Here is a 452,722-nt window from a genome sequence, read left to right as displayed (position 1 = left end):
CCACCATCATGTGGATCACCTTGCGCATGCGCAAGGTGACGGGCCCGGACACGGCGATCACGAAGCGGAGGAAGCTCATGCCGATGAGCCGCACGAGCATGGTGAACACCCGCATCATGACCATGCACATGACGTCAACCGGCACGACGACCAGATCCGCGCGTTCTGCTTCACGGTCGAGGAGCCCATTCCCGAGCAGGTACTGACCGACTGGCTCGACGTGCTGCTGTCGCTGATGGGGCCGTCGATGCTGCGGATCAAGGGCATTCTGAACGTCGAAGGCGAGGACAGGCCGATCGTCATCCATGGCGTACAGCACGTCTTTCACCCGCCGGTGCCGCTCGACGCCTGGCCGGGTGAGGACCGGCGTTCGCGGATCGTGTTCATTACCCGCGCGGTCGAACGTGAAACGGTCGAATCGACTTTCCGGCTGTTCAGCGAGGTGGGCGCCATCCGTGCGCAGGAGACGCATTCCGGATGACGAGGCTCCCCATTGCGCTCTACAACACGCTGACCCGCCGCAGGGAACCGCTGCAGACCGGCATGCCCGATGCGGTCACGTTGTACGTGTGCGGTCCCACCGTGTACAACTACGCGCACATCGGCAACGCACGGCCGGCAGTCGTGTTCGACGTGCTCGTGCGGCTGCTGCGCAGGCGCTACCGCTCCGTGCTCTATGCGCGCAACCTCACGGACGTCGATGACCGGATCAATGAGACGGCGCGCCGCGACGGCGTGCCGATCGGCAACATCACGTCGCGGTATATCGACGCGTACCACGAGGACATGCAGGCGCTCGGCGTCCTTCCACCGGATATCGAGCCGCGCGTGACAGAGCATATCCCCGACATCGTCGGGCTCATTGAAACCCTGATCGAACGGAAACACGCCTATGTGGCGGAAGGGCACGTACTGTTCCATGTCCCGTCCTTTACGGAGTACGGCCGGCTGTCGGGGCGCCGCACCCGGGACATGATTGCCGGGGCGCGGGTGGAAGTGGCGCCATACAAGCGCGATCCGCTCGACTTCGTGCTCTGGAAACCTTCGAGCGACGACATCTCGGGCTGGGACAGTCCATGGGGGCGCGGCCGCCCGGGATGGCACATCGAATGTTCAGCGATGATCGGGCGACATCTGGGACGTACCATCGACATCCACGGTGGCGGCCAGGACCTGATCTTTCCGCATCACGAGAACGAGATCGCGCAGGGCGTCTGCGCGCACGATGGTGAGCCGTACTGCCGGATGTGGGTACATAACAGCTTCGTCACCGTGGACGGCCAGAAGATGTCGAAGTCGCTCGGCAACGTGCTGCTGGTGCGCGATCTGCTCGCGCACGCGCCCGGCGAGGCGCTCAGGCTGGCGCTGCTTTCGACCCACTACCGTCATCCGCTCGACTGGAGCGTGCAGCGGCTACAGGCGGCATGCCGGACGCTGCAGCGGGCCTATATGGCGCTCGATGCCGTCTCGGGACTTCCGCATCTTGGGACCGGACCCGACAGCGAGGTGGAGGCGGCCCTCTCGAATGACCTGAATGTACCGCGCGCGCTCGCCCGTCTGTATCGGCTGCTGGAGGATCTTGAGCAGGCTTCCCAGGGATCGGCGCAGCAATGGGCGAAGGCGTGCCTGCTGGCGTCCGCACAACTGCTCGGCCTGTTGCAGCAGGAACCGGCTCAGGCACTGGTGGCACTGCGCGGCCGTATCGACGCGACATCCGTCACGGAAGACGCGTGGGTGGAATCAATCGTGGCCCGCCGCGCCGAGGCACGCCGGCAGTACGCGTTTGGGGAGGCCGATGCGCTGCGCGACGAGCTGCTGCGCGCCGGTATCCAGATCGAGGACACGCTGGAAGGGACAGTCTGGCACCGAAGTCACGGAGTCCTGGCATGATCCGCAAAAATCCACGTGGGGACCTGCCTGTGGTCCACGAAAGCGCGTTTGTTGATCCGACCGCCATCCTGTGCGGACGGGTCATCGTCGGCGCGAATGTATTCATCGGCCCGTACGCGGTGATCCGTGCCGACGAGACGGATGCGCAGGGCGGCATTGAACCGATCCATATCGGCGCGCACTCGAACATCCAGGATGGCGTTGTGATCCACTCGAAGTCGGGCGCTGCGGTAACGGTCGGCAGCCATACATCGATCGCTCACCGCGCGATTGTGCATGGTCCCTGCGAAGTCGGCGACCGTGTGTTTATCGGCTTTAACAGCGTGCTGTTCAACTGCACCGTCGGTGAAGGCTGTGTGGTCCGCCACAATGCCGTAGTTGACGGCTGCAACCTTCCCGCAGGCTTTTACGTGCCGTCGACCCAGCGCATCGGGCCGGGCACCGACCTGTCGACGATTCCGAAGGTGACTGCCAGTGCGTCGGAGTTCTCCGAGGACGTCGCGCAGACCAATGTGAGGCTCGTTCAGGGATACCGCCGCATCGCGAACGAATTGTGACCGTAGGGGATGACTGATGTTGATCCGCAAGCTGTTTTCGTTTGAAGGTGCGCATGTCGTGCGGCATGCGTCATCGCATCGTTGTGCATGGTCGATCCACGGCCATTCCTATCGCGTGGAGATCATTCTCGAGGCCGATGCGCTCGATCACGGCCAGATGGTCTATGACTTCGGCCTCCTCAAGGGGGAGGTCCGGGAGATCGTGGACGCGTTCGACCATACGCTCGTGTTCTGGAACTGCGACGACCCGGCGTACATGGAGATGTGCCGTAGCCATTCGCAGCGCTGGATTGCCCTGCCGGTGTCGCCCAGCGCGGAGCAGCTCTCGCGCGTGTTCTTCGTGCTGGTCGATGTGGTGATGCGTGCGATGCCGATGCGTAACGGCGAGGCGGATGTCAGGGTCCAGTCGGTGATCGTGCATGAGACGGCGACCGGCTACGCACAGTGCTTCCGGCGCGATGCCTACAATCCGCGCATGGGGCTGGTCAGTCCCGCCCTGATCGGATTCTCGGATGCCGTGCGCCGGGAGGCGACGACCGGTATCCTGGATGAACTGACCAGCGCTATTGCGTGCGCACCGGCATGCTGACGTCGATGGGCGCAGCGAGCCGTCATGCCGACCTGCTCGTGCGCGGCGGTACCGTGGTCAGATTGGAAGGAAGTGGGCAGGCGGACATTGCCTGCGTTGACGGCCGGATCGTTTCGATCGAGGCGCGCGGCTGGAGCGCTGACCAGGTCGTGGATGCACACGGCCTGCACGTGCTGCCTGGCGTGATCGACTCACAGGTCCATTTCCGCGAACCGGGCCTCGAGCACAAGGAGAATCTCGAAGCGGGCACGCGAGGCGCGGTGCTCGGTGGCGTGACGGCCGTTTTCGAAATGCCCAACACCAGTCCGTTGACGCTGCGCCGCGACGACCTCGAACGGAAGATCGCGGCAGCGTCAGGACGCGCGTGGTGTGATATCGCGTTCTACATCGGTGGCTCGTCCGTCAACGCTGGTGAGCTGGGCCACCTGGAAGCGTTGCCGGGCTGCGCCGGCATCAAGGTTTTTATGGGCAGCTCGTTCGGCGATCTGCTCGCGGATGACGACGTTGTACTACGGCGCATCCTCGAGCACGGCCGGCGGCGGGTGGCCGTGCATGCGGAGGACGAGGCGAGACTGCGCGAGCGCCGGTCAATCGCAGAAGCATCGGGCGACGTGCGCGACCATCCGCGCTGGCGTGACGTGGATAGCGCGCTCGATGCGACGCGCAGGATCGTCGGCATGGCGCGCGAAACAGGACGGCCGCTGCATATCCTGCACGTTTCGACGGCGGAAGAAATCGCGCTGCTGGCGTCGCACCGGAGCCGGGTGACAGTCGAGGTACTGCCGCACCACCTGACCCTGTGCGCGCCCGAATGTTATGAGCGGTTGGGCACGCTTGCGCAGATGAACCCGCCGGTCCGCGAGGCCCGGCACCGGGAGGCGCTATGGCGCGCGCTTCGGGAGGGACGAGTGGACACGCTGGGCAGTGATCACGCTCCGCATACGCTGGAAGAGAAGGGCCGCCCGTACCCGCAGTCACCCAGCGGCATGCCGGGCGTGCAGACGTTATTGCCGGTCATGCTCGATCACGTCAGCGAGGGACGGCTGTCGCTGCAGCGTCTGGTGGAACTGACGAGCGCGGGTCCGGCGCGGGTGTTCGGGATAGCGGAAAAGGGACGCATCAACGTGGGCTACGACGCCGACCTGACGCTCGTCGATCTCAAGGCAAAGCGCGAAATCACGAACCGCTGGATCGCAAGCGTCTGTGGCTGGACGCCCTACGATGGCATGCGGGTGACGGGGTGGCCGGTCGCCACCATCATTCGTGGCCGTGTGGTGATGCGCGATGACGCCGTGCAGGGATACCCAGTGGGACAGCCGGTCCGCTTCGACAGGGCGATGGCGATCACGCCGGCATGACGCCCGGAAGCTGTCAGAGCTGCGTGGGATTGGGCGCGTCGCCGTACACGGCGACGGGGTCAAACGTCTTCGCACCTTCCGTGAACCGCAAGGTTGCTTCGGGCAGGTCAACCGCGCGGTAAAAACAGCTGCGATAACCGACGTGGCAACTCGCGCCCCTGCCCGCCACCTCGACGCGAATCCACAGCGCGTCCTGGTCGTCGTCGATGCGCATCTCGACTACGCGCTGGGTCAGTCCGCTCGTCGCACCCTTGGACCAGAGCGTCTGGCGGCTGCGGCTCCAGTAGTGGGCGATACCGGTCTCGATCGTCCGCGCAAGGGCTTCCCGGTTCATATAGCCGACCATCAGGACGTCGTCCCGGCCCGCATCACTGACGACGCAGGGAATCAGTCCATCAGGGCCAAATCTGGGCGAGAGCGAGCGACCTTCCTCGACTTCGGTGACGGATGTTTATGTCACACCCGATGCATCATGCCCGAAGTGACGTGTTTTCCAGCGCGGCAGCAAACCAGCCCAGCACCCTTTGCAGGTGCACTTCGCCGTAGAGCCGCGCAAACCGCTGTGTCTCGGCATTGTCGGGGTCGCCGAGTACGGCCAGCCGTGCCTGGATGAACGCCGGCGTCAGCGTGATGCCGCACTCGTGCTCAATGCAGTGCTGCCAGTCATCGAAGCTCTGGGGAATCGGCGAGGTCATGGGTACGGCGGGCGCCAGCGGAAAATCCCATGGTAGCAGGGTTGGTTATTAATGCAACAAAGTGGCGTTAATAACCTGATTTCGGACCCGCCGAATCAGGTGCAACGATCCTGCGTGCTCACACGCCGTGGGTCGAGCAGTCGCGGCAGGTACCGTGAATCGTGACGGCAGAGTTCGTGCTATGAACGCCGCGGCGGCTAAGCTTGCGCTCTATCCGGGCGAGCACACCGGCCAGTTCCGGATCTTCCGGAAGCGCAGAAATGTTGTGGCAATGATCGCACTCGAAATAACCAGTGGAGGTCTCGTGCTCTGCGATTGCATGGCGCCAGGCCCGGTCAGATCCCTGGATTCGGGTGAGCAGGCCAACGGCAGTTAGCCGGTCGAGGATCCGGTAGAGGGTCACGCGATCCACTTTTCCCGCGCCTGTAGCGGCGCCCAGATCGCGGGCGAGTTCTTCGTGCGAACGGGGCTGTTCGGCGCCCTCCAGGCGTTCGAGCACGGCAACGGTAAGCGCGGTGGAGCGCAGCCCCGCCTCGCGCAGGCGCGATGGCCAGTCGGTAGGAGCGTGTGGTGGATGTTTGCGCGGAGAGTGGCGGGTAGGCATGGATGACCGTGGATGCAACTGTCCAATGATGGAATGATACATCGTTCCGCGCGGGCAAGGCCACGCGTGTCGTATGGTCGTCGTCATGGACCTGGCGGCATGCCCTGGTCGAACAGCGGTTGCAGGCCATCCTCCGCAGCGATGGCCATCGGACGCCCGACTGCCGTCTGCCGGCCGCCTGCCCAGCGCTCGAGCCGGTACAACGCGCCGAAGGCGAAGGACGGCGGTTGCATTCCGGCACCGAACACAGCCTCGCCACCGCGTCGCATGCTGTCCGCGAGCCATGACATCAGGCGCAGGTGATAGGGGTTGCGGGCAATTTCACCATGGTGACAGGTCAACGCCTCGATCATGGTCGCGACGCTTGAGCTGTCGAGTTCGACGAGGGTATTGGGCTGCTCCAGGGTGCCCCAGAATTCTGTCTGCGCAAGCCAGACGGCGTGTGCATGTTGCTGAAGGGCGTCATGCACGAGCCAGTGGACACCGATGTGCGTCGCAGAGCCATCACGCTCGTGCGGGCAGAAGACGATGCGCGGCCGATAGTCGTCGAACAGCGCGGCGAGGCGGTCGATGTCACGGGCCCAGCCTGCCGGGTCGGCGCGGCGACGCGCTGGCGTGACCGGCTGGCGACCGTCGAGGGCTGGATCGAGCAGCGCAAAATCAAGCCGGGTACAGGCATGGCACAGCTCGTTCCATCGTTCACTGCGGCGGCATGGAGGTACACGCGCAGGATCCCCTGGCGGTCGTAGTCTTCAACCGCCTCGCAGTTCGGTGCGCAACGATGATCGATCCAGCGGGCGGCGTTCCCGCCGGTGCCCGCATCAATGCAGTAGCGGCCGTCACCGTCACCCAGCGCAAACAGAAAGGTGTGGAACGGGTCTTCGGCGTTGACGGGATGCTGGCGTCGTGCTGCCGCGTGGGTAATGCGCGCCCCCCTGTATTCGATGATGCGCATGCCGCGCGGAATGTCGGCAACGGCAAAGACACCCTTGCCATGGATGGGACTGCGTCGGATCTGGATCAGGCGGGGCATGAATGCAGGAATGTATGCGGTGAAGCAGACTCAAGTATAGCGTTCCCTTTTCTAATTATCGCAACTGTGTTGCGTTTACGATGCGGGTTAGATATCGTTCTGCCGGAATCGCGGGCGATCCGACCGCTGGCGCGATGACCCGGACGTGAAGCGGGCAGCCTGCACGGGCAGGCATGCGCTAGCCAGGCCGGGGCGCGGGGGAATTGAGTGTGCGATCGATTAGAATTGCGCACGCAAAGCCCGGAAGCTGGTGCAAATCCAGCGCGGTCGCGCCACTGTGACCGGTTTCCTGAAACCGGGAGTCAGACCTGGGCCTTGTCTTCCTTCACCTGTCATGGGGCGCGAAACCCCAGGAGAACCGCCATGACCTGCATCGTCAGTGTCCACCGGGCATCGGCTGCCCGTTGCTTCCTCTTTTTCTCCCGTCGTCTGTGTTGACCCGGTAAGTTTCGCCGGTCAGTACGGCATGCCTGGTTCGTGTTTCCGGCAATCGTGCGGCGTTTCACTGCGTCGATGACATGGTGGATCGGCACGTGTGTCGAGCGCATAACAAACAGGCGCACCGCATACGGTAGCGCCAGAGAAAAAAGAAAAGAGAGCAGGACAATGAAGAAAATCTCGATCCTTTCGCCGTCGCGAACGCAGCGACGCCGCAGCCGTCAGCTCACAGCAGGGATGCTCGGCTGCGCGTGGCTGATCGGCTCGTCGTCCGCGTTTGCTGATGACGGCAGCGGCCCGGCGGCAGACAGCACGCAATCTGCGCAGGAGCCGGCACAGACGCTGCCGGCTGTTAAGGTCCAGGCATCGGGCCATACGGATACACCGGACCTGAGCACGCCGATCCGTACCGGCAGCCGGCTTGGACTGTCGAGCCTCGATACGCCGGCGAGCGTCGAGACGCTCACCGGTGAGCAGATTCAGGTGCGCGGCGACACCACGGTCAACGAGGCCATTACGCGTGCGGCCGGCTTTGCCACCGACGCGGCACCCGGCAATGGCGGCACGTCGGTCTCGGTGCGCGGCTTCAGCGGGCCAAAGTCGATCACGACGCTCTATGACGGCACGCGCATGTATCCTGGCGCAGGCACGGTGACCTTTCCGTTCGATACGTGGTCGGTCGACCGGATCGAGGTGCTGCGCGGTCCGGCGTCGGTGCTCTACGGTGAGGGTGGCATCGGCGGCGTGATCAACGTCGTGCCGAAGGCGCCGCAGCGCGACTACGCGACCACGGTCCAGCTCGGCGCGGGCGCCTATGGCGAGAAGCGCGTGGCGCTCGATACGACGGGCGCGCTCGGGCCCATGCTGTCATACCGCTTTTACGTGAGCGACGACCGCTCGAACGGCTGGGTACCGCGCGGCGATTCGCATACCACGGCGCTCGGCGGCGCATTGCGGCTCGACGTCGATCCGACCTTGTCATTCACACTCGACTACGACTACGGCCGCCAGAAGCCGGCGCGCTATTTCGGGATTCCGGTGCTCGACGGTGCGCTCAATCCGGCGTTCCGCTACCAGAACTACAACGTCGCCGATTCCGCGATCTCCTATTACGACCAGTGGACGCGGCTGAACGCGAAGTGGCACGCCATGCCTGGCATCACGGTGCGCAACCAGCTCTATTATTTGCTGACCAACCGCCACTGGCACGATAGCGAGAGCTACGCCCTGCAGCCGGATGGCGATGTGTTGCGCAGCGATTACATCGAGATCCTCCATCATCAGCGGCAGATCGGCGACCAGCTCGACACGACGATCGACGGGCGTGCATGGGGCCATCAGAACCGGCTGGTCGTCGGCGCGGACTTCAATGTGATCTCGTTTGTCGATACAAGCAATTCACCATACGGCGGCTCGTCGATCGTGCCGGCATTCGGTTTCGATCCGGGCGTGTTCGACAGTCCCGATTCGACCGTGCCCGCGTTTCGCACCGTCACGCATCAGGCGTCCCTTTTTGCAGAGGACCGGTTCGAGCTGACCGAGCGGCTCGCGTGGGTGAGTGGCCTGCGTTACGACCATATCGACTTGCATCGCGAGACGTTCGCGACTGCCACGACTGCGGCGGCGTCGTTCGACAGGACGTTCGCCCATACAGGATGGCGCACGGGCCTTGTGTTCTCGCTCACGCCGGCACTGTCCGTGTACGGTCAGTACACGACCGGCACCGACGGCGTCAGTTCGCTGATTACGCTGTCGCAATCGAACAGTCAGTTCACGCTGTCGACAGGTCAGCAGTGGGAGGCGGGTGTCAAGAAGGAAGTGCTCGGCGGCCGCGGATCGTGGACCTTCGCGGTGTACCAGATCGTGAAGCGTAACCTCGTGAGCACCGATCCGCTGAACCCGGACCTGAGCGAGCAGGTCGGCCGGCAGTCGTCGCGCGGCGTCGAATGGTCGGGCGCGCTGCGGCTGGGCGGCGGCTGGTCGGTCGAGGCGAACGCGGCGCTGCTGCGCGCGCGGTACGACGATTTCGACGAGGCGGTCGATGGTCAGAGCGTGTCGCGCGCGGGCAACGTGCCCTACAACATCCCCGAGCAGACCGCGAACGTGTGGCTCGACTGGGCGTTCGCGCCTGGCTGGCGCGCGGGAGCCGGGGTGCAGTATGTCGGACGGCGCTTCGGCGACAACGCGAACAGCGTGTCGATTCCGTCGTACACACTGGTCGATGCGTCCGCGTCGTGGCGCGCAACGCGCAACCTGACGCTCGCGCTCTATCTGCGCAACCTGACCAACCGGACCTATGCGGTCTCCACGCAGAACGACGGCACCGAATGGCTGCTCGGCGCGCCGCGCTCGGGGTGGGTCACCGCGACGATGACTTTCTAGCCTCATTGATCGGCAAAGCCATGACCTCACTGCATATCGAAGAGCTAGGCTGGTCGCCGCCGTCGCGGGACGCGAGACGCCCGGACGACGGCGAGAGCCTGTTGCGGCGGATCGTGCTCGAAGTGCAGCCGGGCGAATTCGTCGGCCTGATCGGACCCAACGGCAGCGGCAAGACGAGCCTGCTGCGGTGTGCGTTCCGGTACGCAAGGCCGCACAGCGGCGCCGTCAGGCTGGACGGCGACGACGTCTGGGTCAAGTCCGGGCGCTGGGCGGCGCAACGCATCGCGGTGGTACAGCAGGACCCGCCCGACGACTTCGGCCTGACGGTGGAAGAGGTCGTCGCGATGGGCCGTACGCCGCACAAGGGGCTGCTTGACGGCGACACCGCCGTGGACGCAGCGCTCGTCGACGCCGCGCTGCACGATGTCGAACTCGATGCGCACCGGCAGCGGCCGTTCGCTTCGCTGTCGGGCGGCGAACGGCAACGCGCGCTGCTGGCCCGTGCACTGGTGCAGCAGCCGCGTGTGCTGATGCTCGACGAGCCGACCAATCATCTCGATCCGCGGCATCAGATCGAACTGCTCGGCCTCGTGCGGCGGCAGCGGATCACCACGTTGGCCACGATTCATGACCTGAATCTCGCCGCTGCGTTCTGCGACCGGCTGTACGTGATTGCCTCGGGTGAGATCGTCGCGTGCGGCACGCCGCAGGCGGTACTAACCGAGCCCTTGCTGAAGACGGTGTATGGCGTCGATGCGCTCGTCGACCGGCACCCGGTGACGGGACGTCCGCGCATCACGCTGATTACAGGACCGGAGTCCGGGACATGACGAAAAGGAAGACTTCCCTCTGGCGCGCGACGGCGGCCACCATTTTTTTCGTAGCCGCATCGTACGCACAGGCTGACCGTTATCCGGTTACCGTGCGCAGCTGCAACCGGGATGTGACGTTCGCGCGTGCGCCGGCGAGGGCGGTCAGCAACGATTCGAACCTGACGGAGATGATGCTCGCGCTGGGGCTCAGGACACGGATGGCGGGGTTCACGGGAATCGGCGGCTGGAAGACGGACGATCCGTCTCTGCGCGTACGCCTTGCGGGGATCCCGGAACTGGCGCGCCGCTATCCGTCCATCGAGACGCTCGTCGGCGCCGGTGCGGATTTCTATCTGGCCGGCTGGAACTATGGCATGCGCGTCGGCGGTCCCGTCACGCCCGAGGCGCTTGCACGCTTCGGCATCGCGTCGTACGAGCTCACGGAGTCCTGCGCGCACGTGATGCCGATGCCGGCGGCGTCGCTCGACGACGTTTATCGCGACCTGCGCAACCTCGGCGCGATCTTCGATGTGGACGCGCGTGCGGCGAGCGTTGTCGCGTCGATGCAGGCGCGTATCGCGACGGTGTCGCGTGCCCTGGGACCGGACCCGGTGCGCCCGCGCGTGTTCGTCTACGACAGCGGCGAGGACAAGCCGTTTACGGCCGGGGCGCTGGCGATGCCGACCGCCCTGATCGACGCGGCAGGCGGTCGCAATGTGATGGACGACGTTCAGCAGAGCTGGACGCAGGTCAGCTGGGAGAGCGTCGTCGCACGCAATCCGCAGGCCATCGTCATCGTCGACTATGGCGCCGTGACCGCCGCACAGAAAATCCGCTTTCTCACCGGCAATCCGGTGCTCGCAAATGTCGACGCGGTGCGCTCACGCCGTTTCATCGTCGTGCCTTACGATGCCGCGACGCCGGGCGTGCGTAACGCCGGGGCCGTCGAGACCCTCGCGCGGGGGCTGCATCCGGAGGTGTTCGGCGCACTGGCCGGTGCCGTTACCGGGGAGGCGCGCTGAGCATGGATACGCTATCGGGCGGCCGGCCGGCGTCGCGAACACGTCGTGGCGCGCTCATTCCCTTCACCTTGCTGGGTCTGGTGCTCGCCGGGTCGATCATGGTCGCAACAGGGCTCGGACCGGTGCCGGTTTCGCCGGGCATGACCGTCCGCATTCTGCTCCATCATCTGTCGGGCGATCTAACTGGAGCCGTACCGGCTGATGCGCAGGATGCGATCGTCTGGATGATCCGACTGCCGCGCGTATTGCTCGGAGTGGTCGTCGGCGCGGCGCTTGCGGTGGTCGGCGTGGCGCTGCAGGCTGCCACGGCTAACCGGCTGGCCGATCCGCATCTGCTCGGCGTGAGTTCGGGCGCGACGCTCGGCGCGGTGACCGCAACGCTGTGGCTCGGCGCCGTGTTCGGCCCGCTGACGCTGCCAGCCACGGCGTTCGCCGGCGCGCTCGCGGCGATGTCGCTCGCCGTCGCGCTGGGTGCGCGCGCCGGCCGGCTCGATTCGCAACGCCTGCTGCTGTCGGGGGTATCGGTGTCGTTCGTGATGATGGCGCTGGCGAACCTGCTGCTCTATCTTGGGGACCAGCGCGCCGCGTCGTCGGTGCTGTTCTGGATGCTGGGTGGTCTTGGACTGGCGCGATGGGACCTGCTGGGCGCGCCAGCCGCGTTCGCCGTCGGCGGCATGGTGCTGCTGGCCGCACGCCGGCGTGAGCTCGACGCGCTGATGAGTGGCGATGTCGCCGCCGCAACGCTCGGCGTGGATGTCGCGCGGGTGCGTCGCGAAGTGTTCGTCGTGAGTTCGCTCGTCACGGCCGCGATGGTCGCGGTGAGCGGTGCAATTGGATTCGTCGGGCTGGTTGCGCCGCATGTGTGCCGACGGCTGGTCGGTGCCGGCCACGCTCGGCTGTTACCCGCGTCGGCGCTCTTTGGCGCCGTGCTGCTGCTCTGGTCGGACGTGGCCGCGCGCATGCTCGCCGCGCCCGACGATCTGCCCATCGGCGTCGTTACTTCGCTCTTTGGCGGCGCGTGCCTTGTGTGGCTGATACGGGGCGAACGGGCGTAGCTCCCGTTCGCCGATGTCGCCAGTGTGGAACCGCTGGTTGCGTCGCAGCCGGCCAGCCTAAGGCAACCGTCCAGCCCCGCTGTGAAGACGTCTGCGGGGAGCTGTTTGCCGATAAAGACGATCTTTGTTTCCCGCAACTCGTTCTCCCGCCACGGCGTGCCAAGGTCGGCGCCGAAGATCATGTGGACTCCCTGGAACACAAGGCGCCGCTCCAGTCCCGCCACGTTCAGCACACCCTTGTAGCGCAGCATCGACGTGCCGTAAATCGTGACAATGGTGCTGAAGAAGGCTTTGAGCTTCTGCTGGTCGAGCGGGCGCGCGCGGGTTCATCTGCCGCAGCCGCTGCATCAGTGCCTGCGTTTGCGCTTCGCCGGCGAGGTCTGCCTTTGATACGAGGATACGGTCGGCGAAACCAACCTGTTCCTGCGCTTCGTGATGTTCGTCGAGCTGTGCATTCCCATGCCTGGCATCGACGACTGTAACGATCGGGTCGAGCAGGTAGTTTTCCTGCACTGTCGTCGTCGACGAAGAATGTCTGGGCAACGGGAGCCGGGTCGGCGAGTCCGGTCATGATTGATTCCCTGTCAATTAAGGTTGCTCGGTCCTGCGGGTATAACGATCAGACCGCCTTCGCGCATCGTGACGCCCAGCGCGGAGAAGTGCGCGGCCCCGACTGCCGGACGGCAAACGTCATGAGCTTGCGCGTGCGTTAATGGCATCACCCGCACCGTCGTCAACGATGGGACAGGGAAAGAGGGCGTCCGGGCATCGGTTGGGCGGAGCTGTAGCCTTCAACAGGCTAGCGCTTCAGCGCGGCCGATAGTGCGTCGGGTTGCGAACCCATCCACTGCTGGAAATTCTTCCCAGCGGGTAAAGTCTCGGTCACGCTGATGGCTGGTACGTGCGAGTTGCTCGCGAGCTTCAGCATGTGCCGGGTCATTGCACTGCTCGCCTGGCTGTTGTGGGACGTGTACGCGGCGAGCGGTCAAATCCGTCTCAAATGACGCGACATCCGCCGCACTCGGCTCTGTGTCGTTCATCGTTGCAAGCTGGAAGCGCTCGTTGCGCCTGTCCAGACCGATTGCACTCGTCATGTAACCAAAAACCGGCTCCGTCGCTGTCAACGGCACGTGCTCGTAGTGCCCTTTCAGGGCAGCGACCTTGTCGTCGACGGGTTTGAGCGAGTTGAGAAAGCGGTCCAGGCGAGCATCGTAGTCACCTTTATGCGCCGGATCGGTGGTTACCAGAGACGTATTCACCGCCTTCGCGACGGCGGGCATCGTCTTCGGGTCGTACCAGAGATGCGGGTTATCGCCGGACTTTCGTCCCATGAGTTGTGCCGCGACAATTGTCGTGCGGTTCGACCTTTTCGAGGCCGCCAATAGCTTTTCCATCGACGGGTCGTAATCAGCGCCGTTGTACACAACGAGCGCCGCACCCTGCAGCGCCCGCGCCGTCTTCGGACTGGCTTCAAACAGGTGCGGATCCTGGTCGGGATTGCTCAGGATGCTTGTGACCTGCACGTGGTGGTCGCCGAGCTGCCTAACGACGTCACCGTAAAAATCACGGCCGGACGGGTACCGACGGTGCCGCCGCCACCGTTTGGCTGCAGACGCCAATCGCAAGCGCAAGCGCGACGGGGTACAGCACGTGAGCAAGCCTGTTCACGAATTTCCTTGCGAATAGATGTAATCGCAATCGCCACGATCGCGAGCACACTGAGCGGATAGATGACCCACCCGCCAAGCTGCACGGCGTCCACAAGATTCATCCAGTCTTTCAAATCAAGAACGGAGGGTTCCTGTTCGACAGCACCCGGCTCACTGAGACTCTGATGTGTGATCTGCTATCGGACCTGTGCGGCTGGGGACCGTTCACGAAACTGAACATAGAAAATCCAAACCACCCCGCTATTGATCGTTTGTCGCTCGACGGGAAGATAGGGGCGCAGGTTACGTCGACACGAAGCATCGAGAAGGTGAAGGACGCAATTGAGAAGTTCGTCGCTGGATCCGAAACCTGAAAAACTCTATATCTTGATGCTCCGCGGGCGGCAAAACAGTAACAGCAGCGCAAGCCGAGTCTTTCTCTATTCAAGGACGTTGAAGCGGAAAGCCGTCGGCGAAACCTTCTCTCATGTGCGTAACGGACGCCCAGGTCTCGCGCTGCTAAACAGGTGTGAGGCAGCCTGACGAAGTTCAGCGTTGAATGCGGGCGGTGTGGGTCGTGAGCGGCCCATTCGACCTCGCGATGCACGTCGTGCCCAAAGCCGGCGCGAGCCTCTAACAAGGCGTTTCTGTAGGCCAACGCACGCGCCTGGAACCGCGATCCATCTGAAGGCTGAGGGGCCGTCACTGTTGCGTTCCAGCAGGCCGATGCCGGCGCTGCCCGCCTCGCACAGATCGAGCGCCATGTCTGGAGAGCGTCTGCAGCATGGCGCCGTCCGAGGCGGGCAGCGCCCGTGCCAGACGACGCATCGATTTGTTTTCAGCGGCGAAATCGTGTGGTCGATGCGCTCGCGTGCCAAGGGCCGGTGTGACCAGGCTGCCCGCGGGCCGTGCGCGGTCCGCTGCGGATTCGAACATGGTCGGCCTGGTGTGCCTCGCAACCGAGAACCTGCCAGGCAGCCACAACCCTCAGGTTCCCTACGCTCGCTTGCTGCCAAAGGAGCCCTGTCGGTGAACGGGGGCGACCACGCAGAAGAATTTGTGCTGAACTCAAATTTACGATCGCGACGAGATTAAGGCGCATATTGTCGGGATCGCCAGGCCGGCGCAGTAACTCGTCAGCGATCTTTTGTGACGCACGGTGTGGGCCATGCGGCATAGAGCGGCAAAGTGGTGAAGGACAAACTTTGCCTCATGTGTGGTGCCCGGTTATCGGGGAGGGAAAGATGCCAGGCGTGCGGTGAGTACGTTTTCCGGAGCTCGAACTTTCGTGTACTCGAAAACGTACTCATTCGACATTGCCTTCTAGTGGAACGCATATACCTTCCAGGCGCTTTCAAAAACAAAAAGCCCGCAAAGCGGGCTTTTTCACAAACGTCATCAACTAATTGATCTGGATCTATTTTTATGGTGCCCAGGAGAGGACTCGAACCTCCACGGTGTTGCCACCGCTAGGACCTGAACCTAGTGCGTCTACCAATTCCGCCACCTGGGCACGTCTTCAAGCTAGACGGCTATTTTAGCAAGATGATTAAGTTTGTCAATTCCTGCTTCAAACAAACTTGCTTTTCTCATCCGCTCGGTTGAACGCGCAGCGAAGTAATGCAATCGCTACTGAACCACCGTCCTGCTGATCCGGCAATCGAAACACAAACAACGATTTCGACTACCAGGCCTTACAAAAAAAGAGAGCCGCCAAAAGGCGGCTCTACTTTTGAATCTGGTGCCCAAGAGAGGACTCGAACCTCCACAGTGTTGCCACCGCTAGGACCTGAACCTAGTGCGTCTACCAATTTCGCCACCTGGGCAGGTGATGAACAGCAAAGACCGCAATTATAGCGACAGATTCCGACCTGTCAAGCGATTTGCCGAACGCGATTCAACCTCGCGGCGAGCCCGGCGCACTATGCGTCCCAACCACCGCCGCAGGCCCGCGTGGCGCCCGACACGGGTGTTAGAATGCCTCGCAGTAGTTCGTTGGCACGATGCACATCCGGCGTCCCGACGCGAGTGTCACTTGCGATCAGGCAGACGCGCGTCGGCTGGCGTCGAACGAGCCGGACCCAGGCAGTTTCCGGTGCAAATCGCAGTGGAGCAGAAGAGCAGAAAGCAGCAGGTGCAATGACCGAGCGCAGCCGCCGTGCAGATGCAGCCGAGCGCGACTGCGCGCATTACGCAAACGCCTTGCAGGCCGGATCACATCGCCGACCGACGTCCATGCAACGAGAAAAAATCATCGACAAGCCCTTGAGCAAATTTCCGTATCCGATTCCAAGCCGCGAAGAAATCCTCGGCGTGCTGCGCACGAGCGAAATGCCGCTTGCCGCGAACGACATCGCCGAAGCCCTGTCGATCAAGCGCCAGGAGCGCGAAGGATTTTTCAAGCGTCTCGGCGCAATGGAGCGCGACGGCCAGATCCGGCTCGATCAGCGCAATCTCTATCAACTGACCCATCCGTCGAACTTCGTCGCGGGCCGCGTCCAGGGCCATCGCGACGGCTACGGTTTCCTGATTCGCGACGACGGCCAGGACGACCTGTTCCTGCCCAACGGCGAGATGCAGAAGGTCATGCACAACGACCGCGTGCTCGCGCGCATCGTCGGCTATGACCGGCGTGGGCGGCCCGAAGGGCACATCGTCGAAGTCACTGACCGCGCGAACAAGCGCGTGATCGGCCGTCTGCTCAACGAGAACGGCGCGCTGATCGTCGCGCCCGAAGACAAGCGCATCGGCCACGACATCCTGATCACGCAGAACACCCGCAAGGCGAAAGTTGGCCAGGTCGTGGTGGTCGAGCTGACCGATTTTCCGAGCCGTCATTCGCAGCCGCTCGGCCGCGTGGTCGAAGTGCTGGGCGATATCGACGATCCCGGCATGGAAATCGAAATCGCGGTACGCAAGTACGGCGTGCCGCACGAGTTCGGCGAGGCCGCGCTGGCCGAAGCGGCGAAGCTGCCCGACGAAGTGCGCCCGGCCGACATTCGCCATCGCGTCGACCTGCGCGACGTGCCGCTCGTCACGATCGACGGCGAGGACGCGCGCGACTTCGACGACGCCGTCTATTGCGAGCCGGTGCAGGTGGGCCGCGGCGATGGCTTCCGCCTGATCGTCGCGATCGCGGACGTGTCGCATTACGTGCTTGCGCAAAGCGGGCTCGATACCGACGCGATCGAGCGCAGCACGTCGGTGTATTTCCCGCGCCGCGTGATCCCGATGCTGCCGGAGAAGCTGTCGAACGGACTGTGCTCGCTGAATCCGCAAGTCGACCGCTGCGTGCTCGTGTGCGACATGATCGTCACCGCGCGTGGCGACGTGAAGGCGTATCAGTTCTATCCGGGCGTCATGCATTCGGCCGCGCGGCTCACCTACACCGAAGTCGCCGCGGTGCTGAAAAACACCAAAGGCCCGGAAGCGACCCGCCGCGCCGCGTTGCTGCCGCAACTGCAGAATCTGTATGGCGTCTACAAGGCGCTGTTCGCGGCGCGTCAGAAGCGCGGCGCGATCGACTTCGATACGACGGAGACGTACATCGTCTGCAACGCGCAGGGCAAGATCGAGCAGATCGTGCCGCGCACGCGCAACGATGCGCACAAGCTGATCGAGGAATGCATGCTGGCCGCGAACGTGTGCGCGGCGGACTTCCTCAAGCGCAACAAGCATCCGGGCCTGTTCCGCGTGCATGCGGGCCCGAGCGCGGAAAAGCTCGAGAACCTGCGTACCTTCCTGCGCGGCATGGGCCTGACGCTCGGCGGCGGCGACACGCCGCACGCGAGCGACTACGCCGCACTGATGGCGCAGATCCGCGACCGGCCCGATGCCTCGATGCTGCAGACGATGCTGCTGCGCTCGATGCAGCAGGCGGTCTACAGCCCCGACAACATCGGCCACTTTGGCCTCGCCTACGAGGCCTACGCGCACTTCACGAGCCCGATCCGCCGTTACCCCGACCTGCTCACGCATCGCGCGATCTACGCGATCCTGCAGGGCCGCAAGTATCAGCCGCAGCCGCCGCACGGCGTCGAGCTCAATACCGCACTGTCGCCGCGCGCCCGCGCGATGCAACAGGCCGACGAGGAAAAGCGGGGCGCCCGCGGGCGCGCGAACAACGTGGCGATCTGGGAAGAACTTGGGCTGCACTGCTCGGCGAACGAGCGCCGCGCGGACGAAGCATCGCGCGATGTCGAAGCGTGGCTCAAGTGCTATTTCATGCGCGACAAGCTCGGCGAAGAGTATGGCGGCATGGTCAACGGCGTCACGTCGTTTGGTATTTTCGTGCAGCTCGATTCGCTGTTCATCGAAGGCCTCGTGCATGTGACCGAACTCGGCTCCGACTACTTCCAGTACGACGAGATCAAGAACGAACTGCGCGGCGAGCGCACCGGCATTCGCTACCGGCTGTCGGATCGCGTGCGCGTGCAGGTGAGCCGCGTCGATCTCGACGCGCGCAAGATCGACTTCCGCCTTGTGCGCGATACGCCGATCAAGCCGCCTTTGGCACGCGGTATCGCGGCGGACAAGGGAGAAGGCGCTGGCCCGCGCGTGCGCGTGATGCCGCCGGTGGAAAGTGGCGCGTCGGTGCCGGGTCCGCGGCGCAAGAGGGCCGCGCCCGCGCAGAGCGCGGCGGTCAAGGAAGCGCGCGTGGCGAGGAAGCACGGTGTCGCGACCAAGGCGGCGTCGAAGCAGGCACGCAAGAAGCGCTGAGGCTTTCACAGCGCCAGGACCGCGCGCAGCGGGCACGTGAGTACGTGCCGGTTGCGCGCGGTCTGCCTTTTGGTTTCATATTTATCACAGTGGCGCGCGTTGAATGCGCGCCCCATCAAAGGTTGTTCAGTCATGACACGTCATAAGGTCTTATACGGTTTCCACGCAGTGACCGCGCGTATCCGGCACGATGCGTCGACGGTCGAGGATGTCTATTACGACGCGACGCGCAAGGACCGTCGTATGACCGAATTCCTGCAGGCCGCGAAGGACGCGGGCGTGCGTCTGATCGCCGCCGACGAAACGCGTCTGTGGGGCCTCGCGCGCACGGAACGTCATCAGGGCGTGGTCGCGCGCGCGGGCGATCTGCCGCTTGCGCAGAATCTCGCCGAACTGCTCGACGGCATCAGCGGCTCGCCGCTGATCCTCGTGCTCGACGGCGTGACCGATCCGCACAATCTCGGCGCCTGCCTGCGCGTCGCCGACGCGGCCGGCGCCCACGCGGTGATCGCGCCGCGCGATCGCGCGGTGGGACTGAACGCGACCGCCGCGAAAGTCGCGAGCGGCGCGGCCGACACGGTCCCGTACATCACGGTCACGAATCTGGCGCGCGCGCTGCGCGAACTGAAGGACGCGGGTGTCTGGGTGGTCGGCACGGCCGACGACGCGCAGAAGAGCGTTTACGAAACGGAACTCGACGGGCCGGTGGCGCTCGTGATGGGGGCCGAAGGCGAGGGCATGCGACGCCTGACGCGTGAAACCTGCGATGTCGTCATGAACATTCCGATGGCGGGGACGGTGGAGAGTTTGAATGTATCCGTGGCTAGCGGAGTGTGTCTGTTCGAGGCTGTGCGGCAGCGGGCGGTGAAGAAGTAGTTTTTCTGTCGTCGTTCTTGTTGTTGGCCGATTGTGGGCGCCCGGAACGCGGTGGTGGTTCCGGGCGTTTTGCTTTGAGTGCGGAAAATACAGCTATTTGCGCAGGAGGCGCTTTAGTGTAGCCCCACAATTTGGCGCAAAAGCCAGTGTCGTATTCCCTTTCGAAAGCGGGATCAAGGTCCATCGGGTGCGCATTCATGAATAGATCAATTTCGCCGATCAATTTGTGATGGCGATGGATGATTACTGTGTCTCAATGTGTCCAATCGTGTCCGGCAAACAAACGTGGTCCGCGGCACAAAGCCACCCAAACCCGGCCTTCTCCGCGCCACTCCGGTAAACTACGGGTTTTTCACGCTTTCCCCGCCTCTCCCATGACTCAAGACGAACTCAAGCAACTGGTCGGCCAGGCCGCCGCCGATTACGTGAATGCCAACGTGCCGCAAGGCTCGGTGATCGGCGTCGGCACGGGCTCCACCGCGAACTGCTTCATCGACGCGCTGGCCGCCACCAAATCCCGCTATCGCGGCGCGGTGTCGAGTTCGCTCGCCACCACCGCGCGTCTGCAATCGCACGGCTTCAAGGTGCTCGACCTGAATGAGATCGACTCGCTGCCGGTGTACGTCGACGGCGCCGACGAAATCGATCACAGCGGCGCGATGATCAAGGGCGGCGGCGGCGCGCTCACGCGCGAGAAGATCGTCGCGTCGGTGTCGGAAGTATTCGTCTGCATCGCGGATGCGAGCAAGATCGTCGAGACGCTGGGCCATTTCCCGCTGCCGATCGAAGTCGTGCCGATGGCGCGCACCGCGATCGGCCGGCGCGTGACGGCGCTCGGCGGCGTGCCCGTCGTGCGTGTGACGAAAGAGGGTGTGCCGTTCATCACCGACAACGGCAACGAGATCATCGACGTGAAGGGCTTGAGCATCAGCGACCCGCGCACGCTCGAGGCGCATATCAACGCATGGCCCGGCGTCGTCACGGTCGGCCTGTTCGCGGGCCGCGGCGCGAACCTGTGCCTGCTCGGCACGGACACCGGCGTGCAAACGATCACGTACGGCCAGAATTAAGCGAATTGCGTTTCTGTTCGCTCTGACGCGTGTGAGCCGCTCCAACGGTTCACACGCGTTTTTTGTTGCGGTCGTGCCGCACGATCCCGCTTATACCGCCCGCCGCGGCGGCAATCGCGCGCACCTGGCGGAAAATGCACGGCACCGTGCGCAGACAATTAGCCGCCGATGCCCGCCGCGCGATGCCCGACACGCGCGCGTCGCCGATCATCCGCGCGCCAGGCGCTTCGAAGCGCACGCGCAACGAACCGTCCGACAGCAGCACCACTGCGTCGCGCGCCGTGCAGCGCACGGCGAATTCCCCCAGGGCCGAACCCGGCCCTCCCAACTGACTGCTCCGATCGCCAAACGGCACGCGAGGCACTGCGGCCGTCGAGGTCGCTCGCCCGTCGCTCGCGCAGCGCTCCGATCGTAAAGGTGTGGGCTGGACTGGCGAGCAGGCGTGGGGCGATATGTCAGGCGTAGTGCACATACGAAAGCGCGGGAATGAAGCCGTGTTTTTGCAGACGCGAACGGACTCTCCGAATTACCCGCGTACTGTCGCATGTCGAATGTGGGCACGCGCACGCACAGTCAGGAACGTGGCACATACACTCTTCTCTGAGGCCAGGTGGCGATTCGTGACAGACAGGACGGAATATGAAAGTGGCGATCGTGCACGATTGGCTGGTCGCTCCCGGCGGCGCCGAGAAAGTGCTCGGGCAGATCATCGAGTGCTTTCCCGACGCCGACGTTTTCAGCGTCGTCGATTTTCTCGAGGATCGCACGCCGCTTGCCGGTAAGCCGGTCACCACGTCGTTCATTCAAGGCCTGCCGTTTGCGCGCAGCCGTTATCGCGCCTATTTGCCCTTGATGCCGCTCGCCGTCGAACGGTTCGATCTGTCGAGCTATGACCTGATCATCACCAGTTCTTGCGCAGTCGCGAAGGGGGTATTGGTCGGCCCTCATCAGACGCACATCAGTTACGTGCACTCGCTGATGCGATATGCGTGGGATCTGCAGTATCAGTATCTGCGCGAAGCGAATCTGTTGCGCGGGCCGAAGTCGTGGGCCGCGCGGGTGTTGCTGCATTATCTGCGCGGCTGGGACGCGCAGTCGACGAATGGTGTCGATCGTCTGATCGCGAATTCGCAATTGGTCGCGCGGCGCATGATGAAAACCTATCGGCGCGATGCCGCGGTGATTCCGCCGCCCGTCGACGTGAACGAATTCGAACTGCGCTCCGAAAAAGACGATTTCTATCTGACCGTGTCGCGGATGGTGCCGCACCAACGCATCGATCTGATCGTCGAGACGTTCAACGCCACGCCGCAGCGCAAGCTGATCGCGATCGGCGACGGGCCGCAGATGGCGTCGATCCGCGCGAAAGCAGGACCGAACGTGACGGTCCTCGGCTATCAGCCATTCGGCGTACTGAAGGAGTATCTGGCGCGTGCGCGAGCCTTCGTGTGCGCCGCCGAGGAAGATTTCGGCATCGTGCCGCTCGAAGCGCAGGCCTGCGGCACGCCGGTCATTGCGTTCGCCAGGGGCGGGGCGCTCGAAACGGTAGTGCCGGTCGGCGACCCGCACCCGACCGGCGTTTTCTTCGCGCGTCAGACGGCGGTGTCAATGCTCGACGCGATCGACCGCTTCGAGCGGCTGAGCGCGTACATCACGCCGGCGGCCTGTCGCGCGAATGCCGAGCGGTTTTCGGCTCAGGTGTTCCGGCGGGCGTTCATGGCCGAGGTCACGCGCACGATTGCGGCGGTCGCTCAGGGTCTGCCGGCGATGGAGCCGGGGGAGCAGGTGAGGTGGGCGCAGCCCGATCTCGCGACCCGGGAACTCGGCATCGCCAGAGACACGGCGCCGAAAAGCGGGTGGAGGCAATGAGGTGAGGGTCTTTCGCTGTTCTCGCCTCGTGGAGTTTTCGATAGGAGAGAAAGAGGTTTTCGTCGTCATGCAGTAATTTCGCAACGGGCAGTAACGAGCCGTTCTGACCAACGCGTCCGGGCGGCTCTTGGTGTGGGCGCGTCCGTTTCGCGCTTTGTGTCGGCAGCGCATATCGCGTATCGCGCGATACGCGCCGCGCGTGCAAGGCCAGCCGCGGCGGGTCATTGTCAAGCAAGCAGTATTGGACTTCAAAAAACGACATCGGGGTGCGCGCCACGCGCTATGGGCGAGATATTCGCTGGCGCGGCATGCCTCGCGTGGCCATAACGACCTGAAGCAGACGTTCGCTATCGTGATCGCTGAATTTCCTCACTGCGAAGTTCGCCGTGCCGGCAATTCGGCGTGTCACGGCGATTCACTACAACAGGCAGTCGTCATTCGCGCGTCACCGATTAACGCGCCGACGGCTTTTGGACGAGGACGAATTTAAACTCATGAATGCCGATCGCCTTCCGGGACCCTTTCCCGACATCTCCGCAACGTGGGCTGCGCTGAAGAGCCAGTTGCCGATCACGCCGATTCGCACCGAAGAGGATTATCACCAGATGGTGCGAGTCGCCAATTCGCTGTCCGATCATCTAAGCGGCAACGACAACGATCCGCTCGCCGATTTGCACGCGATCGTGACGGAACTGGTCGGTCATTGGCAAGCGCGCAACCTGACGATTCCAAAAGCGGAGCCGCGCGAGGTCCTGCGCCATCTGCTGATCACGCATGGTCTCAAGCAGAAGGATCTTGCCGGCATCGCGTCGCCGACCGTGGTCAGCGATATTCTCGCGGGACGCCGCGCGATCAGCAAGAAAGTCGCCAAGGCGCTCGCGGTACGGTTTCAGACCGATGTCAGTGCGTTCCTGTAGAGGCGGTGTCGCGCGGCGGACCCGTCCATGACGTGGTCCGTCGCGGCTGCTCATCTTGCGTCAACCACGGCGGCTGTCGATCGGGCCGCCGGCGTTGGCGCTTCTATTCGCAGCGGCGTGTACGCGTTGTTGCCCGGTTGGGTGTTTTTCTCGAATGGAACGCAGGCGCATTCCAGCGATCTTTCAGCGCACCGCCTTCAGTACCCGCACTTCGCATGCGCCGCAGTGCCGTCACGATGACCGACACTCCCGGATGCGATTCCCTCGATGGCATGGTCAGAACGCGTTGCGGCCAACAAAGCCCTTGAAAATCGTGATGAAGACGATCTTCATGTCGAACCAGAACGACCAGTTCTGGATATAGAAGAGATCGAACTTCACGCGCGCTTCCATCTTCTCGACCTTGGTGGTCGCGCCGCGATAGCCGTTGACCTGGGCCCAGCCGGTGATGCCGGGCTTGATGCGGTAACGGTGCATGTAGCCGTATACCTGGTCCTTGTACAGATCATCGTGTTCGACCGCATGCGGACGCGGACCCACCACCGACATCTGACCGAGCAGCACGTTCAGAAACTGCGGCAGCTCGTCGAGACTCGTGCGACGCATGAAGCTGCCGAGCTTCGTCACGCGCAAGTCGTTGCGGGTCGCCTGCGTGATCTGGCCGTGCTCTTCCTGGTGCACGGTCATCGAGCGGAACTTGTAGATGCCGAACGGCTGGCCGTCGACGCCCTTGCGAATCTGCCGGAAAAACACCGGTCCCGGCGACGTGAGCTTGATGCCGATCGCGAGCACGGCGAACACCGGCGCGAGCACGATGAGCGCGAGCACGGCGAACAGGCGGTCGAACATCAGCTTGGGCCACATCTGCGGCGACGAGAATGGCGTCGCGCTCAGATTCAGCGTCGGCAAACCGACGACATCGACGATCGCATGATTGAACAGCGACAGACTGCGCACGTCGGGAATGAAGCGCAGATTCACGAAGTCGTGTCTGAAGGTGCGTGTGAAGCGGTAGATCGTGTGTTCCTCGGAAAGCGGCAACGCGAGCCACACTTCGTTCACGCGGTCATTGCGTACCTTCGTCGCGAACGCTTCCAGATCCGTCAGCACGGGTAGGCGGGTCAGACGCGCGCCATACGCGTCGTGGCCTTGCACGCTGGTGTCGAACACGCACACCGGTTTGAAGCCCGCTTGCGGCGCATGCTCGAGATGCGCGAGCAGCGTGCGTGCAAACCCCGGTGCGCCGACGATCGCGACGGTGCGCGCGTTCATGCCGCGGCGACGTACGAAGCGCAGCACCATGTGCATGATGCAGCGTGTCGCGATGATCAACGCGCCGGAGATCAGCGTCGAGTAGCCGAGCCACAGGCGCGACACCGCATCCGTGCGATGCAGCGTGAACGCGAGCAGGAGCGCGGTCGCGACCACCGTGAGCCACGCGGCGGCGATTCGCGCGAGCACCGGCGCGAGCGCCTTGCCGCGCCACGTCTCATAGACCCCGAAGCCCGGAAACAGCAACAGAACCAGCACACACTTGAACGCGATCAGAAGACGCTCGGTATCGGCCAACGCGATCGGTGCGGAAAAGCGCATCCAGTGGGCGAGCAGACCGCCTGCAATCACGAACAGTGCGTCGAGACATCGAGCAGTAATCCTGAACATAGGCAAATCGACCCCGGTCATCGAGCCGCGTGCCGCTTATTCGACGGTCTCGGCCTGGCGCAGTCGCGGCAGCAGACGATCGAATTCGCGTTTCACGAGGCCGTAGCATTCGCACGCGCGGGCTTCGAGGCCCTTGCGGTCGAGCACCTTGATATGACCGCGGCTATGATGAATCAGGCCTTCGTCGTGCAGCTTGCCGGCCGCTTCGGTGATGCCTTCGCGGCGCACGCCGAGCATGTCGGCAATCAGCTGCTGGGTGACGGTCAGATCGTTCGACGCCACGCGGTCCACCTCGATCAGCAGCCAGCGGCACAGTTGCTTGTTGAGCGCGTGATGGCGATTGCACGCGGCGGTCTGCGCGACCTGGGTCAGAAGAGCGTGCATGTACAGCAGCATCAGGCGGCGCAGAAAGTCGGACCGCGCGAACTGCAGCTTGAGCGCCTGTGCGCTCATCCGGTAGGCGAAGCCCGCGCATTGCACCTGTACGCGGTTGGGCATGGTTTCGCCGCCCGTGAGGACCGGCACGCCGGTCATGCCTTCGCGGCCGACCGCGGCGATCTCGACGGAGCTGCCGTCTTCCATCGTCGAGAGCATCGAGATGATCGCGGTGGTGGGGAAGTACACATGATGGATCCGTTGACCCGAGTCGCATAGCAGTTGCTCGGTGCGCAGATGAACCAGTTCGAGGTGGGGAGCTAGTGCCTGCCATTCGTGCGACGGCATTGCGCCCAGCAGATGGTTACCGTGCAAATCGGATTGAAGTGTCAACATGATCGGTCCTCGCATGAAAGTCGCGCCTCGCGCGGCTCTCTCCGTTTATTTGATCCGATGCCCGCATCCTCGGCAGTGGGCTGCCCGGCGAGCAGCTTGGATGGCCAGCATCGGCCCCGTTTTAGGCCTGTCTGCCACCGCCTCTGTTGTTGCGCTCGTGTGCGGTGACACTCTGTTGCGTGGAGGTAGTAGCGAGGACCGTGCCAACGTTAGGGAAAACGCCTGCTGGTGCGGCGCAGCGAAGAAACCCGGAGCGCGTCGGGAGAGTAAAAGCGGCTTTTTGTTTCAGTTCTGTACACCCCCGCCGGATGGGGAATGCATCGTATGAAAGCTTTGGGTTTGGGCGAATCCCTTGATATCAAAGGCTTCACGGCCAAAAACTGGGTGCTGTCGAAGCTGTCTCAGATCTGAACCTGGCGCCGCATGCGCGTTTTGAAGCGCTCCTCGTGAAGTGCCGGAAATGATTCAGAAGTGGTAAATGGAGTGCGTGCGCTGTCGCACGTAAGGCCTTTCAGAACAGGCAACAGTCGCGTTCGAGCCAACAGTGAGCGAGCCGGGCAGACAGTTCGAGACCTGCGAAGCGAGCTTTGGGGCGCTTCGCGTACGTGCGACTAGTTCGGAATGACCACTAGCCGTAGAAGATGGCGGATAGCGCATTGATCGCGCGGACTTCCCCCTGGGGTGCCCCGCATGTTTCATCCACTTTAAAGGCCGCGTTTGATGCAGGTGCAACGAGTTCTTGCGGCGACGCCGCGAAGGTGGTCGGCAGCAGCGGTTCGAGCGCATGCAGCGGCACGATACAGCGCCGGTTCGGCGCGAGATGGAACCAGTCGCGCACCGCGCGATAACGAGGGTCAATGATATGAACGAAGCGCGCAAAGCGCTTAGTTTCGATCGCAAGCTGCCAGCCGCTGCCGTCGCCACGACGTTCGACCTCGACGGTCATACCGAGGTCATCACGCGCGTGCACGCTACGCTCGGGCAGATGAAACGCTTCGGACACGATCTCGCCACTCGCGGCATCGTAGAGCGTTGCAATCGTGACATCGTGCGCGCGTGGGCCGAAGCGGTACGCATGCGTGAAATCGAAGAACTGGCCCAGATGCGCGGCCGCACTGATGCGTTGCAGGCTGCGCGAGGCAAGCGTCAGCGCGCGTCGCGCGGACGTGACCTTCACGCTGCCGTCGCGCAGACAGACCAGTTCGAGTTCGCCGCAAAACGTTTGCGCGCGCTCGTTGATCAGATGAATATCGAGGCCGTTCAGGCCTTCGTCGGTGAGCGTGATCTGCAATGGCTGCAGTGTCTGCGCGAAGCCGTGCAGCGCGCTTTTCGGCCGTCCCGTGGCGTCGATCACGCCCCAGCCCGCGCCCGCGCGCAGATCCTGCAACTGCCACACGAGGCCGCCGCCGCACGACGAGCCCGCGCGCCGCCACTCGGCGAACACGTCGCCGATCAGCTCGGCAACCACCGCGCGCGACAGATCGAGATAACGCGCCGCATCTTCATAGCGCAAGCGCGCCGGCTCGACGCCGTAAAGCGCCTGCAAATAATGATCGCGCACGTCGTCGAAATCCCAGCCTGCGCCAGGATCGCGCGGCACGGCGGCTTTCCAGCGCGGATCGTGCGTGTGGATCGTGCCGAGCGCGTCGTGCAGCGTCGCCTCGTCGGGGACGTTGGCGAATGCCAGGCATTCGGCCGCGAAGCGCACCTGCGCGCGGCGCACGTCGGCGAGCGGGCGCTGATACGCGCCGACGCCGTAGTAGTGCGTGACGCCCTCGTTAGTCGAGAACGGCCACGCGCCGCCCGATGGCGAATTGCTGACATAGGGCACGTCCTCACGTTCGCGTGCGACGAGCGCGGGCAGCAGCTCGGTAAACAACGCTTGCGCGCGCTGCGCCGCGGGCAGTCCGAACATCGCCGCCTGCTGGTCGACCTCGCTGCCGCCGCACAGCACCGCGAGCGAGGCAAAGCGACGCGTGCGGCTCAGGAACTGGCTCGCTTCGCGCTCGATCAATGCGCTGAACGCGGCATCGTTCGGGTAGTCGAAATTCGCCAGCGCGAAGTCCTGCCAGATCAACAGGCCGTACTCGTCGGCGAGCGCATAAAACAGATCGGACTCATAGAGCATCGTGCCGCCGACGCGCAGCATGTTCATGCCAGCGGCGCGCGCGAGCTCGAACGTATGGCGCAATTGCGTTTCGGTGCCTGCTAGCGTGACGAGATCGGCGCTGGTCCAGCACGCGCCGCGACAGAATACGGGCACTTCATTCACGCGCAAGGCGAAACCCGCAGCATCGGCGCCGCGGTCCACTTCGATACGACGAAAGCCGATCGAGCCCAGAGACTGAGAGATCACGTTGCCGTCGACGAGCTGCAACGTCAGAGGATATAAAGTGGGCTCTCCATGCGTATGCGGCCACCAGCGTTTCGCGTGGGGCACGCGCACGTCGCCGGTGAGTGTATATGCATCGTGCCATTGCAAAGACGAAACATGGTCGCCGCAAGAAAGTGTCGCGCGGCAGGCCGCGATGTCGTGGGGGCGTACGAAACGTAAAGTCAACGAAACTACCCCATCCTCTTGCTCGAGCCGGCTGGTCAGATCAATCGTGTCGAATGCGTGCGGCGCGTCGCCGAGCATTTCGATCGGACGCCACGGGCCGACCGTCTGAATCGACGGACACCAGCCGGGCATATGGCCGAGCAGCGTGGTGCGCACGCTGCGAAGCGTCGGCGGCGACACGAGCCGCGGCCGCCAGCGCGCACGCGAGCGTTTGGCCGCCAACGCTGGCGTCAGTGAGCGAAAGCACAGCACGAGCGTCGCGCGGCCATCCAGTTCGATATCCAGATCATGGGCGATGAACATCGATGCGGAATCGAGCCGCTTCACATCGTCGAGCCACACTTGCGCGAGCGTCGCGAGTCCATGAAAACGCAAGCGGCGCCGCCCCGTACCGATCAGCGTGACGCGATACCAGTGATCGTCGAATGCGAGCGGCGGCGGGTGATCGACATCGAGCAGACCGGCGGCGAGCCGCGCGCTCGCGACGGTGCCGGGCACCTGCGCGGCGAGCCAGCCTTGCGCGGGCAGATCGGCCGGCGACGCATAGGCGTGCGGCGGGGTGCTCAGACAGGCCCAGCCGGTGTCGAGCCGTTGCGGCCATAGCGAGGGCGCGGCGCGGGCAGTGCCTGCATGATGCGCTTGCGCGATCGCGCCGGTCGCGCGCGCACGGCCAGCATCGCCCTCGTCAGCGGGCGGATCGAGTGTCGATACATCCACGGTCAATTCCCGGAAAAACCGCGCGGCACGAAGTGCGCGCAACCACGCATCACCGTATTAGCGCACCAGAGCGGCCAGCGGTGGCAGCGTTTTTTCATAAGCGCTTTCAAGCACGTCGAAGCAGTCTTCGCAGGTATCGCGACGGCCGCGCGCGATCGCGCGAATGAGCCGGAACTGCATCACCATCGACTCCGACGCGATGCGTTGCGCAGCGGCCGGTATCGTCGGCGGGATCTCGAAGCCTTGCGCGGACAGCCACTGCAGATACTTCGACAGGAACTCGAAGTTCGCGCCGAGCTGCCGCATCAGATTGAACGAGTACAGATGGAAATACGCCTCGTCGCGCTCGAACAGCGTATCGAGATGCGCGGGAAACGCGGCACGCCATTGCGAAATCGGATTGGTCAACGGACGCCGTTCCAGATGCGCGCACAGCAGTTCCGCCGACGCCTCCGCGAGCGCGGTGCCTTCGAGCGCGGGCCGCGCCTGCTTGGCGAACTCGACGTAGGGAAACAGCAGATCGGGCTGCGCGGCGAAATGCGGCAGCTTGCGAAAAACGCCGTCGTAGTCGTCGCCCTCGAGCCGGTGGTAGCCGGTGTTGTGGAAATAGCCGAGGCGGCGCGCGGCGGTGTCGACGAAGTCGATGCCGATCGTGGTCTTCGGATGCTCGCGGCGATACGAGGTCGCGCGCGTATCGGGGAGGTAGTAGCCGTCGACCTCGACGAGCACGGTGTGGCCGCGCAGCGTCTGCGCGAGCACGCGTTCTTCGAGCGAGTCGTAGATCGCGAGCTCCTGCACCTGGGTGCCATACAGACGTTCGAGATCATCGAGCGGAAACTTGAAGAACGTGAACTGATCGCCTTCGAAATCCTGCGTGACCGTGAACGCGAGCGCCGCGCGCGGATCGAGCCCGACGCCGTGCAGCAGCTCGATCCACAGATCGACATAGCAGTTGGTCTCCTGCCACACGCGTTCGCCCTGATGCAGCGCGTGCGCTACGTGCTCGCGCAACTGCGTGCCGGCACCGGGCAACGCGTGGGTCTGCTGATGCGTCGGCGGATCGCCTGCGCGTCGCGGCAGCGACGAGTTGGCGAGCGCGCCGGCAAGCGCCGAAGTCGGCGATGGATTCATGCGCGCTCCCCGGCGACGGTCGCGGTTTGCGTAGATTGCGCCGCCTGCAGCGCATCCGCGACGCGGGTCTCGGTATCGCCCCACAGCAGCGCGCGCACCTCGTCGGGCCACGCGTCGACGTCGAGCCCATGATGACGGAACAGCGCGAGCGTGATGCGTTCCATGCCGAAGCCGACACAGCCCGTATGCGCGGTCGCGCCGTCTTCGCAGGCGATCTTCCAGATCGCGCCGAAGTGGTCCATGTGATAGTTGAACGACAGGCAGGCCGTCTTGCCGCGCGGATCGGCGAGCGCGATCAGCAACTCGAACTTGAGCGCCTGCGCGCGCTGACTATCGGCGACGATCTTGCCGCCGCGGCCGAAGAACGGATCGTTCGCGAGATCGACTTCGACCGGCAAGCCTAGCAGCTTCACAAGCAGCGAGCCGCGCTCGATCCACATCTGCCGGAACGCCATCACCTGCTCGGGGCTGCCGAGACGCACGTATTCCCGTTGACGGAACATCTGCATGCGGCCCGGATCGAGCGACGGCTCATGACGGAAGCAGTACGACAGCACGTCGACGGTGCGGCCGCCGGCGGGCAGCGCGCCGCGCCGCGCCATCACCGGATAGATCGGATAGCAGGCGGCCGGCGTCAGCACGACGCGCGTCGGTTTCTGTTGCGCGAGCCACGCGTCGCCGCGGTCGTCGTCGCTGTCGGCCATCGCATCGTCGAGCGCGCGCAGCAGACGGTGGTGGCCCATGTCGTCGCCGCGAAACGAATGGATGGTGCCCGCGAGATTCGGAAAGCTCTTCAGGTATTCGCTATCCTCGAAGTCGGTGCGGCGCATCGCGGGCGGAAAACGCAATACTTCGGCTTGCTGATCTTTACCCAACTGTGTAATCGCGAGGTTCAGCCGGTCGATCACGTCCTCGAAAACCTGGCTGCGGCCATACAGTCCGTTTTCACCGGTATCGATCAGCAGGCCGGCGGCCAGCATCTCGTCGCGCAGCGTGAGCGAAGGCCCCACGTCCGCGGCGGCGGCGGCCGCGGCGATAGCGGCGGTATCGGTCATCAGCTTCATTCAGGGTCTCCCCGGCGCGGCAGGACGTTGCGCGAGCAGCAGACTCGCGGTGTTCTGCGCGATACGGTCGTTATTGATCATCAAGGGCGCCGAGTGCAGGTCGCGCAGATGGCGGCCGACGCTATAGGGCGTGCCGTTCTTGTAGCCCGCCATGCCGCAGATCATCAGCACTTCCTGTACGACCTGCAGCGCGGTGGTCGAAATGCTGGTCTTCAGCGTGTTCATGTCCGACGCGAAACCGAGCATCGCCGCGAGCGGGGCGTCCGCCCGGGTCGCGCCCTCGCGTGCCTGATGCGCGGCGCGCGCGGCCTCCAGCGCGACCGATAGACGCGCCTGCATCATCTGCAGCAGCCCGACCGCTGCGGCGAGCCGCAGGCCCGCCGGCGGCATCGTGCCGGGCTTCGCGCGCGCCTGCGCGCGGAAGAACGCTTTCGCGCGATTGACCGCGTCGACGGCGATGCCGGTCCATACCGACGCCCACAGCGTGTGCGACACGGGCAGCATGGTCTGATCGGCGATGTCGGCGAACGGCGTCGCGAGGATCTGTTCGGCCAGTCCCGTCGCGACGAGCCGGAAGCCCTCGCTGCAGGTGCCGCGCATGCCCATCGCGTCCCAGCCGCCGCGCCGCTCGAGCTGCGTATCGGCGCGCAGCGCGACGATCAGCACCTGGTCGGACGCGGCCGCGTCGGCGATGCGCCGCGCGGTCACGAGGATGCCGTCGGCGTGCGCGCCGTACGAGATCGTCGGGGCGAGCTTTTCGATCCGAAAACGCGCGCCATCGAGCTCCACCGAGCACGCGCTCGTGCGCATGTTGCCGCCGATCGTCTCTTCCGACGTCGCCGACGCGAGCAGCCATTGCTGCTCGGCCAGTTGTGCAAGCAGGCTCGCTTGCCAGGCGGAGGCGCCGCGATGAGAGTCGATGCACGCGACCTGGATCTGATGCATCGCATAGATCATGGCGGTCGATGCGCAGCCCTGCGCCAGCGTTTCGCAGATCGCACCGATATCGGCAAGCGACAGGCCCGCGCCGCCGAAAGTGGTCGGCACCATCGCCGACAGCAAACGCTCGGCCTTGAGCGCGTCGAACGCCTCGACCGGAAAGCGCGCCTCGCGGTCCACGGCGTCCGCGTACTGCGCGGCGATCGCCGCGCAACGATGCGCTGCAGCACGCCATTCGGGACCGGTATCGAGCGCGCTCAGCGTCCCGGTGGCAGCGCCCCGGCCGTCGCCGGTCCGGGCGTCGGTAGTCGAGTTCGAGGCCGCCCCGCAGGCCGCTGCGGCGGCCTGACCCAGCAGCGGCGCACTCATGCTGCCGCCTTGGCCTGCTGCAACTCCGTCATCGCGGCGGCCATCGAGTCGATGCTCGAGAACAGACGGCGCGTCAGCATACGGTCAGGAATTTCGACGTTGAATTCGTCTTCCATGGCAAGCATCAGATGCACGGTCGCGAGCGATGAGAGTCCGGCAGCATAGAGGTCGGCGTCGTCGGCGAGGCTTTCCAGCGGGACATCCAGGCGTGCGGATTCGGAAAGGATGCGTCTCAATGCAGTTTTCATGCAGTGCTCCCTTATGGTCAAAGGTCTGCCGATGGGTACCGAGGTCGAATGACGTCGGCACCTGATTTTCGTGTGTAGTTTCGTGCGGTGCGAAGACCGCGGCGTGCGTTCGCGGTGGTGCAGTGCAGTGTTGCAGGCGGGCCTGCGTGAAGCCATCTGCGCTACCGGGCGAACGTGGCAAGGCTGCGCTTCGTTGGCTCGTATTTAAGGATCGTCAACCCCGAGCGTCAGTGCGATGGCGCACGGAAGCACATCTTTAGCGCACGTTACCGTGTAGTCGATGATGAGGGACCGTCATGGATCGGCCTGCCGTCGCGCACGGCAGGCATCGCCGGACCCGCCGAAAATTTTGACAGCCGGGGGCGTGATGAACTGGAAAACGCTGGAGTTCGATCAGCTATCTGCACGTGAGTTGTATGTCGTGCTGCGTGCGCGCAGTGCGGTATTCGTCGTCGAGCAGTCGCATGTGTGCCTCGACGCGGACGGTCGCGACGAGCAGGCCTTGCATGTGTTCGCGGTCGAAGACATGGCGCGGCCGATGCCGGTGCTCGCCTATGCGCGGGTGCAGCCCGGCGACTCCGAAGATCCGGAAGTGACGATCGACAAGGTGCTGACGAGTCCGCTGCGGCGCGGCGACGGCACCGCCGAGATGCTGATCGAGCGTGTGCTCGAAGCGGTCGCCCAACGCTGGCCGGGCCGCGCCACGCGCGTGAGCGCACCGCTTGGCTTGCGCGGGTTCTACGAGCAGTTCGGCTTTCGCAAGACGGAGGGACCGTACCTCGAACACGGTATGCCGTTCATCGGTCTCACGCGTCAGGTGCGCGGCGCTCAGGCGCGCTTCGGTCCGAGGCGCCGCGAGCGCGACGGCGCATCGTTCGTCAATACGTTCGAACTGTTGTGATGCCGGGTCGGCTGGGTACGTGTTTTCAGCCTTGGCATTCAGGTCCACCGACCGTGAACGAGCGGTGGACCGGCGTCATTGATTGCGCGCGCCGGGACTCAGCCTCGTGCCCGTCCGGACGACGGCGCGCAACGCAGCCAGAGCCTGTACAGCGCGTCGCGCAACTCGCTCGACCCGCGCAGCGACATACCGAAGTTCGCCGCGCTCAACGCGAGCGCGACGACGATCGCCAACAGCAACGCGCTGATCGAATCCGCGAGCGCGAGCGCGACGAGCAGAAACGCGAGATGCGCGAGCATGTTGCGCACGATCGTCCATGCATGCAGCCGTGAGAACGCGAGCAACACCGAGTAATCGAGCAGCACCTTCAGCACGACGACGACCGCCGCGCCCATGATGCCGAACCAGTGGATGCCGCACCATAACGCGCCGGTAAAGAACGGCAACTGAAGCCAACTGACGCTCGCCACTGCCACGGGATGGGTCTGCGCCTGCAACAGGCTGCCGAGGATGCTCGACTGGCCGCTCAGCCACACGCCGAGGATCAGCACGCTCGCGACCGGCGCCGCGGCGGCGAGCTGCGGTCCGAGCCACAGCAGCAAAAACGGCTTCAGCGCGAACAGCGCGATGATCACGCATGGCGTAAATGCTCCATTGAGAAACGCGAGCGCGTTGTGCGCGAGCGCATCCGCATCCTCGCGCGACGCCGCCGACAGTCGCGGAAACAGGGTGCGCACCATCGCGAGCGGCAGCAGGTTCAATCGATTGATCAGGTTTTGCGGCGTCGCGTAGTAAGTGACGAAGCGCGCGCCGAGCAGTCCGCCGATGAACACGCGGTCGAGCGTCGACGCGATCATGTTGGCGCCGGAAAACATCAGCAGCCAGCGGCCGTTGCGGAACAGCCCGATCATCAAGCGCCATTGCGGCATCTGCATACGGCGAATGCCGAGCGCGCGAATGGCGGCCACGCCCAGCATCAGGCCGCCGACGAAACGCGCGATCACGGCGGCTGGAATCGCGATCGCCAGTGACGGCGAAAAGCAGAGGACCGCCGCGATCGGCAGCAACTGGAACAGCGCGGTGCCGAGCGTCTGGTTGATGTTGTAGCTCGTGAAGCACTCGACGCCGGTAATCGCGCCCGCGAACACCCAGGTCACGTTCGCGATCGGCACAGCGACCGCGATCCACGGCAGGCTCGCCATCACTTCATGCTGGAACGTCGGCTCGATTTTCACGCCGTAGGTGATGTAGACAATGGCTCCGGCATAAATCAGCGCGCCGCCGATGATGCCGGTACCGAGATTCATGAACCACGCACTCCAGAAGATCGGTTCGATCGAATCGTCGCTGGCCGCGCGAGCCTTGGCGATCTGGTTTTCGGTCGCCAGACTGGTGCCCAGATCGAGGACGCTGAAGTAGCCGATCAGCGCCCACACCAGATTGATCACCCCGTAACGCTCGGCGCCCAGCAGATGAATGTAGGTGGGCACGGTCACGAGGGAAACGAAGGTCGGCGCGACGGCGCCGGCAAGGTTGATGAAGATGTTCCTGACGATGCTTCGTTCCATGTTCCATTGCCGGGCCGGTGAGAAGGGCCGCGCGGACATACGCGGCGGCATCAACGCGTCGCAGGTCTTGCATCTTGCCCCCGGGCGCCGCGTGACTGTGTGGGTGGCCGTACAGATAGCCGCGATCGGCAGGGGGTTAAATGGCAAAGCTCATAGGGTAGCGCAGTGGTTGGCCACGAGCCGGCCGCGCGCACCGCATTGCGGAGCATTCCTAAGCGCGCCCGCGCCGTCTCCATCACGTAATGCTCGCGGCACGCTGCACGCAGCCGCCGGCATCGACCACAGCGCATGACCGACGCGATCCGCCGCGCGTCGGTCCACACGCGGGGCATGCTGCACTGCACTGCACAGCACGCTCATCGACACACGCCAGCGCAGCGCGATTCGGAACCCAAACTAATGTGGCGCGACGTACATATGCGCGAGAGCACCTTTGTTGTAATCATTTGAAAAGGAAGAGTAAGGAGCGGACCGTGAGACCCATCGTCTTCGACGGCAAATTCGGCTGGTTGCATCCAGCCAACGGCCCGGATGGCGTTGTGATGTGTTCCCCGTTTGGCTACGACACGCTGTGCACGTATCGCGGCATGCGCCGGCTCGCCGAGCGCCTCGCCGCGCGCGGCATGCCGGTGCTGCGCTTCGACTACCCGGCGACCGGCGATTCAGCCGGCGACCCGACCGACGCCGGCCTGTGGCGCGCATGGATCGACAGCGTGAAGCAGGCGGTCGCGCAACTGCGCGAGGCGACCGGCGTCGAGCGTGTCAGCGTGTGCGGTCTGCGTCTCGGCGGCATGCTGGCCGCGCTTGCCGCGCAGGAACTTGGGGATGTGCACGGTCTCGTGCTGATGTCGCCGGTGCTGTCGGGCAAGACTTACCAGCGCGAATTGCGCGCGCATTACCGGCAGTGGTTGAACGATCCGGCCGCGATGGATTGCGTGGTCGAGCCCGATACCGACGAGTTCGTCGAAGCGTATGGCTTTCGCATGTATCGCGACACGCTGCAAAGCCTGCACGCGGCGGATCTGTATCGCGCGACGAGCCGGCCGGCCGCGCGCGTGCTGCTGCTCGATTCACTGAACCCGGCGCGCGCCGGTGCGCTCGCCGCGCATTACAGCGAACATGGCGTCGAGCTCGAGCGTCACCCGTTCGACGAATACAGCCGCTTTATGATGGAACCGCTCGAAAGCGAAATACCGCACGCCGCGTTCGAGACCATCGAGAACTGGCTGCTGGCGGGGAACGCGCAAACGGCCCGAACGGTGGCGCGCGTGCCTGAGCGGGGCGAAGAGCCGGCGGGCGGCCACTATGTCGCGCCGAGGCTGCACGAGACGCCGGTGTGGCTGAACGAGGGCAAGGTGTTCGGCATCTACTGCCGGCCCGACGGCGCCGCGGCGGCGCGCGCCCCGGCGGTGCTGCTGCTCAATACCGGCGCGGTGTCGCGGATCGGCAACGGGCGTTTCGGCGTCCATTTCGCGCGGCGTCTCGCACGCCAGGGGATCGCGTCGCTGCGCATCGACGTCCGTGGTGTCGGCGACAGCATGCCGTCGTGCGACACGTTGAGCCTCGACGCGCTGTACTCTCAGTCGAGTGTCGGCGACGCCGCGTACGCGTCGCGCTGGCTTGCCGCGCGCGGTCATGCGGGCGCGCTGCTGCTCGGCATCTGCTCGGGAGCCTACGCCGGCCTGCATGCGGCGATGCGCGAAGCGGCGGTGGTGGGCGCGGTGATCGTCAACGTGCAGAAGTTCAGATGGCGTAACGTCTGCGACGAACACGGCAAGCCGATGATCCCGGTGTCCGCGTTCGGCTCGACGCGCAACTACCTGCGCTCGATGAAGCAGCCGGGCAAATGGCTGCGCGTGCTCAAGGGCGAGACGGGCGGCTGGGGCCTCGTGCGCGAGCTGGTGGTACGCCAGCTCGCGCGGACCGGCGAAACGCTGGCCGACCGGATCGAGCAACTGTGTGGCCTCGAATTCGGCGCGCGTGACGAGCGGCATCTGTTCGCGAACCTAGAGGCACGGGGCGTCGACACGCACCTGGTGTTCGGTGTGCTGGACGAAGGCGTCGAGGAGCTCGAGCGCTACTTCGGCGTGCGCGGCACGCGGCTCGCGCGCTTCACGCGCATTCACGTGGCCTTCTGCAAGCACACCGATCACGCGATCCTGTCGTCGGTGGCGCAGGAAAACATCATGTCGTACGTCGAGAACGTCTATCGCGGCGGCTTCACGAAGCTGCGTCAGCCCGACAGCGCGGCGCTCGACGGCGAGCTGCACAGGCAGCACCCGGAGCACGATGAACATCGCGCCGCGGGGGCGTTGCGTCCGTTCGGAGAAGCATAGGGAGCACGCGGACAGACAGGGGCGCCCAGGCCGCACTGTGTGTCGCGCGCATACGACTGAACGCGCGTGCGACCACGAGGCACTTGCTGGCGTCATGCCGGCCCGTGAACAGGATCTGGATTCGACAGGATCGCAAATGAATCGAATGGTAGAACCAGGTAATCCGCCCGCGCCGCAGGCTGGGACCGCCGCCGCGCTGCGCGAACTGACCGTGCAACCGGTGATTCTAGCGAGCGGCTCCGGTGCGAGGCTGTGGCCGCTGTCGCGCGAACCCAATCCGAAGCAGCGGATCGGGCTGATGGGCGACCAGTCGCTGCTCGAAGCGACGCTGCGCCGGCTCGACGATGCGTTCGACCCGGCCGCGCCCGACGCGGCCCGCACCACGCCGCCCGCCGCGCCGCTGGTGGTCTGTTGCGAGGAACTGCGGCTGCCGACGCTCGAGCGCGTCGAGCAGTACCGCAAGCCGGTGCGCATACTGCTCGAACCGATGGCGCGCAACACCGCGCCGGCGCTGACCGTCGCGGCGCACGCCGCGCGCGCGTCGGCCGCGGCCGGCGACGATCCGATGCTGGTCGCGCTGCCCGCCGATCATCCGATCGCCGATCAAGCGGCGTTCGGCGCGGCGCTCAAGGAAGCGCTCGCGCATGCTTGGCGGGGCGCGATCGTCACGCTCGGCGTGCCGCCGCAGCGCGCGGCGACCGGCTACAGCTATATCCGCACCGCCGCGGCCTTGGGAAACCGGGGCGCGCGGACGATCGAGCGCTTCGTCGAGAAGCCCGATGCCGAGCTGGCCGAGCGCTACTTCGCGTCGGGCGAGTACTGGTGGAACAGCGGCATGTTCGTGGTGCGCGCGTCGGTGTGGCTCGACGCGATCGGCCTGTGCCGTCCGCTGATCGCGGCGGCCTGCAAGGACGCATTCGCAGGCGCGAGCATCGACGAGGCCGGCGCGCTGCATCTCGCGCGCGACGCGTTCGCCGCGTGTCCGTCCGACTCAGTCGACTATGCGGTGATGGAGCGCATGGGCACCGACGCGAGTCTCGTCGGCGTGACGGTGCCGCTCGACGCGGGCTGGTCGGACACCGGCGCCTGGGACTCGGTGTGGGACGCGTCGAGCAAGGACGGCGACGAGCGCTTCCTGCTGTCGGAGAATCAGTCGACGTTGATTCCGCTGGGCGTCAGGCATCGGCTCGAAAATGCTGGCAAGACGCCGCTGGAAATCATCGAGGTGCAGTCGGGCGGCGCTCCCGGCGAAGACGACATCGTGCGCTTGCACGGCTGATGGACGCCGAGCTGTTCGGCGTCAGCGTGCTGTCGGAGGCGCAGGAGCCGATCTTTGTTCGCCGGAACACGCAGGCGTCCGACCACGTCCGTGCAAATCAGACAATTTCATCACGCCAACGTGCGAATGCGCACAATTCAAACCCCACAACGCAGGCACGCTTTGACGAGCGAGCTTTGTGCCTGGCGAAACAGATGGCGTTACACGAACGAAACAAATCTTCAGAGGGATAACCCTGTCAGGAAGTGTCCCACTGGCGCATCCGTTTCGAAGCTTGCAACGTATCGAAAAACGATTCTATTGGCATAACAGATACGTACGGGCCCTTCAATCAACAGGCCACGCGGGGTCAACACCGCTTCGGGGATATGTCATGGAACACGCAAACAAGGATCGCTCGTTGGTGAGCAAAGTCATGGACGGGCTCGTCAGCGGCATCGTCGAGGAAAAATACGGCGCGATTCTGCCGCCGCAGGATGTGCTGTCGAAGGAATTCGATGTGAGCCGCACCGTGATGCGCGAGGCGCTATCGATGCTGCTCGCGCGCGACATGCTCGACGTGCGGCCGAAGATCGGCACGCGCATCCGGCCGATGAGCGACTGGCGCATGATCGACGAGGACGTCGTCAATTGGCGTTTCCGTGCAAAGCCCGATCCGATGTTTCTGCGTGACGTGATCGAGTTTCGCATGCTGATCGAACCGCGCGCGTCGGCGCAGGCGGCCGCGCGCGGCAGTGCCGCGGAAGTCGCGGCGATTCGCGAGGCGTTCGAGGCGTTTCGCATGATCCGTCCGGGCGAGGCCGGCTATCAGGAAGCCGACGAGCTGTTCCATACGCGCATCGTGATCGCGAGCGGCAACCAGTTCTTTAAGCAGATGGCGGCGATCATTCGCGGCGCGCTGTCGACCCTCAATCCGGTCGTGCACGACCGGGAAGGGCTGTGGGAGAGTGCGATCGCATCGCATCAACGCGTCATCGAAGCGATCGAGCGGCGCGATCCGAAGGAGGCCGAGATCGCTGCGCTCGCGATGATCGATTACGCGGCCGAGGAGGTCGGCGGGCGGTTTTCCGCGGAGCCGCCGGCGCGGGTTTGAGCGTGATTGCGAGCGCGGGCTGAGCGTATCTGTCAATGTCCGGCGGGAGCGGCGGGGTGGGGTGTCGAAGGTCGGTGCGCGGCAGTGATGCCGGATGGTTCGATCGGCCGGGTTCGCCGCGTTCGCAAGCGGCATCGGTGACAATAGCGGCTGTTCCGAACCGCATGGACCTTTGCACACACGATGACAGATACGACAGCGGCACTGCACGCAGCCAGCACCCAACCGACCGATCGGGCAGCGCGGGACACCACTTCATCGCGCGAGATCCGCTGGGGGATCGTCGGCACCGGCCGGATTGCGCGCCGCTTCGCGCAAGGGCTCGCGTTCGTGCCGCGGACGCGGCTCGCGGCGCTGTGGTCGCGTCGCGTGGAACCGGCCCGGGCGTTCGCCGATGAATTCGGCGGCGCCGTCTGCGCCAGTTTCGACACTCTGCTCGCGAGCGGCATCGACGCGCTCTATATCGCGACGCTGCAGGACAGTCACGCCGACTATGCGATCGCCGCGTTGCAAGCGGGGCTGCACGTGCTGTGCGAGAAACCCGCGTGTATCAATCGTCCGCAGCTCGAGCGCGTGCTCGACTCCGCGCGCGCATCGCAACGGCTCTTCATGGAAGCGATGAAGCCGCCGTTCTATCCGCTCTACAGAAGGTTGCGCGAGCGCCTCGCGGCCGAGCCGATCGGCGAGGTCGGGCTCGTGCGCGCGGGCTGCTCGGTGCCGGGCGTGCCGGCCGATCATCCGTCGCTGTCGTTCGAGCACGCGGGCGGCGCGCTGCTCGATATCGGCATCTACGAGATGTTTCTCGCGGTCGACTGGCTCGGCGCGCCACGCGACGTGCAGAGCTTCGGCCGGCTTGGCGCGACCGGCGTCGATACGTTCGCGAGTCTGAACAGCCAGCACGAGCGCGGTGGTATCGCGCAGCTATTCTGCGGGCTCGATCTGCATGGCAAGGGCGATGCGCTGCTGATGGCCCAAGGCGGTCACGTGACGCTGCACGAGCCGTGGTGGAACCCGTCGCGCGCGACGATCCGTTATGCGGATGGCGGGGTCGTCGAACTCGACGAACCGTTCGAAGGCGGCGGCTTGAACTACGAGACCGCGCACTTTTGCGAGCTGATTCGCGCGGGTGTGCTGGAGAGTCCGCTGATGCCGCACGACACGTCGCGACAGATGATCGCGATGGCCGACGCGGCGCGCGCGGCGTTGGGGCTCAAGTTCGCTGGGGAATGAGCCGCTGGGGGCAACGAAAAGGAGTGGGCGGCGCTCAGTGCCGCGTCGGCAGCGACAGCCGCCGCTCGTACCAGCGCTGCGCCCACTCGAGCACCTGACACAGCACCCAGTACACGGCCGCGGCCGCAAGATAAAGCGGCAGCGGCTGGTAGGTCGACGCGATGATTTCCTGCGCGCTGCGCAGCAACTCGGTCACCGTGATGACGGACACGAGCGAGGTGTCCTTGATCAGGCTGATCAGGCTGTTCGACAGACTCGGCACCGCGATGCGCAGCGCCTGCGGCGCGATCACGTAGCGCAGCGTCTGACGCCGCGACAGCCCGAGGCTGTACGAGGCGAGCCACTGGCCCTGGTGGATGCCCAGAATCGCGCCGCGCATGCTCTCGGACAGATACGCGGCGACGTTCGCCGACAGCGCGATCACGCCGGCCGGCGTCGGATCGAGCGAAATGCCGAAGCTCGGCAGACCGTAGTAAATCACGAAGATCTGCACGAGCAGCGGCGTGCCGCGCATCACGCTCACATAGACGCGCGCGATCCAGTTCAGCGGACGGCTGTGGCTGATGCCCATCAGCGCGAGCATGGCGCCGCCGATCAGGCCGAAGATCATCGACAGGATCGCGAACTTGATCGTCAGCAGCGCGCCTTGTGCGAGCACCGGCACTGATTGGAGCAGCAGGGATGTGATGGACATGGGCAGTGTTCTTATTGACGCACAAAGCGCACATCATAAACTTTGGCGCGCGCTCAGGCGCGGGCCGCGCGATGCGGCTCGGGGTATACGCGGCGCGCGGTTTGGCTCCCGCGGCTCCCGCAGCTCGCGTGGGCCGCAAAAAGCGCGAAGGGCGGCATCGCCATCGATGCCGCCCTTCGTTCGACTCCACGCGTGTTACTTGATCGGCTTGCTGACGTCGATGCCGAACCACTTGTCCGAGATCTTCGTGAAGGTGCCGTCCGCTTCGAGCTGGGTCATTGCGTCGTCGATCGCCTGCGCGAACTTCGGGTTGCCCTTTCTGAACGGAATGCCCGACGGGTTGCCCGGGCCGACGTTCGCGCCGGTGCGCAGCGGCAGGTTCGAGTTCTTCAGCAGGTACGCGAGCATCAGACGGTCGTTCAACGCCGCGTCGAGCCGGCCGGCGGCCAGATCACGCAGGTATTCGGGTGCGCCCGGGTAGGTCTTCACGTCGATGCCCGGCACTGCCTTCGCCATGTCCATGTAGTTCGTGCCGAGACCGACGCCGAGCTTCTTGCCCTTCAGGTCTTCGAGCGAGGTGAACTGGCGCGTGTCGTTCTTGCGCTGGATCAGTTGCGCCGCCGAGTACGTGTACGCCGGGGAGAAGTCGAGCGTCTGCTTGCGCGCGTCGGTGATGCCGACCTGGTTGACGATCACATCGAACTTGCCCGCCTGCAGACCGGCGATGATGCCGCTCCACTCGGTCGTGACGAACTCGGGCTTCACGCCGAGCTTGGCCGCGACCGCCTTGGCGATGTCGACGTCATAGCCGACCAGTTCGCCCGACGGCGCTTTCGAGTTGAACGGCGGGAAGGTGCCTTCGAGACCGATGCGCAGCGTGCCGCGCTGCTTGACCTGGTCGAGCAGGTCTTCCGCGTGCGCGGTAACGGCGCTCAGCGACGCGCCGATCAGCGCGGTGGCGAGGAGCTTCTTCAACAGGCCGAATTTCATCATGTTCCTTTGTACGTCTGATGTTTTGACGGTCGAGAGCATAGCAAACGAGCCTATCGCAACCTAAATACCGTTTGTTTATGTCTATATGCAGCGGCGCGGATGCCTAGCGCAACGCCTGCGCGCATTCGGCGACGAGCGCCGGACCGCGGTAGATGAAACCAGTATAAAGCTGCACCAGCGACGCGCCGGCCGCGAGCTTCGCGCGCGCATCGTCGCCCGAGAAAATGCCGCCGACGCCGATGATCGGCACCGCCTCGCCGACTTCGGCGCGCAGCTTGCGGATCACCTCGTTCGACGCGTCGAACACCGGCTTGCCCGACAGGCCGCCGGCTTCGTCAGCATGCCGCATGCCGGCGACGGCGGTGCGCGACAGCGTAGTGTTGGTCGCGATGACGCCTTCGAATTTGTGGCGCAGCAAGGTGTCGGCGATCGACTTGACCTGCTCGTCGTCGAGGTCGGGCGCGATCTTCAGTGCGAGCGGCACGAGCTTGCCGTGCATGTCGGCGAGTCTTTGCTGCTTGTCCTTCAGCGCGGCGAGCAGCGCGTCGAGTTCGTCGGCGCCCTGCAGCTGGCGCAGGTTCTTCGTATTCGGCGACGAGATGTTGACCGTCACGTAGCTCGCGAACGGGTACACGCGCTCGAGGCAGTACAGATAGTCTTCAGCGGCGCGCTCGATCGGCGTGTCGGCGTTCTTGCCGATATTAAGACCGAGGATGCCGCGATAGCGCGCGGCCTGGACGTTCTTCACGAACTGGTCGACGCCGGCGTTGTTAAAGCCCATCCGGTTGATCACCGCGTTCGCCTGCGGCAGCCGGAACATGCGCGGACGCGGATTGCCCGGCTGCGCGCGCGGCGTCACGGTGCCCACTTCGATGAAGCCGAAGCCGAGCGCCGCCAGACCGTCGATACACGCGCCGTCTTTGTCGAGGCCCGCCGCGAGTCCGACCGGGTTTCGGAACGTCAGGCCCATCAGGGTGCGCGGCGAATCCGGCACGCGCGCCGCGAGCGCGCCAGCGAGGCCGGCGCGACCGGCGGCGCCGAGCATGCGCAAAGTCAGATGGTGAGCGTCTTCCGCGTCCATGCGAAAGAGTTGGGCGCGAACGAGCGGATAAAGGGAGCTGAGCACGGGATGAAGCCGGACGGCCGGAAAATGGGAACCCGCTATTTTACCGGCTTTGGGCTTGGATGAGACTGGTGGGGCCGTTGCCGGCGACGCAGGACCCGGCAACGACTCGACGGCCGGCGCCTCGACTACGGCCTGAGCGGCCCGCGTCGTCCATGCATCGCGAAATCGACCGGCGGCAGGTCGATGCTGGCCGGATCGAGCACGCGCCACGCGCCGTCGATCAAGCCTTCGAGCGGCCGGAAATTCGCCTTGTACGCCATTTTCGGGCTTTCGCGAATCCAGTAGCCGAGATACACGTAGGGCAGGTTCAGGCTGCGCGCCTGCTCGATCTGCCAGAAGATGTTGTAGGTGCCGAAGCTCGCGTGCGGCAGGCTCGGCTCGAAGAACGTGTACACCGACGACAACCCGTCGCCGAGGATATCGATCATGCTGATCATGCGCAGCGCGCCCCGCGCGTCAGGTCGCCCGTCAGGTCGCCCATCGGGCTGCAGCGGCGCTGGCTCACGAAACTCGACGAGCCGCGAGTTGATCCGGCTTTGCAGCAGGAACTGCTCGTACTGGTCGCGGCTGTCGCGATCCATGCCGCCGCCCGCGTGGCGCGCCGACTGGTAGCGCATATACAGCGCGTAATGCTCCTCGTCGTAGTGCAGCGGCGCGACGGTCGCAATCAGGTCGCCGTGCTTTCTCCATACACGCCGCTGCGTGCGGTTCGGCTGAAAACGCTCGACCGGCACGCGCACCGGCACGCACGCGCGGCAGCCGTCGCAATACGGGCGATACGTGAACACGCCCGAGCGCCGGAAGCCCGCCTTGACGAGGTCGGTATAGACGTCCGAATTGATCAGGTGACTGGGTGTGGCGACCTGCGAGCGCGCGATGCGGCCGTCCAGGTAACTGCAGGGATAGGGCGCCGTTGCATAAAATTGCAGCGCGGAAAGCGGAGAAAGAGGCAGCTCGTTGGGGTGAGTCACGTTGGCAGCTCTCGAAGCGTCTCTGGTAATGCAAACCCGGCACGCCCGGCGGTTGATGCCGCTATTCGATGGGCGGCGGACCGGATTCGGCCTGATTTTTCCTACGCCGCCCGCGCGAGGATGTCGAGCAGGGCGGTCTTGTCGAAGCGCCACGGGATGGCCGGCGCGCCGACAGACGCGCGAACATGCGCGACAAACGCCTTGCGCGCTATCTCGCGGCCGCCGAGCGACGCCAGATGCGACGTGTTCTGCTGGCAGTCTATCATTTCTATTTCGTGACGTCGCAAGTGGCCGACCAGCGCGGCCAGCGCCATTTTCGAGCCGTCGGTGACGTCGGTGTACATCGACTCGCCGAAGAACATCCGCCCGAGCGACACGCCATACAATCCCGCTACACGCTTGCCCTCGAGCCAGGTTTCGATGCTGTGCGCCTCGCCCAGGCGGTGCAGCGACGAATAGGCTTCGACGACGTCGGCGGTGATCCACGTGCCGCGCTGACCGTGGCGCGGCGCCTGCGCGCAGGCGCGCATCACGGCGGCGAAATCGTGATCGACGCGGATTTCCCACGCGTCGTCGCGCAACACGCGCTTGAGCGTCTTGCGCAGCGATGGCGACACCTTGAACTCGGCGGGGCGCAGGATCATGCGCGGATCGGGGCTCCACCACAACACCGGCTGGCCGTCCGAATACCACGGGAAGATGCCGCGCCGATACGCGTCGATGAGGCGCGACGGCAGCAGATCGCCGCTTGCCGCCAGCAGACCGGGCGCGCCGCTCGCGGCGCCGAGCGCGCGCTCGACGGGCGGAAACGGGTCGTCAGCTCCGAGCCAGGGAACCATGCGCGCCGCTCAGCCTTCGCGCAGGGAGCGGAAGATGTCGCCGGTATGCAGGCCGAAACTGCCGGCCGCGCGGTCGGCGAAAAAAAAGCGCAGCGTCTGGCCGACGGTCGGAAACGCGATCTCATCCCACGGAATCTCGTGCTCCTCGAACAGCTTCACTTCGAGGCTTTCCTCGCCGGCGACGACGTCGAGATCGAGCAGCCGCGCCATGTAGAACAGATGTACCTGATGCACGTGCGGCACATTCAGCAGCGAAAACAGGTTCTGCACCTCGACGCGGGCGCCGGCTTCCTCGAGCGTTTCGCGCGAGGCGGCTTCGGCCGTCGTTTCTCCCATTTCCATGAAGCCGGCGGGCAGTGTCCAGTAACCGTAGCGCGGCTCGATCGCGCGACGGCACAGCAGCACCTTGTCGTCCCACACGGGAACGGTGCCGACCACGTTACGCGGATTCTGATAATGCACGGTGCCGCAACTGCCGCATACGAAGCGCTCGCGATTGTCGCCCGGCGGAATGCTCAGACTGACGCCGTGGCCGCAGACAGAACAGAATTTCATTGGAAAGGGGACGAGAAAGGGTGATAGGAGTTTATCACCGGGGCGAGGGATTACTGAGGCGCCGACAGGGGCTGCGCGAGACGACGTCCAAGGCGGCGAGCGCCGTCGTGTCTGACATTGATTGACAGTCGATTTTTGGATGCGCTGATGGCATCGGTCCTGATGGTTGCGATGGAGGCCACCGCGTCCACCGCAGTCGTCTTTTCTCTCTTGGACATTGCCCCGTGGCTTGGCGCGTCATTCAGTTGACGCGCTTTTTTTCGCCTGAGGGTGGGGCGGTCAAGGGGATCGCCAGACCAAGGCCACAAAAACAAAAAAGGGTTACACGCCAATGCGTTGTAACCCTTCAATGATTTCGGTTGGTTGCGGGGGTAGGATTTGAACCTACGACCTTCGGGTTATGAGCCCGACGAGCTGCCAGACTGCTCCACCCCGCGTCCGTCGAAGAAAAGATTATAGACCAGCCATACGACCAGCGCAATAGCCATGTAAGAATTGGCTTCATTGCGCTTCGCTCTGCCCGCACGACGTCGCCTATCGGAAAGGCTCTGGAAAGCCGTGCGCGGACGCTGCGCTAGAATTCAGATTCTCCACGCGGCTCGCCGGATCTTCACGACGGCGGCCCCTTTGACTCTGATGCCCCGACCCGTTCTGAACCCCATGGATATCGCTCACGACCTGCAGGTCATCGCCATTCAGGAAAAGACCCTCGTGTTTCCCCGCTTCGATGCCGACCGCGCGTGGCAAGTCGGCGCGTATCTGCACGAAGTCGCGAAAGCGCGCGGCATTGCCGCTGCGATCGACGTGCGCACGTTCGGCCAGCCGCTGTTCTTCAGCCTGCTCGACGGCGCGACGCCCGACAACGTCGACTGGGCGCGCCGCAAGGGCAACACGGTCGCGCAATTTCGCCGTAGCTCGTACGCGATCGGTCTGAAAATGCAGTTCGCGGGCGCGACGCTCGCCGACAAGCACGGACTGCCGGCCACCGAGTACGCATCGCACGGCGGCGCGTTTCCGCTGGCGGTGGAAGGGGCGGGCGTGATCGGTTCGATCACGGTGTCCGGTCTGCCGCAGCGCGCCGATCATGAACTCGTGGTCGAAGCGCTGTGCGCGCATCTCGGTCACGACTACGGCAAGCTCGCGCTCGCGAAAAACTGACGCGATGCGCATACCCCCGTATGCGCTGCTCGCGATCGCGATCGTCGCCGAAGTGATTGCGACTTCCGCGATGCGGGCCTCGGACGGCTTTTCACGGCTGCTGCCGTCGATGGTCGTCGTGCTCGGCTACGGCATCGCGTTCTATTGCCTGTCGTTGACGCTCCGAAGCATTCCAGTCGGCATCGTCTACGCGATCTGGTCCGGCGCGGGCATCGTGCTGATCACGCTGGTCGCGCTAGTGCTGTACCGGCAGGTACCCGACGTGCCGGCGATCATCGGGCTGGGATTGATCGTCGCTGGCGTCGCGGTGTTGAATCTCTTTTCGAAGATGCAGGCGCATTGAGCGCCCGCGCCAGCCGCCGCGATTGCCGCCAGGCACGTAAATCGACTTACTTGCAGCGCACGATCATCGAGCGGCCCTTCACGTTCGCCGACGCCACGTTCGTGACGCTGCCGCCGGCGGTGCCGCCTTCGTCGTTGTCCTTCGACACGATGTCGTAGCCGGTCGCGCCGCAGGCCTTACCCGCTTGCACGTAGCACGAGGCCCAACTCGAGCCGGCGTCGGCGCCGCTGCAGTTGACCGCGAAGCCGGTCTGGCCGTTGGGCAGATTGATCAGCGTGGTCGTGTTCGACGACGCGCAGCCGCCCAGTCCCGCGGCGAGCAGCAGCGCGGCGGGCAAGGCGGCCGACAGCGACGCGCGACGCACGAGGGCAAGCGCGGCGCTGGATCGGAGGCGGTGGAATCGGCCGGCGCGTCGCGGTTGCGTCGTGAATTGCATCGTGTTGTGTCCTTTCATTCAGATAGAGGGGGCTGCCGGGTCGGGTCGGCCGCTGTGGACCGCGAGGGCGCGCGTCACGGCTCAGGTCATTTCGACCGTGATGCCCGCCGCGTTGAGGAGCCGCCGGGCTTCCGCGCCTTCTTCAGTGGCTGCGTCTTCCCAGATGCCGATCGCTTTCGGGATGTCGATGCCGTGACTTTCGGCGTACTCGAACCAGCGGTTCGCCGCATCCGGCTCGGGCAGTTCATGATCGTGCAGAAAATATTTTCCCATATTGCGCTCGCTGGCCTCGAAATGGCGTCGTAACAGGTACCGTGCGACAGCATGGAGCATGCCGGTATGGACCGTTCGACCAGCGCGCGCGGCTGAAGTGCGGCGCGGTTCTTTGGCGCGGCTCTTTTGGCGCGGCGCGGGGGGCGCGTCTCGCGAGCAGAACTTATCGCGCTGCAACGCGCCTTATCGTTATGGGACGGGCCGCCCGCACACACCCAGTGCAGCGGCGCGCCGCATGCTGAAGCATCAGGGCGGCGCCGTTGCGACTGGCGCCAGCTTTGCAACCGCAACAGGAGGACGAAGATGGCTGAACGGGTCAGTGGCCCTTATCGCGGCTATTACATCAGCGCCGCCGCGCGCCTCGTGCCAGCGGGCAGCACGTCGGGCCCGTCGGGCGACGCGCACACCAAAGCGGACGGTACTTACGTCGGCACGGTCAGCCTCGCTGAGCTCGGCCCGGACGATCCGCACCGGATGGAAACGCTGCTCGAGCTCGGCGACCGGCAACGCTTCGACAGTGAAGAAGAGGCGCTCGCGTTCGTCGAACGGGCGGCCCGCGAGTATGTCGACCGATTGCTGGATGGGCCGTGAGCGTGTCGGCGATTTCCGTGCAAAGAGCCCGCCGATGGGCTCGCCAAGGCAGCGCGCGATGCCCTGAATCAGGCCCCCGCGCGCGCTGGACCGTGATCCGGCGGCGCGAGTACCATAGCGGGACTTGCGAGGATCGGCGGCGCGCAGGGCCTTCTGCGCAAGCTGCGTTCCCGCCGCCAACTTCTGACGAGGCGACCATGAAAATCCGTTTTCCCGAAGACGCGCCTGCTTACCGCGACTCCAACCTGACCGTCGTGTTTTCCGCGCTGGTGGACGGTGAGCCGGTGCCGTGCGCGATCTCGGTGGAAGCGCTCGAGGATCATTTCGGCGCTTACAGCGAGGACCTCGACGGCTGGCTGCGCGCGTTCGATGCGGGCCGGCCGCGCATCGAGGCCGTTGCGCGTGAGCATCTGCAGATCAGTAACGGCACACCCGTGCTGCTCAAGAGTGGCCACTTTCCGCCGGGGCAGATGGCAGGCTAAGCGGACCTGCCTACGGACCGTCGGCGCCAGAGGCCGGGTGCAGGTCCATCTCTGCGGTTTTCACTTCACCTACGCATCGCCAACGCCTTGCCGCTAATTCATGTCGCGTGCCGGCACTACCTCGCGAGCCGCTTCGAAGCACCGCCTGATCCCTTCCTGATACGACGTCTTCCTGAGCGGCCCGATCAACGTCGCCAGCGCCGAATCATCGAGCACGACCGGCTCGGTCATCAGATAGTTCATCTCGACCAACTCGCGCATCAGCGGATTGAATAGCCCGAGCACGCGCAGCATGCCCTTGCCGGCCACCATCAGCTTCGGCCTGGAGCCCGCGAGCGCGTAGGCCTCGCGAGCCACCTCGCGCTGCGTGATCGTGCCGGCGCCCGCGAGATGCCACCAGCGGCCGTAGGCTTCGGGCGTGCGCGTGAGTCGTTCGACCACGGGACCGACATCCGGCAGGTAGATGAATTCGTGCGGTACGTCGACGGGACCGAGCACCTGCGCGCGCTTGCCGGTAGCGGCGCCAACGAAGACACCGTGCAACAGGCTGCGCTCGACCCACGGTCCGTAGAAATCGGGCAGTCGCAATACCAGCGTTTCGAGACCTTTCTGGCCATGCGCGGCCAGCACGAGCTTTTCCTGTTCAAGCCGCATGCGGCCCTTGAACGTGTGCGGCTCGCGCGGATGATCTTCGCGGACCGGGTTGCCGCGCGCGCGGCCATACGGATACACGGTGCCGATCAGAATGAAGCGCTCGACACCGGCGGCCGTCACGCCAGCCAGCGTTTTCTCCATCAACGGCGGGTGCTGCGCGAACTGGTCGTAGGGCACGCCGACGAGGTAGATCACGGTCTGCAGACCGGCGGCCGCGGCGCGGATCGAGGCGGGGTCGTCGGGGTTCCAGGTGACGATCTCCGCGTGCGGGTCGTCACCGAAAGTCCGTTGCAATACCTCGCGCGAGCGGCCGACCACCCGGTAATCGCGGCCCGCCGCGCCAAGCGCCGTCGCGATGCTTTGACCCGCAGCGCCCGCTGCACCGAATAAACCGACCTTTCCCGTGGCTTGCATGACGACTCCTCAGATGGCGGCGCGACATCGTCGCGCGCTCGTGGCTGCTCGATTTGACAGATGAAAATTTACTGAACATTGTTCAGTAAACGATGTTCAGTTTAAATTGACTTTTCAGTTTGTCAATCTGAAAATTGCGAGTCATGGGAATCGCCGAACGAAAAAACCGCCAGAAGCAGGCACTGCGCGAACGCATCCTCGATGCCGCGCGGCGCATCGTCGTGGGCGAGGGCTTTGCCGCGCTGTCGATGCGCAAGATCGCTGACGCGATCGAATATTCGCCCGCCACGTTGTATCTGCATTTCGCGAGTCGCGACGACATCGCGCGGGCCTTGTGCGCCGAAGGCTACGCGCAGTTGCTCGCGACCTTCGTGCCGCTCGTGCAGATCGCGGACCCCGCCGAACGGCTGAAGGCGCTCGGGCGCGCGTACGTCGCGTTTGGCGTCGAGCATCCTGAAACGTACCGGCTGATTTTCATGGAGGACCCGAGCTATACCGGCGCGGCGCTCAGGGGCGGGGTTGGCACTGGCAAACACGACGGCAACACGGGCGACACAAGCGCGAACGCCGGGACCGGTGGTTCGACCGCCTCCCTGGGCAACGCCGCCGGCGGCGTTGCCGACGACGATCCCGGCGACGCCGCGCTGCACATCATGATCGACGCGCTCGACGAATTGCGAGCAGCGGGGCGTCTGTCGGCGTCGGTCGCATCGATGGAGCCGGCCATCTGGGCCGAGGCGTTGTGGGCGAGTCTGCATGGCATCGTCGCGCTGAATCTCACGTGCCCGGTGTTTCCGAGCGCGCCGCTCGAGACGCTCGTCGGCGTGACGCTCGACGCATGGCTCGGTGTGCCGCAGGCCGTGGCGGCGGGCGCATCGAACAGTGCCGCAGTCCGCGGCAAAAAAACCGTCGCGCGGCGCCACGCCAAGTCGGCCGGCTCCACGGACCCGGCCCCCGAGCTCCCCACCAAACGCAAAGCGGCAGGCCCGTGATAACGTTCGGTTCCACCTCATGCCGCGCCGCCGCGCCCAGTTCTCCATGTCCACGTCCGCCTTGCCCGCCACTAGCGACGAAATCGCGACCCACGTAGCCAACCGCATCGGTCTCATCGAACTGGAGCGGCCGAAAGCGCTGAACGCGCTGTCGACCGGCATGATCCGCGCGATCCACGCGGCGCTCGACCAGTGGCGCGAGAACCCCGAGGTGCTGGCCGTCGTCGTGCGCAGCCGGCACGAGCGCGCGTTCTGCGCGGGCGGCGACATCCGCTTCATGTACGAAGCGGCGCAAACCGGCGACCAGGAGGCGCGCGATACGTTCTTCAGCGAGGAATACCGGCTCAATCACGCGATCTTCGTGTATCCGAAGCCGTATATCGCGTTGATGAACGGCATCGTGATGGGCGGCGGCGTGGGCATTTCGCAGGGCGCACATCGCACCGGCGGCCTGCGCGTCGTCACGCAATCGACGAAGATGGCGATGCCCGAAACCCGTATCGGCCTCTTTCCGGATGTCGGCGCGAGCTGGTATCTCGCGCGCACGCCCGGCGCGATCGGCCGCTATCTGGCGGTGACCGGCGAGACGATCGGCGCGGCCGACGCGCTGTACGCGGGCCTCGCCGATGCCTACATCGACGACGCGGCGTTGCCCGCGCTCGTCGATAGGTTGAGCCGCGAACCGTTCGAGCGCGGTGCTGATGTGGTTGCGTGCGTCGAGCGCGAGACGCTCGCGTATCAGGTCGCGCCGCGGCCCGAGGAGAGCGCGCTCGCGAAGGCGCGGACGTTGATCGACCGGCATTTCGCGCTGCCCGACGTCGCGCGGATACTCAAGTCGCTCGAACAGGAACGCGAGCGCGGTGGCGACGCGGCGGAGTGGGCCGAGCAGACGATTGCGGTGCTGCGCGAGCGCTCGCCGCTGTCGATGGCGGTCTCGCTCGAAGTGGTCACGCGCGCGGAAGGGTCGATGGCCGACGTGCTGCGCACTGATCTCGATCTGACGCGCTCGAGCTTTCTGCGCGGCGATACGGTGGAAGGCATTCGCGCACGCATCATCGATAAGGACAACGCGCCGCGCTGGCGTTTCGCGCGCATCGAGGACGTCAACCGGGCCGATGTGGAGCAGATGTTCGACAGCCCGTGGCCGGCGAACGAGCACCCGCTGGGCGCTCTGCGCGGCTGAACGCGCGGCCTCGCGAACCCGTCCGCGCGAATCTACGCGTTGCGCGAATTCATGTTCGCCGCGCTTATTCCTCTGCCTCGCTCGCCATGAACGCGCGCATGAACACGAGCGCACCCCAGCCCCACATCGCGTTCGCCGTGAAGCCCACCGCGAGGCGCGGCAGCATGTTGCCGCTCGGCCAGATGCCGCGCAGCGGATCGACGACGAACACGCTCGCCGCCGTCAGCACGATGCCGCCGAACACGAACGCGGGTACCCACGGCGCGCGCCGATGCGGCGCGACGCGCAGCAGCCAGGCCATCAGCACGGCCCAGCACGCGCTCCAGATTGCGTTCGCGATGAACTCAGGCAGGCCGAGCGGCAAAAACGGCGCGGTCGAAAAACCGCCGGGGTCGATCATGCCGGCAGCGTGCATCAGCGCCAGCGTCGATTCGCGAAAGAACAAAGAAGCCAGAAAACCGGCGACGAACGGCAGAATAATTTTTTGCATGCATTGCACCGGCAACGTACAGGCGACTCGCAAGACCTGTACCGGGTGATTGGAAACGAGCGCCATTATATCGACCGGGGTTGGGCGGCCGGGGCCGCGTGTATAAAGCGCAACAACCGTATGCGGTAGAACCGGGCTAATCACGAAAGCGGAAATCCTAAGCTCAATAAAATCGTTCAAAAGCCGCGGACCGCTCCATAGACTGTTTCCTCATGCAGACGGCTCGGGTGTCGCCGTCGTCCGATAAATCGAGCGCATCACGCGCACGTTGGTCGAGGAAAGCCGTCGCAATGTCGAGCCTCACACCGAATCTCCGTTGTCGCAGGGCTCACGCGCGGTCGTGTTCGCGGTGTCGTCCGCCCGGCGCATAGCCTTCATCGATTTGACGCAGTTGCCGATGGCCTGAGTCCATCGTCCGTTTCTCAATCCTTCAACGCGTCGCAGCGCTTTGCCGGTTGCCGGCTCGATGCGCGCGGCCGGCGCTCGCGCTCACCGTTTTCATTACGTCAGGAACAGGCAGGAGTAACAACATGAATGTGTTCTGGTTCATTCCGACTCACGGCGACAGCCGCTATCTCGGTACGTCCCAAGGTGCACGCGCAGCCGACTACGACTACTTCCGGCAGATCGCCGTCGCCGCCGACACGCTCGGCTACGAGGGCGTGCTGCTGCCGACCGGCCGTTCGTGCGAGGAAGCCTGGGTCGTCGCGTCGAGCCTGATTGCCGCGACGCAGCGGCTGAAGTTCCTCGTCGCGATTCGCCCGGGGCTGTCGTCGCCGGGACTCGCCGCGCGTATGGCGGCGACGTTCGACCGGCTGTCGAACGGGCGTCTGTTGATCAACGTGGTGACGGGCGGCGACGCGGCCGAACTGGCCGGCGACGGCGTGTTCGTCGATCACGACACGCGCTACGAAATCACCGACGAATTCCTGCATATCTGGCGCAAGCTGCTCGCCGCGTCGCACAGCAACGAAGCGATCGATTTCGACGGCAAGCATTTGCGGTCGAAGGGCGGCAAGGCGCTATATCCGCCGGTGCAAAACCCGCATCCGCCGCTGTGGTTCGGCGGCTCGTCGGCGGCCGCGCACGATATCGCGGCCGAGCACATCGACACCTATCTGACGTGGGGCGAGCCGCCCGAAGCGGTCGCGAAGAAGATCGCCGACATTCGCGCACGCGCCGCGGCGCGCGGCCGGCGAATCCGCTTCGGCATCCGTCTGCACGTGATCGTGCGCGAGACCGAGGAGGAAGCGTGGGCCGCGGCCGACAAGCTGATCAGCAAGCTCGACGACGACACGGTCGCGCGTGCGCAGGCGTCGTTCGCGAAGATGGATTCGGAAGGGCAGCGCCGTATGGCCGCGCTGCACGGCGGCAGGCGCGGCGGGCGCGAGCAGCTCGAGATCTATCCGAACCTGTGGGCGGGCGTGGGGCTCGTACGCGGCGGCGCGGGCACCGCGCTGGTCGGCAGTCCGGAGCAGGTGGCCGCGCGTATGAAGGAGTACGCGGCGCTCGGCATCGAGACGTTCATCCTGTCGGGCTATCCGCATCTCGAGGAATCCTACCGCTTCGCCGAACTCGTGTTTCCGCTGCTGCCGCAACGCTTCAGCAAGGTTGCGAACGGGCCGTTGTCGGGGCCGTTCGGCGAAATCGTCGGCACCAGCTATCTGCCGAAGGCGGCGAGCGCGAGTTGAGCGCGCGCATAGCATGGGTCGCCCGGCTTGCGCGACACGCGCACGACGATCGACAGGCAAGGAGAAAAGCCAACATGAGTGACACCACTTTGAGCGCGGGAACGGCGGTAACCCCGCAGCCCGCGTCCACGGCGCGCGCTGCCGCGCTGCGCCGTTTCGGCGCGCACCTGCTGCCGTGGCTCGCGCCGATCGCGATCCTGCTCGCGTGGGAAATCGCCGCGCGCAGCGGCGCGCTGTCGACGCGCGTGCTGCCCGAGCCGCTCGCGGTCGTGAAGGCCGCATGGTCGCTGATCCAGTCCGGCGAAATGTGGGCCGACGTGAAGGTCAGCACCTGGCGCGCGGTGTCGGGCTTCGCGATCGGCGGCGGCATCGGTTTCGTGCTCGGACTGGCGACGGGTCTCTTCAAACCCGCGGAAATCGTGCTCGATTCGACCGTACAGATGATCCGCAACATTCCCGCGCTCGCGATGATTCCGCTCGTGATCCTGTGGTTCGGCATCGAGGAACAAGCGAAGGTGTTCCTCGTCGCGCTCGGCGTGTTCTTCCCGGTCTATGTGAACACGTTTCACGGCATCCGTTCGGTCGACGCGAACCTGACCGAGATGGCGCGCAGCTATGGCGTCAAAGGTTTCGCGCTGTACCGCCACGTGATTCTGCCGGGTGCGCTGCCGTCGATCCTGGTCGGCGTGCGTTTCGCGTTCGGTCTGATGTGGGTCACGCTGATCGTCGCCGAGACCATTTCCGCGCAATCGGGCATCGGCTACATGACGATGAACGCGCGCGAATTCCTGCAAACCGATGTGGTGGTGGTCGGCATTCTGCTGTACGCGGCGCTCGGCAAACTCGTGGACATGCTCGCGAAGAGCCTCGAGCGCGTGTCGCTGCGATGGCATCCGGCCTATCAGCGAGGAGCAAAAGCATGAGCGCAACGACGCTATCGACGGCGTTCGGCGGTATCGCGGGCAGCGATCTCGAGACCGAACTCGCGCAGCCGCGGCTCGCGGATCACGACGCGAACGAGGCTGCGGAGGTCGAGCGGGACGGGGCGGCCGGGACTCATCACGGCTCGCAAGCCGGCTTGCAAGCCGCTCCCGCGATGGCCCGCAGCGACGCGCGCCCGGCGAGCGACTACGCGGTGCAATTGCGCGGCGTCGGCAAGCGCTATGGCGAGCGCGAGGTGCTGTCGGGCTTCGATCTGTCGATCGAGCGGGGCAGCTTCGTCGCGATCGTCGGCCGCAGCGGTTGCGGCAAGTCGACCTTGCTGCGGCTCGTCGCGGGTCTCGAGGAAGCCAGCTCGGGCGTGCTCGAAAAGCGCGCCGGGAACGGCGGTCCGCTCGACACCCGCATCATGTTTCAGGATGCGCGTCTGCTGCCGTGGAAAAGCGTGCTGCAAAACGTGATGCTCGGCCTCGGCCGCGGCGCGCGCGACGATGCGCGCGCGGTGCTCGCCGAAGTCGGCTTGCTCGAACGCGCGAACGACTGGCCCGCGCAACTATCGGGCGGTCAGCGGCAGCGCGTCGCGCTCGCGCGGGCGCTCGTGCATCGTCCGCAATTGCTGCTGCTCGACGAGCCGCTCGGCGCGCTCGATGCGTTGACGCGCATCGAAATGCACGCGCTGATCGAAAGGCTGTGGCGCGAGCATCGCTTCACCGCGCTGCTCGTCACGCATGACGTGCACGAAGCCGTCGCGCTCGGCGAGCGGATTCTGCTGATCGAGGAAGGCCGCATCGCGCTCGATCAGCCGGTCGCGCTCGCACGTCCGCGCGCGCGGGCGTCGGCGGGCTTCGCCGCACTCGAAGACCACGTGCTGCAACGCGTGCTGAACAACGCGCCGAACAACGACACGCTGGCGCATCGCGCGTATCAGCCCTATGACCCGTATGGCTTGCCCGAACCCTGCCGTCTCACGCGGCCGACCGAAGTGCGCTGGGCCGTCTGAGTTTTCCTGGCAAATCGATCCGATCTGTTACCAACTGCTTCTATGGAGTGATCTGAAATGAGCATTTCCGCCATCAACGTGCGCAATCAGTTCAAAGGCAAGGTCAAGGAAATCATCCGCGGCTCGGTGGTGTCCGAGGTTGACGTAGAGACGCCGTTCGGTATCGTCACGTCGGTGATCACGACGCGCTCGGTCGACGAACTCGAACTGAAAGTCGGCTCGGAGGTGGTCGCGCTCGTGAAGTCGACCGAGGTGTCGATCGCGCGGCTTTGATGACGCTCCGCCAATGCGAGCGGCGTGCGCAGCGGCTATTTCGCGTTTGCGCCGCTTGCGGGCGGCTCGTGCGACATGTGGTCGTTGGTTGGCTTCGCCGGCCGCTTGATCGGCATGTTGTCCGGGTTGCTCGAACTGCCGGCGCCCGAGGCGGCCTCGGGCGGTTTGGCCATCGGCGCATGGCTGTCCGGCGGCGCGCTGGGCGCCGTCTGCGCGACGGCGCTCGCGCCGCTCGCGAAGAGCGCCGCGAGCGCGGCGGCGGTGGCCGTCAACGTGGCCCAATTGCCTCGCTTCATGTCGTTCTCCTTCGATGTCGCGTGCCGTCTGCAGACACGCGGCTGTGTGCACGAGTAGCTAGTAGCAGACCGCGTTCCGGGGCCGCTGCTGGCGCGTTGAGGCGTGCTCCTAACGGTCACGCCGGTTTCAGACGCCAATTGCCAGGCTCGACGCTCCGGGGAGCGGCCTCGTCAGGCGCACACCTGCATCCGCCGATGAAACTTGCTACGATGAATTGAGCATTCCGACGGAGACGGCCATGTCGAAGTCCTTGAGTCCTGAAGCGGTCGAAGCGTTGCGGCGTCTGAACGACGTCGGCGTCGGACAGACGGCGCCCGAAGTCGCGCAGTCCGTTGCGGCGGAGTTGCTGGCATGCGACCTGGTTGCCGAAGCGGGCAGCGGTGGGGTCGAAATCAACTGCAACGGCCGGCAGTATCTTTCCGGCGATTGCAACTGATCCGCTGATCGGCGGCCGGCCGCACGGCCGGTGTGTAGAGCGAGGCGGCGCGTCGCGGGTGAGCCGCGAGCAGGTGATTGGCCAGCGCGACGCCAGCTGGACGCGCGTGTCCGGCTACCGGCGATCAGCGAAACCACGGAGACGAGCATGGAGCCGAAGGGCGTCGACATGGGCGACTATCAGGCGCGCTATGGCGACTACGACGTCGAGGTGGCGGTGGAACAGATACTGACCGGCGTCAAGGCGCATTTCCGGGTGCTGCGCGACGATTCGACGGTGGTCGACTGGCAGCTCGTGCATATCGATAGCTTGTGGTCCACCGAGCATGCGGCCGCCGAGGCGACTTTTCGCGCGTCGCGCGAATTGATCGATGCGGGGCTGGCGAGTTAGACGCGGATAGCCGCGTCGCGACGGAAGGGGACGTCGTGTTCGGATGAGGCAAGGAAGCGGCAGGCGCACGAGACAACGGTTGCAAACCGAACGCTACCCGGGCAACGTACCGGATACCACGGCTGCCATAAATGCAACTAGGCGCCGGCATCGATACTGCATGCGCGGCGCCCAGTTTGATCGCTGCCTTCAGAGGCAGCGGATCTGACGGTACTGCTGGCGGCTTAGTGGCCGAAGAACACCGATTGCGGACCCGACGTGGGTTCGCTGCGCGTGCCCGATTGCGTCGACACGCTATTCGCGCCGCCGTATGCATTCGATTGCGCGTTGGCGCGTTCAGCAGCGACGGTCTGCGCGTTCTGGCCTTGTTGCGAAGCCGGCGCGCCAACCGACGGACGGTAGTACGGTGCCGGACCATAGCCGCTGGCGAAAGCGGGAGCGGCGATAGAGGCAGAAGCGGCAACCAGCAGGGCGGCGATAAACTTGGTCTTCATGGTAGGACTCCGATAACGTTTCGTCTGCATTTCAGGAAGATGTTGCAGGAGCCAGTGAACCAGGTGTCTGCAACGTCGATGGAAGCCAGTGTATACCCCTACTATTGAAAATTTGTGCCGATAATCTGAAATTACTATTCCCGACGAAGAAACAATCGTTCAGACGTACGCGCCGCAAGGCGGACCGGTGAACCGGCCCTATTGGCCAAGCGGTTTTTGAGAGGCGGGAGAAGGCGGGAAGGGGTGATTGCAGTGCGGAAAACCGCACAGAAATCATGGAAAACGCAGAAGGCCGTCAGCAAAACAAAAACGGCGTTGTGATTGCTCACAACGCCGTTTGCTTGAATTCTGTGGGGTGGCTGATGGGACTCGAACCCACGACGACAGGAATCACAATCCAGCCGTCAAAATGCCTCGCAGCCGCGTCAGACAAGGATCTCACAAACTAAATTCGGAACAGACGCGCCCTTTTACGCACGGTGGCATGCGGGTTCGCGGTGAGTCGTTCCGAAAATTCGGACCGTGCATTGCGCTTCTGGGACTGTGTGTGCAGTGGTGTCGGTGGGTGGCCCGCTCGTTGTGAATTGCAACGACGTGCACAGGCTAAGATCGACCCTCAGCGGCCACATGGGGATAAAGTTAGCAAAGGACCGCTGTCGCGGGACAGCGGTCGCTTATGTCCCCGTTGCCACATTCGGTCATCTGACGGTCAGCATCGGGGATGCACTACCGCACTAGCGATGACAATCACGAACCGCCGTCCGATTGTTGCACGCGCTGTACGAGATAGCGGCCGACCACAAGGCTGCCATCCAGGTCTTCACCCGAGAAGCTACAACCTCTGATCGGGCCTCGGGTCTAGGGGCGACCAAGAGAATGCTATGCGATCGCGCACAGTCCGACGGCCCTCATTTCCCTCTAGGCGCTTGACGAGAGTCTGCAGCACAATCGCGCGATTGTTCCGTATTTCGGCCCGGGCGGCAGGCGTGAGCTCGCGGCCGAGTCCCAGCGCGGCGTTGTAGCCTTCAACTGCTTCGCTCAGCGCCTGAAGGCTATCGTCGCCACCCAAGCGGTCGCCCAAGCTTTTCAATGCCAGCGCGCGATTGTTCCGTATTTCGGCCCGGGCGGCAGGCGTGAGCTCGCGGCCGAGTCCCAGCGCGGCGTTGTAGCCTTCAACTGCTTCGCGCAGCGCCTGAAGGCTATCGTCGCCACCCAAGCGGTCGCCCAAGCTTTTCAATGCCAGCGCGCGATTGTTCTGTATTTCGGCCCAAGCGGCAGGCATGAGCTCGCGGCCGAGTCGCAGGGCGGCGTTGTAGACTTCGACTGCTTCGCGCAGCGCGTTCAAGTCTGTGTTCCGACCGGTGCGCTCAGCTACCGATGGCATAGCATTCGCCAGCTTGACCCGAATCGAAGCCCATTCGGAAGGCGTAGCCTCTCGCGTAAGGCTATGGAGGGCTGCCTCGTAGTCTGCGACCGCTCTGTGCAGCGCACGCAAGCCATTCCGGCCACCATCGCGTTCTTCGTCGCGGGCATCGGCCCGAAGCGCGGGATCGGCGAATGCACCAGCTTTGGCGCCGCTTCCATGACTCGGCGCAAGGTGTTCGTGGCGCGAGGGCGATTCTGCCAGCCGCTTCTTTCGTGACGCAATTGCCTCCGCTAGCTCATCTCGAAACACAATTGCACACCCGAGCGTAGCGATAACAGAGCAAACTGCAAGAAAGAGCACGAATGTTCCAGCGACGAAGAACATCGTTCATCCTCCGTAGATGAATATGTAGATGTTTAATGCTGTAAAAGCCATCGCTAGCACATATGCCAAAATAGAGAGTCCCAATTTTACCGCTCTTTGCCTCCAGTGCAGAGCGTCGGTGCGAACCTGCGGCTCAATGTAAATCGCTACCGCCAACCAGATCAGAATCGTGACAACCATGAGAATAATAAATAGATTGTCTGCTAATGTTCGGAAGGTTTGACTCGGGATGAGCTTCAAGAATTGATCAACTGTTAAGGCTGCACTTAAATCGAAGACCCATAGGACCAGCAACCAATCGGCTCCGCTTGTCCGGAACGCTTCCTTCCCGCGAAGCAGCAAGTTGGCCGCGAAACCGAATGCTGGTGGCGCCACGGCATCTGCGACCTCCTTTAAATGCCTCGCGTCCATCTTTCGGTCTCCGGTGAAGGGTCGACCTGCTAGGTTCGTATCAGAGATCAGGCGCTGGCAAGAGTGAACGCATCGGCGAGGTCGTGCCGTTAAGTCGTTTCCCGAAGGATACCCTTTGTTCTGCGGGCACATTCTGGAAGCATTCAATCGGGGTTACAACATTCCGCCATCGAAGATTCATCCCTTAGTTAAACGGCTTCTCTTGGAGAGTAGCCGACGCCCAAGTGTCCCGAGTGGAAGCGCAGCCGAACGACGCTTCTTGGCCGAACTGAGCCGTTTCCCATGCCGGAAGTCGCGAGGAGTATGCGACGCAAATCCGGCTAGTCCACGCGCGCTTGCTCGGATGCGTTAGATTTTCGTGACTTGACGCGGCCGACCGTTTGATCGCTGCTGTCGAAGATCGCGTAGGTCGCGGACACGGGTCGATGCAGCGGTTGATCGAGACGGGTTGCGGGGAAAAAAGTAGGCAGCCAGCTCCTCGCGATGTACTTACTCTGTGGCCTTTGCGACCTTGACGCGACGTCGGTCGTAGTGGCGGTGTGTCGTGCCTGGACTCGCGTGGGCGGCGAAGTCGTACGCATCCGCGTCGTGCTGCTCGAGCTTTGCGCTAATTGCAGTCGGTCGAACGTCCGAGAGTGCGAAGTACTCCGGATGCTTGGTGATCTGCAGCTCCATGACGCCGCCGCGGATGGAAGCATTGATTCGGCTCGCGATGCGCTGCGCAGCCTCATGCATGCGCTTCGCCTCGGCCTCAAGCGCGATGTTCTTGTCGAACGAGCCGATGTAGGCGTACATGGCATCCTGCCAGACAGCATTCCAACCGCTTTTCGAATATGGCTGGCCGCTCCGCGTCGGAAAGAGAAATAGGCTGTCGACCGCTCGATCGCGCTTCGCCCGCTCGGTGACGGCGCGCAGCCGCCACGACCACTGCCGCAGCTTGTGCACTTCGGCCTCGCCTTTCTTCCGCTTTGCACCCACGACGCGTACACCGTCATCGGTCAGGCCGGACATGTGAAACGGGCGGATCTCTGCCGCGCGAAAGCCGGTGAGGTAGCAGAACATGGCGGCGAGTCCCATCGTGCGGTACGACTGCTTCTGACGCAGCGCCCACACGTAGAATGAGAGCACCTGATGTCGCTCGATCGTGCGCACGTCCGGGTCGGCGGTGTTCAGCATCATCCCGACAAACGGGTTGTGCTTTATGACGCCCCAGCGCACGGCGTAGTTGCAGATCGTCTGCATCAGAGCCATGTCTTTATTGGCGCCGATCGGTGCGCCCGCGTTCGCTCGCGCGTCGAGAAACTGATAGCCGTGGAACGTTTCGAGAGCCATCGGCGCCATCCGGCCGAAGAACTTGATGAGGCGCTCGTATGCGCCGCGTCGGACGGCGAGACCATCTTTTGACTGATCGCGAAAGTGCGTCGGCGCAACCTCGTCACGAAACCGCTCGATCATGTGGGCAACGGAGCCGGCGACGATCTGGCCAGCTTGGACGTCGAGCGCCTTGCGCATCGCATTGCGCTCGGCGGTGGCGAGCGCGACCCGATTGCCACGCGGCGCAGTCGAGAACGTCTCGCTACGGCCGTCGGGATACTTGTACCAGAACGAGATTTTCCGGACGCCATTCCGCTTATAGAGCCGGTCGATGCCGGTCGATTCATTGGTGGTAACGTGCTTTTCACGCAAAGGCTTCGAGGTTCGGACCGGCATCGTATTTCTGTGACTTGGTTTCTGTAGTTAGACCCAGTTTGCGGTCGCGGTACTCGCGAGCGACCTTCGGCAGGCCGTTCTTGTCGACGACAAATCGCCAACGATTATCGGCGAGCCAGTGAGCCATCGCGGCGCGCTGGTTCGGCTTGCAGCCGACGAGGTCAGCCAGCTCGTGCGCCGAAAGATAGTCACTCATATCTCACCCCAATTGCGCGTGGTTTCAATCAGTCTCTCTGCTGCTACGTTGCTTTTCAGGCTCCCGTCGCGGCGCGTAGTAGGCGACATCGCCGGCGATCGCGACAAGCGGCGACTCACCAGTTGTGTGCCCCAGCAACTCGTCGACGGACGATGCAAATTTCGGATGGTCGCGGTTCAAACCGAGCCGAACGAACGCGCGCTCGACGATCTGTTCCGCTTGCTCGCGCGCCATGTCCACGAACACGCGTTGACCGTCGTGCGGCGTGTAGGTGGAGTGGGTCTGGTCATCGTGCCAGTCCACATGCGTCAGCGACGAGCTACCGCACGAAGGGCAGGGCACCACGTACGGTGTAGCACCGTCGCGGCTGTTCCACATGCGCTCGCGGTGGCCGCAATCACACGCGTACCACATAAGGGCATAGCCGTCGGCATGAAGCCGCGATACGGCTGCTGCTGCCTGTGCCTGGCTTTTACCGGCGCGCGCCAGCGCTTTCGCCTGTATGCGTTGTGCGGCGCGACGCTCGAGCCGATTGCGCGGTACGCGCAATTTTTTGTATGGATTCAATTTGGTAGTCCTCTGTATGCTGACGATCGCGACTTGTCTGAGCGTGCTGACTATTGCTTGCTCGATCGCGTTTTGCGCTTGGTAGCCCGTGGGGCGCTATGGGTTTCGGCGAGCTCGAACGGAACGGGTTTCGGAAACCACGTGGGCAACTGTTCGAAGGTGTCGCGTACCTTCATGATTCCGCCGAACACTTCGAGATCGCCCAGGCCGCCGACAACGAATACGAGAGCGCTGTCCTGATCCTTCGTGAAGAAGCGGATGCTGCCGAACTGCTGGCCGATCGCGAGGGCATCCTTCAGGTAAGCCGGATTGATAGCGCCCGAGATTCCTTCGACGTAGCCAATTGCCGACGCGACATTCTCGATGCGCGGGAACTCACCCTCGACAAGGGAATTTCCGGGCTGTAGAAACTGCGGCATGCCGTGTTCGTCGTTGATGCATGCAGCACCGTTCGACATCACGTCGAATGTACTTTTCGCGTTCGCCGACTTGAGGCCGTCCTTGCTCACAGAGACGATGATTTCCCGCTCGGCGTAGCCGTGTTGATCGTGGACGACGACGTAGCGGTGCCCGTCAGTTGCAACAATCATTGCCGTGTCGTCGTCGAGCGGCCGGATGTTTACGCCATTCAGGTAATAACGAATGTCCTGCCGGGCGATAAACGGAAACGCGATCTTTATCGCCATCGCATTCACCCTCGCGATCATGTGCGGTGGTTCTTTTGACTCAGGCTCGGCGGCCGCGGTACCTTCAAGCGATAGTTGTTCCGCTTCGGTCGTATGGTTCATCTGCTGGGTCCAAAAAGTCGGGCGCTGTGCAAGCCGCACGTAAATTCCGAGGGACGTGTGCCGGCTTTCGAGGCTTGAAAGTCTCTGCGGCATACCGGCGCGCCGCGGGGTTAGGCGAAATGCTTCGCGTGCAGCTCGTCGAGCCGTTCGACCTGCTTGTCGGTCAAGCTCGTGACACGGCCGGCGCTTCGGATCGCATCGAGCTGGCGCACGAATCCCTGTTCCCATTCGGTCAGGTCATTCGTGCCGAGCAGGCCGGACAGTCGCTGAATCATTTCGGTTGTAGAGACGTGGCGCATGTCAGGCTCCGAGCAAGATCTCGCGGCGGTCCTGATATGCCTGGTCGAGCTTGATGCGCTCCGTTTCCGGATAGGCGCGCGCTTCGTCGGCCAGGACGGCAAGCACTTCGACGTCGTTGCACTGCTGAATGCGAGACAGCATGGTTTCGTACGGAGCAAGCTGCGGCGCACCGATGTCCGTCTGCTGCGGCGGCTCCGCGCGCGCGGCTGTTCCTTGCTGCGAGCGCTCCTTTTCGGTACGGATCTTTTCCTGATACGCGGCCCGCACGCGCTCACGGTCGACGTCGCTCGCCAGTTCGTCGATTCGGGAGATCGCGACCTTCAACTCGTGCCCGGTGGTCGCGTTCTCGATTGCGCGGATCATGGCGTCGGCGTTCGGTATGTCGGCCGCAGTGGCGCCCGTGCGCTTGTTCGACATGCGCGAGCGCAGTGAATCGGTTTTGCTTGGTGTCTGCTCGTTGGTCTTGCGCACTTCGTCGGCGCGGCCCATGTCGATCGTCTCGGAGCGTTCGGCGCTCAGTTCGTCGGGGGTATAGACGCCAAGCAGGACGTCGGGCGTGAAGCGGCGCGCCCACTTCCGGATCGCGAGATAGCAGATTTGCTGCTGCGGATCGGTCGCCCATTGCGTAGAGAATCGCGGATAGGCTTGTGACATCATCACCGTCACTTCGCGCGGCTCGGACTCGCCGCGCAGCGTCGCGCGCACGATCACGCCGAGCCCTTCCTCGTCGGCCTTTGTGTACGTCGCGACGTAGTACTTGCCGCCCTTATCCGACTTGCGTTCCTCGACCTTCCCGAGAACCTTGTTCCAGTCGCCCAGGAACTCATAGTCGGGGCGCCCCGTGATGGGCGCAAGGTTGGAGACAACCGCATTCACGAGCTGCGCCTCGTAGCCGAGTTGGCCGCCCTGGCTGATATGCGTTTTCTGCGCGACCGCGAACGGATTCATTCGCCACTGAAACGCTTGCATCGCAACGGCGAAGCAGTCGGCTTTATTGCCGCGCAGGTGGACCGGGATCGCTACTTTGCCGCCGGCCATCGTCTCCGCGATCATGTTGATCGCCTGGATGGTGGCGACGTCGAGCACCATGTCGAGAGAGGTATTGCCGAGGTTGGGTGCGCCGGGCGCGGCCGTATCGGCGCCAAATTGCATCACGTTGCTGTTCATGCTGCTTCCTTGGTTTCGTCGGCATCCTTCGCGCCCTTGGGCTTCGTGTAACCGAGCCTGATGTAGGAGCTGGCCTCGACGGTGAATTCCTTTTTCTTGATGAGCTTGCGGGTGTACTTGCCGCCGTCTGGCAGGAGGCCGGCGGCGGCGTTGCCGAGCGCTTCGAGGATGTGGTTCTTCGCGGCGTCGCTGACGGCCTCGTATCGTTTGATGTGGTCGTCGGCGTCCAGCTTTACCGCGTGCCAGTCGGCGATTCTGGACGGCAGAGCGATCTCGTCGCCGTCGGTGCCCGCGTACATGCGTTTCAGCACGGCCTCGGTCGTGGCGTGGTCGTAGTCGAGCGATGGCGCCTCGTCGCGCTCCACGAACTGCCAGAACGCGTGCTCCTGCTCGATCAGCATTTCCTCGGTTTCGGCGTCGCGCTCGATGATGTAGGTGCGCAGGCTGTTGCCGCCGACGCATGCGGCAAGGTGCCACTCGGGATAGTCGAGCACGGTCATGTAGTGATGGCACTGCAGCAGATACTCGTCGGGCACCTGGTCGGTACCAGGTTCGCCCCACTCGCCAAAGCGGAACGCCATGCCGTCGACGTTCTTGCATTCGAGTCCGCGGCGCGCGCCGACGATTACTCGGTCGACGTTCGCACGCATGAATGGGTATTTCGGGTGGGTGATGATGGAATTCCGACGCTGGACTTTCACGTCGTTGCGGCGGGCGTATTCCCGCGCAATGATTTCCTCCATCAGGTTTCCGAACCGGATGCGCTCGAGGTCATCGAGCTTTTCCGGTTCGAGCCGGCCGGTCTTTTCGGCCCACAACTGGTAGGCGGTCTTGTAGCGGCTCAAGCCGAGAGCAGCGGCGGCGTCGCTGCCGCCGACGCCGGCTTTCCGGTCCTCGAGCCATTGTTCTCTAGCGTTCATGCGGTACCTTCAGAGTGACGAGTGGGGGATTCGGAGTCCTGAGCGCTGGCGTTGTGCGCGAGCCACGCGGCGGTGATGACGGCAGCCGTGAGCCAGACGAGCCAGGGGTGACGGTCGGCGAGCCGGCCGACATCGAGCCGCGATCGCGCACGCGCAAGTGGCGCGCGACGGTGGCGCCCGATCGCGCGGTGATGCCAGACGCAAAACGCGACGCCAAGCAGAAACCACGCGGCGAAAAAGAGGGCGAGTCTCATGCGCCACCACCGGCGCGCAGCGCGACGACGAGCCAGAGGAATGCGCCGGCGATGGCGCCATAGGCGAACATCGTGGCGACGGCCCGCACGCGGCGCCGCGCGTGCGGACAAGCGCCCAGCAGGGCGTTATCGCCGGGAGCGCGGCCGAGGAGGCGGGCGCTCATGCGGCACCTCGCGCAATCAGGGTGCTCGCGATTTCGCGAAGGAGGTGTTGGGTCAGCGCGCCGTGCGCGCCGCGCGGGCCGCTGTCCGACTTCGGCAGCGCGAGCAGTACAAGCAGGTCTTTGGCGAGCACAGACATTACTGCACCCCCGCGATAACGAAGGTGCGATGCGACTGCTTCAGATCCTCGTGCACGTCGTCGCGCTCGATCATCTGGACGGCCTTTTCGGCCTGCTCGAAACACTCGCGCGCCAGCAGCTCGAAGAAGCGGCCCGCGATGAGCGTGCGCAACGCGGAGCCACTTTCGAGGAAAGCGCCACACACAACCTCACCGTCGAGCATGTCGAACGATTGCATGGCCGCAATCACGTCGATCGGTTGCAGGTTCGCGATCTTCGCGTCGAACTTTTCCTGTGCGATCCGGTTCACGAGCTCGGCGCGCGCGAGCATGTCCTGTGTCTCGCGCGTCGAGTCTTCGAGTTCGACGTCGGTCAGGTAGTCACCGAGTCCGGTGACGCGCGCCAGCGGCGCAGGGGGTGGAAAGGGGAGCATCGTTTCCTCCATCGGTCGGGTGCGATGGAGGAATAATACGAACGCGTATTGATCGTGTCAATACGCGAATGAATTATTCGCGACGTAATCCCCCTTTGCGCAATTTCAATAGAAGCTGCAGCAGTACGTAGTCGAGGTCTGATTCGTCGGCATCCCACCGCCCGTTGAATTCGACCTCGCGATTGCCGAGACCATCGTCCCAAAGAAAGAAGCTGCCTGGGCATGGGCGGTCAGATTGAGACTGCTGCGGTTGGCTTGCGATAAAGGGCGGAACAGCGGACAAATCGGAGAGGGAATCAGGCTGCGAAGGCAACTGCTGAGTAACGCCGCCGCCGGACTGTCGACGTCGTTCCAGATACCGCGCGAACGAAATGACGTTCACAGCCGCGCACCCGCAACCGGGCCGAACGCTTCTTTCGTTGCGTCGAATAACGTCGGCTGTTTTCCGCTTTCTGCTCCAGTCGGCATGTCGGCAACCCGCAGCTTCGGCCTTAGCGCTTTGCGCTCAAGCTAAATTTCTCTTCAGATGAACTGCCAGCACGGTACCGGTTTCCGCGGTCGCACATAAGGCCAGGAAACCTGGACGCGTCCAGGTTTCCTGGCCATCCCGCAAAGCCAAGCTTGGCGGGCTTCTCCGGGTTTGCGTGTTGAAATCAGTTCACAAATTGACGATTCTTTTGTAACTAGGCATGAAAATTGGAGGGGGAAAATGTCCGGGCTAGCTATCGTTGACAAGCTGGGCAATGTGCGATTGCATCATCTGCGTGTACTTATCGCTGTCGCAGATGCCGGTAGCATTCGGGGCGGGGCTCACAGGCTTGATGTCTCCAAGTCGACGGTCGCCGCGAACCTTCATCAACTGGAGGCGTATCTTGATGCACATCTGGTACACGGGACGTCGAGCGGCATAGCGCTAAGTGACCGGGGCCGGACGTTGCTGCGGTATGCACGGCATATCGTTGCGGAGGCGTCCCGTGCGGAGCGGGCATTCAATGCGACGGAAGGCGAATCACGGAGAACGCTTTCGGTTGCCGTGGTGCCGTGGGTAACCGTGACCTTTCTTCCAGAGGTAGTGGGGCGCTTTCGGAAAACAATGCCAGACGTCCGGCTCGAGTTCTTCGAAGGGCTGCCGGCGATCATATATCCGGGATTGCGTGACGGCAGCATCGAACTGGCAATCGGCAGAGAGGTTCCCAGCGAAGAGAATATGGACCTCGACTTCAGGCCCCTTGTATCTTCGGGTTTGGCGATCGTGGTTAGGCGGGGGCATCCGCGCGCCGAGAGTCGTTCACTCGCGGAACTGCTTGATCTCGCCTGGCTTGTGGCATCGGATATGGAGTCTGAAGGCCTTGTACTCTTCAGGATGTTTGCTCGTAACAGTCTGCCCATGCCCTCCACGATCCATCTAGGACATTCGCTCACCTTTTCACTCGCACTGTTGTCCAAGACTGACATGGTTGGCGCTTTCCCTTGGCCACTGATAGAGGCCCCGCGCAGTTCGGGACGACCTTCGCGCGGTCCCGATACGCGAGGATCTAGATGACGTCATAACCGGCATCCTGTCGCGAACCGACGCTCCCATGAGTCCCGCGGCGAACTGCTTTATTGGAAGTCTGATCGACACGATTCGCGACAGCATGAGTTCGTCCGATCCCGATACAAAGCGGGTGATGCATACAGTCGAGTTGCTTATCTAGATAGGCGCGGTTGTAAACTTCCGTTACTGCCGCTATGCTGTTTAGGCCCGGCCCACGAGTGGGGCCGGGCTACTGCTAGCCGAAGAAGGGCAGGCGCAGGGTGAATGAGAACTTCACCACTGTGCCTTTCCGTTTCAGCTTTACCGTCAGCTTGAACATGGGATCTCCACGTTGTCGCTGGCAGTACGCGTACCGCCATCGGTGCATTGATGGGGCTCTTGTGGCAGTTACGCTCAAGGCAAGGAAATCGTCCGCGTTGCAGCGCCTTCGACTTCGGAGCAATGAGCTTGGCTGCCGCCCGCAGGGATGCGCAACCCTGCGGCGAAGTACCGGAGCCAGCCTGACGCTGCAACGTCAGGCTGGAATCCGTTTCCTTCGAATTCAATTGCCTTCAGTACCCGTATCGGCTGTACCCATTGCCGCGATATCCATAATCTTCGTCGCGCGGCTTGTGGCCTTCCTGTCCTGTGTACGGGTTGTAGTTTCCGCGCGTTGAGTAGTTGTCGTTGCGCGTGTAATTTGGCTCGGTACGGTTATATCCCTGCACGTATGTGCCGTCGCGGCGGGTGTAGCCGTTGACGTACGTGTCGGCGTGGGCGGCGCTGGTCGCAGCGATGGCGAGCAGAGTTGCGATGGTGAGTTTTTTCAAATCTATTGATCGCATTATTGAGATCTCCATTTTTGAGATGGCAAAAAAAAAGCGCCCAAATGGGCGCTTCGGTTGAAAATAGCGTGTCTATTCATGTGTTCCTGACTTTCGACGTGGTCGACGAGAGAACGAGGCCTCAGCAGCCGTTTCGTCATCGTTAAGCGAGATCTTGCGAGAATGGCGTGCCGGCTCGTCAGCCTTCGCTTCTTGTGCCGGCATCAGTATTTCGATCGCGCGCACGACCCGCGTTATTTCATCTTCTGTTCGACCCGCAAACAGTGACGTCAGGCGCCTGACATACTTGCCGACCATCGCGGCCTGTTCAGCTTCTGGGCTAACTCTGGCCACTGACGTCGATCCCGAAATGTCGCCGTCCATAAGCGAACGCACGTCAACGTCCAAGGCGTCAGCCAGTTTCTTGAGCGTTGAGAACTCCGGCACCGATACGTTTTTTAGCGTTCGATTGATGGTCGGCTGCGGCACGCCGGATAGACGCGACAATGCGCCTTGCGAGCGTATGCCTCGCCGTTTCATTGCCTGGTCGAGAAGATCACCTATGTTCATTTGAAAAATATACATCGGCGTATAGGTGGTCATCAAAGGTCGATACGCGAATGATTGACTGTCAATACAAGCGCGTATATATTTCGTGGCATGAATACAGCCACCGAACTCCTCTCGCAGATACGCGCGGCGACGAAGATGTCGCAGAAGGCGCTGGCAACGCGCCTGCGCGTCTCCCAGCCGACCGTCAATCGCATCCTCAAGGGGCAACCTGACTGTAAAGGGGCCACTCTGACTGCGATCGTGGCGTTGCACGCTGAGATCGCGACGCAGGGCAGGCCCGGCTCGCCGCCAGTCTCGACCGCCGCTTCGGAGGTCGCGTGATATGCCGAACGGCCAGACCTACCACATAGGCGACGAGGAACACGCCGACGACGCTGCGCTGTTCGCGCGCTCGGGCACGTCGCACCCGCTCGGCAAGCTGACCTTTCTCGCAAAAACCGTTATCCCCGAATCCGTCGGCGACGTGCTCGCTGAACGCGCACGCGCCGCGGGGATGGGTGTCACCGAGCTGCACCGCGAGATTCTGTGCCGGTGGGCATGCGGTGACGAGATCGACAGGTTAATCGAGCGCCGGCGCCGTGTCGCGTCGATGAATGGGTCCAATTCAGGACCTGAAAGGGCCGGGCAAACATGAGGCGCGACACCTTCACGATTGCGCTCGACCTCGGCGCCGAACTGATCGTCGACAACTTCGCCGGCGGCGGCGGCGCGAGCACCGGCATCGAGCGCGCGTTCGGCCGCCCGGTCGACATCGCGATCAACCACGACGGGGAAGCGCTCGCGATGCACGCGGCGAATCATCCGCAGACTGCGCACTACACCGAAGACGTGTTTGCCGTGCATCCCGGCTTCATCACGCGACAGCAGCCGATCGGGCTTGCGTGGTTCAGCCCCGACTGTAAGCACCACTCGAAAGCGAAGGGTGGCAAGCCGCGCGAGCAGAAGATTCGCGGCCTCGCATGGGTCACGCTGAAGTGGGCCGTGCTCCAGTCGCCGCGCTGCATCGGGCTCGAGAACGTCGAAGAATTTCAGGATTGGGGCCCACTGGACGACGAGGGGCGTCCGATCAAAGCGGAGAAGGGGCGCACATTCCGCGCATTCGTGTCCGCGCTCTCGACCGGCATCGCCGAAGGGCACCCCGACGAGCAGGAGATTTTTGAAACCCTCGGCGCGGACTTCCCGCTCGCCCGCCTGCGTGCCGGACTCGGCTATCGCGTCGAGTGGCGCGTGCTGCGCGCGTGCGACTTCGGCGCGCCGACGATCCGCAAGCGTTTGTATCTGTTTGCGCGTCGCGACGGTCTGCCGATCGTCTGGCCGACGGCGACGCATGGCGACCCGAAAAGCGACGCGGTACGCGCGGGCAAGCTGGCGCCGTGGCGCACGGCTGCTGAGTGCATCGACTGGAGCATTCCGTGTCCGTCGATCTTCGAACGCAAGCGGCCACTGAAAGACGCGACGCTACGGCGGATCGCGCGCGGCATCATGAAATTCGTCGTGAACAGCCCGGCGCCGTTCATTGTCTCGACCGCGCATAGCACGACGACGGGCAGAGGGCCGAACGTTTGGGGTATCGACGAGCCGTTGCGCACCGTTACCAGTTCGAACGACAAGTACGTCGTCGCGCCGACGCTCACGCACGTGACGCACCAAGGCGGCGATCGCGCGGCGCACGTCGACATGCCGCTCGCGACCGTGACCGGTGCGCACCGCGGCGAGCAGGCGCTCGTGGCGGCGACGCTGATCCAGATGGGCTATGGCGAACGTCCGCCGCGCTGGCGCTGCGATGACTGTGGGTACGTCCACGACGTTGAGCCTGTATGCGGCTGTACAGCGTGCGGTTCGGAGAATGACCTGGTCTGTATCGAAGGTCAGCAGCCACGCGTGCCGGGCCTCGACAAGCCGCTCGGCACGGTCGTCGCGGGCGGCGGCAAGCACGCGCTCGTCGCGGCGTTCCTCGCGAAGCATTTCACCGGCGTGACGGGCACGCGCATCGACGTTCCCGCCGGCACGGTGACGACGAGCGATCACCACTCGCTCGTGACTGCGCAGCTCGTCGGTTGCGGCGGCCGTGCAGGCCAGTCGCGCCCGCGTGACGTGAGCGAGCCTGCAGCGACCATCACCGCGAAAGCCGACACGACGCTCGCCGTATCGCACCTGGTGAAGCTGCGCAACAACCAGTTCGGTCAGGACGTACGGGAGCCCGCGCCGACCATTACCGCAGGCGGCGGCCACATCGGCGAAGTCCGCGCTTTCCTGATCGCGTATTACGGCAATGAGAAGGACGGCGTGGATCTGCGAGACCCGATGCGCACGGTGCCGACGCACGACCGCTTCGGGCTCGTGACGGTCAACGGCGAAGACTACGTGATCGCCGATATTGGCATGCGGATGTTGACACCGCGAGAGTTGGCACGGGCTCAGGGCTTTCCCGATTCGTACGTGCTCGATCCGGTGACGAACGGCAAACCACTATCGAAATCGGCACAGGTCCGCATGATCGGCAACAGCGTTTGTCCGGACGTCGCCGCAGCGCTGATCGAGGCGAACTTTGAGCACGAACGCGCATTGCAACAGGCTTCTGCATGACCGAGAGTCCACGCCCCACACCCTATCCACCCGACACCCGCGCGAAAGGCTGGCGATTTGAACTCGACTACGAGCGAATCCGTCAGTCCGACACTTGGGCGCTTGCCACGTCTGAGGTTCGACCGTGGCTGCTGATGCTATGGATGACCGCGTGGGAGCAAACCCCGTGCGGCAGCTTGCCGGCGGACGACGAGCTGATCGCAGCGCGTATCGGGATGCCACTAGATCAGTTCGAGTCGATCAAGAAGCGCCTGATGCGTGGATGGTGGCTCGCTGATGACGGCCGCCTTTATCACAGCACGCTAACGGAGCGCGTGCTCGAGATGATTGCCCATCGCGACGGCGAGCGGCTGCGCAAGGCTGCGCAACGTGCGGCGAAGGAAAGCGCACAGGAGGCGTCTGGCGAACCTGCTCGCGGCAAACGTACGCCCGCGAAGAAGTCCCCTGATAAGCCTCCGCCGTCTCATGGGAATGGCGATGGAGTCCCAAATGTGTCCCATGGGACAGACGCGGGACTCCATCGGGAATCCGACACCGGAACCGGAACCGGTAGTAAACCTAAGGGTACTTACGACGACGGTAGAGACTTGATACGTGGTGGGGCTGTGGATAACTCGAATGGCGTCGCACCTTCACCGCCGCATTCGTCGTCGTCGTTGAGCGCGAAAGAGATCGCCGAATTGCTGAAGCTGTGGGAGTGCGAGCGCGGCAAGAACCCGCGATTCGCCCCGGACGCACAGCAGATCGTCGTTTGGGCCATGCGCGGCATCACTGCCGAGCAGCTGCGCATCGCGTACGCAGCAGCCGTCGCGCAACGTGACCACGACCGCGACGTGACAGCGGTGAACGCTGGTTTCCTCGACCCGTTTGTCGCGAAAGCCCTCGCGCCCCCGAAGCCTCTCCCGCTGCGGACCATGACCGATGCGCAACTCTGCGACGAGGCGAAGCGGCTGACGATCAGCATTCACGGACTGGACCGCGCGGCGAGCATCGCGAAGCTCGAGCAGGTGCGTACACAGCAACGGGGAGGGCATGCGGCATGAAAACCCAAGGTGAGAAATTCTGGATCGTGTGGTGTCCGACTGGCGCGAAGCCACCGAGCTATCGGCACCCGTCGTTCGGCGCGGCCGCAATGGAAGCGGAACGTCTCGCGATGGCCAATCCGGGCCGCGAGTTTTTCGTGCTCGGCGCTGAAATGTCGTACAGCGCGATCGCGATGCAGCGCGTCGAGTACTTCGACGGGATTCCGTTCTGACCATGACGGCCGATCCGAAAGCATGGGCACGCAAGCTCGTCGACGAGTACGAGGCAGGGCGACCACTGAAGCCGACGAACGTCTACCGCGTCGCCTACGCCGCATTGGGACTGACGTTTCCCGAAGGTGCACACCCGACCCATGCGGCGAATGTTCAGAAATGTTCAGGTGCGTCGCAATCGGTGACGGTGGCGGCGCGTCCTGTGCCTGTGCCGAAGCGTGCGCCGGTCGAGGATCCGTGGTGGGACAACGAGCGGCCGCCGGCAGATAGCAATTGATAACGATTTTTAACGATTGGAGGTTTGACGGTGGGAACGAGCGATCAGAGGGATATCGAGGGGCAAAAAAAAGCCTCGCACTTGGCGAGGCTCAACTCCGCGGGGAAGCGGCGTACAACGGCGCCATCGTATGCAGCACGCACCGTGGCAGGTATCAGATGACTCCGAAAATGAAGTCACGAGTGGCTGAGGAAATCGCTAGTGCCTCGCGCACGCTGCACAAGCGCGGCCCTGCGCCGCTCGACGCGGCACTCTCGACGATAGTCGCCGGGCCGCGCGCGAGGGTACCGACGGCGCCGAGCGCGATCGAGGAAGAGTTCGCGCTGCACGTGCGCGCCGACAAGCTCCCGGCGCCGGCGCGCGAGTATCAGTTCGACCAGCAGCGCAAGTGGCGTTTCGACTTCTGCTGGCCTGAGCGCCGCGTCGCGATCGAAGTGGAGGGCGGGATTCATTCCGGCGGCCGACACACACGCGGCGCCGGGTTCGAGCAGGACGCGCGGAAGTATCTGGCCGCGACGCTCGCCGGCTGGTGCGTGGTGCGCGTGACGGGAAAGATGGTGCGGGACGGTTCGGCGATCGCCGCGGCGCGCGAGCTGCTGGCGCGGCAAGGGTGAGGATTTACGGGAGTGCTAAACATGGAACCAGTTTTTAAAAGCACAGAGGCGGCGTTGCGCTACGCCTACGCGTTCAGCACCGAGCAATACGGCCGGTCGGCGATGGCCGTAATGTACGCCCGGCCGGGCAACGGGTTAGGCCTTGGCGGGCTCGATGGCGCGGGGCAGGCCGGCATGGTGCGCGCGGAGATCGACAAGCTCACGCCCACGCAGCGCGCCGTGCTCGTCGTGCGCTATGCGCCGCGCGAACTCCCGTGCTCGTGCCGGCGGCCGTGTTGCAGCGGGCACTACCAGAATGGCGAGTGGAAAGCGGCAATCGAAGATCTGGTGCAGCACACGGCGCCACTGTTCGCGGGCCACGTGAGCAATGTGCGGCTACGCGCTGCGCTGATCCGCGCGGCCATTCTGCGAGAGCGGCCGAACCACACTGCACTCGGCAAGGAATTCGGGGTAGACCGGAATACGGTCGCCAAGCACGCAGGCATCATCGAACTCGCAGTAGTCGGCACGCGGCGCGAGATAGGCGAATTCGACCGCGCGTATGCGCGGATCGACGGGCTGCTCGATGAAGCCGGATTGGTCGGCGAAATGCACGCCGCTTGACTGTTCGGCATTTCGTGCTGAAAATAGGCGTTATTGCAGCGCCATAGCTGCGCCCGATGGCCGCTAAGTGCGGCCTTTTTACTTTCCGACGCCTCAATGCCATGACGCGAACCGCTCCTTGGTCGGACTTTTCCGGCCAGCCGATACACGAAGGCGATGAGATCCAGCATCCAAGCGGCGAACGTGGGCGAGTAGTGTTTCTGGACGCGGAGGCAGAGCCGCGCGACCAGTGGCGCGTCGACTACGGAGACGGTTTGCTGTCTCGGCTTGGTCTGCAAATTGGCGACAAGGGCCGCGCCGAAGTCGTGAAGTAAGCTCTACCCGTAAGCCCGCCAAGTGCGGGCTTTTTTGCGATATGTTTCTCGCTTAGACTGGCATTTCGATAACTGTCAGGGAGGCGAAGTGGATATCAAAACCCGCAACGAGTTACAGGGACTAGCTGCTGAAGCACTGTTCGTCTTTGATATCTTGGAGACGGAATTCAAAGCGAGACCGCGCCCGAGGCTCGACGAGAACTGCGAGCTGATCGCAGCAAAGTTGACCGCCGGCATCATGGCCGGTCGCGGCGCGGAAAAGTCGGGAGCGCGAGATGCAAATTGACGCGCTCCGCACTCAATTCGTCGGCAAGACAGTTTGGTTGAAGTCCGGCGGCACGCCGATGACAGTCGAACAGGTGATCGAGACTCCAGACGGTTTCAAGCTGGATTGCTGTTGGGTTGACCGGCCAGGCTCGAAGAAGATGGAACGCGCCCGGCTTAACCTCGAGTCGGTGGAACTAGCAAGCCGAGCGCCTATGCGCATTAAGTTCTTCTGACCTTCTGACCGCGTACGCGCGATCTACTCGACGCCCAGCCGGCTAACCCCGCTGGGCGTTTTCATTTCCCGTCCTTTGCCCGCGTCTGGCTTGCCAGCGCGGGCTTTTTCTTGGAGCAATCCGTGATCAAACCCACCGTTGGCCGCGTCGTCTGGTTCACCCCGTCGTCGATCACCGCTTCCGGCAACTTCGCGCCCGGCGCGCCGCTCGCCGCCATCGTGGCGCACGTGCACTCCGATCGTCTCGTCAATCTCGCAGTGTTCGACGCGAACGGCGTGACACATTCACGTACCAGCGTCCCGCTTCTACAGGACGATGAAGCGGTGCCGGTGAACGGCTACTACGCCGAGTGGATGCCGTTCCAGAAAGGGCAGGCGGCGAAGCAGGAATCGCAAGTACCCGCGCAATACACGTCCACCTTTCAAGGCGCGCTCGCCGCGCTGAAGGATGGCCGCCGAGTAGCGCGCGCTGGCTGGAATGGCAAAGGCATGTTCGCCTACATGGTGCCGGCAGCATCGTATCCCGTGCAGACCGGCGCGGCGAAAGCACACTTCGGCGAAGGCTCGCTCGTTCCATACAACGCCTATTTCGCGCTGAAGGGCGTCGACGAAACCGTCAGCACTTGGGTGCCGAGCGTGACCGATTGCCTCGCCGACGACTGGCAAATCGTCGACCTGCAAACGCTCTAGCTGCTGAGATCCGACGGCGGCAAATACTTCGATCGTATTGCGAACCCACGCAAAATCAGTTCTGCCTTGATGGCTTCCAATGTGTTGAAGCGTTTTCCATCGTACACAAAGGTCACAAAGCCTCGCATTCCGCAATCGAACTCTGCGGGTACAAGACGCATGTCCGCAAGCGGTGACCAGCCGTGAAGGTCGCACAACAATGAGAACTCTTCCTCATCTGGTAGTCGGCTCATCGCGGAGCGGGCAGCCTGCAATTCATCACCGTCTATCCATCCCTGTACCAACAGACGTTTCTCGAACAGTTCGAAGCGATCTTCGCGCTTGAGCAGTTCAACAAGTCTGGGGGATTCGGTTGTCATTTTCTGGCCCGTTGTGGTTCTGTCGGGCATTTTATACGGAGTCTGCGAATGGGCTGTCCATGCAAGAAGCGGCTTCCGCCGCCACCACCACCGCCGCCGCCGAGGCGTCAATGAAGATCAACCCCTGCGACCGCGACGATAGCCGCCTCGGGCGTGCGCTCGCGCTGCTCACCGAAGGCACAGACTGCCGTTGCTGCATCGGCGCGCGCATCGTCCTCGCGCTGCTGATTGGGCTCGCTGCCGGCGCAGTGCTCGCGCGCGTGCTGTAACGACATGGCAACAGCGAAGCAGCTCCGGTTCGTCGCCGAGTATCTGATCGACCGCAACGGCGGTGCCGCGTATCAGCGGGCCGGCTTCAAGGCGACTGGCAACGCGGCGGAATCGGCGGCGTGCCGCCTGCTGCGCGAGCCGGAGATCCAGAAGCTGATCGAGGACGGTGAGGGAAAGCTGCGCGAGCGCGTCGAGAGAGAGCAGGACGACGTCGCCAACATGCTGTGGACGATCGCGACGGCCGATGCGAACGAACTGATCCAGCACCGCCGGCTGTGCTGCCGGTATTGCTACGGCAAGGGCTTTCGATATCAGCGCACGGCCAACGAGCGTGAGCGTGACCACGCACAGTGGATCGTCGAGCACCAGGATGACGACGACGAGGCGCCGGCCGCCGTGTTCGACGAAATGGGCGGCGTGGGTTATCACAAGCTGAAGGAGCCGAACCGTGACTGTCCGGAATGCTTCGGCGAGGGCGTGCCAGACGTGTACGTACCGGACACGCGCCACCTATCGGACGCCGCGCGCACGCTATACGCGGGCGTCAAGGTGACGAAGGACGGCATCGAAGTGAAGATGCACGCGCGCGACGCGGCGCTCGTGAAGTTCGGCGAGCACCTGGGCATGTTCAGGCAGGTGCACGACCACAAGCACAGCGGCGCAGTCGGCGTCGCCGAGATCGGGGATTCGATCGCACCCGATCAAAAGGAGCGCGTTGCCAAGGAGATGCTGCGCGCCGCTGGGTATGTCATCGACGATTGAGCAGCCGGTCGACCAGACGGCCGCGATGGTCGCGAGCGGCCGCGATAGTCTGGTCGTCTACTCGCTGCTGGTCGATCCGCGGTACCGCGCGAATCGCTTTCACCGCTATCTGGCCCGCGAGCTCGAGAAAGCCGTCGCGGCCGGGCACTGTCGAATCATGATCTTTGCGCCGCCACAGCACGGCAAGAGCGAGATTGTCTCGCGCAAGCTGCCGGCGTGGATCATGGGTAAGCATCCGGACTGGCCGATCATCGGGGCGAGCTACGGCGATGATCTGGTCGAGTTGAACGGCGGCTCGGTGCGTGGCGCGGTGTCATCGCCGATGCACCGTGCGATCTTTCCGGGAAGCGTGCTTGACCCGAGCACGACGGCAAAGGCCAATTTCAGCACGACCGAGGGCGGGAAGTATCTCGGCGTGACGATCCGTGGCGGCGGTACCGGCTTCCCGGCGAAGGTGTTCATCATCGATGACCCCTTCAAGTCGCGCGCCGAGGCCGACTCGGACACGTTCCGCGAGCACGTAAAAAACTGGTACCGCTCTGTTGTGTACACGCGGCTCGCCGAGGACTCGATCCTGATCGTGATGCACACGCGCTGGCACGACGACGATCTCGCTGGCTGGCTGTTGCGCGAGCACCAGCACGAGGACTGGCACGTCATCAGTCTGCCGGCGATCGCCGAAGAGGACGACGAGCTAGGCCGAAAACCGGGTGAGGCGTTGGTACCCGAGCGGTTCTCTTCTGGTGCGCTCGACAAGAAGCGGCTCGCAGTCGGTTCGCGTGAGTGGTTGGCACTTTTTCAAGGGAAGCCACCGAAGAAGGGCGGCGGCACGTTCCTGAAGGACTGGCTGCGCTACTACAACGCCAAGGACGTGATGCAGGCGGCGTGGATGATGAACCGCTATCTGGTGATAGATCCAGCCCGCACTCAGAAGAAGAACAGCGACTACACGGCGATGCACATCATCGGCCTGCATATGGATTCGAACTATTACCTGCTCGACACCATATACGACAAGCTCACGCTGAAGCAGCGCGCCGAGGGCGTCATCGAACTCCATCGCAAATGGAAACCCGCCGAGACCGGCTACAAAAAGACCGGGCACGAGCAGGACATCGAATATCTGCTCGAGGCGCAGGGCCGCGAGAACTACCGGTTCAAGGTAATCGCGCTGTCGGAAGTCGGCGAAAAGAACCCGCGCATCGAGCGCCTGGCGCCGGACTTCGAAGCCGAGCGCTGGTGGTTTCCAGAAACCATGTGGAAAACGGGCTATGACGGCCATCCGCGCGACCTGATCGCGCAATTTGTGAACGACGAATATCTGCCGTTCCCCGCGGGGCGGCACGACGACTTTTTCGATGGTCTGTCCGGTATCAAGGACATGCCGACCAAATGGCCTAGCGTGGGACCGAACCGCACGCGGACGAAACAACAGGTGATGATCGTATGAGCGAATCGCTTATCGGGATGAAGGCGTCGCCCATCGAGCAGCCGCCGCCGGGCGCGCGCTTTCAGAAGGCGAAGGAGCAGCAAGCCGAAAGGCCAATCAGCGAACTCGCGGCGCACGTGCGCGAATGCTGGCGAACGAACCACGCGCATCGCGAGAGCAGCGGCATCGAGAGAACGATGTTGCGATGCACCCGGCAGCGCAACGGCGAGTATGACGCCGACGATCTTCCGAAGCTGGGCGGCATTGATGTGTTCATCAACATCACAGGCTTGAAGTGTCGCGCGGCCGAAGCGTGGATCAAGGACGTGCTAGTCAACGCAGCAGATATGCCGTGGACGATCGAGCCGACCCCGATCCCGGATCTGCCCGACTACATGCTCAATCAGGTTTCGGACCTCGTGATTCGCGAGGTCATTGCGCGTGGCTATCCGAACCCCGTGCTCGACGAAGCGCGGGCGAAGGAACTGAAAGCCACCGCGCTACGCGAGATGCAGCGCCTCGCCGCGGAAGCGTGTTCGCGCATGACGGACAAGATCAACGACCAGATGACCGAGGCTGGCTGGCGTGCCGTATTCGAGCAGTGGCAGTCGGACATCGTGACGTATCCGGGCGGCGTCCTGAAGGGGCCAGTGGTTCGGTATCGCCGCACATTGCAATGGAACGGCAACGCGCTGGTGACGAACAACGAGCCGATGCAGGTGCCAGAACGCGTGTCGCCGCTCGACCTGTATCCGTCGCCAGAAGCGACCAATCCGCAGGACGCAAACAATCTTATCGAGCGCATGCGGATGACGAAGGCCAAGCTATTCGAGTGCATCGGCCTGCCCAATTTCAACGAGGACGCGATACGCATGGTGATCGCGGAATATGAAACCGGCTTTCGGGACTGGCTGTCGAGTGACGGCGCGCGAGCGCACGACGAGAAGAAGCAGGGCACGCTCTGGCACACGAGCGAAACCATCGACGTGCTGGACTTCTGGGGACGCGTGCAAGGCAGCTTGTTGCAGGAATGGGGCATCAAGGTCGACGACCCGGAAGCGCAATACGAGTGCAACGTATGGCTGGTGGGCGACTACGCCATCCGCGCGCTGCTGAATCCCCATCCGCTCGGACGTCGACCGTACCACGTGACGAGCTTCAACAAGCTCCCTGGGCAATTCTGGGGCGAAGGCGTGCCGCAGTTCATCCGCGATATCCAGCGTTCGGCGAACTCCGCGGTGCGCGCATTGCTGAAGAATATGGGCCACGCTGCTGGGCCGATGGTCGAGATCGACATTGATCGGCTTGACGAGTCAGAGGACAAGCCCGAGGAAATCGGGCCGTGGAAGGTGTACTACACGAAGCCCGGCAATGCAGGGAGCGGCGCCGCGGTGCGCTACGTCATAGCACCGTCGATCGCTGCGGAGCTGATGAATATTTTCGATCGGTTCTCGAAGCTGGCCGACGACTTCAGCGGCATTCCCGCTTACACGTATGGCAACAGCCAGGTCGGCGGCGCCGGGCAGACGATGGGCGGTCTGTCGCTCCTGTATGGCGGTGCGCTGAAGGGTATCAAGAACGTCATCATGAACATGGACCGTGACGGCATCGAGCCGATCATCAGCCAGTACTGGACGTTCAACATGCTGTTCGATCCGGACCCGACGATCAAGGCCGATTCCAAGGTCGTCGCGAAGGGCGCCGAAGGCATCCTGCAGCGAGAGCAATCGCAGGCGCGCAGCATCGAAACCCTCCAGGCGGTCACGCCGTATGTCGAAGGTGGACTGGTGCCGAAGCAGGCCGCGCAGGACATGCTCAAGCAATGGCTCGGCGAGCAGGGTTACGACGTGACGCTGTGGTTCCCCGACAACCAGGTCGATCAGGAGATCGCGACTGCATTCGGCGGCGGTGGTGCACCCGGTGGATCCCAGCCGTCGATGCAACCCGGCACGCCACCGCCGGCACTCGATGGCCGGCAGGCCGCCGCCGCGCAGGCAATGCAAGGTGGTCAACTCCCGAGCCCGTGACAGGGCTCTTTTGTTATGAGGGCTTCATGAAACTCGACGGATACGACGTGGACCCGGGCGATCCGGTCTACGACCTCTTTTTCGGTGACGGCCGCGTGACCAGTATCACGGCCGACGGTCGCGCCGTCGTGGCGTTCGGGCCGCGCGTCTTTACCTACGACGAGCGCGGCGTCGGTCAGCACGGCCGCCGCTCGCTCTACTGGCACAACCCGATTTTGCTGGTGCCGATGAAAAGCGAGGACTCGTGGTCGTTGCAGCGGCGCCTGAACACGGCGATCGCTGGTGAGCTCCGGCCGGGACAGGTGATCTGACATGGCACTCCATACGAGGGTAGGACGCAGTCAGGCGCGAGCCGGCGGCGACGCCGACCGCGCGGGCCTGATCTTTGGCGCCGAGAGCTCGAGCAACCTGTCGCACGTCGTGCAGGTCGAGAACGATCCGATTGTGGTGCGAGCGTACAACCTCACCGACGGCGATGAGGTGCTGGTCGAGATGGTCGACGGCGATGGAGCCGGCCGTATGTTCGCGCCGTTCTGTCCGTTCGACGGGCAATCTGCGCTGACCGCGCGGCGCAACGTGCTGCCGATCGGGATTCCCGGCCGCTACCGGTTTGTGCTGCAGCGGACGGACGGCGATCCGCCGGCCCTCGGCCTGGTCGTCGTACGCGCGCATCCGGTCGCAATGTCGCATGAATGGCTGTCTGCCTACATGCAGTGCAGCAAGGGGTAAGCGATGGCGCTCAACTCTGGAGGTTCGACCCGTACACGCCGCACGGCGTTTCTGAGCGCGACGGTACTGTTCGGGCCGGACTCGCTCGATCCGGTCTCGGCAACTATTCAGGTGGACGACGAGCCGGTCATTGTTCGCGCGCATGCGCTCGGCCTTGGCGAAAGCGTTCGCGTCGAGCTGGTCGACGGACCGGGTGAAGGAAAGTATTTCACCCCGTACATGATGAGCGGCCGGCAGGTCGTCATGACCCGGAAGTGCAACCAGATTGCGATCGCGATCCCGGGCCGCTATCGCTTCATTCTTGACGGGGCACTCGGTGGCGCATACGTGAGCTACTTCGCCGCGTCGATGACCCACGAATTTTTACTTGGAGCAATGAACATGACTGGCTGCTGCGGAGAGAGCCCGGCTACGCTACCGCCGAGCGGGCCGGCCGGTGGAGACCTCGAAGGAGACTATCCGAACCCCAGGCTGAACGCTTTGGCCGCCATCGGCAGGATCATGAGCGACCCGATTGCCAAGGTTCTGCTCACACAACTGCTGGCCTCGATGATCCCGGATTCCCTTCCGCCATCGGGCGAGGCGGGCGGGGACCTGACCGGGAACTATCCGAACCCGCGGATCGATGTCTTGCGGGTCGCGTCCGCGATCGCCAACAACGAGCAGGCGCAGCAGATTCTCGCGAGCGCGCTTTGCTCGGCTCTTGCGTGCTGCATTCAGGCGGCGATCGAGGACATCGAGGTATCGCCCGACAAGATCGCGAGCGTGTTCCTACGCTGCGACGGGTCGCGCCATGTACCAGGCAATGCGATTCCGACGTGCGGGGAAATGGACGACCGCATCAACCAGGTCATCGGCAGCATTCCGATGGACAAGTTCCTGACGCTGGTCAATTTCAACCCCGACACGTTCGAGATGACTTTTGAAATCGAAGGCGGGGAGACGTTCGTCGTCAGTCTGGCCGAGCTGATCCCGATCAATGCGGGTCTGGCCTTCACCGGCGATGGCTCAGTCGCGGCTCCGCTGCAATTGCGGATTGATCCGAATGGTGGCGTCATCCTGACGGCCGAGGGCGTGGCGATCCATTCGCAAGCCGCCACCGGAAATCTGCTTACGGTGGACGCACAGGGTGCAAGGGTTGTCCTCGAATCTCTGTTTGGTGAAGACCCGAGCAAATCGACCGGTACGGAAATCCCCACCACTGCGTATGGAGGTCGCGACGCGTTCCTCGGTGAGCCGGCCGGTTGGGCCGATATCGGTGGCGGCAGAAAAGTCCCGTTCTACGCGTAACTGAACAGGAGAGGTATTCAATGGCAACGAAACCCCCTGTCGTCCATGACGGCGACTACCACAAGCCCCTCGCGGCAGGCGATACGCTGGCCTATGCTCCGCAACTCGATGCGTACACGGGGGACGTGAACATCATTCCGTATACGCAGGCTGACCTCGGCACGACCAGGGGCTTTCTTCTCGACATCCCCCGTGGACCAGCTGCTCACGCTCATATTTTTATCGGCCAGTTGCTTCTCGTCGCCAATGAAAAAGTTCCCGTCAACTGGAATCGGACGATCTATTTCACCGTAAGCGGGCGAATCGGCGTGCTTAACCCCTTCGGCATCGTCGGGATGCCGTTGACCCTGTCCGGCAGCAACGCAGAAGCGGTCGAGCCATTTACGCTGCCTGTCTATGCGAAGTTCGCCGCCGGCAACAGCGACGCCAGAGTATCGATCGGCTATGAGGTTCTCGGATACAACCAGGTCGCCGATGGAGCGTCGTTACGGTATCAGCTCCTTGGCAACCACATTTTCTAGCCGCGTACACCTTACGGAGTAGATCAGACATGGCAGACATCATTCCCGTCGGGCTTTACGAGGGCCGGCACGACGTCTATAAACCGGGGGACACAATACCCCCTTCCTACGCAGGGATTCCCGCGATTGCCACGCCGGGCAGCAGAATGGCGGACGTTCTCGCGGGCGGAAACCGCTCCGTTGGCATCGGCCACGCGGCTCACGCGGCTGGCGATTCGTCTGTCTCTGCCGGCGTGAATTCCGCCGCCGAGTCTGATGGCTCGGTCGCGATCGGTGACGGTGCGCAGGCCCCGGATGCACCTTGGGCCGGTGGTGTTGCGGTGGGCGCCAACGCGGTATCGGCCCTGGGGGGCGTCGCAATCGGTAATGGTTCTGTGGCGGGTCGCGGTGTTGCGATCATGGGCACGCACACCGACCATGCGACCAGCGGGCTCCTGTCCGTCGCGATGATGGGAACAACGACCGGAGCCTATGCTGTTGCGATAGGCGGAAATGCAGACGGCGCCGGAACTGCAATCGGAGGGGGCTCCAGCTCCGGGGCTATCGCGCTTGCTGTGGGAAGAAACGCGGTTGCTGCGAACTGGGCTGTAGCCGTTGGCCCGTATTGCAATAGCAGGGTGGCTCACTCCACGGCAATAGGTTTTAACTCGGTATGTGGTGCTGACGCCGAAGAAGCCGTCGCGATTGGAGCGTACTCGGCGGTTTCGCGCGCTGACACCATCTCGTTTGGACGCACGCAGGCGGATCATTCATTGCTCGGGGTAGCCGTCCTTCCCGTGGTGAAGAACCGACAGCTTGCCTGCGTCGCTGCGGGCGCGTATATGCACGACGCAATCAACGGCGAGCAGTTCAACCAGCTCGCCACAGCAATCAACCAGCTCGGTGCGGGTGTGAGCGGCTTTACTCCAATTCCGTTGCTGCCTTTCGAGCCGCTCGAGACTTAAACCATTTCTCTCCGGAAAACATCATGAAAGCTACCGCATCGGCGCCGACGCCGAAAGTCGTACAGAAGTCCGTCAAGAACACGATTCCGCGTGCGCCGGCGAAGCCCGTGCGAAGCGCGACCGATTCGAGCGGCGTACGCATGCCGACGAAGTCTTGTAACTGCGGTGGCTCGGGTTCTCGATGAGGGCGCCGAACGCCCAGCAGCTCAACGCAATCGAGCTGCTACAGAAGCGCGGCGAAGCCTGGGAAGTCTTTGTGGCCTGGCTTTCTGATAGTCAGTTGCGCGCGCAGGACCAATGCGTGCGCGCGGACGACGATGTGAGCGTTCGTCGATTGCAGGGCGAGGCCCGATGCCTCGGCGAACTGGTTTCCACGTTGAAACCGAAGCAGTAGCAGACGCGGATCGATTCCACACCAATGCACCGACCGGCAGCAATGCCCGTCGGTTTTTTTTCGCCCGCGATTTGGCTTGGCCCTCGCGGGTTTTTTGTTTGTGACTTCCGCCACATGGCGGCTCACGGAGATTGAACGATGGGACTCCCCCGACACCTGAAGGGCAAATTCAACGCAACCGACGGCGCACCGATCGCAGCGGACACCACGGCTGGCCAGGCGGCCACTTCCGGCACTCCGACGAATGATGCAGCTAACGCTGAAGCGTTGAATGGCAACGCCACGTCGACCGAGCAAACGGGCGATCCGTCTGTAATCGAGACGGGCACTGCGGTCGAGACAACGCACGCCACCTCGACGGACGACGGCGATGGTACTGCGACCGCGGCGACCACGACCACCGCCGAAGCCAATGCAGATGCCGGCGCCGATGCCAACTATCGACGCATGGAGGGCCGCTATAAGGCCGATATCCAGCGCCTGAAAGATCAGCTTGCCGAAGCCAAGGAAGCCGCACGCGGCACCGCACACCTCACCGATCTCCTGATGGAGACACGCCAGGAACTTGCGGAGCTGAAGCGGACAGGAGCGGCAGCCAGTAGCACGACGGCGAGCGACGCCGCGGCGAACGCTGCTGAGGCAGAGCCCGACCTTCCCGCGCTGAGTGACGACGAACAGGCCACGTATGGCGACTTTATGCCGGTCGCCGAAAAGCTGATCGCTCGCGCCACCGCGCCGCTTTTGAAGAAGATCGCGACGCTCGAGAGTCAGGCCGGCACCGTGACGGAACGCATCGGACAGACCGAGGAAGGGCAGTTCGTGCGAGACGTCAGCAGGCACGTCGGCGATATGGAGGCGATCACCACGGCGCCCGACTGGCAGGAGTTCCTGAAGAAGCCCATCCCACACACGCGAATGAACGTGGCCGAGGCGTTGAGAACGGCGCACAAGGCGCGCGACTTGGAGACGATCGTCGGCATTTTCGACGACTTCAAAAAGTCGGGCCCGGCGCCCGCTGCTGATGCGCAGGCGACACAGCAAGCCCCGCAGCAGACGGCGACGCCAGCAAGCGCGCAGGCGCAGGCCACGCAGCAGCCCACCGGCCTTGCTCAATTCGCGACACCAGACCGAACTGCAGCGAATCCGTCCGGCGTGAAAGCGCCAAAGTTTCGCGCATCCGACTACCGCGCAAAGGTCGATGCCATGCGCACCGGCCGGATCTCGAAAGAGGACTTCATGCAGTTCGAAACAGCGTTCAACGAGGCCCAGAGAGCGGGCCTTGTTTCACAGACATGAGGTAGGAAATGAAATCTTCGGCAGGTTACTCGCAGTACAGCGACGCGCTTATCACGCCGCACTTTGGCGATCGCCTGATCGCTCGCGGGTATTGCTCGTTTGTCGCCGGCGACATCACCGATACGGACTATGCCGGCGACCTGAACAAATCGGGCGACCAGATCACGTACTTTGTCGAGCCGGAAGTGGCGATCGAGGAGTACCAGAAGAACGGCACCCTCAACCCGCAGGAGCTCGAAAGCGAATCGATCACGATGGTGGTCGACCGGGCGAAGTACTACAACGTCAAGCTCGACCGGATCGACGAAAAGCAGATTGCTTTCATCGACAAGTGGGTCGAGTCGTTCCTGAAGCGCGCCGACTACAACATGAAGCGCCTGCTGGACCCGGAAGTCCTGATGCGCATGGCGTTCGAAACCGCGCCGACGAACAAGGGCATGAATGCCGGCAAGGAATCGCAGAGCCAGGACCTCGGCGAAATCGGCAATCCGATACCGATCACGGCGGCCAACATTATCGAGGTGCTGACGCGTCTCGACGTCGTGCTGCGCGAGGCCTGCCGCTGGGAGGACGGGCAGATGTTCGTCATCCTGCCCAACGTGGCGCGCAACGCGTTGATGTCCTCGGACCTGAAGGCCGCGTACCTGACCGGCATGGCGCAAAGCCCGATCCTGAACGGCAAATTTCCGCTGGTCATCATGGGCTTTAACGTCTACTTCACCGATCAGGTTCCCACGGTGCCCGACCTCGCTGTCGGCAAGACGGCGTACTGGATCGTCGCAGGCCACAAGAAGGCGACAGGTTTCGCGCAGCAGCTCGAAGACCACGAAATCATCACGATGGAAAAGTCGTTCGGGAAGTACTACCGCGGCCTGTGGGTCTACGGTCACAAACCGTTCCTGAAGGACGCGCTCGCCGCGCTGTACTGCACGTTCTCGTGATCGCCTCGCCGGCGGCGCGCCCGCGTGCGCCGGTCGACCCCGCATCTCTTTAGGAGCCAAATCCATGTATCACGCACTCCAACACGGCGGTGCCCCGAGCCGCAACCCCAACAACGAGATGTATCCGTCGGTGATGCTGCGCCCTGGCGATCATCTCTCGCAGGCCGCCCACCGCGCGCCGGCAATGTTCTCGAATACGCGACTGTTCGACTTCAGTCAGAAGGACACGCGGCGACAGGCAGGCCTGCAGCAGTACTTGCGTCGCCTCGCCGATGACGGCGTCACGCTTTCGCAGGGTGACATCATCGGCGCGTGCGCGATCGGTTCGGGTTCGCTGCTGGTCGGCTATGCCTGGGGCGTTGAGAACCCAGAGCAGGGTGTGACGTTCGCGATCAAGACGCACTTCGGTGGCCTCGCACTGGAAACGGTCAGTGCGGCAACCGCCGATTCGAATGCAGCGTTTCTGGATACGCCTGTCTGGGTCAAGGACGTCGAGCTGCTGGATATCGAACTGACCTCGTTTCCGGCGAGCCTGCCGACCGATCTGCGCTTTTGGGTATCGCCGATCGTCATCACGCCACAGATCGGCAACTGATCCGCACGTAATTGGGATCACAACCAGGGCCGCGCCGGGACACCGCCGCGGCCTTCTTCTTTTCAGGGCTCCCCATGAAACAGTTTGCATATCAGGACGCGCACGGCGTGGTGTATCCGGCGCATCCGGCGCTCGCCTTCCAGCCTGGTCTTATCCCCGGCCAGTACGACAGCGAGACGCGGACGTTCACGCCGCAAGGCAATCCCAAAGAACAGGTCGGCGTTATCGTGACTGACGCCGGCGCAGGCGGCCGCGACACGCTGCAGTCCGGTCTGCGCGACGACAGAGGCGCAGGCACGGCGCCTATAAAGTCCGGCGTATCGTTCACACTGCCGGCCGATCAGGAGCCCGACAACAGCGCGGAATATCAGGCGCGCATCGTTGAGCTGGAGCAGGAGCTATCCGACGAGCGCGAGCGCAGCGCGGCCCTCGAGGCACAGGTGCTCACGCTGCAATCGCATCTTGACGCGCTCACCAGTGCGGGTGGCGCGATGGACGGCGGCGCTTCGGGTGAGCAGGGCGAGGGCACCGCGGACGGCGAACCGGGCACGACTGACACACCAGACGCCGACGGTGCGACGCAGTCGAACGCGCCCGAGAGCGACCCGCCGCCGGCGCCGACCAAGCGCGCGCGTAAGGTCTCGTAATGTCCGGCACCGTTGGCGATCTGATCCTCGAGGTCGCGCAGCTCCTGAGCGACGCCGAGGCGGGGTTCAAGATGCAGCAGTGGACGAAGCCCGAACTGATCGAATACGCGAACGACGCGGCGCTCCAGTTCGTGATGCTGCGTCCCGATCTCGCCTCGACGTCGCGCAAAGTCAAACTCGGACCGGGCGCGCGCCAGCAACTGCCCGACGGCGCGACGCACTTCTATCGCGTCGACGGCACGCTCGACAGCTTCGGCCGCGTCATCGGTCAACCGACACAGACGGACGCCGCCGCCGCGCGTATTGCTGCCAACTGGTTCGCGCCGCTCGCGTGCGGCCCGCGCGCGGGCGCATATGTGGTGCGTTCGTTTTCGATCGACCCGGTCGAGCAGACAGCCTTCTACGTCGATCCGCCGGTGCCGGCCGGGGAGAACGTCGTGGTCATGGTGAATTTCACCGCCGTGCCCGCGCACGCCGGCGCGACGGATCCGCTTCCCATGCCTGAGCGTTTCCACAACGCCGCGATCGAGTGGATGCTCTACCGCGCCTATTCGAAAGAGCAGGACAGCCAGAGCAGCACCGCGAACGCGACAGCCCACCAGAACAGCTTCTACAGCCTCATCGGTCTGTCACAAAAGGTCGATGACAAGTACGACAAGGAAGTGAGGGCATCGAATGGATAACTTCATCGAGCGCACACCGCTGGATGCGTTCCTGCCTTTCGTGATGGCTGCCGCGCGAGGTCTGCCCGAGACGATGGCGATCGCGTACATCCGCCAGACGTGCATTGAATTCTGCCGACGCAGCAATGCGTTGCGCCGGCGGGTGACGCTAGACCAGCAGCGGCATGTCGTCGATTACCCGATCTGGCCCGACGACAGCGAGCAGATCGCGCGTGTAACGGAGGTGCGGGTCGGGACCAGCACGTACTGGGGAAAGCGCGACCACCTCGAATTCGCCCATTGGGGCGTCCGGTACACCATCCGCGATGGTCTGGTGCATCTGTCTGCATCGCCTCAGAAAGACGTGCCGGATGCGATCGATATCCGGTTTGTGGTCACGCCGACGCAATCGGCGTGTGAGGTCGATTCAGTCCTGTATGACGACTGGCAAAACGCGATCGAAGATGGCGCGCTCGCGCGCATCTACCAGTTGCCGGGCTACGAATTCACCGATCCCCGGCTCGCGACGTCGCGCGGTCTCAGCTTCGCCGAGCGCATTGCCCGTGCCCGTGTGCAGGCGCTCAAGAGCGATACGACGGCCACGACAGTAGCACTCGCCCCGCGCTTCGTCTGAGGTCCACATGCGACGTCCTTCAATCGTTCGACTCGATCGGACTGTGGCCAGAACTGCCTTCAGCTTTGCCGCGTCGAGCGCATGCGCAGCTGATCCCCAATGCGTGCGCCTCGAGTTGCACCGCATCGGCGCCGACGACGAACCGATCCGCTACGCGGCGGCCGAGCGCGACGACAGCGGTCGCATGGTTTTCGAGTGGGACCGGCGTCTGTTCTGCGCGGCTCCGGGCTTCTACAAGGCCCGCTTCTCTGTGTCCGGATCGACATGCGGCGAGCTCGTCGTCGAGCTGCGCGACGACTGCCATGTGACCGGCGCGGAAAACATCGAACGCGCCGCGGACTGCGACGTTTTCGACGGTTCGCCTGCCGGTTGCGGATTTCTCAACTGTGGTAATGGCGCGCGCGATTGCTCGCCCGTTATCGAAATTTACGTCCCACCCTACGACGTTCCCCGAGGCTGCTAAATGTTTCGACCAATGCTGGGCTTCTCGGCCACGCTGCGCGGCCGGCTGACTGCTGACGCACTCGTTCTGCCGCTCCATGACAACGATATCGCGCGCATCGCCGCGGCGCTGCCCGGCGCCAGCGATTACACGCGGCTGATTGTCGGTGGCGCGCACCGCTTCGAGATCGTCAAAGTGACCGGACTCATCGCCGGCGCCGTGACGATCGAACGCAATATCGAGGGCACGGAAGCGGCGAGCCATACGGCCGGCTCGTGCGTCTCGTTTGCCTGGACGCCGATGAATCTGGCTGACTTCATCACGCAGGGCTTCGGTGGGGTGCAACCGGCCGTCTGCGAAGTGCTGCCGGGCTCCGATCGTGTCGAGGTCACGCAGGCCGACTGCAGCGTCACTGTGGACGTGCCGGCTCACGCGGGGGCGGTATGGCGCGCTGGAAACGCCGAATACACGGCGGACTCGCGCGGTGAAATCACTGTGCGTCCCCTTACGACGCAGCTCGCCGACGGCGAATATGTCAATGCGACGGTGGCGATTCGTGACGGGTACGTGACGGCGATCGCATCGGGCACAAACATCGTGTTCACGGGCGGTGGTTGCTGCGACGGCGGCAGCGGCTCGGGCGGCACTGGCGTGCCCGGCCCGCAGGGTCCGCAAGGGCCGCAGGGGCAGCCGGGCGTGCAAGGGTCTGCCGGCCCGCAGGGCCCGCAAGGTCCGCGCGGCCCGCAAGGCATGGATGGACCGGCTGGGCCGATCGGTCCGGTTGGTCCAGGCGGGGCGTCTGTGCTGGGCGGCGCAGGTGCTCCGGCGGCGAACCTCGGCAACGTCGACGACTTCTACATCGACACGATTAGCTGGATCATCTACGGTCCAAAGACGGCAAGCGGTTGGGGCGCCGGTAGGTCGCTGATCGGGCCGCAGGGTGCGCAGGGTCCGCAGGGCTCGCCCGGTGCTGAAGGCGCGCAGGGGCCCGCCGGTGCGGATGCGACGCAGGCAAACTGGAGCCTCGAGCAGGATGGAACCCTGATCTATGTCGTGGGGCCGGTTGGTCAGCAGTTCACGGTGGAAAACGCCACAGGCATGCAGGTCGTCGGCCCGACGACTATCCCCGCGAACGGGCGCGCAACGCAGAGCTACCCGCCGGGAGCATCGCCGGTATCGACGTTGCTTTTCATCAAGCAAAACGGCCTTTTCCTCGGTGTCGGAACGGTGGTTATCTGATGCCGGCCGTCAAGATCAACCGTTTCGGCGGCGTGGTGCCGCGCTATGCGTCCGCGCTGCTACGCGAGAACATGGCGGCCGAAGCCGAGAACGTGAAGCTGTGGCACGGCCTGCTCGAGCCGTTTCGTCGGCCGGCGCCCGTCTACACGTCGGACGCCTCCTGTGTGCGCACCATGCACCGCTTCGGGTGTCGCTGGCTCACGTGGGCGGATCCCTGCGTCGAGGTGGCCGAGTGGCTGCCGACGTGCGAGCGCGTCTATGTGACCGGCGTTGAGTCGTATCCGGTCGTCGCAGAGATGCCCGACGGCGACGATCCGTTCGTGTGGCATCGCGTCGGTCTGCCGCTGCCCGATATCGCACCGGTCGCAACGCCGCTCGACGCCACGCTGCCCGACCGAATCACGAGTAGCCGGATCTACGTCTACATCTACGTGAACAGTTTCGGCGAGGAGGGCGCGCCATCGTTGCCGAGCAATGAACTGCTCGACATGCACGAAGGCGCCGCCGCCGCGGTGGACATTCCAGCACCGCCCGCTGGTTGGGACATCGCCGCCATCCGCCTGTATCGCGTCGCGTCGCAGTTCATCGACGGCACGCAGCCCGCCCAGCAGACCACGACGGTCTACCTGTTTGTCACAGACCTCGCGCCGGTGGCGCAGCAATACGTCGATGCGGCGAACACTGACGAGCTCGGCGAGCCGCTGGTGTCGGAGCAATACACGCCACCGCCTGACGGCCTCGAAAACATCACGCAGCTCGAGAACGGCGTGCTTGCCGGCTCAGTCGGCAATCAGGTCTGGTTCTGCGAGCCGTATCAGCCGCAGGCGTGGCCCGTCGACTATCTGCTCGTGCTCGACGATAACGTGCGCGCGATGAAATGGCAGAACGGGATTCTGTACGTGATGACCGACGGCCACCCGTACGCGATCACCGAAGAATGTCCGGACGGCCAGTGTTGCCGCAAGGTGTTCCGCTTTCCAAAGGCCGCGCCGATCGTCTCGCGCAAGAGCGCCGTGCAGGCGCCCGATGGTGCGATGTACGCGACGCTGGGCGGTCTCATGTATCTGTCGGGCCGGCGCATGAGCATGGTCACAGGCCCCTGGTATGCGTCGGACGACTGGCAGGCGCTGCTGCCTCATACGATGATCGCCGCGACTGTTGAAGGGCAGTACGCGGGCTTCACGAACTGCGCAGGGTTTCTGTTCGATATCCGCGATGGCATCGAGAACGACGGACTGCAAAACAACGATCTGATGCCGCTCACGCTGACGCCGAACGCCGCGCATACCGGGCGCGACGGAAAGCTGTATCTCGCGTTCGGAAACATCGTGCACGAGTGGGACGCGGGCGCCGAATTCATCCCTTACCGATGGCTCAGCAGGACCACGGCCACGCCCGGACAGATGAATTTTTCGGCTGCGCTGGTGACGCTCGACGCGTACGCGCGATCGAGGATCGCGCCGTTCGGCGTGCAGTTCAAGTTCATGGCCGACGAACGGCTCGCGCTCGATCGACCCGTCAGGCGCTCTCAACCCTTCAGGCTCCCGCCAAACCGGCGAAGCGTGGATTTTGCTGTCGAGGTTTCGGGCGTCGAGCGCGTCCGTGAAATCAAGTTTGCGAGCAGCGTGCGCGAACTGGCTGTCTGATATGTCGCTTCCAATTGCCCGCGCGTGCGGGCTTTCGCTTTTCTGGAGTCTGAATTGAACGCAAAGATTTTCGCGCAGCAGGACTGCAACTATCGGCATATCACCGACACGATCAACATGCTCGCCGCCGCGGTGCACGAGGTGAATCCGGATGCACAGCCCGATCCGGTCAAGGCGCTCCAAGCGATCACGTTGGCTGTTACGGGCGCGCGCAAGGATCTGTACTTTGCTGTCGCGGAGGTCAATGGAATCACTGCAGGCTTCATCGGCGGCGCCCTTTCAAATTTTGCGTTCGAGGATCGCACCTACGGGCAGGACATTCTGACGTATGTGCTTCCCGAGCACCGGGGCACGACCGCGGAACGAGATCTCTCTGAGCAATTCGTCGGCTGGTGCTTCGGAATGGGTGCGTCAGAGGTGCGGGGCTATCTGACGAATAGCGAGAACGCCGAGCGTTTCGCACGGGCAGCCACCCGCTATGGCTGGGAAACTCAGGGCACGATTATCGTGCGCAAGCGGGGTGAATGATGGGCGGGGGCGGCGACGCGGTGTCGATCACCAACTGGTCCCAGATGCAGGACCCGTTGGGGCAGGGAGTCCAGTACGGCGTCAATCAGGTCTGGATGAACCAACAGGCGAACGCGAACCAGTGGGCCGCGCAGGCGAAGGCCAACGATGACGAGTGGCGCAAGCAGCAGGCAGACAACGTCAAGAAGTGGACGGAGCAGCAGAATGAGTGGCGCATCGCGTGGATCGTCGCGCAAGCTGCCTACGCTGGGGCGCAAACCCTGCTCGCCAACAATGCGCTGGAAGCCGCGAAGGATGCTGCGGAAAAGCAATACGACATCGCGGATCGCCAGCAGACGATCGCCGAGCAGGAATATGCGCGCTACAGCACCCACTTCGCGCCGTGCGAGGACGCGACCATCGACGAGGAATGCGCGCGTCCGGAGTACGTCGAGCCGATCGAGGACGAAGCCAATCGCGCGATCGTCGATGTCCGTCGCCAGTTCGGTATCGCTCGCGCGCAGGCACAGCGGCGCCGGAACCGCTACTGCATCGGTTCTGTGATTGCCATCGATCGACAGCTATCCATCGACGAGGCGCGCGCCGGCGGCGAAGCGAAAGAGCGCGTGCGCCGCTTCCTCGAGGAGCGCCAAGAATCGCGTCGCGACAAGTTCTTCAATCGCAAGATCCAGCTCTTCAATATCGGGCGAAACATTCAGGCGTCGTCGGTCAACGAACTCAATGCGGCGGCGCAGGTTTTTCAGCGCGGTACCGACATCGAGCTCGCCGGTCGTAACCAGTTCTATGGCGCGATCCTGTCGAGCCTTGGTGGCCTGATGGGTGCCGGTCTGTCGATGGTCGGCGCGCCGACGGGGTTCGGCTCGGCACAGGGCGGCCGTACCAGTTCAAGCATCGGCGGCTCTAGTTCTTTCTCGTCGGCGGTCGGATTTGGCGGCGCCGGTCTCATGGGGCCCGGCGGGCTCGGCTATGGGTTCGGCGCGTCGAACGGCGGAACGCTGTGGGACGCTAATACCCTCGGTCCATCGTCGACTTTCGCTTGAGGTAAAACGCAATGGGTTACTACGGCATCGCTGGCTTTGCAGGCGATTTCAACAAGGTGCGCGACGATTCGCTGACGTCTGGTTTGAGCGCCGCAAACAAGATGCGCGACACGTACCTCGCCGACTATCAGATGCCCGAGAAGATGACGGCGTCCGACGCGAACGCGACGGCGAACTCGATCAGGTACGACACGCTGAACACCGGCTACAACGACATGGTTCAGCACGGCGTGAACAATGCGTCGTTCAATGCGCAGCAGTCGGGCGTCAACCTCGACAAGCTGGTCGCGGAGCAGTCAATCCAGAAGCTGCGCGCGCAAGCGGCGCAGCAGGGCATGACGAACCCGGCTGATATCGCCCGATATGTGTTCTCCAATTTGCCGCCTGAACAGGTCGCGGCGAATCCGTACCTAACGAATGCTGCGCTCGAACAGCAGCGCGCCGCGGGTCAGGTGCAGGCCAATCTGGGTGGAGCGCTTGGCGGCACGCTCGGCGCTGGAATGACGACCCAAGGACTGCAAGACCTCGGCTATGGGATCACGGCGAGCACCGACGCGAACGGAAACATCGTGTACACCGACGGCAATGGGAACCGCTCCACTCCGTTTTCGCGCAGTGGGCAGATCCCGGCGACCGTGGCCTTCAGCGGCAACGTCGACCCGATGGCCGCCTACTACGGCAACCTCGACAGCATGGCGGCGCAGGATCAATGGCGACGCGATCAGCTTGCGCAGCGCGATCGGTATGACGCGTTGCGATACGGGAATAGCGGCAGCAGCGGCGCGGGCAACGTCCGTGTCTTGCAGGCTCAACTGACATCGTTGCAGCGCCTCTACACATCGCAGAAGGGCAACCCTGTCGAACAGGCGAAGACCCTGCAGCGCATCAATCAGGTCTTGGGGCAGTTGCAGGGCCAGCCGGGCGGGGCGCCCGCTGGTACGGGTACGTCCGGCATGAATGCGATCACGGGCGGCGGCGGTGCTGGTGCTCCTGGCGCCGGCATGACGGGTAACGCTTCGAATCCGTTCGGCTATGCAGATGACACGCCTTCGGCCGTGCCATCGTCGCCGCCGGCCGCTTCTGTTCCTCCAGTCTCGCCTGTTGTACCGGCCGCAGCGGCCGCCGCGCCGACGGCCGCACCGCTGAGCCTGAGGCAGATGCAGGCGGCGGCCGAAGCTCCGCAGCCGGTCTATCTGAATGCGCTACGCCGCGCGGGGCAACTACCGGTTATGTTGGATGCTGCCCAACGCGTTCCAGCCGCACCGGGCGGCCTGAGCGCCAATGACCTCGCGCTGCTGAAACTGCTTCGCGGCAGTTGAGGAGAACGCAGCTATGGCCGACAACCAGCGCGCCCGATTCGTCCAGCAATACGGACCCGTCGCAGATCGGGTCGCAGCACAGACCGGCATATCTCGCGATGTTCTGCTCTCGCAATGGGGGCTTGAGACGGGATGGGGCAAATCCGTTATTCCGGGCACCAACAACCTCGGAAACATCAAAGACTTTTCGGGGCGTGGTGTGCGCGCTCGCGACAACATGACCGACAGCCGGGACGCGTATCGCGCTTATGCGACTCCGGAGGCATTCGGCGATGACTACGCATCCTTGCTCGCCCGCCGTTACCCCGGCGCGCTCGGCGCTGGCGACGACGTTATGCGCTTCTCGTCGGCCTTGAAGGCTGGCGGCTATGCGGAAGACCCCCGATACGTCGACAAGATGGCCAGCATCTATGGTGGCTTGACCGGTGCGCCGACGGCCGGACCCGGCGCCAATGCACCAACCGATTCTCCGATCGACGCGGATGCGCTCTATGGAATCGCGCCGGCGGCAGGTCCAGCGAGCGGGCCGAAGATCGCGAAGATCACCACTGCGCCCGGCGCGATTTCGAAAGGCATGGCGTCGCAACAGACGCAACGACAGGACGCAGCACCAACGCCTGCTGCGCAGACGCCGGACTATTCCGCTTGGATTGACAACTATATCCGCAGCATCGTGAACAATGCCTGATACCATTTTGAACCCGTACAACATTGCCGAAGAAGACACGGCAGGTCGATTGCGGGCGCTCGGCGTGCTGACGCCGTATCAGCCGCCGGCGCCGCCGCCGATCGCCGCGTACGGCCTCGATCCATCAGGCATGCAGTCGCCGCAAGGTCCGCAGCAAATGGGACCGGCCGCGCCAACGTGGGATGCCTACAAGGCCGCGAACAACTTCGACGCGACGGACTACGTCGCGAAGCAGCAAATCTGGAACAACTATCGCGACAAGGTAATCGGCGATATCGCGGTAGCTCACGACGAAGATGCCGGCACACTGCGCACGTTCTTCGACGAGCAATACGCACACGACAAGCCGAAGGCCCCGACGCGCTCAATGCTTCAGGCTGCGAACGATACGATGATCTCGACGGGCAACGCGATCTTCGGCGGCGTCAAGGCTGTGTCTGATCTCGTGAGCCCGACATCGGCCGTCTCAGACTGGCTGGGTCAGCGAATCAAGGAAGGGCACGAGGAGTACTCGCCGGTCATTCGGGACGAGGAGAAGCGACGCGATCGCGAGGTCGCGGAAGCGAAGGCGGTCGGCGACTCGGGTATCCCTCAAAGTCTCGCGTACTACGCGCGTAACCCGTTGCAGGCGGCCGCAGAGGTCGCGGGCATGATTGGACCGCTCGTCGCGACCGGTGGTGTTGCAGGGGCTGCAGGTTTGGGCGCGCGCGGCGCGCTGGCTGCGAATACCGTGCTTGGCGGCGCGATGGGCGCCGGGCAGGTGCGGGGAAACATCTGGGACCGCATCTCTGCGATTCCCGACGACCAGCTTCAGGCGCAAAGTCCCCAATACGCAGCGATGCGCCAGACGATGAGCGAGCAGGACGCCAAGGAGGCCGTCGGCACTGCATTCATCAAGAACCTTCCGGAGATCGCCGGCGCTGGCGCGCTGAATGCGGTGGGGGCGCGCTTTGGCCCCGTCGAGCGCGCGATAGCGGGCGCGCCGACGGCGCTCGGGCGCAGTGCGTCCGCAGCCGTTGAGGCTGCCTGGCAGGGCACGCAGGGCGCCGGCACGCAACTCGCGACGAATGCTGGTCTGCGCGGCGTGCTGCCGAGCCAGTCGCTAGGTGAGGACGTTGGGCAGGCCGCGGCGACCGGTGCGATATTCGGCGCCGCAACGGGGGCGGCATTCGGCGGCCATCAATCTCCCACTGAGACGCCTGACGCCGTGCCGCCGCAAGCCGCTGATCCACTCGCGCTGCCCGCGCCGATATATCGGCTTGGCGCACCTGACGCGCCGCAGGGTTTCACGATGGAGGGCTCGGCGTACAACGCGACGCCAGCCGACGTGCAGGCAATTCTCGACGGGCTACCGAAGATCGCAAATCGCGAGTACATCGGCAATCACCTGACATCCGACTTGCGCAACGGCACGCTCGAGCAAACTGCCCAACAGCAGAACTCGCTCGGACGGGCCGCGCAACGTCTGCTGGCGCGCCTGCAGGAACAGGCGCAGCCGCGCCAGCTCGAAGCGCCCGACGCGACGCCAGCGCTGCCGTCGCCAGATATGACCGATGCCGGCAGCGATCTCGTCGTCGACGCGGCTGGCAACGTTCAACCAGTGACCTACCAACAATCCGCTGATGCCCGAGCAGCACGACAAGCCGCGGTCGACACCGGCCTTACAGGCGATATCCGCAATGCACAGGAAGCTCGCGCGCGTGACGCCACGCAAACGACTGGTGAAGCCATCGAACCTGCGCCTGATGCGTCAGATCGTGGCGCACCAGAACAGGCGCCTGCAACTGACACAGCCGCTGTCCGAGAGGATGGCGCTGGCGATGCAGGTAGCGCGACAGATGCAGCAACTGGATCGGCCGATGCTTCACTGACCGGCAGGCCGGTCGTCCTGCAGAACCGCGATCGCTCGTCGGCCGCCGCGATAGCGCAAATGAACTCCATCGCCGGCGATCCGGATCCCGCTCGCCTGTCGTTCTCGCGCGACTTTGCCAACGGTGCGCCGGTCGTCGAAGCGAACCCGGGCGCGGACATTCCCGCCGACCAGCTCGGCCGCCAGGACTTTGCGGTAGCTGCCGACGGCCGGCGCATCCCCGTGCAGTACGCAGTGGTCGACGCGGGCTCGTTGCTGCCGTCGAACCGGGCCGACGGGTCGCCGGTCGCCGGGTATGCCGAAGGGACTGGCACGCAGTTGCGCGCGATTGCCGGCAACGGGCGCGCGGCTGCGCTTCAGGCCGCGTACGAGCGCGGTACCGCCGATACATACCGACAGGGCATTGCGCACGATGCCGAGCTGACAGGCGTCTCGCCGAAGGTGATCCGCGGTATGCGTCAACCGGTACTGGTCCGCATGATGCCGCGCGACCATGTAACCGCTGACATTGGCGATGTGTCCAACACTGCCGGCACCGCGGCACTTTCGCCCATAGAGCAGGCGCAGAACGACATGCACCGCGTCGATCTCAACGCGCTTGAATTTAGCGATGCCGGTGAACCCACGTCTGAATCGGTGCGGCAGTTCGTTCAATCCATGCCGACGTCGGAACAGGTCGGGCTGCTTAATCCGGATGGCACGCCAACCCGCCAGGCCGTCGATCGCCTTATGGCCGCCACGTTCCAGAAGGCATATGGCGACCCGGAGCTCGTGCGCTTGTACGCGCAGGCAACCGATCCGGAGGCGCGCACGGTGCTCGGGGGCATGGCCGACGCGGCGGGCTCAATGGCAAGGCTCGACGGCGCCGGGAATCTGGACGTTCGGTCGCTCGTGACTGAAGCAGCGCGCGCGGCCGTCAATGCTCGGCGTCAGGGTGTACGGCTGAACGAGTTCGCGCGACAGCAGGACCTTGCACTGAATCCGGAAGCGCGTGAGTTTGTGCAGCTTTTCGCAGACAATGTGCGCTCGGGTAAGCGGATCGGCGAGACGTTGAAGCGCGTCGCCGACTTCGCTTATAGTGAGTCGGTGAAGCCGACCGAAGACATGTTCGGTGCGGTCGAGCGCGCAACGCGCGAACAGGTATTGAATGAGGTCAACGATGACACCAGAAGGGCGCAAGATTTGGGGCTCGCCGCAGGGCGTGAGCCTGCTGCGACGAGTGATAGCCGGCAAGGCGCTGAGACCGCAGGACGTGCAAACCGTCGATCTGCTGAAGAAGTCGGGGCCGCCCGACGCGGCGAAGCTGCGCAGCAACCGGCCAGCGGCGAACGATCCGGCGAAGCGGTAACGCAGCGGCCGACTCCGAAACGCATTCAGGATCGTGTTGCCGAGCGGCGGCGCGCGCGCGAGGCGGCAGCAAAGGCGCCGCCCGCTGATGAACCGCTGCTGACCAACCCGACGCCCGAGACGTTGCGCCAGCGTGTCGAGCGCCGGCGCGCCGCGAAAGCAGAAGATGAACGGGCACAGCGCGCCGCGGACCAGCGGGCCGAGGCGGACGCGCAGCGCTCCGACTTCAGGCTGACTGGTAGCGATCGCGATGCTGATCGCGCCGCAGCCAACGGGCAGGATCCGCTGTTCTCAAGTGATCGACGACGATCCGACACAACCGCACCGAACCACGAAGCCCCTCCACGCGAGGGGCTTTCTGTTTCTGGACGCATGACGGGTGAGGCCGTGCGCCGCGCGATCGCTCGCGACACCTTCGGCCACGATGTTGATGTGTACGACACGCTGGCTGGCGCGCCGGAGTATGTACGCCGGCAGGCCGCTCAGGAAGGTGCGCACGACGTCGAGGGCTTTTTTGACCCACGCACGAACCGCGTCGCGCTGATCGCTGAGAATCTGGCCAGTGCGGCGCGGGCGCGCGAGGTCGCACGGCATGAGCTGGTCGGCCACTACGGCCTCGAAAACATGGTCGGCCGCGACACCATGCGCGAGCTGACCGGACGTGTGATCGCCGCCGAGAAGCTGGGCAACAAGGTTTTCCGGGAAGTCGGGGACGCGGTCGACCGCACGCAGCCGGGACTGTCTGCGCAGCGCCGCGCGAAGGAAATGATCGCGCTCATGGCCGAGCGCAACATGCAGAACAGCGTCGCGCGGCGGGTGATCGACGCGGTGCGCCAGTTCCTGAAGAGAGCCGGACTGCTGCGCGGCGATATGACAGACGCCGAGATCGCAGCGACGCTTCGCGACGCGCAGCGCTACCTGCGCGAGCGCGGACGCAGCGTCACAGGCGAGGAGCTGGCCACCGAGTTCTCGACGTCGGGCCGCACGCCCACGATACGCGATCTGAGTGTCAAAAACCGGCAGGTGTTCGAGAGAGCATATCGCGACGCCGCCGCGGCGAAGCCGGAATTCGACAAAGCGCTGCGCGGCATTGCGGAGGCTATGAACGGCCACGCGCTCACACCGGAACTGAAAGGACGCGAGCGCGCGATCGACAAAGTGGTGAGCGATTACGCGGGCGACGCGACGAAGATCAAGGACGTGCTACGCGGAACGATCGTCGCGCCGAATGCCGAAGCCGCGCGGGATATCGTGCGGCGCGTGAGCGAGCGATTCGAGACAGTTGGCGAGCCGCGCAACAATCTGAGCGTCGAGCAATTACCGGAGGATGGCTATCGGGATGCGAAGTTCAACGTGCGCGTCGGGAATGCGATCGCCGAGATTCAGGTGAACGTGCCAGAAATGATTGCTGCGAAGAAGCAGGCGCATCCGCTGTACGTCGAGCAGTCGCGCCTGGCGCGCGACATCAAGTCGAACGGAGAAACGCCGGAGAAAGTTGCGGGAGTCCTCGAGCTTATGCGCCAAATGCGTGAGATTTACGATGTTGCCTGGGAGCGCGCTTTGCGCAGCAGCGCAACGAATTCGTCCGGTGTGAGCCAGTTGCCGTTGCGGCGGGCAGAATCGAAATCGAATGAACGCGGCGGGTCGGTGTCCCAGGCTGCGCAATATTGGCCGGCGAGCGGTTCTCCGATCGAGACAGGGATGCCATCGCCTTCAAAGTCGAAGAACAGTGCCTTCGGCGAAAGGTCGGAAACCGACGGAAGTGCGGAACGTGCCATAGGTAATACCTCCAGTGACACAGGGAGTATAGCCGACGGCGAGCCGGCGGACTTCTCGCGCGCCGGGGCGCGCCAGTCGTCGGTGCCACAGGTTGAGCGCAAGCCGACATTCTGGGAGAACATGCGCGCCATGTCGCGCAATCCGACGGCGGCGAAGGACGCAGCGCGCACCTTCCTGTCTGAAGGTGGATCAGCACCGCAGGCGCCGTGGCTCGAATCGGTCACGACGTTGCTGTTCGACTCGCTCAACCCGGTCGAGCAGATCATCCGACGCACCGGCGACACGCCGGCGGGGCGAACCCTGCGCAACACCATGCGCCTATTTCAGGGCGCGACGGAAAAGACGCGGCAGGACTTCGTACGCCATAGCGTAGACCCGACCATGACGGCACTGAGCGACTCATACAAGCGCGACTTCGCCAAGCTGGATTGGTACGCATCGCGGCCGGGCGATCAGGGGTGGCAGCAGTTCTTGCTCGATATCGGCACCGTCGGCAACCTGATCAAGCACGGCCGCGAGCGTAACGCCGAGATCGCACGCAAAACGGACGGACGCGACCTTGCCGGTTCGGGCCGCACGAACGAAGAGATCGGCGCGTTCGAGCGTGACGTTCGCCGGGACGCGCCTGGCCTGATCGAGTTTTACGAGAAGTTCTATGGTGAGCACCTGAAGCCCATGCTCGACTATCGCGACCAGACGCTCCGCGACGCCGGTCTGCTGACGCCTGAGATGCAATCCGGCCGCCCGAAGTATCAGTGGTATGTGCCGCTCAAGGGGGACCCCAACGCTGCGGACAGTGAGACGTCAAGCTCGAGCGGTGGCGGTGGCCTGAAGTCGCCCAAGGAAAAGCAGGCGATGGGCCGCTCGGGCACGCTCGCCGACAACGTGCTGCAGAACGTGTTTGAAGCGGGCGACAGCGCGATCCGGCGCGCGGGCTGGCAACAGCTCAAGCGCGACATGGTGCAGTTCATCAAGGCGACGCCATCGGCAAAGGCGCTGCTGTCCGCGCGCATCAACGAAGCGCCCAATCATCACGAAATATTCGAGAAATACGTCGGGCAGGACGGCGTCGTGCACGAGCGCGTGAAGCCTAACGCGGCGATGTCTCCCGAGGCGCTTGTGCTACGGGACGGCAACCAGACGACGATCGTCCATATCGGCAACCGCAAGGTGCTCGACGCGCTGCAGGGCGCAAACCGCGCGCAGATCGACGGCGTGTTCTCATTGCCGCAACGGGCGACGCGTCTGCTATCCGCGATCTATACACGTTACAACCCGATGTTCCCGCCGATGAACAAGCTGCGGGACGTGCAATCCATGATGTCGCTGGTGATGGCGGATGCACCGACCGACGACAAGATCGGCGCCGTGCGCCGCGCACTCGCCAACAATGTTGGGTTCACCGCGGACTGGCGCATGAAACCCGGCGGCGAGTATCACAAGTGGGCGGAGCGCTACGAAAAGCTCGGTGGCTCGACGCTGTATCAGGATCTGTTCCGCGACGACACGATGAAGAACCTGGAGAACGAGTTCGGCAAGATGGTCGGCGCGACGACAAAGTTCAAGGCGAAGGCGGCCGCGGCGAAAGTCGGCGACTTCATCGACCGCGTGAACGAGCACATGGAAATTTCGTCGCGCGTGTCGTTGTTCAAGGCGCTTGTCGAGTCAGGTGTGCCCGAGAGAGATGCAGCGCTGTACGTGAAGGACACGATGAACTTCGAGACGAAAGGCAAGCTCGGCCAGCAGCTCGGCGCGATCTACACCTTCGCCGGCCCTGCGCTGTTCGACGCGCGTCGCATGGCGCAGGCGCTGCGCACGCCGCGCGGCGCGGCCGTGATGCTGGCGCACTACGCGCTGATGTACAGCCTCTACGGCGCACTCAAATCGATGGGCGGGCAGGACGACGACGGCGTCGACAAGCTCAATAAGGTGCCGCTGTCGCAGTCTGGCCGCTTCCTCACTATGATCGATCCGAGCGATCCTGACGGGCGTGGCTGGAAGCTGCCCGTCGGATTTGGCTTTGGACGTATTGCACTGACACTAGCGGCCGCTACGCATCGCTATGCCGATGGGATCGACGACGTTGGCACGTTCGCCGGCAACGTCGCGAAAGACGGGTTGCTGTCCAATTTCTCGCCAGTCGATCCGACAGACATCGATCCATCGAAGGACATGGCGGGTTGGGTAATGCAGCAGTTTATGCCGAGCATTGCGAAGCCGCTCCTGCAGCTCGCTTTGAACCAGACCGGGCAGGGCAGCCCCATCCACAAACCCGACGAGTGGACCGGCAACAAGCTGAAATTCGAGCAGGGGTGGCCGCAGACCTCGGCGCTTTTCCGCGGGCTTGCCAAAGACCTGTACGACAGCACTGGCGTCGACGTCTATCCGGAGACCATTTCGCATCTGTTGCGTAGCTACGGGGGCGGTGGTGCGCTTGATGCGATCAAGGCAATTCAGGCGCTGGGCGAAGACGCAGGGACGGACAAGAGCCTGACCGATATTCCGCTCGCCCGCTCGTTCGGCTCTGGACCGCTTCGGCAGGACATGGTGGAGTTCCGCGAGCGATCGACGGAAGCCGACAGGCTGACGAACGAACGTCAGTACGCAGAGCGGCAGGGAACGCTCGACGAGTTCGATGCGGAGCACCCGAACGTCGAGCAGATCGCCGCCCTGTACAAGACGGCGAACAAGGAAATCAAGGGGCTGTACAAAGAGCGCAACGACGCACTCGCCGACGAAGATCCGGCGCGCCGACAGGAACGCGCACAAGAGGTGAACCGGCGCATCCGCGCGATTCAAATGCAGGCGAACCGCGCCCACCGCGAACTTCAAGCGCAATAGGAACAATGTCGACTTTCAGTGACCGCCTTCGGGCGGTTTTTTCGTTTACGGCCGCGCGTGCGGCCGTTTCTATTGGGGTATCTGCATGACACGACTTACCGATCATTTCTCGCTGGCGGAACTGACGCAGAGCGAAACGGCCGCACGGCGCCGGATCGATAACACACCCTCGCCGGCGGTCGTCGAACACCTGACTCGCACCGCGCAAACGCTCGAGCAGGTCCGTACTCTGCTCGGCTCGCGCCCTGTGCTGGTGTCGTCAGGCTATCGCTCGCCCGCACTCAACGCCGCGGTCGGCGGCGCGGCCAACAGCGCGCACATGACGGGGCTGGCCGCCGACTTCATCTGCCCTGGCTTCGGCAGTCCGCTCGAAATCTGCCGCAAGATCGCAGCCTCGAGCATTGCGTTCGACCAACTCATTCAGGAGGGCACGTGGGCACACATCGGCCTGCCGCCGGCGGGCACGAAGGCGCGTCAGCAGATCCTGACCGCCAACTTTGGCCCGGGTGCCACAACCTACACCAACGGCCTTGCGTAATCAGGGGGAGCCATTGAACTCAATGGATCACTTCACAGGGCCGCTGTCCGTGCTGGCATCGGGTGCGGTGGGTGCGACGCTGCGCATGATCGTCATGCCGCCCGCGAGCCTGCGGCTGAAGGTTACACATATCGTGCTTGGCGGCCTGATGGCAGTATTCGTCGCGCCGGCCGTGGTCGAGCACTGGCTGACGGGCAGCAGCATCGACGTGCAGCGTGGCGTCGCTTTTTTGATCGGCATGCTCGGCCCGGTCGTGGCGGAAATTGCCATTCGTGCAATTGAGCGGCGTGGTGACGGGGTGGCGGATCGCCTCATCGATCGCGCTGCCGGAACTGAGGATAAGAAATCATGAACCCGATGGTCGTCATCTACCTGGTATTGCATCTGGTGCTTTTCGCAACAGTCGGCTGGCTGTTCACGCTGCCGCAGGCATTCGCGTGGCGCTGTGCGCTCGGCATCGTCTGGCTGGGAGCACTGTGGAACATGGCCGGTCTCATCTGGCTTGGCTATACGAGCGTATGGCCGGGGGAGCCGTTCATTACCGTCGGCTTCTGTTTAGCCTTTCTGGGGCTCGTGTTTTTCAAGCAGCCGCTTGTGACGAGGAGGCTGCCGGTTTAGACGGACTGGCGGATAGCAGCAGTCCACAAGGCGGTTCCTTGCGCATTTTTTGAGGGAGGTGGCCGACGCAAGGCATGAAGGGGCCGTCGTGTCACCACTTGTCCCACGTTCGGAGGTCTGCTTCTATGAGTCACCGGCCGCTCGCCACCAAAGCATACCTTCAAAATCGCTAATCGTGGCCATCCGAGACGACATGTAAAGCGCAGCGCGGCGAAGACGCAATCGAATGCAAGGCTATGCTTGCCTGGAAATTCCTGAATGACTGGCTTCGCCACTGAAGACGTCCTTGTTATGATATCCAATCAACTTCTTCTAAGGTGACACGGTGCCCACTCCTCTGAACGCTTCGGCTACTACTGCTGGTGCACTTATGTCTAGCTCCAGTTTCGAAATACCTCCCTATCAAAGAGAGTATTCTTGGTTGGACGACGAGGTATCAGAATTTTGGAGCGATCTGAAAAATGCGCTCGACGATGACTCGTACTTCTTGGGGTTGGTGATCCTTACTGAGGAAGGCGGCCGGAAACAGGTCGTGGATGGCCAGCAACGACTGTTGACCCTCACGCTGCTTGCGGCGGCGTTATACCATGAAGCTTATGCCCGCGGACGGAAAGCCCTCGCCGAGCGCATTCAAGCAGATTTTCTTCGATCAATTGATTACGACACGGACGAAACTAATCCGCGCGTTACACTTTCTGACCAAGCAGACGATGAAACGCTGCAAAAAATTCTTTCGTCGGGCAAGGTTGTTTCCGGTAGTGACCAGATCGGCGAAGAGTCACTTTCGGTCCGTATGCAAAAGGCTTTCGTGCATTTGCGGCAAAAGCTGCAAGAAGATCTCGCGGTCGATCCGTTTAAACGCCTTGGTACGTGGACCGATTTTATTACAAATCGACTCTATTTCGCTGTTTTCGTGCACCCTGATACCGCCTCAGCATATCGCGTATTTGAGGTAATCAACACTCGTGGCTTAGAGCTAACTACGGCCGACCTACTTAAGAACTATATTCTAAGCCAAACGCCAAATAAGAAGCGTGACGAGCGCTATCGCGAATGGCAATCCATGGCGCGGCAGTTCTCGCCTTCAGGTGCAAACTCATTTGTTCAATATATCCGGCATGCAGTGACGGTAGAAGCGGGGCATGTCTTGCCGAAGGACTTGTACGCGTTTTTGGCCCAGAGATCGATCCATGCGTCAAGGCGCGCGCCACTACCCGACGAGCTAGTAACTACTCTCCAGTCTTACTTGCCTCTTTACTTGCAGATGGTCGATCCTTCGCTTGCTGGGCCGGCCAGCCCGGAAATGCTGAAGATTTTCTCATCTTTGAACAGCTTGGGCGTGATATCCGTTAGGCCGATCCTGCTCGCGATCTGGGCAACGGATAATTCCATTGAGGGGATGGAGTTCATACTTCGCCTTGTGGTGAGGCGCATCGTTGTCGGTAACTTGGGTACGGGAAATGTGGAAAGAAAATTTGGCGAGGCGGCGCGGCAAATCTATGAGTCAAAGACGTGGGAATCAGCAAAAAGCGAGCTTTTAGATTTAAATCCGTTAGCAGACGATTTTCGAGATCAACTATATCGGCGCTCGTTTAACAAGGCTGTGTTGTCTTTTTTGCGCCACTCCATCATAGAGGAAGCGATCACACCCGACTCTCGAGGTACGTTACATTTCATTTTCCCGCGTCAAGCCACTGAATGGGATGGCTTCAGCGAGGAAGACGCGTCATTTTGGGGGAGCACAATCGGGAACACGTTCCTTTCCACGTTAGATAAACGCCCGGCTGCAGCAGACACTTGGGCGGGTTTCCAACAAAGCATGCTTACAAACCCACTTGATGGCGAATGGGTCGACGATCTGGAAAAATATGGCGTTTGGGATTCTGAGGCGGTTGAGCAAATGGGTCGTGCTCTTGCTGACGTCGCGCGTAACGTCTGGTACTGAAGCGATGCCTGATAATAACGAAGAAATATTGAAATCCCTCGAGGATGTGTTGGACAGGAGGGCGCCGATTGATGGGTTGGGCGCGCTCACCTCGGCCATCAGTCATAAAGCCAGTCTGGACAAGGCATTAAAGACCACTGCGATTGGCCTAGATGCGAACGTCTTTTTGAGACTGGCAAAGCATTCACGTATTGAAGATATCGTTGATTATCTTAATGCTACCCATGCAGCGCCGTTGATCATGCCTGGTCAGGCGATTCAAGAATTCTGGAACAATCAGTTATCGGCGGTCGACACGGTATCTGCGAGCCTAAAGAAGAAGTTTGAGGCGCTTAAGGCGGAGACTGCGAAAATTGATGAAAATTTTGTCGAATTTTCGGATCGATTTGAAGCGGTGCTTACGGACTTCAATAGTGAGTACGGGTATATTTATGACGAATCGACGGTACGTTTTACATTGAGTTTGTTGAACGTGTTAGAAAAAAGGGCGGAAGTCTGTTACGTTCCACGTTTGCGGTTCCAAGCCATTGCAGAAAATAGAAAGCTCACAAAAACTCCGCCGGGGTTCAAGGATGATGGACATGGAGATTTCTATATTTGGGCAGAATTTATTTTTGGTCTCCTCAGGGCCAAAAAGGACGGACGTACTTTCGACCATGCTGTTTTGGTTACAAACGATCAGAAAATAGACTGGAGTCGAGGGGGAGTAGCTCATCCAATTCTTACCGCTGAAGTAATGCGCGCTACAGGCGCGTCCTTCGAGGTTTGGTCTTTGGAGAGGCTTTGGAAAGCGATTAACGCTTAGTCGATGGCGTATGTCAGAGGTCGGCCACGAGGCGCCGCTTGTAGTGCGGGCCTCGAGGCCATAGGCGCATGCGGCGGGCCTATGCCAATGCTTTCAAGTCTTTATTGTCCGCGAAAGGCTCAAAGGTTTCTGGCCACGTTGCCTTCAACGAGCACAGCAAACGCATAGACAATGGTGCTCCAGCATTTACCTGCTTGACCGTGATTTTGAGATCGTTCGGTTGGTCGCGAAGCAACCTGCAAATATCCCTGGTGTAATACTTCGGCACGTAGCCGACGAGATACGACGGATCACCTGTACGTAAGCACAAGGCAAATTCATCATGCTCATTTTGCAAGTCGTGCATGACAAACAATTTGGTGCCAGGCATCAGCTCGTCAGCCGCACGTACGTTTGGGTCTGCGAAAAAACGCATACCGCGTGCGAAGAAGTCGATGTTGAGCTTCCCGTCCACTGATTTCGAAGGATACGGAAATAACTCGATCTGGTCTGTTCCGCGCAAGCCGCCTGTTACCGCCAAGATGTTCATCGGATCGTCGACCGCATGTTCTGGAAGACCGGTCCACTTAAGGTAACGAGAAAACTCCGGTCGCGACCGGGTCAAAACGCGATTTGCAAACAGCGGGAACAACTCGGCAGATCGGTAGGCCGTGTGAAGGTTGTCCATACGCCCGAACGGGCGGAAGCCTTCCACTCGCAGCGCGCCCTGCGTATACGCGAAGCGAAATCCTCCCTGTTCACGATCGAGTCGTGCTACGGGGATCCACTCCCTTGACGACGACTGTTGCAAAGCAACGAATAGGGTGTCCATTTTTTAACCAATTTCCAAAGACAATAGGCGCTGACGATTCAAAATCAAAAATTCAACCAGAAAACGTTTTCGAACCGGCGTAGCTATCTCGTCTGGAAACAATGCGACTGTGTCTGCGATGCGTTCAGGCGTGATCATCGCCAATCTGTTCAACCAAGCCAAACTTGCGTCCGGCCATAATTTTGCCATGTAAAAAAAGGCGTCAATCGTAAGCAAGGACTTTGAGCCGTCCGCCGCTCCATGCGGATATAAGCCTGACCGTGCACGCTGAACAAATGCGCTGATATGTCGCCGCTTGTCCCTTGTTTGTACCACGTCTTCACAGGCTGCGTCCGTGAGGTTTCGCGCAAAGCTCGATCCGTGATCGAAGCTCGGTGCTAGGAAGAGGTGCTTCCGGTCAGCGGGGTCGATCACTACGCCCCAATTTTGATCGTGCCGGTCCTGATTGCCAATCCACGCGTCCAGCATGAGATAGCCAACCACCACGTCGCCAGCTGTCGTCACTGATTCAAAGGCTGCGAAGTCCGTCGGCGGTAGCAGTAGTTTCCCGTCATCCGTATGCTTGAAAAAAGCGGCGAAGAGTCGGATGGTGTGAGCTCGCGACCGGTAGGGCTTGGCATCGGCGTATTCCACATACGGCTTTGTCTTGGCGAAAATTTCATTACCATGCACGAGCCGACCCTTGGATGGCACAAAACTAGGTGATACGACCCCTGCTTGATCCCCGCAACGTGCCAACTCATAGAACGCATGTGGCATGCCCAGTGCGTCGGCGAGTTCGCAAGCAAGTTTTTCTGCCCAATTCTCGCCGGTGTTCGGCCGCCCCTGCTTGAAAAGGGTGTGCCCAAATCGAACATCGGCGTACCAAAATTTTTCTTTAGTACCCAACTGCTCGAACAGTTCTGCCGCACCGAGCGGCACGTCAATGATGGGAAACATAAGTGCGCAAGAGCGAAAGAATAACTTGCTCGGAGCAAGCCGCGCCGGATGCGCTTCGTTCCGAAAACACAAAAGCCGTTCCGAATTTCACATTCTGGAACGGCTTCCTATGCCTAACTACTTGATATTGCTGAATTTTCTGGGGTGGCTGATGGGACTCGAACCCACGACGACAGGAATCACAATCCTGGACTCTACCAACTGAGCTACAGCCACCACTAACATCCGCTTGACTTGCTCTAAAAACCTGTCTCGCCGACGAAGAAACGAGATTATAGGGACTAGATGGTGGTTTGCCTAGTCCTTTATTCAAAAATTTCGATGGGCTCGCGCAGATGCTGTCTTGCTTCGTCGAAGATGGTCAGATCGCGGGCCGCAAGTCGCTTGCTGTCGGACAAAACTCGACGCCAACCACGCGCACCCGCTTCGCCGCGATACAGCCCAAGCGCATGGCGCATGATCGCGCCGAGATAGGTGCCGCGCGCCATTTCGGTCGCGCAATACTCGATCAGTTTCGCTTCGACCTGCTCGCGCGTCAGAGGCGCCTGCGCGGAGCCATAGAAGCGCGCGTCGACATCGGCGAGCAGGTAGGGGTTGTGATACGCCTCGCGCCCGAGCATCACGCCGTCGACGTGCTGAAGATGCGCGTCGACTTCGTCGAGCGTCTTGATACCGCCATTGATGATGATTTCCAGCTGCGGAAAATCGCGCTTCAACTGATACGCGTAGTCGTACTTGAGCGGCGGAATCTCGCGATTTTCCTTCGGGCTCAGGCCCTTCAGTATCGCGTTGCGCGCATGAACGATAAAGACCTCACAGCCGGCTTGCGCGATCGTGCCGACAAAATCGCGGACGAAGCCGTATTCCTCGACCGTATCGACGCCGATGCGGTGCTTGACCGTGACTGGCACCGATACGACGTCGCGCATCGCCTTCACGCAATCGGCGACGAGTTGCGGCTCGTTCATCAGGCATGCGCCGAACGCGCCGCGTTGCACGCGCTCGGATGGGCAGCCGCAATTCAAATTGATTTCGTCATAGCCCCATTGCTCGCCGAGCTTGGCCGAACGCGCGAGATCGTCGGGCTCGCTGCCGCCGAGTTGCAGCGCGACTGGCGCTTCGTCGGGCGTGAATGCGAGATGACGCGGCACGTCACCATGCAACAGCGCGCCGGTCGTCACCATCTCCGTGTAAAGCCAGGTATGGCGCGAAATCATTCGATGCAGCGAGCGGCAATGGCGATCCGTCCAATCCATCATCGGTGCAACGGACACGCGGCGGGGGCTGGGAGTGCGAGGTAAAGACATGGAGCGGCCAGGCGGCTTGAATCAAAACGATAATTTTACCGCAAGGCCAGAAACCGCCGGGCGCTGGAGCCATATCACTGTCGCGACAGAGGCGGGCACCGGTTCGTCAATGCGTCAATGCCTTAGTGTCCATGTCCCCCCATCCCGCCACCACTGCTCCACGAGCTGCCGCCGCCGTGCATGCCGCCGTATCCGCCACCGTGCCATCCGCCGTCCCCGCCATGCCATCCGCCGTGCCCGCCGTGCCCGCCACCGCCATGCCATCCGCCGCGCCCGTGCCAATACCCATGTCCGTAATAGCAGCACGACCCTCCGAAACCGCCATAGATACCAACCGAGCCGTACGCCGGTCCGTAGTAAGGCGGTCCATACGCGTAGGGATAGTAGGGTTGCGCATAGCCGTAGCCCGCTGGCGGCGCGACGACGCATCCAGTGATGCTCGCTGCCGCGGCCGCTAGCAGCGTCATCGATGCAATGAGCCTGGTCACGATTTTCTCCTTCACGTAAACCTCAGAAAAACCGCGCGCAACGGAGTTCAGCCGCGTTTGTGTCCGAGCGTTACCCGCGCCGGCGCGGCGGTGCGCGCTCGGGGCTTCGACCACGCGAGCCGTTGCCGCGACGCTCGACCGTTTCGCCAATCTTCTCGCGTATTACCGAGCGGCGTTGCGGTAACACTTCGTTAACGATCTGATACGTTACTGAAGGGCGTGGCTGCTAACTTCCATCGGACGATTCGTCGTTTAAGTCGGAAGCGATTCGCTTGCCCGCCCCGTTCGATCATCTGCTCGAAGGCGACGTGCTGTATCGCCAGGGCATGCGCGACAACGAGGCGGAATCGCTTGGCCCGCTCGCGCGCTTTGCCGACCAATACCCGTTCAACTTCATCAACGTCGGGCTCATTCATCTCGCGCTGCCGAACGCGCGCATCAATCATGGCCGCCGCTCGCCATTACATTCTGTCTATCGATTTTCTCGCGCATTTTTCACGACGTGTCGTTCGGCTGCCACCTCGGCGAGCTGGGCCGCTGTCAGCGCGCGTACGATGCGTTGATAACGCGCTGGCGGCGCGTTCTACCCGCGGGCGTGATGATCGAGATCGAGCACGAGGAGCTGGTCGACGCTTGCGAGGCGAACGGGCGTCGCATGCTCGCGCATTGCGGGCTCGAGTGAGACGAACGTTGCCTCGCATTTCGCGAGACGATGCGGAGTGTCAGTACCGCGAGTTCCGCACAGATGCGCCGACCGTTGTATCGAACGTCGATGCGGCGCTGGCAGCCGCGAGGCGAATTGCGTGAACCGCTATGGGAAGGTCTCGGTCCCGACCTGACGGCGGCCGACGCTCAACGCGCGATCACCGATACGTGATGCAGCCACGGGTACACGCCGGCAATGAACGCCGCGTAGATCGCGGCCATCGTCACGCCGGCGGCCGTGCCCCAAATGTCGCGCGAGGCGGCGCCCTGGCGAAAATGCACAGGCAGTCCGACCACGACGTAGCCGATCACGAAGAACAGGATGACCGCGCGCACCGGCGACAGATCGTGGCCGATGAATTCGAGCAACGCCGACAGGCTGAATTGCGACATGGACATGCAGGGAGTCACGAAGGCGGGGGGATCGCACGGCGCCGGAACACATCGAAATTGTTCAGCGAATGACGACTGATCCGCTTCACTCTCGACGTTTCACAGCGCGACGACCTATGCCGATTAAAGGCCACGCAAACGCGATCCGCAAGAAAAAACCTGTATGAATTTGTACTGTCCTACATTGCTTGCAGTTTGCCTGCGCCGCGACTTTCAGCCTGCCTGGCAACGCTTTCACGGCGACGCTCTCAACGCTCCAGGGGCTTCGGTTTGCGCAAGGGGTCGAGCAGCGGTTTCAAACCGTTGTGATCGATCTCGTGCATCAACGCGAGCAGACGGCCAATCTCGCCGGGCGGAAAGCCCTGGCTCGCGAACCAGTTCAGATAGTGGCCGGGCAGGTCGGCGATCACGCGGCCTTTATATTTCCCGTAGGGCATCACGCGCGTGACCAGCAATTCGAGGTGTTCGTGATTCATGGCAACGAGGTCATGATGAAACGCGCGTCGAGAGCGCAAAGCGCGCAACGCGCAAGCACCAGGCGGCGCGCTGCAACGCATGGCCCCGCATTCTAGCCTTGCTGCAGGTAATGCGCCGGCGTGATAACGTCTGCGCTTTCCGTTCACCTCTTCAACAGGACAAGTTAGATGGAATACCGCAGACTCGGCGACTCCGACGTGCAGGTTAGCCTGATTGGTCTCGGCACGATGACGTGGGGCGAGCAGAACACCGAGCAGGAAGCGCACGCGCAGATCGACTACGCGCTCGATCACGGCGTGAACCTGATCGACACCGCGGAAATGTATCCGGTGCCGCCGCGCGCCGAAACGCAAGGCTCGACGGAGCGCTACATCGGCACGTGGCTCGCGCAGCACAAGAGCGCGCGCGAGAAGATCGTGCTCGCCACCAAGATCGCGGGCCCCGCGCGTCAGCCGCACAATCCGCGTCATATTCGCGGCGAGGGCAACCAGTTCGATCGCAAGAACCTGACCGAGGCGCTCAACGGCAGCCTCGAACGTCTGCAAACGGACTACGTCGATCTGTATCAGCTGCACTGGCCCGATCGCAGCACGATGACGTTCGGCCGTCCGTCGTATCCGTGGGTCGACGACGCGTACACGGTGCCGATCGAGGAAACGCTGACGGTACTCGCCGAATTCGTGAAGGCTGGCAAGGTGCGCCATATCGGCGTGTCGAACGAAACGCCGTGGGGCGTCGCGCAGTTTCTGCGCGCGGCCGAAAGACTCGGCTTGCCGCGCATCGTCAGCATCCAGAATCCGTACAGCCTGTTGAACCGCACGTACGAAGTGGGTCTGTCCGAGTACGCGCATCGCGACAACATCGGTCTGCTCGCGTATTCACCGCTCGCGTTCGGCTGGCTGTCGGGCAAGTACGAAGGCGGCGCGCGTCCTGCCGGCGCGCGCATCACGCTGTTCGAGCGCTTCCAGCGCTATAGCAAGCCGCAAGCCGTGCAGGCGACCACGCGTTACGTCGAGCTCGCGAAGCACCACGGCATGACCCCCGCGCAATTCGCGCTCGCGTTCGTCAATAGCCGGCCATTCGTGACCAGCAATCTGATCGGCGCGACCTCGCTCGAACAATTGAAGGAAAACATCGCCAGCGCGGACGTGAAGCTGTCGCCGGAAGTGCTGGCGGAAATCGACAGGCTGCACGAGCTGCAGCCGAATCCGGCGCCTTGATGTCGAGGTAAGCGCGACGCGCTTGCCGCGGTGGCCCCGGTCGATTGCCGGGGCGGCCGCAAGGCGCAGCGAATCACTCGGCGTCGGCCGAACTCAACCCGCGGCCTTTGCCGTATCCACCGTCTCGCGCTTCGCCGCAAGCGGCGAGTTCTCGCCGAGATCCCAGAACAGTCCCGCCATCATCTGCAGGCCCTCGCGCACCACCGGAGCCAGAAGGTGCTCGTTCGGCGCATGCTGCGAGCAGGCCGGATAAGAATGCGGCACCCAGATCGTCGGCAGACCGAGCGTGTCGGCGAATACCTCGTTCGGCAGCGTGCCGCCGAGATTCGGCAGCAGCGCGGTCTTCTTGCCGGTGGTCGCTTCGAGCGACGCGATCGCCCACGTGACCCACGGATCGTCGGGATCCAGCCGCGTGGCTGGCGCGCCGCGTTCGACGTCGATTTCGACCAGCTGAAAACCGTGCGCATCGAGATGCGCGCGCAGATGCTCGCCGAGGTTTTCCCAATCGGTGCCGACCACGAAACGCAACTGGCAGACCGCGAACGCCGACGGCGGAATCGCGTTGACCGGGTTCTCCGGATTGCCCGCCTTGAAGGCCAGCACTTCGAAGCTGTTCCAGCCGAACACGCGCTCGGGCGCGGAAAGACCCGGCTCGCCCCAGTTGTCATCGACGGTGGGGTCGCCCGGACCGTTGCCCACCGTGATGTCGGCAAGTGCGCGGCGCACGGTCTCGGGGATCGGCGGCGGACGCAGGCCGTCGACTGCGATCACGCCGCGCGCATCGACGAGACTCGCGAGCGCGTTGGCGAGCACCGTCGCCGGATTGCGCAGCAAGCCGCCCCAGTTGCCCGAGTGATGCGCGCCGTCGCGCAGGTTCAGCGACAGCCTGAAATTGACCGCGCCGCGCGAGCCGAGAAACACGGTCGGACGACGCGCTGCGAGACGCGGACCGTCGGAGGCGATCAGCACGTCGGCGGCGAGTTCGTCGCGATGCGCACGGCAGATCGCGTCGAGCCCCGGCGAGCCGGTTTCCTCACCCATCTCGATCAACAGCTTCGTGTTGAAGCCGAGTTTGCCGTCGCGCGCGGCGAGCGTGCTCGCGAGCGCGGCGAGGTTGATCGAGTGCTGGCCTTTGTTGTCGGCGGTGCCGCGACCGAACCAGCGCTCGCCTTCCACGGTCACCGCCCACGGCGTCAGCGGCGCGCGCCACTGGCTGTCGTAGCCGCGCACGACGTCGCCGTGGCCGTAGATCAGCACGGTCGGCAGATGATCGCCTTCGTGACGGTTGGCGATCAGGAACGGACCGAAGCCATCGACCGGGTTATCGACGATGCGCGTGCTGAAGCCGAGGCGCTCCGCTTCGGGCTGGATTTCGTCGGTCAGATAGGACAGCAGCAGTGCGCCGCGATCGCTTTCCTGGCTTTCGGTGCGAAAACCGACGCGACGGTTCAGATCGGCGAGAAAAGCGCCGGATTCGAAGTGCCGGGTGGCAAGCTCGATGGCCTGGTTGCGGCTCATGTCGATGTCTCCGATGCGGGGGATGGGTGAAGGGGCGGAGGGCCGCGAGGCTCGATGGCTCGATGCTCGGCGCGGCGTTCAGGCGAATCGTCTGCAACGTGATTGCGACCGATTCTAGAAGCGCGCCATTTTTGTCACAATGATCGTGTTTCGAAGCTTGCCTTGCCGGAAAAGCAAAGCGTCGCGCGTCGGCTTGAACCGCGGCACCCGCCCACCCATGGCACCGTTGCAACTGATTCGATCGAGGCGTCCAGGATGGCACGTTCACTGCATGGCATCGCGTTGCGTTATTTCGTCGAAGTCGCGCGCGGCGGCTCGCTGAGCGACGCGTCCGAGCGGCTGCACGTCGCGGTATCGGCGATCAGCCGGCAAATCGTGCGGCTCGAAAGCGAGCTCGGCGTGACGCTGTTCGAGCGGCGTCCGCGCGGCATGACGCTGTCCGAGGCCGGTGAGCGGCTGCTTGCGTACGCGCAACGCAGCCTGCTCGAAGCCGAGCACGTGATGAAAGAGATTAGCGGCCTCGCGAGCTTGCACGGCAGCCGGATCAAGATCGCGACCGCCGAGGGTTTTGCGGTCGACTTCCTGCCCACCGCGATTGCGGATTTCCGCGCCGAGCGCCCCGGCATCGATTTCACGCTGACCGTGATGTCGCCGGCCGACGCCACTCGCCACGTGCGCGACGGTGACGTCGATATCGCGCTGTCGTTCAGCCTCGCGCCGGAGAAGGGCGTGAAGGTCGAGCACACCGAACGCGCGCCGGTGTTCGTGCTGCTGCGCGCCGATCATCCCCTTGCGGCGCGCGCGAAACTGTCGCTCGCCGAGGTGAGTCGCTATCCGCTCGTGTTGTCGGAGACGGGCACCACGATTCGCCAGTTGATCGACATCACGTGCGCGCTCGAAGGCATCCTCCTCGAGCCGGACCTGATCTGCAACAACAGCGGCGCGAGTTATCGCTACGCGCAGCGGTCCGGAGCGATCATGTTCACGGGGCTGCTGTCGGTGCGCGACCGCTATGCCGACGACGGCTTCGTCGTGATTCCGCTCACCGACCCGCAGATGCGCCAGCGCAGCATCCAGGTGCAGACGATGGCGGGGCGCGAGTTGCCCCCGTCGGTGCGCACGTTTCGCGACCATCTGATCGCGCGGATCGCGGATGCGAAGCCGGCTGGGGCGCAGGCGTCGAAGCTCGCCGGTGGACGCGGTAAACGTACGCCGCGGCGCCCGCGAGCCGATGCATGAAATGCGACACGTGCCGCGCACTAAGCGGCAAATGTTCTCCCGGAATCCGAATCACGACCTAAACTGTGGTGGACGGCAAGGACGGCCCTGAGAAAACGACCCTGATGGTGCGCGCCACGATCAGGGCAAACGCGGAACAATGACAGTCGAACCGCGGACCTGCCGCCCAGCCCGCGATGCTGCAATGCACACAAGCGGCAATAGATGGACCCAAATAGAAACGCGGCGCGTCGTCCCGATGGCGCGTTGCCCACGACAGAGCGATAGGACCAACACAGCCATGGCGCAACAGAAAACCAATCCAAAACTCGAGCAGGCTCTCACGCGCGGTGATCTCGCGATCCGTCAGGCGAACTCGGCGCGGGCGACCGCGTTGTTGCGTGCGCTCGCCAAGATGATCGTCGATGCGTCGGCGACCATCGGCGTGGAAGCCTTCACGCTGATTCACGACGGCGACAAGATCTACGATCCCGCCGATGGTCTATGGCCACAGGCGCTGCTGATTTCGCTCGACGGTCCGGTCGAGGACGCCGATCCCGACGAATTGCGCACGGTGCGGCTGATCGCGGATGATCCGGTCACCGTGTTCCGGGTGGAATGGCAGCGCGCCGATGGCAAGATCGGGCGTCACGAGGGCGGCCCGTTCGCGACGGTCGCGTTCATCTCCGACGTCGACATTCCGTGGACCGATGACGAGGACTGAGCGCGCACAACGATAGCAAACACGCCGTGCGACGACCGACGCGGCGTCGTCTTGCGCGGGTGCAGGCGCAACGCGCCGCCCGCGCGTTCGGCTTACTTCATCATGCGACGCCGAAGCAGGATCGCCGACACGATGAAGCCGCCGATCGCATAAGCGGCCAGCACGCTCACATGGAGCGCCGCGTGCTCCATCGGCCGACCGAGCATCGCCGGGCGCATCAGGTCGACCGCATTGGCGAGCGGCAGTGCGGCAGTCACCGCTTGCGCGGCGCCGGGCAGTTGCGAGATCGGAAAGAACACGCCGGAGAGCAGCAGCATCGGCGTGAGCACGAGCGTCTGATAGAACATGAAAAAGTCGTATGACGGCGCGAGCGCCGTCACGATCATCGCGAGGCTCGCGAACGCGAGACCGGCCAGCACGATGACCGGCAGCGCGAGCAGCATCGACGGAAAACTCGCATAGCCGAGCGCGCCCGCCACCAGCATGATCGCCACACCCGACAACACCGATTTGCTGGCGGCCCACACCACCTCGCCGAGCACGATATCGCCGAGCGTGAGCGGCGTATGCATGATCGCTTCCCACGTGCGCTGCACGTGCATGCGCGAAAAGCCCGAATACATCGACTCGAAGCTCGCCGACATCATCACGCTCGACGGCACCGTGCCCGCCGCGAGGAACGAGATATACGACACGCCGTCGACGTGCCCGACCATCAGCCCGAGCCCGAGGCCGAGACCGAACAGATAGATCATCGGATCGGCGAAGTTGCCGAACATCGACGCGATCGCGAGCTTTTTCCACACCAGGTAATTGCGGCGCCACACCGCGATCCAGTTCGTGGCATTGGCGGGGAAGGCACCGAACGGTTCTTGCGCCGATGGCGTGCCGTCGTGGGTTTCGTAAGTACGTGCGTCCATCAAGTGTCTCGCTATGGATTCAGTCCTGCATTTCGCGACCGGTGAGCCGCAGAAACACATCCTCGAGATTCGCCGGCCGATGCAGATAGCGCAAATCGGCGCGCTGCTTGAGGCGCATATGCACGGGCTGCGCGTCGTTCACGTAACAGAACAGCGTCTCGCCGCTGATCTCGGTGCGCTCGGCGAGCGGCGCGAGTTCGTCGCGCAACGCAAACGGATCGGGGCCGTAGATCTCGATCACGTCGCAGCCGATTTCGGACTCGATCAACTCGCGCGGCGCGCCTTCGGCGATCTTGCGGCCTTCCTCGATCACGCACAGTCGATGACAGAGCCGTTCGGCTTCTTCCATGAAGTGCGTGGTCAGCAGAATGGTCTTGCCGCGCGCGAGCAGCGAGCGCAGCCGCTCCCAGATCAGATGGCGCGCTTGCGGATCGAGACCGGTGGTCGGCTCGTCCATGATCAGCACGTCGGGATCGTTGATCAGCGCGCGCGCGAGCGTGAGGCGCCGCTTCATGCCGCCCGACAGTTCGCTCACGCGCGCGTCCGCCTTGTTCTCGAGGCGAGCGAATTCGAGCAGACCCGGCACCGCCGCGCGACACTGCGCGGCGCTCAGACCGAAGTAGCGACCGAATACGAGCAGATTTTCGCGCACCGTGAAATCGGGATCGAGGTTGTCGAACTGCGGCACCACGCCGACGCGCGAGCGCGCGAGGCGCGCGCGGCCCGGGATCGGCTCGTCGCACAGCCGGATCGCGCCGGCGTCGGGCGCCGCAATGCCGAGCAGCATGCGCAATGTCGTGGTCTTACCGGCGCCGTTGGGGCCGAGCAGCCCGAAGCATTCGCCGGTGTTCACATGAAACGACAATCCGTCGACGACCGTTTTTTCGCCGTAGCTTTTCCTGACCTGATGGAATTCGATGGGGGCGGTGGGCATGGCTCGAGCAAGGCTCCGGAAAAAGACACAACGTACGCGCAAGACACAACATACCTGCGATGCACGCATTGCGCACGCGAAGCCGCTTACTCCAGGTATCGGATCGCTGATGCGAGCGGGTGTCCGGGAACGCGTCATGCGTGGTGTGCGATGCGCTCGTCGGTGTCGATTGGCGCCGCTGATTGGCGGTGGCACGACTGGCACGTCAACCGGCCCGCAGTGTGTCGACGCAGCGTTCGCAAACGAAGTTTTGCATTGCGGCATACGCGTGCAAACGCTGCGTCGGGTCGCCCAACGCTTGTGCAGACTGGATCGGCATGCACCGAGTATGCACTTAGCGTTTTCCATCCCTTGCAAGCCGAATTGCGGCGCACCATGATTGATTCAGACCGCGCTTTCCGCGCGAATGGAGAAAACAGATGGCGAGCTACCAGAAAATCCTGTTGTGCTACGACGGCTCGCGCGAAGGCCGGAAAGCCCTGCGTTGCGGTGCCGATCTGGCGTTGGAACTGAAGGCAGAAACGCATCTGCTGTCGGTCGTCGACATGCGTTCGAGCATCGCGCAGAGCGCGGGCCTGTTGACGGACGTCGCGTGCAGCAGCTTCGAAAAAACGGCCCGCGAGATTCTGCAGGAGGGCGTGAACTGGCTGACCGAGCGAGGCGTGAGCGCGCAAGGGCATTTCGCATTCGGTCATCCGATCGACGAGATCGCCAATCTTGCCAACGAGTTGCAGGTCGACCTCGTGGTGGTGGGTCATCGCTGCCGGACTGGTTTGTCACGGTGGTGGATGGGGGCGGGCAACACGCCGCTGCTCGACCGCGTGTCGTGCAGCATTCTGGTGGCGTGCTCGTCCGCGCAGGAGCAGCAGCAGGCGGCTGCGGCGTAATGGGCTAGTGAGGGACGCGAAGCCGCGCGCCCCGTCATCGAGCCCAGATTTGAATAGACCCTGTCGCGTGGCCGGCCCCGATGGCCAGCCACGCATCCCATCCGGCCAGGCTTCGATCTCACTCGTTCAGATTGATCGCCGCGAGCTTCCACGTGACCAGACCTTCGCGACGAAAGATTGCCGAATAGTTCGCGTTACCTTCGCCACGCCGGTACGTGACGACAAACTCGTTGAGACTGCGATAGCCGGCCGTGCTTTGACGCCCGGGCGGCGGTGCGCTGGCCTGCGTGGTGGTGTCGCCCGCGGCTGGTGCGGCCGGCGCTTCGCCGCCCGCGGCTGGCGGCGCGGACGGTTGCTCGCCCGGCGTGCCACGCGGCGGCATGCCGTTCAGCAGCGCCGCGACGCCGTCGGGTGTCGCATAGGCATCGACGAGCGGGCCGATCAGCGTCACGCCGATCACCGCGCCGATCGTGGCCATCTTGTTGCCGGCATCCGCCTCGAGCCGGCGTGTCAGCATGGCGCCCACCTGTTGCTTCAGGCTATCGCGTAGCGCGGGAAAGTCCACGTACTGATTGACGGTTTGCACGTCACGCGCATCGGCGGCGCGTTTGAGATTGTTCACCGCGAGATACGGTGACGCATAAATAAAGCCCAGCGCGGCAATCACGATCACCACGATCAGCGTGATCAGCAGCGGCCGGGTGGCGCTGCCCTGTATGCGTTTCCGAATTGTCATCGAATGGGACTCCACGTCAGTGATGATCTAACGTCGAGCACGGCGAGGTCGGAACGATCCCATCCCACACGAATCTCTGAACATCCGAAGTGCTTGTTGCATGCGTACTCAGGATTCGCTCAGGCTTCGAACACCGCGCCGTGCACGTTGGCTTCGTCGGCTATGCAGCGATCGATCATACGGCATACGGCGTCGACCGTGCCGACCATGATCAGTCGCGACGGTCCATGATAGACCCGCACCGGCGCGCGACGCGCGGGCTCAACGATGTTCAGCGCCGAATTCAGCGACACGCGCGCGAACGCCGGCAACGACGACGGCAGACCGGAAGCTTCGGCAACCGCGTCGAACAGCGACGGCGTGCGCGCAGCGGGCGCCTCGATTAGCGCGCAGGGCGTGAGCTTGCGCAGATGGCGCAGACGGCCGAACTGGCGAAAGGGCAACAGGCGGGCAAGGCGTTCCATGAGTCTCTCCAGGCGATTCGGCGTAGATGCGGGCATAGATGCAGGCGTAAATGCGGCTTGGGTCGGACAAACCGGCGCAAGCGTTCTGGCGACAGCGACAGATCAGAACTCGCTGGGGCGGATCAGCCCGACCGCGATCCCTTCGAGCGCGAAATCGGCGCTGCCGGTTTCCACGAAGATGTTGTCGTAATCGGGGTTTTCGGCGATCAGTTCGATGCCGTTCGGCCGGCGCTTCAGACGCTTGACCGTCACGTCGTCGCCAAGCCGCGCAATGATGATCTGGCCGTCCTTCGCTTCGGTGCGCTTTTGCACCGCGAGCAGGTCGCCGTCGAGAATGCCCGCGTCGCGCATCGACAGGCCGCGCACCTTCAGCAGGTAGTCGGGCTTGCTCGAGAACAGCGCCGGGTCACACGCGTAGTGCTGCGAGATATGTTCCTGCGCGAGGATCGGGCTACCCGCCGCGACCCGGCCGATCAGCGGCAACGACAACTGCATCAGGCCCGCATGCGGCAGGGTGAACTGATACGGCGCGTCCTCCTGCCCGGACAGCAGGCGGATGCCGCGCGACGCGCCGGCCGCGAGTTCGATCACGCCCTTGCGCGCCAGCGCGCGCAGATGCTCTTCCGCGGAATTGGCCGAGCTGAACCCGAGTTCGGCGGCAATTTCCGCGCGAGTGGGCGGAAAGCCGGTGCGTTCGATCGCGCGGCGGATCAGATCGAAAACCTGCTGCTGTCGTGCGGTGAGTTTTGTCATGGCCACTGTATGTATGAACAGGTGACTGTATTTTTATACAGTATTCGGCGCATTTCAAGCTTTACTTTAAGTTCGTCCCAAGGGTCGCGCTGGGGCGTCGTTTATCGGCGACATGACGGCGTTGTCGGCGTCCCAGCAGCCGGCGCATCTGTCGTTACCACTTTTGAGTATTAAAAAATGAAGAAACATTATTTTTAATAATGAAAGCGCTTCGATAGACTGGCCTCCGGTTGGCGCTCATGTGCACGTGGCCGCGACGCAGAACAACACCAGACGCTCATCAGCGGACCATCACGCGGAGAAAAATTGAAATGAACCATCGGCATATGGGGCTTGCGGCTCGAACCGGAAAACTGATCGCGGCGCTCGCCGTCGGCGCCGCGGGTGCGTTCGGCATGTTGGGCGCGAGCGGCGTCGCGCACGCCGACACCACGCTGTTAAACGTGTCCTACGATCCGACGCGCGAGCTGTATCAGGACATCAATCAGGCATTCGGCAAGGAATGGAAGGCCAGGACCGGCGAAGCCGTCACCTTCAAGCAGTCGCACGGCGGCTCGGGCGCGCAGGCTCGCTCGGTGCTCGACGGACTGCAGGCCGACGTCGTGACGCTTGCGCTCGCCTATGACATCGACGCGCTCGCGAACAAGGGGCTCGTCGACAGGAACTGGCAAAAGCGTCTGCCGGACAACGCATCGCCGTACACGTCGACGATCGTGTTTCTGGTGCGCAAGGGCAACCCGAAGCACATCAAGGATTGGGACGATCTGGTGAAGCCGGGCGTGTCAATCGTGACGCCGAATCCGAAGACCTCGGGCGGCGCGCGCTGGAACTACCTGGCCGCGTGGGCGTACGCCGAGCATCAACCGGGCGGCAACGACCAGAAGGCCAGGGAGTTCGTCGGCAAGCTGTACAGGAACGCCGGCGTGCTCGATTCGGGCGCGCGCGGCGCGACCACGAGCTTCGTGCAGCGCGGTATCGGCGACGTGCTGATCGCGTGGGAAAACGAGGCGTTCCTGGCGCTGAAGGAGTTTGGTCCGGACAAGTTCGAGATCGTGGTGCCGTCGGTGAGCATTCTGGCCGAGCCGCCGGTCGCGGTGGTCGACAAGGTCGTCGACAAACACGGCACGCGCAAGCTGGCCGAGGCGTATCTGAACTTCCTGTATAGCGAGCAAGGTCAGGAGATCGCCGCGCGCAATTTCTATCGTCCGCGTTCCAGCAAGGTGCCCGCCGATCTGACCGCGAAGTTTCCGAAGCTGAAGCTGTACACGATCGACGATTCGTTCGGCGGTTGGACCAACGCGCAGAAGACCCATTTCGCGGACGGCGGCGTGTTCGATTCGATTTATCAGCCGCAGTAAGAACCACCGCCTGAATCACAGCCAGGGGAAAAAGGCGCGCCCAATGGGCGCGCTCGGCTAACCGGGGTCCGGTGGCCAGCAGTGCGGCGGTACCGCAGTACGGCAGCACGGCAAAACGAACAACCGCGCGAGCATCAACCACGAACGAGTATCCAGCATGACCACGTTGACCTTCCGCAAGCCGAGCGCATTGCCCGGTTTTGGCCTGACACTCGGCATCACGGTGGCTTATCTGAGCCTCGTGGTGCTGATTCCATTGGCGGCGACCTTTCTGAAAACCGCGACGCTCGACTGGGATCAGTTCGTGCGCGCGGTCACGTCGCCGCGTGTGCTCGCGTCGTATCGGCTGACGTTTTTCTCGGCGCTAGGCGGCGCGCTGATCAACGCGGTGTTCGGCTTTCTCGTCGCGTGGGTGCTGGTGCGCTACACGTTTCCGTTCAAGCGTATCGTCGATGCCGTCGTCGATCTGCCGTTCGCGTTGCCCACCTCGGTGGCGGGCATTTCGCTCGCGGCCGTGTATGCGGGCAACGGCTGGATCGGCCAGTTCCTCGCGCCGCTCGGCATCAAGATCGCGTTCACGCCGGCGGGCGTGCTGGTCGCGCTGACGTTCATCGGCCTGCCGTTCGTCGTGCGCACCGTGCAACCGGTGCTCGAGGAGTTCGAGCGCGAGCAGGAGGAGGCGGCCGCGTGTCTCGGCGCGTCGCGCTGGCTCACGTTTCGTCGCGTCGTGCTGCCGGCCGTGTTGCCGGCGCTGCTGACCGGCTTCGCACTCGCGTTTGCGCGCGCGCTCGGCGAATACGGCTCGGTCATCTTCATCGCCGGCAATGTGCCGATGAAGTCGGAGATCACGTCGCTCCTGATCATCACGAAGCTCGAGCAATACGACTATGCGGGCGCGACGGCGCTCGCGGTCGTGATGCTGGTCGTGTCGTTCCTGATGCTGCTGTCGATCAACACGCTGCAGTGGTATCTGCAGCGGCGCACGAGCCGCGGCAAGACGGGATCAACGCCAGTGGCCACGAGCGTCGCCGCTATTGGTGGAGGTGTGCAATGAGCCGCGTTCCGACCCACCCCGCGAGCGTGGCGCGTCGCCCCGATCCGGTCAGCGAGCCGGCGCTCGTGCGCTGGCTGCTGATCGGCCTCGCACTGCTGTTTCTCGCGCTGTTTCTGGCCGTGCCGCTCGCCGCGGTGTTCTACCAGGCGCTGAACAAGGGGCTGCGTTTTTACTTCGAAGCGCTCGCCGATCCGGATGCGCTGTCGGCGATCAAACTGACGCTGCTCACCGCGGCGATCGCAGTGCCGCTGAACCTCGTGTTCGGCCTTGCGGCGTCGTGGTGTATCGCGAAGTTCGAATTCCGCGGCAAGGCGCTGCTGACCACGTTGATCGATCTGCCGTTTTCGGTGTCGCCGGTGATCTCCGGTCTGATCTACGTGCTGATGTTCGGCGCGCAGGGCTGGTTCGGCCCGTGGCTCGAAGATCACAACGTGCAGATCATCTTCGCGGTGCCGGGCATCGTGCTCGCGACGATCTTCGTCACGTTCCCGTTCGTCGCGCGCGAGCTGATTCCGCTGATGCAGGCGCAGGGCAACGACGAGGAAGAAGCCGCGCACGTGCTCGGCGCATCGGGCTGGCAGACGTTCCGTCGCGTCACGCTGCCGAACGTCAAGTGGGGTCTGCTGTACGGCGTGATTCTGTGCAATGCGCGCGCAATGGGCGAGTTCGGCGCGGTGTCGGTCGTGTCGGGCCATATTCGCGGGCAGACCGACACGATGCCGCTGCACGTCGAAATCCTCTACAACGAGTACAACTTCTCGGCCGCGTTCGCCGTGGCCTCGCTGCTCGCGCTGCTGGCGCTGGTCACGCTGGGGCTCAAGCTGCTGGCCGAGCGTCATATGTCGGCGGAACTGGCGGCGGCGCGCGAAGTGCCTGCGTATGCGGGGCCCGTGTCGCCGTCCGGCGCTTCGCAGGCCAATAGCGCGCAGTCCGCTTCTCATTCGGTTTTCGTCAACGCCACGCCTGCGTCGCAGCGACATCCGCTCAAGCAAGGAGAGCTGTAAATGGGTATCACCGTTCGTAACCTGCAAAAGCGCTTCGGCGATTTCGTCGCGCTCGACAACGTGTCGCTCGACTTTCCGCCGGGCGAACTCGTCGCGCTGCTCGGGCCGTCGGGTTGCGGCAAGACGACGTTGCTGCGTGTGATCGCCGGCCTCGAATACGCGGACGGCGGCCGGGTCGAGCTGCAAGGCCAGGATGTCGCGGCGCTCGGCGCGCGTGAGCGCGAGGTGGGTTTCGTGTTCCAGCACTACGCGCTGTTCCGGCATATGACGGTGTTCGAAAACGTCGCGTTCGGGCTGCGCGTGAAGCCGCGCAAGGAGCGTCCGTCGGAGAAGGTGATTCGTGAGAAGGTGCATGAGTTGCTGAAGCTCGTGCAGCTCGACTGGCTCGCGCAGCGCTATCCGTCGGAGCTGTCCGGCGGCCAGCGCCAGCGCATCGCGCTCGCACGTGCGTTGGCCGTGGAGCCGAAGGTGCTGTTGCTCGACGAGCCGTTCGGCGCGCTCGACGCGAAGGTGCGCAAGGAACTGCGCAGCTGGTTGCGTCGCCTGCACGACGATCTGCATATTTCGACGATCTTCGTCACGCACGATCAGGAAGAAGCGCTCGAAGTGGCGGACCGCATCGTCGTGCTCAATCGCGGGCATGTCGAGCAGGTCGGCAGCCCACAGGAGGTGTACGACCATCCGCAGACGCCGTTCGTCTACGAGTTTCTCGGCGCGGCGAACCGTCTGCACGGCAGCGTCGATGCGCAAGGCTTCGTCGTCGATGGCGCGGCGCTGCCGGTCGCGATCGCGGCGGGTTTTAGGGGCCCGGCGTTCGCCTATGTGCGGCCGCACGATCTGCAGTTGTATCCGCAGGCGGCGGGGCATCGCGAGGGCATTGTCGTCGACGTGCGGCGCGTGGTGACGCTCGGCGGTTCGGTGCGCGTCGAGCTCGCCGGTCGCGAGGGCAATCTGCTCGAAGCCGAACTCGATCGCGAAACGTGGCGTGATCTGCAACTCGCGGTCGGCGACGGCGTGACCGCGGTGCCGCGCGCGCTGCGGGTGTTTCCTGCGCAGTGAGACGGCGCCGCCGCTGTGCGGCGCTGTGGACAGGAGAGAACGTATCAGCCGTATCGCGTGGATCGCCTGGCATGTGCGGCTCCAATAACTCAACTCTGGCAGAACCGGAGACACAACGATGAATTTCCAGCAATTGCGCTTCGTGCGCGAAGCCGTGCGGCAGAACATGAACCTGACCGAAGTGGCGAACGTGCTCTACACGTCGCAGTCGGGCGTATCGAAGCAGATCAAGGATCTCGAGGACGAACTCGGGGTCGACATCTTCATCCGCCGCGGCAAGCGTCTGACCGGGCTCACCGAACCGGGCAAGGCCGTGCATCAGTTGATCGAGCGGATGCTGCTCGATGCGGAGAATCTGCGCCGCGTCGCGCGTCAGTACGCGGATCAGGACAGCGGCCACCTCGTCGTCGCGACCACCCACACGCAGGCACGCTACGCATTGCCGAAGGTGATTCGGCAGTTCACGTCGGTGTTCCCGAAAGTGCATCTGGCGCTGCGCCAGGGCAGCCCGCAGCAGATCGCGCAGATGATCATCAACGGCGAGGCGGATATCGGCATCTCGACCGAGGCGCTCGACCGTTTTCCCGACATCGTCACGTTCCCGTGCTATTCGTGGCATCACGTCGTGGTGGTGCCGAAGGATCATCCGCTCGTCGGCCGAGCGAATCTGACGCTCGACGAGATCGCCGAATTCCCGATCGTCACCTACGACCAGGACTTCACCGGCCGCTCGCATATCGATCAGGCGTTCGCGAAAGCGGGTGCGTTGCCCGACGTCGTGCTGACCGCGATCGACGCCGACGTGATCAAGACCTACGTCGAACTCGGCATGGGCATCGGCGTGGTCGCGGCAATGGCCTACGACCCGAAGCGCGACAGCGAACTCGTCGCGCTCGACACGCAGCATCTGTTCGAGGCGAGCACGACGCGTGTCGGCTTGCGCAAGGGCGCGTTCCTGCGCGCGTACGCCTATCGGTTGATCGAGATGTTCGCGCCGCAGTTGAGCGAGGCGGACATCGCGGCGCAGTTGCGCGAGGCGGCTTAGGGCTGCGAGCAGCTTAGGGTGGGACTTGCACCCGTCGTCAATACGTGTGGTGATGAGTGCAATTGGGCACCGCATGAGATTTAAGCCCGCTCGCGCGTTGCGCACGCTCGCGCAAGCCGAACCGGCGTCCGGTCTTCCACGCATGGCGACGCGAAGCGCATCGCTTACAATCGCCGCCATGAATACCTCGACTTCTCCCTCTCTCCCGATTTCCCCCGGCCATAGCACCGCGCCGACGCTGCCGCGCATCGCGGTGCTCGCGACCGGCGGCACGATCGCCGGCGCGGCCCCGGATGCGGCCAATACGTCGGGCTATCAGGCGGGCGTCGTCGGCGTCGATCAACTGCTCGCGGCGGTGCCGGCGTTGTCTACGGTCGCGCGAATCGCGCCCGAGCAGATCGCCAGCGTCGACAGCAAGGACATGTCGCTGCCGCTGTGGACCACACTCGCACAACGCATCAACACGCTGCTCGCGACGGACGACGTAGACGGCGTGGTGGTCACGCACGGCACCGATACACTCGAGGAAACCGCCTACCTGCTGCATCTGACCGTCAAGTCGGACAAGCCGGTCGTGCTGACTGCGGCGATGCGCCCAGCGTCGGCGCTCTCCGCCGACGGTCCGCTGAACCTGCTAAATGCGGTGACGGTCGCCGCGCACGCGGCGGCACGCGGGCAGGGCGTGCTGGTTGCGTTCAACAACCGGATTCACAGCGCGCGCGACGTCGTGAAAACGAGCACCTATGCGGTCGATGCGTTCCAGTCGCCCGAAATCGGCGCGCTCGGCTGGGTGCAGGATGGCCGCGTCGAGTTCCAGCGCGGCGTGGTGCGCGCGCATACGGTCGCGAGCGAATTCGCAATCGATGCGGCGTGGCCGCAGGTGGAGATCGTCACGAGCTATGCGGGCGTGTCGCGGATCGCCATCGATGCGCTGGTGGCCGCGGATGTGCGCGGCATCGTCGTGGCGGGAACGGGCAATGGCTCGATCCACCAGTCGTTGCAACAGGCACTGGCGGATGCCGCGTTGCGCGGCGTGGCGGTGGTGCGCTCGTCGCGCGTGGGTTCGGGGCATGTGATGCGCAACGGCGCGGCGGCCGACGATGCGCTCGGTTTCGTCAGCGCGGGTTCGCTGAATCCGTACAAGGCGAGGGTGCTGCTGATGCTGGCGCTGGCCGCGGGCCACACTGCGCCGGCGGCGTTGCAGAAGGTGTTCGATACGTATTGATTGGCGAATCCGACAGCCGGACACCCGACGACGACGTCTGACCGACCAAGGCTTCCCCGTCACCGACGGGTGCCGCTGCGGACCCCACTTGCCGCTCTCAGCCCAGAGCGGCGCGATTTGCCCGTTGCGCCGCGCCGGCAACCCAAGCTGCCGTGCAACGAACGGGCGCCCCACCTGTGTTCACCGTGAGCTCGCCGATGCCGAAGCGGCAACCGGCGGAATCAACGGCGAGCTGAACTGAAGAGGAAGCACGAAGACTTCAAGCCGCCTTCGCTTCTTCACTGTCCGGCGCCTGCGCGACCTCATGATTCGCCATGATTTCGAGCGCGCGCACCATCGCCGAGTGATCCCACGCCTTGCCGCCGTTCGCGGCGCAGACGCTGAACAGTTGCTGCGCGCTCGCGGTATGCGGCAGCGCGATGCCGAGCTTACGCGCGCCATCGAGCGCGAGATTCAAGTCCTTCTGATGCAACTCGATCCGGAAACCCGGATTGAACCTGCGCTTCGTCATGCGCTCGCCATGCACTTCGAGAATCCGCGACGACGCGAAGCCGCCCATCAGCGCGCGCCGCACCCGCTCTGGGTCGGCGCCCGAGCGCGACGCGAACAGCAGCGCTTCCGCGACCGCTTCGATGTTCAGCGCGACGATGATCTGGTTCGCGACCTTGCAGGTCTGACCCGCGCCGTTGTCGCCGATCAGCGAGATGTTCTTGCCCATCAGCTCGAACAACGGCTTGGCCAGCGCAAAGGCTTTCTCGGGACCGCCGACCATGATCGTCAGCGACGCATCCCGCGCGCCGATTTCGCCGCCCGACACCGGCGCATCGAGATAGTCGACGCCGAGCGCGTTGATCTTCTTCGCGAACGCCTGGGTGTCGAGCGGCGAGATCGAGCTCATGTCGATGACGAGCTTGCCTTTGGTGAGGCCAGCGGCGACGCCGTCGTCGGCGAACAGCACGTTGGCGACGTCCGGCGTGTCCGGCACCATGATGATGACGATCTCGGCGGCCTGCGCGACCGCGGTCGAACTGGCGACCACGCTGGTGCTCTTCGCGATGTCGTCCGGTACCGGATACGCGCCGTTCACGAACAGCGAGTGACCGCCCTTGATGAGGTTGCGCGCCATGTGCGCGCCCATGATGCCGAGTCCGATGAAGCCGATCTTTGCCATGTGTGTGAATCTCCAGGTTGATAGGGGGCGTGCGTTGAGGCTGCAGGGTTCCATCAGGAACCCCAAGGCGCCTCAAGCCGCCGCATGCGCCGCGCCGCGCGCCTGACCTGCCACGCTTTGCACCCAGCCGAGGCCGGCATCGGTCGTCGTGCGCGGCTTGTATTCGCAACCGACGTAGCCGTCGTAGCCGAGCGAGTCGAGCAGCGCGAACAGATACGGATAGTTGATCTCGCCGGTGCCCGGTTCGTGCCGCCCGGGGTTGTCCGCGAGCTGGATATGCGCGATCTGCGCGAGGTTCTTTTCGATCGTCGCCGCGAGTTCGCCTTCCATCCGCTGCATGTGATAGATGTCGTATTGCAGGAACAGATTGTCCGAGCCGACCTCGCGAATCACGTCGAGTCCATCGCGCGAACGGTTCAGCGCGAAGCCCGGAATGTCGTACGAGTTGCATGGCTCGACGAGCAGCCGGATGCCGGCCTTCTTGAGTTCGCGCGCGGCAAAGCGCAGGTTGTCGACGATCGTTGCGCGGGCGGTGTCGGCGTCGACGTTCGCGCCCGGAATGCCGACGAGGCAGTTCAGTTGCGGCACCTTCAGCGCGCTTGCGTATTCGATCGCGCGGCCCACGCCTTCCTGAAACTCGGCGACCCGATCGGGCAGGCACGCGATGCCGCGTTCGCCGGCTTCCCAGTTGCCGGCCGGCAGGTTGTGCAGCACCAGCTTGAGGCGGTTCTGTTGCAGACGTGCGCTCAATTCGGCGATCGAATACGGATAGGGAAACAGGAATTCGACGGCATGAAAGCCGGCGTTGGCCGCTGCCGCGAAACGGTCGAGGAACGGCACTTCGTTGAACAGCATCGTCAGGTTCGCTGCGAATTTAGGCATGGTGCTTTTGTCTCTCAGGTCGGTCAGGGAGTGGCGCGCCGGTCGTGATGAGGCGAGGGCGCGGAGCATGGGCTCCGCCCTCGCGCATCGAGCGCGCTGAATGCTGCGAATACCGCGAATACCGCGAAGACGCAACGCTCAATCGAGCAGGCTGATCGCCGTCGGCGCGTCCTCGCGCTTTTCCGCGAGTTCCTCGAACTCGTTGATCGCGTCGATCTCGGTGCCCATCGAGATGTTGGTCACGCGTTCGAGAATCACTTCGACGATCACCGGCACGTTGAACTCGGCGAGCATCGACTGCGCTTTTTGCAGCGCCGGCTTCAGCTCTTCCGGCTTGAACACGCGAATCGCCTTGCAGCCGAGACCTTCGGCGACGGCGACGTGATCGACGCCATAGCCGTTCATCTCCGGCGAGTTGATGTTCTCGAAGCCGAGCTGCACGCAGTAGTCCATTTCGAACGCGCGCTGCGCCTGGCGAATCAGTCCGAGGTACGAGTTGTTCACGACGACATGCACGTACGGCAGCTTGAATTGCGCGCCGGCCGCAAGCTCCTCGATCATGAACTGGAAGTCGTAGTCGCCGGACAGCGCGACGATCGGCCGTTGCGGGTCGGCCGCGCGCACGCCGAGCGCCGCCGGAATCGTCCAGCCGAGCGGGCCGGCCTGGCCGCAGTTGATCCAGTTGCGCGCCTTGTAGACGTGCAGGAATTGCGCGGCGGCGATCTGCGATAAACCGATCGTGCTTACGTAGCAGGTATCGCGGCCGAACACCTGGTTCATCTCTTCGTAGACGCGCTGCGGCTTCATCGGCACGTTGTCGAAGTGCGTCTTGCGCAGCATCGTGCGCTTGCGTTGCTGGCAATCGGCAACCCACGCGGCGCGATCCTTCAGCTTGCCCGCGGCCTTCCATTCGCTGGCCACTTCGACGAACAGTTCGAGCGCGGCCTTCGCGTCCGACACGATGCCGAGATCCGGGCCGAACACGCGGCCGATCTGCGTCGGTTCGATATCGACGTGCACGAACTTGCGCCCCTTCGTATAGACATCGACGCTGCCGGTGTGACGGTTGGCCCAGCGGTTGCCGATGCCGAGCACGAAGTCGGACGCGAGCATCGTCGCGTTGCCATAGCGATGCGAGGTCTGCAGACCGACCATGCCGGCCATCAGCGGATGGTCGTCGGGAATCGCGCCCCACGACATCAGCGTTGGGATCACCGGCACGCCGAGCGTTTCGGCGAACTTCACGAGCAGGTCTTCGGCCACGGCGTTCAGTACGCCGCCGCCCGACACGATCAACGGCTTGTCGGCATCGTTGAGCAGCGTGAGCGCGGCTTCGATCTGCTTGCGGGTCGCCTTCGGCTTGTAGACCGGCAGCGGTTCGTAAGTGTCGATGTCGAATTCGATTTCGGCGAGCTGCACGTCGATCGGCAGATCGACCAGCACCGGGCCCGGGCGGCCCGAGCGCATCAGATGGAACGCCTGCTGAAACACACGCGGCACCAGCGCCGGCTCGCGCACGGTCACGGCCCACTTGGTGACGGGCTTGGCGATCGATTCGATATCGACGGCCTGGAAGTCTTCCTTGTACAGACGCGCGCGCGGCGCCTGGCCTGTGATAGCCAGAATAGGAATCGAGTCGGCCTGCGCGGAGTACAAACCGGTGATCATGTCGGTGCCGGCGGGGCCCGAGGTGCCGATGCACACGCCGATGTTGCCCGGCTGCGCGCGGGTGTAGCCCTCGGCCATGTGCGATGCGCCCTCCACATGGCGCGCGAGCACGTGGCTGATGCCGCCGGCTTTGCGCATCGCCGAGTAGAACGGGTTGATCGCGGCGCCCGGCACGCCGAACGCGGTATCGATGCCTTCTTTTTCGAGCACCAGAACGGCGGCGTCGACGGCTCTCATTTTGGCCATGAATGTCTCCTCAAGGTCGGGGAATTACGTCGGTTGAGGGACACTGTAGGCCTGCGCCAAAGGTTTGATAAGATCAGTCCGGGTCGCTTATTCCGAAACAAAAAGTATGGAATGACGTGAAGCCCGGCGCACGGCCGGCATCAGCCCGGCAAGAGAGAGGTGGGAGACGAACATGGACCGCTTCAAACAGATCGAAACCTTCGTGCGGGTCGCCGATGCGGGCAGTCTCGCGGCGGCGGCGCTGGAGGAAGGGGTGTCGCCGGTGATTCTCGGGCGGCGCATCGATGCGCTCGAGAAGCGCCTCGGCGTGAAGCTGATGTATCGCACGACACGGCGGCTCGTCGTCAGCGAGGACGGCGCCGCGTTTCTCGAACGCTGCCGCGGGGCTTCTCAGCGAATGGGATCAGGCGGAAAACGAACTGAGCGCGGGGCGCCGCGCGGTGAACGGCCATCTGATCGTGTCGGCGCCCGCCGCGTTCGGGCGTAAGCACGTCGCGCCGCTCGCGCCTGCATTTCTGCGCGACAAACCCGAGTTGCAGATGTCGTTCAATCTGACCGACCGGGTCGTCGATCTGGTGCGCGAGGGCTACGATCTGTCGATCCGCATCGGCGGCGCCGTCGATCCGAACTTCGTCGCGGTGAAGCTCGCGTCGAACCGGCGCGTGGTGTGCGGTACGCCCGACTATTTTCGCCGTCACGGTAAGCCGAAGACGCTCGAGGATCTGCCGGCCCACAACTGTCTCGCGTTCAATCTGCAAGGCGGGCAGAACCGCGGCTGGTATTTCCGCCGCAACGGCAAGCTCGCGACGGTGCGGGTGGGCGGCTCGCTCGACTGCAACGATGGCGAACTGCTGCATCGCTGGGTTTCGGAGGGGCTCGGACTCGGCTGGCGTTCGACGTGGGAAATCCAGCGGCAGCTCGCGCGCGGCGAGCTCGAAACCGTGCTCGACGAATATGCGCTGCCCGATTACGACATTCTTGCGGTCTATCCGCAGCAGCGCTTCGTGCCGGCGCGCGTGCGCTATTTCATCGACTATCTGAAAGACGTGTACGCGAGCGACGACTACTGGAACCGGCCATCGTACTAGCTGGCGAGCGGGGCGCGCAGGCGATCGCGGTCTTTCTTGCGAATGCTCGCCTGAGTCGGGAATAAACTCGGTCGATGGCCAGTTCTGCTGTGAAAGACACGTCAGGAACGACACTACGCGGGACGCGCAACAGCGACCCGCACGACGCAGCCGCCATGCCCTTGGAGGGGCCCACGTGGTCCAGACCGATTCAGACGCCGATGCCGATGCAGCGAAAAGCCGCCGCTTCCAGCAACTGGCGTTGCCGCATCTCGACGCCGCGTACAACCTCGCGCGCTGGCTGTGCGGCAATCCGAACGATGCCGAGGACGTCGTGCAGGAAGCATTCATGCGCGCGTTCCGCTTCTTCGATACGTTTCGCGGCGACTCTGCGCGGCCGTGGCTGCTCGCGATCGTGCGCCGCACCTGGTACACGGAATGGCGCCGTCGCGCGCCGTCGCACGACAGGCTCGAATTCGACGAAACGATGGACGACGCGACCCTCGACGGCTGGAGCGCGGGCGGCGACGATCCCCAGACGCTGCTGATCCGCGACGAGGATGCACGCCAGGTACACGACGCGTTGGCGCGTTTGCCGGTCGAGTATCGCGAGGTGCTGATCTTGCGCGAGCTCGAGGACATGGGATATCGGGACATCGCGGTGGTGGCCGATGTGCCGATCGGTACGGTGATGTCGCGGCTCGCGCGTGGGCGGCGCAAGCTGGCGGAGGTATTGATGGCGCAGCAGCGAGGCGGGGGGAGGTCGGTTGGCGGGGGGCGCAAAGGCGGGCAGGGTGACCGGCGCGGGTCGACGCAAGCGCCGCTGGAGCAGGGGGCGCAGTCCGGGCGAGTCGTGCAGTCGGCGGCAGTCGCGCCCTCGGGGTCGTCCACGCCCTGCGCGGCGTCCGACCGGCCACCGCGAAGTTCCGGCGACGGCCGCGCGGCATCATCGGCGGTCGTGCCCGCCACCGCAACAGTGACGCAACTCCGGGCGTTTGCCGACGGCCGGCCCCTCAACATTCCCGGCGCTGCCGCCGACCCCGCTCAGGAGACGCCGGATGGACTGTAACGAAGCTCGGCCGCTCCTCGAGGCGAATGCCGATCACGAACTGCCGGCACCCGATGCGCGCCGGGTCCAGCAGCATATCGAGAGCTGCGACGACTGCCGGCGCGCGAGCGACAACCTGCGCGCGCTGAGCGGCGCGCTGCGCGCGGGGCCGTATCATCGGGCGCCGCAGTCGTTGCGGGCGCGGATCGTGGCGGGCTTGCCCGGCGCGGTCGAGGGAGGAACTGCGGGGTTGGCCACGACGGCGGCGCCTGAAGATGCGGAGGAGGAGTCTACCGGCAGCGCTAGCGCCGGAATGACCGACATGGCGACGTACGAACCTCAGCGTCAGCGTCGTTGGGCGCGGCGGCCCGCGTGGCTCGACCGGTGGCTCAGTGGCTTCAGCGGTCCGGGTCGCTCGGGCGATTCACGCGGCCGGCTAATCGGCGTCAACGGACCGCATGCCGCCGGCGGCGCCAACCGCGTGGTCGCGCGCGGCGGTCTCGCGGTGCTCGTGATCGCGCTGTGTGTGGCCACCGCTGTCCTGACGCTGACGCTGACGCTGCGCCGTCCCGCCGAATTCACGCCATTCACCGACGAACTCATCGAAAGCCATGTGCGCGCGCAGGTTTCCGGCCGCGACATCGACGTAATTTCGACCGACCGTCACACGGTCAAGCCATGGTTCAACGGTCGGCTCGACTATTCGCCGCCGGTCGAGGACCTCGCGGCGGCCGGCTTCGCGCTGGAGGGGGGCCGGCTCGACTACCTCGCGCACCAGCGGGTCGCGGTGCTCGTGTACCGCTACGGCAAGCACGTGATCGACGTGTATGTGTTTCCGCAGTCCACGACGCATGGCATTGACGGCGCGGCGCCGGCATCGCTCGCCCACGACGGCTATTCGATCGCGCACTGGGACGCGGCGGGCATGACCTGGTGGGCGATCTCGGACGCCGCACCCGATGCGCTCAAGGGACTCGAAGCGGCGCTCAGAGCGCGTTTGCAGAGCGGCAGCCAGCGCACGGAAGCGGGTTGAGGGGCAAGGACGGCCCGACTTCCGCGACCCCCACCCTAAGGTCTTGAAAACACATCCGATTCCGCCGCCGAATCGGCGGAATTCCTTGCAACCCGTCCCCATTCGGGTTAGACTCTTGGGCTTCTCACTTGCCGCACCGGTTCCGACGCCCGGGCGGCTTCTATCCAAAAGTCAGCACAAGGAGTGTGTAATGCGTCATTACGAAATCGTCTTTATCGTGCATCCCGATCAAAGCGAGCAGGTGCCCGCCATGATCGAGCGTTACAAGGGCACGATCACGTCGCACGGTGGTCAGATCCACCGCGTCGAAGACTGGGGCCGTCGCCAACTGGCCTACATGATCGAGAAACTCGCGAAGGCTCACTACGTCTGCATGAACATCGAGTGCGACCAGACCACGCTCGACGAGCTGGAACACGCATTCAAGTTCAACGACGCCGTTCTGCGTCACCTCATCGTCAAGATGAAGAAGGCCGAAACCGGCCCGTCGCCGATGATGAAGGAAGTGCAGCGCGAAGAAGCCAAGAAGTCGGCAGCAGCTCAGCCGACCGAAGCGCAGGCTTAAGACTCATTATTTAAGCTGCCAGACACGCAGCGTCGCTCCGCTCACGTACACGAAGACATAAACAGGTACATGAACCGGCTGCAACTTACGGCGAGCGTCGTCGAACGCGAACCGGTGCGGTACACCCCCGCCGGCGTTCCGATTGCCAGCTGCACGTTGTACCACCGCACGGAAGTCGTCGAGGCGGGCATTGCCCGTCAGGTCGAACTGACCATGCAGGCGGTCGCCGCGGGCGAAGCGAGCGGTAAGCTCGAAAACTGTCAGATGGGCGTCGAAACGCTCTTCACAGGTTTTCTGGCTAAAAAGCACCGTAACGCGCGAACTCTGGTATTTCACATCACAGCATTGCAGGACATTGGAAAGGACTAATCATGCCCCGCCCGACTGGTAAGAAATTCGACAAGCGTCGTCAGCAACAGAACCCGCTCTTCAAGCGCAAGAAGTTCTGCCGTTTCACGGCTGCTGGCGTCGAGTACATCGACTACAAAGACATCGAAACGCTGAAGGACTTCATCGGCGAGAACGGCAAGATCACGCCGGCACGTCTCACGGGTACCAAGGCGCATTATCAACGCCAGCTGGACACGGCTATCAAGCGCGCACGTTTCCTCGCGCTGGTGCCGTACACCGACCAGCACAAGGCCTAACCCGACGACGCGATAAGGAGCATCCGAATGCAAATCATTCTTCTGGAAAAAGTCGTCAATCTGGGTAACCTCGGCGACATCGTGAAGGTCAAGGACGGTTACGCACGTAACTTCCTGATCCCGAACAAGAAAGCTCGCCGTGCAACGAAGGAAGCCCTCGCTGAATTCGAAGTGCGCCGCGCAGAACTCGAAAAGCACGCCGCTGAAAAGCTGGCAGCCGCTCAGGCTCAAGGCGAAAAGCTGGCAGGCCAGACCGTTCAGATCAAACAGAAGGCTGGCGTCGACGGCCGTCTGTTCGGCTCGGTGACGAACGCTGACATCGCCGAAGCGCTCGGCAAGCAAGGCTTCGCAGTGGAAAAGGCGCAAGTGCGTCTGCCGGAAGGCCCGCTGAAGATGGTTGGCGAGCACCCGGTTCAGGTTTCGCTGCACACCGACGTTCTCGTCGATGTGACGGTGGCCGTGATCGGCGAGCACGTCTAAGCCGACCGCATCTAAGCATCAGGCAGGATCAGCCAGCGTATTGCTGGTGAAGAGCAGGGGCCGGGAAACCGGCCCCTGCTTTTTTTGTGCCCGACTATCTCTCGGATATCCCCGTATTTGCGTTTTTTCCGCTCGCAGCCGTCGCCGGATTGCCCGATAATTCCTCCCCATGAACGCACCGTCCAAAGATCCCCAACTCGAGTCGCTGAAAGTCCCGCCGCATTCGATCGAAGCCGAGCAATCGGTGCTGGGCGGCCTGCTGCTCGATAACGCGGCCTGGGACCGCATCGCCGACTTCCTCGCGCAAAGCGACTTCTACCGCTACGACCACCGCATCATCTTCGAGCACATCGGCAAGCTGATTGCGGCCACGCGGCCGGCCGACGTGGTCACCGTCTACGAAGCGCTCGGCACCTCGGGCAAGGCGGAAGAGGTCGGCGGCCTCGCTTACCTGAACGCGCTCGCGCAGAACACGCCGAGCGCGGCCAACATCCGCCGCTATGCGGAAATCGTGCGCGACCGCGCGGTGCTGCGCCGGCTCGTGTCCGTCGCCGATGAAATCTCCGCCGACGCGTTCAACCCGCAAGGCAAGGAAGTCCGGCAATTGCTGGACGAAGCGGAATCGAAGGTGTTCTCGATCGCCGAAGACGGCGCGCGCGGCACCCAGGGCTTTCTCGAGATCGGGCCGCTGCTGACCCAGGTGGTCGAGCGGATCGACACGCTCTATCACACCGCCAATCCGAGCGACGTGACCGGCACGCCGACCGGCTTCGTCGATCTGGATCGTATGACCTCGGGCATGCACGGCGGCGAGCTGATCATCGTCGCGGGCCGTCCGTCGATGGGTAAGACGGCGTTTTCGATGAACGTCGGCGAATACGTCGCGGTCGAGTACGGACTACCCGTCGCGGTGTTCTCGATGGAAATGCCGGGCACGCAGCTCACGATGCGTATGCTGGGCTCGGTCGGCCGGCTCGATCAGCATCGCATGCGAACCGGGCGTCTGACCGACGAGGATTGGCCGAAGCTCACGCATGCGGTGCAGAAAATGAGCGAGGCACAGATCTTCATCGACGAAACCGGCGGTCTGAACCCGATGGAACTGCGCTCGCGCGCGCGCCGGCTATCGCGCCAGTGCGGCAAGCTCGGACTGATCATCATCGACTATCTGCAGCTGATGAGCGGCTCGTCGTCGGGCGAAAACCGCGCGACCGAAATCTCGGAAATCTCGCGTTCGTTGAAGAGCCTCGCGAAGGAGCTCGACGTGCCGGTGATCGCGTTGTCGCAGCTGAACCGCGGTCTCGAGCAGCGGCCCAACAAGCGGCCAATCATGTCGGACCTGCGCGAATCGGGCGCTATCGAACAGGACGCCGACGTGATCCTGTTCATCTACCGCGACGAAGTGTACAACCCGGACAGCCCCGACAAGGGCACTGCGGAGATCATCATCGGCAAGCAGCGGAACGGTCCGATCGGTCCCGTTCGGCTCACGTTCCACGGCCAATACACGAAGTTCGACAATTTTGCGGGCGCGCAGAACTTCTACGGCGGCGAGTGACGCAAAGCGCCGGGGGCTGTTGTAACGGCGCTGTCGCGAGTGCGGCAACGATGGCGGAACGGTACAATATGGCGCTTTTATGTCAGCCATGACGTGACCCATTTCCAGGATCCCAATGTTCGGTCGATTCATGCCCACCGAGGGCAAGTTCTTTGAAATCTTCAATTCGCACGCAACGTGCATCATCTCGGCAAGCCGCGAACTCGAACTCCTGATCGACAATCTGCAGGACGCCGAAACCCACAAGCAGAACGTACAAAAGGCCGAGAAAGCGGCCGACAAGCTCACGCACGAAGCCATCGACCTGCTGCACAAGACCTTCATCACGCCGCTCGACCGCGACGAGATCCACAAGCTGATCACGACGATGGACGACATCCTCGACCTGATGGAGGACGTCGCCACCGCGATCTCGCTGTACGACGTGCAAGCGGTCACGTCGGAGGCGAGCCAGCTCGCGCATATCTGCACGGCAACCTGCGAGCGCGTGCAGTTCGCGGTCAGCCTGCTGTCGGACATGAAGCAGGCGAGCCAGATCCTGAAGGCCTGCGAGGACATCGACCGGCTCGAATCGGAAGCCGACAGCGTGCTGCGCGCGGCGATGTCGAAGCTGTTCCGCGAGGAAGACGACGTCAAGGTCCTGATCAAGCTCAAGGCGATCTACGAGCTGCTCGAAACGATCACGGACAAGTGTGAGGATGTGGCCAACATCATCGAAGGCATCGTGCTGGAAAACGCATAATGCAATCGATACAACTCGCTATCTGGGTCGTCACCGGCCTGGTTGCCATTGCTTTGGTGTTCGACTTCATGAACGGTTTTCACGACGCGGCGAATTCGATCGCCACGGTCGTGTCGACCGGCGTGCTGAAGCCACAGCAGGCGGTGGCGTTCGCGGCGGCGTTCAACGTCATCGCGTATTTCGTGTTTCACCTGAAGGTGGCCACGACCGTCGGCAAGGGCACGATCGACCCGGACATCGTCGACCACTACGTGATCTTCGGCGCGTTGGTCGGCGCGATCGCGTGGAACGTGATCACCTGGGTGTACGGCATTCCGTCCAGCTCGTCGCACGCGCTGATCGGCGGCCTCGTGGGTGCGGCGCTCGCGAAGTCGGGCTGGGGATCGCTGAACTGGGATGGCCTGATGAAGACCGTCGCGTTCATCTTCATTTCACCGCTGCTCGGCTTCGTGCTCGGCTCGTTTTTCATGCTGCTGGTGTCGTGGCTGTACTTCCGCACGCCGCCTAGCAAGGTCGACCGGCGCTTCAGGCGTCTGCAATTGTTCTCCGCTGGCCTGTACAGCCTGGGTCACGGTGGCAACGACGCGCAGAAAACCATCGGCATCATCTGGATGCTACTGATCGCGACCGGCTTCGCGTCGATGAAGGCGGACGCGCCGCCGCTGTGGGTGATCGGCGGCTGCTATCTGTCGATGGGTCTCGGTACGCTGTTCGGTGGCTGGCGCATCGTGCGCACGATGGGCCAGAAAATCACGAAATTGAAGCCGGTCGGCGGCTTCTGCGCGGAGGCGGGTGGAGCGATCACGCTTTTTACCGCCTCGGCGCTCGGCATTCCCGTCTCTACCACGCATACGATCACCGGCGCGATCGTCGGAGTCGGCGCGACGCAGAAGCTGAGCGCGGTGCGCTGGGGTGTCGCCGGCAACATCGTCTGGGCCTGGATTCTGACGATCCCGGCTTCCGCGGTGCTGTCCGGCGGGGCCTGGTGGCTGGGCCACCACTTCCTGTAATCACCATGCGATGCAGACCTGCGCTGCCGGGTTCGGCTGAGTTTGGCTGAACAGCACGCGCGGGCTTCGGCGACATGCCGCCCATGGCATCGCACCGGTGTCCCTACGCAGTTCGACTAAAAAGCGCGTTGCACGACGCGTTCAGATCAGCGGCGCATTCGCACCATCCATCGGAATGATCGCGCCCGTCACATAGCTCGCGCGGCGGCTCGCGAGGAACAGCGCCACGTCGGCGATTTCCTCCGGCTTTGCATAGCGCCCGAGCGGCATCCGGGCCTGGCCGCGGGCCAGCGCTTCGTCGTTGCCAATGCCTTGCTGCGCCGCTTCCAGCCGGACCGCTTCCTCGACGCGCTCGGTCAGCGTCGAGCCCGGATTGATCGCGTTGATGCGGATGCCATAGCGCGCGTAGTAGTGCGCGAGGCCGACGGTCGCGAGCATCAGCGCCGCGTTGGCCGCGCCGCCTGCGATATGGATGTCGCTCGCGACCTTGCCGCCCATGCCGATGATATTGACGATCGTGCCCGGCTCGGCACCGCCGTTGGCTTTCGCGCGCTCGGCCATACGGCGCAGCACTTCCTGCTGCGGATAGATATACGGGAAATACTTCGCTTCCATCGTCGCGCGGAATGCGTCGGCATCGAGCGTCTCGGGGTCGTACCGGCGCGCGGCGCCGGCACTGTTGATCAGTACGTCGATCGGGCCCACGGCGGTGCTGACTTCCTCGACGATATCGGCGGCGCTGTGCGCTTCGTGCAGGTCGGCGCGCGTGCGGTGCACGTGGAATCCTTCCTGTTTCAGCTGTTCGTAGGCGCGCGCAAGGTTGGCGGGGTCGCGCGACACGATCGCGACCTTCGCGCCTTCCTGTGCGAAGGCGCGCGCGCAGGCGAAACCGATGCCTTTGCTGCCGCCGGTGATGAGCACCACCTTATTTCTGAGCCCGAGTTCCATGGTCGTTACCCGCCGTCGAAAGAATATCGATGACGATAGCAGATCACGGCGTCAGAAGTTGCCGTTCGCGAAACGGGCGATCGGGTCGTCGCTGCTTTGCGTGGGTGCGGGCACGCCGTGGGAAGCCGTCGACGCACGCATGAGCTGCACGGATCCAGTGCCTTCGGTCTGCTGCATCTGCCGCGCCTGGCGTTCCGCGATGGAGGCGGGTGGCGGCGGTTCGAATGCATCGGCGGCGGCGTCGATCGGGTCGGGTGAAGGTTGGGCAACGGTGCGGGCGGTCGTCGCGGACTGCATCGGTTGAGCGGGCGAACGAGCGCCGCTTTCATACGTGCTCGCCTGAGCCGCGGGGACCATCGTCGCTGCCACGGCGCCCGCTGAGCGTGCCTGCAGTTGCGCGGCGCCGAGGCCCGACGGTGGCGGCTCGAATTGATCGGCTTGCACGACGGGCGTGCCGCCGCCTGCACGGGTCGCCGGCGTCGCGCTCGCGACCGGCCGGGCCGTTGCCATCGACGCCGGGCCGGACAGCGCCGTCGGGCCCGCGTAGGTCGACGCTGCCGGAACTGCCACGGTTGTTGCCGTGCCCGTCGCCGCGGCCGCAGCACCTCGCTCGGTTTGCGGCGCCGCAGCCTGATAGCTCGGCGTATTGAACGGCGCCGGCGTTGCCGCCGGTCCCGCCATCCGGCGGATGCCGTCGAAGCGCTTCGCCCAGTAGGGATTGGTCAGATAGTCGAGCCGCACGGTGCCGCCCGTCGACGGCGCGTTGACGAAGCGCAGCTTGCCCACGTAGATGCCGACGTGCGAATGCGCGCGCCCCGTCGTGTTGAAAAAGATCAGATCGCCTGGCGCGATTTCGTCCGGTTCGATCGACTCGCCGCGCCCGCTCATCTCGGCCGTCGTGCGCGGCAGGTTCACCGACGCCGCGCGCAGCACGACGTACCGCACGAGCCCGCTGCAATCGAAGCCGCTGTCGGGCGTATTGCCGCCCCACCGGTAGGGCACGCCGACGAGACTCATCGCCTGAATGGAGATTTCCTCGCGGCCGATGCTGTGATCGACGAAGTGGGGAAAGCCGGGCGGCGGCGCGCGATAGGCGCCGTTCGCGACGACGCTGCCGCCTGACCCGCGCGACGTCTTCTGCGGCGCGCCGGCACAGGCGGCGAGCAGCAGGACGGGCAGCAGCGATAAGGCGAGTCGGCGCATGAAGACGGCACGGGCGGTAAGCGCCCATTTACTCACTGAGGATGTCGGGATGGTAGCCGCCCAACAAGGCTGCGGCAAGAATTGTTGATAAATTACTTGAAGTTTGTGCGCTAAGTGTTGCCTGCGTGGAACGCCGCGCAATAAAAAGGCCGCGTCCGGAACGAACCGGACGCGGCCTGCGATCAAAAGCCGGAAAAAAAACCGGCGAACCTCTAGAGAATCTCCGACGCGTAGTCAGCGAGGCGCGAGCGCTCGCCGCGCGCCAGCGTCACGTGTCCGCTGTGCGCCCAGCCCTTGAAGCGATCGACCACATAGGTCAGGCCCGAACTGCCCTCGGTCAGGTAAGGCGTATCGATCTGCGCGATGTTGCCAAGGCAGATGATCTTCGTGCCCGGACCCGCGCGCGTGACGAGCGTCTTCATCTGCTTCGGCGTCAGGTTCTGCGCCTCGTCGATGATCAGATACTTGTCGACGAACGTGCGGCCGCGCATGAAGTTCATGCTCTTGATCTTCAGGCGCGAGCGGATCAGCTCCTGGGTCGCGGCGCGGCCCCATTCGCCGGCGGCGTCGTCGGTTTTCTGCAGCACTTCGAGGTTGTCGTCGAACGCACCCATCCACGGCTGCATCTTTTCCTCTTCGGTGCCCGGCAGAAAGCCGATGTCTTCGCCGACCGGCACCGTCGCGCGCGTCACGATGATCTCGTTGTAGCGCTTGTCGTCGAGCACCTGCGCGAGACCCGCCGCGAGTGCGACCAGCGTCTTGCCGGTGCCGGCCTGGCCGAGCAGCGTGACGAAGTCGATGTCCGGATTCATCAGCAGGTTCAGCGCGAAGTTCTGCTCGCGATTGCGCGCCGTGATGCCCCACACGTTGTTCTTGTGGTGGCCATAGTCACGCAGCGTTTGCAGCAGCGCGGTCTTGCCGTTCAGTTCGCGCACCAGCGCATGAAACGCAGGCTCGCCGTTCTGCGGCTCCAGATAAACGAACTCGTTGACCAGCATCGACGCGCACAGCGGACCCGTCACGCGGTAGTACGTGGTGCCGGTTTTCGTGTCCTGCCAGCTTTCCATGCCCTTCGCGTGCCTGGTCCAGAAGTCTTGCGGCAGGGCGCGGATGCCCGTGTACAGCAGGTCGCTGTCCTCGAGCACCTGGTCGTTGAAGTAGTCTTCGGCGGGCAGACCGAGCGCATGCGCCTTGATGCGCATGTTGATGTCTTTCGACACCAGCACGACCTGGCGATCAGCGCGATCGCGCTGCAGCGCGCGCACGACGCCGAGGATCTGGTTGTCGGCCTTGCCTTCGGGCAGACCTTCGACCGGCTCGATCGCGGTCAGCCGGGTCTGGAAGTACAGCCGCCCGGAGGCCTCGCGGCTGCCTAGACGCGCGAGCGAAATGCCGTCGGCCATGTCGCCCGCGTTCGCGACGAGCGCGTCGAGCGTGCGGCTCACCTGACGCGCGTTACGCGCGACTTCCGACATTCCCTTCTTGTGGTTGTCGAGCTCTTCCAACGTCATCATCGGCAGATAGACGTCGTGCTCCTCGAAGCGGAACAGGCAGCTCGGATCGTGCATCAGCACGTTGGTGTCGAGCACGAAAAGCTTCTGCACCTCGGCTGGCGTGGCGCCCGCGCCACGTTTCTTGCGCGTGGCGGCAGGGCTCGCTGCGGCGGGCGCGGCGGCTGTTTCGTCCGTCCGCTGCTTCGCGGCAGGCGCGCGTGCGACGATCGGCTGCGCTTCTGTCGCGTCGGCTTCGAACTGCGGGCGTGCGGACGGAACCGGCTGCAACAGCGCGGCGGTCTGCCTCGCCTTGCGGCCGCGCGCGGGCGCGGGTTGCGCGGCGGGCGGCGACTCGACGGCGGGCACGGGCCACAACGTGGTGGCGGCGTTGGCAGCGTGCGCCATCGGTGTGGCGACATTGACGCGGCCGTAATCGGCCGACTCTGCGGATTCCCCTTCACGCGCCTGTTTTTTCGCGGCGGAGCGCGCGGGCGTGACGGCTTTGGCCTTGTATTCGTCAGGCGACAAAAGATTGCCGAGCTTGTTGGGGGGAGTAGGCAAAGGCATGGTTTCCCTCGAAATGATCGGGTCACATATCGTGCGCCGCCCGTCGCATTCTGACGATGCCCTCACGGGACATCGAGTCTGCGCGAGGAGGCGCGCATTCGGTCTAGAGATGCCGGTTCGCCTGGTTTTCGATAGGCTCCTTGACGGAAGCGCGTGAACCAATGAACGAACGGTCGCGCGCAATTAAAAAAGCCGCCGCCCCGGCATTCGGGGCAAGCGGCTCGACGATGATGCTCACGTTGCGCCTCACGCTCCGAACGGCACCGGTGGATCCGGTCAGGCGGCCGTCAGGGCTGGCGCAGCGGAGAACAATGTGGGGTGGACAGGCACTCATTGCGGGCCAATATAACGCGCATCAAAGCGCTTGTACAGCCTCCAGAATGTCGTCGACGTGGCCCGGCACTTTAACGCCGCGCCACTCGTGGCGCAGCACGCCATCGGCGTCGACGAGGAACGTGGAGCGCTCGATTCCCCGCACCTCTTTGCCATACATTTTCTTCATTTTAATGACGGCGAAGAGGGCGCACAGCGTTTCTTCCGGGTCGGAAATCAGCGGGAAGGGTAGTTCGAGCTTAGCCTTGAAGTTGTCATGCGAACGCAGGCTGTCGCGCGACACGCCGATCACTTCCGCGCCGGCTTTCTTGAACTTCGGATACAGATCGCGGAACTGCAACCCTTCGGTCGTGCAGCCCGGCGTGTTGTCCTTCGGATAGAAATACAGCACCACCTTCTTGCCCCGCAGCTTTGACAGCGTGATTTCGCCGCCCGTCGCGGCGGCGGTGAAGTCGGGGATGGGTTGGTCGACTGCGATGGACACGAGGTTCTCCGGTTGTTGGGGCTGGCGTCGCTAGGTGCCGCGGCGTCGGCCGGTCTGTCGTCGAGGTTGTTGTTGTTCGGGAATACGGTCGGCGCGCGGTTGTCCGATCGTCAGACCCGGCAAGGAAGCGGGTGACAGGCGGGCAACAGGCCGGCAACGGGCGGGCGACAAGCGGCGCGCCTTCTAACGGCTCCCGCGTCGCGGGCCTTCAGGGCTGGACGATCAGTTCGCCGGAGCGTCCCGGAATCTCGCCCCACGCGACAGGGTACGATGGCAGCGTGTCGCGGTCTAGCGTGGCGTAGTAATCGCCCATCGTCGCGAACGTGTGGCCCTGGGCGCGCCAGCCTTCGAGCAACTGTTCGAAAACCGGCGCGAGTTTCTGTCCTTCGAGTTCCGCGTGCAGCGTGAACACCTGGTCGTGCGGATTTTTTTCAGTTCGTTTCAGCATCCACGCGGCGACGTTGTGCGTATCGACACCATCGACACCGAGCACTTCGTCGAGCGTCGGGAGCGTGGTCGGCATCTGCACGTGCTTCAGCGTCCTGCCGTCGACCACCGGCAGATATGGCGAGTGGCCGCGGCCGTCGGAAGCGTAGCGCATGCCCCACGCGTCGATCTGCTCGAACGCGTGGCCGTTCATCTGCCAGCCCGCGGCGCCGTGCGTGACGGGCGGCGCGCCGAATATCTCGATGAACCGCGCGTGGCTCCGCTGCATCTGCGCGACGGTCCACGCGCGATCTTTGGCGCGCACGTTGTCCTGCCAGTACACGTGATCCCACGTATGGATGCCGCACTCGAAGCCGGCTTCGTGGATCGCGCGCATCTCGGCCGCGGCCTTCGCGCCGATGTCCGGACCGGGCAGCAGCACGCCGTACATCAACTGCCTGAGGCCGTAATGCTCGACCACCGACGTGCGCGACACCTTCTTCAGAAAGCCCGGCCGCAGCACGCGGCGCATCGCCCAACCGGTGTGGTCGGGCCCGAGGCTGAACAGGAAGGTGGCGCGCGCCTTGAAGCGGTCGAAGATGCGCGCGAGATTCGGCACGCCTTCGCGGGTGCCGCGCAGCGTGTCGACGTCGATCTTCAGGACGATGCGAGCCAAGGACGCGCCCTTATTGCTGTTCGACGAGTGCGCGGGCTTCCGCGACGTGGCCGCGATACGCTTCGAAAATCTTGCGCAGCGCTTCGTCGAAAGTCGACGTGGGTGCCCAGCTGAGTTCCTGCTTCGTGTTGTCGATCTTCGGCACGCGGTTCTGCACGTCCTGATAGCCGTTGCCGTAGTACGCGCCCGACGACGTTTCGACCAGTTGCACTTTCCTGGCCAAGTCCGCGTATTCGGGGAATTCGGCCGCCAGTGCCAGCATCTTGTGCGCGAGCTCACGCACCGAGAAGTTGTTGATCGGGTTGCCGATGTTGTAGATCTTGCCGGTGGCGACGCCGTTCTTGTTCTCGATGATCTTCATCAGCGCGCTGATGCCGTCGTCGATGTCCGTGAACGCGCGCTTCTGCGCGCCGCCATCGACGAGGCTGATGTTCTCGCCGCGCACGATGTGGCCGAGGAACTGCGTGACCACGCGCGAGCTACCTTCCTTCGGCGTGTAGATCGAGTCGAGGCCCGGGCCGATCCAGTTGAACGGACGAAACAGCGTGAAGTTCAGGCCTTCCATGCCGTAGCCCCAGATCACGCGGTCCATCAGCTGCTTCGAGCACGCGTAGATCCAGCGCGGCTTGTTGATCGGGCCGTACGACAGCTGCGATTCTTCCGGATCGAACTGCTCGTCCGTGCACATGCCATAGACCTCGGAGGTCGACGGAAACACCAGATGCTTGCCGTACTTGACGGCTGAACGCACGATCGGCAGGTTCGCCTCGAAGTCGAGTTCGAACACGCGCAGCGGCTGCTTCACATACGTTGCGGGCGTGGCGATCGCGACGAGCGGCAGAATCACATCGCACTTCTTGACGTGATATTCGACCCATTCCTTGTTGATCGTGATGTCGCCTTCGAAGAAGTGCATCCGCTCATGATTGACGAGGTCGCCGAGACGTTCGGTCTGCATGTCCATCCCGAACACTTCCCAGTCGGTGGTTTCGAGAATGCGTTTGGACAGGTGATGGCCGATGAAGCCATTCACACCCAGAATCAGGACTTTTTTCATGAATGAGATTGGATGAGCTGGGCGAATTCCGCCGGACTGACGGCAGACTCGCCGCCGTCGTGCTGATGCCGCAATTCGTGGATGTTGATCGCGCGGCCGTCGCCGCAGATCGCGAAAACGGCATTATCGCTTACGTGCAGGCCCAGGGGCAAATCCGAGCGGAGCGCGCCGGGCGCGGCCAGACGCGCGCGCGCGACGATGAAACGGCGTCCGTTCAGCTCGGTGAAAGCGCCCGGATACGGCGGCGCGACCGCGCGGATCAGGTTGTAGACCTGTTGCGCGGACTGATTCCAGTCGATGCGGCCGTCTTCCGGTTTGCGCCCGCCGTAGTAGCTGCCATGCGCGAGATCGTTCGGCAGATGCGGCGCCTCGCCCGCGAGCAGCGCCGGCAGCACGCGCCACAGCGTTTGCTCGGCGGCGACCGTGACCTTGTCGAAGACCTGCGCGGCGGTGTCGTCGGGCAGGATCGGCACCGGTGTTTGCGCAATGATCGCGCCGGCGTCGGGCTTCGCGGCCATTTCGTGCAGCGTTGCGCCGGTTTCGTTTTCGCCGTTGAGCACCGCCCAGTTGGTCGGCACGCGGCCGCGATACTTCGGCAACAGCGAGCCGTGCATGTTGTAAGCGCCCCGTGCGGCGATCGCGAGCAGGTCGAGCGGCAACATGTGGCGGTAGTAGAACGAGAAGATGAAGTCCGGCCGCGCGGCGCTCACCGCGGCGCGCAGTTCGGGGCTCTTCGGATCGGCCGGCGTGACGACGGCAATGCCGTGCCCGGCTGCCACCGATGCGACGCTGCCGAACCAGATGTTCTCGCTCGGGCTGTCTTCGTGGGTCACGACGAGCGCGACCTCGACGCCGCGCGCGAGCAGCACCTGCAGGCAGCGCACGCCGACGTTGTGATACGCGAATACGACGGCGCGCGGCTTCATGGATGGTGTCCCTGGTCGGCGACCGGCACCGGCTGCACGCCTTGCACGACGGTCTGACGCGGCGCTTCGGCGACGGCCCCGCCGTCGCGTTGCTCGAGAATGGTCTGCACCAGATAACGCGGCCGCGCACGCACCTGCTGATAGATCCGGCCGATGTATTCACCGAGCAGGCCGAGCGCGAAGATGATCACGCCGAGCAGGAAGAACGTGATGGCGAACAGCGTGAACACACCTTGCACTTCCGCGCCGATGACGAAACGGCGAATCAGCAGCAGGACGAACAGCGCCGCGGACCCTAGCGACAGGATCACGCCGATGAACGACAGCCATTGCAGCGGCACCACCGAGAAGCCGGTGACGAGGTCGAAATTCAGACGGATCAGCGAGTACAGCGAGTACTTCGACTCACCGGCGAAGCGTTCCTCGTGCGCGACCTCGATTTCCACCGGATTCTGCGCGAACGTGTACGCGAGCGCCGGGATGAACGTGTTGATTTCGCCGCAGCGGTTGATCGTATCGACGATATGGCGGCTGTAGGCGCGCAGCATGCAGCCCTGGTCGGTCATCTTGATGCGCGTGATGCGCTCGCGCAGATGATTCATCGCGCGCGACGCCTTGCGGCGCCACAGGCTGTCCTGGCGCTGCCGACGGATCGTGCCGACGTAGTCGAAACCTTCGCGCATCTTCGCGACGAGCTTGCCGATTTCCTCGGGCGGATTCTGCAGGTCGGCGTCGAGCGTGATCACGATGTCGCCGCGCGACTGCTCGAAGCCCGCGAGAATCGCCATGTGCTGGCCGTAGTTGCCGTTCAGCAGGATCACGCGCGTGGTGTCGGGGCGCGCGCGGAACTGCCCGGCGAGCAGCGCCGCGGATTTGTCGCGGCTGCCGTCGTTGATGAAGATCACTTCATAACCGGTGCCGAGCGCGTCGAGCGCCGGATAGAGGCGCGCGAACAGCGCGCCCAGTCCGGCTTCCTCGTTGTACACCGGAATGATGATCGACACTTCCGGTGCGACGGCGCGATGTTCCGAATAAGTCATGTCCGCTTATTTTCCGTAGTGTTCGCAAATTTCGTTGACCGCGCGGCACACGCGCTCGACGTCGCCTTCGTTCATCAGCGTGAAGAGTGGCAGCGTGACGGTGGTGGCGCCGAAGCGCTCCGCGTGCGGGAACATGCCTTCCTTGAAGCCGCGCGCGCGGTACAGGGAAAACAGGTGCAGCGCCGGGTAGTGCACGCCCGAGCCGATGCCGCGCTCCTTCAGCTCGCCCATGAAGCCGGCGCGGTCGATCGACAGTTTTTCGAGCGGCAGCGTGATCTGGAACATGTGCCAGTTGCTGTTTTCGAAGTCCGCGGGCGGCAGGCCGACGCCGAGCTGAACGGCCGCGCCGCCTTCGAGTTGCGCGAAGTACGCGCGCGCGAGCTTCTTGCGCTGCGCGATGAAGCGCTCGAGATGCGGCAGCTGGCCGAGGCCGACACGCGCGGCGACGTCGGTCAGGTTGTACTTGCCGCCGAGCACGTCGCAGTCCATGCCGTCGAAGCCGGTGCGCGTGATGCCCTGCAGCCGGTACTTCTGCGCGAGCACCGCTTCTTCCTCGTTGTTCAGCACCAGCGCGCCGCCTTCGACCGAGGTCAGGTTCTTGTTCGCGTGGAAGCTGAACGACACGATGTCGCCGAGCTTGCCGATGCGCTCGCCGTTCCAGGTGGAGCCGAATGCCTGCGCGGCGTCTTCGATCACGCGCAGCTCGTGCGCGCGGGCGATCCCGTACAGACGGTCCATGTCGACCGGCAGGCCCGACAGGAACACCGGCAGCAACGCCTTGGTGCGCGGCGTGATCGCTTTTTCGAGCAGGTCGAGATCGATGTTGCGCGTGATCGGGTCGATGTCGGCGAACACTGGCGTCGCGCCGGTTTCGAGGATCACGTTGCAGGTCGACACCCAGGTGGCCGGCGTTGTGATCACTTCGTCGCCGGGACCGACGCCGGCGATGCGCAGGCCGATTTCGAGCGTCGCGGTACCGGAATTGAAGGTGCGCACCGGGCGGCCGCCGCAGAACTCGGACAGCGCGGCCTCGAACTTCTGGTTCTGCGGGCCGGTGGTGATCCAGCCGGAACGCAGCACGTCGGCGACGCCCTGGATCGTTTCCTCGTCGATCTCGGGTTTGACAAACGGCAAAAACGGGACTTGTGACTGGCTCATGAATGCATCGCTCGATTGAAAGGGGCGCGGCCCGACGGGCGCGAAGTAAACCACAAACTACCCGCAAACCCAAGGCCGCGGCTTAAAAAACGCAACCGCTCAGCTTACCGCGGCCTACCTTACGTCACGCTTAGGCGGCGCGTGTGCCGCGCCGGTTCCTACGCGGGGCGCCGCGCCTAGCTGCGCGCGAGCACGACCACGCCGACGAGAATGATGCCGATGCCGACCAGCTTCTGCACCGACATCACTTCGCCGAACAGGTACCACGCGGCGATCGCGTTGACGACGTAGCCCAGTGACAGCATCGGATAGGCGATCGACACGTCCACGCGCGAGAGCCCGATGATCCACACCGCCACGCTGATCACGTAGCAGGCGAGTCCGCCGATGATCGGCGGCTGGGTTGCCAGCTTGAAGCCGATGGGCAGGATGTTCGCACGGGTGAATTCGAAGTGTCCAACGGCATTCGTGCCGGCCTTGAGCAGCAGCTGCGCGCCGGCATTCAGCGTGACGCCGGCCAGGATGCAGAACAGGGAAATCGGGTTCATCGAACGGTCTGGTTCTCGAAAGGGTTAGGGCTTTGCCGCGGGCGTGGAGACGGGGGCCGGCGTGGCCGATGCCGCGGGCCTCACTTCCACGACTGCCGAGGCGGCGTTAGCGGGGGTAGCGGGGGTAGCGGGTGCTGCCGCCGCCGCTGCGGCCGGGGCGGCGGCAGCCGCGTCGGCGAGCGGCTTCATCACCACCACGCGGCGCGGATCGCGCGCGATCACCTGCATCGGCACGCCTTGCTTGACGAGGCGGTCGTAGGTCGGCGGCGGGATCAGCGCGAGCGCGTAGCGATCGGCCTTCCAGCGCTCGATCCACGCGTCGACCGTCGGCACCCATTTTTGCGGCTCGACGGACACGCCGAATGCGAGCTCGTCCGGGTGCGCGACCATGATCATCGTGTGGCCGACGTAGAACGGCAGCGTGTGATCGAGCACGCCGACCGAGTAGAACGGCGTGTCGGGCGGCAGCTTCGCGAGTTCGGCCTTGATCGCGGGCGCGAGCGGCGCGCCGGAACTCAGGCGCCCGAACACGTCGTGGCCGGTGCCCGCGATGGTGCCGAGCAGCAGCCAGCCCGCGCCGAACGCGGCGAGGCTGCCGAGACCGACTCGCGCGTTGGCGCCCACGCCGCCCTGGCCGCGGCGGTTCAGCCACAGCGCGAACAGCGTGAGCACGAACGCGACGGCTAGCGCGGCGAGCACCCACACGCGGTATTCGGCATACAGCTCGGCCGGATTGCGCGCAGTGCCGAAGCGCGGCAGGAACAGCGCCGCGAACGCGGCGACCACGAAAAACAGCGCGTAGCCCGCCAGATGCCGGCGCAGCTGCTCGCGCGTGACGAGCGGCAGATACATGCCGATCAGCATCGCGATCGGCGGCGCGATCGGCAGCGTGTAGGACAGCAGCTTCGAGTGCGACGCGCTGAAGAACAGGAAAATGAAGACGATCCACGTGAGCATCAGCGTGACCGGCGCGAAGCCGTTCGGCTGACGCGGCTGGCGCCACGCGTGGCGCACGCTTTGCACGGTTACCGACAGCCACGGCAGGAAGCCCACCAGCAGTACTGGCACGAAGTAGTAGAACGCGCCGGGGCGATTCTGCTCGGGCGTCAGATAGCGCTTGAACTGCTGAACGACGAAGAAGAAGTTCAGGAATTCCGGATTGCGCTGCTGCACGAGGACGAACCACGGCGTCACGATCGCGAGAAAAACGATCAGCCCGCTCACCAGATGCAGACGCTTCCACAGCGCCCAGTCGCGCGCGATCAGCGTGTAGAGCACCAGCACCGCGCCCGGCAGGATCAGCCCAACCAGGCCCTTCGAGAGCACCGCCAGCGCCATCGACGCCCAGCACACCCACATCCAGCCGCGCACGCATGGGGGCCGCAGGTTCGGGCGCTGGGCGAGCAGCAGCGCGCACAGCGTGAGCGCCATCCAGAGCGACAGGCCCATGTCGAGCGTATTGAAGTGGCCCATCAGGTTCCAGTACGGCGAACAGGCGAGCACGAGTGCCGCGAACACGCCGGTCGCCGCGTTGAACACGCGGGCGCCGGTAAAGCCGATCAGCAGCACGCCGGCGAAGCCCGTCAGCGCGGTGTAGAGACGCGCCTGCCATTCGCCGATGCCGAACCACGCGAACGTCAGCGCGTTCGCCCAGGTTTGCAGCGGCGGCTTCTCGAAGTACTTGTAGCCGTTGTAGCGCGGCGTGATCCAGTCGCCGGTCAGGAACATTTCGCGCGCCATTTCGGCGTAGCGGCCTTCGTCGCTCGGCAGCAGATGGCGCCAGCCGAGCGGCACGAACCAGATCACGGCGAGAACCAGCACCAGCAACAGGATCGCGGTGCGATTGAGCGGTAGCCTCGACGGCGTATCGTTCATGAAATATCAACCCTTCTTGTTATCGACGGCGCGCGCACGGGCGCGACGCGGGGGGCCAGAACCGGGCCGGCCGGGCGCGCCGGCGCCAGGCACGCTCAGGCCTCGATCAGCAACGCGGCCGCGACCTTGCGGCCCTCGGCCATCAGAATGTTGTAGGTGCGGCAGGCGGCCTTGAAGTCCATCGTTTCTACGCCGATGCGTTTCGCGGTCAGCGCGGCGGTCAGGCGCGGGTGCGGAAAGCGCAGCCGCTCGCCGCTGCCGAACACGACCACTTCGGGCGCGGCGTCGACCAGCATCGCGAAATGCTCGGCGCTCAACTGCTCGAACGACGAGACGGGCCAGGGAATGACCGGCGCGTCCGGCAGCACGAGAATACTGCCCGCGTGACGCACCAGATTGATTTCGACGTAGTCGGCGCCGTAGCCGGTAACGGTATTGAGCGCGCCGCTGGAATCCTGATGTAATTTCAAATTGGTTTTCCGAAGTCGTCGTGAGACGTCATGCGTGTTGCCGGCCTGGCTGCACGTCGCACAGGCCGCGCGGTTCGACGCGTGTCACACACGAGAAGGCCGAAAAGGCTTGCCGATGCGGTGGTGCATTGCGGAAGTCGGCCAAAATCCGCTAAATTATAACTTTTTAGCCGCCTTGCGGCGCCCCTCGCTCAAGTGCCGCCACAAGCCGCGCTGGGCACATCGGCGTGGCCCACCGGCCACCTGGGTTGGCATCGCCCGCTTTCGCTGCGTTTTTTTCCACGCCGGAACCCGGAAAGCCGCGGCCGCTCGACAGTTCGACCCATTTCGCGGCTGGCCGCCGTCGCCGCCGCGTCCGAATTCCCCGTAGCGGTGAATCAGAGCGGCCCGGCGTCGTCAGCCAGGCCCCGTTTGCCCCAAGGTTTGCCCCAGCCATCAACCAGGATCAAGTGCCCGCCGTGAAACCGATTCTCAAATCCAACAAGTTGTTGAATGTCTGCTACGACATTCGCGGGCCCGTCCTCGAACATGCGAAGCGGCTCGAAGAAGAGGGTCACCGCATCATCAAGCTGAACATCGGCAATCTGGCACCGTTCGGCTTCGAGGCGCCGGACGAGATCATTCAGGACATGATCCTGAACCTGCCCAGCTCGTCGGGCTACTCCGACTCGAAGGGCGTGTTCGCCGCGCGCAAGGCGATCATGCACTACACGCAGAAAAAGGGCGTGCACGGCGTCGAACTGGACGACGTCTACCTCGGCAACGGCGCGTCCGAGCTGATCGTGATGGCGCTCCAGGGCCTCGTCAACGACGGCGACGAAGTGCTGCTGCCCGCGCCCGATTACCCGCTGTGGACCGCCGGCGTGAGCCTCGCGGGCGGCACGCCGGTGCACTACATCTGCGACGAGTCGAATAGCTGGATGCCCGACCTCGATGACATCCGCGCGAAAATCACGCCGAACACGCGCGCGCTGGTCGTGATCAACCCGAACAACCCGACCGGCGCGCTGTACTCGGACGAACTGCTGCTCGGCCTGATCGAGATCGCGCGCCAGCACGGCCTCGTGATCTTCGCCGACGAGGTGTACGACAAGATCGTCTACGACGGCAAGACGCACACGTCGCTGGCGTCGCTGTCCGAAGACGTGCTGACCGTCACGTTCAACAGCCTGTCGAAGAGCTACCGCTCGTGCGGCTATCGCGCCGGCTGGATGGCCATTTCGGGCCTGACCGGCGAGAACCGCCGGCTCGCGAAAGACTATCTGGAAGGGCTCGGCATCCTCGCGTCGATGCGGCTGTGCCCGAACGTGCCCGGCCAGTACGCGATCCAGACCGCGCTCGGCGGCTATCAGAGCATCAACGACCTGATCGTGCCGGGCGGGCGCCTGTACAAGCAGCGCGAGCTCGCCTACGACATGCTGACGGCGATCCCCGGCGTGAGCTGCGTGAAGCCCGAGGCGGCGCTGTACATGTTCCCGCGCCTCGACCCGAAGGTGTATCCGATCCAGAACGACCAGCAGTTCATCCTCGACCTGCTGCTCGAAGAGCGCGTGCTGCTCGTGCAGGGCACTGGCTTCAACTGGAAGACGCCGGATCACTTCCGTGTCGTGTTCCTGCCGAACGTCGACGACCTCGCGGATTCGATCAACCGGATCGCGCGCTTCCTCGACGGCTACCGCAAACGTCACACAGCCTGAGCCGGGGTCGCGTACGATGTGGCGCCTGATGTGTCAAATGAGGCGCGCCGCTCGTGCCACCCCCGACACCCTTTTCAAACCTCTACTAGAAACACACGCTGCATGGAACCGATCAAAGTTGGACTGCTGGGCTTCGGCACGGTAGGCAGCGGGACCTTCACGGTACTGCGCCGCAATCAGGAAGAAATCAAACGTCGCGCGGGTCGCGGCATCGAGATTGCGCGCATTGCCGTGCGCAACCCGGCCAAGGCGACCGCGGCGCTCGGCGGCGAAGCCGGCAGCGTGGCGCTGACCGATGACTTCAACGCGGTCGTCGACGATCCTTCGATCGCGATCGTCGCGGAAATGATCGGCGGCACCGGCATCGCGCGCGACCTCGTGCTGCGCGCGATCAACAACGGCAAGCACGTGGTCACCGCCAACAAGGCGCTGCTCGCGGTGCATGGCACGGAGATTTTCGAGGCGGCGCGCGCGAACGGCGTGATGGTCGCGTTCGAGTCGGCGGTGGCGGGTGGCATTCCGATCATCAAGGCACTGCGCGAAGGGCTGACGGCGAACCGCATCCAGTACATCGCGGGCATCATCAACGGCACGACGAACTACATCCTGTCGGAGATGCGTGACCGTGGGCTCGATTTCGCGACCGCGCTGAAGGCCGCGCAGGAGCTCGGCTACGCGGAAGCCGACCCGACCTTCGACATCGAGGGCGTCGACGCGGCGCACAAAGCGACGATCATGAGCGCGATCGCGTTCGGCGTGCCGGTGCAGTTCGACCGCGCGTACGTCGAAGGCATCAGCAAGCTCGCCGCGATCGACATCAAATACGCCGAGGAGCTCGGCTACCGCATCAAGCTGCTCGGCATCACGCGCCGCACCGACAAGGGCATCGAGCTGCGCGTGCACCCCACGTTGATTCCGGAAAAGCGCCTGCTTGCGAATGTGGAAGGCGCGATGAACGCGGTCGTCGTGCATGGCGACGCGGTCGGCACGACGCTGTACTACGGCAAGGGCGCGGGCGCCGAGCCGACGGCTTCCGCCGTGGTCGCCGATCTCGTCGACGTGACGCGTCTGCACACGGCCGACCCCGAGCACCGCGTGCCGCATCTGGCATTCCAGCCGGACAGCCTGTCGAACACCCCGATCCTGCCGATCGAAGAAGTCACGAGCGGCTACTACCTGCGCCTGCGCGTCGCCGACGTGACCGGCGTGCTCGCCGACATCACGCGCATTCTGGCGGACACCGGCATTTCGATCGATGCGCTGCTGCAAAAGGAATCGGAGCTCGTCGACGCGAACGGCAAGGGCGAAACCGACATTCTGCTGATCACGCACGAGACGGTCGAAAAGCAGGTCAATGCCGCGATCAGGTCGATCGAGGCGCTCGAGACCGTCGTCTCGCAAGTCACGAAGCTGCGCATGGAAGCGCTGAACTAGGCCGAACTATGAACTACCTCTCCACGCGCGGCGCCGGAGCCGGCGAGCGCCATACCTTCTCCGAGATCCTGCTCGGCGGTCTCGCGAAAGACGGCGGCCTGTATCTGCCGGCCGACTATCCGCGCGTCACCCCGGATGAACTCACGCGCTGGCGCACGCTGCCGTACGCGGATCTCGCCTTCGAGATCCTGTCGAAGTTCTGCGACGACATTCCCGCCGACGACCTGCGCGCACTGACGCGCAAGACCTATACGGCGGCGACCTACTGCAACGTGCGCGACGACGAAAGCGCCGCGCAGATCACGCCGCTGAAGACGCTCGGCGTCGAAGACGGCGCGCCGCTGTCGCTGCTCGAACTGTCGAACGGTCCGACGCTCGCGTTCAAGGACATGGCAATGCAACTGATCGGCAACCTGTTCGAGTACGCGCTCGCGAAGCATGGCGAAACGCTGAACATTCTCGGCGCGACGTCGGGCGACACCGGCAGCGCCGCTGAATACGCGATGCGCGGCAAGAAGGGCATCCGCGTGTTCATGCTGTCGCCGCACAACAAGATGAGCGCGTTCCAGACCGCGCAGATGTACAGCCTGCAAGACCCGAACATCTTCAACCTCGCGGTGCAAGGCGTGTTCGACGACGCGCAGGACATCGTGAAGGCGGTGTCGAACGATCACGCGTTCAAGGCGAAGTACAAGATCGGCACGGTCAACTCGATCAACTGGGCGCGGGTCGTCGCGCAGGTCGTCTATTACTTCAAGGGCTACTTTGCCGCGACGAAGTCGAACGCCGAGCGCGTGTCGTTCACGGTGCCGTCGGGCAACTTCGGCAACGTGTGCGCGGGTCATATCGCGCGCATGATGGGTCTGCCGATCGAGAAGCTCGTCGTCGCGACCAACGAGAACGACGTGCTCGACGAGTTCTTCCGCACTGGTATCTACCGCGTACGCAAGGCGGCCGAGACGTATCACACGAGCAGCCCGAGCATGGACATCTCGAAGGCATCGAACTTCGAACGCTTCGTGTACGACCTGCTCGGCCGCGATCCGGCGCGCGTGCTGCAATTGTTCCGCGACGTCGAGGAGAAGGGCGGTTTCGATCTCGCGGCAAGTGGCGACTTCGCGCGCGTAAGGGAGTTCGGTTTCGTGTCGGGCAGCAGCAGCCACGACACCCGCGTCGACACGATCCGCGACGTGTTCCAGCGTTACGACACGATGATCGACACGCACACGGCCGACGGCGTGAAGGTCGCGCGCGAGCATCTGCAGCCCGGCATTCCGATGATCGTGCTCGAGACCGCGCAGCCGATCAAGTTCGGCGAGACGATCCGCGAGGCGCTGCTGCGCGAGCCGGAGCGGCCGGCGGCGTTCTCGGGGCTCGAGTCGCTGCCGCAGCGCTTCGAGGTCGTGCCCGCGGATGCGCAGCGGGTGAAGGACTTCATCGTCGCGAATACCGGCGAATAAGGGCGAGCGGGCCGCGTGTCGCTTCACGTTGATTGACGCCAACGCCCGCACTACGAGAAAACGCTGGCCGCACCCTCCGCGGCCACGCATCGAAAAACACAAACAGCTCCCCATAACGCCCGGCCGCCCAGGCTAACGGCATCGGCCGCTACAATGTTCTTTTAACCTGCGGCTTGCACCCTCCAGATGTCCACACCCACGCCCCGCGCTCCGATGCTCGCCACTGCCGATGCGCTGGCGATCCTGCTCGACGCCGCGCGCGCGCTCGACGATATCGAAACGCTGCCGACGCTCGACGCGCTGAATCGCGTGCTCGCCACCGACGTCACGTCGCCGCTCGACGTGCCGCCGATGAACACGAGCGCGATGGACGGCTACGCGGTCCGCATCGCCGATCTCGTGCACGGCAGCCGCCTGCCGGTCTCGCAACGCATTCCGGCCGGCCATGCGCCGACGCCGCTCGCGCCCAACAGCGCGGCACGCATCTTCACCGGCGCGACGGTGCCCGCCGGCGCGGACGCGGTCGTGATGCAGGAGCAGACCGAGGCGGCTGGCGACGAGGTGACGATCGTGCATCGTCCGCAGGCGGGCGAGTGGATCACCGCACAGGGCGCCGATATTCGCGCGGGCTCGGTGATCCTGCCGGCCGGCACGCGGCTCACGCCGCAGGCGTTGGGGCTTGCCGCGTCGGTCGGATGCGCGCGGCTCGAGGTGCGCCGCCGCGTGAAAGTCGCCGTATTCTTCACCGGCGACGAACTGACGATGCCCGGCGAGCCGCTGAAGCCCGGCGCGATTTACAACTCGAATCGCTTCACGCTGCGCGGCCTGCTCGAGAAGCTCGGCTGCGAGGTGACCGACTATGGCATCGTCGCCGATCAACTCGACGCGACCCGCGCGACGCTGCGCGAAGCCGCCGAGGCGCACGATCTGATTCTCACCTGCGGCGGCGTGTCGGTCGGCGAGGAGGATCACGTGAAGCCGGCGGTGGAGGCCGAAGGGCGTCTGTCGATGTGGCAGATCGCCATGAAGCCGGGCAAGCCGCTCGCGTTCGGCGCGGTGCGGCGTGGTGCGGGTGGTGCGGGTGGTGCAAATGGGGGCGAGCCGGCCGAAACGTTTTTCATCGGCCTGCCCGGCAATCCGGTGTCGAGCTTCGTGACGTTCCTGCTGTTCGTGCGTCCGTTCGTACTGCGGCTGGCCGGCGTGCAGGCGGTCGCGCCGCGCGCGCTGTCGCTGCGCGCGGACTTCACGCAGGGCAAGGCCGATCGCCGCAACGAGTTCCTGCGCGCGCGCGTCAACGTGGCGGGAGGGCTCGATCTGTTTGCCAATCAGAGTTCGGCCGTGTTGACGTCGACCGTGTGGGGCGACGGTCTGGTCGACAATCCGCCGAACCACGCGATCAGCGCCGGCGAAACCGTGCGCTTCATTCCGTTTTCCGAACTGTTGAACTGAGGGCGGTCATCCGCGGCATGCGCGGCATAGACCGGCGGTATTCCGATGAAGATTGAACTCCGATATTTTGCGAGCGTGCGTGAAGCGCTCAATACGTCCGACGAAAGCGTCGAGGTGCCCGACGGCATCGCGACCGTCGGCGATGTGCGCGCGTGGCTGCGCGTGCGTGGCGGCATCTGGGCCGAGACGCTCGCCGAAGGCCGCGCGCTGCGCATGGCCTGCAACCACGTGATGACCGGCGCGAGCGCCCGCATCACCGAGGGCTGCGAGGTCGCGTTCTTTCCGCCCGTCACCGGCGGCTGAACCGCGCTCTCGCACATCACGTTCACGCCAGCGACAAAAGCCCTCAGGAGCTGTCCATGCCCGTTCGCGTCCAGACCGAAGACTTCGACCTCAGCGCCGAGGTGGCCGCGCTGCGCGCGCGCAATCCGAGGATCGGCGCGCTCGCGTGCTTCGTCGGCACCGTGCGCGATCTCAACGAGGGCAGCGCGGTCGAGACGATGGAGCTCGAGCATTATCCGGGCATGACGGAGAAGTCGCTCGAGGCGATCGTCGAGCGTGCGCGCGAACGCTGGCCGGGCATCGAGGTGCTGATCGTGCATCGCGTCGGCAAGCTGTATCCGCTCGATCAGATCGTGCTCGTTGCGACGACGGCCGCGCATCGCGGCGACGCGTTTGCGTCGTGTGAATTCGTGATGGACTATCTGAAGACCGAAGCGCCATTCTGGAAGAAGGAGAAAACCGACGCGGGCGAGCGCTGGGTCGACGCGCGCGTGACCGACGATGCCGCGCTCGCGCGCTGGGGAATCGATTCGGGAAATCGGACTCCGGAGTAAACGAGTCGCGGGCCGCGGAGTTGCGACGGCGCACGCGGCCTCCTTGTGTCAGGAGCGTCGGCGCCGGCCGACGTTCACTCGTCCCGCGAGCGTCCGGTGATCGGCACCGGAAACGGCTCCCCAGCCTGCCGCGACGGATGCTCGCCATCGTCGTCAACGTCGCCAACTCGCGGCCGACGCTTCGGCGCCACCCGCTCGAGCAGCGCCTGCTGCTCCGGCGGGATCTTGTAATCCCAGCCGAAACGGCTCAGTTGCAGACTCTGCGCGATCCGCAGCGCCGGTTCCATGAAACGGACCGCCGCGGCCGGCTGATAGCGCGATTCGACCGTATCGAGGAACAGATACAGCCAGCGGCTGAAATGCTGCGGCTCGATGCCTTCGAGCGGCTGATGCGCCTGCTGCACGTTGCCGCGATACTGCTTCGCGCCGAGCACGAGGCTGCTCCAGAATGTGCACATCTTCGGCAGATGGTCGTCCCAGCGGCCCGCGAGCTTCGCGTCGAAGACCGGACCGAGCAGCGGGTCGGCACGCACGCGATCGTAAAAGCCATAGACGAGGTCGCGGATATTGGCGTCGGTGGGTTCGGCCGCGCGTTCGACCGGCGGCGCGGCGGGGAAAGACGGATTCATGCGGATTCCAGAAAATTGCGGTTGCCGATGACGGCTGAACTGAACCTTGACCCCCCCGTTTTTCTAACAAACGGTTGATGCGGAAAAAGCTACTATTGCTATCCGAAACTGTATTGCAGCGCGATTCGGGGAACGACGCCCGCCGGCCACTCATGCCAGCCAGTCATGCCAGGGCGTAGCGCTCGTTCCCGGCAACCCTTGCCTCGACGCGGTTATCGGGACGTTCAAGGCGCTTGCTCGCAGCCTTTCAAGCTATACCGGGACCTATGAGACTTACCGACTATACGGATTACGCGCTGCGCGTGCTGCTGTACCTCGCGGTGCGGGGCGACGGATTATCGACGATTCAGGACATTTCGCAAGCCTACGGCATCTCGAAGAACCATCTGATGAAGGTCGTGCAGCAGCTGGGCGAGCTCGGCTGGGTCGAAACCGTGCGCGGCCGCAACGGCGGCTTGCGGCTCGGCGCGCAATCGCTGTCGCTGACCGTCGGCGACGTGGTGCGGGTCACGGAAAGCGACTTTGCGCTGGTCGGCTGTCTGCCGGACCGGCAGGGCCGACAGCGGCCTTGCGTCATCACGACGCAGTGCCGGCTGCGTGGCGCGTTGCAGGCGGCGAACCTCGCTTTTCTCGCCGAGCTCGATCGTTTTACGATCGGCGAAGTCGCGCAACCGAAAAGTCCGCTCGCGGCGTTGCTCGGGTTAGGCTCCACGATTCAGATGGTGCCGCTGCCGATTACGGTGGTATCGGATAGCACGCGCGGCGGCAGTCCGGCGACGCTGGGCCGCAAGAACTAGAACATCCGGCCGGCTCCCGGGTGCGCAAACCCGCCCGGCCGCACCACAGGGGAAGGATCGCGGCAGTTCTTGCGCTCAAATGTCAAATAGTTGCGGCCGAGGCCAAAAAAGCGCTTGAAACCCTAATAAAACGCCTCATTTTGGTGGTAATCGAAATTGGAGGTCTCTTGATGAGAATCGACAAACTCACCACTAAATTCCAGGAAGCGCTCGCGGACGCCCAGAGTCTGGCGGTTGGCCACGACAATCAGTACATCGAACCCGTCCACGTGCTCGCGGCACTCGTCGCGCAGCAGGACGGCTCCGCTCGCTCGCTGCTGTCGCGCGCCGGCGTGCATGTACAACCTCTACAAACCGCACTGAACGACGCGGTCACGCGGCTGCCCCAAGTGCAAGGCACCGATGGCAACGTGCAGATCGGCCGCGAACTGACCGGTCTGTTGAACCAGGCCGATAAGGAAGCGCAGAAGCTCAATGACACGTTCGTCGCGAGCGAAATGTTCCTGCTCGCGGTCGCCGACGACAAAGGCGAGGCCGGCCGTCTCGCGCGCGAGCATGGGTTGTCGCGCAAGGCGCTCGAAACCGCGATCGCAGCGGTGCGCGGCGGCTCGCAGGTGCATAGCCAGGACGCCGAAAGCCAGCGCGAAGCGCTGAAGAAATACACGATCGACCTGACCGAGCGCGCCCGCGCAGGCAAGCTCGACCCCGTGATCGGCCGCGACGACGAAATCCGCCGTTCCATTCAGATCCTGCAGCGCCGCACCAAGAACAACCCGGTGCTGATCGGCGAGCCGGGCGTCGGCAAGACCGCGATCGTCGAGGGGCTCGCGCAGCGCATCGTCAACGGCGAAGTGCCGGAAACGCTGAAGAACAAGCGCGTGCTGTCGCTCGACATGGCCGCGCTGCTCGCGGGCGCCAAGTATCGCGGCGAGTTCGAGGAGCGCCTGAAGGCGGTGCTCAACGACATCGCGAAGGACGAAGGGCAAACCATCGTCTTCATCGACGAGATTCATACGATGGTCGGCGCCGGCAAGGCCGAAGGCGCGATGGACGCGGGCAACATGCTGAAGCCGGCGCTCTCGCGCGGCGAACTGCATTGCGTCGGCGCGACCACGCTCGACGAATACCGCAAGTACATCGAAAAGGATGCCGCGCTCGAGCGCCGTTTCCAGAAGGTGCTGGTGGACGAGCCGTCGGTCGAGGCGACCATCGCGATCCTGCGCGGTCTGCAGGAGCGCTATGAGCTGCACCACGGCGTCGACATCACCGACCCGGCGATCGTCGCGGCCGCCGAGCTGTCGCATCGCTACATCACGGACCGCTTCCTGCCCGACAAGGCGATCGATCTGATCGACGAAGCCGCGTCGAAGATCAAGATGGAAATCGACTCGAAGCCGGAGGAGATGGATCGGCTCGACCGTCGTCTGATCCAGCTGAAGATCGAACGCGAAGCGGTGAAGAAGGAGAAGGACGAAGCGTCGCAGAAGCGTCTGCAGCTGATCGAAGAGGAAATCGAGCGGCTCAACCGCGAATATTCGGACCTCGATGAAATCTGGACCGCGGAAAAAGCGGCGGTGCAGGGTAGCGCGCAACTGAAGGAAGAGATCGAGAAGACGCGTGCGGAAATCGTGCGTCTGCAGCGTGAGGGCAAGCTCGAGAAGGTGGCCGAGTTGCAGTACGGCAAGCTGCCGGGTCTCGAGGCGCAGCTGAAGGAAGTCACGCGCGCCGAGGCCGAGGAGCAGAACAGTCCGAAGCGTCCGCGTCTGTTGCGCACGCAGGTCGGCGCGGAAGAAATCGCCGAGGTCGTGTCGCGGGCCACCGGCATTCCGGTGTCGCGCATGATGCAGGGCGAGCGCGAAAAGCTGCTGCAGATCGAGTCGAAGCTGCATGAGCGCGTGGTCGGCCAGGACGAGGCGATCAGCGCGGTCGCCGATGCGATTCGCCGCTCGCGCGCGGGTCTGTCGGACCCGAACCGTCCGTATGGCTCGTTCCTGTTCCTCGGGCCGACCGGCGTCGGCAAGACCGAGCTGTGCAAGGCGTTGGCGTCGTTCCTGTTCGATTCGGAAGAGCATCTCATCCGTATCGACATGAGCGAGTTCATGGAGAAGCACAGCGTCGCGCGTCTGATCGGCGCGCCGCCGGGTTACGTCGGCTACGAGGAGGGCGGTTATCTGACCGAGGCCGTGCGCCGCAAGCCGTATAGCGTGATCCTGCTCGACGAAATCGAGAAGGCGCATCCGGACGTGTTCAACGTGCTGCTGCAGGTGCTCGACGACGGCCGCATGACCGATGGCCAGGGCCGCACCGTCGACTTCAAGAACACGGTGATCGTGATGACCTCGAACCTCGGTTCGCAGGTGATCCAGGCGATGGTCGGCGAGCCGCAGGAAGCCGTGAAGGACGCCGTGTGGGAAGAGGTGAAGCTGCACTTCCGGCCCGAGTTCCTGAACCGGATCGACGACGTCGTCGTGTTCCATGCGCTCGATCGCTCGAACATCCAGTCGATCGCGCGGATCCAGCTGCAGCGTCTGCACGAGCGGCTCGCGAAGCTCGACATGCAGCTGGTGGTGTCGGACGCGGCGCTCGAGCACATCGGCAAGGTCGGCTACGACCCGCTGTTCGGTGCGCGGCCGCTGAAGCGCGCGATCCAGCAGGAGATCGAGAACCCGATCGCGAAGCTGATTCTGGCCGGCAAGTTCGGTCCGAAGGATGTGATTCCGGTCGAAGTGGACGACGGCAAGCTGCTGTTCGAGCGCGTCGTGCACTGAAGGCGATGGGCTTGATGATGCGAAGGGACGACGGCAGGCGAGTCGTTCCCGCCAACGTTAAGAAACCGGCAACGAAGGTGACTTCGTTGCCGGTTTTCTTTTGGCCGCCGATTTCAAACCGGTGGCATCACCGTGGAGCGAAGGTCTCTGCAAGCCGCCAGCGCATGGCGCACAGCGTGCTCAAGCGTTGCCCTTGTTGCCGAGCAGCGCCGACAGGCCGCCGAGCGCGCCGAGCACCGTGGTCGCGTTCAGCTTGCCATCGGCCGGCACTTCGCCTTCCGGCGTGGCCGCGTTGACGACGTGCGGCAGGATCTGCGACAGCAGACCCGTCACCTGATCCGGCTGGACGCCGGCCTTGGCGGCGAGACCGGTCACGGCTTCCGAGCCCAGCACGTTATGCAGCGCGTCGGGTGCGATCGGCTGGTTTTCGCCATTGCCGACCCACGACGACACGACGTCGCCGAGGCCCTTTTCCTGGAAGCGCTGGATCAGGCCGTTCAGGCCACCAGGCTGGTTGTTGACGAATTCGAGCGCGGCGGCGATCAGCGCTTGCTGGCCGCCGCCTTCTGGCGATTTGCCAAGCAGGGAACCGATGGTGTCGAGTAGGCTCATGACGGTCTCTCTTCAATGCCGGCGCGTATGACGGCCGGGCGGGTGACGTCGACGCGCGGTTGCGCGTCGCGGTGAAACGCAAGGGCGGCAGCCCCGCCGGGCTCAAGCGCCGGACGCAGCCGCGGCGGATGCCGCCTTGCTCTTCTTCGCTTTCTTCTTCGAAGCCTTGGTGCCGGACGCGTCGGCCGGTGCGCTAGCCGCGACGGCCGGAGCCGAAGCGGCTGCCGCTTCGGATGCTGCGGCCTTGTCCTTCTTCTTCGACTTCGACGGCTTCGCGGCCGAGGCGGGGGCAGCCGCGGCCGGCGCTGCCGTCGTGGCAGCGGGCGCGGCGGCGGTGGTTGCCGCGGGAGCCGCCGGTGTGGTCTTCGTGGCCGGCTTGGTGGACGTCTTCGCGCCGGTCGGCGGTGCCGACGAGCCGTTGATCGTCAGTCCGGCCGCTTCGAGGTTCTCGACCGATTTCTGGCCGATGCCCTTCACACGCGCGGCGAGATCGTCGGCGTTCTTGAACGGGCCGTTTTTGGCGCGTTCGTCGAGAATCGCTTTCGCATGCACGGGGCCGATGCCCTTGACCGATTCGAGCGTGGCCTGATCGGCGGTATTCACTTCCACGGCCGCGGCAAATCCGGCCGACAGCGACAAAGCCACAGCGACGCAAAGCATGAAAAGCTTCTTCAGCATGGCAAGCACTCCATTGAGGGCAAAAAGTTAGCCGGGAACGGACGACCTATCCTGTCAGCGGGCGCTGCGTTTAAGCATAGGACAAATCGCAGGCCCGATTTGAGATAGCGGACGATTTATACCGATCGATTGATGACAAGTAAATCCACCACACAATATTTAAAGCTTTTGGCGGCATGCAGTGCCGGTGAATTTATCGGTCGATATCGATCGCGATAACTCGTCTGCGATAAAGAATGAGCAACGCAAAGGAATGACAGCGTCCGACGCTTGACTTAGAGTGCACTCGAAGTCCTAACCTGAGTCCGTCATGTCGAAACACTCAACCGCGCTCACCATCGGTCAGGTCGCCGAAACGATCGGCGTGTCCACGCACACGCTGCGCTATTACGAACAGGCCGGCCTGATCCGGCCGGTCGGACGCACGCAGACGGGGCACCGGCTGTACTCGCCGGCCGATCTCGACTGGTTGCGCTTCGTGATGCGTCTGAAGGCAACGGGCATGTCGATCTCCGGCATGCAGCAGATCGCCGCGCTGCGCGCGCAAGGCCATCCGACGATGCGCGCACGCCGCGACCTGCTGGTTGCGCATCGCACCGCGCTGCTCGCGCGGATCGCCGATCTGCAGAGCAACCTCGGCGCGATCGACGACAAGATCGCGTACTACGAGGCGGCCACGAGCGGCGCGCTTGAGCCTGACCCGGCACGACAGGATGACGAAGCCTCGTCGCCCTCACACCCCGATAAGGACTCGCAATGGACTACGCACACAACGACCGCTACGCGCGGGGCTGGGACAAGCTCAGGGAAATCGACGGTTCGGCGGGCGAGCAGGTAATCGCCGCGCTCGCGCCCGTCGCGCCGGAATTCGGACGCCTGTTGATTGAATTCGGCTTCGGCGATATCTACAGCCGGCCGCAGCTCGATCTGCGCACGCGTGAGATTGCGACGATCGCGTCGCTCGCGACCCTCGGCTGCGCGCAGCCGCAACTGAAGGTACATATCGAGGCGGCGCTGAACGTCGGCTGCACGCGCGAGCAGATCGTCGAGGTGTTCATGCAGATGGCGCTTTATGCGGGCTTTCCGGCCGCGCTCAATGCGCTGTTCGCGGCGCGGGAAATTTTCGAGGCCAAGGATCGGGAGGGGCAGGCCGCATACGCGGCGTGAGCGGGCTGAGCTGCGTGGGGAAGGAAAGGCGGATGCAGAACAGGTCGACTCTCACCCCGGCTTGGGCGCAACTGACGGTCCGGTCGGTGCTATTCGTGGCCTTCGCAACCCTCCATCCCCTCAAACAGCCGAATCAACCAGCACCGCCGCAGCCTCGCGCAAATAGCGCTGGCTCACGAATCGCCAGTACACGAGCAAGCCGAGCCCGGCAATCGCGAGACTTGCGGTATTGGCGACCCAGAAGCCGCGCGCGCCGGTCAGCCAGGGCGGCGTGAGGCCGGTCGTATCGAAGCCGAGCGCATAGCCGCCGCCGAGCCCGACTCCCCACAGCGCCACCGCATAGATGATGGTCGGCACGACCGCGACCTTGTAGGCGCGCAGCACGAACGCGGTCGAGATCTGCAACGCGTCGAACAGGTGGTAGCAGGCGACGATCAGCACCAGCGGCAACGCCTTCGCCACCACCTGCGCGTTCGTCGTATAGCCGTCGACGATATACGGCCGCAGCACGAGCACGAGCGCGCCATAGCAGCACGCGATCGCAACCGCCATCGCGATGCCGTGACGCGACAGCGTGCGCGCCGCCTGCGGCCGATGCGCGCCGAGCGCCTGCGCGACCAGCGTCGACGACGCGATGCCGATCGACAGCGGCGTCATATAGAGCACCGCGCCGACGTTGCCGGCGATCTGGTGCCCGGCGAGCGTCGTCGTGCCGAAACGCGCGATGAAAAGCGCCATGAAGGTGTACGACGTGACCTCGATCAGATACGACAGCCCCATTGGAATACCGAGCCGCAGTTGCGCGGCCTGGCGCTTCCAGACCGGCCAGCAGAAGTGCGTGAAGATGCCGAGTGCCTTGAAATCGTCGACGCGCGCGAGCAGCAGCATGCCGAGCGCCGCGAGTGCCCAGTTGAGCAGCGTGCTCGCGAGCGCGCAGCCCGGACCGCCCAGCGCGGGCACGCCGAGGCCGCCGAAAATGAACCAGGTATTGAGCGGAATTTTCAGCAGCAGCGCGGCGATCTGCAGGAACATCACGAGCCGCGGTTTGGCGAGCGCATTGGCAACGGAGCCGTAGACCCGGAAGGCGAGGCCGGCGGGCAGCCCGAACGCGAGAATCCGCAGGTACGCGAGCGTGCGCTCGTGCAGCGCGTCGGGCACCCGCGACAACGCCAGCAGCGGTCCGGGGAAGAACAGGATCAGAAAGCCGATCACGGTCAGCGCGGCGGCAAGCCACCATGACTGGCGGACCTCTTCGCCGATCTCGCCGTAGCGACGCGCGCCGTACAGCTGCGCGGTGATCGGCTGCAGCGCGGTCAGGATGCCGGTCAGGCCGATATAGACCGAGACGTAGATCGACGAGCCGAGGCCGAGCGCGGCCAGATCGACGGCCGAGTAGCGCCCGACCATCGCCGTGTCGATCACGCCGAACGCGATGATGGCCAACTGGCCGATCAATACGGGCCACGCGAGCGCGGCGATCTTCCGTACGTCGGCGAACATGGTCAGTCGCGCTTCTTGTGCCAGTTGCGGCGCTTGGCGGGCGGCGGCTTGGGACGGTCGATGCGCACGTACAGGCGGAAGCGCTCGTCGCGGTCAGCGGCGCGGCGGCCTTCCCACACGAGCTTCCAGACGTAGTCGGGCATCGCGCTCGGGTTGCCGTAGTCCTGCGAGTCCTGACGCAGGATTACGTCGCAGTCCTGGTCGAACGAGAAATGCATGTCGCCGAAATACGCGAATGTCGCGATCTGCGCATTGCCTAGGCGCACCGGCGCGATGCACGTGTAGTCATCGGGCAAATGGGCGGCGATCTGCTGCGCGACGTCGCGATAGGTCCGGCTGTAGTTGACGACCGGCAGCCACAGCGTCATCAGCAACACCCACATCAGCGTGGTGCCGGCGCTCGACAGCACGACGCTGCGCCACAGCACCTTCGGATGACGCGCGAGGCGCCAGCGCACCAGCAGGAACCAGCACACGGTCACCGCGACCGCGCACACGAACGACAGAATCTTGAACTGCGGCACGAAGCCGGGCGCGAGTCGCGCGAGATTGCGCGCGAGCGGATGCGGGAAGCCCGTCAGGCCTGCCACATACACGAGCCATACGAAGCTGCCGAGGATCGTGAAGCTCAGCAGCGCGAACCAGTCGATCGCGTTGATCGCGCCGCGCTTGAGCGTCGGCAGCGCGAAAGTGGCGAGTACCGCGAGCGGCGGGAGGAGCAGCATGTAGAGTCGGTTCGACTGATGGCTTTGCAGCACGACGAGCACGAACAGCGGCCCGATCACCGACAGCGGAATCGCCACGTGCGGCGCGCGCCGCAGTCCCTGCCAGCTGAACCACGACCACAGCGCGAGTGGCCAGGCGGGCCACGTGAAGAGCGGCAGGTTTTTCAGCGCATACGCGGCGACCGAGCCGGGCGGGCCCGCGAACGAACTCAGGCTCACGTGCAGCCACTGGTTCAGATACCAGGCAGCGTCGTCCGGGAACGCGGAGAGCGCGATGATCGGCCACGACACCGCGAGCACGAGCGCCACGGGCAGACCCGCAAGCAGCAGCCAGCGCAATCGCGTTTCGCGTACGATCAGCGTCATCGCGAGCGTGCCGAGCAGCAGCGCGCCGACCAGCACCGGGCTGCTCGCGAGTGTGACGAGGCCAATCGCGAGACCCCAGATCAGCGCGCCCTGAATCGGCTTGTCGATCATGCGCACGAGGCCGTACACGAGCATCGCGATGCAGACGAACTGCGCGAGCTGCGGCGTGGTCTCGTGACCGCGCTCGGCGAGGCCGAAGCACGCGAGCAGGATCAGCAGTGCGCCATCGGCGAGCGTGCGGCCATAGTCGCGCGGTTCCGGCTCGCCGCCGAACGCATATTTGAATGGCTGCACTTCGGGACGCCGGCCGAGCAGATACGCCGCGTACCAGACGAACGCACAGCCCGCGCAGAACAGCAGGCCCGTGAACACGCGCGACGCGTTGCTCGCGTCGACCCACGGTGCGAGGACGCGGATCGCGCTCGCGCCGAGCCAGTAGCCGAGCGGGCCGTCCTCGGTCAGATATTTGCCGACCAGATTCGGCAGCAGCCAATCGTGCGCTCCGCCGTTCGCCATCGTCCACATCACACCAAAGCCGGCTGCGTCCTCGTTCTTCCACGGATCGCGGCCGAACAGGCCGAACGAGGCGTAGACGATACAGATGGCCAGCAGCAGCCAGCGCGGCAACGCACTGGTCGCAGAGGCGGTGAGGCGAACGACAGGTCTCATGCGGTGTGTGGAGTCTGGATAAACGATGCAGCCGGAGCGGCCCGGCAGGTCAGGGCGCGAGGGCCCGTTTCGAGCATCCGGCATTGTAGTCGTGCCGTGCGATGCACGTCACGGCCGGTAACGCCCGGCAACGTCAATGCACAAGCTGTAACACAGTGTCGCGAAAGCGCGGCGTGCTCCTTCCGGCTGAAGGCTTCGCGCGGCGTGCGAACCAGCGGGCGCACAAGCGCAGGCGACAAAAAAGGGCAGCTCGCGCTGCCCTTTCTGTTTGCTCCGTTGCCGGCCGGAAGCCGGTACCGTTGCGGTATTACTTTACTGCCTTGCCCGAAGCACGTGCGCCGAACTTCTTGTTGAACTTCTCGACGCGGCCGGCCGTGTCCATGATCTTTTGCTGGCCGGTGTAGAACGGATGCGATTCCGACGACACTTCGATCTTCGCGAGCGGGTAGGTCTTGCCGTTGAATTCCGCGGTTTCGCGCGTCTGGATGGTCGAGCGCGTCACGAACCTGAAGTCGTTCGACATGTCGACGAACAGGACTTCGCGGTAATTCGGGTGAATGCCTTCTTTCATGGTCTTTCCTTTAATCTGGCGGTAGCCAACCCGCGTGCAGCCTCGAATGGGACTGCCTTCAGGCGCGAGCCACTTGCCTACGGTCGAAAAACCGCGATTATGGCAGAAAATCAGTCGCTTGGCGATTTTTCTGCCAGCGGATTCTCTTGCGGCGCAAGCGGCGCCCACATTCGCGGCGTCTCAAATGGGCGTGAACGTCAAACCGACGCGCGCTGGATCTTGCCGGTAGTAGCGCGCGAGCAGTCGGTACAGTTCCGGATACTCCGCCTCGAACGCTTGGGGCCGCACGAACAGCGCCTCGCTGCATACGGCAAAAAATTCCGACGGATGGTCCGCCGCATACGGATCGATCAGCGACTCGCGTTCGAAACGCGCCCAGCGTCGCTCGGGCACCGCGTCGACTTTCGCACAGAAGTGATCGTATGCATGGTCGAACACATCGGCCCATGCCTGCGCATCGAGCGGCGCGTGCCAGCGGCGCATCAGCGGCGGGTGGCCATCCGCTTCGCCGTTGAACATGTCGATTTTGTGCGCGAACTCGTGGATCACGACGTTGTATGCGTCGCTGCCATCGGTCATCTGCGCGTCTTCCCACGACAGCACCACCGGGCCGCCTTCCCACGCCTCGCCGCTGGCGTCGTGTTCGATTTCGTGCACGACGCCATCTTCGTCCTCAACGGTCTTGCGGATCACGAACTCGCCCGGATAGACGATCACGCCGACCCAGCCGCGATACAGATCGAGGCTCAGGTTCAGCACCGGCAGGCACGCCTGCGCGGCGATGCCGACCGTCATCGCATCGGTCAGCTCGAGCTCGTGCGCGGTCGAGAACTCCTTCTGCGCGAGGAAGAGAGTCGTCATCTCGCGCAGCCGCGCGAGATCGGGCGCTTCCAGATGCGTGAGAAAGGGTAGGCCGGCGAGTGTCGCCTGCCACAAGGAATCGTCGATCGCGTAGTCTCGCAGCGCGCGCTCGCGACGCCGTGCGCCCAGCCAGTTCGTGAGTTTCGACAGCATGCTTGGAGCCCACCTTCAGTCGATCTGTTTTTGCTACGCGGCGAACGGGCCGCCGCATATCGCGACGCCGATCAGAAAATAGAAACCGTCGAGCGACGCGAGCAAACTGGCCTGCTGCGCAATCGACCGGCTGATCGACGCGATCGCGAGCGTGTTCTGGTAGACCGGATTGTACGGATTCATGGACTCCGCGAGGCGACTTTGATGCAGCGCGAGCCGGTGCCGCTCGACGATGATCACCGAGGCGGTCGCGAAGGAGAGGGTCAACTGCCGGACGATGTTTTTCAGCCGGTAGCCGTGCGTGAACTCCTCCTCGATCAAGAAGATGCGGCACGTCAGATTCGCGACCGGCGGCACGATGAACAGCAACAGCAGGCCGCGCAGCAGCAGCGGCAGGGCGAGCGCCGCCTCGCCGACGTCCGGCGACATGCGTGTCGTCCACCCGGCGGCGAACGCGGCCGCCCCGAAGCCCGGCACGATGATCCACTTCTTGCGCGGCAGCAGCTTCGCAAAACGCGGCGCATTGTCTCTGCGGACGATGGACGAAAAAAAACCGCTCGCAGTTTGCGAGCGGTTTTTCATGCGTTGCAGTTGCCGACTAATACGGCCGGCACGAACGTCGCGCGTTAGCTGCCGCCGCCACGACGCATCATGTCGAAGAACTCGGAATTGCTCTTCGTCTGGCGGATCTTGTCGAGCAGGAATTCCATCGACTCGACTTCGTCCATGTCGTGAATGAACTTGCGCAGTACCCAGATCTTCTGCAGCGCTTCGGGCTTGATCAGCAGCTCTTCGCGGCGCGTGCCCGACTTGTTCAGGTTGATTGACGGGTAGACGCGCTTCTCGGCGAGACGGCGCTCGAGGTGCACTTCCATGTTGCCGGTGCCCTTGAACTCTTCGTAGATCACATCGTCCATGCGGCTGCCGGTTTCGATCAGCGCCGTGCCGATGATGGTCAGCGATCCGCCTTCCTCGATGTTGCGCGCCGCGCCGAAGAACCGCTTCGGGCGCTGCAGCGCGTTCGCGTCGACACCGCCCGTCAGCACCTTGCCCGAGGCCGGGACCACCGTGTTGTAAGCGCGCGCGAGACGCGTGATCGAGTCGAGCAGAATCACGACGTCGTTCTTCATTTCGACGAGGCGCTTGGCCTTCTCGATCACCATTTCGGCGACCTGCACGTGACGCGCGGCGGGTTCGTCGAACGTCGAGGCGATCACTTCGCCGGCCACCGAACGCTGCATTTCCGTCACTTCCTCCGGACGCTCGTCGATCAGCAGCACGAACAGCACGACGTCGGGATGGTTCTGCTTGATCGCGTGCGCGATGTGCTGAAGCATCACGGTCTTGCCCGACTTCGGCGACGCGACGAGCAGGCCGCGCTGGCCCTTGCCGATCGGCGCGATCATGTCGATGATGCGGCCGGTCACATTCTCTTCGCCACGCATTTCACGTTCGAGCAGCAGCACCTTGTTCGGGTGCAGCGGCGTCAGGTTTTCGAACATGATCTTGTGCTTCGAGGCCTCCGGCGGCTGGCCGTTGACCTTGTCCACCTTCACCAGCGCGAAATAGCGCTCGCCGTCTTTCGGCGTGCGCACTTCGCCTTCGATCGTGTCGCCCGTATGCAGATTGAAGCGGCGGATTTGCGACGGGCTGATGTAGATGTCATCCGTGCTGGCGAGGTAGGAGGTTTCCGGCGAACGCAGGAAGCCGAAACCGTCCGGCAGCACTTCGAGGGTGCCGTCGCCGAAGATCGTGTCGCCCGCTTTGGCTCGTTTTTTTAGAATGGCGAACATCAATTCCTGCTTGCGCAGGCGGTTCGCGCTTTCGATCTCGAGGCCATTGGCCATCTCGATCAATTGGGAGACGTGCTGAGTCTTAAGCTCGGATAAATGCATACGGAGAACCCGCAGGAGAAGGTGCGACGAAATGAAATCTGGGAGGAGGGTGAGCGGAACCGCTCAAAGACTTACACGTCTTTTCGACGTTTTGTGGATTCTAGCATAGCACACGCCAATTTAAGCCAGTGCGGCAGCGTGGCATCTTTGTTGCAAAGCGTGTTGCCGACTGACAACACGCTTGACCGGCGGGGGCGGCGGTTTGCTCACCCGACGCGCCCGATTCTCCAACTGCCTGCGGCGCGCGATGGACCCGCGAGCGCCGCGGCGTACTGCTTGCTTTACAGGTTGCCGTCGAGGAACGCGGTGAGTTGCGACTTCGACAGAGCTCCGACCTTCTGAGCGGCAACGGCGCCGTTCTTGAACAGGATCAATGTGGGGATGCCGCGCACGCCAAACTTGACCGGCGTGGACTGATGCTCGTCGACATTGATCTTCGCGACTTGCAGGCGATCGGCGTAGTCCTTCGCGACCTCGTCGAGGATCGGCGCGATCATCTTGCACGGACCGCACCATTCGGCCCAGAAATCGAGCAGCACGGGTTTATCGGATTTCACGACGTCCTGTTCGAACGATGCGTCGCTAATATGCTTGATTTGTTCGCTCATTTATGAATACCTCTCTCGGTTCGAGGCCCGCCTGAATTGCTCGCCACGATACGTCAAAACTGGGAAAACTTCCGTTCGCTTTGCCGCATCCGGAGCCTCGCCGCGCATGCCTGTGAAAGTCAGAAAAACCGTCTGAAAAAACGCCGGATTTTCACGCAATGCGCGGAAAGAGTCGCGTATGCGGGTCTTTCAACTGGCAGTGTAGCTTAATTCGCTATGCGTTGCCGATGGCGATAGTACTCATCAAAGCAGTGGGGCTAATAGGCCGCCGCCGCAGCGTCGGCCGGTTTCTGCGGCTCACGGCGACCGCGTTGCAATCTAAATGGAGTCGCGCGCGGCGAACTCAAGTGCCGCGCGTGGCGGGCGTCGCCGCGGTGGCCGGGAGGGCGTCTGGCGGCGTGCAGAAAGCGGCCGCAAACCGCGCGAAGCCGTTCGAAGCGGAGCGTCGTTCGCGTTTTGCTCATGTCAACAGTCGCATAATGCGCGCGGCAATGATAGAATCCTTCGTGACGGGCCTCCTCGCATGGAGGGATGGTCAACCTGGTCAGGTCGGGAACGAAGCAGCCACAGCCGTTTTCCACCAGTGCCGAGGGTCGGGCTCGTCACCTTTCCTTGCTTTTTTCTCCGCGACCGTTCTCACGGCTTCTGCGCAGTTTCTCCCCAGTCATTCCCAGCTTTTGTATTGATCGTTCGCCGTCTTCGGATGGAGCGTCGTCGTGGCCGTTTCGCGCATTTCACGCGTCTTCCCGAATCGGTTTTGCGCGCCATTGTTACTGATACAATTTCCGGATGACCTATCAAGTTCTCGCACGCAAATGGCGGCCGAAGGATTTCGCTTCGCTCGTCGGACAGGAGCACGTGGTGCGCGCGCTCACCCATGCGCTCGACGGCGGCCGTCTGCACCATGCCTATTTGTTTACAGGTACGCGCGGCGTCGGCAAGACCACGCTGTCGCGCATCTTCGCGAAGGCGCTCAATTGCGAGACCGGCGTGACGTCGACGCCGTGCGGCGTATGCCGTGCGTGTCGCGAGATCGACGAAGGGCGCTTTGTCGATTACGTCGAAATGGACGCGGCGAGTAATCGTGGCGTCGATGAAATGGCCGCGCTGCTCGAGCGCGCGGTGTACGCGCCCGTCGATGCGCGCTTCAAGGTCTACATGATCGACGAAGTGCACATGCTGACGAACCACGCGTTCAACGCGATGCTGAAGACGCTCGAAGAGCCGCCGCCGCACGTCAAGTTCATCCTCGCGACCACCGACCCGCAGAAGATTCCGGTCACCGTGCTGTCGCGCTGTCTGCAGTTCAATCTGAAGCAGATGCCGGCCGGCCATATCGTGTCGCATCTCGAACGCATTCTCGGCGAAGAGAGCGTGCCTCACGAGGCGCAGGCGTTGCGCCTGCTCGCGCGCGCGGCCGACGGTTCGATGCGCGACGCACTATCGCTGACCGATCAGGCGATCGCCTATTCGGCGAACCAGGTCAGTGAAGACGCGGTGCGCGGCATGCTCGGCGCGCTCGACCAAAGCTATCTGATCCGCCTGCTCGAGGCGCTCGCGCAGGGCGACGGCGCGGCGGTGCTGGCGGTCGCCGACGAGATGGCCTTGCGCAGCCTGTCGTTCTCGACGGCGCTGCAAGACCTGGCGAGCCTGCTGCATCGGATCGCGTGGGCGCAGTTCGCGCCTTCGTCGGTGCTCGACGAATGGCCGGAGGCGGCCGACTTGCGCCGTTTCGCCGACGCGTTGAGCGCCGAGCAGGTGCAACTGTTCTATCAGATCGCGACGATCGGCCGAAGCGAACTGGGCCTCGCGCCCGACGAATACGCGGGCTTCACGATGACGCTGCTGCGCATGCTCGCGTTCGAGCCGGCGCCGACAGGCGGCGGTGGCGGAGCGGCGGGAGCCGCTGGCACGCAGAGCGGTGCGGGCGGCGCCGGCGCCGGTGCGCAGCGCTCGGGTGCACCGACGGTTGCCGCGCTGCGCGCGCTGTCACCGTCGTCCGCGACGGCCATGGCAGCTGCTGCGCCCGTTCGCGGACCTCAGGTAGGCGTTGCCGGCGAGGAGCAGGGCGACGCGATGAAATCGACCGCGCCGACTGCAAAGCCGATCGCGAAGCCCGCAGCCGACTCCGCGCAATCTGAAGAAGCACCGCAATCGCCCAACGCCGAAGTCGCCCGCGTGACAGACGCGCCTGCCAATGCGGCAGCCCCGCTGGCGCCGTGGGAAGACGCGCCCGCGAATGCCGTCGCCACGATCGCCAGCTCGAGCGCGCCGGTCTCGAACGAAGTTTCCGACATCGCACCTTCGTCCGCACCGAGCGCGCTTGCAACTGCCGCGCCTGGTCGCGCGGAAGAGGCCACGTCACCGGAACCGGAAGCGCGGGCGGAATTGGCGGCGCCCGCAGCCGACTCCGTGCCGCGCCGCGCGGGCGGCGCCAGCGCCGCGCTCGACGTGTTGCGCAACGCCGGCATGAAAGTATCGTCCGACCGTGGCCGTGCTAACACGGAAGTGTCCGCGAAGCCGGCCGCACCCGCCGCACCGAAGCCGGCCGCACCGAAACCCGCCGCGCAGGCTGCACCCGCTCGCGACGCAAACAGCGGCGCGAGCAGCAATGCGCAGCAGAACAGCCCGTCGATCCCACCATGGGACGACATGCCGCCCGACGACTACCTGCCGTTGTCGGCCGCGGACGACGCGTACTTCATTCCGCCAGACGACGACTTCGTGCCGGTATTCGACCGCGGCCCCGACGACGTCCGCATGGACGGCGCGGCCGCGCCGTCCGCCGCGCCGGCGCCGCTCGCCGATACGCGCCCGCTGCCGCCTGCCGTGCCGCTCGATCCGCTAGGTTTCACCGGCGACTGGCCGGCGCTCGCCGTCGATCTGCCGCTGAAGGGCATCTCGTATCAGCTTGCGTTCAACAGCGAACTGATGGCGCTCGACGGCAGCACGCTGAAGCTCAACGTGCCGGTGCCGCAATACGCAGAAGCCTCACAGGTCGCTAAACTGAAGGCAGCGCTCGTCGAGCGGCTCGGCCAGAACGTCGACGTGCAGGTCGAAGTCGGCCCGGCGCGCCGTACCGCCGCCGCGCACGACGCGAAGCTGCGCGCGCAGCGCCAGCAGGAAGCCGAGCGCGAGATCAGCGCCGATCCGTTTGTGCAGTCGCTGATTCGCGAGTTCGGCGCGAGCATCGTGCCGGGCTCGATCCGCCCGATTACCCCGGACGCCGCCCCGAACGGCGCGTCGCCGGCCCACTGATCCATCGTTCGCGGCGTCGTCGCGACGCGGCGCCGGAATGCCAGATTCCACGCTATCTAGAAGGAGCACGTCCATGATGAAAGGCCAACTCGCCGGGCTGATGAAGCAAGCCCAGCAGATGCAGGAAAACATGAAGAAGATGCAGGAGCAACTCGCGCAGATCGAAGTCGAGGGGCAGTCGGGTGCCGGTCTCGTCAAGGTGACGATGACCTGCAAGAACGACGTGCGCCGCGTGTCGATCGACCCGAGCCTGCTCGCCGACGACAAGGACATGCTGGAAGATCTCGTCGCCGCCGCGTTCAACGACGCCGTGCGCAAGGCCGAGGCGACCGCGCAGGAAAAGATGGGCGGCATGACCGCCGGCCTGCCGCTGCCGCCGGGTTTCAAGCTGCCGTTCTGAACCTGTTCTGATTGAGAACGGGCTGAAGCGGGTGAGCGCCGCGGCGGTTGATTGCCGCGGTGCGAACGCAGACGCTCGCCGCCGCGCGCCGCGTGCAGGCTGGAAACATCGAACCTGCAGCCGCGCGTGAAAGCGTCGTCACGGCGTGAAAACGCGGCCCGGTTCGAGCAACACCCCCGCATCCCGATTCGCCCACGCGAGCACCACCCACGTCGACGCCGATCCGCATGAAACAACCTTCCGCCCTGTCGGCGCTCGTCGAAGCGCTACGCGCGCTGCCCGGTGTCGGGCCGAAGTCCGCGCAGCGCATGGCGTATCACCTGATGCAGCACGATCGGGAAGGCGCCGAAAAGCTCGGGCGCTCGCTGTTGTTCGCGACCGAGCATCTGCGTCACTGCGAAAAGTGCAACACATTTACCGAAGCGCAGATCTGCGAGGTCTGCCTCGATGAGGAGCGCGATCCGTCGCTGCTGTGCGTCGTCGAAACGCCGGCCGACCAGATCATGCTCGAACAGACGATGACCTATCGCGGCCTCTATTTCGTGCTGATGGGGCGGTTGAGTCCGCTCGACGGCATCGGCCCGAAGGAAATCCATTTCGACCGGCTCGTGAAGCGCGCGTCGGATGGCGTCGTCAAGGAAGTCGTGCTGGCCACCAATTTCACCAACGAGGGTGAGGCCACCGCGCATTACCTCGGACAGACGCTGAAGGCGCGCGGCCTTGCCGTGACGCGTCTCGCGCGCGGCGTGCCGGTGGGCGGCGAGCTCGAGTATGTCGACGCGGGCACGATCGCGCGCGCGATGCTCGACCGTCGTTCGATGTAGCCACGCGGCTTTCGTTGGCCGCCGCCATATCCGTCCAGGCACGCATCGTCGCAAGTCGTTGCAAACCAGACAGACCGGGTACACAACGATGCAGAACCAAGGAGACTCATGAGCGCCACCCCCGAATCAGGCGCGAGCGCCGCACCGCATGACGCGTGCGGTCCGCTCGCCGGCGTCAAGGTGCTGGAACTCGGCACGCTGATTGCCGGGCCGTTCGCCGCGCGTTTTCTCGGCGAGTTCGGCGCCGACGTCGTCAAGATCGAAGACCCCAAAGGCGGCGACCCGCTGCGCAAATGGCGCAAGCTGTACCCGGAAGTCGGCGGTACGTCGCTGTGGTGGGCCGTGCAGGCGCGCAACAAGAAGTCCGTCACGATCAACCTGAAAGCCGAAGAGGGCAAGGAGATCGTGCGGCGCCTCGCGAAAGAGGCCGATATCGTCGTCGAGAATTTCCGGCCCGGTCTGCTCGAAAAGCTCGGGCTCGGCTACGACGTGCTGTCCGCCGAGAACCCCGGCCTCGTGATGGTGCGTCTGTCGGGCTACGGCCAGACGGGCCCGTATCGCGACCGGCCCGGCTTCGGCGCGATCGCCGAGTCGATGGGCGGTCTGCGCCATATCACCGGCTATCCGGATCTGCCGCCGCCGCGCATCGGCATTTCGATCGGCGATTCGATCGCCGCGCTGCACGGTGTGATCGGCGCGCTGATGGCGCTGCATCACAAGCAGGTGAACGGCGGCAAGGGGCAGGTGGTCGACGTCGCGCTGTACGAGGCCGTCTTCAACATGATGGAAAGCGTGGTGCCCGAATACGGCGTCTACGGCATGGTGCGCGAGCGTACCGGCGCGTCTCTGCCGGGCATCGTGCCGTCGAATACGTATCCGTGCCGCGACGGCAGCATCGTGATCGGCGGCAATAGCGATCCGATCTTCAGGCGCCTGATGATCGCGATCGAACGCGACGATCTCGCCAACGATCCGGCGCTCGCGCATAACGATGGCCGCGTGCTGCGCACGCAGGAAATCGACGCCGCGATCGGCGCGTGGCTGTCCACGCGCACGATCGACGAAGCGCTCGCGGTGCTGAATGCGGCCGACGTGCCGGTGGGCCGCATCTACAGCGTCGCCGATATGTTCACCGATCCGCAGTTCATCGCGCGGCAGATGATCCAGCGGTTCAAATGGCAGGACGGCAAGGAAATCACGCTGCCCGCGGTTACGCCGAAGCTGTCGGCGACGCCCGGTGAGACGCGCTGGCTGGGGCCAGAACTGGGTGAACATACCGATGAAGTCCTGCAATCGCTAGGTTATGATGCTGACGGCATCGCGCGGTTGCGGGCGCAACAGATCGTCTGATGCGCACAGCGCAACGCATAGAGAAAGGCGCGTAAAGCGCGGCGCTGACGCACGATTCGCGCCTTGCGACCGGCAGCCCCACACCGTGGCCAAGCGCTTGCGCCACGCGCGCACGGGCGGTCAAAAAGCCGGACTACAAAAAATCTGGAGACAACGGACCATGCAACGCAGAACCTTCCTCGCCGGCGGTGCGGCGCTCGCGGGCGCCTCGCTCGCGGCCACGCCGTTCGCTTTCGCGCAGGGCAAGCCCGAGACCACCAAGGTCGCCATCGCGGTCGGCGGCAAGAACCTGTTCTACTACCTGCCGCTGACGATCGCCGAGCGCCGCAACTACTTCAAGGACGAGGGGCTCGAAGTCGAGATTTCCGACTTCGCGGGCGGCTCGCAGGCGTTGAAGGCGGCAGTCGGCGGAAGCGCCGACGTGGTCTCCGGCGCGTTCGAACACACGCTGCTGTTGCAGGCGCAAAAGCAGATGTTCCGCGAATTCGTGCTGCAGGGCCGCGCGCCGCAGATCGTGCTCGCGGTGTCGAAGAAGACGATGCCGAACTATAAGTCGATCGCCGATCTGAAGGGCAAGAAGATCGGCGTGACCGCGCCGGGTTCGTCGACGTCGATCATGGCGAGCTTCGTCCTCGCGAAAGCGGGGCTCAGTCCGAAGGACGTCGCGTTCATCGGCGTGGGCGCCGGTGCCGGCGCGATCGCCGCGCTGCAGTCCGGGCAGATCGACGCGATCGCCAATCTCGATCCGGTCGTCACGCGCCTCGAGCGCGCCGGCGACGTGCGCGTCGTGTCGGATACCCGCACGCTCACCGATACGCACATCGTGTTCGGCGGCGACATGCCGGCGGGCTGCCTGTACGCATCGCAGTCGTTCATCACGAAGAACCCGAACACCACGCAGGCGCTGACCAATGCGATGGTGCGCGCGCTCAAGTGGCTGCAGAACGCGAGCGGCAGCGAACTGATCAACACGGTGCCGGAGAGCTATCTGCTCGGCGACCGCGCGCTCTATCTCGACGCGTGGCAGCACGTGCGCGAAGCGATGTCGCCCGACGGCCTGATGCCCGCCGACGGTCCCGCGACGTCGCTGAAGACGCTGAAAGCGTTCGATCCGGTGATCCAGAACGCGCAGATCGATCTGTCGAAGACGTGGACCAACGACTTCGTGAAGAAGGCGCTCGCGACCGTCAAGGCATAAACGACGCGGCGCGCGCACAGGCGCATCGAATGGGACGTGGACAGGGCGATTCGCCGCGTCCACAGCCGTCGCCCCAGCGTCGCCGCGACAACTCCCCGCTAACCCGATTCCCGAAGCGAGCCGTACGATGACCGTTGCTGCCCTGGCGCTCGAAAACATCACCTGCACGTTCGCCGCGCGTGACAACCGCGCACAGCGCTACACGGCAGTTAAGGACACGACGCTGCGCATCGAGCCCGGCGAATTCGTGTCGGTCGTCGGGCCGACTGGCTGCGGCAAGTCCACGCTGCTGAACATCGGCGCGGGGCTGCTCCAGCCGTCGGCGGGCGGCGTCAGCGTGTTCGGCGAACAGCTCAGTGGCCTGAATCGCCGTGCGGGCTATATGTTCCAGGCAGATGCGCTGATGCCGTGGCGCTCGGCGCTCGACAACGTGATGGCCGGCCTGTCGTTTCACCGCGTGCCGGCCTCGGAAGCGCGCGCGAAGGCCGAAGAGTGGTTGAAGCGTGTCGGTCTCGGCGGCTTCGGCGACCGCTATCCGCATCAGCTGTCGGGCGGCATGCGCAAGCGCGTCGCGATGGCGCAGACGCTGATCCTCGACCCCGACATCATCCTCATGGACGAGCCGTTTTCCGCGCTGGATATTCAAACGCGGCAGTTGATGGAAAACGAGCTGCTCGATCTCTGGGCCGCGAAGCGCAAGGCCGTGCTGTTCATTACGCACGATCTCGACGAAGCGATCGCGATGTCGGACCGCGTGGTGGTACTGTCGGCCGGGCCTGCGACGCATCCGATCGGCGAGTTCCGGATCGATCTGCCGCGGCCGCGCGATGTCGCCGAAATCCGTTCGCATCCGCGCTTCGTCGAGTTGCATGCGCAGCTCTGGGGAGTGCTGCGCGACGAGGTGCTCAAGGGTTATCAGCAGCAACTGACCGCTGTTTAAATGTGCCGCGCATGCCCGCCTGCGCATCGAAAAGAAGACGTGTTCAATAATCGTCCAAGGCAAACCAACTTATGTGGAAGACGTTGCGCCCGAGCCGGGCGAATCTGGTGATCTGGCAGTGGCTGCTGCTCGTGCTGTGCTTCGTGCTGTGGTACGTGCTGACGAGCCCGACGCTGATACCGCCGTTCTATTTCGACGATCCGAACAAGGCGGCGTTTTTCTTTGGCGAGCCGCAGAAAGTACTGCAGCGGATCTGGGAATGGTTCACGGGCGGCGAGATCTATCTGCATCTGTGGATCACGCTCGTCGAGACCGTGCTCGCGTTCGTCTTTGGCACCATGATCGGGCTCGGCGTCGGCCTGTGGCTCGCGCTCGCGCCGACCGCGAGCGCGCTGTTCGATCCGTACGTGAAGGCCGCGAACTCGATGCCGCGCGTGATTCTCGCGCCGATCTTCGGCGTATGGTTCGGCCTCGGCATCTGGTCGAAGGTCGCGCTCGGCGTCACGCTGGTGTTCTTCATCGTGTTCTTCAACGTCTACCAGGGCGTGAAGGAAGTGAGCCCGGTCGTGCTCGCGAACGCGCGCATGCTCGGCGCGAACCGCAAACAGCTGCTGCGTTTTGTCTATCTGCCGAGCGCGATGAGCTGGGTGTTTTCGAGCCTGCATACGTCGGTGGGGCTTGCGTTCGTCGGCTCGGTGGTGGGCGAGTATCTGGGCTCGGCGCGCGGCGTCGGCTATCTGATCCTGCAGGCCGAGGGCACCTTCGATATCAACACGGTGTTCGCGGGGATTCTGGTGTTGACCGCGTTCGCGCTGATTCTCGATGCGATCGTCGGGACCGCGGAGCGGCGTTTGATGAAGTGGCAGCCGCGCACCGGGGATACAGAGAAGTTGTGAACCTGGATCGCAAGCGGCGCGGCGGCCGAAATCGCAGTCGGCCGCCGCGCCGTTTTTGATGCTGCTTTATGGGTTGTGCTACGGCGTGATGACCACCTTGCCGATCACGCGGCGCTCGGCCATGTCGCGCAACGCGCGGCCGGTGTCGTCGAGCGAGTAGCGGGCCGACACGTAGGGCTTGAGCTTGCCTTCACGAATCCAGCCGGTCATCTGCTCGAATGCCGCGCGATTGCGCTGCGGCTCACGCTTTGCGAAGTCGCCCCAGAACACGCCGACCACGCTTGCGCCCTTGAGCAACATCAGGTTCAGCGGCAGCCTTGGAATCTCGCCATTCGCAAAGCCGACCACCAGATAACGCCCCCTCCAGCCGATGCTGCGAAACGCCGGCTCCGCATACACGCCGCCGACCGGGTCGTAGATCACGTCCGGACCTTTGCCGTCGGTGAGCGCCTTGATGCGCTCGCGCAGATCCTCGGTGTTGTAGTTGATCGTCGCGTCCGCGCCGTGCTTCACGCAGGTCGCGAGCTTTTCGTCGCTCGATGCCGCCGCGATCACGCGCGCGCCGAGCGCCTTGCCGATTTCGACCGCCGCCAGCCCGACTCCGCCGGCCGCGCCGAGCACGAGCATCGTCTCGCCCGGCTGCAGCGCGCCGCGATCGACCACCGCGTGATGCGAGGTGCCATACGCGAGCGTGAACGCGGCCGCGAGTTCGAACGACACGTCATCGTCGAGCGGCACGCAGGCCGCGGCGGGCGCAAGCGCCTGCTCGGCAAAACCGCCGGAGCCGGTGAACGCGGCCACGCGCGAACCAGGCTTGAACTGCGTGACGCCTTCGCCCACCGCGCGCACGATGCCCGCGGCTTCCGAACCGGGCGTGAACGGCAGCGGCGGCTTGAACTGGTATTTGTTCTCGATGATCAGCACGTCGGGAAAATTGACGGCCGCGGCCTTCACGTCGATCACGACGTGGCCAGGCGGCGCTTCGAGATCCGCCAGGTTGTCGACGACCAGGCTCTCGGGCGGCCCGTACTGCTTGCAGCGAATCGCGCGCATCGTGTCTCCGTATCGTTCAGGGTTGGCACTGTTTTCGAGTGTAAAACAAAGCGCACGACCGTGCGATTTATTGCGCTGCGGGTTACGACGTGCAGCGCGCTTTCGATGCGTCGCGCGCGCTTCTCGCGCAAGCCGTATTGCATTGCACAGCGCGAAGTACGCACAGGATGCCGATTCATCGACGGGCGCGCACGGCCGCGCGTTCAGTGCGAAGCAGCATCTTTGCGTTCGATACGAGCATCCGCGCAACTGGAAAACACTGGCTCGCACGACGCTTGTGCACGCCACGCAGACACGCCGTCCATGTCGTTCGCGTGCCATCTTTCCTCGGTTACAATCGGCGCATGCGAATCCTACTCAGCAACGACGACGGTTATCTGGCGCCGGGCCTCGCCGCGCTTTACGAAGCGCTGAAGCCGATCGCCAACGTCACCGTGATGGCTCCCGAACAGAACTGCAGCGCCGCGTCGAATTCCCTGACGCTGTGGCGGCCGCTGTCGGTCCTGCGTTCGGCGAACGGTTTCTACTACGTGAACGGCACGCCGACCGACTCGGTGCACATCGCACTGACCGGCATGCTCGACCATACACCGGACCTGGTCGTGTCGGGTATCAACAACGGCCAGAACATGGGCGACGACACGCTGTATTCCGGCACCGTCGCAGCCGCCACCGAAGGCATCATGTTCGGGGTGCCGGCCATCGCGTTCTCGCTCGTCGACAAGGACTGGGCGCATCTCGAAGACGCGGCCCGCGTTGCCGCCGAAATCGTCGCGCATTATCTCGCGCGGCCGTTGCCGGGACATCCGCTGCTGAACGTCAATATCCCTAACCTGCCGTATGACGAACTGCGCGGCTGGCAGATCACGCGACTCGGCAAACGTCATCCGTCGCAGCCGGTGATCCGCCAGACCAATCCGCGCGGCGAACCGATCTATTGGATCGGCGCCTCGGGCCAGGCGCGCGACGCGAGCGAAGGCACGGACTTCCATGCGGTGGCCAACGGCGCCGTGTCGATCACGCCGCTGCAGCTCGATCTGACCTACACGCAAATGCTGCCTGCGGCGCGCGACTGGCTACGCGCCGGGAGCGGCAGTTCATGACCGGCGAGCGCGCGAAGCGCTTTCCGTTAGGTCTCGAGGACCTGGTGCGCGAACCGCGCCGGCCCGAGGGACGTCCGGGTGAGATGCGCGCGGCGGCGCTCGCGGCGAGCGCGGCGTTGAACGCACGGCAGCAGTCGGCGAAACCGACGCAGGGCGGCGCGGCCGCACGGGCGCAAGCGAGGAACTCAGTTGCTGCGCAATCTACGCCGGCGACGCGACCCCAGGTGATTCCCCAGGCGAAGACGCAAAGCGCTTCGTTCGGTACGTCAACGGCGGCGACCGGTGCAATGCCGCCAAAGCCGCAGGCCGCGCCAGTCGCAAAGACAACGGCGAGCTCGTTGGCTGGTGCATTGGCGGGGCAGCCTGTCAAGCAAGCACCAAAGTCGTCGGTCAAGCCAGGCAAAAACTCGACGCATGCGTCTGGCCACAGCGCACGCGCGACGCCATCGCCACTCCAGTCGCAACTGCAGCAAAGCGCGAAACCCGCGCCGAACGCCGCGTTGGCCGGTGCAATGAGCGGCGCATTCGGCGGCGCGACCAGCGGCGCGATGAACAACGCCTTGGCGCTGACCTCGGAACGGGTTCGCGAACGCATGGTCGAACGCGTGCGAGCCAATGGCGTCAGCGATCAGCGTGTGCTGAACGCGATGGCGGCGGTGCCGCGCCACATGTTCGTCGATCCGGGTCTTGCGGCCCAGGCGTACGAAGATGCCGCGCTGCCGATCGGTCATCACCAGACTATCTCGAAGCCGTCGGTGGTTGCGCGAATGATCGAACTCGCCGCGGCCGGGCGCGCGCTGAACACGGTGCTCGAAATCGGCACCGGTTGCGGCTATCAGGCGGCGGTGCTGAGCCAGGTCGCACGCGAGGTTTATTCGATCGAACGCATCAAGCCGCTGTCCGAGCGCGCGAAGACGAATCTGCGTCCGCTGCGCATTCCGAATATCCGGCTGCATTACGGCGACGGGCGGCTCGGTTTGCCGTCGGCGGCCCCGTTCGACGCGATCGTGATCGCGGCGGCCGGGCTCGACGTGCCACAGGCGTTGCTCGAGCAGCTTGCGATCGGCGGACGTCTGGTTGCGCCGGTCGGCTCGCAGGAAGGACAGAGCCAGGTGCTGACGCTGATCGAGCGCCTCGGCCCCGCGCAATGGCGCGAGTCGCGGCTTGATCGCGTTTTCTTTGTACCCTTAAAATCCGGAGTGATTTGACACCGATGAGTATGTTGCGCGCGATGCAGAGAACCACCCCGAATACCCCCCTGACCGTAACCCAGCGCAGCGTGTGCGTGCTCGCCTTGTCCCTGTTGATGACGGCCTGTGCATCCCGGCTCGACCAGGCGCCCGTCGTCGACCGCTCCGGCGGCGGCACGCTCGCCACCGCGCAGGGCGCGGCGCAACCGGCGGTGCCGCTCGGCCCGCCGCCGCCCGGCTACTATCGCGTGAAGCCGGGCGATACGCTGTACCGCATTGCGCTCGAAAACGGCCAGAATTACCGCGACATCTCGACGTGGAACAACCTGACCAACCCGAATCAGATCGAAGTCGACCAGCTGCTGCGCGTCGTGCCGCCGGGCGCGAATACCGCGGCCATGACGCCGGGCGTGTCGACCGCGCCGATCGGCAGCACGGGCGCGGTGCAAAGCGCACCGCTGAACAACAACGCGCCGGCCGTGGTCGGCGCCGCGATGCCGCCGCTCTACGGCGGCGCGACGAACGGTACGCCCGTGAATGGTGCGGTAGCTGCGCCTCCGGCCAATCCCTCTGCGGCGAGCGCCGACGTCGGCAGCGCCGCGGCAGGCAACGTAGCATTTGCATGGCCGGTGCGCGGTCCGCTGCTCAACACGTTCAACGACTCGACCAACAAGGGCGTCAATATCGGCGGCTCGGCGGGCGAGCCGGTTAAAGCGTCAGCCGATGGTCGCGTCGTCTATGCCGGAAATGGGCTGCGTGGTTACGGCAATCTCATTATCATCAAGCATGATGCAACTTATCTCACCGCGTATGCACACAACCGCGCTTTGATGGTAAAAGAGGGGGACGCGGTTACGAAGGGGCAGAAGATCGCAGAGATGGGCAATAGCGATTCCGACCGTGTGATGTTGCATTTCGAAGTTCGCCGACAGGGTAAACCAGTCGACCCACTGAAGTATTTGCCGCCGCAATAAGCGATACGACCATGCCGAAATCGAAGCGCCGCCCGCCGCAAGCCGAGTCTGAGACGATCAGCGAAGTCACGTCTGCCGCAGTGGACGAAAGCGGCGCTTCGGAAGTGGAAGAAGAGGTCGCGGAGGAGCGCGATCCCGACGAACGCCAGAGCGGCCTCGACGAAAGCGAGAGCGCTGACGCGCGCGAAACCACCGGCGAGGCGCCGCCCGACGCCGACGATTTCCGCGCACTGCTGCAGGCCGAACTCACGGCCGACACGATCCAGCATTATCTGAATCGCATCAGCGTGAAGCCGTTGCTCACCGTCGAGGAAGAGCAGAAATATTCGCGCCTTGCCAAGGCCGGCGAGTTCGAAGCGCGGCAGGTGATGATCGAGCGCAATCTGCGGCTGGTCGTCAGCATTGCCAAGGGTTATCTGAATCGCGGCGTGCCGCTGCTCGATCTGATCGAGGAGGGCAACCTCGGCCTCATGCACGCAATCGAAAAATTCGATCCGACGCGCGGCTTCCGTTTCTCGACCTACGCGACGTGGTGGATCCGTCAGAGCATCGAGCGCGCGATCATGAACCAGGCGCGTACGGTGCGATTGCCCGTGCATGTGATTCGTGAGCTCAACCAGGTGTTGCGCGCGAAGCGCCATCTGGAAAAGAACTCGATGAATTCGGGGGAGGCGGCCGAGCGCCGCGACGCGAGCATCGACGACATCGCTTATCTGACCGGCAAGACCACCGACGAAGTCACCGACATCCTCGCGCTGAACGAGCACACCGCCTCGCTCGATGCGCCGCTCGATCTCGATCCGGCGAGCAGCCTGCTCGATCTGCTGTCGGACGACCAGAGCCAGTCGCCAGACGCCGAAGTGCAGCATCGCGAGCTCGAAACACTGACACGCGCATGGCTCGCGCGTTTGTCGGACAAGCACCGCCATGTGATCGAGCGGCGCTTCGGTCTGAATCACATCGAGCCCGCCACGCTCGAGGAGCTGGCCGACGAAATGGGCCTCACGCGCGAGCGTGTGCGCCAGATCCAACAGGAAGCGTTGGTGCGACTGAAGCGCTTCTTTGCCTCAAACGGTGTCCGCAAAGACGCCGTTCTCTGACCTGATGACACCGATTCTTGTTTTCGACATCGAGACGATTCCCGATGTCGCCGGCATCCGCCGGCTTGAAGATTTGCCCGCGTCGATGAGCGACGCCGACGTCGCCGAGCACGCGTTCGCCGCACGCCGCGAAAAAACTGGCAGCGATTTTCTGCCGCATCACCTCCAGCGGGTCGCGGCGATTTCCTGCGTGTTCCGCGACAACAACGGTTTTCGCGTGCGCTCGCTCGGTACGCCCGAGGACGGCGAGGCGACGCTCGTGCAGTCGTTCTATCGCGTGATCGAAAAGTACACGCCGCAACTCGTGTCGTGGAACGGCGGCGGTTTCGATCTGCCGGTGCTCAACTACCGCGCGCTCGTCAACGGCATCCCCGCCTACCGGTTCTGGGATCTCGGCGAGGACGACCGCGACTTCAAGTGGAACAACTACATCAGCCGCTACCACGCGCGACACACCGATCTGATGGACGTGCTCGCGATGTACCAGGCGCGCGCGAACGCGCCGCTCGACGCGCTCGCGAAGATGTGCGGCTTTCCGGGCAAGATGGGCATGGACGGCAGTCAGGTGTGGCAGGCGTTCCAGCAAGGGCGTATCGAGGAAATCCGCAATTACTGCGAGACCGACGTCGTCAATACGTACCTGCTGTATTGCCGCTTCCAACTGATGCGCGGTGGCTTTTCGCCGTCGGAGTATGCTGACGAGATCAACCTCGTGAAGAACGCGCTCGCGCTGGAAGGCGCGCCGCAGTGGGCCGAGTATCTGGCGGCGTTCGAGCAGTAAGCGCGCGCGAGCAGAGCCTGCGCCGGGGAGTCGCAATCCGGGCCGCGATCCGCACTCGCTCCGCGTGTGGTCCGCACCGCATCGCAGGCAAGCCCGGCGCTTCGTCTACAATCTCGCCTTTCCCCCATAGTTTGTCAGGAAGTCCGCAGGTGTCCCGAACTGCCCCCCAACGTCGCTCGCCGCGGCGCTCATCGAAGCATGCCAGGGCGCACGCCCCGGCGCCGGCGCCCGTCATTACCGGCAACGAACCGCTGATCGAAATCGTTTCGCTCGATATGGAAGCGCGCGGCGTGGGCCGCACCACGAGCGAAGACGGCACGCCGGGCAAGGTCGTGTTCGTCGAAGGCGCGCTGCCGGGTGAACTCGTCAGTTATTCGACGCATCGCAGCAAGCCGAAATTCGAGCAGGCCGAAGTCGTCCAGGTGTTCCGCGAAAGCGTGATCCGCACGACGCCGAAATGCACGTACTTCAACATCTGCGGCGGCTGCTCGATGCAGCATCTCGACATGCGCGCGCAGGTGGCGGTCAAGCAGCGCGTGCTCGAGGACAGCCTGCAGCATCTGGCGAAGCTGCGCCCCGAAACGGTGTTCCGGCCGATTCACGGGCCGTCCTGGGGTTATCGCTATCGCGCGCGGCTCGCGGTGCGCTACCTGCCGGAGCGCGGCGGCATGCGCATCGGCTTTCACGAGAAGAAGAGCAGCTATATCGCCGACATGAAGACCTGCGAGGTGCTGCCGCCGCATGTGTCGGCGATGCTGATGCCGCTGCGTTTCATGGTCCGCAAGCTGTCTATCTACGACCGCATGCCGCAGCTCGAGCTCGCGGTCGGCTCGTCGGTCACGGCGCTCGTCGTGCGCAACCTCGAACCGCTGACGGCCGGGGACGAGCAGGTGCTGCGCGAGTTCGCGGACGAGCACAAGGTGCAGTTCTGGATCCAGCCGGGCGGTCCCGACACGGTCACGCCGCTTTATCCTCTCGACGTGCAGCTCGACTACACGCTGCCCGAATACGGCATCCGTATGCCGTTCAAGCCAACTGATTTCACCCAGGTCAATCACGCGATCAACCGCGTGCTGGTGAGCCGCGCGCTGCGCCTGCTGGCGCCGGCACGCACCGACCGCGTGCTCGACCTGTTCTGCGGGATCGGCAACTTCACGCTGCCGCTCGCGCGAATCTCGCGGGAAGTGGTCGGCATCGAGGGTAGCGAAGTGCTGACCCAGCGCGCGCTCGCGAATGCGGAGCTGAATGGCGTCGCCGGGCATACGTCGTTCGCGTGCCGCAACCTGTTCGAAGTCACCGCCGACGACTTGCGCGCGCTCGGCCAGTTCGACAAGTTCCTCGTCGATCCGCCGCGCGAAGGCGCACTCGCGATCGCGAAGGCGCTCGCGGAGATCGCGCAGAGCGGCAACGGGCCGCTGCCGACGCGCATCGTCTATGTGTCGTGCGCGCCGGCCACGCTCGCGCGCGATGCCGGGCTGCTCGTGCATGAGGCCGGCTATCGGCTGGTGGGCGCGGGCGTCGTCAATATGTTCCCGCATACGTCGCACGTGGAATCGATTGCGCTGTTCGAGCGCGATTGAGTCTCGCGGCGCGCATAAACGAAAACGCCACGACCGAGGTCGTGGCGTTTTCGTTTTCAGACGAAGGTCAGTGTGCCGTCGGCGCGTGAGGGCTCAGAACTGCCACCACGACTTCGCCGTGCCGGGCCGTGCGTGGCCGGTCACGTACGGGCTGTCGGGGAAGGTGCCGGCCAGCACGCGACGAGTGTCGTCGGCGAGTTGCTGGTTGTTCAGCTTCTCGTACGACAGGATCATGATGTGCAGCGCGTCTTCGATGGCCGGCGCGTTCTTGTACTCGCGCAATGCGAGCTGCGCACGGTTGATGGCGGCGACATAGGCGCCGCGGCGATAGTAGTAGTCCGCGGCGTGGACTTCGTGCGATGCGAGCGCATTCACGATGTAGCGCATGCGCTGCGCGGCGTCCGCCGCGTACTTGCTGTTCGGGAAACGGTCCACCACGACCTTGAACGCGTCATACGACTCGCGCAGCGACTTCGGATCGCGCTCGCTCATATCCTGGCCCGAGAAGCGGCCGAACAGACCGAGGTCGTCGTTGAAGTGGATCATGCCCTTCAGGTAATACGCGTAGGCGATGTCCGGATGATCCGGGTGCAGCTGGATGAAGCGGTCGATGGCCTGGTCGGCGGCGGCGTTTTCGTTGTCTTTCCAGTTGCAGTACGCGACGTTGATCTGCGCCTGCTGGGCGAAGTGGCCGAACGGGTCGCGGCCCTCGAGCAGCTCGAAATACTTCGCGCACTTGCCCCAGTCACCACCGGTCAGGGCGTCGTTCGCCTCCGTATATAATTTGTTGTTGTTCCACGCTGCCGTTTCGTCGGTCTTCTCCGGCAGGCCGTGGCAAGCCGCAACAGCGACGACGGCCGCGGCGCACGCAATGTATCCGGCCACTTTCCGGGCCGCCTTCTTGATGGCCGCCAAATTGATCGCCGCTTCAGTGATGGTGTTCAAGGCTCGCATTTTCCAGTCTAGCTTTACGTCCAGGTGACCCAGATTCAATGACCCGCTCAAATACTCCAGGCGCCGCAGGCGCCGCAGGCGCCGGGAATAGCAACAAAGATTATAGCGTAAGCGCCGACCCGGCCGACGCGTTGGGCGTCGATTCCCTCGACGACGATTTGTCCGGCGACGCGCTCGCCGCAAGCAGCCCGCAAGGCTCTGCGGCCGCGGCGGCACCCGTGCCCGTGCGCGCGGCCGACGAAGCGCCGCGCAGCGTCGTGGTACCCGACGAACTGGCCGGCGAGCGCCTCGACAAGGTGCTCGCCAAAGTATTCCCGGAGTTCTCGCGCAGCCGTCTGCAAAGCTGGATCGAGGCGCAGCGGGTGCGCGTCGACGGCAAGGCGGCGAAGATCCGCCAGCCGGTGCCGCTTGGCGCGACGATCGAGCTCGTGCCCGATCTGCTGCCCGAGCAGCTCGCCTTCACGCCCGAGCCGGTGCCGCTCGACATCGTCTACGAGGACGACACGCTCGTCGTCATCAACAAGCCGGCCGGCATGGTCGTGCATCCGGCGGCTGGCAACTGGAGCGGCACCGTGCTGAACGGGCTGCTCTACCGCTATGGCGAGTCCGCGGCGGGTCTGCCGCGCGCGGGCATCGTGCATCGGCTCGACAAGGAGACCTCGGGGCTGATGGTGGTCGCGCGCACGCTCGAGGCGCAGACCGACCTCGTGCGCCAGTTGCAGGCGCGCACGGTCAAGCGCCGCTACCTCGCGCTCGTGTGGGGCAACCTGCCCGACAAAGGCACGATCGACGCGCCGATCGGCCGCGATCCGCGCGAGCGCACGCGCATGGCCGTGGTGACGGGCGCGGCCGGCAAGCCGGCGCGCACGCATTTCCGGCGCGTGGCCTCGGCGATCTGGCAGCGTCAGCCGGTCACGGCGATTCACTGCGATCTGGAGACGGGGCGCACGCATCAGATTCGCGTGCATTGCGCGCACATCGGTCATCCGTTGCTCGGCGATCCCGTGTACGGACGCGCGCGCGGCAAGCGCTCGGTCACGCCGCTGCCAGACGGCTTCGCGCGCCAGGCGCTGCACGCGTGGCGGCTCGGCCTGATTCATCCGAAGACCGGCCGCTCGATGCAATGGCGCGCCGAGGTGCCGGCCGACATCGAGGCGTTGTCGGCCGCGCTCGGTCTGGGTCGCGACGACGCGGGCGAGTTCGACGATGCGTATGGCGAGGATGAGGACTACGATGCATCGGTCGACGACGGCGCGTACGATGAAGACAGCGACCACGACGAGGACGATCACGCATGAGCACCAATCTCCCGGAGCTGGGTTTTGCCGATGTCGTGCAACCCGCATGGAACGTGTCGCCGCGCGTGCGCGCGCTCGTGACCACCCGCGACGGCGGCGTCAGCAACGCGCCGTTCGGCCGCTGGCGCGACGGCGCCGACCAGCCCGGCGGGCTGAATCTGGGCATGAAGACCGGCGACGATCCCGCCGCGGTCGCGAGCAATCGCGCACGGCTCGTCGCGCTTGCCGGTGTTCGCGAGGCCGCGTGGCTCGAACAGATCCATGGCGCCGGCATCGTCCGCGCCGAGGATGCGATCGCGCACGCGCGCGAGCATGGTGCGCCGGCGCGCGCCGACGCGAGCGTCACCGATGGCGCGGGCATCGCGTGCGTCGTCATGGTCGCCGATTGCATGCCGGTGCTGTTGTGCGACGAAGCGGGGCGCGCGGTCGGCGCCGCGCATGCCGGGTGGCGCGGACTCGCGGCGGGCATCGTCGAGCAGACCGCCGCGCGGGTCGCGGCGCTGGCGGGTGTGCGGGCGAACGCGCTGCATGCGTACCTCGGGCCGTCGATCGGGCCCACCGCATTCGAAGTCGGCGCAGACGTGCGTGACGCCTTCATGACCGGTGCCGACGATGCACAACGCGACGCGACCGCGCAGGCGTTCGTCGCGCATCCCGCGAATGCCGGCAAATATCTCGCCGATCTGCCGGCGCTGGCGCGCCTGCGCCTGCAGCGGCTCGGCCTTACGCGCATCAGCGGCGGCGATCTGTGCACGGTCACGTTGCGCGAGCGTTTTTATTCGTATCGCCGTGATCGCGAGACCGGTCGCATGGCCGCGTTGATCTGGATCGACGAACAGGCGCAATCAATTGCCGATTAATTCGGGATGGCGCGCGGGCGCATCTTGTCATACTTTTAAAATCGAGCCGTGGTTTTATTTCGCGTGAATGCGCACCGGGTCGTTATTCGCGAATGCCACTGCCGACCCGTCGCTGACGGCCCGTTCCCCGGCCTTCACACGCATTTTTTGTTGCGCTGCCGGAAGGCCCGCCGATAGCGCGAATCGCCCGCCGGCTGTGTGGGCGACCGAACGAATAAATATGCTTAAGTGCCATGCGCCCTTGGAGTTTTTCGGATTTACCCGCGGCAGGGTCATTTGACTCGTTAAAGCGCGATTTGCCATACAGGGAAAACGATAATTAAAAAACTATCGCACTGCGGCAAAATCGGGAGCAAGCATTGACATGCCTTGTGATGGGGAGCAAGAATGTTCCTTCTAAGCTCCTCCTCGTTCATGGGACAGGGCGTGACGAAGTCGCGAGCAATCGCCACATGCGCACGGACCTGCCTCTCAACCCGTCCGCAAGGACTTACCGGTCAAAAGCAGGTATGGCAGCATCTCATTCCTCAGCTTCCCCCAGCACCGACTCCTCGAAGGAGCAGACGCAGCAGGCCGGTACGAGCGGTGCATCGTCAGCCGCAGGCATGCAGCAATTTCTCGACGCCTGGATGAACGCCTGGCGTTCGTTCGGCGCGCAGCCCAATGGCTCGGCATTTCAGATGCCCTCAATGCCGCAGATGCCGGACCTTGCACAGATAACGGCGGGCTTCCCGCAAATACCGGCGTTTCCCGGCATGCCCGACTTCAGCAAGCTGGCCGCCGGTGCGTTGCCGTCGTTGCCGGGGCTGAGCATTCCCACCGCCGCGATTCCGCCCGAGCGTTTGCAGAAGCTGCAGACCGACTATTCGCGCGAGGCGATGGAGCTGATCCAGCAGGCCACCACGTCGGCGATCAAGGCGCCCGAGCTCAAGGACCGGCGCTTTAGCGCGGACGCCTGGAGCGCGGCGCCCGCCTACGCGTTCACCGCCGCGTGGTATCTGCTGAACGCGCGCTATCTGCAGCAGATGGTCGATGCGCTCGATACCCAGCCGAAAACCCGCGAGCGCATTCGCTTCGCGGTCCAGCAGTGGACCGCGGCGGCCTCGCCGAGCAATTTCTTCGCGCTGAATCCCGAAGCGCAGAAAACGCTGCTCGACAGTAAAGGCGAGAGCTTGCGCCAGGGCGTGATGAACCTTCTCACCGATATGCAGCGCGGCAAGATTTCCCAAACCGACGAATCGCGTTTCGCGGTCGGCGAGAACCTCGCGAACACCGAAGGCTCGGTCGTGTTCGAGAACGATCTGCTGCAACTGATCCAGTACAAGCCGCGCACGGCGACCGTGCGCGAGCGGCCGCTCCTGATCGTGCCGCCGTGCATCAACAAGTACTACATTCTCGACCTGCAACCCGAAAACTCGCTCGTCGCGCACGGGCTCGATTCGGGCCATCAGGTGTTCCTGATTTCGTGGCGCAACGCGGATCAGTCCATCGCGCACAAGACGTGGGACGACTACATCGGCGAGGGTGTGCTCACCTCGATCGACACCGTGCGCAAGATCAGCGGCCGCGAGCAGATCAATACGCTCGGCTTTTGCGTCGGCGGCACGATGCTCGCCACCGCGCTCGCGGTGGCTGCGGCGCGCGGCGAACATCCGGCCGCGTCGATGACGCTGCTCACCGCGATGCTCGACTTCTCCGACACGGGCGTGCTCGACGTGTTCGTCGACGAGGCGCACGTGCAGATGCGCGAGCAGAGCATCGGCGGCAAGAACGGCGCGCCGCCGGGACTGATGCGCGGCGTCGAGTTCGCGAACACGTTCTCGTTCCTGCGCCCGAACGACCTCGTGTGGAACTACGTCGTCGACAGTTACCTGAAGGGCCGCACGCCGGTACCGTTCGACCTGCTGTACTGGAACAGCGACTCGACCAGTCTGCCTGGGCCGATGTACGTCTGGTATCTGCGCAACACGTATCTCGAGAACAAGCTGCGCGAGCCCGGGGCGCTGACCACCTGCGGCGAGCCGATCGATCTGTCGAAGATCGACGTGCCGACCTTCATCTACGGTTCGCGCGAAGACCATATCGTGCCGTGGCAAACCGCGTATGCGTCGGCGCCGCTGCTGACCGGGCCGCTAAAGTTCGTGCTCGGCGCATCGGGCCATATCGCCGGCGTGATCAATCCGCCCGCGAAGAAGAAGCGCAGCTTCTGGAAGCTCGATACCGACGCGAACACGCTGCCCGAAAGCGCGGACGAATGGTTCGACGCGGCGACCGAAGTGCCCGGCAGCTGGTGGCCGGAATGGACCGACTGGCTCGATCAGTACGGCGGCAAGAAAGTGAAGCCGCGCGCCAATTTGGGCTCCGACGAATTCCCGGTCATCGAGCCGGCGCCGGGCCGCTACGTGCGGCAACGGGAGTAGGTTCACGCACGGGTTCGACGCGCGCGTACGACATTGCTGTCGACGTCGGCATAGTGCGCAGTCGGCCGGTGCATAGGTGTTTGGCAGGTGAATGAGCGTCTGGTTGATGAAGGCGTGAGAGCAACGCAAGTTGCAACGCAATTTTTAACGTAACGGGCTGTGGCGCAGTTGGCCGGGATGCCCGGAGGATATGGAAATGACTGATGTTGTGATCGTATCGGCCGCTCGTACTGCAGTGGGCAAGTTTGGTGGGTCGCTGGCGAAGATTGCCGCACCTGAACTCGGCGCGCTCGCGGTGCGCGCCGTGCTCGAACGGGCAGGCGTGAAGCCGGAACAGGTGAGCGAAGTTATTCTGGGCCAGGTGCTGACGGCGGGCTCCGGTCAGAACCCCGCGCGTCAGGCGCTGATCAAGGCGGGTTTGCCGTCGGCCGTGCCGGGCATGACGATCAACAAGGTCTGCGGCTCAGGTCTGAAGGCCGTGATGCTCGCGGCCAACGCGATCATCGCCGGTGACGCGGACATCGTCGTGGCAGGCGGCCAGGAAAACATGAGCGCCGCGCCGCACGTGCTGCCGGGTTCGCGCGACGGTTTCCGCATGGGCGACGCGAAGCTGATCGACTCGATGATCGTCGACGGCCTGTGGGACGTCTACAACCAGTACCACATGGGCGTGACGGCCGAGAACGTCGCGAAGGAGCACGGCATCACGCGCGGACAGCAGGACGCGTTCGCGGCGCTGTCGCAGAACAAGGCGGAAGCCGCGCAGAAGGCGGGGCGCTTCAACGACGAAATCGTGCCGGTCGAGATTCCGCAACGCAAGGGCGAGCCGCTGCGCTTCACCACCGACGAATTCGTGCGTCATGGCGTGACGGCCGAATCACTCGCGAGCCTGAAGCCGGCGTTCTCGAAGGAAGGCACGGTCACGGCGGCCAACGCATCGGGTCTGAACGACGGCGCAGCCGCGGTGCTCGTGATGTCGCTGAAAAAAGCGGAAGCGCTCGGCCTCACGCCGCTCGCGCGCATCAAGGCATACGCGAACGCGGGTGTCGATCCGAAGGTGATGGGTATGGGCCCGGTACCGGCTTCGCGCCGTTGCCTCGAGCGCGCGGGCTGGACGCCGGCCGATCTCGACCTGATGGAAATCAACGAAGCGTTTGCCGCGCAGGCGCTCGCCGTGCACAAGCAGATGGGCTGGGACACGTCGAAGATCAACGTGAACGGCGGCGCGATCGCGATCGGCCACCCGATCGGCGCGTCCGGTTGCCGGATTCTCGTCACGCTGCTGCACGAAATGCAGAAGCGCGATGCGAAGAAGGGTCTGGCGTCGCTGTGTATCGGCGGCGGCATGGGTGTCGCGCTCGCGGTCGAGCGCGTTTAAAGTACGCTGGGTACGCCGCGCGCATTCGCGACCGGTCGCGCGCGGTCTTCGCCGGCACAGGCATCTGGCCGCGCGGCACGCCAACTGGCGGCGCGGCGCGTTGCAACAGGTGACTCGTGTCGGCAGTGCGCGTTGCCAGACGGTCGCCCGGCGGCAACGCGAACCAGCATCAGGCGAGGCACGAGGCCGCCGGCAGGCGCCTCGACAACGATAACGGAGTGTGGTTTATGACACAGCGAATTGCGTACGTAACGGGCGGCATGGGCGGCATCGGCACCAGCATCTGCCAGCGTCTGCACAAGGAAGGCTTCAGGGTGATCGCCGGCTGCGGCCCGAATTCGCCGCGCCGTGCGAAGTGGCTCGACGAGCAGAAGGTACTCGGCTACGACTTCGTCGCCTCCGAGGGTAACGTCGGTGACTGGCAATCGACCAAGGATGCATTCGACAAGGTCAAGGCCGAAGTCGGCGAGATCGACGTGCTGGTCAACAATGCCGGCATCACGCGCGACGTCGTGTTCCGCAAGATGACGCACGAAGACTGGACGGCGGTGATCGACACCAATCTGACCAGCCTGTTCAACGTCACCAAGCAGGTGATCGACGGCATGGTCGAGCGTGGCTTTGGCCGGGTGATCAACATTTCGTCGGTGAACGGCCAGAAGGGCCAGTTCGGCCAGACCAATTATTCGACCGCGAAGGCCGGCATTCACGGCTTTACGATGTCGCTCGCGCAGGAAGTGGCGACCAAGGGCGTGACGGTCAACACCGTGTCGCCGGGCTACATCGGCACCGACATGGTCAAGGCGATCCGCCCGGACGTGCTGGAAAAAATCGTCGCGACGATTCCGGTGCGCCGCCTCGGTCAGCCGGACGAAATCGGCTCGATCGTCGCGTGGCTTGCGTCGGAAGAATCGGGCTTCGCCACGGGTGCCGATTTTTCGCTGAACGGCGGCTTGCATATGGGCTGAGCCATCGGCGCGCCGGACCGGAAGGCGGCGCGCTTCGGCTCAGATGGTTTCGCCGGCGTCCCGGCTGCGCAATGGATCCCGTTGCACAGCCCGGACGCCGTTTCCGCGTTTGCTTAACTCGAGCTTAAAGGCGTTACATGACTACTACTACAAAGAAAACGGCCGAACGACTGATCAAGAAATATCCGAATCGTCGGCTCTACGACACCGAGACGAGTACCTACATCACGCTGACTGATGTGAAGCAACTCGTGCTCGATCAGGAAGATTTCAAGGTGATCGATGCCAAAAGCAACGAGGACCTGACGCGCTCGATCCTGCTGCAGATCATTCTCGAAGAAGAGAGCGGCGGCCTGCCGATGTTCTCGTCGTCGATGCTGTCGCAGATCATCCGGTTCTACGGTCATGCGATGCAAGGCATGATGGGCACGTATCTGGAAAAGAACATCCAGGCCTTCATCGACATTCAGGCGAAGCTTGCCGACCAGTCGAAGAATCTCTATGAAGGCAAGGCGATGAACCCCGAAGTCTGGTCGCAGTTCATGAACATGCAGGCGCCGATGATGCAGGGCATGATGACCAGCTACATCGAGCAATCGAAGAACATGTTCGTGCAGATGCAGGAGCAGATGCAGAATCAGGCGAAGACCATGTTCGCCACGTTCCCGTTTACGCCGGGCGGCGCGGTCAATGCGAGCAATGCGAGCAATGCGAGCAATGCGAGCAATGCGCCGGCCACGCCGCAGGCCAATCCGGAGACGGAGAAGAAGTGAAGGAGTGAATGGCGGCGAGCTCGCGGGAGTGCAGCCGCCGACGCGCTACAATGGCGGCCCGCGCGGGGGGACGCTTTTCCGTCGGAACCGGATTCCGGCCGCGGCTCGATATCCGTTGCGTCCACTGCCGGCACACCGCTGCTTGCGCCGTTACCGTTTCTTCCGCTGGACCCGTCCTATGTTTCAGACCGTCTCCCTGATCGCGTCAGCGTCTTCCGTTGCGAAGGCCGCGCGGATCATTCTGCTCTGACCCGCCGTTCACCCACACCGCTCATGAGCCGGCTGTTTCTCGCCCCGATGGAAGGGCTCGCTGACTATGTGCTGCGCGACGTGCTGACGAGCGCGGGCGCTTTCGACGGCTGCGTGTCCGAGTTCATCCGCATCACAGGCTCGCTGCTGCCAACCCGCGTCTACGAGCGCGAGGCGCCCGAAATCCTGCACGCGAGCGTGACCGCCAGCGGCACGCCGATGGTGATCCAGCTGCTCGGCAGCGATCCCGAGTGGATGGCACGCAATGCCGCGTACGCGGCCATGCTGTCGCCCTACGGTATCGACCTGAACTTCGGCTGTCCCGCCAAAGTCGTCAATCAGCACGGCGGCGGCGCGATGCTGCTCGCGAACCCGAAGTTGCTGAACCAGATCGTCTCGGCCGTGCGCGCCGCGGTGCCTGCCGATATCGCGGTGACGGCAAAAATGCGCCTCGGCGTGTCCGACACGTCGCAGGCGATCGAATGCGCGCAGGCGCTCGCGGACGGCGGCGCGGCCTCGCTCGTCGTGCATGCGCGCACGCGCGACGACCGCTATCGGCCGCCTGCGCACTGGGAGTGGATCGCGCGCATCGACGACGCCGTCGACGTGCCCGTCATCGCGAACGGCGAAGTCTGGACGGTGGCGGACTGGCAGCGTTGCCGCTCGGTCAGCGGCTGCGCGGACGTGATGATCGGGCGCGGCGCCGTGTCGGATCCGTTCCTCGCGCAGCGAATCCGCGGGCTCGTCGACCCGTGTCCATCTGCCGACGAATGGCAGCAGGTGCTGGGTTCGATCGTCGGCTACATGAACAAGCTGCGGGCGCATGGCACGCTGACCCATGAGCACGGCCGCGTCAAGAAGTGGCTCAGCTACCTGCAGCGGACCTGGCCGCAAGCCGCCGAACTGCATGCGGCGATCCGGCGAGTGCAGGACTCTGACGAAATTCTTACGGTAATCGGCCAGGCGCTGGCGGCCGGAGACGCGTCGGCGCCCACGCGTCAGCACCTTTCCAGCGACGAAAATAGTGAGCTGAATCAACCCGGTCCTGCCGAACCCATCCCGGTTTGAAGACTAGAATTCAAAGACTTACGAGCGGTGGCGGTGGCGAACCGCTACAATTCAGGGTTTAACGTCTTCAAGCGGTTCCCCATGTCTTCCACCCCCTCGAACGCTCCGGCCGGGCCGGGCGCCACGCCGAAAGTCGGCTTCGTCTCTCTCGGCTGCCCCAAGGCCCTCGTCGATTCCGAGCAGATCATCACCCAGTTGCGCGCCGAAGGCTACGAAATCTCCGGCACCTATGACGGCGCGGACCTCGTGGTCGTCAACACCTGCGGCTTCATCGACGAAGCCGTGCAGGAAAGCCTCGACGCGATCGGCGAAGCGCTCAACGAAAACGGCAAGGTGATCGTCACCGGCTGCCTCGGCGCGAAGAAGAGCGCGAGCGGCTCGGGGCTGATCGAGGAAGTGCATCCGAAGGTACTCGCCGTAACCGGCCCACACGCGCTCGGCGAGGTGATGCAGGCGGTGCACAGCCATCTGCCGAAGCCGCACGATCCGTTCGTCGATCTGGTGCCCGCCGCGGGCGTCAAGCTCACGCCGCGCCACTACGCGTACCTGAAGATTTCCGAAGGCTGCAATCACCGCTGCACGTTCTGCATCATCCCGTCGATGCGCGGCGATCTGGTGTCGCGCCCGGTCGCGGAAGTGATGCTCGAAGCGGAGAACCTGTTCAAGTCCGGCGTGAAGGAACTGCTCGTGATCTCGCAGGACACGAGCGCATATGGCGTCGACGTCAAATACCGCACCGGTTTCTGGAACGGCAAGCCGATCAAGACGCGCATGACGGATCTGGTCGCCGCGCTCGGCGAACTCGCCGCGCAATATGGTGCGTGGGTGCGCCTGCATTACGTGTATCCGTATCCGAGCGTCGACGAAGTGATTCCGATGATGGCCGGGGGTCCGTACAAGGGCCACGTGCTGCCGTATCTCGACGTGCCGTTCCAGCACGCACATCCGGAAGTGCTGAAGCGCATGAAGCGCCCGGCCAACGCCGAGAAGGTGATGGAGCGCGTCAAGGCCTGGCGCGAGACCTGCCCCGATCTGACGATCCGCAGCACGTTCATCGCCGGCTTTCCGGGCGAGACCGAAGAGCAGTTCGAGACACTGCTCGATTTCATCCGCGAGGCGGAGCTCGATCGCGTCGGCTGTTTCGCGTATTCGCCGGTCGAAGGCGCGAGCGCGAATGAACTCGACGGCGCGCTGCCCGATGAAGTGCGTGAGGAACGTCGCGCGCGCTTCATGGAAGTGGCCGAGCAGGTGTCGGCCAAGCGCATCGCGAGGAAGGTCGGCAAGACACTGAAGGTGCTCGTCGACGAAATCAACGCGGACGGCGGCATCGGCCGCACCGCGGCGGATGCGCCGGAGATCGACGGCGTCGTCTATATCGCGCCGTCCGCCAAGGCGTCGAAGCGCTACAAGGTCGGCGATTTCGTATCGGTGAAGATCACCGGCGCGGACGGCCACGATTTGTGGGGCGAGGTCTAAGCGATGACGCACAGCGCGGCCGCACAGCCTGAAGCTCACACACCGGACATCCTCGCGCTCGGCGAGGCGATGATCGAATTCAACCAGTCGGCGAAGGATCAACCGAACTACTTGCAAGGCTTCGGCGGCGACACGTCGAACTTCTGCATTGCGGCCGCGCGCCAGGGTGCGAGGACCGGTTTCGTGTCGGCGGTCGGCGCCGATCATTTCGGACGCCTGCTGGTCGATCTGTGGGAGCGCGAGCAGGTCGACACGTCGTTCGTGCGCATCGATGCGCAAGCGTCGACCGGCGTCTATTTCGTGTCTCACGGCCCCAACGGCCACGCGTTCGACTATCTGCGCGCGGGCTCGGCGGCGAGCCGCTATGCACCCGCCGATCTGCCGCGCGACGCGCTCGCGGCGGCGAAGGTCGTCCATCTGTCCGGCATCAGTCTCGCGATCAGCGTCAGCGCCTGCGACGCCGCGCTCGAAGCGATCGCGCATGCGCGCGCGAATGGCGCGCGCGTGAGCTTCGACACCAATCTGCGTCTTAAGCTGTGGCCGCTGGCGCGGGCGCGCGCGGTGATGCTCGAGGCGATCCGCCAGACTGACATCTGCCTGCCGAGCTGGGACGATGTGACCGAACTGACGGGGCTGACCGGCCGTGACGAGATCGTCGATTTTCTGCTGTCGCATGGTCCGGGCGTGATCGCGCTGAAGCTCGGCAAGGACGGCTCGTATATCGCGACGCCGAACGAGCGGCGCGTCGTGCCGGGCCATGTCGTCGACGTGGTCGATGCGACCGGCGCCGGCGACTGCTTCGGCGGCGCCTTTATCGCGCGCATCGTCGCGGGCGACGATCCATTTGCCGCCGCGCGTTACGCGAACGTTGCCGCCGCGCTGTCCACGCAAGGTTATGGCGCGGTCGCGCCGATTCCGTCGCGCGAGACAGTCGAGCGGCGGCTGGCGAACTAGGTTTTACGTAAGCCGCGCGCGGCGCAGCATGGCCCGCGCTGGTGCAATCATTCAGGCAGACTGGAGAGACAACAGGAGGGACAAGCGATGCAACGGGACGTAGTGGTGGTAAGTGGTGTGCGCACGGCAATCGGCACGTTCGGCGGCAGCCTGAAGGATTTCGCGCCGACCGATCTCGGCGCGCGCGTGGTGCGCGAAGTGCTCGAGCGCGCGAGCGTGTCGGGCGACGAAGTCGAACACGTCGTGTTCGGCAACGTCGTGCACACCGAGCCGAAAGACATGTATCTCGCGCGCGTCGCGGCAATCAACGGCGGGGTCGCGCAGCATACGCCCGCGCTGACCGTGAACCGGCTGTGCGGCTCGGGCTTGCAGGCCATCGTGTCGGCCGCGCAAAGCGTGCTGCTCGGCGATGCCGATATCGCGATCGGCGGCGGCGCTGAAAACATGAGCCGCGCGCCTTACTCGATGCCGGCCGCGCGCTTCGGACAGCGCATGGGCGACGCGCGTCTCGTCGACATGATGGTCGGCGCGCTCAACGATCCTTTCCAGTCGATCCACATGGGCGTGACCGCCGAGAACGTCGCGCGCAAGTACGAGATCTCGCGCGACGCGCAGGACGCGCTCGCGCTCGAGTCGCATCGTCGCGCGGCCCACGCGATCACGAGCGGCTACTTCAAGGAACAGATTCTGCCGATCACGATTGCGTCGAAGAAGGGCGACGTCGTGTTCGACACCGACGAGCACGCGCGGCTGAACGCAACCGCGGAAGACTTCTCGAAGCTGAAGCCGGTGTTCGTGAAGGACAACGGCACGGTGACGGCGGGCAACGCGTCGGGCATCAACGACGCGGCCGCGGCCGTCGTGCTGATGGAGCGTAGCGTCGCCGAGCGGCGCGGCGTGAAGCCGTTGGCGCGACTCGTGTCGTACGCGCATGCGGGCGTCGATCCCGCGTACATGGGCATCGGCCCGGTGCCGGCGAGTCGCAAGGCGCTCGAGCGGGCGGGTCTCACGGTCGCCGATCTCGACGTGATCGAGGCCAACGAGGCCTTCGCCGCGCAGGCCTGCGCGGTCAGCAAGGAGCTCGGCTTCGATCCGGCCAAGGTCAATCCGAACGGATCGGGCATTTCGCTCGGCCATCCGATCGGCGCGACCGGCGCGCTGATCACCGTGAAGGCGCTGTACGAGCTGCAGCGCATCGGCGGGCGCTATGCACTCGTCACGATGTGCATCGGCGGCGGGCAGGGGATCGCGGCGGTTTTCGAGCGTCTGTGACCGCGCACGGCAGGCCGGCGCGATATAGGTGGCAAGCAGGAACCAGCAACAAGGATCGACGGGATGCAGGAAGCGAAAGTGACGAAGGGTTCGGCAACGCGCGCCTTGCGCCGGCGCGCCGGCGTGGTGGTGAGCGCCGCCGCGCTGTTGTGTACGGGCACGGTGCTGTGGATGCCGTCGCAGGCGTGGGCGGAAAGCGATGCGGTCAAGGCACTGGCCGCGCCGCCGCCGATCCAGTTGCCGCTGAAACCGAGCCTCGAGTTCGCGAAGTTTCCGCGCTACGTGGGCACGCTCGGCGCGCGGCCGATCGTGCTGCGGCTCGGGCCCAAGACCGACGATCCATCTGGCGTGCACGGCGAGTATCAGTACACCGATAGCGGCGAGGTGATTCTGATCGCCGGCGATCGCGACGGCGATACGCTCGAAGTCGAGGAATCGAACGACGGCACGCATATCACCGGCAACTGGGTCGGCAAGTTCGCGGCGGACGGCTCGCTCGAAGGCGACCGCATGAACGTCGACGATTCGAACCCTCAGGAATTCAACCTGAAGCCGCTGGCGGCAGGGCAGGCGGTGCCGTTGGCCGGTTCGGCCGGCGGTGCGGCGACGAGGCCTGCAGCCCCCTCACCGCAACCGGCCGGGGCCAACGGCGCGGCGGCTCCCGCGCCGGCACCCGCTGCCGGCGGGCACCCAGTGGGCGGCGTCAGCAACCTGCAAACGGGCTACTGATGCGCACGCGCGCCGGGCATCCGGAATCGCGCAGCGCGGCCGTTGCTTCAGGCTCGCTTGACTATGTTTTTCACCGAGCTTCACATGACTGAATCCACATTCAAACATGGCCTGCAGACCCGCATCGTGCGTGCCGAGGACCAGATCACGCCGGGCTTCGAATCGTTCTCGACGCCCGTCACGCGCGCGTCGACGGTGGTGTTTCCCGACCTCGCCGCGATGCGCGCGCTCGACTGGAAAAACGACGCGCAATGGCGCTACGGCCTGCATGCGACGCCGACGCAGATCGCGCTCGCTCAGCGCCTCGCCGCGATCGAGGGCGGCAATCATGCGCTGCTGCAGCCGTCGGGGCTGTCGTCGATCTCGAACGTCTACTTCGGCCTCGTGAAGGCCGGCGACGACGTGCTGATTCCCGATAACGTGTACTCGCCGAACCGCGACCACGGCGACTGGCTCGCGCGCGATTTCGGTATCACGGCGCGCTACTACGATCCGCTGATCGGCGCGGGCATCGCCAGTCTGATCCAGCCGAACACGCGCCTGATCTGGATCGAGGCGCCCGGCTCGGTGACGATGGAAGTGCCCGACGTACCGGCCATCACGGCGGCGGCGCGCGCGCGCAAGGTCGTCACCGCGATCGACAACACGTGGTCCGCGGGCCTCGCGTTCCGGCCGTTCGACCACGGCGTCGACATCTCGGTGCAGGCGCTGACCAAATACCAATCGGGCGGCGGCGACGTGCTGATGGGCGCGACGATCACGGTCGACCACGACGTGCATGTGAAGCTGAAGGCGGCGCGCATGCGCATGGGCATCGGCGTGTCCTCGGACGACTGCTCGCTGATCCTGCGCAGCCTGCCGAGTATGCAGTTGCGTTTCGCGCAGCACGATCGCGTGGCGCTGTCGCTCGCGACGTGGTTGAAGAGCCGGCCGGAAGTCGTCGCGGTGTTGCATCCGGCGCTCGGTGACTGTCCGGGGCACGAAGTGTACAAGCGCGATTTCAGCGGCGCGGGCGGACTGTTCTCGGTGGTGTTCGACGAACGGTACAGCGCGGCGCGGATCGACACGTTTTGCGAGTCGCTCGAACTGTTTTCGCTCGGCTGGAGCTGGGGCGGCGCGCATAGCCTCGCGATGCCGTACGACATCGCGTCGATGCGCACTGCGGCGCAGTGGCCGCGTCGCGGCACGCTGGTGCGCTTCTATATCGGTCTGGAAGACGAGGCGGACCTGCGTGCGGATATCGAGCAGAGCCTGGCCAAGCTGGCTTAACACGCGTTAGCCCTGTTCGACACGTTGTTCGAGAAGCCCGCCGGGATGTGTTCCCGGCGGGCTTTTTTGTTGCCCTGAGTATCAGGCAGACCCGACCGTTCGGCCGAATGTTCGATGCCGCGGCGCGACGCTACGATCGTGTGCTTGACGGAACGTTGCGGCGCTCGGGGGAGGGGCTTGGATGAATCTTTTCTTCTGGCTGTTGCTGAACCTTGCGGTGCCGATTGCCGGGCCGATCTTTACGCTCGCGCTCGTCGCGCCCGCGTATGGCTGGCGCGTTGCCAGGACGATGATTGCGGCGTCGGTCAAGGACGGGCAACTGTTCTGGTGTGCGATCGGACTTTGCGCCGCCGCGATTTATGAGGCGGTGATGGCCTTGGAGCAGGGCAGCGGGGAGACGTCGATGCTTGCGTTGGGGATCGTTGGGTTCTGCGGGTTGGCGTTCGCCTGTTCCATAGCCGTGATGGCGTGCTTACTCAAGGTGCGGCGGGACGGCTTCGCCATCGTTATCGATCACCGGCAGACCGAGTCCGTGGTTGGCGCGCTATCACGTGGGGCGATAGGCACGTCAATTTTCATGACCTGCCTGGCGGCGCTTCTATCCGCGGCCCTGCACATTTACCTCAATTAGTTTTATTGGATAGTGCAGCTCTTATACTTGTTCTGTCTTGTGGAGGAGCTTATGAAACAATTTATCCTGTCATTGGAAATAGGCAAAAATCACGATCGCATCATGAAGGGCGTATTGATCTTCAGCATCCTGATTTCCATCGGCATGTTCGCGCTGTTCTTGCCGGCCATTTTCAACAGATAACGCAACGGTTCGCGCGGCTCGCTAGCGCGTCGGTCGTTGTGCCGACGCGAGCGATAACGGATCCCTCGAGCGCCAGCCTCAAACCAACCGCAACAAACCGTCCAGTCCAACGAAATTGAACGACACGCTGGCTGCTTCCCGCACCACCGGCTTCGCCCGGAATGCAACGGAGAGTCCCGCTTCGGCCATCATTTTCAGGTCGTTCGAGCCGTCGCCCATCGCAATTGCGCGCGACGGTTCGATGCCGAGCGTCGCGCAGGTTTCGCGCAGCGTGCGCGCTTTCACCTCGGCATTGACGATTTCGCCCATCACATTGCCGGTCAGCTTGCCGTCGATGATTTCAAGCGTGTTCGCGCGCGTGAAATCGAGCCCAAGGCGCGTCTTCAGCTTCGCGGTGAAGAACGTGAAGCCGCCCGACACGAGCAGCGTTTTCAGGCCCGCCTGTTTCGCGCCGGCCAGCATGCGTTCGGCGCCCGGCGACAACCGCAGCCGCTCCTCGTACACGCGCTCGAGCGCGCTGGCGTCGAGCCCTTTCAGCAGCGCGACCCGACGAATCAGGCTCTCGTTGAAGTCCTTGATCTCACCGCGCATCGCAGCCTCGGTGATCGCCGCGACTTCGGCTTTGAGCCCGCAGAAATCGGCGATTTCGTCGATGCACTCGATCGTGATCAGCGTCGAATCCATGTCCATCGCGACGAGGCCGAAGTCGCTCAACTGGCGGCCGGTTTCGACAAACGCGTAGTCGAGTCGATGCGCATAGCAATACGCTTCGACGTCGGCGCGTTGCGCGCGGTTCGCGTCGGCGATGCGAATCGCGTGCTCGTCGATGACGGCGGCGTGCGAGCCGCGTGCGAGCGCGACGAGCGTTTTGTGGTGGTCGGCGCAAAGGGGGGCGACGCTTTGAATGACGAGGTTCATGGACGACCGGTGACGCGGGAAGAAAGAGGCGCGTGGCGCGCGGAAAATCCCGCTATTGTATCGGTTCTGTGCGTTGGCCCGTCGCCGGCGGCTGGTCGTCGCGTTGGCTGAACCCGGCGTCCGGCGCATCGCCGTAACGGAGCAGGCCGAACGAATACGCTCACACGAACCCACCACCCCACCCTGGCGCAACAAGACGCCCCACGGAGACAACGCATGACCCCGGCAACCGCCAGCGAGGCATCCTCCCTTGCCCGCGACTTCGATCTGCGTCATCTGAGCCCGGCGTTCTACGCCGATCCCTATCCGGTCTATCACGCACTGCGCAGCTATGAGCCAATCCGGCGCATGCCCGACGGCTCGCTGTTCCTGACGCGCTTTCGCGACGTGCAGGCGGTCTACCGCGACCCCAAGACCTTCAGCTCCGACAAGACCGTCGAGTTCCGCCCGAAATACGGCGACTCTCTGCTCTACGCGCATCACACCACGAGTCTCGTGTTCAACGATCCACCGCGCCATACGCGGGTGCGCAAGCTGATCGCCGGCGCGCTGACCGCGCGCGCGATCGCGGCGATGGAGCCCGCCCTGATCCGGCTCGTCGACGGCCTGCTCGATGCGGCCGCGCAGCGCGGGCGTATCGATCTGATCGGCGAATTCGCGGCGGCGATTCCGGTCGAGGTCATCGGCAATCTGCTCGAGGTGCCGCACGATGAACGCGCGCCGTTGCGCGACTGGTCGCTCGCGATACTGGGCGCGCTCGAGCCGTCGCTGACCGACGCGCAGTTCGAGCGTGGCAATCGCGCGGTCAGCGAATTCGTCGACTATCTGCGCGGCCTCGTCGCACGACGCCGCCGCGAGCCGGGCGATCCGCAGCACGACGTGCTGACGCGGCTGATCCAGGGGGAGGGGCCGCACGAGCAGCTATCTGAAGCCGAACTGCTGCAGAACTGCATTTTCATCCTGAACGCCGGGCATGAAACGACCACCAACCTGATCGGCAACGGACTCGTCACGCTGAGCGAGTGGTCTGACGAGCGTGCCGCGCTGCTGCGCGAGCCGGAGTTGATCGGCACCGCGGTCGAGGAGTGCCTGCGCTTCGAGAGTTCGAACCAACTCGGCAATCGCATGGCCACCGTCGATACCGAGATCGGCGGCGTCGCGCTCGCGCGCGGCACGCCGGTCACGCTGTGCATCGGCGCGGCCAATCGCGATCCCGAGCAGTTTGCCGAGCCGGACCGCTTCGATATCCGCCGCGACCCGAACCGGCATCTCGCGTTCGGGTTCGGGATTCATCAGTGCGCGGGTCTGTCGCTGGCGCGGCTGGAGGCGCGGATTGCGATCGGGCGCTTCGTGCAGCGCTTCCCGGCGTATCGCGTCGATGGTGAGCCGACGCGGGGCGCTCGCGTGCGGTTTCGCGGGTTTGCGTCGGTACCGGTCCTGCTCGAGCCTTGATGCGGGCGCCGCATAGACCGCGCGCACCAGGAAAACCGTAGGTTTTGCCGCCTCGTCGCAAGACTTACAACCCCATGACGGCACACCGCCGAGCCGACCCGCTCCTGCTTTACGCGTGGCGGCAGTGTCGAGCGCGCCGAAACGCGGGCACGCTTGCTGCTTCGCCTGAGATCTCAGGGCCATGGGACAGGGGAGCGCGCGATGGCACACATGATCTGGAAGGGCGCAATCAGTTTCGGGCTCGTCCACGTACCGGTGCAGCTTTATCCGGCGACGCAGTCGGAGAAGGTCGGCTTCAATCTGCTCGACAAGCGCACGATCGATCCGATCGGCTACAAGCAGTTCAACAAGCGGACCGGCAAGGACGTGACCCGCGACAACATCGTGCGCGGCTTCGAGTACGAGAAGGATCACTACGTCGTGCTGTCGGACGACGAAATCCGCTCGGCGAACCCCGAGTCGACGCAGACGGTCGACATCCTCGCGTTCGTCGACGCCCCCGACATCTCGTTTCTCTATCTCGATACGCCGTATTTCCTGACGCCCGACCGCAAGGGTGAAAAAGTCTATGCGCTATTGCGCGAGGCGATGACGGCGTCGGGCAAGATCGGCGTCGCCAGTGTCGTGCTGCACAACAAGCAGCATCTGGCGGCGCTGATTCCGCTCGGTCCGATGCTCGCGCTGAACACGCTGCGCTGGGCCGACGAGGTGCGCAATTTCGACGAATTCAACGTGCCGCCCGAAGGCATGAAGGCCGTCGGCGTGTCGGCGAAAGAACTCGACATGGCGAAAAAGCTGATCGACGACATGAGCGAGACGTGGGACCCGATGCAGTATCACGATACGTTTCGCGACGACATCATGGCGCTCGTCGAGCGCAAGATCCAGGCGGGCAAGACCGAGGAGGTCGTCGAGGTCGAAACGCCGCACGAGTCGCGCAAGTCCGCCGACATTCTCGACCTGTCCGATCTGCTGCGCCGCAGTCTTGGCCGCGGCAAGGGCAAGCAGGCCACCACGGGCCGCAAGCGCGCCGCCGACGAGGACGAGGATCAGAGCGATAGCGAGGCCGAGTCCGATGAAGAGGCGGCCGCGCCCGCGCGCAAAAAGCCGCGCGCGGCAAGCACGGCGCGCAGTCGCAGCGGTAGCGGCGGCAGCGGCGGGAGCGGCGGGAGCGGCGGGAGCGGGCGCGCGACGTCGAAAACCACCGCAACGTCCCGCAAACGGCGCGCGGCGGCCTGAGCGCGCGGCCGAGCCGTCTATGGCACCAAACGCACCGGAGTCATCGCCATGAACGACCGGCTCGAGCACTATCATCGCAAGCGCCGCTTCGAGGACACGCCGGAGCCGGCCGGCGCGACGACCCGCGAGCGCGCCGCGAGCAAGACCGGCAAGCGCGCGACGCGTGCCGCGCCCGATACGCTCTCCTACGTGATCCAGGAGCACGACGCGCGGCGTCTGCACTACGACTTCCGGCTCGAACTGAACGGCGCGCTGCTGTCGTGGGCGGTTCCGAAGGGGCCGAGCCTCGACCCGTCGGTCAAGCGGCTCGCGGTGCACGTCGAGGACCATCCGGTCGAATACGGTACCTTCGAGGGCGAGATTCCGCCCGGCAACTACGGCGCGGGTACCGTGATCGTGTGGGATCGCGGCACATGGGAGCCGGCGGGCGGCGCGGCCGAAGCCGCGCGGTCGTATGCGGCCGGCAAGCTCAAGTTTCATTTGCACGGCGAGAAGCTACATGGCGGCTGGACGCTCGTACGGAGCCACATGCGCGGCAGCGGCGACAAGGAGCAATGGCTGCTGATCAAGGAGCGCGACGAGGAAGCGCGCGACGAAAGCGACTACGACGTGCTGAAGAAGCTGCCGGGCAGCGTGCTGGCCGACGGGGCTTCGAAAGGCAGGAAAACGAAGCAATCGAAAGCGCAGACGAAAACCTCGCGCGACGGCAAGGCCACGAGCGCGGGCAAGCCGGCGAAATCCGCATCCTCGCGCCGCGCAGCCGATCCCAAACGCCCCGACCTCGTCGCGACGCGCAGCGCGCAGTCGCTACGCGAACTCGCCGCATCGCCATCGATCGAAGGCACGGTCGCAGCGGCCTTGCCCGCGAGCCTGAAGCCGGAGCTGGCGACGCTCGTCGACAGCGCGCCGCCAGGCGATGACTGGCTCTACGAAATCAAGTTCGACGGCTACCGCGTGCTCGCGCGCATCGACCACGCGTCGAAAGCGAAGGGCGGTGCCGTCAGCGTTTTCACGCGCAACGGCAACGATTGGACCGCAAAGTTCAGCAAGCAGATCGAGGCTTTCGCGGCACTCGATGTGCAAAGCGCGTGGCTCGACGGCGAAGCGGTCGTGCTCGATGAACGCGACGTGCCGAACTTCCAGTTGCTGCAAAACGCGTTCGATGCGCATCGCCCGCAGGACATCGTGATCTATCTGTTCGATCTGCCGTTTCTGAACGGCTACGACCTGCGCGACGTGCCGCTCGAACAGCGCCGCGCGATTTTGCGGGCGCTGCTCGAAGGCGTCGACGATCGCGTGCTGCGCTTTTCGAACGACTTCGCGTTCAGCGCCGACGAGCTGCTCAGGAGCGCGTGCGACATGGCGCTCGAAGGCATCATCGGCAAGCGGCGTGACAGCAGCTATGTGTCGGGCCGCTCGCCGTCGTGGATCAAGCTGAAGTGCCGGCGCCGCCAGGAGTTCGTGATCGGCGGCTATTCGGAGCCGGGCGGCAGCCGCTCGGCGTTCGGCGCGCTGCTGCTCGGCGTCTACGACGCCGATGGCCGGCTGCAGTACGCAGGCCGCGTCGGCACCGGCTTCGACGCCGCGCTGCTGCGCTCGGTCAAACAGGCGCTCGACGCGCACGCGAGCAAGCGCATGCCGTTCGCGAGCACACCGCGCGAGCGCAGCCGCACGCCCGTGCATTGGGTCGAGCCGGTGCTCGTTGCCGAATGCAACTTCGCCGAATGGACGGGCGACGGCATCGTGCGCCAGGCGTCGTTCGTCAGCCTGCGCGACGACAAGCCGGCCCGCCAGATCGTCAGGGAAACCGCCCGACAAGGAGTCGACGTGCAACAGCAAACCGAAACCGCCACCGCCGATACGCCGCAAACAGGCGCGCCGAAAAAACGCGCAACCAGCAAGACCGCCAGTGCCGCCAGACCCGCCGCCAAGGAAAGCGCACCCGCCCGAACCACGGCAACGCGCTCGCGTGCACAGAGCGAAATCGCCGGCGTGCGCATCTCGCATCCCGATCGCGTGATCGACAAAGAGAGCGGCGCAAGCAAACTCGAACTGGTGCGGTACTACGAATCAATCGCCGAATGGATGCTGCCGCATCTGCGCGAGCGGCCCGTCGCGCTGGTGCGCGCGCCCGAGGATATCGGCGGTGAGCTGTTCTTCCAGAAGCACAGCCAGAAGCTGTCGATTCCGCACGTCACGCAGCACGAGGGACTCGATCCGGGCCATCCTCCGCTGATCACGATCGACACGCTCGCCGCGCTGGTCGGCGCCGCGCAGATGGGCACCGTCGAGTTTCATACGTGGAATGCGGTTGCGTCGAATATCGAAAAGCCCGATCGCATGGTGTTCGATCTCGACCCGGACCCCTCGCTCGGCTGGGAACGCATGGTCGAGGCCGCGCAACTGACCCGCTCGCTGCTCGACGAACTGGGCCTGAAGTCGTTCTGCAAGACGAGCGGCGGCAAGGGCTTGCACGTGGTCGTGCCGCTCGCGAAGCAGGCCGGCTGGGACGAAGTGAAGGATTTCTCGCAGGCGGTCGCGCAGCACATGGCGACGACGCTGCCGCAGTACTTCAGCGCCAAGATGGGCGCGCAGAATCGCAAGAAAAAGATTTTCATCGACTATCTGCGCAACAACCGTGGCTCGAGCACGGTGGCCGCATTCTCGGCGCGCGCGCGGCCGGGGCTCGGGGTGTCGGTGCCGCTCGCGTGGGACGAACTGGAGAGCACGACGAGCGGCGATCAATGGGGCATCCGCAACGTCCACGAGCGCGTGGACGGCCTCGGAAACGACCCGTGGGCCGGCTACGCAAAGACGCGTCAGCGCATCACCGCGGCGATGAAAAAACGTCTGGGCGTCGCGTGATGAGCGCGCGTCCGGGTGGCTGAATCCAACCCGCGAGTGCGCCGTGCGTACTTGGCGCGCGAACGCGCCTCGCGAAGGAGCAATGCAATGAAGACCCTGCCGCAATCGACCGATGGCGACGCGCAAGCCGACCCGCACGCGAACAAGGATCCGAAGTCGTTGCAGGAAGCCGCGGCGCCGCTGCCGCATGAAGCCGACCAGCATCCCGAGTCGCAGCACGAGGACGAGCCGCGCCATGTCGGCAAGCAGGCGCATGACGACATCGAGCATGGGCAGCAGGATACCGACCGCCGCGGCGGCGGCGAGTATCAGCAACGCACGCAGAACGACGCGCATGCCGATGTGAACTCGGATCGCAAGCAGGGCGGCGCAAAGGTCGGCAAGCGCTGACGCGGCGTAGCGGGCATCGCGCCTACGCGCCCGCCAGGCCAACCGGCTCGCGATCCCAGTACGGCGGATCGCCGAAATGCGTGGCGACGAAGTCGATGAAGGCGAGCGTCTTCGGCGGCACGAACGCGCGGCTTGGATACACGGCCCAGATCGCGACGTCGTCCGCGAGAGGATAGCTGTCGAGCACGCTGACGAGTTTGCCGCTGCGCAGATAGGGCGCCACGTCCCATGTCGATTTCAGCGCGATGCCGAAGCCCGCGAGCAGCGCGTCGCGAATCACCTCGCCGTTATCGGTGACGAGGCGTCCGCTCACGCGCACGTCGAGCGGGCCGGCGGGCGTCACGAAGCGCCAGTCGCGCTGCGCCGACAGGATGATGCACTCGTGCCCCGCGAGATCCGACGGATGATGCGGCGTGCCGCGCGCGGCCAGATAGGCGGGGGCCGCGCACAGCACGCGGCGGTTGACCGCGAGCCGCCGCGCGACCAGCGACGAATCCTTCAGCACGCCGACGCGAAGCGCGACATCGATTCCCGCGTCGACCAGATCGACCACCTGATCGGTCAGGCGCAGATCGACGCTGACCCCCGGATAGCGGCGTAGAAACTCGCTGATCACCGGCGACACATGCTGACGCCCGAACGACGACGGCATCGACACGCGCAGCCGTCCCTGCGGTGCGGCCTGCGCGCGGCCGACCGATGCGCGCGCTGCGGCGGCCGCGTCGAGCAGCGCCTCGGCGCGCGTCATGAACACTTCACCGTCCTGGGTGAGGCTGATGCGGCGCGTGGTCCGATGCAACAAACGCGCGCCGAGGATCTTTTCGAGGTGTGCGATCCGCGCGCTCGCGACCGCCGCCGAGAAACCGAACTCGCGCCCGGCCGCCGACACGTTGGCGAGCAGCGCGGCACGCACGAACAACGCGACGTCGAGCAGATCGAGCCGTTCGCGTTCGCTGGGCACGGACCGGCCGGGCTTGAATCGTCCATTATTCTGAAAAACCAAAAAATGATTCAGTGATTATGGCTGTTTTATCAGAATAAGAACCATCCTACGATACGAGTCATGCGTCACATCAACCGAACCCACAAGGAGCACCCATGAAAGCCGTCGGACTCTACCGTTATCTGCCCATCGATCACGCCGAAGCGCTCGTCGACGTCGAGATCCCGAAACCCGAAGCGACCGGCCGCGATCTGCTGGTCAAGGTCGAAGCCATTTCCGTGAACCCGGTCGACACCAAGGTGCGCGCGCCGAAAGACACGCTCGAGAAGACGCCGCGCGTGCTCGGCTGGGATGCGGCCGGCATCGTCGTCGCGGCCGGGCCCGAGGTCACGCTGTTCAAGGTCGGCGATCCGGTGTTCTATGCGGGCAGCATTACGCGGCCGGGGGCCAACAGCGAGTTTCATCTGGTGGACGAACGGATCGTCGGACACAAGCCGGCGTCGCTCGATTTCACGCACGCGGCCGCATTGCCGCTGACCGCGATCACTGCGTGGGAAGCATTGTTCGATCGCCTCGGCGTATCGCCGCAGGGCGCCGACGCAGGCCGTACGGTGCTGATTTTCGGCGGGGCGGGCGGGGTCGGCTCGATCGGCATCCAGCTCGCGAAGCAGCTCGGCAAGCTGCAGGTGATCGCGACCGCGTCGCGGCCCGAATCGGCGAAATGGGCACGGGAGCTCGGCGCGGATCACATCGTCGATCACTTCGGCGATCTGCCCGCGCAGATGAAGGAGATCGGCATCGAGCAGGTCGACTACGTGCTGATCTTCAACGACACCGACCGTAATTTCCCGGCCGCCGCACAACTGATCAAGCCGCAAGGCGGCATCTGCACGATCGTCGAGAACAGCGCCGCCGTGCCCGTCGAATTGCTGAAGGCGAAGAGCGCCGCGTTTCACTGGGAGTTCATGTTCACCCGCTCGATGTTCGGCACGACCGACATGATCGAGCAGCACAAGCTGCTGACCGAGGTCGCGCGGCTCGTCGATGCGGGCACGTTGCGCACGACGCTCGGCCAGGACCTCGGCCGCATCAACGCGGAGAATCTGCGTCGCGCGCATGGGTTGCTCGAAGCAGGACGCGCGATCGGCAAGCTGGTGCTGACCGGCTTCTGAGATGAAATCGACGCGCAGAAAGCGCGTCGCCGCAAGCGGGTTAACACCCGGGCCGACACGACACGCGCGGCAGCGCGCTTGGCGTTAGACTGACGACGCAGCATGCCAAAACGGTTGCGTGTCTTGCGGCGAGGCCAGCCGGTATGAACCGGCCGGCCCTCGGCAGTGCGTGAACAGTGCACAGGCAGTCGCGTCGACGCGAGCGCGCAGCGGCACAACAACGAGGTGACAGTATGAGCTTCAGCTTCAAACTCTCCGCCGTTTCCGTTGTCGCTTCTCTCGCCTGCGCGCTCGTGCCGGCTGCTCGCGCAGCCACGCCGATCACGGTGACCAACAAGGCCCCGCTCGACGGTCCGATCCGCTACACCGTTCGCGTCACGTCGAAACAGTTCGGCAATTCCCAGGAGACCCGCACGATCCGCTCGGGCGAATCGGACGACTTCACGTGGAAGACCGTGCCGCCCGGCGGTCCGGTGGCCGCGACGGACGCATGCCCGGACTATGCGTCGCTGCCGGTCGACGAGAATGGCGCGATGATCCGCCAGACGCAGATCCGCTTCTCGCCGGTGGTGTCGAGCGACGGCACCGCGGCCGTCCAACTGAACTTCCAGGCGCAGACGCCGCATGGCGTGAAAACCGTGACGAGCGGCGGCAAGACGCTCAAGTGTCCGAACGATGTGAGCGTGAGTCAGATCGTGCGTTTCACGATGCCGGTCAACGGCACGACGAAAACGCTGACGCTGACCGACGGCACGGAGATCGCCGTCACCGCGAAGCGGTGAAGGTTCGAGCGTGCGGCGTGATGGCCGCGTGCGCGAGCGTAGCACGCGCTAGCGCGTCATCCTTGTGCGTCATTCTTTGCGTGCCTCACGCTCGACGAGCCGCGCCGGCAAGAACTGATGCTCGGCCGAAAAGAGCCGCCGGTACGTGAGCAGCACCGCGCCCACGGTCCCCAGCGCCGACGCCGCCGCGATCAGAAACATGATGACGATCTGATAGCGCACCGCCTGCAATGGCGACTGCCCGGCCAGCACCTGACCGGTCATCATGCCCGGCAAACTGACAACGCCGACCACCGCCATCTGGTTCAACGTCGGCATCATGCCCGCGCGCACCGCCTGGCGCGCCGGCGCCTGCGCGGCCTCCCAGCGTGTCGCGCCGAGCGCGAGCGCCATATCGACGCGGTCGCGCCGCGCGGTCAGCTCCTCGGTCATCCGCTCGATGCCGAGCGATACACCGGTCAGCGTGTTGCCGAGGATCATGCCGAGAATCGGAATCGCATATTGCGGCGCGTACCACGGATGGATGCGGATCACGACGAACAGTCCCACCGCGGCCACGAGCCACGAGCTGACCCAGATCGACAGCACGCTGTCGGCGCGTTGTCCGGCATAGGTGTGGCTGCCGCGCTGCGCGCCGGCGAAACCGGCGATCAGCGTCATCACGATCATCAGCGGCAGCACCACGTACCAGCGAGCGAAACTGAACACCCAGCCGAGCACATAGCCGATCGCGAGCAACTGGACCACGGTGCGCACCGCCGCCCATGCGAGCTTGCGCTCGAGATCGAGCTTCAGCGCGACCGACACCGCGCCATTCACGACGATCAGCAGCGTCGCGATCGCGACGTCCCACAAGCTCAGATTCTGCAGGCTCATTGGCGGGGCTCCCGACGCTGGTCGGCGGGAGCGCGTTGGTCCGCATCGCGCCGCACGCAAGTGTGTTCGGCCAGTACGCCGGCGCGCATCGTCAGATGCCGTTCGCTCATGCGTGCCGCCTGCTCGACATCGTGCGACACCCACATCGATGCGTGAGCGCCCGGCGCGGCATCGAACCACGCCTGCACGAGCGCTTCGATCGCGCGCGACGACGCCGGATCGAGCGAGGCGGTCGGCTCGTCGAGCAACAGCACTTCGGGCGCGAGTTGCAGCACGCGGATCAGCGCGGCGATCTGCGCTTCGCCACCCGATAATTCGCTTGCGCGCTTGCCGAGAAAGTCCTCGCCGCGGCCGGCCTGCATCGCGAGCCTGGCCGCGCACGCGCGATCGAAGCGCGCGTCGCGATATGCCCGCAGCTCAAACGGATAGCGCAGATTGTCTTCGACGCTGCCGTCGATCAGCGCGGGCCGCTGCCGGATATACGCGATTGCGCGCCGGTAGCGCGGAATCCGCGCACGCTCGAGCGGCGCGCCATGCCACAGGATGCGCCCCGCATCGACCGGATCGAGCAGCGCGAGCGCACGCAGAAACACGCTCTTGCCGGAGCCGGACGGTCCGGTAATCGCGACCCGCTCGCCGGCGCGCAGGGCGAAGGTGGTCGGCTGCAACAGCGTCTGGCCGCGCTGCGCATCGCGCCGTACGATGCCGTCGGCGAGGACGAAGGGAACATCGGTCATGGTTGGAACGCCGTGGGGAGGGTGTGCCGGTGGGGCTGTCGGTAAAGCGTGCGCCATGATAAAGCGACGAGGCGCAACAGCGCACGACCGACGCGGCGATTCATGCTCGCGCGCCAGGTACGATAACTGCTGAACGGTGCATAACGTGGAACAACACGCGGAGCTTTTCAATGGCAGGGTCGAGCGGCACCGGACGACGGGTCGGAAAAATCTTTGCATGGCTGCTGGCGGCGCTCGTGATTCTGATCGTCGCGCTCGTCATCTTCATCCTGAGCTTCGACTGGAACCGCGCGCGGCCTTACATCGACGACAAGGTCAGCCAGGCGATCGGCCGGCCGTTTGCGATCAACGGCGACCTGAAGGTGGGCTGGCGTCATGCGGTCGGCGAGACCGGCTGGCGCGGCTGGGTGCCTTGGCCGCGCTTTTCGGCGGCCAACATCGCGATCGGCAATCCCGACTGGACCAAACAGCCGCAGTTCGCGACGCTCGACGAAATCGACTTCGAGGTCGAGGTGCTGCCGCTGCTCGCGCACGACATCGAGATTCCGGCGATCAACCTCGTGAATCCGTCGGTCGATCTGGAACGTCTTGTCGACGGGCGCAATAACTGGACCTTCAAGCTGCCGTCGTCGAGCAGACCCACCGAGTGGAAGCTCGATCTGCACGATATCGCGTTCGCGAAGGGCAACATCGCGCTGTCGGATCAGCAGAAGAAGGTCGAGGTGCAGATGGTCGTCGATACGCTCGGGCAGCCGATCCCGATCGGCGACGCGCTGAAGCAGCAGGAAGCGGCCTCGCGCAGCGCGTCGGCTCAGGCCGTCGGCCGGGCGGGCGCGCGCCAACTCGCCGCGCAGGCCGAGGCAGAGGCGGCCTCGGAGGCGAAGGCGGCTTCCGCAGCGGCGGCTTATGAAGCGGCGGCGCAGGCGTCGGGCGCATCGGGCGCATCCGCAACGTCGGGCGTGGCCGCGAGTTCCGGCGCGCTCGCGACGAGCGGCGCCGCCGCACCGGCCGAAACCACCAGCGGGAGCGCCAGCCCGGCCGCGGCTGTCTCGGGGGCGAGCGGCACCGCACCTGGCGCCAGGCGCGCGACGCCGCTTTATGCGATCGGCTGGACCGTCAAGGGCACCTACAACCGCACGCCGGTGTCGGGCAGCGGCAAGCTCGGCGGCGTGCTCGCGCTGCAGGACGCGAACCGGCCGTTCCCGGTGCAGGCCGATGTCAAAGCCGGCGATCTGCATATCGCCTTCGTCGGCACGCTCACCGATCCGGCGCATCTCGGGGCGCTCGATCTGCGCCTCTGGCTGCAGGGCAACAGCATGGCGCGCCTGTATTCGCTGACCGGCGTGACCTTGCCCGAGACCCCGCCGTACGCGACCGAGGGTCGTCTGATCGGTCAGTTCAAATCGAGCGGCAACGTGTTCACGTATGAAAACTTTACAGGCCGGGTCGGCGGCAGCGATCTGAACGGTTCGTTGACCTATACCGGGCGCGAGCCACGTCCGCTGCTGCAGGGCGAACTCGAGTCGCATCTGTTGCAGTTCTCGGATCTCGCGCCGGTGATCGGCGCCGATTCGAACGCGAGCAAGGCGAGGCGCGGCGACGCGGCCGCGCAGCCGAGCAACCGCGTGCTGCCGGTCGAGGAGTTCCGCACCGACCGCTGGAAGGCGATCGACGCCGACGTCAAGTTCACCGGCCGGCGCATCATCAAAAACGCGAACCTGCCGATCACGGATCTGTACACACACGTCGTGATGACCGACGGCGTGCTGTCGCTCGTGCCGCTGAAGTTCGGCGTCGCGGGCGGCTCGCTCGCGTCGGATATTCATCTCGATGGCAGCGCGGCGCCGCTGAAGGGCCGCTTCGCGATGTCGGCGCGGCACGTCAAGCTGAAGCAATTGTTCCCGACCTTCAAGACGATGCAGAACGCGCTCGGCGAGATCAACGGCGATGCGTCGCTGTCCGCGACCGGTAATTCGCCGGCGGCGCTCGCGGCGACTTCGAACGGCGAGTTGAAGGCGCTCGTGACCGAAGGCACCGTGAGCCGTCTGCTGATGGAGGCGGCCGGGCTCAACGTCGCGAACGTCGTCTATGAAAAGCTGTTCGGCACTAGCAACGTGAAGATCAACTGCGCGGCCGCCGATTTCGTCGCGACCGACGGCGTGCTCGAAGCGCGCGTGTTCGCGCTCGACACCGGCGACGCGGTGATCAACATCGACGGTCAGGTGAATCTGCGCGACGAGACGATGGACCTGGGCGTGCATCCGCATACGAAGGGCTTCCGGGTCTTTTCGCTGCGCTCGCCGCTGTACGTGAAGGGCACCTTCAAGGATCCGCACGTCGGCGTCAATGCGGCCGCGCTCGCGTTGCGCGGCGGCGCGGCGGTCGGGCTCGGGCTGATCAATCCGTTCGCGGCGCTGATCCCGCTGCTCGCGCCGAGCAACAACAAGCCGCTGCCGTGCGCGCGATTGCTCGCGCAAGCGCGGCAGATGCCGAAGGCGCCGCCGCCGGGCGTCAAGCAACAGCCGAAGGCGCCGATATCGCTCGAGGGCGCGCCGGTCAACAAGTCTTCGGGCGGCGCGTCGTCGCCAGCCGCGGTGGATCGTAAGCCAGCGACGACGTCGCCGGCGAGCGCGGCCGAATACAAGGGCAACTGAGGCGCGGCGAGCGCGTCGATGATGCGATCGCCGAATCAACGGCATGATGCCGCGTGAGGAACTGCGCGCGGTTGCCGTCGAGCCAGGGTTTCGATGAAGCGAAGAGAACGACCTGTCAGCAGCCCTGAACTTCAGGGTGCCCGATTGGCTTATCTGAGCGAACGTGGGGTTGCATCGCCCGACGCATCCTGGCGACGCACGCCGCGCCGGGTACCGATTCGTGTCGCGCCGAACTCCGTCAGAATCTTGCCGCGCGCACGGCTCGCGAACACGAGGAAGCCGAAGCCGTCGGCCTCGTACCAGTAGCCGCCGTTCTCGAGACCATCGAGCGGCTGCTCCAGCGCGTTGGTAATGGATTCGAGGCAGCGCCGCCGCAATTCGGCTGGTGCGGGGTAGGGCGGCTGTGCGCCGCGCACACTGCATAGAAGCACGTCGAGTCCGGGCAGCACGTGTGCATAGAGCACCGGTTCGTCCTGCGCGCGAGCCCGCGCAATCTTGGTGTCGAGTTGACCGAACGGCTTGAAATGCCGCAGAACCGCGAGGAACGACTCGTCGCCGTCCACCTTCGCGCGCCTACGCTTTTTCGGGAAGGACATAAAAATTCGCCTGAAAAAGAATTGCAAGAATCGCTGCGTCTTCATGCGACCACTCCCGGCTTTCGCGCGCCGCACGTCGATGTTTTATAGCATACGACAAGGCCGGATTCACGATGATTCGACGCTACCGCATCGCCCCACCGCCTCCCGCACGAATCATGCCGAACCGCCTCGCCGCGCGCATTCGCATCCCAGCACACCTTGTCTCCATCATAGACGCAGGCGGCGCGGAAAAAACATCCCATCCCAATAAAAAAGTCATTTTTGTGTGGTCGAGCGCCTGCTGGCGCGTCGTTGAAATATCTCTGATTCACGTCGATAATGGCCCGTCCAGCCGCGCGGCGCCCGCCTTGCAGGGCGCGACGGGTGCGCGCGAGCCCCGCCGTTCGAGTGACAGCCTGAACCACAGCCTGAACGCCCTGACGGAACCATGAAACTATTCACCAAAGGTCTGCTGCTGATCGCGATACCGAGCGTGGTCGAACTCGCGCTGCTCGGGGTCGTCTTCGATACCCAGGAGCGGACCGCGCAGGCCGCGCGATGGGTCGACAACAGCAAGCAGATCCTCTACGAGTCGTCGGCCATCGTCGATCCGCTGCTGCGTCAGGCCGCCCGCGTGCGCACGGCGATGGTGACGGGCAGCGCCTCGCTGATCGACCGCCATGCGGTGTGGGTCGACCTGAATGACCGGCTCGCGAAGCTCGATGCGCTCGTCGCCGAAACGCCGGCCCAGGCCGAGCGCGTGCGCAGCATGCGGCACGCGATCGACGCGTATCGCGAACAGAGTGTCGCGATCTCGCAGGCGTTGCACGAGGGGCGCAGTCTACGCCCCTATATCGCGCTCGAAACCGGCGAGTTGCCGGAGCAGATCGCCGTGTTCCGCGACGAGTTGGCCCAGTTCGGCGCGGCGGCGTCGGAGCTCGACGTCGAGCGCTCGAGCGCGCTCGGCGAGCGACGCGAGCTTCAGCAGCGCGCGCTGATCGCCGCGGTGTTCGGCTCGATGCTGATCTGGGCGGTCACCGCCTTCGGGTTCGTGCGCGGCATCGGCCAACGCCTCGAAGTGCTGACCGATAACGCCGAGCGGCTCGGCAGCGGCCGGCCGCTCGCGGCGCCGTTGTCGGGCAGCGACGAAATCGCCGCGCTCGACACGGTGCTACATCAGACCGATGCGCGTCTGCGCGAGGCGGAAGCCGGGCAGGAGGCGCTGAAGACGGAGCTCGAAGCACGCGCGCGCGAACTGGCGGCCGTCAATGAGGAATTGCGCCAGGAAACGCAGGACAACGAGATGTTCATCTACAGCGTGTCGCACGATCTGCGCTCGCCGCTCGTCAATCTGCAGGGGTTTTCGAAAGAGCTGCACGTGTCGTGCGACGAACTCGACGTGCTCGTCGGACAGGCTCGTCTGCCGGAGAACGAAGCACGGCGCATGACGCAGATCCTCGATGGCGAGGTGCGCGAGTCGTTGCACTATTTGCGCACCGCGGTCGCGCGCGCGGCGGCGATCATCGACGCGCTGTTGCGCATCTCGCGCGCGGGACGGCTCGAATATCAGTGGCAGCGGGTCAGCGTCGAGCGCGCGGTGGCGCGAGTCGTCGATGGGCTGCAAGGCACGATCGACCACCGCGCCGCGAGCGTCACGGTGCGCGAGCTGCCGCCCGCATGGGGCGATCCGGCGGCGGTCGAGCAGATCTTCAGCAATCTGATCGGCAATGCGCTGACTTTCCTCGATCCGGCGCGCCGCGGGCGCATCGAGGTCGGCGCGCTCGCGCCCGAACCCGTCGACGAAAGCGAGCCGCGCGCGGTCCGTATGCGCATCTATTACGTCCGCGATAATGGGCTCGGCATTCCGGCCGTGTATCTGTCGAAGGTGTTTCGCGCGTTCCAGCGTCTGCACGGGGACGTCGCAAGCGGCGAGGGGATCGGCCTCGCGGTGGTGCGGCGCGCGGTCGAGCGGCACGGCGGGCGCGTCTGGGTCGAATCGGCCGAAGGCGCCGGATCGACCTTTTTCGTGGTGCTGCCCGAGCAGCCGGCGCGCCTCTGAGCGCGGCGCACGCCGGCGCGGGCACTGCCGCTGCCCTTCTCCCGGCGGCATGGATGACGAATCGTTGGCACGGAGAGCTTATGAATCACGCGCAAGCGGTCAGCATCGTTGTGATCGAAGACGACGACGGCCACGCGACGCTCTCGGCTTTTTCCTGCAAGTGGTCAAACTGCCGCCGGGGCAGCGGCTCGCGCCGCCCTGAAGCTGTCCGAAAGCCGTTCATGACAAGATGAGCACCGTACCGAGCCGGAGAGCACCTGCATGATCGAAGAAGTGTCCACGCCGCACGCCGCCTATGTGCTCGTCGTCGATGACGACGAGGGCATCTTGCGGCTCGCGCGCAAGTCGCTCGAACGCGCCGGCTGCCGGGTGACGATCTGCGCCGGCGTCGAGGCGGCCCGCGAGCGGCTCGCGAGCCGCGCCCCCGATCTGCTCGTGCTCGATTATCAGCTGAGCGGACCGGAGACCGGGCTCGATTTCTTCCGGCGTCTGCGCGCGGAGGGCGTGCGCATTCCGGCGATCCTCGTGACCGGCTTCACCGACGAGTCGCGCGTGATCGAAGCGCTGCGCGCGGGCGTGTCCGACGTGGTGCCGAAGTCCGGCGACTATCTCGACTATCTGCCAGAGGCCGTGGAGCGCGTGTTGTCGCAGGTGCGGCTGCAACGCGCGTCCGACGAAGCGCTGCTGCTGCGCGATCGCGAGCTGCATTACCGCACGCTGTCGGAGACGTTGCCGCATCTCGTGCTGACCTGCGACGCGGCCGGCGATTGCGACTTCCTGTCGAAGCAATGGTACGACTACACCGGCTTGCCCGAACATGGCTCGCATGGTCTCGCGTGGCTAGAGGCCGTGCATCGCGACGATTGCGAGCAGATCCGGCAAAGCTGGCTGAAGGCCGTCGCGAGCCGCAGCGGCGACTATCGGCACGAGATGCGGATTCGCCGCCACGACGGCGAGTACCGCTGGTTCGACGTGCGCGTGGTCGCGATGCGCGATGCCGATGGTAACGTCAGCAAATGGTTCGGTAGCTGCACCGACATCCACTCGCAGCGCGAGGCGATCGAGGAGCGCGAGCGACTGCTGGAGTCCGAGCAGGCCGCGCGCCAGGCCGCCGAAGAAGCGAATCGCGCGAAGGACCGTTTTCTCGCGATGCTGTCGCACGAATTGCGCACACCGCTCACGCCGGTGCTCGCGGGCGCGAGCGTACTCGAGATGATCCCGGAACTGCCGGAGCAGGCGCGTGCGAGCGTGCGCATGATCCGCCGCAACGTCGAACTGGAGGCGCGGCTGATCGACGATCTGCTCGATCTGACGCGCGTCGCGAACGGCAAGCTGCGGCTGTCGCTGGAGACCGTCGACGTACACGAGGTGATCGACAGCGTGCTCGAACTCTTTCGCAGCGAAATCCAGGTCAAGCAGCAGGACGTGCATGTCGAGAAGCACGCGACGCATCACTACGTGCTCGCCGATCGCGCGCGGCTGCAACAGATGCTGTGGAACCTGATTCGCAATGCCGCAAAGTTCACGCCGGACGGCGGCCATATCTATGTGCGCACACGCGACGAACGCATGCAGGTGCAGATCTCGGTCGAAGACACCGGCATCGGCATCGAGCCGGAGCAGATCGGCAAGCTGTTCAATGCGTTCGAGCAGGGCGACCAAAGCATGACGCGGCAGTTCGGCGGTCTGGGTCTCGGTCTCGCGATCACGAAGGCTTTGACGGACGTGCACGGCGGCACTGTGACCGCGCGGAGTCCCGGTCCGCATTGCGGCGCGACCTTCACGATCACGCTGCCGACCGCCGCCGCGCGGGCCACCGCGCCGCCGGTCATCGTGCCGAGCAACCTGCAGCCGGCGAGTTCGCTGTCCGTGCTGCTGATCGAGGACCATGCCGACACCGCCGACGTGATGGCCCAATTGATGCGCGGCTTGGGTCATCAGGTGACGGTGGTCGGGCGCGTCGACGATGCGCTTGCCGCGACGCAGTTGCACGGGTTCGATCTGGTTGTCAGCGATGTCGGATTGCCCGATGGCACCGGTCTTGATTTCGTCAAGGCGTTTCGCGAACATTCCGACGTGCCAGCCGTCGCGCTGACCGGCTTCGGCACCGACGAGGACGTGCGCCGCTGTTTGAGCGCGGGCTTTACATCGCATCTGACGAAGCCTGTCAATTTCGGCCAGCTCGAAGCGATGATCGAAAGCGCGGCGCAATTGAAGGCGCAAAAGGAAGGGTAAGGCTCGATAAAGCGCAGCGCGCTGAAGGCAGCGTGAAAACACAAAGGCCTGTCGCGACGCCGATCGCAACAGGCCTTTTGATTTCACTGGCTCAGGCCGTCCAACCCGAGCTTGATTCGACGATTAACGCTGCTGGTTGTTCAGCGAATCGCGGATCTCGCGCAGCAGCAGCACGTCTTCCGGCGGCGGCGGCGGCTCCGCCGGCGCGGCTTGCGGCTCCTTGCGCAGTTTGTTGATGAATTTGACCATCAGAAAGATGATGAACGCGAGAATGATGAAGTTGATCGTCGCGGTAATGAACGAACCGTAACCGAACACCGCCACGCCACCTGTCTGCAGGTCTTTATACGATTCGGGGTTGCCTTTGTAAGTGGCCGGAATATGGCCCAGGCGAACGAACAGATTGGAGAAATCGAGGCCGCCGGTAGCGACCCCGACAACCGGCATGATCAGGTCTTTAACCACGGAATTGACAATGGTGGAAAACGCGCCGCCGATAATCACACCGACCGCCAGATCCATCACGTTGCCTTTGAGGGCAAATTCTTTAAATTCCTGGATCATGCTCATGCCTACACCTCCCTGATGTGAATAGCCGAATCATACCAACCTGAAGCGGATAGGCTAGTGCTTTAGCCGCAAGGCAACAAGCGCATCTGCTGCGCGTCGCTAATGAGGAAACTGTGACTCGCTATGGCGCGCGCGCTCCAGATGCGCGGCAAAACTGACCGGGTCGATATTGGCACCGCACAGCAGCACGCCCACGCGTTTGCCCTGCAACTGTTCGCGCAGCGGTCCGAGCAATCCGGCCGTGGCGGCCGCGCAAGCCGGCTCGACCGCGAGCTTCAGCTGATTGAACAGGATCAGCATCGCCTCGCGCAACTGGTCGTCGGACACGGTGACGATCCGATCGACATGGCGGCGGCACAGCTCGTAGCTGTATTGCTCGGTATGCGGCGACATCAGCGAATCGGCGATGCTGTGCATGTGGCCCATTCTGACCGTATGGTTGGCGGCAAAACTCTTGCTCATCACGTCCGAGCCTTCGGGTTCGACGCCGTACACGTGCACGTTCGGATTCGCGAGCCGCAGCGCGGTGGAGACCCCGGCCGCGAGTCCGCCGCCGCCGATCGGCACGATCACCGCTTCGAGGTCGGGCGTTTGCGTGGCCCATTCGTAGCCGAGCGTCGCCGAGCCGAGCACCGTGCGATAGCCGTTGAACGGATGCACGAAATAGCGGCCTTCCTCGGCCTCGACGCGGCGCACCAGTTCGAACGCTTCGGCGAGATCTTCCGCATAGACGATGTCGGCGCCGTACTCGCGGCACAACGCGACGCGGGCCGGATTCGCCGCGCTGAACAGCACGACCTTGGCGCTGACGCCGAGCCGCATCGCCGCATAGGCGACCGCCACCGCGTGATTGCCGCCCGACACGCAGGTGACACCCGCGCTCTTCTGCGCGTCGTCGAGCGCGAGCAGGTTCGTGAAGGCGCCGCGTGCCTTGAAGCTGCCGCCCGCCTGCAGCAGCTCGAACTTGAAATTGACGACGGTGCCGCGCAGCGACGAGAAGTCGAGCCGGTCGAACACCGGCGTGCGCGCGACCCAGGGCGTCAACGCGAAGTGCTGCGCGGCGATGTCGTCGAGCGTGGGGATCGGCTCACCGTCGATCGTGTGATCCGTGTGCTGAGGCATGGCGCTGGACATGGCGGTCGCTCCGGAGTCGTCGATGTCGCTGAGGCCCGTGGCTCGGCGCGCAGGTTCACTGCGGCTGCGCGCCGCTGCAACGAAACGGGCTAAGCGGCCTCGACCGACATGCTGTGGATGAACTTGCGCAAGAAGCGCTCGCACGCGACGAGCTGCGCGAGCTCGACGAATTCGTTCGCCTTATGCGCCTGCTGGATGTCGCCGGGGCCGCAGACGATGCTCGGAATCCCCGCGTTCGAAAACAGGCCGGCCTCGGTGCCGTATGCGACCTTGCGCTTGTCCTGGTCGGCCGTCAGTGCGCGGACGAGCTGCGTGATCGCGGCCTGTTCAGACGAATCGAGTCCGGGCGCCGCGGCGATCTTCGTGATCTCGATCGCGGCCGACGGATGCTCGCGCAGCATTTTCGGCAGCAGCGTTTCGCGCGCGTAGCTGTCGATGCGCGCGAAGATTTGCTCGGGATCGAGCGTCGGCAGATTGCGGAACTCGAACTGGAACTGGCATTCGGCCGGCACCGTGTTGATTGCGTTGCCGCCCGTGATCGTGCTGGTCTGCGCGGTGCTGAACGGCACGTCGTACAGTTCGTCGAACGGGCCTTGCGCGCGGAACTGGTCGGCCATGTCGCGGATGTAGCAGATCAGGCGAGCCGCGTGCTCGATCGCGTTCAAGCCGTTCGGCGTCAGCGACGAATGCGCGGCCTGGCCGCGTACGCAGCACTGATAGGCGTTGATGCCCTTGTGCGCGATGATCGGGCGCATGCTGGTCGGCTCGCCGACGATGCAGCCGTCCGGCTTTACGCCGCGCTTCATCAGATCGGCGATCAGAAGCGGCGCGCCCACGCAGCCCACTTCCTCGTCGAACGACAGCGCGAGGTGGATCGGCTTCGCGAGCTTCGTGCGCAGCATGTCCGGCACGAGCGCGAGCGCCGCGCCGATGAAGCCCTTCATGTCGCAGGTGCCGCGGCCATAGAGCTTGCCACCGCGAATCTCCGGCTTGAACGGATCGCTGTCCCATTGCTGGCCGTCCACCGGCACGACGTCGGTGTGGCCCGACAGTACGACGCCGCCGTTCGTTTCGCCGTCGTGCGCGGGAATGGTCGCGAACAGGTTCGCCCATTTGCCGCCCTTGCCGTGCGTCAGCGTCGCGTCGATACCGACCGCGCGCAGCTCGTCGCGCACGGTTTCGATCAGGGCGAGGTTTGGATTGCGGCTCACCGTGTCCATCGACACGAGACGGGTGACCCAGGGCAGAGATATCGGAGAAGCGGGGGACGTGGAGGAGGCGGACGACTGCAACGATTGCGCTGTTTCAGCGACGTGAGACATGACATGACTCCAGCGTTTTGTGTCTATCGATCATATCCCAAATTGCATTTTCGTCAGGATGTCCAAAAAGCCGGGCTCGCGTTGGCGCAGCGCAGCATCGATGCAAAAAACGGGGGACGTCCCCCCGTTTTCTGCGGTTTTCACGAGCCTGTGCGCGCAGCGTGCCGCGCTCAGCGAGCCGGCGCCGCCGCCGTGCCGCGGCTCGGCGAACCGAGCGCGCGCAAGGTCTCCTTGACGGTCGCGACGCGCACCGCGAGATCCGGGCTGCGCGTTTCGATACGCAGCTTGTCCTGACCCGCGAGCTTGATGTGCTTGTGCTTCTGCACCATCTCGATGATCCGCATCGCGTCGACGGGCGGATTGGGGATGAACTGCAGGCCGATCACCGCTTCACCGGCATCGATCTTCGAAATGCCGAGCGGCTTCGCGGCGAGCCGCAGTCGATGCGTCTCCACCAGCGCATGCGCCTGCGGCGGCAGCTTGCCGAAGCGGTCGATCAGCTCTTCCTGGATGCCGTCGATCGAATCGTTGTGTTCGCAGTTCGCGAGGCGCTTGTACAGCGACAGCCGTTCCTGCACGTCGCCGCAATAGTCCGACGGCAGGATCGCCGGCGAATGCAGGTTGATCTCGGTGGTCGCGGCGAGCGGCGCGGTGAGGTCCGGCTCCTTGCCGTTCTTGAGCGCCCTCACTGCGTCGTTGAGCATGTCGGTATAAAGCTGGAAGCCGATCTCGTGAATCTCGCCCGACTGCTTGTCACCGAGCACCTCGCCGGTGCCGCGAATTTCGAGGTCGTGCATCGCGAGATAGAAGCCCGAGCCGAGTTCCTCCATCTGCTGGATCGCTTCGAGCCGCCGTTGCGCCTGCTTGGTGAGCCCCTGCGGATCGTGCACGAGCAGATACGAGTACGCCTGGTGATGCGAGCGGCCGACGCGGCCACGCAGCTGATGCAATTGCGCGAGGCCGAACTTGTCGGAGCGGTGGATCAGGATCGTGTTCGCGCTCGGCACGTCGATGCCGGTTTCGATGATCGTCGTGCACAGCAGCACGTTCGCGCGTTGCGCGACGAAGTCGCGCATCACCCGCTCCAGTTCCCGCTCGTGCATCTGTCCATGCGCGACCGCGATGCGCGCTTCGGGCACCAGCTCTTCGAGCATCTGCCGGCGATTCTGGATCGTCTCGACTTCGTTGTGCAGGAAGTAGACCTGGCCGCCGCGCTTCAACTCGCGCAGCATTGCTTCGCGAATCACGCTGTCTTCCTCGCGCCGCACGAAGGTCTTGATCGCGAGGCGCTTTTGCGGCGCCGTTGCGATCACCGAAAAATCGCGCAGGCCTTCGAGCGCCATGCCGAGCGTACGGGGAATCGGCGTCGCGGTCAGCGTCAGTACGTCGACTTCCGCGCGCAGCGCTTTCAGCGCCTCCTTCTGACGCACGCCGAAGCGATGCTCCTCGTCGATGATCACGAGTCCGAGCCGCTTGAACTGCACATCGGACGACAGCAGCTTGTGCGTGCCGATCACGATGTCGACCGATCCTTCGTTGATCTGCCGGATCGCCGCGTTGGCTTCTTTGGTCGACTTGAAGCGCGACAGCTCGGCGATGCGCACCGGCCAGTCGGAGAAGCGGTCGCTGAAGGTTTGCGTGTGCTGCTCGGCGAGCAGCGTGGTCGGCGACAACAGCGCGACCTGCTTGCCGCCCATCACCGCGATGAACGCCGCGCGCAATGCGACCTCGGTCTTGCCGAAGCCGACGTCGCCGCACACGAGCCGGTCCATCGGCTTGCCGCTCGTCATGTCGCCGATCACGGCCGCGATCGCGGCGGCCTGGTCCGGCGTTTCCTCGAAACCGAAGCTCTCGGCGAACTTCACGTAGTCCTTCGGTTCGAGCGCGAACGCGTGGCCCTCGCGGGCGGCACGGCGGGCGTACAGGTTGAGCAGCTCGGCGGCGGTGTCGCGGATCTGCTGCGCGGCCTTGCGCTTGGCCTTTTCCCACTGGCCCGAGCCGAGCGAATGCAGCGGCGCGCTTTCCGGATCGGCGCCGCTATAGCGCGAGATCACGTGCAATTGCGCGACCGGCACGTAGAGCTTGCTGTCGCCCGCGTATTCGAGGTGCAGGAACTCGGTCTCGCCTTCGCCGAGATCCATCGTCACGAGACCCATGTAGCGGCCGATACCGTGCTGCGAATGCACGACCGGGTCGCCGAGCTTCAGCTCGGACAGATCGCGCACCATCGAATCGACGTTGCTCGCCTGTTCCTGGCGGCGGCGTCCCGCGCGGCGCGCGAGCGGCCCGTACAGCTCGGTTTCGGTGATGATCGCGATGCCGTCGCCCGGCAGCGCGAAGCCGTTCGCGAGCGGCGCGACGCCGAGCGAGAAACGCGCGTCGCTCTTGAGCCAGTCGGCGAAGCTGTCGGCCGAGGCGGGCTTCAGCTGGTTGTCGGCGAGCAGTTGCAGCAGCGTCTCGCGGCGGCCCGCCGATTCGGCGGCGAACAGCACCCGGTTCGGCGTCGCGCTCAGATACGCGCGCAGCGCCGAGACGGGATCGTCGGCGTGACGATCGATCGCGAGGTTCGGCAGCGCGATCGACCAGGCGCCGTCGCCGTTGGTGGGCAGCACGAGCCGTGCGAACGGTTTCGCGAACGTGAAGAAATCCTCGTCCGACAGGAACAGCTTGTGCGGTTCGAGAATCGGCCGGTCGCGGTCGTGCGACAGGAAATTGAAGCGCTGCTTCGTGTCGTTGGTGAAGCGCCGGATCGCCGCGTCCAGATCGCCGACGAACGCGAGTTGCGAACCGTCGGGCAGGTAATGGAAGAGGGTGGCCGTCTCCTCGAAGAACAGCGGCAGATAGTATTCGATACCCGCCGACGGCACGCCGTTGCCGATGTCCTTATAGATCGACGCGCGGCTCGGATCGCCCTCGAAAGTCTCGCGCCAGCGGCTGCGGAATGCGGTGCGCGCGGCCTCGTCGAACGGGAATTCGCGGCCCGGCAGCAGGCGCACGTCCTTGACCGGATAGAGGCTGCGCTGCGTGTCGGGGTCGAACGCGCGGATCGAGTCGACCTGGTCGTCGAACAGGTCGATCCGGTAGGGCAGCGGCGAGCCCATCGGAAACAGATCGAGCAGCGAGCCGCGCACGCAATATTCGCCGGGACGCACCACCTGGCTCACGTGCTCGTAGCCGGCGAGCGTCAGCTGCGCCTTCAGCTTCGCTTCGTCGAGCCGTTCGCCTTGCGAGAACGAGAACGTGTAGGCGGCCAGAAACGATGCAGGCGGCATCCGGTACAAGGCCGTCGTGGCCGGCACGAGCAGGATGTCGCAACGGCCTTCGCCGAGGTCGTGCAGCGTCGCGAGACGCTCGGAGACGAGGTCCTGGTGCGGCGAAAACGTGTCGTAAGGCAGCGTCTCCCAGTCGGGCAGGAGGCGCACGCGCGCGTCGGGCGCGAAGAAGCCGATTTCCTGCGACAGCCGCTGCGCGTCGAGCGCGTTTTCGCAGACCACCGCAAGCAGCGGCATCTTCTCGCGATACGCGAGATGGTAGCGGGCGATCAGCAGCGCGTCGGACGAACCGCGCGTGCCGTCGAAGGCGAAACGCTGGCCGGCCTTGACGAGCGCGACGGGCGGGGAGGACTGCGAGGATGCGGCGATGTCTGGCATAAAGGAGAAAAAGGGGCGGCTCGGGGCTCACGCGACGGCCAAGTTTACGCGTGTACGGGCGTGGATGCGAAGGACCTATTATAAAATCCGTCCTTTACTTTGACCTGGCGGCATCCGCACTCGTGACTTCCCGTCTCTTTGCCCTGATCCCGTGCGCAGGCACCGGCAGCCGTTCCGGCGCCGCGATGCCCAAGCAATACCGCACTGTCGCCGGCCGCGACATGCTGCATTACTCGCTCGCCGCGTTCGACGCGTGCAGCGAATTCACGCAGACGCTCGTCGTCATCGCGCCCGACGACCAGCACTTCGACGCCCGCCGCTTCGGCAATCTGCGCTTCGCGGTGCGTCGCGTGGGCGGCGCGTCGCGCCAGGCGTCGGTGCTCAACGGTCTGCACGCGCTCGCCGAGTTCGGCGCCCACGACGCCGACTGGGTGCTCGTGCACGACGCGGCCCGGCCGGGCATCACGCCGGCGCTGATCCGCACGCTGATCGGTTCGCTCAAGGACGATGCGGTCGGCGGCATCATGGCGTTGCCGGTCGCCGATACCTTGAAGCGTATCGACCGCGCGTCGGCCGATGGCCGCATCGCCCAAACCGAATCGCGTGACGGCTTGTGGCAGGCGCAGACGCCCCAGATGTTCCGCATCGGCATGCTGCGCGAGGCGATCCTGCGCGCCCAGGCCGACGGCCACGATCTGACCGACGAGGCGAGCGCGATCGAATGGTCGGGCCACGCGCCGAAGCTCGTGCAAGGCAGCCTGCGTAACTTCAAGGTCACGTATCCGGAAGACTTCGATCTGGCCGAGGCGATTCTGAGCCGCCCCGCCGGTTCGTGAAACCGCGCCTGGGCACATTGGAAAGAATTAGAAAGGCTTTAAAGAAGTTTTAAAAGCTTCAGCACTTGAGGACGTGACGCACATGGATTTCAGAATTGGGCAGGGCTACGACGTGCATGCGCTGGTGCCGGGACGCGCGTTGATCATCGGCGGCGTAACGATTCCGTACGAGCGCGGGCTGCTCGGTCACTCGGACGCGGATGTGCTGCTGCACGCGATTACCGATGCGCTGTTTGGCGCAGCCGCGTTGGGCGATATCGGCCGCCACTTCTCCGATACCGACGCGAAGTTCGCCGGCGCCGACAGCCGCGTGCTGCTGCGCGAATGCGTGGCGCGCGTGAAGGCGGCCGGCTTTGCGATCGGCAACGTCGACAGCAGCGTGATCGCGCAGGCGCCGAAGCTCGCACCGCATATCGAAGGGATGCGCGCCAATATCGCGGCGGACCTCGGTCTGCCGATCGAGCGCGTGAACGTCAAGGCGAAGACGAACGAGAAGCTCGGTTATCTCGGCCGCGGCGAGGGCATCGAGGCGCAGGCCGTGGTGTTGTTGGTCAGGAGCTGAACGGGATTTTTGTTTGGGTGACGGGCGGTGCCGCTTACAGCGTCGCGCCGCCAATCGTCCGATTGCTCGGACACAGCTCGTCCGTTTGCAGGCCGTCGAGGATGCGCAGCACTTCTTCGGGATTACGGCCCACGTACAGATTGTTGACCGACACGTGCTGGATCGTGTTGTCCGGATCGACGATATAGGTCGCGCGCAGCGCGACGCCCGCTTCCTTGTCGCGCACGCCGAGCTGGTCGATCAGCTCGCCTTTCACGTCGCCGAACGAGTAGTGGTTGAGCCTGTCGAGCTCCTTGTACTCGCGGCGCCATGCGAGCTTCACGTATTCATTGTCGACGCTGCCGCCGAGCAGCACGGCCTCGCGGTCCTCGAACTCCTTGACGAGCTTGCTGAATTCGACGATTTCCGTCGGGCAGACCAACGAAAAATCCTTCGGATAGAAGTAAATGATTTTCCATTTGCCTGGAAACGACTGCTCGGTGATGTATTCGAACGCCGAGACGCCGTGTTCTTCGTGATGATTGAAGCCCGGCTTGGCGGCAATGACGGTGAACGCTTCGAGTTTATCGCCAACGGTTTTCATGCAAAGGCTCCTTCGGAAGTCGCAACAAGCGGCGTGTTTCGAATGGCGACGGCGCGCGGTGCCGCACGTCGCCGGCTCACGCGCTTTTCGCGAGCGGAAACTCGATCGTCACTTCAAGCCCGGGTCCGGGCGAGCGGTTGCGCAGCCGCAGCGCGCCGCGATAACGGGCGACGAGCCGCTGCACGATCGCCATGCCGAGGCCCGTGCCGTTGGCCTGGGTGCGCGCCGAATTCACACGATAGAACGGCCGCGTGACGAGCGCGAGCTGGTCTTCGGGAATGCCGGGGCCTTCGTCGACCACCGAGAGTTCGACGCGCGAGTGCGACACGCGCGTTTCCAGAATTACGCGCGGCACACCGTCGCCGTCGCTGAGGCCATATTTGCGCGCGTTCTCGAGCAGATTGCCGACCACGCGACGCATGTCGGTTTCATCGGCCTCGATCACCGCCGACGGAGCGAGCCGCGTGATCAGCCGCATGCTGTCCTCGCTTTGCATGCGTGCGGCGAGTTCGCTCGCGATCACCGAGAGGTCCACCGGTTCCGGCACACGCTGAACGGGACGCGCGTAGTCGAGGAAGCGGCCGATGATCATGTCCATTTGCTCGATGTCGTCGACCATCGCGTCCTTGGTAGCCTGATCGGACGGGCTCATTTCGGTCTCGAGCCGCAGCCGTGCGAGCGGCGTGCGCAGATCGTGGGAGATGCCCGCGAGCATCAGCGCGCGGTCCGCCTCGAGCTGTTCGAGGTCGCGCACCATCTGGTTGAAGCTTCGATTGGTTTCGGCGGCCACACCCATGCCGCGCTCGGGCAGCGGCTCGGGCGATTGCCCCGAGCCGACCCGGCGCGCGGCCATCGCCAGACGCGCGAACGGCCGGTTCACCAGACTCGTGATGAACGCCGCGCCGAACAGCGACAGCGCGAGCGCGAACACGCCCCAGCCGGCCCATTGCAGGCCGGTGGCGTTGTCGAGCTGATCGCGGTCGAGCGCGACCCAGTAATCGTCGTCGTCGATCTTGAAGCTGATCCATACGCCGTTGATATCGTTGACGCTCTGCGCGATTATGGTGTCGTCGCCGAGACGGCCGCGGATGTCGTGCTCGATCAGGCGATTCAACGATTCGTCGGGCTGGAGTTTGTATTTGTCGGTGGCTTCGCGCGGGTACACGCGCACCCCTTCGTTGCTCTCCAGATCCTGCAGCAGCGCGCGCCGCAGGTCGGGATCGGAATAGAGGAGTGCGGTACGCGTGAGCTTGACGATCGCGACGAGTTGCAGAGCCACGCGCTGCGCGCGCGGCTCACGCTCGATCACGCGAAAGCTCTGGAACCACGCGGCGAGACTGACTGCGATCAACAGCGCGATCAGCAGAAAGGTCCGCCAGAAAAGGCCGCCGAACGCGAGCGTCAGGAGGCGCCGGTCGATCCGCATGGGCCCTTCTTATGTGACACACAAACGAAAACGGAGCACAAACTCAGGCTGCACCGTCGGGGATGAAGACGTAGCCGAGGCCCCACACGGTCTGAATGAAGCGCGGGCTGCCCGGATCCGGCTCGATCAGCTTGCGCAGACGCGAGATCTGCACGTCGAGGCTGCGGTCGAAGACCTCGTATTCACGGCCGCGTGCGAGTTCCATCAGCTTTTCGCGCGACAGCGGCTGACGCGGATGACGCGCGAATACCTTCAGCACCGAGAACTCACCGGTGGTGAGCGGAATTTCCTGGCCGGCCTTGGTCAGCGTGCGGGTGGCGAGATTCAGCGCGAACTCGCCGAACTCGAAGACCTCGGTGGTCTCGGACGGAGCGCCCGGCAACTCGGACGGCGACTGGCGACGCAGCACCGCGTGAATGCGCGCGACCAGTTCGCGTGGATTGAACGGCTTGGGCAGATAGTCGTCGGCACCCATCTCGAGGCCGACGATGCGATCGACATCCTCACCCTTGGCCGTCAGCATGATGATCGGCGTGCGGTCGTTGCTGCCGCGCAGTCGCCGGCAGATCGACAGGCCGTCCTCACCGGGCAGCATCAGATCGAGCACCAGCAGATCGAAGCGCTCGCGCACCCAGAGCTTGTTCATTGACGGCGCATTTTCGGCGACATAGACGTTGAAGCCTTGTTCGCCGAGGTAGCGGCGCAGAAGATCGCGCAGGCGTGGATCGTCGTCGACGACGAGGATTTTCGAAGGGTTTTTGGTTTCCATGGTCGGCATCTTAGCGCGATTAGAAAGTGGTGCGCGGTTACACCATTTCTGGGGTTACAGTCGGTTACAAAATTTACCCGCGGTGTGGCGCGACGTAAAGTATGCGCGTTTAGACTGCTTTACTGAATGCGGCTGTTCGGTGGATACTTCACTCGACAAAACTCTCGCACCCGGCTGTTACCGGGGTTTGTATACGCATGTGAGGTAGCCGGTTGCCGCGCCACGAAGGGAACAACATGAAGGGAGGGGTTTGGCCGAACGTGCGCCTGAGCGTGATTGCACTGGCGGTTGCCGGTACGCTGGCAGGCACACTGGGCCCGACGCTCGCTCATGCGCAGCCGTCCGCGGATAGAGCGGCGAGCGAGCATGCGCCCCGCTCGGGTAATGGCAGAACCAGCCGCCACAACCCGAGCATCGATCGCCCTGCCTCTGACGCGATGCTGCGCACCGCGGTTCCCCCCGATCTCGATCAACGTCGCCGCGACGGGCATATGACGCCCGAAGAGCGTCGGCTGTTGCGGCAGCACATCGAAGACGCCGTGCGCGAGTTGTACAAGCGTTAATCCCAGCGCGCGCATTGCCGCGTGAAAAATCCCGTTGCATCTTCAGCGTCCACTTTCTGATCCGCTGCTCCGTTGAGTCGCCAGCGCCGGCGCGTTTTTGTGCGCGTCTTGGTGCATACAGGCGCCTCGGCTCACGATGTCACGCCACTCACGAGCGCGCGCCGCGAAGCGATATCGCGACCTCCCGACTGTATTCGAGCCGATCCCAACGCGCGCCGAGCGCAACGCATGGACGCCGGATCAGCGTCGCATCTCCGACACGCCGGACCCGGCACGCGTCGAGCCGATCGCCATGCAGTTTCGCGCGAGCGGTTATGACATCGAGGTGACGCTACGCGCGCTCGGCGACAACCTGTTCTATCCGCCGAACCTCAAAGGATGGCCGGGCGGCGCGTCCTGGATCAACAGTTCGACGCTGAAAGGCGGCAACGACGGTTTGAACACCGTGATCCCGTTCGCCGATCCTGCGTACCTCGTGCTGCGCAAAAACATCGGCATCAAACGCGAACAGATGATCCAGCTCGACGAGCGCACCGCGCTGCATCCCGCGCCGTATCCCGCGTTGGAGCCGCTGATGCCGCTCTCGCGCAGCCGGCAGCTCGCGATCGTGCAGGGCGTCAGCTATGCGCAGCCGAACCTGTCGCATTTCCGTTCGATCGAGATCTGGGATACCGCTCACGCTCCGACCAATATCTGCGCGACGGCTGGCTCACGCGCGCGTTCGCGATGAGGCCGGTGCCCATCGGTTTCGCGGCCGACGGCGTCGTGGTCGGCAGCGCCGAAATGGGGCCGCTCGCAAACGGCGCGCGCGCGATCGCGCTGGTCAATCCCGCGCTCGCGCCTATTCTCGACGTCGAAAACGACATCGTGAAACCGGCCGGTCGTCTGCGTGCGACGCAAAGGCAGCCTCAGTTGAAGACCGCGTTTCCGGGCGGCGCGTTCGGCAGTTCGATCAAAACGGCAATGCAGGTGCTGGCCGCTTCGGACACGCTGAAGATAGCTGGCGCCGGACGCGCGCCACTGGAGCAGCCGTTGAGCGGGCAGGGCGTGGCCGTGATCCGGCTAACGCTGAACGGTTTCGATACGCACCAGAACCAGCCGGGACAACAGGCCGAGTTGCTCAAACAGTTCGCGGAAGGGATGGTGGCGATGCAGGCCGCGCTCGTCGAGTTGGGCCGGTGGAACGATACGCTCGTGATGACGTACGCGGAATTCGGGCGCCGTCCGCGCGAGAACCAGAGCAACGGCACCGATCACGGCACGGTGGCGCCGCACTTCGTGACGGGCGGTCGCGTGCAGGGCGGTTTGTTTGGCGTGCCGCCGATGCTTGCGCGGCTCGATGGGAATGGCAACCTGCCGGTCGGCGTGGATTTTCGCCAGCTTTATGCGACGGTGCTCGGGCCCTGGTGGGGATTGGACGCGCCTGCGACTCTGCAGCAGCGGCTCGAGCCGCTGCCGTTGCTGCGGGCGTGAGCGCTGGGCGCTGGGCGCGAATCGACGCGCCCGGCGCTCAGGCTACTTCGCGCGCCACGCGATCCATAGCTTGCGGATCGGCGTCAACGCGATGCGTTGATGCAGCACGTGATAACCGTCGCGCTCGATTTCATCGAGCAACGCCAACGCAAGCGCCGCGAGCGCGAGCAGCGTGCGCTGCGCGCGCCGCGCGCTGGCGGGCACCGCGGCGAGCGCGGTCTGCACCGCGTCGCGCGCGCGATTCGTTTCGAACCGCATCAGCTCGGTGAAAGCGTCGGTGTATTTGCGGTTGATCAGATCGGCGGCGGTGACGTTGTAGCGTTGCATCTCGTCGATCGGAACGTAGATGCGGCCGTGCCGGGCATCGTTGCCGGTTTCGGCGACGAACTGCGCGAGCATCAGCGCCTCGCCGAGCGGAGCGGCCCACGCCGACGCATGCGCGGCATCGTCGGCCGACCCGGTTGCAGCCGCGCGCGACACCAGCGACGCAAAATTGCCGCCGACACCCTGCACATAGCGCCGCAGGTTCGGATAGTCGAGATAGCGTGCCTGGTCGAGATCCATCTCGAAGCCCGCGAGCAGTTCCTGCAGAGCCGGATATTCGGCCTGCGCGTCGGGCAGATAGGCCGCGAGTGCCTTGGACACCGGATGCGACGGCGAGCCGGCGGCCAGCGCGGCAATTTCTTTCTGCCACCACGCGAGCTTCGTGCGGCCGACCGCCGGATCGCTCGTCTCCTTGACCGTTTCCTCGAACTCGCGACGCAATGCGAAGAGCGCCGTCAACAGCGGCTGACTGGCGGCGCGCGCCTGGCGAAGCGCATAGTAGGTGCTCGATCCTGGGGGCGCCGCTTTCTGCTGGCAATAGTCGTCGAAATTCACGGGATGAGAGTGTGGGGAAGGACTGGCGAGAAGGGCGCCGACGTCCGTCGCGGCGCCCGTCTCGACGAGCCGAAAATTGTAGCATCGGCGTCGCGCGCGCAGATACCGTCGGGTGCAGACAAGCGCGAATCAATCGGTTAGAATCTCGCGCTTACGCTTTCGGGCACGTGTTCAGCGCGCTTGGGAGTGCACAGGACAATCGGGCGCGACGCTTTGCGGCGTACCCGGCTGCGAGGGTGGCGAAATTGGTAGACGCACCAGGTTTAGGTCCTGACGCCCGCAAGGGTGTAGGGGTTCGAGTCCCCTCCCTCGCACCACTTATTGGTAGTCAAGAAAAACCCCGTCAAGTCTTTGGACCGACGGGGTTTTTTCTTTTTTGCGCGGTCTTCTGAAAGGCCTCAGTGTTGCTCCGCTGCCTTTCATCGCGACCGCGCGACTCAGGCACCCGGCGTTCCCGGCGCTTCCTGCGAGCCCGGCAATTCCGCTTGCGCGGCGCCTTCGAGGAAACGGCGCGTCGACTCGAACGCCTGCAGCATCTGGTCCGGCCATGGCGTTTGCAGCATCACCGCCTGATGATTTTCAAATGCCGACGACAGCAGTTTCGCCAGTTCCGGCGAACGAAGATGACGCAGTACGACGCTGACCGCGATCGCGCTCGCCTGGCTCGCGCCGGCGGTCTGGAGCTCCGACGCGGTGAGTGCCGCGACCTGTTTGTTGATGTCCACTGAAGCGTCCCTGGATGAAAAAGAGGGTGAAGGCGCGTTGGCCGAGGCTCAATTTTGACACGCGCCGCCCAATGCCGTGAAACGGCGCTTTTCAAACACGGCCGGTTCGCCGCGCGCTATCACTCCCGCGCGTTCATGGCACGGATCACCTTGTCGAGCGCCGCGCCGAACGCGGCCCTTTCCTCTTCGTCGAGGCACTCGAACATATCGCCGTTCCACTTGCGCGCGATCGGCATCACTTTGCGATAGAGCGCGCGGCCTTCCTGCGTCAGCGAGACCAGCACGACGCGGCCGTCCGCGGCGCTCGCTTCGCGCTGCACGAGTCCCTGCCGGATCAGCGCTTCGGCCGCGCGACTCGCCTGGCTTTTGTCGAGATTGGCATGGCGTGCCAACTCCATGATCGAGAACGGTCCGAACGATCCCACCGTCGCAATCACCCGCGCTTCGGGCAGCGTCACGTCGAGCTTCGCCGCGTAGCGCGCGCTGATGCCGCGCTCGGCCAGTTTGTTCAGTACATGCAGACGATACGTGAGGAACTGCTCGAGCCCGGCTTTGGCGGAGTCCTTCATGGTCACCCCGTGATGAGTGGAACGGTCGTGGCGCTGTGATTGTTGCGGCAACCGTTTCGCGGGTCAACGCACGCCGTATTTCAGGCGCGTCAGCTGCTCGGCTTCGTTGGCGAGCAGGCGCGCCGCATCGCGAATCGCGACGTCGAGCGTGATCGGCCCCGGCGCCGGAGAAAAGCAGCCGCCGAAGTATTCGGCAAGACGCGGCAGCGCGGCGGGGTCGATCGCGCCGGACAGCAGCGTGGCGGGCACGCCCGCGGCACGCGCATGCGCGCAGGCGATGAACGGCGCCTTGCCGTGCAGCGTCTGTACGTCGGAACGGCCTTCACCGGTGATCAGCCAGTTGGCGCCCGTGAGCGCGGCGTCGAGGCCGATTTGCCGCGCGACGGTTTCCGCGCCCGGCTCGAACTGCGCGCCGAGCATGTGCAATGCGAAGCCGAGGCCGCCCGCCGCGCCCGCGCCCGGCAGGTCACGCGCCGTGCGGCCGAGCGCGGCTTCGAGCAGATCGGCGAAGCGCACGAGCGCCGCGTCGATCGGCGCGACCTGTTCTGGCTTCACGCCTTTTTGCGGACCGAAGATCGCGGTCGCGCCGTGCGCGCCGGTCAACGGATTGTCGACGTCCGACATGCCGACGAACTGCGTGTCGGCAAGCCGTGCGTCGAGCAGCGACGCATCGACCCGCGCCACGCCCGCAAGCTGCTCGGGTGTGCCTTCGAGTACGTTGCCTTGCGCGTCGAACAGTTGCAAGCCGAGGCCGGTCAGCAGGCCGGCGCCGCCGTCGTTCGTGCTGCTGCCGCCGAGCGCGACGAAAAAGCGCCGCACGCCAGCATCAAGCAGCGCCCGAATTGCTTCGCCCATGCCGCGCGTGCTGCGCGCCTCGACCGGCACGCCCATGCCGACGGGGTCCGTAATGCCGACGATTTCCGCCGTTTCGATGATGGCGCTGCCGTCCGTGAGCAGGCCCGTCAGCGCTGCGCGCGTCGGACCGGCCGCGCCGCGCACGCTAAGCGTGCGGCGCTCGCCGCCGCTCGTGAGCATTGCGTCGAGCGTACCTTCGCCGCCGTCGGCCATCGGACAGATGCGCACGCTCGCGTCGGGGCGTGCGCGCTCGACGCCGGATGCGATCGCTTGCGCGACCTGTTCCGCGCTGAGCGAGCCTTTGAATGAATCGGGAGCGATGACGACGACAGGCGAGGACGACGAATTCGGCATGGTGTCTCTGAGAGGTTTGAGTCGTTGTAAGCGGTTGCCGGAGCGGATGAAGCGACCGGCTGCCGGTGACCGGCGGTGGCGGCCCGACCGAGTGCGTTAGCTTATCAGCATGGGGGCGTCGGCTGAATATGTCGAAAGGCATGGGCGGGATCGCGGCCACGACACGTCGGCCGCGAGCGGGTGCGAGCGTCCACGCGAACGTTCTGTTGCATGACGAAAGAGCGCCGAGGAACGCACGACGCTAACCGGATAGCGATGCCAGCGGCAAATAGCGCTCGCTGTGTCAAAACTAACCGAAAATGGCGCTCAAAACGCCCGGAATGCAGGGAAAACTCGATGCAATCATCGAATCCCGGCTAGGCGCGCAAATAGTTTGCTAAAATATTCGGCTCTTTGGACTCAACCGTGCTGCCGACGGCCTGCAAGCCCGCGGCGCAGGTGCGTGATCGATGCAATCGGCGCAAATCGATGCGAAGCGACATCGACGGGCAGCACGGAGAAGATAACTGATTCGCTCGAATAATTTTAGGACGATTGAAGCCATGGCTAACGTTGTTGAAAACCTCGGCAAGCTCGAACGCCGCGTGACGATTTCCCTGCCGAAGGATGCCGTGCAGAAGGAAGTGGATTCGCGTATCCGTCAACTCGCGAAGAACGTGCGCATGCCGGGTTTCCGCCCGGGCAAGGTGCCGCTCAAGATGGTGACGCAACAGTATTCGGGCCAGGTGGAAGCCGAAGTGCTGAGCGACAAGGTCGGCAAGGAATTTTTCGACATCAGCCGCACCGAAAACCTGCGTGTCGCGGGTCAGCCGAGCTTCGCGCCGAAGACCGACGCTGGTGAAGGCAGCTACGCGTTCGACGCGACCTTCGAGGTGTATCCGGAAGTGAAGCTGGGCGACGTCGCCACGGCTGAAATCGAGCGCACCATGACCAGCATCAGCGAAGCGGAAATCGACCGCACGCTGGACATCCTGCGCAAACAGCGCGTGCACTTCCTCGCTCGCGGCGAGGCAGGCGAGCACGGCGACGGCGGCGCGGACACGGCCGCCAAAGACGGCGACCGCGTGACGGTCGACTTCGTCGGCAAGATCGACGGTGAAGCATTCCAGGGCGGTAGCGCCGAAGACTTCGGCTTCATCCTCGGCGAAGGCCGCATGCTGCCGGAATTCGAAAAAGCGGCGCTCGGCTTGAAGGTCGGCGAAGCGAAGGAATTCGACCTGAAGTTCCCGGACGACTACCACGGCAAGGAAGTGGCGGGCAAGACGGCGCAATTCACGATCACGATGAAGAAGATCGAATGGCCGCATTTGCCGGAAGTCGACGGCGAATTCGCGAAATCGCTCGGCATCGAAGACGGCGATCTGACCAAGATGCGCGCTGAAATCAAGGACAACCTCGAGCGCGAAGCGAAGCGCCGCACGCAAGCCATCGTCAAGAACCAGGTGATGGACGCACTGCTGAAAATCTCGGAGCTCGACGTCCCGAACGCGCTGATCGAGCAGGATCAGGAGCGCCTCGTCGCGATGGCTCGCCAGGATCTGGAACAGCGCGGCGTGCCGAACGCGAAGGACGCGCCGATCCCGGCCGCGATGTTCAAGGAGCAGGCCGAGCGCCGCGTCAAGCTGGGTCTCGTGCTGGCCGAGCTGGTGAAGGCGAACGAACTGCAGGCGAAGCCGGAGCAGATCCGTGCCGAAGTCGATGAATTCGCGAAAAGCTACGAAGACCCGAAGGAAGTCGTCCGCTGGTATTATTCCAACCAGCAACGTCTTGCTGAAATGGAAGCGTATGTCGTTGAAGCCAACGTCGTCGACTTCGTCCTCAGCAAGGCGAAGGTGACGGACAAGGAAGTGAGCTTCGAGGAACTGGCAAGCGCAACGGCGCAAGCGTAAGCGTCGCTGCAACGGCGTGCCGGCTGTCGGAGCGACCGACGGCCGGCACGCCGTTTTTTTGTGCTATGAATCTGTGTGACGTAGCGGATCCGGTCGTGCGGCGCACACGAAGACGGCACTTGAATACGGGCTCGTCGCACCAACCTGTGTCCAGCAGCTAATATTCAGAATATTTCCAGACAAGGATCCATTGCATGACCTTTCGCGCCCAAATGCTGGACACGTTGACCTCCCAGTCGTCCCGGGATCTCGAAGCGAAGGCACTCGGTCTGGTGCCGATCGTCGTGGAAACGAGCGGTCGGGGCGAGCGCTCCTATGATATTTATTCGCGTCTGCTGAAGGAACGCATCGTGTTCCTCGTGGGCGAAGTGAACGACCAGACGGCCAATCTGGTGGTTGCGCAGATGCTGTTTCTGGAAAGCGAGAATCCGGACAAGGACATCTACTTCTACATCAACAGTCCGGGCGGCTCCGTGTCTGCCGGTATGGCGATCTACGATACGATGCAGTTCATCAAGCCGGACGTCTCGACGCTGTGCATGGGGCTTGCGGCGAGCATGGGCGCGTTCCTGCTCGCGGCCGGTGCTAAGGGCAAGCGTTTCGCGCTGCCGAATTCGCGCGTGATGATTCATCAGCCGCTTGGCGGCGCGCGCGGCCAGGCATCGGACATTGAAATCCAGGCGCGTGAAATCCTGTACCTGAAGGATCGGCTGAATCATCTGCTCGCGCACCACACCGGTCAGCCGGTCGAACGCATCGCGCGTGACACCGACCGTGACAATTTCATGTCCGGCGATGACGCGCAGGCGTACGGCCTCGTCGACCAGGTGGCGCACAAGCGTCCCTGATCTGGTACGGTTTTGCCCTGCTGTTTTGCCCACTGTTGCGGCAAAACCGTCATCGGGTCGGTTGTGAATGTTCCACTTCCGTCCGGGCGTCTGCGGCAAGCGCCGTTATCGTGCTCACTAGCCCTGCCGCGCCCAGACTGCGTGGCGGGGGCAAACGGCGTATTATCTAATCCGGTGTCCGGAGGCTCACACATCTATGGCGGACAAGAAAGGTTCTAACAGCGAAAAGCTGTTGTATTGCTCGTTTTGCGGCAAGAGCCAGCATGAGGTCAAGAAACTGATTGCTGGCCCGTCGGTATTCATCTGCGATGAATGTATCGATCTGTGCAACGAAATCATTCGTGACGAGGCTGCAGGCGCGGGCATCGAGGCCGGCTTGTCCAAGTCCGATCTGCCGACCCCGCAGGAAATCCGCGAAATTCTCGACCAGTACGTGATCGGTCAGGAGCGCGCGAAAAAGATCCTCGCGGTCGCGGTCTACAACCACTACAAGCGCCTCAAGCATCTCGACAAGAAGGATGAAATCGAGCTGTCCAAGAGCAACATCCTGCTGATCGGCCCGACCGGCTCCGGCAAGACGCTGCTTGCGCAGACGCTCGCGCGCCTTCTGAACGTGCCATTCGTGATTGCCGACGCGACCACGCTGACGGAAGCCGGCTATGTCGGCGAAGACGTCGAGAACATCATTCAGAAGCTGCTGCAGAATTGTAATTACGAGGTGGACAAGGCTCAGCGCGGCATCGTCTACATCGACGAAATCGACAAGATCAGTCGCAAGTCCGACAACCCGTCCATCACGCGCGACGTGTCGGGCGAGGGTGTGCAGCAGGCTCTGCTGAAGCTGGTCGAAGGCACGATGGCGTCGGTGCCGCCGCAAGGTGGCCGTAAGCATCCGAACCAGGACTTCATCCAGGTCGATACGACGAACATCCTGTTCATCTGCGGCGGTGCGTTCGACGGCCTTGAGAAGGTCATCGTCGATCGCACCGAGAAGACCGGCATCGGTTTCGGCGCGAGCGTGAAGAGCAAGCAGGACCGCGACGCCGGCGAAGTGCTGCGCGAAGTGGAGCCGGAAGATCTGATCAAATTCGGCCTGATTCCGGAGCTGATCGGCCGTCTGCCGGTGGTCGCCACGCTCGGCAAGCTCGACGAAGCGGCGCTGATGAAGATTCTCGTCGAACCGAAGAATGCGCTGGTCAAGCAGTATCACAAGCTGTTCAGCATGGAGCGCGTCGAGCTCGAAATCCGTCCGGCCGCGTTGCAGGCCGTGGCGCGTAAGGCGATCCGCCGCAAGACGGGCGCGCGGGGCCTGCGTTCGATTCTGGAACAGGCGTTGCTTGATGTCATGTACGACCTTCCGCAAATGAAAGGTGTCAGCAAGGTCATCATCGACGACAACGTTATCGACGGCGACGGCAAACCGCTGCTGATCTACGAAGACGCGCCGAAGGTCGCGGGTTCGAACTGATCGGCTTTCGAGTTCTGCAAAAAGGCCGTTCATGGCGACGTGAACGGCTTTTTCGTTTATCGTGTGGTCAGGCTGGTTGTTCTCAACTATGGAGTCACTGAACCTTCGGAGTCACTGAACTTTTCCCACACGCGGAGGCTTGCAATATTTTCTGCTGGCCTCACCTATCGAACGAACTGATTCCACTCATGGGGAAATGAAATGTCAGGAACCCAACTCCTCCCGCCGGAACGCATTACGCTGCCGCTGCTCCCGCTGCGCGACGTAGTCGTTTTCCCGCACATGGTGATTCCGCTCTTCGTAGGCCGCCCGAAGTCGATCAAGGCTCTCGAAGCAGCGATGGAAGGCGGCAAGCACATCATGCTCGTCGCCCAGAAGACGGCTGCGAAAGATGAGCCGACCGAAAAGGACATGTACGAAGTAGGGTGTATCGCCAACATCCTGCAGATGCTGAAGCTGCCCGACGGTACCGTGAAGGTGCTCGTCGAAGGCTTGCAGCGCGCGAAGACGCTTTCCATCGAAGAACAGGAAACGCAGTTCTCGTGCGAAGTCATGCCGCTCGAACCTGACCACGCCGACAGCGCTGAAACCGAAGCGCTGCGTCGCGCGATCGTGTCGCAGTTCGACCAGTATGTGAAGCTGAACAAGAAGATCCCGCCGGAGATCCTGACCTCGCTGTCGGGTATCGACGAGGCAGGGCGTCTCGCCGACACGATCGCGGCGCATTTGCCGCTCAAGCTCGACCAGAAGCAACACATCCTCGAGATGTTCCCGGTGATCGAGCGGCTCGAGCATCTGCTCGCGCAACTCGAAGCCGAGATCGACATCCTGCAGGTCGAAAAGCGTATCCGCGGGCGCGTGAAGCGTCAGATGGAGAAGAGTCAGCGCGAGTACTACCTGAACGAACAGGTCAAGGCGATCCAGAAGGAACTCGGCGAAGGCGAAGAAGGTGCGGATCTCGAAGAACTCGAGAAGCGCATCACGGCCGCCCGCATGCCGAAGGAAGCGAAGAAGAAGGCCGACGCCGAGCTGAAGAAGCTCAAGCTGATGTCGCCGATGTCGGCGGAAGCGACGGTCGTGCGCAACTACATCGACACGCTGATCGGCTTGCCGTGGCGCAAGAAGAGCAAGGTCAACAACGACCTGTCGAATGCGGAGCGCGTGCTCGACGAAGACCACTTCGGTCTCGAGAAAGTGAAGGAACGTATTCTCGAGTATCTCGCGGTCCAGCAACGTGTCGACAAGGTCAAGGCGCCGATCTTGTGCCTCGTGGGGCCTCCGGGCGTCGGTAAGACTTCGCTCGGTCAGTCGATCGCGCGCGCGACGAACCGCAAGTTCGTGCGCATGGCATTGGGCGGCGTGCGTGACGAAGCCGAGATTCGTGGCCACCGTCGCACGTACATCGGTTCGATGCCGGGTAAGATCCTGCAAAGCCTGACCAAGGTCGGCGTGCGCAATCCGCTCTTCCTGCTCGACGAAGTCGACAAGATGGGTCAGGATTTCCGCGGCGATCCGTCGTCGGCCCTGCTGGAAGTGCTCGATCCGGAACAGAACCATACGTTCGCCGACCACTACGTCGAAGTCGACTTCGATCTGTCGGACGTGATGTTCGTGGCGACGTCGAACTCGCTGAACATTCCGCCGCCGCTGCTCGACCGGATGGAAGTGATTCGTCTGTCCGGTTATACGGAAGACGAGAAGGTCAGCATCGCGCAGCGTTATCTGCTGCCGAAGCAGAAGAAGAACAACGGCCTCAAGGATGGCGAGGTCGATGTGACGGAAACTGCGATCCGCGACATCATTCGTTACTACACGCGCGAAGCGGGCGTCCGCTCGCTCGAGCGTGAAATTTCGAAGATCTGCCGCAAGGTCGTGAAGATGCTTCTGCTGAAGAAGGCGGAAGGCGCGGTGAAGGTCGACGGCAGCAACCTCGACACGTTCCTCGGCGTGCGCAAGTACGACTTCGGTCTGGCCGCGAAGGAAAATCAGGTGGGCCAGGTCACGGGTCTCGCGTGGACGGAAGTGGGCGGCGATCTGCTGACCATCGAAGCCGCGGTGATGCCGGGCAAGGGCAATGTGATCCGCACGGGTTCGCTCGGCGACGTGATGAAGGAATCCGTCGAAGCGGCGCGCTCGGTCGTGCGTTCGCGTTCGCGTCGTCTTGGCATCAAGGACGAAGCGTTCGAGAAGCAGGACATTCACATCCACGTGCCGGAAGGCGCAACGCCGAAAGATGGTCCTTCGGCTGGTATCGCGATGACGACCGCGCTGGTGTCGGTGTTGACCGGTATTCCGGTGCGCGCCGATGTCGCGATGACGGGCGAAATCACGCTGCGTGGCGAAGTTCTGCCGATCGGCGGCCTGAAGGAAAAGCTGCTGGCGGCGCATCGCGGTGGCATCAAGCTGGTGCTGATTCCGGAAGAAAACGTCAAGGACTTGACGGAGATTCCGGATAACGTGAAGAACGCGATCGAAATCGTACCGGTCCGCTGGATCGACAAGGTGCTCGAACTTGCGCTCGAGCGTGTACCGCAGGCGTTACCGGAAGAAGAACCGAAGCCCTCGGCGCCGGTTGGGGCTGAGCCGGGCAAGGATGCCGCGACGGACGTCGTCAAGCACTAAGGTTCGATGCGCGTCAGAACGCGCTGACACCAAAGCATTCTGCAGCGATGTCGTTCGCTGAAGCAGAAAACCCGCGGTCAAGAGCTGCGGGTTTTTTTTGCCCGCGCGGCTTCGTCGCCAAGCCGCATCGCCAGTCTTTCCGCTGCAACATACTGTGACAAAAGCGCCCCTCTAAAATAACGCCGATCAGGCTCAACCCCGGTTGACACAAGGGTTTCGGCCGCTTCTAATGAGGCGGCCTGGCGTTCGCGCCGGCCGCGTGGCGGGAGGTGCTGGAAAGCACTGTCACGATTGCCAATAAATATTCACGGGGGTTTGAATGAACAAGACGGAATTGATCGATCACATTGCACAGCAAGCCGACATTTCGAAGGCCGCGGCGGGCCGTGCACTCGATGCGGTCATCGCGGGCGTCAAAAACACGTTGAAGAAGGGCGGATCTGTGACGTTGGTCGGCTTTGGCACGTTCGCGGTCGGCAAGCGCACCGCGCGCACCGGACGCAATCCGCGCACGGGCGCCGCGATCAAAATCAAGGCAGCAAAAGTTCCTAAATTTAGGCCTGGCAAAGCTCTGAAGGATGCGCTAAACTAGTGCGCTTGCTGCTTGAGGAATTGCTTAACCCGGCTGCATGAACGATTCACGGGGAGGGCAGCGGCAAGGCAGAAAACACATCAAGCACTGAGTCACGAAACGGGTGCTTAGCTCAGTTGGTAGAGCGGCGCCCTTACAAGGCGTAGGTCGGGAGTTCGAGCCTCTCAGCACCCACCAGTTTCAGATTCGGCTGCAGTGTTTCCAGTCGCAAAAGTGCAGTATAAGGAGTGGTAGTTCAGTCGGTTAGAATACCGGCCTGTCACGCCGGGGGTCGCGGGTTCGAGTCCCGTCCACTCCGCCAGTATCCACGAAAGGCGAACTCCGGTTCGCCTTTTTTGTTGCCCGCTGTTGTAAGATCGGGCGTTCTGTTTTTGGCACCCCTCACGCATGCTCGATTTTTTCCGCAATCACCAACGCCTGATGATGTTCATGCTCATCCTCGTCATTTTGCCGGGGTTGGGTTTCGTGGGTATTCAGGGTTTCCGCGGCTTCTTTGACGAAAGTGCAAACGTCGCGAGTGTCAACGGTCACAAGATCACCCGTGTCGAATACGACGACGCGATGCGCCAGCAGATCGACCGCGGGCGTCAGATGCTCGGCGCGAAGTTCGACATGAAGTCGTTCGACACGCCGGAGCGCCGTCGCCAGATGCTCGACGGCATGATCGAGCAGCGTGTGCTTGCCGACGAAACGCAGCGTCTGCATCTGAGCGCATCAGACGAAGCGGTGCGCCGCGCGCTGCTGTCCGATCCGGTGATCTCGTCGCTGAAGAATCCCGACGGGTCGATCGACCTCGACCGCTACAAGCAACTGCTCGCGATGCAGGGCATGACGCCCGATCAGTACGACGAGCGCGTGCGCTACAACCTCGCTATGCAACAACTGCCCGCGAGCATCGAGGCGAGCGCGTTCACGTCGAAGACGCTCGCGCGGCACTTGACCGAGCTCGCGCAGCAGCAGCGTGAAGTGCAGGGCATCGCGTTCCATCCGCACGATTACGCGGCGAAGATCCAGCCGACCGATGCGCAACTGCAAGCGTACTACGACGCGCATCGCAACGACTTCGCGACGCCCGCTACGGCGGCGATCCAGTACCTGGTGATGTCGCCGGCCGCGCTGAGCGCATCGGTGCAGCCGAGCGACGCGGACCTGAAGAAGTACTACGACGACAACATCGCCCACTTCCGCACCGAAGGCGAAGTGCGCGCGAGCCATATCCTGATCGCGGCACCGAAGGACGCGAGCGCGGCCGACAAGGCCAAAGCGAAGCAGAAGGCCGAGGAGTTGCTCGCGCAGCTCAAGGCGCATCCGGACCAGTTCGCGCAGATCGCGCGGCAGAACTCGCAGGATCCGGGTTCGGCATCGAAGGGTGGCGATCTCGGTTACTTTGGCCGCGGCATGATCGCGGGCGGCCAGGCGTTCGACGACGCGGTGTTCGCGCTGAAGAAGGACGAAATCAGCGGCATCGTCCAGACCGACTTCGGTTTCCACATCATCAAGGTCACCGATGTAAAGCCGGCGGTCACGAAGTCGTTCGACGAAGTGAAAGACCAGATCGCCAGGGAGCTGAAGACGCAACTGGCGAACAAGGCATTCACCGACAGTTCGGAAGGTTTCACGTCGCTCGTCTATGAAAAGGCCAAGAGCCTGCAGCCGGCCGCTGACAAATTCAAGCTGCAGATCCAGACCGCGACGGTCACGCCGCAGCCGGATCCGAAGCTGCCGCCCGACAGCCCGCTGAACAACCCGAAGTTCCTCGCAGCCGTGTTCGCGAACGACTCGGTATCGGCGCACAACAATACGCAGGCCATCGACGTCGGCAACAACACGCTGATCGCCGCGCGCGTGACCGACTACAAGCCCGCTGCCGTGCCCGCATTCGACGCGGTGAAGGACGCGGTGCGTCAGAAGGTGATCGCCGTGCAGGCGAACGAAGCAGCGCACAAGGACGGCGTCGCGAAGCTGGCCGAGTTCGAGAAGTCGAAGGCGACCGCCGGTTTCTCGTCGCCGCTGAAGGTGTCGCGCAATGACGCGCAGGGCGTGCCACCTGCCGCACTGAGCGCAATCTACAAGGTCGATGCGCAAAAGTTGCCGGCCTACGTCGGTGTCGATCTCGGCGACGACGGCTATGCGATCTATCGCGTGAACCAGATCGTGCAGCCCGCGGCCACCGACGCGCAGCATCTCGCTGTCGCGCAGCAGCAGATCGCGCAGGTGGACGCGCAGTCGGAGACCGAAGCCTATCTGAAAGCGCTGCGCGAGCGCTCGAAGGTGAAGATCTACGGTACGCTCGACAGCGCCGCCCAGCCGGCCGATCAGTAAGCCGCAGTAAGCATTACCTGCTCGTCCAAAAGCAAGCCCCGCATCTGCGGGGCTTTTTTTATCTACAGCCAGGTGGCAGCTTTACAGACAGCCGCTGATCGCGCCGGTGGCGTTGCCGCCACCAGCGCCGCCGGCGCGAAAGCCGACCCACGTGCCCTTACCGCTATACGAAGGACGGACCACCGCGGCCGCGCCGTTGGGCGGCTGCTGGCCCGGGACGTAGACGTCCATGGCCTGATCGTTGGCGAGGATGTTTTGCGAGATTACCTGTTGTTGCGAACTATCCGCCCATTTTTGCGCGATGCAGGTTGCGACGGCGCGAGGCGGCTGCTGGCTTTGACCCACCGACTGAACGCCGGCCGGCGGTTGAGCCGCGCAGGCCGAGATGGCAATGGTCAAAGCGATTAACGGTAAATATTTCAACGTTATCTCCTCAGAAGTCGCTCAAGAATGAGCCGGGTGGCAGGGATTGCCCATATGTCGAACGGCTCGGCGATCCATGTTCCCCCAGGTTCCGGAAACAAGTCGTTAGCAGGTCTTTCAGTGCGGCGAACTTGTGCGAAGAAGTGGCTTGACAGCGGGCCACACGTTGTTGAGTAGCAGCGGCTGTGCCTGCTGCGTCGGGTGGAGCTGATCGGCCTGGAACATGTCCGGTTTATCCGCGATGCCGGCGAGAAGAAACGGCACGAGCGGCACATGGAACTCCTTCGACAGTTGGCCGTAGAGGCCGTGGAACTTTTGCGTATAGTCGGGGCCGTAATTGGGCGGCACGTACATGCCGACGAGCACGACCTTCGCGTGGCCTTGCTGCGCCTGTTCGATGATCGTGCGCAGGTTGTCCTCGGTCGTCGAGAGCGGCACGCCGCGCAACGCGTCGTTGGCGCCGAGCTCGACGATCACGATGCTCGGTTTGAGCCGTTCCATCAGCGCGGGCAGACGCGCGCGTCCGCCGCTCGTCGTGTCGCCGCTGATGCTCGCATTGGCGACGCTATAATCGATGCGCTCTTCGGCCAGACGCTGACGCATCAACGCGACCCAGCCCGTATCGCGGGGCAGCCCGTACTCAGCGGAGATGCTGTCGCCGAGCACGACGATCACCGGCTTCGCGGGTTCGGGCGTATTCGCCGCGTGAGCCCGCAACGGTAACGAAACCAGCGCGGCGGCCATCATGGTCGCGCCGAATGCCGCCGACAGCGCCGCGGCGCGCGGGGCGATGGCGCGCACTTTCAACCTACGCTTCACCATGCCAAACAGAACTGATCCAGTCATTGAAGTGCGGGGTTTGTGCAAGAGGGTTAAGGATGCTGCGGGCGAACTGACGATTCTCGATCACATCGATCTTGCCATCGATGCCGGCAGCAGCGTCGCGATCGTCGGTGCATCCGGGTCGGGCAAGTCTACGCTGCTCGGCTTGCTCGCGGGATTGGACAGTGCTAGCGCGGGCTCGGTTCGGCTGCTCGGGCGCGAACTCGGCGAGCTCGACGAAGACGGCCGCGCCGCGTTGCGCAGCGGCGCGGTCGGCTTCGTGTTCCAGTCGTTTCAGTTGATGCCGCATCTGACCGCGCTCGAAAACGTCACGTTGCCGCTCGAACTGCAAGGCGGCATCGGCACACGCGAGGCCGCCGCGCGTGCGCGTGAACTGCTCGAACAGGTTGGGCTCGGGCAGCGTACCGGTCATTATCCGAAGCTGCTGTCGGGCGGCGAGCAGCAGCGCGTCGCGCTCGCGCGCGCGTTCGTCACGCGCCCGGCGATCCTGTTCGCCGACGAACCCACCGGCAGTCTCGACGCGGCCACCGGCCACGCGGTGATCGATCTGATGTTCGAGATGAATCGCGCGCACGGCGCGACGCTCGTGCTCGTGACACACGACATCGAACTCGCGCGGCGTTGCGATACGACGGTGACGATCGAAGCGGGGCGGCTCGCTTGATGGTCCGGCCGATCGCGGGCTTGCGCTCGGGTACCTCGAGCATGTCGTCGTCGAAGCAAAAACAAAGCGGGCCGTAGCCCGCTTCGTTCTGTTTGTGGCGCGTTATCGCCCGCTATCGTGCGCTCCAGACTTCCATTCAGCGCTTCAACGCAGCCCGGGCCCGCGCGATCAGCGCCGACGTCGACGAGTCATGCTTCTTCACGTCGGTACTCGCCGCGCCCAGATCGGCCTCGACCACCTTGCCGAGGATCTTGCCGAGTTCGACACCCCACTGATCGAACGGGTTGATGTTCCACACCGACGCCTGCACCAGCACCTTGTGCTCATAAAGCGCGATCAACGCGCCGAGCGTGCGCGCGGTCAACGCGTCGAGCAGCAGCGTCGCGGTGGGGCGGTTGCCGGGGAACGTCAGGTGCGGTGCGAGTTCCGGCTTGTCGGGGCCGGCCACTTTCTTCGCTTCCTCGAGCGTGCGACCGAGCATCAACGCTTCGCTCTGCGCGAAGCAGTTCGCGAGCAGCTTCGGATGATGGCTCGCGAGCGGATGCTCGGGCGTCAGCAGCGCGATGAAATCGATCGGCACGATCGTCGGGCCTTGGTGCAGCATCTGGAAAAACGCGTGCTGACCGTTCGTGCCCGGCTCGCCCCACGTGACTGCGGAAGTCGCATAGTCGACGAACGCGCCGTCGAGACGTGCGGACTTGCCATTGCTCTCCATTTCGAGCTGCTGCAGATACGACGGCAGGAAATGCAGCGCCTGCGAATACGGCGCGACCAGATAGCTCTGCGAGCCGAAGAAGTTGCGATACCAGATGCCGATCATCCCGAGCAGCACCGGCAGGTTCCTGTCGAGCGGCGCGGTGCGGAAGTGCTGGTCCATCTCGTTGGCGCCGGCGAGCAGCTCGTCGAACTGTTGCGGACCTACCGCGATCATGATCGACAGACCGACGGCCGACCACAGCGAGTAGCGTCCGCCGACCCAGTCCCACATCGAGAACACGTTCTCTTGCGCGATGCCGAACTTGACGACTTCGGCGGTATTGGCCGACACACCGACGAAGTGCTTCGCCAGCGCGCTTTCCGGGCAGCCTTTCTGGATGAAAAAGTCGCGCAGCGAGCGCGCGTTGGTCATCGTCTCCAGCGTCGTGAAAGTCTTCGACACGATGATCGCGAGCGTCTCTTCGGGATCGATCTGCTGCATCACGCTGTACAGATCGGCGCCGTCCACGTTCGACACGAAGTGCGTCGAGATCTCGGGCGTCGCGAGATGATGCAATGCGTGCACGACCATCTTCGGCCCTAGATCCGAGCCGCCGATGCCGATGTTTACGACATGACGGATCCGCTTGCCGGTGTAGCCGGCCCATGTGCCGCTGCGGACCTGCTCGGCGAACGCGGCCATTTTCTTGCGCTCGGCCTGCACTTCGACGAAGAACGGCGCCTTCGGGTCGGTTGCGCGCAAGGCCGTGTGCAGCGCGGCGCGGCCTTCGGTCGGGTTGACGACCTCGCCCGCGAACATCGCGTCGCGGCGCTTCTCGACGCCGGCTTCGCGGGCGAGTTGCACGAGCAGTTGCAGGGTTTCGTCGGTGATGCGGTGCTTCGAGAAATCGGCTGAGAGACCGCCGCCCGCGAACGTGAAGCGTTCGGCGCGCGTGGGAGCGGGATCGTTCTCGGGAGCGAACCAATCGCGCAGATGCGCATCGCGAATCGTGTCGTAATGCGTCTGCAGCGAGGACCAGGAGGGGAGCGAGTTCTGGGTCATAGCGTCCGTCTAACCAAGGGGCACGAAGGAAGGCGCGCGCATGAAGCGTGGCCGAGAATGATGCGGCGATGCAGTCAGAGCGATGCCACGCGGCCCGGATCGGGACAGGTGCCGACGATACTTCGCGAAGCGGATGAACTTCGCGAAAACGCGAGGCGGCGCCCGCGCCCGCTGGAGTATCGCCGCGACCCGCGATCGATCCGACGCGCGGCGCAGGCAATCAGTATAGCGGGGATGCGCGACGGGCAGCTGGGCGTTGCGCGCGCTCGCAATGATTGGGATCGCGATGTGTCATCGGTGTGAACGAGCGCCGCGGACGCGATTCGTATTCAGAGCAATCGCGCGCGTCAAGCAAGCGGCGCCGAATAGAACAGCCGGTTCAACAAGGTACGCACCATCGGTGCCAGCTCGCCGGCCGTCAGCCCGGCGGGGCCGTGGCCCTGCGCGGTCAGCGTATCGGCGGCAAGGCCGTGCAGATAGACGCCCGCGAGCGCCGCCTCGAAGCGTGGCAGATGCTGCGCGAGCAGCGCGCCGATGATGCCGCCGAGCACGTCGCCGGTGCCGCCCGTCGCGAGCGCGGCGTTGCCGGTCGGGTTCAGCGCGAGGCGGCCGTCGGGCGCGGCGATGATCGTGCCGACGCCCTTCAGCACGACGACGCTCGCAAATCGCGCCGCGAGCGCACGCGCGGCCGCGAGACGGTCGCGTTGCACGCTCGCCGCATCGCTGCCAAGCAGGCGCGCCGCTTCGAGCGGATGCGGAGTGAAAATGCACGGATCGCCTTGCACGCCGCGCGCGGTGACTTCCGCGGCGAGCGCGGGATCCTTGGCGACCAGGTTCAGCGCGTCGGCATCGAACAGCTTGGGCACGTCGAGTTGCAGCACGTCGTGCAGTACCCGCGTCGCGCGTTCGCCGTGCCCCATGCCGCAGCCGATCGCGAGTGCGTCCATCGAATCGAGCGGCAGCGTGTCGATCGGATGCAGCATCAGTTCGGGGTGCGGCGGATCGTAGGGCGGGGCGCCTTCGCCGAGCAACGCGACGTGGACCTTGCCCGCGCCGGTGTAGAGCGCCGCGCGTGCCGCGAGAATCGGCGCGCCGCACATGCCGGTGTCGCCGCCGACCACCGCGAGGCTGCCGAAGGTGCCCTTGTTGGTCGCGAAGTTGCGTGGGGGCATGAAGGGGCCGAAGAGATCGGGCGCGCTGAGCTGGATCGCCGCACGTGAGGCGCTGGTGGCAGCGTCCTGGCTGCCCCCGTCGTTGATCCCTGCCACGAGCCCGATCGGTGCGACGGTCACTCGCCCGGCGAGATCACGGCCTTGCGCGGTGAAAAGCCCCGGCTTCGCGCCGATGAACGTGATCGTGTGCGTCGCATGGACCGCCGCCGCGCCGTTGCCGCCGATCACCGCGCCGGTGTCGCTGTCGAGCCCGCTGGGCACATCGAGCGCGAGCACGGCGCCTTGTGTCGGGCGCGCCTTCGTGCGCTGCGACAACTGCCGCGCGAGCGTCGCGAAGACGCCGTCGAGCGGCCGCGCGAGACCGATGCCGAACATACCGTCGACGAGCCAGCCATAGCCGTCGAGCGAGGCGGGCGGCGCCGCATCGATCGGCACGCCGGCGGCGCGCGCGGCGTCGAGCGCCCAGCGCGCGTCGGCGGGCTTCACTTCAACCGGCATACAGACTTCGACTGCGATGCCGGCCTTGTGCAGTTCCGTCGCGACGACCAGCGCGTCGCCGCCATTGTTGCCGGGGCCGGCGACCAGCCACGCGCGCTGCTGCGACTTCGTCACCGACGTATCCGCGGCGATCCGTTCGAGCAGCCAGCGCGCGGCCGCATGACCGGCGCGCGCCATCAGCGTGTGCTCGGGCAGGGCCGTGGCGGCCTGGGATTCGGCGATCCGCAAGTCGGTCAGCGTCAGCAGCGGCAGCGCAAGCGGCTGCGAGTCGGTCAGCGGATCGAAAAGGGAGAGCAGCGAGTTTTCTGCGTCTGTCATGGCGAAACCTGGCGGTGCGCCCGCGGCGCGGCGGGCAGACTTTGGAATCGCTATGTTAGTGCCGATAGGCGCAAGGCGTGCGGCTGTTTCGGTGCGCGCGGCGGAAGCGGCGCGATGAACGCGGGGTATCGACAGCGGGCTGTCAGCCCGCCATACCCGCCTGGAACCGCACGAAACCTTACTGGAACCGCTCCGGCCTCAATGCAGCGAGCGTGTCTTGCGGCAACGTCGGCGTCTGTCCCGACATCAGCTGTGCAACGAGCTTGCCCGCGCCGCAGGCGAGGCCCCAGCCGGCCGGACCATGCCCGACGTTGATGAACAGCCGCGGATGCAGCGCGTTGCCGATCACCGGCAAGCCATCGGGCGACAGCAGTTTCACGCCTTCCCACGGCAGCGCCGCCGAAATGCGCGCGGCGCCCGGAATCCAGTCGTGCGTCGCCTGGCCGAGCAACGCGAGCGCCTCCTTGGTCAGCGCTTCGCCGAGCGGCTTGTCGATCTGGCTCGCGCTTTGCAGCACCGCGCCGCCCGCGATCCGCAGCCGATGGTTCATGCGGCTGATGCCGATGCGCTTGACCGCATCGACGATCGCGACGTGCGGCGCGCATTCCTCGTGCGCGATCGGCGCGACCAGCGAATGCAGCCGCAGCGGATGCAGCGGCAGCCTGAGCCCCGCGCGTTCGAGCAGCGCGAGGCTGCCGTAACCGGCGGCGACCACGACGGCGTCGGCCTGGACCACGTCGATCTCGCGCGAGCGGGGCGCGCCGTCGCGCGGCGCCAGTTCGACCGCCGCGCGCTGACTGTCGAGACGAATGCCGGTCACCTCGCAGTTCGGCATGAACTGCACGCCGCCTTGGGTATCGAGCACCTGTTTGACGAGCTTGGTAAAAAGCGGACAGTTCGCGGTGCGCTCGTGCTCGAACAGCACGCCGCCGGCGAATTCGGGATCTGTGGGGACCGCATGCTCGAACGCCGCGCATTCGGCCGGGCTCAGCACGTGATGCGGCACCTCGAACCGGTGCAGCAGATCGAGCGCGGCTGCGTTCAGCTCCCATTCGTGCGCGCTGCGCACGAGGTACAGCAGACCGCTCGCCTGTTCGAATTCGAGGCCGAAGCGGGCTTCGACGTCGGCCATCGCATCGCGCGAGGATTCGATCAGCGGCCGCAGCAGCGCGTACTGGCGCGCGAACGCCTCGGGTTCCTGCCATGCTCCGAGCTGCTTGATGAACTGCCGCGCGGCGCCGTTGAAGCCGGTCTTGCTGATCACGCCATTTTTCGCGTTGTAGCGGCTCGCCATGAAGGTCGGGCCGAACCAGACGTCGAGCGGCGTCGGCAGCACGTTGCCGCCTTGTCCGTAGGTGGCGCCTTGCGCGACGGTCGCGTGACGCTCGACGACGCATACCCGGTGGCCGGCCGCGCGCAGGTGATAAGCGGTGGCGACGCCCGCTACCCCGCCGCCAATGACGATGACATCCATGCTCTGATTCGATGTGCCGACGGGCGGCTCGCGCGCGTTCCCGCTGGCTGTGACATGCGGCGCGCCGCCGGGTGAAACCCGGGTCGCGTGCGCCGATCTGGTGAAACGCGAATGATAGCAGTCAAAACACCCGCGCGGCGACGCGACGGGCACCGCGGCGACGCCTCGCGCGGGCAGGCGCGGCCCGCCGCCCACGCACCCCGGAGCCCGCTGGAAGCCCGTTCCCGGGGTATAATCCCGGACTTCCTTTCCGCCTCACGTCGCCTGCATGCGCGGCTCCCCGGCATCAATGAGCGACGCAACGTCAAGTCCCATGGCCCACTTCTCGTGTTTCCCCGGCGCTTCGGCCCTCTCCGATTTCCGTCAAACCCGCCTGCTCGACACGCTCACGCGCATCGACCCGAATATCACCGGCGTGCGCGGGCAGTATCTGCACTTCGTCAATGCCCAGACCGAACTGTCCGCTGAAGACAGCGCGAAGATCGAGGCGCTGATGCACTACGGCAATCCGTTCGAAGAAGGCAAGGAGCGTGGCGCGGTCGAGACCTTCCTCGTCGTGCCGCGCTTTGGCACCGTGTCGCCGTGGGCCAGCAAGGCAACCGACATCGCGCATCTGTGCGGGCTCACGCGGGTGCGCCGCATCGAGCGCGGCGTCGAGTACTCGGTGACGCTGAAAAGCGGCCTGCTCGGCGGCAAGAAGACGCTGTCGGACGAAGCGCGCGCGGCCGTCGCCGCCGCGCTGCACGATCGCATGACCGAGAGCGTCGCGCCGTCGCGCGACCATGCGTTGCATCTGTTCGACGAATTGCCGGCCAAGCTTCTGCAAACCGTCGACGTGCTCGCGAGCGGCCGCGCCGCGCTCGAAACCGCCAACGCGGAACTGGGCCTCGCGCTCGCCGACGACGAAATCGACTATCTGGTCGACGCATTCACGAAGCTCGGCCGCAATCCGACCGACGTCGAGCTGATGATGTTCGCGCAGGCCAACAGCGAGCACTGCCGCCACAAGATCTTCAACGCGGACTGGACGATCGACGGCGAGAAGCAGGACATGTCGCTGTTCAACATGATCCGCAACACCGAGAAGCTGAACCAGCAGGGCACGATCGTCGCGTATTCGGACAACTCGGCGATCATGGTCGGCGGCATGGCCGAGCGCTGGTTTCCGCGCACGCCGGCGCAGCTCGGCGCGAGCGAATTGCCCGAGCACTATGGCCGCAGCGTCGAGCTCACGCACACGCTGATGAAGGTGGAAACGCACAATCATCCGACGGCGATCTCGCCGTTCCCGGGCGCCGCGACCGGCGCAGGTGGCGAAATCCGCGACGAAGGCGCGACCGGACGCGGCGCGCGTCCGAAGGCGGGCCTCGCGGGCTTCACGGTATCGAACCTCGAACTGCCGGACGGCGTCGAGGCGTGGGAAAACGCCCGCGACACCGCTCAGCCGCTCGCGCGGCGCAATCCGGCCGACCAGCACGAAGCGTACGGCCGCCCGGACCGCATCGCCTCGCCGCTGCAGATCATGATCGACGGCCCGCTCGGCGCCGCCGCGTTCAACAACGAATTCGGCCGGCCGAACCTCGGCGGCTACTTCCGCACCTACGAGCAGAACGTCGCGGGTCTCGTGCGCGGCTATCACAAGCCGATCATGATCGCGGGCGGCATCGGCAATATTTCCGACCAGCACACGCACAAGCACGATCTGCCGGAAGGCTCGCTGCTGATCCAGATCGGCGGCCCGGGCATGCGCATCGGCATGGGCGGCGGCGCCGCGAGCTCGATGGCGACCGGCACCAACACGGCCGAGCTCGACTTCGACTCGGTGCAGCGCGGCAACCCGGAAATCGAGCGACGCGCGCAGGAAGTGATCAACGCGTGCTGGCAGCTCGGCGACAACAACCCGATCCTCAGTATTCACGACGTCGGCGCGGGCGGTCTGTCGAACGCGTTCCCCGAAGTGGTGGACGGTGCGGGCAAGGGCGCACTGTTCGAACTGCGCAAGATCCAGCTCGAAGAGAGCGGTCTGTCGCCGCGCGAAATCTGGTCGAACGAAGCGCAGGAGCGCTACGTGCTCGCCATTGCGCCGGCCGATCTGCCGGCGTTCGAAGCGATGTGCAAGCGCGAGCGCTGCCCGTTCGCGGTGATCGGCACGGCCACCGCTGAGCGTCAGCTGAGGCTGATCGACGCCGAACTGCAGGAAGGCGCGCACCAGCCAGTCGATATGCCGATGGAAGTGCTGCTCGGCAAGGCGCCGCGTATGCACCGCGACGTAAAGCGTGCCGAGCGCAGGCTCGAACCGGTCGACGTGACCGGCCTCGCGCTGCAGGACGTCGCGCAGAGCGTGCTGCGTCATCCGACGGTCGCGAGCAAGTCGTTTCTGATCACGATTGGCGACCGCTCGGTCGGCGGCACGACCGCGCGCGATCAGATGGTCGGTCCGTGGCAGGTGCCGGTGGCCGACGTCGCGATCACGACGATGGACTACGCAGGCTTCAGCGGCGAAGCGATGACGATGTCCGAGCGCACGCCGCTCGCCGTCATCAACGCACCGGCCTCCGGCCGTATGGCAGTCGGCGAGGCGATCACCAACATCGCGGCGGCGCCGATCGCGTCGCTCGACAAACTCAAGCTGTCGGCCAACTGGATGGCCGCGTGCGGCGCGCCTGGCGAAGACGCCGCGCTCTACGACACGGTCAAGGCGATCGGTATGGAACTGTGCCCGGCGCTCGGTATCGGCATTCCGGTCGGTAAGGATTCGCTGTCGATGCGCACCCGCTGGGAAGAGAGCGGCGTCGCGAAGGAAGTGGTCGCGCCGGTGTCGCTGATCATCTCCGCGTTCGCGCCGGTTGAAGACGTCCGCAAGCATCTGACGCCGCAACTGCAGCGCGTGAGCGAAGTCGGCGAGTCGGTGCTGATTGCGATCGATCTCGGCCGCGGCAAGCAGCGTCTGGGCGGCAGCATTCTCGCGCAGGTCACGCAGCAGGTCGGCGACACGGTGCCTGACGTCGACGATCCGGAAGATCTGAAGCGCTTTTTCAACGCGATCCAGGCGCTCAATAGCGACGGCAAGCTGCTCGCGTACCACGACCGCTCGGACGGCGGCCTGTGGGCGACGGTTTGCGAAATGGCGTTCGCGGGTCACGCGGGCGTGTCGCTGAACGTCGACATGCTCGTGCTCGACGCGCATCACGAATCCGATTACGGCGACGCGAAGGACTGGGCGAAGCAGACCAGCGGCCGCCGCGACGACCGCACGCTGCGCGCACTCTTCAACGAAGAACTCGGCGCCGTCGTGCAAGTGCGCGCGGCCGATCGCGACGCGGTGCTCGCCGCGCTGCGCGAGCATGATCTGTCGGCGTGCTCGCACGTGATCGGCAAGACCAACGAGCGCGACGTGATCGAGATCTATCGCGACGCGAAGAAGCTCTACGAGGCGCCGCGTGCCGAACTGCATCGCACGTGGAGCGAAGTGAGCTGGCGCATCGCGCGTCTGCGCGACAACCCGGCTTGCGCCGACGCCGAATACGACGCGCTGCTCGATGCGGCCGACCCGGGCATCACGCCGGTGCTGAGCTTCGATCCGGCCGACGATGTCGCCGCTCCCTTCGTCCCCCAAGGGGACTTCCTTCGGGGCGTCCCCCAAGGGGACTTCCTTCGGGGCGTCCCCCAAGGGGACTTCCTTCGGGGCGTCCCCCAAGGGGACTTCCTTCGGGGCGTCGGCAAGGGCGCGCGTCCGCGCGTCGCGATCCTGCGCGAGCAGGGCGTGAACTCGCATCTGGAGACGGCCTATGCATTCGATCGCGCCGGCTTCGACGCGCACGACGTGCACATGAGCGACCTGCTCGCGGGCCGCGCGAACCTCGCCGATTTCGCGGGTGCGGTCGCGTGCGGCGGCTTCTCGTACGGCGATACGCTGGGCGCCGGCGAAGGCTGGGCCAAGACGATCCGCTTCAACGCGCAACTGGCCGACATGTTCGCCGCGTTCTTCAGTCGTGGCGACACGTTCGCGCTCGGCATCTGCAACGGCTGCCAGATGATGAGCAGCCTCGCGTCGATGATCCCCGGCGCCGAAGCATGGCCGAAGTTCACGCGCAACAAGTCGGAGCAGTTCGAGGCACGCTTCTCGCTCGTCGAGGTGCAGGCATCGCCGTCGCTCTTTTTCGCCGGCATGGAAGGCTCGCGCATTCCGGTCGCGGTCGCGCACGGCGAAGGCTTTGCGGACTTCTCGCAGCAGGGCGACAAGTCGAAGGTCGCGGTCGCGATGCGCTATGTCGATCACCGTGGTCAGGCGACCGAGCAGTATCCGTTCAACCCGAACGGTTCGCCCGAGGGCATCACGTCGGTCACGACGGCCGATGGCCGCTTCACGGTGCTGATGCCGCACATGGAGCGCGTGCATCGCGCGGTGCAGATGAGCTGGCATCCGCAGGGCTGGGGCGAGATCGGCACGGACGCGAGCCCGTGGCTGCGCGCGTTCCAGAACGCGCGTCGCTGGCTCGGTTGATGAGTCGAGGGGCTGCCGCCCGCGTGCGGCGGCTCCTGGTTGCGGCAGCCACGCACGCCGCCGCTGCAAATCTTGCAGCAACAAAAAAGCCGCCCACGGGCGGCTTTATCGCATTCAGGCTTCAGAGCCAGGCGGACTATCCGAAGACAATCTGCCCGCCGACCCTTACTGAATCTTCGCGTTCTTGCGCAGATTCTCTTCGAACGCCTGCAGCTTTTCCTGCTGGATCTGCTGCACGATCTGCGCGCGCACCTGCTCGAGCGGCGGCGGCGTGACGGCGCGGATGTCGTCGACACGGATGATGTGCCAGCCGAATTGCGTATGCACCGGCGTGTCGGTCATCTGGCCTTTCTGCAAATGCGTGGCCGCGTCCGCGAATTCAGGCACGTAGGCCTTCGGGTCCGACCAGTCGAGATCGCCGCCGTTCTTGCCCGATCCCGGGTCCTTCGAGTACTGCTTGGCCAGGGCCTCGAAGCTCGCGCCGGCCTTGATCTTCGCGATCAGCTCCTTCGCCTGTTGCTCGTTGTCGACGAGGATATGGTGCAGGTGATATTCCTTGCCGCCCGCATCCTTGACGAGCGCGTTGTAGCGCGCGGTGATTTCGGCGTCGGTCGGCTGATTGTTCTTTACGAAGTCTTCGATCAGCGCGCGCAGCACGACAGTTTGCTGCGCGACCGCGATTTGCGCCTTGACGTCCGGACGGTTCGGCAGCCCGCGACGCAGCGCTTCCTGCATCAGGATTTCGCGATTCACGAGCTCTTCGCGCACGGCCTGCTGCAGTTGCGGCGTGTCCTGCTGTCCCTGGTGAACCAGTTGCTGGATCAATGCATCGGCGCGCGACTTCGGAATCGGCGTGCCGTTCACCACGGCGATGTTCTGTGCGAATGCAGGTGCGGCCGCGAACGCAGCCAGCAATACCCAGTGGCGGGTTTTCTTCAAGGTCATCGAAAGGTTCCTAGCGGGGCAACAAAGCAAATTCTTCGGGCGTGTACGCCGTGATGGCAAGGGCATGAATGCCGCGCTGCATGGCATCGGCCAGCGCATCATACACCATGCGATGCCGCGCCACGCGGGGCTTGCCGGCAAACGCGACGGCCACGATCGTGACACTGAAATGACCGCCGGCGGCGGCACCAGCGTGGCCCGCGTGCTGCGCGCTGTCGTCGGTGATGCGGATCGATTCGACGGGCGCGAGCGCGGCCGCGAGGCGCGCCTCGATGAGCGCGGCGCGCTCGGCGGTGGTGGCGTGCATGAACAGGTCGCTCATGTCATTCCTCCTTCATGTACTTCGACAGCCACAGGCTCTGCCCGACGATGAACACGAGCAGGCAGCCGGTCGCGCCGAACAGCTTGAAATTGACCCACTGATCGGTCGTATAGTGATACGCGACGAACAGGTTCAGCAGACCGAGCAGCACGAAAAACGCCGCCCAGATCAGGTTCAGCTTGCCCCAGATCGCGTGCGGCAGCGTGATCTGCTTGCCCATCATCGCTTCGATCAGGTTCTTGTTGAAGCCGAGCTGCGACACGATCAGCGCGACGGAAAACGCCCAGTACAGCACGGTCGGCTTCCATTTGATAAAGGTGTCGTTGTGCAGCACGAGCGTCGCGCCGCCAAATACGACGACGACGCCGAGGCTCACCCACAGCATCGGGTCGACCTTGCGGTGGCGGAACGCCACCCACGCGATCTGCACCAGCGTGGCGACGATCGCCACTGCCGTCGCCGTGAAAATGCCCCAGATCTTGAAGGCGACGAAGAACAGGATGATCGGGAACAGATCGAACAGGAATTTCATTATCTGATCGGGAAGTCGGAGAGTGAGTCGAACGTTGAAGCGCGCCCGCCTGGCGTGCAAGGTGCGCGGTGCCCGCTGGCGAGCGGGACTGCCGCATTGGAAGGGCGCCGCGCGCACTTCCAATGCGGCGCCGAAGGCGGGCAGGGATGCTGCCGCGCCGCGTTACTTGGGCTCGAATTGTAACGCAGCTGAATTGATGCAGTAACGCAGACCGGTCGGCGCCGGTCCGTCCTCGAACACGTGGCCCAGATGCGCGCCGCAGTTCTTGCACTGCACCTCGATGCGAAGCATGCCGTGTGTGCGGTCGGTCTTCTCGGCGATCACCTCGCCGTTGATGGGGCGGAAATAGCTCGGCCAGCCGCAGCCGGCGTCGAACTTGGTGTCCGATTCGAACAGCGGCGTGCCGCAGCACACGCAGTCGTAGACGCCGCGTTCCCAGTGATCGTCGTAGCGGCCCGTGAACGGGCGCTCGGTGGCCGCATGGCGCGTCACCTGGTATTCCGTGTCGGTCAGCTGCTTGCGCCACTCGGCGTCGCTTTTCTGTACGGCTGGGGCGTCATGCTTGAGATCGTCGGGGTTGCTCATGGTCGGGTTCCTGTCTCGGGTTTGTCTCGCGGGTTTGTGCTGGTTCGTGCCGGTGTTTTCTGGAGGCACGGCCGTGGCGATTCAACCGCGCCGGCGCGTCATGACGAACAGCTCACTTCCAGTGAGTTCGCCCAGTCGGGCGGCAGGCCCGCATACGACGCGTATTCGGGCTGCTCGTCGAACGGGTGACGCAACACGGCCGCGAGCCGTTCCACCTCGGAGAAATCCTTCTCCTTCGCGCGTTGGATCGCCGTTTCCGCCAGATGGTTGCGAAGTACGAATTTGGGGTTCACGCGATTCATTGCAATGGCGCGCGCAACGTCGTCGCGTGACTCTTCGGCGAGCCGCGCGCGATAGTCGTTCGCCCATGCGTCGAAGGCGACGCGATCGAGGAACAGGTCGCGCACCGGCGTGTCGCCGCTCGCATCGTGTTTCGACAGGCGCGCGAGATTGCGGAACGTCAGCGTGAAATCGGCGCGGTTCGCGTGCATCACTTCGAACAGCCGGTTGACCAGCGCGTCGTCGCCGTCGCGCGCCTGTTCGAGGCCGAGCTTTGCGCGCATGCGGTTTTCGAGCGCCGGCGCGAAACGGTCCTTGAAGCCGGCGAGCACGTGCTGCGCATCTTCGACCGCCTTGTCGGCGCGCACGCTTTCGTCGTGCTTCTCGCCGAACAACGGCAGCAGTCCCTGCGCGAGGCAGAACAGGTTCCAGTACGCGATTTGCGGCTGCAGCCGGTAGGCGTAGCGGCCCTGCGTATCGGAGTGATTGCAGATGTGGCCGGCATCGAAGCCATCCATGAAACCGAACGGGCCGTAGTCGATCGTCAGGCCCAGGATCGACATGTTGTCGGTATTCATCACGCCGTGACAGAAACCGACCGCCTGCCAGTCGACCATCAGATCCGCGCTGGAGCGCACCGCCTCGGCGAGCAGCGCCAGATACGGATCGTCGGCCTCCTTGCAATGCGGATAGAAGCGCTCGATGACGTGATCGGCGAGCGCGCGCAACGCGTCGACACGATCGTTCGCGTAGAAGTGCTCGAAGTGGCCGAAGCGCACGAAGCTCGGCGCGACGCGCGTGACCACCGCGGCGGTTTCGATCGTCTCGCGCCGCACCGGCTGGTCGGAGCCGATCACGCACAATGCGCGCGTGGTCGGAATGCCGAGATGATGCATCGCCTCCGAGCACAGATATTCGCGGATCGACGAGCGCAGCACCGCGCGGCCGTCGCCCATGCGCGAATAGGGCGTGCGGCCCGCGCCTTTGAGCTGCAGTTCGTTGCGCTCGCCGTCGTGTTCGAGCTCGCCCAGACCGAGCGCGCGGCCGTCGCCGAGCTGGCCGGCCCACACGCCGAACTGATGCCCCGAGTACACCGACGCATAAGGCAGCGTGTCGGCCGGCCAGTCGCGCGTCGCGTTGCCGCAGAACAGCTCGATAAAGCCCGGATCGCGCTCGATGCCCTCGGGCATCCCGAGCCGCGCGGCGGTCTCGGCCGAGAAGCCGACGAGATAGGGTGCGTCGAGCGGCGCGGCGGGCAGGCGCGTGAGGAACGTGCCGCCGAGCCGCGCGAACGCGTTGGCTGGGGGAGTGGCGAGTGTGTTGGAAAGATCCGTCAAAGCTGCGGATAGCCCTGCAAAGCTTGGGGAAAACGACATGTTGAGCGCCTCTGGATTAGCCGATATTGTAAGTCCGCGCCCGCGGCGCTGCTGGGCGGCCGCCTTCATCGTTCGGACCATGCTGCTGCGCTCGACGCCGCCACGATCTTGCGCCAACCCATCGATCCACTGACAAGCCGAGGAGACCCCGCCTTATGACGACGCCGCTGCTGGGCCAGATGATGGACGTGCCGCTCACCGTGTCATCGTTGCTCGCGCATGCCGCGCGGCATTTCGGCAGCACCGGGATCGTGTCGCGGCGCATCGAAGGCGACCTGCATCGCTACACGTACCGCGATTGCGAGCAGCGCGCGAAGCAACTCGCGCAGGCGCTCATCGCGCTCGGTGTCGAACCGGGCGAACGCGTCGCGACGCTCGCGTGGAACGGCTACCGGCATCTCGAAGCGTATTACGGCACCACTGGTTTCGGCGCCGTGTGTCACACGATCAACCCGCGGCTTTTCCCCGACCAGATCGCCTACATCGTCAATCATGCCGACGACGCGTACGTGCTGTTCGACACGACGTTCGCCGCGCTGGTCGACACGCTCGCGCCGCAGTGCCCGCGCGTGCGCGGCTGGATCGCACTATGCGATGAAGCGCATCGGCCGCCGATGCAAACGTCGGTGCTGTGCTACGAAACGCTGATGGACGGGCAGCACGGCCGCTTCGACTGGCCCGCGCTCGACGAGCGCCAGGCGTCGTATCTCTGCTATACGTCGGGCACGACCGGCAATCCGAAAGGCGCGCTGTATAGCCATCGCTCGACGGTGCTGCACGCGTTCGGCGCGGCGTTGCCCGACGCAATGAACCTGTCGGCGCGCGACTCGGTGCTGCCCATCGTGCCGATGTTCCATGTCAACGCATGGGGCCTCGCGCACGCGGGGCCGCTGACCGGCGCGAAGCTCGTGTTCCCCGGCAAGGATCTCGACGGCAAGTCGCTGTACGAACTGATGGAGAGCGAACGCGTCACGTTCTCGGCCGGCGTGCCGACCGTGTGGCTCGGTCTGCTCAACCACCTGCGCGAAACGGGCGCGAGGTTTTCGTCGCTCGAGCGCACGGTGATCGGCGGTTCCGCCTGTCCGCCCGCGATGCTGCGGATACTCGAGGACGACTACGGCGTGCAGGTGATCCATGCATGGGGCATGACGGAGATGTCGCCGCTCGGTACCTTGTCGAAGCTGACCTGGGAGCAGAGCCAGCGGCCGCTCGCCGATCAGCGCAAACTGCTCGAAAAGCAGGGTCATGCGATCTACGGCGTCGACATGAAGATCGTCGGCGAGGATGGCCGCGAGCTGCCTTGGGATGGCGTCGCGTTCGGCGATCTGCACGTGCGCGGGCCGTGGGTCATCGACCGGTATTTCCGCAAGGAAGACTCGCCGCTCATCGACGGCTGGTTCCCGACCGGCGACGTCGCGACGATCGACCCCGACAGCTTCCTGCACATCACCGATCGCTCGAAGGACGTGATCAAGTCGGGCGGCGAATGGATCAGCTCGATCGACGTCGAGAACGTCGCGCTCGCGCATCCGGCGGTCGCGGAAGCCGCGTGCATCGCGTGCGCGCATCCGAAGTGGACCGAGCGCCCGTTGCTCGTCGTCGTCAAACGCGCGGGGCAAGACGTCACCCGCGACGAACTGCTCGCGTACTACGACGGCAAGGTCGCGAAGTGGTGGATCCCCGACGACGTCGTGTTCGTCGACGACCTACCGCACACGGCGACCGGCAAGTTGCAGAAGCTGAAGCTGCGCGATCTGTTCCGCGATCACGTGCTGCCGTCCGCGCTCGAAGACGGCCGCAACTGTCCGCTGACCCCCGAGTCCCAGGGGAAACCCCACTCGGGAATAAATTGAACGTTCGTTCTTTTTTGGTGTATCGTGCCTGCTGACCCCGGAACCGTCGCTTGAAAAAGTCTGACCATAAGCAGGCTCGATGAACCGGACGGGCGGCGCATCATGCGCCGCCTCAATGCATGGATCGCACGGAGGCACGCAGATGGCAGTGGACTACATAACTCATGACGGCGTGGCCGTCCTCACGCTGAACAATCCGCCCGTCAATGGACTCGGTCTGTCGACGCGCGCGGGTATCGTCGAAGGGCTCGAGCGCGCGCAGAACGATCCGGCCATCAAGGCCATCGTGCTGACGGGTGCGGGCAAGGCCTTTTCGGGCGGCGCCGACATCACCGAATTCAATACGCCGAAGGCGACCCAGGAGCCGACGCTCGCGACCGTCATCAAGGCCGTGGAAGGCAGCGCGAAGCCGGTCGTCGCGGCGATCCACAGCGTCGCGATGGGCGGCGGCCTCGAACTTGCCCTCGGCGCGCATTACCGCGTCGCCGCGGCCGGCGCGCAGATCGCGCTGCCCGAAGTGAAGCTCGGCATCCTGCCGGGCGCGGGCGGCACGCAGCGTCTGCCGCGCGCCATCGGTCTGGAAGCGTCGCTGAACATGATCGTGTCGGGCGCGCCGGTGCTCTCGGAAAAGCTCGCCGATTCGGGGCTGTTCGACGAAGTCGTCGCGAATCCCGCCGAACTGGCCGAAGCCGCGCTCGCGTTCGCGCGCAAGGTCGGCGCCGCGGCCGGCCCGCATCCGAAGGTGCGCGAGCGCAAGATCGAACATCCGAATGCGGCCGGTTTCATCCAGTTCGCGCGCAATAGCGTCGCGGCAATCGCGAAGAACTTCCCGGCGCCGCATAAATGCATCGACGCGGTCGAAGCCGGTGTGAAGGACGGCTTCGACAAGGGCCTCGCATTCGAGCGCGAATGCTTCATCGCGCTCGTGCAGACGCCGGAGAGCCGCGCGCTGCGTCACGCGTTCTTCGGTGAGCGGGCGGCGAGCAAGATTCCCGACGTGCCGGCAGATACTTCGGTGCGCGACATCGATCGGGTGGCCGTGATCGGCGCCGGCACGATGGGCGGCGGCATCGCGATGAACTTCCTGAACGCGGGCATTCCGGTCACGCTGCTGGAAACGAAGCAGGAAGCGCTCGACCGCGGTCTCGCGACGATCCGCAAGAACTACGAGGCGACCGTCAGGAAAGGCAAGCTGAAGCCCGAGGTGATGGAACAGCGCCTCGCGCTGCTGAGCTCGACGCTCTCCTACGACGACCTGAAGCACGCAGACATGATCGTCGAAGCCGTGTTCGAAGAGCTGGGCGTGAAGGAGCAGGTGTTCCGCCGGCTCGATGAAGTCGCGAAGCCCGGTGCGATCCTCGCGTCGAACACGTCGACGCTCGACGTCGACAAGATCGCCGCGTTCACGAAACGTCCGCAGGATGTGGTCGGCATGCACTTCTTCAGCCCGGCCAACGTGATGAAGCTGCTCGAAGTCGTGCGTGGCAAGGAGACCGCAAAAGACGTGCTCGCCACCGTGATGAAGCTCGCGAAGAAGATCAGGAAGACCGCGGTGGTGTCGGGCGTGTGCGACGGCTTTATCGGCAACCGGATGATCGAGCAATACGTTCGTCAGGCGCTTTTCTTGCTCGAAGAGGGCGCGTTGCCAGCGCAGGTAGACAAGGCCATCGAGAAGTTCGGCTTCGCGATGGGTCCGTTCCGCATGAGCGACCTCGCCGGCAACGACATCGGCTGGGCGATCCGCAAGCGCCGCTATCTCGAGCACCCCGACATGCACTACTCGAAGATCGCCGACCGTCTGTGCGAGATGGGCCGCTTCGGCCAGAAGACCGGCGGCGGCTGGTACGACTACAAGGCGGGCGATCGCACCGCATACCCTTCGGGCGTGGTCAACGAAATGATCGGCGAGTACTCGAAGGAAACCAACGCTGAGCGCCGCAAGATCAGCGACGAGGAAATCGTCGAGCGTCTGGTGTTCGCGCTCGTCAACGAAGGCGCGAAGATTCTCGAGGAAGGCATCGCGTCGAAGGCGTCGGATATCGACATGGTCTATCTGACCGGCTACGGCTTCCCGCTCTATCGCGGCGGCCCGATGCTGTACGCGGACACGGTGGGGCTCTACAACGTCGAGCGCGCGATTCGCTGCTATGCGGCGCGGCCGAACGGCGACGCGTGGCAGCTCGCGCCGAGCATCGCGAAGCTCGCGGCCGAAGGTCGCGGGTTCAACGGCTGAGCGCGGCCGGCTTCAGCCCACGAATTGAGCGGTGCGGGGTTCCCCCGCATCGCTCGCATCAAACGACAGAGGCGGCGCGGTGATGCGCTTTTGAACGCACGGCAGTGAGCCGGCGCGCCACTACTGACACTGCAATTGGAGACATGCATGACTGACGCCGTAATCGTATCCACCGCCCGCACGGGTCTCGCCAAATCGTGGCGCGGCGGGTTCAACATGACGCACGGCGCGACGCTCGGCGGCCACGTGACGCAGGCCGCGGTCGAGCGCGCGAAGCTCGATCCGGCGCGCGTCGAGGACGTGATCATGGGTTGCGCGAATCCGGAAGGCGCGACGGGCGGCAATATCGCGCGGCAGATCGCATTGCGCGCGGGCTTGCCGGTCAGCGTGCCGGGCATGACCGTGAACCGTTTCTGCTCGTCGGGATTGCAGACGATCGCGCTCGCGTCGCAGCGCGTGATCGCCGGCGAGGGCGACGTGTACGTCGCGGGTGGCGTCGAGTCGATCTCGTGCGTGCAGAACGAGATGAACCGCCACATGATGACCGACGGCTGGCTCACCGAGCACAAGCCGGAAATCTACTGGTCGATGCTGCAGACCGCCGAGAACGTCGCGAAGCGCTACTCGATCTCGAAGGAACGCCAGGACGAATATGGCGTGCGCTCGCAGCAACGCGCGGCGGCCGCGCTCGAAGCCGGTAGATTCAAGGACGAAATCGTGCCGTTGACGGTGCTCGCCGGCGTCGCTGACAAGACGAGCGGCCGTCTCTACACGAAGGAAGTGACCGTCAGCAGCGACGAAGGCATTCGCGCCGACACGACGCTCGAAGGCGTGTCGAAGATCCGCACCGCGCAGCCGGGCGGCGTGGTCACCGCGGGCAATGCGAGCCAGTTCTCGGACGGCGCATCCGCTTGCGTCGTGATGAACGCGACGCTGGCCGAACGCGAAGGGCTGCAGCCGCTCGGCATCTTCCGCGGTTTCGCGGTGGCCGGCTGCGAGCCCGACGAAATGGGCATCGGCCCGGTGTTCGCGGTGCCGAAGCTGTTGAAGAAAGCCGGCCTCAAGGTCGAGGACATCGGCCTTTGGGAGCTGAACGAAGCATTCGCGGTGCAGGTGCTCTATTGCGCCGACCAGCTCGGCATTGCGCACGACCGCCTGAACGTGAACGGCGGCGCGATCGCGGTGGGCCATCCGTACGGCGTGTCGGGAGCGCGGCTCGTCGGCCATGCGCTGATCGAAGGCAAGCGGCGCGGCGTGAAGTTCGTCATCGTGACGATGTGCATCGGCGGCGGGCAGGGCGCCGCGGGTTTGTTCGAAGTGGTTTGAGCGGGCGTGGGCCGGCGTCATTACGAGCCCGTGTCCGACGACGGCAGGCTCAGCGTTCCCTGATCGGTGAATCGCGTCGTACCGGTCACGCCACCCGCGAGCTTGCCGCGCAGAACGTACGGAACCTGTCCCGACTGCGCGGCGCCGGCTAGCGCAAAGGCTTGACGAACCGCGGCGAAAGCCGGCACGGTCAGCGGCACGGTGACGACGGTTTCACCGAAGCGCGGCACGGTGCCGCTCTGGTCGCTGACGCCGGTGGCGAACGGCTTGCCGTTCAGCTCGAGATCGAGCGACACGCCGTTGAAGCTGACCGCGGAGTCGTTGGGATTCTGCACGCGCAGCTTGACGTTGAAGCGCATCTCCATGCCCTGGCCAGCGATCGGCTCGATGCCCGCCACATTGACGCGCAACGGGTCGGCGCCGAACAGGCCCGCGCAGCCAGCGAGTGTCAGCGTGACAGCGACGCCGGCGGCGAACAGGCGCCACACCCGTGAGACCAGGCCCGGCTGCAGCGCGCGAAAGAATGACATGACCTGCACCTCGAACGAAGCGGGTTGGTCATGCATTGTAACGGGCCACGTGGCGCGCGCAGCGACGTTTCAGGCGGCGCGCCGCCACCGTGTGCGCACGACGCAAGCGAGACGCCGAGCGGCTTGCAGAACGAAACCGCGCGCGCTGTGTTCAGCGTGTGCAGGCAGCACGATGAATGCAGCGCGATCGGCCCGCGTCGCGCGGATTGACACGACGCCACGTTGCGAGGTCACAAACCGCTCGCCTTCGTGCAACGTGAGCGACGTGAGCGGGGCGTCGTTGCCGAGCCAGGCCAGCGCATGATCGCGGAAGACGAGTTGCAATGCACCTTCGACCGCGATGATCGAACTGCGCGCGCGCAAGTCGTGCAGGGCCATCTGACCGGCGGCAAGATGCGACGCCGCGGTGCAATCCAGTTCGGCACCGGGTAACAAGCGATCGTGGTATGGACGCACAGGCATGACCGATTCCTTTAAACCGTCTTCGTGTCACACAGCTTAGGGAATCCGTCCGGATGAAAACAGGCGCAGCTGTCGACAATCCGAACCGGTACAGTGGTGCGTTTCGTCACGCTGTATCGGTCCGAATCACGTCGATGTGTATCTGTCGCGGCGCGCGGACTATCCGCACCATCGGTTCATGAGCGAATCCCCCTTCACACCGCAAGGTCCCTCGACGGACCGGCCAGCCGAGCGCCAGCCGCTGTACCGGCAACTGGCCGACCAATACCGCCGCGCGATCGGCAACGGCGCGCTGCGCCCGGGCGACCGCATGCCGTCGATGCGCGCGTTCATGCAGCGCCACGGCGTGAGCCTCGCGACGGCGACCGAGAGCTATCGCGAACTGGAACGCGCCGCGCTGATCGACGCCCGGCCGCGCGCCGGCTATTTCGTGCGCGTGCCGCCGAGGGCTGCGTTGCCCTGCGCCGCCGAGCCCGATCTCGCGATGCAGCCCGGCGCCGCCGCGCAGTTCGTCGGCATTCACTCGGAGATTTCGGCGCTCGTGTCGAAATTTCAGCGCTATCCGCACGCGCTGAATCTCGGCGGCGCGACCGCGTCGCCCGATCTCTATCCGACCGATGCGTTGCAAAAGGCCGCGGTGCGCGCGTTGCGCCGGCGGCCCACCTTGCTGACCGCCGTCGGGCCCGATCAGGGTGATCCGGCGTTGCGCGCGATCATCGCCCGGCGCGCGCTCGAGGCCGGCAGCCAGATCGGCGCGGACGACATCATCATGACGCACGGCGGCGTCGAAGCGATGAACCTCGCGTTGCGCGCGGTGACGCAGCCGGGCGACACGGTAGCGGTCGAATCGCCGTGCTTCTTCGGTTTGCTGCAGGCGCTCGAAAGTCTCGGTCTGCGCGCGCTCGAAATTCCGACCAGCCCGAGCACCGGCCTCGCGATCGAGGCGCTGGCGTTCGCGCTGCACACGCATCCCGACATCAAGGCGGTCGTGGTGGTGCCGAACCTGCAAAACCCGCTCGGCAGCGTGATGCCCGACGCGCACAAGGCGAGCCTCGTCGAACTGTGCGCGCGCGCCGGCATCGCGCTGATCGAGGACGATCCCTACCGCGAACTCGTCGATGCCGCGCCGCCGCCCCGCTCGCTGAAGGCGTGGGACACCGATGGCACCGTGATCCATTGCACATCGTTCAACAAGACGCTGGCGCCTGGCATGCGCGTCGGCTGGATCAACGGCGGCCGGTGGCATCCGCGCATCGGTATGCTGAAGTTCGCGCAGTCGCGCCACAACGAGCAGTTGTCGCAAGTCGTGCTCGCCGGGTTCCTGGAGACGAGCGCGTACGAGCGCCATTTGCGGCGTTTGCGCGAGAGCTTGCAACTGCGGCGCGAGCGGATGGCCGCGGCGGTGGCGGCATCGTTTCCCGACGGCACGCGGTTCACGCCGCCGCGCGGCGGGATGTTTTTCTGGATCGAATTGCCGCGTCACGTATCTTCGTCGGCTTTATTCGACGCCGCGCTTGCATGACGGTCTTCGCATCATGCCGGGCACGGTATTTTCGAACGCCGGGCGTTTCGATCACTTCATTCGGCTCAGCTGTTCGAGTGCGGATCTGGATCTGACCGACGAAGCGGTGCGCAGACTAGGGCGCCTCGCGGCACGGATGGCAGCCCATGCGTCAACGCGATAGCGGGTATCATTTCCCGCCGTACGCTCGACACGCGCCGTCGGCTACGAAATCTGATATCTGAGCCATGACCGATCCATCCACCTCATCCAGAACGGGCCATGCATCGTTGCCCGAAAGCCCCTTCATCGACCGTCTCGGCGCACAGTTGTTGTCGGCCGCCGACGGCGTCAGCGAAGTCGTGCTGCCGTTGCAACGCGATCATATGAACACGTGGGACGTCGCGCATGGCGGCGTCACGATGACGCTCGCCGACGTCGCGCTCGCGATGGCCGCGCGCAGTCTCGCCGGCGACGGCGTCGGCGTCGTCACCGTCGAGATGAAGGTCAACTTCATGCAGCCGGGACGCGGCGAGTTGCGCGCGACCGGCCGCGTGCTGCATCGCTCGACGACGATGGCCTATTGCGAAGGCGAGATCCGCGACAGCGAAGGCCACTTCGTCGCGAAAGCGCTCGGCACCTTCAAATACATGCGCCGCCTCGCGGTGGGCCGCGACGTCACGCGGCAGCGTCTGCGCAGCGACCCGGCGGCGAAGCCCGGTCCGAGCGACTGAGCACCCAACAACCCAAGGAGACGACCGCATGGCCCAGATCAATCGCCAATTGCTGCTGGCTTCGCGCCCCCAAGGCGAAGCCACGCCCGATAACTTCAAGCTCGTCGAAACGCCGCTCGCGCCGCTCGCCGAGGGCGAAGTACGGGTGCGCAACCACTATCTGTCGCTCGATCCGTATATGCGCGGACGCATGAACGACAGCAAGTCATACGCGGCGCCGCAGCCGCTGAACGAAGTGATGATCGGCGGCACGGTCGGCGAGGTCGTCGAGACGAGGAATCCGAAGTTCGCGGTCGGCGACAAGGTCGTCGCGATGTTCGGCTGGCAGGAGTACGGCACCTCCAATGGCACGGGCATGCAGAAGGTCGACGACACGCATGTGCCGCTGTCGGCGTATCTCGGGCCGGTCGGCATGCCGGGCGTCACCGCATGGTACGGGCTGAACCGCATCATCGCGCCGAAGGCCGGCGAGACGGTGGTCGTCAGCGCGGCAAGCGGCGCGGTGGGCAGCGTGGTCGGTCAGCTCGCGAAGGCGGCGGGCGCGCGCGCGGTCGGCATCGCGGGCGGCGCGGACAAGTGCCGCTATGTGGTCGAGACGCTCGGCTTCGACGCGTGCGTCGACTACAAGGCCGGTAACCTGTACCAGGACCTGAAGGCCGTCACGCCCAACGGTGTCGACGGCTGCTTCGAGAACGTCGGCGGCGACGGGCTCGACGCGACGCTCGCGCGCATGAACGCGTTCGGGCGCATCGCATTGTGCGGCTTCATCGCGGGCTATGACGGCCAGCCGCTGCCGCTCAAGCATCCGTCGCTGATGCTGACGCAGCGGCTGCTCGTGCAGGGCTTCATCGTCAGCGAACACATGGACGTGTGGCCCGAGGCGCTCAGGCAGCTCGGCACGCTCGTCGCGCAGAAGAAGCTGCAGTATCGCGAGACGATCGCGCAAGGGCTCGAAGCCGCGCCCGAGGCATTCATCGGCTTGCTGAAGGGCCGTAACTTCGGCAAGCAACTGGTCAAGCTGATCTGAGCGCGACGTCATCGTGCAACGGCAAGCCGCCACTCAACGAGGGAGTCACAGAATGTTCGAATTCGCGGGCAAGGTGGCGGTGATCACCGGCGCGGGCAGCGGCTTTGGCCGCGCGTTCGCGCACAAGGGCGCGGCGCTCGGCATGAAGCTCGTACTCGCGGACGTCAACGCCGACCAGCTCGCGCAAACCGTCGACGCCTTGCGCGGAACCGGCGCCGAGGCGATCGGCGTGCCGACCGACGTATCGAACGCCCGCGCAGGTCGAGGCGCTCGCGCAGGCGGCGCTCGCCGCGTTCGGCAAGGTCCACGTGCTGTTCAACAACGCGGGCGTCGGCACCGGCGGCTTCCTGTGGGAAAGCTCGGCGAACGACTGGTCGTGGGTGTTCGGCGTCAACGTGATGGGTGTCGCGCACGGCGTGCGCGCGTTCGCGCCGATCATGCTCGCGCAGAAGGAGCCCGCGCATATCGTCAATACGGCGTCGGTGGCGGGGCTGCTGGCGCCACCGGCAATGGGCATCTACAACGCGTCGAAGCATGCGGTGGTGGCGCTGACCGAGACGCTGTATCACGACCTGAAGCTCGCGCAGGCCGGCACGGGCGGCGAGGTCGGCTGTTCGCTGCTGTGTCCCGCCTTCGTGCCGACCGGCATCGCGGAGGCCGAGCGCGCGCGTCCCGACGAGTTGCGCAACGCGGACCGGCCGACGCGCTCGCAGATCGCGGCCGGCAAGCAGTTGCAGCGCGCGGTGCAGTCGGGCAAGCTCACCGCCGACGATGTCGCCGACATCGCGTTCGAGGCGATCGCCGCGCGGCGTTTCTATATCATCACGCATCCGGGCATCATGGCGACCGTGAAGCTGCGTCACGAGGATATCGAGCAGTTGCGCGAGCCGTCCGATCCGATGTCGCTGAAGCCCGAGGTGAAGAACGCGCAGTAGCGGCCGGCTGCGCGGCCGGTGCGCCGGCTTTTGTCAACCCTTGGCGCACTGCGCGCCGCCCGATGCGCGACGCGCACCACGTTGCCGAAACCATGCCGCTGAATCCCACGATCGAGCAGGTGCTCGACATGATCGCGCGGGCCAAACGCCCGCAGTATCACCAGATGAGCGCGCAAGCGGCGCGCGCGTCGTACGAGAAAAGCGCGCCGATCCTCGAGATCGCGAGCGCGCCGATGTTCTCCGTCGAAGATCTGCGCGTGCCGACGCGCGACGGCGCGACGATCCGCGCGCGCCTGTACTGTCCGGTCGAGCCGGGCTGGGCCGAGCCGCTGCCTGCCCTTGTGTACTACCACGGCGGCGGCTTCACGGTCGGCAGCGTCGATACGCACGATGCGCTGTGCCGGATGTTCGCGCGCGACGGCCAGTGCGCGGTGCTGTCGGTCGATTACCGGCTCGCGCCCGAGCACAAGTTTCCGACCGCTGTCGACGACGCCTTCGACGCCCTCAGTTGGCTACACGCGCACGCGGCCGAATTCGGCATCGACGGCACGCGGCTCGCGGTGGGCGGCGATAGCGCGGGCGGCACGCTCGCGACGGTTTGCGCGGTGCTCGCGCGCGACGCCGGCCTCGCGCTCGCGCTGCAATTGCTGATTTATCCGGGCACGACCGGCCATCAGCAGACCGACTCGCACTCGCGCCTCGCCGACGGCTTCCTGCTGTCGGGCGACACGATCCAGTGGTTCTTCGAGCACTACGTGCGAGATAGCGGCGATCGCGACGACTGGCGTTTCGCGCCGCTCGACGGCGAGCGCGGTGCGCCGGATTTTCGCGGCGTCGCGCCCGCGTGGATCGCGACCGCCGAATACGATCCGCTCAGCGACGAGGGCGATGCCTATGCGGAGAAACTCCGTGCGCTCGGCAATCCGGTCACGCTCAAACGCTACGCCGGCATGATCCACGAGTTCTTCAAGATGGGCGGCTTCGTGCCCGAAGTCGCGCAGGCGCATGCGGACGCCGCGGCGGCGTTGCGCGCGGCATTCGGCATCGGGTGAGGGCGGTGATCGCGAAGCGATGAGCGGCCGGCGGCGAATGCGCCGGCCAGGCGGTGCTCAAACGATCACGCCACGCTCATCCGGTCGCGCTCGACATTGAACGCGAAGCTGCGCTCGAAATCGCCGGGCCGCACGATCCGGTGCGAGCCGTTGTCGTCGCTGCGCTCGGCGACCGCGACGCCGATCACGTCGCCATAGGCGGCGACGCGCAGCGCGGTGGTGCTGCGCGTGCCATAGTCCGGCGATTCGATGAACGCCGCCGACAGCACGCGTTCGCGTTCGAGCGGAATACCGGTCGACGGCAATTCGTCGTCGCGCGCGAGCCGCGGATCGCGCATCAGATCGATCAGGCGTTCGAGCGGCGGCATCGGATCGCGCGCGAGCAGCGTGCCGAGCTCGCCGCGCTTTTTGACCAGCTTCGGCCACGCGGTATCGAGCACCGCGTTCGAGATGCCGTGCGTGCCCGGCGCGAGCAGCGCGGGACCGCTGTTTGCGTCGACGGCGCCGCGATTGCAGTACCACGCGAGCTCGCGACGCGTCCAGTCGCCCACCAGCAGATTGAAGCCGTTGTAGATGTCGCCTTTTTGCGCGACGTGCCGCAGATACGCGAGCGGCGTCTCGTGCGGATTGCCGTCGGCGTCGCGCGCGGCGCTCGTGAGCCAGTCGCTGACGAGCGTGCCGCGGGTCGGCGCATCGGCGCGCATTTCGCCCGGCGCGCGGTAATTGGTCAGCGCGGCGAAGCGGCCGTCGCGCGATAACCCGAGCCACGTGCCGCCGCCCACGAGGTCGCGGCCCCCCAGCACCTCCGGCGCGTCGCGCCACCAGCCGATCGGCTCGGCCGTGCGGCGGAAGAACTCGTCGCGATTCGCGGCGAGCGTGAACAGCGGACCATCGAGCGCATCAGGTCGCCAGTCGAAAACGATCAGGCACATCGGGGAGCATCTCCCGTTCAGAGCATGGGGCGGCCGCCTGATGCAGCGACGCAGGCGGCAAACGAAAGCGGCAAAAAACAGACGAGAATAAAGCAGTCAATAAAAAACGGCGCCCGATTGCGCCGCTTTTTACCCTCTCCAACGATCAGACTTCGGCGGGCAGCCCGTAAGGCAGCGTCAGGAAGCGCAGCGCGGGGCCGTCGGCCGCGCCGACATGTACGCTGCCGCTCTCGAGCGCCGTGAGCTTGATCTCGACCAGCAGATCGACGCCGCCGCCTTGCGCCGATGCCGCGTTGACGATCATCCCGCACGGCTGGCCCGGATCGTCCGAGTGGAACAGCTCGGTGCCGGGCCGCACCGTGTCCAGTTCGCCGGCGACGTTGGCGAGCGACGTGCGCCGCTTGATCGTGCCGCGATACTGGCTGCGCGCGACCACTTCCTGACCCGGATAGCAGCCCTTGCGGAAATTGACCGCGCCGAGCACGTCGAAGTTGACCATTTGCGGCACGAACTGCTCGACGACCGGCTGCGTGATGCGCGGCTCGCCCGCGCGGATGTCGAGCCAGTCCCACACGGCTGGCGACACGCGCTTTAGCCTGCCGTCGAGCGACGGCAGCAGCGCTTCGATCTGCGCTTTCGGGCCGATCCACAGATAGCGCAGCCGCTCCAACGCATCGGGCACGCGGATCAGCGTGCCCGCTGTGCCGTCGACCTGCACGTGCACACCGTCGGGCAGCGCGTCGAACACGCCGGACAGCGCGCCGCGCACGTCGCCCGCGAGGCCGACCACCGCGAGCTCGCCGCTCGCGTCGGCGAGCTTGGCCTTGGCGCGCAGCACGAACATCGACAACCGCTTTTGCACCGCGGCCTGCACGTCTTTGGATACCAGCAGGCGGATCGTATCGCCGCTGCGCCAGCTGAGGAACGACGCGAGCAGCCGGCCCTTGGCCGAGCAGTAGCCGGAGAGGCGCGCGTTCGCGGCGTCGAGATGCTGGACGTCGTTGGTCAACTGGGCGTGCAGGAAGCTCGCCGCGTCGTCGCCGGTCGTGTCGATCACGCCGAACTGCGGCAGCGGCATGTACGCGCCGTGCTCGAGCACGGCGGCGAATTCTTCGGCCGACGGGCGCGGCAGGATGGGCAGGGCGGCGGGCGCCGCCGCGGCGGGAGTGAGACCGGAAGCGTTACCTGAGGCGTTCACGAGCGGTGTGTTCATGGATTCCGGGAACAGTCAATTCTGACTTTGGCGAAGGCAAACAGTCATTATATTCAGTCCAGCCCTGTCGCGTTTCGCAAGTCCCTGGCGAATGAAGGCTTTCCGAGAGCCTGGCGCAGCAGGGGATTGGAGGTTATCACCCTCCGGCTGTGCCCATATTGTGACCATGTTGGGGTGTTCTGCCAGAGGGTCCGGCGCAAGATGGGCAGGCACCCGACGTGCTGGATCTGCTGTCCGCTGCCGCGGTCACAGACGAGCCGCCGCCGGGGTGGCTGCGGCGGGGCCACTGAGTAAGGCGGACGAGCCACTGTCATTCCGTGGGCGGCTTGGCCGGTGCCCAGTCCATCGGCTGCTCAGTCGTGATTTTCAGCCGTTCGCGCAATTCGGGATGCGCGATTGCCTGAATCAGAATCGCCATTCCTCCAAGCTTCCGAGCGTCTTCGTCTGTCACTGGCAACATTGAATTTTCCGGAGCATCCGGTGGGATAGTGATTGCCAGCGCTCGATCAATCGCCGCTTGCACGTGAACCCGTGAAACTGTGCACATCTTTAATTGCTGAGTATCGGCGTCATAAAAAATGACGCTAGCCCGATCCGGTTTAGTCATCTCAATATACCCTGCATGCCTGGAATTTATCGAATGCTCGCTGTGCGCAGAGCGCATAGGTACGTGGATCTTGATACATTGCTCGGGCCACCTGACACATGCTCCATGTCTGAATGGTAGTCCGCGAAACACTCAGCCTCATCCAACTCACTGACGCCACGCGCGGCCAGTTCCTGGACATCGCCGAACTGCGGATCCTCGGTGTACTCAAACGGCCGCGCATCGCCGAGCGGCGTCGATACTGGCGTAGCGATGGTTCCATCTGGCAAGACGTCGCCGGGGCGGGCGTACCAGATCGCGAGGCCATCGTCGGCGGCCAGTCGCGGCAGTTTGGGGCGCTCGAATGAGCGCGCGGCACGCACCAAGGGCAGCGCCCTCCGGAATAGCTGCGACGGCGTAACGGTTGGATAGTACGGCCGGGTCTGCTGTTGGACAGGCGCGCCGCGTCCGCGCGAGGCGCGCAGCTTCGGCGCGACTGCAATCACATCGCCACGCTCAAGGGCTGCCCGTAGCGCCTGGCCGAGTTGAGCCGGTGCCGCGCCGCTCGCATACGCGCCGCCCCGCACATTGCGCATGAACTCGACGAGCCGCGGTAGCTGGCGCGTGTCATGCGTAAGCTCCCATGCGCTTGCCGAGGCAATGAGCTTCCGGCCGGCTCGCGCTTCGTCGCTAAATGCGTTGCCGCGATATTCCTGCCGCGTGTGGAGCATGCAGCCCCAGTCGGTTCCGACTTTGAAGTCGATCGCCATGCGCCCCTCTGTAACGTCAAATCAGCCGGCATACCTATGGCCGGGACCCGATCATGCGTTCCGAAAGAATGAATTCCGATGCGAACCCTATTGTTGTTGTCGTACCGCCTTGGCGACCACAAGAATTTTCAGAGCGGAACGGCGCGTGGAGTCTCCCAATTGCCGCAGCTCGTGCTCGGGTCTTTCGCGGCGGCGTGTAGGTCGCCCCCGAACCATCGTTTGAAACTGTCAACAACGGCCAAAAGCGGCAGGAGCCGAAAAGGCGTTTGGTCGGGAATTGTCGAACCTTTGAAACTCTGACCTATGTTGTGACAGCGTACGCCTCGACTAGCATCAGACGGACGCCAGCGGAATTCATATTGTTGTTTCCGGCCGTGACCATCTGGTGCCCGCATCTATACAATACAGGTCGCAAAAGGCCGAAAGGGCTGCAAAACGGCACAGTCTCAATGTTGACCGACGCAAGACTTTCCCGTTAAAAATCAGTTCGTTGCCATCTAAACGCTAATTCTTTCCTGTCGTGTCCCTTCTGAAGAAATGTTTCGTCGCCGGCGCGCTCGTCGTTGTGCTGGCCGCGGCGGCCATCGCCGCTGGATACTACTGGGCCACCCGCCCGCTCGAATTGACCCCGGCGCAACTCGACGTCACCGTCAAGCCGCACAGCAGCCTGCGCAGCGTCGCGCTGCAGCTCAATCGCGGCGGCGTGCTGGTCGAGCCCGAGCTGTTCATCGCGATGACGCGGTTGCTCGGGCTGCAAAGCGAGCTGAAGTCCGGCAATTACGAGTTCAAGAGCGGCATCACGCCCTACGAGGTGCTGCAGAAAATCGCGCGCGGCGACGTCAACGAATATGTGGCGACGGTCATCGAAGGCTGGACCTTCAAACATATGCGCGCTGAACTCGACGCCAATCCCGCGCTGAAGCACGACACGCTCGGCATGAGCGACGCCGATCTGATGAGCGCAATCGGCGCGCCCGAGGCGTCGATCGGCAACGGCGAAGGGCTGTTTTTCCCGGATACCTACCTGTTCGACAAGGGCACCAGCGACCTCGACATCTATCGCCGCGCTTACCGTCTGATGCGCGTGCGTCTCGACGAGGCGTGGCTCGCGCGCGCGCCGAACCTGCCGTACAAGTCCCCGTACGACGCGCTGACGATGGCGTCGATCGTCGAAAAGGAAACCGGCAAGGCGTCCGACCGGGCGCTCGTCGCCGCGGTGTTCGCCAACCGTCTGCGCGCCGGCATGCCGCTACAGACCGACCCGACCGTGATCTACGGAATGGGCGACAGCTACGCCGGCCACATCAGGAAGAAAGACCTGCAGACCGACACTCCATACAATACCTACACGCGGATGGGCCTACCGCCGACGCCGATCTCGCTGCCGAGCGTCGCGTCGCTGCAGGCGGCGATGAACCCGGCGCAAAGCAACGCGCTGTACTTCGTGTCGCGCGGCGACGGCAGCAGCATCTTTTCTGACACCCTCGGCGAACACAACAAGGCCGTGGACAAATACATTCGAGGGCAATGATGGCGCGCGGCAAATTCATTACGTTTGAAGGCATCGACGGCGCGGGCAAGACTACCCATCTGGGCTGGTTCCGCGAACGGCTCGAGGCGAAGCTCGCGCCGAGCGGCCGCTCGGTCGTGATGACACGCGAGCCGGGCGGCACGCCGCTCGGTGAGCAGATCCGCGATATCGTGCTGCATCAGAAGATGGATCTCGAAACCGAGGCGCTGTTGATGTTCGCGCTGCGCCGTCAGCATCTGGCCGAGGTGATCGAGCCGGCGCTCGCGCGCGGCGATTGGGTGCTGTCCGACCGTTTTACCGATGCCACTTTCGCCTACCAGGGCGGCGGCCGCGGCTTGCCGCGCGACAAGCTGGAGACGCTCGAGCGCTGGGTGCAGGGCGGTTTCCAGCCGGATTTGACCGTGCTGTTCGATTTGCCGCCCGCCGTCGCCAACGAGCGGCGCAGCGCGGTGCGTAATCCGGATCGTTTCGAGAGCGAGTCGGCGGCGTTTTTCGAGCGCACGCGCGCCGAATACATGCGCCGCGCCGAAGAAGCGCCATATCGATTCGCTATCATCGACTCTTCGCAGAGCATCGTTCGAATTCAGAAGCAGCTTGAGGAGTTGATTGCAAGCCTCTGATTCGAAATAGATATAACCGCTTCTTATAATCTCGTGCGAAGTTCACTCGACATCTGAAGTAGCGCCTACAACCGATTGATTCAAAAAGACAAACGATGATCTATCCGTGGCAAGCCGATGACTGGAATCGCCTGCAGCAGCTGCACGGCCACTGGCCGCACGCATTGTTGCTGCACGGCCAGGCGGGCATCGGCAAGCTGCGTTTCGCGCAGCACCTCGCGCAGGGTCTGCTGTGCGAGGCGCCGCAACCGAACGGCGAGCCGTGCGGCGCGTGCGTGGCCTGCAACTGGTTCGCGCAGGGCAATCATCCCGACTACCGCATCGTCGTGCCGGAGGCACTCGCCGCCGAAGCCGGCCTCGCGAACGCCGCGAACGGCGCCGACGACAAGGCCGAAAAAGCCGATGGCGACGAAGGCAAGAAGACCCGCACGCCGAGCAAGGAAATCAAGATCGAACAGATCCGCGGTCTGCTCGACTTCGTCGGCATCGGTTCGCATCGCGGCGGCGCGCGCGTCGTCGTGCTGTATCCGGCCGAGGCGCTCAACGTCGCGGCCGCCAACGCGTTGCTGAAGACGCTGGAAGAGCCGCCCGCCGGCGTCGTGTTCCTGATGGTGTTCGGCGCGCCTCGACCGTTTGTTGCCGACCATCATTAGCCGCTGCCGTCAGTGGCCGATGAGCGTGCCCGCGCCGGACACCGCCGCGCAGTGGCTGGCTGCGCAAGGCGTCGCCGACGCCCGCGCGCTGCTCGCCGAAGCGGGTGGCGCGCCGCTCGCCGCGCTCGCGCTCGCCAGCGACGAAAACCGTCCGCTGCGCGACTGGACGCTCAAGCAGCTCGCGGCCGGCGCCGGGTGCGACGCATTCGCGTGTGGCGAGGCGCTGCAGAAGCTCCCAGTGCCGCTCGTGCTCGGCTGGCTGCAGCGCTGGATGTACGATCTGCTCGCGCAGCGCACCGCCGGCGCGCCGCGCTATTTCCCGCAGGCGTCGGCCGCGCTCACCCGCTGCGCCACCCAGGCCGACGCCAATGCATTCGCGCGTTTTCTGCGCACCGTCACGCGCCAGCGCGCGGTCGAGAACCATCCGTTGAACGCGCGGCTCGTGTTCGAGGAACTGTTCATCGGCTATCGCGCGCTGTTTGCGTGAGCCCGCAGCCGGACAGCCTGCCGTTTTTTTTCATTCAAGCCAACCCGCCATGAGCCTTTCCTACCGCGACGCCACGCTCGACGATCTGCCCGCGATCGTCGCCATCTACAATTCGACGATCCCGTCGCGCCAGGTCACCGCGGACCTCGAGCCGGTCAGCGTCGAGAGCCGGCATGGGTGGTTTCATGCGCACAGCCCGCAGAAGCGGCCGCTGTGGGTGCTCGAAGATCCGAAGCAGGCGGGCCGCGTGATCGCGTGGCTCAGCTTTTCCGATTTTTATGGCCGGCCGGCTTATCAGCGCACCGCCGAAGTCAGCATCTATCTCGACGAAAGCGCGCGCGGCCAGGGACTCGGCAAGCAACTGCTGGCGGCGTCGCTCGACGCGGCACCGGGTCTTGGCATCGATACGGTGCTCGGCTTCGTGTTCGGTCACAATGAAGCGAGCGTGCGGCTGTTCCGCGGCTTCGGCTTCGATGCATGGGGCACGTTACCGCGCGTCGCGGTGCTGGATGGCGTCGAGCGCGATCTGGTGATTCTTGGCAAGCGTCTTGCACACGCCGGTTAAGCGCGCTGCGCAAGCAGCGCCACCTGAGCTGTGCCAAGCGGCCCCGGCCACGCTATCGTCCAGCCGCAAGCCCCTTTTTTGCAGGACCTGACCATGTTTGTCGATTCACACTGCCACATCAACTTCGAAGGACTCGCGGACCGTCTGCCGCAAGTGCTCGAAAACATGCGCAGCCATTCGGTCTCGCACGCGTTGTGCGTGTCGGTGGATCTTGAAACGCTGCCGTCGGTGCTGGACATCGCCAGCCGCTATGACAACGTGTACGCGTCGGTCGGCGTGCATCCCGATCACGAGCACATGCGCGAGCCGAGCGTAGCCGAGCTGGTTGAACTGGCCGGGCACCCGAAGGTCGTCGCGATCGGCGAAACCGGGCTCGATTACTACCGCCTCGAAGGCCGCTCGATCGCCGACATGGAGTGGCAGCGCGAGCGCTTTCGCACGCACATCCGCGCCGCGCACGCGACCAGCAAGCCGTTGATCATCCACACCCGCTCGTCGTCGGAAGATACGTTGCGCATCATGGACGAGGAGCGCGCCGGCGTGCCGGGCGGCGTCATGCATTGCTTCACCGAACCGTGGGCCATCGCGGAGCAGGCGCTCGCGCAGAATTTTTACATCTCGCTGTCGGGCATCGTCACGTTCAAGAGCGCGACCGATGTGCAGGACGTCGCGCGCCGCGTGCCGCTCGACCGTCTGCTGATCGAAACCGACTCGCCGTACCTGGCGCCGGTGCCGTATCGCGGCAAACCGAATGAACCTGCGTACGTCAGTTATGTCGGACGCTTCATCGCGCAGCAACGCGAGATGCCGGACGAGGCGCTGGCCGCCGTCACCACGCAAAACTTCTTCAGACTGTTCGGACTCGCCGCGCCGGCCGGAATCTGAACCAAAAAGCTGCGTAACATCAAAGGGATAGGAAGATTTCCTAAAGTACCATATGAAAAATATTTCGACGTCGTCCGCTGATTTCCAACCGCTGTCCGCCGGGTCGGCCGCCCGGGCTTTCGCGCCGGCGCGCCGTCTCGCGTGCGCCGCCGCGCTCGCGTGCGCGGCGCTCGTCGCGGTGCCCGCGCATGCGGCGCCGATCGACTCGCTGATCAAGTCGGTCAAGTTCGACGACGTCGACGGCGTCAACAAGCTGCTCGCGAAGGGCATGGACCCGAACAGCGTCGACAATCAGGGCATCCCGCTGCTCGTGATCGCCGCGCGCGAGAAATCCGACAAGGTCGCGGCCGCGTTGCTGGCGAATCCAAAGACCGATATCGAGATTCAGGACAAGGCCGGCGAAAACGCGCTGATGATGGCGTCGCTGGTCGGCGACCTGAACTTCGTGAATCTGCTGATCGCGAAGGGCGCCGAGGTCAACAAGAAGGGCTGGGCGCCGCTGCACTACGCGGCCGCGAACGGCCACGACGACATCGTCAAGGTGCTGCTCGACCACTCGGCCTACGTCGACGCGGGCTCGCCGAACGGCACCACGCCGCTGATGATGGCCGCGCGCGGCGGCCACGTTTCCACCGTCAAGCTGCTGCTCGACAACGGCGCGGACCTGTCGGTGAAAAACCAGATCGGCATGACCGCGCTCGATTTCGCCAAGACATACAAGGAGCCGGACGTCGTCGAAGGGCTCACGGCGCGCATGCAGCAGACGCAGCAGCAGAAGCAATGACGTTTTGTCGGCAGGCGCCTCGCCATGCCGTGCCGCTTTGCAGCCGTTTTGTCCGAGCCGCGCGGCTGCCGGCCTGCTGCCGCCGCGTAAAACAGTGCAGAATGACGACTTCGGCGCGCCGCGTAGCGCGCCGTCCGGACGCGGCAGAAAGACCGCGTGAATAAACAACCCTGGAAAGGAACACCATGCTGCGGGCTTTGATTTTCGCCGGCGCGCTTGCCTTGCCGCTTTCGGCAGCCGCGTTTACGGGAGGCGACCTCAACAAGCTGTGCACCAAGACGGACGTGGCTTCGCGTAGCGCCTGCGCGGCCTACATCGAAGGCGCGGCCGACGGCATCTTCAACACGATCGACGCGATCGGCGGCACCACCGGTCCGCGCGTCGGCCAGTACTTCTGCCTGCCGCCGGATGCGCGCTCGGCGCAGTTGACCGACGCGGTGCGCAAGTACATCGCCGAGAACCCGAACGCCGCGGCCTACAACGCGAGCACGGCGATTTCGCTGGGTCTCGGCAAGGCGTTTCCCTGCAAGAGCGGCGGCTGATCGATAACCGCGGCGCATCGAAGAACCCGTTGTAACGCCCAGGCGCGGTCGTGCGCCCCGGATGTCAGTCGTCGCGCAGGCGCGCCGCCGCTCATCGAGCCCGGAGGAAGATGCCCGTTATGCCTACTATCGACGACTTCTACCGCGTGGCGGCCGCGCCGCTGCATACGTGGCTCGGCACGCTGATCGTGACGGCCGTCGTGGCGATCGTGGCGAGCGGCATTCACCGCATCGGCGCGCGCGTCGTGAAGCGTCTCGCGCGGCCGCACGCGCTGACGAGCGTCGTGCTGCGCTACATCGACAAGCCGTCGCTGTTCGCCCTCGTGATCCTCGTGTTCGCGTGGGTCGGGTCCGAGGCACCCGACACCCTCAACTTCATCGAACCGGTGCGCGACATCACCGGCATCGCGCTGATCGCCGCGCTGACGTGGCTGTCGGTGCGCTCGGCCGCGGCGATCGGCGAAGCGATCATCCGCGCCCATCCGCTCGATTCCGCCGATAACCTGCAGGCGCGCCGCATCCATACGCAGGCGCGCGTACTCGCGCGCTCGGTGATGATCGTGATCGTGATCATCGGTGTCGGCGGTGCGCTGATGACCCTGCCCAACGTGCGGCAGATCGGCGCGAGCCTGCTGGCGTCGGCGGGTGTCGCTGGTCTGGTCGCCGGTATCGCGGCGCGGCCGGTGCTCGGCAACCTGATCGCCGGTTTGCAGATCGCGCTGTCGCAACCGATCCGCCTCGACGACGTCGTCGTGATCCAGGACGAGTGGGGACGCATCGAGGAGATCACCGGCACGTACGTGTCGGTGCGGCTGTGGGACCAGCGCCGTCTGATCGTGCCGTTGCAATGGTTTATCGAAAATCCGTTCTCCAACTGGACCCGCAGCAGCTCGCAGATCATCGGCACCGTGTTCCTGTTCGTCGATTACCGGATGCCGCTCGCGCCGCTGCGCGAGGAGCTTGCGCGCATCGTCGAGAACGCGCCCGAGTGGGACCGTCGCGTGCAGGTGCTGCAGGTGACGGACTGCACCGAGCGCGCGATGCAGTTGCGCGCGCTCGTCAGCGCGCCCGATTCCGGCCTTGCGTGGGATCTGCGCTGCCGCGTGCGCGAAGGGCTGCTCGATTTCGTTCATCGGCATTACCCGGAATACCTGCCGCGGGCGCGTGCCGAGGTGTCGGCGGAGCTGGAGACCGGTGGTGCTGGCCCGAGCGACTGGCTGCCGCGCAGCCGGCAGGCGCCAGCCGGCAGCACCGCCGCGCATACCGAAGCCGATCCGGTGGCGAGCCGCGTCGGCCGCGCTGGCGCGGGCGAGGTCGCGCAGAAGGCGAAGGAACAGGCTTAGGCGGGCGTTGCGGATCGCGAATCGCGAGCGGCGTGCGGCGACCGCCCTCGGCAAGCCCGGCGATGCGCGGGCACGCCGATTGCTGCTAACGGGCGCGCCACGCCTGCTCAGGCGTCGCGGCGCATCGCAAGAATGACGGAGGACATGCACTATGGGCCGATTGATCGTCGTGTCGAATCGCGTCGCGACGCCGACGGAGACCAAGGGATCGGCGGGCGGACTCGCGGTCGGCGTATTCGGCGCGCTGAAGGATGCAGGCGGCGTCTGGTTCGGCTGGAGCGGCGACGTAGTCAGCGAAACGGTCGCCAACGCGGGGCCGATGCTCGAGCAGGACGGCGCGGTGACCTTCGCAACCGTCGGCCTCACGCGCAAGGACTACGACCAGTACTACCGCGGCTTCTCGAACGCGACGCTGTGGCCGGTATTCCACTACCGCAACGACCTCGCGCGCTACGAGCGCGAGGAGTACGCGGGCTACCGGCGCGTCAACGCATGGCTCGCTCACAAGCTGGTCAAGCTGCTCGAACCCGACGACATCATCTGGATTCACGACTACCATCTGATCCCGTTTGCCGAGGCGCTGCGCAGCGAGGGCGTGACGAACCGCATCGGTTTCTTCCTGCATATTCCGTTTCCCGCGCCGCAGATCCTGCTCAACATTCCGCCGCACGAGGAACTGGTGAAGTCGATGTCGTGCTACGACCTGCTCGGCTTCCAGACCGCCACCGACCAGCAGGCATTCCACGACTACGTGACGCGTCACGCGCGCGGCACGGTGAGCGCGGACGGCTTCGTCGAGGCGTTCGGGCGCAAGCTGCGCACCGGCGTCTACCGGATCGGCGTGTTCCCCGACGAAATCGCCGAGCAGGCCAAGCGCTACGAAAGCCGCCAGCACGTGCTCGATCTGAAGCAAAGTCTCGAGGGGCGCAAGCTGATCATGAGCGTCGACCGGCTCGACTATTCGAAGGGACTGGTCGAGCGCTTTCGCGCGTTCGAGTTGCTGCTCGAACGCTCGCCCGAATGGCGCGGCAACGTCACGCTCGTGCAGATCGCGCCGCCTACGCGCTCGGACGTCGCGACCTATCAGAAGATCCGCCAGGATCTCGAATACGAGGCAGGGCGCATCAACGGCCGCTACTCGGGGCTCGACTACACGCCGATCCGCTATCTGAACCAGCAGTACGACCGCTGGAAGCTGATGTCGCTATTTCGGGAGTCGCAGATCGGCTTCGTCACGCCGCTGCACGACGGCATGAACCTCGTCGCGAAGGAGTACGTGGCCGCGCAGAATCCCGACGATCCCGGCGTGCTCGTGCTGTCGATTTTCGCGGGCGCGGCCGCCGAGCTCTCTGGCGCGCTGCTCGTCAATCCGCACGATGCGATCGGCATGTGCGAGGCCTTGCAACGCGCGCTGCAAATGCCGCTCGACGCGCGCCAGCGGCGTCACGAGATCGACATGGCCGCACTGCGTAAGAACGATCTCGGCGTGTGGCGCGACAGCTTCCTCAGGGATTTGCGCAGCATGCCAGTGCGCGGGTCGGGCGAGGGCGGCGGCCACAAATGACGGCGCGGCGACGGCCCAAAGCCCGCGCAAACCCGGCGCGTGGCCGCGTGTCACCGGATGTAAGCCGCTTGTAACAACACCGGGCAATTGCAAGACCTGCGGCTTTTCGACCGATGCCAGGGAATAATTCCCCGTAGCGACGATGCATGCGACGCTTAGGGACCGCGTTAGGGACCGCGCGCATTGTTCCGACGTCATGGCGCTGTCATACTCGGCGTCGCCGACGGCATCGCGATTGCGCGCCAGCCGCCGGCTCACGGAGACACAATATGAAGATTGCGCAGATCGCCCCGCTGACCGAATCGGTGCCGCCGAAGCTCTACGGCGGCACGGAGCGCGTCGTGTCGTACATCACCGAAGCGCTGGTCGAGCAGGGCCACGACGTGACGCTGTTCGCGAGCGGCGACTCCGTCACGAGCGCGAAGCTCGAAGCGGTGTGGCCGCGCGCGCTGCGGCTCGATCCGGGCATTCGCGACCGCATCGCGCCGCATATGCTGTTGATGGAACTCGTGCGCCGCCAGGCCGAAGAGTTCGACGTGCTGCATTTCCACCTCGACTACTACTCGTTCTCGGTATTCAAGCGGCAGGACACGCCGTTCGTCACGACGATGCACGGCCGGCTCGATCTGCCCGAGCAGCAGCCGGTGTTCGACACGTTCAACACCGCGCCCGTGATCTCCATTTCGAACGCTCAGCGTCATCCGCTGCCGCAGGCGCGCTGGCTCACCACGGTCTATCACGGCCTGCCGGCGCAGCTCTATACGCCGCAACCGGTCGAGCAGAAGTACCTCGCGTTTCTCGGCCGGATTTCGCCGGAAAAGCGCGTCGATACGGCGATCCGCATCGCCGGCCGCTGCGGCATGCCGATCCGTATCGCCGCCAAGGTGGATGCGGCCGATCGCGAGTACTTCGAGCGCGATATCCGGCCGTTGCTCGACCTGCCGTACGTCGAGTACATCGGCGAGATTGCCGATCATCAGAAGGCCGAGTTTCTGTCGGGCGCGCATGCGCTGCTGTTTCCGATCGACTGGCCGGAGCCGTTCGGTCTCGTGATGATCGAAGCGATGGCTTGCGGCACGCCGGTGATCGCGTTCAACCGCGGCTCGGTGCCCGAAGTGCTCGAAGAGGGCGTGACCGGGTTCATCGTCGAGGACGAGATCGGCGCGGTGGCGGCCGTGAACCGGCTGCACAAGGTGTCGCGCGCGGGCGTGCGGCGGCGTTTCGAGGAGCGCTTCACGTCGCACCGGATGGCGCGTGAGTATGTGGAGGCCTATCAGTTGGTGATTCGCGCACAGAAGCGCTCGAGGTTCAAGGTGGTCGATTCGTCGGGCCGTTGACGCGGGATCGTTGGGACGTGTCGAAGCGAAGGACGGCGGTGCGCGATGCGCGGCGCCGTTTTTTTGCGCGCGAGTTTTTCCGTTCCCGAGCGTCGGCATCGGCATACATAACAAAAAGGCCGCGCGACGACCCGCACAGGGTCCACCGCGCGGCCTTCGCCGCGATGCGCGCAAGTGATCAGTGAAGCGCGCCGATGAGCGCGCTCAGATCTTCAGCCGCGTGACCTTCGTGCCTTGCAGCGAGACGTCGCCCATCAGGCCCGCGTTGGTCATCACGAAAACCTGCACCGGCGCGGTGGCCGTGGTCGTGTCGACGGCGCCGTTCGCGCCGATCTTCACGAGCGCAACCGATGCATCGACGCCGGCCGACCAGCCCTCCGCGTTGCGGAATTTGTCGAGCGAATCCTGCGTCATGAACAGGAAGATGATCGCCTTCGACTGCGCGCCCGCCTGCAGGCCGAACGAGCCCGACACGGTGCTGTAGTAGCCGACCGTCGCGCCGCCCACCCGCAATGCGCCTTCGCCATACTGGCCGCCGACGATCAAGCCCGCCTGCAGCACCGACGGGAACACCAGCACGCCGCGCGCCTTCGACACCAGCTCGCGCGAGCCCGGCACGGTCGTGAATAGTTTGGACAGCGTGCCATCGACGCTGGCGTCGATCGACTGTCGTTTCGAGGCGTCGACATGAGCATTTTCCGGCGTGTTGCCCGTCGTCGTGCAGCCGGCGAGTGCAAGGCCTCCGAAAGCAAGCGCAGCGGTCGTCTTCAACATGAAGTGTCGTCTTTGCATCGTTTTTCTCCGTCATGGATCCGGGGCGCAACCGTGGTGGTGTCGCCTGGTTGCCTTTGAGTTATAACACACGCTGGTGCAAAAGGCGCGCTGCGTGACAACGCGAAAAGCCTTATGGGACAAGGGTTTGAGCCTGATCGCAAGAGATCTTCCCAGTAAATTTGACCGGCCTTGCGCGCGACTTCCGAGCACGCGTCGCGCGACGATCCGAGGGGCGACGCTAAACAGCGCCCGAGGCGCGGCGATTGTGGGGACGCTTCGGCGTGGCCGCACGATGCGCCGGTTTTTACCGATTTTCGCGTCGCGCGGCGGCCCATCGACATGGCAATGAGAGTGTTGTTTCGGCGCAGCAAATTGCGGCGAAGTGTAAGCGGCGCGGCCGCCGCTCACCCGTGATTCGCCGGACTCTTGACCGCGGGCGGGCGCCGCAGCGCGCGGCGCACCATGCCGATGATCGCGCCGATCGCGAACAGCATAGCCGCCGGCACCATCCAATAGCCGACGAACGCGTGCCACAGATAGGCGAATAGCGTCGAGCGGCGCACGCTGTATTCGTTGATCGCGTCCTGCTGGCGCGGCGCGTTGGCGGCCAGCACGTCGGCCGGGCAGCCGGCCGCCTTGGCCTCGTCGGGCTTGCCATGGCAATGCGCGGACGCCCCGGCGGCGCGCTGCGCCTGGGTGAAATTCCAGGTGGTCAGCGCGCGGTCGAGATCGACCGCGTTGTACGACATTTCCTCGCGGATCTCGTTGACCGCGACGATCGCCACAGGCACGGCCCAGAATATGATGACCAGCAACCACCGCCTTAACCAGCGGTTTTTGTGCTTCGATACCATCCTTGCCTCCGATCGATGCTCAGTAGCACCAACGACAAGATGGCGGCCCGCATAGTTGTTTGGTTCTATATAAGTGAGGGTGGGCCGTCTCCGCAGCCATCATAGAAGAAAACGGCGCGTTGCGGCGGGTGGACGACGAAGCGGAGGGACTCGATCGGAGCGCCGCGTGGGCGCAACGAGGCGCCGGCGCCGCGTCGATCGGAGGGCGCCGGCGTGGGGGACGGCTACGCCTTTCGCTCAGTGGGCCGGCGCCGAGGAGGACAAGCAGGTCTTCATGAAGGCCTTGCGGTCGTCGCCTTTCTTGTCGGCCGCCTGCTTGTTGCACACCTTCATCTTGTCCTGCTGGCTCATCGGCGCGGCGGCGGCCGGCTTCGCGGAAAGACAGGTTTGCATGAACGCCTTGCGCTCGTCGCCTTTCTTGTCGCCGGCCTGCTTGTTGCAGTCGGCCATCTTGGTTTGCTGGCTGTTCTGCGCAAACGCCGGCGATACGAGTACCGCGCCCAACACCAGCGTAGCGATAGCGGATTGGATTTTCATGGGACACTCCATCGGTGGTGAAAACGTTTCTGATCGTTCATGCGCGCGGGCGACGACGGCATCCATGGGCCCATCGGCGCATCCATTATGGCAAATGCCGTCTGCCAGAACGGCTCAAAATGCATTCCGGTTGACAGCGGTCCGCGCTCGTTTTCCCTGAGCAGCGTGGCGCACCTGGCGCTGCGGCGTTTGAAACAATCGAATGAACGAGAGCGCGAATTTTGTCATGCAATGCAGATTGCTCGTGACGTTTATTTCAAGCTTATTGAAACGAAATTACGGTTCCCGCTATTTTGATCTATGGTTAACAGGCAATGAGAATTTTCTTATTGCTGCGAATGCAACCGAATAGAAAATAGGCATGAAATTCGGTAGTCGCCGTTATCCTCAACTGCGCTCCGGCGCATGCCGCTCCCTGCCAACCCTCAACCTCGCGAGGAGACTCACCATGCATTACCTGTTGATGTACGAGTTGGTACCCGACTATCTGGAGCGGCGCGGCGAGCACCGCGACGCGCATCTGAAACTCGCATGGGCCGCCGCCGAGCGCGGCGAACTGCTGCTGGCCGGCGCACTCGCGGAGCCGACGGACGGTGCGGTGCTGCTCTTCACCGGCGCGTCGCCTGCGGTGGCGGAGGCCTTTGCTACCGCCGATCCGTACGTACTCTCCGGACTGGTTACGCGTTGGCGCGTGCGCGAATGGACCACGGTCGTCGGTGAGCACGCATCGAAACCAGTGCGCCCGTAACGTCGTTCGAAGCGACTTCGTCGCTTCTGTCACGCCTCGAACTCCGCGCATGCGCGGCGGCCGCCTCCCGTTGCCTCCACGTCACCGCGCGGGCGCGTCGCAGTCCTTTCGCCGACGCTCGAAACCGATGTTCACATCAACCATCAAAGCGCATAGAAATGCATGCTGGATCGCTAATTACATTTCTAAAGCCCATTCCGTTCGGTCATGCGGTATTGTGCTTTGCAATAGACAGATCCGATGCCGGATAAGCAGTGGCTTCTGTTACGGCAATACGAGAATCGACGCAGCGAAACCGACAAGATTGTTTCTATCCGTAACACTTGTCTCAACTGTACTCATGCAAAGATTGGAATGGTATGCTTCGTGCACAAATTTTCCCACGCACGAGTGAGACCGCGTTTTGTGCTTCGTAATAGGGAAGAGCCGCACCACGTGTGGGCGGGCTGCTCCAGCGAGCCGAACGGACCAAACAAATTTGTGCAACCGAGGGCCGCACACGGGTCGTGAACGCTGAGAATCCGTGGCAGGCCCAACGCCGCGGCCAGGCCAGGCCGCGTGGAGAAAATCCAATGTTTTTCGATGAGCTAAACAACGACGAATGGGCGCTGCTCGCGCCGCTCGTCTCCGACGAACCGGCCGTCCGTCTGAACCGGCGCGGCCGGCCGCGCGCCGAACCGCGCATCGTGACGAATGCCGTGCTGTGGATCATGACCACCGGCGAGCCGTGGTCGAAGCTGCCGGGCCGCTATCCGTCCGGTCCCACCTGCCGCCGCCGCTTCGAAGAGTGGCAACTGAACGGCACACTGCTGGAGATGGTCCGTCTGCTGTCGCAGAGCGGGCGTACCTTCGCATACATTCCCCAACCGGCGCCGCCCGTTACGGCCAGACCCGCGGCACCGGTTGCGCAAACCCCGAGCCCGCGCGAAGACAATAATCTGCGCGGCGTGTCGTGGAAGAGTCCCGAGTCGTGGCAGGCGCCCGGCGTCGCGAGCGCGTTGAGCCAATGGCGTACGGCCGATCCGATCGGCGACATCACGCGGCAATTGTCGGGGCTTGCGCCGGCGAGCGCGGTGGCGACATCGGCGTTCGCGACGTCCGCAGTGGCGACGTCCGCGACGGCGGCGCAGATGCGCGTCGAACCGGCCGCATCCGTCGCGGTCGACGACCCGCGCCCGTCGCTGACGATGGGCCTCGCCCCGCGCGGCATGCAGGTCGCCGATTCGCGCGGTTATCTGATCTACGTGGTGGTCGAGGAAGTGCCGAATGCGATGTATCGCGGGTGGGCGGAGATCATCAGGGACGGCAAGCGCGTCGAGCGCTCTGGCCTCGTCGGCCCGCGCTTCGCGGATGCGCAGCACGCGCAGCAGTTCGCGCTCGACTGGGCGCGTCAGTGGATCGATCGCGAATGCGCGACCGACGCGGCGGCCACGACGATGGTCCACGCAACGGCCGCGCCCGCGTCGGCGAACCTTGCGCAGCGGTCCGCGGAGCGTTCGTTGTCAGGCCTGCGTCATGCGCCGGAACCGGCATCGGTCAATGGCATCGCGAATCACCCGGGCAATCACGGCGCGCCGTTGCACGGGCCGCTGAAGCCATCACTGAATGCATTGCGCGGGACGCTGCGCCGCTATCCGTCGGACACCGCGACCGCGGGCGGGGCAAGCACGCCCACGGTGACGACCGACAGCGGCACCGCGGAGCGCTTATCCGCAACCTACAAAGAACTCATCTCATACGTGGGATGAGCCCGGCGGTCCCCGCGGCCGCTTTGCGCCGCCGCAGGTTCCCGCTTCGTCATTGCGACCGCTCGCGCCTCATTGCCTTCCGTACGTATCGTCGAAGCGCACGATATCGTCTTCGCCGAGGTACGAACCCGACTGCACCTCGATCATTTCGAGCGGCATCTTGCCCGGGTTTTCGAGGCGATGCGTCACGCCGAGCGGAATATAGGCCGACTCGTTTTCGGACACGATAAAGCGCTCGTCGCCGCGCGTGACGAGCGCGGTGCCGCGCACGACGATCCAGTGCTCCGCGCGATGATGATGCATCTGCAGCGACAACCGCGCGCCCGGCTTCACGACGATCCGCTTGACCTGGAAGCGCTCGCCGGTGTCGACGGAATCGTAGTTGCCCCACGGCCGATGCACCTTGCGATGATTGGCCGCTTCGAGCCCGCCATCCTCGCGAATCCGGTTGACGATCTTCTTGACGTCCTGCACGCGTGATTTGTCGGCGACCAGAATCGCATCGGCGGTCTCGACGACGACGAGATTCTGCGTGCCGACGCAGGCAATCAGTCGTCCTTCGGAATGCGCGAAGGTGGAGTTCGCGCCTTCGAACATCACGCGGCCGCGGCTCACGTTGCGATCGGGGTCCTTCTCGCTGATGTCCCAGATCGCGTCCCACGAACCGACGTCGGACCAGCCGGCCGTAAGCGGCACGACCACGCCCGACGCGATGCTCTGATCGGCGCCGAGCTTTTCCATCACCGCGTAGTCGATCGAATTCGACGGCGAGCCGCTGAACGCATCGCGTTGCAGCCGGAAGAAGTCACCGTCCGCCGTGCTGCCCGCGAAGGCCGATTCGCATGCTGCGTAAATGGCCGGCTGAAAATGGCGGATCGCTTTGAGCCACGTCGATGCGCGCACGATGAAAATACCGCTGTTCCACCAGTATTCGCGTGATTCGACATAGCGCTGCGCGAGTTCCAGATGCGGCTTTTCGACGAAACGCTCGAGGCGATGCGCGACCGGGCGAGCCGCTGCTGCGGTCTGCGCATCGTCAGAACCGAGCGGCGCGCCGATGCGGATATAGCCGTAGCCGGTTTCGGCACGCGTCGGCACGATGCCCATGGTGACGATATGGCCAGCGGCCGCATGCTGTACGCCGGCGGCGAGCGCCGCGTGAAATCCTGCGCTATCGGTGACCGCGTGATCGGCGGGCATCACGACCATGATGCCGTCTTCATCCTGCGCGGCGACGGACAACGCGGCCACCGTCAACGCGGGCGCGGTGTCACGGCCCACGGGTTCGAGTATCAGCCGGCTCGGCTTGGCGCTCGTGCGCAATTGTTCGGCCGTCGTGAAGCGCTGTTCTTCATTGGCGACGACCACGAGCTGGCCGGCAAGCGGATAACCGGCTTCGAGCCCATCGAGACGGCGGGTCGTCGATTGCAGCAGCGACTCTTCGCCGAGCAGGCCGATCAACTGCTTCGGATGCTGCTCGCGCGACATCGGCCACAGCCGGGTGCCCGAGCCGCCCGCGAGAATCACGGGATGAACCTTGAGCTTGACGCTGGTTGCGGTTGAGGGCATGGGCGATTGGGCGGGGGTGGGCCGGGTGCCGGCAGGCGTGACCGGGGCCGGAGCTGTCATGGTGAACTCTCCTCGAGGCTGGATGAATGCGTCGAGTTTTATCACGAAGTCGCGAATCAATAAAAGCGCGTTAAATACAATTCCGATAAAAGGCGCGTCGCATTCATTCGAAATTCACCAAAAAATGTCTCGTCGCTTTATTTATAAATAAAAATTACCTGAAAAAAATCAGCAAGCATTTTTTTCGCTTAATGATGCGCAAGAATGACAGCACGAGTAGCGCCCGAGCTTCGCGCCAGAACTGTTGGCAAAGCGAAAGCTTCCATGTGAAAGCGCTGAGATGGGGTGCCCGGAACCTTCTGTCGGGCCGCATTGCGGCAACAATTGCCGCACAAAATGCATAAAAAATGCCGAAATTTTGACCGATACAATTTGAGATTTTTTGCGGTCTTGTCGTGGGAATTTTAATACCGCTTTATTGAGGTATGAACAAGGGTATTCACTCATTCGCATTTGGAATTTGCGGTCTGGCCATTCGGGCTCATTCAGTCCAATCGCGCCGCCAGGCAGATCGGAAATAAAAAGCCCTACGACGAAACCCGCATGCAACAGCCATTTCAACCAACCGACGGATCGCACTTGACTGACGAACAGAGGGGCGGCGCATGCTGAGCGTTCTAGCGAGAATCATCGACATCGCCATGGTCGCGCTCGCCGCGGTGCTGGCGGCGGGCGTGCACAGCGGCAGAGTGGTATGGCTTGACGATATGCAAAGCGTGTCGCTTGCGTTCGGCTGCCTGCTCGTGGTGGTGTTCTTCCCGCCGCTCGGCATCTATCAGTCGTGGCGTGGCAAGCCGCTCTACGATCTGCTGTCGCGCGTCACGGGCGGCTGGCTGATGGTCGAAGTGACCGGCGTGCTGATCAGCTTCAGCGTGCACCGCGCCGACAGCCTGTCGCGGCTGTGGCTCGTTTACTGGGCGCTCGCGTCGATCGTGCTGCTGGTCGTCACGAAGGTGATCGTCTATTCGATCCTGCGCGGGCTGCGCCGCGAGGGCTTCAATCAGCGCGCGGTCGCGATCGTCGGCGGCGCGCCGTACGGCCGCTTCCTGATCGAACAGATGCGCGGCCGTCCCGAAGCTGGCTTCAAGCCCGTCGTCGTGTTCGACGAGGACGGCACGATCAATCCCTACGAAGACCCTGACGCGGCGCACGCGGTCGCGGGCGTGCCGGTCGAGCGCGACTATCAGCGCATGATCGAACTGGTACGGCAGCGCGCGATCCGCGAGTTGTGGCTCGCGCTGCCGATCTCGAAGGAGAAGGCGATCCATCGCTTCGTGATGGATCTGCGCAACGACTTCGTGAACATCCGCTTCATCCCCGACGTCGGCAGCCTGACGCTGTTCAATCAGCCGATGGTCGAACTGCTCGGCGTGCCCGCGATCAATCTGGCCGCCTCGCCGATCACCGATCTGCGCGTGCTGCCCAAGCGCGTGTTCGACAGTGTGTTCGCGCTGGGCGCGCTGACCGCGCTCGCGCCGCTGATGCTCGCGATCGCGCTGATGGTGAAGCTCAGCTCGCCGGGGCCGGTGTTTTTCCGCCAGCGGCGCAAGGGCATCGACGGCCGCGAGTTCGAGATCTTCAAGTTCCGCTCGATGAAGGTCCACACGGAAGCGGCCGGCAAGATCACCCAGGCGACGCGGCGCGATCCGCGCATTACCGCGGTCGGCGCGTTCCTGCGCCGTACCAGCCTCGACGAACTGCCGCAGTTCATCAATGTGCTGCGCGGCGAGATGTCGGTGGTCGGTCCGCGTCCGCATGCGCTCGAGCACGACGACATCTACAAGGATCTGGTGAAGGGCTACATGCACCGCTACCGGATCAAGCCGGGCATTACCGGCTGGGCGCAGATCAACGGTTATCGCGGCGAAACCGATCGCATCGAAAAGATGATGGGTCGCGTAAAGCTCGATCTGTACTACATGCAGCACTGGACCTTCTGGCTCGACATCAAGATCGTCGTGCTGACGCTGTGGAAGGGCTTCGCGGGCAGCAACGCCTATTGAACGCGGGGCGCCGGGCCGCGCCGATGCCACGCATCGCGCGAGCGCATTCCTGAATCAACTTTTTGACCGAGGTGCAATCCATGAACCTGACGATCATCGGTAGCGGCTATGTCGGCCTCGTGACCGGCGCGTGTCTGGCCGACATCGGCCACGACGTGTTCTGTCTCGACGTCGACGCGCGCAAGATCGACGTGCTCAACAACGGCGGCGTGCCGATCCACGAGCCGGGGCTGCAGGAGATCATTGCGCGCAATCGCCGCGCCAAGCGCCTGACGTTCTCCACCGACGTCGAGGCCGCGGTCGCGCACGGCGACATCCAGTTCATCGCGGTCGGCACGCCGGCCGACGAAGACGGTTCCGCCGATCTGCAATACGTGCTCGCGGCCGCGCGCAACATCGGCCGCCATATGACCGGCTTCAAGGTGATCGTCGATAAATCGACGGTGCCGGTCGGCACCGCCTCGCGCGTGCGCGAAGTGGTGGCCGCCGAGCTGGCCGCGCGCGGCGTCGAGCCGATGTTCTCGGTCGTGTCGAATCCGGAGTTCCTGAAGGAGGGCGCGGCCGTCGAAGACTTCACGCGGCCCGATCGCATCGTGCTCGGCTGCGACGAGGACGTGCCCGGCGAAAAGGCGCGCGAACTGATGAAGCGCCTGTATGCGCCGTTCAACCGCAATCGCGAGCGCACACTGTATATGGACGTGCGTTCGGCCGAATTCACCAAGTACGCGGCCAACGCGATGCTCGCGACGCGCATCTCGTACATGAACGAGCTCGCGAATCTGGCCGATCGCGTCGGCGCGGATATCGAGGCGGTGCGCCGCGGCATCGGTTCCGATCCGCGCATCGGCTATGACTTCCTCTACGCGGGGTGCGGCTATGGCGGCTCCTGTTTTCCGAAGGACGTGCAGGCGCTGATCCGCACCGCGGCCGATCACAACGCGAACCTGCGCATTCTCGAAGCGGTGGAAGCGGTCAACGATGCGCAGAAGCAGATCCTCGCGCAGAAGATCGTCGCGCGTCTCGGCGAGGATCTGTCGGACCGCACGTTCGGCGTCTGGGGTCTCGCATTCAAGCCGAATACCGACGACATGCGCGCGGCGCCGAGCCGCGAGCTGATCGCCGGGCTGCTGGGCCGCGGCGCGCGCGTGAAGGCCTACGACCCGGTCTCGATCGACGAAGCGAAGCGCGTGCTCGCGCTCGATCTGAAGGACGTGCCGCAGCAGCATGCGCGACTTTCGTTCGTGAGTGAAGAGATGGAAGCGGCGAGCGGCGTCGATGCGCTCGTGATCCTGACCGAATGGAAGGTCTTCAAGAGTCCAGATTTCGATGCGCTGAAGCGCATCCTGAAGACGCCGCTGATCTTCGATGGCCGCAATCTGTACGAGCCGGACGTGCTGCTCGAACTCGGCATCGAGTATCACGCGATCGGCCGGCGGCATGCGTTGCGCAACGCGCCGGCGCGTGTCGGCGCGAAAGGTTCGATGCAGGCGGCGGACCTCGCCGCGACGGCTGCCTCCGGCCGCTGAGGCCACCGCGATCGCCGCGCGAGAGAGTCCGCCATGTTCGACAACGTTCTGATCGTGTGCCACGCCAACGTGTGCCGCTCGCCCGCCGCCGAGATGCTGTTCAAGGCGAGCCAGGCGCGCGCGCCGCGCTCGGGGGCCGCACCTATCGCGTTTCATTCGGCGGGCATTCGTGCGGTGAACGGCCACGGCATGGACCCGGTGATGCGGCGCCTGCTCGAAGAGCGCGGCGTCGCGGCCGGCGTTCACCACGCGCGGCGCCTCGAGCGATCGCTCGTGCGCGCGGCCGATCTCGTGCTGGTGACCGAGCGCGCGCAGGTGAGCGAGGTCGAAGCGCTCGATCCGTCCGCGCGCGGCAAGGTCTATCCGCTCGGCAAGTGGGAAGCCGATTCGGACGTCGCCGATCCGCACGGCGGCGCGGAAGACGAATACAGGGAGAGTCTCGTGCTCATCGAACATCTGGTCATGGGATGGCTGAAAAAAATATGCTGAAGAAACCCCGCATCGAAAACTCATTCGCGAGCTTGCGCACGAAGCTCGCCGCCTCACTTCTGCTGACGTCCTTTCTGTCGGCCTGCGCGACCGCACCGGGCAATTACCTCGACACGTCGCGGCTCAAGGACAACGATCATGCGCCGAGCGAAACCTATCCGGTCCATCTGATCGACGCGAACCTGATCATGGCGCAGGCGCAAGCCGCCGCCGCGAGAATCCAGCCGTTGCCGCCAGCGGCGCTGTCCGATCCGTCGCTGTACGTGTACCACCTCGCGCCGCAGGACATTCTCGGCATCACCGTGTGGGATCACCCCGAGCTGACCACGCCGCAGGGCAGTACCTTGTCCTCGGGCGGCAATACCACGCAGACGATCGCGGGTGCGTTGCAGCAGCCGTATACGGCCGCGCTGCCGGGCCAGGCCGATCCGTACGGCCAGACCATCGCCGCCGACGGCACGATCTTTTTCCCGTTCGTCGGCCGCATCCAGGCCGCGGGCAAGACCACGACCGAGCTGCGCGATCAGCTCGCCGCCCGCCTCGTGCCATATATCCGCAATCCGCAGGTCGACGTGCGCGTGCTGTCGTATCGCAGCCAGAAGGTGCAGGTCACGGGCGAAGTGAAGCAGCCGGGACCGCTCGCGGTCAGCGACGTGCCGCTGAAGCTGGTCGACGCGATCACGCGCTCGGGCGGCACGAACCCGGACGCCGACATCCAGCGCGTGCGACTCACGCGCAACCACAAGCTCTATGTGCTCAATGCCGATCGCATGCTCGATCAGGGCGATACCACCCAGGACGTGATGCTGCAGAACGGCGACGTGGTCAACGTGCCGGACCGCACCGACAGCCGCATCTTCGTGCTGGGCGAAGTGAAGACGCCGATCCAGGTGCCGATCGCGCGCGGCCGCATGACGATCGCCGACGCGCTCACGCAAGGGGGCGGCATCCTCAACACCGACGCCAATCCGCGCCAGATCTACGTGATGCGCGGCATGCGCGAGCATCCGACCACGCCCGAGGTGTTCCGCCTCGACATGACGCAGCCGGACTCGATCATGCTGTCCTCGCAGTTCCAGTTGCAGCCGCTCGACGTCGTGTACGTGGGCACCGCCGCGTCGACCACGTTCAACCGTGTGTTGCAGCAGGTGCTGCCGAGCGTGCAGACGCTGTTCTATCTGAAGCAGCTGACGCGCTGAACGTTTGGCCTGTAATGTCCCGCGCCGCTGTTGTCCGGGCGGTGCGGGACGTGCAACGAAAGCAGAAGTACCGCTGACGCGAAAGCCGAAGCCAACGACACGGGATGGAACAGTGAGCAACCAACTCTCTCCACACATGGCTGGTCCGATCAAGACCGAAGAAGAAGACGTCGTCCTCGGACAACTGGTGCAGGTGATCCTCGACGACATCTGGTGGCTGCTCGCGATCACCGCGATCATCGTCGCGATGGCGGTCGCATACTGCTACCTCGCCAAGCCGACTTATTCGGCCGACGCGCACGTGCGCGTCGAGCAGTCCGACAGCACGTCGCAGGCGCTCACGCAAACGCAGACCGGCGCCGCGATCACGAGCGGCTCGACGTCGCTGCCGACCGACGCCGAGATTGAAATCATCAAGAGCCGTGGCGTGGTCGCGCCGGTCGTGCAGCAGCTCAAGCTGAACTTCAGCGTTACGCCGAAGACGATCCCGCTGCTCGGCAGCATCGCCGCGCGCCTCGCGACGCCGGGCCAGCCCGCGCGCGCGTGGCTGGGGCTCACGTCCTACGCATGGGGCGGAGAAAAAGTCGACGTCGATTCGATCGACGTGACGCCGTCGCTCGAAGGCGAGAAGCTGCTGCTGCGCGTGATCGACGCGCAGCACTATGAACTGTTCGCGCCGAACGGCTCGCTGCTGCTGCGCGGCCAGGTCGGGCAGCAGGCGCAGGGCGGGGGCGTGACGATGGTCGTCAATACGCTGATCGCGCGCCCCGGGCAGGAGTTCACCGTCGTGCGCTCGAACGATCTCGATGCGATCACCGCGTTCCAGTCGGCGATCACGGTGCAGGAGCAGGGCAAGCAGACCGGCGTGATCCAGATCTCGCTGGAGGACAAGAGTCCCGAGCATGCGGCGCTCGTCGCCAATGCGCTCGCGCAGTCGTATCTGCGCGAGCACGTGTCGACCAAGCAGGCCGACGCGAGCAGGATGCTCGACTTCCTGAAGAGCGAGGAGCCGCGCCTGAAGGCCGATCTCGAACGCGCGGAGGCCGCGCTGACCGCTTATCAACGTCAGTCCGGCTCGATCAACGCGAGCGAAGAGGCGAAGGTCTACCTCGAAGGCAGCGTGCAATACGAGCAGCAGATCGCCGCGTTGCGTCTGCAGATGACGCAGCTCGCCGAGCGCTACGGCGACGACCATCCGACGCTCGTCGCCGCGCGTCAGCAGATGGCCGAATTGCAGGCGCAGCGCACCAAATACGCGGACCGCTTCCGCAATCTGCCGGCCACCGAAGTGAAGGCCGTGCAGTTGCAGCGCGACGCGAAGGTCGCCGAAGACATTTACGTGCTGCTGCTCAATCGTGTGCAGGAGCTGTCGGTGCAGAAGGCGGGCACCGGCGGCAACGTCCATATCGTCGACGCCGCGCTGCGCCCCGGCGCGCCGGTCAAGCCGAAGAAGATGCTGATCATCTCGGCGGCCGTGATTCTCGGGCTGATCGCGGGCACCGGTTTCGTGTTCCTGCGCCGCAATCTGTTCAAGGGCATCGACGACCCCGATCACGTCGAGCGCGCGTTCCATCTGCCGGTGTTCGGCCTCGTGCCGCAAAGCGCCGAGCAGGTGCAGCTCGAAAACAGCTATGCGCGGGGCGGCGAACGGCTGCGTCCGGTGCTTGCGAACGCGCGGCCGAAGGACGTGACGATCGAAAGTCTGCGCAGCCTGCGCACCGCGATGCAGTTCACGCTGATGGACGCGCGCAACCGCATCGTGATGCTGACGGGGCCGATGGCCGGCGTCGGCAAGAGCTTCCTCAGCGTGAACCTGGCGATGCTGCTCGCCCATTCGGGCAAGCGCGTGTTAATGATCGACGGCGACATGCGGCGCGGCACGCTCGAACGTTACGTGGGCGGCTTGCAGGAAAACGGCCTGTCCGAGCTGCTGAGCGGCCAGATCTCGCTGGAGGAGGCGATTCGCGGTTCGAGCATCGAAGGCCTGAGCTTCATTTCGTGCGGCCGCCGTCCGCCGAATCCGTCCGAGCTGCTGATGTCGCCGCGACTGCCGCAGTACCTCGACGGCCTCGCGAAGCGCTACGACGTGATCCTGATCGACACGCCGCCGGTGCTCGCGGTGACCGATGCGTCGATCATCGGCGCGTATGCGGGCTCGACGTTCTTCGTGATGCGCTCGGGCATGCACAGCGAGCTCGAGCTGGCCGATGCGCTGAAACGCCTGCGCTCGGCGGGCGTCCACGTGCAGGGTGGCATCTTCAACGGCATGCCGGCGCGCTCGCGGGTCGGCTACGACCGCGGCTACGCGGCGACTCAGGCATACCTGAGCACGTGACGCGGGCTCCGCACTCCAGCACCGACTTCTGCACGACAGGAACAGAGGAGATCACGATGAAACTGACGGTACTGGTACCGACTTATCGCCGCCCGGCCGATCTGGCGCGCTGCCTCGCGGCGCTCGAGCGGCAATCGCGCGCGCCCGACGAAGTGATCGTGGTCGCACGCGTCGACGACGACGCGACCCATGCGTGCCTGCGCGATCCGTCCACGGGCGGCCGCCTGCCGCTCGTGATCGCGCCGGTCGACATGCCCGGCCAGGTCGCGGCCCTGAATCGCGGGCTCGACGCCGCGAGCGGCGACGTGATCGCGATCACCGACGACGACGCCGCGCCGCGCCGCGACTGGGTCGAGCGCATCGCGGCCGCGTTCGACGCCGATGGGCGCCTCGGCGCGCTGGGCGGGCGCGACTGGGTGCACGAAAAAGGCCGCGTGCTCGACGGCGAGCGGCCGCTGGTCGGCAAGGTGACTGCGCACGGCAAGATCATCGGCAATCATCATCTGGGTGTCGGTGCGGCGCGCGAGGTCGACATCCTGAAGGGCGCCAACATGAGCTACCGGCGCGAAGCGGTGCGCACGATCCGCTTCGACGCGCGTCTGCGCGGCGCGGGCGCGCAGGTGCACAACGACATGGCGTTCAGCCTCGCGGTGAAAAACGCGGGCTGGAAGCTCGTGTACGACCCGCAGATCGCGGTCGATCATTTCCCGGCCGAGCGTTTCGACGACGACAAACGCGACGCGCAGACGATGGCCGCGCTGCGCAACGCCGCGTTCAACTTCCATCTGATCCTGCGCGACCAGTTGCCGCCGCTGCGCCGCGAAGCCGCGTGGTGGTGGTGGACGCTGGTGGGCACACGGCTTTATCCGGGCCTCACGCATGCGGCGCTCGCGCTGCTGTCGAAGCAGGCGCAGTTGAAGCTGTCGCGCTGGCGCGAGGTTCGCGCAGGCGCCCATGAGGCGCGGCGCGCGCTGTCGAAGAGCGGAGTGTCCGCATGAGTACGAAGGTTCACGTTCATCTCTTTTACGGCGCCGATCCGCGTTTTTATCGCAAGGGCGACGATATCGGCTGCCTGTACGGTTATCACCATGCGCAGTCCGAAGCATTCGCGCTGACTTATTCGCAAGACGCGCGCGAAAGCCGGCCCGTGCGGCTCGTACGGCGCGCGCTGAAGGCCGCGCTCGGCTTCGATTTCATCCACACGTGGCGCAATCGCGCGCAGATGCTGCGCTCGGACGTGATCTGGACGCATACCGAGCAGGAATGGCTGTCCGCCGCGCTGATGCTGCTGCTGTGCGGGCGCAAGGCGGGGCCGGGCGCGTCGCCGCTGCTGCTCGCGCAAAGCGTGTGGCTGCTCGACAAGTGGCCGTCGTACGGCATCGTGCGCAGCTGGTTGTATCGCAAGCTGTTGACGCGGGCGGATCGCTTGACCACACTCGCTAGCGAAAACGCCGGGTTGTGCCAACGCTATTTGCATCGCGACGCGACGCCGCTGCTGTACGGCCTGAACACGCGCGACTTCCCGGTCACCCCCCCGACGCAGTGGACGCCTCGCACGCCGCTGCGCATCGCGGCGATCGGCAACGATCGCGACCGCGACTGGGAGACGCTGATCAAGGCGGTCGGCAACGATCCGCGCTACACGGTGAAGCTCGCGACGCGGCGGCGCATTCCCGCGTCGCTGCGCGCGTCGAATGTCGAGATCGCGCTGTATTCCGGCATCAAAAAGCAGCACGAACTGTACGACTGGGCCGACGTGATCGTCGTGCCGCTGCGGCCGAACTCGCACGCGTCGGGTATCACGGTGATGCTCGAAGCGGCGGCGGTCGGCAAGCCGATGGTCGCGACCGACGTCGGCGCGCTGCGCGACTATTTTCCCGCCGACGAAGCGGCCTACGTGCCGCCGTTCAATCCGCAGGCACTGCGCGATGCGCTCGACCGGCTCGCCGCCGAGCCTGACGAGGCGCTGCGCCAGGCGCAGGCAGCCGCGGCCGGTCTGCTCGCGCGCGATCTGACCACCCAGCACTACGCGATGCAGCACGTGCGGATCACGCGCGAGATGCTGAGCGCGCGCGGGCAGGCGAGCGCGCACGCCGGCGCGGCCACGCACGCGCAGCCCGCCGCACCGGGGCGCGAATCGCGCGGAGGCCTATAAGCGATGTCGACGATTCCGCGCGCGAACCCGTTGCCGCCGACAGGCGCGGCCAACGCCGGCCCTGCAAAAGACGCCGCGAGCGGGCTGCTGTCAGGCGGCCCGCGAGAATGGCTGCCGCCGCTCCTGCTGTGGCTGATCGCCGCGGTGCTGATCGTCGCGCATCAGGGCACGGTGCTCACGCTGGCGTTCCCGGTGCTGGCGATCCTGACGGGTCTGTGGCTCTACTTCAAGAGCCCGGCGCGCTACATCGGCTTCATGTGGTGGCTGTGGTTCCTGAGCCCCGAAGTGCGGCGTCTCGCCGACTGGTCAAAGGGCGCGTTCACGCCGACGAGCCTGATCCAGGTCGCGCCGCTCGCCGTCACGATGATCAGCGGGCTGTCGCTGCTGCGCTACTACCGGCTGCTCGCGCAGCGCCGAGGCTTGCCGGTGCTGCTGATCCTGCTCGGCCTGATCTACGCGTTCCTGATCGGCGTGATGTCGAGCGGCCCGCTCGCGGCCACCTACGACCTCGCAAATTGGCTCTACCCGATCCTGATCGGCTTTCACATCATGGCGCACACGCGCCAGTATCCGCAGTATCGCGACACGATCATCAACACGTTCATCTGGGGGATGCTGGTGATGGGCGGCTACGGCCTGATCCAGTTTTTCATCATGCCGCCGTGGGACGCGCTGTGGATGCTCGGCTCGCAGATGAACTCGCAGGGCGACCCGGTGCCGCTGGGCGTACGCGTGTTCAGCACGATGAACTCGTCGGGCCCGTTCGCGTTCGCGATGATGGGCGCAATGGTGTTCGTGATGGCCGCGCAGCATCGCGTGCGCTGGATCGCCGCCGCGCTCGGCTTCTTCTCGTTCGCGCTGAGCCTCGTGCGCTCGACGTGGGGAGGCTGGGTCATCGCGCTCCTGATCCAGCTCGTGAAGTCGAACAACAAGGTGCGCGTGCGCATCGTCGCGAGCGCGGTACTGCTCGCCGGCTTGTGCGTGCCGCTGCTGGCGGTCGGCCCGGTGGCCGAGCGGATGCAGGCGCGGCTAAACACGATCGTCAATCTGCACGACGACCAGAGCTACGCGGCGCGAAACGAGTTCTACGCGACCTTCGCGAAGACCGCGTTTACCGACGTCTCGGGCGAGGGCATGGGCGCGACCGGCACCTCGACGAAACTGTCCAACGACGGCGGCCAGCTCGGCCAGTACGGCAACTTCGACAGCGGCGTGATGAACATTCCGTTCGTGCTCGGCTGGCCCGGCACCTTGCTGTACATGTCCGGCATCGTGTGGCTGCTGACGCGCGCGGTGCTCGGCTCGTTCAGGCTGCGCGACGACAAGTTCGTCTCCGCGTGCCTGAGCCTGTGTCTTGCGACCTTCGCGATGCTCGTGTTCACGAACTCGCTGGTCGGCACCGGCGGCCTGCTGCTTTTCATGGGCGCTTTTTCGATTCTTTCCGCGGTTCACCACGAAAAAATGAACCGCGCACGCACGCTATTTCTCCACGGAGGCACGGATTGAGAGTCGCCATTGTCACGCACGTAGTGCGCCATAACGACGGCCAGGGGCGCGTCAACCACGAGATCGCGCGCGCGGCGCTCGACGAGAACATCCGCGTGACGCTGGTCGCGTCGCACGTGGCGCCGGAGCTGCTCGCGCATCCTAACGTGCGCTGGGCGCCGGTGAAGATCGGCCGCTGGTGGCCCACCAGTCTGCTGCGCCAGCAGGTGTTCGCGGCGAAGAGCGCACTGTGGCTGCGCGCGCATCGCCGCGACTACGACGTGCTGCACGTGAACGGCTTCATCACCTGGATGCGCGCCGACGTCAATACCTCGCATTTCGTGCATAGCGGCTGGTTCGCGAGCAAGTACTACCCGTTCGGTCTCACGAAGGGCGTGTGGTCCGCGTACCAGTCGGTCTATACGCGCTGCAACGCGTTGCTCGAGCGCTGGGCGTACCGGCGCTCGAAGGTGATCACCGCGGTGTCGCAGAAGGTCGCCGACGAAATCCGCGCGATCGGTCTCACGCCGCGCAACCGCGTGGACGTCATCTACAACGGCGTCGACACGCAGGGCTTCGCGGCGGCGAGCGGCGATCGTGCAAAGTTCGGGTTACCAGACGATGTGTTCCTGCTGCTGTTCGTCGGCGACCTGCGCACGCCGCGCAAGAATCTCGGCACCGTGCTCGCCGCGTTGAAGCATCTGCCCGAGCATGTGCAGATCGCGGTGGCCGGCTTTCTGCCGGGCAGCCCGTATCCGGACGAGGCGAAGGCGCTCGGCATCGCGCATCGCGTGCATTTTCTCGGGCTCGTGAAGGAAATGCCGGTGCTGATGCATTCGGTCGACGCGTTCGTGTTCCCGTCGCGCTACGAAGCGATGAGTCTGTCGCTGCTCGAAGCGATGGCGGCGGGGCTGCCCGTCGTGACCGCGCGCACCGCCGGCGGCGCCGAGATCATCACGCCCGAGTGCGGCATCGTGCTGGACGATCCCGACGACCCGCAAGCGCTCGCTCGCGCCGTCGCGCAACTCGCCGGCGACGACGGCGCGCGCCACGCGATGGGCAAAGCCGCGAGCGAACTCGCGACCGGCTTCGGCTGGGCGCGCATGGCCGCGCAATACATCGCGCTGTACCGGCAGTTGGCCGGCCAGCAGGAAAACCGCCGGCGCAGCCAGACGGAAGCGACGGTCGTCGCGCAGAACGATGCGCTGACGCTGAACCATCTCGCCGGACAGAAGAGCGTGGAATGACCGCGCGAAGCGCGCCATCCACGTCTACACATAGCAACTCACCGCAAGCAACACACAGGGGCACACCATCATGACGACTGGCTCAATCAAATCACTGCAGATCGGGATGCACTGGTTTCCCGAACGCGCGGGCGGCCTCGACCGCATGTACTACTCGCTGGTCGGCGCGCTGCCGGGCGCGGGCGTCGCGGTGCGCGGCGTCGTCGCCGGCTCGCCGAAAGTCGCGGCCGATACCGGTGGCGCGATCAACGGCTTCGGCCCCGCCGCGCAATCGCTGCCGCTGCGGCTAATGGCGGCACGCCGCGCGCTACGCCACGAAATCCGCACGTCGCGGCCCGATGTGATTTCGTCGCACTTCGCGCTCTATACGTTTCCGGGGCTCGACGTGACGCGCGGCATTCCGCAGGTGTCGCATTTTCAGGGACCGTGGGCCGACGAGAGCCACGTCGAAGGCGCCGATTCGTTCGGCCAGCGCGCGAAGCGTTATCTGGAGCAGTCGGTATACGCGCGTTCGTCGCGGTTGATCGTCCTGTCCGACGCGTTCGGCAAGATTCTCACGACGCGCTACGGCATCTCGCCGGAGCGCGTGCGCGTGGTGCCGGGCTGCGTCGATGTCGAGCAGTTCAATCTGCCGATCACGCAGGCCGAGGCGCGTCTGCGTCTGCAATTGCCGCAGGACCGACCGATCGTGCTGGCGGTGCGACGGCTGGTGCGGCGCATGGGTCTCGAAGATCTGATCGATGCGGTGAAGCTGCTCAAACGCAGCGCGCCCGACGTGCTGCTGCTGATCGCGGGCAAGGGTCGGCTCGAAGGTGAGCTAGAGGCGCGCATCGCCGACGCGGGGCTCGAACACAACGTGAAGCTGCTCGGCTTCGTGCCCGATCAGCATCTGGCGGCGCTGTATCGCGCGGCCAACATCAGCGTCGTGCCGACCGTCGCGCTGGAAGGCTTCGGGCTCATCACGGTCGAATCGCTTGCGTCGGGCACGCCGGTGCTGGTGACGCCGGTCGGCGGATTGCCCGAGGCGGTGGCGGGATTGTCGCCCGATCTGGTGTTGCCGGAGACCGGCGCAGCTGCGATCGCCGCGGGTCTCGCCGGCGCGCTGAACGGTACGCTGAAGTTGCCCGATGCGGATGCATGCCGCCGCTATGCGCGCGAACGCTTCGATAACGCGGTGATCGCGAAGCGGGTCGCGGCGGTGTATGCCGAAGCGATTGCGGGGAGCGTGCTGCATTGAAGCGCAGCGGCGGCGGTTCAATCGAATGAAAAAAGGGGCGAGGCTCGGATCGCGGCGTTCGGGCCTCGCGTTCATGTCGCCGCAAGACCGGCAAAAAAAATAGGCTGCAAATAACGGCACTTTTCTGTTGAACTTGAGCCCGGATCAGCCCTTGGCCGCGATTTTCCGACCTTATTTTTCAAATCCCTGAAATGTGGCGCCCGGCGTCGACTTCGTCACGTTTACGTCACACATCCGCGACGATAATCCCCGCGCCCGAAAGTACAAAAACACACGGGCGTCCCGCCAGAAAGCGGGGACCTTGTATTTTCAGATCTCGGGGATTTTCAGATGACCATCCGCCACCGCATCACGCTTCTCGTCATTCTGATGCTTGTCGCGCTATCCGCCATTGGCGGATACGCCGTGCTTCAGACCCGCAACAGCGCCGCCAACGTCAGGCAGGTCACCCAGGGCGTCGTGCCGAGCGCGCTCGCGTCGGCAGACCTCGTATCGCAAGTCAAGGACGTGCAGCTCGCGATGATGACGCTCGTCTATGCGCCTGACGCGAACATGGTCTCGCAGGCTCAAGACCTGCTGAAGAGCAAGGAAGCGTCGTTGCAGGCGGCGCTCGACGTGCAGGCGAAGGCCGCGCAAGGTCAGGCCCAAACCGGGCTCGTGAGCCAGGCGCGCGACAGCCTCGCGAATTATTTCAACGCGGTCAACGACACCGCGAAGATGAAGGCCGACGGCAAGAACGAACTGGCGCAAGCCTATCTGTTCGCGAACGTCGCGCAATACCGCGATGAACTCGAAGGCATCGTCGAGACGCTGCGAATCGAAAAGAACCGCCAGAAAGACGCCGCGATCGACGAACTGAACAGCGCGCTCGCCACCACGACGACGGCGATCGGCGCCGCGACCGGCGCGGCCATCGTCGTGCTGTTGCTGATCAGCGCGCTGCTGTATCGCCAGATCACCCGGCCGCTGAGCCGCATGCAGGTGGAGATGAGCGAGATCGCGGCGAGCCAGGACTTCACGCGCCGCGTGCCGGTCGGACGCATGGACGAGATCGGTCATTCGATCGTCGCGTTCAACGGCATGATCGAGAAGATCCAGCAAAGCTCGCTGCAACTGAAGCAGAAGACCGCCGATATCCAGGCGATGCTGCAAAACATGCAGCAGGGGATTCTGACGGTGGTCGAAGGCGTGGTCGTGCATCCGGAGTACTCCGCCTATCTCGAGGCCATCTTCGAGACGCGCGAGATTGCGGGCCGTCCGTTGCTCGATCTCGTGTTCGGCGGCACCGATATCAACAGCGATGCGCTCTCGCAGATCGAAGCGGCGCTGCAGGCATGCATCGGTGAAGACAGCATGAACTTCGAGTTCAATCAGCACCTGCTCGTCAACGAGATCGCCAAGCCGATGGCCGATGGCCGCGTGAAGACGCTCGACCTGAGCTGGTCGGCGATCACCGACGAACACGACGTCGTGCTGCGTTTGATGCTGTGCGTGCGCGACGTGACCGAACTGCGCGCGCTCGCCGCCGAGGCCGGCGAACAGAAGCGCCGGCTGGAAATGATCGGCGAGATTCTCGCGGTGAGTCAGGAGAAGTTCCATCACTTCGTCGAAAGCGCGACGGGCTTCATCAGCGAGAACGAACGGATCATCCGTCAGCATCACGAGCCGAGTCACGAAGCCGTCGCCGAGCTGTTCCGCAACATGCACACCGTCAAGGGCAATGCGCGCACGTACAGCCTTCAGCATCTGACCGGCATCGTCCATGAAACCGAACAGCGCTACGACGCATTGCGCCGCGCTGACAGCAGCGAAGCGTGGGACCAGCAGCTTCTGATCGAGGATCTGCAGCGCGTAAAGGCCGCGCTCGAAACCTACGCGACGATCAACGAAGTGAGCCTCGGCCGCAAGGGGCCGGGCCAGAGCGGCGCGGTGGATCGCTACCTGATGGTCGATCGCGAGTCGATCCAGAAGCAGCTGGATCTGCTCGACAGCGCCGATCCGGCCGACCGGGACGCGCTCGTGTCGATGCGCGAATCGTTGCAGCGGGAACTGCGTCTGTTGGGCACCGAATCGATCTACGAAGCGCTCGCGGGCGTGCTCGACTCGCTGCCGTCTCTGGCGGCCGAACTCGGCAAGGAGGCGCCGGTCGTCAGCATCGACAACAACGGCTACCGCGTGCGCAGCGAGGTCAGCCATACGCTGCGCAATGTGTTCACGCACCTGCTGCGCAACTCGGTCGACCATGGCATCGAGCCTGCCGCCGAGCGTGTCGCGAACGGCAAGGACCCGGCCGGCGTCATCGAACTGGAAGTGGGCGTCGACCATCACGCGTTGCAGATCACCATCAGCGACGACGGCCGCGGTCTCGCGCTCGCGAAAATCCGTGGGGCCGCGATCGAACGCGGCTGGATCGACGCCGATGCCGTGCTCAGCGACGAAGCGATTGCCGAGATGATTTTCCGTTCCGGCTTCTCGACCGCGCAGACCGTCAGCGAGATTTCGGGCCGCGGCGTCGGCATGGATGCCGTGCGCGATTTCGTGCGGCGCGAGCATGGCCGCATCGAATTGCGTTTCACCGACGATCGTCGCGGCGCGGACTATCGCCGCTTTCAGACCGTCGTGTCGTTCCCCGAGGACTGGGCGGTGGACAGTCTCGACGCGTCCGCCGATGCAGCGCGCGAGCGTGACGCGGATGCGGTAGCAGGCTGACGGCCTGATGGATTGATCGAAGCGATGGGAGCAGGTTGTGCTTGAAAGTTATCTTTTGGCCGCAGGCGTTGGCGGTATTCTCTGCGCACTCGCGACGGGAATTTTTTATCGTCGGAAGCTTCGCGCGGGTGCGCAGGCGCAGCGTGTCGACGCGCTCGCGCGGCAGGCCCTCGAGCAGCAACTCGACGCGGCGGTCCGGCTCGGCGAGCAGGCCGACAGCGAGCGCGCCGCACTGGAGTCGATGCTCGCCGATCTGCGCGCGCAAGCCGGGCAGTGCGCGCACGATCGCGAAGCGTTGCAGGCGTCGCTCGACGCCGCGAGTTCGCGAAGCGACGAATGGCTGCAGCATGCGACGCGGATCGCGCACGAGGCGGGCCGTTTGAAGACGCTGACCATCACGTTCGAGCGTTGGCACGAGCAGATGATTTCGCTGATGTCGCAGAACCGCGACATGCACAAGAAGAACCAGGAGCTGTCGGCGATCGTGCAGCACGTGCTGATCGTTTCGCTGAATGCGTCGATCGAAGCGGCGCGCGCCGGCAGCGCGGGTCGCGGCTTTTCGATCGTCGCGGGCGAAGTGCGCTCGCTGGCGTCGCGCTCGCAGGAGTTGTCGAAGAGCTATCGCGAGAGCCTGCATCGCAACGACCTGACGACGGCGGCGACGTTCCAGGACATCCAGGCCGGCGGCAAGATGATCACGGCGTCGCTCGGCGGCGTCGAAGTGCTGGCGACCCAGTTCCAATCCCGGCTCGAGCAGGCCGCAGCGTGATTACCGATCAGGCGAAGCAAAGCATCGCGGACATCTTCTGTCACGCGGCGCGCGCGAGATTGCCCGCGACGCCGGGCGATTCGTGCGAGATCACGGCGGTGCCGAGGTGGGATCGCGATCATCCGGCCGGACCTTGCGCGATGGCGTTGACGATCTCGTCGATCGGCTTTCGTCTGCTGTTCGTGCTGCATTTCGGCAAGGACGACGCGACGCACGCCTACTACGCCAGCGGCGACACGACGCGTTCGCTGTCGGAAACGCTGATGGAACTCGGCAACCTGTGCTGCGGCTACATGAACCAGCAACTGGTCAATCATTTTCCCGATCTTGGCATGTCGACGCCGTATGAATTGAACAGCGCCTGTGTCGAGTATCTCGACGAGTTGCGGCCCGATCACGTGTGGGCGTACGAGCTGACGATCGGCGGTGCGGCCCGGCTGGGTGTCACGTTATGTCTATGCGCGCAGGCGCCCCTCGATTTCAAGGCTGAATTCGCCACGGCCGACGAGGCCGAAGGCGAGCTCGAACTTTTCTAGCCCCTCAACACTGCATTCGCAGACTGAAACACGATGAATACCAGCAAGCCCGTCAGCAAGGTGCTCGTGCTCGACGACTGTCCGGCACACGCGCAAGCGCTGAAGCTCTTTTTCGACGAACACAACCTGATCGCACTGAAGGTGCGCGACAGCAACCGCCTCGGCTCGGTACTGGCCACCAATATCGATCTCGGCGGCGTTCTGCTGGCGGATAACTACGGCGGATCGGTCGAGCAGGCGGCGACGAGCGCCGCGCGCATCAATGCCTTGCGCCCCGAACTGCCGGTGATCCTGCGTTCGAGCGGCCACGCGCCGCTCGAACGGCTTCCGAAGCCGTTGACGAACGCGGCATGCGCGCATTTCAATGCCGCCGATCTGACGGCGCTGCGTGAAGCCGTCGATCGATACATCTTCAGCCTCGACTTCCCGAACGCGCTCGTGCGCGGTATCGCGGAGATCACGCAAGCGCGGCTCGCCACGTTGTTCGACGGCGTCACGGTGCAACGCGACACGCCCAGTATCGTGCGCGATCGAATCATCTTCGGCGAGGTCTTCAGCCTGATTCCGCTCGAAGGCAGTTGGTGTCGCGGCTATATGTTGATGCAGGCCGAAGAGGAGCCGCTGCTCGGCATGATCGATCGCGATCGCGCGGCACGCGAGCCCGGCATGGGCGCGGGGCAACCGGGCTTTCGCGATCTGAACGACGTGCTCGGCGAATTGACCAATCTGATCTGGGGGGCATTCAAGGACCGCTTCCTCGGTCAGCAGAACGCTCGCGATGCAAGTCAGGTGCAGGTGCCACTGCTGGTCAATCACAAGCATCGCTACATCTCGTTCGGCTCGGACAATCCGCAGTTGCGGTTTCAATATCGATTGAGCGACGCCGCGAGCGGACAGTCGGTATCGATCGACCAGCGCTTCGTTTTCAACCTGAGCTGGTCACCCGAAGATTTTTCTGAAAACGCGGTGGATGTCGACGATCTCGTCGAGTCCGGCGAACTCGATCTGTTTTGATACGACGCGTCGGTGACGCAAGGGAATGGTTATGGCAAAGATTCTGGTGGTGGACGATTCGAGCACGGTACGCGATGAAGTCGCGGGTTTTCTGGCGAAAAACGGTCTCGACGTCGCGACGGCCATCGACGGCAAGGATGGCCTTGCGAAGCTGAAAACGGATTCGAATATCCGCCTGATCGTCAGCGACGTGAACATGCCGAACATGGACGGCCTGACGATGGTCGAAAAAATCCGCGGCGAACTCGCGAACAAGACCGTCAACGTGATCATGCTGACGACCGAAAGCAGCCCCGCGATGAAGGAGCGCGGCAAGGCCGCCGGCGTGAAGGGCTGGATCGTCAAGCCGTTCAAGGGCGATGCGGTGCTGGAGACGTTCCGGAAACTGGCGGGTTGACGGGGCAGTGTGCGGCGAGCGCCGCCGCACACGGATGCCGGGTTAGAACGTCTCGTGGTGCTCGTTGCGCGCGATGTCCGCCTGCACCATCATCTGGCAAAGCTGTTCGAGCGAGGTTTGCGGTTGCCAGCCGAGCGTGTCGCGCGCCTTGTCCGCGCAGCCGATCAGCAGGTCCACTTCGGCCGGCCGATAGAACTTCGGATTGACGCGCACAAGCGTCTTGCCGGTCGCGACGTCGATGCCGGTCTCGCGCTCGTCCTTGCCCGCCCATTCCAGCTGATAGCCGGCCGCCGTAAACGCCATGCGCACGAAATCGCGAACGGTTTCGGTGCGGCCGGTCGCGAGCACGAAGGTGTCGGGCGCGTCGGCCTGCAGCATGCGCCACATGCCCTCGACGTATTCGAGTGCGAAACCCCAGTCGCGCTGCGCGCTCAGGTTGCCGAGTTCGAGCACGTCCTGCTTGCCGAGCTTGATCTTCGCGACCGTGTCCGAGATCTTGCGCGTGACGAATTCGCGGCCACGTAGCGGCGATTCGTGATTGAACAGAATGCCGCTGCTCGCGAACAGGTCGTACGACTCGCGATAGTTGATCGTCGACCAGTGAGCGAACAGCTTCGCGACGCCATACGGGCTGCGCGGATAGAACGGCGTGCTTTCGCGTTGCGGCACCGCCTGCACGAGGCCGAACATCTCGGAGGTCGACGCCTGGTAGAAGCGTGTCTTCGGGCTCAGGATACGCAGGCCTTCGAGCAGATTCAGCGCGCCGACGCCGGTCACTTCGGCGGTGGTCACCGGCTGGTCGAACGACACGCCGACGAAGCTCTGCGCGGCGAGGTTGTACAGCTCGTCGGCCTGCGTGCCGTCGAGCAGGCGCAGCGTCGAGCCGAGGTCGGTGAGGTCGTGTTCGACGAGACGCAGATTCGGATGATCGAGCACGCCAAGCTCACGCATGCGCCAGAAGTTGACCGAACTCGTGCGCCGGTAGGTGCCGGTCACGTGATAGCCCTTGTCGAGCAGCAGCCGGGTCAGATAGGCGCCGTCCTGTCCGGATACGCCGGTGATGATCGCTTTGCGTGGTTGGCTCATAGCTTGCCTTCTAGTTTGTGAGAGAAAAGAGAACGGAACGCGCGCAAGGGCCTGGCTCAGTGCGCGTTGTCCAGCAGCCGCCGCACCAACGGTTCGACGACCCGATAATCCTGTTCGGCCTTCAGCCGGTACAAGTCCGGCTTTGGATGCGCGCCGTCCGACATCAGCGACTTCCAGTCGGGCAGGCTGCTCACATACGCGTATTGATCGACGAGCGGCACCTGCTGTTCGGCGGCCACGCGTCGCGTCATCGCTATCATCGCGGCGAGCCGGGCGTTGAGCCGGTTATCGGGCATCGGGTTCGAGGTCTGCAAAACAGGCTCCTTGCCGAGCGCTCGCGCGGTTTGCACGAGCGACGTCTCCGCCGCGTAAAACTGCTCGGGCGTCTGGTTGTGCATCACTTCGTTGATGCCGTAGTTGATCAACACGATCCGCGCGGGCGAGGCGGCGAGACGTTCGCGCCACGGCAGTCCCGCCGTCGGCCCCGCGCGACGATTGCCGGTGCCGTCGCGCAACTGCCAGGCCATCGTGCCGCCGACGCCGTAGTTCGTGACGCGCACGCGCTCGCCGTCATGCGCCTGCAACGCTTGCTGCAGAAACGTGACGGCGTTGCGGGCTTGCGGGCCGCAGTGGCCATCGCTGCAGGTGATGCCGAGCGTGGTCGAGTCGCCGTAAGCGTCGATCAGCAGTTGCGTCGGCGATGACGCTGCCGGCCCGGCCACGGCCGCGCGCGTTGTCGGGGCGATCAGCATCAGCGCCGACACGACACCCAGCACGTGGGCAGCAACAACGGCCAGGCGGTTCATGCGCGGCCTTGCGGTGCTTGCCGCGCAACGTGGGCGCTGGCGCCGGTCGTCGCTCTCGACCCGCGCGCGCCGAAAATCAGGCGCTTCTCGAATGCGAACCACGTGATGCTCGCGTACACGAGTGTGATAGCGAGCGCGATCGCGGCGCTCAGATAGCGATTCAGATGCAGCGGCCACACCATGTACAGCACGCTCAGGTGGATCAGATAGATCGTGTAGCTGATGGTGCCGATATAAACGAGCACGCGATTGCACAACAGCCGCTTCACGATGCCCTTGCTCTGCAGCGCGATCACGACGATCGACGTACATAGCACCAGCGACACGCTATACAGCCCCGCATTCGACAACGGCGTATTCGCTGCGCGAAAACGCGGGTAGTGCAGATGCAGCCATGCCAGCACCGCGAGCGCGGCCAGAGCGCCGAGCACCGCGAGTCCCTTGAACGGTTCGAGCGCATTGCGATCGCGCCGCACGGCAACCGCGAGCAGCGCGCCGGCCGCGAGCAGATCCATGCGGAACGGCGTCAGGTAGTAGATCGGCCAGAACGAATCGAACCACGGTGTCGCGAGCGCGCGCAGCAGCGGCACCAGCACGATCAGCGCGGCCGCCACCAGCCCAAGCAGACGCTCGGGCACGAGCAGGATCACGAGCGGCCAGAAGATATAAAACTGCTCCTCGACCGCGAGCGACCACAGCACGTTGAGGCTGTCATGACCGCTTTGATTGAGCGCATCGCCGATATTGGTCGCGAAGAACGCGTACCAGTACCAGTGCCGCGCCCACGCGAGGCCGAACAGCAGCGACGACACGGCCATCAGCAGCAGGTACGGCGGCAGGATGCGGCGCGCGCGCCGCGCATAGAAATAGCTGAAATACGACTGCTGGCGCGACTTGCGATCGAGCAGGATGCCGCTGATCAGAAAGCCGCTCAAAACGAAGAACAGATCGACGCCCATCCATAGCGGCGCTTTCAACGCGTGCTGCGCGAACACCGCGAGCACGGCGATCGCGCGCAGACCGTCGAGCTGCACGATGCGGGAATGGGAGGGCGCGAGGGGCAATGCGCTGGCTGTCATGAACCGTCCATGGTGTAAAGCGGATGAGCCGGGCGAAGCGCCGCGCGGTTCGCCACGGATTGCCGGCGAGCAGGCGCGCGCTTCGCGTCGCAACTGAAGTGCAATCGATTCTAGGGAAAAGAAACTCGAGAAAAAACCCGATGGAATGGGCTAATTGAATCAGATTGAAACAGGGTATTTCTTTGGCCATTCTCGAAAGATTTATATGTTTATGTGGTGAGCATCTGGCAATCCGTAATAAATGCGCATTGCGTGATATCACATCGGTAGGAACGGGGGATCGTCGCGATAGAGGCGACCTGGCGGCGAGGCTTGCGCTTTTATCGATTTTTAAAAATCGTTTCTTTTGCGACGCATAAGCGGACGAATATTTTTGAATTATTTTCGATTTTCGTCACCGCATTTTTTCCGCGTAACTTAGCCGTGCGGACGGCTGCCTTCAGGCGCCGCGCTTCAATCGGTTGCGCTTCGTTTCGCTTTGCCACATCACTGAATTTCGCCCCGAGCGGGCGCAGGTCCGCGTGCATCGCGTTGACCGGACATCGACTGGAGGTTCCGCCTTGCGCCGTATCACGTTCAAAAGCTGGTTCGCCCTGACAGTCTGCGCTGCCGGCGTCGTCGCCGCATCGGCCGGTCTGCCGGCGCGCGCCGAAACCGCTTTGAACGCGAAGACCTCATGGATCGGCAACAGCTTCGGCTTTGGCGATGGCACATGGACGCAGATCGATATCACCGCGATCGCGGTCACGCCCGACGGCAAGGTCTATACGAACGCGCCGTGGGACGAAAGCGGCGCTGAAGCGAGCGTCTATCAGGACGGCAAGATGCTCGGCTTCGCGGGCGGCACGCATGGCTGGGGCAACGCCGGCGGCAATGCGATCGCGGTCAACCGGAAGTATGCGTTCGTCGCGATCGCGGTCGGCAATGAAAAGGGACGCCTGGTCGAGCCGGGCGTGTGGCCGGACAAGGGTAAGCAATGGTTTGGTATCTCGCGGCGCCTGATCGACGAGCCGAAGCGCGTGGCACCGTTTCAGCCCGCCGCTAAAAACGCGGACCCGCACGCGCAGCTCGCGGCCGGCTTTCTGATGATGAACGAAGTGCCGACCGGCACGAACGCCGAGATCGGCGGGCTCGCCGCGAACGACACGACGCTGTTCGCGGCCAATACCGCGCGCAATCGCATCGAAGTCTACGATGCCGAATCGATGCAGCAGAAAGCGACGTGGAACGTGCACGAGCCTGGACGTATCGCGCTCGCGCCCGACGGCACGCTATGGGTGCTCAGCGGCACGCGCGGCGATCGCGCGCCGGGTATCGAGCATTACACGGCGACCGGTCAGCGCATCGACGAGACCATCACGCTGCCGGCCGATACGGTCGCGGTCGGCCTCGCCGTCGATGCGCAAGGCCGCCTCCTGATCGCCGATAACGGTCCGCGCCAGCAGGTGCTGTTTTTCACGAAGCGCGACGGCCGCTACACGGAGTCGGGCACGCTCGGCGAGCGCGGCGGCATTTTCAGCGGCGTCGCGGGCAAGCCCGGACCGTTGCGATTCAACGGGTTGACCGGCGTGGGTGTCGATGCGCGCGGCAACGTGTACGTGTCGACCAATGGCATCGGTCCGCGTTACGAGCCGATCGGCGCGGGCCTCGGCGCGACACTCGAAAGTTATGCGCCGAGCGGCAAGCGCAACTGGCAGGTCGAGGGGCTGCTGTTCGTCGACGGCGCGTGGATCGATCCGGCCCGGCCCGACAGCGTCTATACCGGCAACAAGCGCTTCGAACTCGATTTGTCGAAGCCGTCTGGACAGGACTGGAAATACGCGGGGTTCCTGTCGAATCGGTTCAAGTACCCGGACGATCCGGTGTTCCATACCGACCAGTATCCGGGGCTGCCGATCGCGCGGCGGTTGAAGGGGCACACGTTCCTCTATCTGACCGACATGTATGCGGATCATCTGAAGATCTATCGCTTCGATCCGCAGCATGACGGGGAGACCGCGATTCCCTCGGGATTTATCGCAGGTCGCGAGCGCGCGGTCGCGAAGGTGCCGAATGCACCGCCGGGCGGTGACTGGATCTGGCGCGACACGAATGGCGACGGGCGCTTCGATCGCGACGAATACACGCTGAACACGAGCGGCACGAAGCTCGCGGGCGGCTGGGGCTGGTGGGTCGACATGGCCGGCGACATCTGGCGTACCCGGGATACGAAGGGCATCTATCGCTTCCGTTTCGGCGGACTCGATGCGAAGGGCAACCCGGTCTACTCGTACTCGAACCTGACGCAGTACCCGGTGCCGGCACCGTTCAGCGAACTGCATCGCGCGATCTATGAATCGGACACCGACACGATGTACGTGAGCGGCTATACGGCCGATATGCCGACCGCGCAGGGCTTCTGGAAGGAAGTGGGCCGCGTGCTGGTGCGCTATGACAAGTGGTCGAGCGGCAAGCCGGTGCAGCGCTACGCGATCACGCTGCCTTGGCAGACGCAGAGCAAGCCCATCGCGACGATCATCGGCGTCACGGTCGAGGGACAGTACGTGTTCGGCGTCGAGCCGGTCGGCGCGGTGCACGTGTGGGACAAGGACAGCGGCAAGGAACTCGGCGTGATCCGGCCGGGCCCCGAAGTGGGCCGCGCGTCGGGTTGGGTCGACGTGCCGAACGGCATCAGCGCGACGAAGCGCGGCGATGGCGAGTACCTGGTGTTCGTCGAGGAAGACGCGCGCGGCAAGGTGCTGATGTATCGCTGGAAGCCTTGAGGTGCGTTGGCCTCGCTGACGCAGCCCCGCACCCAATCTAACCGCAAAACCGAAGGGATTCGATGGACAAAGGCATTCTCAGGAACGTGGCGATCAACTTTTTCGGGCTCGTGCTGCCGACGTTCGTATCGCTCGTGACCGTTCCGTCGTATATCCGGCTGCTCGGCGTGGAGCGCTACGGTGTGATCAGTCTCGTGTGGACGCTGATCGGCTACTTCGGGATTCTCGATCTCGGCATGAGCATGGCCGCGCAGAACCATATTTCGAAGGCGCGCGCGTCGGGCGATCAGCAGGAAAGCGCGCGCGTGTTCTGGAGCGCAACCTGGCTCAATCTGACGACCGGCGTTGTCGGCGGTCTGATCATCTACTTCGGCGCGTTCCTGTACACCGCGTATTTCACGAAGGTATCGCCCGAGCTGCAGCACGAAGTCTATATGGCGCTGCCGTGGCTCGCGGTCGCGATTCCGATCGCCAACGTGTCGTGGGTGTTCGCGGGCGCGATCAACGGCGCGGAACGCTTCGGCGTCTACAACACGAACCAGACCATCGGCACGTTCCTGTTCCAGCTGCTGCCGCTCGGCGCCGCGTTCTGGCTCGGCGCGACTTTGCAGAACGTACTCGCCGCGGCAGTCGTCGCGCGGATTCTCGCGGCGTTGCTGCTCGGCCGCTACGCGCTGAAAGTGCTTGAAATACGCAGCATTCAGCCGCCGCGGCTCGGCGTCGCAAAGGGGCTGTTCAACTTCGGTGGCTGGATGCTGATCGCGAGCGTGACGACGATGGTCGCCGATTCGCTCGATCGCGTCATGCTCGGTTCACGGCTCGGCGCGCGTTTCGTCACGTACTACACGGTGCCGCAGAACCTCGTCACGCGTCTGAACATCGTGCCGACCGCGCTGGTACGCACGCTGTTTCCGCGGCTTTCCGCAGTCGGCCGCGCCGACGCCGACACGATCACGCAGCAATCGCTCGAATTTCTGAACGGCGTGTTCACGCCGGTCGCGCTCATCGCGATGCTGGTGCTCGAACCGTTCCTGCATCTGTGGGTCGGCAACGAGATCGCGACGGTCGCGGCGCCCGTGGGCCGCATCATGATCGTCGCCGTGTGGCTCGTCGGCCAGGCGAACGTGACGCGCATCCTGATTCAGTCGCAGGTCAATCCAGCCACCGCCGCGCGCATCGGCCTCGTCGAGTTGCCGCTTTTCGCCGGCGCGTTGTGGCTCGGTATCACGCATTTCGGGCTGACGGGCGCGGCGGTCGCGGTCGCTGCCCGCGCGCTGTTCGACTACGCGGTGCTGCTGCGTTTCGCCGCGATCCGCGCGCGCCAGATCGTGCTCGACATGCTCGCCCATCTCGCTTTCCTGCTCGCCAGTCTGTGGCTCGCCAGCTTCCTGCCGAGCCTCGCGCTCGCGATCGCCGCCGGTGTGCTGATGGTCGGCGCGAACGTCGCGTGGTCGATCACGATGACGCCCGCCTTGCGCAATCTTGCGCGTTCACTGCTATTGCGACTGAATCCGAGGAAAAGCGCATGAATCATGACGTCCTTGAAAAAAAACTGTTGAGGCCCGCGACGCGCAGCGCGCTCGACGAACTGACGAGCGTGCCCGGCATCCAGCCGGCACCGCGCCGTACCGCACCGCGCGCGAGCAAAAGCGTGCGCATCGCGATCGTGCACGACTGGCTCGTCACCTACGCGGGCGCGGAGAAAGTGCTCGAGCAGATCATCGCGTGCTTTCCCGACGCGGACCTGTTCAGCCTCGTGGACTTTCTCGACGATCGCAGCTTCCTGCGCGGCAAGCCGGTGACGACGTCGTTCATCCAGAAGTTGCCGCTTGCGCGCAGCAAGTACCGCTCGTATCTGCCGCTGATGCCGCTCGCGATCGAGCAGCTCGACGTGTCGGCGTACGACGTCGTGATCTCGAGCAGTCACGCGGTCGCCAAGGGCATACTGACCGGTCCTGATCAGGTGCATATCAGCTATGTGCATTCGCCGATCCGCTATGCGTGGGATTTGCAGCATCAGTATCTGCAGCAGTCGAAGCTGACCAACGGCCCGAAGTCGGCGCTGGCGCGGCTGATTCTGCATTACATGCGCAACTGGGATATCCGCACGTCCAACTCGGTCGACGGCTTCGTCGCGAACTCGGCGTTCATCGCGCGACGCATCAAGAAGGTGTATCAGCGCGAGGCGCAGGTGATCTTCCCGCCGGTCGATGTCGAGGCGTTCACGCTGTGCACGGAGAAGCAAGACTTTTATCTGACCGCCTCGCGCATGGTGCCGTACAAGAAAATCGATCTGATCGTCGAGGCGTTCGCGCGGATGCCCGAGCGCAAGCTCGTCGTGATCGGCGACGGACCCGACATGGCGCAGATCCGCGCGAAGGCGGGGCCGAACGTCGAGATCATGGGCTATCAACCGTTCGAGGTGCTGAAGGACCGCATGAGCCGCGCGAAGGCATTCGTGTTCGCGGCCGAAGAGGACTTCGGCATTTCGGTGGTCGAGGCGCAGGCTTGCGGCACGCCGGTGATCGCGTACGGCAAGGGCGGGGCGCTCGAAACGGTGCGCGATCTGTCCGAACCGAAGCCGACCGGCATGTTCTTCGATGATCAGGATACCGACTCGATCATCGCTGCCGTGAATCGTTTCGACGAGCTTCGGCACCGGTTCCTGCCGGAGAATTGCCGCGGCAACGCCGAGCAGTTTTCGGCCGCGCATTTCCGCGAGCGCTTTTTCTCGCAGGTGCGCGCGGCGGTGCCCGCGTTGCGCACGGCGACGCTGCCGGCCTATACGCCGTATCGGCCGGCCGTGCAGGGCGCCGCGAACGTGCCGCGCATTCTTGCCGTCGATCAGAGCGGCGTGCTCGGCGGCGCCGAACTGTCGCTGCTCGAAATCGTCAAGGCGCTGCGCTCGCGCATCGAGGTCGTGCTGTTCGACGACGGGCCGTTCAACACCGCACTCGCGAAAACCGACGTCGAGGTCACTGTACTCGATGCCGGCGCGCTCAAAAATGTGCGCAAGCAGGGCGGTTCGATGCCAAAAGGTCAGGCGTTGAAGGGACTCATCTCGCTCGTGCGTGCCACCGCGAAACGCGCGCGCAAGGTGGATGTGATCTACGCGAACACGCAGCGTGCGATGGTGATCGGCGCCGTGGCCGGCAAGCTCGTGAGACGGCCGGTGGTCTGGCATTTGCGCGACATCGTCAGCGCCGAGCATTTCGGCGGCAAGCAGCTTGCGATCATCAAGTGGTGCGCGCGGCTCGGCCTCACGCACGTGATCGCCAATTCGGCTGCGTCGGCGCAGGCGTTTGCGAAGCTCACGCGGTTCGACAGCAAGCGCATCGACGTCGTGTTCAACGGGATCGCCGCAGAACCGTTCGACGCATTGCGCACGGTGCCGCAAGCGCTGCTGCGCGAGCGCCTGAATCTGCCGCGCGACGCGTTTCTCGTCGGCTCGTTCAGCCGGCTTGCGCGTTGGAAGGGGCAACATGTGCTGCTCGAAGCGATGGTGCTCAATCCGCAGATGCATGCGGTGCTGGTCGGCGCGGCGCTGTTCGGCGAGGACCAGTACGAAAGCGAACTGCGCACCTTCGTCGCCGCGCACAAGCTTGGCGAGCGCGTGCATTTTCTCGGCTTCCAGCACGATATTCCGGCCTGCATGTGCGCGGTCGATACGGTTGTGCATACGTCGATCACCCCGGAGCCGTTCGGCCGCGTGATCGTCGAGGGGATGCTCGCGCAGCGGCCGGTCGTGGCGTCGCGCGCAGGCGGCGTGCTCGAAATCATCGACGACTACGAGAACGGCGTGCTATGTACGCCGGGCGACGCGCATGCGCTCGCCGATACGCTCGCCGAATTGCGCTCGAACGGCGACTTGCGCGACAAACTGGTCAGGAACGGCTATCGGACCGCGCAGGAGCGCTTCGGCACGCGCAGCTATGTGGATGGGGTTGCGCAGATTCTGACCGGCGTGGCAGCGCGGTGACGAGGTGATTTTTACGCGAGGGTAGACGAGGGCTTGGCCAGTCCTTGCTTGGCGTAGCGGAGCGAAAGTCTCGAACGACTTTCGCTCCGTTTTTTTTATTCCTCGCGCGGCGACAGGTTGATTACTCGCTCAGAAGGCGCTTGAGTTCGTCAAGGAATGAAGCAGTAGTGTGGCCCCACAGATTGGGATCAATCCCTGCGCCGTAATCTCTTTCAAACGCAGAATCGAGGTCGGACGGATGCTCATTCATGAATGAATTTATTTCATCAACCATTTCCTTTTGATATTCCAGTGGGCTATCATTTCTATAGCATGAGACAATTTCAGGGATTGTGTTTCCCCACAAATCAAAATCCTCATTGAAATACGCACCGAAAAGCTCGTACATTCTAGGGTAGCGATCTGATAGCATTGGCTATCCTTAGCCCACGTGGGCGGTTAATATGTAATACGGCATATTATTATATTCCTGAAACTTCAAAATTACGGTGACTTCGTTCATCTTGGTCAGTTCGTCGGTTTTTCTCGTTACCCCGTATCCTATATCGCCACAAACCTTCTTGACCAATGTAAGGGGAATGCGGTTTTTCGGAGATTGTATCCAGCTCTGTATTTTCAAGGCATTTGAGTTCATTACATCAGATATCGCCAACTCTGCCACCTGAAGATTATAGAACGATGAAACAACCCTTTTTTGGGGTTCCCGTTTAAGGCGTTCCCGTAGCCATGCCTCATCCTTCTCAATATGCTTCAGAATCGTATGCCCGCCAAGCCTTGGATTAATGGCCTTCGCCTCATGCATTTGCAGATTGATCCTGCCCATCGTGACGCTGGCCACGCGTGCAGCCTTGATCGAGCCAGCGAAGCCAAACGGCACGATCATATCAACTGACAGGCCGATCTTGTTTGCCAGGTCAGGACTGGCCTTCATCGCCTCGGCCAGTTTCGTCGTTCCTTGCTGGGTCAGCGTGGCCGTATCCCGGCCCGTCCAGATTTGTCGCAAACCTGCCGACGCCGTATCTGAGCCATGCACGCCGAACACAACGCACCCCGCCTTGCTTGCCATCGTCGGTTCGGGCAGCACACACAGAGCCGCCGCCCCGACCATTTCCAATACCCCGCCGACAACCTGCAAACCGCCCCATAGCCGGTTGGAAAGCATTTCGGTGGGGCTGATCGACTGGCGGGAGAGCACCGCCGCCAGTTGAGGCGCACTGAGTACCACTTGCACGGCATCCGGATCGTGTTGATACGACACTACGATGTCCCCTGGAGTTGTTGGGCTACCACGCTAACAGGCGACTACAGGGAGATGGAATGGGCGACGGATGATTTTAGGGGGCTTTGCCTGTGTCAATCAAACGGCGCGCGGCGAGTGGCGGTCGAAATCGAGACTTCGGCATGCGCGCGAAGCGCCTCAGCCACAAGTTGCCCGCATCAAGCTGGCACGCAGGATTATCCGCGAGCCGCAGCGCGCCGCTGCAATGGATGCAATAGCGCTGATCACGCAGAACACCGGTACACCGGCCGAACCGCGACCGGCATCGATCCCTGACGGTAAAGTTGGCTCAACGCCGCCCTTTTTGTTGAACCGCGATTGCGGAAATATGCATTGAAAATAAGATACGCGAAATCATCGTAAATATTTGTCAAAAAATCTCAATCTCAAATTAAAGGTGTTGACCGTGGCTGCTTTGGATGATTAATTCGTCGGGTGTGTTCTGGAAAATCAGCAGAGGTCAAATGGAACGACAGAATCAGAAAAGTGCCATGGACGAGGAAGAGTGCCCTGGGAGCAGCACTAACAGATACAAACCCGAATTCACTTGTAATTCTCCAGTCGGACAGGATCGGCAAGCCGTGGAATGTTTCCCAAGCCGGAGTTCAGTTCACTGCGCAGTGGGAGGCCTTTCGGTCGCATTTGTACGATAAGGATGGAGGTGGCGGCGGCGGAAATGCCACGATCGGATACGGACATCTGGTCCATATCGGACCAATATCCGGTGCACCTTCCGAAGCGCTTTACGGAAATGGAATTACCGAACCGCAAGCGCTGAAACTGCTTCATCATGATCTACGCGAAGCCGAGCGAATTGTAAATAGCAGAATTTTTGTTCCGTTGTTTCAGTACGAGTACGATGCGGTGGTTGATTTCATCTTCAATCATAGAAGTGGAAATAACGAGTTTTTCGCGCTCGTTAATACCGGTCATTACGATCAAGCGCCGTCGAAATTTCTGCAATACACAGCGGCGCATGGCAAACACCCGCTGGGGTTGGTCAGGCGCCGTCGTGCTGAGGGCCGACTGTTTGCTACGGGGAATTATGATGCGACTCACTAAGATAACGGTTGCAGTGATCCTATCATGCGGCACGTCGGCCGCCTTTGCAGACGCGACTTGCGAGGCATCCGCGAAAACGCGCGATGACTATCTGGCGTGTACAAATGCAGACACGAAGGGCATGCTAAGTGACGCTGAAAAACTCTATCGAAATCTCCACGCCAACGCTAAGGGCGAAGCGCTCGCGGAACTCGCGAAAAATCACAAGCTGTGGGAAGAAAAATTGCAATCCGATTGCAAGTTATTTGGGATGGCATTCAACGACTGGAAAGGCGGTTATATGCCTGATACAGACTTCCAGGTGGCGGCGTGCAGGCAGGATGCTGCAAAACAGAGGCTCGAATTTTATGAATGGTTGTCTTGTCCGGACGATATGGAATCGTCGGAGCATCCGGAATGCTTAACGGTTAAAACGATTCTTGGACGCAAGAAATAAATCGAAATTGAGTTGCGTCCGATCTGTAACGAGAGGGAACTGCGCGCGGATGTGCGACAAGCTGTTGAACTGCGTACGCACGCTCGTTGAGGACGTGCCGCTTGCAGAAGGGAAAACGCGTTCATTTCCGGTGAAGGATCATCCGAATTTGATCGTCGTGGCTTGGCGTGCAAGGGATGGGCGATGAGTGATCCGATCAATAAGGATCTGCGATTGCTTTTCCAGTGCTGCCCACGGAAGCACGATTTTCTGGACGCTTAACCCCAACTATCTGAAAGCGACAGGCGCCAAAGCATACCGATGAGAATCACTACGATACTGGTGGCCGCTATGGCCGCCCTATCTGGCAGCGCACATGCGGCTCAGTCTTACGACAGCTACGAAGCCTTGTACGTTGCCCAAGCGGGGGCAGTGTTTGGCGACCCGATCAAACAAAACGGTGACCCGACCGATCAAAACGCCGGCGTGGTCTATTCCTACCCAGGCGAGCCAGGCACTTTTATGAAACTGCAAGCCAAACTGGAACGGAAAACGCTAAACATTGAGCTCTGGAAGGATCGCCTGGCAGTCGACGGCAAATCCTATCGCTTTGCGCACGCTACGACATTCCCCGGAGAGCATGTGCCGGAAATCTTTCCGCAATCAGCCAACGTATTCATTGCAGCGCGAACCGATACGCATCCGCCCTTACTCTGCGTGGAAGGGCACGGCAACGGTTCGGGCGAAGCCGGAAGTCGGTACCGGCAGATCTCGCTGCTGGTCAACCCTCTAGCGCGCAAGCCGACGTTTCTTCATCTGCCGAGTTTACTTTCGTCATGTCGGGCCGTCGTGGCGACGAAGGAAGGGAAGCTTGCCTTTCCGAATAACACTTACGTATTCGACGATGCACAGGCATCCCGCGTTGGCCTGTTAGTGTCGTACTACACGTTTAAGAATCAGCGATTTGTCCCGGTCCCGGCTCTAAAGCAACTCCGGCTCAAATTTACGCATCCAGAGATACCGTTTCAATTTTCCCTTCAGGACGAGCACCAGGTATCGACGTTGCTATTCAACGAGATCAAATGATGGTGAAGCACCCGAACGCGCGGGATTGATCCAATGTCAACGTTCTATCAGCGCCCTTTAGGCTTAAAACTCGCCGACCACTTCATCGCAGGCAACTCAACGAGCCGATAGAACACATAGGCGGCCGGCACCGCGACCAGCATATAGCCGAACGACGGCCAGATCGACATCTGCAGCGACGAACGAAACAGCCACGCCGACAGCAGTACGAAGATCGGCAGATGGATCAGATACAGCGAGAAGCTGAAGTCGCCGACGCGCGACAGCAGGCGCGCTACTGCATCCGACCCGGCACGAAGCAGCGCGCGCACGCCGCCCGTTTCACGCCGGGGGGCATGACGTCCATCGAGCGCCTTGTACAGATAGCACGCAAAGCCGAGCGCCCATATCTGGAACGCGCCGTACTGGCCGAAGTGAAACGCGACGCAGCCTGCCGCGATCAATACCGCCGCGAGCACGTACAGCGATGCCGGCGCACGCGCCGCTCGCACGCTGCGCGCTTTGGCATCGGCGATCCACGCACCGAGCGTCCAGGAGAACCAGTACGACGTGAAGAACTGCACATCGTGGCGCTCCAACCCGTACGCGGACGCAACGTTGATCGCGCCGACGAGCGCGAGCACGGCGTTCATGCCGATGCGTCTGCGTAGCGCGAACAGCAACGGATAAATCGCATAGAACTGCACTTCGAGCGACAGCGTCCACAGCGCGCCGTTCGAGCCATACGTTTTACCCGCCACACCCTGCAGCGAAAACAGGTTGACCAGAAACGGATGCCAGCCGATGTCGCGAATCTTGTGACTGACGGGCGGCAATTGCAGGCTCAACGTATCGAGCGCGAAGGTCAGTACGAGCGCCGCGAGCAGTACCGGGTAGATGCGCGCGAAGCGTCGCAGCCAGAAGTTGCCTGCATCGAGCCGGTAAGCGGGATTGCCCGCGAGCCGCAGCGCGCCGCCGCGATGGATGCAGTAGCCACTGATGACGAAGAACATCGGCACACCGGCCGAGCCCCATGCGATCGGAAACGTCAGGTACGCGGCGAGACTACTGGGACTCAATGAATGTCCGACGCTCTGATGAAACGCCTGCATGCCGACCCACACGATCTGGCGGCAATGAAAGTAGGCGACCAGCAGCGCGGCGAAGCCTCGCATCGCGTCGATCGCGTGCTCCTTGCCGGCGCTATCGACACGCGCGTCGCTGCGCGCATGCGCCGCGGCCGGGTTTTTCTCCGGGCGCGGCAGCGGGGAGAGGGGCAGGGATGAGCCGGCGGCATCCAGTGCTGGGTCGCTCATACGCGGTCCTTATCTGAAGCGGAAAAAAGAAAAAATTGCGCGGAACAGGCCTTCGAGCGGGCGTCTTGCGCACCCGCGACGCATCCATCCTAGAGCACCGCAATCCTGAAAAATGATTAAAAAATTCCATTTCGCATTGAATCCGATATCGATTTTGTGACGAATTGTAATGGCGCGCCGACGTATGGGGGTATCGAATTATTTATCGCTTTTGTCGTGCTAATTTAAAGCAAGGATTTTCTGACCCCGAGGTGAAGTCATGAACCTGCATTTACTGGCCGGCGTGGCCGTCCTGCTGATCCTGGTGGCCGCCTCCGCCTACCGCGATGCCTTGCGCAACGAGCCGATCCGTCGTTACCGGATGAACCCAGGCAAGCTACCACCGGTCGACGAACAGGAATGACGTGCTGCCGAAGCCGGTCATCGGGTCGCCAGGCGACCCGTGCCAGGGGTCGTCCGAAAGGTAAGACTTTCGGATTTGCTCGATCACCAACTGGCAATAGATACGTAATAATTTCATAATTTGTTAACAATATCGCATTGCGATTAATGCGTGAATTATCCGAATTAAATCGGAGAAAGACCGCTTCTGTGAACCTCGCAGTTTTTCTGCTAGTCTTGCGCCGGCATTGATTGGCCGCCAGGTCCGCGAACACACCAATTTCTAACCGATGTGGGAATGCCTACCATGCTGAAAGTCACCAAAGCCGTGTTTCCCGTAGCGGGCCTCGGGACACGATTCCTGCCGGCTACCAAAGCAAGTCCGAAGGAAATGCTGCCGATCGTCGACAAGCCGCTGATCCAGTACGCGGTCGAAGAAGCGATCGACGCCGGCATCACCGAGATGATCTTCGTGACGGGCCGCAGCAAGCGCGCGATCGAAGATCACTTCGATAAATCCTATGAGATCGAGTCCGAACTCGAAGCGCGCAACAAGCAGAAGCTGCTCGACCTCGTGCGTAGCATCAAGCCGGCCAACGTCGACTGCTTTTACGTGCGCCAGGCCGAAGCGCTCGGTCTCGGCCATGCGGTGCTGTGCGCCGAAAAACTGGTGGGCGACAGCCCGTTCGCGGTGATTCTCGCCGACGACCTGCTGCATAGCGCGAAGCCCGTGATGAGTCAGCTCGTCGATACCTTCAACCACTATCACAGCTCGGTGATCGGCGTCGAAACGATCGCGCGCGAGGACAGCCGCTCGTACGGCGTCGTCGACGGCCGCGAGTGGGAAGACAACGTGATCAAGCTGTCGGGCATCGTCGAGAAGCCAGCGCCGGACGAGGCGCCGTCGAATCTCGGCGTGGTGGGCCGCTACGTGCTGATGCCGACGATCTTCAAGCATATCCGCGCGCTGAAGCCGGGCGCGGGCGGCGAGCTGCAACTGACCGACGCGGTGCAGTCGTTGCTGACCGAGGAGCAGGTGCTAGCGTATCGCTACTTCGGCACGCGCTTCGATTGCGGCAGCAAGCTCGGCTATCTGAAGGCGACCGTCGAATTCGCACTGCGCCATCCCGAGGTGAAGGCTGAATTCGAGGCGTATCTGCAAGCCTTTATGAAGAACGAAGCGTCGGGTGGCGAGGCGGCGCAATTGACGGCAGAAGCCGCGTGAAGTGACACGACCTGGAAGGAAAAACGGGCGCCGCATTACACGGCGCCCGTCGTCGTTTCGGCCGGACGGCCTCAACCCTGCTTCTTCACCTCGAGCCGGAACTTGTGCAGCAACGGCTCGGTATATCCGCTCGGCTGCTGGCGCCCCTCGAAGACGAGCGCCTGCGCGGCCTTGAACGCGATCGTGTCGAAGCCGGGCGCCATCGGCTGGTACAGCGGATCACCGGCGTTTTGCGCGTCCACCACCTTGGCCATGCGCTTGAACGTCTCCTCGACGAGCTCGCGCTTGATCACACCGTGATACAGCCAGTTGGCGATGTGCTGGCTCGAAATACGCAGCGTCGCGCGGTCTTCCATCAGGCCGACGTTGTGAATGTCCGGCACTTTCGAGCAGCCGACGCCCTGGTCGATCCAGCGCACCACATAGCCGAGAATGCCCTGCGCGTTGTTGTCGACCTCGGCGCGGATTTCGTCGTCGCTCCATTGCGCCTTTTCGACGACCGGAATCGTCAGCAGGCCGTCGAGCAGTTCGTCGCGCACCGTCGCATAGTCGGTGCGTTCGAGTTCCTGCTGGACCGCCTGCACGTCGACCTGGTGATAGTGCAGCGCGTGCAGCGTCGCCGCGGTCGGCGAGGGCACCCACGCGGTGTTCGCGCCGGCCTTCGGATGGCCGATCTTCTGCTCTAGCATTGCGTGCATCAGGTCGGGCATCGCCCACATGCCCTTGCCGATCTGCGAGCGGCCGCGCAAGCCAGCGCTCAAACCGACCAGCACGTTGCTGCGCTCGTACGACGTGATCCACTTGCTCGACTTCATGTCGCCCTTGCGCATCATCGGGCCCGCTTCCATCGCCGAGTGCATCTCGTCGCCGGTGCGATCGAGGAAGCCCGTGTTGATGAACGCAACGCGCGCCGACGCTTCGACGATACAGGCGAGCAGATTCACGCTGGTGCGGCGCTCTTCGTCCATGATGCCCATCTTGATCGTGTTGCGCGGCAGCTTCAGCAGGTCTTCGACGCGCGCGAACAGTTCGCTCGCGAACGCGACTTCGGCCGGTCCGTGCATCTTCGGCTTCACGATATAGATCGAGCCGGTGCGCGAGTTCAGCTTGTTCTGGCGGTCGCGCAGCGCGCACAGCGTGGTGATCACCGCGTCGAGAATGCCTTCCGGAATCTCGTGGCCGTCTTTCGTCAATACGGCCGGGTTCGTCATCAGATGGCCGACGTTGCGGATGAACAGCAGCGAGCGGCCATGCAGCTTGACCTGCGACTTGCCGTCGGCGCCGATGTATTCGCGATCGGCATTGAGCCGGCGCGTGAAGGTCTTGCCGTTCTTCGTGACCTGTTCGGTCAGGTCGCCGTTCATGAGGCCGAGCCAGTTGCGATAGAGCTGCACCTTGTCGTCGGCATCGACGGCCGCGACCGAGTCTTCGCAATCGATGATCGTGGTGACGGCCGCTTCGACGACGACGTCCTTGACATGGGCCGCATCGGTCTTGCCGATCGAATCGTTCGCATCGATCTGGATCTCGACGTGCAGGCCGTTGTGCTTGAGCAGCACCGCCGACGGCGTGCTCGCGTCGCCCTGATAGCCGACCAACTGCGCGGGTGTCTTCAGCGCCGTGGTGCCGCTCTTCAGCGCGACGACCAGCCGGCCGTTCTCGACGCTATAGCGCGTTGCGTCCGCGTGCGAGCCGTTCGCGAGCGGCGCGGCCTGATCGAGGAACTTGCGCGCGTACGCGATCACGGCGGCGCCGCGCACCGGGTTGAAGCCCTTCTGCTTTTCCGCGCCGTCCGTTTCGGGGATCGCGTCGGTGCCGTACAGCGCGTCGTACAGGCTACCCCAGCGCGCGTTTGCGGCGTTCAGCGCGTAGCGCTGGTTCGACAGCGGCACGACGAGCTGCGGGCCGGCCTGTCCGGAGATTTCGCTGTCCACGTGGTCGGTCGTGGCCTGGACGCTGGTGGGCACGGGCACGATGTAGCCGATGCCTTCGAGAAACGCACGATACGCGCGCAGATCCCGCACCGGGCCGGGATTGGCCCGATGCCAGTTGTCGAGTTCGCTTTGCAGGCGGTCGCGCTCGGCGAGCAACGCCCGATTTTTGGGCGCCAGCTCGTGCACGAGGGCGTCGAATCCCGACCAGAAAGCGGCGCTGTCGATACCGGTGCCGGGCAGGGCTTCGGATTCGACGAACTGGTCGAGGTTGGCGGCGACCTGCAGTCCGCCGCGCGGGTTCATCTGAGTCATCGACTGCTCCATCTGTTATGGGACCGACGAGGGGGCATCGGTCCGCGTTGTGTCTCGGGATTGCTTTGGCGCTCGGCGCTTTACACGCCGAGCGCCTGAATGCCGGCTTTCGCGATCTGCGCATCCTGCTCCGACTTGACGCCCGACACGCCGACCGCGCCGACCACGTGGCCGTCGACGATCACCGGCACCCCGCCTTCGAGCGTGCCCTGCAGCGGTGCGCTGAGGAACGCGGTGCGGCCGTTGTTGATCATGTCTTCATAGACCTTGGTTTCGCGCCGGCCGAGCGCCGCGGTGCGCGCTTTTTCGGTCGCGATATACGAGGTGGAGGGCGCCGCGCCGTCGAGACGCAGCACCGCGAGCGGATGGCCGCCGTCGTCCGCGACGACGATCGCGACAGGCCATTTGTTCTTCTCGGCTTCCGCACGGGCGGCATCGACAATGCGGGTCGTCTCGGCGACGGTCAACACGGGTTTGCTCAGCATAATGAATTTCCTGTCTCGGTGATGGGAAGGTGGCTTCTACAGCTTCTTTCGGTAACCGGCGATGCGGCGCTTCAGAAGATCCTCGGGGCTCCGTTGCAAGCTTCTTGCGGCTCTCCGGCGCGCGCCTGATTCGACGATTTTACTTCCGCGCGAGGCAGCGCGAAACGGCGGCCTCGCCAGGCGGCTCTGCCCGTGCGCTCGACAGTGCCGCCGCAACGCCACGCGCCGGGCGGTCCACAAGCGCGGCCTGGTTCAGAAATAACGAGGTAGACCAGCAGATGAGCTGGTTTTGGAAGCATTCATTGCGGCCAGACAATGGTCGCGCCGCGAGCCGTAGCGGGGGCGACGGCTTCGGTTCATCGTCGGATCGCGGCAAGCGAACTAGGCCCGGTTCACGCTTTCACGAGTGAGCCAGACCCGCGCATGGGCGACGCGAACACCGCTTAGCCGCCCCCGAACCAGTCGAAACCAGTGGAAGGCAGCCGAAACTGGCTGATACGCCCGAAGAAACGTTCGATCTGCGTTCGACCTCTATCAGGTCGGTTTCCCGCACTCGCCGACAATGAGGCCAACCGGGGCAGCAGCATTGACTATGATCGCGCTGTCAGTCCGGACCACACGATGACGGCTCGGCGGTGCGACCCAGTCAGCGATCGGGGCGCGTTGATGAATGGCGATCGCGGAGAAATCCTTGCACCCGGTTTTCGGGGCGACGTCCGAGGTCGGGTGCGCGATGGCAAGCTGGGCGAAGCCCAAACATATTCCAGCGCATAGTGCAGGCAGCGTACGCATGGTGTGTCCTCCTTGTGCGAGAGAACCAGTAGAGTGCCAGTCAACTGTCTGTCAGCTTCGATCAGTGGGGCTCTGCAGCGATCAACTTGCTCCGCGTCGGCAGTGGCGGATCGATCGTTGGCTCGTTGAAGGCACGACAGGCCTTGTACGCTTTCAATCTATGCAGTGGCGATTAAAGCAGGCTTAAAGGCTTTCCCCGTGCCGGCACGATGATGATCGCCCGTTCTCTCCACCGTGCGGGACGCCTTGTGGCAGGTGCCTGCTATCCATACGCTGAAGGCCCGGCAAACGAAGAAGGTGGACCTGCACGAGTCGCCGGTCGGAAGCGTCGGGGCGACGCTCGACGAGCCCGGCGGCTTCGCAGCGGGACACGAGCGCCGCGGTGCCGTTGGGCGCGGCCTGCAACCGTTCAGCCAGTTCGCCGATACTGGCCCAGGAGCGCTCGGAAAATCCCCTGACGTGAAGGAGCATCTGATATTGCAGAGGCGTGACTCCTTCCGCGTGAGTAATTTCTTCCGAATACCGCAGGAACCTGCGTAACTGGTAACGGAATGCCGACATGGCTTATCGCAACTTCATCGTCGTGAAGCAATCCGATGCGGCGTTCGAAGTGATCAGCGAACTCCGGCAGCGCCGCGCGGTGATGGCGGTGGTCGTCGTCGATGCCGCTGTCGATGGCGCGTTCGACGTGTCCGGCGTGATTGCGAAGGAGCATATTGCGCACGCCGTCGCCCGCAGTATCGATATTTTCCAGCCCCGGGCTCGCGGCAGGACCGCCACGTCGACGCAATCCGTGCGCGTCAACGACGCTTCGTATGCCGTGCACGGCAGGGGTCCCAAGGTGGGCGATCGGATTGCTGAGGACTTGATGCCGCCGGATTCATCGGGTCACTGGGCCGGGATGAGGTTGTCGAGCGGCTCGCTTCGCGCATCGATTGGTGATCTCGATCTCGGTCGGTGATAGGCGACCGGCGCGACACCGCGCGCTCGACCGGCCGCCACGGATCGATGTAGCGGTAGCGAGGCGGGCTGGTATTGCGCGACCGTAGCAGGAACTTCCCGCGTCCTCGACCGTATGCCGCGGCTATGCCTCCTCGCCTTTTTCATCCTGTCCGATAACGACGCTCGTCGACGACGCAAACATGTAACGCGGCACATCCAGATTCTGGGGCGCGGGTTTGTCTTTGAACACTCGACCGGCCAGGTCGTAAGTCGAGCCGTGACAAGGGCACAGAAAGCCCCCGGGCCAATCGTCGGGCAGACTGGGTTGCGGCCCGGGCTGGAAGCGGGGCAGCGGGGTGCAGCCGAGATGGGTGCACACGCCGATCACAACGAGTATGTTGCGATGATCCGGGCGCGACCGGTACTCGTTGTTGCAGTAGGCCGGCAGCGGTATCGAGAACGGATGCTCGGTATGCGGGTCGGCGACCATCGGGTCGGCCTTGAGCACGGCCGCCAGCATCTCGTTGGTTCTGTTGACGATGAAAATCGGCTTGCCGCGCCACGCCACGGTCATCATGCTGCCAGGCTCGAGTCTGCTGATGTCGGCGCTGACCGGCGCCCCGGCTGCCCTCGCACTCGCTGGCGGCGCAAACGAGTCGACAAAAGGAACGACGACCGCCACGCCTCCTATGGCGCCGACGGCCGATGTGGCGATGAGCCATCTGCGGCGGGTTTCGTCGAGAGGCTCGCTGGAACCGTTTTTCATGGCAAGCTCCGAGTCGGTTCGGTTGCCCATCGCGACTTTTCACGAGTACCGGTTACGAATGCACCGCCGCGGTCGTCACGCGCCGGAAAGCCGGCGAATCGGATCGCGTGCGGCCAGAAACGCGAAACGCCGGTCTACATCGACCACAGGAACACTTCATGCACATGCGACGACGGAGCGATATTCACGTCCCTGCGCTCCGTCTTGCCGTTATATGTGGCGCTTACGCTATACCGGCCGTGAGGCAGCGACGCCAACAGGAAAGGACCCTTTGCGGTGGTCTGCAATATCGTATTGCCGTGCATGTCGGATAGCGTCACCGGGATATTCGCAAGGTACTCGTTGCCGCTAGCCGCCTTGCCCGCAAACTCGAGCGTGAGCGGATACCTTGGCATGACCTCCTTGATAGCGGTGGATTGGCCAAGGCCGATCCCGCCGCTCAGGAACGTAACCTCACCTTCGTGCTGTACCGCGGGTAAAGGCTGAGTTGCCGCGAACGCGTATTGGACGCTTGCACTCAGTGCGAGTGCCGTCAAGCCAACTTTGACGATTGCGTGCTGGTTCATTTCGAGCTCCTCGTAAAGTGTGGCGATGAGGTACGCGCCGCCACTGCGCTGCCAGGGTCTATTTGCATATATAAACAGACCCTAGCCCATGTCGATGGTGACGAACATGCGCTGTCCGTCGCGTTGGACCAATAGCGCGACCGCGTTACCGCTGTTCGCCGCTTTCCGCCGGAACTGGGCGGGACTTGATACATGAGTGCTGTCGACCATCAGGATGATGTCTCCCGGTTCGATGCCGGCGAGCGCGCCGGCCCCCGTGCTTTTTTCGACCAGGACACCACCTTCGACACCTGCGTCGTGTCGCTCCTGTGCGGTCAAACCACGCACGGTCAACCCATCGGGCGCTGCGACCTGCGCAATGGCCGGGGTCTCGGCAGGAGTGGCATTCAGACTGCCAAGCGCGACTGTCGTATCGTGCGTGGCGTTGTCGCGCCAGTACACGAGATGGACGGATGTGCCCGGTTTGAGATCGGCTACTGTGACGGGCAACCGGGTCGAATCTGGAATATCAACGCCATTGATCTTCATGATGACGTCGCCTGGTCTGAGACCGGACCTGGCAGCCGGTCCTCGCGGGTCGACCGAGCTGACGAGCGCCCCTTGCGGCCTGTTCAGACCGAAAGATTGCGCAAGCGGCCAGCTGACATCCTGAATCGTGATGCCGAGGCGTCCGTGTTCCGCCTCGTGGTGCAGTTGCAACTGTCGGGCAACTTTCATCGCTTCATCGATCGGCAGCACGAACGCGGCTCCTTCAACGTCGCCGATCTCTTTCGTGATAGGCATTTCGATCCCAATGACGTTGCCGTTCAGACCGAACACCGGGCTGCCTGCATCGCCCGCATTTTCGGTCACGTCAGTCTGGATAAGCGGTACGTACGACTCGCCTGGCAAAGCCCGCGACATGTTGCTGATGATGCCTGCCGTCACCGTGTCGTTCAGTCCATAAGGGGAGCCGATCGAGACGACCCACTGACCGGCCTTGTTCGCGGACGGTGAGCCAATTTTGACTGTCGGCAGTTTGGTGGCGGGAATCTTGAGCAGCGCGATACCGCTCGCTGGGTCGTCGCCGACCACCTTGGCCTTGAACTTGCGACCGTCCTTTAGCGTCACGCTGATTCGGGTTGCTTTGGTTATCAGGCTGGAGTCGGTGAGAATGTAACCATCGGCGGCGATGATGAATCCTGAGCCGCTGCGCTGCGAAGCCAGGCCTGCCGCGCCAGGAGGGGCGTAGGCGAACTGCTGGAACTGCTGGGTAAAAGGATCGTCTTCGCTGCCGGCCGGCGGCCAGAGGGGAGTGACGGTGGCGACGGGTTGAGCCGCTGTCACGCTGATATTGACGACTGCTTTGCCTTCTTCGCTGACGAGGCGCGAGAAGTCCGTCACTATAGCGGGCGCCGTGTCGTGGCCTGGAAGCCTGGCAGCCGGCACATTCGCGCCAGAGCTTACGTTGTTCGGAGGGGATTGCGCCATGCAGCCCGCGGACACCGCCACGGTCAGACATTCCACGATCAGGAAGTACTTGAGGTTGTCGCGTCGCATCACATGCCCCCCGACACGAGGGTTGAGTCGGTTGAGTCGGAGTAACGCGTCTGTCCGATGCGTTCTCCATGCTGCTGTGATTCGACTCTAGGTCGCCACTTTTAAAACAAGCTTAAAAAAGCCCGATGAGAGGGTCCGGCTCGCACGTCCCCGTCAACGCTAATTTCGGTACTATACGGATCTACCTTCAGTCCCCGATTTTCGCCGGAACTGCGCTCCCGACGCGCGTGCAACCATGCCTACCATCAACGAACTATTCGTCTATCCGATCAAATCCTGCGCGGGCATCGCGCTCACCGAGGCGCGGCTGTTGGCGACGGGCCTCGAATACGACCGCAACTGGATGATCGTCGATCCCGAAGGCGCGATGTTCACGCAGCGCGCGTATCCGCGCATGGCGCTGATCAAGGTCGAACTCGGCGCAGAGGATCTGATCGTCAGCGCGCCGGGCATGCGTGAGCTGCGCACGCCGCTCGATGCCGCGCGGCTCGCCGCGGCACCCAGGGTCGCTACCGCGGTGTGGCGCGACGCGGCCTACGGGCTCGACACCGGCGCAGAAACGGCGGCCTGGTTCACGGAGTTCCTCGGTCTGCCCGCGCGCTTGCTGCGCTTCGATCCCGAGCGGGAACGCGTCGTCGATCCGGACTATACGGACAGCACGGGGGGCGCCACGACCTTTTTTGCCGATGGCTTTCCGCTGCTGTTGGTCGGCCAGGCCTCGCTCGACGATCTGAACGCGCGCCTGAACGGCAAAGGCGCACCGTCGATCGGAATCGATCGCTTCAGGCCCAATATCGTGCTCAGCGGCCTCGATGCCTATGAAGAGGACTATGTCGAGACACTCGCCGTCGGCGCGAATGCGGACTCGAGCGCGCGCGTCGAGTTACGGCTCGTCAAGCTGTGCACGCGCTGTCCGATGCTGACCATCGATCAGGCGCGCGGCGCGCCCGATCCCGACTGGCCGAACGAGCCGACCGACACGATGCTCGGTTACCGAGTCAGCGAGCGCTTCGACGGCGCGGTCACGTTCGGCAACAACGCGCTGGTCGCGAGCGGGGCGGGGGCCTGGCTGCGCGTCGGGCAGCAGGTCGACGCGGAGCTCGGGTTCGGCGATTGATGGGATGAAAGGCGGGCGAGGCCCGCTTCGAGCGCCGATCAGGCTGCCCGCGCCATGGCCGACGCGGGTAGTGTTTGTCCATCTCGAATCACGCGCGCCTGCGGCGCGAGCGTCACGATGTCGGGATTCGCGAGGTCGTCGAGCAGCACGACGTCAGCGGCCGCGAGCGCCTTGACGGCCTTCAGCGTCAGCAAGTCGAGGTCGCCCGGGCCGGCGCTCAGCAGCGGGACCTTGCCGGTGTTGGTGTTCATGTCGGTGTCCTTATGCCGTTGGTTTCCGTAGGCCCGAAACGAAAACGGCGCCCGCCCGTGAAGATCACGAGGGGACGCCGTTGTCCATTGCATTGCCTGTCGACGGTTGAGTCTGCGCGTCGCGACGACGTTGCCGCGATGACGTTGCGCAAGAGCAATGCAAGGACCACGCCATCGATCCGATCAAGGCGCGCAAGCCGTTGCCGCACATTGCGATTCACGCGGAAAACATGACGGCGATCGCACGCCCGTGCGCCTTCGTTTCGCACGTCGACAGTGCTGCATCGCACCATCCCTGTGCCTGGCCGCCTCAAAACGCGTCGCGCGCGGGATCCGGTCCGAAGCCGCGCGACTTGCCGCAAATCCCCGCCACACCCGCGCTTTCGGGCGCATTTATCGAAATTGGCACAGCCCTTGCGATAAGCGTTGCCATCGGACCAACGTGGGTTCGTCGCGCTTGCAGCACAACTGCACGCGCCCCGCAGCACCCAACAGGACAACGGCGTCCCCCGAATTCGGCCCCTCGGCTGGATTCGCGGGACGCCGTTTTTATTTCCGCAATCGCTTTCGCCAGACACCAGAGGACAGCGCGCTCATGAAAATCATCGTTATCGGTCACGGGATGGTCGGCCACAAACTGGTCGAATGCCTGGCGCAACGGGCCGCGCACGATCTCGACATCACGGTGCTGGGCGAAGAATCGCGACCGGCCTACGATCGCGTGCATCTGTCCGAGTTCTTCTCGGGCAAGACCGCCGATGACCTGTCGCTCGTCGAGCCGGGCTTCTTCGAGCGCCACGGCGTGCAACTGAAGCTGAACGCGCGGGCGGTCGCGGTCGATCGCGACGCGCGCACGGTGACGGTCGCGACCGGCGAAACGCTGCCGTACGACCGCCTCGTGTTCGCGACCGGCTCCTATCCGTTCGTGCCGCCGGTGCCGGGCCGCGAGCGCGGCGACTGCTTCGTCTATCGAACGATCGACGATCTCGAAGCGATGCGCGAATGCGGCGCCCGCTCGAAAACGGGCACGGTCGTGGGCGGTGGCCTGCTCGGTCTCGAATGCGCGAAGGCGCTGCGCGACATGGGTCTGCAAACGCACGTGGTCGAATTCGCGCCGCGCCTGATGGCGGTGCAGGTCGACGACGGCGGCGGCCGCGTATTGCGCGGCCGGATCGAAGAGCTTGGCGTCACGGTGCACACGCAGAAGAACACGACGGCGATCGTCGACGGCGAAGCGGGCACGCACCGCATGCAGTTCGCCGACGGCAGCCATCTCGACACCGACATGATCGTGTTCTCCGCCGGCATCCGTCCGCGCGACGATCTCGCGCGCGCATGCGGCCTCGAACTCGGCGCGCGCGGCGGCATCGCCATCGACGACGCGTGCCGCACCAGCGATCCGCACATCTATGCGATCGGCGAATGCGCGCTGTGGCACGGCCAGCTGTTCGGGCTCGTCGCGCCCGGCTACGAGATGGCGCGCGTGGTCGCGAAGCAGTTGCTCGGCGACCCGGCCGAATTCGCGGGCGCCGACATGAGCACGAAGCTCAAGCTGATGGGCGTCGACGTCGCCAGCATCGGCGACGCGCACGGCAATACGCCGGGCAGCCGCACCTACCAGTTCAGCGACGAACGCAAGCAGATCTACAAGAAGCTCGTCGTGTCGGATTGCGGCAAGCATCTGCTCGGCGGCGTAATGGTCGGCGACGCGAGCGAATACGGCACGCTGCTGCAGATGATGCTGAACCGCATCGAGCTGCCTGCGTCCCCCGAATTCCTGATCCTGCCGCAAGCGGTCGGCAGCGCGAAGCCGGCGCTCGGCGTCGAGGCGTTGCCCGCGGCCGCGCAGATCTGCTCGTGCAACAACGTGTCGAAGGGCGAACTGTGCGCAGCTGTGTGCGCGGGCGCGACCGACATCGGCGCGTTGAAGAGCGCGACCGGCGCGGGCACCTCGTGCGGCGGCTGCGTGCCGCTCGTCACGCAGGTGATGAAGGCCGAGATGAAGAAGCAGGGCCTCGCGGTGAACAACCACGTCTGCGAGCACTTCCCGTATTCGCGCCAGGAGCTGTATCACCTCGTGCGCGTCGAGGGAGTGCGCAGTTTCGGCGCGCTGCTCGCCAAGCATGGCCGCGGACTCGGTTGCGACATCTGCAAGCCGGCGGTCGCGAGCATTCTCGCGTCGTGCTGGAACGAATTCGTGCTGAAGAAGGAGCACGCGTCGCTGCAGGACACCAACGACTACTACCTCGCGAACATCCAGCGCGACGGCACCTATTCGGTCGTGCCGCGCATGCCGGGCGGCGAAGTGACGCCCGACGGCCTGATCGCGGTCGCGCAGGTCGCGAAGAAATATGGCCTCTACACGAAGATCACCGGCGGCCAGCGTGTCGATCTGTTCGGCGCGCGCGTCGAGCAATTGCCGTCGATCTGGGAAGAGCTGATCGCGGCCGGCTTCGAATCGGGTCACGCGTACGGCAAATCGCTGCGTACGGTGAAGTCGTGCGTCGGCTCGACGTGGTGCCGCTATGGCGTCGGCGATTCGGTCGGTCTCGCGGTCGAACTCGAGAATCGCTACAAGGGCCTGCGCACGCCGCACAAGATCAAGTTCGGCGTGTCGGGATGCACCCGCGAATGCGCGGAAGCGCAGGGCAAGGACGTCGGCGTAATCGCGACCGAGAAGGGCTGGAATCTATACGTGTGCGGCAACGGCGGCATGAAGCCGCGGCACGCGGAACTGCTCGCCGCGGACCTCGATAAGGCGACGCTCGTGCGCTATATCGACCGCTTCCTGATGTTCTACGTGCGCACCGCCGACCGACTGCAACGCACCAGCGTGTGGCGCGACAACCTCGAAGGCGGCCTCGACTATCTGATCGACGTGATCGTCAACGATCGCCTTGGCGTCGCCAACGAGCTCGAAGTGGAGATGCAGCATGTGGTCGACACGTACGAGTGCGAATGGAAAAAGGCCGTCACCGATCCCGAAACGCGCAAGCGCTTCCGCCATTTCGTCAACAGCGGCGAGTCCGATAGCAACGTCGCGTTCGTCGAGGAGCGCGGACAGATCCGGCCGGCAACGCCCGCTGAGCGGCAGGTGCAGCGCATCCAGATTCCCGTTGTCGTCGAGACGGTTTGACCTCATCCGATTCCCGCTTAACTCAAAAGGAGCCCAGTCATGAAGAACGAACGCTTGCCCCGCGCCTGGACCGCAATCTGCGCACTCGACGACATCGTGCCGAACACCGGCGTTTGCGCGCTCGTCAATGGCGAACAGGTGGCCGTGTTTCACGTCGATCGCGGCCAAGTCGAGTCGCCGGCCGAGCCCACGGTCTACGCGATCGAAAACTTCGATCCGGGTTCGCACGCGGCGGTGCTGTCGCGCGGACTCGTCGGCAGCCTCGGCGAGCGCATCGTCGTCGCGTCGCCGATCTACAAGCATCACTTCGATCTGCGCACCGGCGAATGCCTCGAAACGCCGTCGTATTCGGTCAGCGCATTTGCCACGCGCGTCGAAAACGGCCAGGTGTGGGTCGCGGTTTGAGGTAGCGGCCTTTGTCCATCGTTCCGATGTTTCAACCCGATCATTCGCGCATGTCTGCTACCAGCGTAAAGAGCGTGTGTCCGTATTGCGGCGTCGGCTGCGGCATGGTGCTGCACGTCGAGGACGGCCAGGTCGTGAAGATCGCTGGCGACAAGGAGCATCCGGCCAACTTTGGCCGGCTCTGCACCAAAGGGCAGTCGGCCCACGTCGCGCTGCGCAAGTCGGGTCGTCTCGAAGGCGCGTTCGTGCGTCGTGCGCGCGACGAAGACCCGGTGCCGCTGCCGATGGCGCAGGCGCTGAGCGATACCGCCGCGCGTCTGCGGCGCGTGCTCGACGAGCATGGTCCCGATGCGCTGTCGTTTTACGTGTCGGGGCAGATGTCGCTCGAAGCGCAGTATCTGGTCAACAAGCTCGCAAAGGGCTTTATCGGCACGAACAATATCGAGGCGAATTCGCGCCTGTGCATGGCGAGCGCGGCGAGCGGCTACAAACTGTCGCTCGGCGCGGACGGTCCGCCCGGCTCGTACGAAGACTTCGATCACGCGGATCTGTTTTTCGTCAGCGGCGCGAATATGGCCGACTGCCACCCGATCCTGTTCCTGCGCATGATGGATCGCGTGAAGGCGGGCGCGAAGCTGATCGTCGTCGATCCGCGCCGCAACACGACCGCCGGGAAAGCCGATCTGTTCCTGCAGATCAAACCCGGCACCGACCTCGCGCTGCTGAACGGTCTGCTGCATCTGCTGCACGAAAACGGCGCAACGGATGCGGCTTTTATCGCCGAACACACCGAAGGCTGGGACGCGATGCCCGCGTTTCTGGCCGGGTACACGCCGGAGAACGTCGCCCGCATCACGGGCCTCGCCGCCGACGACATCCGTCGCGCCGCGCAGATGATCGCGTCGGCCAAAGACTGGATGAGTTGCTGGACGATGGGCCTGAACCAGAGCACGCACGGCACGTGGCACACCAACGCGCTGTGCAATCTGCATCTGGCGACGGGCCGCATCTGCCGGCGCGGCAGTGGGCCGTTCTCGCTGACGGGCCAACCGAACGCGATGGGCGGCCGCGAAATGGGCTATATGGGCCCTGCTCTGCCGGGGCAGCGTTCGGCGCTGGTCGCCGCAGATCGCGCGTTCGTCGAAGCACTGTGGGGCATCGCACCGGGCACGCTCAAAGCGGACGCAGGCACCGGCACGATCGACATGTTCGCGCGCATGGCCGCGGGCGACATCAAGGCGTGCTGGATCATCTGCACGAATCCGGTCGCGACCGTCGCGAACCGGCAGACCGCGATCGCCGGTTTGCGCGCGGCCGAACTCGTGATCGCGCAGGACGCGTTCCTCGATACCGAAACGAACCGCTACGCCGACGTGCTGCTGCCCGGCGCGTTGTGGGCCGAAGCCGAAGGCGTGATGGTCAACTCGGAGCGCAATCTGACGCTGATGCAGCAAGCCATCGAACCGCCCGGCGCGGCGCTGCCCGACTGGCAGATCATCGCGCGCATCGCGTGTGAAATGGGCTTTGCCGATGCGTTCAGCTATGCGAGCGCCGACGAAGTGTTCGCCGAACTCACGCGCGCGGCGAATCCGGCGACCGGCTACGACCTGCGTGGCGCGAGCCATCGCCGCTTGAAGGACTCGCCACTGCAGTGGCCGATCGCGTCGGCCGATTCGTCCGAGCGCAATCCGCTTCGCTATCTGAATGACGGCGTGAGCCAGACACTCAGGGAGTCGGAAGATGGCGGCCACCCGCGCATTGCTTTTCCGACCGCGAGCGGCAGGGCGAAGTTTTTCGCGCGTGCGTATCAGCCCGCGGCCGAGTTGCCCGATCGCGAATTTCCGATCGTGTTGAACACGGGCCGTCTGCAGCATCAGTGGCACACGATGACCAAGACCGGCAAGGTCGCGATGCTGAACAAGCTGAACCCGGGACCCTTCGTCGAAATTCATCCGGACGACGCGGCCGAACTCGGGATTCGCGTGAAGGACGCGGTCGAGATCCGTTCGCGGCGCGGCCGCGCGGTCCTGCCCGCCGTCGTCACCGATCGTGTGAGCGCGGGTCAGTGCTTCGCGCCGATGCACTGGAACGACGTGTTCGGCGACGAACTGTGCATCAATGCGGTGACCAACGACGCGGTCGATCCGGTTTCTCTGCAGCCCGAACTGAAAGTCTGCGCGGTCGCGCTGAGTCCGATGACGGCGGATCGCGACGCGAGCACTCGCAATGACGACGATGCGCTCTCTACCCCCGCCGACGCAGCGGTTTTAGCGCCCAGCGCCAAGGATCAACCCATGCCTCGTATCGAAGCCCTCACGACTTTGCTGCAACTGCCGCCCGAGCCCGCGCCCATGCCGTCGCTCAGCGACGCGGAGCGCGCGTATCTGGCGGGTTTCGTCAGTGGCCTGCGTTCGGCCGAAGCGCAAGGTCTCGTCAACGTGCCGGTGCTGCCGCACAGCGCACCGTTCGATGCGGTGAAGCGGCTCTATGTCGATGGTCTGCTTGCGGGACTGTATAGCCGCAGCGCGACGACAGCCCAGACGTCGACCGGTGCCTTGCGGCCGAATCTCGCACAGGAAGAGCCACGCGAATCGGGCGTGCGCATCGTGCGCGTGCGGCCGAAGGTCACGCTGTTGTGGGCCTCGCAAACCGGCAACACCGAGTCGCTGACCGAGCGTTACGCGACGCGTCTGATGGAATCGGGCTTCGAAATCCGCACCGCGTGCATGGCCGACTATTCGTTCGCGACGCTCGCGAAGGCGCAATACGTGCTGCTGATGACGAGCACGTTCGGCGACGGCGATGCGCCCGACAACGCGCAGGACTTCTGGACGCAACTGAACGCCGCCACGGCGCCGCGCCTCGACGGCGTGCGTTTCGCGGTGCTCGCGCTTGGCGATCGCAACTACGATCAGTTCTGCGGTCACGGCCGCCGTCTGGACGAGCGGCTCGCCGCGCAGGGTGCGCTGCGTCTGACCGAGCGCGTCGATTGCGATATTGAATATCAGCAGGGCGCCGATGCATGGCTCGAACGCGTGATCGTCTGCATCAAGCAGGCGGATGCCGCGCTGTACGCGGTGCCGCCGGGCGGCATGATCAACGCGGTGGTGGGCGCGGTGCCGACCAGGGCGCGGCCGGCCGCGTCGCGCGTCGTCGGCAATCTGCGCCTGAACCGGCAGGGCGCCGCAAAGGATACCCGCTACGTGTCGCTGCAAACGGGCGAGACGAACCTCGAATACGAAGCGGGCGATGCGCTCGGCGTGTGGCCGAGCAACTGCCCCGAACTCGTCGACGAACTGATCACGCTGAGCGGTTTGTACGCGGAGGCATCGGTGCACGTCGCGGGTATCGGCGACATGCGGCTCGCCGATGCGCTCGGCAAGCACTACGAGATCGCGCGGCCGAGCGCCGAGGCGCTCGCGTTCGTCGCGGCGCGCAGCGGCAACGGCGCGCTGGGCGATCTGCTCGCGCCCGAACGCAAGGCGGATCTGAAGCAATGGCTATGGGGACAGCAGCTCGCCGACGTATTGCACGAGTTTCCGGTGAGCCTCTCGGCCGCCGAGCTGACCGGCATGCTGAAGCGTCTGCAGCCGCGTCTGTATTCGATCGCATCGAGCCCGAAGGCGCATCCGGGCGAAGTGCATCTGACGGTGTCGGCGGTGCGGTATACGAATGGGCGGCGGCACCGCAAGGGCGTGTCGTCGACGTTTCTCGCGGATCGCGCAAGCGACACCGACGTGCCCGTGTTCGTGCAGAAGTCCGCGCACTTTCGTCCTCCTCATCAATCGGACACGCCGATGATCATGGTCGGGCCGGGCACCGGCATCGCGCCGTTTCGCGGCTTTCTGCACGAACGGCAGGCACGCGGCGAGCGCGGACGCAACTGGCTGTTCTTCGGCGAACAGCATGCCGCGACCGACTTCTACTATCGCGACGAACTCGAAGCGATGCGCGCGAGCGGTCTGCTGACCCGGCTCGACGTCGCGTTCTCGCGTGACCAGGCCGACAAGATCTATGTGCAGGACCGCATGCGCGAACACGGTGCGCAACTGTGGGCATGGCTCGAAGACGGTGCGCACTTCTATGTATGCGGCGACGCGAACCGGATGGCGCGCGATGTCGATGCGGCGCTGAAGGACGTCATCACGACTCACGGTGGCATGAGCGAAGAGAAAGCACTCGAATACGTGAGCCGTCTGACGCGCGAAAAGCGTTATGCGCGCGACGTGTATTGAGCCGCCGATGCGTTGCAGAAGATGCCTTTAAAAAGGCCTCGTAACAGACAGCCCGATGGCATGACGCTTGCGTGTCGCGTCCCAGTGAAAACTCTGGGCGACATGCCGGCGCAAAACACAAGTAACGCAGCAACTGGACTACCCGTCATTTTATTTACTGAGGATCTCTGATGAAAAACGTGATGCACTCCCTGCGAAGCGGTGATTGGCGCGCACTGGTCGCCTGCTTTCTGTATTTCGACACGGGCTTCACCGTCTGGGTGCTGTATGGGCCGCTCGCGCCGTTCATCAGCAAGAGCATCGCGATGACGCCCGCGCAGCAGGGTCTGCTCGTCGCGGTGCCGGTGTTGTCCGCGGCGATTCTGCGCGTGACGCTCGGCAATCTGTATCAGTCCGCGCACGGCAAACGCATTGCGTTGATGGGCGTGCTGCTGTCGGCGGTGCCGACGATCGTGCTGCCGTTGCTGCAATCGGTGCCGTCGTACGAAATGCTGCTGGTGCTCGGCGTGTTCCTTGGCGTCGGCGGCGCCAGCTTCGCGGTCGCGCTGCCGATGGCCGGCAGTAACTATCCGCCGAAAGTGCAGGGCCTCGTCCTGGGGCTGGCCGCGGCCGGCAACATCGGCGCGGTGCTCGACGGCTTTCTGTTCCCGCAACTGGCGACGCGCTACGGTTGGCAACTCGCCGCGGGCGGCGCCTTGCCGCTGCTCGCGATCGCCGCGATCACGCTGTACTTCTGGGCCAACGACGCGGGCGTCAAAACCGGCAGCGTGCTGCGCGCCTTCGGCAGTTTCGCGACGACGCTGGTCGGCCTGATCGCGCTCGTGCTGCTCGTCGAAGCGGGGCTATTCGGCGCGGGCAAGACCGGCGTGCTGCTGCTGCCGGTGATCGGTGCGCTGCTGGCGATCGCGGTGCTGCCGCAACGCTACCGCTCGGTGCTCGCCGAGCGCGATACGTGGGTCATCATGCTCGTCTATAGCATCACGTTCGGCGGTTTCGTCGGTATGTCCTCGTATGTGTCGCTGCTGCTGACCAACCTGTATCAACTGTCGAAAATCGACGCGGGCCTGTTCATGGCGCTGCTCGCCGCGACCGGCGCGATGGTGCGCCCGCTCGGCGGTCTGATTGCCGACCGCGTGTCGGGCGTGCGCGCGCTGACCGTGCTGCTGGCGATCATCGCGCTTTGCGATTTCCTGTTCGCGGCGGCGATGCCGTCGCTCGCGGGCGGCATTGCGTTGCTGCTGTGTCTCTATGTCGCGTTCGGGCTCGGCAATGGCGCGACGTTCCAGCTCGTGCCGCATCGCTGGGCCGGCCGCACCGGTCTGATGTCCGGCATCGTCGGCGCGGCGGGCGGCATCGGCGGCTTCTATCTGCCGGTCGTGATGGGCATCGCGAAGGAAAGCACCGGCAGCTATCAAATGGGCTTCGCGACGTTCGGCACGCTGTCGGCTTGCGCGTTCCTTGCGATCGTCGCGCTGCGCCGGCCGTGGATGGCGTGGTCGATGCAAACCGGCGTCATGCACGCGCATGCGACGGAGTAAGGCGCCGCGCTCGCGCGTCTGGCGTGCGCTGTCCAACGCCGAGGAATTCGGCAAATGGTTCGGCGTGAATCTCACCGGCAAGCAGTTCGTCGCGGGGCAATCCACGCAGGGGCACATCACCTATCCAGGCTATGAGCATCTGCTGATGAACGTGCTGGTCGAGCGTGTCGAGCCCGAGCATCATCTGTCGTGGCGCTGGCATCCGGCCGCGATCGACATCACGATCGACTACACGCCTGAGCCGACCACGCTCGTGGAATTCGATCTGAGCGACGTCGAGTCGGGCACGCTGCTGCGCGTCGTCGAATCGGGCTTCGACCAGTTGCCGGTCGGGCGGCGCGCGCAAGCGTTCCGGCTGAACGACGGCGGCTGGGAGCAGCAGATGGTCAACGTCGAGCGATATGTCGGCGCGAGCTAGGGCGGCCCCCGCGAGGGCGGGCCTCAAGGCGGCGACACTGCGCAGTTCGGCGGCGGTGTTCGCGGCGCTCGGTGACGAGACGCGTCTGCGGCTTGTCGCGGCGTTGTGCGCGGGCAGTGCGATGTCGATCGCGCAGCTGACGGCCGGCACCGACATCACGCGGCAGTCGGTCACGCAGCATCTGCAGGTGCTGGCCGACGCGGGCCTCGTGCACGACGTGAAGGTCGGACGCGAGCGCCTGTGGGCGTTCGAGCCCACGCATCTCGACGCGGCACGCCGCGCGCTCGACGCGATTTCGCGGCAGTGGGATCAGGCGCTGCTGAAGCTGAAGACGATGGTCGAAGAATGAAGGGCGGGCGTCCGTGGTGATTGCCCGAACCGAGCCGGCATGCGGATTGGCCGCCTGCCGGTAGGCTGTACGCGACGGCGGGTGCCGCATTTTTTACCGACTGCGAGCGGCACATCGTGCGCGGAAGCGCGGAACAACGCAAAAAGGGGCCAAAAAATTGGCCCCCAATCCGCTGTAAAAAAGGAAGAAAAACGAGCCCGCGACTAATCGGCGATCCGCTTGTCGGCCAGCGCGTTCTGGCAGTCGGCCAGAACCTGCCGGACGAGCCGGGCTTGCGGGTCGAGTTCGTCGGTATCGAGAATTTCTTCAACCGCGTCGCGCGCCCAGTCGGCATCGACGAAGCGCGCGTGGCGCCGCGCGATTTCGACCGCGGTGGCCGACAGCTTCGCGACGCACAGCCAATCGGCTTCGCGCGCGCGGCGGTCGAGCCACTTGTGCGCGGACTGCACGTGAAACGCCGCGTCGGGCCAGTCTTCGTTCAGATAATAAGCGCCGAGGCTTCCGCATGTGAGCCAGCACAACAGCTCCAGGCGGTCACGGGGACTCAGATGTTGGCGTACATCACTCATGGCGACGCTCGCTGCAGTAAATGGCTTCCCGGTGAGGCCGGCGGGCGCCGTCCTCCGCTTTTTACACACGCTTTTTACAAACATTAGCATGCGGAATTCCCGGGCGGCAATTCCTGACCACCCTTAGCGTGCGGCGTCGCCACAGGTGCGGTTTTCGGGCGGTGCGTCAGCGTGGTGCGCCGGCGATCTGATCGCCGCGGGACGACCCGCCGCAGCCGAAGCGCCGGCATTTACCGGCTCGCAGCGGTTCCCGGCGCGGCTTCAACGTTCGCCGCGCGTCGCGACAATGAAAAACCGCGGAAACGGCAGCAGCACCGTGCCATCGGCGAGCGCCGGGTAGGCTCTGACGATTTCGTCGCGATAGCGTTGCACAAACGCGCCGCGTTCGGCGTCGTCGAGCGCGGCGAGAAACGGCCGCAGCGCGCTGCCCTTGAACCATTCGACCACCGCGTCGGCGCCCGCGAGCGGGTGGTGATAGACCGTGCGCCACACGTCGACGCGCGCGCACAGCGGCTTGAGCAGCGCGTAGTACCAGTTTGCGTCGTAGCGCATGGTGCGCTCGACACCGTTCAGCTTCGTCGCCCAAGGCCCGTCGATGGCGATTTCGCGCAGCAGCCGGTGCGCCGGTTCGTCGAGATTGTCGGGCATCTGCACGGCGAGGCTGCCGCCCCTGGCAAGTTTGGCCACCAGCGCGGGGAACAGCCGCTCGTGGTCCGGCACCCATTGCAGCACCGCGTTCGCGAGGATCACGTCGTAGGGGCCGTGCGCGTCCCACGTCGAAACGTCGCTGATGTCGAAGCGACATTGCGGCAGCCGCCGACGGGCCGCCGCGATCATGTCGGCGGAGCGGTCGATGCCGCTGACCGACGCGCCCGGCACCCGCTCGGCCAGCACCTCGGTCGAGTTGCCCGGGCCGCAGCCGATGTCGACCGCGAGCCGCGCGCCGTTCAAGGGCACCGCCGCGAGCAGATCGCGGACCGGCCGCGTGCGCTCGTTCTCGAACAACATGTACTGCTTCGCGTGCCAATCGCTATGCTCGTTCGTGGTTTTGTCGGTCATCTTTTGCTCCTTCGCGGGTTCGTTGCGGCCATTCTCGGCCGCTGACAGCCCGGAGTAAAATGAATTTATGATCCCGATTACTTCATTTTTCTAATGAAAATCGACACGCTCGGCGTGCAGGCTTTCGTCGCGATTGCCGATCGCGGCAGCTTCCAGAGCGCGGCGGATTCGCTGCACGTCACGCAAACCGCGATCACGCAGCGGCTGCGCAAGCTCGAAAGCTATCTCGGCGTCACGCTGATCGAGCGCACCACGCGTTCGATGGCGCTCACCGAAATCGGTCGCAATTTTCTGCCGCAGGCGCGTCGGCTGCTCGGCGAGCTGGCGGACGCGCTCGTCGAGATCCGCGAAACGGGCATCGCGCGACGCGGCGACGTGTCGATCGCGTGCGTGCCGACCGTCGGCGTGCAGTATCTGCCGCGCATCCTGCAGGCGTATTCGGCGCGCTATCCGCACAATCGCATCAAGATTCTCGATCACGCGTCGGCGGCGGTGGAGGAGGCCGTGTTGCGCAGAGAGGTCGAGTTCGGCATCAACATCGCGCGCGAGCATCATCCCGATCTCGCCACCGTGCCGCTCACCGAAGACCGCTACGTGCTGATCTGCCACGAGGACCATCCACTCGCGAAGCGGCGGCGCATCGCATGGCGGCAGTTGCAGCCGTTCCCGCTGATTTTCGCCGGCGAGGTCAGCGGCAATCGCGCGCTGCTCGATGTCGCGCTGGAATCGAGCGAGCTCGCGCTGCGGTCGTTCTACGAGGTGCAGCGCAGTTCGACCGCCGTCGGACTAGTCGCGCAACGCGTCGGCGCGGCCGTGGTGCCCGCGCTCGCGCTGCAGAACGGCGCGTATCCGAGCGTGCGCACCGTCGAGCTCACGCAGCCCACCGTGTCGCGCACGCTGGTGCTCGTCGCGCGCAAGACCGCGCAGTTGTCACCGGCCGCGCAGGCGCTGTACGACATGATCCGCGAACAGGCGACGCTGAAAAGCGGATGACGGCGCGCCGCGCGCAAGGCAAACTGGCTGGCTTGCGAGTTTCATTCCTTCAACCCGTTCAATCCACGCGACACCCAACGACTCATGCTGCAGATACTCGGCAAGACCACCTCGATCAACGTGCGCAAGGTGTTGTGGACCTGCGCGGAACTTGGGCTTGCGTTCGAACAGGAAGACTGGGGCTCGGGCTTTCGCTCGACCGAGGTCGCCGAATTCCGCGCGCTGAACCCGAACGCGATGGTCCCCGTGATCCGCGACGGCGACTTCGTGTTGTGGGAATCGAACTCGATCATCCGTTACCTCGCGAACCGTTATCGCGGTGACGGGCTGTATCCGGCCGATCCGGTCGAGCGCGCGCGCTGTGATCAATGGATCGACTGGCAGGCGAGCGAATTGAACCGCTCGTGGAGCTACGCGTTTCTCGCGCTCGTGCGGCACTCGCCCGAACATCAGGACCCGCGCCAGATCGCCGCGTCGTGCGCGAACTGGTCGAAGCATATGGCGATCGTCGAGCAGCAACTCGCGCGCACCGGTGCGTATATCGCGGGCGACGCGTTTTCGCTCGCCGATATTCCGATCGCGCTGTCCGCGAACCGCTGGCTCGAAACGCCGCAGCAGCACGACGATTTGCCGGCGCTGGCCGCTTATATGGCGCGCCTGGCCGAGCGCGACGGGTATCGCAAGCATTGCCGAAACGGCACGCCGTAATCGTTGATTCGCGCGCTTCTGCAATCTGTCGGTGCTTACAGAATCCGCCTTCAATGCTTACGCTCTGCTTGTGAATTCCCGCGCTCGACGGCTTCTGCGCGGTGCACCCCGCGTCGCCTACAATGGCGGCCATCTAGCGACATTGAAGGTTCAACGATGCGGTTAACGAAATTCGCTCTGGCTTTGCTGGCGGCGTGCTTCACTCTGAACGCGAGCGCCGAAATGACGGCCGCGCAATACAAGCGCTGGGCACACGCCGACAACAACTCGATCTATGCGGCGTACATCACCGGCACGATCAACGCGTTCGGCTGGGCGAACGGCGATCTGGTCGCGAGGAAACAGCCGCAGCTGTTCTGTCCGCCACCAACGCTCGCGATCGGCAACCAGACGGTCTATCCGTTGCTCGATGCGTTCTTCGCGAACCATCCGGGCATTTCCGAGGATTTTCCAATCGGGCTCGCGATTCTGCGCGCGTTGCAGGGCGCGTATCCGTGCTGACGTGTTGAAGGAGTGAGGGGAGGGAGGCGAGGAGGGGCAACCTCAGGGGCGAACTCGCGAAGCGGGCCCGCCCCCGCTGGATCAAACCTGCACGAGATTCGGAATCTGCACGTCCGGATTGACGTCCGCGTCGTAATCGACGCCCTTCATTTCAAAGCCGAACAGGCGCAGGAAATCGGTCTTGTAGCCCGCGAAATCGGTGAGTTCGTAGATGTTGTCGTTGCTCACCTGGTTCCACAGCTCCTGCACGCGGCCTTGCACCTGCGGATCGAGTTCCTTGTAGTCGGCGCGCAGACGGCCTTCGTCGTCCAGATGCGGCTGGCTGCCATAGAGGCTGTCCTTGTACAGGCCGTAGACCTGCTCGATACAGCCTTCGTGCGTGCCTTTTTCCTTCATCACCTTGAAGAGCAGCGACAGATAGAGCGGCATCATCGGAATCGCCGAGCTTGCCTGCGTGACGACTGCCTTCAGCACCGCGACGCGCGCATCGCCGCCCTTGGCCGCGAGCTTTGAGCGGATCCCGAGCACTTTCTGGTCGAGATCTTTCTTGGCCGCGCCGATCGAGCCGTTCCAGTAGATGTCGTGGGTGATCTTCTCGCCGAGGTAGGTGAACGCGGTGGTCCTGGCGCCGTCGGCGAGCACGCCGGCAACGCCCAACGCGTCCATCCACATCTGCCAGTCCTCGCCGCCCATCACCGCGACCGTGTGCGCGATTTCTTCCGGCGTCGCCGGTTCGAGCACGGTTTCCTTGATCACTTCCTTGTCGGTGTCGATGCCGCGCAGATTGACAGCCTTGCTGATCGGCTTGAGCACCGAGCTGAACACTTCACCGGTCTTCGGGTGCTGGCGCTTCGGCGCCGCGAGGCTGTAGACGACCAGATCGACCTGGCCGAGATCGCGCTTGATCACTTCGATCGTGCGCGCCTTCACTTCGTCGGAGAACGCGTCGCCGTTGATGCTGGTCGCGTACAGGCCTTCGGCGGTGGCGAACTTCTCGAACGCCGCGGTGTTGTACCAGCCGGCCGTGCCAGCCTTGGTTTCGCTGCCGGCGCGCTCGAAGAACACGCCGAGGGTCGACGCGCCCGAGCCGAACGCTGCGCTAATGCGGGCGGCGAGGCCATAGCCGGTCGACGCGCCGATCACGAGCACCTTCTTCGGGCCGTTGGCGATGGGGCCGCGTGCCTTCACATACTCGATCTGTTCCTTGACGTTGGCTTCACAGCCGGTCGGATGGGTCGATACACAGATGAAGCCACGCACACGCGGTTTGATGATCATGAAGCACCTCTTGTCGGAATTGGCGACATTATAGTGGCCCCGCCGGAGCCGCACTCCATGCCGCGAACGAAGCAAAAACCGGCGTACCCCCCACATCTTGGTACGATTGCGCCTTTCCCAGCCGACGACAGCAAGTGAAGCGCCTCTTTTCCTCCTTTCTGGCGGCCCTCGACAAAGGGCTGACGCTCGCGAACCCGCTGTTCGCGAAGGCCGCATGGCATCTGCGCCATCCGACCCGCCGCACGTTCGCGTGGGGGCTCGCCGCGCTGCCGGTGCTATTCGTACTGTACGTGCTGCTGCTGATTCCTTTCACGCCGAGCATCGGCGACATCCGCAAGGCCAAGATCGAGCAGCCCGCGCAGATCCTGTCGGCGGACGGCAAGCTGCTCGCCGAGTTCAAGCCGTCGAACCGCGAGTGGGTCAAGCTGAAGGACATCTCGCCGAACGTCGTGAACGCGCTGATCGCCACCGAGGATCACCGCTTCTATCAGCATTTCGGGATCGACTGGCGGCGCACCGCTTCGGCCGCGCTGCACACGTTCTCCGGCGACCGCCAGGGCGGCTCGACGATCACGCAGCAGCTCGCGCGCAATCTGTATCCCGACGAAATCGGCCGCGCGCCGACGTTGACGCGCAAGCTGAAGGAAGCGATCACCGCACTGAAGATCGAGGCGTTCTACACGAAGGACGAGATCCTCGAAACCTACCTGAATACGGTCCCGTTCCTGTACAACGCGTACGGCATCGAGATGGCTGCGCGCACCTATTTCGACAAGTCCGCATCCGACCTGAACGTGCTCGAAGCGGCGACGCTGACCGGCATGCTGAAGGGCAACGCGTACTACAACCCGGTGCTGAACCCCGAGCGCGCCTTGCAGCGGCGCAATACGGTGCTCGCGCAACTGGTCAAGTACGGCAAGCTGACACCCGCCCAGTACGACACGCTCGCCCGCAAGCCGCTGCGTCTCGACTTCGAGCGCCAGATCGAGCCGCCCGGACCCGCGCCGCACTTCACGCAGCAACTGCGCAAATGGCTCGTCGCGTGGGCCGATCGCAACGACTACAACATCTATTCCGATGGACTCGTCGTGCGCACGACGATCGACTCGCGTTTGCAGACGATGGCGACCCAGGCGGTCACGCTGCAGGGCAATCAGTTGCAGAACATCGCGAACTCCGCGTGGGGCACGCGCGCGGGCTGCTCGGCGGACAAGGACCTGCTGCGCACGTTCCTGCGCGAAACGCCTGACTTCCGCGCGGCCAAAGACACGGGCCTCGCCGACGACGAGGCGCTGAAACGCCTGCTCGCCGATCGCAAGCTCGTGCAGAGCGTGTGCGACACGAAGACGCGCGTGCAGGCCGACTTCCTCGCAATGGACCCACGTACCGGCGAGATCAAGGCGTGGGTCGGCAGCCGCGACTTTGGCGTTGATCCGTTCGATCACGTGCAGCAGGCGCGCCGTCAGCCGGGCTCGACCTTCAAGCCGTTCGTCTACGCGGCGGCCTTCGAGGCCGGCGCGAAGCCGGACGACAAACTGCCGGACAATCCGGTTCAGATCGAACTCGCCGGCGGCGAAATCTGGAAGCCGAACGACGAGGACGAGCCGAGCGGCCGCATGATCAGCCTGCGCGACGCGCTCGCCTATTCGCGCAACCGCATCACCGCGCAGGTGATGGAGTCGGTGGGTCCGAACAGGGTCGCCAAGCTCGCGCGCGCGATGGGCGTGCGCGACAGCCAGCTCGACCCGGTGCCGTCGCTCGCGCTCGGCACGAGCCCGGTCACGCTTAAAGAAATGGTGTCGGCGTACGGCACGATCGCGAACCTCGGCGGCTACGTCGAGCCGCTGATGGTCACGCGCATCGAGGACCGCAACGGCAACCTGCTCGCCGAATTCAAGCCGGCCACGCCGAGTCGCGAGCTGCCCGCCGACACGGCGCGCACGCTCGTCGACGTGATGCGCGACGTGATCAGCCGCGGCACCGGCGCGAGCATCCGCACGCGCTTCGGCGTGCGCGGCGATGTCGCGGGCAAGACCGGCACGACCCAGGGCAACGCGGATGGCTGGTTCATCCTGATGCAGCCGCAACTGGTGGCGGGGGCATGGGTCGGCTTCAACGACAGCCGCGTGACGCTGCGCAGCGATTACTGGGGGCAGGGTGCGCATAGCGCGCTGCCGATCGTCGGCGATTTCTTCCAGCGCGCGCAGCGCTCGCGGCTCGTCGACAGCCACATGAAGTTCGATACCGCGCAGCAGCCGGGCTGGTTCGCCGAGCGCGCCGAACGCTTGCGCGACTGGATCGGGCACCTGTTCACGCGCACGCCGGCGCAGCCGGACAAGCAGGTCGTGGCGCGTGCTCCGGCGCGGCGCGCGCCGGTGGCGTCGGTGCAGCCGCCGACGTCTGCCGTGGCGGCACCGGTGGCGGCGTCAGAGGCAGCGGGCGCGTCCGCGGTGCAGGGCGAAGCGCGCGCGTTGCCGCCGTTGCTGCCGGCGCCGGGGTCGGCTCCCGCGCCGGCGCCGGGTAATACCGTCGACGGTGAAGCGCACGGCGGCGGTGCGGCAGCGCTCGCGCCAACCCCGACGCCGGACGACATCGTGCCGTCCGATGCGGGCGGTCAGGGCACAGAAGGGTCGAATAACGGCAGCGGGGCGAATTGAAGGCGACCCGGGCAGGCTGCCCGGGTGCGTATTGAACGGCGCGTGGGACTAGCGCTAAGACCTCGCGACCCCCGCTTCACCCGGCGGTCGCGCATGCGGATTGCCATGCGTCGTCTCGAGCGACGTGTCGTGATGCAGCAGCAACACCGCCGCCATGCCGATGAGTCCCGCGCCCGACAGGCATAGCAGCCCGGCGCCGAAGCCGCCGGTGCTGTCCTTGATCCAGCCCATCGCGAACGGGCCGAAGAAGCCCGCCAGATTGCCGAGCGAATTGATCGCGGCGATGCCGCCCGCGGCCGCCGCGCCCGACAGGAACGCGGCCGGCAAGGTCCAGATTACCGGCAGGCAACCGAAGATGCCGAAGCCGGCAATCGATAGCGCGATCATCTTCTGCACCGGATTGTCGAGGCCGGCCGCGGCTGCGATGCCGGCCGCCGCGACGAACAGCGCAATCGCGACGTGCCAGCGGCGTTCGAGGTGGCGATCCGAATGCCGTCCCCACAAAATCATGCTGACGAGGCCGACCACGTACGGCAGCGACGTCACGAAACCCGTCTGCAGATTAGTTAGGCCGAACGACTTCACGATCTGCGGCAGGAAGAAGCTCAGGCCGTAGTTGGTCGCGTTCGCCCCGAAATAGATCAGCGCGATGGCGAGAACGCGCGGATTGATCAGCGCCTCCTTCACGCTGAAGTGGCGCACCGCCTCGCGATGCTCGCGCTCCTGCTTCTGCCGCGCGATCAGCCAGTCGCGCTCCTCGGTGCTGAGCCAGGTGGCGTCGGCGGGCTTGTCGGTCAGATACAACAGCACCGCGACCGACAGCAATACCGCCGGCGCCGCCTCGATCAGATACAGCCACTGCCAGCCGCCGAGTCCGCCGTGGCCGTCGAGCGACAGCAGCGCGCCGGAGATCGGTCCGCCGATCACCGTCGACAGCGGAATCGCCGCCATGAAATAGCCGACCACGCGCCCGCGATACGCGGCCGGAAACCACAAGGTCAGCAGAAAAATGATGCCCGGGAAAAAGCCGGCCTCGGCGACGCCAAGCAAAATGCGCAGGCCGAAAAACACGTGCGCGGGCGAGAGCCCGGTGAAGCGCGCGATGTCCGGGATAAACGCCATCGCGCCCGCGAGAATACCCCACGTAAACATGATCCGCGCGATCCAGCGGCGCGCGCCGAATCGTTCGAGCAGCAGGTTCGACGGCACTTCGAAAAAGAAGTACGCGATAAAGAACACGCCCGCGCCGAAGCCGAACGCGCTCGCGGACAGATCGAGCGCCTTGTTCATCTGCAAGGCCGCGAAGCCGACGTTGACGCGATCGAGATAGGCGATGAAATAGCACAGGATCAGGAACGGCACGAGCCGAACCGTGACGCGCTGAAGGGTACGTGCCTCGAGATCCATATATGTCTCCTCCGGTTCGGCGACCGGTGTATGCCGCTATGTGGTGGGGTCCGTCTGCGGTTCGAAATGCCGGTCCGTCGAACAGGCATCGTTACAGACTAGACGCTCAAAAGGGATTCCGGAAGGTCTTTTGTGAACCATGTGGTCCGCTCATTGCCGACGCCGTCGCGGCGTGGCGCTCGCGTCCATTGTTGGGACTCGCGCAACAGTGTTTTCGGTTGTATCGGCTGATCTTGGGCGAACGATTCCGGATAATTGCTGCCTGACTAATCGGTTAAAAATGCAGGTGATCCACGATGTCGAATCAGGGTTCGGACATGCTCGCTGAGGCGCGCAAAACGGTGCGGGTACGCGAAGTCGCGTCCGTCGCACGAGCGGAAAGCACGGAAAGGAAGAGGGCGCCGCTGCCCACGCGCATGCGCGGGGTGGCGGCGGTGGCGCTCGCGTGCGCGAGTCTCGTCGGGTGCGCGTCGAGCACGGATGTGGTCGCGAGCGGCAAGCCCGGCAGCTACACGGTCGCCGCCAGCGCGACCGGAGGACGCATGGCCTGGGCGCGCGCGCACGAACTCGCGATGAACGAGGCGCGCGACTACTGCGATCGTCTCGGTATGCAAAGCAGCGTGAAGACGGAGACGGTCAGCGGCGTCAGCGCGATGACCGAGCACGGGTCGTCGGTCAGTTTCGAGTGTCATCCGCGGTTCTGACGCAGCGTTGCGCGCGGGCGGCGGGTGCCGCCGCCCCATGACGATCACTTTCGGCGCCGTTATCGATACGGCTGCGGATCGCGCCCGCCAGCACATAGCCCACCACGAACGCCTGACCATGCCGATGCGGCGCCGATTTGCCGCCCGGCGCGTAGTCGACGACGAGCGCGGTCATCGTCTTGCCCGGCACGTTCGCGATCGGTACGGCGAAGGCGGGGGTGATGGTTTCGTGAGGGGCTGCGCTCGCCTCGCCGGTGTCGGCGGCATAGGTGTAGCGGCCCGATAACATAAATCGCCGGGACCGATTACATCGGTGTTTTGGGGCCACATTAGCTGAGAATATCGGCGCACCGGGGACCACATTACGTGAGAACGGGCCCACATTAGTTGGAACAGCCCGATTACATCGGGCAGGAACCACATTAAGCGAGAACGTCACAGCGGCACGCCCGCGGCCAGTAGGCGGTCATGGAACTCCTGGGTCCTCTCGGGCGGCAGATGCCCGCCGAGAAAGGCACGCACCTCTTTGGGCTTGGCCCCCAACACCTCGATCAGCACCTTCGCGTTGTAACCGTTGCGCGTCAGACGAGCTTCGAGTCCGTCCAGATCCGGTGCCAGAATGTCGCGAACCGTATCTGCATCGACCGCTTTCTGCTCGACTCGAAACGCATCCTCGAACGCCCTTGTCAAATACAACTCGAATTGCAGCGGTGTGGTCAGGCGTTCGCACTCTGGTTGATGAACTGCCATCCGGGAATTCACCCGAGTCCGGATTCCGTCCGCATCACTAGCCGGAGAATTCGATCCCGTGAGCATCGGCGTGTTATCGCGGAGTTCGCCGAGAACGCAATTCCCGCCGGGGATGTCGCATCGCGGGCGGCATTCGTGCAGATGGCGCACGACGCTGGGGCCGACCTGTTTGCACGTCAGTCTGACGCGTCGTTGACGCGTTCGGATCGCTGGTCCGTGCTTGCATCGAGCAACATTCCAACGTTGCTCCTGTGGGGAGATGCTGACCGTTTCGTCCCGGTCGATGTTGGCCGTCGCATCGCTGCGCTGATGCCGCATGCATGCTTCGCCCCGCTCGAAGGATGCGGCCATTTCCCAACATTGGAGCGGCCGTCTCTATGCACAGAGCTTGCACGGCAGTGGCTGATCGGATCTGCCCTTGACTGAAGTTGTTGTCAGCGGTACCGCCGCTATATGGGAAAACTGGTAACGGCATCAGGCAAGTTTCGGCCACCTGCGGTCATCGGCCTAGGCATCAGCGCGGATATTCCAACGTCGGCTCGCCAACCGACAATGGACATTCGCTGAGCCGATAATGCCCGTCGAATCATTGGCCTCGACTGTCGCTCCGATGCGAACAAGGAACCGTCGAGTTCGGGGCGGTCGTCACACCACCGGCCATACAGGCACTGCGCAGAAGTAGTGCTACGAGTTCCGCCTGTCTGTGTGTGCCTGTCTTGGCAAGCACCTGTTTCAGATATCCGCGCGCTGTTCCAATGCCGATTCCCAGCCGCGCTGCCGTGTCCGGGAGGTCGATACCCCGAGCGAGCAAACTGGCGAGCGCAGCCTCTCGCCGGGTGAACTGGAAGGTCTCGATGAGGACCATCTGCTCCAGACCGGACGCGCTGTCCGGTTCCATTACGAACAGGACGGCGCGTGCGCCCGAATTCCATTCATTCGTAAGGCCTGTCGTACAAAGCGGCACGACCAAGACGACGAGCGGTGGCCTTGGCGGCCTGCGCGACAGGTAGCAGCGCACAGGCGCTTCTGTGCGCAGCGCAAACACACTGCCGTCCCGGCTGACGTCGTGCCAGGCGAGCGCGGCCTTCATGACCCGGCGCAGCACCTCGGTATCCAAATGGAGAGTCGCCGCGACCGCCTCGCTGCTCAACAGCAAGCCGTCACGACGCGCCGCGATTGCTTCGGCACAGGGATTCACGAAGACGGGGCGCAGTGCCGCGTCGAACAGGATTACACCGACATTCAGCTGCGTGATGACGTCAAGCACGCCCTGCGTTCGCAAGTCTGCTGCCTCAAGACGACCCTGCACATCCAGCGCCGTCTTTAGGTGCGGGACGATCAGCTTTGCTGCTTCGAGGTCGTCGTCGCTGAAATCCGGCGCGCCCAAATGCCGGCAGACCGAAAAGTAAGCCCGCCGCCCAGGGTGCTGCACAAGAGGCGCAACCATCACATAGAATCCGCCGACTGGGCGAATTGTTTCGTTATAGAGTTCCGATCGCCTGAAGGCCGCGTCTGAAATCATCGACGATTGTCGCATCGGCACGCCAACCGGTATGGCCCGAATCCAATCCGGAAGACGGGTTTCGAACTCCCGCTGCAGCCTTGAGGCATTCTCGACGTCAAGACCGTTTGAAAACGATCTACCGGCGGCGCCAGGTGTCTTCTCGTTCACCATTGCCTTATGCCCGCCGATTGCTTCCGTCACAGAGACAAGTGCGCTGGGCCAGTTCTCTGGAGAGAGCGCCGCTTCATAGATGCGTCGAATCGCAAAGTGAATTTCTTCGACATGCGTCATGATCGCCTCCTGTCACATCCCTCCCAAATGGGAGTGTCGGGCGCACAGGATTATTTGGATTATAGGCAGGTGATTTGCGGTTTTAAATGTGCGCCCTCTTCTGCGCACCGGGCTTACCGGCCCACCGGCGGTCTTTCAGGTGCTACTGACACCTCGGACGCTGCGCGCGGCATTGCCGCGCCGTTTCTTTCCCACCTGGTCGAAAGCCAGGAAAAACGGCCCCCGCAACCGGGTCACGGCAGCGGACGAATTCGCCTGGCAGCGAATATCCTGACGCGCGTGTCGGCTGCTACGCCCGTTGCCTATGTCAAAGCGGCCGCCCGAAGTGAACCTGATTTCGTACTGAAGGAGTTAAGCCATGAAGACGACAATTCTCGCGTCTGCAGCGCTCGTGGGCATTCTCTCGCTTGCGAGCGTAGGGCAAGCGCAGGAGGCATCCGGGCAACAAGATGGGCAAGCGCAGCAGGCACCCAGGCAACAAGATGGGCAATCGGCATCGGCCAATGCTAGCAGTAACTCCGCGTATGGCGGTGTTTCCGGAAGCAGCAGTATAAGCGGCGGTATGGGTCGCTCGGGGTGGGCTACCTGCGGTCATCTACCCCAATGCAACCCCGACAGTGGTCACTAAATATGTAGGTCGCTAGTCAGAAGGATTCGCGGATTGCCGTTGCGATCCGCGAAACCACCTTGCGCTAGCTGGCAGCCGCGAGACGTCGGATCAGGCGTACCGGCTCGATGACCGGGCAACCGCCCGTTGCATGACCGACGCATATATCCAGTTACTTCGGTTGATGGACACAGGCCTTTTGCTGTTCGCAAAGCCACGTTCCAACGTCGGGGTATCGCTGATTTTCCCAGACTGATTTAGCAGAAAGGAGAAGAAGATGTTTAGCAGATTCTTCAAGGAAACGGTGGCAGCGGGATGGCATTACTGTCGCCAAATTGCGTAGCGCAGACAGATGACTTCGCATGCACCACGGCGACGTTGAGAGGGACGTATGGCTTCAAGATCCATGCGGATTTGCTTGGAATCCTGACGGGGACGGCTCCCAGTCAGACTCTCCATCGCCTGGCCAATGCCGGCGTTATCGATGCCGTTGCTCTTGCGACATTCGACGGTTTCGGAGGGGGCCACCAGAAAGATTTTGGGATGCTAAATGGAACAAGAACCCCTGGTGAGCCGCCACTTGCTGTGCGCGTCGACGGCGAAGGGGGGCGCGGGCCGCGCGGGCAATAGGCGGCAGCGCGTCGCTCCCCAAGGCAACACCAGAAGCTCGATATGGCTGGCCATTGGCGAGCCTATGGGCAGATGAGCAGATGACGCGGGAGATCTCTTCCGGCAACAGTTGCACTATGAGCAGATCAGGCCTGAAGCAGCCGCCGGTGCGCCTAAGCGCGCTGGCGCAAGCGGCTGGCGAAGCCGGCGTTTATGAACTGATGGCGGAGACGATCGAAGCGGCCAGGGGGCCAGTATGGCCGAGCACCAGGCAGGCCCTGTCCGTGTTGGATGGCCGTTGATGACTCGAAAGCGGCCGCAGGGACTGTGTGAGCCTGAACGGCGGCAGTGGGTCGCGTGCTGCCGATCGCAGCCCTGCGGGGGCAAGCTGCGTATGCCCGCCCATTGAGGGTGCGGCCGGTCGCGTCACGTCCTTGCGTTCTTATGGCTTGACGTCCTCGCGGCCATGCGGCGTTGCCAGCGCATGGGTTGCATCAGGCAGGAAAACCGCCGGCTGCGTTCGGCGACTTCTCGTGCTGATCAAGCACGAAGGCTATGCCGTCCTTCCGGCACATGCGGCGCACTGCGCGCCGCGCGGTAATCAGGCCAGACGGCAGCCCGCCGCCGGGCATGACCCACTGGCCGATCATGAGGAACCGCCGCAGGCCGGGCAGCGTTGGCGGCAAGGGTCTTACGCCCGTCTGCGGCGTGAGCAGCCAACCTTCCATGCTGCCTTGCCAATTGCGCGTGCAGCGGACCACGGTGGCGGGCGTCGACACGTCGACCACTTCTATCGCTTCGCGCACACCGGGCGTGGACTTGTCGAATATCGCGATCACGGTGTTCGCCACGCGCTGCTTTTCCGCTTCATATCCTTGCGGGTCGTGCTCGCTCAACCGCGACCAGTACCCCACGTTGCGCGTGGGCAGTGTGCACGTCACGGCGGTCTTGCCTGCAGGCGCGAACGTTGGATCGTAGTGGAACAGCCGGAAGGCGATCTGATGTAGCACTGTTTGCGGGTCTAATGTGAACGGCTTGTCGAGCAGTCGCATCACATATCCGCATTGCTGCGAAAGATCGCGCGCCACGCCGAGGCTCACCTGCAGGAACGAAGGGAAGGGCTTGTACGTGCGATAGACGTGCGCCATGCGCGGGCCGACATACCGCCCGTCGAGCATGTTGTACACGGTCGTGTGCCCGTCGGCGGCGGAGACGACCCAGTCGGCGTCGATGCGCTCGCCGTCGTCCAGTTGCACACCCACTGCAGTGTCGTCTTCCACGAGAATCTGCTTGACGCTCGAGCCAGTGCGCAACACACCACCGAGCTGCTGCAGGTTCTGCGCGATCGGACCGATCACCGCGTGCGAGCCGCCTATTGGATAGCCGGCATTGCGGTTGCTGACCCATGCGAGCGCGAAAACTAGCGCAACGACCGCGAGCTGCGCGTTTTCTCCTTCGCCGAAGAAGCCTCGCAGCAACGAGTCGTTGAACCGCTTGCCATAGTCTTCGGAAGTAATGTGCGAGAGGTTTTGAAGAAGAGGCATGTGGCGAAGCAATTGCAGCCCCGTCGTGAGGCGGTCCTGCCAGGCGCTGCTCAACGACGGCAGCGGGCAGTGGCTCAGGCTGCGGACGGCATGCATGAACTGGCGGATCTGTGCTTCGTCCTGCGGTGCGTGCTGCAGCAGCTCCGCTTCGAGGCGCTCGAGATTCGAGTAGATGGACAGACTATTTCCGTCTTCGCTTTCTACACGCATCCATTCTTCCGGGTAGACGAAATGCAGGCGGTCGATATCGAACACTTCGCGCCATAACGCGTGCGTGGGGTCGTGCAAATTCGACCCAAGCAGCCAGTGCAGACAAGCTTCGAACGTATAGGTGCCACGCTGCCAACTGGTGGCGAGTCCGCCGGGACGTTCGTGCTGCTCGAGCACGGTGACGGCGTATCCGCACTTGCGCGCATGAACCGCGGCGCACAGGCCAGCAATGCCGGCGCCGATGATGACGACCTTTCGGGGAATGGGGTTCATGGCTGCGACTCCAGCGGGATGAGGGGAGCGTATGGCGCGTATTACGACGCGTACGGCCCGTATGGGAGCGTGTGGGACGTTGGATGGACGCGCGCCACACACATCAACTAATGTGCTGCGCGGTGCGGTACTACTGTTGATCTGTATCAAGAGCGGAGCGAACGACACCACGATCTGGCCGGCCGATGCAGTGCTTGTGTTGCGCACGCTGATTGCGCTCTTCATCGTCGGTGGGCTCGTCGCGATCTGGGTGCGCGTGGCGCTGGGCTGGCAGTGGGTGCATGAGCCGCTCCTCCGGCTCATGCATCTGGTCGCCATCGGCATGGCGGCGGCTCATCACCTGCTGTCCTGATGGTGGCGCTCATCGGCGCGACCCCGGTTGAATCCGCCCCCGCAAGCGGCCGTTGATGACGCGCCGACCCGACCGTCAGATGCGGGTCGCGTGCTGCGGATCGCCGACAGGCAGCGGGCGGCCAGAAGGCGACCTCCGTTCGTTGCGTCGCCATGACATTCAGGCGGCAGTTCTGCTTCGATACTGTTGAAAAAGTCGCTACATGGCTTTTGCAATTGGCAAGCTAAAAAATCGACCTCTCAGATCGGCCCACGAACCGCTCGCGAGCGTCGATCAAGGGTAAGAAGACCCATGAAAACCTCCCGAGAGAGACGGTCAGCCACTTTTTCAACAGTATCGCTTGAGAGCTGCCATATATGTCTCGGTGGGGCCGACGGTCAGCAACGGGTCGGCAAGGAGCATTCGAATTTCTCGAAAGCCCCGTTCGCTGTCGACAAGTTCCAGCGGAAGTCGAATGGCTGCTGTGGCACCGAAGTGAAGACCTTCCGCAGCGTAGGAGGCCGTCCTTGGAACGTCGAGTGCCTGTCGAACACTTGAGTCGAAGCGGGGTGCACGATTGCGCCCTAGGTCCGCGCTTCACACCACGCTCAACTTATCCACGACGCGCTGTACTCCTTTCGCTGACCACGCAGCCCCGCACGCAGCGCGCTTTTCTGCCAGCGAACTGACAGTACCGGTCAGCGTGACGACCCCGTCGTGCACGTCGATTGCGATGCCGGCGAACTCTCGCTTTGCACGTCGCGCAAGTGCTGCAGAAATCTGGGCACCAACGTCGGCGGCGACTTCATCGGCCCGGACGGTGATCTGGTTCGACACACCCATTACTCCACGCATGCGGCTCACCAGCATTTCAGCGGCATGACGCTGATAGCCCCAGTCGACTTCGCCGGCAAGGGTCACGCAACCGCGTTCGACTTCGACCTGAATGGCGTCCTTGGGGAAGTCCTCCTGCCACTTGAGCGCCGATAAGATCGCGGTGGCGAGATCCTCATCGCTGTGCGACGCAGGCGACGATTCCGGGACATTCAATTCCATCACGAGCGCGCGGCAGCCGGTCACACGTTGCGCCGCCTTCTGTGCCGCGAGTTTCTGCGCGTAACTCGACACTGCCCCCACGAGTGTAACGATGCGATCATGCACCGTTACCCTGATCTGCCTGGCGTCGATTGCCGGGTCCCAGAGCAATTCCTGCTCAACGTCTTGTTTTAGCGCTTGGTCTGACTTCATCCCGGTCTCCTGCACAATCGTCGACGGCGCCGAAGGACGCCGGTACGGCGACGCATCCCGCACGTGGCGTGACGCGCAACTTCTAGCATCGTCCGAAGCGTTCTGACTATGTTGATATCGATCAACCCAGAGCTTCAGTGTGCGCGGGCGTGGCCCGGCCCCGGCGCGCGCCGAGGTACGTCGCGTTCCTGTGGCCAACGGCAGGCATCGAATAACCCTTAACGTTAGCTGACGTTGACACCCACCTTGGCTGAGCCGCTTGGGCATTCTCACCTAATGTGGTTCCTGGCCGATGTTATCGGGCTGTTATCACATAAAGTGGGCCCATTCTCCATGTAATGTGGTCCCACGCGTGCCGATATTCTCAGCGAATGTGGTCCCGCAAACCCGATGTAATCGGTTCCTGCGTCGGATGTTATCGGGCCGCTACAGATAGGTCACGCCGGTCCGCGTGATGCTATCGATGAACGCCTTGAACGCAGACGGCATCGACCAGTTGTACATCGGCATGGCGAACACCAGCGCGTCGGCGGCGAGAAGGCGCGCGCACAGGGCATCCGATGACGCCAGCGTCGCCCGCATCGCCGCCGTGCGCTCGTGCGCGGGCGTGTACGTGGCGATCGCGAACGCTTCGGTGACGTGCGGTGGCGTGTCGACTGTCAAGTCCAGATAATCGACGTCGAAGTCGACGCGTGCTTCGCGCAGACGCTCGAGAAAATAGCGGGCGAGCGCGCGGGAATTGGATCGCTCGCGTTTCGCGCTGGCCTCGACGTGCATGATCTTCATGTGGTCCATCCTTGCGGTGGGTTTGACGTGAGATCAGGTTAGAGGGTCGACTGGCTTGGTGGAATAACCGGTTTTGTCGAATTCAAGGTAACCACTTATCGCGACTCGCGTGGTGACATGCCGCCGGGGCGCCGGCAGTCCTCAGTCTTCGCGTGGTTTGGCGTTGGTCGAACGTTTGACGAACGGTGCGCCCGAGAAGCCCACCGTCGCGCGGCCCTGCACGGGTGATGTTTCGCGGGCGCGGCGGGCAGGGCGCGCGGACGTTTTTTCTGTTCGCGCCGTCTCGATCTGACGCGAGAGCGTGCCGATACGCTCGCGCAACAGGTCGGTCGCCGCCACCCGTTCAGCCAGCAACGCATCCTTTTCCGCAAGCTGCCCGCGGGTCGCGGCATGCCGCGCAGCGGAGGCAGCCAGTTCTGCCTTTGATGCGGCCAACTCGTCCCGAATCGCGTCGCGCTCGGCCCGCGATTCGGCTTCGAGCGTCGCCGCCCGCTCGTGACTCGCCTGGAGCTCCTTGCGCAGACGTTGCGCCACCGCTCGTTCACCGTCGATTTCGAGCAAGGCGCGCTTTTCCGCCGCGGCGAGCCGCTGCTCGTTCTGCTCGTGCGAGCGGCGCAGCTTCGCGAGTTCGTCGGCGAAATCGTGGCGGGCATCGGCGAGCGCGGCGGCTCCTGCCGCGATTTCTTCCTTCGATGTCGCCAGTTGCGCCGTCAGCATGTCGTTGGCCGTCTGCAGCTCGACGATGCGCGCGTCGAGTCCGGCAATCCGCGCGCGCAGGGTCGCGACATCGTTGGCCGCCTGTTCGGCTTTGTCGACGGCGTCTTGACGCTGCTTGTCCTGTTGTTTGGCCTGTTCTTGCGCGGCGGCGATTTGCGCGTCCGCGTCGTGCCTGAACACGTCGAGCGCGGCGTTCGCGGCGTCGCTCGACAGACGCCACAGCTGGGCCGCCAATTCGCCGGCAGCCGCTGCGACCTCGGGCGGCAAGTCCGGACGGCCGACGTCCACACGCGTCTTGTCGCGCACGTCGGTCCAGAAATCGCGCAACGCTTTGGCCGGCGCGCTCATGCTGCCTTTGCGCACCAGCTGGTACAGGCGGTTCGCGGTCGGCGTTTCGCCGTAACGGAAAAACAGCAACGCGCAGACCTCGCGATAAAGCGTCTGCGTGTCGGACGCGTTTTGACGGGCGACTTCGATGTCGGCTTCGAGGGTCATGGTGGAAGCGGCTTTGGGGAAATATGGACGTGTTGATAATACAACGTAAAACGCACCATATACTACACAATTCAATCCACAACACGACATTAGTACTATAATGTCGTGTTCATGATTGGCGTCCGGATTATTCAATCGACGGGTCGGCAGCGAATATCGATCAGAGCGCGGGAAACTGCATTTCGCGCTTGCATGGAACGGGAAGCCGCACAATGCTGCAACGCAGGCTAACGCGCGCCAGCGTGTGTCGGGCCGCCGTCGGTCAGTGCGTGCGCGCTCGCGCTGCGATCGTTTCGAGTTCTTGTTCCGCGAGATCGAACGCGCCACGAATCGCCGCCTCGGCGTTGTCGCCTGCGCAATGAGCGATCGGCTTGAATTCGTGCGCGGGCGTGATCAGATCGAGTCGCACGTCGTAAAGCAGGCTGCTGCGGTCCGGGCGTAATGCCTCGATCGCCAGATGGCAGTTCGACAAGAGCGCTTCGAACCGCGCGAGACGCACCAGTTGCGCACCTGCCTCCGCTTCAAGCTGCGCCGCGCCTGGGAAGCCAAGATAGACAATCTGCATGCCGATGCCCATCCTCCGCTCCCCTCTCGTATATGGTCCGGACGCTCTGCGAACCGTCCGTGGTCAGCGCCAGATACCACTGGCTTATAGTGTTACGACGCAAAACGTGGTCATTGACCTGAGTCAAGCGCGATGAAGAGCGGTGCAAGCGGTCATTGGTCCGCGCGCGTTACCGAATACCTATCGGCGCTTAAAACCGCGCGCTCATCGCAGGTACCTGTTCATCGGGCGGGAACACATCCCACGAACCGGTGCCGTTCCGGAAAAAAACGATCGTCAGGGGTCTTGAAGAAATCGCGCCTTCGAGCCGGACATAACGCGCCCGCGTGATCGCCATGCGGCCGGTGCGCACGACATGCGCGGGTGTCGCGCGGGTTGGCGCAAGCCATTTCTCGACCAGTGCCCGCAACGGAATGACAGTGTCGTTCATTGCCTACTCCTCAGTCTCGCCGAGCTTGACGCCGTGCAATGCGGCGTGCCTTCGAATCTATTATTGGCAACGGACCGCGTTATCTAAATCAGCGACGGCGGAAACGCGGGTAGTCCGTCGAGACCGATCGTAGGAATCGGCTGACCCTCGATGAACGATCGGACGACAGCGTCACCTTGGCGCGGACTGATATGCTCGCGTGCACCGGCGGCCTGCGTCATCTCGCCGAGCGCATCCATGCGCGAAACTCGCCTTCGACCGCGACGATCGCATCCGCGCAGGTCGAATACAGCAGGCTCGCTTTGCCGTCGGTGTCGTACATACCGCGGCACATCGCTTTCAGCTGGATCTGCGTGTTACCTTCGTCGGTGTGCTCCTTCAGCGCCGCGAGATACACGAAGCCGAACGAATGCGGTCGCGCGGTTTCGATCTGTGTGTCGTCAGCGCGAACGATCCGGCTCGCCGAATGGGTGGCGACGAACGCGCGTGCGCGCGCCCACGCCGCCTCGCAATCGTCCTGGGCTTCGCAATGCACGGCGGCCTGCTGGCGCGCCTCGAACAGCGCGACCTCCTCGCGACGGAAGGCCGCTTCGCGCGCCGCGCTCGCGCAGCCGGCGATCAGCACCGGACCGAGCATCGACACACAGAGCCAGCACGCGGCGCGCTTCACGACTGCCCCCGTGCCGACGTAGCCGGCGGCACGCAGGCGCCCGTCGCGGCCAGTTCGGCGATTTCGGCGGTGATCTCGTCCTGCCGGACGATCCGGTAGTCGCGCGTGAGTTCCTGCAGCCGGTCCTTCACATGACGGCTCGCCGCCAGCATCGCCCCGACGCGCGCGGCGGCGATGCCGCGCATCGCGCCGATCACCGTGTCGAGCTGTCTCGCCGAGGCAATGCGGCTCTCGATCTCACTGAGTTTGCTGCTCATCGCGGCTCCAATCTGCTTGCGTCGCGTCCGCCCACGGCGCCCGCGTCGCGCACTCCACGATCGGTTCTGGAATCCCCACGATAGCGGTACGCCGCGGATGAAATCTGATCCTGATCAAACCTCGCAAGCGACACCGGCCGGGGACACGCGCCGAGACCCGCGTCGCGATGCCGAACCGCGCTTTATTGACGACGATCAAGCCGAACCTGCGCGACGCGCTTACGCTGGCGATGCACACGGCCACGGCCACGTAATCACCCCCAAGCGAGGACGACATGAGAGCGGCTCTGATCGTTTCGATTCTGTTTGCGCTGCTTTGCATGTCCGGATGCGGGACCGATCCGGCGCCGGCTGCCGATCACGAACTCGCCGCGGCGTTCGCCGACGTGCTGGACCTGTACGACGCACGCCTCGACCTGACAGCGCAGGCGCTCACGCTCGCGCGCGGGTATCTGCCGCCCGATGCGCCGGTGCTCGCGAAAGTGGCAAGGTCACGCGCGGCCGTCGCGGATCTGCAGGCGTCGCCCGCGCTGCTCGATTCGCCGGCTTCTTTTGAACACTTCGATGTCGCGCAACGCGATCTGACCGACGCGATTTCGCAACTGCTGATCGCCTGCGAGGGTGTCCACCGTCTGAGCGCGAGCCCGCCGTTTCACGCGCTGCAGTCGCGGCTCGCCTCGTCGGCCGGCCGGATCGCCTTCGCGCGCGAGCGCTACGACGAAGCGGCACGGCGCTACGACGCGGCGCGTCACGGCTTGCCTTTGCACCTTGCGGATGTCATGCATCCGCAGCGCGACAAGCCGACTTTCACGGTGCCGGACCCAACGCCTGTCCACCGTCAACCACGCACCGACTTCGGCGCGTTGCGCGGCTCGCTGCGGGTTTAGCGCGCTTGATCTGCGTCATCAGCCGCGCTTACCCGGCCCCTGGACTCGATCTCAGCACGGGCTGCCGCCCGTCTCTCCATGTTCAGCCACGGAGCACCGGCGACGAGCTACAAAAGCATTCTCGTTCATCTCGATACGAGCGCGCGTGGCGCAGTTCTGATCGGCAGCGGACTGGCATCGGTTGCCCTGACTCAGCGTTTCGTCGGCAAGCACAGTCTGGTACTCGGTCAGAAATGTGCTCGGTACTCAATGGCGCGCGATCGAATCGCCTAACTTTTCGTCGTGCTCAGCGGCGTCAGATAGAAAGTACTCTCTTCTCGCCTCTCGATAACACGCGGGACGTAGGCGTCGTACCCAGCGTGACCTATCGATTCCATATTCCAGTTGCACGTCTCAGCATCTACCGCGTGGACCTTCGGCAGTGGGACTGGTATTTCCACCCGGTCTTCACCTGCTGGTTTGTCCTGATGGATCTTTCTTTGCCATTTGCTGCTCCGGGGAAAGTTTGGAAGGCCGCGATGGCAGACACGATGCCGACAGCGGGTTGTGGTGATCAATACTCTTACTACCGCGTATCCGACGCGCAAGGATTCAAGGCTTCCCGTTGATCGCCGTCAGATATCGTGCGATCTGATCAACCTCATCGACAGCCAGCGGCGCACCGTAGACCGCACGCATCTTGGCCACTTCCGCTTTCCACTCCTGAAACGACAATGGCGGTTGCCGGGTGACCATTCCGGCTGAATGGCAAATCACGCATTGCGCGTTCGCGAGGTTCGAACCAACGCCCGGCGGGAAAGTCAGGCTGCCATTGGGCAGCGTGACGTCGACGGCCCGGATTACGGCAGCGCCTCCAGGCTTGTCCGGCCCAGCCATGGCAGACGCGCTCACACAACTCGCCCATACCAGCAGCACTGCAGCAGACGCTTTCATGTTCGCCTCCTCACGCGACGACCACAGTTGCCGATTCGACGACATTGCGCATATAGCCGCCGCTGTTCCAGTTCGGTGTGTCCGGCTGCTCAACGCCGTTCTCGTTGACCGCCTTCACCTTCAACACAAACTCGCCGGCGTAATGGGGTGTGAACTGCGCATCCCAGCGGCGGAAGCTGTATTTTCCATAGCTTTTTTCAAGGCGCGCCGGCATCCATGAACCGCCCCCGTCGGAGGAAAACATGACCCGCTGCACACCCGCGTCGCCACCGAATGCGATTCCCCTGACCGTCTGCGTCCGCATCACCGGGAGCACGGAACCGTCGCCGAGGTTCGTGAAGAACGATCTTGGCACCATCCGGTTGATGGGCACCGTCTTGACGCCAGTCTGTCCGGGTTCGACATTCGCGTGAGGTGTGTCAGGAATCTGGTACGCCTTGGCCATCCAGAAATTCTCGTCCGGCCGGTCGATGACCTCGATGTCGTTCAGCATCTTCATCCAGTATGTCGAATACCAACCGGGCACCACGAGCCGCAACGGGAACCCGTTCAGAAGCGGCAACGCCTGGCCGTTCATCCCGAACGCCACGATCACTTCGCCGTCGCGGGCATGGTCGACAGTGAGCGTTTTGATGAAGTCGGGCGTGGCCGCGATCACCCCTGTGTCGAGCCCATTGAAACGAACCTGAACGGCGCCCGCCTTAACCCCTGCCCGATCGAGAATATCCTTGAGCCGCACGCCGGTCCACACGGCGTTGCCCATCGCGCCGTTGCCCCACTCTCCGCCGGCGACACGCGGTTTGAAGAAACCGCGAGAGTTGCCTGCGCACTGATTCACGGCAGCCACTTCGACGTGAGGAAAGCCATTCATGATTTCGCTGACGCTCAGGCTAAGTTCGCGGCCGACCAGTCCCCGCACCACCAGTCGGAAGGCGCCGCCGTCGACCCGGGTCGGAATGCCGGCCAGATGCCAACGCACGAAAAACCGGTCATTTGGGGTGAACACGCCTGCGTCGAATACGGAAAACGGTGTTTCGAGCAAAGGCGGGCGGCTTCGCAAGAGGAGCATCTCACCCTTATGCGGAAACCCACTCGTCAACTCTCGCAGACCGTTCGCGAACGGCAGCGTCACTGCATTGGCAGCCCACGAGCGGCGTACCCAACCGCCACCCATGCCTATCAGGCCGCCTGCCGCCAAGGCATGAACGAACTGTCGGCGTTTCGTCCCGTATTCGTCTCTCATTGTGCTCTCCTGCGCACGCCTATCGGCTTCTTTACGTCCCTATCGGGTCTGCGGAAATTAAGGAAACGCAGGTATGGTCGGATCCGTGCCCTCGACATCCGCTGAGCTGCGCAAGCGTCGCTGCGGGCAAGTCTTCGAGAGGTACATCGGGGCGGGCCAGCACGTGGATATGCCGCCATTCGACGCGCTTGAGAAGGAGTTCGTCGATGATCCCTTTTGCGCTCTCGACGTTGGGCAACAGGAAATAGATGCGCCTCATCTCGTGCCTCCTGTAGGGAATACCCGGAACCCCGGCCGGGTCACCCATGACTGTGCGCCACCCCAACCCGCGCGATGTGCAAGGAAATTCTGTCATTCAATATAGTCTCAATTCCGACTGACTTCCTTCGTCGCACCGATCAGACTGACCCGATCCGGCTGGCATCCTCGGAGAGTGTCATCGCGGATGACCAGCGCGCACTACAGAGCGTCGACGCGGTTCACATCGGGAAGCCACGGGAGCATTCAACATCGCACGCTCTGCCGCCATGTCGCTCGTCTACAAGCCGCGCCGATAAATCCGAAGCGGTAATGGACCAGCCAGCGCAGCACACGGGCAGCGAACATTTCGGCCAGATTGATTTGCATCAAATGCGGCGGCGGACACGTCACTAAGCTTGGTGGTGATGCCCGTCAGATTGGCGGCCATACTGATCCTGGACAACATCGTCCGGGCGGCTCGTTAGGGTGTCCGCATATTTCAAATGGAGTTCGCCATGTCCCACAATGCCGACGAAGTCGCCTACCTGCTAGACCGTGCGGCCTCGCTTGACGCCGCCGCGCGGGCATTGTCGGTTGCGCTGGAGGCGCCCTGCCATGAACCCCGCTTCACACTCAAAGGTATCGTGTACAAGGCGTTAGGCAACAAGCCCGGCTTTACCGTCGCCCTCCACGGCGTCACCTTGCTGCCCGTATATGAACACGTGCTGGACCGATCTGGCGACAGTCCCGATCTCTTTGCAAGGATTCAACTGTGCTTGCCAGGCGACGGCACGAAACCGGGTAAAGTTCTGATCAGCCTGCTCGTAGCGGACACCGGCGACTACTCGGACGATGGCACATCCAGTTTGGCCTACAGCACCTACGACCCTACCGGCCGACCCAGCGACCTCTGTCGCTACAGACTCTCGCTTGCCATTGCCGAGGCAGTACAGGCCTCTTTGCCGGTGCTATCTCCCACCGACGCGTCAGCGCGGCCGGCGAAAGACGACGCACTGCGCGTAGCCTGACGCAACGCGGCAGCACACATCGCGCACCAGCGTCTAACCAGCACGAAGACGATTGACACGCGCGCGCAGCGCATCGATTTCGTCGAGCAGATCGAGGGCGAGCGCGATGCCAGGAGGGTTGATTTGAAGATCGCGTGCGAGCCGCTGTGCGGTCCGTACGCGCCGAAACGCCGCACCACTGAAACGCCATTCCTGCGGTTGATCCCCCTTGGGTTCGAACACGCCTTCGGAGACCCAAAGCCTCAATTCCTCTTCCGATGCCCCGCTCGCCCGACTTAATTCGACGAGCGTAAACTCGACACTCTCGTCGACAACCTGTCCTTGCAGGCAGGTCGTCGTCCTGGTCTCTTTCACGATGATCCTCCATAAAAGTGCGCGCGCGGATCGAAGTTGAAGGCCCGTTGCATCGATTCGTAAGCGGCCTTCGCCGTTTCGCTGTCCGCCGGCGGCAGAACGATGTTCAGTATCACGTAGAGATCGCCAGGCGGATTGGCGGGGATCCCCTTGCCTCTGAGTCTCAGGCGTCGGCCGCCGGCGGAACCCCGCGGTATAGTCATCTCGACCATGCCATCCGGCGTCGGCACCGCGATCTTCGCGCCCAGCGCGGCTTCCCACGGCGCGACCGGCAATTCGAGCGATACGTCGCGGCCGTCGACGCGAAAGCGTGGATGTTCGCGAAACCCGATTTCCAGGTAGAGGTCGCCAGCGTCCGCGGGCGTGGCACCCGCGCCGCCCTGACCGCCTAGCCGAAGATGCTGGCCCGCGCGTATCCCTTTCGGAATCGAGATGTCGAGCGTGCGCGATTCCAGTGCGACATGGCCTTGCGCATCGATCACCGGCACTTGCAGCGAAATCGAACGCTGCGCGCCGCGATACGCGTCTTCGAGATCGATCAGCACTTTCGCGTGATGATCTTCGCCTCGCACGTTGAACGCCCTGGGCCCCGCATGCGCATGCGCGCCGCGCGCGCCGCCGAACATCGACTCGAAAAATTCATGGAAGTCGGTCTGCGCACCCGGCTGACTGCCCGCGCCGCGGAATTCGAAGCCTTCGTCCCAGTTAGGCGGCGGCTGAAAATCCTGACCGTCGCGCCATTTGTCGCCCATGCGATCGTAGGCGGCGCGCTTCTCGGGGTCCTTGAGCACCTCGTACGCCTCGCCCAACTCCTTGAAGCGGTCTTCCGCATCGTCATGCTTGCTGACGTCAGGATGATATTTCCGCGCGAGCTTACGATACGAACGCTTGACGTCTTCCGGAGAAGCGCTGCGTTCGAGACCCAGGATCTCGTAATAGTCCCTGTATTTCATTTTGGAGGCTGACCGATGAGGAACGGGGGCGGCAATATGGGTCCAACGCGCCAGTGGCGGCGCCCGGTTCACTTTATACCAATCCGGACAGCCCGGCAGAGCCGCGGCAGTTCTCTCGCCGACGGCCGGCCGTTCAAATACCCGGCATGACCGGATACGGCTCCGTATGGTCGTCGACGCCCTTCACGCCGGGGATGCTCTCGGCTGCGACGCGAACCGCCTGGACGGACTCCGCCGAGTGGAAGACGCCCCAGAGATGGATCACGCCGTCGCTCACGACGATGTTGCGTCCTGCGAATGCCCACTTGTGGCCGGCCAACTCGCCCATCAACATCGCACGAATCTCCCGGTCCGTGACGGCGGCGCCGGCGTCGCGCGCAGGCTCCTCCGGGAGACTGGCCAATGCCTGAATCAGATTGGCTCGGCTGATAATGCCGCTCATCTTGCCGGCCCTGGTCACGGGCACGCGTTTGATATGCTGCGTTTCGAGAAGTGTGGCGACGTCGCTGATCGGCGTGTCTTCGTCCACGGAGACGACCTCGCGCGACATCACGTCTTCGACTTTCAGTCCATGCGACTTCACATAGTTGCGAGCGTCGTCGCTCGCGGAGAACAGGTCGAGCCATGACGAACGCACGGGTTTATCGGTGTCGAGCTCGACGCGTCGAAGCAGATCGCCTTCGCTGATCATGCCGACGATAGCGTCGGCCGCATCGACTACCGGCGCGCCACTGATTCTCTTTTCCACGAACATCCTCGCGACTTCGCGCACCGTCATGTCGGGCCTGACGGATACCACGTTACGGGTCATTATGTCGAAAGCACGCATGGCAAGTCTCCTGACTATTGCGTTGAGTGTGGTTTGAGTTGAGCTTGGTCTGCCGCCTGAAGCGACAACGTCTTTGACATCTTCAGTTGCACCCACACCATCCCCTCGCGCAGCCCGGCGAGCACGGCTTCGCGTTCGCTCGGAAGTACGCTGCTGTGCGTGAACTCGTGGGTGAAGACGCCTTCCGGTGTCGTGTGACTGAGCTGTATCGAGCAGTTGAAACCGCCCGTCGTCGGATGCGTCACGACCGATACCGACCAATGGCCGTCGCCAACTTTTCCGGAAAGCGTCATGAGTCGCTCCTGATGTTTCACCCAGATGAAGTGACGCGGGCGCACGCAAATGCGCGCCGGCCGCCACGCCGCAAGCTAGCCCACGGTCAGATTGTCGATGACCGCATGCACGCCCGGTGCCGACCACGCGGCCCCGCGCACAGCCGAGCGCGCCGCCGCCGAATCGAGCTTGCCCGTCAACGTCACGGTGCCTTCGTGTGCCTTGATCGCGATATGCTTCGCTTCACGGTCCGTGTGACGCTGCAGGGCCTGGCTGATTTGCACGCCGATATCCTGCGCGGCCGCGTCGCTAACGATACGGATCACGTTCGATACGCCCGTCACGCCACGCATATGCGAAATGGTGCGGGTCGCGACATGACTCTGATAGGCATTGTCGACTTCGCCGCTTAGTGTCACCCAGCCCTTTTCGACCTGCACCTTGACCGACTCTTCGCTCAGCCCGACGGTCCAGCGCAGGATCGTGCGAACGGCTTTGGCGATGTCTTCGTCGGTGCGCACATCCGTATGCAGCAGGCGAACATCCATTTCCACGACGACGGCCTTCACGCCCGCGACACGTTGCGCCGCCTTTTCCGCCGCGACTTTTTCCGCGTAGCTGACCGGGTGGCCGGACAGCGTGACGACGCGGTCGCATACTTCGACGCCGATGTCCGTGACGCTGACGGCCGGATCCCAAGCCAGCTCTTCTTCGACCTGCTGCTGTAATTCCATGTCTGACTTCATTGCCTGCTCCTTGTTGGCATGCAAGGGTTGCCGCTGCGCCGGGACGTACAGCGGTGCGCCCGGCGCCGCGCCAATCAGTTGATCGGCAGGCGTTTGCGCGCGGAGGCCGCTTTCTTGGGCAGCGTCAGCGACAGCACGCCGTCCTTGTACTGCGCCGTTGCAGTGGCTTCATCGATCTCGCTCTGCAACGAGAACGAACGGCTGACGGCGCCCGAATAGCGTTCGCGACGAACCACGCGTTCGCCCTCCTTCAGCTCCTGCTTACGCTCGACCTTGGCGCTGATCGATACGAGATTGCTGTCGATCTTCACGTCGATATCGTCTTTCTCGACGCCGGGCAGTTCGGCTTTCACGGTGTACTGGGTATCGCTCTCCGTCACATCGATCTTGATATCGGCAAGCGGCGCCTCCCCGCCCGCGCCACCGCGCAGTGGGCGGAACAGGCCCTGAAAGAGATCCGACATGGGTTCGATTGCAAACGGGTCAAAACGGGTCAAGTTGCTCATCGTGTTACTCCTTGGATCATCCATTACGGTCATGGATAGGGGGCTGGGTTAATGGCGCGGGTGCGCATGCGTCCGCGCAACGCGCCGGTCAGGACACTTCATTAATCACTTTCAGCGCATGCGTGTCCGCGGCACGGCTGAAGGTATCGTAGGCACCGGCCACGTCTTCGAGCTTGAAGCGGTGCGTAATCGGCCGCGCGGGATCGATGCGGCCCGCTCGGACCGTCTTTAGCAGCATCGGCTCGTCTCGGCGTGCGCAATGCGCACGTACTCGGCCTGGGTGCCATCAATCTTGTTGCCCAGAACCCGGCCGCCCGTATGTGCTAACTCCGTTGAGGGAAACTGGCCTGCCATACGACCGACTTTAGGCCGTCTCGCGCCACATGGATTGACATGTATCAAGCGATAGTCGTCGGTCGCCGCCCGCTCGAAACGTTCGCCGCGCCGCTTCAGCCCATATGCATCCCACCGTTGATGGCGAAGTTCGCGCCGGTGACGAAACCTGCGTCGTCCGAACAGAGGAACGCCACGAGCGCGGCCACTTCGTCGGGTTGCCCGAGGCGGCCAACCGGAATCTGCGGCAAGATCTTCGTCTCCATCACATCCTTCGGGACGGCCGCGGTCATCGCGGTCGCGAGGTAACCGGGCGAGACGGTGTTGACCGTCACGCCATGTTTCGCAACCTCCAGCGCCAGCGACATCGTGAAGCCATGAATCCCCGCTTTCGCCGCCGCGTAGTTGGTCTGGCCGAAGGCGCCGCGCGCGCCGTTCACCGAGCCGATATTCACGATGCGCCCGAAGCGTTGCGCGACCATCCCGCCGAGCAAGGGCTTGGTCATATTGAACAGCGAGTCGAGATCGGTGCGTAGTACCGCATCCCAGTCGTCCTTGTTCATTTTCGCAAAGCTCGAATCGCGCGTGATGCCGGCATTGTTGACGAGAACGTCGACCGCGCCGAATTCGTCGAGCACGCGTTCCGCGCAATGCGCGCACGAATCGAAACGGGTCACGTCGGCTTCGTAGGCATGAAAACGGCGGCCGGCGTCGCGCTCGCGCACCAGCCAGGTGGCGACGTGATCGTTGCGTTCCGAATGCGACATGGCGACCACCATGCCGGCATCATGAAGGCGTCGGCTAATGGCGGCGCCCAGTCCGCCCATACCGCCGGTGATGAAGGCAATGCGCTTAGCCGACATGCTGTTCTCCTGATTGCGCAAAGCGGCGTGCCGTCGCGGGAGGCGTCGCCGAATCCGTGCGCCAACCGAATGGCGCGCCGCCGTCCAGCGCGTCCCTGACCGTCTGTTCGAAGCGCCGCATCCAGTCCTGCAGCGGCAGCGTCGCGAGATCCATGCCGGCGCCCTGCCGCCGGTTGCCGGTCCATGCGGCCTGCCATCCGGCAAGCGCGTCGCGCATGCCGTCGCTGCACGCGGTTTGGTGCCGGGCCGCCGAAACGAGCCCCTGTTGCCAGAGATTCGTGGTAGCCGCCATGTAGTCGCGCAGCATCGTCTGATAGTCAGGACGATGCTCAGGCGTCGGCGGCGCTTTCCCGAACCAGCAGCACGGGGCACGGCGAATGCCGCACGAAACGCTCGGCGACGCTGCCGAGCACCATGCGCCGCATGCCGCGCCGGCCATGCGTCCCCATCACCACCAGATCCGCGCCGCGCCGCTCGACACAGCGTGCGATGCAACTCGCGATGTCTTCGGCGATGCCCTGGGTTTCGATGATTTCAGAATCGCCGGCCACGTCGAGGACTTCCATTTTCGCGAGTGCGTCGTCCAGCAGGCTTCGTCCGACCTGGCGCGCGGCATCGGTCAACAGATGCGGGTCGCACGCGCCCGCGTAAATAAAGGCCGCCGACTGGTCGATCGCATACACTGCGGTCAGCTTCGCATGCGCCAGCTTGGCCATACGGGTAGCCTCACTAACCGCGCGTTTCGACGCCTCGCTGCCGTCCACGGCAACCAGAATGTTTTGGTACATGACTTGCTCCTCGTAGGGCATTAAAAAGCGCTGCCGTCGCACGACTCGTTGCGATGATCAGGACCGGCTACGCACCGGATTGCACGCCAGTTGCTCCTCGGCGGAATTGAATGCCGCCTGGATCGCTGCTTGCGCGTTGGCGTCGACACAACGTTTGATCGGGACGAGTTCGCCGCTGCGCATGATCAGGTCGAGCCGGGCCTCGAACAGCCGACCGCGCGCATCGCCTGGCTGCACGTTGGCCCGATGGTCAGGAAGCGCGGCATGGACCGATTCGATCACCAGATCACAACCCGCGATTGACCTGCTGAACCGCTCCAGGCGCACCAGTTGCGAAGCCGCCTCAGCTTCGATTTGCGACGTCCCGGCAAAGCCGAGATAGACGATTTGCATGCCGACTCCCATGTGCCCTCTCCCAGGCTTCCAGCGTTTTCGCGCAGGTTCCTTAGCGAATTCGCCCGCTGCAGTGGCGGGGGTGAGTTGACGAGACGCAACCGGCGGGATGATTGGATCATCGGCTGGGACGGTTTGAGCCACTTGACCTGCGTCAAGACATCGAGGGGATGCCGGCCTTTCCTGATCACTGGACCATCGTATGAGGGCAGCTTCGGGCGAACTTGATGCGGATCACAAAGAGGCGAGATACGCAGCGCGGCGCCGCCCGCGTCGCCTTTGCGAATCAACCTGAGTTCGACGCCCGCCCGAGCGCGCCGCCGCGATCGTTGCTTGATCCAACTCAATCGGATCACCCGAGCCTCGCGTATGTTGGAACAACGCCCGCTCTGCGCGGCAGGGCGGTCCGGCTGCAGTTCGATTGCAGCGAACCTCGAAAGGGAAAACAACGTGCAAAACTCTGATCCGATTCACGCACATGCGCCGCGCGCCGACGTCGACCGTGACGGCCATGCCGCAGAGAACGGCAAGTTCTATCTTGTCGGCGGCGGCATCGCCTCGTTGGCGGCCGCGGCCTTCCTGATCCGCGACGGCCACGTGCGCGGCTGCGACATCACCATTTTCGAAGCGCTCGACAAGCTGGGCGGCAGCCTGGATGGTGCGGGCAATCCCGAAAACGGCTATGTCGCGCGCGGCGGGCGCATGCTCGAAAGCAAGTATCTGTGCACGTATGACCTCTTCTCGTCGATCCCCACGCTGGACGGCACTAAAAGCGTGACGCAGGAAATCTTCGACTGGAACGAAACCATGCGAACCTCGTCGCGAGCGCGGCTCGTGCGCGCGGGCAAACGCGAAGACGCGCCGGCCTACGGGCTCGATGAAAAGCATCTGGTGACGCTCGGCCGCCTGTCGATCGAACCGGAAGCGATGCTCGGCGCTAGCCGGATTGCCGATCACTTCGACACCTCCTTCTTCGAAACCAATTTCTGGCTCATGTGGTGCACGACGTTCGCATTCCAGCCGTGGCATAGCGCGGTCGAATTCCGCCGCTATCTGCTGCGTTTCGCGCATATGTCCACCGGTTTCAACCAGTTGCACAGCATCATGCGCACGGTCTATAACCAGTACGATTCGATGATCCGGCCGCTGCGCCGCTGGCTCGACGACCACGGCGTGGCATTCCGGCAGGACACCCGGGTCACCGAGCTTCGCTTCGACGAAACGGGCCCACTGAACCGGGTCAGCGCAATAGTGGGCGAAACGGCGCACGGGCGCTTCGATCTGCCGGTCGATCCCGCCGACAAGGTGATCGTCACGCTCGGCTCGATGACGGCCGCCTCCAGCCTGGGCGGCATGGACCGTCCCGCGCCGCTGGATACGGTCGACGCAACGGGGGCCTGGAGCCTGTGGAAAAACATCGCCGCGGGCCGGCCGGAATTCGGTCATCCGTCCATCTTCGCCGATCATGTCGACGCGTCGAAGTGGCTCTCCTTCACGGTGACGCTGCGCGACCCGACGCTGTTCCGGCTGATCCGCGATCTGACCGGCAATGTGCCCGGCGAAGGCGGCCTGATTACTTTTCCGGAGTCGAACTGGCTCGTGTCTATCGTGCTGCCGCATCAGCCGCATTTCATCGGTCAGCCGGCGGACGTGCAGGTGTTCTGGGGGTACGGCTTGCGAGTCGATCAGCCAGGCGATTTCGTCGACAAGCCGATGCAGGCCTGCACCGGTCGCGAGATCCTGACGGAGATCGTGGGTCATCTGAAGATGCAGTCGGAGTCGGCCCGAATCCTCGAGCACGCGGTTTGCATTCCCTGCATGATGCCGTTCATCACGAGCCAGTTCCTGCCGCGCCGTCGCGGCGACCGGCCTGCCGTGGTACCTGACGAATGGCGCAATCTCGCCTTCATCGGGCAGTTCTGCGAGTTGCCCGACGACGTCGTGTTCACCGTCGAATACTCGGTGCGCTCGGCGCAGAACGCGGTGTATGCACTGCTCGGGCTCGATCGGGCCGCACCGGCTGTCTACAAGGGGCAGCATGACCCGCGGATCGTCTACAAGGCATTCGCGACGCTGCGGGACCATTAGCGAGGTGATCGGGTGGAAGTCGACAGTTTGCGGCATACCAAAAGCCTGCGGACGCTGCTCGCGCGTCTGAAGGAGCATCCGCTGGCCCATGTCGGTCCGGGCCTCATCACGGGCGTCGCCGATGACGATCCGAGCGGCATCGCCACTTATTCGCAGGCTGGCGCGCAGTTCGGCCTGAACATGCTATGGACGATGCCGCTCGCCTTTCCGTTGATGGCCGCGGTTCAGTCGATGTGCGCGAACCTCGGCCGGGTGACCGGCAAAGGGCTCGCCGCCAACATCAAGAGCGCGTTCCCACCTGTCGTGCTGATGGGCGTCGTGTCGTTGCTGCTGGTCGCGAACGTGCTGAACATCGCCGCCGATGTTGCCGCGATGGGCGAAGTGGCGGAACTGGTGAGCGGCGTCGACCGGCACCTGATGACGGCCTGCTTCGTGTTCGGCACGCTGCTGCTGCAGGTTTTCGTGCCGTACCATCGGTACGTGTTCTTTCTGAAGTGGCTGACGGTCTCGCTGCTCGCCTATGCCGTCGTGCTGTTGACCGTTCACGTGCCCTGGCGCGAAGTGGGCTGGCGCATGCTGTGGCCGCATCTGACGCTGAACGGCAACGCGGCGGCGATGGTCGTCGGCGTATTCGGCACCACCATCAGCCCCTACCTCTTTTTCTGGCAGGCTTCCGAAGAAGTAGAAGACCTGCACGCCCATCGCGGTGATGCCGCGCTCATCATGGATGCCGGCGCGGCGCCCCGCGAGCTGCAACGGATTCGCTGGGACACATGGTCCGGCATGTTCTATTCCGACCTCACCGCCTTTTTCATCATGCTGGCGACCGCCGTGACGCTGCACGAGGCCGGCGTGACCGATATCACCACGGCGGCACAGGCCGCGAGCGCGTTGCGACCGCTCGCCGGCGACTTCGCTTACCTCCTGTTCGCGGCGGGCATCCTCGGCGTCGGTCTGATCGGCGTGCCGGTGCTGGCGGGTTCAGGCGCGTATGCGCTATCCGAAGCGATGGGCTGGCATGAGGGGCTCGAGCGCAAGGTGCGCGACGCACGCGGCTTCTACGCGATCATCGCCGTCAGCGTGCTGGCCGCGCTCGTGATCCAGTATTCGCCGATCAGCCCGATGAAGGCGCTGTTCTGGAGCGCGGTCATCAACGGCGTGGTGGCGGTGCCGTTGTTGGTAGTCGTGATGATCCTCGTGTCGAGGAAATCGGTGATGGGCGCGTTCACGGCCAGCAAACCGCTGATCGTGCTCGGCTCGATCGCCACCTTGGTGATGGGCGTGGCCGCGCTGCTGATGTTTATTCCCGGGTAAGAGAAAAGCAGGAAAAAGCACGCCGCGACACGGTCACAGTGAACGTGCGATGCGGTTGTGCATTCGCATGCTGGATTCGCAGCGCATGCCACGAGCATAGGCGCGGTTGAGCGAATTCTCATGATCCATATCAAGCGACGAACCTGGCCGTCATGACGGCGCATCGTTGCGTAGGAAAAACCTGACAAGCATGCAGAACGTCCTACCTGAAGCTCGGTGCCACCTGATTTGTACCGGCCGGGTGCCGACCCATACTGGATTCGTGACAGCCCGAATCGATTGCCCTCGCGATGCGCCCGGTGCGCGTGCCGAGGTAGACCCGTAAGGAGACCGGCCATGTCGGACACAGCCTTTTTCGCCCGCGCCGCGACATCGGCGGAACCATCACAGGACGCGCGCAACGCGATCCCTGAATTCGATGCCATCCTCGCGCTCGCGCGCGAGTCGGGGCTGCTGATTACGCTCGACGGACAGATCGGCCGCGAAAAATACCAGAGCATCGGGGGCTCGCTGCATGCGTTCAAACGCTTCGCCGAAGCGCTGTGCGATACCGTCGGTCAGCGTGCGCCGGTCTGACGGAATGCAGGACGCCAGCAGCCGCGTCTCCGAAACAGATGATGCAGATCAACTCACCGGAGCCTCGGCATGACTTAATCGACGTACCTGAAACTCACACGGCATCGTGTCGTGTCGGAGCCATCGTGAACGACAACCTTTTGCGCAACCGCACTTTCGGCGAAATCGAAATCGGCGAGTCGGCGTCGCTCGTACGCGTGGCCCTGCAGAACGATATTGATCTGTTTGCGGCCGTATCGGGCGATCTCGATCCCGCGCATGAAGATGCGGCGATCGCCGCGGGCGCGCTGACCGGCCATGGAGTCGTACACGGCATGTGGACCGCCGCGCTGATTTCCGCGCTGCTCGGCAAGCGGCTGCCCGGCCCCGGCACGATCTGCCTCGGCCAGACCCTGCAGTTCCGTCATCCTGTCTCAGCGGGGGACACCATCACCGCGATGGTCAAGGTGAAGGAAAAGCGCAGTGACGGACGCATCGTCCTGCTCGACATCTGCTGCACGAACCAGAGAGGCGACAGCGTGCTGCTCGGCACGGCAACGGTCGTTGCACCGTCGATGCCGGTAGTGTGGCCATGCACCGCGAATGCCGAAGTCGCCTTGCGACGTCACGACCGCTACGACGCGTTTATGCGGCAGGCGCGCGTGCGTCCCGCATTGCGCACGGCGATCGTTCACCCCTGCTCGGAAGAAGCCATCCTGGCAGCGATCGAAGCCCGCGACGAAGGCCTGATCGAACCGGTGCTGATCGGCCCCGAAGCCAAAATCCGCGCCGCTGCCGAGGCCGCCAATCTCAGCCTCGCGGGTGTGCCGATCGAAGCGGTCGAGCACAGTCATGCGGCGGCTGCGCGTGCCGTGGAAATGGGCGCGACCGGCCGGGTCGCCGCGTTGATGAAAGGCAGTCTGCACACGGACGAACTGCTCGGCGCGGTCGTCGCGCGGACATCCGGCTTACGCACTTCGCGGCGCATCAGCCATGTCTATGCGATGGACGTGCCGGCCTATTCGAAGCCGCTGGTGGTCACCGACGCCGTGGTCAATATCACGCCATCGCTCGACCATAAGCGCGATATCTGCCAGAACGCCATCGACCTGTTGCACGTGCTGGGCATCGAACTCCCGCGGGTCGCGGTCCTCGGCGCGATCGAAACGGTCAACTCGCGCATGCCGACCACGCTCGACGCTGCCGCGCTGACCGTCATGGCCGCGCGCGGTCAGATCACGGGCGCGCTAGTGGACGGCCCGCTCGCCTTCGACAATGCAATCAGCCTGGCGGCCGCGAAAATCAAGCAGATCGATTCGCCCGTGGCCGGTCAGGCGGACATCCTGCTGGCGCCAGATCTGGAAGCCGGCAACCTGCTCGCCAAACAGCTCATGTACTTCGCCGGCGCCGACGCGGCTGGTCTCGTGCTCGGCGCGCGGCTGCCGATCATCCTCACGAGCCGTGCCGACAGCGTGCGCGTAAGGCTCGCATCCGCCGCACTCGCCAAGCTGACGGCGGAACGTGCGCTGGCAGGCTCAGGGCGCCCGTGAACGGGGCGTTTGCGGACCGGCGCGCCCCGTCGTCTTCAGGTTCCACTGTCCCCGCCCCACCAGTCGCACGGTTGATCTGAATCAACGCCGCAGCGCCATCGGCTCATAGACTCAGTTCACATGGTCGGGCGCCGCCCATTCACTTTCCGGGAGCTTTGCAATGAGCTACAAAACCATCGTCGTTCATCTGGATACGAGCCGGCGCGCGCATCCGCGGCTCGAAATCGCGCTGCGCCTCGCGAAGCACTTCGGTGCCCATCTGGCCGGCGTATTCGCCCTGTTCAGTCCCGATCCGCGCTCGCTGTACGTGATGGCCGGCACCGCCAGCTACTACGCGACGCATGAGCAGTTGCGCGCCGAGCGGCGCGGTGCGCTCGAACGCCTCTTCCATGCGGAGCTGAGCCGGGCCGGGGTGGCGGGCGAGTGGATCGCCGTCGATCAGTCAGCCAGTCTCGCGGTGCCGCACCGGGGACGTTGCGCGGATCTGATCATCGCCGGCCAGGACGATCCCGATGATCCGGAGTCGTACGTCGGCAACTATTTCCCCGAAAACCTGGTCATGTCCGCGGGCCGGCCGGTGCTGCTGGTGCCGAACGCCAGCAGCGTCACTTCCCCCGGCGGCCATGTGATGGTCGGCTGGGACGGCAGCCGCGAAGCCACCCGTGCCGTGCATGACGCGCTGCCGTTCATGCGCACAGCGCGGCTCACCACGATCGTCGCGGTCAACGGCGCTCGCAGGGAAACGGGCTCCCGTCTTCCGGGCGCCGACATCGCAGCGGTGATTGCGCGGCACGGCATCAAGGTCGAAGTCAAGGACGTCGAAGCCGGTCCGGCCGCGTCGGTTGGCGACACCCTGTTATCGGAAGCAGCCGGGCTCGGTGCGGACCTCCTCGTGATGGGAGCCTACGGCCATGCCCGCTGGCAAGAACTGGTGATGGGCGGCGCAACCCGCACGGTGCTGCAGTCGATGACCGTGCCGGTGCTGATGTCGCACTGACAATCGCAGGCGCTCTGCAGGCGCGGCCCTAAGCCGCCTCCTTAAGGGGAGTTCGCCATGTACAAGCAGATTCTGGTGGCGGTCGACGGCAGTGAAACGTCGAGTCATGCGCTCGACGCCGCCTTGCAACTTGCACACGAAGCCGGCGCGCAATTGCAGCCGTTGTATGTCGTGAACGTCCCGCTCATGACGTATGACGTGCCCTCTTACGATCCCTCTTACGTCCGCGGCGCGCTTCTCGAAGAAGGCGCGCATGTGACCGACGACGCCGCCGCGCGCATGCGCCGCGCCGGCGTGGCGGGCTCACCGCGCATCGTCGAGGCGGATCCGGTCGCCGACGACGTCGCGCAATGCATCCAGCGCGCCGCTGCCGAGTTCAAGGCCGACGTGGTGGTGATAGGCACCCATGGGCGCCGAGGTTTCCGGCGGATGGTGCTCGGCAGCGTTGCCGAACGCTTTCTGCGCATCGCGCAGTGCCCGGTGCTTCTGATCTCTGCGCACTGCATGAACCCGGCTACAGGCGAACAATCGCCAACGGCCGAAGCTGCCAAGGAGCAATCATGAACTGCAAAACCCTGCTCGTGCATCTGGACGACAGTCCGTATAGCGCCGCGCGCACCGAATTCGCGCTCGACCTGGCCCGCCGGTACGAAGCGCATCTGATCGGCTTGTACGTGGTGTGCCAGGAACTCGCGCGACCGATCTTTTTGGATGGAGAAGGCGCCTGGGTGGCTGCGCAGGAAGCGCAACGCGACGCCAATCTGAAGGACGCCCACGCACGCTTCCTGGCGGCCGGCGAGCGCGCCGGCCTGAGCGTTGAATGGCGCGCGCCAGCCGGTGATGCGGTCGAAACAGCGGCTTTGCACGCTCGCCACGCGGACCTTCTGATTCTCGGTCAGTCCGATCCGAAGGAGCCTTCGTCCTATATCGCCCGCCATTTTGTGGAGGACGTGGTCATGAGTGCGGGCCGCCCGGCCATCGTACTGCCTTACGCCGGAGCCGTCCGGTCGTTCGGGCAAAACGTGTTGATTGCGTGGGACGGCAGCCGCGAAAGCGCGCGATCCGTGGCCGATGCACTGCCGGTGCTAAAGAAAGCGAAATTCGTCACCGTGATGACGGTGCAGCGCCATTCGCAGAGCGGTGAACCGGCCGGCATCGACGTCGCCGCCTGGCTCGCGCGGCACGGCATCGAGGCGGGATTCGCCGGGACGCCCGGAGTGGACGGTGTATCGACCGGCGCGCTGCTGTTGAACATGCTTGCCGACCGTCATATCGATCTACTGGTGATGGGCGCGTACGGGCATGCGCGCGTTCAGGAAAGGTTGCTCGGCGGCGTTACGCGAACCATGCTGCAGTCGATGACCGTGCCGGTGCTGATGTCGCACTGATTCGAAACGGATTCTGCGGTTTCAAACCCGAAATACGTGTGATGCGGATCAAGCGCCGGGCGTCTGGCTTCGACCACCCTCTTTCAGGCACTGCGCTTCGCGTCATCGCCTGCAGCTACTGGCATGATCCGTGCGAATCGCGCAAAATAAACAGCGCAGCATGGTCTGTCGCCCATCGCAAAGGCTGCCGTCGGCCGGCGTCGTGAGTTATCCGTTATCCATCGAGGCGCGCATGCCCCTTCGCGACAAAACGCCCTTCGCGCCCGGGCCGTCCTCGCGGTCGCGAGTCGCGACCTATGTACGACACCCTGTGCTCGTCGGCGCGCTCGCCTTCGTGGTCGGGCTCACACTGGCGCTCGGCATCTGGCGCTGGCTGGCGCAATGGTCGCTGCGCGAAGCCCCGCTCCGGGAAAACAGCTTGCTGACGGCATGCATCGCCGCTGCCTGTCTGTTCGCCGTCGTGGCCTTTCTGCTTGCCCGCGCACGCGGCGTCTCGACCTTGACTAGCGAGGCGCGAAGCCAGTCGAGCGTCAACGAGGCACGCATGATGGCGATCATCCGCTCGTCGATGGAAGGCATCATCACCGTCGATGAACGACAGAAGATTGTCATCTTCAACCCGATGGCCGAACAGGTATTCGGCTGCAGCGCGGCGGACGCGCTCGGCGCTTCGCTGTCGCGCTTCATTCCGGAACGTTTTCGCGCGGCGCACGAGCGGCATGTCGACCAGTTCGGCGTCACGGGCGTGGCCGACCGCCAGATGGGCAAACAGCAGCGCGTGCTATTCGGGCTGCGCAGCAACGGCGAAGAATTTCCGATCGAAGCGTCGATTTCCCAGGTGGCCGACGGTGACAGCAAGCTGTACACAGTCATGCTGCGCGACATCACGGAACGGGTCAAAGCGGAGAACGCGCAGCGCAAATCGCGCGAGGAATTGCGCGAACTGTCGGCCAATCTGCAGATGGTTCGCGAGGACGAAAAAACCCGTATTGCCCGCGAATTGCACGACGACCTCGGCCAGCAGTTGACCGCACTGAAAATGGACCTTTCATCGGTCGAACAGGCGCTCGAAGCCACCGCCGAGTCCGGGATTCTGCGGCAACTCAGCGACATGCGACGGCTGATCGACGCGACGGTCGCGTCGGTGCGCCGGATCGCGGCCGACCTGCGCCCGGTCATGCTCGACGATCTCGGCCTGATCCCGGCCATCGAATGGCTCGCCAACGACTTTACGAACCGCTACGGCATCGAGGTGAAACGTGACATCGAAGTCGGCGACACACCCTTTACGCCGGCAGGCGCAACCACACTATTCCGCATCGTGCAGGAGGCGCTCACCAACGTCACCCGCCACGCGCAAGCCACGCTCGTCACGCTGACGGTGCGCCGCGAAGAGGACGCCTGCATTGTGCGAGTGGCGGACAACGGTCATGGTGTGGGCCGTTCGGACGCGCGCGCCGAAAAATCGTTCGGGCTGCTCGGGATCCGCGAACGTGCGCATATGCTAGGCGGCACCGTCGAAATACAGACGTCCAGCGGCAAGGGCTTTTCACTGACCGTCACGTTCCCGGCCGCGGCCGTGCAACAGCAGGAGACGCTAACATGATTCGCGTGCTGATAGCCGACGATCACGCGCTCGTGCGCGATGGCCTGCGACATATTTTGCAAAACACAAACGGCTTCGAAGTGGCCGGAGAAGCCAGCGACAGCGTCAGTACGATTGCTCTGGTTCGCTCGCACCCAGCCGATGTGCTGGTGCTGGATCTGTCGATGCCGGGGCGCAACGGCGTCGAGTTGATCAAGCAGATCAAGGACGAGATGCCGGCCCTGCGCATTCTCGTACTCACCATGCATGCGGAGCAACAGTACGCCGTGCGTGCTTTCAAAGCCGGTGCATCGGGCTATCTCACCAAGGAGAGCGCGAGCGCGGAACTGGTCTCGGCGGTGAGCAAGGTCGCCTCCGGCGGCGTCTATGTCAGTCTCGCGATGGCCGAGCGCTTCGCGCAAAGCCTGAACGAGCCCGCCGACACACTGCCCCACCAGCGCCTGTCGGATCGCGAATTCGACGTTTTCCGGCGCATCGCCGCAGGACAAACCCTCACGGAAATTGCCACCGAATTATGTGTCAGCAGCAAGACGGTAAGCACCTATAAAACCCGCATTCTCGAGAAAATGCAGATGCCGCACGAAGCCGCGCTGGTGCGCTACGCGCTGCGCCACAAGCTGCTCGGGGAAGACGACGAAATCTAGCGCCGTCACGGCGCCGCTGTCACTGGGTCCGCTCCGTCGTGACCCCCGTCACATCCGTGGCTCCTCGCGCGGCTGCTTTGCCGTCACAGAGTGTGTGTAGGAAATTTCCTACAACACTTCCCGCTCGCCTACCCGAAGCTCGTTCCCCGCTGATTTTATTTTGAGATGACGCGGCCGATACTTCGAGCCATGAACACAAGCCCGTCACACCCGGCCGTACGCGTGTTCCTCGTGGACGACGCGATTTCGATCAGGAAACGGATCGCCGCGCGTTTCGGTGCGATCGAAGGCGTCGAGATCGTCGGTGAAGCGGAGGAACCCGGTGCGGCACTGGACGGCATCGGCGCGACGGCAGCCGACGTCGTGGTGATGGATTTACATCTGAGCGGCGGCAGCGGCATCGACCTGCTGCGCAACCTCGCGCAGAGCATGTCCACCGTGATCACGATCGTACTCACGAATCATTCGGGCACGTGGTTCAGGCAGGCGTGCGTCGCCAACGGCGCGCAGTACTTCTTCGACAAGACCAGTGAATTCGATCTTGCATGCAACACCATCGAGCGAATTGCCCACGAGCATTGCGCGCGCGGTCTCTACCATCTCGGAGCCCATCATGTCTGACGTTGCCGAATATTCCCAGACCCGGACCATCGCGCAGATTCCGCTGCACGCGCTGAAAGATCCCGGATTCGCACCGGCCCGGCCGAAGCACGGCGGCGCCAACTGCCCGAGTTGCGCGATGCGTGCTTCCTGCTTGCCGGAAGGTCTGACGGCGACAGAGACCGAACGGGTCGACGCGCTGATCTGCCCTTCGCGCACGATCAAAAATGGCGAATCCCTGTTTCGCGCAGGCGATTCGTTCCAGAGCATCTACGCAGTTCGCGCGGGCTCGTTCAAGACCGTCGTGATGCATCGCGACGGCCGTGAACAGGTCACCGGGTTTCATCTTGCGGGCGATGTGCTGGGTCTCGACGGCATCGGTTCAGGCAAGCATAGCTGCGATGGGCTCGCCATCGAGGACAGCAAGGTCTGCATCATCCCGTTCCATTTGCTCGAAGCCATGTGCCGCGACGTCAAGGCATTGCAGCAGCATGTGCACAGGTTGATGGGCGGCGAGATCGTGCGCGAGGCGACGCTGATGATGCTGCTCGGCACGATGTCCGCGGACCAGCGGGTCGCGACGTTCCTGCTGAACCTGTCGGGCAAGCTCAAGTCGCGCGGTTATTCGCAGGCGGAATTTCATCTGCGCATGACGCGGGAAGAGATCGGCAGCTACCTCGGGATGAAACTCGAAACCGTCAGCCGCATGCTATCGAAGTTTCAGAGGGACGGCCTGCTCGACACCCACGGCAAGCAGATCAGGATTCTCGACAGGGAAGGTCTCGCCCGCGTCTAGCCGCGCACGCTCGCCGCCGTTTGATCGGAGTCAAGCCCGCCGCAGCGCATCAGACACTCGTCGCCGGCTCGCCCATTGCTGCTGTGCATCGGCACCGGCACGGCTGACGCGGCCGCATGGCTCGCGGCCGGGCAGGCGCTCGAACGGGTGCTGCTCACCGCCGCCTCCGAAGGCATGACGGCTTCCTACCTGAATCAACCGATCGAAGCGGCTTCGCTGCGCGAGCGCCTGCGCGCCGCGCTCAATCTGGACGCCGTCCCGCAACTGCTGATCGGGGTTGGCCGTGGCGGCGCCGTGCGGCATTCGTCGCGGCGCCCACTTGCCGAAGTGGTGTCGTAGCGCGGCGCAGTCAAAGGGCCGATCAGCGGCCCGGCCGCGCGGCTTCAATCGCGGAAGCGAAAGTAGCCGCTGTGCATCATGACCGGCTTCGCGCCCACTTCTTTCAGCAAATTTCGCGCGGCGGCCTCGATGGGCAGCCGGTGTGTATCGAACGCTTCGATCAGATCGTCTTCACGCAACGACGGCGCGCCGAAGTGGTCTTCCAGCGCCTCCGCGGTAATGGCGCACTGCACGCGCTCACCGTCGACCTCCGCCGGAAAGGCGACGACGAGATCGCGCGCGCAGTACTCGGGACGTTCCTGCGGGAAATGGATATGCATGGCCGGTACCTGTGAGAGTGAAAGTTCGTGGCTTGAACAAAGCCGACGGAAGCGGCGCGGATAACCAGAGTGCGGCCACGCTCGACGCTCCGATGTGTTCAGAATAGACCCGCTTGAAACGTCGCCAATTTTTTGGTGGCGATCCTGGCTGACTCGGATCAAGCGGGTGACATCACCTGACGGCAGGCCTCGAACAGCCCCATGTTCGCGAAAGCCGGTTGATTTGAGTCAATCATTAAATGCCGCGGAGGTACACGATGACGGTGTGCCGTTTGCAGTTCCGGCTTGCACGAGGACGACGTGTTCATGAAACATCTAACGCGCCGCTTCGCTGCCGACTTGCTGGACGACACGATTCTGGTGTACGTCGCCGATCTTGCACGCATGCACGACATCGCACCGTCGCAGCGCAAACCTTTTGCGTCGGCGAGCGCCGGCGCGATGGTGCAGAACGTCTATCTCTTCTGCGCGGCCGCAGGACTCGCTGTCGCGGCGCGCGGCTGGCTCAACCGCAGTGCGCTGAGCGTCGAAATGCGCCTGCCGCGCGACAGCGTTCCGGTGCTCGCTCAAACGGTGGGCCACTTTGATTTATCCGATGGCGCCGGCGACGCCTGATGACTCACGCAAACGCTCGATGGAGCGCGGGCAAACGTCGGCTTGACGTGAGTCAATTGCAACCGCGTCGTCAAACGTAGACTGAGCCTGCAACCTTTCGTGGAGTGTGTCTCGTGAAAGCCATGTTTCCGCCGTACCTGGCCGCACATGTAGTCGGGCTCCTGCTGACAGCAAGCGGCGCGGCGTTCGCGCAGTCCGAGCCGACCGCCCTCGTCGATCAACAGCATTGCATGTTCTGCCATACCCGCGACGCGCCGTTTCTCGCCCCTTCGTTCCAGCAGATCGCGGAACGTTATCGCAACCAGCCGAATGCGCAGGTGATGCTCGAACACAAACTGCGGGTTGGCGGCAAGGCGCATTGGGGCGACATGGCCATGCCGCTGCCGCCAGATCGCGGTGGACCGCTTACGCCCGAAGACGCCCACACGCTGATCCAGTGGGTCCTGAGTCAATGAACAGCAACGAACCGACTAGCCGCTTACTGCGGACGCACTTGGTACAGATGGAGAAAATCATGCGCCTGACCATCCACCTCGACACATTCGACCGTGTCAATCGGATGGCATTCGCCATCCTGTGGCTCGACAACGAAACGCGTCAATGGTCGCGCGAGGGGCACCTGGGCCTCGAACTGCCCGAATGGGGCACGCTGCAAGTCGACTGCGGCAATACACTCGTGTGCGGCCCGCACGATTCGGTGCCCTGCTGTGTGCTTGAGGGGCTTGATCTGAACGTGTCCGGCGGCCCGTTCGAAGGTGAGGCCGGGCGTGCGCAATGGTGCGCCAATGCAGGCAGGACGCTGATGAGCGGCCACTGGCACATTCAATGTGTCGACCACGAGGGCGCGGAGCCTGAAAATGGCATTTTCGCGGACGACGACACTGCCTGAACCTTATTTGAACCGTCACGACAACGAGGTGCGCTCATGGGATTGACCGCGGATCTGGACGGCGTACGGCACGCGTATGGACTCTGTTTCGTGCGCGCCCCGTGGGCCTATTTCACGCGTGTGCCACTCGATCAGCAATGGGGCGACGGCTGGGAACAGGTGCCGTATGAACAACATGCCGGCGTCCCCTACGATGACATGCCGCAGCAGATTCTGACGGTCGCCTTCGACGGTCCCTTGTATCCGCCCGATGCGGGCTACGACGGCAAGACGCGCAGCGTCATCGAGATCAATCGGGGCGACGCTCCGTGGCTGCGCACGCAGGATCTCATCAGCAACGCGCCGATTCACATCATGGCTGGCGTGACGCTCGAATCGTTTGTCGAGCAGGTCGAGCTTGCTGGCGGCCGCGTGTTTGCTCCGCTCGGCTGGGGCGCGTTGCGGCTCGAGCGTTGCGAGCGGGACCAGCCGGGTGACGCGCCGGCGTCGACGGCTTCCGCACCTAAGGCGAGCAACGTCTGAGGCGCACGCTGCGCGGGCCTCGATCCCGCGCCCTCCACGCATCGCCCTCCCGGCGCCATGCCCGCGAACTCTCACTCGAAAACTTGCCCGGTCATTGCCCGCTCTCCCATCCCCCACCCAGCGCCGCATATAACGCGACCGTATCCTGCAGCCGTTGCGCCACGCCCTGTAGCCACGCGATGCGCGCCATGAACTCGGCTTTCGTGTATGCGACGTAGCCGAGCGATTTCACCACTTGCTTGATATGCGCGATATCGGCTGGCGACTTCGGCTCGACGAGGATGTACGAGGTGGTGTAGCGGGTCGTGGGGATGTAGGTGGTAGCGCGCTTGTAAGTGGTGTAGAGCGTGGGTGTGCCGAACAGGCCGCTGCTCGCGACAGTCGCGATGCCGACCACCACGCCGCGATGATCGTTCAGCTCGAAATCCGTGCCGAGCGTGGGGTTCTTCAGCTTCACTAACTCGGCGTCGTCGATCGCGATGAAGCCGTTCTCGGCATAGATGTCTTCGATCTTGCCCTGCTTCATGATCGGCCGGCCGAACAGGCTGGCGTCGTCGAGTCCGATCACCGTGACGGCCTGATAAGTGCCGTCGCGCAGCGGCCAGGTCCAGTTCGTTGCGCGAAAGTGCAGGCACGGGCGCGCCATGGCCGTCCCGCGCCCCGGACAGTTGGTTGGCACCGGCCAGGGTAGTCGTCTGAGATGGAGAGCGCTTCATAGCTTGCGGCGCATCGGGGAATTCAGTCGGATCGTCTACGCTCACGTTCGCTCATCCTTGTCGAGGTCATCGTGTATGAATGCCGCGCCTGATGGCCGAATCCGCGCTCAATGGCGCTAGCCGCCATGCGAGCCGGAGCGGGCGCGGGGCACGTCCCTTCGCCATCGAAGCGCAGCAGCGCTCAACCGGTTGCGACTGCGTCTGGTCGGCGTGCCGGGCACCGCGGACGCACGTTGAACAACTGTCGGGCATCCCTGCTACCAGCAGTGAGACTACGTACGCGGCTGCGATGCGGGTTGATTTGCATCAACGAGAACCGGGCAACCATGAGCGCCATACGATTCATACGCGGCGAGAAGGCTCCGTTGACACGCATCAAAACACAGGCGTTCAGCGCGGCTATGGTGAAAACGCGTGCGCGGTTCACCTGCGCATGCACCGGCGCTGACCTTGAACGGAGTCGATCATGACTGGTATGCAACTGCTGTCCTATGAACCGGCGCCCGGACGCGCCCCCTCTCGTACCCGCGGCGAAACGCCTGCCGTGATCACGCTGCCCAAGCCTGACATGGCCGGCGGCGTGCCGCTGATGAAAGCGCTCGCGCTGCGCGCCAGCACCCGCGAATTTTCCGACACACTCTTGATGCCCGCGACGCTTGGTGCGCTGCTATGGGCGGCGGACGGCGTCAACCGTCCGGCGACAGGCGGCCGCACGGCGCCGTCGGCCCATGCCTTCAATGAAATCGACCTTTATGCGGTGCTGCCGAACGGAGTCTATCGCTATGACGCGCCAAACCATCGGCTCGTACTCAAACGCGAGAGCGACGCGCGCAATATGACGGGATACCAGGATTTTGTCGGCGACGCACCGCTCGATCTCGTGTATGTCGTCAACATGTCGCGCCTGCTGACGATGCCGCCTCAGCAGCGCGATATTTTTTCCGCCGTCGCGGCGGGCGCGATGGCACAGAACGTTTCGCTGTATTGCGCTTCAGCCGGACTCGGATGCGTCGTACGGGGCTGGATCAATCATCGCTCACTGAGCGACGCACTGAAATTGAACGAGGACGAATTGCCGATCCTGGCTCAAACAGTAGGCGCGCTGGCAACGACACTGAATTCGCTCGCGGATTGAAGCGGCGTGGCGCGCAGCGGTTATCGGGCGGCCGGCAGGGTTCCGTTGGCAGCATGCCTGATCCGAAGAGGCAACCTATGTGGTACGGCCTGCTCGATACACAACGGCGCCTCGCCAGGGCGTTCGCCGAAAGCGCGCTCAACGTCTGCGTCCGGACGCCGGATCTATCCGGGCTTCATCCAGCAGGCTGCCATCCTGGTCGCGCACCCTGCGCGTCAGGTCGGCCTGGAATACCGGCGCGCTTGGGCAAGTCCCGCTTTGCACGATCGAGGGAGACCGCGACAACATCACCGGCGCGGATCAGACTCATTGCGCGCACGCGCTATGTCATGCGCCGGACGCGCCACGGCATCGGCGCGCGACCATCGGCCAGTGCGACCATTACGATCTTTTCACGGGCCCACGCTGGCACGACGCTGTTCATCCCCAGTTATGCGAATTCTGGCGCGCGATCGAATGCGATAGTGAAGCGAAAGCCGAACCGCCCGGCCGCATTCGATGATCCATGTCAAAGCTGCGCCAGGCCAATGCAGTGCAATGGCATTTATCCCCGCCATGGGCGGGTTCCGCGCGAGGGCATGATGAAACTGACTTTTCTGGGTGGCGCGGAAACCGTCACCGGCTCGAAATATCTGCTCGAAGCCGCCGGCTTGCGGATTCTGATCGATTGCGGTCTGTTTCAGGGTACGAAAAACCTGCGCCTGCGCAACTGGAGCCCGCTGCCCATGCCCGTCGACACGCTCGACGCCGTGATCCTCACGCACGCGCATATCGATCACACCGGCTACCTGCCCGTGCTCGCGCGCAGCGGCTATCGCGGCTCCGTCTACTGCACGCCCGGCACGGCCGACCTGTGCGACATCATGCTGCGCGACAGTGCGCGTCTACAGGAGGAGGAAGCCGACTTCGCGAACCGTCATGGCTTCTCGAAGCACAAGCCGGCTCTGCCGCTTTACACGCTCGACGACGCACAGCGCGCGCTGCGGCTCATCGTGCCGCGCGAATTCGATGTCCCCACCCCACTGAACGACGAATTGTGCTTCCGCTTTCTGCCTGCCGGACATATCCTGGGCGCGGCCAGCGTCGTGCTCTGCTGGCGCCATACGGTGCTGGCTTTTTCAGGCGATATCGGCCGGCCGAACGATCCGATCATGCGCGCCCCCATGAAGCTCGCGTACGCGGACTATCTGGTCGTCGAGTCGACCTACGGCGACCGCCTGCATGCCACGACCGATCCCGAGCAGGAGTTGGCCGCGCTATTCGAGCGGACGTTCGCGCGCGGCGGCGTCGTGGTCATGCCCTGCTTTGCGGTCGGACGTGCTCAGGAAATCCTTTATTACATCGCGCATCTGAAGCAGACCGGGCGCATGGCAAACGTGCCGGTCTATCTGGACAGCCCGATGGCCACCGGCGTCACGGAGGTGTACCGGCACCATCTGAGCGAGCACCGCCTGACGGCTTCGCAGGCGGCCATGATCGACAAGGCGGCAGTCATGGTGCGCACGGTCGAGCAATCCAGAGCGATCGCCGCGCATCATGGTCCGATGGTCATTATCGCTGGCAGCGGCATGGCCACCGGCGGTCGCGTGCTCCATCATTTGCGCCTGTATGCGCCGGACCCCAGGAATACGATCGCGCTGGTCGGCTATCAGGCCGCGGGCACACGCGGCGCCGCCATTGCCGCACACGAGCCAGCGGTAAAGATTCACGGCGAGTACGTGCGAATTCGCGCACATGTCGAGACGATTTCGTCCCTGTCCGCGCATGCGGACTACAGCGAAACGCTGAACTGGCTCGCAGCGATATCGCCGGCGCCCGCGCAAACGTTCATTACGCACGGTGAGCCCGCCGCCGCCGATGCGTTGCGCCGTCGAATCACCGACACGCTTGGTTGGCCTTGCACGGTGCCGGTGTATCAGCAAAGCGTCGAGCTGGCGGAAAGGTCCGCGCTCGACGGCCGGTCCGCGGCCGCCGCTGCGGCATGTTCGATCTCCGGCCCAGCGCAGAGCTGATGTCACGCCCTGCGCAAAACCTCGCGCGCTGCCGCGCCGTCAAGCGCGCGACAGGCAAGCCGTTACGGCCCGCATGGCCGCGCGTGACGATGCCCGGTAAGCTGGCACCCACGCGCGCAGCCGGTCGAACGCTGTCACCACGTGTGCGCCATCTTCTCGAAAGCCCGACATGCCTGCAGGCCGACGAAGACGCGTCGTTCCTGCAACGCCCCGAGATGTGCGGCGTGCGGCTGCAGCTCGACTACTGGAAGACCGAAGAGAGCCTGCACGCCAATCCCCACCCCTTCTGTGCGACTAGCATATGCGCGGCAACTGCTCCCCCGTGAGCATGTCGAGTGCGCGCACGCCGCCGATCGTCCCCAGTTCAACTGTGCCCGCCCGGGCGGAGGTTTCGACGCTGCCGATGATGGCCGCGTCCCCAAAGAAGCGGCGCAGGATCGCGACGGCCCGCTCCGCGCAGGCAGGCGCCATCAACGCGACAAACCGCCCTTCGTTCGCGACATAAAGCGGATCGAGGCCCAGGATCTCGCAGGCGCCGCGGACCGAATCCGACACAGGAATGGCCGCTTCATCGAGCCGGATCGCCACCCTGCCCGCCAAGGCGATTTCGATCAATGCGGTCGCGAGCCCGCCGCGCGTCAGGTCGCGCATGCAATGCAGTTCGATTCCGCCGTCGATCAGCGCCCGCACGCAGGCCGCCAGCGGCGCGCAGTCGCTTGCAATCGTGGTCTCGAATCCGAGCCCCTCGCGTACTGCCATGATGGCGATGCCATGGCGGCCGATGTCGCCGCTCAGCACCACGGCATCTCCCGCCCTGACTTGCCGGGGCGAAACCGGAGAGCTCGCCAGAACGAGTCCGACGCCAGACGTGTTGACATAGAGGCCGTCGCACTTGCCGCGCTCGACCACCTTCGTATCGCCGGTCACGATGCGCACACCTGCCGCCCGTGCCGCATCGCGCATGGACACCACCACGCGGCCCAGATCGTCGATCGGAAAGCCCTCCTCGAGCACCAACCCGACGCTCAGATAGCGCGGTTCGGCGCCGCACATGGCCAGATCGTTCACCGTCCCGTTGACGGCAAGCGAGCCGATGTCACCGCCTGGAAAGAACAGCGGCTGCACCACATAGGAATCGGTCGTGAAGGCAAGCTGGGCGCCGCCGATATCGAATACGGCCCCGTCATGCGTGAGATCGTCCGGCGATCCGGCGAAGGCGGGACGAAAGAGCCCATCGATGAGCCGCTGGGTCAGCAGGCCACCACCGCCATGGGCGAGTTCAATGGTGTCGCCGCCCGTCGCCGGTAGCGGACAGTTCGCGACGAAGCGTGGAGTTTCGCTCATAGGCCCCCCTTGCAGCCGAGCGCACCCGCTGCATCGGCGGACAGTGGCCTGCGATAGCGATAGTAGGCGGCGCAAGCGCCTTCGGACGACACCATGGTCGCGCCCAGCGGATGCTCCGGTGTGCACCGGGTGCCGAAAGCCGGGCACTGCCCCGGCTTCTTCAACCCGCGCAGCACCTCGCCACTGATGCATTCGCTGCAGCGTTCAGGCGGCACTGCGATATCCGGAAAGCGCTGCAGCGCATCGTAGCGCGCGTATGCGGGCGCGAGACCAAAGCCGCTGCGGGCGATTTCGCCGATACCGCGCCACCGCTGTGACTGAATGGCAAACACGCGGCCGAGCACGTCCTGCGCGGGGCGGTTGCCGTTGCGCTGCACGGTGCGCAGATACTGGTTCTCAACCTCGGCGCGGCCCTCTTCCAGTTGCCGGATGCACAGGTAGAGGCCCTGCACCAGATCGACGGGTTCGAAGCCGGTCACGACGATCGGAATGCCGAAGCGGCGCGCGATCGGCTCGTATTCCCAATATCCCATCACCGTGCAGACATGGCCGGCGGCGAGGAAACCTTGCACGGTGTTGGCCGGGTCGCTCAAAAGCGCGTCGATAGCGGGCGGCACAAGGACGTGAGACACCAGCAACGAAAAATTCGCGAGCCCCTCGCGCTCCGCCTGCAACACAGCCATGGCGGTGGCGGGCGCAGTGGTTTCGAAACCGATCGCGAAGAAGACGACTTCGCGCTCCGGTCTGTGACGCGCGATCGTCAACGCATCGAGCGGCGAATAGACCATGCGGATGTCGGCGCCGCGCGCCCTCGCGGCGAGCAGACTGCCCGTTTCGCCCGGCACCCGCAGCATGTCGCCGAACGAGCAGAAGGTTACGTCGGGCCGGCTTGCAATAGCGATCGCGGCGTCAATGATGCTGGCGGGCGTCACGCACACGGGGCAGCCCGGTCCATGCAGAAGACTCACGCCACGAGGCAACATCTGGTCGATGCCGTGCCGCACGATCGAATGGGTCTGACCACCGCAGATCTCCATGATGGTCCACGGCTGCGTCGTGATGCGAGCAATCGCGTCGGCATAACGGCGGGTCACGGCCGGGTCGCGAAATTCGTCGACGTATTTCATCTGAGATCCTCGCGCTCGAATCCGGCCAGGTAAGCCAGCGTTCTCAGGGCCTGCACCTCGTCGATCACGGCGATGGCGAAACCGGCGTGGACGAGCACATAGTCGCCAGGCTGCGCTTCGGGGACGTAGGCGAGGCAGACCTCTTTGACGATGCCGGCGAAGGCGACCCGTCCTTGCCGCAACAGCGGCTCATCGCCTGCGATGCTCAGAACCTGTCCGGGAATGGCGAGACACATCAGATCTTCTCCCCGCTCAGCGGCCGGGCGGCGAAAGCGGCCTGGCCCACGGCAATGCCGCCGTCATTCGGCGGAATGCGGCGATGCCAGTACGGATCGAAGCCCGCCTCGCGTAGCCGCTCAACCGCCCGCTCGACGAGTCGCGCATTCTGGAAGCAACCTCCGCTCAGCAGCACGCGCTCGAGCCCAACGCGGGTGGCGACGCAGACGATGGCCTCGGCCAGGGCGTCATGAAACGCCGCCGCCACTGAAGGTGTGGGGACGCCATCGCGGCACGCGGCCACGACGGCGGCCAGCATCGGACGCCAGTCGAGCACGAGGCCGCTGGCGTCTTCCCACAGGCGCGGCGGCGCCAGCGATACCGACCTCAGCGCGCGCTGCGCGGCAAACTCGACCGCCATCCCTGCTTCGCCTTCGAAGCTGGCGACCTGCACGAGATCGAGCAGTGCAGCAATCGCGTCGAAGAGCCGACCCGCGCTCGATGTCAGAGGCGCGTTGACGCCGCGGCGCAGCATGACGCCGAGCGTCTGTCGCTCTCTCGCGGCGAAAGCGGCGACGGGCTTCTGGTCCGTCATCGCCAATGCGGCATCGCCAAAGGTCGCATAGAGGGCGCCAAGCGCGGCACGGCGCGGCTCGCGCATGGCGGCCTCCCCACCGGCCAGGCGAAACGGCAGCAGATGCGCAACCCGTCTGTACCGGGTCGCGTCGACGGCCAGGAACTCACCGCCGCAGATCGAACCGTCCGTACCATAGCCGGCGCCGTCCCATGCAACACCGAGCACAGGGCCCGCGAGATCGTTGTCGAGCATGCCGGCCAGCACGTGCGCGAGATGATGCGGCACGCGTCGCACCGGCAGTCCCGATGCATCCGCAAAACGGGTGCTGTAATAGTCCGGATGGAGGTCGCACGCGACATGCCGGGGGCGCACGTGGTATAGCGTCGTCATAGCCTCGACGGCCTGCGCAAAGGCCTCACGCGTTGCGGGTGCGGCGAGCTCGCCGATATGAGGGCCGAGCACGATCTGTCCATCGACGGCAAGCGCGATCGTGCTCTTCTGGTGCGCGCCGAGCGCGAGTCCCGGCTCGGCGCCAGCCGAAAACGGCAGGGCGAGCGACAGCGGCGCGTAGCCCCGCGCGCGCCTCAACACCGCCTCGCGTCCCGCTATCACCCGTACTACGGAATCATCCACCGGATGCAGGATCGGGCGGTCGTGCACGAGGAAGAGATCGGCAATGCCCGCAAGCCGTTCGAGTGCTTCGCGCTCGTCGGTCACGATCGGCTCGCCGCCCCGGTTGCCGCTCGTGGCCACAACGGGAAAGCCAAGCTCAAGCATCAACAGGGCATGCAGCGGCGTGCAGGGCAGCATGATCCCGAGCAACGGGTTGGCCGGCGCTATGCCTCGTGCAATCCCAGGCAGGTCCGTTCGCGCCTTGACCAGAACGATCGGCGCCGCAGCCGAGCAGAGGAGCCGTTGCTCGAGCTCGGAAAGCTCGGCGACCATCGACGCATCGGCCAGGCTCCGAACCATGACGGCAAACGGCTTGGCCGGACGCGTCTTGCGCTCCCGCAGACGGCGCACCGCAGTGTCGCTGCGGGCATCGGCAATCAGTTGGAACCCCCCTAGTCCTTTGAGAGCGACGATCAGGCCCTGGCGCACGGCTTCGGCCGCAGACCGCAGGGCCTGATGCCGCTCGCCCAGCACGGCGCCCGCCGTATCCCATAGCGCGAGTTGGGGTCCACACTCGGGGCAGGCATTCGTTTCTGCGTGAAAACGGCGCGACGCCGGTTCGCTGTACTCGTTGCGACAGCCCGCGCACATCGGAAAGTGTCGCATGGCCGTGCGTGAGCGATCGTACGGCACAGCCTCGATCAGACTGTAGCGTGGTCCGCAGTGCACACAGGTCGTAAATGGATACAGGTAGCGGCGATCGTTCGGGTCGCAAAGTTCGCCAAGGCACTCAGGACAGACGGCAAGATCGGGCAACACCATGGCCGAGCGTGGGCCGCCGGTCGCGCTTGGGGCAATCACGAAGCCTTGCTCGCCCTGGGCTGGAAGCCGGCAGCTTTGCCGCTGATGAATGGCCGCCGGCGGCGCGATTTCCGCGTCGAGTCTGGCCAGAAAGCGCTCAAGCGCCTGTGGGGCGCCTTCGACTTCGAGCGACACGCCCTCGCCTGTGTTGCGTACAAAGCCGCCCAGCCCCTCGCCGACGGCAAGCCGATGAACGAAGGGCCGAAACCCCACCCCCTGCACCGCGCCGGTGACATCCAGCCGCAGCCGGAGTCGCGTCCCCGCTTCGGCGATATCGACGCCCGTCGTGTCCATGGCGTGTCACCCTTCCCCGTCCGGGACGTCGAACTCGATGCCCGTGATCATCACGTCCTGTGCATCTGGATGGCGGACTTCCTGCGACACCTCGATACGCAGCGCGGCGCCCTCGGCCAGGGTGCCGCGCGCTTCGTCGGTGAAATGCTCGCGGAAGTGTTCCGGCGAAAACTGGCTGAGCGCACCAAGCCAAACGTCGACCCCGCTGACTCGCAAGGCGCGCTTCTCCTGTGCGGCAATCTCCAGCCGGTGCACCAGGTTTCGGACGATGCCTGATTCATGCATGAGGTTCGATCTCCGTAACGGTCTTCCTGAGGGGTTGCCTAAGCCGCTCCACCTCGGTCACCACACGCCCGGCCACTTCATCGACAGCGGCCGCGACTTCCGGGGTAACCGGCGCGCCGCGGTCGAAACAGACGCCTTCAATCGCATAGACGACCATCTCGCGTGGCGCAAGCCCGAGCGTGCGGGAAAGTTCGATTGCCTCGGCCACGCCGAACGCATGGCTCGACGCAAACGACATCTCCCGCACCAGTTGCTCCGAGGCGAGGTCGATCCGGAGGATGCGGCCCGGCGTCGCCTCGGGCGCGGCAGCATCCACGCACACCAGCGCATCGAAACCGGCCCAGTCCTCGATCAGCGACAGCGCATCGCCGCTGCGTACGACGAGCGATACCTCGGCCGGCAGCCGTCCGGCGATGCTGCGCACGACGAGTGCTCCGACGCCGTCATCGCCTCGATCGGGGTTACCCATGCCAACCACCAACACCTTGCGTGGCGCGCCACACTGATCGACGGTTCGGGTCATGTCCGCTGCACCGAAAGTTTGAGGAAGTGAGCGGAACACGAGATGCATGGATCGTAATTGCGGATGCTGCGTTCACATCGATCCCGCAGCACGTCGTCGGGTTGATCCAGCGAGGCGGTCGCGACAGCCATCAGGTCCGCCTCGATACTCGGCTGGTTCTGCGAGGTCGGCGGCACGATGCGCGCCTCCGTGATCGCTCCGTCTGCATCGAGGCGATATCGATGCCAGCAGATCCCGCGGGGCGCCTCGGTACAGCCAAAGCCCGTGCCCGCGCGCGGCTCGGCCGGCAAAGCGGGGAACTCCGGCGGCTCATAGGCCGCGATTAGTCGCAGCGCCTCATCGCACGCGTAGACCAGTTCGAGCGCCCTCACCACGATGCTCCGAAACGGGTTCCGGCAGACCGGGCCAAGCCCGGCTTCATGGGCCAGCGCCTGCACCGGCTGGGGAAAACGATCGAAATTGATGGCGTAGCGGGCGAGCGGCCCGACCAGATACGCGCCGCGCTGCTTCACCACAGCATGCAGCGCAGTCGAGTGGGCAACGTGCCGCTCCTCGAATTCGGTGTCAAAGTCGCTTATGTCGATATCGATACCACGGGTGGAGACGAGCCGCCCCTCGTTGAACGGATATTCGTCCGGGTGCCGCAGCGCCACGAACTCGTAGTCGCGCTCGAACGCCGGAAAATCGAAGCCCGCCACCCAACGGACCAGATCCACTGCATGGTCGCGGGCGCGCTGGAGACTTTCGGCGACCGGCGCTAGCTCATCGCGGCCCGGCACGCGGTAGAAGCCGCCCACCTTCACGTTGACGGGATGAATCTCGCGTCCGCCCAGCAGCCGCATCAATTCGTTGCCGGCTTTCTTCAAGGCAAGGCCCCGGCGGACTGCGTCGCCGTGCTCGCGAGCCATCTGGATCGCGTCCGGGAAACCCAGGAAGTCTGGTGCATGCAGCATCACGACGTGCAGCGCATGGCTCTCGATCCATTCGCCGCAGTAGATCAGCCGGCGCAACACGCGTAGCTGTCCGTCGACCTTGATGCCGAAGGCGTTTTCGAGCGCATGGACCGCACTCATCTGGTAGGCGATCGGGCAGATCCCGCAGATGCGGGCCACGATGTCGGGTGTTTCGGCAAAACCGCGCCCGCGCAGCAACGCTTCGAACAGGCGCGGCGGCTCGAAGATATTGAGCTGCGCCGATATCACCTGCCCGTCCTTGAAATGCAGATCGAGCGCGCCCTCCCCCTCGACGCGGGTGAGGTAGTCAACCCGGATCGTCTTCGTCGCCATGAGCCTCGCTCTCCTTGAGAAACTCGGGTGCCATCGCGTTGAAGGTGCGCAACACGCGGCGGATATCCAGCGGTCTCGCGCCGAGCGCCTGCCATTCGCGTGTCAACGCACCCATGTTCGGCGTCTCCATCGGGCCATAGCAACCGTAGCAGCCGCGCCGGAAAGCCGGACAGATCGCACCGCACCCGGCATGCGTCACCGGCCCGAGACAGGGCGTGCCCTGCACCATTACGCACACCGTGCCGCGCTGCTTGCATTCCACGCAGACACTGTGACTCGCGATCGCCGGCTTGCGGCCGGCGAGAAATGCCGAGATGACCTCGATGAGCTGCATCTTGTTGATCGGGCAGCCACGCAGCTCGTAGTCGACCGGCACGTGTGAGGAGATCGGTGTCGAGGTCGAGAGCGTCGTGATGTATTCCGGTGACGCGTAGACCGCGGCCACGAACTCGCGTGCGTCCGCAAAATTGCGCAACGCCTGGATCCCGCCGGCGGTCGCACAGGCGCCGATCGTCACGAGATGTTTCGACTGACGCCGCACCGCCTGAATGCGCTCTGCGTCGTGCGGTGTGGTGATCGATCCTTCAACCAGCGAGAGGTCGTAAGGCCCGGTCCCGATGGTGCTGGACGCTTCCGGGAAGTTGGCGATCTCGATGGCATCGGCAAGCGCAAGGAGTTCGTCCTCGCAATCCAGCAGCGAAAGCTGGCATCCGTCGCAGGAAGCGAACTTCCAGACCGCGAGGCGCGGCCGCTTGCGCGGGTTCGTTGCAGGCGCTGTCATTTCAGATCTCCGGGACCGCGAAGATGCCCGCAATCGTATCGAAGCGCATCACCGGCCCGTCCTTGCAGATGAATGCAGGGCCGAACTGACAGTGCCCGCACAGGCCAATCGCGCATTTCATGTTGCGCTCCATCGACAGATAGATACGCTCGGGCGAAACGCCGGCAACGCGCAGCGCATTGGCCGTGAAGCGCATCATGATCTCGGGCCCGCAGACCAGCGCAAAGGTCTCGCGCGGATCGAAGGCCGCACGCGCTACCAGTGCCGGCACGACGCCGACGTGGCCACGCCACCCCGCGTCGGCGTGATCGACGGTGACCTCGATCTGGACATCCAGCCGCTGTCGCCACTGTTCCAGTTCGCGGCGGTAAAGCAATTCCTTCGGATTGCGGCTTCCGAACAGAATGATCACGCGTCCATAGCGGCTCCGGTTGGCCAGCACGTCGTAGATGGCCGGGCGCAGCGGCGCGAGGCCAAGGCCGCCGGCTACGATGACGATATCCGAGCCCTCGGCGGCGGCGACCGGCCAGCCGGTTCCAAACGGGCCGCGCAGCCCGACCGTCGCGCCCCCTTCCAGCTTCGCGAGCGCCGCACTGACAGCACCGACGTTGCGAACAGTGTGCACGAAAGACCGGTCGTCGCTCCGGTCGCCGCTCATGCTGATCGCCGCTTCGCCAACACCGAACACGTAGAGCATGTTGAACTGCCCCGGCACAAAAGCGGGTCGCTTCCCGGCGAGCGGTACGAACTCGAGCGTTGTGGTGTCGGCGAGTTCGCGGCGTGTCCGGGCGACACGATAGATCTGTGGCACGAACGGATCCGGGGCCCAAGCGGCAGCCATCTCAGCGCTTCCCGTAGACATCGAGCAATTGCAGCCTCGTTGCGTCCAGCCGCTTCACGAAGATCGGCAGAAAGCGCTTCATCAACGCATAACCCAGATCGTGGTCGGACTCACACTTGTCTCGCAAGCACCTGGCATCCATGCCGATCGCACGCGTGAGCTCGACGGCCCTGGCATCGAAAGTCCACCGATAGGGTGGAACCAGCCATGATGCCCCCACGATCTCGCCGGCGCCGAGGGTCGCCACCACGATGGGCGGCCGCCCGGGCGCGACGATCTCGAGCGCCACCTGGCCATGACGGATCAGGAAGAACTCGTTCGCGGGCTCGCCTTCCCTGAACAGATAATGTCCGGCATTGAAGCGGTGGTTTCTGGCACAGCCTGAGATCAATCGGCTATGCGCGGAATCAAAACCCGAAAAAAAGGGGTGTTCACTCAGAATATGTTCAAGCCCCTCCATGTTCACCCTCCTTTGCCGCGGTATCGGTGGCGCGAATGGCGGCCGCTTCCTCCGTGATGTCGATACCGACCGGACACCAGGTGATACAGCGGCCGCACCCGACACAGCCCGATGTTCCGAACTGGTCGATCCAGCTCGCGAGCTTGTGGGTCATCCATTGCCGATAGCGCGAGCGGGCTGTCTTCCGGACGCTGCCGCCATGGATGTAGGAGAAGTCCATCGTGAAACAGGAGTCCCACTTGCGAACGCGCCCGGCGGACTGTCCGGCCAGATCGCTGTGATCCTCGACCGTCGTACAGAAGCAGGTCGGGCAGACCATTGTGCAGTTGCCGCAACTCAGGCACCGCTCGGCCACTTCGTCCCAGCGCGGATGGTTTGGGTTGCCTTGCAGCAGCTGTTTGATGCCCTCGGTCTCCAGCGTGCGTCCCATCTGGGTCGCCGTATGCGCGACAACCGCCTCGGCCGCCGTACAGTGCGCGTCCGAAGCTGGCCGATGAGGAATCTGCGCCAGAACCTGCGCGCCGGTTGTGGTACCGACCTCGACCAGGAATTCATGGACGTCTTCGTCAAGCAGTTCGGTCAGCGCCAGGTCGAAGCCGGACTCCGCCCGCGGGCCTGTTTGCATCGAAACGCAGAAGCAGGTCCCGCCGGCCTGAGCGCAATTCACCGCAACAATGAACGCGTTCTGGCGACGAAGGCCGTAAACCGGGTCTGGGTAAGGTCCCTCGCAAAAGACCCGGTCCTGGATCGCGATCGCATGAATTTCGCAGGAGCGTACGCCAATGAACGCGAATTTCGGCGGGGGTTCGTCCGCTGTGGTGATCGCGAGCCCTTCTTCTCCGGTTCGCGCCTCCCAGAGCGTCTGTACCGGCGGATGCAAGAAACGCTTCCACGAATGCGGACCGACGGCGAAACCAAACAGCGCAGCATCATCGCGCCGCACGAGGCGATAACGCCCAGCTTCCTGACGATCAGTCCAGCCGACCGGCAAATCCGCCACCCTCGCGATCCTGTCGTACACGATAGCGCCGTCCCGCACGGTTGGCCCCATCACCTGATACCGGTCGGTGACAAGAACATCGATGAGAGACTGAAGGGCCTCATGGGTAACGACCACCTTGTCGCCCTTCGACAACGGATGCTCTACCATCGCAGCTCCTTTGAAACCACACAGTGATCGTGCTGGTTGTCTGACGTTAGCAAGGTCAGAGCGAGTCGGGTGCGTGTGGTTTCCGGCTAGTCGTCATGGTGGCACCCCATCTTTCGAGTGGCCTTGCGCAAACAGTGCGCGTGGCGCGCAGAATGCGACCTGATGTGACGCAATTCGAATCCCGCACCCGAAGCGCCGTCGACGCAATCCAACCGGATGAACGGGCCGGTCGTCTCGAACAAGGTCGATCCTTCACGGTTTTCACGCCCGGTACGCGCGCAGCCGCCGCGAGGATCGCCTTACGCTCTTCCTCGGAACGCACGACGCCCCAGCAATGCACGATGCCTTCCGTGACGATCAGACGGTCGGCGGCCATCGCCCAGCGGTGTCCGTCGAGCTCTTTCGCGTGCCACCGCGCAGCACCGGCAGAATGTTCCTTCAGATACTCGGCCGCGAGTTCACGCGTAGGCGCCATGAATTCGGCAAGCCACGAGCGGCGTGGCTTTTCCGTGCCCGTTTCGACGCGTCTGAGCAGATCGCCCTCGCTGACGACGCCGATCACGTCGCCGTTGTCGTCGACGACTGGCATCCCGCTGATCCGGTGGTCGATCAGCAGCTTTGCCGCGTCGTAGACCGAGTTGTCGGGTGCGATGGAAACGACCGGATTCGTCATGATGTCCGAGGCTCGCAAGTGAGTCTCCATATCAAGGGCCTACCCTGTTGCAGATGAGTGTAGGCATGAGCGAGACCATTCGATTGACGAGCGTCAAAGAGAACGACATTTCGGTCTCACGTCGCGTGCGTGGCCGCGCGAGAACCGGGCTTCGCGGATTGAAATCCGCTCCCGTTGTCCGCACATGCGACATGCGACATGCGACACGTGACGGCGGCGCCGGTATCGCCGTCCCTCCACGCTGAGTGTGTACCGGCCACTGGAGCTCGAACCCGCAACCCGCGGTCGATCCGCCAATGCCATGATGACGAAGGAGCGTGCCCGAGACACAGACATGTCCGGCTTTAGTCGCGCCGGACTTCTCGAACTGGCTGCACAACGGGGTTATCCCGCTACCCGGCCTCGACGAACATCGACTGTGATCTCGTGCCCGCGCATGCCGTCCCGCCAGTCCAGCGTAGTTTGGATCGCAGCAGCCAAGTCGCTCTACTCCTCGCCGTCCGCCTTGGAGATGCCAAACGACTGGCAATCCGCCAGCGCAAGATAAAACCGTTCGACATCGGCCCGCTCGCACAATCCGGTACCCGCGACCAGCAAAGTCGCCGACGCAGCGGCAAGCGCATACCGGAAGGCAACTTCCAGGCTCGAATCGTGGTTGAGAGCCAAAACCATGGCGGCGACAAAACTATCACCGGCACCGATGGAGCTCGACACCTGCACAGGGAGTGCCGGTGCGCGCAGCGTACGGTCGCCGGTGACGACCAGGGCGCCCTGATCGCCAAGCGTGAGCGCTACGATCGATGCTCGCCCGTCGCGGACGATCCGCCGTGCCGCCTCGCACCACTCCCGTTCTTCGACAAGCGGCATTCCGGTCAATCCACGCAGCTCGTTCAAACTCGGCTTGACGAGAAAAACCCCCGCTTCGAGTGCCGCAGCGAGTGACGGTCCCGAGGTATCCAGCACGACCCGCATGCCGCGCGCGCGAGCGCACCTGGCGATGCGCGCATAAATGTCGATGGGTGCACCCGGCGGCAGACTACCGCTGAGTACGAGATAGCGCGGGGACGAATCCAGCGCGTCGATGTAATCGGTGCAGGATTGCCACTCGCGCTCCGTGACCGCAGGTCCAGGCAAGACGAAGCGGAATTCCCGCCCGGTGGATGTCTCAAAGACGGAGAAGTTCTCCCGCGTCTCCCCCTCGATCCTCAGGCAAACGCTCGCTGCCTGTTCTGCCGCGAGCAGGTCTTGCAGCACGCGCCCAGTCAGGCCTCCCGCGAGATACAGCGCAAGACAATCGCCGCCAAGGCGCTGAAGCACACGCGCCACGTTGATGCCGCCACCGCCGGGATCGCGCCGCGCCGCCGCGCACCTCAGTTTTCGGGTCGGCTCCAGCACCTCGACGGAGGTCGCCACGTCCACCGCTGGATTCAGTGTGACCGTCAATATCTCCGCCATGATGGACCTTTCCGTGAAAACGCTGCCGCACCCGCCGCGCCTAGGTTGCCGTGTGGGTTTTAACCTCGGCTTCCGCAGCCGCGACACGCTGCTTGACCGCGATGAAGCTGTCGGGGCTCACCGATACCGAATCGATCCCGCATTCGACCAGGAACCCAGCGAATTCGGGGTGATCGCTGGGCGCCTGTCCGCACAGCCCGACCTTCGCGCCAACGCGATGCGCTTGCGCGATCACGTTGCGAATCATCCATTTGACGGCATCGTCCTGCTCGTCGAACAATTCAGCCAGCTCGGCGGAATCCCGATCCACACCGAGCGTCAATTGAGTCAGGTCGTTACTGCCGATGGAAAAGCCATCGAAACGCTGCGCGAACGCTCCCGCCAGGATCACGTTCGAGGGGATTTCGCACATCACGTAGACCTGCAACCCCGCTGCGCCGCGCGCGAGCCCATTTTCCGCCATCACCGAGAGCACCTGATCGGCCTCTTTGGTGGACCGGCAGAACGGAATCATCACGATGACATTGGTGAAACCCATTTCGTTGCGCAGGCGTTGAATCGCCCTGCATTCGAGTGCGAAGCCTTCGCGATAGCGCGCAGAGTAGTAACGCGACGCGCCGCGAAAGCCGAGCATCGGGTTCTCTTCCTGCGGCTCGAACTCGGCCCCGCCGATCAGATGGGCATACTCGTTGGTCTTGAAGTCGCTCATGCGGATAATCACGGGGCGCGGAAACTCAACCGCTGCGATACGCCCAAGCCCGAGCGCCAGACGCTCGACGAAGTAATCGGTCTTGCTCGCATAACCCGCAGTCAGCTCGGCGATCGTCTGCTTCGCATGAACGTCCTGCAACGTGTCGTAGCGCACCAGCGCCATCGGATGGATCTTGATGTGATTGCTCACCACGAATTCCATGCGCGCGAGCCCGACACCATCGGCCGGGATGCGCCACCAACGGAATGCAGCAGCGGGATTCGCGAGATTGAGCATCACGCGGGTGCGCGTCGCCGGAATACTGCTGAAGTCGATTTCCTCCACCTCGTAATCGGCGATCCCGTCGTAGACAAAGCCTTCGTCACCTTCCGCACACGACACCGTGACCTGCTGCTCGTCGTGCAGGACGTGCGTGGCATTGCCTGCCCCGACGATCGCCGGCAAGCCAAGCTCACGGCTGACGATTGCCGCGTGCGATGTGCGCCCGCCGTGGTCCGTGATGATCGCGGCCGCGCGCCTCATGACCGGCAGCCAGTCGGGGTCGGTGGTTTGAGTCACCAGCACGGCTCCGTCGACAAAACGCCCCATATCTCGTACATGCTCGATGACGCAAACGCTGCCCGCCGCCACCGCCTCGCCGACGCTCACACCGGACAACAGCTTGCGCCCCGTCTTGCCGATCCGGTAGGTCTTCACCGCGCTTGCTTCGCGGCGTGACTGCACGGTTTCAGGCCGGGCCTGAACGATGAACATTTCGCCTGTCGCGCCGTCTTTGGCCCACTCGATGTCCATCGGCTGGCCATAGTGCGTTTCGATTTCGCACGCCCAGCGCGAAAGCGCCAAAATCTCGCTGTCGTTCAGGACAAACGAGGCGCGCTCCTGTTTCGACGCCGGAACGTTCTTCGTCCGGTGAGCGCCGTTGGCCCCGTAAATCATCTTGTGTGCTTTCTCGCCCTTTTTCTTTCCGACTATGGGCGACAGCGAGGGGTCGTCCAGCAGTGGCTTGAACACCTCGTATTCGTCGGGATCGACCGCGCCTTGCACGACATTTTCTCCGAGGCCCCAGGCGGCATTGATCAGCACCACCTTGTCGAAGCCTGTCTCCGTGTCGATCGAGAACATCACGCCGGCGCCCCCCAGATCGGAGCGCACCATGAGTTGCACTCCGATCGACAGCGCGACTTTCAGGTCATCGAAACCCTTTGCCTGCCGGTAACTGATCGCCCTGTCCGTGAAGAGCGACGCATAGCATCGCCGGCAAGCCTCGAGCAGTGCGCGTTCGCCGCGGACATTGAGAAAGGTTTCCTGCTGTCCGGCAAAGCTCGCGTCCGGCAGGTCTTCCGCCGTCGCGCTCGAGCGCACGGCTACGTCGACCTCAGCCTGCCCGGCACGCTGGCTCAACGCTTGGTAGGCTGCCCGGATGGCCTGCGCTGTCCGGTCGGGCCACGTTCCATGCAAGATCGCCCGGCGGATCTGATCGCCGGCTTCGGCAAGGCTCAGCCGCCCTTCCGACAGATCGTCGAGTGCGGCGGCAATCTTTGGGCGCAGCGCGTTCTCGTCGATGAAGCACCAGTAGGCATCCGCAACGGTCGCGAAGCCCGGTGGCACTTTGACGCCGCGCGCGGCGAGGTTCGATACCATTTCACCCAGCGAGGCATTCTTGCCACCGACGCGAGGCACGTCCTCGCGCCGCAAGTCCTCGAACCAGACGACGTGAGAAGTGTCGTAAGCCATGTCCAGCTCCATTGCCATGCCACCGTCCGGCCACCGGTCGGGCGGACCGGTGAGCGAACAAATCAGCGAATTCAAATGCTGACGTAGCCCTGGAAGAACCAGGGCAGTCCCATCTGAGGAGAAGATGCGGGAAGCTCAGCGTGCGCGGTGCTTGTACCGAGAAAGCCGGGGGCGCCGTCCGAAGCAAAAATCGGCACGAACGAAAAGGCGCCATTGACCGTGATCAGACAGTCACGATTCAGGCACGACGGCGCATAAATCGTGATCTCGCGAAAGAAAGATGACGCCGGCTCGTCTCGCACAACCTCGCTCAAGTCCGTCGCCAAGGGCTTCATCGTGTCATAGCGTGCGGGCAGCTCGTAAAAGAGATCGCCGCGTTTGATCACTTCGCCTGGCGTAAAGACAAGCTGGACGCCCGGATAGGGCAAGGAATGGGCCGGGCGGGTCACCGGCCCGTCGGGACCGAGCGCCAGTGGTGGATAAGCCCACAGCGAAATTGTCAGGGACTTCGTCTGTTGAGCGAAATATTCTGTCAGCCAGTTCATGTCAACCTCCGATCACACGTCGCGCAGGAGAGCACGCGCCTTAGTCGCGATGTCGCGAGCGCTTGATTGCGCCAGTCGGCGCAAGCGACTCATTCTGTCAAACAGAGAATGCCATCGCAGTCCGATGACGAATTGATGCGCATCAAGGATTTACACGTCAACGGATAAGGGTAGTCCCGCGTGTCCTGGAGATTTATTCACCTTCTGGCCACGCCACGCAATTGACAACATTCAGCCCTCAGGTGGCCGGTTGAATTTATCCCCCTGCGCGCCCGTGACCGGCCGCGCCCCGTCTGGCGCGCGCTCCTTCGTTAGCCGGCCGCACTGCCGGCGCTGCCGACGGGCAGAGGAAACTCACTCGCCTATGCCGGCGGCTAACGCCGGAAGGACTACTCCCGCATCGGCCACATGATTCGCAACGTCTGTCGTATCGGCACGAGCAGAACTGTCCGCGTGCTGGTCCGCGATCAATTGCGCCAGTGCGTCGTGATCAAGCACCTCGCGCTGCACCAGCGCGCTGCGCTATGCGCTCGAGCAACGCACGCCGTTCGTCCAGCGTCTGTGTGACACGGTCGTTCGCTTCCGCAAGAAGCCGCCTGACTTCCTCGTCGATTAACTGGGCTGTGCTGTCGCTGCATTGCCCACTATTGAAGGAGGGGAACATCCTTCCTGTCACCTGGCCGTCAGCATCGCCGACAGCGACGAGATCGATCCGCTTGCTCATCCCGTAACGGGCAACCATGTGGCGCGCCATCGCAGTGGCGCGCTCGAGGTCGTTTTCCGTGCCGGTCGAGCAGGCATCCCAACGCGGCGGCGTATACGGAGGACAGCATCGCTCCGCGGGCGTTGGAGATGTTGATGTCGATCAAGCATCGATGCGCGGCGATCGTGCTCATTGGAATCACCACCGCGTTTCCGTTGCACTCATCATCTTCGCCTTCAATTCACTTGCCGCGCAGAGCTCAGGCTGTCAGCCGTCCGTCAAAAATGCTTGATTCATATCAATTTTGCACGGTAGGACCGGGTGTCGAATAAGCCTTGACCTATCCGGAGGCAGATGAAAGACCAGCGACTTGCCCGATGTAGGAGCGCTTCACTGCTGCCCACGCAATTCGATGAGCAATCTCCTCCTGTCGCGCATCCCCGGCATGCGCTGCATAAGAGTGATTGAAGGCGGCACGATAGATGTCCTGCGCATGCGGGGGCAAGTGAGCTTGCACGGACGAAGGTAGATCTGAGTTGGCGTAGTAGGGCATGCCTCACCCCCCTTTGATATGGATCAGCAACTGATGCGAGATCGCGCCGATGATGAACGCAGGACGGCACTTCGTGATCCGGAAGGAGTATAGCGATGCGCATCACCTTTCCCCCCACCGCACCGGAGTATCGCGGCTCGAATCTGACCATTGGATTCGATGCATGCGTCGACGGAAAAAGCATTGATTGCGCGATTTCAGCCGAAGCGCTGGAAGATCACTTTGGCGCGAAATCGCCCTCTTCGGCAGATCTGCTAAACGCGTTCACCCGCCATCGGTCCGAAATACAGAATATCGCCCGCGACCTTCTGCACCTGGTGGACACAAAACAACTGCTGCTGCACAGCGGCCATTTCAGGTTCAGGCTGGGTGCGCGCCCCGATTGCGTCTGAATATGAATGAAGACTCGATCGCCCAAAGACGATGTTCTCCTCCTACATTCCGGTCCACGAGCATGCTCGTGCAAATTTCGGGCGCGGTATCGTATCGATGTGCGCCCTCAGATTGGAATTTTCAGGAATCGCTCCAGAAAGTGGTGATCGAAGTATTCAACTTCGACTCCTTGCCGAAGCAACGCGAACAGCGCCGTCCGATTGACGTCGAGAGAGATGTCCAACACCCCTATGCACAAATCATTTGCGTGCGTCGCCTCGTTCGTCATCTGCGTTGCCGGTTGCGCGTACGATCCGGCAGTCCCGCCGCACCCGCCAGCGCCCCCGTCGGCATGTAGGTCGGGCCCGCCGATCGACCTCGACCGGTACATGGGACGGTGGTACGTGATCGCGGAAACGCCGGTTCTCAGTGAGCACGATTACGTCGGCAATTACGACGAGTGGACGCTGCGCGGCGATGGAAGGATCGACGATAAATATCTCGGCCGGCGTCATAACTTCGACGAGCCGGTCACGGGAAGCCATTTTGTGGCGAAGGTGATGCCCGGAACCGGTAACACGAAATGGCGCGTGGGACTGATCTGGCCGTTCGAAGTAGTGGTCGTCACAGCGTATGTGGATCCCGACTACCATTACACGATCCGCTGCGTGGCCGACGGCGACATGATGTGGCTGCTCTCGCGTAGTCCAGCGATGGATGAAGCCACCTATGCGGAGATGCGCGCGCGTCTTGCCCGCATGGGCGTCAACCTGAACCGGGTACGGCGGGTTCCGCAAAGCGCGGAGCAAATCGGCCAGCCCGGTTTTCAATGAGTCGCTGGACAAGACCGGAGAGCCGAGCCACGGCGGCAGAGCCACTCCTGCCTGCTGTCCCGGCGCGATGGTCGGCATGGTCGCACTCGGGGGGGCACTGTCCGCCCCGCCAGAGTCAGCCATGCACGGCAATGAACGCGCCAGCGGCCGGCTTCGCCGCGTCAGCCGATCACCATACGGTCCACGACAGCCTTCACGCCAGGCGTGGAACGCGCAGCCCCCGATACGATGGAGCGCTCGATGGACGAACTGAGACGCCCCGACAGGATCACCCTGCCGTCGTCGACTTCGACGCCCACATGCTTCAACTCACGATCGGTATGGCGCTGAATGGCTTTGCGGATGTTGTACTCGATCTCGATCGGGGAAGCAGAGCCACGAATCCGGATGTCGTTCGTCACGCCCGTCACACCACGCATGTGGACAATGTTTTTCTCGGCGATGTGGCTGCGGTAACCGTCCTCGACTTCACCGCTCAAGCTCACCCAACCCTTTTCGACCTTGATCTTGATCGCCTGCTCTTCGAGGCCCGCGATCCAGTCGAGAACGGCGCGCACGCTCAAGGCAACGTCCTCGTCGGTGCGCTGCTCGGACTCGTGAAGTTTCACGTCGATGCCGACCACCACCGCGACGACTCCGGCTATTCTGAGTGCGCATTTTTCAGCCGCGACTTTCTTCGCATAGTCCGGAACGTGCCCGCTGAGCGTCACGATGCCGTCGACCACGGCAACACCTATTCCGTTTGCGTCGACGGCTGAATTGTTCATCAGTTCGTCCTCGACTTCCTGTTTCAGTTGACTGTCCGGCTTCATGGAAAATTCTCCTCAGCAATTATCGCAACGCGACACGGTGTCCCGCCGCGGATACGTCACGCACTCAGACTAATGCGCCTCCGCACGATTCAATTGACCGAGGTCAATCATGGAGCGCACCGCTGGCCCGCGCGTCGGACGCTGCGCCCGGTGTTCCCAGGATCGAAGTCCGCTCTACCGGGGCAACGCCACCCCGGCACTGCGGGCACTTCAACTGCGCATCGCCGGTGGAGCGCTGCGGCAAGACAGCGGCAGTGATTCGAAGCGCTCTCGGAGGCATTGGACAAGTCCGCAAAGACCCTTTCCGCCGCAGCCAGAATCACCTTTCCTTCTTCGACAAAGGCTTCCTCGAGAACCCGGATCGGCGCGGCATCGGTGAGGTGGGCGGCACGGTCTATCACGTAGATTGCACGGAGGCGGGACTCCGGCATCGCCAGTTGGAGTCCAAAATGCAAAGCGTCCAGCGAGGCGGCGCTTCCGTCCAGCGCGAATAGGACCCGGCGCGGTGACGGCTGGATCGGGGCTTCGTAGCTGGCAGGCACGATGAGAATCGAACACGGCGCTTCAGTACTGACGAACTCCGAGACGGTTCCTTCGATCCAGCGCAACAGGCCGTGATGCTGATGCGCACCTACGACGAGCAGGTCCGCCTTTCATTCGCTCGCGGCATCGATCAAGGCATTGGCGGTGTAGCCGCCTTGCCGTGAAATTTCGATGACGACCGACTCCACCTCGATACCGGCGTCCGCGAACGAGGCGCTCGCGCGTGCCACGACTTCGCCAGCGTCGCTCGCCAGTTCAGTATCACGAGCAGGTCGGCGCGCCATTCCCGAGCGGCCAGTCCAATCGCCTGCGCGATGTCATCTCCCTCGTGCGCCGGCTGAAGAATCACAGCCTCGTGGCTTAACCTGTCCCATCGATCCTGCGGCGAACATGCCACATAGCCGACTCGCACTGCTGCGCGATCGGCGGCGATTCGCATGGCTTCGGAGACTGCCGCTCGCAAAAATCCGCGCGGGCGGCACGTGGCACCGTCCGATGCCCCCAGCAGGCAACGTGAGTACCGGACAATGCACCTCACGCGCAAGACTGGCCGCCCCGGCGCAGTCAGTCAGCAGCAAGTCGGCGCCCCAACGGCGAGCCGCCTCGGCCAGTGCATGCACGCTGTTCGCGTCGGGGTGCGACAACGCAAGAGGCGCCGTGCTTGCGTTGAGCCCACGCATCGCAAGCAGGGCTTGGGCAGTCCGCAATATTTCCTCGGCCGTACGGCGCGCATCGCCCGAGTCGCGTAACCGCGTGCCCTCACCGGCAGGCCGCGCTACCGCCGCGGCGACTTGCAGTACCGTCTCGCGGCCCGCCCACGCGGATGCATAGTCAATCAGAGCGCCCGGGAAATGACCACCCCGCGCACCAATGAAAATGCGCCGATAAGTTGCAGTTGATGCCGCGCGCCCTCCATGGGCGGTCGGCTCGACATCCGGGTTTATTGCTTTACTCGATAGCACCTGCCTCTCCCGTCCGATGGTGTAAGGCTCACGTCATAGCATCGCGCTGAATGCGCAGAAGAGAGGAAGGTGCCCTCCCCGTGACGCGCCTTTGTCACACCAGCCTGGCTGGCAGACGGCAACCGTTGATCCGTTGCCCGCGGCAATGGTCCTGAGGTTGGCACGCCAGCCTCAACGGCCACGACCGGCGCAACAGGCGCAACACGCGAGTCAACACCGCTCGATGTGCTCGACGCTGGATCGGAACGCATGATCTGGTATCGGAGCTCTGGTATCGGAGCAAAACAACCGGGGGCGAACTCATTCATTGCCGCATCAGCGGCAGATTGCCATATTGGCTCTGGCTCGCGCGTCGAAGTCGACGCCGACGATCCTGCTTTCATACCTCCGAGCCCACTGAGTTGAATCCGAAGGCCGTTACTCGGTATGCATCGGAAGTATCGCCGTCTTGTCCGCCGGATTCTCCACGCCTTCAGCCACGCCAACTGCGGCATGCCCGGCGGCGGACGCGGGAAACGTCGCCGGCTCCCCCCGGCACGTCGCAAGGCACGCCTCCCATCTTGAATGCCGCGCCGTTTCGGCCACCACCTGCTAGATGCCGGGCATCGCTGGATACGGCTCCGTATGATCCTCCACGCCCTTGACGCCAGGTATGGCCTGCGCCGCCACACGAACCGCATCGACGGCTTCCATCGAATGGAATATGCCCCACAGATGCACGACTCCGTTGGTGACCACGATATTGCGTCCGGCGAATGCCCAGTTACGGCCCGCGAGCTCGTCCATCAAGATTGCGCGAATCTCGCCGTCCGCGAGCGTCACATCCGATGTCGGCTCATCCGGGACGCTCGCCAGCGCCTGCACAAGATTGGCGCGGCTCACAATGCCCACAAGCTGCCCCGCCTTGGTCACGGGCACACGTTTGATGCGCCGCGTCTCCAGAATGGCGGCCACTTCGGCCAGGGACGTGTCGGGCTGAACGGTCACCACGTCCTTTGTCATCACGTCGCGCACTTTTGGCGCATGGGTCTTGATGTAGTCCCGTGCCTCGTGACTGGCAGACCAGAGATGCAGCCATGAAGTTCGCGGGCGCACGTCGGTGCCGATTTCGTTGCGGCGAAGCAGATCGCCTTCGCTGATCATGCCGGCGACGGTGCCGTCGGGATCCAGCACCGGCGCACCGCTAATGCCGTTGTCGACAAATATTTGCGCGACCTCTCGCACGGTCATGTCGGGTGTGACCGATATGACCGTACCGGTCATGACATCGGATGCACGCATGGCAACGCTCCTGAACAGATGGGTTGTTTAATGGGCGGAAAAGGCCGTCCTCGGTCGTGGGCACCAAGCTGCCCGCGAGCGCTCGTATGGTTCGAGATTAGGCCGGCACGGCAGCGTGTCATTTGACATGGATCATCCCGGAGACCCACGCGTGAAGTTCTCGCTCGATGTGTAGCGGCGGCGCTGTGTCGCTTGACTCAGATCAACTGGGCGCCGGCCGTCTGCTGTCGAATAGCAGGCGTAACTCGCGTTTGCCGTAGCGCTGACGTCGTCCACCCGCTCGCGCGCTCTGCGGAACACCGCTTCACGGCGCCGTTCGCTCCCATGTTCGATCGCGCGGGCGGGCGCTCGGCCATGGACGACACGTCGAAGGCGGCGGTGACATGGAAGTACGTGCCGCTCGTCAACCTGGACGTACTGGACAAGTCAAGGTAGTGCCTGCGACGGGGGAGCCGCGATGGGAACCGATCAACTATTCGACAGCACGCACCTGGCCGAAGGAGTTCTCGGCGTGGTCACAACGCTCTACGCGGAAACGCACGCCGACGCGGCCCCCCCAGGATCCGTCGATCTCGACTCGCAGTTCGAGCGTGATCTTGGTTTCGACAGTCTTGCGCGCGCTGAACTGTTTAACCGGATTGAGCAGACGCTTCATGTCCGCGTGCCGCTCGATGCCTTTTCCACCGCACTAACGCCCGCCGACCTCGTACAGGCCATCAAACGCTCAGAGGAGCCGGCGGCTTCCGGCGGCGAACAGCCGTCGATTGCGCGGCGCGCGCAGACGCCGGCGTCGGTTTTGACCGAAGAACCGCATGAGGCGACGACGCTGACCGAAGTATTGCAGTGGCACGTCGACCGGCATCCGCAGCGCACGCACATCGTTTTTCTCGAAGATGGCATGACGCCTGCAGAACTGTCCTACGGCGATCTGTATCGCCGCGCCGCCGCGGCTGCGTCGGGTCTGCGCCGCCACGGAATCGGCCCCGGCGATACGGTTGCACTGATGCTGGCGAGCGGTTGGGATTACTTCGTCTCGTTTGTCGCGATATTGATGAGCGGCGCCGTTCCCGTTCCGATCTACCCGCCCGCTCGCGTCTCGCAGATCGAAGAGCACGTCCGGCGCCACGCAGCCGTGCTGTCGAATGCCGGCGCCAAAGCGCTGATCGCCTCGCCTGAAGTGGCCGGCGTGGGCCGTCTTCTGAAGCTGCATGTGCCCGCTTTGCAACAGGTCCTGACGGCGGCGCAAATCGGCGTCGACCGCAATGAAACGTCCGTGCCACTGGCGGCCAGTGACATTGCGCTCCTGCAATACACGTCAGGCAGCACCGGCGACCCGAAAGGCGTAATGCTCACGCATGCCAACCTGCTTGCCAATATCCGCGCCATGGGCGCGCGCATGCAGGTGACGTCCGCCGACGTGCTGGTCAGCTGGCTCCCGCTTTACCACGATATGGGGCTGATCGGCGCGTGGTTCGGGCCCATGTATTTCGGCATGCCGCTGGTCGTGATGCCGCCCACCGTTTTTCTGGCGCGCCCGGAGCGGTGGTTGCGACTGATCCAGCGCTATCGCGGCACGCTCACCGCCGCGCCGAATTTCGCCTATGCGCATTGCGCCCAACATCTTGACGAAGCCATCCTGGCGGGTCTCGATCTGTCGTCGTTGCGCTTTGCCTTCTGCGGCGCCGAGCCGGTCAGCGCCGCTACTGTCCGCGCGTTCGCGGCGCGTTTCGGCCACTATGGCTTCGACGCGCGCGCGGTGACGCCCGTCTACGGGCTCGCGGAAAACACGTTGGGCTTGAGCTTTCCGCGTCCCGGCCGCGGGCTGCATGTGGACCGCGTGCAACGCGACGCGCTCGGCGCCACAGGACAGGCATTGCCGGCCCCCTCTGACGCAGACGCGATTGAAGTAGTGGGCTGCGGCGAAGCGCTGGACAGCGTCGAGACCCGAATAGTCGACGAGGACGGCAGAGAACAGCCGCAACGCCAGGTGGGTCGCATTGAATTTCGTGGCCCGTCGGCGACGATGGGCTATTTTCATAACCCTACACAGACCGCGCGGCTGATCCACGACGGCTGGCTCGACACCGGCGATCTCGGCTATCTCGCCGACGGCGAACTCTTCATCACGGGTCGAGCCAAAGATCTGATCATTCGCGGCGGTCACCACATCTTCCCGTACGAACTCGAGGAGGCGATCGGCAGGCTGCCGGGTATCCCTGCCGGCGGCGTGGCCGTATGCGGCAGCACGGATCGCGCGAGCGGCACCGAGCGCGTCTTGATCCTCGCGGAAACGGCATTGACGCAAGCCGCCGCGCGCGAGCAACTGCTTGCGCGCGTCCGCGCCACGGCAGTCGAAGTGCTCGGCGCGCCTGCCGAGCACGTGTGCCTCGTCACACCGGACACCATTCTCAAGACACCGAGCGGCAAGATCAGACACGCCGCCACCCTCGACCAGTTCGAACGCGGCGGCAGGCCGTCACCGGCGAGTCCTGTATGGCGCCAATTCGCGAGCGTCCTCGTGGGCGCCCTCTTGCCGTTCCTGCGACGGATTGTGCGGCAGGCCGCGCACGCGGCATACGGGTTCTACTGCTGGACGGTTCTTGGCATGCTCTCGCCACTCATAGGCACGGTCTTCCTGTCGGTCGACACGCCGCGCAACTGGCGTCGGGCAGCCGCCGTCGGCCGTCTGTTTTTGCGGCTGACCGGGTTGCGCGTCGACGTGGAGATCGATGCGCGGTCAGCGGCGATGCGCGAGCTCGTCATGGTGGCGAACCATAGCAGCTATCTGGACGGCTTGATCCTGCTTGCCGTATTGCCGCAGCCTGTCCGGTTCGTCGCCAAGCGGGGCCTGGACCGCCACTGGTTGGGCGGCCGTTTTCTGCGCGCGATCGGCACCTCGTTTGTGGAGCGACGGGAATACCGGGGCAGTGTTGACGACGAGCGGCGGCTCGTAAAGCAGGCGGACGGCGACTCGCCTTTGCTCTTCTTTCCGGAGGGCACGTTCGGTCGCGGCGCGGGCTTAAGGCCATTTCACCTGGGCGCGTTCCGGGTGGCTTGCGCCGCCGGCCGCGCCGTCGTGCCGGTGGCGCTGGCCGGAGTGCGCGCGGTGTTGCCGGACGGCGTATGGTTGCCGCGATCGGGGTCCATCAAGGTCGCCATCTTGCCGCCCATCTTTCCCGACGGCTCGGACCTCGGCGCAATGACCCGACTCCGCGAAGCCGCCCGGAACGCAATCCTCGCGCGTTGCGGCGAACCTTCTCTGATCGCACATCCTACCGATAAGACGGCGCAAGAGCATGACAACGAACACGACTTCGCGAGCACCGTATCGTGATCGGTCTATTAATCGCCCTGAACGCCGCCGCATTTCTGGTTGAGCAACTCGCTCCCGAGCGGCTGATCGGACTCTTCGCGCTCTGGCCAGCGGGCAGTAGTAGTACGCCGGCATTTCACGTGTGGCAGTTGCTGACCTACAGTTTCCTGCATGGCAACTTCATGCACCTCGCCGTCAACATGTTCGGACTGTACATGTTTGGCCGCGACGTGGAGGCCGCGATAGGTCGCACGCACCTGGCATTGCTGTATGGCACCAGCGTGATGAGCGGGGCGCTGCTGCAGTTGCTGGCAAGCCTCGCTGATGCGACGGTGCGTGTACCGGCCATCGGCGCCTCGGCCGGCGTGTTCGGCCTGCTGATCGCCTACGCACTGCTGTTCCCGCACCGCCGTGTGATCCTGCTCTTCCCGCCCGTGCCGATGCCCGCGTGGCTATTCGCTACCGGCTATGGCGTGCTGGAACTCGTTCTTGGCATTTCCGGCGCACAAAGCGGCGTCGCCCACTTTGCGCATGTTGGCGGCATGCTCGGGGCGGCGACTCTGTTACTGCACTGGATGCATACGCCACGCGAACGGAGGACCGACTGAGGGCCGCGATGCTGTGCCACCGATCCCGCGCATACGACGGCAGACCGCACCGATGCGGGCGCGTCAGTTTTGTGCCCCATTACCCCATTCGAGCCGCGACGATTGACACATATCAAGCCCCGCCGACACGCGACGCCTAAGCTGGCTGCATCCCCACTCACCCTACGCCCGGAATCCGCCATGCTAAAGCGACTCGTATTTTTCGGTTTCCTTGCGTTGCCCGGTGCGTTCGTGGTGTTGACGCTCGTATGCATGCACCCGCGCTACCGGGAAAAGATGGCTCATCTCATCGGCGTTCCCGTTTTGCAGGCATGCCTTGCCGGCAGGCGCGGTCATGCTGATTTGATCGCGATCAATGCGCTCCGTCCTGGCGGGTTCAGTCTGTAACCAGCGGCGCTAGCTAGCTAAGTTGCGGCATACGCAGTTCTGCAGTGCTGGGCTGTTACGCTGAATACAATTTTGACGGAGATGTCTCATGAACGCCTGGGGACGCAGGGATGGGCCCAGTATCATCCTCAAGGAGCATCAGCAACTGACGACGGTGATCGGCGGGATGCTCCAGTTTGTTCGGCTTCGCGAGCAAGATGGCGCTGCACCTGCTTTCGTGGTCTTTCGCTCAATGCTTTACTACGTTCGGGAGTATCCAGAACGTGTTCATCATCCGAAAGAGGAACAGCACCTGTTCATGCGGATACGAGAGCGGACCAATGAACTAAACGACGTTTTGGACGAACTGACTCGTCAACATGCCGAAGGCGAGACGAGGGTTCGGAATCTCGAGCACGCATTAACCCGTTATGAATTGGCAGGGAACTCCGCGCTCGCTGACCTTCGCAGCCAGGTCGAACAATACGCAAGCTTTTGCGCAAATCACCGTCGGATCGAAGAAGAGGTAGTCTTACCCGTCGCCCTGCACGTCCTAACCGCAGACGACTGGGCGGAAATCGATGCGGCGTTCGGCTCGAATCGCGATCCCTTCAAGGGTGTCGAACTGGAAGAGGATCTCGACAAGCTGTTCCACATGATCGTGAACATCATTCGGGAAGTCAGCCACTGAAACTCTGGCGTCTCGCAGAGTTGGCGAGTTGTGGTGCGTATGAGAGATGCCTCTCACAGCGGCCAGTTTGGGTCATCCATCCCGCGGCTTTGGCTGACCGGGGTAGATGGAACTTTGGACAGATCTCTTGGCGCTCACTTGGACTGATCGCCCCCTGAGGACGACCTGGTACGTTGCCGCTGTCGTCCCCCCGTAGATCCGAGCGGGCGTCGCGGTTATAAAATGGAATGCGCGGGCCGAACGCTGCGTGGAAGCAGAAACCAAGTTCGGCGGAGCAATCCTGCGCGGTAAATGATTCGGCTGACAGGCAGGCGCCTTTGCTGAGCGGTCAATGGCCGACTGTATTCCGACAGTCAATTCGAAAACGAATCCGGAGATCGAATTGGAACCGTACAAGCAACTGAGCGGCCTGACCCATGAACTCTTCCGGCAGGTGGTGGAGGCTGCGCCCAACGCCATGGTGATGGCCGACCGCGACGGCCGCATCGTCCTGGTGAATGCACAGACGGAAAAACTCTTCGGCTATTCGCGCGACGAACTACTCGGGTATAGCGTCGATAAACTCGTACCGGAGCGCTTCCGTTCCGCCCATTCGGGATACCGTCGTACGTTCTACGACGACCTGAAGAGTCGCCCGATGGGCATCGGCCGCGACCTCTTCGCTCTGCGCAAGGATGGCTCCGAATTCCCGGTCGAGATTGGACTCAACCCGGTCACGACCAATGAGGGCGTATTCGTGCTGGCGGCCGTTGTCGACATTACCGAGCGCAGACGGCTGGAGGAACGTTTCCGGCAGGTGGTGGAAGCGGCACCCAATGCGATGGTGATGGTGGAGCGCGAGGGCCGGATTGTTCTCGTGAACGCGCAGACCGAAAAGCTGTTTGGCTATGCACGCGAGGAGCTCTTTGGAAAGACCATCGAAACACTCGTACCTGCGCGCTTCCGTGCTGGCCATCATGGCTATCGGGCCGCGTACTTCGACGACCTGAAACCTCGTTCGATGGGCACCGGCCGCGATCTCTACGGGCTGCGCAAGGACGGTTCGGAATTCCCGGTTGAAATCGGACTCAACCCGGTCCGAACCTCGGAGGAAGTGTTTGTGCTCGCCGCGATCGTCGACATTACGGAGCGCAAGCGCGCGGAGCAGGAGCTCGTGAGAAGGACCGAGGAACTGGCCCGTTCCAATCAGGACCTGGAGCAGTTTGCGTATGTGGCTTCCCATGACTTGCAGGAACCGTTGCGCGCCGTCGCAGGCCCTCTGCAACTGCTGCAACGCCGATATCAGGGGCAACTGGATGCGCGTGCCGACGAGTTCATTGCGCACGCGGTGGACGGCGCAATCCGAATGCAGACGCTCATCGACGACCTGCTCGCCTATTCCCGTGTAGGCCGATCCGAAGCCGCGCGCCAACTGACCGAATGCGGGAAGGCACTCGATCGGGCCCTGAAAAGCCTGAGCGTCGGACTCCAGGAGTCTGGCGCGATGATTAGTCGCGCAGACCTGCCTACCGTGATCGCAAATCCCACGCAGCTCACGTTGCTCTTTCAGAATCTGGTGGGAAATGCTCTCAAGTTCCGGCGTAGCGACCGCCCTGCGCAAATCAATATCGATGCCGTGCGTCAAGGCGACGATTGGCTGATCTCGGTGAAAGATAACGGGATTGGAATCGATCCCCAATACTTCGAGCGCATTTTTCTGATCTTTCAGCGCCTGCATTCGCGCGTCGAATATCCGGGCACCGGGATAGGACTTGCGCTGTGCAAGCGAATCGTCGTGCAGCATGGTGGCCGCATCTGGGTCGAGTCTGCTCCCGGCAGCGGAACGACGTTCTTTTTCACACTGAATGCCAAGACGGACGGTAGAGTTCAAGCTCAGTCCACTCCGCAGGAGTAGCCAATGCTTTCCGACGCAACGGACGATCTGGTTCACATCCTCCTCGTCGAGGACAGTCCCACGGACGTCATGATGACGCGTGAGGCCCTCGAATACTACAAAGTGCTGAATCCCCTGCACGTCGCGGAAGATGGCGTGGCAGCGATGGAATATGTGCGGCGCGAGGGCAAGCATAGCGCTGCGCCTCGCCCCGGTCTGATCATCCTCGATCTCAATCTCCCCAAAAAGAGCGGGCGGGAAGTGCTCAAGGAGCTGAAGGCAGACCCAGAACTCATGACCATCCCAGTGGTCGTGCTGACCACGTCCAAGTCGGAGGAGGATGTGGCCAGAACCTACGGCCTCCATGCCAACTGCTACATCACCAAGCCCGTTGATTTCGCCAAGTTTGCCGATGTCGTGCGCAGCATCAAGGACTTCTGGTTTAGCGTCGTCACCCTACCTCCCGTCAAGTCATGAATGCGCTTGCCGAAATCGAGATCCTCCTGGTCGAGGACAGCCCAACCGACGCTCTGCTGATCAGCGAGACGCTCACGGATGTGCTGGATTTTCAGCACCGGCTGGCACACACAGAGTGCTTGTCGGACGCGCTTGCGCGCACCCAGACTAGCCATTTCGACGTGGTGCTGCTCGACCTGGGGTTGCCGGACGCACAGGGCCTTGACACATTTAGAACCTTCCACCGGCAGGCGCCCGAGTTGCCAGTGTTGGTTCTCACCGGCCTTGATGACCTGTCGGTCGGCCTGCTGGCGATCCAGGACGGCGCTCAGGACTACCTCTCCAAGCGGGAGATGCGCCCGTCGGAGTTGAGCCGGGTCATCCGATACGCGATTGAACGTCATCGCGCAGCCATGGCGCTCAAAGAAAGCGAGGAGCGGTTTCAGCTTGCGATAAGTGGCGCAACTGCAGGCTTGTGGGACTGGAATCTGCAAACCGATGCAATATATCTTTCGCCTCACTTCAAGGAAATCCTGGGGTATGCCGGCGATGAACTGCCGAATCGAACGCAGCTTTTACTTGAGTCGATTCACCCAGACGACATCGATCGGGTCAAAACCAGCCTCGCGGCGCATCTCGAACGCAAGCGTGCCTACGACGTGGAATATCGATTACGCACCCGATCTGGCGAGTTCCAGTGGATACACTCTCGCGGCCAGGCGTTGTGGAACGGCGCCGGTGAGCCCTATCGGATGGTTGGCTGGATCATGGACGTGACGGATCGGAAACGCTCGGATGAAGCGCTGCGAGAGTCGCGCGAAGAATTGCAGCACCTCTCGGCGAATATCCAGCACGTTCGCGAGGAGGAAAAAACCCGTATCGCGCGCGAGCTGCACGACGATCTCGGCCAGCAACTGGCTGCATTGAAAATTGAGGTCGCCAGAATCGAAAACCGCGCCGAGGCCGCCATGACGGCATTGGCCGATGCGGATCTGGGCACCATATACGCGTTGATCGATCAGCTCGTTGGGTCCGTGAGGCGAATTGCCGCGGACCTGCGTCCCGCGATGCTGGACGATCTCGGCCTGATCCCGGCCATCGAATGGTTCAGCGACCAGTTCTCGGCGCGGCATGGTGTACGCGTCATCCGTCACATCGGCGCGGACGACATCGATTTCAATGGCGAGAGCGCGTCTGCGGTGTTCCGAGTCGTCCAGGAAGCGATGACCAACGTCGCACGCCATTCAGGCGCGACCGAAGTGACGCTCAAAATCGTGCGAGACGGGCCGAACTGTATCGTCAGCATCATAGACAATGGTCGAGGGTGCTTGAGCGATAGGCGACCTGCAAGGAATTCGTTCGGCTTGCTGGGCATGCGCGAGCGTGCCGTAGCGCTCGGCGGCGAACTACGGATTCGGACTGCCCCTGAGCAGGGCTTTGCGTTATCCCTCTCATTGCCGCTTGCGATGGTCGAGGGCAAAGGACAAAGGTAAGCTCGCATACGATGGCCGACGCCGTCACGATACCGAACGCCAGCCGTTCGAATCTGCGAAAGAAGCGATACGTGGCAGTGCTCCCCGCGTCACGGCCACGCGTGGCCGGTGAGCATTGCGCTGCACGGGCGACCAGCGCGCCCGTGGGGCGTTTCATTCGACGTTCGGCAGACTGACGAGCGTGCGCACGCCCGGCGCCGCTTTGGCCGCTCCGTAGACGAGCCGCCGCTCGCCGTCCGAGGCAACCTTGCAGGTCAACGTGGCCGTGCGGTCGTCGATCTGGCGCGCTGGTGAACACTTGAAGCGCCCCACCGCGGGTTCGTTTCATTTGTAATTCACGCCGCCGGCACCGAAGCGAAATGCCCGCGAACGAATTCACGCACCTGCGCGAAATGAGTGGCGGCCATGGCAGGAGGCATGGCCGGACCGACTTCGTCGAAATGCAGGTGCCCGATCAGGTCGAAACCGGATGCGCGGAAAACGTGTGTATCCTGCAGCAGCTGCAGCGCTTGCCATCGGCCGTCCGCCACAAAAGAGACCAACGGTGCGGCGGAGACGGTCACCACGACGGCGCGGCGTCCGGACAGCAGGCCGTGCACGCCGCCCGGTTGCGTCTCATACGCGAAACCTCGGCTGAACACGCGGTTGATGTAGCCTTTCATCATCGCAGGCATCGCCATCCACCAGAGGGGATAGACGACAGTCATGACATCCGCCGCGAGCACGTCTTTCTGCGCGATCAAGACGTCGGCCATGCGAAGGTGCGCGTCGCTTCCCTCGGTCAATTCCTGCGCGGAAAGCACGGGATCGAACCCCATCCGGTACAGGTCGTGAACGCGCACGTCATGGCCTATGCGGATCAGTTCCCCAAGGTAGGCGCGCGTCACGCTCATGGTGAAGCTGTCTTCCACCGGATGCGTGACCACGATCAGGTGTTTCTGCATGGCAGGGGCTCCTTTCAAAAACGCGCCGCGCGGGCGCTATTGCGCACGGACGGGATCATCGTGCGCGTCCCGGCAGCCACCCGATTGACACACGTCAACAATGTGGGGATTGCCCTGAACGTGCCCAGCGCCCCGGCTCATTCGACAACCAGCCTGCCGACCACGCGCCGCACGCCGGTCGCGCAGCAACCACATCGTGCTGCCCAGCGTCGCCACGTCGTCCGCGACCGTGATAGGGATCGCCCGCGAGCTCCCGCTGCACGCCGCGCGCGAGAGCCGCATAAATGGGCTCGGCAACGTGGGCCACGGCGTCGCTGTTGGGTACGTCGAGCCGGTTGATGTCAATCGAACTAAACATAGAACCGCGGCATCGGCTGAAACCCGCGTCAGGCCGCGACAACGTTGATGAACATCAAAAACATCTACTGACTTCGTGGCGTTCTGGAGAGCTTTTCCGCCGAGTGTGCTGCCAGGAACCACGATCAGAGTCAGCTGGAAAGAGTCCACGCGACAGGTACTGGCGGTCACCATCCTCAGCGCATCCGGTCTTGAACGCACGTACGCGGTGCGAAGGTGTAGCCATCGTAACGACGGAGCAATGCGATGGAGAACACCAGCGCTCAGCGCGACAAAGGACGCGGCGAATGCGAGCACGCATGCGCACCCAGCGCGGTGGCCGCTTCATCTTCCGGCTCCGCGGACAGATCCCGCTTGAAAGTCTCGGCGAGGAAAAACGCGCACACCAGGCTCAGCAACCCCGTCGCCGGATCATGACCGACATCGGTGCGCGTTATCGTGGGTACGTGGCCGATGGCGGACGCGGTTTCACCTACGGTCCGGCGAATCCGAGCGAAGCGCGCGGCCCTGGCACCGGTCACGGCACCGGCATGGACCCGGAAGAAGAAGCGCCGTGGATCGGGCCGGGCAACAGGACCGTACTGCAGGAAAACATGGTCTTTACCCTGAAGGCGACCATCACGGTGCCGAACGTCGGCGGTTTGCGCACGGAACGTATCGTGCGGTTGACCTCGGGCGGCGTCGAAACGCTCGACCAGTTCAGACCCCCTGATCGAACCGCGCAAGGTGATTAGCTCGCTACCGACTCACGACGACAGATCCGCCAGACGCCCTAACCACAGACCTTCAGGCACGTTCCGCTCGAGGAATATGTTGCAGGCGAAGTCCGCGTTGCGCTCGGGAAAGTCTTCGCGGTAATGACCACCCCGGCTCTCGCGCCTGACAAGCGACGCCGAAGCCATCAATTCACCGACCTGGATCAAGTTCGCCAATTCGATGCCCCGCATGAGCTCAGCCGGCGTGCCGATCACCGTGTCGTGAAACAACTGGTTTCGCGTCTCCCTGCAGACACGCCTGAAGGTCCGAAGCCCGGCTTCCTCGCGCACGATCAGCAAATACCGGTTTGCACACTGCTGAATCCGTGCTTTCAGTTCGTCCAGCGTGTGCCTGCCATTTCGGCGGAATTGCGTGGCGACCGTGCGGTTGTCGTCCAAGGCCCCGGTCATCGCGCGGTGCGTCATCTTTTTCGCGCGTTCGGCCGCGGCGAGGCCCGCCCGGCGGCCGAAGACCTGGCACGTCAGGGCCATATTGCCGCCGAGACGGTCTGCGCCATGTGGACCCGCTGCCACCTCACCCGCAGCGAACAGACCCTTCAGATTGGACTGTGCGTTTTCGTCTATATATAAACCGCCGTTGATCGCATGCGCGGAACAGGTGATCTGCACTCGGTCCCGATAAAGGTCGACGCCGTGCTCCTTATACCATTGGCAGGTTAGCGGCCACATCCTTGCAATGCTGCGGCTCTTGTCGGCCAGTATCGATTCGAGATCGCATCCGGCGAAGTCGAGAAACACGCCTCCTTCAGCCGTGCCGCGGCCATCGTTGAGTGCCTTCTGAATCGAAATTTCGACGTAGCGTGAGATGTCGCTCGAGCTGAACGGAAAGTGCCGCTCTTTTTGCCGAATGACGTCTTCCTGAGCCAGCCCCGCCGGCAGATAGTCAGGGACGAACGCCCTGCCATCGCGGTCGGTGAGATTCGGGTGCGCGTCCCACAGGTAGTTGCCGAACAGGTTGACGAAAGGCGTCAGCACGCTCACACCGGCCTGCATGAACTCCATGTTGACCAGTCGCGCGCCCGCGCGATAAGCCATTGCATAGCCGTCGCCGGTAATGTCCGATGGATACAGGTTTTGGGCGAACAGCTGACTTGCCCCCCCGGTGGTAAGAATCGTCGACTTGGCACGGATCAGCATCGGGTTTCCATCCGAATCGATCGCGTATGCGCCGAGACATTCGCCGTCCTGCGACAGCAGGTCGACGATCATCAACCGGTCCATGACCTTGATGCCGCGCCGGGACGCTTCGGTCCCCAGCGATTTCACGATTGGTTTGAAGTGCTCATGAATCACATGCGAGCGCGGTTTGGAAGAAAAGCATGCGCGAAAAACCAGGTAGTGGTCGTCCTCGCGCTCAAACTTTACGCCGTATCGTTCGAGGTAGCGCAGAGACTCATGCGCTTCGTTCGCGAGAATCGCGCTCAAGCGCGGGTCCGCCATGCCTTGAGCGGCATGCAGGATATCGGCGAGAAAAACATCAGGATTATCGCTGTGATCCCCTGCTCCGTCCGGCACATTGAAGGCGCCTACTTCAGCTACGCTATGAAACGTCGCGCCGCTTTTGCGAAATTCCCCTTTGATCACGACCAGCACGTCAGCGCCGCTGGAATCCGCCTCGAGCGCGGCCCGCAGCGCAGCGCCGCCGCTGCCAACGACCAGCACATCCGTACTGACTTCCCTGCACCTGTCACTCATGCCTGCTTCCCCTGTTTTCATCGACGCGTACGGCACGCTCGCCGCATGGATGGCTTCATTCCCGCTTCACGCGACTCCGCCTTTTGCCGCGGCCGCCGCAACGGCCTCGGCGTCCTCGGCAACGCCGATTACGCCGTCCGCCAGCAACGAGTCGATCATCGGCCGGTTCATTCCCACCCCTGACAAGATGTCGATCGTGTGCGCGCCCAACCGTGGCGGCGGCATACGGATAGCTGGCGCGCTGCCGTCGTAGCGCACCGGGTGATTGACGAGCGTCACTGGGGTGCCGGTTGCACCCTCGACTGTCTCGAAGCTCTTCAAGTGGCGCACCTGCGGATCGGCGACCACCTGCGCATAGTCGTTGACGCGCGTGTGCCAGACATGATGCCGTTCGAATAGTGGCAACCAGTGTGCCGTCGTGTCCTGCGCAAGCCGGCGCGCAAGCCGGTCGGAGATTTCCTGCTGCTCGTCGAATGCGCGCTTCGCGGGAATCCGTTCCTTTTCCGGGATCTCGAGGATCTGATAGATGATGTCGAGAGGACTCAGCGACAATGCGATGAAACCGTCCGCAGTTGCATATATGCCGTACGGTGCGGGGAAGTACCAACCTGATACACGCCCCGCCTGTCGCACGTCGTCATGGCCGTCGCCGTTCAGGAAACACGTGAGAGACTCCTGTTGCAGATCGAGCGCAGCCGCCAGCAAGCTTACGTCGACCCGGCAGCCCTCACCCGTACGCTCGCGGTTGAGCAGTGCCGTCAGGATACCGTTCGCATACAGCGCAGCGCCGTGATGATCCACGACAGACACGCCCACCGCGCGTGGACCGTCCTCCCGGCTTCCGGTGATTGTCGCGATACCCGACATGGCCTGAATGATCAGGTCCTGCCCCGGCCGGCCGGCATAGGGTCCATCCGGACCGAATCCCGAGCCGGACGCATAGATGATGTCCGGCTTGACTGCCTTGAGTGCCTCGTAACCCAATCCCAGCTCTTCCATCACACCGGGGCGGTAATTCTCGGCGACCACGTCGACTTGAGGCAGCAAGCTCATGACGATATCGATCGCCCGCGGGTCCTTGAGATTCAAAGCCAGACTGCGCTTATTGCGATTACCCATCAAAAGCAGCATCGTCTGCCCATCGATGGCGCGGTTCGCGCCGCCCCACTTGCGCTGAAATGCGCCGTCGACGGGTTCGACCGATATGACGTCGGCCCCGCAATCGGCGAGGTGCTGCACGCCCAAAGGCCCCATCAGAAAATGATTGAAGCTGAGAATGCGGATACCATTCAGCCCGTTCATATAATCTCCGTTACGTCGTGAGTCCGGCTGTCGGGTGAGATGGACCAGGGTTCTACTGCACTCCGCGTTCGCCCTGAACATTCGGAAGACCGCGGCGTGGATATCTGCATCGATGCCGGTCAGAACTAAAGGAAAGCGTTGCCGATCGCGTCGAGAGGCGCATGCGCGAGGCACCAATGGTCAGCGACCCTTGAAGCGCGGCGGCCGCTTTTCGACGAATGCGCGGTGGCCTTCGGCGCGATCCTCGGTCTTGAACACGTCGAGATTCGCCTGATGCTCGCACTGCAGGCCTTGTTGAAGGTTGGTCTCGAACGAATCGAGCACGGCGCGCTTGGCCAGTCGAACCGCGAGCGGCGCGCGGGCGGCGATCAGCGACGCGATCTCGACGGCGCGTGCGATGCTGCGTGCCGGCGCGACGACCTCGGTCACAAGTCCGTGGCGCTCGGCCTCGGCTGCCGTCAGCGGCTCGCCGGTAAGCACGAGTTTCATCGCCAGTGTCTTGCCGAGCACCCGCGGCAGGCGCTGGGTCGCGCCATCGCCCGGAAGGGCGCCGATGACGATCTCTCGCTGCGAGAAGGTCGCGTCGTCCGCCGCGACGACGATATCGGCCAGCATCACCAGCTCGTGGCCACCACCGATGGCGAAGCCGTTGACCGCGGCGATCAGCGGCTTCGGAAAGGTTTCAATCGCCTTCCAGCTCGCGAGGCGCACCGGGTCCGCATACGCTGCGACCCCGCGTGCCGCCATGTCGGCAATATCCGCACCGGCGCTGAAGAAACCCTCGCCGCCGGTGAGCACGACAGCCCTGACTTCGTCGCTGACTTCGGCTGCCGCGAGCACGCGCGCCAGTTCCACCAGCAGCGGCACACACAGCGCATTGCGCTTGTCGTGATGATTCAACGTGATCAACCAGACGAAGCGAAGTGGTTGTTCGAGCTTCAGGTACTTCAGGTCCTCGAATGCGGCCAGCGGGACCGGCGCCGCGCCGCTTCGCTCGACGTGAGTCGTGTTCATGATGAGCCTCCGTTCTCGTGTTATTTGATTGCCAGCAAGTTCGGCAGGAAGCGTGGGATATGCGGGAAGACGATGATCAGCAGCAGGTCGACCGCCAGCGCGAAGATGAACGGCAGAATCGCCCGAGTCGCTTTTTCGACGGACACGCCGCCGATGGACGCAGCCGTAAAGAGGCAAAAACCAATCGGCGGCAGGTTGATACCGATGGCTGAGTTGACCAGTACGATGACGCCGAACACCACCGGGTCGATATGCATTTGCACGACGAGCGGCAGGAACACAGGGATCACCACCGCAATACTCGAGATCGTTTCGAGTACGGTATGGGCTACCAGAAGGAAGAGATTGATCAGGATCAGCAACACGAACGCGCTGGTCGTCACGGCCAGGAAGCTGTTGGCGACGTGTAACGGAATTTGCGCCTCAATCAGATAACGGCCGAGCACGAACGCGAGCCCGAGAAGAAACGATACCCGCGTGGTATTGATGGCCGTGCGCGTGAGTATTTCCCCGAACTGCGACAGCTTGAGCGACTTGAAGATGAAGGCGCTCACCAGCGTCACATAGAACGCCGCGACGACGCCTGCTTCTACCGGCGTGAAGACGCCGCCAAGGATCCCGCCCAGAATGATCACGGGCGTCAGCAATGCCCAGATCGCCTGTCTGAAAGTCGTCCACAGCCGCCTGGCGGAAAACGCTTCGACCGCCGTATAGTTCTGGCGCACGGCAGTCAGGTAGTTCACGAGCATGAAGGAAACGACCACCAGCAGCATCGGCACTATCCCCGCGACGAACATCGTTCCGACCGAAACGTTGGCGGTGTAGGCGTACACCAGCATGCTCATCGACACGGGCGACAGCAATCCGAGTGAGCCCGCTGCCGACTGCAGCGCGACTGCGAACGCGCGTGAATATCCCTGCTTGACCATCCCGGGGATCATGACCGAGCCGATCGCTGCGGTATCCGCAGTCGCCGAACCGGAGAGGTCGGCGAAGAACATACTCGCAACGATCGTCACCTGTCCGATGCCGCCGCGCATGAAGCCGACAAGCGCCTGCGAAAAGTCGATGATCCGGCGCGAGACGCCGCCCGCATCCATAATTGCGCCTGTCAACATGAAGAACGGGATGGCCAGCAGGCCGACGTTATTCAGGTTCGAAAACAGCTGCTGCGGAATCACCAGCAGCGGGGTTCCATTCATCGTCAATGCAATCGTCGCCGCAATGCCGATGCAAATGGCCACCGGTACACCCAAGCCGAGGAACCCGGCGCCTAGAGCGAGTGCCCACATGTTGATTCACCTCAGATATGTTCGGAGACGCCCTGCAACAGAGACTGCCTCGTTTGCGCGCCGGGCGCGAGATGAGAAACCGCGATTCGGACCGCGGAATGAAAGACCAGCAACGCGCCGCAGACGGGAATCGAGAGATATGGGTACACCATTGAGATCGGCAGAGAGGTCGCAGTTTCGGTGCCCATCAGCTCCAGCATGTCGCCACCGTACATAAGGAAGACCATGCCGAGCGCGAGGACTACGCAGTCGGTAAGGTCCGCCAGTGTCTGCGCGAAAGCGGGCGGACAACGGTCGGCCAGTACCCGCACCTCCGGATGAACCCGCAGCTTGGCTCCTGCCGCCGCACCGAGGCACGTGAGCCACACGAACAGATAAGCCGCGAACTCGTCGGACCACGACAGCGAGTTGTGCAGGATGAAGCGGAAGACCACCCCGAGGCCAGCGACGAACACCATCATGAGAAGTAGTCCACCGCATAGGAACAGCGTGATCTTCAGGACCAGGTCATCGATAAACAGGAGATGACGGGCAAGCTTTTCCATGGCACTCTCCCTTCATTTCGAAGCGACAGCGGACTTGTCGGCCGCCTTGATTTCCTGATAAAGCGCCTGGCCATCGGGAATGTCGCTGAGCAGGCCCTCGCGCGCCCTTGCGGTCGCGGCGGCCCACGGCACCGTGTTTATCTCGGTCACCTGGGTGCCATTCTTCTTCATCGTTGCGAGCGCGTCGTCGTACTCGTGCTTGTATTCTTTCATGTCATAGTCCGCGGCGACGGCGGCAGCGGCATGAAACGCCTGCTGCTCGTCAGGCGAAAGACGCGTCCAGGCGCTCTTGCTGATTGCCAGCACCACGGGCAGGTAGTTCACGTGGGTCAGGTAGTAATGCTTCGCGACATCGGAAAATTTGTCCTGGATGAACTGCTCCGGTGACGTATCGCCGCCGTCGACCAGGCCTTGCGAAAGCGCCAGAAATAACTGGTTATAAGGCAGCGGCGTCGGATTTGCGCCCAGTGCCTTATAGCCCGCGATATAGCCGCGACTCTGCATCACTCGAACTTTCATATCCTTCATGTCATCGAGCGAGCCGACGGGCTTTTTAGCCGTGAACAAATTGCGTTCGCCCACCGACAGCCACGTCAAGCCGATCATGTTGACCGCCGGCATCATGTCGAGAAACTTGCGGCCGACCGGTCCTTGCAGAACCCGGTTGGCGTCGTCGATGCTGCTGAAGAGATAAGGCGTATCGAAGATCTGCCACTGCTTGATCGTGTTTCCGATCGGCGCCTGTGCGGAAATCATGAGCTCCTGGGTGCCGGTGCGCAGCGCTTGCGCCATCTGCACTTCGCCGCCGAGCTGTGACTGCGGAAAGATCTCGATCTTGACCTTGCCGTGGGTTCGCTGCGCGACCTCCTTCGCGAACACCTGGGCAGTCAGCTGATAGTGGTTGTCCGGGGCGAGGGTGTGGCCCAGCTTCATGACGATCGGCTCGTCCGCACGGGCAACGCTGGCGACAACGACGCCCGCTGCGAGCAGCGTACCCACCATCATGGTGCGCCATGCGCGGCGCGTGCTGAAGAATGATTTCATTTCGTCTCCTTCCGTACTGGAATGTAATTTTCGCGCCGCGTCAGGCCGATCCGTCTGCAGGCGCTCCAAGTATTCGTGAGTGCACGCAACGGGCGTTAGGACCGGTCGCCCGATTTCTTGTACTTTTTTACGGCGTCTTCGATAGCACGCGTTTGCCAGACTGCCTGGCGATTTATCCGGCGCATGCAGTCAAAAAAGTCCAAGCATTCGCCCAAACCGTCCTAACGGTCAGCAACCCGCACTCATTAAATTTGAGTCACACCCGCCGGCCCCAATCAACAAAGAACAGGCCGGCTCCGCAACCGACTCTCACTTCCAGAACCACCATGGCCAAACGCCCGCACATGGATTGTTACGCGGTCGGCGACACTGCCGATTTCGCCAAGACCGTAACTGAATTCGATATCTACGGCTTCGCCGGGATCGTCGGCGATTTCTATGCGGTGCATTTGAACGAGGAATTCGCCAAAACCACGCGCTTCGAGAAGCGCATTGCGCAAGGATGTCTGTCGGTCGGCTTCTTATCGACTGTGATGGGCTATATGGCGCAAAAGGCGCCGAGCCCCGGTGCGGTTTCTTACCGATACGACATCACGTTCAATGCGCCGGTATTTATCGGCGACACGGTCACCGCCCGGCTTACGCTGCGCGAGAAGGACGACGATCGCAACATGTGCGTGTTCAGAGCAGACGTCACGCGCCAGGACGGCACGCTGGTCGCATCTGGCGATACCTATCTGAAGGTGCTGTAACGCAGCCCCCGGCTTCAACCCATCTCCCGCTTTTTCACAGAGTCGAACATGCCGCATTGGTTAAACGAACAACACACCGCGATACGCGACGCCGTGCGCCGTTTCGCGGAAAACGAAATCGCTCCTGTCTCGGAAGAGCTTTGGGAAGCGGAAGCCTTTCCTTACGACATCTGGAAGCGTGCCGCCGAGCTCGGCTTCGCCGGCCTGCCTTATCCGGAGAGTTGGGGTGGCGGCGGTGGCGAATGGCTTTCCTATGTAATCGTGTTAGAGGAACTCGCACGGGTAGATTGCGCAATCGCCAATTCTCTAATGGCCAATTCGACGGTCGCAAGCCTGCTTTCCAACTATGGCACCGATGAGCAAAAGGATCGTTATTTGCGCCCTATCCTCGACGGCCGCAAGGTCGGCGCGATCGGATTATCGGAGCCCAACGCGGGTTCCGACGCGGCCAACATCGCGACGCGTGCGACGCTGGAAGGCGACCAATACATCATCGATGGATCGAAGACCTTCATTAGCAATTCCGGCACGGAAGTGACCGGGCCGGTCGTCATCGCCGCGGTAACGGGAACGCGCCCCGACGGCCGCAAGGAAATTTCTAACTTCATCGTGCCCAACGGCACCCCCGGTTTCAGCTACGGACGCAAACTGCGCAAGATCGGCTGGCGCGCATCGAGCACCTACGAGTTGTTCTTCGAGCGCTGCACGATCCCGGCCGCCAACCTGCTCGGCGAACGCGGCGCGGGCTTGCGACAGACGCTCGCCCAGATCAGCACGGGCCGAATCCTGATCGGCGCGCTCGCGCTAGGCATCCTGCAGGGTTCACTGGATCGGTCGATCGCGTACATGAAGGAGCGGCGCGCATTCGGCAAGCCGATCGCCGAGTTCCAGTCGCTGCAGTTCAAGATCGCTGACATGGCGGCCCACGCGCACGCCGCGCGACTGATGCTCTACGATGCCGCCGCGCTCAAAGATGCAGGCGTTCGCTTCGATCAGCAGGCGTCGATGGCCAAGCTCTTCGCCACCGAGCGCGCGATGGAGGCTGCTCATCAGGCGTTGCAGATACATGGCGGTTACGGCGTGATGAGCGAGTACCCAGTGTCGCGCGCATTCGGCGACGCCAAGGTGCTGGAGATCGTCGAGGGCACCTCGGAAATTCAGAGAATGATCATCTCGCGAAACCTGCTTGCCTGAACCCTCAGTCAAACAGATACGGACACGCGCTCGGGAGACAAGTCATGCTGGAAGGCATCAAGGTGTTAAGTTTTACTCACTTCTTGCAGGGCCCCGCCGCCGTGCAGATGTTGGCCGACGTCGGCGCGGACGTGATCAAGATCGAACCGCCGGGCGGCGCGTTCGAGCGCAGTTGGACCGGCTTCGATGCGTATGTCGAAGGTGTGAGCATGTTTTTTCTGCTCGGCAACCGCAATCAGCGCAGCATCTCGCTGGATCTGCGCGACGAGCGCGCGAGAGAGATCGTCTGGCGGCTGATCAAGGAAGCCGATGTCCTGATCGAAAACTACCGGCCAGGCGTCCTGCAGCGCATGGGCTTCGGTTACGACGATGTCCGCGAGATCAACCCGCGGCTCGTGTACTGTTCGTGCACCGGCTACGGGTCATCGGGACCGTATCTCAAGCGGCCGGGGCAGGATCTGCTGCTGCAGGCCATCAGTGGCATGACGATGCTCTCCGGCGAGGCCGATTCCCCGCCCACGCCAGTCGGATCCGCGATCGTCGACCAGCACGCGGCGGCGTTGGCAGCCTTCGGCGTGGTCGCGGCCTTGCAGGCGCGTGAACGCACCGGCAAAGGCACGCTGGTCGAAAGCAACCTGCTCAACGCGGCGCTCGATCTTCAGATCGAGCCATTCACCTACTACCTGAACAAGGGACCACTCTGGCCGCGCACGAACCCGCCGACCGGCAGCCGGTTCCATCCGTCGCCGTATGGGGTTTACCGGACTCTCGACGGCTGGATCGCCGTTTCGCTCACGCCCACTGAGAAGCTGGCGGCGGCCTTGTCTCAGCCCGTGCTGGCCGGGTTTTCGCACCCAAAGGACAACGTGCGCCGCCGCGACGAATTGAACCGCATCGTTTATGACGCGCTGACCGCGCGCACGACGGCCGACTGGATGACGACCTTCGACGAGCACGACATCTGGTACGCGCCCGTGAACGACTACCCTCAGGTCGAGACCGACCCGCAAGTGGCGCACAACCGCATCATCATGGAGGTCGAGCATCCGCAGGCCGGGCCGATTCGTTTGCTCGCGCATCCGGTTCGATACGACGGCGCAGCACCACCGCTCACCCGTCAGCCGCCGCGGCAAGGCGAACACACCCGCGAGGTGCTCGCCGAACTGGGCTACGAGCCGGACGAAATCGATACGCTGGTCGAAGCGGGCGCGGCGCTGACCGGGCGGAGAACTGCATGAACACTCATCTGAATCAGTGCCACGAGATGCTGCGCTTTGACGATATCCAGATTGGCCGCTGCCAGGTACTCGTGCGTACCATCGCGGAAAGTGACGTGAACGCTTTCGGCCATCTGTCGGGCGACCTCAACCCCTTACACATGGATCAGCACTTCGCGGCACGCACGCCATTCGGCCAGCGCGTGGCGCACGGCCTGCTGACCGCGGCATTGGTGTCGACGACCCATACCGGGTTGACCGGTCCCGGCTTCGTCTACGTCGGGCAGGAGTTGCGCTTTCTCGGACCCGTCTTCATCGACGATACGATCAGGATCCACGTGACCGTAGTCGAGAAGAAACCCGCCAAGCGCATCCTCGTGATGGACACCATGGTGCGCAATCAGGACGGCAAGCCGGTGCTGACCGGACTGTCGGCGCTGAAGGAATTGCGTTTCCAATGATCTGACAATCGGCAGGCGAGGCCAAACCTTTGCGGGTTTTCGACAACAGCCGTCACGCCGATTTGCTATTTACAATTACACTACGTTCGATGCCGACCGGCGAAGGAGAAACAGCACGCTTGATTTAGCCAAGGAGTGAGCTGGCCAAGCGAGCCAAACAAGTGAGCTGGATGCAGGAGACAGATTAAATGCTTAGAGGTTGTGGTTGTCAGTTGCCGGTCTTCAAGATCGCCAACTATGAGTATGGGTCGCGAATCAAGTCGATCGACTTTCATTTCGCACCCCTCGAAGATATGAAATCGACGTTGCCGTATCCTCATCGGCACGAGTTCTATCACATCGTCTGGGTCGTGTCGGGCAGCGGTCACCACATCATCGACTCGATTCGCTACGAGGTGCGGCCCAATACGCTGTTCTTCATGGCGCCGGGCCAGATCCACGACTTCGCGTTGTCCGAAGATACAGTCGGCCACGCGATCAGTTTCTCGTCCGAATTTTTCGCCTTCAAGGTTCAGAACCGCCATTCGCAGACGGAAATTCCGGTCTACGATTTCGAGCGAATTCCGAACACGGTTTATATGAGCGACGCACAAGCTCAGGACCTTCATCATGTGCTGGATGGAATCGATGCGGAATATCAGGGTGAAGAGGCAGGCTACGAGGACGTCATCTGGTCATATCTGCGCGTTCTGCTAATCAAGTCCGTGCGCCTGGGCGGCGACGCCGTGACCGACGTCAATTCGTCGCGTAGCGTGCTGTTGTCGCGACGCTTCAAAAGTCTGCTGGAAAAACATTTCACCACGGTCCACGACGTCGCTCGCTACGCATGCCTGCTGAACGTCACAGAACGCGCGCTGAACGATGCGACGCGCCAGGCGCTCGGCAGCACGGCGGCCAAGCTGATTCGTGAACGCGTGATGCTGGAAGCGAAGCGTCTGTTGCTGCATTCGGAGGTCAATGTGGCGGAGATCGCAACACGGCTTGCCTTCGACGACCCGGCCTACTTCAGCCGATGTTTCCGCAAGCACACGGGCCGCTCGCCAATCGACTTCCGCCGCAGCCTGGAGAAACTGAGCATTTGAAGCAGTGGGACGATAGGCGTCCGGGTGCGACGTAGGAAAGTCCAATATAAGCCGCGCTTCGTCCTAACCGCTGGAACCGCCGCGCTCCTAGAATTTGCGTGCCCCCGTCACTCGGGAAACGCGAAAATCATCAGGAGACAAAGGCGTGAATGCTTCGTACCAAGACCAAGGACTGTCCTCTGACCGGTCCGCCCTCTTCACCGATATCCTCGATCGCATTGCGACCAAAGTTGCAGAGGACGAGCCGACGCTCGGCGTCGAATTCCCCCAGATCACAGCGCCCGACGGAAAGTGGGTCCGGCTTCCGGCGTCGCTGTCCGCAGGCTACAGCGGTTCGGCGTGGAGCCACGGCAATTGGTTTTGCGGGTTCTGGGTCGGACTTTTGCTGACGTCGTATTTGCACACCGGCAACGACAAATACCTCTCGTGGGCCCGCGAGCGCATGCGTCTCGTCGCGCAGCGCGCGCAGGACCCTAACACGCACGACATCGGCTTTATCTTCGACAGCAGCGCCGTCCCGGGCTACGAAATCACCCGCGACTCGTGGTACGCGCACATTGCGATGGAAGCCGCGGACAAACTGCGCGCGCGTCTTGTCACCACGCGCAGCGGCGCCTATCTCGCTTCCTGGGGTCCGCTTGACGATCCGCGCGGACGCAGCGCCTCGGCTATCGACACGATGGCTAATCTATCGTTGCTTTACTGGGCGGCGAACCATTCCGGGGACGGCAGTTATCGCCTCGCCGCCGAAGCGCACTCCGTCATGACCGCCAAGGCGTTTATCCGCCCCGACGATTCGACTTATCACGCGGTGGAGTACGACGTGAGAACCGGTGCGCGCCAGCGCGGCTACACGTTTCAAGGCGCATTCGACGAATCGGCGTGGAGCCGGGGCCAGGCGTGGGCCGTCTATGGCTACGTGAACACGGCGCGTGAAACCGGCAAGCGCAACTGGCTAGACCTTGCCGGGCGGCTAGCGGCGTACTATCTGCGCCGGCTCGATGGACGTCCTGTGCCACCGTGGGATTTCGACGCCACTGGCGCGGACGCGGAAATCAAGGACACTGCCGCAGCAGCGGTGATGGCGTCAGCGCTGATCGAGATGGGCCGTCTGCATCCCGACCCTGCTGATGCGCTTCGCTGGCGCGAACACGGACTCGCGATGCTCGAAGCTCTATGTCGTGACGAGTTTGCCTACGAACCTGCGCAGCGGGGACTTTTGAGGAATTCCTGCTATTCGAAGCCGCACAATGAAGGTGTCGATGGCGCGACGATGTTCGGCGATTTCTTCTTCGCGGAAGCACTGAGTCGCGTGATGCTGCCAGGCAGGCTTCGGCCGGCCGACCCGCAACGCGTATCGCTCGCTTGAAGCGTATCTCCCTCGCGGTTCCCAACTCTCGCTAGCCAGGCCGTCCATGATATCGAACGATCTTCCGCATTTTGTACCTACTGACCTACCCGATGCCCTGCTGGTCGGACGCATCTGGCGAAACGCGCCGATTGACGGGCCGTCGGTCGTCGTTGTTCGCGCCGGTCAGGCCTTCGACATCACGGCGTCGGCGCCGACGACCTCCGATCTGTTCGAGCACGTGGACCTCGTCGAGTTTGCGCATCACGTCGAGGGCGAGGCGCTCGGTCCCGTCGAGAACATCGGCCGCGCATTGCAGTGGCGCCGTGCGATCTTCAGGCCATCAAGGCATGCGGCGTGACCTTTGCCGTGAGCCTGCTCGAACGGGTCATTGAAGAACAGGCCAACGGCGACGCGACTCAAGCCGACATGGTCCGGGCGACGATCGCGCAACTGATCGGCACTGATCTCTCCAGGATTCGCCCCGGCACGGCAGCTGCCGACTGTCTGAAGCGGGAACTGGAACGGCGCGGCGCATGGTCGCAATATATGGAGGTCGGCATTGGGCCGGACGCAGAGGTGTTCACCAAGTCTCAACCGATGTCGGCGGTCGGCTACGGCGCGGACGTTGGGCTGCACCCGGCCTCCCGCTGGAACAATCCCGAGCCAGAAATTGTGCTGGCGGTAAAC

The 452,722-nt window shown here is 64.0% G+C and carries 432 protein-coding genes, 8 tRNA genes, 1 other RNA gene, 23 pseudogenes and 1 riboswitch (2 of these 465 only partly in view); of the genes and pseudogenes, 261 read left to right on the top strand and 203 right to left on the bottom strand.

What is annotated here, in order from left to right; all coding sequences use genetic code 11:
• The 5 genes in view from OKW38_RS11445 to OKW38_RS11425 are tightly spaced (at most 16 nt apart) and all read left to right on the top strand, a layout consistent with a single transcriptional unit that may run on beyond the window.
• Positions 1-481: the end of a CobW family GTP-binding protein gene (locus OKW38_RS11445; protein ID WP_429361516.1), read on the top strand. It extends 713 nt beyond the left edge of the window; 481 of the gene's 1,194 nt are visible here — the last part of the coding sequence; the start codon falls outside the window, past its left edge; it ends in the stop codon at positions 479-481.
• Positions 478-1,890: a cysteine--tRNA ligase gene (cysS, locus tag OKW38_RS11440; RefSeq protein WP_429361514.1), complete on the top strand. Its 1,413-nt coding sequence runs from the start codon at positions 478-480 to the stop codon at positions 1,888-1,890. Before OKW38_RS11445 ends, cysS begins: the two co-directional genes overlap by 4 nt.
• A complete protein-coding gene (locus OKW38_RS11435) occupies positions 1,887-2,447 on the top strand; it encodes a carbonate dehydratase (RefSeq protein ID WP_090804292.1) in 561 nt (186 codons plus the stop codon). The genes cysS and OKW38_RS11435 overlap by 4 nt, the downstream gene beginning before the upstream one ends.
• Positions 2,448-2,463: 16 nt before the next feature.
• Positions 2,464-3,036, top strand: a complete 573-nt coding sequence (locus OKW38_RS11430) for a 6-pyruvoyl trahydropterin synthase family protein (RefSeq protein ID WP_429361512.1) — start codon at positions 2,464-2,466, stop codon at positions 3,034-3,036.
• Positions 3,030-4,394: a dihydroorotase gene (locus OKW38_RS11425; RefSeq protein ID WP_429361510.1), complete on the top strand. Its 1,365-nt coding sequence runs from the start codon at positions 3,030-3,032 to the stop codon at positions 4,392-4,394. The genes OKW38_RS11430 and OKW38_RS11425 overlap by 7 nt, the downstream gene beginning before the upstream one ends.
• A 13-nt stretch (positions 4,395-4,407) precedes the next feature.
• Here the strand turns inward: OKW38_RS11425 and hisI are convergent.
• The 4 genes and pseudogenes from hisI to OKW38_RS11405 form a co-directional block, all read right to left on the bottom strand.
• Positions 4,408-4,818 (bottom strand): annotated as a pseudogene (gene hisI, locus OKW38_RS11420) (phosphoribosyl-AMP cyclohydrolase); the annotation flags it as partial.
• A gap of 46 nt (positions 4,819-4,864) precedes the next feature.
• Positions 4,865-5,089 carry a hypothetical protein gene (locus OKW38_RS11415; protein ID WP_090804297.1) on the bottom strand — a complete coding sequence of 75 codons (225 nt, stop codon included), beginning with the start codon at positions 5,087-5,089 and terminating at the stop codon, positions 4,865-4,867.
• A gap of 118 nt (positions 5,090-5,207) precedes the next feature.
• A complete protein-coding gene (locus OKW38_RS11410) occupies positions 5,208-5,735 on the bottom strand; it encodes a Fur family transcriptional regulator (protein ID WP_143037154.1) in 528 nt (175 codons plus the stop codon).
• 41 nt (positions 5,736-5,776) lie between these two features.
• Positions 5,777-6,163 carry a hypothetical protein gene (locus OKW38_RS11405; RefSeq protein ID WP_429363825.1) on the bottom strand — a complete coding sequence of 129 codons (387 nt, stop codon included), beginning with the start codon at positions 6,161-6,163 and terminating at the stop codon, positions 5,777-5,779.
• Here OKW38_RS11405 and OKW38_RS11400 point away from each other — a divergent pair.
• A complete protein-coding gene (locus OKW38_RS11400; protein WP_429363823.1) occupies positions 6,140-6,442 on the top strand; it encodes a hypothetical protein in 303 nt (100 codons plus the stop codon). The genes OKW38_RS11405 and OKW38_RS11400 overlap by 24 nt on opposite strands.
• A gap of 47 nt (positions 6,443-6,489) precedes the next feature.
• Here the strand turns inward: OKW38_RS11400 and OKW38_RS11395 are convergent.
• Positions 6,490-6,648: pseudogene (locus OKW38_RS11395) on the bottom strand (SET domain-containing protein-lysine N-methyltransferase); the annotation flags it as partial.
• Between the two features lie 266 nt (positions 6,649-6,914).
• A riboswitch (cobalamin riboswitch) is annotated at positions 6,915-7,058 on the top strand.
• A 274-nt stretch (positions 7,059-7,332) separates the two neighbouring features.
• Between OKW38_RS11395 and OKW38_RS11390 the strand changes: the two are divergent.
• The 4 genes from OKW38_RS11390 to OKW38_RS11375 are packed head-to-tail and all read left to right on the top strand — an operon-like array spanning position 7,333 to position 12,435.
• The gene (locus OKW38_RS11390; protein WP_429361509.1) at positions 7,333-9,546 is read left to right on the top strand and encodes a TonB-dependent receptor; all 2,214 of its coding nucleotides are present in this window, start codon (positions 7,333-7,335) and stop codon (positions 9,544-9,546) included.
• A gap of 20 nt (positions 9,547-9,566) precedes the next feature.
• Positions 9,567-10,376 (top strand): ABC transporter ATP-binding protein, encoded by an 810-nt coding sequence (locus tag OKW38_RS11385; protein WP_429361507.1) that lies wholly within the window; start codon positions 9,567-9,569, stop codon positions 10,374-10,376.
• The gene (locus OKW38_RS11380; protein WP_429361505.1) at positions 10,373-11,380 is read left to right on the top strand and encodes an ABC transporter substrate-binding protein; all 1,008 of its coding nucleotides are present in this window, start codon (positions 10,373-10,375) and stop codon (positions 11,378-11,380) included. The genes OKW38_RS11385 and OKW38_RS11380 overlap by 4 nt, the downstream gene beginning before the upstream one ends.
• A 2-nt stretch (positions 11,381-11,382) precedes the next feature.
• Positions 11,383-12,435 carry a FecCD family ABC transporter permease gene (locus OKW38_RS11375; protein WP_429361503.1) on the top strand — a complete coding sequence of 351 codons (1,053 nt, stop codon included), beginning with the start codon at positions 11,383-11,385 and terminating at the stop codon, positions 12,433-12,435.
• 119 nt (positions 12,436-12,554) lie between these two features.
• Here the strand turns inward: OKW38_RS11375 and OKW38_RS11370 are convergent.
• From OKW38_RS11370 to OKW38_RS11360, 3 pseudogenes are all read right to left on the bottom strand, one after another.
• Positions 12,555-12,701, bottom strand: a pseudogene (locus tag OKW38_RS11370) (GTP-binding protein); the annotation flags it as partial.
• 106 nt (positions 12,702-12,807) lie between these two features.
• Positions 12,808-12,948: pseudogene (locus OKW38_RS11365) on the bottom strand (GTP-binding protein); the annotation flags it as partial.
• A 286-nt stretch (positions 12,949-13,234) separates the two neighbouring features.
• Positions 13,235-14,066: pseudogene (locus OKW38_RS11360) on the bottom strand (metal ABC transporter solute-binding protein, Zn/Mn family).
• Positions 14,067-14,095: 29 nt separating this feature from the next.
• Here OKW38_RS11360 and OKW38_RS11355 point away from each other — a divergent pair.
• Positions 14,096-14,458 carry an SMEK domain-containing protein gene (locus OKW38_RS11355; RefSeq protein WP_429363717.1) on the top strand — a complete coding sequence of 121 codons (363 nt, stop codon included), beginning with the start codon at positions 14,096-14,098 and terminating at the stop codon, positions 14,456-14,458.
• A 1,052-nt stretch (positions 14,459-15,510) separates the two neighbouring features.
• Here the strand turns inward: OKW38_RS11355 and OKW38_RS11350 are convergent.
• Both OKW38_RS11350 and OKW38_RS11345 read right to left on the bottom strand, forming a co-directional pair.
• A tRNA-Leu gene (locus OKW38_RS11350) sits at positions 15,511-15,597 on the bottom strand.
• 226 nt (positions 15,598-15,823) lie between these two features.
• Positions 15,824-15,910 (bottom strand) — tRNA-Leu (locus tag OKW38_RS11345).
• Between the two features lie 409 nt (positions 15,911-16,319).
• Between OKW38_RS11345 and rnr the strand changes: the two genes are divergently transcribed.
• The 3 genes from rnr to rpiA all read left to right on the top strand — a co-directional run bounded on the left by rnr (position 16,320) and on the right by rpiA (position 20,749).
• Entirely contained in the window at positions 16,320-18,803 is a 2,484-nt protein-coding gene (gene rnr, locus OKW38_RS11340; protein WP_167368643.1) for a ribonuclease R, read from the top strand.
• Positions 18,804-18,935: 132 nt separating this feature from the next.
• Positions 18,936-19,679 (top strand): 23S rRNA (guanosine(2251)-2'-O)-methyltransferase RlmB, encoded by a 744-nt coding sequence (gene rlmB / locus OKW38_RS11335; RefSeq protein ID WP_429361501.1) that lies wholly within the window; start codon positions 18,936-18,938, stop codon positions 19,677-19,679.
• Between the two features lie 374 nt (positions 19,680-20,053).
• On the top strand, positions 20,054-20,749 hold the full coding sequence (gene rpiA / locus OKW38_RS11330) for a ribose-5-phosphate isomerase RpiA (RefSeq protein ID WP_429336310.1): 696 nt from the start codon (positions 20,054-20,056) through the stop codon (positions 20,747-20,749).
• A gap of 49 nt (positions 20,750-20,798) precedes the next feature.
• On the opposite strand, the gene OKW38_RS11325 is transcribed toward rpiA, so the two are convergent.
• Complete coding sequence (locus tag OKW38_RS11325; protein ID WP_429361499.1) at positions 20,799-21,041, bottom strand: hypothetical protein; 243 nt, start codon at positions 21,039-21,041, stop codon at positions 20,799-20,801.
• Positions 21,042-21,388: 347 nt separating this feature from the next.
• Here OKW38_RS11325 and OKW38_RS11320 point away from each other — a divergent pair, with 347 nt between their 5' ends.
• Together OKW38_RS11320 and OKW38_RS11315 are read left to right on the top strand one after the other, a co-directional pair.
• Positions 21,389-22,618 (top strand): glycosyltransferase family 4 protein, encoded by a 1,230-nt coding sequence (locus tag OKW38_RS11320; RefSeq protein WP_429361497.1) that lies wholly within the window; start codon positions 21,389-21,391, stop codon positions 22,616-22,618.
• A gap of 494 nt (positions 22,619-23,112) precedes the next feature.
• Positions 23,113-23,535 carry a helix-turn-helix domain-containing protein gene (locus tag OKW38_RS11315; RefSeq protein ID WP_026225425.1) on the top strand — a complete coding sequence of 141 codons (423 nt, stop codon included), beginning with the start codon at positions 23,113-23,115 and terminating at the stop codon, positions 23,533-23,535.
• Positions 23,536-23,811: 276 nt separating this feature from the next.
• Here the strand turns inward: OKW38_RS11315 and OKW38_RS11310 are convergent, their stop codons facing one another.
• The 7 genes from OKW38_RS11310 to OKW38_RS11280 all read right to left on the bottom strand — a co-directional run bounded on the left by OKW38_RS11310 (position 23,812) and on the right by OKW38_RS11280 (position 32,996).
• A complete protein-coding gene (locus OKW38_RS11310; RefSeq protein ID WP_429361496.1) occupies positions 23,812-25,197 on the bottom strand; it encodes an undecaprenyl-phosphate glucose phosphotransferase in 1,386 nt (461 codons plus the stop codon).
• A 36-nt stretch (positions 25,198-25,233) separates the two neighbouring features.
• Positions 25,234-25,968: a Crp/Fnr family transcriptional regulator gene (locus OKW38_RS11305; RefSeq protein WP_429361494.1), complete on the bottom strand. Its 735-nt coding sequence runs from the start codon at positions 25,966-25,968 to the stop codon at positions 25,234-25,236.
• 628 nt (positions 25,969-26,596) lie between these two features.
• Positions 26,597-29,287, bottom strand: coding sequence for a glycosyl hydrolase 2 galactose-binding domain-containing protein (locus OKW38_RS11300; protein ID WP_429361492.1), 2,691 nt, complete (start codon positions 29,285-29,287; stop codon positions 26,597-26,599).
• A gap of 15 nt (positions 29,288-29,302) precedes the next feature.
• A complete protein-coding gene (locus tag OKW38_RS11295) occupies positions 29,303-30,376 on the bottom strand; it encodes a DUF1839 family protein (protein ID WP_429361491.1) in 1,074 nt (357 codons plus the stop codon).
• Positions 30,373-31,440 carry an amino acid--[acyl-carrier-protein] ligase gene (locus OKW38_RS11290; protein WP_429361489.1) on the bottom strand — a complete coding sequence of 356 codons (1,068 nt, stop codon included), beginning with the start codon at positions 31,438-31,440 and terminating at the stop codon, positions 30,373-30,375. Before OKW38_RS11290 ends, OKW38_RS11295 begins: the two co-directional genes overlap by 4 nt.
• Positions 31,441-32,748, bottom strand: a complete 1,308-nt coding sequence (locus OKW38_RS11285; RefSeq protein ID WP_429361488.1) for an acyl-CoA dehydrogenase family protein — start codon at positions 32,746-32,748, stop codon at positions 31,441-31,443.
• A complete protein-coding gene (locus OKW38_RS11280; protein WP_090804328.1) occupies positions 32,745-32,996 on the bottom strand; it encodes an acyl carrier protein in 252 nt (83 codons plus the stop codon). The genes OKW38_RS11285 and OKW38_RS11280 overlap by 4 nt, the downstream gene beginning before the upstream one ends.
• A gap of 367 nt (positions 32,997-33,363) precedes the next feature.
• Between OKW38_RS11280 and OKW38_RS11275 the strand changes: the two genes are divergently transcribed.
• A complete protein-coding gene (locus OKW38_RS11275) occupies positions 33,364-33,897 on the top strand; it encodes a GNAT family N-acetyltransferase (protein ID WP_429336318.1) in 534 nt (177 codons plus the stop codon).
• Between the two features lie 98 nt (positions 33,898-33,995).
• Here the strand turns inward: OKW38_RS11275 and OKW38_RS11270 are convergent, their stop codons facing one another.
• Complete coding sequence (locus OKW38_RS11270) at positions 33,996-35,465, bottom strand: oligosaccharide flippase family protein (protein ID WP_429336319.1); 1,470 nt, start codon at positions 35,463-35,465, stop codon at positions 33,996-33,998.
• Positions 35,466-35,938: 473 nt separating this feature from the next.
• Between OKW38_RS11270 and OKW38_RS11265 the strand changes: the two genes are divergently transcribed.
• The 5 genes from OKW38_RS11265 (at position 35,939) to OKW38_RS11245 (ending at position 41,403) form a co-directional block, all read left to right on the top strand.
• Complete coding sequence (locus OKW38_RS11265) at positions 35,939-37,801, top strand: alpha/beta fold hydrolase (protein ID WP_429361487.1); 1,863 nt, start codon at positions 35,939-35,941, stop codon at positions 37,799-37,801.
• Between the two features lie 136 nt (positions 37,802-37,937).
• A complete protein-coding gene (locus tag OKW38_RS11260) occupies positions 37,938-39,080 on the top strand; it encodes a mannose-1-phosphate guanylyltransferase (RefSeq protein WP_429361486.1) in 1,143 nt (380 codons plus the stop codon).
• Entirely contained in the window at positions 39,080-39,313 is a 234-nt protein-coding gene (locus OKW38_RS11255) for a hypothetical protein (protein WP_090804338.1), read from the top strand. The genes OKW38_RS11260 and OKW38_RS11255 overlap by 1 nt, the downstream gene beginning before the upstream one ends.
• Positions 39,314-39,453: 140 nt before the next feature.
• Complete coding sequence (locus OKW38_RS11250; RefSeq protein WP_090804340.1) at positions 39,454-40,173, top strand: FadR/GntR family transcriptional regulator; 720 nt, start codon at positions 39,454-39,456, stop codon at positions 40,171-40,173.
• Between the two features lie 183 nt (positions 40,174-40,356).
• Positions 40,357-41,403, top strand: coding sequence for a Gfo/Idh/MocA family protein (locus OKW38_RS11245; protein WP_429361485.1), 1,047 nt, complete (start codon positions 40,357-40,359; stop codon positions 41,401-41,403).
• A gap of 34 nt (positions 41,404-41,437) precedes the next feature.
• Here the strand turns inward: OKW38_RS11245 and OKW38_RS11240 are convergent, their stop codons facing one another.
• The 7 genes from OKW38_RS11240 to OKW38_RS11210 all read right to left on the bottom strand — a co-directional run bounded on the left by OKW38_RS11240 (position 41,438) and on the right by OKW38_RS11210 (position 47,018).
• Positions 41,438-42,097 (bottom strand): amino acid ABC transporter permease, encoded by a 660-nt coding sequence (locus tag OKW38_RS11240; protein ID WP_090804344.1) that lies wholly within the window; start codon positions 42,095-42,097, stop codon positions 41,438-41,440.
• A gap of 195 nt (positions 42,098-42,292) precedes the next feature.
• Positions 42,293-43,087, bottom strand: coding sequence for a cystine ABC transporter substrate-binding protein (locus OKW38_RS11235; protein ID WP_429361483.1), 795 nt, complete (start codon positions 43,085-43,087; stop codon positions 42,293-42,295).
• A gap of 106 nt (positions 43,088-43,193) precedes the next feature.
• Positions 43,194-44,216 carry a quinone-dependent dihydroorotate dehydrogenase gene (locus tag OKW38_RS11230; RefSeq protein WP_429361482.1) on the bottom strand — a complete coding sequence of 341 codons (1,023 nt, stop codon included), beginning with the start codon at positions 44,214-44,216 and terminating at the stop codon, positions 43,194-43,196.
• A gap of 125 nt (positions 44,217-44,341) precedes the next feature.
• The gene (locus OKW38_RS11225; RefSeq protein ID WP_184029302.1) at positions 44,342-45,187 is read right to left on the bottom strand and encodes an arginyltransferase; all 846 of its coding nucleotides are present in this window, start codon (positions 45,185-45,187) and stop codon (positions 44,342-44,344) included.
• A gap of 101 nt (positions 45,188-45,288) precedes the next feature.
• The gene (aat, locus tag OKW38_RS11220) at positions 45,289-46,026 is read right to left on the bottom strand and encodes a leucyl/phenylalanyl-tRNA--protein transferase (RefSeq protein WP_090804350.1); all 738 of its coding nucleotides are present in this window, start codon (positions 46,024-46,026) and stop codon (positions 45,289-45,291) included.
• Between the two features lie 9 nt (positions 46,027-46,035).
• Positions 46,036-46,581, bottom strand: coding sequence for an NUDIX hydrolase (locus OKW38_RS11215; protein WP_090804352.1), 546 nt, complete (start codon positions 46,579-46,581; stop codon positions 46,036-46,038).
• 360 nt (positions 46,582-46,941) lie between these two features.
• Positions 46,942-47,018, bottom strand: a tRNA-Met gene (locus tag OKW38_RS11210).
• Positions 47,019-47,241: 223 nt separating this feature from the next.
• Between OKW38_RS11210 and OKW38_RS11205 the strand changes: the two genes are divergently transcribed.
• Positions 47,242-47,739, top strand: a complete 498-nt coding sequence (locus tag OKW38_RS11205; protein ID WP_429361480.1) for a heme-degrading domain-containing protein — start codon at positions 47,242-47,244, stop codon at positions 47,737-47,739.
• A gap of 10 nt (positions 47,740-47,749) precedes the next feature.
• Positions 47,750-48,082, top strand: coding sequence for a DMT family transporter (locus tag OKW38_RS11200; protein ID WP_373685677.1), 333 nt, complete (start codon positions 47,750-47,752; stop codon positions 48,080-48,082).
• Between the two features lie 46 nt (positions 48,083-48,128).
• Here the strand turns inward: OKW38_RS11200 and OKW38_RS11195 are convergent, their stop codons facing one another.
• A complete protein-coding gene (locus OKW38_RS11195; RefSeq protein WP_090805720.1) occupies positions 48,129-48,518 on the bottom strand; it encodes a hypothetical protein in 390 nt (129 codons plus the stop codon).
• Between the two features lie 81 nt (positions 48,519-48,599).
• Positions 48,600-48,791, bottom strand: coding sequence for a hypothetical protein (locus OKW38_RS11190; protein WP_090804358.1), 192 nt, complete (start codon positions 48,789-48,791; stop codon positions 48,600-48,602).
• A 303-nt stretch (positions 48,792-49,094) separates the two neighbouring features.
• On the opposite strand from OKW38_RS11190, the gene OKW38_RS11185 reads away from it, so the two are divergent.
• Positions 49,095-49,382, top strand: a complete 288-nt coding sequence (locus OKW38_RS11185; RefSeq protein WP_429361478.1) for a hypothetical protein — start codon at positions 49,095-49,097, stop codon at positions 49,380-49,382.
• A 197-nt stretch (positions 49,383-49,579) separates the two neighbouring features.
• Positions 49,580-49,864 (top strand): DUF1488 domain-containing protein, encoded by a 285-nt coding sequence (locus tag OKW38_RS11180; protein WP_184029285.1) that lies wholly within the window; start codon positions 49,580-49,582, stop codon positions 49,862-49,864.
• A 93-nt stretch (positions 49,865-49,957) separates the two neighbouring features.
• On the opposite strand, the gene OKW38_RS11175 is transcribed toward OKW38_RS11180, so the two are convergent.
• Complete coding sequence (locus OKW38_RS11175; RefSeq protein ID WP_429361477.1) at positions 49,958-50,932, bottom strand: NAD-dependent epimerase/dehydratase family protein; 975 nt, start codon at positions 50,930-50,932, stop codon at positions 49,958-49,960.
• A 143-nt stretch (positions 50,933-51,075) separates the two neighbouring features.
• On the opposite strand from OKW38_RS11175, the gene OKW38_RS11170 reads away from it, so the two are divergent.
• Together OKW38_RS11170 and OKW38_RS11165 are read left to right on the top strand one after the other, a co-directional pair.
• Entirely contained in the window at positions 51,076-51,924 is an 849-nt protein-coding gene (locus tag OKW38_RS11170) for a TetR/AcrR family transcriptional regulator (protein WP_429361476.1), read from the top strand.
• A 46-nt stretch (positions 51,925-51,970) separates the two neighbouring features.
• Entirely contained in the window at positions 51,971-53,107 is a 1,137-nt protein-coding gene (locus tag OKW38_RS11165) for an enoyl-CoA hydratase/isomerase family protein (protein ID WP_429361475.1), read from the top strand.
• Positions 53,108-53,171: 64 nt separating this feature from the next.
• Here the strand turns inward: OKW38_RS11165 and OKW38_RS11160 are convergent, their stop codons facing one another.
• Positions 53,172-53,597 carry a hypothetical protein gene (locus tag OKW38_RS11160; protein ID WP_429361474.1) on the bottom strand — a complete coding sequence of 142 codons (426 nt, stop codon included), beginning with the start codon at positions 53,595-53,597 and terminating at the stop codon, positions 53,172-53,174.
• A gap of 530 nt (positions 53,598-54,127) precedes the next feature.
• Here OKW38_RS11160 and ssuD point away from each other — a divergent pair.
• The 4 genes from ssuD to OKW38_RS11140 all read left to right on the top strand — a co-directional run bounded on the left by ssuD (position 54,128) and on the right by OKW38_RS11140 (position 57,500).
• Positions 54,128-55,288 (top strand): FMNH2-dependent alkanesulfonate monooxygenase, encoded by a 1,161-nt coding sequence (gene ssuD / locus OKW38_RS11155; RefSeq protein ID WP_429361473.1) that lies wholly within the window; start codon positions 54,128-54,130, stop codon positions 55,286-55,288.
• 74 nt (positions 55,289-55,362) lie between these two features.
• Positions 55,363-56,211: an aliphatic sulfonate ABC transporter permease SsuC gene (ssuC, locus tag OKW38_RS11150; RefSeq protein ID WP_429361472.1), complete on the top strand. Its 849-nt coding sequence runs from the start codon at positions 55,363-55,365 to the stop codon at positions 56,209-56,211.
• Positions 56,208-57,227, top strand: a complete 1,020-nt coding sequence (locus OKW38_RS11145; RefSeq protein ID WP_429361470.1) for an ATP-binding cassette domain-containing protein — start codon at positions 56,208-56,210, stop codon at positions 57,225-57,227. The genes ssuC and OKW38_RS11145 overlap by 4 nt, the downstream gene beginning before the upstream one ends.
• 57 nt (positions 57,228-57,284) lie before the next feature.
• On the top strand, positions 57,285-57,500 hold the full coding sequence (locus OKW38_RS11140) for a TOBE domain-containing protein (RefSeq protein ID WP_008922916.1): 216 nt from the start codon (positions 57,285-57,287) through the stop codon (positions 57,498-57,500).
• A 35-nt stretch (positions 57,501-57,535) separates the two neighbouring features.
• Here the strand turns inward: OKW38_RS11140 and OKW38_RS11135 are convergent, their stop codons facing one another.
• Entirely contained in the window at positions 57,536-57,796 is a 261-nt protein-coding gene (locus OKW38_RS11135) for a hypothetical protein (RefSeq protein ID WP_090804375.1), read from the bottom strand.
• A 239-nt stretch (positions 57,797-58,035) separates the two neighbouring features.
• Between OKW38_RS11135 and OKW38_RS11130 the strand changes: the two genes are divergently transcribed.
• Together OKW38_RS11130 and OKW38_RS11125 are read left to right on the top strand one after the other, a co-directional pair.
• On the top strand, positions 58,036-58,233 hold the full coding sequence (locus OKW38_RS11130; RefSeq protein ID WP_013089281.1) for a hypothetical protein: 198 nt from the start codon (positions 58,036-58,038) through the stop codon (positions 58,231-58,233).
• Between the two features lie 147 nt (positions 58,234-58,380).
• Entirely contained in the window at positions 58,381-58,623 is a 243-nt protein-coding gene (locus OKW38_RS11125) for a DUF6566 family protein (RefSeq protein ID WP_429336332.1), read from the top strand.
• Between the two features lie 224 nt (positions 58,624-58,847).
• Here OKW38_RS11125 and OKW38_RS11120 read toward each other — a convergent pair whose 3' ends face one another.
• From OKW38_RS11120 to OKW38_RS11045, 16 genes are all read right to left on the bottom strand, one after another.
• On the bottom strand, positions 58,848-59,117 hold the full coding sequence (locus tag OKW38_RS11120; protein ID WP_429361469.1) for a hypothetical protein: 270 nt from the start codon (positions 59,115-59,117) through the stop codon (positions 58,848-58,850).
• A gap of 351 nt (positions 59,118-59,468) precedes the next feature.
• Positions 59,469-59,541: transfer RNA gene (locus OKW38_RS11115), tRNA-His, on the bottom strand.
• 408 nt (positions 59,542-59,949) lie between these two features.
• A complete protein-coding gene (locus tag OKW38_RS11110) occupies positions 59,950-60,867 on the bottom strand; it encodes a hypothetical protein (RefSeq protein ID WP_429361468.1) in 918 nt (305 codons plus the stop codon).
• A gap of 3 nt (positions 60,868-60,870) precedes the next feature.
• Positions 60,871-61,278, bottom strand: coding sequence for a hypothetical protein (locus tag OKW38_RS11105; RefSeq protein ID WP_429361466.1), 408 nt, complete (start codon positions 61,276-61,278; stop codon positions 60,871-60,873).
• Between the two features lie 489 nt (positions 61,279-61,767).
• Entirely contained in the window at positions 61,768-62,988 is a 1,221-nt protein-coding gene (locus tag OKW38_RS11100; RefSeq protein ID WP_429361465.1) for a hypothetical protein, read from the bottom strand.
• Positions 62,957-63,184: a DUF4224 domain-containing protein gene (locus OKW38_RS11095; protein ID WP_429361463.1), complete on the bottom strand. Its 228-nt coding sequence runs from the start codon at positions 63,182-63,184 to the stop codon at positions 62,957-62,959. Before OKW38_RS11095 ends, OKW38_RS11100 begins: the two co-directional genes overlap by 32 nt.
• Before the next feature lie 24 nt (positions 63,185-63,208).
• Positions 63,209-63,733, bottom strand: coding sequence for a hypothetical protein (locus OKW38_RS11090; protein ID WP_429361462.1), 525 nt, complete (start codon positions 63,731-63,733; stop codon positions 63,209-63,211).
• Between the two features lie 68 nt (positions 63,734-63,801).
• Entirely contained in the window at positions 63,802-64,539 is a 738-nt protein-coding gene (locus OKW38_RS11085; RefSeq protein WP_429361461.1) for a hypothetical protein, read from the bottom strand.
• A 110-nt stretch (positions 64,540-64,649) separates the two neighbouring features.
• Positions 64,650-64,838: a hypothetical protein gene (locus OKW38_RS11080; RefSeq protein WP_429361459.1), complete on the bottom strand. Its 189-nt coding sequence runs from the start codon at positions 64,836-64,838 to the stop codon at positions 64,650-64,652.
• A 1-nt stretch (position 64,839) separates the two neighbouring features.
• Positions 64,840-66,006, bottom strand: coding sequence for a RecT family recombinase (locus OKW38_RS11075; RefSeq protein WP_429361457.1), 1,167 nt, complete (start codon positions 66,004-66,006; stop codon positions 64,840-64,842).
• The gene (locus OKW38_RS11070; RefSeq protein WP_429361455.1) at positions 66,003-66,926 is read right to left on the bottom strand and encodes a YqaJ viral recombinase family protein; all 924 of its coding nucleotides are present in this window, start codon (positions 66,924-66,926) and stop codon (positions 66,003-66,005) included. Before OKW38_RS11070 ends, OKW38_RS11075 begins: the two co-directional genes overlap by 4 nt.
• Positions 66,923-67,180: a hypothetical protein gene (locus OKW38_RS11065; RefSeq protein WP_429361453.1), complete on the bottom strand. Its 258-nt coding sequence runs from the start codon at positions 67,178-67,180 to the stop codon at positions 66,923-66,925. The genes OKW38_RS11070 and OKW38_RS11065 overlap by 4 nt, the downstream gene beginning before the upstream one ends.
• Complete coding sequence (locus tag OKW38_RS11060; protein WP_429361451.1) at positions 67,177-67,344, bottom strand: hypothetical protein; 168 nt, start codon at positions 67,342-67,344, stop codon at positions 67,177-67,179. The genes OKW38_RS11065 and OKW38_RS11060 overlap by 4 nt, the downstream gene beginning before the upstream one ends.
• On the bottom strand, positions 67,341-67,475 hold the full coding sequence (locus OKW38_RS11055) for a hypothetical protein (protein ID WP_429363821.1): 135 nt from the start codon (positions 67,473-67,475) through the stop codon (positions 67,341-67,343). Before OKW38_RS11055 ends, OKW38_RS11060 begins: the two co-directional genes overlap by 4 nt.
• Before the next feature lie 5 nt (positions 67,476-67,480).
• Complete coding sequence (locus OKW38_RS11050) at positions 67,481-67,894, bottom strand: hypothetical protein (protein WP_429361450.1); 414 nt, start codon at positions 67,892-67,894, stop codon at positions 67,481-67,483.
• A 73-nt stretch (positions 67,895-67,967) separates the two neighbouring features.
• Complete coding sequence (locus tag OKW38_RS11045) at positions 67,968-68,276, bottom strand: hypothetical protein (RefSeq protein WP_429361448.1); 309 nt, start codon at positions 68,274-68,276, stop codon at positions 67,968-67,970.
• 327 nt (positions 68,277-68,603) lie between these two features.
• Between OKW38_RS11045 and OKW38_RS11040 the strand changes: the two genes are divergently transcribed.
• Positions 68,604-69,437 (top strand): LysR family transcriptional regulator, encoded by an 834-nt coding sequence (locus OKW38_RS11040; protein WP_429361446.1) that lies wholly within the window; start codon positions 68,604-68,606, stop codon positions 69,435-69,437.
• Between the two features lie 545 nt (positions 69,438-69,982).
• Here the strand turns inward: OKW38_RS11040 and OKW38_RS11035 are convergent.
• Together OKW38_RS11035 and OKW38_RS11030 are read right to left on the bottom strand one after the other, a co-directional pair.
• The gene (locus tag OKW38_RS11035; protein ID WP_429361444.1) at positions 69,983-70,240 is read right to left on the bottom strand and encodes a hypothetical protein; all 258 of its coding nucleotides are present in this window, start codon (positions 70,238-70,240) and stop codon (positions 69,983-69,985) included.
• Positions 70,241-70,327: 87 nt separating this feature from the next.
• The gene (locus OKW38_RS11030) at positions 70,328-70,837 is read right to left on the bottom strand and encodes a helix-turn-helix domain-containing protein (protein WP_429361442.1); all 510 of its coding nucleotides are present in this window, start codon (positions 70,835-70,837) and stop codon (positions 70,328-70,330) included.
• A gap of 57 nt (positions 70,838-70,894) precedes the next feature.
• Between OKW38_RS11030 and OKW38_RS11025 the strand changes: the two genes are divergently transcribed.
• From OKW38_RS11025 to OKW38_RS10970, 12 genes are all read left to right on the top strand, one after another.
• Positions 70,895-71,128 (top strand): helix-turn-helix domain-containing protein, encoded by a 234-nt coding sequence (locus OKW38_RS11025; protein ID WP_429361441.1) that lies wholly within the window; start codon positions 70,895-70,897, stop codon positions 71,126-71,128.
• A 1-nt stretch (position 71,129) separates the two neighbouring features.
• Positions 71,130-71,441, top strand: a complete 312-nt coding sequence (locus OKW38_RS11020) for a hypothetical protein (protein WP_429361439.1) — start codon at positions 71,130-71,132, stop codon at positions 71,439-71,441.
• Positions 71,438-73,393, top strand: a complete 1,956-nt coding sequence (locus OKW38_RS11015) for a DNA cytosine methyltransferase (RefSeq protein WP_429361437.1) — start codon at positions 71,438-71,440, stop codon at positions 73,391-73,393. Before OKW38_RS11020 ends, OKW38_RS11015 begins: the two co-directional genes overlap by 4 nt.
• A complete protein-coding gene (locus OKW38_RS11010; protein ID WP_429361436.1) occupies positions 73,390-74,436 on the top strand; it encodes a hypothetical protein in 1,047 nt (348 codons plus the stop codon). The genes OKW38_RS11015 and OKW38_RS11010 overlap by 4 nt, the downstream gene beginning before the upstream one ends.
• Entirely contained in the window at positions 74,433-74,648 is a 216-nt protein-coding gene (locus OKW38_RS11005; protein ID WP_429361435.1) for a hypothetical protein, read from the top strand. The genes OKW38_RS11010 and OKW38_RS11005 overlap by 4 nt, the downstream gene beginning before the upstream one ends.
• Positions 74,649-74,650: 2 nt before the next feature.
• Positions 74,651-74,926: a hypothetical protein gene (locus OKW38_RS11000; protein ID WP_429361433.1), complete on the top strand. Its 276-nt coding sequence runs from the start codon at positions 74,651-74,653 to the stop codon at positions 74,924-74,926.
• Positions 74,927-75,096: 170 nt separating this feature from the next.
• The gene (locus tag OKW38_RS10995) at positions 75,097-75,540 is read left to right on the top strand and encodes a hypothetical protein (protein ID WP_429361431.1); all 444 of its coding nucleotides are present in this window, start codon (positions 75,097-75,099) and stop codon (positions 75,538-75,540) included.
• A 21-nt stretch (positions 75,541-75,561) separates the two neighbouring features.
• Positions 75,562-76,143, top strand: coding sequence for a hypothetical protein (locus tag OKW38_RS10990; RefSeq protein ID WP_429361430.1), 582 nt, complete (start codon positions 75,562-75,564; stop codon positions 76,141-76,143).
• A gap of 101 nt (positions 76,144-76,244) precedes the next feature.
• The gene (locus tag OKW38_RS10985) at positions 76,245-76,457 is read left to right on the top strand and encodes a hypothetical protein (protein ID WP_429361429.1); all 213 of its coding nucleotides are present in this window, start codon (positions 76,245-76,247) and stop codon (positions 76,455-76,457) included.
• An 88-nt stretch (positions 76,458-76,545) separates the two neighbouring features.
• The gene (locus tag OKW38_RS10980) at positions 76,546-76,743 is read left to right on the top strand and encodes a hypothetical protein (protein WP_429361428.1); all 198 of its coding nucleotides are present in this window, start codon (positions 76,546-76,548) and stop codon (positions 76,741-76,743) included.
• A complete protein-coding gene (locus tag OKW38_RS10975; protein ID WP_429361426.1) occupies positions 76,733-76,957 on the top strand; it encodes a DUF2158 domain-containing protein in 225 nt (74 codons plus the stop codon). The genes OKW38_RS10980 and OKW38_RS10975 overlap by 11 nt, the downstream gene beginning before the upstream one ends.
• Before the next feature lie 122 nt (positions 76,958-77,079).
• Positions 77,080-77,646: a DUF2829 domain-containing protein gene (locus tag OKW38_RS10970; protein WP_429361425.1), complete on the top strand. Its 567-nt coding sequence runs from the start codon at positions 77,080-77,082 to the stop codon at positions 77,644-77,646.
• Here the strand turns inward: OKW38_RS10970 and OKW38_RS10965 are convergent.
• Complete coding sequence (locus tag OKW38_RS10965; RefSeq protein ID WP_429361424.1) at positions 77,643-78,005, bottom strand: hypothetical protein; 363 nt, start codon at positions 78,003-78,005, stop codon at positions 77,643-77,645. The two genes, OKW38_RS10970 and OKW38_RS10965, sit on opposite strands and share 4 nt — an antisense overlap.
• 59 nt (positions 78,006-78,064) lie before the next feature.
• Between OKW38_RS10965 and OKW38_RS10960 the strand changes: the two genes are divergently transcribed.
• The 29 genes from OKW38_RS10960 to OKW38_RS10820 all read left to right on the top strand — a co-directional run bounded on the left by OKW38_RS10960 (position 78,065) and on the right by OKW38_RS10820 (position 109,791).
• Positions 78,065-78,274, top strand: a complete 210-nt coding sequence (locus tag OKW38_RS10960; RefSeq protein WP_429361422.1) for a hypothetical protein — start codon at positions 78,065-78,067, stop codon at positions 78,272-78,274.
• A 4-nt stretch (positions 78,275-78,278) separates the two neighbouring features.
• Positions 78,279-79,037: a terminase small subunit gene (locus OKW38_RS10955; RefSeq protein ID WP_429361420.1), complete on the top strand. Its 759-nt coding sequence runs from the start codon at positions 78,279-78,281 to the stop codon at positions 79,035-79,037.
• Entirely contained in the window at positions 79,021-80,487 is a 1,467-nt protein-coding gene (gene terL / locus OKW38_RS10950; RefSeq protein WP_429361418.1) for a phage terminase large subunit, read from the top strand. Before OKW38_RS10955 ends, terL begins: the two co-directional genes overlap by 17 nt.
• Positions 80,484-82,493, top strand: coding sequence for a portal protein (locus OKW38_RS10945; RefSeq protein ID WP_429361416.1), 2,010 nt, complete (start codon positions 80,484-80,486; stop codon positions 82,491-82,493). The genes terL and OKW38_RS10945 overlap by 4 nt, the downstream gene beginning before the upstream one ends.
• A gap of 26 nt (positions 82,494-82,519) precedes the next feature.
• Positions 82,520-82,804: a hypothetical protein gene (locus OKW38_RS10940; protein ID WP_184012395.1), complete on the top strand. Its 285-nt coding sequence runs from the start codon at positions 82,520-82,522 to the stop codon at positions 82,802-82,804.
• A 1-nt stretch (position 82,805) separates the two neighbouring features.
• Positions 82,806-83,222, top strand: coding sequence for a hypothetical protein (locus OKW38_RS10935; RefSeq protein ID WP_429361414.1), 417 nt, complete (start codon positions 82,806-82,808; stop codon positions 83,220-83,222).
• Between the two features lie 3 nt (positions 83,223-83,225).
• Positions 83,226-84,512, top strand: a complete 1,287-nt coding sequence (locus OKW38_RS10930) for a hypothetical protein (protein WP_429361413.1) — start codon at positions 83,226-83,228, stop codon at positions 84,510-84,512.
• A gap of 20 nt (positions 84,513-84,532) precedes the next feature.
• Positions 84,533-85,033 carry a hypothetical protein gene (locus tag OKW38_RS10925; protein WP_429361411.1) on the top strand — a complete coding sequence of 167 codons (501 nt, stop codon included), beginning with the start codon at positions 84,533-84,535 and terminating at the stop codon, positions 85,031-85,033.
• A gap of 29 nt (positions 85,034-85,062) precedes the next feature.
• A complete protein-coding gene (locus OKW38_RS10920) occupies positions 85,063-85,977 on the top strand; it encodes a hypothetical protein (RefSeq protein ID WP_429361409.1) in 915 nt (304 codons plus the stop codon).
• A 181-nt stretch (positions 85,978-86,158) separates the two neighbouring features.
• On the top strand, positions 86,159-86,371 hold the full coding sequence (locus OKW38_RS10915; protein ID WP_429361407.1) for a hypothetical protein: 213 nt from the start codon (positions 86,159-86,161) through the stop codon (positions 86,369-86,371).
• A 138-nt stretch (positions 86,372-86,509) separates the two neighbouring features.
• Entirely contained in the window at positions 86,510-87,667 is a 1,158-nt protein-coding gene (locus tag OKW38_RS10910) for a hypothetical protein (protein WP_429361405.1), read from the top strand.
• An 8-nt stretch (positions 87,668-87,675) separates the two neighbouring features.
• Positions 87,676-88,608, top strand: coding sequence for a hypothetical protein (locus OKW38_RS10905; protein WP_429361403.1), 933 nt, complete (start codon positions 87,676-87,678; stop codon positions 88,606-88,608).
• Positions 88,609-88,672: 64 nt separating this feature from the next.
• Entirely contained in the window at positions 88,673-89,203 is a 531-nt protein-coding gene (locus OKW38_RS10900) for a hypothetical protein (RefSeq protein ID WP_429361401.1), read from the top strand.
• A gap of 74 nt (positions 89,204-89,277) precedes the next feature.
• Positions 89,278-89,850: a hypothetical protein gene (locus OKW38_RS10895; RefSeq protein ID WP_429361400.1), complete on the top strand. Its 573-nt coding sequence runs from the start codon at positions 89,278-89,280 to the stop codon at positions 89,848-89,850.
• A complete protein-coding gene (locus OKW38_RS10890) occupies positions 89,850-90,533 on the top strand; it encodes a DUF6682 family protein (protein WP_429361398.1) in 684 nt (227 codons plus the stop codon). The genes OKW38_RS10895 and OKW38_RS10890 overlap by 1 nt, the downstream gene beginning before the upstream one ends.
• The gene (locus OKW38_RS10885; RefSeq protein ID WP_429361396.1) at positions 90,526-91,146 is read left to right on the top strand and encodes a hypothetical protein; all 621 of its coding nucleotides are present in this window, start codon (positions 90,526-90,528) and stop codon (positions 91,144-91,146) included. The genes OKW38_RS10890 and OKW38_RS10885 overlap by 8 nt, the downstream gene beginning before the upstream one ends.
• A 103-nt stretch (positions 91,147-91,249) precedes the next feature.
• Positions 91,250-91,609, top strand: coding sequence for a hypothetical protein (locus tag OKW38_RS10880; RefSeq protein WP_429361394.1), 360 nt, complete (start codon positions 91,250-91,252; stop codon positions 91,607-91,609).
• Entirely contained in the window at positions 91,610-92,827 is a 1,218-nt protein-coding gene (locus tag OKW38_RS10875) for a hypothetical protein (protein WP_429361392.1), read from the top strand. It abuts the gene before it with no gap.
• Positions 92,827-94,473: a hypothetical protein gene (locus OKW38_RS10870; RefSeq protein WP_429361391.1), complete on the top strand. Its 1,647-nt coding sequence runs from the start codon at positions 92,827-92,829 to the stop codon at positions 94,471-94,473. Before OKW38_RS10875 ends, OKW38_RS10870 begins: the two co-directional genes overlap by 1 nt.
• A 54-nt stretch (positions 94,474-94,527) precedes the next feature.
• Positions 94,528-95,001 carry a hypothetical protein gene (locus tag OKW38_RS10865; RefSeq protein ID WP_429361389.1) on the top strand — a complete coding sequence of 158 codons (474 nt, stop codon included), beginning with the start codon at positions 94,528-94,530 and terminating at the stop codon, positions 94,999-95,001.
• Positions 94,998-96,041, top strand: a complete 1,044-nt coding sequence (locus OKW38_RS10860; protein ID WP_429361387.1) for a hypothetical protein — start codon at positions 94,998-95,000, stop codon at positions 96,039-96,041. The genes OKW38_RS10865 and OKW38_RS10860 overlap by 4 nt, the downstream gene beginning before the upstream one ends.
• Before the next feature lie 11 nt (positions 96,042-96,052).
• Positions 96,053-97,360: a hypothetical protein gene (locus OKW38_RS10855; RefSeq protein WP_429361385.1), complete on the top strand. Its 1,308-nt coding sequence runs from the start codon at positions 96,053-96,055 to the stop codon at positions 97,358-97,360.
• 13 nt (positions 97,361-97,373) lie between these two features.
• Positions 97,374-98,048, top strand: coding sequence for a glucosaminidase domain-containing protein (locus tag OKW38_RS10850; protein WP_429361383.1), 675 nt, complete (start codon positions 97,374-97,376; stop codon positions 98,046-98,048).
• Positions 98,041-105,885: an LPD38 domain-containing protein gene (locus OKW38_RS10845; RefSeq protein WP_429361381.1), complete on the top strand. Its 7,845-nt coding sequence runs from the start codon at positions 98,041-98,043 to the stop codon at positions 105,883-105,885. The genes OKW38_RS10850 and OKW38_RS10845 overlap by 8 nt, the downstream gene beginning before the upstream one ends.
• A gap of 85 nt (positions 105,886-105,970) precedes the next feature.
• Positions 105,971-106,423 (top strand): D-Ala-D-Ala carboxypeptidase family metallohydrolase, encoded by a 453-nt coding sequence (locus tag OKW38_RS10840; RefSeq protein ID WP_429361380.1) that lies wholly within the window; start codon positions 105,971-105,973, stop codon positions 106,421-106,423.
• Positions 106,424-106,445: 22 nt separating this feature from the next.
• Complete coding sequence (locus OKW38_RS10835) at positions 106,446-106,775, top strand: hypothetical protein (RefSeq protein WP_429361379.1); 330 nt, start codon at positions 106,446-106,448, stop codon at positions 106,773-106,775.
• Positions 106,772-107,041 carry a hypothetical protein gene (locus tag OKW38_RS10830; protein WP_429361378.1) on the top strand — a complete coding sequence of 90 codons (270 nt, stop codon included), beginning with the start codon at positions 106,772-106,774 and terminating at the stop codon, positions 107,039-107,041. Before OKW38_RS10835 ends, OKW38_RS10830 begins: the two co-directional genes overlap by 4 nt.
• A gap of 370 nt (positions 107,042-107,411) precedes the next feature.
• Positions 107,412-108,986: a DUF262 domain-containing protein gene (locus OKW38_RS10825; RefSeq protein WP_429361376.1), complete on the top strand. Its 1,575-nt coding sequence runs from the start codon at positions 107,412-107,414 to the stop codon at positions 108,984-108,986.
• Positions 108,949-109,791 carry a PIN-like domain-containing protein gene (locus OKW38_RS10820; RefSeq protein ID WP_429361375.1) on the top strand — a complete coding sequence of 281 codons (843 nt, stop codon included), beginning with the start codon at positions 108,949-108,951 and terminating at the stop codon, positions 109,789-109,791. Before OKW38_RS10825 ends, OKW38_RS10820 begins: the two co-directional genes overlap by 38 nt.
• A 79-nt stretch (positions 109,792-109,870) precedes the next feature.
• On the opposite strand, the gene OKW38_RS10815 is transcribed toward OKW38_RS10820, so the two are convergent.
• The 5 genes from OKW38_RS10815 to OKW38_RS10795 form a co-directional block, all read right to left on the bottom strand.
• Positions 109,871-110,602 (bottom strand): HIRAN domain-containing protein, encoded by a 732-nt coding sequence (locus tag OKW38_RS10815; RefSeq protein ID WP_429361373.1) that lies wholly within the window; start codon positions 110,600-110,602, stop codon positions 109,871-109,873.
• Positions 110,603-110,605: 3 nt separating this feature from the next.
• On the bottom strand, positions 110,606-111,541 hold the full coding sequence (locus OKW38_RS10810; protein WP_429361371.1) for a hypothetical protein: 936 nt from the start codon (positions 111,539-111,541) through the stop codon (positions 110,606-110,608).
• 140 nt (positions 111,542-111,681) lie between these two features.
• A tRNA-His gene (locus tag OKW38_RS10805) sits at positions 111,682-111,757 on the bottom strand.
• A gap of 89 nt (positions 111,758-111,846) precedes the next feature.
• Complete coding sequence (gene dusA, locus OKW38_RS10800) at positions 111,847-112,848, bottom strand: tRNA dihydrouridine(20/20a) synthase DusA (protein ID WP_429361369.1); 1,002 nt, start codon at positions 112,846-112,848, stop codon at positions 111,847-111,849.
• Between the two features lie 122 nt (positions 112,849-112,970).
• Entirely contained in the window at positions 112,971-113,336 is a 366-nt protein-coding gene (locus tag OKW38_RS10795; RefSeq protein ID WP_187613677.1) for a hypothetical protein, read from the bottom strand.
• A gap of 272 nt (positions 113,337-113,608) precedes the next feature.
• Between OKW38_RS10795 and OKW38_RS10790 the strand changes: the two genes are divergently transcribed.
• On the top strand, positions 113,609-113,899 hold the full coding sequence (locus OKW38_RS10790; RefSeq protein ID WP_429361367.1) for a hypothetical protein: 291 nt from the start codon (positions 113,609-113,611) through the stop codon (positions 113,897-113,899).
• 289 nt (positions 113,900-114,188) lie between these two features.
• Here the strand turns inward: OKW38_RS10790 and OKW38_RS10785 are convergent, their stop codons facing one another.
• Positions 114,189-114,434: a hypothetical protein gene (locus OKW38_RS10785; protein ID WP_018418199.1), complete on the bottom strand. Its 246-nt coding sequence runs from the start codon at positions 114,432-114,434 to the stop codon at positions 114,189-114,191.
• Positions 114,435-114,682: 248 nt separating this feature from the next.
• On the bottom strand, positions 114,683-114,910 hold the full coding sequence (locus tag OKW38_RS10780; RefSeq protein ID WP_018418198.1) for a DUF3820 family protein: 228 nt from the start codon (positions 114,908-114,910) through the stop codon (positions 114,683-114,685).
• A gap of 168 nt (positions 114,911-115,078) precedes the next feature.
• Here OKW38_RS10780 and OKW38_RS10775 point away from each other — a divergent pair, with 168 nt between their 5' ends.
• Entirely contained in the window at positions 115,079-116,131 is a 1,053-nt protein-coding gene (locus tag OKW38_RS10775) for an NADP(H)-dependent aldo-keto reductase (RefSeq protein WP_429361366.1), read from the top strand.
• 93 nt (positions 116,132-116,224) lie between these two features.
• On the opposite strand, the gene OKW38_RS10770 is transcribed toward OKW38_RS10775, so the two are convergent.
• The gene (locus tag OKW38_RS10770) at positions 116,225-117,649 is read right to left on the bottom strand and encodes a M20 family metallopeptidase (protein WP_429361365.1); all 1,425 of its coding nucleotides are present in this window, start codon (positions 117,647-117,649) and stop codon (positions 116,225-116,227) included.
• Between the two features lie 255 nt (positions 117,650-117,904).
• Between OKW38_RS10770 and OKW38_RS10765 the strand changes: the two genes are divergently transcribed.
• Positions 117,905-118,888, top strand: a complete 984-nt coding sequence (locus OKW38_RS10765; RefSeq protein ID WP_429361364.1) for a LysR family transcriptional regulator — start codon at positions 117,905-117,907, stop codon at positions 118,886-118,888.
• A gap of 280 nt (positions 118,889-119,168) precedes the next feature.
• On the top strand, positions 119,169-119,591 hold the full coding sequence (locus OKW38_RS10760; protein ID WP_090804526.1) for a hypothetical protein: 423 nt from the start codon (positions 119,169-119,171) through the stop codon (positions 119,589-119,591).
• Positions 119,592-119,683: 92 nt separating this feature from the next.
• Here OKW38_RS10760 and OKW38_RS10755 read toward each other — a convergent pair whose 3' ends face one another.
• Together OKW38_RS10755 and nodI are read right to left on the bottom strand one after the other, a co-directional pair.
• A complete protein-coding gene (locus tag OKW38_RS10755; RefSeq protein WP_429361363.1) occupies positions 119,684-120,511 on the bottom strand; it encodes an ABC transporter permease in 828 nt (275 codons plus the stop codon).
• A gap of 19 nt (positions 120,512-120,530) precedes the next feature.
• A complete protein-coding gene (nodI, locus tag OKW38_RS10750; protein WP_184063813.1) occupies positions 120,531-121,445 on the bottom strand; it encodes a nodulation factor ABC transporter ATP-binding protein NodI in 915 nt (304 codons plus the stop codon).
• A 419-nt stretch (positions 121,446-121,864) separates the two neighbouring features.
• Between nodI and OKW38_RS10745 the strand changes: the two genes are divergently transcribed.
• On the top strand, positions 121,865-122,332 hold the full coding sequence (locus OKW38_RS10745; RefSeq protein ID WP_090804531.1) for a universal stress protein: 468 nt from the start codon (positions 121,865-121,867) through the stop codon (positions 122,330-122,332).
• 118 nt (positions 122,333-122,450) lie between these two features.
• On the opposite strand, the gene OKW38_RS10740 is transcribed toward OKW38_RS10745, so the two are convergent.
• The 3 genes from OKW38_RS10740 to lexA form a co-directional block, all read right to left on the bottom strand.
• Positions 122,451-123,068 carry a DUF2939 domain-containing protein gene (locus tag OKW38_RS10740; RefSeq protein WP_090804533.1) on the bottom strand — a complete coding sequence of 206 codons (618 nt, stop codon included), beginning with the start codon at positions 123,066-123,068 and terminating at the stop codon, positions 122,451-122,453.
• A gap of 119 nt (positions 123,069-123,187) precedes the next feature.
• Positions 123,188-123,532, bottom strand: a complete 345-nt coding sequence (locus OKW38_RS10735; RefSeq protein ID WP_429361361.1) for a hypothetical protein — start codon at positions 123,530-123,532, stop codon at positions 123,188-123,190.
• A gap of 102 nt (positions 123,533-123,634) precedes the next feature.
• A complete protein-coding gene (gene lexA, locus OKW38_RS10730) occupies positions 123,635-124,285 on the bottom strand; it encodes a transcriptional repressor LexA (protein ID WP_026225415.1) in 651 nt (216 codons plus the stop codon).
• Between the two features lie 311 nt (positions 124,286-124,596).
• On the opposite strand from lexA, the gene OKW38_RS10725 reads away from it, so the two are divergent.
• The 6 genes from OKW38_RS10725 to OKW38_RS10700 all read left to right on the top strand — a co-directional run bounded on the left by OKW38_RS10725 (position 124,597) and on the right by OKW38_RS10700 (position 131,030).
• Positions 124,597-125,643 carry a sulfate ABC transporter substrate-binding protein gene (locus OKW38_RS10725; protein ID WP_429336358.1) on the top strand — a complete coding sequence of 349 codons (1,047 nt, stop codon included), beginning with the start codon at positions 124,597-124,599 and terminating at the stop codon, positions 125,641-125,643.
• Positions 125,644-125,800: 157 nt separating this feature from the next.
• A complete protein-coding gene (gene cysT, locus OKW38_RS10720) occupies positions 125,801-126,697 on the top strand; it encodes a sulfate ABC transporter permease subunit CysT (RefSeq protein ID WP_429361360.1) in 897 nt (298 codons plus the stop codon).
• Positions 126,694-127,701 carry a sulfate ABC transporter permease subunit CysW gene (gene cysW / locus OKW38_RS10715; RefSeq protein ID WP_429361358.1) on the top strand — a complete coding sequence of 336 codons (1,008 nt, stop codon included), beginning with the start codon at positions 126,694-126,696 and terminating at the stop codon, positions 127,699-127,701. The genes cysT and cysW overlap by 4 nt, the downstream gene beginning before the upstream one ends.
• Positions 127,702-128,760 (top strand): sulfate/molybdate ABC transporter ATP-binding protein, encoded by a 1,059-nt coding sequence (locus OKW38_RS10710; RefSeq protein WP_429361357.1) that lies wholly within the window; start codon positions 127,702-127,704, stop codon positions 128,758-128,760.
• A gap of 118 nt (positions 128,761-128,878) precedes the next feature.
• Complete coding sequence (locus OKW38_RS10705) at positions 128,879-129,805, top strand: CysB family HTH-type transcriptional regulator (protein ID WP_090804544.1); 927 nt, start codon at positions 128,879-128,881, stop codon at positions 129,803-129,805.
• A gap of 178 nt (positions 129,806-129,983) precedes the next feature.
• Positions 129,984-131,030 carry an asparaginase gene (locus tag OKW38_RS10700; RefSeq protein WP_429361355.1) on the top strand — a complete coding sequence of 349 codons (1,047 nt, stop codon included), beginning with the start codon at positions 129,984-129,986 and terminating at the stop codon, positions 131,028-131,030.
• 259 nt (positions 131,031-131,289) lie between these two features.
• On the opposite strand, the gene OKW38_RS10695 is transcribed toward OKW38_RS10700, so the two are convergent.
• The 3 genes from OKW38_RS10695 to gcl form a co-directional block, all read right to left on the bottom strand.
• Positions 131,290-132,201, bottom strand: coding sequence for a 2-hydroxy-3-oxopropionate reductase (locus tag OKW38_RS10695; RefSeq protein ID WP_429361353.1), 912 nt, complete (start codon positions 132,199-132,201; stop codon positions 131,290-131,292).
• Between the two features lie 72 nt (positions 132,202-132,273).
• Positions 132,274-133,083 carry a 2-oxo-tetronate isomerase gene (otnI, locus tag OKW38_RS10690; RefSeq protein ID WP_429361351.1) on the bottom strand — a complete coding sequence of 270 codons (810 nt, stop codon included), beginning with the start codon at positions 133,081-133,083 and terminating at the stop codon, positions 132,274-132,276.
• A gap of 138 nt (positions 133,084-133,221) precedes the next feature.
• Positions 133,222-134,997, bottom strand: a complete 1,776-nt coding sequence (gcl, locus tag OKW38_RS10685) for a glyoxylate carboligase (RefSeq protein WP_187613692.1) — start codon at positions 134,995-134,997, stop codon at positions 133,222-133,224.
• Between the two features lie 172 nt (positions 134,998-135,169).
• On the opposite strand from gcl, the pseudogene OKW38_RS10680 reads away from it, so the two are divergent.
• From OKW38_RS10680 to OKW38_RS10635, 10 genes and pseudogenes are all read left to right on the top strand, one after another.
• Positions 135,170-136,085, top strand: a pseudogene (locus tag OKW38_RS10680) (LysR substrate-binding domain-containing protein).
• A 175-nt stretch (positions 136,086-136,260) separates the two neighbouring features.
• A complete protein-coding gene (locus OKW38_RS10675) occupies positions 136,261-137,133 on the top strand; it encodes an RNA polymerase sigma factor (protein ID WP_429361350.1) in 873 nt (290 codons plus the stop codon).
• Positions 137,123-138,145: an anti-sigma factor family protein gene (locus tag OKW38_RS10670; RefSeq protein WP_429361348.1), complete on the top strand. Its 1,023-nt coding sequence runs from the start codon at positions 137,123-137,125 to the stop codon at positions 138,143-138,145. The genes OKW38_RS10675 and OKW38_RS10670 overlap by 11 nt, the downstream gene beginning before the upstream one ends.
• A gap of 190 nt (positions 138,146-138,335) precedes the next feature.
• Positions 138,336-138,710 carry a 30S ribosomal protein S6 gene (gene rpsF, locus OKW38_RS10665; RefSeq protein WP_090804556.1) on the top strand — a complete coding sequence of 125 codons (375 nt, stop codon included), beginning with the start codon at positions 138,336-138,338 and terminating at the stop codon, positions 138,708-138,710.
• 69 nt (positions 138,711-138,779) lie between these two features.
• Positions 138,780-139,079: a primosomal replication protein N gene (gene priB / locus OKW38_RS10660; RefSeq protein ID WP_090804558.1), complete on the top strand. Its 300-nt coding sequence runs from the start codon at positions 138,780-138,782 to the stop codon at positions 139,077-139,079.
• Positions 139,080-139,081: 2 nt separating this feature from the next.
• Entirely contained in the window at positions 139,082-139,357 is a 276-nt protein-coding gene (rpsR, locus tag OKW38_RS10655; protein WP_013588504.1) for a 30S ribosomal protein S18, read from the top strand.
• 27 nt (positions 139,358-139,384) lie between these two features.
• Positions 139,385-139,837: a 50S ribosomal protein L9 gene (gene rplI / locus OKW38_RS10650; protein ID WP_090804561.1), complete on the top strand. Its 453-nt coding sequence runs from the start codon at positions 139,385-139,387 to the stop codon at positions 139,835-139,837.
• 169 nt (positions 139,838-140,006) lie between these two features.
• Positions 140,007-141,395 carry a replicative DNA helicase gene (locus OKW38_RS10645; RefSeq protein WP_090804563.1) on the top strand — a complete coding sequence of 463 codons (1,389 nt, stop codon included), beginning with the start codon at positions 140,007-140,009 and terminating at the stop codon, positions 141,393-141,395.
• 115 nt (positions 141,396-141,510) lie between these two features.
• Positions 141,511-142,137 carry a DUF47 domain-containing protein gene (locus OKW38_RS10640; RefSeq protein ID WP_090804567.1) on the top strand — a complete coding sequence of 209 codons (627 nt, stop codon included), beginning with the start codon at positions 141,511-141,513 and terminating at the stop codon, positions 142,135-142,137.
• Complete coding sequence (locus tag OKW38_RS10635; RefSeq protein ID WP_184029113.1) at positions 142,137-143,147, top strand: inorganic phosphate transporter; 1,011 nt, start codon at positions 142,137-142,139, stop codon at positions 143,145-143,147. The genes OKW38_RS10640 and OKW38_RS10635 overlap by 1 nt, the downstream gene beginning before the upstream one ends.
• A gap of 141 nt (positions 143,148-143,288) precedes the next feature.
• Here OKW38_RS10635 and OKW38_RS10630 read toward each other — a convergent pair whose 3' ends face one another.
• The 13 genes from OKW38_RS10630 to OKW38_RS10570 all read right to left on the bottom strand — a co-directional run bounded on the left by OKW38_RS10630 (position 143,289) and on the right by OKW38_RS10570 (position 156,351).
• Entirely contained in the window at positions 143,289-144,095 is an 807-nt protein-coding gene (locus OKW38_RS10630) for an SDR family oxidoreductase (protein ID WP_090804571.1), read from the bottom strand.
• Between the two features lie 51 nt (positions 144,096-144,146).
• Positions 144,147-145,298, bottom strand: coding sequence for an NlpC/P60 family protein (locus OKW38_RS10625; RefSeq protein WP_429361347.1), 1,152 nt, complete (start codon positions 145,296-145,298; stop codon positions 144,147-144,149).
• Between the two features lie 212 nt (positions 145,299-145,510).
• On the bottom strand, positions 145,511-147,358 hold the full coding sequence (locus OKW38_RS10620) for a PhoH family protein (RefSeq protein WP_090804575.1): 1,848 nt from the start codon (positions 147,356-147,358) through the stop codon (positions 145,511-145,513).
• A 103-nt stretch (positions 147,359-147,461) separates the two neighbouring features.
• Complete coding sequence (locus tag OKW38_RS10615) at positions 147,462-147,596, bottom strand: hypothetical protein (RefSeq protein ID WP_260321379.1); 135 nt, start codon at positions 147,594-147,596, stop codon at positions 147,462-147,464.
• 117 nt (positions 147,597-147,713) lie between these two features.
• Positions 147,714-148,175: a peroxiredoxin gene (locus OKW38_RS10610; RefSeq protein ID WP_429361345.1), complete on the bottom strand. Its 462-nt coding sequence runs from the start codon at positions 148,173-148,175 to the stop codon at positions 147,714-147,716.
• Positions 148,176-148,383: 208 nt separating this feature from the next.
• Entirely contained in the window at positions 148,384-149,277 is an 894-nt protein-coding gene (locus OKW38_RS10605) for a polysaccharide deacetylase family protein (RefSeq protein ID WP_090804579.1), read from the bottom strand.
• A 10-nt stretch (positions 149,278-149,287) separates the two neighbouring features.
• Positions 149,288-150,334, bottom strand: coding sequence for a bifunctional UDP-4-keto-pentose/UDP-xylose synthase (locus tag OKW38_RS10600; protein ID WP_090804581.1), 1,047 nt, complete (start codon positions 150,332-150,334; stop codon positions 149,288-149,290).
• Positions 150,331-151,260: a formyltransferase gene (locus tag OKW38_RS10595; RefSeq protein ID WP_429361343.1), complete on the bottom strand. Its 930-nt coding sequence runs from the start codon at positions 151,258-151,260 to the stop codon at positions 150,331-150,333. Before OKW38_RS10595 ends, OKW38_RS10600 begins: the two co-directional genes overlap by 4 nt.
• Positions 151,257-152,300, bottom strand: a complete 1,044-nt coding sequence (locus OKW38_RS10590; protein WP_090804585.1) for a glycosyltransferase — start codon at positions 152,298-152,300, stop codon at positions 151,257-151,259. The genes OKW38_RS10595 and OKW38_RS10590 overlap by 4 nt, the downstream gene beginning before the upstream one ends.
• 6 nt (positions 152,301-152,306) lie before the next feature.
• Positions 152,307-153,458 (bottom strand): DegT/DnrJ/EryC1/StrS family aminotransferase, encoded by a 1,152-nt coding sequence (locus OKW38_RS10585; RefSeq protein ID WP_429361341.1) that lies wholly within the window; start codon positions 153,456-153,458, stop codon positions 152,307-152,309.
• A 176-nt stretch (positions 153,459-153,634) separates the two neighbouring features.
• On the bottom strand, positions 153,635-154,006 hold the full coding sequence (locus OKW38_RS10580) for an SMR family transporter (protein ID WP_013089326.1): 372 nt from the start codon (positions 154,004-154,006) through the stop codon (positions 153,635-153,637).
• Between the two features lie 24 nt (positions 154,007-154,030).
• The gene (locus tag OKW38_RS10575; protein WP_090804587.1) at positions 154,031-155,881 is read right to left on the bottom strand and encodes an ArnT family glycosyltransferase; all 1,851 of its coding nucleotides are present in this window, start codon (positions 155,879-155,881) and stop codon (positions 154,031-154,033) included.
• 95 nt (positions 155,882-155,976) lie between these two features.
• Positions 155,977-156,351: an Mth938-like domain-containing protein gene (locus OKW38_RS10570; protein WP_090804589.1), complete on the bottom strand. Its 375-nt coding sequence runs from the start codon at positions 156,349-156,351 to the stop codon at positions 155,977-155,979.
• A 449-nt stretch (positions 156,352-156,800) separates the two neighbouring features.
• Here OKW38_RS10570 and OKW38_RS10565 point away from each other — a divergent pair, with 449 nt between their 5' ends.
• From OKW38_RS10565 to OKW38_RS10540, 6 genes are all read left to right on the top strand, one after another.
• A complete protein-coding gene (locus OKW38_RS10565) occupies positions 156,801-158,048 on the top strand; it encodes a pyridoxal phosphate-dependent aminotransferase (RefSeq protein WP_090804591.1) in 1,248 nt (415 codons plus the stop codon).
• Between the two features lie 102 nt (positions 158,049-158,150).
• Positions 158,151-159,482 carry a homoserine dehydrogenase gene (locus OKW38_RS10560; RefSeq protein ID WP_090804593.1) on the top strand — a complete coding sequence of 444 codons (1,332 nt, stop codon included), beginning with the start codon at positions 158,151-158,153 and terminating at the stop codon, positions 159,480-159,482.
• 8 nt (positions 159,483-159,490) lie between these two features.
• Positions 159,491-160,942, top strand: coding sequence for a threonine synthase (gene thrC, locus OKW38_RS10555; protein ID WP_429361339.1), 1,452 nt, complete (start codon positions 159,491-159,493; stop codon positions 160,940-160,942).
• A 213-nt stretch (positions 160,943-161,155) separates the two neighbouring features.
• Positions 161,156-162,391, top strand: a complete 1,236-nt coding sequence (locus tag OKW38_RS10550) for a molybdopterin molybdotransferase MoeA (protein ID WP_429363715.1) — start codon at positions 161,156-161,158, stop codon at positions 162,389-162,391.
• Positions 162,392-162,436: 45 nt separating this feature from the next.
• Entirely contained in the window at positions 162,437-162,694 is a 258-nt protein-coding gene (moaD, locus tag OKW38_RS10545) for a molybdopterin converting factor subunit 1 (protein ID WP_184043905.1), read from the top strand.
• Positions 162,695-162,750: 56 nt separating this feature from the next.
• Entirely contained in the window at positions 162,751-163,227 is a 477-nt protein-coding gene (locus OKW38_RS10540; protein WP_090804601.1) for a molybdenum cofactor biosynthesis protein MoaE, read from the top strand.
• Positions 163,228-163,301: 74 nt separating this feature from the next.
• Here the strand turns inward: OKW38_RS10540 and OKW38_RS10535 are convergent, their stop codons facing one another.
• On the bottom strand, positions 163,302-163,856 hold the full coding sequence (locus OKW38_RS10535; RefSeq protein WP_429361338.1) for a group III truncated hemoglobin: 555 nt from the start codon (positions 163,854-163,856) through the stop codon (positions 163,302-163,304).
• A gap of 266 nt (positions 163,857-164,122) precedes the next feature.
• On the opposite strand from OKW38_RS10535, the gene OKW38_RS10530 reads away from it, so the two are divergent.
• The gene (locus OKW38_RS10530) at positions 164,123-164,653 is read left to right on the top strand and encodes an Rrf2 family transcriptional regulator (RefSeq protein WP_429361337.1); all 531 of its coding nucleotides are present in this window, start codon (positions 164,123-164,125) and stop codon (positions 164,651-164,653) included.
• A gap of 170 nt (positions 164,654-164,823) precedes the next feature.
• Positions 164,824-167,421, top strand: a complete 2,598-nt coding sequence (clpB, locus tag OKW38_RS10525) for an ATP-dependent chaperone ClpB (RefSeq protein WP_090804607.1) — start codon at positions 164,824-164,826, stop codon at positions 167,419-167,421.
• 180 nt (positions 167,422-167,601) lie between these two features.
• On the opposite strand, the gene OKW38_RS10520 is transcribed toward clpB, so the two are convergent.
• On the bottom strand, positions 167,602-168,033 hold the full coding sequence (locus tag OKW38_RS10520; RefSeq protein ID WP_018418148.1) for a YidB family protein: 432 nt from the start codon (positions 168,031-168,033) through the stop codon (positions 167,602-167,604).
• A 102-nt stretch (positions 168,034-168,135) separates the two neighbouring features.
• The gene (locus OKW38_RS10515) at positions 168,136-168,711 is read right to left on the bottom strand and encodes a ComEA family DNA-binding protein (RefSeq protein WP_090804609.1); all 576 of its coding nucleotides are present in this window, start codon (positions 168,709-168,711) and stop codon (positions 168,136-168,138) included.
• Positions 168,712-169,021: 310 nt separating this feature from the next.
• On the opposite strand from OKW38_RS10515, the gene OKW38_RS10510 reads away from it, so the two are divergent.
• Together OKW38_RS10510 and OKW38_RS10505 are read left to right on the top strand one after the other, a co-directional pair.
• Positions 169,022-169,549 carry a MerR family transcriptional regulator gene (locus tag OKW38_RS10510; RefSeq protein ID WP_090804611.1) on the top strand — a complete coding sequence of 176 codons (528 nt, stop codon included), beginning with the start codon at positions 169,022-169,024 and terminating at the stop codon, positions 169,547-169,549.
• Positions 169,468-169,878, top strand: a complete 411-nt coding sequence (locus OKW38_RS10505; protein ID WP_090804613.1) for a carboxymuconolactone decarboxylase family protein — start codon at positions 169,468-169,470, stop codon at positions 169,876-169,878. Before OKW38_RS10510 ends, OKW38_RS10505 begins: the two co-directional genes overlap by 82 nt.
• 120 nt (positions 169,879-169,998) lie before the next feature.
• Here OKW38_RS10505 and OKW38_RS10500 read toward each other — a convergent pair whose 3' ends face one another.
• From OKW38_RS10500 to trxA, 7 genes and pseudogenes are all read right to left on the bottom strand, one after another.
• A complete protein-coding gene (locus OKW38_RS10500; RefSeq protein ID WP_429361335.1) occupies positions 169,999-171,378 on the bottom strand; it encodes an MATE family efflux transporter in 1,380 nt (459 codons plus the stop codon).
• A 2-nt stretch (positions 171,379-171,380) separates the two neighbouring features.
• A complete protein-coding gene (locus OKW38_RS10495) occupies positions 171,381-173,138 on the bottom strand; it encodes an ArnT family glycosyltransferase (protein WP_429361333.1) in 1,758 nt (585 codons plus the stop codon).
• Between the two features lie 307 nt (positions 173,139-173,445).
• Complete coding sequence (locus tag OKW38_RS10490) at positions 173,446-173,709, bottom strand: type B 50S ribosomal protein L31 (RefSeq protein WP_090804621.1); 264 nt, start codon at positions 173,707-173,709, stop codon at positions 173,446-173,448.
• 180 nt (positions 173,710-173,889) lie between these two features.
• Positions 173,890-174,723 (bottom strand): zinc-dependent peptidase, encoded by an 834-nt coding sequence (locus tag OKW38_RS10485; protein ID WP_090804623.1) that lies wholly within the window; start codon positions 174,721-174,723, stop codon positions 173,890-173,892.
• 33 nt (positions 174,724-174,756) lie between these two features.
• Positions 174,757-175,239, bottom strand: a pseudogene (locus OKW38_RS10480) (MFS transporter); the annotation flags it as partial.
• 110 nt (positions 175,240-175,349) lie between these two features.
• Entirely contained in the window at positions 175,350-176,618 is a 1,269-nt protein-coding gene (gene rho / locus OKW38_RS10475) for a transcription termination factor Rho (protein ID WP_090804624.1), read from the bottom strand.
• 281 nt (positions 176,619-176,899) lie between these two features.
• Positions 176,900-177,226: a thioredoxin TrxA gene (trxA, locus tag OKW38_RS10470; protein ID WP_013089343.1), complete on the bottom strand. Its 327-nt coding sequence runs from the start codon at positions 177,224-177,226 to the stop codon at positions 176,900-176,902.
• Between the two features lie 508 nt (positions 177,227-177,734).
• On the opposite strand from trxA, the gene ffs reads away from it, so the two are divergent.
• From ffs to OKW38_RS10430, 8 genes are all read left to right on the top strand, one after another.
• Positions 177,735-177,833, top strand: an RNA gene (gene ffs / locus OKW38_RS10465) — signal recognition particle sRNA small type.
• Between the two features lie 182 nt (positions 177,834-178,015).
• Positions 178,016-180,484 (top strand): DNA polymerase III subunit gamma/tau, encoded by a 2,469-nt coding sequence (locus OKW38_RS10460; protein ID WP_429361332.1) that lies wholly within the window; start codon positions 178,016-178,018, stop codon positions 180,482-180,484.
• Between the two features lie 73 nt (positions 180,485-180,557).
• Positions 180,558-180,884: a YbaB/EbfC family nucleoid-associated protein gene (locus tag OKW38_RS10455; RefSeq protein ID WP_008923976.1), complete on the top strand. Its 327-nt coding sequence runs from the start codon at positions 180,558-180,560 to the stop codon at positions 180,882-180,884.
• 227 nt (positions 180,885-181,111) lie between these two features.
• Positions 181,112-181,708 (top strand): recombination mediator RecR, encoded by a 597-nt coding sequence (recR, locus tag OKW38_RS10450; protein ID WP_018418135.1) that lies wholly within the window; start codon positions 181,112-181,114, stop codon positions 181,706-181,708.
• Positions 181,709-181,816: 108 nt separating this feature from the next.
• On the top strand, positions 181,817-183,058 hold the full coding sequence (locus OKW38_RS10445) for a CaiB/BaiF CoA transferase family protein (RefSeq protein WP_184028952.1): 1,242 nt from the start codon (positions 181,817-181,819) through the stop codon (positions 183,056-183,058).
• 160 nt (positions 183,059-183,218) lie between these two features.
• Positions 183,219-184,256: an ABC transporter substrate-binding protein gene (locus tag OKW38_RS10440; protein ID WP_018418133.1), complete on the top strand. Its 1,038-nt coding sequence runs from the start codon at positions 183,219-183,221 to the stop codon at positions 184,254-184,256.
• Positions 184,257-184,383: 127 nt separating this feature from the next.
• Entirely contained in the window at positions 184,384-185,196 is an 813-nt protein-coding gene (locus OKW38_RS10435; protein WP_184064908.1) for an ABC transporter ATP-binding protein, read from the top strand.
• A 71-nt stretch (positions 185,197-185,267) separates the two neighbouring features.
• Positions 185,268-186,092: an ABC transporter permease gene (locus OKW38_RS10430; protein ID WP_429361331.1), complete on the top strand. Its 825-nt coding sequence runs from the start codon at positions 185,268-185,270 to the stop codon at positions 186,090-186,092.
• 78 nt (positions 186,093-186,170) lie between these two features.
• Here OKW38_RS10430 and OKW38_RS10425 read toward each other — a convergent pair whose 3' ends face one another.
• Positions 186,171-187,145: an NADPH:quinone oxidoreductase family protein gene (locus OKW38_RS10425; RefSeq protein WP_090804634.1), complete on the bottom strand. Its 975-nt coding sequence runs from the start codon at positions 187,143-187,145 to the stop codon at positions 186,171-186,173.
• 344 nt (positions 187,146-187,489) lie between these two features.
• Between OKW38_RS10425 and surE the strand changes: the two genes are divergently transcribed.
• The 6 genes from surE (at position 187,490) to rlmD (ending at position 193,873) form a co-directional block, all read left to right on the top strand.
• Positions 187,490-188,248, top strand: a complete 759-nt coding sequence (gene surE, locus OKW38_RS10420; RefSeq protein WP_184063695.1) for a 5'/3'-nucleotidase SurE — start codon at positions 187,490-187,492, stop codon at positions 188,246-188,248.
• Positions 188,245-189,456 (top strand): protein-L-isoaspartate(D-aspartate) O-methyltransferase, encoded by a 1,212-nt coding sequence (locus OKW38_RS10415; RefSeq protein ID WP_429361329.1) that lies wholly within the window; start codon positions 188,245-188,247, stop codon positions 189,454-189,456. The genes surE and OKW38_RS10415 overlap by 4 nt, the downstream gene beginning before the upstream one ends.
• A gap of 5 nt (positions 189,457-189,461) precedes the next feature.
• A complete protein-coding gene (locus tag OKW38_RS10410) occupies positions 189,462-190,412 on the top strand; it encodes a peptidoglycan DD-metalloendopeptidase family protein (protein WP_429361328.1) in 951 nt (316 codons plus the stop codon).
• A gap of 11 nt (positions 190,413-190,423) precedes the next feature.
• A complete protein-coding gene (gene rpoS / locus OKW38_RS10405) occupies positions 190,424-191,512 on the top strand; it encodes an RNA polymerase sigma factor RpoS (protein WP_429336386.1) in 1,089 nt (362 codons plus the stop codon).
• 4 nt (positions 191,513-191,516) lie between these two features.
• Positions 191,517-192,293: a 3'-5' exonuclease gene (locus tag OKW38_RS10400; protein ID WP_429336387.1), complete on the top strand. Its 777-nt coding sequence runs from the start codon at positions 191,517-191,519 to the stop codon at positions 192,291-192,293.
• Positions 192,294-192,442: 149 nt separating this feature from the next.
• Positions 192,443-193,873, top strand: coding sequence for a 23S rRNA (uracil(1939)-C(5))-methyltransferase RlmD (rlmD, locus tag OKW38_RS10395; protein WP_090804646.1), 1,431 nt, complete (start codon positions 192,443-192,445; stop codon positions 193,871-193,873).
• A 93-nt stretch (positions 193,874-193,966) separates the two neighbouring features.
• On the opposite strand, the gene OKW38_RS10390 is transcribed toward rlmD, so the two are convergent.
• Positions 193,967-194,827, bottom strand: a complete 861-nt coding sequence (locus tag OKW38_RS10390; protein ID WP_090804648.1) for an outer membrane protein assembly factor BamD — start codon at positions 194,825-194,827, stop codon at positions 193,967-193,969.
• Between the two features lie 38 nt (positions 194,828-194,865).
• Between OKW38_RS10390 and OKW38_RS10385 the strand changes: the two genes are divergently transcribed.
• Both OKW38_RS10385 and pgeF read left to right on the top strand, forming a co-directional pair.
• Positions 194,866-196,125 carry an RluA family pseudouridine synthase gene (locus OKW38_RS10385; protein ID WP_429361326.1) on the top strand — a complete coding sequence of 420 codons (1,260 nt, stop codon included), beginning with the start codon at positions 194,866-194,868 and terminating at the stop codon, positions 196,123-196,125.
• Positions 196,122-196,985, top strand: a complete 864-nt coding sequence (gene pgeF, locus OKW38_RS10380) for a peptidoglycan editing factor PgeF (RefSeq protein ID WP_429361325.1) — start codon at positions 196,122-196,124, stop codon at positions 196,983-196,985. Before OKW38_RS10385 ends, pgeF begins: the two co-directional genes overlap by 4 nt.
• Before the next feature lie 54 nt (positions 196,986-197,039).
• On the opposite strand, the gene OKW38_RS10375 is transcribed toward pgeF, so the two are convergent.
• Positions 197,040-197,261: a hypothetical protein gene (locus OKW38_RS10375; protein ID WP_143037168.1), complete on the bottom strand. Its 222-nt coding sequence runs from the start codon at positions 197,259-197,261 to the stop codon at positions 197,040-197,042.
• Between the two features lie 329 nt (positions 197,262-197,590).
• Between OKW38_RS10375 and phaC the strand changes: the two genes are divergently transcribed.
• The 12 genes from phaC to OKW38_RS10315 all read left to right on the top strand — a co-directional run bounded on the left by phaC (position 197,591) and on the right by OKW38_RS10315 (position 210,355).
• Entirely contained in the window at positions 197,591-199,405 is a 1,815-nt protein-coding gene (gene phaC / locus OKW38_RS10370) for a class I poly(R)-hydroxyalkanoic acid synthase (RefSeq protein ID WP_429363713.1), read from the top strand.
• 196 nt (positions 199,406-199,601) lie between these two features.
• Positions 199,602-200,783: an acetyl-CoA C-acetyltransferase gene (locus tag OKW38_RS10365; protein WP_429361324.1), complete on the top strand. Its 1,182-nt coding sequence runs from the start codon at positions 199,602-199,604 to the stop codon at positions 200,781-200,783.
• Positions 200,784-201,010: 227 nt separating this feature from the next.
• Entirely contained in the window at positions 201,011-201,751 is a 741-nt protein-coding gene (locus tag OKW38_RS10360) for a 3-ketoacyl-ACP reductase (RefSeq protein ID WP_090805746.1), read from the top strand.
• 137 nt (positions 201,752-201,888) lie between these two features.
• Positions 201,889-202,524, top strand: coding sequence for a polyhydroxyalkanoate synthesis repressor PhaR (phaR, locus tag OKW38_RS10355; RefSeq protein ID WP_090804655.1), 636 nt, complete (start codon positions 201,889-201,891; stop codon positions 202,522-202,524).
• A 273-nt stretch (positions 202,525-202,797) separates the two neighbouring features.
• Positions 202,798-203,841, top strand: a complete 1,044-nt coding sequence (locus OKW38_RS10350) for a tRNA dihydrouridine synthase (protein ID WP_090804657.1) — start codon at positions 202,798-202,800, stop codon at positions 203,839-203,841.
• Positions 203,842-203,922: 81 nt separating this feature from the next.
• Positions 203,923-205,317: a 30S ribosomal protein S12 methylthiotransferase RimO gene (gene rimO / locus OKW38_RS10345; RefSeq protein WP_429361323.1), complete on the top strand. Its 1,395-nt coding sequence runs from the start codon at positions 203,923-203,925 to the stop codon at positions 205,315-205,317.
• 3 nt (positions 205,318-205,320) lie between these two features.
• On the top strand, positions 205,321-206,271 hold the full coding sequence (locus OKW38_RS10340) for a sugar kinase (protein ID WP_429361322.1): 951 nt from the start codon (positions 205,321-205,323) through the stop codon (positions 206,269-206,271).
• An 87-nt stretch (positions 206,272-206,358) separates the two neighbouring features.
• A complete protein-coding gene (bktB, locus tag OKW38_RS10335) occupies positions 206,359-207,543 on the top strand; it encodes a beta-ketothiolase BktB (protein ID WP_429361320.1) in 1,185 nt (394 codons plus the stop codon).
• 63 nt (positions 207,544-207,606) lie between these two features.
• Positions 207,607-208,272, top strand: a complete 666-nt coding sequence (locus OKW38_RS10330; RefSeq protein WP_429361319.1) for a hypothetical protein — start codon at positions 207,607-207,609, stop codon at positions 208,270-208,272.
• A gap of 84 nt (positions 208,273-208,356) precedes the next feature.
• A complete protein-coding gene (locus tag OKW38_RS10325) occupies positions 208,357-209,541 on the top strand; it encodes a cystathionine beta-lyase (RefSeq protein ID WP_429336394.1) in 1,185 nt (394 codons plus the stop codon).
• A gap of 181 nt (positions 209,542-209,722) precedes the next feature.
• A complete protein-coding gene (locus OKW38_RS10320) occupies positions 209,723-210,172 on the top strand; it encodes a hypothetical protein (RefSeq protein ID WP_262419775.1) in 450 nt (149 codons plus the stop codon).
• A gap of 51 nt (positions 210,173-210,223) precedes the next feature.
• Positions 210,224-210,355, top strand: a complete 132-nt coding sequence (locus tag OKW38_RS10315) for a hypothetical protein (protein WP_260321381.1) — start codon at positions 210,224-210,226, stop codon at positions 210,353-210,355.
• Between the two features lie 78 nt (positions 210,356-210,433).
• Here the strand turns inward: OKW38_RS10315 and serB are convergent, their stop codons facing one another.
• Entirely contained in the window at positions 210,434-211,273 is an 840-nt protein-coding gene (serB, locus tag OKW38_RS10310; protein ID WP_429361318.1) for a phosphoserine phosphatase SerB, read from the bottom strand.
• A 216-nt stretch (positions 211,274-211,489) separates the two neighbouring features.
• Here serB and OKW38_RS10305 point away from each other — a divergent pair, with 216 nt between their 5' ends.
• The 4 genes from OKW38_RS10305 to OKW38_RS10290 all read left to right on the top strand — a co-directional run bounded on the left by OKW38_RS10305 (position 211,490) and on the right by OKW38_RS10290 (position 217,219).
• On the top strand, positions 211,490-212,725 hold the full coding sequence (locus OKW38_RS10305; protein WP_090804669.1) for a cytochrome P450: 1,236 nt from the start codon (positions 211,490-211,492) through the stop codon (positions 212,723-212,725).
• A gap of 201 nt (positions 212,726-212,926) precedes the next feature.
• Entirely contained in the window at positions 212,927-213,964 is a 1,038-nt protein-coding gene (locus tag OKW38_RS10300; RefSeq protein ID WP_429361316.1) for a Ku protein, read from the top strand.
• A 48-nt stretch (positions 213,965-214,012) separates the two neighbouring features.
• Positions 214,013-216,829 carry a DNA ligase D gene (ligD, locus tag OKW38_RS10295; protein ID WP_429361315.1) on the top strand — a complete coding sequence of 939 codons (2,817 nt, stop codon included), beginning with the start codon at positions 214,013-214,015 and terminating at the stop codon, positions 216,827-216,829.
• 87 nt (positions 216,830-216,916) lie between these two features.
• Positions 216,917-217,219, top strand: a complete 303-nt coding sequence (locus tag OKW38_RS10290) for a hypothetical protein (RefSeq protein WP_187610136.1) — start codon at positions 216,917-216,919, stop codon at positions 217,217-217,219.
• Between the two features lie 22 nt (positions 217,220-217,241).
• Here OKW38_RS10290 and OKW38_RS10285 read toward each other — a convergent pair whose 3' ends face one another.
• Positions 217,242-218,180 (bottom strand): LysR substrate-binding domain-containing protein, encoded by a 939-nt coding sequence (locus tag OKW38_RS10285; RefSeq protein ID WP_429361314.1) that lies wholly within the window; start codon positions 218,178-218,180, stop codon positions 217,242-217,244.
• A 137-nt stretch (positions 218,181-218,317) separates the two neighbouring features.
• On the opposite strand from OKW38_RS10285, the gene OKW38_RS10280 reads away from it, so the two are divergent.
• Positions 218,318-219,334, top strand: coding sequence for a zinc-binding alcohol dehydrogenase family protein (locus OKW38_RS10280; protein ID WP_429361312.1), 1,017 nt, complete (start codon positions 218,318-218,320; stop codon positions 219,332-219,334).
• A gap of 233 nt (positions 219,335-219,567) precedes the next feature.
• Positions 219,568-220,116, top strand: coding sequence for a DUF6013 family protein (locus tag OKW38_RS10275; protein ID WP_090804681.1), 549 nt, complete (start codon positions 219,568-219,570; stop codon positions 220,114-220,116).
• Positions 220,117-220,185: 69 nt separating this feature from the next.
• Here OKW38_RS10275 and OKW38_RS10270 read toward each other — a convergent pair whose 3' ends face one another.
• Together OKW38_RS10270 and OKW38_RS10265 are read right to left on the bottom strand one after the other, a co-directional pair.
• Positions 220,186-220,992, bottom strand: coding sequence for an ABC transporter permease (locus OKW38_RS10270; RefSeq protein ID WP_090804683.1), 807 nt, complete (start codon positions 220,990-220,992; stop codon positions 220,186-220,188).
• Complete coding sequence (locus OKW38_RS10265; RefSeq protein ID WP_429336402.1) at positions 220,989-221,729, bottom strand: ABC transporter ATP-binding protein; 741 nt, start codon at positions 221,727-221,729, stop codon at positions 220,989-220,991. Before OKW38_RS10265 ends, OKW38_RS10270 begins: the two co-directional genes overlap by 4 nt.
• A gap of 170 nt (positions 221,730-221,899) precedes the next feature.
• On the opposite strand from OKW38_RS10265, the gene OKW38_RS10260 reads away from it, so the two are divergent.
• On the top strand, positions 221,900-224,383 hold the full coding sequence (locus tag OKW38_RS10260) for an AsmA family protein (RefSeq protein ID WP_429361310.1): 2,484 nt from the start codon (positions 221,900-221,902) through the stop codon (positions 224,381-224,383).
• Between the two features lie 149 nt (positions 224,384-224,532).
• On the opposite strand, the gene OKW38_RS10255 is transcribed toward OKW38_RS10260, so the two are convergent.
• A complete protein-coding gene (locus OKW38_RS10255) occupies positions 224,533-225,024 on the bottom strand; it encodes a hypothetical protein (protein WP_090804689.1) in 492 nt (163 codons plus the stop codon).
• A gap of 68 nt (positions 225,025-225,092) precedes the next feature.
• On the opposite strand from OKW38_RS10255, the gene OKW38_RS10250 reads away from it, so the two are divergent.
• The 4 genes from OKW38_RS10250 to OKW38_RS10235 all read left to right on the top strand — a co-directional run bounded on the left by OKW38_RS10250 (position 225,093) and on the right by OKW38_RS10235 (position 229,255).
• Entirely contained in the window at positions 225,093-225,413 is a 321-nt protein-coding gene (locus tag OKW38_RS10250; protein WP_184063630.1) for a hypothetical protein, read from the top strand.
• On the top strand, positions 225,410-227,020 hold the full coding sequence (locus OKW38_RS10245; protein WP_429336404.1) for a sensor histidine kinase: 1,611 nt from the start codon (positions 225,410-225,412) through the stop codon (positions 227,018-227,020). Before OKW38_RS10250 ends, OKW38_RS10245 begins: the two co-directional genes overlap by 4 nt.
• 80 nt (positions 227,021-227,100) lie before the next feature.
• Positions 227,101-227,253, top strand: a complete 153-nt coding sequence (locus tag OKW38_RS10240; RefSeq protein WP_429361309.1) for a hypothetical protein — start codon at positions 227,101-227,103, stop codon at positions 227,251-227,253.
• A gap of 28 nt (positions 227,254-227,281) precedes the next feature.
• Entirely contained in the window at positions 227,282-229,255 is a 1,974-nt protein-coding gene (locus tag OKW38_RS10235) for a hybrid sensor histidine kinase/response regulator (RefSeq protein ID WP_090804692.1), read from the top strand.
• 123 nt (positions 229,256-229,378) lie between these two features.
• On the opposite strand, the gene mscL is transcribed toward OKW38_RS10235, so the two are convergent.
• The 4 genes from mscL to mfd all read right to left on the bottom strand — a co-directional run bounded on the left by mscL (position 229,379) and on the right by mfd (position 235,931).
• Complete coding sequence (mscL, locus tag OKW38_RS10230; protein WP_090804694.1) at positions 229,379-229,825, bottom strand: large conductance mechanosensitive channel protein MscL; 447 nt, start codon at positions 229,823-229,825, stop codon at positions 229,379-229,381.
• Positions 229,826-229,924: 99 nt separating this feature from the next.
• Positions 229,925-230,959 carry a threonine ammonia-lyase gene (locus OKW38_RS10225; protein WP_090804696.1) on the bottom strand — a complete coding sequence of 345 codons (1,035 nt, stop codon included), beginning with the start codon at positions 230,957-230,959 and terminating at the stop codon, positions 229,925-229,927.
• A gap of 89 nt (positions 230,960-231,048) precedes the next feature.
• The gene (argE, locus tag OKW38_RS10220; protein ID WP_429361308.1) at positions 231,049-232,281 is read right to left on the bottom strand and encodes an acetylornithine deacetylase; all 1,233 of its coding nucleotides are present in this window, start codon (positions 232,279-232,281) and stop codon (positions 231,049-231,051) included.
• Positions 232,282-232,451: 170 nt separating this feature from the next.
• On the bottom strand, positions 232,452-235,931 hold the full coding sequence (mfd, locus tag OKW38_RS10215) for a transcription-repair coupling factor (protein ID WP_429361307.1): 3,480 nt from the start codon (positions 235,929-235,931) through the stop codon (positions 232,452-232,454).
• Between the two features lie 122 nt (positions 235,932-236,053).
• Here mfd and ispD point away from each other — a divergent pair, with 122 nt between their 5' ends.
• Both ispD and ispF read left to right on the top strand, forming a co-directional pair.
• Positions 236,054-236,767, top strand: coding sequence for a 2-C-methyl-D-erythritol 4-phosphate cytidylyltransferase (gene ispD / locus OKW38_RS10210; protein ID WP_429336408.1), 714 nt, complete (start codon positions 236,054-236,056; stop codon positions 236,765-236,767).
• An 82-nt stretch (positions 236,768-236,849) separates the two neighbouring features.
• Positions 236,850-237,329 carry a 2-C-methyl-D-erythritol 2,4-cyclodiphosphate synthase gene (gene ispF, locus OKW38_RS10205; protein WP_090804728.1) on the top strand — a complete coding sequence of 160 codons (480 nt, stop codon included), beginning with the start codon at positions 236,850-236,852 and terminating at the stop codon, positions 237,327-237,329.
• Positions 237,330-237,363: 34 nt separating this feature from the next.
• Here the strand turns inward: ispF and OKW38_RS10200 are convergent, their stop codons facing one another.
• The 3 genes from OKW38_RS10200 to ompR all read right to left on the bottom strand — a co-directional run bounded on the left by OKW38_RS10200 (position 237,364) and on the right by ompR (position 240,116).
• Positions 237,364-237,912: a peroxiredoxin gene (locus tag OKW38_RS10200; protein ID WP_090804730.1), complete on the bottom strand. Its 549-nt coding sequence runs from the start codon at positions 237,910-237,912 to the stop codon at positions 237,364-237,366.
• 76 nt (positions 237,913-237,988) lie between these two features.
• Positions 237,989-239,338: an ATP-binding protein gene (locus OKW38_RS10195; RefSeq protein WP_090804732.1), complete on the bottom strand. Its 1,350-nt coding sequence runs from the start codon at positions 239,336-239,338 to the stop codon at positions 237,989-237,991.
• 43 nt (positions 239,339-239,381) lie between these two features.
• Positions 239,382-240,116, bottom strand: coding sequence for a two-component system response regulator OmpR (ompR, locus tag OKW38_RS10190; protein WP_006048917.1), 735 nt, complete (start codon positions 240,114-240,116; stop codon positions 239,382-239,384).
• Between the two features lie 227 nt (positions 240,117-240,343).
• On the opposite strand from ompR, the gene OKW38_RS10185 reads away from it, so the two are divergent.
• Both OKW38_RS10185 and OKW38_RS10180 read left to right on the top strand, forming a co-directional pair.
• The gene (locus OKW38_RS10185) at positions 240,344-240,670 is read left to right on the top strand and encodes a hypothetical protein (RefSeq protein ID WP_187610122.1); all 327 of its coding nucleotides are present in this window, start codon (positions 240,344-240,346) and stop codon (positions 240,668-240,670) included.
• Positions 240,671-241,085: 415 nt separating this feature from the next.
• Positions 241,086-242,143: pseudogene (locus tag OKW38_RS10180) on the top strand (DUF1501 domain-containing protein); the annotation flags it as partial.
• Between the two features lie 42 nt (positions 242,144-242,185).
• On the opposite strand, the gene OKW38_RS10175 reads toward OKW38_RS10180, so the two are convergent.
• Positions 242,186-243,022, bottom strand: coding sequence for a squalene/phytoene synthase family protein (locus OKW38_RS10175; protein WP_429361305.1), 837 nt, complete (start codon positions 243,020-243,022; stop codon positions 242,186-242,188).
• A 230-nt stretch (positions 243,023-243,252) separates the two neighbouring features.
• Here OKW38_RS10175 and OKW38_RS10170 point away from each other — a divergent pair.
• Positions 243,253-243,339 (top strand) — tRNA-Leu (locus tag OKW38_RS10170).
• Positions 243,340-243,459: 120 nt separating this feature from the next.
• Here the strand turns inward: OKW38_RS10170 and OKW38_RS10165 are convergent.
• The 3 genes from OKW38_RS10165 to OKW38_RS10155 form a co-directional block, all read right to left on the bottom strand.
• Positions 243,460-243,747, bottom strand: a complete 288-nt coding sequence (locus tag OKW38_RS10165) for a hypothetical protein (protein WP_184065023.1) — start codon at positions 243,745-243,747, stop codon at positions 243,460-243,462.
• A 119-nt stretch (positions 243,748-243,866) separates the two neighbouring features.
• On the bottom strand, positions 243,867-244,316 hold the full coding sequence (locus OKW38_RS10160; RefSeq protein ID WP_184063596.1) for a MarR family winged helix-turn-helix transcriptional regulator: 450 nt from the start codon (positions 244,314-244,316) through the stop codon (positions 243,867-243,869).
• 63 nt (positions 244,317-244,379) lie between these two features.
• On the bottom strand, positions 244,380-245,525 hold the full coding sequence (locus OKW38_RS10155; protein ID WP_429361303.1) for a glycerate kinase: 1,146 nt from the start codon (positions 245,523-245,525) through the stop codon (positions 244,380-244,382).
• A gap of 542 nt (positions 245,526-246,067) precedes the next feature.
• Here OKW38_RS10155 and tig point away from each other — a divergent pair.
• From tig to OKW38_RS10115, 8 genes are all read left to right on the top strand, one after another.
• Positions 246,068-247,414: a trigger factor gene (gene tig / locus OKW38_RS10150; RefSeq protein ID WP_187610119.1), complete on the top strand. Its 1,347-nt coding sequence runs from the start codon at positions 246,068-246,070 to the stop codon at positions 247,412-247,414.
• A 194-nt stretch (positions 247,415-247,608) separates the two neighbouring features.
• A complete protein-coding gene (gene clpP, locus OKW38_RS10145) occupies positions 247,609-248,262 on the top strand; it encodes an ATP-dependent Clp endopeptidase proteolytic subunit ClpP (RefSeq protein WP_429361301.1) in 654 nt (217 codons plus the stop codon).
• 196 nt (positions 248,263-248,458) lie between these two features.
• Positions 248,459-249,730 carry an ATP-dependent Clp protease ATP-binding subunit ClpX gene (clpX, locus tag OKW38_RS10140; RefSeq protein ID WP_013089402.1) on the top strand — a complete coding sequence of 424 codons (1,272 nt, stop codon included), beginning with the start codon at positions 248,459-248,461 and terminating at the stop codon, positions 249,728-249,730.
• A gap of 201 nt (positions 249,731-249,931) precedes the next feature.
• Positions 249,932-252,352 (top strand): endopeptidase La, encoded by a 2,421-nt coding sequence (gene lon, locus OKW38_RS10135; protein WP_018418078.1) that lies wholly within the window; start codon positions 249,932-249,934, stop codon positions 252,350-252,352.
• Between the two features lie 319 nt (positions 252,353-252,671).
• Positions 252,672-252,944: an HU family DNA-binding protein gene (locus OKW38_RS10130; RefSeq protein WP_018418077.1), complete on the top strand. Its 273-nt coding sequence runs from the start codon at positions 252,672-252,674 to the stop codon at positions 252,942-252,944.
• A 101-nt stretch (positions 252,945-253,045) separates the two neighbouring features.
• Positions 253,046-253,121: transfer RNA gene (locus OKW38_RS10125), tRNA-Val, on the top strand.
• A gap of 47 nt (positions 253,122-253,168) precedes the next feature.
• Positions 253,169-253,245 (top strand) — tRNA-Asp (locus OKW38_RS10120).
• 86 nt (positions 253,246-253,331) lie between these two features.
• Positions 253,332-255,266: a SurA N-terminal domain-containing protein gene (locus OKW38_RS10115; RefSeq protein ID WP_429361299.1), complete on the top strand. Its 1,935-nt coding sequence runs from the start codon at positions 253,332-253,334 to the stop codon at positions 255,264-255,266.
• A gap of 81 nt (positions 255,267-255,347) precedes the next feature.
• Here the strand turns inward: OKW38_RS10115 and OKW38_RS10110 are convergent, their stop codons facing one another.
• On the bottom strand, positions 255,348-255,689 hold the full coding sequence (locus OKW38_RS10110; RefSeq protein WP_090804745.1) for a hypothetical protein: 342 nt from the start codon (positions 255,687-255,689) through the stop codon (positions 255,348-255,350).
• Between the two features lie 117 nt (positions 255,690-255,806).
• Complete coding sequence (locus OKW38_RS10105; protein ID WP_184003517.1) at positions 255,807-256,511, bottom strand: arylesterase; 705 nt, start codon at positions 256,509-256,511, stop codon at positions 255,807-255,809.
• Here OKW38_RS10105 and OKW38_RS10100 point away from each other — a divergent pair.
• Positions 256,510-257,196, top strand: coding sequence for an ABC transporter ATP-binding protein (locus OKW38_RS10100; RefSeq protein ID WP_429336413.1), 687 nt, complete (start codon positions 256,510-256,512; stop codon positions 257,194-257,196). The genes OKW38_RS10105 and OKW38_RS10100 overlap by 2 nt on opposite strands.
• Positions 257,197-257,332: 136 nt before the next feature.
• On the opposite strand, the gene pgi is transcribed toward OKW38_RS10100, so the two are convergent.
• The 3 genes from pgi to OKW38_RS10085 all read right to left on the bottom strand — a co-directional run bounded on the left by pgi (position 257,333) and on the right by OKW38_RS10085 (position 262,417).
• Entirely contained in the window at positions 257,333-258,955 is a 1,623-nt protein-coding gene (gene pgi, locus OKW38_RS10095; RefSeq protein ID WP_429361298.1) for a glucose-6-phosphate isomerase, read from the bottom strand.
• Positions 258,956-259,302: 347 nt separating this feature from the next.
• Complete coding sequence (locus OKW38_RS10090; protein WP_429361296.1) at positions 259,303-260,943, bottom strand: NAD(P)H-hydrate dehydratase; 1,641 nt, start codon at positions 260,941-260,943, stop codon at positions 259,303-259,305.
• Positions 260,944-261,121: 178 nt separating this feature from the next.
• Positions 261,122-262,417 carry an FAD-dependent oxidoreductase gene (locus OKW38_RS10085; RefSeq protein ID WP_429361295.1) on the bottom strand — a complete coding sequence of 432 codons (1,296 nt, stop codon included), beginning with the start codon at positions 262,415-262,417 and terminating at the stop codon, positions 261,122-261,124.
• 268 nt (positions 262,418-262,685) lie between these two features.
• Between OKW38_RS10085 and purL the strand changes: the two genes are divergently transcribed.
• Complete coding sequence (purL, locus tag OKW38_RS10080) at positions 262,686-266,921, top strand: phosphoribosylformylglycinamidine synthase (RefSeq protein WP_429361293.1); 4,236 nt, start codon at positions 262,686-262,688, stop codon at positions 266,919-266,921.
• 165 nt (positions 266,922-267,086) lie between these two features.
• Here the strand turns inward: purL and OKW38_RS10075 are convergent, their stop codons facing one another.
• From OKW38_RS10075 to OKW38_RS10055, 5 genes are all read right to left on the bottom strand, one after another.
• Complete coding sequence (locus OKW38_RS10075) at positions 267,087-267,866, bottom strand: peptidylprolyl isomerase (RefSeq protein ID WP_429336418.1); 780 nt, start codon at positions 267,864-267,866, stop codon at positions 267,087-267,089.
• Positions 267,867-267,876: 10 nt separating this feature from the next.
• Positions 267,877-268,188: a BolA family protein gene (locus OKW38_RS10070; RefSeq protein WP_013089413.1), complete on the bottom strand. Its 312-nt coding sequence runs from the start codon at positions 268,186-268,188 to the stop codon at positions 267,877-267,879.
• Between the two features lies 1 nt (position 268,189).
• On the bottom strand, positions 268,190-268,720 hold the full coding sequence (locus tag OKW38_RS10065; RefSeq protein WP_090804756.1) for a septation protein A: 531 nt from the start codon (positions 268,718-268,720) through the stop codon (positions 268,190-268,192).
• A 162-nt stretch (positions 268,721-268,882) separates the two neighbouring features.
• Positions 268,883-269,305 (bottom strand): peptide-methionine (R)-S-oxide reductase MsrB, encoded by a 423-nt coding sequence (gene msrB, locus OKW38_RS10060; protein ID WP_429361292.1) that lies wholly within the window; start codon positions 269,303-269,305, stop codon positions 268,883-268,885.
• 98 nt (positions 269,306-269,403) lie between these two features.
• Entirely contained in the window at positions 269,404-270,960 is a 1,557-nt protein-coding gene (locus OKW38_RS10055; protein ID WP_429336419.1) for a protein adenylyltransferase SelO, read from the bottom strand.
• 155 nt (positions 270,961-271,115) lie between these two features.
• On the opposite strand from OKW38_RS10055, the gene OKW38_RS10050 reads away from it, so the two are divergent.
• The 3 genes from OKW38_RS10050 to OKW38_RS10040 all read left to right on the top strand — a co-directional run bounded on the left by OKW38_RS10050 (position 271,116) and on the right by OKW38_RS10040 (position 276,372).
• Positions 271,116-272,813, top strand: a complete 1,698-nt coding sequence (locus tag OKW38_RS10050; protein WP_429361290.1) for a 3-(methylthio)propionyl-CoA ligase — start codon at positions 271,116-271,118, stop codon at positions 272,811-272,813.
• Positions 272,814-272,955: 142 nt separating this feature from the next.
• Positions 272,956-275,046, top strand: a complete 2,091-nt coding sequence (locus OKW38_RS10045; protein ID WP_429361289.1) for a 3-hydroxyacyl-CoA dehydrogenase NAD-binding domain-containing protein — start codon at positions 272,956-272,958, stop codon at positions 275,044-275,046.
• A 147-nt stretch (positions 275,047-275,193) separates the two neighbouring features.
• Positions 275,194-276,372 (top strand): acetyl-CoA C-acyltransferase, encoded by a 1,179-nt coding sequence (locus tag OKW38_RS10040; RefSeq protein WP_429361288.1) that lies wholly within the window; start codon positions 275,194-275,196, stop codon positions 276,370-276,372.
• A gap of 20 nt (positions 276,373-276,392) precedes the next feature.
• On the opposite strand, the gene OKW38_RS10035 is transcribed toward OKW38_RS10040, so the two are convergent.
• Together OKW38_RS10035 and OKW38_RS10030 are read right to left on the bottom strand one after the other, a co-directional pair.
• A complete protein-coding gene (locus OKW38_RS10035) occupies positions 276,393-276,902 on the bottom strand; it encodes an LEA type 2 family protein (RefSeq protein WP_090805759.1) in 510 nt (169 codons plus the stop codon).
• Positions 276,903-276,971: 69 nt separating this feature from the next.
• Complete coding sequence (locus OKW38_RS10030; RefSeq protein WP_429361287.1) at positions 276,972-277,364, bottom strand: hypothetical protein; 393 nt, start codon at positions 277,362-277,364, stop codon at positions 276,972-276,974.
• 178 nt (positions 277,365-277,542) lie between these two features.
• Here OKW38_RS10030 and OKW38_RS10025 point away from each other — a divergent pair.
• The 5 genes and pseudogenes from OKW38_RS10025 to OKW38_RS10005 all read left to right on the top strand — a co-directional run bounded on the left by OKW38_RS10025 (position 277,543) and on the right by OKW38_RS10005 (position 282,613).
• Positions 277,543-279,049 (top strand): annotated as a pseudogene (locus OKW38_RS10025) (PLP-dependent aminotransferase family protein).
• A gap of 64 nt (positions 279,050-279,113) precedes the next feature.
• Positions 279,114-279,599 carry a PaaI family thioesterase gene (locus OKW38_RS10020; RefSeq protein ID WP_026225390.1) on the top strand — a complete coding sequence of 162 codons (486 nt, stop codon included), beginning with the start codon at positions 279,114-279,116 and terminating at the stop codon, positions 279,597-279,599.
• Between the two features lie 28 nt (positions 279,600-279,627).
• Positions 279,628-280,626: an NADP-dependent oxidoreductase gene (locus tag OKW38_RS10015; protein WP_429361285.1), complete on the top strand. Its 999-nt coding sequence runs from the start codon at positions 279,628-279,630 to the stop codon at positions 280,624-280,626.
• A gap of 52 nt (positions 280,627-280,678) precedes the next feature.
• Positions 280,679-281,561 (top strand): annotated as a pseudogene (locus OKW38_RS10010) (SDR family oxidoreductase).
• Positions 281,562-281,653: 92 nt separating this feature from the next.
• Entirely contained in the window at positions 281,654-282,613 is a 960-nt protein-coding gene (locus OKW38_RS10005; protein WP_429363711.1) for an alpha/beta hydrolase, read from the top strand.
• 65 nt (positions 282,614-282,678) lie between these two features.
• On the opposite strand, the gene OKW38_RS10000 is transcribed toward OKW38_RS10005, so the two are convergent.
• From OKW38_RS10000 to OKW38_RS09985, 4 genes are all read right to left on the bottom strand, one after another.
• On the bottom strand, positions 282,679-283,545 hold the full coding sequence (locus OKW38_RS10000) for an NRDE family protein (protein ID WP_018418053.1): 867 nt from the start codon (positions 283,543-283,545) through the stop codon (positions 282,679-282,681).
• Positions 283,546-283,690: 145 nt separating this feature from the next.
• On the bottom strand, positions 283,691-284,758 hold the full coding sequence (locus OKW38_RS09995) for a YgfZ/GcvT domain-containing protein (protein WP_429361283.1): 1,068 nt from the start codon (positions 284,756-284,758) through the stop codon (positions 283,691-283,693).
• A 310-nt stretch (positions 284,759-285,068) separates the two neighbouring features.
• A complete protein-coding gene (locus OKW38_RS09990; RefSeq protein WP_090804775.1) occupies positions 285,069-285,365 on the bottom strand; it encodes a hypothetical protein in 297 nt (98 codons plus the stop codon).
• 26 nt (positions 285,366-285,391) lie between these two features.
• Positions 285,392-286,114, bottom strand: coding sequence for a hypothetical protein (locus tag OKW38_RS09985; protein ID WP_429361282.1), 723 nt, complete (start codon positions 286,112-286,114; stop codon positions 285,392-285,394).
• A gap of 520 nt (positions 286,115-286,634) precedes the next feature.
• Between OKW38_RS09985 and mltG the strand changes: the two genes are divergently transcribed.
• The 10 genes and pseudogenes from mltG (at position 286,635) to OKW38_RS09935 (ending at position 296,425) form a co-directional block, all read left to right on the top strand.
• Positions 286,635-287,645, top strand: a complete 1,011-nt coding sequence (gene mltG, locus OKW38_RS09980) for an endolytic transglycosylase MltG (protein ID WP_429361280.1) — start codon at positions 286,635-286,637, stop codon at positions 287,643-287,645.
• The gene (gene tmk / locus OKW38_RS09975; RefSeq protein WP_429336431.1) at positions 287,645-288,265 is read left to right on the top strand and encodes a dTMP kinase; all 621 of its coding nucleotides are present in this window, start codon (positions 287,645-287,647) and stop codon (positions 288,263-288,265) included. The genes mltG and tmk overlap by 1 nt, the downstream gene beginning before the upstream one ends.
• 95 nt (positions 288,266-288,360) lie before the next feature.
• Positions 288,361-289,405, top strand: a pseudogene (locus OKW38_RS09970) (DNA polymerase III subunit delta').
• Positions 289,406-289,454: 49 nt separating this feature from the next.
• Positions 289,455-289,970, top strand: a complete 516-nt coding sequence (locus tag OKW38_RS09965) for an N-acetyltransferase family protein (RefSeq protein WP_429361279.1) — start codon at positions 289,455-289,457, stop codon at positions 289,968-289,970.
• A 93-nt stretch (positions 289,971-290,063) separates the two neighbouring features.
• The gene (locus OKW38_RS09960) at positions 290,064-290,855 is read left to right on the top strand and encodes a TatD family hydrolase (RefSeq protein WP_429336433.1); all 792 of its coding nucleotides are present in this window, start codon (positions 290,064-290,066) and stop codon (positions 290,853-290,855) included.
• A gap of 52 nt (positions 290,856-290,907) precedes the next feature.
• Entirely contained in the window at positions 290,908-291,639 is a 732-nt protein-coding gene (locus tag OKW38_RS09955; protein ID WP_429336434.1) for an ankyrin repeat domain-containing protein, read from the top strand.
• 185 nt (positions 291,640-291,824) lie between these two features.
• Positions 291,825-292,181 carry a Rap1a/Tai family immunity protein gene (locus OKW38_RS09950; protein WP_187610099.1) on the top strand — a complete coding sequence of 119 codons (357 nt, stop codon included), beginning with the start codon at positions 291,825-291,827 and terminating at the stop codon, positions 292,179-292,181.
• 119 nt (positions 292,182-292,300) lie between these two features.
• Positions 292,301-293,524 carry a mechanosensitive ion channel family protein gene (locus tag OKW38_RS09945; RefSeq protein WP_429361277.1) on the top strand — a complete coding sequence of 408 codons (1,224 nt, stop codon included), beginning with the start codon at positions 292,301-292,303 and terminating at the stop codon, positions 293,522-293,524.
• A 151-nt stretch (positions 293,525-293,675) separates the two neighbouring features.
• Positions 293,676-295,088, top strand: coding sequence for an alpha,alpha-trehalose-phosphate synthase (UDP-forming) (otsA, locus tag OKW38_RS09940; protein ID WP_429361275.1), 1,413 nt, complete (start codon positions 293,676-293,678; stop codon positions 295,086-295,088).
• Positions 295,089-295,357: 269 nt separating this feature from the next.
• Complete coding sequence (locus OKW38_RS09935) at positions 295,358-296,425, top strand: glycosyltransferase family 4 protein (RefSeq protein ID WP_090804800.1); 1,068 nt, start codon at positions 295,358-295,360, stop codon at positions 296,423-296,425.
• 204 nt (positions 296,426-296,629) lie between these two features.
• On the opposite strand, the gene OKW38_RS09930 is transcribed toward OKW38_RS09935, so the two are convergent.
• From OKW38_RS09930 to OKW38_RS09920, 3 genes are all read right to left on the bottom strand, one after another.
• On the bottom strand, positions 296,630-297,217 hold the full coding sequence (locus OKW38_RS09930) for a BPSL1445 family SYLF domain-containing lipoprotein (RefSeq protein ID WP_090804802.1): 588 nt from the start codon (positions 297,215-297,217) through the stop codon (positions 296,630-296,632).
• Between the two features lie 386 nt (positions 297,218-297,603).
• A complete protein-coding gene (locus tag OKW38_RS09925; protein WP_429361273.1) occupies positions 297,604-298,053 on the bottom strand; it encodes a hypothetical protein in 450 nt (149 codons plus the stop codon).
• Positions 298,054-298,290: 237 nt separating this feature from the next.
• Positions 298,291-298,590, bottom strand: a complete 300-nt coding sequence (locus OKW38_RS09920) for a PsiF family protein (RefSeq protein WP_090804806.1) — start codon at positions 298,588-298,590, stop codon at positions 298,291-298,293.
• A 39-nt stretch (positions 298,591-298,629) separates the two neighbouring features.
• Here OKW38_RS09920 and OKW38_RS09915 point away from each other — a divergent pair, with 39 nt between their 5' ends.
• The 3 genes from OKW38_RS09915 to OKW38_RS09905 all read left to right on the top strand — a co-directional run bounded on the left by OKW38_RS09915 (position 298,630) and on the right by OKW38_RS09905 (position 301,086).
• Positions 298,630-298,887, top strand: coding sequence for a hypothetical protein (locus tag OKW38_RS09915; RefSeq protein ID WP_143037169.1), 258 nt, complete (start codon positions 298,630-298,632; stop codon positions 298,885-298,887).
• Positions 298,888-299,038: 151 nt separating this feature from the next.
• Positions 299,039-299,338, top strand: coding sequence for a YciI-like protein (locus OKW38_RS09910; RefSeq protein WP_018418036.1), 300 nt, complete (start codon positions 299,039-299,041; stop codon positions 299,336-299,338).
• 572 nt (positions 299,339-299,910) lie between these two features.
• The gene (locus tag OKW38_RS09905; protein WP_429361272.1) at positions 299,911-301,086 is read left to right on the top strand and encodes a transposase; all 1,176 of its coding nucleotides are present in this window, start codon (positions 299,911-299,913) and stop codon (positions 301,084-301,086) included.
• Between the two features lie 69 nt (positions 301,087-301,155).
• On the opposite strand, the gene OKW38_RS09900 is transcribed toward OKW38_RS09905, so the two are convergent.
• Positions 301,156-302,715 carry a mannose-1-phosphate guanylyltransferase/mannose-6-phosphate isomerase gene (locus tag OKW38_RS09900; RefSeq protein WP_429361271.1) on the bottom strand — a complete coding sequence of 520 codons (1,560 nt, stop codon included), beginning with the start codon at positions 302,713-302,715 and terminating at the stop codon, positions 301,156-301,158.
• Positions 302,716-302,883: 168 nt separating this feature from the next.
• Complete coding sequence (locus OKW38_RS09895) at positions 302,884-303,276, bottom strand: hypothetical protein (RefSeq protein ID WP_429361270.1); 393 nt, start codon at positions 303,274-303,276, stop codon at positions 302,884-302,886.
• A 44-nt stretch (positions 303,277-303,320) separates the two neighbouring features.
• Here OKW38_RS09895 and OKW38_RS09890 point away from each other — a divergent pair, with 44 nt between their 5' ends.
• From OKW38_RS09890 to OKW38_RS09820, 15 genes are all read left to right on the top strand, one after another.
• Complete coding sequence (locus tag OKW38_RS09890; RefSeq protein WP_184033583.1) at positions 303,321-304,718, top strand: undecaprenyl-phosphate glucose phosphotransferase; 1,398 nt, start codon at positions 303,321-303,323, stop codon at positions 304,716-304,718.
• Positions 304,719-304,798: 80 nt separating this feature from the next.
• Positions 304,799-306,244 (top strand): UDP-glucose dehydrogenase family protein, encoded by a 1,446-nt coding sequence (locus OKW38_RS09885; protein WP_429361268.1) that lies wholly within the window; start codon positions 304,799-304,801, stop codon positions 306,242-306,244.
• 33 nt (positions 306,245-306,277) lie between these two features.
• Positions 306,278-306,733, top strand: a complete 456-nt coding sequence (locus OKW38_RS09880) for an exopolysaccharide biosynthesis protein (protein ID WP_090804816.1) — start codon at positions 306,278-306,280, stop codon at positions 306,731-306,733.
• Positions 306,727-307,932, top strand: coding sequence for a polysaccharide biosynthesis/export family protein (locus OKW38_RS09875; protein ID WP_429336443.1), 1,206 nt, complete (start codon positions 306,727-306,729; stop codon positions 307,930-307,932). The genes OKW38_RS09880 and OKW38_RS09875 overlap by 7 nt, the downstream gene beginning before the upstream one ends.
• A gap of 136 nt (positions 307,933-308,068) precedes the next feature.
• Positions 308,069-310,267, top strand: coding sequence for a polysaccharide biosynthesis tyrosine autokinase (locus OKW38_RS09870; RefSeq protein WP_429336641.1), 2,199 nt, complete (start codon positions 308,069-308,071; stop codon positions 310,265-310,267).
• Between the two features lie 56 nt (positions 310,268-310,323).
• The gene (locus tag OKW38_RS09865) at positions 310,324-311,265 is read left to right on the top strand and encodes a glycosyltransferase family 2 protein (protein WP_429361266.1); all 942 of its coding nucleotides are present in this window, start codon (positions 310,324-310,326) and stop codon (positions 311,263-311,265) included.
• A complete protein-coding gene (locus OKW38_RS09860) occupies positions 311,262-312,422 on the top strand; it encodes a glycosyltransferase family 4 protein (RefSeq protein ID WP_429361264.1) in 1,161 nt (386 codons plus the stop codon). Before OKW38_RS09865 ends, OKW38_RS09860 begins: the two co-directional genes overlap by 4 nt.
• A gap of 3 nt (positions 312,423-312,425) precedes the next feature.
• Positions 312,426-313,928 (top strand): glucose-6-phosphate isomerase, encoded by a 1,503-nt coding sequence (locus OKW38_RS09855; protein ID WP_429361262.1) that lies wholly within the window; start codon positions 312,426-312,428, stop codon positions 313,926-313,928.
• Complete coding sequence (locus tag OKW38_RS09850; protein WP_429361260.1) at positions 313,925-315,154, top strand: glycosyltransferase family 4 protein; 1,230 nt, start codon at positions 313,925-313,927, stop codon at positions 315,152-315,154. The genes OKW38_RS09855 and OKW38_RS09850 overlap by 4 nt, the downstream gene beginning before the upstream one ends.
• Positions 315,155-315,224: 70 nt before the next feature.
• Positions 315,225-316,391 carry a glycosyltransferase family 4 protein gene (locus tag OKW38_RS09845; RefSeq protein ID WP_429361258.1) on the top strand — a complete coding sequence of 389 codons (1,167 nt, stop codon included), beginning with the start codon at positions 315,225-315,227 and terminating at the stop codon, positions 316,389-316,391.
• Between the two features lie 330 nt (positions 316,392-316,721).
• Positions 316,722-319,100: an ATP-binding protein gene (locus tag OKW38_RS09840; protein ID WP_429361256.1), complete on the top strand. Its 2,379-nt coding sequence runs from the start codon at positions 316,722-316,724 to the stop codon at positions 319,098-319,100.
• 37 nt (positions 319,101-319,137) lie between these two features.
• Entirely contained in the window at positions 319,138-319,869 is a 732-nt protein-coding gene (locus OKW38_RS09835) for a methyl-accepting chemotaxis protein (RefSeq protein WP_429361255.1), read from the top strand.
• Complete coding sequence (locus OKW38_RS09830) at positions 319,866-320,405, top strand: hypothetical protein (protein ID WP_429336448.1); 540 nt, start codon at positions 319,866-319,868, stop codon at positions 320,403-320,405. The genes OKW38_RS09835 and OKW38_RS09830 overlap by 4 nt, the downstream gene beginning before the upstream one ends.
• 33 nt (positions 320,406-320,438) lie before the next feature.
• Positions 320,439-321,419 (top strand): chemotaxis protein CheX, encoded by a 981-nt coding sequence (locus OKW38_RS09825; protein ID WP_429361253.1) that lies wholly within the window; start codon positions 320,439-320,441, stop codon positions 321,417-321,419.
• Between the two features lie 31 nt (positions 321,420-321,450).
• Positions 321,451-321,816, top strand: a complete 366-nt coding sequence (locus tag OKW38_RS09820; protein WP_018418019.1) for a response regulator — start codon at positions 321,451-321,453, stop codon at positions 321,814-321,816.
• Between the two features lie 42 nt (positions 321,817-321,858).
• On the opposite strand, the gene gmd is transcribed toward OKW38_RS09820, so the two are convergent.
• From gmd to OKW38_RS09800, 4 genes are all read right to left on the bottom strand, one after another.
• Complete coding sequence (gene gmd / locus OKW38_RS09815) at positions 321,859-322,902, bottom strand: GDP-mannose 4,6-dehydratase (protein WP_184043711.1); 1,044 nt, start codon at positions 322,900-322,902, stop codon at positions 321,859-321,861.
• A 56-nt stretch (positions 322,903-322,958) separates the two neighbouring features.
• Positions 322,959-323,708, bottom strand: a complete 750-nt coding sequence (locus OKW38_RS09810) for an SGNH/GDSL hydrolase family protein (RefSeq protein ID WP_429361251.1) — start codon at positions 323,706-323,708, stop codon at positions 322,959-322,961.
• Entirely contained in the window at positions 323,705-324,787 is a 1,083-nt protein-coding gene (locus OKW38_RS09805) for an acyltransferase family protein (RefSeq protein ID WP_429361250.1), read from the bottom strand. The genes OKW38_RS09810 and OKW38_RS09805 overlap by 4 nt, the downstream gene beginning before the upstream one ends.
• Positions 324,788-325,107: 320 nt before the next feature.
• Positions 325,108-325,314: a hypothetical protein gene (locus tag OKW38_RS09800; protein WP_429361248.1), complete on the bottom strand. Its 207-nt coding sequence runs from the start codon at positions 325,312-325,314 to the stop codon at positions 325,108-325,110.
• 33 nt (positions 325,315-325,347) lie between these two features.
• Here OKW38_RS09800 and OKW38_RS09795 point away from each other — a divergent pair, with 33 nt between their 5' ends.
• The 3 genes from OKW38_RS09795 to OKW38_RS09785 all read left to right on the top strand — a co-directional run bounded on the left by OKW38_RS09795 (position 325,348) and on the right by OKW38_RS09785 (position 331,528).
• The gene (locus tag OKW38_RS09795) at positions 325,348-327,549 is read left to right on the top strand and encodes a hypothetical protein (protein ID WP_429361247.1); all 2,202 of its coding nucleotides are present in this window, start codon (positions 325,348-325,350) and stop codon (positions 327,547-327,549) included.
• Between the two features lie 62 nt (positions 327,550-327,611).
• Positions 327,612-329,078, top strand: coding sequence for a flippase (locus tag OKW38_RS09790; RefSeq protein WP_429336455.1), 1,467 nt, complete (start codon positions 327,612-327,614; stop codon positions 329,076-329,078).
• Positions 329,075-331,528: a glycosyltransferase family 4 protein gene (locus tag OKW38_RS09785; protein WP_429361245.1), complete on the top strand. Its 2,454-nt coding sequence runs from the start codon at positions 329,075-329,077 to the stop codon at positions 331,526-331,528. The genes OKW38_RS09790 and OKW38_RS09785 overlap by 4 nt, the downstream gene beginning before the upstream one ends.
• A 121-nt stretch (positions 331,529-331,649) precedes the next feature.
• On the opposite strand, the gene OKW38_RS09780 is transcribed toward OKW38_RS09785, so the two are convergent.
• Together OKW38_RS09780 and OKW38_RS09775 are read right to left on the bottom strand one after the other, a co-directional pair.
• On the bottom strand, positions 331,650-331,940 hold the full coding sequence (locus OKW38_RS09780; RefSeq protein WP_429361243.1) for a contact-dependent growth inhibition system immunity protein: 291 nt from the start codon (positions 331,938-331,940) through the stop codon (positions 331,650-331,652).
• Between the two features lie 9 nt (positions 331,941-331,949).
• Entirely contained in the window at positions 331,950-332,786 is an 837-nt protein-coding gene (locus OKW38_RS09775) for an RNase A-like domain-containing protein (RefSeq protein ID WP_429361241.1), read from the bottom strand.
• 70 nt (positions 332,787-332,856) lie between these two features.
• Here OKW38_RS09775 and OKW38_RS09770 point away from each other — a divergent pair, with 70 nt between their 5' ends.
• From OKW38_RS09770 to OKW38_RS09755, 4 genes are all read left to right on the top strand, one after another.
• Entirely contained in the window at positions 332,857-333,144 is a 288-nt protein-coding gene (locus OKW38_RS09770; RefSeq protein ID WP_429361239.1) for a hypothetical protein, read from the top strand.
• Positions 333,145-333,242: 98 nt separating this feature from the next.
• On the top strand, positions 333,243-333,869 hold the full coding sequence (locus tag OKW38_RS09765) for a lysozyme (RefSeq protein ID WP_429361238.1): 627 nt from the start codon (positions 333,243-333,245) through the stop codon (positions 333,867-333,869).
• Positions 333,856-334,305, top strand: a complete 450-nt coding sequence (locus OKW38_RS09760) for a hypothetical protein (RefSeq protein WP_429336459.1) — start codon at positions 333,856-333,858, stop codon at positions 334,303-334,305. Before OKW38_RS09765 ends, OKW38_RS09760 begins: the two co-directional genes overlap by 14 nt.
• A gap of 330 nt (positions 334,306-334,635) precedes the next feature.
• Entirely contained in the window at positions 334,636-335,370 is a 735-nt protein-coding gene (locus OKW38_RS09755) for a hypothetical protein (protein ID WP_429361236.1), read from the top strand.
• 47 nt (positions 335,371-335,417) lie between these two features.
• Here OKW38_RS09755 and OKW38_RS09750 read toward each other — a convergent pair whose 3' ends face one another.
• Positions 335,418-336,665 (bottom strand): acyltransferase family protein, encoded by a 1,248-nt coding sequence (locus OKW38_RS09750; protein ID WP_429361234.1) that lies wholly within the window; start codon positions 336,663-336,665, stop codon positions 335,418-335,420.
• A gap of 259 nt (positions 336,666-336,924) precedes the next feature.
• On the opposite strand from OKW38_RS09750, the gene OKW38_RS09745 reads away from it, so the two are divergent.
• Both OKW38_RS09745 and galU read left to right on the top strand, forming a co-directional pair.
• On the top strand, positions 336,925-337,068 hold the full coding sequence (locus tag OKW38_RS09745; protein ID WP_008921966.1) for a hypothetical protein: 144 nt from the start codon (positions 336,925-336,927) through the stop codon (positions 337,066-337,068).
• A 285-nt stretch (positions 337,069-337,353) separates the two neighbouring features.
• Positions 337,354-338,271 carry a UTP--glucose-1-phosphate uridylyltransferase GalU gene (gene galU, locus OKW38_RS09740; RefSeq protein WP_184066584.1) on the top strand — a complete coding sequence of 306 codons (918 nt, stop codon included), beginning with the start codon at positions 337,354-337,356 and terminating at the stop codon, positions 338,269-338,271.
• A gap of 71 nt (positions 338,272-338,342) precedes the next feature.
• Here the strand turns inward: galU and OKW38_RS09735 are convergent, their stop codons facing one another.
• The 4 genes and pseudogenes from OKW38_RS09735 to OKW38_RS09720 all read right to left on the bottom strand — a co-directional run.
• On the bottom strand, positions 338,343-340,517 hold the full coding sequence (locus OKW38_RS09735; RefSeq protein ID WP_429361232.1) for a malate synthase G: 2,175 nt from the start codon (positions 340,515-340,517) through the stop codon (positions 338,343-338,345).
• Between the two features lie 80 nt (positions 340,518-340,597).
• Positions 340,598-341,002, bottom strand: a complete 405-nt coding sequence (locus OKW38_RS09730; RefSeq protein WP_184003617.1) for a heme-binding protein — start codon at positions 341,000-341,002, stop codon at positions 340,598-340,600.
• 534 nt (positions 341,003-341,536) lie between these two features.
• Entirely contained in the window at positions 341,537-341,794 is a 258-nt protein-coding gene (locus OKW38_RS09725; RefSeq protein WP_143037170.1) for a hypothetical protein, read from the bottom strand.
• Positions 341,795-342,088: 294 nt separating this feature from the next.
• A pseudogene (locus OKW38_RS09720) lies at positions 342,089-342,355 on the bottom strand (MarR family winged helix-turn-helix transcriptional regulator); the annotation flags it as partial.
• Between OKW38_RS09720 and OKW38_RS09715 the strand changes: the two are divergent.
• Positions 342,354-342,755: a hypothetical protein gene (locus OKW38_RS09715; protein ID WP_429361230.1), complete on the top strand. Its 402-nt coding sequence runs from the start codon at positions 342,354-342,356 to the stop codon at positions 342,753-342,755. The pseudogene OKW38_RS09720 and the gene OKW38_RS09715 sit on opposite strands and share 2 nt — an antisense overlap.
• Before the next feature lie 123 nt (positions 342,756-342,878).
• On the opposite strand, the gene petA is transcribed toward OKW38_RS09715, so the two are convergent.
• From petA to OKW38_RS09700, 3 genes are all read right to left on the bottom strand, one after another.
• On the bottom strand, positions 342,879-343,502 hold the full coding sequence (gene petA, locus OKW38_RS09710) for a ubiquinol-cytochrome c reductase iron-sulfur subunit (RefSeq protein WP_090805769.1): 624 nt from the start codon (positions 343,500-343,502) through the stop codon (positions 342,879-342,881).
• 134 nt (positions 343,503-343,636) lie between these two features.
• Positions 343,637-344,068 carry a carboxypeptidase regulatory-like domain-containing protein gene (locus tag OKW38_RS09705; RefSeq protein WP_090804862.1) on the bottom strand — a complete coding sequence of 144 codons (432 nt, stop codon included), beginning with the start codon at positions 344,066-344,068 and terminating at the stop codon, positions 343,637-343,639.
• Positions 344,069-344,149: 81 nt separating this feature from the next.
• A complete protein-coding gene (locus tag OKW38_RS09700; protein ID WP_429336466.1) occupies positions 344,150-345,607 on the bottom strand; it encodes a trypsin-like peptidase domain-containing protein in 1,458 nt (485 codons plus the stop codon).
• A 235-nt stretch (positions 345,608-345,842) separates the two neighbouring features.
• Between OKW38_RS09700 and OKW38_RS09695 the strand changes: the two genes are divergently transcribed.
• Positions 345,843-346,724, top strand: coding sequence for an MOSC domain-containing protein (locus tag OKW38_RS09695; protein WP_429361229.1), 882 nt, complete (start codon positions 345,843-345,845; stop codon positions 346,722-346,724).
• Positions 346,725-346,798: 74 nt separating this feature from the next.
• On the opposite strand, the pseudogene OKW38_RS09690 reads toward OKW38_RS09695, so the two are convergent.
• A pseudogene (locus OKW38_RS09690) lies at positions 346,799-346,975 on the bottom strand (SAM-dependent methyltransferase); the annotation flags it as partial.
• A 595-nt stretch (positions 346,976-347,570) separates the two neighbouring features.
• Between OKW38_RS09690 and nirB the strand changes: the two are divergent.
• From nirB to OKW38_RS09660, 6 genes are all read left to right on the top strand, one after another.
• Positions 347,571-350,111 (top strand): nitrite reductase large subunit NirB, encoded by a 2,541-nt coding sequence (gene nirB, locus OKW38_RS09685; RefSeq protein WP_429361227.1) that lies wholly within the window; start codon positions 347,571-347,573, stop codon positions 350,109-350,111.
• Positions 350,112-350,150: 39 nt separating this feature from the next.
• Positions 350,151-350,516, top strand: a complete 366-nt coding sequence (nirD, locus tag OKW38_RS09680; RefSeq protein WP_429336469.1) for a nitrite reductase small subunit NirD — start codon at positions 350,151-350,153, stop codon at positions 350,514-350,516.
• 50 nt (positions 350,517-350,566) lie between these two features.
• On the top strand, positions 350,567-354,751 hold the full coding sequence (locus OKW38_RS09675) for a molybdopterin-dependent oxidoreductase (RefSeq protein ID WP_429361225.1): 4,185 nt from the start codon (positions 350,567-350,569) through the stop codon (positions 354,749-354,751).
• A gap of 170 nt (positions 354,752-354,921) precedes the next feature.
• On the top strand, positions 354,922-356,289 hold the full coding sequence (locus OKW38_RS09670; RefSeq protein WP_429361223.1) for an MFS transporter: 1,368 nt from the start codon (positions 354,922-354,924) through the stop codon (positions 356,287-356,289).
• Complete coding sequence (locus OKW38_RS09665; RefSeq protein ID WP_429336471.1) at positions 356,276-356,707, top strand: SRPBCC family protein; 432 nt, start codon at positions 356,276-356,278, stop codon at positions 356,705-356,707. The genes OKW38_RS09670 and OKW38_RS09665 overlap by 14 nt, the downstream gene beginning before the upstream one ends.
• Positions 356,691-357,056 carry an ArsR/SmtB family transcription factor gene (locus OKW38_RS09660; RefSeq protein ID WP_429336472.1) on the top strand — a complete coding sequence of 122 codons (366 nt, stop codon included), beginning with the start codon at positions 356,691-356,693 and terminating at the stop codon, positions 357,054-357,056. The genes OKW38_RS09665 and OKW38_RS09660 overlap by 17 nt, the downstream gene beginning before the upstream one ends.
• Positions 357,057-357,259: 203 nt before the next feature.
• Here OKW38_RS09660 and OKW38_RS09655 read toward each other — a convergent pair whose 3' ends face one another.
• On the bottom strand, positions 357,260-357,625 hold the full coding sequence (locus OKW38_RS09655; protein WP_026225375.1) for a hypothetical protein: 366 nt from the start codon (positions 357,623-357,625) through the stop codon (positions 357,260-357,262).
• A 261-nt stretch (positions 357,626-357,886) separates the two neighbouring features.
• Positions 357,887-358,684 (bottom strand): trans-aconitate 2-methyltransferase, encoded by a 798-nt coding sequence (tam, locus tag OKW38_RS09650; protein WP_429361221.1) that lies wholly within the window; start codon positions 358,682-358,684, stop codon positions 357,887-357,889.
• A 93-nt stretch (positions 358,685-358,777) separates the two neighbouring features.
• Here tam and OKW38_RS09645 point away from each other — a divergent pair, with 93 nt between their 5' ends.
• The 3 genes from OKW38_RS09645 to OKW38_RS09635 all read left to right on the top strand — a co-directional run bounded on the left by OKW38_RS09645 (position 358,778) and on the right by OKW38_RS09635 (position 360,886).
• Positions 358,778-359,677 carry a LysR substrate-binding domain-containing protein gene (locus OKW38_RS09645; RefSeq protein ID WP_429361220.1) on the top strand — a complete coding sequence of 300 codons (900 nt, stop codon included), beginning with the start codon at positions 358,778-358,780 and terminating at the stop codon, positions 359,675-359,677.
• An 84-nt stretch (positions 359,678-359,761) separates the two neighbouring features.
• Positions 359,762-360,385 (top strand): glutathione S-transferase family protein, encoded by a 624-nt coding sequence (locus OKW38_RS09640; protein WP_429336474.1) that lies wholly within the window; start codon positions 359,762-359,764, stop codon positions 360,383-360,385.
• 222 nt (positions 360,386-360,607) lie between these two features.
• Positions 360,608-360,886, top strand: a complete 279-nt coding sequence (locus OKW38_RS09635; protein ID WP_429361218.1) for a hypothetical protein — start codon at positions 360,608-360,610, stop codon at positions 360,884-360,886.
• Between the two features lie 81 nt (positions 360,887-360,967).
• Here the strand turns inward: OKW38_RS09635 and fabV are convergent, their stop codons facing one another.
• Positions 360,968-362,164, bottom strand: coding sequence for an enoyl-ACP reductase FabV (fabV, locus tag OKW38_RS09630; protein ID WP_429361217.1), 1,197 nt, complete (start codon positions 362,162-362,164; stop codon positions 360,968-360,970).
• Positions 362,165-362,298: 134 nt separating this feature from the next.
• On the opposite strand from fabV, the gene OKW38_RS09625 reads away from it, so the two are divergent.
• Positions 362,299-364,821, top strand: a complete 2,523-nt coding sequence (locus tag OKW38_RS09625; RefSeq protein WP_429361215.1) for a penicillin-binding protein 1A — start codon at positions 362,299-362,301, stop codon at positions 364,819-364,821.
• 54 nt (positions 364,822-364,875) lie between these two features.
• On the opposite strand, the gene OKW38_RS09620 is transcribed toward OKW38_RS09625, so the two are convergent.
• Complete coding sequence (locus OKW38_RS09620) at positions 364,876-366,228, bottom strand: MFS transporter (RefSeq protein WP_429361213.1); 1,353 nt, start codon at positions 366,226-366,228, stop codon at positions 364,876-364,878.
• 296 nt (positions 366,229-366,524) lie between these two features.
• On the opposite strand from OKW38_RS09620, the gene OKW38_RS09615 reads away from it, so the two are divergent.
• On the top strand, positions 366,525-366,932 hold the full coding sequence (locus tag OKW38_RS09615) for a hypothetical protein (protein WP_429361211.1): 408 nt from the start codon (positions 366,525-366,527) through the stop codon (positions 366,930-366,932).
• Positions 366,933-366,987: 55 nt separating this feature from the next.
• On the opposite strand, the pseudogene OKW38_RS09610 reads toward OKW38_RS09615, so the two are convergent.
• The 4 genes and pseudogenes from OKW38_RS09610 to OKW38_RS09595 form a co-directional block, all read right to left on the bottom strand.
• Positions 366,988-367,221 (bottom strand): annotated as a pseudogene (locus OKW38_RS09610) (cupin domain-containing protein); the annotation flags it as partial.
• Between the two features lie 146 nt (positions 367,222-367,367).
• Positions 367,368-368,033, bottom strand: coding sequence for a hypothetical protein (locus OKW38_RS09605; protein ID WP_429361209.1), 666 nt, complete (start codon positions 368,031-368,033; stop codon positions 367,368-367,370).
• Positions 368,034-368,268: 235 nt separating this feature from the next.
• The gene (locus tag OKW38_RS09600) at positions 368,269-369,477 is read right to left on the bottom strand and encodes a helix-turn-helix transcriptional regulator (protein WP_429361208.1); all 1,209 of its coding nucleotides are present in this window, start codon (positions 369,475-369,477) and stop codon (positions 368,269-368,271) included.
• A gap of 1,710 nt (positions 369,478-371,187) precedes the next feature.
• Entirely contained in the window at positions 371,188-372,720 is a 1,533-nt protein-coding gene (locus tag OKW38_RS09595; protein ID WP_429361206.1) for a phytoene desaturase family protein, read from the bottom strand.
• A 136-nt stretch (positions 372,721-372,856) separates the two neighbouring features.
• Here OKW38_RS09595 and OKW38_RS09590 point away from each other — a divergent pair, with 136 nt between their 5' ends.
• The gene (locus OKW38_RS09590; protein WP_429361204.1) at positions 372,857-373,072 is read left to right on the top strand and encodes a hypothetical protein; all 216 of its coding nucleotides are present in this window, start codon (positions 372,857-372,859) and stop codon (positions 373,070-373,072) included.
• Positions 373,073-373,648: 576 nt separating this feature from the next.
• Here OKW38_RS09590 and OKW38_RS09585 read toward each other — a convergent pair.
• The 7 genes and pseudogenes from OKW38_RS09585 to OKW38_RS09555 form a co-directional block, all read right to left on the bottom strand.
• The gene (locus tag OKW38_RS09585) at positions 373,649-374,299 is read right to left on the bottom strand and encodes a BON domain-containing protein (protein WP_429336483.1); all 651 of its coding nucleotides are present in this window, start codon (positions 374,297-374,299) and stop codon (positions 373,649-373,651) included.
• A 432-nt stretch (positions 374,300-374,731) separates the two neighbouring features.
• Positions 374,732-375,085: pseudogene (locus OKW38_RS09580) on the bottom strand (FMN-dependent NADH-azoreductase); the annotation flags it as partial.
• A 141-nt stretch (positions 375,086-375,226) separates the two neighbouring features.
• A complete protein-coding gene (locus OKW38_RS09575; protein ID WP_429361202.1) occupies positions 375,227-376,297 on the bottom strand; it encodes a DNA-binding protein in 1,071 nt (356 codons plus the stop codon).
• A 262-nt stretch (positions 376,298-376,559) separates the two neighbouring features.
• Complete coding sequence (locus OKW38_RS09570; protein ID WP_090804894.1) at positions 376,560-376,874, bottom strand: hypothetical protein; 315 nt, start codon at positions 376,872-376,874, stop codon at positions 376,560-376,562.
• Positions 376,875-377,052: 178 nt separating this feature from the next.
• Positions 377,053-377,292, bottom strand: coding sequence for a hypothetical protein (locus tag OKW38_RS09565; protein WP_429336485.1), 240 nt, complete (start codon positions 377,290-377,292; stop codon positions 377,053-377,055).
• A 217-nt stretch (positions 377,293-377,509) separates the two neighbouring features.
• Positions 377,510-377,962, bottom strand: coding sequence for a hypothetical protein (locus OKW38_RS09560; RefSeq protein ID WP_090804898.1), 453 nt, complete (start codon positions 377,960-377,962; stop codon positions 377,510-377,512).
• Positions 377,959-378,219 carry a hypothetical protein gene (locus tag OKW38_RS09555; RefSeq protein ID WP_429336653.1) on the bottom strand — a complete coding sequence of 87 codons (261 nt, stop codon included), beginning with the start codon at positions 378,217-378,219 and terminating at the stop codon, positions 377,959-377,961. Before OKW38_RS09555 ends, OKW38_RS09560 begins: the two co-directional genes overlap by 4 nt.
• 275 nt (positions 378,220-378,494) lie before the next feature.
• On the opposite strand from OKW38_RS09555, the gene OKW38_RS09550 reads away from it, so the two are divergent.
• The gene (locus OKW38_RS09550; protein WP_429361200.1) at positions 378,495-379,106 is read left to right on the top strand and encodes a LemA family protein; all 612 of its coding nucleotides are present in this window, start codon (positions 378,495-378,497) and stop codon (positions 379,104-379,106) included.
• 359 nt (positions 379,107-379,465) lie between these two features.
• Positions 379,466-379,714, top strand: a complete 249-nt coding sequence (locus tag OKW38_RS09545) for a hypothetical protein (protein ID WP_429361198.1) — start codon at positions 379,466-379,468, stop codon at positions 379,712-379,714.
• Here the strand turns inward: OKW38_RS09545 and OKW38_RS09540 are convergent.
• From OKW38_RS09540 to OKW38_RS09530, 3 genes and pseudogenes are all read right to left on the bottom strand, one after another.
• On the bottom strand, positions 379,698-380,039 hold the full coding sequence (locus tag OKW38_RS09540) for a c-type cytochrome (RefSeq protein WP_429361196.1): 342 nt from the start codon (positions 380,037-380,039) through the stop codon (positions 379,698-379,700). The two genes, OKW38_RS09545 and OKW38_RS09540, sit on opposite strands and share 17 nt — an antisense overlap.
• Before the next feature lie 10 nt (positions 380,040-380,049).
• Positions 380,050-381,282, bottom strand: coding sequence for a molybdopterin-dependent oxidoreductase (locus tag OKW38_RS09535; protein WP_429361194.1), 1,233 nt, complete (start codon positions 381,280-381,282; stop codon positions 380,050-380,052).
• Between the two features lie 100 nt (positions 381,283-381,382).
• Positions 381,383-381,541, bottom strand: a pseudogene (locus OKW38_RS09530) (DUF1269 domain-containing protein); the annotation flags it as partial.
• Between the two features lie 496 nt (positions 381,542-382,037).
• Between OKW38_RS09530 and OKW38_RS09525 the strand changes: the two are divergent.
• Complete coding sequence (locus OKW38_RS09525; RefSeq protein WP_429336491.1) at positions 382,038-382,550, top strand: hypothetical protein; 513 nt, start codon at positions 382,038-382,040, stop codon at positions 382,548-382,550.
• A 33-nt stretch (positions 382,551-382,583) separates the two neighbouring features.
• Here the strand turns inward: OKW38_RS09525 and OKW38_RS09520 are convergent, their stop codons facing one another.
• The 11 genes and pseudogenes from OKW38_RS09520 to OKW38_RS09470 form a co-directional block, all read right to left on the bottom strand.
• A complete protein-coding gene (locus OKW38_RS09520) occupies positions 382,584-382,904 on the bottom strand; it encodes a chaperone modulator CbpM (protein WP_090804910.1) in 321 nt (106 codons plus the stop codon).
• Positions 382,901-383,857: a DnaJ C-terminal domain-containing protein gene (locus OKW38_RS09515; RefSeq protein ID WP_429361192.1), complete on the bottom strand. Its 957-nt coding sequence runs from the start codon at positions 383,855-383,857 to the stop codon at positions 382,901-382,903. The genes OKW38_RS09520 and OKW38_RS09515 overlap by 4 nt, the downstream gene beginning before the upstream one ends.
• A 133-nt stretch (positions 383,858-383,990) precedes the next feature.
• Positions 383,991-384,686: a CBS domain-containing protein gene (locus tag OKW38_RS09510; RefSeq protein WP_429361190.1), complete on the bottom strand. Its 696-nt coding sequence runs from the start codon at positions 384,684-384,686 to the stop codon at positions 383,991-383,993.
• 14 nt (positions 384,687-384,700) lie between these two features.
• Positions 384,701-384,979 (bottom strand): UDP-glucose 4-epimerase, encoded by a 279-nt coding sequence (locus OKW38_RS09505; RefSeq protein WP_429361188.1) that lies wholly within the window; start codon positions 384,977-384,979, stop codon positions 384,701-384,703.
• A gap of 75 nt (positions 384,980-385,054) precedes the next feature.
• A complete protein-coding gene (locus OKW38_RS09500; RefSeq protein ID WP_429361186.1) occupies positions 385,055-385,705 on the bottom strand; it encodes a BON domain-containing protein in 651 nt (216 codons plus the stop codon).
• A 74-nt stretch (positions 385,706-385,779) separates the two neighbouring features.
• Positions 385,780-386,211: an Hsp20/alpha crystallin family protein gene (locus tag OKW38_RS09495; protein WP_429336642.1), complete on the bottom strand. Its 432-nt coding sequence runs from the start codon at positions 386,209-386,211 to the stop codon at positions 385,780-385,782.
• Positions 386,212-386,299: 88 nt separating this feature from the next.
• Positions 386,300-386,452: pseudogene (locus OKW38_RS09490) on the bottom strand (alcohol dehydrogenase); the annotation flags it as partial.
• 208 nt (positions 386,453-386,660) lie between these two features.
• Positions 386,661-387,407: a beta-ketoacyl-ACP reductase gene (locus OKW38_RS09485; protein ID WP_429336494.1), complete on the bottom strand. Its 747-nt coding sequence runs from the start codon at positions 387,405-387,407 to the stop codon at positions 386,661-386,663.
• On the bottom strand, positions 387,397-387,714 hold the full coding sequence (locus OKW38_RS09480; RefSeq protein WP_429361185.1) for a hypothetical protein: 318 nt from the start codon (positions 387,712-387,714) through the stop codon (positions 387,397-387,399). The genes OKW38_RS09485 and OKW38_RS09480 overlap by 11 nt, the downstream gene beginning before the upstream one ends.
• A gap of 22 nt (positions 387,715-387,736) precedes the next feature.
• The gene (locus OKW38_RS09475) at positions 387,737-388,195 is read right to left on the bottom strand and encodes a universal stress protein (protein WP_429336496.1); all 459 of its coding nucleotides are present in this window, start codon (positions 388,193-388,195) and stop codon (positions 387,737-387,739) included.
• 57 nt (positions 388,196-388,252) lie between these two features.
• Complete coding sequence (locus tag OKW38_RS09470; RefSeq protein WP_429361183.1) at positions 388,253-388,732, bottom strand: hypothetical protein; 480 nt, start codon at positions 388,730-388,732, stop codon at positions 388,253-388,255.
• Between the two features lie 306 nt (positions 388,733-389,038).
• Here OKW38_RS09470 and OKW38_RS09465 point away from each other — a divergent pair, with 306 nt between their 5' ends.
• From OKW38_RS09465 to OKW38_RS09410, 12 genes are all read left to right on the top strand, one after another.
• Positions 389,039-390,676: an oleate hydratase gene (locus OKW38_RS09465; RefSeq protein ID WP_429361181.1), complete on the top strand. Its 1,638-nt coding sequence runs from the start codon at positions 389,039-389,041 to the stop codon at positions 390,674-390,676.
• A 12-nt stretch (positions 390,677-390,688) separates the two neighbouring features.
• Positions 390,689-391,990, top strand: coding sequence for an NRAMP family divalent metal transporter (locus OKW38_RS09460; RefSeq protein WP_429361179.1), 1,302 nt, complete (start codon positions 390,689-390,691; stop codon positions 391,988-391,990).
• A gap of 336 nt (positions 391,991-392,326) precedes the next feature.
• Positions 392,327-392,566 (top strand): hypothetical protein, encoded by a 240-nt coding sequence (locus OKW38_RS09455; RefSeq protein WP_090804932.1) that lies wholly within the window; start codon positions 392,327-392,329, stop codon positions 392,564-392,566.
• Positions 392,567-392,691: 125 nt separating this feature from the next.
• Positions 392,692-394,095: a bifunctional enoyl-CoA hydratase/phosphate acetyltransferase gene (locus OKW38_RS09450; protein ID WP_429361177.1), complete on the top strand. Its 1,404-nt coding sequence runs from the start codon at positions 392,692-392,694 to the stop codon at positions 394,093-394,095.
• Positions 394,096-394,255: 160 nt separating this feature from the next.
• Entirely contained in the window at positions 394,256-395,092 is an 837-nt protein-coding gene (locus OKW38_RS09445) for a universal stress protein (protein ID WP_429361175.1), read from the top strand.
• Positions 395,093-395,149: 57 nt separating this feature from the next.
• Positions 395,150-395,656: a universal stress protein gene (locus OKW38_RS09440; RefSeq protein ID WP_429361173.1), complete on the top strand. Its 507-nt coding sequence runs from the start codon at positions 395,150-395,152 to the stop codon at positions 395,654-395,656.
• On the top strand, positions 395,653-396,480 hold the full coding sequence (locus OKW38_RS09435) for a universal stress protein (RefSeq protein WP_429361171.1): 828 nt from the start codon (positions 395,653-395,655) through the stop codon (positions 396,478-396,480). The genes OKW38_RS09440 and OKW38_RS09435 overlap by 4 nt, the downstream gene beginning before the upstream one ends.
• A 232-nt stretch (positions 396,481-396,712) precedes the next feature.
• Positions 396,713-398,086, top strand: a complete 1,374-nt coding sequence (locus OKW38_RS09430) for a PAS domain-containing sensor histidine kinase (RefSeq protein ID WP_429361169.1) — start codon at positions 396,713-396,715, stop codon at positions 398,084-398,086.
• Positions 398,083-398,730: a response regulator gene (locus OKW38_RS09425; protein ID WP_090804939.1), complete on the top strand. Its 648-nt coding sequence runs from the start codon at positions 398,083-398,085 to the stop codon at positions 398,728-398,730. Before OKW38_RS09430 ends, OKW38_RS09425 begins: the two co-directional genes overlap by 4 nt.
• A gap of 189 nt (positions 398,731-398,919) precedes the next feature.
• Positions 398,920-399,351 carry a response regulator gene (locus OKW38_RS09420; RefSeq protein ID WP_429361167.1) on the top strand — a complete coding sequence of 144 codons (432 nt, stop codon included), beginning with the start codon at positions 398,920-398,922 and terminating at the stop codon, positions 399,349-399,351.
• Positions 399,344-400,126, top strand: coding sequence for a helix-turn-helix domain-containing protein (locus OKW38_RS09415; protein ID WP_429361166.1), 783 nt, complete (start codon positions 399,344-399,346; stop codon positions 400,124-400,126). Before OKW38_RS09420 ends, OKW38_RS09415 begins: the two co-directional genes overlap by 8 nt.
• 75 nt (positions 400,127-400,201) lie before the next feature.
• Positions 400,202-400,465, top strand: a complete 264-nt coding sequence (locus OKW38_RS09410; protein ID WP_429361164.1) for a nitroreductase family protein — start codon at positions 400,202-400,204, stop codon at positions 400,463-400,465.
• Positions 400,466-400,509: 44 nt separating this feature from the next.
• On the opposite strand, the gene OKW38_RS09405 is transcribed toward OKW38_RS09410, so the two are convergent.
• Entirely contained in the window at positions 400,510-400,785 is a 276-nt protein-coding gene (locus tag OKW38_RS09405; protein WP_090804945.1) for a DUF1488 domain-containing protein, read from the bottom strand.
• Between the two features lie 357 nt (positions 400,786-401,142).
• Between OKW38_RS09405 and OKW38_RS09400 the strand changes: the two are divergent.
• The 4 genes and pseudogenes from OKW38_RS09400 to OKW38_RS09385 all read left to right on the top strand — a co-directional run.
• Positions 401,143-401,400, top strand: a pseudogene (locus OKW38_RS09400) (nitroreductase family protein); the annotation flags it as partial.
• A gap of 122 nt (positions 401,401-401,522) precedes the next feature.
• Positions 401,523-401,855 carry a c-type cytochrome gene (locus tag OKW38_RS09395; protein WP_429363709.1) on the top strand — a complete coding sequence of 111 codons (333 nt, stop codon included), beginning with the start codon at positions 401,523-401,525 and terminating at the stop codon, positions 401,853-401,855.
• Positions 401,856-401,914: 59 nt separating this feature from the next.
• Positions 401,915-402,289 (top strand): DUF3564 domain-containing protein, encoded by a 375-nt coding sequence (locus OKW38_RS09390; protein WP_090805779.1) that lies wholly within the window; start codon positions 401,915-401,917, stop codon positions 402,287-402,289.
• 36 nt (positions 402,290-402,325) lie between these two features.
• Complete coding sequence (locus tag OKW38_RS09385) at positions 402,326-402,811, top strand: hypothetical protein (protein WP_429361162.1); 486 nt, start codon at positions 402,326-402,328, stop codon at positions 402,809-402,811.
• Positions 402,812-402,986: 175 nt separating this feature from the next.
• Here the strand turns inward: OKW38_RS09385 and OKW38_RS09380 are convergent.
• Positions 402,987-403,409 (bottom strand): annotated as a pseudogene (locus OKW38_RS09380) (ABC transporter permease); the annotation flags it as partial.
• A 584-nt stretch (positions 403,410-403,993) separates the two neighbouring features.
• Here OKW38_RS09380 and OKW38_RS09375 point away from each other — a divergent pair.
• The 4 genes and pseudogenes from OKW38_RS09375 to OKW38_RS09360 form a co-directional block, all read left to right on the top strand.
• Positions 403,994-404,662 (top strand): SagB/ThcOx family dehydrogenase, encoded by a 669-nt coding sequence (locus tag OKW38_RS09375; RefSeq protein WP_429361160.1) that lies wholly within the window; start codon positions 403,994-403,996, stop codon positions 404,660-404,662.
• A 144-nt stretch (positions 404,663-404,806) separates the two neighbouring features.
• Positions 404,807-405,164 (top strand): annotated as a pseudogene (locus OKW38_RS09370) (hypothetical protein); the annotation flags it as partial.
• 79 nt (positions 405,165-405,243) lie between these two features.
• Positions 405,244-406,674 carry an MBL fold metallo-hydrolase RNA specificity domain-containing protein gene (locus OKW38_RS09365; RefSeq protein ID WP_429361158.1) on the top strand — a complete coding sequence of 477 codons (1,431 nt, stop codon included), beginning with the start codon at positions 405,244-405,246 and terminating at the stop codon, positions 406,672-406,674.
• 89 nt (positions 406,675-406,763) lie between these two features.
• Positions 406,764-406,940, top strand: a pseudogene (locus OKW38_RS09360) (cytochrome D ubiquinol oxidase subunit II); the annotation flags it as partial.
• Between the two features lie 28 nt (positions 406,941-406,968).
• On the opposite strand, the gene hypE reads toward OKW38_RS09360, so the two are convergent.
• The 16 genes from hypE to OKW38_RS09280 all read right to left on the bottom strand — a co-directional run bounded on the left by hypE (position 406,969) and on the right by OKW38_RS09280 (position 422,892).
• Positions 406,969-408,018 (bottom strand): hydrogenase expression/formation protein HypE, encoded by a 1,050-nt coding sequence (gene hypE, locus OKW38_RS09355; protein ID WP_429361156.1) that lies wholly within the window; start codon positions 408,016-408,018, stop codon positions 406,969-406,971.
• Complete coding sequence (gene hypD, locus OKW38_RS09350; protein WP_429361154.1) at positions 408,015-409,145, bottom strand: hydrogenase formation protein HypD; 1,131 nt, start codon at positions 409,143-409,145, stop codon at positions 408,015-408,017. The genes hypE and hypD overlap by 4 nt, the downstream gene beginning before the upstream one ends.
• The gene (locus tag OKW38_RS09345; protein ID WP_429361152.1) at positions 409,142-409,381 is read right to left on the bottom strand and encodes a HypC/HybG/HupF family hydrogenase formation chaperone; all 240 of its coding nucleotides are present in this window, start codon (positions 409,379-409,381) and stop codon (positions 409,142-409,144) included. The genes hypD and OKW38_RS09345 overlap by 4 nt, the downstream gene beginning before the upstream one ends.
• Positions 409,381-411,705, bottom strand: a complete 2,325-nt coding sequence (hypF, locus tag OKW38_RS09340) for a carbamoyltransferase HypF (protein WP_429361150.1) — start codon at positions 411,703-411,705, stop codon at positions 409,381-409,383. The genes OKW38_RS09345 and hypF overlap by 1 nt, the downstream gene beginning before the upstream one ends.
• Positions 411,706-411,711: 6 nt before the next feature.
• Positions 411,712-411,990, bottom strand: coding sequence for a hydrogenase/urease maturation nickel metallochaperone HypA (locus OKW38_RS09335; protein WP_429361148.1), 279 nt, complete (start codon positions 411,988-411,990; stop codon positions 411,712-411,714).
• Positions 411,983-412,513, bottom strand: a complete 531-nt coding sequence (locus OKW38_RS09330) for a hydrogenase maturation protease (RefSeq protein WP_429361146.1) — start codon at positions 412,511-412,513, stop codon at positions 411,983-411,985. Before OKW38_RS09330 ends, OKW38_RS09335 begins: the two co-directional genes overlap by 8 nt.
• The gene (locus OKW38_RS09325; protein ID WP_429361145.1) at positions 412,510-413,799 is read right to left on the bottom strand and encodes a Ni/Fe hydrogenase subunit alpha; all 1,290 of its coding nucleotides are present in this window, start codon (positions 413,797-413,799) and stop codon (positions 412,510-412,512) included. The genes OKW38_RS09330 and OKW38_RS09325 overlap by 4 nt, the downstream gene beginning before the upstream one ends.
• Positions 413,774-414,580 (bottom strand): oxidoreductase, encoded by an 807-nt coding sequence (locus OKW38_RS09320; protein WP_429361143.1) that lies wholly within the window; start codon positions 414,578-414,580, stop codon positions 413,774-413,776. The genes OKW38_RS09325 and OKW38_RS09320 overlap by 26 nt, the downstream gene beginning before the upstream one ends.
• Position 414,581: 1 nt before the next feature.
• The gene (locus tag OKW38_RS09315; protein ID WP_429361141.1) at positions 414,582-415,391 is read right to left on the bottom strand and encodes an FAD/NAD(P)-binding protein; all 810 of its coding nucleotides are present in this window, start codon (positions 415,389-415,391) and stop codon (positions 414,582-414,584) included.
• Between the two features lie 31 nt (positions 415,392-415,422).
• On the bottom strand, positions 415,423-415,881 hold the full coding sequence (locus tag OKW38_RS09310) for a cyclic nucleotide-binding domain-containing protein (protein WP_429361140.1): 459 nt from the start codon (positions 415,879-415,881) through the stop codon (positions 415,423-415,425).
• Positions 415,868-417,031: a 4Fe-4S dicluster domain-containing protein gene (locus OKW38_RS09305; RefSeq protein ID WP_429361138.1), complete on the bottom strand. Its 1,164-nt coding sequence runs from the start codon at positions 417,029-417,031 to the stop codon at positions 415,868-415,870. Before OKW38_RS09305 ends, OKW38_RS09310 begins: the two co-directional genes overlap by 14 nt.
• A gap of 55 nt (positions 417,032-417,086) precedes the next feature.
• Positions 417,087-417,722, bottom strand: coding sequence for a CBS domain-containing protein (locus OKW38_RS09300; RefSeq protein WP_429361136.1), 636 nt, complete (start codon positions 417,720-417,722; stop codon positions 417,087-417,089).
• 468 nt (positions 417,723-418,190) lie between these two features.
• Positions 418,191-419,159 carry a 1-phosphofructokinase family hexose kinase gene (locus tag OKW38_RS09295; protein WP_429336517.1) on the bottom strand — a complete coding sequence of 323 codons (969 nt, stop codon included), beginning with the start codon at positions 419,157-419,159 and terminating at the stop codon, positions 418,191-418,193.
• Between the two features lie 40 nt (positions 419,160-419,199).
• A complete protein-coding gene (gene ppsA, locus OKW38_RS09290) occupies positions 419,200-421,605 on the bottom strand; it encodes a phosphoenolpyruvate synthase (protein WP_429361134.1) in 2,406 nt (801 codons plus the stop codon).
• Between the two features lie 71 nt (positions 421,606-421,676).
• Positions 421,677-422,150, bottom strand: a complete 474-nt coding sequence (locus tag OKW38_RS09285; RefSeq protein ID WP_429361132.1) for a hypothetical protein — start codon at positions 422,148-422,150, stop codon at positions 421,677-421,679.
• A gap of 490 nt (positions 422,151-422,640) precedes the next feature.
• A complete protein-coding gene (locus OKW38_RS09280; protein WP_429361131.1) occupies positions 422,641-422,892 on the bottom strand; it encodes a hypothetical protein in 252 nt (83 codons plus the stop codon).
• Between OKW38_RS09280 and OKW38_RS09275 the strand changes: the two genes are divergently transcribed.
• Positions 422,891-423,145 carry a hypothetical protein gene (locus tag OKW38_RS09275; RefSeq protein WP_429361130.1) on the top strand — a complete coding sequence of 85 codons (255 nt, stop codon included), beginning with the start codon at positions 422,891-422,893 and terminating at the stop codon, positions 423,143-423,145. The genes OKW38_RS09280 and OKW38_RS09275 overlap by 2 nt on opposite strands.
• A 48-nt stretch (positions 423,146-423,193) precedes the next feature.
• On the opposite strand, the gene OKW38_RS09270 is transcribed toward OKW38_RS09275, so the two are convergent.
• Entirely contained in the window at positions 423,194-423,406 is a 213-nt protein-coding gene (locus tag OKW38_RS09270) for a ChaB family protein (protein WP_429361129.1), read from the bottom strand.
• A gap of 95 nt (positions 423,407-423,501) precedes the next feature.
• Here OKW38_RS09270 and OKW38_RS09265 point away from each other — a divergent pair, with 95 nt between their 5' ends.
• Complete coding sequence (locus tag OKW38_RS09265) at positions 423,502-423,798, top strand: DUF1488 domain-containing protein (protein ID WP_184043572.1); 297 nt, start codon at positions 423,502-423,504, stop codon at positions 423,796-423,798.
• Between the two features lie 216 nt (positions 423,799-424,014).
• Complete coding sequence (locus OKW38_RS09260; protein ID WP_429363707.1) at positions 424,015-424,611, top strand: lipocalin family protein; 597 nt, start codon at positions 424,015-424,017, stop codon at positions 424,609-424,611.
• A gap of 161 nt (positions 424,612-424,772) precedes the next feature.
• On the opposite strand, the gene OKW38_RS09255 is transcribed toward OKW38_RS09260, so the two are convergent.
• The 3 genes and pseudogenes from OKW38_RS09255 to OKW38_RS09245 form a co-directional block, all read right to left on the bottom strand.
• A complete protein-coding gene (locus tag OKW38_RS09255) occupies positions 424,773-425,423 on the bottom strand; it encodes a BON domain-containing protein (RefSeq protein WP_429361127.1) in 651 nt (216 codons plus the stop codon).
• A gap of 263 nt (positions 425,424-425,686) precedes the next feature.
• Positions 425,687-426,235: pseudogene (locus tag OKW38_RS09250) on the bottom strand (universal stress protein); the annotation flags it as partial.
• Positions 426,236-427,519: 1,284 nt separating this feature from the next.
• Complete coding sequence (locus OKW38_RS09245; RefSeq protein ID WP_429336523.1) at positions 427,520-428,209, bottom strand: CBS domain-containing protein; 690 nt, start codon at positions 428,207-428,209, stop codon at positions 427,520-427,522.
• Positions 428,210-428,666: 457 nt separating this feature from the next.
• On the opposite strand from OKW38_RS09245, the gene OKW38_RS09240 reads away from it, so the two are divergent.
• From OKW38_RS09240 to OKW38_RS09210, 7 genes are all read left to right on the top strand, one after another.
• Positions 428,667-431,543 carry an AMP-binding protein gene (locus tag OKW38_RS09240; protein ID WP_429361125.1) on the top strand — a complete coding sequence of 959 codons (2,877 nt, stop codon included), beginning with the start codon at positions 428,667-428,669 and terminating at the stop codon, positions 431,541-431,543.
• Positions 431,540-432,130, top strand: coding sequence for a rhomboid family intramembrane serine protease (locus OKW38_RS09235; RefSeq protein ID WP_429361123.1), 591 nt, complete (start codon positions 431,540-431,542; stop codon positions 432,128-432,130). The genes OKW38_RS09240 and OKW38_RS09235 overlap by 4 nt, the downstream gene beginning before the upstream one ends.
• A gap of 180 nt (positions 432,131-432,310) precedes the next feature.
• A complete protein-coding gene (locus OKW38_RS09230; RefSeq protein WP_429361121.1) occupies positions 432,311-432,517 on the top strand; it encodes a hypothetical protein in 207 nt (68 codons plus the stop codon).
• Between the two features lie 88 nt (positions 432,518-432,605).
• Positions 432,606-433,187, top strand: a complete 582-nt coding sequence (locus OKW38_RS09225) for a hemerythrin domain-containing protein (RefSeq protein ID WP_184037700.1) — start codon at positions 432,606-432,608, stop codon at positions 433,185-433,187.
• Between the two features lie 331 nt (positions 433,188-433,518).
• On the top strand, positions 433,519-435,081 hold the full coding sequence (locus OKW38_RS09220; RefSeq protein WP_429336530.1) for a sensor histidine kinase: 1,563 nt from the start codon (positions 433,519-433,521) through the stop codon (positions 435,079-435,081).
• Between the two features lie 3 nt (positions 435,082-435,084).
• A complete protein-coding gene (locus OKW38_RS09215; protein ID WP_184037705.1) occupies positions 435,085-435,537 on the top strand; it encodes a response regulator in 453 nt (150 codons plus the stop codon).
• Positions 435,534-437,009, top strand: coding sequence for a PAS domain-containing protein (locus OKW38_RS09210; protein WP_429361119.1), 1,476 nt, complete (start codon positions 435,534-435,536; stop codon positions 437,007-437,009). Before OKW38_RS09215 ends, OKW38_RS09210 begins: the two co-directional genes overlap by 4 nt.
• A 153-nt stretch (positions 437,010-437,162) precedes the next feature.
• Here OKW38_RS09210 and OKW38_RS09205 read toward each other — a convergent pair whose 3' ends face one another.
• Together OKW38_RS09205 and OKW38_RS09200 are read right to left on the bottom strand one after the other, a co-directional pair.
• Positions 437,163-437,321, bottom strand: coding sequence for a hypothetical protein (locus OKW38_RS09205; protein ID WP_429361117.1), 159 nt, complete (start codon positions 437,319-437,321; stop codon positions 437,163-437,165).
• 23 nt (positions 437,322-437,344) lie between these two features.
• Positions 437,345-437,953 (bottom strand): NAD(P)H-dependent oxidoreductase, encoded by a 609-nt coding sequence (locus tag OKW38_RS09200; RefSeq protein WP_429361115.1) that lies wholly within the window; start codon positions 437,951-437,953, stop codon positions 437,345-437,347.
• 644 nt (positions 437,954-438,597) lie between these two features.
• Here OKW38_RS09200 and OKW38_RS09195 point away from each other — a divergent pair.
• A complete protein-coding gene (locus tag OKW38_RS09195; RefSeq protein WP_429361113.1) occupies positions 438,598-439,044 on the top strand; it encodes a M24 family metallopeptidase in 447 nt (148 codons plus the stop codon).
• Positions 439,045-439,056: 12 nt separating this feature from the next.
• Here the strand turns inward: OKW38_RS09195 and OKW38_RS09190 are convergent, their stop codons facing one another.
• From OKW38_RS09190 to OKW38_RS09165, 6 genes are all read right to left on the bottom strand, one after another.
• Positions 439,057-440,802, bottom strand: a complete 1,746-nt coding sequence (locus OKW38_RS09190; protein WP_429361111.1) for an FAD-binding protein — start codon at positions 440,800-440,802, stop codon at positions 439,057-439,059.
• Between the two features lie 45 nt (positions 440,803-440,847).
• The gene (locus OKW38_RS09185) at positions 440,848-442,083 is read right to left on the bottom strand and encodes a CaiB/BaiF CoA transferase family protein (protein ID WP_429363705.1); all 1,236 of its coding nucleotides are present in this window, start codon (positions 442,081-442,083) and stop codon (positions 440,848-440,850) included.
• Positions 442,084-442,263: 180 nt separating this feature from the next.
• Positions 442,264-443,097 (bottom strand): enoyl-CoA hydratase-related protein, encoded by an 834-nt coding sequence (locus tag OKW38_RS09180; protein WP_090804960.1) that lies wholly within the window; start codon positions 443,095-443,097, stop codon positions 442,264-442,266.
• 20 nt (positions 443,098-443,117) lie between these two features.
• The gene (locus OKW38_RS09175) at positions 443,118-444,389 is read right to left on the bottom strand and encodes a TRAP transporter large permease (RefSeq protein WP_429361109.1); all 1,272 of its coding nucleotides are present in this window, start codon (positions 444,387-444,389) and stop codon (positions 443,118-443,120) included.
• A gap of 11 nt (positions 444,390-444,400) precedes the next feature.
• Positions 444,401-444,934, bottom strand: a complete 534-nt coding sequence (locus OKW38_RS09170) for a TRAP transporter small permease (RefSeq protein ID WP_429361107.1) — start codon at positions 444,932-444,934, stop codon at positions 444,401-444,403.
• A 12-nt stretch (positions 444,935-444,946) separates the two neighbouring features.
• Positions 444,947-446,047: a TRAP transporter substrate-binding protein gene (locus tag OKW38_RS09165; RefSeq protein WP_429336538.1), complete on the bottom strand. Its 1,101-nt coding sequence runs from the start codon at positions 446,045-446,047 to the stop codon at positions 444,947-444,949.
• Positions 446,048-446,304: 257 nt separating this feature from the next.
• Here OKW38_RS09165 and OKW38_RS09160 point away from each other — a divergent pair, with 257 nt between their 5' ends.
• From OKW38_RS09160 to OKW38_RS09130, 7 genes and pseudogenes are all read left to right on the top strand, one after another.
• A complete protein-coding gene (locus tag OKW38_RS09160) occupies positions 446,305-446,730 on the top strand; it encodes a MaoC family dehydratase (RefSeq protein ID WP_090804966.1) in 426 nt (141 codons plus the stop codon).
• Positions 446,731-446,778: 48 nt separating this feature from the next.
• A complete protein-coding gene (locus OKW38_RS09155; protein ID WP_429361105.1) occupies positions 446,779-447,924 on the top strand; it encodes an acyl-CoA dehydrogenase family protein in 1,146 nt (381 codons plus the stop codon).
• 44 nt (positions 447,925-447,968) lie between these two features.
• Positions 447,969-449,162: a CaiB/BaiF CoA transferase family protein gene (locus OKW38_RS09150; protein ID WP_429361103.1), complete on the top strand. Its 1,194-nt coding sequence runs from the start codon at positions 447,969-447,971 to the stop codon at positions 449,160-449,162.
• A complete protein-coding gene (locus OKW38_RS09145; RefSeq protein WP_429361101.1) occupies positions 449,159-449,602 on the top strand; it encodes a MaoC family dehydratase in 444 nt (147 codons plus the stop codon). Before OKW38_RS09150 ends, OKW38_RS09145 begins: the two co-directional genes overlap by 4 nt.
• 188 nt (positions 449,603-449,790) lie before the next feature.
• A complete protein-coding gene (locus tag OKW38_RS09140) occupies positions 449,791-450,684 on the top strand; it encodes a helix-turn-helix domain-containing protein (protein WP_429361099.1) in 894 nt (297 codons plus the stop codon).
• 145 nt (positions 450,685-450,829) lie between these two features.
• Positions 450,830-452,053, top strand: a complete 1,224-nt coding sequence (locus OKW38_RS09135) for a glycoside hydrolase family 88 protein (RefSeq protein ID WP_429361097.1) — start codon at positions 450,830-450,832, stop codon at positions 452,051-452,053.
• 46 nt (positions 452,054-452,099) lie between these two features.
• Positions 452,100-452,722: pseudogene (locus OKW38_RS09130) on the top strand (fumarylacetoacetate hydrolase family protein) (it continues 537 nt past the right edge of the window).

Origin of the sequence: Paraburkholderia sp. MM5496-R1, from assembly GCF_050436205.1 — a bacterium.
GTDB classification, from domain to species: domain Bacteria; phylum Pseudomonadota; class Gammaproteobacteria; order Burkholderiales; family Burkholderiaceae; genus Paraburkholderia; species Paraburkholderia tuberum.
This window is presented reverse-complemented; position numbering and strand designations above follow the sequence as displayed.

Bases quoted from the DNA above. Each gene is read 5' to 3' on its own strand.
- cysS (WP_429361514.1), top strand. From the start codon at position 478: ATGACGAGGCTCCCCATTGCGCTCTACAACACGCTGACCCGCCGCAGG.
- OKW38_RS11435 (WP_090804292.1), top strand. From the start codon at position 1,887: ATGATCCGCAAAAATCCACGTGGGGACCTGCCTGTGGTCCACGAAAGC.
- OKW38_RS11430 (WP_429361512.1), top strand. From the start codon at position 2,464: ATGTTGATCCGCAAGCTGTTTTCGTTTGAAGGTGCGCATGTCGTGCGG.
- OKW38_RS11425 (WP_429361510.1), top strand. From the start codon at position 3,030: ATGCTGACGTCGATGGGCGCAGCGAGCCGTCATGCCGACCTGCTCGTG.
- OKW38_RS11415 (WP_090804297.1), bottom strand. From the start codon at position 5,089: ATGACCTCGCCGATTCCCCAGAGCTTCGATGACTGGCAGCACTGCATT.
- OKW38_RS11410 (WP_143037154.1), bottom strand. From the start codon at position 5,735: ATGTATCATTCCATCATTGGACAGTTGCATCCACGGTCATCCATGCCT.
- OKW38_RS11400 (WP_429363823.1), top strand. From the start codon at position 6,140: ATGTTGCTGAAGGGCGTCATGCACGAGCCAGTGGACACCGATGTGCGT.
- OKW38_RS11390 (WP_429361509.1), top strand. From the start codon at position 7,333: ATGAAGAAAATCTCGATCCTTTCGCCGTCGCGAACGCAGCGACGCCGC.
- OKW38_RS11385 (WP_429361507.1), top strand. From the start codon at position 9,567: ATGACCTCACTGCATATCGAAGAGCTAGGCTGGTCGCCGCCGTCGCGG.
- OKW38_RS11380 (WP_429361505.1), top strand. From the start codon at position 10,373: ATGACGAAAAGGAAGACTTCCCTCTGGCGCGCGACGGCGGCCACCATT.
- OKW38_RS11375 (WP_429361503.1), top strand. From the start codon at position 11,383: ATGGATACGCTATCGGGCGGCCGGCCGGCGTCGCGAACACGTCGTGGC.
- rnr (WP_167368643.1), top strand. From the start codon at position 16,320: ATGCAACGAGAAAAAATCATCGACAAGCCCTTGAGCAAATTTCCGTAT.
- rlmB (WP_429361501.1), top strand. From the start codon at position 18,936: ATGACACGTCATAAGGTCTTATACGGTTTCCACGCAGTGACCGCGCGT.
- rpiA (WP_429336310.1), top strand. From the start codon at position 20,054: ATGACTCAAGACGAACTCAAGCAACTGGTCGGCCAGGCCGCCGCCGAT.
- OKW38_RS11320 (WP_429361497.1), top strand. From the start codon at position 21,389: ATGAAAGTGGCGATCGTGCACGATTGGCTGGTCGCTCCCGGCGGCGCC.
- OKW38_RS11315 (WP_026225425.1), top strand. From the start codon at position 23,113: ATGAATGCCGATCGCCTTCCGGGACCCTTTCCCGACATCTCCGCAACG.
- OKW38_RS11310 (WP_429361496.1), bottom strand. From the start codon at position 25,197: ATGTTCAGGATTACTGCTCGATGTCTCGACGCACTGTTCGTGATTGCA.
- OKW38_RS11305 (WP_429361494.1), bottom strand. From the start codon at position 25,968: ATGTTGACACTTCAATCCGATTTGCACGGTAACCATCTGCTGGGCGCA.
- OKW38_RS11295 (WP_429361491.1), bottom strand. From the start codon at position 30,376: ATGAATCCATCGCCGACTTCGGCGCTTGCCGGCGCGCTCGCCAACTCG.
- OKW38_RS11290 (WP_429361489.1), bottom strand. From the start codon at position 31,440: ATGAAGCTGATGACCGATACCGCCGCTATCGCCGCGGCCGCCGCCGCC.
- OKW38_RS11285 (WP_429361488.1), bottom strand. From the start codon at position 32,748: ATGAGTGCGCCGCTGCTGGGTCAGGCCGCCGCAGCGGCCTGCGGGGCG.
- OKW38_RS11280 (WP_090804328.1), bottom strand. From the start codon at position 32,996: ATGAAAACTGCATTGAGACGCATCCTTTCCGAATCCGCACGCCTGGAT.
- OKW38_RS11275 (WP_429336318.1), top strand. From the start codon at position 33,364: ATGAACTGGAAAACGCTGGAGTTCGATCAGCTATCTGCACGTGAGTTG.
- OKW38_RS11270 (WP_429336319.1), bottom strand. From the start codon at position 35,465: ATGGAACGAAGCATCGTCAGGAACATCTTCATCAACCTTGCCGGCGCC.
- OKW38_RS11260 (WP_429361486.1), top strand. From the start codon at position 37,938: ATGAATCGAATGGTAGAACCAGGTAATCCGCCCGCGCCGCAGGCTGGG.
- OKW38_RS11255 (WP_090804338.1), top strand. From the start codon at position 39,080: ATGGACGCCGAGCTGTTCGGCGTCAGCGTGCTGTCGGAGGCGCAGGAG.
- OKW38_RS11250 (WP_090804340.1), top strand. From the start codon at position 39,454: ATGGAACACGCAAACAAGGATCGCTCGTTGGTGAGCAAAGTCATGGAC.
- OKW38_RS11245 (WP_429361485.1), top strand. From the start codon at position 40,357: ATGACAGATACGACAGCGGCACTGCACGCAGCCAGCACCCAACCGACC.
- OKW38_RS11240 (WP_090804344.1), bottom strand. From the start codon at position 42,097: ATGTCCATCACATCCCTGCTGCTCCAATCAGTGCCGGTGCTCGCACAA.
- OKW38_RS11235 (WP_429361483.1), bottom strand. From the start codon at position 43,087: ATGAAATTCGGCCTGTTGAAGAAGCTCCTCGCCACCGCGCTGATCGGC.
- aat (WP_090804350.1), bottom strand. From the start codon at position 46,026: ATGGTTCCCTGGCTCGGAGCTGACGACCCGTTTCCGCCCGTCGAGCGC.
- OKW38_RS11215 (WP_090804352.1), bottom strand. From the start codon at position 46,581: ATGAAATTCTGTTCTGTCTGCGGCCACGGCGTCAGTCTGAGCATTCCG.
- OKW38_RS11205 (WP_429361480.1), top strand. From the start codon at position 47,242: ATGGATATCGCTCACGACCTGCAGGTCATCGCCATTCAGGAAAAGACC.
- OKW38_RS11195 (WP_090805720.1), bottom strand. From the start codon at position 48,518: ATGCAATTCACGACGCAACCGCGACGCGCCGGCCGATTCCACCGCCTC.
- OKW38_RS11190 (WP_090804358.1), bottom strand. From the start codon at position 48,791: ATGGGAAAATATTTTCTGCACGATCATGAACTGCCCGAGCCGGATGCG.
- OKW38_RS11185 (WP_429361478.1), top strand. From the start codon at position 49,095: ATGGCTGAACGGGTCAGTGGCCCTTATCGCGGCTATTACATCAGCGCC.
- OKW38_RS11180 (WP_184029285.1), top strand. From the start codon at position 49,580: ATGAAAATCCGTTTTCCCGAAGACGCGCCTGCTTACCGCGACTCCAAC.
- OKW38_RS11175 (WP_429361477.1), bottom strand. From the start codon at position 50,932: ATGCAAGCCACGGGAAAGGTCGGTTTATTCGGTGCAGCGGGCGCTGCG.
- OKW38_RS11170 (WP_429361476.1), top strand. From the start codon at position 51,076: ATGGGAATCGCCGAACGAAAAAACCGCCAGAAGCAGGCACTGCGCGAA.
- OKW38_RS11165 (WP_429361475.1), top strand. From the start codon at position 51,971: ATGTCCACGTCCGCCTTGCCCGCCACTAGCGACGAAATCGCGACCCAC.
- OKW38_RS11160 (WP_429361474.1), bottom strand. From the start codon at position 53,597: ATGCAAAAAATTATTCTGCCGTTCGTCGCCGGTTTTCTGGCTTCTTTG.
- ssuD (WP_429361473.1), top strand. From the start codon at position 54,128: ATGAATGTGTTCTGGTTCATTCCGACTCACGGCGACAGCCGCTATCTC.
- ssuC (WP_429361472.1), top strand. From the start codon at position 55,363: ATGAGTGACACCACTTTGAGCGCGGGAACGGCGGTAACCCCGCAGCCC.
- OKW38_RS11145 (WP_429361470.1), top strand. From the start codon at position 56,208: ATGAGCGCAACGACGCTATCGACGGCGTTCGGCGGTATCGCGGGCAGC.
- OKW38_RS11140 (WP_008922916.1), top strand. From the start codon at position 57,285: ATGAGCATTTCCGCCATCAACGTGCGCAATCAGTTCAAAGGCAAGGTC.
- OKW38_RS11135 (WP_090804375.1), bottom strand. From the start codon at position 57,796: ATGAAGCGAGGCAATTGGGCCACGTTGACGGCCACCGCCGCCGCGCTC.
- OKW38_RS11130 (WP_013089281.1), top strand. From the start codon at position 58,036: ATGTCGAAGTCCTTGAGTCCTGAAGCGGTCGAAGCGTTGCGGCGTCTG.
- OKW38_RS11125 (WP_429336332.1), top strand. From the start codon at position 58,381: ATGGAGCCGAAGGGCGTCGACATGGGCGACTATCAGGCGCGCTATGGC.
- OKW38_RS11120 (WP_429361469.1), bottom strand. From the start codon at position 59,117: ATGAAGACCAAGTTTATCGCCGCCCTGCTGGTTGCCGCTTCTGCCTCT.
- OKW38_RS11110 (WP_429361468.1), bottom strand. From the start codon at position 60,867: ATGTTCTTCGTCGCTGGAACATTCGTGCTCTTTCTTGCAGTTTGCTCT.
- OKW38_RS11105 (WP_429361466.1), bottom strand. From the start codon at position 61,278: ATGGACGCGAGGCATTTAAAGGAGGTCGCAGATGCCGTGGCGCCACCA.
- OKW38_RS11100 (WP_429361465.1), bottom strand. From the start codon at position 62,988: ATGCCGGTCCGAACCTCGAAGCCTTTGCGTGAAAAGCACGTTACCACC.
- OKW38_RS11095 (WP_429361463.1), bottom strand. From the start codon at position 63,184: ATGAGTGACTATCTTTCGGCGCACGAGCTGGCTGACCTCGTCGGCTGC.
- OKW38_RS11085 (WP_429361461.1), bottom strand. From the start codon at position 64,539: ATGAACCATACGACCGAAGCGGAACAACTATCGCTTGAAGGTACCGCG.
- OKW38_RS11080 (WP_429361459.1), bottom strand. From the start codon at position 64,838: ATGCGCCACGTCTCTACAACCGAAATGATTCAGCGACTGTCCGGCCTG.
- OKW38_RS11075 (WP_429361457.1), bottom strand. From the start codon at position 66,006: ATGAACAGCAACGTGATGCAATTTGGCGCCGATACGGCCGCGCCCGGC.
- OKW38_RS11070 (WP_429361455.1), bottom strand. From the start codon at position 66,926: ATGAACGCTAGAGAACAATGGCTCGAGGACCGGAAAGCCGGCGTCGGC.
- OKW38_RS11065 (WP_429361453.1), bottom strand. From the start codon at position 67,180: ATGAGACTCGCCCTCTTTTTCGCCGCGTGGTTTCTGCTTGGCGTCGCG.
- OKW38_RS11060 (WP_429361451.1), bottom strand. From the start codon at position 67,344: ATGAGCGCCCGCCTCCTCGGCCGCGCTCCCGGCGATAACGCCCTGCTG.
- OKW38_RS11050 (WP_429361450.1), bottom strand. From the start codon at position 67,894: ATGCTCCCCTTTCCACCCCCTGCGCCGCTGGCGCGCGTCACCGGACTC.
- OKW38_RS11040 (WP_429361446.1), top strand. From the start codon at position 68,604: ATGTCCGGGCTAGCTATCGTTGACAAGCTGGGCAATGTGCGATTGCAT.
- OKW38_RS11030 (WP_429361442.1), bottom strand. From the start codon at position 70,837: ATGACCACCTATACGCCGATGTATATTTTTCAAATGAACATAGGTGAT.
- OKW38_RS11025 (WP_429361441.1), top strand. From the start codon at position 70,895: ATGAATACAGCCACCGAACTCCTCTCGCAGATACGCGCGGCGACGAAG.
- OKW38_RS11020 (WP_429361439.1), top strand. From the start codon at position 71,130: ATGCCGAACGGCCAGACCTACCACATAGGCGACGAGGAACACGCCGAC.
- OKW38_RS11015 (WP_429361437.1), top strand. From the start codon at position 71,438: ATGAGGCGCGACACCTTCACGATTGCGCTCGACCTCGGCGCCGAACTG.
- OKW38_RS11010 (WP_429361436.1), top strand. From the start codon at position 73,390: ATGACCGAGAGTCCACGCCCCACACCCTATCCACCCGACACCCGCGCG.
- OKW38_RS11005 (WP_429361435.1), top strand. From the start codon at position 74,433: ATGAAAACCCAAGGTGAGAAATTCTGGATCGTGTGGTGTCCGACTGGC.
- OKW38_RS11000 (WP_429361433.1), top strand. From the start codon at position 74,651: ATGACGGCCGATCCGAAAGCATGGGCACGCAAGCTCGTCGACGAGTAC.
- OKW38_RS10995 (WP_429361431.1), top strand. From the start codon at position 75,097: ATGAAGTCACGAGTGGCTGAGGAAATCGCTAGTGCCTCGCGCACGCTG.
- OKW38_RS10990 (WP_429361430.1), top strand. From the start codon at position 75,562: ATGGAACCAGTTTTTAAAAGCACAGAGGCGGCGTTGCGCTACGCCTAC.
- OKW38_RS10985 (WP_429361429.1), top strand. From the start codon at position 76,245: ATGACGCGAACCGCTCCTTGGTCGGACTTTTCCGGCCAGCCGATACAC.
- OKW38_RS10975 (WP_429361426.1), top strand. From the start codon at position 76,733: ATGCAAATTGACGCGCTCCGCACTCAATTCGTCGGCAAGACAGTTTGG.
- OKW38_RS10965 (WP_429361424.1), bottom strand. From the start codon at position 78,005: ATGACAACCGAATCCCCCAGACTTGTTGAACTGCTCAAGCGCGAAGAT.
- OKW38_RS10960 (WP_429361422.1), top strand. From the start codon at position 78,065: ATGCAAGAAGCGGCTTCCGCCGCCACCACCACCGCCGCCGCCGAGGCG.
- OKW38_RS10955 (WP_429361420.1), top strand. From the start codon at position 78,279: ATGGCAACAGCGAAGCAGCTCCGGTTCGTCGCCGAGTATCTGATCGAC.
- terL (WP_429361418.1), top strand. From the start codon at position 79,021: ATGTCATCGACGATTGAGCAGCCGGTCGACCAGACGGCCGCGATGGTC.
- OKW38_RS10945 (WP_429361416.1), top strand. From the start codon at position 80,484: ATGAGCGAATCGCTTATCGGGATGAAGGCGTCGCCCATCGAGCAGCCG.
- OKW38_RS10940 (WP_184012395.1), top strand. From the start codon at position 82,520: ATGAAACTCGACGGATACGACGTGGACCCGGGCGATCCGGTCTACGAC.
- OKW38_RS10935 (WP_429361414.1), top strand. From the start codon at position 82,806: ATGGCACTCCATACGAGGGTAGGACGCAGTCAGGCGCGAGCCGGCGGC.
- OKW38_RS10930 (WP_429361413.1), top strand. From the start codon at position 83,226: ATGGCGCTCAACTCTGGAGGTTCGACCCGTACACGCCGCACGGCGTTT.
- OKW38_RS10925 (WP_429361411.1), top strand. From the start codon at position 84,533: ATGGCAACGAAACCCCCTGTCGTCCATGACGGCGACTACCACAAGCCC.
- OKW38_RS10920 (WP_429361409.1), top strand. From the start codon at position 85,063: ATGGCAGACATCATTCCCGTCGGGCTTTACGAGGGCCGGCACGACGTC.
- OKW38_RS10915 (WP_429361407.1), top strand. From the start codon at position 86,159: ATGAGGGCGCCGAACGCCCAGCAGCTCAACGCAATCGAGCTGCTACAG.
- OKW38_RS10910 (WP_429361405.1), top strand. From the start codon at position 86,510: ATGGGACTCCCCCGACACCTGAAGGGCAAATTCAACGCAACCGACGGC.
- OKW38_RS10905 (WP_429361403.1), top strand. From the start codon at position 87,676: ATGAAATCTTCGGCAGGTTACTCGCAGTACAGCGACGCGCTTATCACG.
- OKW38_RS10900 (WP_429361401.1), top strand. From the start codon at position 88,673: ATGTATCACGCACTCCAACACGGCGGTGCCCCGAGCCGCAACCCCAAC.
- OKW38_RS10895 (WP_429361400.1), top strand. From the start codon at position 89,278: ATGAAACAGTTTGCATATCAGGACGCGCACGGCGTGGTGTATCCGGCG.
- OKW38_RS10890 (WP_429361398.1), top strand. From the start codon at position 89,850: ATGTCCGGCACCGTTGGCGATCTGATCCTCGAGGTCGCGCAGCTCCTG.
- OKW38_RS10885 (WP_429361396.1), top strand. From the start codon at position 90,526: ATGGATAACTTCATCGAGCGCACACCGCTGGATGCGTTCCTGCCTTTC.
- OKW38_RS10875 (WP_429361392.1), top strand. From the start codon at position 91,610: ATGTTTCGACCAATGCTGGGCTTCTCGGCCACGCTGCGCGGCCGGCTG.
- OKW38_RS10870 (WP_429361391.1), top strand. From the start codon at position 92,827: ATGCCGGCCGTCAAGATCAACCGTTTCGGCGGCGTGGTGCCGCGCTAT.
- OKW38_RS10860 (WP_429361387.1), top strand. From the start codon at position 94,998: ATGATGGGCGGGGGCGGCGACGCGGTGTCGATCACCAACTGGTCCCAG.
- OKW38_RS10855 (WP_429361385.1), top strand. From the start codon at position 96,053: ATGGGTTACTACGGCATCGCTGGCTTTGCAGGCGATTTCAACAAGGTG.
- OKW38_RS10850 (WP_429361383.1), top strand. From the start codon at position 97,374: ATGGCCGACAACCAGCGCGCCCGATTCGTCCAGCAATACGGACCCGTC.
- OKW38_RS10845 (WP_429361381.1), top strand. From the start codon at position 98,041: ATGCCTGATACCATTTTGAACCCGTACAACATTGCCGAAGAAGACACG.
- OKW38_RS10840 (WP_429361380.1), top strand. From the start codon at position 105,971: ATGACACGACTTACCGATCATTTCTCGCTGGCGGAACTGACGCAGAGC.
- OKW38_RS10835 (WP_429361379.1), top strand. From the start codon at position 106,446: ATGGATCACTTCACAGGGCCGCTGTCCGTGCTGGCATCGGGTGCGGTG.
- OKW38_RS10830 (WP_429361378.1), top strand. From the start codon at position 106,772: ATGAACCCGATGGTCGTCATCTACCTGGTATTGCATCTGGTGCTTTTC.
- OKW38_RS10825 (WP_429361376.1), top strand. From the start codon at position 107,412: ATGTCTAGCTCCAGTTTCGAAATACCTCCCTATCAAAGAGAGTATTCT.
- OKW38_RS10815 (WP_429361373.1), bottom strand. From the start codon at position 110,602: ATGGACACCCTATTCGTTGCTTTGCAACAGTCGTCGTCAAGGGAGTGG.
- OKW38_RS10810 (WP_429361371.1), bottom strand. From the start codon at position 111,541: ATGTTTCCCATCATTGACGTGCCGCTCGGTGCGGCAGAACTGTTCGAG.
- dusA (WP_429361369.1), bottom strand. From the start codon at position 112,848: ATGTCTTTACCTCGCACTCCCAGCCCCCGCCGCGTGTCCGTTGCACCG.
- OKW38_RS10785 (WP_018418199.1), bottom strand. From the start codon at position 114,434: ATGTCGCAATTCAGCCTGTCGGCGTTGCTCGAATTCATCGGCCACGAT.
- OKW38_RS10780 (WP_018418198.1), bottom strand. From the start codon at position 114,910: ATGAATCACGAACACCTCGAATTGCTGGTCACGCGCGTGATGCCCTAC.
- OKW38_RS10775 (WP_429361366.1), top strand. From the start codon at position 115,079: ATGGAATACCGCAGACTCGGCGACTCCGACGTGCAGGTTAGCCTGATT.
- OKW38_RS10770 (WP_429361365.1), bottom strand. From the start codon at position 117,649: ATGAGCCGCAACCAGGCCATCGAGCTTGCCACCCGGCACTTCGAATCC.
- OKW38_RS10765 (WP_429361364.1), top strand. From the start codon at position 117,905: ATGGCACGTTCACTGCATGGCATCGCGTTGCGTTATTTCGTCGAAGTC.
- OKW38_RS10760 (WP_090804526.1), top strand. From the start codon at position 119,169: ATGGCGCAACAGAAAACCAATCCAAAACTCGAGCAGGCTCTCACGCGC.
- OKW38_RS10755 (WP_429361363.1), bottom strand. From the start codon at position 120,511: ATGGACGCACGTACTTACGAAACCCACGACGGCACGCCATCGGCGCAA.
- nodI (WP_184063813.1), bottom strand. From the start codon at position 121,445: ATGCCCACCGCCCCCATCGAATTCCATCAGGTCAGGAAAAGCTACGGC.
- OKW38_RS10745 (WP_090804531.1), top strand. From the start codon at position 121,865: ATGGCGAGCTACCAGAAAATCCTGTTGTGCTACGACGGCTCGCGCGAA.
- OKW38_RS10740 (WP_090804533.1), bottom strand. From the start codon at position 123,068: ATGACAATTCGGAAACGCATACAGGGCAGCGCCACCCGGCCGCTGCTG.
- OKW38_RS10735 (WP_429361361.1), bottom strand. From the start codon at position 123,532: ATGGAACGCCTTGCCCGCCTGTTGCCCTTTCGCCAGTTCGGCCGTCTG.
- lexA (WP_026225415.1), bottom strand. From the start codon at position 124,285: ATGACAAAACTCACCGCACGACAGCAGCAGGTTTTCGATCTGATCCGC.
- OKW38_RS10725 (WP_429336358.1), top strand. From the start codon at position 124,597: ATGAACCATCGGCATATGGGGCTTGCGGCTCGAACCGGAAAACTGATC.
- cysT (WP_429361360.1), top strand. From the start codon at position 125,801: ATGACCACGTTGACCTTCCGCAAGCCGAGCGCATTGCCCGGTTTTGGC.
- cysW (WP_429361358.1), top strand. From the start codon at position 126,694: ATGAGCCGCGTTCCGACCCACCCCGCGAGCGTGGCGCGTCGCCCCGAT.
- OKW38_RS10710 (WP_429361357.1), top strand. From the start codon at position 127,702: ATGGGTATCACCGTTCGTAACCTGCAAAAGCGCTTCGGCGATTTCGTC.
- OKW38_RS10705 (WP_090804544.1), top strand. From the start codon at position 128,879: ATGAATTTCCAGCAATTGCGCTTCGTGCGCGAAGCCGTGCGGCAGAAC.
- OKW38_RS10700 (WP_429361355.1), top strand. From the start codon at position 129,984: ATGAATACCTCGACTTCTCCCTCTCTCCCGATTTCCCCCGGCCATAGC.
- OKW38_RS10695 (WP_429361353.1), bottom strand. From the start codon at position 132,201: ATGGCAAAGATCGGCTTCATCGGACTCGGCATCATGGGCGCGCACATG.
- otnI (WP_429361351.1), bottom strand. From the start codon at position 133,083: ATGCCTAAATTCGCAGCGAACCTGACGATGCTGTTCAACGAAGTGCCG.
- gcl (WP_187613692.1), bottom strand. From the start codon at position 134,997: ATGGCCAAAATGAGAGCCGTCGACGCCGCCGTTCTGGTGCTCGAAAAA.
- OKW38_RS10670 (WP_429361348.1), top strand. From the start codon at position 137,123: ATGGACTGTAACGAAGCTCGGCCGCTCCTCGAGGCGAATGCCGATCAC.
- rpsF (WP_090804556.1), top strand. From the start codon at position 138,336: ATGCGTCATTACGAAATCGTCTTTATCGTGCATCCCGATCAAAGCGAG.
- priB (WP_090804558.1), top strand. From the start codon at position 138,780: ATGAACCGGCTGCAACTTACGGCGAGCGTCGTCGAACGCGAACCGGTG.
- rpsR (WP_013588504.1), top strand. From the start codon at position 139,082: ATGCCCCGCCCGACTGGTAAGAAATTCGACAAGCGTCGTCAGCAACAG.
- rplI (WP_090804561.1), top strand. From the start codon at position 139,385: ATGCAAATCATTCTTCTGGAAAAAGTCGTCAATCTGGGTAACCTCGGC.
- OKW38_RS10645 (WP_090804563.1), top strand. From the start codon at position 140,007: ATGAACGCACCGTCCAAAGATCCCCAACTCGAGTCGCTGAAAGTCCCG.
- OKW38_RS10640 (WP_090804567.1), top strand. From the start codon at position 141,511: ATGTTCGGTCGATTCATGCCCACCGAGGGCAAGTTCTTTGAAATCTTC.
- OKW38_RS10635 (WP_184029113.1), top strand. From the start codon at position 142,137: ATGCAATCGATACAACTCGCTATCTGGGTCGTCACCGGCCTGGTTGCC.
- OKW38_RS10630 (WP_090804571.1), bottom strand. From the start codon at position 144,095: ATGGAACTCGGGCTCAGAAATAAGGTGGTGCTCATCACCGGCGGCAGC.
- OKW38_RS10625 (WP_429361347.1), bottom strand. From the start codon at position 145,298: ATGCGCCGACTCGCCTTATCGCTGCTGCCCGTCCTGCTGCTCGCCGCC.
- OKW38_RS10620 (WP_090804575.1), bottom strand. From the start codon at position 147,358: ATGCCTTTGCCTACTCCCCCCAACAAGCTCGGCAATCTTTTGTCGCCT.
- OKW38_RS10600 (WP_090804581.1), bottom strand. From the start codon at position 150,334: ATGAAAAAAGTCCTGATTCTGGGTGTGAATGGCTTCATCGGCCATCAC.
- OKW38_RS10595 (WP_429361343.1), bottom strand. From the start codon at position 151,260: ATGAAGCCGCGCGCCGTCGTATTCGCGTATCACAACGTCGGCGTGCGC.
- OKW38_RS10590 (WP_090804585.1), bottom strand. From the start codon at position 152,300: ATGACTTATTCGGAACATCGCGCCGTCGCACCGGAAGTGTCGATCATC.
- OKW38_RS10585 (WP_429361341.1), bottom strand. From the start codon at position 153,458: ATGAGCCAGTCACAAGTCCCGTTTTTGCCGTTTGTCAAACCCGAGATC.
- OKW38_RS10580 (WP_013089326.1), bottom strand. From the start codon at position 154,006: ATGAACCCGATTTCCCTGTTCTGCATCCTGGCCGGCGTCACGCTGAAT.
- OKW38_RS10575 (WP_090804587.1), bottom strand. From the start codon at position 155,881: ATGAACGATACGCCGTCGAGGCTACCGCTCAATCGCACCGCGATCCTG.
- OKW38_RS10560 (WP_090804593.1), top strand. From the start codon at position 158,151: ATGGAACCGATCAAAGTTGGACTGCTGGGCTTCGGCACGGTAGGCAGC.
- thrC (WP_429361339.1), top strand. From the start codon at position 159,491: ATGAACTACCTCTCCACGCGCGGCGCCGGAGCCGGCGAGCGCCATACC.
- OKW38_RS10550 (WP_429363715.1), top strand. From the start codon at position 161,156: ATGCTCGCCACTGCCGATGCGCTGGCGATCCTGCTCGACGCCGCGCGC.
- moaD (WP_184043905.1), top strand. From the start codon at position 162,437: ATGAAGATTGAACTCCGATATTTTGCGAGCGTGCGTGAAGCGCTCAAT.
- OKW38_RS10540 (WP_090804601.1), top strand. From the start codon at position 162,751: ATGCCCGTTCGCGTCCAGACCGAAGACTTCGACCTCAGCGCCGAGGTG.
- OKW38_RS10535 (WP_429361338.1), bottom strand. From the start codon at position 163,856: ATGAATCCGTCTTTCCCCGCCGCGCCGCCGGTCGAACGCGCGGCCGAA.
- OKW38_RS10530 (WP_429361337.1), top strand. From the start codon at position 164,123: ATGAGACTTACCGACTATACGGATTACGCGCTGCGCGTGCTGCTGTAC.
- clpB (WP_090804607.1), top strand. From the start codon at position 164,824: ATGAGAATCGACAAACTCACCACTAAATTCCAGGAAGCGCTCGCGGAC.
- OKW38_RS10520 (WP_018418148.1), bottom strand. From the start codon at position 168,033: ATGAGCCTACTCGACACCATCGGTTCCCTGCTTGGCAAATCGCCAGAA.
- OKW38_RS10515 (WP_090804609.1), bottom strand. From the start codon at position 168,711: ATGCTGAAGAAGCTTTTCATGCTTTGCGTCGCTGTGGCTTTGTCGCTG.
- OKW38_RS10510 (WP_090804611.1), top strand. From the start codon at position 169,022: ATGTCGAAACACTCAACCGCGCTCACCATCGGTCAGGTCGCCGAAACG.
- OKW38_RS10505 (WP_090804613.1), top strand. From the start codon at position 169,468: ATGGACTACGCACACAACGACCGCTACGCGCGGGGCTGGGACAAGCTC.
- OKW38_RS10500 (WP_429361335.1), bottom strand. From the start codon at position 171,378: ATGTTCGCCGACGTACGGAAGATCGCCGCGCTCGCGTGGCCCGTATTG.
- OKW38_RS10495 (WP_429361333.1), bottom strand. From the start codon at position 173,138: ATGAGACCTGTCGTTCGCCTCACCGCCTCTGCGACCAGTGCGTTGCCG.
- OKW38_RS10490 (WP_090804621.1), bottom strand. From the start codon at position 173,709: ATGAAAGAAGGCATTCACCCGAATTACCGCGAAGTCCTGTTCGTCGAC.
- OKW38_RS10485 (WP_090804623.1), bottom strand. From the start codon at position 174,723: ATGCTGTCGAAACTCACGAACTGGCTGGGCGCACGGCGTCGCGAGCGC.
- rho (WP_090804624.1), bottom strand. From the start codon at position 176,618: ATGCATTTATCCGAGCTTAAGACTCAGCACGTCTCCCAATTGATCGAG.
- trxA (WP_013089343.1), bottom strand. From the start codon at position 177,226: ATGAGCGAACAAATCAAGCATATTAGCGACGCATCGTTCGAACAGGAC.
- OKW38_RS10460 (WP_429361332.1), top strand. From the start codon at position 178,016: ATGACCTATCAAGTTCTCGCACGCAAATGGCGGCCGAAGGATTTCGCT.
- OKW38_RS10455 (WP_008923976.1), top strand. From the start codon at position 180,558: ATGATGAAAGGCCAACTCGCCGGGCTGATGAAGCAAGCCCAGCAGATG.
- recR (WP_018418135.1), top strand. From the start codon at position 181,112: ATGAAACAACCTTCCGCCCTGTCGGCGCTCGTCGAAGCGCTACGCGCG.
- OKW38_RS10445 (WP_184028952.1), top strand. From the start codon at position 181,817: ATGAGCGCCACCCCCGAATCAGGCGCGAGCGCCGCACCGCATGACGCG.
- OKW38_RS10440 (WP_018418133.1), top strand. From the start codon at position 183,219: ATGCAACGCAGAACCTTCCTCGCCGGCGGTGCGGCGCTCGCGGGCGCC.
- OKW38_RS10435 (WP_184064908.1), top strand. From the start codon at position 184,384: ATGACCGTTGCTGCCCTGGCGCTCGAAAACATCACCTGCACGTTCGCC.
- OKW38_RS10430 (WP_429361331.1), top strand. From the start codon at position 185,268: ATGTGGAAGACGTTGCGCCCGAGCCGGGCGAATCTGGTGATCTGGCAG.
- OKW38_RS10425 (WP_090804634.1), bottom strand. From the start codon at position 187,145: ATGCGCGCGATTCGCTGCAAGCAGTACGGGCCGCCCGAGAGCCTGGTC.
- surE (WP_184063695.1), top strand. From the start codon at position 187,490: ATGCGAATCCTACTCAGCAACGACGACGGTTATCTGGCGCCGGGCCTC.
- OKW38_RS10415 (WP_429361329.1), top strand. From the start codon at position 188,245: ATGACCGGCGAGCGCGCGAAGCGCTTTCCGTTAGGTCTCGAGGACCTG.
- OKW38_RS10410 (WP_429361328.1), top strand. From the start codon at position 189,462: ATGAGTATGTTGCGCGCGATGCAGAGAACCACCCCGAATACCCCCCTG.
- rpoS (WP_429336386.1), top strand. From the start codon at position 190,424: ATGCCGAAATCGAAGCGCCGCCCGCCGCAAGCCGAGTCTGAGACGATC.
- OKW38_RS10400 (WP_429336387.1), top strand. From the start codon at position 191,517: ATGACACCGATTCTTGTTTTCGACATCGAGACGATTCCCGATGTCGCC.
- OKW38_RS10390 (WP_090804648.1), bottom strand. From the start codon at position 194,827: ATGCGAGCCTTGAACACCATCACTGAAGCGGCGATCAATTTGGCGGCC.
- OKW38_RS10385 (WP_429361326.1), top strand. From the start codon at position 194,866: ATGACCCGCTCAAATACTCCAGGCGCCGCAGGCGCCGCAGGCGCCGGG.
- pgeF (WP_429361325.1), top strand. From the start codon at position 196,122: ATGAGCACCAATCTCCCGGAGCTGGGTTTTGCCGATGTCGTGCAACCC.
- OKW38_RS10375 (WP_143037168.1), bottom strand. From the start codon at position 197,261: ATGACCCTGCCGCGGGTAAATCCGAAAAACTCCAAGGGCGCATGGCAC.
- phaC (WP_429363713.1), top strand. From the start codon at position 197,591: ATGCAGCAATTTCTCGACGCCTGGATGAACGCCTGGCGTTCGTTCGGC.
- OKW38_RS10365 (WP_429361324.1), top strand. From the start codon at position 199,602: ATGACTGATGTTGTGATCGTATCGGCCGCTCGTACTGCAGTGGGCAAG.
- OKW38_RS10360 (WP_090805746.1), top strand. From the start codon at position 201,011: ATGACACAGCGAATTGCGTACGTAACGGGCGGCATGGGCGGCATCGGC.
- phaR (WP_090804655.1), top strand. From the start codon at position 201,889: ATGACTACTACTACAAAGAAAACGGCCGAACGACTGATCAAGAAATAT.
- OKW38_RS10350 (WP_090804657.1), top strand. From the start codon at position 202,798: ATGAGCCGGCTGTTTCTCGCCCCGATGGAAGGGCTCGCTGACTATGTG.
- rimO (WP_429361323.1), top strand. From the start codon at position 203,923: ATGTCTTCCACCCCCTCGAACGCTCCGGCCGGGCCGGGCGCCACGCCG.
- OKW38_RS10340 (WP_429361322.1), top strand. From the start codon at position 205,321: ATGACGCACAGCGCGGCCGCACAGCCTGAAGCTCACACACCGGACATC.
- bktB (WP_429361320.1), top strand. From the start codon at position 206,359: ATGCAACGGGACGTAGTGGTGGTAAGTGGTGTGCGCACGGCAATCGGC.
- OKW38_RS10330 (WP_429361319.1), top strand. From the start codon at position 207,607: ATGCAGGAAGCGAAAGTGACGAAGGGTTCGGCAACGCGCGCCTTGCGC.
- OKW38_RS10325 (WP_429336394.1), top strand. From the start codon at position 208,357: ATGACTGAATCCACATTCAAACATGGCCTGCAGACCCGCATCGTGCGT.
- OKW38_RS10320 (WP_262419775.1), top strand. From the start codon at position 209,723: ATGAATCTTTTCTTCTGGCTGTTGCTGAACCTTGCGGTGCCGATTGCC.
- OKW38_RS10315 (WP_260321381.1), top strand. From the start codon at position 210,224: ATGAAACAATTTATCCTGTCATTGGAAATAGGCAAAAATCACGATCGC.
- serB (WP_429361318.1), bottom strand. From the start codon at position 211,273: ATGAACCTCGTCATTCAAAGCGTCGCCCCCCTTTGCGCCGACCACCAC.
- OKW38_RS10305 (WP_090804669.1), top strand. From the start codon at position 211,490: ATGACCCCGGCAACCGCCAGCGAGGCATCCTCCCTTGCCCGCGACTTC.
- OKW38_RS10300 (WP_429361316.1), top strand. From the start codon at position 212,927: ATGGCACACATGATCTGGAAGGGCGCAATCAGTTTCGGGCTCGTCCAC.
- ligD (WP_429361315.1), top strand. From the start codon at position 214,013: ATGAACGACCGGCTCGAGCACTATCATCGCAAGCGCCGCTTCGAGGAC.
- OKW38_RS10290 (WP_187610136.1), top strand. From the start codon at position 216,917: ATGAAGACCCTGCCGCAATCGACCGATGGCGACGCGCAAGCCGACCCG.
- OKW38_RS10280 (WP_429361312.1), top strand. From the start codon at position 218,318: ATGAAAGCCGTCGGACTCTACCGTTATCTGCCCATCGATCACGCCGAA.
- OKW38_RS10275 (WP_090804681.1), top strand. From the start codon at position 219,568: ATGAGCTTCAGCTTCAAACTCTCCGCCGTTTCCGTTGTCGCTTCTCTC.
- OKW38_RS10270 (WP_090804683.1), bottom strand. From the start codon at position 220,992: ATGAGCCTGCAGAATCTGAGCTTGTGGGACGTCGCGATCGCGACGCTG.
- OKW38_RS10265 (WP_429336402.1), bottom strand. From the start codon at position 221,729: ATGACCGATGTTCCCTTCGTCCTCGCCGACGGCATCGTACGGCGCGAT.
- OKW38_RS10260 (WP_429361310.1), top strand. From the start codon at position 221,900: ATGGCAGGGTCGAGCGGCACCGGACGACGGGTCGGAAAAATCTTTGCA.
- OKW38_RS10255 (WP_090804689.1), bottom strand. From the start codon at position 225,024: ATGAAGACGCAGCGATTCTTGCAATTCTTTTTCAGGCGAATTTTTATG.
- OKW38_RS10250 (WP_184063630.1), top strand. From the start codon at position 225,093: ATGATTCGACGCTACCGCATCGCCCCACCGCCTCCCGCACGAATCATG.
- OKW38_RS10245 (WP_429336404.1), top strand. From the start codon at position 225,410: ATGAAACTATTCACCAAAGGTCTGCTGCTGATCGCGATACCGAGCGTG.
- OKW38_RS10240 (WP_429361309.1), top strand. From the start codon at position 227,101: ATGAATCACGCGCAAGCGGTCAGCATCGTTGTGATCGAAGACGACGAC.
- OKW38_RS10235 (WP_090804692.1), top strand. From the start codon at position 227,282: ATGATCGAAGAAGTGTCCACGCCGCACGCCGCCTATGTGCTCGTCGTC.
- mscL (WP_090804694.1), bottom strand. From the start codon at position 229,825: ATGAGCATGATCCAGGAATTTAAAGAATTTGCCCTCAAAGGCAACGTG.
- OKW38_RS10225 (WP_090804696.1), bottom strand. From the start codon at position 230,959: ATGTCCAGCGCCATGCCTCAGCACACGGATCACACGATCGACGGTGAG.
- argE (WP_429361308.1), bottom strand. From the start codon at position 232,281: ATGTCTCACGTCGCTGAAACAGCGCAATCGTTGCAGTCGTCCGCCTCC.
- mfd (WP_429361307.1), bottom strand. From the start codon at position 235,931: ATGCCAGACATCGCCGCATCCTCGCAGTCCTCCCCGCCCGTCGCGCTC.
- ispF (WP_090804728.1), top strand. From the start codon at position 236,850: ATGGATTTCAGAATTGGGCAGGGCTACGACGTGCATGCGCTGGTGCCG.
- OKW38_RS10200 (WP_090804730.1), bottom strand. From the start codon at position 237,912: ATGAAAACCGTTGGCGATAAACTCGAAGCGTTCACCGTCATTGCCGCC.
- OKW38_RS10195 (WP_090804732.1), bottom strand. From the start codon at position 239,338: ATGCGGATCGACCGGCGCCTCCTGACGCTCGCGTTCGGCGGCCTTTTC.
- ompR (WP_006048917.1), bottom strand. From the start codon at position 240,116: ATGCCGACCATGGAAACCAAAAACCCTTCGAAAATCCTCGTCGTCGAC.
- OKW38_RS10185 (WP_187610122.1), top strand. From the start codon at position 240,344: ATGAAGGGAGGGGTTTGGCCGAACGTGCGCCTGAGCGTGATTGCACTG.
- OKW38_RS10160 (WP_184063596.1), bottom strand. From the start codon at position 244,316: ATGAAGGACTCCGCCAAAGCCGGGCTCGAGCAGTTCCTCACGTATCGT.
- OKW38_RS10155 (WP_429361303.1), bottom strand. From the start codon at position 245,525: ATGCCGAATTCGTCGTCCTCGCCTGTCGTCGTCATCGCTCCCGATTCA.
- tig (WP_187610119.1), top strand. From the start codon at position 246,068: ATGGCTAACGTTGTTGAAAACCTCGGCAAGCTCGAACGCCGCGTGACG.
- clpP (WP_429361301.1), top strand. From the start codon at position 247,609: ATGACCTTTCGCGCCCAAATGCTGGACACGTTGACCTCCCAGTCGTCC.
- clpX (WP_013089402.1), top strand. From the start codon at position 248,459: ATGGCGGACAAGAAAGGTTCTAACAGCGAAAAGCTGTTGTATTGCTCG.
- lon (WP_018418078.1), top strand. From the start codon at position 249,932: ATGTCAGGAACCCAACTCCTCCCGCCGGAACGCATTACGCTGCCGCTG.
- OKW38_RS10130 (WP_018418077.1), top strand. From the start codon at position 252,672: ATGAACAAGACGGAATTGATCGATCACATTGCACAGCAAGCCGACATT.
- OKW38_RS10115 (WP_429361299.1), top strand. From the start codon at position 253,332: ATGCTCGATTTTTTCCGCAATCACCAACGCCTGATGATGTTCATGCTC.
- OKW38_RS10100 (WP_429336413.1), top strand. From the start codon at position 256,510: ATGCCAAACAGAACTGATCCAGTCATTGAAGTGCGGGGTTTGTGCAAG.
- OKW38_RS10105 (WP_184003517.1), bottom strand. From the start codon at position 256,511: ATGGTGAAGCGTAGGTTGAAAGTGCGCGCCATCGCCCCGCGCGCCGCG.
- pgi (WP_429361298.1), bottom strand. From the start codon at position 258,955: ATGACCCAGAACTCGCTCCCCTCCTGGTCCTCGCTGCAGACGCATTAC.
- OKW38_RS10090 (WP_429361296.1), bottom strand. From the start codon at position 260,943: ATGACAGACGCAGAAAACTCGCTGCTCTCCCTTTTCGATCCGCTGACC.
- OKW38_RS10085 (WP_429361295.1), bottom strand. From the start codon at position 262,417: ATGGATGTCATCGTCATTGGCGGCGGGGTAGCGGGCGTCGCCACCGCT.
- purL (WP_429361293.1), top strand. From the start codon at position 262,686: ATGCGCGGCTCCCCGGCATCAATGAGCGACGCAACGTCAAGTCCCATG.
- OKW38_RS10075 (WP_429336418.1), bottom strand. From the start codon at position 267,866: ATGACCTTGAAGAAAACCCGCCACTGGGTATTGCTGGCTGCGTTCGCG.
- OKW38_RS10070 (WP_013089413.1), bottom strand. From the start codon at position 268,188: ATGAGCGACCTGTTCATGCACGCCACCACCGCCGAGCGCGCCGCGCTC.
- OKW38_RS10065 (WP_090804756.1), bottom strand. From the start codon at position 268,720: ATGAAATTCCTGTTCGATCTGTTCCCGATCATCCTGTTCTTCGTCGCC.
- msrB (WP_429361292.1), bottom strand. From the start codon at position 269,305: ATGAGCAACCCCGACGATCTCAAGCATGACGCCCCAGCCGTACAGAAA.
- OKW38_RS10055 (WP_429336419.1), bottom strand. From the start codon at position 270,960: ATGTCGTTTTCCCCAAGCTTTGCAGGGCTATCCGCAGCTTTGACGGAT.
- OKW38_RS10050 (WP_429361290.1), top strand. From the start codon at position 271,116: ATGACGACGCCGCTGCTGGGCCAGATGATGGACGTGCCGCTCACCGTG.
- OKW38_RS10045 (WP_429361289.1), top strand. From the start codon at position 272,956: ATGGCAGTGGACTACATAACTCATGACGGCGTGGCCGTCCTCACGCTG.
- OKW38_RS10040 (WP_429361288.1), top strand. From the start codon at position 275,194: ATGACTGACGCCGTAATCGTATCCACCGCCCGCACGGGTCTCGCCAAA.
- OKW38_RS10035 (WP_090805759.1), bottom strand. From the start codon at position 276,902: ATGTCATTCTTTCGCGCGCTGCAGCCGGGCCTGGTCTCACGGGTGTGG.
- OKW38_RS10030 (WP_429361287.1), bottom strand. From the start codon at position 277,364: ATGCCTGTGCGTCCATACCACGATCGCTTGTTACCCGGTGCCGAACTG.
- OKW38_RS10020 (WP_026225390.1), top strand. From the start codon at position 279,114: ATGACCGATCCATCCACCTCATCCAGAACGGGCCATGCATCGTTGCCC.
- OKW38_RS10015 (WP_429361285.1), top strand. From the start codon at position 279,628: ATGGCCCAGATCAATCGCCAATTGCTGCTGGCTTCGCGCCCCCAAGGC.
- OKW38_RS10005 (WP_429363711.1), top strand. From the start codon at position 281,654: ATGCCGCTGAATCCCACGATCGAGCAGGTGCTCGACATGATCGCGCGG.
- OKW38_RS10000 (WP_018418053.1), bottom strand. From the start codon at position 283,545: ATGTGCCTGATCGTTTTCGACTGGCGACCTGATGCGCTCGATGGTCCG.
- OKW38_RS09995 (WP_429361283.1), bottom strand. From the start codon at position 284,758: ATGAACACACCGCTCGTGAACGCCTCAGGTAACGCTTCCGGTCTCACT.
- OKW38_RS09990 (WP_090804775.1), bottom strand. From the start codon at position 285,365: ATGACTAAACCGGATCGGGCTAGCGTCATTTTTTATGACGCCGATACT.
- OKW38_RS09985 (WP_429361282.1), bottom strand. From the start codon at position 286,114: ATGGCGATCGACTTCAAAGTCGGAACCGACTGGGGCTGCATGCTCCAC.
- tmk (WP_429336431.1), top strand. From the start codon at position 287,645: ATGGCGCGCGGCAAATTCATTACGTTTGAAGGCATCGACGGCGCGGGC.
- OKW38_RS09965 (WP_429361279.1), top strand. From the start codon at position 289,455: ATGAGCCTTTCCTACCGCGACGCCACGCTCGACGATCTGCCCGCGATC.
- OKW38_RS09960 (WP_429336433.1), top strand. From the start codon at position 290,064: ATGTTTGTCGATTCACACTGCCACATCAACTTCGAAGGACTCGCGGAC.
- OKW38_RS09955 (WP_429336434.1), top strand. From the start codon at position 290,908: ATGAAAAATATTTCGACGTCGTCCGCTGATTTCCAACCGCTGTCCGCC.
- OKW38_RS09950 (WP_187610099.1), top strand. From the start codon at position 291,825: ATGCTGCGGGCTTTGATTTTCGCCGGCGCGCTTGCCTTGCCGCTTTCG.
- OKW38_RS09945 (WP_429361277.1), top strand. From the start codon at position 292,301: ATGCCTACTATCGACGACTTCTACCGCGTGGCGGCCGCGCCGCTGCAT.
- otsA (WP_429361275.1), top strand. From the start codon at position 293,676: ATGGGCCGATTGATCGTCGTGTCGAATCGCGTCGCGACGCCGACGGAG.
- OKW38_RS09935 (WP_090804800.1), top strand. From the start codon at position 295,358: ATGAAGATTGCGCAGATCGCCCCGCTGACCGAATCGGTGCCGCCGAAG.
- OKW38_RS09930 (WP_090804802.1), bottom strand. From the start codon at position 297,217: ATGCAAAGACGACACTTCATGTTGAAGACGACCGCTGCGCTTGCTTTC.
- OKW38_RS09925 (WP_429361273.1), bottom strand. From the start codon at position 298,053: ATGGTATCGAAGCACAAAAACCGCTGGTTAAGGCGGTGGTTGCTGGTC.
- OKW38_RS09920 (WP_090804806.1), bottom strand. From the start codon at position 298,590: ATGAAAATCCAATCCGCTATCGCTACGCTGGTGTTGGGCGCGGTACTC.
- OKW38_RS09915 (WP_143037169.1), top strand. From the start codon at position 298,630: ATGCGCGCGGGCGACGACGGCATCCATGGGCCCATCGGCGCATCCATT.
- OKW38_RS09910 (WP_018418036.1), top strand. From the start codon at position 299,039: ATGCATTACCTGTTGATGTACGAGTTGGTACCCGACTATCTGGAGCGG.
- OKW38_RS09905 (WP_429361272.1), top strand. From the start codon at position 299,911: ATGTTTTTCGATGAGCTAAACAACGACGAATGGGCGCTGCTCGCGCCG.
- OKW38_RS09900 (WP_429361271.1), bottom strand. From the start codon at position 302,715: ATGACAGCTCCGGCCCCGGTCACGCCTGCCGGCACCCGGCCCACCCCC.
- OKW38_RS09890 (WP_184033583.1), top strand. From the start codon at position 303,321: ATGCTGAGCGTTCTAGCGAGAATCATCGACATCGCCATGGTCGCGCTC.
- OKW38_RS09885 (WP_429361268.1), top strand. From the start codon at position 304,799: ATGAACCTGACGATCATCGGTAGCGGCTATGTCGGCCTCGTGACCGGC.
- OKW38_RS09880 (WP_090804816.1), top strand. From the start codon at position 306,278: ATGTTCGACAACGTTCTGATCGTGTGCCACGCCAACGTGTGCCGCTCG.
- OKW38_RS09875 (WP_429336443.1), top strand. From the start codon at position 306,727: ATGCTGAAGAAACCCCGCATCGAAAACTCATTCGCGAGCTTGCGCACG.
- OKW38_RS09870 (WP_429336641.1), top strand. From the start codon at position 308,069: ATGGCTGGTCCGATCAAGACCGAAGAAGAAGACGTCGTCCTCGGACAA.
- OKW38_RS09865 (WP_429361266.1), top strand. From the start codon at position 310,324: ATGAAACTGACGGTACTGGTACCGACTTATCGCCGCCCGGCCGATCTG.
- OKW38_RS09860 (WP_429361264.1), top strand. From the start codon at position 311,262: ATGAGTACGAAGGTTCACGTTCATCTCTTTTACGGCGCCGATCCGCGT.
- OKW38_RS09855 (WP_429361262.1), top strand. From the start codon at position 312,426: ATGTCGACGATTCCGCGCGCGAACCCGTTGCCGCCGACAGGCGCGGCC.
- OKW38_RS09845 (WP_429361258.1), top strand. From the start codon at position 315,225: ATGACGACTGGCTCAATCAAATCACTGCAGATCGGGATGCACTGGTTT.
- OKW38_RS09840 (WP_429361256.1), top strand. From the start codon at position 316,722: ATGACCATCCGCCACCGCATCACGCTTCTCGTCATTCTGATGCTTGTC.
- OKW38_RS09825 (WP_429361253.1), top strand. From the start codon at position 320,439: ATGAATACCAGCAAGCCCGTCAGCAAGGTGCTCGTGCTCGACGACTGT.
- OKW38_RS09820 (WP_018418019.1), top strand. From the start codon at position 321,451: ATGGCAAAGATTCTGGTGGTGGACGATTCGAGCACGGTACGCGATGAA.
- gmd (WP_184043711.1), bottom strand. From the start codon at position 322,902: ATGAGCCAACCACGCAAAGCGATCATCACCGGCGTATCCGGACAGGAC.
- OKW38_RS09810 (WP_429361251.1), bottom strand. From the start codon at position 323,708: ATGAACCGCCTGGCCGTTGTTGCTGCCCACGTGCTGGGTGTCGTGTCG.
- OKW38_RS09805 (WP_429361250.1), bottom strand. From the start codon at position 324,787: ATGACAGCCAGCGCATTGCCCCTCGCGCCCTCCCATTCCCGCATCGTG.
- OKW38_RS09800 (WP_429361248.1), bottom strand. From the start codon at position 325,314: ATGCACGCGGACCTGCGCCCGCTCGGGGCGAAATTCAGTGATGTGGCA.
- OKW38_RS09790 (WP_429336455.1), top strand. From the start codon at position 327,612: ATGGACAAAGGCATTCTCAGGAACGTGGCGATCAACTTTTTCGGGCTC.
- OKW38_RS09785 (WP_429361245.1), top strand. From the start codon at position 329,075: ATGAATCATGACGTCCTTGAAAAAAAACTGTTGAGGCCCGCGACGCGC.
- OKW38_RS09780 (WP_429361243.1), bottom strand. From the start codon at position 331,940: ATGCTATCAGATCGCTACCCTAGAATGTACGAGCTTTTCGGTGCGTAT.
- OKW38_RS09770 (WP_429361239.1), top strand. From the start codon at position 332,857: ATGATTTTAGGGGGCTTTGCCTGTGTCAATCAAACGGCGCGCGGCGAG.
- OKW38_RS09760 (WP_429336459.1), top strand. From the start codon at position 333,856: ATGCGACTCACTAAGATAACGGTTGCAGTGATCCTATCATGCGGCACG.
- OKW38_RS09755 (WP_429361236.1), top strand. From the start codon at position 334,636: ATGGCCGCCCTATCTGGCAGCGCACATGCGGCTCAGTCTTACGACAGC.
- OKW38_RS09750 (WP_429361234.1), bottom strand. From the start codon at position 336,665: ATGAGCGACCCAGCACTGGATGCCGCCGGCTCATCCCTGCCCCTCTCC.
- OKW38_RS09745 (WP_008921966.1), top strand. From the start codon at position 336,925: ATGAACCTGCATTTACTGGCCGGCGTGGCCGTCCTGCTGATCCTGGTG.
- galU (WP_184066584.1), top strand. From the start codon at position 337,354: ATGCTGAAAGTCACCAAAGCCGTGTTTCCCGTAGCGGGCCTCGGGACA.
- OKW38_RS09735 (WP_429361232.1), bottom strand. From the start codon at position 340,517: ATGACTCAGATGAACCCGCGCGGCGGACTGCAGGTCGCCGCCAACCTC.
- OKW38_RS09730 (WP_184003617.1), bottom strand. From the start codon at position 341,002: ATGCTGAGCAAACCCGTGTTGACCGTCGCCGAGACGACCCGCATTGTC.
- OKW38_RS09725 (WP_143037170.1), bottom strand. From the start codon at position 341,794: ATGCGTACGCTGCCTGCACTATGCGCTGGAATATGTTTGGGCTTCGCC.
- OKW38_RS09715 (WP_429361230.1), top strand. From the start codon at position 342,354: ATGGCTTATCGCAACTTCATCGTCGTGAAGCAATCCGATGCGGCGTTC.
- petA (WP_090805769.1), bottom strand. From the start codon at position 343,502: ATGAAAAACGGTTCCAGCGAGCCTCTCGACGAAACCCGCCGCAGATGG.
- OKW38_RS09705 (WP_090804862.1), bottom strand. From the start codon at position 344,068: ATGAACCAGCACGCAATCGTCAAAGTTGGCTTGACGGCACTCGCACTG.
- OKW38_RS09700 (WP_429336466.1), bottom strand. From the start codon at position 345,607: ATGCGACGCGACAACCTCAAGTACTTCCTGATCGTGGAATGTCTGACC.
- OKW38_RS09695 (WP_429361229.1), top strand. From the start codon at position 345,843: ATGCCTACCATCAACGAACTATTCGTCTATCCGATCAAATCCTGCGCG.
- nirB (WP_429361227.1), top strand. From the start codon at position 347,571: ATGAAAATCATCGTTATCGGTCACGGGATGGTCGGCCACAAACTGGTC.
- nirD (WP_429336469.1), top strand. From the start codon at position 350,151: ATGAAGAACGAACGCTTGCCCCGCGCCTGGACCGCAATCTGCGCACTC.
- OKW38_RS09675 (WP_429361225.1), top strand. From the start codon at position 350,567: ATGTCTGCTACCAGCGTAAAGAGCGTGTGTCCGTATTGCGGCGTCGGC.
- OKW38_RS09670 (WP_429361223.1), top strand. From the start codon at position 354,922: ATGAAAAACGTGATGCACTCCCTGCGAAGCGGTGATTGGCGCGCACTG.
- OKW38_RS09665 (WP_429336471.1), top strand. From the start codon at position 356,276: ATGCGACGGAGTAAGGCGCCGCGCTCGCGCGTCTGGCGTGCGCTGTCC.
- OKW38_RS09660 (WP_429336472.1), top strand. From the start codon at position 356,691: ATGTCGGCGCGAGCTAGGGCGGCCCCCGCGAGGGCGGGCCTCAAGGCG.
- OKW38_RS09655 (WP_026225375.1), bottom strand. From the start codon at position 357,625: ATGAGTGATGTACGCCAACATCTGAGTCCCCGTGACCGCCTGGAGCTG.
- tam (WP_429361221.1), bottom strand. From the start codon at position 358,684: ATGACCGACAAAACCACGAACGAGCATAGCGATTGGCACGCGAAGCAG.
- OKW38_RS09645 (WP_429361220.1), top strand. From the start codon at position 358,778: ATGAAAATCGACACGCTCGGCGTGCAGGCTTTCGTCGCGATTGCCGAT.
- OKW38_RS09640 (WP_429336474.1), top strand. From the start codon at position 359,762: ATGCTGCAGATACTCGGCAAGACCACCTCGATCAACGTGCGCAAGGTG.
- OKW38_RS09635 (WP_429361218.1), top strand. From the start codon at position 360,608: ATGACGGCCGCGCAATACAAGCGCTGGGCACACGCCGACAACAACTCG.
- fabV (WP_429361217.1), bottom strand. From the start codon at position 362,164: ATGATCATCAAACCGCGTGTGCGTGGCTTCATCTGTGTATCGACCCAT.
- OKW38_RS09620 (WP_429361213.1), bottom strand. From the start codon at position 366,228: ATGGATCTCGAGGCACGTACCCTTCAGCGCGTCACGGTTCGGCTCGTG.
- OKW38_RS09615 (WP_429361211.1), top strand. From the start codon at position 366,525: ATGTCGAATCAGGGTTCGGACATGCTCGCTGAGGCGCGCAAAACGGTG.
- OKW38_RS09605 (WP_429361209.1), bottom strand. From the start codon at position 368,033: ATGGCCGCATCCTTCGAGCGGGGCGAAGCATGCATGCGGCATCAGCGC.
- OKW38_RS09600 (WP_429361208.1), bottom strand. From the start codon at position 369,477: ATGACGCATGTCGAAGAAATTCACTTTGCGATTCGACGCATCTATGAA.
- OKW38_RS09595 (WP_429361206.1), bottom strand. From the start codon at position 372,720: ATGAACCCCATTCCCCGAAAGGTCGTCATCATCGGCGCCGGCATTGCT.
- OKW38_RS09585 (WP_429336483.1), bottom strand. From the start codon at position 374,299: ATGAAGTCAGACCAAGCGCTAAAACAAGACGTTGAGCAGGAATTGCTC.
- OKW38_RS09575 (WP_429361202.1), bottom strand. From the start codon at position 376,297: ATGACCCTCGAAGCCGACATCGAAGTCGCCCGTCAAAACGCGTCCGAC.
- OKW38_RS09570 (WP_090804894.1), bottom strand. From the start codon at position 376,874: ATGGGCATCGGCATGCAGATTGTCTATCTTGGCTTCCCAGGCGCGGCG.
- OKW38_RS09565 (WP_429336485.1), bottom strand. From the start codon at position 377,292: ATGAACGACACTGTCATTCCGTTGCGGGCACTGGTCGAGAAATGGCTT.
- OKW38_RS09555 (WP_429336653.1), bottom strand. From the start codon at position 378,219: ATGAGCAGCAAACTCAGTGAGATCGAGAGCCGCATTGCCTCGGCGAGA.
- OKW38_RS09550 (WP_429361200.1), top strand. From the start codon at position 378,495: ATGAGAGCGGCTCTGATCGTTTCGATTCTGTTTGCGCTGCTTTGCATG.
- OKW38_RS09540 (WP_429361196.1), bottom strand. From the start codon at position 380,039: ATGAAAGCGTCTGCTGCAGTGCTGCTGGTATGGGCGAGTTGTGTGAGC.
- OKW38_RS09535 (WP_429361194.1), bottom strand. From the start codon at position 381,282: ATGAGAGACGAATACGGGACGAAACGCCGACAGTTCGTTCATGCCTTG.
- OKW38_RS09525 (WP_429336491.1), top strand. From the start codon at position 382,038: ATGTCCCACAATGCCGACGAAGTCGCCTACCTGCTAGACCGTGCGGCC.
- OKW38_RS09515 (WP_429361192.1), bottom strand. From the start codon at position 383,857: ATGAAATACAGGGACTATTACGAGATCCTGGGTCTCGAACGCAGCGCT.
- OKW38_RS09510 (WP_429361190.1), bottom strand. From the start codon at position 384,686: ATGCGTGCTTTCGACATAATGACCCGTAACGTGGTATCCGTCAGGCCC.
- OKW38_RS09505 (WP_429361188.1), bottom strand. From the start codon at position 384,979: ATGACGCTTTCCGGAAAAGTTGGCGACGGCCATTGGTCGGTATCGGTC.
- OKW38_RS09500 (WP_429361186.1), bottom strand. From the start codon at position 385,705: ATGAAGTCAGACATGGAATTACAGCAGCAGGTCGAAGAAGAGCTGGCT.
- OKW38_RS09495 (WP_429336642.1), bottom strand. From the start codon at position 386,211: ATGAGCAACTTGACCCGTTTTGACCCGTTTGCAATCGAACCCATGTCG.
- OKW38_RS09485 (WP_429336494.1), bottom strand. From the start codon at position 387,407: ATGTCGGCTAAGCGCATTGCCTTCATCACCGGCGGTATGGGCGGACTG.
- OKW38_RS09480 (WP_429361185.1), bottom strand. From the start codon at position 387,714: ATGCTGCGCGACTACATGGCGGCTACCACGAATCTCTGGCAACAGGGG.
- OKW38_RS09475 (WP_429336496.1), bottom strand. From the start codon at position 388,195: ATGTACCAAAACATTCTGGTTGCCGTGGACGGCAGCGAGGCGTCGAAA.
- OKW38_RS09455 (WP_090804932.1), top strand. From the start codon at position 392,327: ATGTCGGACACAGCCTTTTTCGCCCGCGCCGCGACATCGGCGGAACCA.
- OKW38_RS09445 (WP_429361175.1), top strand. From the start codon at position 394,256: ATGAGCTACAAAACCATCGTCGTTCATCTGGATACGAGCCGGCGCGCG.
- OKW38_RS09440 (WP_429361173.1), top strand. From the start codon at position 395,150: ATGTACAAGCAGATTCTGGTGGCGGTCGACGGCAGTGAAACGTCGAGT.
- OKW38_RS09435 (WP_429361171.1), top strand. From the start codon at position 395,653: ATGAACTGCAAAACCCTGCTCGTGCATCTGGACGACAGTCCGTATAGC.
- OKW38_RS09430 (WP_429361169.1), top strand. From the start codon at position 396,713: ATGCCCCTTCGCGACAAAACGCCCTTCGCGCCCGGGCCGTCCTCGCGG.
- OKW38_RS09425 (WP_090804939.1), top strand. From the start codon at position 398,083: ATGATTCGCGTGCTGATAGCCGACGATCACGCGCTCGTGCGCGATGGC.
- OKW38_RS09420 (WP_429361167.1), top strand. From the start codon at position 398,920: ATGAACACAAGCCCGTCACACCCGGCCGTACGCGTGTTCCTCGTGGAC.
- OKW38_RS09415 (WP_429361166.1), top strand. From the start codon at position 399,344: ATGTCTGACGTTGCCGAATATTCCCAGACCCGGACCATCGCGCAGATT.
- OKW38_RS09405 (WP_090804945.1), bottom strand. From the start codon at position 400,785: ATGCATATCCATTTCCCGCAGGAACGTCCCGAGTACTGCGCGCGCGAT.
- OKW38_RS09395 (WP_429363709.1), top strand. From the start codon at position 401,523: ATGTTTCCGCCGTACCTGGCCGCACATGTAGTCGGGCTCCTGCTGACA.
- OKW38_RS09390 (WP_090805779.1), top strand. From the start codon at position 401,915: ATGCGCCTGACCATCCACCTCGACACATTCGACCGTGTCAATCGGATG.
- OKW38_RS09385 (WP_429361162.1), top strand. From the start codon at position 402,326: ATGGGATTGACCGCGGATCTGGACGGCGTACGGCACGCGTATGGACTC.
- OKW38_RS09375 (WP_429361160.1), top strand. From the start codon at position 403,994: ATGACTGGTATGCAACTGCTGTCCTATGAACCGGCGCCCGGACGCGCC.
- OKW38_RS09365 (WP_429361158.1), top strand. From the start codon at position 405,244: ATGAAACTGACTTTTCTGGGTGGCGCGGAAACCGTCACCGGCTCGAAA.
- hypE (WP_429361156.1), bottom strand. From the start codon at position 408,018: ATGAGCGAAACTCCACGCTTCGTCGCGAACTGTCCGCTACCGGCGACG.
- hypD (WP_429361154.1), bottom strand. From the start codon at position 409,145: ATGAAATACGTCGACGAATTTCGCGACCCGGCCGTGACCCGCCGTTAT.
- OKW38_RS09345 (WP_429361152.1), bottom strand. From the start codon at position 409,381: ATGTGTCTCGCCATTCCCGGACAGGTTCTGAGCATCGCAGGCGATGAG.
- hypF (WP_429361150.1), bottom strand. From the start codon at position 411,705: ATGGACACGACGGGCGTCGATATCGCCGAAGCGGGGACGCGACTCCGG.
- OKW38_RS09335 (WP_429361148.1), bottom strand. From the start codon at position 411,990: ATGCATGAATCAGGCATCGTCCGAAACCTGGTGCACCGGCTGGAGATT.
- OKW38_RS09330 (WP_429361146.1), bottom strand. From the start codon at position 412,513: ATGACCCGAACCGTCGATCAGTGTGGCGCGCCACGCAAGGTGTTGGTG.
- OKW38_RS09325 (WP_429361145.1), bottom strand. From the start codon at position 413,799: ATGGCGACGAAGACGATCCGGGTTGACTACCTCACCCGCGTCGAGGGG.
- OKW38_RS09320 (WP_429361143.1), bottom strand. From the start codon at position 414,580: ATGACAGCGCCTGCAACGAACCCGCGCAAGCGGCCGCGCCTCGCGGTC.
- OKW38_RS09310 (WP_429361140.1), bottom strand. From the start codon at position 415,881: ATGGAGGGGCTTGAACATATTCTGAGTGAACACCCCTTTTTTTCGGGT.
- OKW38_RS09305 (WP_429361138.1), bottom strand. From the start codon at position 417,031: ATGGTAGAGCATCCGTTGTCGAAGGGCGACAAGGTGGTCGTTACCCAT.
- OKW38_RS09295 (WP_429336517.1), bottom strand. From the start codon at position 419,159: ATGGCGGAGATATTGACGGTCACACTGAATCCAGCGGTGGACGTGGCG.
- ppsA (WP_429361134.1), bottom strand. From the start codon at position 421,605: ATGGCTTACGACACTTCTCACGTCGTCTGGTTCGAGGACTTGCGGCGC.
- OKW38_RS09285 (WP_429361132.1), bottom strand. From the start codon at position 422,150: ATGAACTGGCTGACAGAATATTTCGCTCAACAGACGAAGTCCCTGACA.
- OKW38_RS09275 (WP_429361130.1), top strand. From the start codon at position 422,891: ATGTGGCGCGCCATCGCAGTGGCGCGCTCGAGGTCGTTTTCCGTGCCG.
- OKW38_RS09280 (WP_429361131.1), bottom strand. From the start codon at position 422,892: ATGGTTGCCCGTTACGGGATGAGCAAGCGGATCGATCTCGTCGCTGTC.
- OKW38_RS09270 (WP_429361129.1), bottom strand. From the start codon at position 423,406: ATGCCCTACTACGCCAACTCAGATCTACCTTCGTCCGTGCAAGCTCAC.
- OKW38_RS09265 (WP_184043572.1), top strand. From the start codon at position 423,502: ATGCGCATCACCTTTCCCCCCACCGCACCGGAGTATCGCGGCTCGAAT.
- OKW38_RS09260 (WP_429363707.1), top strand. From the start codon at position 424,015: ATGTCCAACACCCCTATGCACAAATCATTTGCGTGCGTCGCCTCGTTC.
- OKW38_RS09255 (WP_429361127.1), bottom strand. From the start codon at position 425,423: ATGAAGCCGGACAGTCAACTGAAACAGGAAGTCGAGGACGAACTGATG.
- OKW38_RS09245 (WP_429336523.1), bottom strand. From the start codon at position 428,209: ATGCGTGCATCCGATGTCATGACCGGTACGGTCATATCGGTCACACCC.
- OKW38_RS09240 (WP_429361125.1), top strand. From the start codon at position 428,667: ATGGGAACCGATCAACTATTCGACAGCACGCACCTGGCCGAAGGAGTT.
- OKW38_RS09230 (WP_429361121.1), top strand. From the start codon at position 432,311: ATGCTAAAGCGACTCGTATTTTTCGGTTTCCTTGCGTTGCCCGGTGCG.
- OKW38_RS09225 (WP_184037700.1), top strand. From the start codon at position 432,606: ATGAACGCCTGGGGACGCAGGGATGGGCCCAGTATCATCCTCAAGGAG.
- OKW38_RS09220 (WP_429336530.1), top strand. From the start codon at position 433,519: ATGGCCGACTGTATTCCGACAGTCAATTCGAAAACGAATCCGGAGATC.
- OKW38_RS09215 (WP_184037705.1), top strand. From the start codon at position 435,085: ATGCTTTCCGACGCAACGGACGATCTGGTTCACATCCTCCTCGTCGAG.
- OKW38_RS09210 (WP_429361119.1), top strand. From the start codon at position 435,534: ATGAATGCGCTTGCCGAAATCGAGATCCTCCTGGTCGAGGACAGCCCA.
- OKW38_RS09200 (WP_429361115.1), bottom strand. From the start codon at position 437,953: ATGCAGAAACACCTGATCGTGGTCACGCATCCGGTGGAAGACAGCTTC.
- OKW38_RS09195 (WP_429361113.1), top strand. From the start codon at position 438,598: ATGCGAGCACGCATGCGCACCCAGCGCGGTGGCCGCTTCATCTTCCGG.
- OKW38_RS09190 (WP_429361111.1), bottom strand. From the start codon at position 440,802: ATGAAAACAGGGGAAGCAGGCATGAGTGACAGGTGCAGGGAAGTCAGT.
- OKW38_RS09185 (WP_429363705.1), bottom strand. From the start codon at position 442,083: ATGAACGGGCTGAATGGTATCCGCATTCTCAGCTTCAATCATTTTCTG.
- OKW38_RS09180 (WP_090804960.1), bottom strand. From the start codon at position 443,097: ATGAACACGACTCACGTCGAGCGAAGCGGCGCGGCGCCGGTCCCGCTG.
- OKW38_RS09175 (WP_429361109.1), bottom strand. From the start codon at position 444,389: ATGTGGGCACTCGCTCTAGGCGCCGGGTTCCTCGGCTTGGGTGTACCG.
- OKW38_RS09170 (WP_429361107.1), bottom strand. From the start codon at position 444,934: ATGGAAAAGCTTGCCCGTCATCTCCTGTTTATCGATGACCTGGTCCTG.
- OKW38_RS09160 (WP_090804966.1), top strand. From the start codon at position 446,305: ATGGCCAAACGCCCGCACATGGATTGTTACGCGGTCGGCGACACTGCC.
- OKW38_RS09155 (WP_429361105.1), top strand. From the start codon at position 446,779: ATGCCGCATTGGTTAAACGAACAACACACCGCGATACGCGACGCCGTG.
- OKW38_RS09150 (WP_429361103.1), top strand. From the start codon at position 447,969: ATGCTGGAAGGCATCAAGGTGTTAAGTTTTACTCACTTCTTGCAGGGC.
- OKW38_RS09145 (WP_429361101.1), top strand. From the start codon at position 449,159: ATGAACACTCATCTGAATCAGTGCCACGAGATGCTGCGCTTTGACGAT.
- OKW38_RS09140 (WP_429361099.1), top strand. From the start codon at position 449,791: ATGCTTAGAGGTTGTGGTTGTCAGTTGCCGGTCTTCAAGATCGCCAAC.